Source organism: Burkholderia sp. RS01 (assembly GCF_039748055.1).
Taxonomy (GTDB): Bacteria; Actinomycetota; Actinomycetes; order Actinomycetales; family Micrococcaceae; genus Arthrobacter.
Map to the genome: position 1 here is coordinate 1 of NZ_JBDLAK010000002.1, position 389,101 is coordinate 389,101.

General features: G+C 66.5%; 366 protein-coding genes, 5 tRNA genes, 4 pseudogenes and 1 riboswitch. Of the genes and pseudogenes, 234 read left to right on the forward strand and 141 right to left on the reverse strand.

Annotated elements, in window-relative coordinates; all coding sequences use genetic code 11:
* A partial coding sequence (locus tag ABFP37_RS01970) for an integrase core domain-containing protein (protein ID WP_347032575.1) occupies nucleotides 1-424 on the forward strand: 424 nt, incomplete at its 5' end.
* Between the two features lie 13 nt (nucleotides 425-437).
* Here the strand turns inward: ABFP37_RS01970 and ABFP37_RS01975 are convergent.
* The 4 genes from ABFP37_RS01975 to glgX (ABFP37_RS01990) form a co-directional block, all read right to left on the reverse strand.
* On the reverse strand, nucleotides 438-1,115 hold the full coding sequence (locus ABFP37_RS01975; RefSeq protein ID WP_347032576.1) for a class F sortase: 678 nt from the start codon (nucleotides 1,113-1,115) through the stop codon (nucleotides 438-440).
* A 24-nt stretch (nucleotides 1,116-1,139) separates the two neighbouring features.
* The gene (locus ABFP37_RS01980; protein ID WP_347032577.1) at nucleotides 1,140-2,006 is read right to left on the reverse strand and encodes a hypothetical protein; all 867 of its coding nucleotides are present in this window, start codon (nucleotides 2,004-2,006) and stop codon (nucleotides 1,140-1,142) included.
* A 261-nt stretch (nucleotides 2,007-2,267) separates the two neighbouring features.
* Nucleotides 2,268-2,495, reverse strand: coding sequence for a hypothetical protein (locus ABFP37_RS01985; RefSeq protein ID WP_078029807.1), 228 nt, complete (start codon nucleotides 2,493-2,495; stop codon nucleotides 2,268-2,270).
* A 199-nt stretch (nucleotides 2,496-2,694) separates the two neighbouring features.
* Nucleotides 2,695-5,007 carry a glycogen debranching protein GlgX gene (gene glgX, locus ABFP37_RS01990; RefSeq protein ID WP_078029806.1) on the reverse strand — a complete coding sequence of 771 codons (2,313 nt, stop codon included), beginning with the start codon at nucleotides 5,005-5,007 and terminating at the stop codon, nucleotides 2,695-2,697.
* Between the two features lie 201 nt (nucleotides 5,008-5,208).
* On the opposite strand from glgX (ABFP37_RS01990), the gene ABFP37_RS01995 reads away from it, so the two are divergent.
* Nucleotides 5,209-6,420 carry an MFS transporter gene (locus ABFP37_RS01995; protein ID WP_347032578.1) on the forward strand — a complete coding sequence of 404 codons (1,212 nt, stop codon included), beginning with the start codon at nucleotides 5,209-5,211 and terminating at the stop codon, nucleotides 6,418-6,420.
* Nucleotides 6,421-6,460: 40 nt separating this feature from the next.
* Here the strand turns inward: ABFP37_RS01995 and ABFP37_RS02000 are convergent, their stop codons facing one another.
* Together ABFP37_RS02000 and ABFP37_RS02005 are read right to left on the reverse strand one after the other, a co-directional pair.
* Nucleotides 6,461-7,336, reverse strand: coding sequence for a methyltransferase domain-containing protein (locus ABFP37_RS02000; protein ID WP_347032579.1), 876 nt, complete (start codon nucleotides 7,334-7,336; stop codon nucleotides 6,461-6,463).
* A 260-nt stretch (nucleotides 7,337-7,596) separates the two neighbouring features.
* Nucleotides 7,597-8,520 (reverse strand): D-glucuronyl C5-epimerase family protein, encoded by a 924-nt coding sequence (locus ABFP37_RS02005; RefSeq protein WP_185982200.1) that lies wholly within the window; start codon nucleotides 8,518-8,520, stop codon nucleotides 7,597-7,599.
* 280 nt (nucleotides 8,521-8,800) lie between these two features.
* Here ABFP37_RS02005 and ABFP37_RS02010 point away from each other — a divergent pair, with 280 nt between their 5' ends.
* A complete protein-coding gene (locus ABFP37_RS02010; RefSeq protein WP_347032580.1) occupies nucleotides 8,801-9,352 on the forward strand; it encodes a DoxX family protein in 552 nt (183 codons plus the stop codon).
* A 79-nt stretch (nucleotides 9,353-9,431) separates the two neighbouring features.
* On the opposite strand, the gene ABFP37_RS02015 is transcribed toward ABFP37_RS02010, so the two are convergent.
* Nucleotides 9,432-10,355: a phosphatase PAP2 family protein gene (locus tag ABFP37_RS02015; RefSeq protein ID WP_078029802.1), complete on the reverse strand. Its 924-nt coding sequence runs from the start codon at nucleotides 10,353-10,355 to the stop codon at nucleotides 9,432-9,434.
* A gap of 130 nt (nucleotides 10,356-10,485) precedes the next feature.
* On the opposite strand from ABFP37_RS02015, the gene ABFP37_RS02020 reads away from it, so the two are divergent.
* Complete coding sequence (locus tag ABFP37_RS02020; RefSeq protein WP_347032581.1) at nucleotides 10,486-10,881, forward strand: hypothetical protein; 396 nt, start codon at nucleotides 10,486-10,488, stop codon at nucleotides 10,879-10,881.
* A 38-nt stretch (nucleotides 10,882-10,919) separates the two neighbouring features.
* On the opposite strand, the gene ABFP37_RS02025 is transcribed toward ABFP37_RS02020, so the two are convergent.
* The 4 genes from ABFP37_RS02025 to ABFP37_RS02040 all read right to left on the reverse strand — a co-directional run bounded on the left by ABFP37_RS02025 (nucleotide 10,920) and on the right by ABFP37_RS02040 (nucleotide 14,256).
* A complete protein-coding gene (locus ABFP37_RS02025; protein ID WP_347032582.1) occupies nucleotides 10,920-11,240 on the reverse strand; it encodes a hypothetical protein in 321 nt (106 codons plus the stop codon).
* Between the two features lie 52 nt (nucleotides 11,241-11,292).
* On the reverse strand, nucleotides 11,293-11,757 hold the full coding sequence (locus tag ABFP37_RS02030; RefSeq protein WP_347032583.1) for a hypothetical protein: 465 nt from the start codon (nucleotides 11,755-11,757) through the stop codon (nucleotides 11,293-11,295).
* Nucleotides 11,758-11,827: 70 nt separating this feature from the next.
* A complete protein-coding gene (locus tag ABFP37_RS02035) occupies nucleotides 11,828-12,661 on the reverse strand; it encodes a response regulator transcription factor (RefSeq protein ID WP_347032584.1) in 834 nt (277 codons plus the stop codon).
* Complete coding sequence (locus tag ABFP37_RS02040; protein WP_078029798.1) at nucleotides 12,658-14,256, reverse strand: HAMP domain-containing sensor histidine kinase; 1,599 nt, start codon at nucleotides 14,254-14,256, stop codon at nucleotides 12,658-12,660. Before ABFP37_RS02040 ends, ABFP37_RS02035 begins: the two co-directional genes overlap by 4 nt.
* A 533-nt stretch (nucleotides 14,257-14,789) precedes the next feature.
* Between ABFP37_RS02040 and ABFP37_RS02045 the strand changes: the two genes are divergently transcribed.
* The 7 genes from ABFP37_RS02045 to ABFP37_RS02075 all read left to right on the forward strand — a co-directional run bounded on the left by ABFP37_RS02045 (nucleotide 14,790) and on the right by ABFP37_RS02075 (nucleotide 25,084).
* Nucleotides 14,790-16,361, forward strand: a complete 1,572-nt coding sequence (locus tag ABFP37_RS02045; protein WP_078029797.1) for a BTAD domain-containing putative transcriptional regulator — start codon at nucleotides 14,790-14,792, stop codon at nucleotides 16,359-16,361.
* Nucleotides 16,354-17,730 carry a sensor histidine kinase gene (locus ABFP37_RS02050; RefSeq protein ID WP_078029796.1) on the forward strand — a complete coding sequence of 459 codons (1,377 nt, stop codon included), beginning with the start codon at nucleotides 16,354-16,356 and terminating at the stop codon, nucleotides 17,728-17,730. Before ABFP37_RS02045 ends, ABFP37_RS02050 begins: the two co-directional genes overlap by 8 nt.
* Nucleotides 17,731-17,817: 87 nt before the next feature.
* Nucleotides 17,818-18,477, forward strand: a complete 660-nt coding sequence (locus tag ABFP37_RS02055; RefSeq protein WP_078029795.1) for a class I SAM-dependent methyltransferase — start codon at nucleotides 17,818-17,820, stop codon at nucleotides 18,475-18,477.
* Between the two features lie 130 nt (nucleotides 18,478-18,607).
* Nucleotides 18,608-19,660 carry an o-succinylbenzoate synthase gene (locus ABFP37_RS02060; protein WP_347032585.1) on the forward strand — a complete coding sequence of 351 codons (1,053 nt, stop codon included), beginning with the start codon at nucleotides 18,608-18,610 and terminating at the stop codon, nucleotides 19,658-19,660.
* A gap of 160 nt (nucleotides 19,661-19,820) precedes the next feature.
* A complete protein-coding gene (locus ABFP37_RS02065; protein ID WP_347032586.1) occupies nucleotides 19,821-21,911 on the forward strand; it encodes a PhoX family phosphatase in 2,091 nt (696 codons plus the stop codon).
* A gap of 173 nt (nucleotides 21,912-22,084) precedes the next feature.
* Nucleotides 22,085-23,929 (forward strand): 2-succinyl-5-enolpyruvyl-6-hydroxy-3-cyclohexene-1-carboxylic-acid synthase, encoded by a 1,845-nt coding sequence (gene menD / locus ABFP37_RS02070; protein WP_347032587.1) that lies wholly within the window; start codon nucleotides 22,085-22,087, stop codon nucleotides 23,927-23,929.
* Between the two features lie 204 nt (nucleotides 23,930-24,133).
* On the forward strand, nucleotides 24,134-25,084 hold the full coding sequence (locus ABFP37_RS02075; RefSeq protein ID WP_347032588.1) for a type IV toxin-antitoxin system AbiEi family antitoxin domain-containing protein: 951 nt from the start codon (nucleotides 24,134-24,136) through the stop codon (nucleotides 25,082-25,084).
* 107 nt (nucleotides 25,085-25,191) lie between these two features.
* Here ABFP37_RS02075 and ABFP37_RS02080 read toward each other — a convergent pair whose 3' ends face one another.
* The 4 genes from ABFP37_RS02080 to ABFP37_RS02095 all read right to left on the reverse strand — a co-directional run bounded on the left by ABFP37_RS02080 (nucleotide 25,192) and on the right by ABFP37_RS02095 (nucleotide 29,335).
* A complete protein-coding gene (locus ABFP37_RS02080) occupies nucleotides 25,192-25,995 on the reverse strand; it encodes an amino acid ABC transporter ATP-binding protein (RefSeq protein WP_347032589.1) in 804 nt (267 codons plus the stop codon).
* Nucleotides 25,996-26,006: 11 nt separating this feature from the next.
* The gene (locus tag ABFP37_RS02085) at nucleotides 26,007-26,792 is read right to left on the reverse strand and encodes an amino acid ABC transporter permease (RefSeq protein WP_347032590.1); all 786 of its coding nucleotides are present in this window, start codon (nucleotides 26,790-26,792) and stop codon (nucleotides 26,007-26,009) included.
* Nucleotides 26,793-26,899: 107 nt separating this feature from the next.
* A complete protein-coding gene (locus ABFP37_RS02090) occupies nucleotides 26,900-27,709 on the reverse strand; it encodes an ABC transporter substrate-binding protein (protein WP_347032591.1) in 810 nt (269 codons plus the stop codon).
* Between the two features lie 252 nt (nucleotides 27,710-27,961).
* Complete coding sequence (locus ABFP37_RS02095; RefSeq protein WP_347032592.1) at nucleotides 27,962-29,335, reverse strand: isochorismate synthase; 1,374 nt, start codon at nucleotides 29,333-29,335, stop codon at nucleotides 27,962-27,964.
* 175 nt (nucleotides 29,336-29,510) lie between these two features.
* Between ABFP37_RS02095 and ABFP37_RS02100 the strand changes: the two genes are divergently transcribed.
* The 4 genes from ABFP37_RS02100 (at nucleotide 29,511) to ABFP37_RS02115 (ending at nucleotide 33,989) form a co-directional block, all read left to right on the forward strand.
* Nucleotides 29,511-30,296, forward strand: a complete 786-nt coding sequence (locus tag ABFP37_RS02100) for a demethylmenaquinone methyltransferase (protein ID WP_078029789.1) — start codon at nucleotides 29,511-29,513, stop codon at nucleotides 30,294-30,296.
* Nucleotides 30,297-30,300: 4 nt separating this feature from the next.
* Nucleotides 30,301-31,635 (forward strand): geranylgeranyl reductase family protein, encoded by a 1,335-nt coding sequence (locus ABFP37_RS02105; RefSeq protein WP_347032593.1) that lies wholly within the window; start codon nucleotides 30,301-30,303, stop codon nucleotides 31,633-31,635.
* Between the two features lie 9 nt (nucleotides 31,636-31,644).
* On the forward strand, nucleotides 31,645-32,745 hold the full coding sequence (locus ABFP37_RS02110; RefSeq protein ID WP_078029788.1) for a polyprenyl synthetase family protein: 1,101 nt from the start codon (nucleotides 31,645-31,647) through the stop codon (nucleotides 32,743-32,745).
* Nucleotides 32,746-33,149: 404 nt separating this feature from the next.
* A complete protein-coding gene (locus ABFP37_RS02115; RefSeq protein WP_078029787.1) occupies nucleotides 33,150-33,989 on the forward strand; it encodes a type IV toxin-antitoxin system AbiEi family antitoxin domain-containing protein in 840 nt (279 codons plus the stop codon).
* A 154-nt stretch (nucleotides 33,990-34,143) separates the two neighbouring features.
* Here the strand turns inward: ABFP37_RS02115 and ABFP37_RS02120 are convergent, their stop codons facing one another.
* Entirely contained in the window at nucleotides 34,144-34,569 is a 426-nt protein-coding gene (locus tag ABFP37_RS02120; protein ID WP_078029786.1) for a hypothetical protein, read from the reverse strand.
* Nucleotides 34,570-34,583: 14 nt separating this feature from the next.
* Nucleotides 34,584-35,255: a trimeric intracellular cation channel family protein gene (locus ABFP37_RS02125; protein WP_078029785.1), complete on the reverse strand. Its 672-nt coding sequence runs from the start codon at nucleotides 35,253-35,255 to the stop codon at nucleotides 34,584-34,586.
* Nucleotides 35,256-35,315: 60 nt separating this feature from the next.
* Here ABFP37_RS02125 and ABFP37_RS02130 point away from each other — a divergent pair, with 60 nt between their 5' ends.
* From ABFP37_RS02130 to ABFP37_RS02185, 12 genes are all read left to right on the forward strand, one after another.
* Nucleotides 35,316-36,107 carry a CbiX/SirB N-terminal domain-containing protein gene (locus ABFP37_RS02130; protein ID WP_347032594.1) on the forward strand — a complete coding sequence of 264 codons (792 nt, stop codon included), beginning with the start codon at nucleotides 35,316-35,318 and terminating at the stop codon, nucleotides 36,105-36,107.
* A gap of 154 nt (nucleotides 36,108-36,261) precedes the next feature.
* Entirely contained in the window at nucleotides 36,262-38,001 is a 1,740-nt protein-coding gene (locus ABFP37_RS02135; RefSeq protein WP_078029783.1) for a nitrite/sulfite reductase, read from the forward strand.
* The gene (locus ABFP37_RS02140) at nucleotides 37,998-38,786 is read left to right on the forward strand and encodes a phosphoadenylyl-sulfate reductase (protein ID WP_347032595.1); all 789 of its coding nucleotides are present in this window, start codon (nucleotides 37,998-38,000) and stop codon (nucleotides 38,784-38,786) included. Before ABFP37_RS02135 ends, ABFP37_RS02140 begins: the two co-directional genes overlap by 4 nt.
* The gene (gene cysD, locus ABFP37_RS02145) at nucleotides 38,783-39,730 is read left to right on the forward strand and encodes a sulfate adenylyltransferase subunit CysD (protein ID WP_347032596.1); all 948 of its coding nucleotides are present in this window, start codon (nucleotides 38,783-38,785) and stop codon (nucleotides 39,728-39,730) included. Before ABFP37_RS02140 ends, cysD begins: the two co-directional genes overlap by 4 nt.
* Entirely contained in the window at nucleotides 39,730-41,151 is a 1,422-nt protein-coding gene (locus ABFP37_RS02150) for a GTP-binding protein (RefSeq protein ID WP_347032597.1), read from the forward strand. The genes cysD and ABFP37_RS02150 overlap by 1 nt, the downstream gene beginning before the upstream one ends.
* A 490-nt stretch (nucleotides 41,152-41,641) precedes the next feature.
* The gene (locus ABFP37_RS02155) at nucleotides 41,642-42,808 is read left to right on the forward strand and encodes an RtcB family protein (protein ID WP_347032598.1); all 1,167 of its coding nucleotides are present in this window, start codon (nucleotides 41,642-41,644) and stop codon (nucleotides 42,806-42,808) included.
* A gap of 126 nt (nucleotides 42,809-42,934) precedes the next feature.
* Complete coding sequence (locus tag ABFP37_RS02160; protein ID WP_347032599.1) at nucleotides 42,935-44,089, forward strand: ABC transporter substrate-binding protein; 1,155 nt, start codon at nucleotides 42,935-42,937, stop codon at nucleotides 44,087-44,089.
* 57 nt (nucleotides 44,090-44,146) lie between these two features.
* On the forward strand, nucleotides 44,147-44,872 hold the full coding sequence (locus tag ABFP37_RS02165) for an ABC transporter ATP-binding protein (protein ID WP_078029294.1): 726 nt from the start codon (nucleotides 44,147-44,149) through the stop codon (nucleotides 44,870-44,872).
* Complete coding sequence (locus tag ABFP37_RS02170; RefSeq protein WP_260680585.1) at nucleotides 44,862-45,917, forward strand: ABC transporter permease; 1,056 nt, start codon at nucleotides 44,862-44,864, stop codon at nucleotides 45,915-45,917. Before ABFP37_RS02165 ends, ABFP37_RS02170 begins: the two co-directional genes overlap by 11 nt.
* 168 nt (nucleotides 45,918-46,085) lie before the next feature.
* Complete coding sequence (locus tag ABFP37_RS02175) at nucleotides 46,086-46,382, forward strand: antibiotic biosynthesis monooxygenase (protein ID WP_078029293.1); 297 nt, start codon at nucleotides 46,086-46,088, stop codon at nucleotides 46,380-46,382.
* Nucleotides 46,383-46,505: 123 nt separating this feature from the next.
* Nucleotides 46,506-47,792: a uroporphyrinogen-III C-methyltransferase gene (gene cobA, locus ABFP37_RS02180; RefSeq protein ID WP_347032600.1), complete on the forward strand. Its 1,287-nt coding sequence runs from the start codon at nucleotides 46,506-46,508 to the stop codon at nucleotides 47,790-47,792.
* 101 nt (nucleotides 47,793-47,893) lie between these two features.
* The gene (locus ABFP37_RS02185; RefSeq protein ID WP_347032601.1) at nucleotides 47,894-49,360 is read left to right on the forward strand and encodes an FAD-dependent oxidoreductase; all 1,467 of its coding nucleotides are present in this window, start codon (nucleotides 47,894-47,896) and stop codon (nucleotides 49,358-49,360) included.
* A gap of 54 nt (nucleotides 49,361-49,414) precedes the next feature.
* Here ABFP37_RS02185 and ABFP37_RS02190 read toward each other — a convergent pair whose 3' ends face one another.
* The 3 genes from ABFP37_RS02190 to ABFP37_RS02200 form a co-directional block, all read right to left on the reverse strand.
* Nucleotides 49,415-50,482, reverse strand: a complete 1,068-nt coding sequence (locus tag ABFP37_RS02190; protein WP_347032602.1) for an SRPBCC family protein — start codon at nucleotides 50,480-50,482, stop codon at nucleotides 49,415-49,417.
* A 357-nt stretch (nucleotides 50,483-50,839) separates the two neighbouring features.
* Nucleotides 50,840-51,601 carry a DUF1206 domain-containing protein gene (locus tag ABFP37_RS02195; RefSeq protein WP_347032603.1) on the reverse strand — a complete coding sequence of 254 codons (762 nt, stop codon included), beginning with the start codon at nucleotides 51,599-51,601 and terminating at the stop codon, nucleotides 50,840-50,842.
* A 73-nt stretch (nucleotides 51,602-51,674) separates the two neighbouring features.
* Nucleotides 51,675-51,965 (reverse strand): hypothetical protein, encoded by a 291-nt coding sequence (locus ABFP37_RS02200; RefSeq protein WP_078029298.1) that lies wholly within the window; start codon nucleotides 51,963-51,965, stop codon nucleotides 51,675-51,677.
* Between the two features lie 171 nt (nucleotides 51,966-52,136).
* Here ABFP37_RS02200 and ABFP37_RS02205 point away from each other — a divergent pair, with 171 nt between their 5' ends.
* Nucleotides 52,137-52,670, forward strand: a complete 534-nt coding sequence (locus ABFP37_RS02205; RefSeq protein WP_078029289.1) for a hypothetical protein — start codon at nucleotides 52,137-52,139, stop codon at nucleotides 52,668-52,670.
* A 137-nt stretch (nucleotides 52,671-52,807) separates the two neighbouring features.
* Here ABFP37_RS02205 and ABFP37_RS02210 read toward each other — a convergent pair whose 3' ends face one another.
* The 3 genes from ABFP37_RS02210 to ABFP37_RS02220 form a co-directional block, all read right to left on the reverse strand.
* Complete coding sequence (locus ABFP37_RS02210; protein WP_347032604.1) at nucleotides 52,808-53,383, reverse strand: hypothetical protein; 576 nt, start codon at nucleotides 53,381-53,383, stop codon at nucleotides 52,808-52,810.
* Between the two features lie 181 nt (nucleotides 53,384-53,564).
* Nucleotides 53,565-54,245, reverse strand: coding sequence for a FadR/GntR family transcriptional regulator (locus ABFP37_RS02215; protein ID WP_347032605.1), 681 nt, complete (start codon nucleotides 54,243-54,245; stop codon nucleotides 53,565-53,567).
* Between the two features lie 6 nt (nucleotides 54,246-54,251).
* Complete coding sequence (locus ABFP37_RS02220; protein WP_078029286.1) at nucleotides 54,252-55,541, reverse strand: MFS transporter; 1,290 nt, start codon at nucleotides 55,539-55,541, stop codon at nucleotides 54,252-54,254.
* 142 nt (nucleotides 55,542-55,683) lie between these two features.
* Between ABFP37_RS02220 and ABFP37_RS02225 the strand changes: the two genes are divergently transcribed.
* Nucleotides 55,684-57,321 carry a CYTH and CHAD domain-containing protein gene (locus ABFP37_RS02225; RefSeq protein ID WP_347032606.1) on the forward strand — a complete coding sequence of 546 codons (1,638 nt, stop codon included), beginning with the start codon at nucleotides 55,684-55,686 and terminating at the stop codon, nucleotides 57,319-57,321.
* Nucleotides 57,322-57,414: 93 nt separating this feature from the next.
* Here ABFP37_RS02225 and ABFP37_RS02230 read toward each other — a convergent pair whose 3' ends face one another.
* The gene (locus ABFP37_RS02230) at nucleotides 57,415-58,848 is read right to left on the reverse strand and encodes a PucR family transcriptional regulator ligand-binding domain-containing protein (RefSeq protein ID WP_347032607.1); all 1,434 of its coding nucleotides are present in this window, start codon (nucleotides 58,846-58,848) and stop codon (nucleotides 57,415-57,417) included.
* 144 nt (nucleotides 58,849-58,992) lie between these two features.
* On the opposite strand from ABFP37_RS02230, the gene ABFP37_RS02235 reads away from it, so the two are divergent.
* The 3 genes from ABFP37_RS02235 to ABFP37_RS02245 all read left to right on the forward strand — a co-directional run bounded on the left by ABFP37_RS02235 (nucleotide 58,993) and on the right by ABFP37_RS02245 (nucleotide 63,029).
* Nucleotides 58,993-60,423 carry a gamma-aminobutyraldehyde dehydrogenase gene (locus ABFP37_RS02235; protein ID WP_078029296.1) on the forward strand — a complete coding sequence of 477 codons (1,431 nt, stop codon included), beginning with the start codon at nucleotides 58,993-58,995 and terminating at the stop codon, nucleotides 60,421-60,423.
* A gap of 117 nt (nucleotides 60,424-60,540) precedes the next feature.
* Nucleotides 60,541-61,914: a 4-aminobutyrate--2-oxoglutarate transaminase gene (gene gabT / locus ABFP37_RS02240; protein WP_078029284.1), complete on the forward strand. Its 1,374-nt coding sequence runs from the start codon at nucleotides 60,541-60,543 to the stop codon at nucleotides 61,912-61,914.
* A 275-nt stretch (nucleotides 61,915-62,189) separates the two neighbouring features.
* Complete coding sequence (locus tag ABFP37_RS02245) at nucleotides 62,190-63,029, forward strand: universal stress protein (protein ID WP_347032608.1); 840 nt, start codon at nucleotides 62,190-62,192, stop codon at nucleotides 63,027-63,029.
* A gap of 154 nt (nucleotides 63,030-63,183) precedes the next feature.
* Here ABFP37_RS02245 and rarD read toward each other — a convergent pair whose 3' ends face one another.
* Nucleotides 63,184-64,233, reverse strand: a complete 1,050-nt coding sequence (rarD, locus tag ABFP37_RS02250) for an EamA family transporter RarD (protein ID WP_347032609.1) — start codon at nucleotides 64,231-64,233, stop codon at nucleotides 63,184-63,186.
* Nucleotides 64,234-64,377: 144 nt separating this feature from the next.
* Between rarD and ABFP37_RS02255 the strand changes: the two genes are divergently transcribed.
* The 3 genes from ABFP37_RS02255 (at nucleotide 64,378) to ABFP37_RS02265 (ending at nucleotide 67,240) form a co-directional block, all read left to right on the forward strand.
* Complete coding sequence (locus ABFP37_RS02255; protein WP_347032610.1) at nucleotides 64,378-65,379, forward strand: DNA topoisomerase IB; 1,002 nt, start codon at nucleotides 64,378-64,380, stop codon at nucleotides 65,377-65,379.
* Between the two features lie 142 nt (nucleotides 65,380-65,521).
* Complete coding sequence (locus ABFP37_RS02260) at nucleotides 65,522-66,955, forward strand: FAD-dependent oxidoreductase (RefSeq protein WP_347032611.1); 1,434 nt, start codon at nucleotides 65,522-65,524, stop codon at nucleotides 66,953-66,955.
* 102 nt (nucleotides 66,956-67,057) lie between these two features.
* Nucleotides 67,058-67,240 carry a hypothetical protein gene (locus ABFP37_RS02265; RefSeq protein ID WP_347032785.1) on the forward strand — a complete coding sequence of 61 codons (183 nt, stop codon included), beginning with the start codon at nucleotides 67,058-67,060 and terminating at the stop codon, nucleotides 67,238-67,240.
* 172 nt (nucleotides 67,241-67,412) lie between these two features.
* Here ABFP37_RS02265 and ABFP37_RS02270 read toward each other — a convergent pair.
* Nucleotides 67,413-67,574: pseudogene (locus ABFP37_RS02270) on the reverse strand (sigma factor); the annotation flags it as partial.
* On the opposite strand from ABFP37_RS02270, the gene ABFP37_RS02275 reads away from it, so the two are divergent.
* The 7 genes from ABFP37_RS02275 (at nucleotide 67,573) to ABFP37_RS02305 (ending at nucleotide 80,332) form a co-directional block, all read left to right on the forward strand.
* Nucleotides 67,573-67,911: a VOC family protein gene (locus tag ABFP37_RS02275; protein ID WP_347032612.1), complete on the forward strand. Its 339-nt coding sequence runs from the start codon at nucleotides 67,573-67,575 to the stop codon at nucleotides 67,909-67,911. The pseudogene ABFP37_RS02270 and the gene ABFP37_RS02275 sit on opposite strands and share 2 nt — an antisense overlap.
* Nucleotides 67,912-68,073: 162 nt before the next feature.
* Nucleotides 68,074-69,471: a GAF domain-containing protein gene (locus ABFP37_RS02280; protein ID WP_347032613.1), complete on the forward strand. Its 1,398-nt coding sequence runs from the start codon at nucleotides 68,074-68,076 to the stop codon at nucleotides 69,469-69,471.
* Between the two features lie 140 nt (nucleotides 69,472-69,611).
* Nucleotides 69,612-71,135 carry an aldehyde dehydrogenase family protein gene (locus ABFP37_RS02285; RefSeq protein WP_078029276.1) on the forward strand — a complete coding sequence of 508 codons (1,524 nt, stop codon included), beginning with the start codon at nucleotides 69,612-69,614 and terminating at the stop codon, nucleotides 71,133-71,135.
* Between the two features lie 127 nt (nucleotides 71,136-71,262).
* Complete coding sequence (gene adhP / locus ABFP37_RS02290; RefSeq protein WP_347032614.1) at nucleotides 71,263-72,285, forward strand: alcohol dehydrogenase AdhP; 1,023 nt, start codon at nucleotides 71,263-71,265, stop codon at nucleotides 72,283-72,285.
* Nucleotides 72,285-72,692, forward strand: coding sequence for a DUF779 domain-containing protein (locus ABFP37_RS02295; protein WP_347032615.1), 408 nt, complete (start codon nucleotides 72,285-72,287; stop codon nucleotides 72,690-72,692). Before adhP ends, ABFP37_RS02295 begins: the two co-directional genes overlap by 1 nt.
* Nucleotides 72,693-73,083: 391 nt before the next feature.
* Entirely contained in the window at nucleotides 73,084-78,558 is a 5,475-nt protein-coding gene (locus ABFP37_RS02300) for a peroxidase family protein (RefSeq protein ID WP_347032616.1), read from the forward strand.
* 220 nt (nucleotides 78,559-78,778) lie between these two features.
* Nucleotides 78,779-80,332, forward strand: coding sequence for an amino acid permease (locus ABFP37_RS02305; protein WP_078029273.1), 1,554 nt, complete (start codon nucleotides 78,779-78,781; stop codon nucleotides 80,330-80,332).
* Nucleotides 80,333-80,369: 37 nt separating this feature from the next.
* Here ABFP37_RS02305 and ABFP37_RS02310 read toward each other — a convergent pair whose 3' ends face one another.
* From ABFP37_RS02310 to ABFP37_RS02330, 5 genes are all read right to left on the reverse strand, one after another.
* Nucleotides 80,370-81,008, reverse strand: coding sequence for a DUF2461 domain-containing protein (locus ABFP37_RS02310; RefSeq protein ID WP_347032617.1), 639 nt, complete (start codon nucleotides 81,006-81,008; stop codon nucleotides 80,370-80,372).
* 77 nt (nucleotides 81,009-81,085) lie between these two features.
* Nucleotides 81,086-83,122 (reverse strand): DUF6541 family protein, encoded by a 2,037-nt coding sequence (locus ABFP37_RS02315; protein ID WP_347032618.1) that lies wholly within the window; start codon nucleotides 83,120-83,122, stop codon nucleotides 81,086-81,088.
* A gap of 7 nt (nucleotides 83,123-83,129) precedes the next feature.
* The gene (locus ABFP37_RS02320) at nucleotides 83,130-84,335 is read right to left on the reverse strand and encodes a polysaccharide pyruvyl transferase family protein (RefSeq protein ID WP_347032619.1); all 1,206 of its coding nucleotides are present in this window, start codon (nucleotides 84,333-84,335) and stop codon (nucleotides 83,130-83,132) included.
* Between the two features lie 134 nt (nucleotides 84,336-84,469).
* Nucleotides 84,470-85,978, reverse strand: a complete 1,509-nt coding sequence (locus ABFP37_RS02325) for a catalase (RefSeq protein ID WP_347032620.1) — start codon at nucleotides 85,976-85,978, stop codon at nucleotides 84,470-84,472.
* A 26-nt stretch (nucleotides 85,979-86,004) separates the two neighbouring features.
* Nucleotides 86,005-86,472: a Fur family transcriptional regulator gene (locus ABFP37_RS02330; RefSeq protein ID WP_078027319.1), complete on the reverse strand. Its 468-nt coding sequence runs from the start codon at nucleotides 86,470-86,472 to the stop codon at nucleotides 86,005-86,007.
* A 76-nt stretch (nucleotides 86,473-86,548) separates the two neighbouring features.
* Between ABFP37_RS02330 and ABFP37_RS02335 the strand changes: the two genes are divergently transcribed.
* Nucleotides 86,549-87,820, forward strand: coding sequence for an MFS transporter (locus ABFP37_RS02335; protein WP_347032621.1), 1,272 nt, complete (start codon nucleotides 86,549-86,551; stop codon nucleotides 87,818-87,820).
* A 47-nt stretch (nucleotides 87,821-87,867) separates the two neighbouring features.
* Nucleotides 87,868-88,737, forward strand: coding sequence for a zinc metalloprotease HtpX (gene htpX, locus ABFP37_RS02340; RefSeq protein ID WP_347032622.1), 870 nt, complete (start codon nucleotides 87,868-87,870; stop codon nucleotides 88,735-88,737).
* Nucleotides 88,738-88,890: 153 nt separating this feature from the next.
* Here the strand turns inward: htpX and ABFP37_RS02345 are convergent, their stop codons facing one another.
* A complete protein-coding gene (locus ABFP37_RS02345; RefSeq protein ID WP_078027316.1) occupies nucleotides 88,891-89,382 on the reverse strand; it encodes a YajQ family cyclic di-GMP-binding protein in 492 nt (163 codons plus the stop codon).
* Nucleotides 89,383-89,586: 204 nt separating this feature from the next.
* Between ABFP37_RS02345 and ABFP37_RS02350 the strand changes: the two genes are divergently transcribed.
* Together ABFP37_RS02350 and ABFP37_RS02355 are read left to right on the forward strand one after the other, a co-directional pair.
* Nucleotides 89,587-89,841 carry a hypothetical protein gene (locus ABFP37_RS02350; RefSeq protein WP_347032623.1) on the forward strand — a complete coding sequence of 85 codons (255 nt, stop codon included), beginning with the start codon at nucleotides 89,587-89,589 and terminating at the stop codon, nucleotides 89,839-89,841.
* Between the two features lie 114 nt (nucleotides 89,842-89,955).
* Nucleotides 89,956-90,037 (forward strand) — tRNA-Tyr (locus ABFP37_RS02355).
* Between the two features lie 127 nt (nucleotides 90,038-90,164).
* On the opposite strand, the gene ABFP37_RS02360 is transcribed toward ABFP37_RS02355, so the two are convergent.
* Both ABFP37_RS02360 and ABFP37_RS02365 read right to left on the reverse strand, forming a co-directional pair.
* Nucleotides 90,165-90,899 (reverse strand): potassium channel family protein, encoded by a 735-nt coding sequence (locus ABFP37_RS02360; protein ID WP_347032624.1) that lies wholly within the window; start codon nucleotides 90,897-90,899, stop codon nucleotides 90,165-90,167.
* Between the two features lie 58 nt (nucleotides 90,900-90,957).
* The gene (locus ABFP37_RS02365; RefSeq protein ID WP_347032625.1) at nucleotides 90,958-91,956 is read right to left on the reverse strand and encodes a LysM domain-containing protein; all 999 of its coding nucleotides are present in this window, start codon (nucleotides 91,954-91,956) and stop codon (nucleotides 90,958-90,960) included.
* Nucleotides 91,957-92,284: 328 nt separating this feature from the next.
* Between ABFP37_RS02365 and ABFP37_RS02370 the strand changes: the two genes are divergently transcribed.
* Nucleotides 92,285-92,836, forward strand: a complete 552-nt coding sequence (locus tag ABFP37_RS02370; protein ID WP_347032626.1) for an acyl-CoA thioesterase — start codon at nucleotides 92,285-92,287, stop codon at nucleotides 92,834-92,836.
* Between the two features lie 100 nt (nucleotides 92,837-92,936).
* Nucleotides 92,937-93,374, forward strand: coding sequence for a thioredoxin family protein (locus tag ABFP37_RS02375; RefSeq protein ID WP_078027311.1), 438 nt, complete (start codon nucleotides 92,937-92,939; stop codon nucleotides 93,372-93,374).
* Nucleotides 93,375-93,476: 102 nt separating this feature from the next.
* Here ABFP37_RS02375 and ABFP37_RS02380 read toward each other — a convergent pair whose 3' ends face one another.
* On the reverse strand, nucleotides 93,477-93,755 hold the full coding sequence (locus ABFP37_RS02380; RefSeq protein ID WP_078027310.1) for a putative quinol monooxygenase: 279 nt from the start codon (nucleotides 93,753-93,755) through the stop codon (nucleotides 93,477-93,479).
* 103 nt (nucleotides 93,756-93,858) lie between these two features.
* Here ABFP37_RS02380 and ABFP37_RS02385 point away from each other — a divergent pair, with 103 nt between their 5' ends.
* Together ABFP37_RS02385 and ABFP37_RS02390 are read left to right on the forward strand one after the other, a co-directional pair.
* Complete coding sequence (locus ABFP37_RS02385) at nucleotides 93,859-95,535, forward strand: AMP-binding protein (protein WP_347032627.1); 1,677 nt, start codon at nucleotides 93,859-93,861, stop codon at nucleotides 95,533-95,535.
* A 131-nt stretch (nucleotides 95,536-95,666) separates the two neighbouring features.
* Nucleotides 95,667-96,584, forward strand: coding sequence for a hypothetical protein (locus ABFP37_RS02390; RefSeq protein ID WP_347032628.1), 918 nt, complete (start codon nucleotides 95,667-95,669; stop codon nucleotides 96,582-96,584).
* An 82-nt stretch (nucleotides 96,585-96,666) separates the two neighbouring features.
* Here the strand turns inward: ABFP37_RS02390 and ABFP37_RS02395 are convergent, their stop codons facing one another.
* On the reverse strand, nucleotides 96,667-97,659 hold the full coding sequence (locus ABFP37_RS02395) for a hypothetical protein (RefSeq protein ID WP_347032629.1): 993 nt from the start codon (nucleotides 97,657-97,659) through the stop codon (nucleotides 96,667-96,669).
* Nucleotides 97,660-97,821: 162 nt separating this feature from the next.
* On the opposite strand from ABFP37_RS02395, the gene ABFP37_RS02400 reads away from it, so the two are divergent.
* Nucleotides 97,822-98,247 (forward strand): VOC family protein, encoded by a 426-nt coding sequence (locus ABFP37_RS02400; protein ID WP_347032630.1) that lies wholly within the window; start codon nucleotides 97,822-97,824, stop codon nucleotides 98,245-98,247.
* A gap of 1 nt (nucleotide 98,248) precedes the next feature.
* Here the strand turns inward: ABFP37_RS02400 and ABFP37_RS02405 are convergent, their stop codons facing one another.
* Together ABFP37_RS02405 and ABFP37_RS02410 are read right to left on the reverse strand one after the other, a co-directional pair.
* Nucleotides 98,249-98,680, reverse strand: a complete 432-nt coding sequence (locus ABFP37_RS02405; RefSeq protein WP_078027305.1) for a VOC family protein — start codon at nucleotides 98,678-98,680, stop codon at nucleotides 98,249-98,251.
* Between the two features lie 91 nt (nucleotides 98,681-98,771).
* A complete protein-coding gene (locus ABFP37_RS02410; protein WP_347032631.1) occupies nucleotides 98,772-99,959 on the reverse strand; it encodes an SLC13 family permease in 1,188 nt (395 codons plus the stop codon).
* 65 nt (nucleotides 99,960-100,024) lie between these two features.
* On the opposite strand from ABFP37_RS02410, the gene ABFP37_RS02415 reads away from it, so the two are divergent.
* From ABFP37_RS02415 to ABFP37_RS02440, 6 genes are all read left to right on the forward strand, one after another.
* Nucleotides 100,025-101,410, forward strand: coding sequence for a cystathionine beta-synthase (locus ABFP37_RS02415; protein ID WP_078027304.1), 1,386 nt, complete (start codon nucleotides 100,025-100,027; stop codon nucleotides 101,408-101,410).
* A 13-nt stretch (nucleotides 101,411-101,423) separates the two neighbouring features.
* Nucleotides 101,424-102,587 carry a cystathionine gamma-synthase gene (locus ABFP37_RS02420; RefSeq protein WP_078027303.1) on the forward strand — a complete coding sequence of 388 codons (1,164 nt, stop codon included), beginning with the start codon at nucleotides 101,424-101,426 and terminating at the stop codon, nucleotides 102,585-102,587.
* Nucleotides 102,588-102,649: 62 nt separating this feature from the next.
* The gene (locus tag ABFP37_RS02425; protein ID WP_347032632.1) at nucleotides 102,650-103,207 is read left to right on the forward strand and encodes a helix-turn-helix domain-containing protein; all 558 of its coding nucleotides are present in this window, start codon (nucleotides 102,650-102,652) and stop codon (nucleotides 103,205-103,207) included.
* Nucleotides 103,204-104,607 carry an MFS transporter gene (locus ABFP37_RS02430; RefSeq protein ID WP_347032633.1) on the forward strand — a complete coding sequence of 468 codons (1,404 nt, stop codon included), beginning with the start codon at nucleotides 103,204-103,206 and terminating at the stop codon, nucleotides 104,605-104,607. The genes ABFP37_RS02425 and ABFP37_RS02430 overlap by 4 nt, the downstream gene beginning before the upstream one ends.
* Nucleotides 104,608-104,785: 178 nt before the next feature.
* A complete protein-coding gene (locus ABFP37_RS02435; RefSeq protein ID WP_078027301.1) occupies nucleotides 104,786-106,189 on the forward strand; it encodes a glycosyltransferase 87 family protein in 1,404 nt (467 codons plus the stop codon).
* Entirely contained in the window at nucleotides 106,186-107,007 is an 822-nt protein-coding gene (locus ABFP37_RS02440) for an SDR family oxidoreductase (protein WP_347032634.1), read from the forward strand. The genes ABFP37_RS02435 and ABFP37_RS02440 overlap by 4 nt, the downstream gene beginning before the upstream one ends.
* Nucleotides 107,008-107,041: 34 nt before the next feature.
* Here ABFP37_RS02440 and ABFP37_RS02445 read toward each other — a convergent pair whose 3' ends face one another.
* From ABFP37_RS02445 to ABFP37_RS02465, 5 genes are all read right to left on the reverse strand, one after another.
* Entirely contained in the window at nucleotides 107,042-107,578 is a 537-nt protein-coding gene (locus ABFP37_RS02445) for an isoprenylcysteine carboxylmethyltransferase family protein (protein ID WP_078027342.1), read from the reverse strand.
* Nucleotides 107,579-107,680: 102 nt separating this feature from the next.
* Nucleotides 107,681-108,901: an acyl-CoA dehydrogenase family protein gene (locus ABFP37_RS02450; RefSeq protein WP_078027299.1), complete on the reverse strand. Its 1,221-nt coding sequence runs from the start codon at nucleotides 108,899-108,901 to the stop codon at nucleotides 107,681-107,683.
* Nucleotides 108,902-108,910: 9 nt separating this feature from the next.
* Complete coding sequence (locus tag ABFP37_RS02455) at nucleotides 108,911-110,440, reverse strand: APC family permease (protein ID WP_347032635.1); 1,530 nt, start codon at nucleotides 110,438-110,440, stop codon at nucleotides 108,911-108,913.
* Nucleotides 110,437-111,648, reverse strand: a complete 1,212-nt coding sequence (locus tag ABFP37_RS02460; RefSeq protein ID WP_347032636.1) for a glutathionylspermidine synthase family protein — start codon at nucleotides 111,646-111,648, stop codon at nucleotides 110,437-110,439. The genes ABFP37_RS02455 and ABFP37_RS02460 overlap by 4 nt, the downstream gene beginning before the upstream one ends.
* Nucleotides 111,649-112,299 (reverse strand): Tat pathway signal protein, encoded by a 651-nt coding sequence (locus tag ABFP37_RS02465; protein ID WP_078027296.1) that lies wholly within the window; start codon nucleotides 112,297-112,299, stop codon nucleotides 111,649-111,651. It abuts the gene before it with no gap.
* Nucleotides 112,300-112,477: 178 nt separating this feature from the next.
* Here ABFP37_RS02465 and ABFP37_RS02470 point away from each other — a divergent pair, with 178 nt between their 5' ends.
* The 5 genes from ABFP37_RS02470 (at nucleotide 112,478) to yidC (ending at nucleotide 117,218) form a co-directional block, all read left to right on the forward strand.
* On the forward strand, nucleotides 112,478-113,131 hold the full coding sequence (locus ABFP37_RS02470; RefSeq protein ID WP_078027295.1) for an MOSC domain-containing protein: 654 nt from the start codon (nucleotides 112,478-112,480) through the stop codon (nucleotides 113,129-113,131).
* Nucleotides 113,132-113,664: 533 nt separating this feature from the next.
* The gene (locus ABFP37_RS02475) at nucleotides 113,665-115,833 is read left to right on the forward strand and encodes a DEAD/DEAH box helicase (protein WP_347032637.1); all 2,169 of its coding nucleotides are present in this window, start codon (nucleotides 113,665-113,667) and stop codon (nucleotides 115,831-115,833) included.
* A 223-nt stretch (nucleotides 115,834-116,056) separates the two neighbouring features.
* Nucleotides 116,057-116,128: transfer RNA gene (locus tag ABFP37_RS02480), tRNA-Thr, on the forward strand.
* 61 nt (nucleotides 116,129-116,189) lie between these two features.
* Nucleotides 116,190-116,263 (forward strand) — tRNA-Met (locus ABFP37_RS02485).
* Between the two features lie 115 nt (nucleotides 116,264-116,378).
* Nucleotides 116,379-117,218 (forward strand): membrane protein insertase YidC, encoded by an 840-nt coding sequence (gene yidC, locus ABFP37_RS02490; RefSeq protein ID WP_347032638.1) that lies wholly within the window; start codon nucleotides 116,379-116,381, stop codon nucleotides 117,216-117,218.
* 92 nt (nucleotides 117,219-117,310) lie between these two features.
* Here the strand turns inward: yidC and ABFP37_RS02495 are convergent, their stop codons facing one another.
* A complete protein-coding gene (locus ABFP37_RS02495) occupies nucleotides 117,311-118,033 on the reverse strand; it encodes an HNH endonuclease family protein (protein WP_260680594.1) in 723 nt (240 codons plus the stop codon).
* A gap of 247 nt (nucleotides 118,034-118,280) precedes the next feature.
* Here ABFP37_RS02495 and ABFP37_RS02500 point away from each other — a divergent pair, with 247 nt between their 5' ends.
* The 3 genes from ABFP37_RS02500 (at nucleotide 118,281) to ABFP37_RS02510 (ending at nucleotide 121,266) form a co-directional block, all read left to right on the forward strand.
* Nucleotides 118,281-118,841, forward strand: a complete 561-nt coding sequence (locus ABFP37_RS02500; RefSeq protein ID WP_347032640.1) for a dihydrofolate reductase family protein — start codon at nucleotides 118,281-118,283, stop codon at nucleotides 118,839-118,841.
* Between the two features lie 66 nt (nucleotides 118,842-118,907).
* A complete protein-coding gene (locus tag ABFP37_RS02505; RefSeq protein ID WP_347032641.1) occupies nucleotides 118,908-119,567 on the forward strand; it encodes an SDR family oxidoreductase in 660 nt (219 codons plus the stop codon).
* 127 nt (nucleotides 119,568-119,694) lie between these two features.
* A complete protein-coding gene (locus ABFP37_RS02510) occupies nucleotides 119,695-121,266 on the forward strand; it encodes a Na+/H+ antiporter (protein ID WP_078027291.1) in 1,572 nt (523 codons plus the stop codon).
* A gap of 25 nt (nucleotides 121,267-121,291) precedes the next feature.
* On the opposite strand, the gene ABFP37_RS02515 is transcribed toward ABFP37_RS02510, so the two are convergent.
* On the reverse strand, nucleotides 121,292-122,494 hold the full coding sequence (locus ABFP37_RS02515) for an ROK family transcriptional regulator (protein ID WP_078027290.1): 1,203 nt from the start codon (nucleotides 122,492-122,494) through the stop codon (nucleotides 121,292-121,294).
* A gap of 250 nt (nucleotides 122,495-122,744) precedes the next feature.
* On the opposite strand from ABFP37_RS02515, the gene ABFP37_RS02520 reads away from it, so the two are divergent.
* From ABFP37_RS02520 to ABFP37_RS02540, 5 genes are all read left to right on the forward strand, one after another.
* Nucleotides 122,745-124,088, forward strand: a complete 1,344-nt coding sequence (locus ABFP37_RS02520) for an extracellular solute-binding protein (RefSeq protein WP_347032642.1) — start codon at nucleotides 122,745-122,747, stop codon at nucleotides 124,086-124,088.
* Nucleotides 124,089-124,113: 25 nt separating this feature from the next.
* Nucleotides 124,114-125,067 carry a sugar ABC transporter permease gene (locus ABFP37_RS02525; protein WP_347032643.1) on the forward strand — a complete coding sequence of 318 codons (954 nt, stop codon included), beginning with the start codon at nucleotides 124,114-124,116 and terminating at the stop codon, nucleotides 125,065-125,067.
* Entirely contained in the window at nucleotides 125,067-126,008 is a 942-nt protein-coding gene (locus ABFP37_RS02530) for a carbohydrate ABC transporter permease (protein WP_347032644.1), read from the forward strand. The genes ABFP37_RS02525 and ABFP37_RS02530 overlap by 1 nt, the downstream gene beginning before the upstream one ends.
* A gap of 52 nt (nucleotides 126,009-126,060) precedes the next feature.
* Nucleotides 126,061-127,773: a glycoside hydrolase family 13 protein gene (locus tag ABFP37_RS02535; RefSeq protein WP_347032646.1), complete on the forward strand. Its 1,713-nt coding sequence runs from the start codon at nucleotides 126,061-126,063 to the stop codon at nucleotides 127,771-127,773.
* 87 nt (nucleotides 127,774-127,860) lie between these two features.
* Nucleotides 127,861-128,829, forward strand: coding sequence for an aldo/keto reductase (locus ABFP37_RS02540; RefSeq protein WP_078027286.1), 969 nt, complete (start codon nucleotides 127,861-127,863; stop codon nucleotides 128,827-128,829).
* 104 nt (nucleotides 128,830-128,933) lie between these two features.
* Here the strand turns inward: ABFP37_RS02540 and ABFP37_RS02545 are convergent, their stop codons facing one another.
* Complete coding sequence (locus tag ABFP37_RS02545; RefSeq protein ID WP_078027285.1) at nucleotides 128,934-129,857, reverse strand: TauD/TfdA family dioxygenase; 924 nt, start codon at nucleotides 129,855-129,857, stop codon at nucleotides 128,934-128,936.
* A 62-nt stretch (nucleotides 129,858-129,919) separates the two neighbouring features.
* A complete protein-coding gene (locus tag ABFP37_RS02550; protein WP_347032647.1) occupies nucleotides 129,920-130,939 on the reverse strand; it encodes an ABC transporter substrate-binding protein in 1,020 nt (339 codons plus the stop codon).
* A 319-nt stretch (nucleotides 130,940-131,258) separates the two neighbouring features.
* Between ABFP37_RS02550 and ABFP37_RS02555 the strand changes: the two genes are divergently transcribed.
* The 9 genes from ABFP37_RS02555 to ABFP37_RS02595 all read left to right on the forward strand — a co-directional run bounded on the left by ABFP37_RS02555 (nucleotide 131,259) and on the right by ABFP37_RS02595 (nucleotide 138,432).
* The gene (locus ABFP37_RS02555; RefSeq protein ID WP_078027283.1) at nucleotides 131,259-132,122 is read left to right on the forward strand and encodes a CoA ester lyase; all 864 of its coding nucleotides are present in this window, start codon (nucleotides 131,259-131,261) and stop codon (nucleotides 132,120-132,122) included.
* Between the two features lie 173 nt (nucleotides 132,123-132,295).
* The gene (locus tag ABFP37_RS02560; RefSeq protein WP_347032648.1) at nucleotides 132,296-132,880 is read left to right on the forward strand and encodes a hypothetical protein; all 585 of its coding nucleotides are present in this window, start codon (nucleotides 132,296-132,298) and stop codon (nucleotides 132,878-132,880) included.
* A gap of 19 nt (nucleotides 132,881-132,899) precedes the next feature.
* Complete coding sequence (locus ABFP37_RS02565) at nucleotides 132,900-133,124, forward strand: DUF3188 domain-containing protein (protein ID WP_347032649.1); 225 nt, start codon at nucleotides 132,900-132,902, stop codon at nucleotides 133,122-133,124.
* Between the two features lie 44 nt (nucleotides 133,125-133,168).
* Complete coding sequence (locus ABFP37_RS02570; protein ID WP_078027338.1) at nucleotides 133,169-133,630, forward strand: MaoC family dehydratase N-terminal domain-containing protein; 462 nt, start codon at nucleotides 133,169-133,171, stop codon at nucleotides 133,628-133,630.
* 2 nt (nucleotides 133,631-133,632) lie between these two features.
* Nucleotides 133,633-134,070 carry a MaoC family dehydratase gene (locus ABFP37_RS02575; RefSeq protein WP_078027280.1) on the forward strand — a complete coding sequence of 146 codons (438 nt, stop codon included), beginning with the start codon at nucleotides 133,633-133,635 and terminating at the stop codon, nucleotides 134,068-134,070.
* 14 nt (nucleotides 134,071-134,084) lie between these two features.
* A complete protein-coding gene (locus ABFP37_RS02580) occupies nucleotides 134,085-135,353 on the forward strand; it encodes an MFS transporter (RefSeq protein WP_347032650.1) in 1,269 nt (422 codons plus the stop codon).
* A 39-nt stretch (nucleotides 135,354-135,392) separates the two neighbouring features.
* The gene (locus tag ABFP37_RS02585; RefSeq protein ID WP_078027278.1) at nucleotides 135,393-136,460 is read left to right on the forward strand and encodes a UDP-N-acetylmuramate dehydrogenase; all 1,068 of its coding nucleotides are present in this window, start codon (nucleotides 135,393-135,395) and stop codon (nucleotides 136,458-136,460) included.
* Between the two features lie 114 nt (nucleotides 136,461-136,574).
* Nucleotides 136,575-137,681 (forward strand): winged helix DNA-binding domain-containing protein, encoded by a 1,107-nt coding sequence (locus ABFP37_RS02590; RefSeq protein ID WP_347032651.1) that lies wholly within the window; start codon nucleotides 136,575-136,577, stop codon nucleotides 137,679-137,681.
* A gap of 328 nt (nucleotides 137,682-138,009) precedes the next feature.
* The gene (locus tag ABFP37_RS02595) at nucleotides 138,010-138,432 is read left to right on the forward strand and encodes a hypothetical protein (RefSeq protein WP_347032652.1); all 423 of its coding nucleotides are present in this window, start codon (nucleotides 138,010-138,012) and stop codon (nucleotides 138,430-138,432) included.
* Nucleotides 138,433-138,499: 67 nt separating this feature from the next.
* On the opposite strand, the gene asd is transcribed toward ABFP37_RS02595, so the two are convergent.
* The 13 genes from asd to ABFP37_RS02660 all read right to left on the reverse strand — a co-directional run bounded on the left by asd (nucleotide 138,500) and on the right by ABFP37_RS02660 (nucleotide 150,070).
* On the reverse strand, nucleotides 138,500-139,630 hold the full coding sequence (asd, locus tag ABFP37_RS02600) for an aspartate-semialdehyde dehydrogenase (protein WP_347032653.1): 1,131 nt from the start codon (nucleotides 139,628-139,630) through the stop codon (nucleotides 138,500-138,502).
* A gap of 84 nt (nucleotides 139,631-139,714) precedes the next feature.
* Nucleotides 139,715-140,116 (reverse strand): hypothetical protein, encoded by a 402-nt coding sequence (locus ABFP37_RS02605; RefSeq protein WP_078027275.1) that lies wholly within the window; start codon nucleotides 140,114-140,116, stop codon nucleotides 139,715-139,717.
* Nucleotides 140,103-140,756, reverse strand: a complete 654-nt coding sequence (locus ABFP37_RS02610) for a hypothetical protein (RefSeq protein ID WP_347032654.1) — start codon at nucleotides 140,754-140,756, stop codon at nucleotides 140,103-140,105. The genes ABFP37_RS02605 and ABFP37_RS02610 overlap by 14 nt, the downstream gene beginning before the upstream one ends.
* 9 nt (nucleotides 140,757-140,765) lie before the next feature.
* Entirely contained in the window at nucleotides 140,766-141,857 is a 1,092-nt protein-coding gene (locus tag ABFP37_RS02615) for a WXG100 family type VII secretion target (protein ID WP_185982203.1), read from the reverse strand.
* Nucleotides 141,858-142,018: 161 nt separating this feature from the next.
* Nucleotides 142,019-142,237 carry an NF038396 family protein gene (locus tag ABFP37_RS02620; RefSeq protein WP_078027273.1) on the reverse strand — a complete coding sequence of 73 codons (219 nt, stop codon included), beginning with the start codon at nucleotides 142,235-142,237 and terminating at the stop codon, nucleotides 142,019-142,021.
* Nucleotides 142,238-142,242: 5 nt separating this feature from the next.
* Nucleotides 142,243-142,827: a dihydrofolate reductase gene (locus ABFP37_RS02625; protein ID WP_078027272.1), complete on the reverse strand. Its 585-nt coding sequence runs from the start codon at nucleotides 142,825-142,827 to the stop codon at nucleotides 142,243-142,245.
* Entirely contained in the window at nucleotides 142,824-143,585 is a 762-nt protein-coding gene (locus tag ABFP37_RS02630) for a thymidylate synthase (protein ID WP_347032782.1), read from the reverse strand. The genes ABFP37_RS02625 and ABFP37_RS02630 overlap by 4 nt, the downstream gene beginning before the upstream one ends.
* A 90-nt stretch (nucleotides 143,586-143,675) precedes the next feature.
* Complete coding sequence (locus ABFP37_RS02635; RefSeq protein ID WP_347032655.1) at nucleotides 143,676-144,038, reverse strand: hypothetical protein; 363 nt, start codon at nucleotides 144,036-144,038, stop codon at nucleotides 143,676-143,678.
* A gap of 145 nt (nucleotides 144,039-144,183) precedes the next feature.
* Nucleotides 144,184-144,846: a hypothetical protein gene (locus ABFP37_RS02640; protein WP_347032656.1), complete on the reverse strand. Its 663-nt coding sequence runs from the start codon at nucleotides 144,844-144,846 to the stop codon at nucleotides 144,184-144,186.
* The gene (locus ABFP37_RS02645) at nucleotides 144,782-145,753 is read right to left on the reverse strand and encodes an NUDIX hydrolase (RefSeq protein ID WP_347032657.1); all 972 of its coding nucleotides are present in this window, start codon (nucleotides 145,751-145,753) and stop codon (nucleotides 144,782-144,784) included. Before ABFP37_RS02645 ends, ABFP37_RS02640 begins: the two co-directional genes overlap by 65 nt.
* Nucleotides 145,754-145,763: 10 nt before the next feature.
* A complete protein-coding gene (locus ABFP37_RS02650; RefSeq protein WP_078027268.1) occupies nucleotides 145,764-148,013 on the reverse strand; it encodes an RNA degradosome polyphosphate kinase in 2,250 nt (749 codons plus the stop codon).
* A gap of 105 nt (nucleotides 148,014-148,118) precedes the next feature.
* On the reverse strand, nucleotides 148,119-149,090 hold the full coding sequence (gene mshD, locus ABFP37_RS02655) for a mycothiol synthase (protein ID WP_347032659.1): 972 nt from the start codon (nucleotides 149,088-149,090) through the stop codon (nucleotides 148,119-148,121).
* Between the two features lie 281 nt (nucleotides 149,091-149,371).
* Complete coding sequence (locus ABFP37_RS02660) at nucleotides 149,372-150,070, reverse strand: response regulator transcription factor (protein WP_078027266.1); 699 nt, start codon at nucleotides 150,068-150,070, stop codon at nucleotides 149,372-149,374.
* Nucleotides 150,071-150,393: 323 nt separating this feature from the next.
* Between ABFP37_RS02660 and ABFP37_RS02665 the strand changes: the two genes are divergently transcribed.
* The 6 genes from ABFP37_RS02665 to ABFP37_RS02690 all read left to right on the forward strand — a co-directional run bounded on the left by ABFP37_RS02665 (nucleotide 150,394) and on the right by ABFP37_RS02690 (nucleotide 155,955).
* Nucleotides 150,394-151,173: a hypothetical protein gene (locus ABFP37_RS02665; RefSeq protein ID WP_347032660.1), complete on the forward strand. Its 780-nt coding sequence runs from the start codon at nucleotides 150,394-150,396 to the stop codon at nucleotides 151,171-151,173.
* A gap of 170 nt (nucleotides 151,174-151,343) precedes the next feature.
* Nucleotides 151,344-151,976 (forward strand): FABP family protein, encoded by a 633-nt coding sequence (locus tag ABFP37_RS02670; RefSeq protein WP_347032661.1) that lies wholly within the window; start codon nucleotides 151,344-151,346, stop codon nucleotides 151,974-151,976.
* Nucleotides 151,977-152,098: 122 nt separating this feature from the next.
* Entirely contained in the window at nucleotides 152,099-152,821 is a 723-nt protein-coding gene (locus tag ABFP37_RS02675; RefSeq protein ID WP_078027263.1) for a flavodoxin family protein, read from the forward strand.
* Nucleotides 152,822-152,912: 91 nt separating this feature from the next.
* On the forward strand, nucleotides 152,913-153,998 hold the full coding sequence (locus ABFP37_RS02680) for a glycine cleavage T C-terminal barrel domain-containing protein (protein WP_347032662.1): 1,086 nt from the start codon (nucleotides 152,913-152,915) through the stop codon (nucleotides 153,996-153,998).
* A complete protein-coding gene (locus ABFP37_RS02685; RefSeq protein WP_078027261.1) occupies nucleotides 153,995-154,432 on the forward strand; it encodes an ankyrin repeat domain-containing protein in 438 nt (145 codons plus the stop codon). Before ABFP37_RS02680 ends, ABFP37_RS02685 begins: the two co-directional genes overlap by 4 nt.
* Nucleotides 154,433-154,434: 2 nt before the next feature.
* Entirely contained in the window at nucleotides 154,435-155,955 is a 1,521-nt protein-coding gene (locus tag ABFP37_RS02690) for a DHA2 family efflux MFS transporter permease subunit (RefSeq protein ID WP_347032663.1), read from the forward strand.
* A 32-nt stretch (nucleotides 155,956-155,987) separates the two neighbouring features.
* Here ABFP37_RS02690 and ABFP37_RS02695 read toward each other — a convergent pair whose 3' ends face one another.
* From ABFP37_RS02695 to ABFP37_RS02715, 5 genes are all read right to left on the reverse strand, one after another.
* Nucleotides 155,988-156,704, reverse strand: coding sequence for a GNAT family N-acetyltransferase (locus tag ABFP37_RS02695; RefSeq protein WP_078027259.1), 717 nt, complete (start codon nucleotides 156,702-156,704; stop codon nucleotides 155,988-155,990).
* 161 nt (nucleotides 156,705-156,865) lie between these two features.
* Nucleotides 156,866-157,891 carry an ATP-dependent 6-phosphofructokinase gene (locus ABFP37_RS02700; RefSeq protein ID WP_347032664.1) on the reverse strand — a complete coding sequence of 342 codons (1,026 nt, stop codon included), beginning with the start codon at nucleotides 157,889-157,891 and terminating at the stop codon, nucleotides 156,866-156,868.
* A gap of 198 nt (nucleotides 157,892-158,089) precedes the next feature.
* The gene (locus ABFP37_RS02705; protein ID WP_078027257.1) at nucleotides 158,090-158,344 is read right to left on the reverse strand and encodes a PspC domain-containing protein; all 255 of its coding nucleotides are present in this window, start codon (nucleotides 158,342-158,344) and stop codon (nucleotides 158,090-158,092) included.
* Between the two features lie 3 nt (nucleotides 158,345-158,347).
* Nucleotides 158,348-158,632: a hypothetical protein gene (locus ABFP37_RS02710; RefSeq protein WP_078027256.1), complete on the reverse strand. Its 285-nt coding sequence runs from the start codon at nucleotides 158,630-158,632 to the stop codon at nucleotides 158,348-158,350.
* A gap of 1 nt (nucleotide 158,633) precedes the next feature.
* Nucleotides 158,634-160,208 (reverse strand): PspC domain-containing protein, encoded by a 1,575-nt coding sequence (locus tag ABFP37_RS02715; protein WP_347032665.1) that lies wholly within the window; start codon nucleotides 160,206-160,208, stop codon nucleotides 158,634-158,636.
* A 125-nt stretch (nucleotides 160,209-160,333) separates the two neighbouring features.
* Between ABFP37_RS02715 and ABFP37_RS02720 the strand changes: the two genes are divergently transcribed.
* Nucleotides 160,334-161,791, forward strand: a complete 1,458-nt coding sequence (locus ABFP37_RS02720; protein ID WP_078027254.1) for an ATP-binding protein — start codon at nucleotides 160,334-160,336, stop codon at nucleotides 161,789-161,791.
* Nucleotides 161,788-162,474 (forward strand): response regulator transcription factor, encoded by a 687-nt coding sequence (locus ABFP37_RS02725; protein ID WP_078027253.1) that lies wholly within the window; start codon nucleotides 161,788-161,790, stop codon nucleotides 162,472-162,474. The genes ABFP37_RS02720 and ABFP37_RS02725 overlap by 4 nt, the downstream gene beginning before the upstream one ends.
* Before the next feature lie 85 nt (nucleotides 162,475-162,559).
* On the opposite strand, the gene ABFP37_RS02730 is transcribed toward ABFP37_RS02725, so the two are convergent.
* Nucleotides 162,560-163,777, reverse strand: coding sequence for a pyridoxal phosphate-dependent aminotransferase (locus tag ABFP37_RS02730; RefSeq protein ID WP_078027252.1), 1,218 nt, complete (start codon nucleotides 163,775-163,777; stop codon nucleotides 162,560-162,562).
* A 273-nt stretch (nucleotides 163,778-164,050) separates the two neighbouring features.
* On the opposite strand from ABFP37_RS02730, the gene ABFP37_RS02735 reads away from it, so the two are divergent.
* From ABFP37_RS02735 to rplL, 9 genes and pseudogenes are all read left to right on the forward strand, one after another.
* A tRNA-Trp gene (locus tag ABFP37_RS02735) sits at nucleotides 164,051-164,123 on the forward strand.
* 83 nt (nucleotides 164,124-164,206) lie between these two features.
* Nucleotides 164,207-164,491, forward strand: coding sequence for a preprotein translocase subunit SecE (gene secE, locus ABFP37_RS02740; protein ID WP_078027251.1), 285 nt, complete (start codon nucleotides 164,207-164,209; stop codon nucleotides 164,489-164,491).
* A gap of 114 nt (nucleotides 164,492-164,605) precedes the next feature.
* Complete coding sequence (gene nusG / locus ABFP37_RS02745; protein ID WP_347032666.1) at nucleotides 164,606-165,460, forward strand: transcription termination/antitermination protein NusG; 855 nt, start codon at nucleotides 164,606-164,608, stop codon at nucleotides 165,458-165,460.
* A 131-nt stretch (nucleotides 165,461-165,591) separates the two neighbouring features.
* Nucleotides 165,592-166,023 (forward strand): 50S ribosomal protein L11, encoded by a 432-nt coding sequence (gene rplK / locus ABFP37_RS02750; RefSeq protein ID WP_024365990.1) that lies wholly within the window; start codon nucleotides 165,592-165,594, stop codon nucleotides 166,021-166,023.
* A 178-nt stretch (nucleotides 166,024-166,201) separates the two neighbouring features.
* On the forward strand, nucleotides 166,202-166,909 hold the full coding sequence (gene rplA, locus ABFP37_RS02755; protein WP_078027250.1) for a 50S ribosomal protein L1: 708 nt from the start codon (nucleotides 166,202-166,204) through the stop codon (nucleotides 166,907-166,909).
* A gap of 177 nt (nucleotides 166,910-167,086) precedes the next feature.
* The gene (locus ABFP37_RS02760) at nucleotides 167,087-168,178 is read left to right on the forward strand and encodes a GNAT family N-acetyltransferase (RefSeq protein WP_078027249.1); all 1,092 of its coding nucleotides are present in this window, start codon (nucleotides 167,087-167,089) and stop codon (nucleotides 168,176-168,178) included.
* Between the two features lie 77 nt (nucleotides 168,179-168,255).
* Nucleotides 168,256-169,374, forward strand: a complete 1,119-nt coding sequence (locus ABFP37_RS02765) for a GNAT family N-acetyltransferase (protein ID WP_347032667.1) — start codon at nucleotides 168,256-168,258, stop codon at nucleotides 169,372-169,374.
* A 351-nt stretch (nucleotides 169,375-169,725) separates the two neighbouring features.
* Nucleotides 169,726-170,184, forward strand: a pseudogene (gene rplJ, locus ABFP37_RS02770) (50S ribosomal protein L10); the annotation flags it as partial.
* Between the two features lie 207 nt (nucleotides 170,185-170,391).
* The gene (rplL, locus tag ABFP37_RS02775; RefSeq protein ID WP_078027247.1) at nucleotides 170,392-170,766 is read left to right on the forward strand and encodes a 50S ribosomal protein L7/L12; all 375 of its coding nucleotides are present in this window, start codon (nucleotides 170,392-170,394) and stop codon (nucleotides 170,764-170,766) included.
* 135 nt (nucleotides 170,767-170,901) lie between these two features.
* On the opposite strand, the gene ABFP37_RS02780 is transcribed toward rplL, so the two are convergent.
* Both ABFP37_RS02780 and ABFP37_RS02785 read right to left on the reverse strand, forming a co-directional pair.
* Nucleotides 170,902-171,450: a YbaK/EbsC family protein gene (locus ABFP37_RS02780; protein WP_347032668.1), complete on the reverse strand. Its 549-nt coding sequence runs from the start codon at nucleotides 171,448-171,450 to the stop codon at nucleotides 170,902-170,904.
* Nucleotides 171,450-172,649 (reverse strand): acetyl-CoA C-acetyltransferase, encoded by a 1,200-nt coding sequence (locus ABFP37_RS02785; protein ID WP_078027245.1) that lies wholly within the window; start codon nucleotides 172,647-172,649, stop codon nucleotides 171,450-171,452. The genes ABFP37_RS02780 and ABFP37_RS02785 overlap by 1 nt, the downstream gene beginning before the upstream one ends.
* Before the next feature lie 399 nt (nucleotides 172,650-173,048).
* Between ABFP37_RS02785 and rpoB the strand changes: the two genes are divergently transcribed.
* From rpoB to ABFP37_RS02825, 8 genes are all read left to right on the forward strand, one after another.
* Entirely contained in the window at nucleotides 173,049-176,555 is a 3,507-nt protein-coding gene (gene rpoB, locus ABFP37_RS02790; RefSeq protein ID WP_078027244.1) for a DNA-directed RNA polymerase subunit beta, read from the forward strand.
* 105 nt (nucleotides 176,556-176,660) lie between these two features.
* The gene (locus ABFP37_RS02795; RefSeq protein WP_078027243.1) at nucleotides 176,661-180,560 is read left to right on the forward strand and encodes a DNA-directed RNA polymerase subunit beta'; all 3,900 of its coding nucleotides are present in this window, start codon (nucleotides 176,661-176,663) and stop codon (nucleotides 180,558-180,560) included.
* Between the two features lie 396 nt (nucleotides 180,561-180,956).
* The gene (gene rpsL / locus ABFP37_RS02800) at nucleotides 180,957-181,331 is read left to right on the forward strand and encodes a 30S ribosomal protein S12 (protein ID WP_018773658.1); all 375 of its coding nucleotides are present in this window, start codon (nucleotides 180,957-180,959) and stop codon (nucleotides 181,329-181,331) included.
* Nucleotide 181,332: 1 nt separating this feature from the next.
* Nucleotides 181,333-181,803 carry a 30S ribosomal protein S7 gene (rpsG, locus tag ABFP37_RS02805; RefSeq protein WP_011692813.1) on the forward strand — a complete coding sequence of 157 codons (471 nt, stop codon included), beginning with the start codon at nucleotides 181,333-181,335 and terminating at the stop codon, nucleotides 181,801-181,803.
* Nucleotides 181,804-181,871: 68 nt separating this feature from the next.
* Nucleotides 181,872-183,986: an elongation factor G gene (gene fusA / locus ABFP37_RS02810; protein WP_347032669.1), complete on the forward strand. Its 2,115-nt coding sequence runs from the start codon at nucleotides 181,872-181,874 to the stop codon at nucleotides 183,984-183,986.
* Nucleotides 183,987-184,233: 247 nt separating this feature from the next.
* On the forward strand, nucleotides 184,234-185,424 hold the full coding sequence (tuf, locus tag ABFP37_RS02815) for an elongation factor Tu (protein ID WP_078027241.1): 1,191 nt from the start codon (nucleotides 184,234-184,236) through the stop codon (nucleotides 185,422-185,424).
* 164 nt (nucleotides 185,425-185,588) lie between these two features.
* Nucleotides 185,589-189,803, forward strand: coding sequence for a hypothetical protein (locus ABFP37_RS02820; protein ID WP_347032670.1), 4,215 nt, complete (start codon nucleotides 185,589-185,591; stop codon nucleotides 189,801-189,803).
* Between the two features lie 47 nt (nucleotides 189,804-189,850).
* Nucleotides 189,851-189,976 (forward strand): hypothetical protein, encoded by a 126-nt coding sequence (locus tag ABFP37_RS02825; RefSeq protein WP_260680601.1) that lies wholly within the window; start codon nucleotides 189,851-189,853, stop codon nucleotides 189,974-189,976.
* A gap of 8 nt (nucleotides 189,977-189,984) precedes the next feature.
* Here ABFP37_RS02825 and ABFP37_RS02830 read toward each other — a convergent pair whose 3' ends face one another.
* Nucleotides 189,985-191,433: a GH1 family beta-glucosidase gene (locus ABFP37_RS02830; RefSeq protein ID WP_078027239.1), complete on the reverse strand. Its 1,449-nt coding sequence runs from the start codon at nucleotides 191,431-191,433 to the stop codon at nucleotides 189,985-189,987.
* Nucleotides 191,434-191,867: 434 nt separating this feature from the next.
* Here ABFP37_RS02830 and rpsJ point away from each other — a divergent pair, with 434 nt between their 5' ends.
* From rpsJ to ABFP37_RS02995, 33 genes and pseudogenes are all read left to right on the forward strand, one after another.
* Complete coding sequence (gene rpsJ / locus ABFP37_RS02835) at nucleotides 191,868-192,176, forward strand: 30S ribosomal protein S10 (RefSeq protein WP_003803825.1); 309 nt, start codon at nucleotides 191,868-191,870, stop codon at nucleotides 192,174-192,176.
* A gap of 17 nt (nucleotides 192,177-192,193) precedes the next feature.
* Nucleotides 192,194-192,844, forward strand: coding sequence for a 50S ribosomal protein L3 (gene rplC, locus ABFP37_RS02840; protein WP_056626643.1), 651 nt, complete (start codon nucleotides 192,194-192,196; stop codon nucleotides 192,842-192,844).
* A 4-nt stretch (nucleotides 192,845-192,848) separates the two neighbouring features.
* Entirely contained in the window at nucleotides 192,849-193,469 is a 621-nt protein-coding gene (rplD, locus tag ABFP37_RS02845) for a 50S ribosomal protein L4 (protein WP_056626641.1), read from the forward strand.
* On the forward strand, nucleotides 193,466-193,771 hold the full coding sequence (gene rplW, locus ABFP37_RS02850) for a 50S ribosomal protein L23 (protein ID WP_011692807.1): 306 nt from the start codon (nucleotides 193,466-193,468) through the stop codon (nucleotides 193,769-193,771). The genes rplD and rplW overlap by 4 nt, the downstream gene beginning before the upstream one ends.
* A 29-nt stretch (nucleotides 193,772-193,800) precedes the next feature.
* Nucleotides 193,801-194,640, forward strand: coding sequence for a 50S ribosomal protein L2 (gene rplB / locus ABFP37_RS02855; RefSeq protein ID WP_078027238.1), 840 nt, complete (start codon nucleotides 193,801-193,803; stop codon nucleotides 194,638-194,640).
* Nucleotides 194,641-194,652: 12 nt separating this feature from the next.
* Complete coding sequence (rpsS, locus tag ABFP37_RS02860; RefSeq protein ID WP_011692805.1) at nucleotides 194,653-194,934, forward strand: 30S ribosomal protein S19; 282 nt, start codon at nucleotides 194,653-194,655, stop codon at nucleotides 194,932-194,934.
* Nucleotides 194,935-194,972: 38 nt separating this feature from the next.
* Entirely contained in the window at nucleotides 194,973-195,338 is a 366-nt protein-coding gene (rplV, locus tag ABFP37_RS02865; protein WP_003803798.1) for a 50S ribosomal protein L22, read from the forward strand.
* Nucleotides 195,339-196,184, forward strand: a complete 846-nt coding sequence (gene rpsC / locus ABFP37_RS02870) for a 30S ribosomal protein S3 (RefSeq protein ID WP_078027237.1) — start codon at nucleotides 195,339-195,341, stop codon at nucleotides 196,182-196,184.
* A complete protein-coding gene (rplP, locus tag ABFP37_RS02875) occupies nucleotides 196,185-196,601 on the forward strand; it encodes a 50S ribosomal protein L16 (protein ID WP_078027236.1) in 417 nt (138 codons plus the stop codon).
* Nucleotides 196,602-196,603: 2 nt separating this feature from the next.
* Nucleotides 196,604-196,816, forward strand: a pseudogene (gene rpmC, locus ABFP37_RS02880) (50S ribosomal protein L29); the annotation flags it as partial.
* 140 nt (nucleotides 196,817-196,956) lie between these two features.
* Nucleotides 196,957-197,241, forward strand: a complete 285-nt coding sequence (rpsQ, locus tag ABFP37_RS02885) for a 30S ribosomal protein S17 (RefSeq protein WP_242633268.1) — start codon at nucleotides 196,957-196,959, stop codon at nucleotides 197,239-197,241.
* A gap of 443 nt (nucleotides 197,242-197,684) precedes the next feature.
* Nucleotides 197,685-198,053, forward strand: coding sequence for a 50S ribosomal protein L14 (gene rplN / locus ABFP37_RS02890; protein WP_003803789.1), 369 nt, complete (start codon nucleotides 197,685-197,687; stop codon nucleotides 198,051-198,053).
* A gap of 3 nt (nucleotides 198,054-198,056) precedes the next feature.
* Nucleotides 198,057-198,416, forward strand: a complete 360-nt coding sequence (gene rplX, locus ABFP37_RS02895; RefSeq protein ID WP_078027233.1) for a 50S ribosomal protein L24 — start codon at nucleotides 198,057-198,059, stop codon at nucleotides 198,414-198,416.
* Nucleotides 198,416-198,997 (forward strand): 50S ribosomal protein L5, encoded by a 582-nt coding sequence (gene rplE, locus ABFP37_RS02900; RefSeq protein WP_347032674.1) that lies wholly within the window; start codon nucleotides 198,416-198,418, stop codon nucleotides 198,995-198,997. The genes rplX and rplE overlap by 1 nt, the downstream gene beginning before the upstream one ends.
* A gap of 82 nt (nucleotides 198,998-199,079) precedes the next feature.
* Nucleotides 199,080-199,478 (forward strand): 30S ribosomal protein S8, encoded by a 399-nt coding sequence (rpsH, locus tag ABFP37_RS02905; RefSeq protein ID WP_056425243.1) that lies wholly within the window; start codon nucleotides 199,080-199,082, stop codon nucleotides 199,476-199,478.
* A gap of 18 nt (nucleotides 199,479-199,496) precedes the next feature.
* Nucleotides 199,497-200,033: a 50S ribosomal protein L6 gene (gene rplF, locus ABFP37_RS02910; protein WP_078027231.1), complete on the forward strand. Its 537-nt coding sequence runs from the start codon at nucleotides 199,497-199,499 to the stop codon at nucleotides 200,031-200,033.
* Between the two features lie 2 nt (nucleotides 200,034-200,035).
* Nucleotides 200,036-200,419 carry a 50S ribosomal protein L18 gene (rplR, locus tag ABFP37_RS02915; protein ID WP_078027230.1) on the forward strand — a complete coding sequence of 128 codons (384 nt, stop codon included), beginning with the start codon at nucleotides 200,036-200,038 and terminating at the stop codon, nucleotides 200,417-200,419.
* A 221-nt stretch (nucleotides 200,420-200,640) separates the two neighbouring features.
* Nucleotides 200,641-201,147, forward strand: a pseudogene (rpsE, locus tag ABFP37_RS02920) (30S ribosomal protein S5); the annotation flags it as partial.
* Between the two features lie 3 nt (nucleotides 201,148-201,150).
* Nucleotides 201,151-201,357, forward strand: coding sequence for a 50S ribosomal protein L30 (gene rpmD / locus ABFP37_RS02925; RefSeq protein WP_078027228.1), 207 nt, complete (start codon nucleotides 201,151-201,153; stop codon nucleotides 201,355-201,357).
* Entirely contained in the window at nucleotides 201,358-201,843 is a 486-nt protein-coding gene (gene rplO / locus ABFP37_RS02930) for a 50S ribosomal protein L15 (RefSeq protein ID WP_078027227.1), read from the forward strand.
* A 249-nt stretch (nucleotides 201,844-202,092) separates the two neighbouring features.
* Nucleotides 202,093-203,349 carry a preprotein translocase subunit SecY gene (gene secY / locus ABFP37_RS02935; protein ID WP_347032783.1) on the forward strand — a complete coding sequence of 419 codons (1,257 nt, stop codon included), beginning with the start codon at nucleotides 202,093-202,095 and terminating at the stop codon, nucleotides 203,347-203,349.
* The gene (locus ABFP37_RS02940; protein WP_078027225.1) at nucleotides 203,346-203,924 is read left to right on the forward strand and encodes an adenylate kinase; all 579 of its coding nucleotides are present in this window, start codon (nucleotides 203,346-203,348) and stop codon (nucleotides 203,922-203,924) included. Before secY ends, ABFP37_RS02940 begins: the two co-directional genes overlap by 4 nt.
* Before the next feature lie 127 nt (nucleotides 203,925-204,051).
* Nucleotides 204,052-204,879: a type I methionyl aminopeptidase gene (map, locus tag ABFP37_RS02945; protein WP_347032678.1), complete on the forward strand. Its 828-nt coding sequence runs from the start codon at nucleotides 204,052-204,054 to the stop codon at nucleotides 204,877-204,879.
* Nucleotides 204,880-205,011: 132 nt separating this feature from the next.
* Nucleotides 205,012-205,989, forward strand: coding sequence for a P1 family peptidase (locus tag ABFP37_RS02950; protein WP_078027223.1), 978 nt, complete (start codon nucleotides 205,012-205,014; stop codon nucleotides 205,987-205,989).
* Nucleotides 205,990-206,199: 210 nt separating this feature from the next.
* Entirely contained in the window at nucleotides 206,200-206,421 is a 222-nt protein-coding gene (gene infA, locus ABFP37_RS02955) for a translation initiation factor IF-1 (RefSeq protein ID WP_011775571.1), read from the forward strand.
* Nucleotides 206,422-206,483: 62 nt separating this feature from the next.
* Nucleotides 206,484-206,597 carry a 50S ribosomal protein L36 gene (gene rpmJ, locus ABFP37_RS02960; RefSeq protein WP_009358722.1) on the forward strand — a complete coding sequence of 38 codons (114 nt, stop codon included), beginning with the start codon at nucleotides 206,484-206,486 and terminating at the stop codon, nucleotides 206,595-206,597.
* A 173-nt stretch (nucleotides 206,598-206,770) separates the two neighbouring features.
* On the forward strand, nucleotides 206,771-207,145 hold the full coding sequence (rpsM, locus tag ABFP37_RS02965; RefSeq protein ID WP_003803743.1) for a 30S ribosomal protein S13: 375 nt from the start codon (nucleotides 206,771-206,773) through the stop codon (nucleotides 207,143-207,145).
* A 102-nt stretch (nucleotides 207,146-207,247) separates the two neighbouring features.
* Nucleotides 207,248-207,649 carry a 30S ribosomal protein S11 gene (rpsK, locus tag ABFP37_RS02970; RefSeq protein WP_011692779.1) on the forward strand — a complete coding sequence of 134 codons (402 nt, stop codon included), beginning with the start codon at nucleotides 207,248-207,250 and terminating at the stop codon, nucleotides 207,647-207,649.
* A 130-nt stretch (nucleotides 207,650-207,779) separates the two neighbouring features.
* A complete protein-coding gene (locus tag ABFP37_RS02975; RefSeq protein ID WP_056626606.1) occupies nucleotides 207,780-208,790 on the forward strand; it encodes a DNA-directed RNA polymerase subunit alpha in 1,011 nt (336 codons plus the stop codon).
* A 77-nt stretch (nucleotides 208,791-208,867) separates the two neighbouring features.
* Nucleotides 208,868-209,455 (forward strand): 50S ribosomal protein L17, encoded by a 588-nt coding sequence (rplQ, locus tag ABFP37_RS02980; protein ID WP_078027222.1) that lies wholly within the window; start codon nucleotides 208,868-208,870, stop codon nucleotides 209,453-209,455.
* A gap of 31 nt (nucleotides 209,456-209,486) precedes the next feature.
* A complete protein-coding gene (gene truA / locus ABFP37_RS02985) occupies nucleotides 209,487-210,377 on the forward strand; it encodes a tRNA pseudouridine(38-40) synthase TruA (protein WP_347032680.1) in 891 nt (296 codons plus the stop codon).
* A 122-nt stretch (nucleotides 210,378-210,499) separates the two neighbouring features.
* A complete protein-coding gene (locus ABFP37_RS02990) occupies nucleotides 210,500-211,348 on the forward strand; it encodes a response regulator transcription factor (RefSeq protein ID WP_347032681.1) in 849 nt (282 codons plus the stop codon).
* Between the two features lie 99 nt (nucleotides 211,349-211,447).
* Nucleotides 211,448-211,933 (forward strand): ATP-binding protein, encoded by a 486-nt coding sequence (locus ABFP37_RS02995; protein WP_078027220.1) that lies wholly within the window; start codon nucleotides 211,448-211,450, stop codon nucleotides 211,931-211,933.
* A gap of 45 nt (nucleotides 211,934-211,978) precedes the next feature.
* Here ABFP37_RS02995 and ABFP37_RS03000 read toward each other — a convergent pair whose 3' ends face one another.
* On the reverse strand, nucleotides 211,979-213,646 hold the full coding sequence (locus ABFP37_RS03000) for a HAMP domain-containing sensor histidine kinase (RefSeq protein WP_078027219.1): 1,668 nt from the start codon (nucleotides 213,644-213,646) through the stop codon (nucleotides 211,979-211,981).
* A 249-nt stretch (nucleotides 213,647-213,895) separates the two neighbouring features.
* Between ABFP37_RS03000 and ABFP37_RS03005 the strand changes: the two genes are divergently transcribed.
* The gene (locus tag ABFP37_RS03005; protein WP_347032682.1) at nucleotides 213,896-214,684 is read left to right on the forward strand and encodes a response regulator transcription factor; all 789 of its coding nucleotides are present in this window, start codon (nucleotides 213,896-213,898) and stop codon (nucleotides 214,682-214,684) included.
* Between the two features lie 25 nt (nucleotides 214,685-214,709).
* Here ABFP37_RS03005 and ABFP37_RS03010 read toward each other — a convergent pair whose 3' ends face one another.
* From ABFP37_RS03010 to ABFP37_RS03100, 19 genes are all read right to left on the reverse strand, one after another.
* Entirely contained in the window at nucleotides 214,710-215,174 is a 465-nt protein-coding gene (locus ABFP37_RS03010; RefSeq protein WP_347032683.1) for an Hpt domain-containing protein, read from the reverse strand.
* Nucleotides 215,175-215,279: 105 nt separating this feature from the next.
* Nucleotides 215,280-216,164 (reverse strand): type II secretion system F family protein, encoded by an 885-nt coding sequence (locus tag ABFP37_RS03015; RefSeq protein ID WP_347032684.1) that lies wholly within the window; start codon nucleotides 216,162-216,164, stop codon nucleotides 215,280-215,282.
* Nucleotides 216,165-216,171: 7 nt separating this feature from the next.
* On the reverse strand, nucleotides 216,172-217,050 hold the full coding sequence (locus ABFP37_RS03020; protein WP_347032685.1) for a type II secretion system F family protein: 879 nt from the start codon (nucleotides 217,048-217,050) through the stop codon (nucleotides 216,172-216,174).
* Nucleotides 217,051-217,109: 59 nt separating this feature from the next.
* Nucleotides 217,110-218,345 carry a CpaF family protein gene (locus ABFP37_RS03025; protein ID WP_347032686.1) on the reverse strand — a complete coding sequence of 412 codons (1,236 nt, stop codon included), beginning with the start codon at nucleotides 218,343-218,345 and terminating at the stop codon, nucleotides 217,110-217,112.
* Nucleotides 218,346-218,855: 510 nt separating this feature from the next.
* The gene (locus ABFP37_RS03030; protein WP_347032687.1) at nucleotides 218,856-220,049 is read right to left on the reverse strand and encodes an AAA family ATPase; all 1,194 of its coding nucleotides are present in this window, start codon (nucleotides 220,047-220,049) and stop codon (nucleotides 218,856-218,858) included.
* Nucleotides 220,046-220,822: a Flp pilus assembly protein CpaB gene (gene cpaB / locus ABFP37_RS03035; RefSeq protein WP_347032688.1), complete on the reverse strand. Its 777-nt coding sequence runs from the start codon at nucleotides 220,820-220,822 to the stop codon at nucleotides 220,046-220,048. Before cpaB (ABFP37_RS03035) ends, ABFP37_RS03030 begins: the two co-directional genes overlap by 4 nt.
* A 50-nt stretch (nucleotides 220,823-220,872) precedes the next feature.
* Nucleotides 220,873-221,895, reverse strand: a complete 1,023-nt coding sequence (locus ABFP37_RS03040) for a TadE/TadG family type IV pilus assembly protein (RefSeq protein WP_347032689.1) — start codon at nucleotides 221,893-221,895, stop codon at nucleotides 220,873-220,875.
* Nucleotides 221,883-222,257, reverse strand: a complete 375-nt coding sequence (locus ABFP37_RS03045; protein WP_347032690.1) for a TadE/TadG family type IV pilus assembly protein — start codon at nucleotides 222,255-222,257, stop codon at nucleotides 221,883-221,885. Before ABFP37_RS03045 ends, ABFP37_RS03040 begins: the two co-directional genes overlap by 13 nt.
* A 98-nt stretch (nucleotides 222,258-222,355) precedes the next feature.
* Nucleotides 222,356-222,610: a Flp family type IVb pilin gene (locus ABFP37_RS03050; RefSeq protein WP_347032691.1), complete on the reverse strand. Its 255-nt coding sequence runs from the start codon at nucleotides 222,608-222,610 to the stop codon at nucleotides 222,356-222,358.
* Between the two features lie 69 nt (nucleotides 222,611-222,679).
* Nucleotides 222,680-222,901 carry a Flp family type IVb pilin gene (locus ABFP37_RS03055; protein WP_347032692.1) on the reverse strand — a complete coding sequence of 74 codons (222 nt, stop codon included), beginning with the start codon at nucleotides 222,899-222,901 and terminating at the stop codon, nucleotides 222,680-222,682.
* A gap of 272 nt (nucleotides 222,902-223,173) precedes the next feature.
* A complete protein-coding gene (locus ABFP37_RS03060; protein WP_347032693.1) occupies nucleotides 223,174-224,052 on the reverse strand; it encodes a type II secretion system F family protein in 879 nt (292 codons plus the stop codon).
* 16 nt (nucleotides 224,053-224,068) lie between these two features.
* Nucleotides 224,069-225,019, reverse strand: a complete 951-nt coding sequence (locus tag ABFP37_RS03065; protein ID WP_347032694.1) for a type II secretion system F family protein — start codon at nucleotides 225,017-225,019, stop codon at nucleotides 224,069-224,071.
* Nucleotides 225,016-226,512, reverse strand: coding sequence for a CpaF family protein (locus ABFP37_RS03070; protein ID WP_347032695.1), 1,497 nt, complete (start codon nucleotides 226,510-226,512; stop codon nucleotides 225,016-225,018). Before ABFP37_RS03070 ends, ABFP37_RS03065 begins: the two co-directional genes overlap by 4 nt.
* Nucleotides 226,509-227,714 (reverse strand): AAA family ATPase, encoded by a 1,206-nt coding sequence (locus ABFP37_RS03075; protein WP_347032696.1) that lies wholly within the window; start codon nucleotides 227,712-227,714, stop codon nucleotides 226,509-226,511. Before ABFP37_RS03075 ends, ABFP37_RS03070 begins: the two co-directional genes overlap by 4 nt.
* The gene (locus tag ABFP37_RS03080) at nucleotides 227,711-228,478 is read right to left on the reverse strand and encodes an RcpC/CpaB family pilus assembly protein (RefSeq protein ID WP_347032697.1); all 768 of its coding nucleotides are present in this window, start codon (nucleotides 228,476-228,478) and stop codon (nucleotides 227,711-227,713) included. Before ABFP37_RS03080 ends, ABFP37_RS03075 begins: the two co-directional genes overlap by 4 nt.
* Before the next feature lie 49 nt (nucleotides 228,479-228,527).
* Nucleotides 228,528-229,547: a Tad domain-containing protein gene (locus ABFP37_RS03085; protein WP_347032698.1), complete on the reverse strand. Its 1,020-nt coding sequence runs from the start codon at nucleotides 229,545-229,547 to the stop codon at nucleotides 228,528-228,530.
* Nucleotides 229,535-229,924: a TadE/TadG family type IV pilus assembly protein gene (locus ABFP37_RS03090; protein WP_347032699.1), complete on the reverse strand. Its 390-nt coding sequence runs from the start codon at nucleotides 229,922-229,924 to the stop codon at nucleotides 229,535-229,537. Before ABFP37_RS03090 ends, ABFP37_RS03085 begins: the two co-directional genes overlap by 13 nt.
* Nucleotides 229,925-230,024: 100 nt before the next feature.
* Nucleotides 230,025-230,231, reverse strand: a complete 207-nt coding sequence (locus tag ABFP37_RS03095; RefSeq protein WP_347032700.1) for a Flp family type IVb pilin — start codon at nucleotides 230,229-230,231, stop codon at nucleotides 230,025-230,027.
* A 270-nt stretch (nucleotides 230,232-230,501) separates the two neighbouring features.
* Nucleotides 230,502-231,167 (reverse strand): A24 family peptidase, encoded by a 666-nt coding sequence (locus ABFP37_RS03100; RefSeq protein ID WP_347032701.1) that lies wholly within the window; start codon nucleotides 231,165-231,167, stop codon nucleotides 230,502-230,504.
* A 307-nt stretch (nucleotides 231,168-231,474) separates the two neighbouring features.
* On the opposite strand from ABFP37_RS03100, the gene rplM reads away from it, so the two are divergent.
* The 3 genes from rplM (at nucleotide 231,475) to glmM (ending at nucleotide 234,066) form a co-directional block, all read left to right on the forward strand.
* Complete coding sequence (gene rplM / locus ABFP37_RS03105) at nucleotides 231,475-231,918, forward strand: 50S ribosomal protein L13 (protein ID WP_078027203.1); 444 nt, start codon at nucleotides 231,475-231,477, stop codon at nucleotides 231,916-231,918.
* Between the two features lie 152 nt (nucleotides 231,919-232,070).
* Nucleotides 232,071-232,463 carry a 30S ribosomal protein S9 gene (rpsI, locus tag ABFP37_RS03110; RefSeq protein ID WP_347032784.1) on the forward strand — a complete coding sequence of 131 codons (393 nt, stop codon included), beginning with the start codon at nucleotides 232,071-232,073 and terminating at the stop codon, nucleotides 232,461-232,463.
* 241 nt (nucleotides 232,464-232,704) lie between these two features.
* Nucleotides 232,705-234,066: a phosphoglucosamine mutase gene (gene glmM / locus ABFP37_RS03115; protein ID WP_347032702.1), complete on the forward strand. Its 1,362-nt coding sequence runs from the start codon at nucleotides 232,705-232,707 to the stop codon at nucleotides 234,064-234,066.
* Nucleotides 234,067-234,138: 72 nt separating this feature from the next.
* Here the strand turns inward: glmM and mscL are convergent, their stop codons facing one another.
* Both mscL and ABFP37_RS03125 read right to left on the reverse strand, forming a co-directional pair.
* Nucleotides 234,139-234,546 carry a large conductance mechanosensitive channel protein MscL gene (mscL, locus tag ABFP37_RS03120; protein ID WP_347032703.1) on the reverse strand — a complete coding sequence of 136 codons (408 nt, stop codon included), beginning with the start codon at nucleotides 234,544-234,546 and terminating at the stop codon, nucleotides 234,139-234,141.
* Between the two features lie 42 nt (nucleotides 234,547-234,588).
* Entirely contained in the window at nucleotides 234,589-235,155 is a 567-nt protein-coding gene (locus ABFP37_RS03125; RefSeq protein WP_347032704.1) for a M15 family metallopeptidase, read from the reverse strand.
* On the opposite strand from ABFP37_RS03125, the gene ABFP37_RS03130 reads away from it, so the two are divergent.
* Nucleotides 235,148-235,513: a hypothetical protein gene (locus tag ABFP37_RS03130; protein ID WP_347032705.1), complete on the forward strand. Its 366-nt coding sequence runs from the start codon at nucleotides 235,148-235,150 to the stop codon at nucleotides 235,511-235,513. The two genes, ABFP37_RS03125 and ABFP37_RS03130, sit on opposite strands and share 8 nt — an antisense overlap.
* 10 nt (nucleotides 235,514-235,523) lie before the next feature.
* Here the strand turns inward: ABFP37_RS03130 and coaA are convergent, their stop codons facing one another.
* Nucleotides 235,524-236,489 (reverse strand): type I pantothenate kinase, encoded by a 966-nt coding sequence (gene coaA / locus ABFP37_RS03135; RefSeq protein ID WP_078027199.1) that lies wholly within the window; start codon nucleotides 236,487-236,489, stop codon nucleotides 235,524-235,526.
* A gap of 197 nt (nucleotides 236,490-236,686) precedes the next feature.
* Here coaA and ABFP37_RS03140 point away from each other — a divergent pair, with 197 nt between their 5' ends.
* The 11 genes from ABFP37_RS03140 to ABFP37_RS03190 all read left to right on the forward strand — a co-directional run bounded on the left by ABFP37_RS03140 (nucleotide 236,687) and on the right by ABFP37_RS03190 (nucleotide 251,547).
* Nucleotides 236,687-237,223 (forward strand): alternate-type signal peptide domain-containing protein, encoded by a 537-nt coding sequence (locus ABFP37_RS03140; RefSeq protein WP_347032706.1) that lies wholly within the window; start codon nucleotides 236,687-236,689, stop codon nucleotides 237,221-237,223.
* Between the two features lie 71 nt (nucleotides 237,224-237,294).
* On the forward strand, nucleotides 237,295-237,918 hold the full coding sequence (locus ABFP37_RS03145; RefSeq protein ID WP_347032707.1) for a hypothetical protein: 624 nt from the start codon (nucleotides 237,295-237,297) through the stop codon (nucleotides 237,916-237,918).
* A 13-nt stretch (nucleotides 237,919-237,931) separates the two neighbouring features.
* Entirely contained in the window at nucleotides 237,932-238,558 is a 627-nt protein-coding gene (locus ABFP37_RS03150) for a signal peptidase I (RefSeq protein WP_347032708.1), read from the forward strand.
* 122 nt (nucleotides 238,559-238,680) lie between these two features.
* Entirely contained in the window at nucleotides 238,681-240,573 is a 1,893-nt protein-coding gene (gene glmS, locus ABFP37_RS03155) for a glutamine--fructose-6-phosphate transaminase (isomerizing) (RefSeq protein WP_347032709.1), read from the forward strand.
* Between the two features lie 4 nt (nucleotides 240,574-240,577).
* The gene (locus tag ABFP37_RS03160; protein WP_018776647.1) at nucleotides 240,578-240,925 is read left to right on the forward strand and encodes a holo-ACP synthase; all 348 of its coding nucleotides are present in this window, start codon (nucleotides 240,578-240,580) and stop codon (nucleotides 240,923-240,925) included.
* An 83-nt stretch (nucleotides 240,926-241,008) separates the two neighbouring features.
* Entirely contained in the window at nucleotides 241,009-242,517 is a 1,509-nt protein-coding gene (locus ABFP37_RS03165; protein WP_347032710.1) for an NAD(P)H-hydrate epimerase, read from the forward strand.
* A 72-nt stretch (nucleotides 242,518-242,589) separates the two neighbouring features.
* Complete coding sequence (gene glgX / locus ABFP37_RS03170) at nucleotides 242,590-245,025, forward strand: glycogen debranching protein GlgX (protein ID WP_078027195.1); 2,436 nt, start codon at nucleotides 242,590-242,592, stop codon at nucleotides 245,023-245,025.
* Nucleotides 245,022-247,340 (forward strand): malto-oligosyltrehalose synthase, encoded by a 2,319-nt coding sequence (treY, locus tag ABFP37_RS03175; protein WP_347032711.1) that lies wholly within the window; start codon nucleotides 245,022-245,024, stop codon nucleotides 247,338-247,340. The genes glgX (ABFP37_RS03170) and treY overlap by 4 nt, the downstream gene beginning before the upstream one ends.
* Nucleotides 247,337-249,145 (forward strand): malto-oligosyltrehalose trehalohydrolase, encoded by a 1,809-nt coding sequence (gene treZ / locus ABFP37_RS03180; RefSeq protein ID WP_347032712.1) that lies wholly within the window; start codon nucleotides 247,337-247,339, stop codon nucleotides 249,143-249,145. Before treY ends, treZ begins: the two co-directional genes overlap by 4 nt.
* A gap of 98 nt (nucleotides 249,146-249,243) precedes the next feature.
* Nucleotides 249,244-250,293: an L-glyceraldehyde 3-phosphate reductase gene (gene mgrA, locus ABFP37_RS03185; protein ID WP_078027192.1), complete on the forward strand. Its 1,050-nt coding sequence runs from the start codon at nucleotides 249,244-249,246 to the stop codon at nucleotides 250,291-250,293.
* 168 nt (nucleotides 250,294-250,461) lie between these two features.
* On the forward strand, nucleotides 250,462-251,547 hold the full coding sequence (locus ABFP37_RS03190; protein ID WP_347032713.1) for an inositol-3-phosphate synthase: 1,086 nt from the start codon (nucleotides 250,462-250,464) through the stop codon (nucleotides 251,545-251,547).
* Between the two features lie 78 nt (nucleotides 251,548-251,625).
* On the opposite strand, the gene ABFP37_RS03195 is transcribed toward ABFP37_RS03190, so the two are convergent.
* The 3 genes from ABFP37_RS03195 to mshA form a co-directional block, all read right to left on the reverse strand.
* Nucleotides 251,626-252,543 (reverse strand): DUF559 domain-containing protein, encoded by a 918-nt coding sequence (locus tag ABFP37_RS03195; RefSeq protein WP_347032714.1) that lies wholly within the window; start codon nucleotides 252,541-252,543, stop codon nucleotides 251,626-251,628.
* Between the two features lie 121 nt (nucleotides 252,544-252,664).
* Nucleotides 252,665-254,347, reverse strand: a complete 1,683-nt coding sequence (locus ABFP37_RS03200; protein WP_347032715.1) for a formate--tetrahydrofolate ligase — start codon at nucleotides 254,345-254,347, stop codon at nucleotides 252,665-252,667.
* A gap of 52 nt (nucleotides 254,348-254,399) precedes the next feature.
* Nucleotides 254,400-255,677, reverse strand: a complete 1,278-nt coding sequence (gene mshA, locus ABFP37_RS03205) for a D-inositol-3-phosphate glycosyltransferase (RefSeq protein ID WP_078027189.1) — start codon at nucleotides 255,675-255,677, stop codon at nucleotides 254,400-254,402.
* A 135-nt stretch (nucleotides 255,678-255,812) separates the two neighbouring features.
* Between mshA and ABFP37_RS03210 the strand changes: the two genes are divergently transcribed.
* Entirely contained in the window at nucleotides 255,813-256,244 is a 432-nt protein-coding gene (locus ABFP37_RS03210) for a nucleotide disphospho-sugar-binding domain-containing protein (RefSeq protein ID WP_347032716.1), read from the forward strand.
* Between the two features lie 26 nt (nucleotides 256,245-256,270).
* Here the strand turns inward: ABFP37_RS03210 and ABFP37_RS03215 are convergent, their stop codons facing one another.
* Entirely contained in the window at nucleotides 256,271-257,143 is an 873-nt protein-coding gene (locus tag ABFP37_RS03215; protein ID WP_347032717.1) for an SDR family oxidoreductase, read from the reverse strand.
* A 101-nt stretch (nucleotides 257,144-257,244) separates the two neighbouring features.
* Between ABFP37_RS03215 and ABFP37_RS03220 the strand changes: the two genes are divergently transcribed.
* Nucleotides 257,245-257,643 (forward strand): helix-turn-helix domain-containing protein, encoded by a 399-nt coding sequence (locus ABFP37_RS03220; protein WP_078027186.1) that lies wholly within the window; start codon nucleotides 257,245-257,247, stop codon nucleotides 257,641-257,643.
* 45 nt (nucleotides 257,644-257,688) lie between these two features.
* Here ABFP37_RS03220 and ABFP37_RS03225 read toward each other — a convergent pair whose 3' ends face one another.
* Nucleotides 257,689-259,140 carry a hypothetical protein gene (locus ABFP37_RS03225; protein WP_347032718.1) on the reverse strand — a complete coding sequence of 484 codons (1,452 nt, stop codon included), beginning with the start codon at nucleotides 259,138-259,140 and terminating at the stop codon, nucleotides 257,689-257,691.
* 130 nt (nucleotides 259,141-259,270) lie between these two features.
* Here ABFP37_RS03225 and ABFP37_RS03230 point away from each other — a divergent pair, with 130 nt between their 5' ends.
* The 6 genes from ABFP37_RS03230 (at nucleotide 259,271) to tsaD (ending at nucleotide 264,810) form a co-directional block, all read left to right on the forward strand.
* On the forward strand, nucleotides 259,271-260,362 hold the full coding sequence (locus ABFP37_RS03230) for a PfkB family carbohydrate kinase (protein ID WP_078027327.1): 1,092 nt from the start codon (nucleotides 259,271-259,273) through the stop codon (nucleotides 260,360-260,362).
* Nucleotides 260,363-260,485: 123 nt separating this feature from the next.
* Nucleotides 260,486-261,721, forward strand: coding sequence for an alanine racemase (gene alr / locus ABFP37_RS03235; protein WP_347032719.1), 1,236 nt, complete (start codon nucleotides 260,486-260,488; stop codon nucleotides 261,719-261,721).
* The gene (gene tsaE / locus ABFP37_RS03240) at nucleotides 261,718-262,365 is read left to right on the forward strand and encodes a tRNA (adenosine(37)-N6)-threonylcarbamoyltransferase complex ATPase subunit type 1 TsaE (RefSeq protein ID WP_347032720.1); all 648 of its coding nucleotides are present in this window, start codon (nucleotides 261,718-261,720) and stop codon (nucleotides 262,363-262,365) included. Before alr ends, tsaE begins: the two co-directional genes overlap by 4 nt.
* Nucleotides 262,365-263,036, forward strand: coding sequence for a tRNA (adenosine(37)-N6)-threonylcarbamoyltransferase complex dimerization subunit type 1 TsaB (gene tsaB / locus ABFP37_RS03245; RefSeq protein ID WP_347032721.1), 672 nt, complete (start codon nucleotides 262,365-262,367; stop codon nucleotides 263,034-263,036). The genes tsaE and tsaB overlap by 1 nt, the downstream gene beginning before the upstream one ends.
* On the forward strand, nucleotides 263,033-263,680 hold the full coding sequence (gene rimI / locus ABFP37_RS03250) for a ribosomal protein S18-alanine N-acetyltransferase (protein ID WP_347032722.1): 648 nt from the start codon (nucleotides 263,033-263,035) through the stop codon (nucleotides 263,678-263,680). Before tsaB ends, rimI begins: the two co-directional genes overlap by 4 nt.
* The gene (gene tsaD, locus ABFP37_RS03255; RefSeq protein WP_347032723.1) at nucleotides 263,677-264,810 is read left to right on the forward strand and encodes a tRNA (adenosine(37)-N6)-threonylcarbamoyltransferase complex transferase subunit TsaD; all 1,134 of its coding nucleotides are present in this window, start codon (nucleotides 263,677-263,679) and stop codon (nucleotides 264,808-264,810) included. Before rimI ends, tsaD begins: the two co-directional genes overlap by 4 nt.
* A 73-nt stretch (nucleotides 264,811-264,883) precedes the next feature.
* Here tsaD and ABFP37_RS03260 read toward each other — a convergent pair whose 3' ends face one another.
* A complete protein-coding gene (locus ABFP37_RS03260) occupies nucleotides 264,884-266,035 on the reverse strand; it encodes a glutamate--cysteine ligase (RefSeq protein WP_078027180.1) in 1,152 nt (383 codons plus the stop codon).
* Between the two features lie 102 nt (nucleotides 266,036-266,137).
* Here ABFP37_RS03260 and ABFP37_RS03265 point away from each other — a divergent pair, with 102 nt between their 5' ends.
* The gene (locus ABFP37_RS03265) at nucleotides 266,138-267,913 is read left to right on the forward strand and encodes a glycoside hydrolase family 3 N-terminal domain-containing protein (RefSeq protein WP_347032724.1); all 1,776 of its coding nucleotides are present in this window, start codon (nucleotides 266,138-266,140) and stop codon (nucleotides 267,911-267,913) included.
* Nucleotides 267,914-267,995: 82 nt separating this feature from the next.
* A complete protein-coding gene (locus ABFP37_RS03270; RefSeq protein ID WP_347032725.1) occupies nucleotides 267,996-268,823 on the forward strand; it encodes a shikimate 5-dehydrogenase in 828 nt (275 codons plus the stop codon).
* A gap of 43 nt (nucleotides 268,824-268,866) precedes the next feature.
* Here the strand turns inward: ABFP37_RS03270 and ABFP37_RS03275 are convergent, their stop codons facing one another.
* On the reverse strand, nucleotides 268,867-270,093 hold the full coding sequence (locus tag ABFP37_RS03275; RefSeq protein WP_078027178.1) for a class I SAM-dependent methyltransferase: 1,227 nt from the start codon (nucleotides 270,091-270,093) through the stop codon (nucleotides 268,867-268,869).
* Nucleotides 270,094-270,148: 55 nt separating this feature from the next.
* On the opposite strand from ABFP37_RS03275, the gene ABFP37_RS03280 reads away from it, so the two are divergent.
* The 3 genes from ABFP37_RS03280 to groL all read left to right on the forward strand — a co-directional run bounded on the left by ABFP37_RS03280 (nucleotide 270,149) and on the right by groL (nucleotide 272,780).
* Nucleotides 270,149-270,550, forward strand: coding sequence for a hypothetical protein (locus tag ABFP37_RS03280; RefSeq protein WP_185982212.1), 402 nt, complete (start codon nucleotides 270,149-270,151; stop codon nucleotides 270,548-270,550).
* Nucleotides 270,551-270,787: 237 nt separating this feature from the next.
* Nucleotides 270,788-271,084, forward strand: coding sequence for a co-chaperone GroES (groES, locus tag ABFP37_RS03285; RefSeq protein WP_056635831.1), 297 nt, complete (start codon nucleotides 270,788-270,790; stop codon nucleotides 271,082-271,084).
* A gap of 85 nt (nucleotides 271,085-271,169) precedes the next feature.
* Nucleotides 271,170-272,780 (forward strand): chaperonin GroEL, encoded by a 1,611-nt coding sequence (groL, locus tag ABFP37_RS03290; protein ID WP_078027177.1) that lies wholly within the window; start codon nucleotides 271,170-271,172, stop codon nucleotides 272,778-272,780.
* Between the two features lie 75 nt (nucleotides 272,781-272,855).
* Here groL and ABFP37_RS03295 read toward each other — a convergent pair whose 3' ends face one another.
* Nucleotides 272,856-273,824, reverse strand: coding sequence for a DUF389 domain-containing protein (locus ABFP37_RS03295; RefSeq protein ID WP_347032726.1), 969 nt, complete (start codon nucleotides 273,822-273,824; stop codon nucleotides 272,856-272,858).
* A gap of 113 nt (nucleotides 273,825-273,937) precedes the next feature.
* On the opposite strand from ABFP37_RS03295, the gene ABFP37_RS03300 reads away from it, so the two are divergent.
* The 4 genes from ABFP37_RS03300 (at nucleotide 273,938) to ABFP37_RS03315 (ending at nucleotide 279,425) form a co-directional block, all read left to right on the forward strand.
* On the forward strand, nucleotides 273,938-274,777 hold the full coding sequence (locus ABFP37_RS03300) for an acyltransferase (protein WP_347032727.1): 840 nt from the start codon (nucleotides 273,938-273,940) through the stop codon (nucleotides 274,775-274,777).
* Nucleotides 274,771-275,766, forward strand: coding sequence for an SGNH hydrolase domain-containing protein (locus ABFP37_RS03305; RefSeq protein WP_347032728.1), 996 nt, complete (start codon nucleotides 274,771-274,773; stop codon nucleotides 275,764-275,766). The genes ABFP37_RS03300 and ABFP37_RS03305 overlap by 7 nt, the downstream gene beginning before the upstream one ends.
* A 190-nt stretch (nucleotides 275,767-275,956) precedes the next feature.
* A complete protein-coding gene (gene guaB, locus ABFP37_RS03310; protein ID WP_347032729.1) occupies nucleotides 275,957-277,468 on the forward strand; it encodes an IMP dehydrogenase in 1,512 nt (503 codons plus the stop codon).
* 103 nt (nucleotides 277,469-277,571) lie between these two features.
* Nucleotides 277,572-279,425, forward strand: coding sequence for an ABC transporter ATP-binding protein (locus ABFP37_RS03315; RefSeq protein ID WP_347032730.1), 1,854 nt, complete (start codon nucleotides 277,572-277,574; stop codon nucleotides 279,423-279,425).
* A 106-nt stretch (nucleotides 279,426-279,531) separates the two neighbouring features.
* Here the strand turns inward: ABFP37_RS03315 and ABFP37_RS03320 are convergent, their stop codons facing one another.
* Nucleotides 279,532-281,445 (reverse strand): S8 family peptidase, encoded by a 1,914-nt coding sequence (locus tag ABFP37_RS03320; RefSeq protein WP_078027173.1) that lies wholly within the window; start codon nucleotides 281,443-281,445, stop codon nucleotides 279,532-279,534.
* A 221-nt stretch (nucleotides 281,446-281,666) separates the two neighbouring features.
* On the opposite strand from ABFP37_RS03320, the gene ABFP37_RS03325 reads away from it, so the two are divergent.
* The 8 genes from ABFP37_RS03325 (at nucleotide 281,667) to ABFP37_RS03360 (ending at nucleotide 292,800) form a co-directional block, all read left to right on the forward strand.
* Nucleotides 281,667-282,803, forward strand: coding sequence for a GuaB3 family IMP dehydrogenase-related protein (locus ABFP37_RS03325; RefSeq protein WP_078027172.1), 1,137 nt, complete (start codon nucleotides 281,667-281,669; stop codon nucleotides 282,801-282,803).
* Nucleotides 282,804-282,889: 86 nt separating this feature from the next.
* Complete coding sequence (locus tag ABFP37_RS03330) at nucleotides 282,890-284,641, forward strand: glycerol-3-phosphate dehydrogenase/oxidase (RefSeq protein WP_078027171.1); 1,752 nt, start codon at nucleotides 282,890-282,892, stop codon at nucleotides 284,639-284,641.
* Nucleotides 284,642-284,693: 52 nt separating this feature from the next.
* Nucleotides 284,694-285,182: a PTS sugar transporter subunit IIA gene (locus ABFP37_RS03335; RefSeq protein ID WP_078027170.1), complete on the forward strand. Its 489-nt coding sequence runs from the start codon at nucleotides 284,694-284,696 to the stop codon at nucleotides 285,180-285,182.
* A gap of 49 nt (nucleotides 285,183-285,231) precedes the next feature.
* On the forward strand, nucleotides 285,232-286,128 hold the full coding sequence (locus ABFP37_RS03340) for an SURF1 family protein (RefSeq protein ID WP_347032731.1): 897 nt from the start codon (nucleotides 285,232-285,234) through the stop codon (nucleotides 286,126-286,128).
* Nucleotides 286,125-286,637 carry a DUF3817 domain-containing protein gene (locus tag ABFP37_RS03345; protein WP_347032732.1) on the forward strand — a complete coding sequence of 171 codons (513 nt, stop codon included), beginning with the start codon at nucleotides 286,125-286,127 and terminating at the stop codon, nucleotides 286,635-286,637. The genes ABFP37_RS03340 and ABFP37_RS03345 overlap by 4 nt, the downstream gene beginning before the upstream one ends.
* Nucleotides 286,638-286,724: 87 nt before the next feature.
* Nucleotides 286,725-288,314 (forward strand): glutamine-hydrolyzing GMP synthase, encoded by a 1,590-nt coding sequence (guaA, locus tag ABFP37_RS03350; RefSeq protein WP_078027167.1) that lies wholly within the window; start codon nucleotides 286,725-286,727, stop codon nucleotides 288,312-288,314.
* Between the two features lie 212 nt (nucleotides 288,315-288,526).
* Nucleotides 288,527-292,519: a hypothetical protein gene (locus ABFP37_RS03355; RefSeq protein WP_347032733.1), complete on the forward strand. Its 3,993-nt coding sequence runs from the start codon at nucleotides 288,527-288,529 to the stop codon at nucleotides 292,517-292,519.
* Nucleotides 292,516-292,800, forward strand: coding sequence for a hypothetical protein (locus tag ABFP37_RS03360; RefSeq protein WP_078027166.1), 285 nt, complete (start codon nucleotides 292,516-292,518; stop codon nucleotides 292,798-292,800). The genes ABFP37_RS03355 and ABFP37_RS03360 overlap by 4 nt, the downstream gene beginning before the upstream one ends.
* Here ABFP37_RS03360 and cpaB (ABFP37_RS03365) read toward each other — a convergent pair.
* From cpaB (ABFP37_RS03365) to ABFP37_RS03375, 3 genes are all read right to left on the reverse strand, one after another.
* Nucleotides 292,797-293,543: a Flp pilus assembly protein CpaB gene (cpaB, locus tag ABFP37_RS03365; RefSeq protein ID WP_347032734.1), complete on the reverse strand. Its 747-nt coding sequence runs from the start codon at nucleotides 293,541-293,543 to the stop codon at nucleotides 292,797-292,799. The two genes, ABFP37_RS03360 and cpaB (ABFP37_RS03365), sit on opposite strands and share 4 nt — an antisense overlap.
* A gap of 134 nt (nucleotides 293,544-293,677) precedes the next feature.
* Nucleotides 293,678-293,941 (reverse strand): FmdB family zinc ribbon protein, encoded by a 264-nt coding sequence (locus tag ABFP37_RS03370; RefSeq protein ID WP_078027164.1) that lies wholly within the window; start codon nucleotides 293,939-293,941, stop codon nucleotides 293,678-293,680.
* 166 nt (nucleotides 293,942-294,107) lie between these two features.
* Nucleotides 294,108-294,719 carry a 5-formyltetrahydrofolate cyclo-ligase gene (locus ABFP37_RS03375; protein WP_078027163.1) on the reverse strand — a complete coding sequence of 204 codons (612 nt, stop codon included), beginning with the start codon at nucleotides 294,717-294,719 and terminating at the stop codon, nucleotides 294,108-294,110.
* A gap of 91 nt (nucleotides 294,720-294,810) precedes the next feature.
* Here ABFP37_RS03375 and galU point away from each other — a divergent pair, with 91 nt between their 5' ends.
* From galU to ABFP37_RS03400, 5 genes are all read left to right on the forward strand, one after another.
* Nucleotides 294,811-295,716 carry a UTP--glucose-1-phosphate uridylyltransferase GalU gene (galU, locus tag ABFP37_RS03380; RefSeq protein ID WP_078027162.1) on the forward strand — a complete coding sequence of 302 codons (906 nt, stop codon included), beginning with the start codon at nucleotides 294,811-294,813 and terminating at the stop codon, nucleotides 295,714-295,716.
* 6 nt (nucleotides 295,717-295,722) lie between these two features.
* Complete coding sequence (locus ABFP37_RS03385) at nucleotides 295,723-296,343, forward strand: GNAT family protein (RefSeq protein WP_078027161.1); 621 nt, start codon at nucleotides 295,723-295,725, stop codon at nucleotides 296,341-296,343.
* A 113-nt stretch (nucleotides 296,344-296,456) separates the two neighbouring features.
* Nucleotides 296,457-297,434 (forward strand): hypothetical protein, encoded by a 978-nt coding sequence (locus ABFP37_RS03390; RefSeq protein ID WP_347032735.1) that lies wholly within the window; start codon nucleotides 296,457-296,459, stop codon nucleotides 297,432-297,434.
* Between the two features lie 30 nt (nucleotides 297,435-297,464).
* The gene (locus ABFP37_RS03395; RefSeq protein WP_078027160.1) at nucleotides 297,465-298,265 is read left to right on the forward strand and encodes an NAD(P)H-binding protein; all 801 of its coding nucleotides are present in this window, start codon (nucleotides 297,465-297,467) and stop codon (nucleotides 298,263-298,265) included.
* A gap of 44 nt (nucleotides 298,266-298,309) precedes the next feature.
* Nucleotides 298,310-298,382, forward strand: a tRNA-Ala gene (locus ABFP37_RS03400).
* A 58-nt stretch (nucleotides 298,383-298,440) separates the two neighbouring features.
* Here ABFP37_RS03400 and zapE read toward each other — a convergent pair.
* The 4 genes from zapE to ABFP37_RS03420 all read right to left on the reverse strand — a co-directional run bounded on the left by zapE (nucleotide 298,441) and on the right by ABFP37_RS03420 (nucleotide 301,037).
* Nucleotides 298,441-298,950 (reverse strand): AFG1/ZapE family ATPase, encoded by a 510-nt coding sequence (zapE, locus tag ABFP37_RS03405; protein ID WP_078028148.1) that lies wholly within the window; start codon nucleotides 298,948-298,950, stop codon nucleotides 298,441-298,443.
* A 4-nt stretch (nucleotides 298,951-298,954) separates the two neighbouring features.
* Nucleotides 298,955-299,950, reverse strand: coding sequence for a magnesium/cobalt transporter CorA (gene corA, locus ABFP37_RS03410; RefSeq protein WP_078028147.1), 996 nt, complete (start codon nucleotides 299,948-299,950; stop codon nucleotides 298,955-298,957).
* A gap of 43 nt (nucleotides 299,951-299,993) precedes the next feature.
* Nucleotides 299,994-300,419, reverse strand: coding sequence for a DUF1761 domain-containing protein (locus tag ABFP37_RS03415; protein ID WP_078028146.1), 426 nt, complete (start codon nucleotides 300,417-300,419; stop codon nucleotides 299,994-299,996).
* Nucleotides 300,420-300,530: 111 nt separating this feature from the next.
* Nucleotides 300,531-301,037, reverse strand: coding sequence for an Lrp/AsnC family transcriptional regulator (locus ABFP37_RS03420; RefSeq protein WP_078028145.1), 507 nt, complete (start codon nucleotides 301,035-301,037; stop codon nucleotides 300,531-300,533).
* Between the two features lie 153 nt (nucleotides 301,038-301,190).
* Between ABFP37_RS03420 and ABFP37_RS03425 the strand changes: the two genes are divergently transcribed.
* From ABFP37_RS03425 to ABFP37_RS03435, 3 genes are all read left to right on the forward strand, one after another.
* On the forward strand, nucleotides 301,191-302,429 hold the full coding sequence (locus tag ABFP37_RS03425; RefSeq protein WP_347032736.1) for an MFS transporter: 1,239 nt from the start codon (nucleotides 301,191-301,193) through the stop codon (nucleotides 302,427-302,429).
* 194 nt (nucleotides 302,430-302,623) lie between these two features.
* The gene (locus ABFP37_RS03430) at nucleotides 302,624-303,334 is read left to right on the forward strand and encodes a helix-turn-helix domain-containing protein (RefSeq protein WP_347032737.1); all 711 of its coding nucleotides are present in this window, start codon (nucleotides 302,624-302,626) and stop codon (nucleotides 303,332-303,334) included.
* Nucleotides 303,331-303,585, forward strand: a complete 255-nt coding sequence (locus ABFP37_RS03435) for a 2-nitropropane dioxygenase (RefSeq protein WP_078028142.1) — start codon at nucleotides 303,331-303,333, stop codon at nucleotides 303,583-303,585. The genes ABFP37_RS03430 and ABFP37_RS03435 overlap by 4 nt, the downstream gene beginning before the upstream one ends.
* A 73-nt stretch (nucleotides 303,586-303,658) precedes the next feature.
* On the opposite strand, the gene ABFP37_RS03440 is transcribed toward ABFP37_RS03435, so the two are convergent.
* On the reverse strand, nucleotides 303,659-304,171 hold the full coding sequence (locus tag ABFP37_RS03440) for an Lrp/AsnC family transcriptional regulator (RefSeq protein WP_078028141.1): 513 nt from the start codon (nucleotides 304,169-304,171) through the stop codon (nucleotides 303,659-303,661).
* Nucleotides 304,172-304,304: 133 nt separating this feature from the next.
* On the opposite strand from ABFP37_RS03440, the gene ABFP37_RS03445 reads away from it, so the two are divergent.
* On the forward strand, nucleotides 304,305-305,468 hold the full coding sequence (locus ABFP37_RS03445; RefSeq protein ID WP_347032738.1) for a PLP-dependent aspartate aminotransferase family protein: 1,164 nt from the start codon (nucleotides 304,305-304,307) through the stop codon (nucleotides 305,466-305,468).
* Here the strand turns inward: ABFP37_RS03445 and ABFP37_RS03450 are convergent.
* The gene (locus tag ABFP37_RS03450; protein WP_347032739.1) at nucleotides 305,465-306,748 is read right to left on the reverse strand and encodes an MFS transporter; all 1,284 of its coding nucleotides are present in this window, start codon (nucleotides 306,746-306,748) and stop codon (nucleotides 305,465-305,467) included. The two genes, ABFP37_RS03445 and ABFP37_RS03450, sit on opposite strands and share 4 nt — an antisense overlap.
* 94 nt (nucleotides 306,749-306,842) lie before the next feature.
* On the opposite strand from ABFP37_RS03450, the gene ABFP37_RS03455 reads away from it, so the two are divergent.
* Nucleotides 306,843-307,820: a LysR substrate-binding domain-containing protein gene (locus tag ABFP37_RS03455; RefSeq protein WP_347032740.1), complete on the forward strand. Its 978-nt coding sequence runs from the start codon at nucleotides 306,843-306,845 to the stop codon at nucleotides 307,818-307,820.
* A 74-nt stretch (nucleotides 307,821-307,894) separates the two neighbouring features.
* Here ABFP37_RS03455 and ABFP37_RS03460 read toward each other — a convergent pair whose 3' ends face one another.
* The gene (locus ABFP37_RS03460) at nucleotides 307,895-308,926 is read right to left on the reverse strand and encodes a nitronate monooxygenase (RefSeq protein ID WP_347032741.1); all 1,032 of its coding nucleotides are present in this window, start codon (nucleotides 308,924-308,926) and stop codon (nucleotides 307,895-307,897) included.
* Between the two features lie 36 nt (nucleotides 308,927-308,962).
* Here ABFP37_RS03460 and ABFP37_RS03465 point away from each other — a divergent pair, with 36 nt between their 5' ends.
* Complete coding sequence (locus tag ABFP37_RS03465) at nucleotides 308,963-309,925, forward strand: BadF/BadG/BcrA/BcrD ATPase family protein (RefSeq protein WP_347032742.1); 963 nt, start codon at nucleotides 308,963-308,965, stop codon at nucleotides 309,923-309,925.
* A 36-nt stretch (nucleotides 309,926-309,961) separates the two neighbouring features.
* Here ABFP37_RS03465 and ABFP37_RS03470 read toward each other — a convergent pair whose 3' ends face one another.
* Nucleotides 309,962-311,047: a pirin family protein gene (locus tag ABFP37_RS03470; protein WP_347032743.1), complete on the reverse strand. Its 1,086-nt coding sequence runs from the start codon at nucleotides 311,045-311,047 to the stop codon at nucleotides 309,962-309,964.
* A 58-nt stretch (nucleotides 311,048-311,105) separates the two neighbouring features.
* On the opposite strand from ABFP37_RS03470, the gene ABFP37_RS03475 reads away from it, so the two are divergent.
* From ABFP37_RS03475 to ABFP37_RS03510, 8 genes are all read left to right on the forward strand, one after another.
* Nucleotides 311,106-311,558 (forward strand): NUDIX domain-containing protein, encoded by a 453-nt coding sequence (locus tag ABFP37_RS03475; RefSeq protein WP_078028135.1) that lies wholly within the window; start codon nucleotides 311,106-311,108, stop codon nucleotides 311,556-311,558.
* A gap of 407 nt (nucleotides 311,559-311,965) precedes the next feature.
* On the forward strand, nucleotides 311,966-313,096 hold the full coding sequence (gene rsgA, locus ABFP37_RS03480; protein ID WP_347032744.1) for a ribosome small subunit-dependent GTPase A: 1,131 nt from the start codon (nucleotides 311,966-311,968) through the stop codon (nucleotides 313,094-313,096).
* Between the two features lie 187 nt (nucleotides 313,097-313,283).
* The gene (locus ABFP37_RS03485; protein WP_347032745.1) at nucleotides 313,284-314,369 is read left to right on the forward strand and encodes an ABC transporter ATP-binding protein; all 1,086 of its coding nucleotides are present in this window, start codon (nucleotides 313,284-313,286) and stop codon (nucleotides 314,367-314,369) included.
* On the forward strand, nucleotides 314,369-315,082 hold the full coding sequence (locus ABFP37_RS03490; protein WP_078028132.1) for an ABC transporter permease: 714 nt from the start codon (nucleotides 314,369-314,371) through the stop codon (nucleotides 315,080-315,082). The genes ABFP37_RS03485 and ABFP37_RS03490 overlap by 1 nt, the downstream gene beginning before the upstream one ends.
* On the forward strand, nucleotides 315,079-315,825 hold the full coding sequence (locus ABFP37_RS03495) for an ABC transporter permease (RefSeq protein ID WP_347032746.1): 747 nt from the start codon (nucleotides 315,079-315,081) through the stop codon (nucleotides 315,823-315,825). Before ABFP37_RS03490 ends, ABFP37_RS03495 begins: the two co-directional genes overlap by 4 nt.
* Entirely contained in the window at nucleotides 315,822-316,778 is a 957-nt protein-coding gene (locus ABFP37_RS03500; RefSeq protein WP_347032747.1) for an ABC transporter substrate-binding protein, read from the forward strand. The genes ABFP37_RS03495 and ABFP37_RS03500 overlap by 4 nt, the downstream gene beginning before the upstream one ends.
* A gap of 213 nt (nucleotides 316,779-316,991) precedes the next feature.
* Nucleotides 316,992-318,212: a pyridoxal phosphate-dependent aminotransferase gene (locus ABFP37_RS03505; protein WP_078028129.1), complete on the forward strand. Its 1,221-nt coding sequence runs from the start codon at nucleotides 316,992-316,994 to the stop codon at nucleotides 318,210-318,212.
* Between the two features lie 36 nt (nucleotides 318,213-318,248).
* Nucleotides 318,249-319,103: a polyphosphate kinase 2 family protein gene (locus tag ABFP37_RS03510; protein ID WP_078028128.1), complete on the forward strand. Its 855-nt coding sequence runs from the start codon at nucleotides 318,249-318,251 to the stop codon at nucleotides 319,101-319,103.
* Between the two features lie 27 nt (nucleotides 319,104-319,130).
* On the opposite strand, the gene ABFP37_RS03515 is transcribed toward ABFP37_RS03510, so the two are convergent.
* Together ABFP37_RS03515 and xseA are read right to left on the reverse strand one after the other, a co-directional pair.
* Nucleotides 319,131-319,463, reverse strand: coding sequence for an exodeoxyribonuclease VII small subunit (locus ABFP37_RS03515; RefSeq protein ID WP_347032748.1), 333 nt, complete (start codon nucleotides 319,461-319,463; stop codon nucleotides 319,131-319,133).
* A 21-nt stretch (nucleotides 319,464-319,484) separates the two neighbouring features.
* Nucleotides 319,485-320,783 carry an exodeoxyribonuclease VII large subunit gene (gene xseA / locus ABFP37_RS03520; RefSeq protein WP_347032749.1) on the reverse strand — a complete coding sequence of 433 codons (1,299 nt, stop codon included), beginning with the start codon at nucleotides 320,781-320,783 and terminating at the stop codon, nucleotides 319,485-319,487.
* A gap of 179 nt (nucleotides 320,784-320,962) precedes the next feature.
* On the opposite strand from xseA, the gene ABFP37_RS03525 reads away from it, so the two are divergent.
* Nucleotides 320,963-321,811 (forward strand): hypothetical protein, encoded by an 849-nt coding sequence (locus ABFP37_RS03525; protein ID WP_347032750.1) that lies wholly within the window; start codon nucleotides 320,963-320,965, stop codon nucleotides 321,809-321,811.
* A 51-nt stretch (nucleotides 321,812-321,862) separates the two neighbouring features.
* Nucleotides 321,863-322,939, forward strand: coding sequence for a 4-hydroxy-3-methylbut-2-enyl diphosphate reductase (locus ABFP37_RS03530; RefSeq protein ID WP_347032751.1), 1,077 nt, complete (start codon nucleotides 321,863-321,865; stop codon nucleotides 322,937-322,939).
* Between the two features lie 29 nt (nucleotides 322,940-322,968).
* Here ABFP37_RS03530 and ABFP37_RS03535 read toward each other — a convergent pair whose 3' ends face one another.
* Nucleotides 322,969-324,321 carry a DNA recombination protein RmuC gene (locus ABFP37_RS03535; protein WP_347032752.1) on the reverse strand — a complete coding sequence of 451 codons (1,353 nt, stop codon included), beginning with the start codon at nucleotides 324,319-324,321 and terminating at the stop codon, nucleotides 322,969-322,971.
* Between the two features lie 144 nt (nucleotides 324,322-324,465).
* On the opposite strand from ABFP37_RS03535, the gene ychF reads away from it, so the two are divergent.
* The 4 genes from ychF to ABFP37_RS03555 all read left to right on the forward strand — a co-directional run bounded on the left by ychF (nucleotide 324,466) and on the right by ABFP37_RS03555 (nucleotide 330,515).
* The gene (ychF, locus tag ABFP37_RS03540; RefSeq protein ID WP_078028212.1) at nucleotides 324,466-325,551 is read left to right on the forward strand and encodes a redox-regulated ATPase YchF; all 1,086 of its coding nucleotides are present in this window, start codon (nucleotides 324,466-324,468) and stop codon (nucleotides 325,549-325,551) included.
* A 323-nt stretch (nucleotides 325,552-325,874) separates the two neighbouring features.
* On the forward strand, nucleotides 325,875-327,638 hold the full coding sequence (locus tag ABFP37_RS03545) for an ABC transporter family substrate-binding protein (protein WP_078028123.1): 1,764 nt from the start codon (nucleotides 325,875-325,877) through the stop codon (nucleotides 327,636-327,638).
* A gap of 187 nt (nucleotides 327,639-327,825) precedes the next feature.
* Nucleotides 327,826-329,367, forward strand: coding sequence for an ABC transporter permease (locus tag ABFP37_RS03550; protein WP_347032753.1), 1,542 nt, complete (start codon nucleotides 327,826-327,828; stop codon nucleotides 329,365-329,367).
* Nucleotides 329,364-330,515: an ABC transporter permease gene (locus ABFP37_RS03555; RefSeq protein ID WP_347032754.1), complete on the forward strand. Its 1,152-nt coding sequence runs from the start codon at nucleotides 329,364-329,366 to the stop codon at nucleotides 330,513-330,515. Before ABFP37_RS03550 ends, ABFP37_RS03555 begins: the two co-directional genes overlap by 4 nt.
* A gap of 25 nt (nucleotides 330,516-330,540) precedes the next feature.
* Here the strand turns inward: ABFP37_RS03555 and ABFP37_RS03560 are convergent, their stop codons facing one another.
* On the reverse strand, nucleotides 330,541-331,170 hold the full coding sequence (locus tag ABFP37_RS03560; RefSeq protein ID WP_347032755.1) for a PH domain-containing protein: 630 nt from the start codon (nucleotides 331,168-331,170) through the stop codon (nucleotides 330,541-330,543).
* A 79-nt stretch (nucleotides 331,171-331,249) separates the two neighbouring features.
* On the opposite strand from ABFP37_RS03560, the gene ABFP37_RS03565 reads away from it, so the two are divergent.
* The 5 genes from ABFP37_RS03565 to ABFP37_RS03585 all read left to right on the forward strand — a co-directional run bounded on the left by ABFP37_RS03565 (nucleotide 331,250) and on the right by ABFP37_RS03585 (nucleotide 338,804).
* A complete protein-coding gene (locus ABFP37_RS03565; protein WP_347032756.1) occupies nucleotides 331,250-333,085 on the forward strand; it encodes an ABC transporter ATP-binding protein in 1,836 nt (611 codons plus the stop codon).
* Nucleotides 333,086-333,314: 229 nt separating this feature from the next.
* Nucleotides 333,315-334,955, forward strand: coding sequence for an ABC transporter substrate-binding protein (locus tag ABFP37_RS03570; protein WP_078028119.1), 1,641 nt, complete (start codon nucleotides 333,315-333,317; stop codon nucleotides 334,953-334,955).
* 216 nt (nucleotides 334,956-335,171) lie between these two features.
* Complete coding sequence (locus tag ABFP37_RS03575) at nucleotides 335,172-336,101, forward strand: ABC transporter permease (RefSeq protein ID WP_078028118.1); 930 nt, start codon at nucleotides 335,172-335,174, stop codon at nucleotides 336,099-336,101.
* Entirely contained in the window at nucleotides 336,091-337,077 is a 987-nt protein-coding gene (locus ABFP37_RS03580; RefSeq protein WP_078028117.1) for an ABC transporter permease, read from the forward strand. Before ABFP37_RS03575 ends, ABFP37_RS03580 begins: the two co-directional genes overlap by 11 nt.
* 11 nt (nucleotides 337,078-337,088) lie before the next feature.
* Complete coding sequence (locus ABFP37_RS03585; RefSeq protein ID WP_347032757.1) at nucleotides 337,089-338,804, forward strand: ABC transporter ATP-binding protein; 1,716 nt, start codon at nucleotides 337,089-337,091, stop codon at nucleotides 338,802-338,804.
* A gap of 104 nt (nucleotides 338,805-338,908) precedes the next feature.
* Here the strand turns inward: ABFP37_RS03585 and ABFP37_RS03590 are convergent, their stop codons facing one another.
* Nucleotides 338,909-339,769 carry an SGNH/GDSL hydrolase family protein gene (locus ABFP37_RS03590; RefSeq protein ID WP_347032758.1) on the reverse strand — a complete coding sequence of 287 codons (861 nt, stop codon included), beginning with the start codon at nucleotides 339,767-339,769 and terminating at the stop codon, nucleotides 338,909-338,911.
* A gap of 272 nt (nucleotides 339,770-340,041) precedes the next feature.
* Between ABFP37_RS03590 and typA the strand changes: the two genes are divergently transcribed.
* Nucleotides 340,042-341,970, forward strand: coding sequence for a translational GTPase TypA (typA, locus tag ABFP37_RS03595; RefSeq protein WP_347032759.1), 1,929 nt, complete (start codon nucleotides 340,042-340,044; stop codon nucleotides 341,968-341,970).
* Nucleotides 341,971-342,017: 47 nt separating this feature from the next.
* The gene (locus tag ABFP37_RS03600; RefSeq protein ID WP_347032760.1) at nucleotides 342,018-342,425 is read left to right on the forward strand and encodes a hypothetical protein; all 408 of its coding nucleotides are present in this window, start codon (nucleotides 342,018-342,020) and stop codon (nucleotides 342,423-342,425) included.
* Here the strand turns inward: ABFP37_RS03600 and ABFP37_RS03605 are convergent.
* Nucleotides 342,422-342,928 (reverse strand): helix-turn-helix domain-containing protein, encoded by a 507-nt coding sequence (locus tag ABFP37_RS03605; protein WP_078028114.1) that lies wholly within the window; start codon nucleotides 342,926-342,928, stop codon nucleotides 342,422-342,424. The genes ABFP37_RS03600 and ABFP37_RS03605 overlap by 4 nt on opposite strands.
* Before the next feature lie 63 nt (nucleotides 342,929-342,991).
* Here ABFP37_RS03605 and ABFP37_RS03610 point away from each other — a divergent pair, with 63 nt between their 5' ends.
* Nucleotides 342,992-344,272 (forward strand): MFS transporter, encoded by a 1,281-nt coding sequence (locus ABFP37_RS03610; RefSeq protein ID WP_347032761.1) that lies wholly within the window; start codon nucleotides 342,992-342,994, stop codon nucleotides 344,270-344,272.
* A gap of 6 nt (nucleotides 344,273-344,278) precedes the next feature.
* Here ABFP37_RS03610 and ABFP37_RS03615 read toward each other — a convergent pair whose 3' ends face one another.
* Nucleotides 344,279-344,524: a ferrous iron transport protein A gene (locus tag ABFP37_RS03615; protein ID WP_347032762.1), complete on the reverse strand. Its 246-nt coding sequence runs from the start codon at nucleotides 344,522-344,524 to the stop codon at nucleotides 344,279-344,281.
* A 154-nt stretch (nucleotides 344,525-344,678) separates the two neighbouring features.
* Between ABFP37_RS03615 and fdxA the strand changes: the two genes are divergently transcribed.
* The 3 genes from fdxA (at nucleotide 344,679) to ABFP37_RS03630 (ending at nucleotide 347,695) form a co-directional block, all read left to right on the forward strand.
* Entirely contained in the window at nucleotides 344,679-345,005 is a 327-nt protein-coding gene (gene fdxA, locus ABFP37_RS03620) for a ferredoxin (RefSeq protein WP_028269445.1), read from the forward strand.
* A 25-nt stretch (nucleotides 345,006-345,030) separates the two neighbouring features.
* Nucleotides 345,031-346,167, forward strand: a complete 1,137-nt coding sequence (gene dapC, locus ABFP37_RS03625; RefSeq protein ID WP_347032763.1) for a succinyldiaminopimelate transaminase — start codon at nucleotides 345,031-345,033, stop codon at nucleotides 346,165-346,167.
* A gap of 244 nt (nucleotides 346,168-346,411) precedes the next feature.
* Complete coding sequence (locus tag ABFP37_RS03630) at nucleotides 346,412-347,695, forward strand: citrate synthase (RefSeq protein WP_078028110.1); 1,284 nt, start codon at nucleotides 346,412-346,414, stop codon at nucleotides 347,693-347,695.
* Between the two features lie 228 nt (nucleotides 347,696-347,923).
* Here the strand turns inward: ABFP37_RS03630 and galE are convergent, their stop codons facing one another.
* Nucleotides 347,924-348,943, reverse strand: coding sequence for a UDP-glucose 4-epimerase GalE (galE, locus tag ABFP37_RS03635; protein WP_347032764.1), 1,020 nt, complete (start codon nucleotides 348,941-348,943; stop codon nucleotides 347,924-347,926).
* A 113-nt stretch (nucleotides 348,944-349,056) separates the two neighbouring features.
* On the opposite strand from galE, the gene ABFP37_RS03640 reads away from it, so the two are divergent.
* Nucleotides 349,057-349,683 (forward strand): TetR family transcriptional regulator C-terminal domain-containing protein, encoded by a 627-nt coding sequence (locus ABFP37_RS03640; RefSeq protein ID WP_078028108.1) that lies wholly within the window; start codon nucleotides 349,057-349,059, stop codon nucleotides 349,681-349,683.
* Nucleotides 349,684-349,773: 90 nt separating this feature from the next.
* Nucleotides 349,774-350,385: a hypothetical protein gene (locus tag ABFP37_RS03645; protein ID WP_078028208.1), complete on the forward strand. Its 612-nt coding sequence runs from the start codon at nucleotides 349,774-349,776 to the stop codon at nucleotides 350,383-350,385.
* Here the strand turns inward: ABFP37_RS03645 and ABFP37_RS03650 are convergent.
* Both ABFP37_RS03650 and dapD read right to left on the reverse strand, forming a co-directional pair.
* A complete protein-coding gene (locus ABFP37_RS03650) occupies nucleotides 350,382-351,233 on the reverse strand; it encodes a hypothetical protein (protein ID WP_347032765.1) in 852 nt (283 codons plus the stop codon). The genes ABFP37_RS03645 and ABFP37_RS03650 overlap by 4 nt on opposite strands.
* 61 nt (nucleotides 351,234-351,294) lie before the next feature.
* Nucleotides 351,295-352,323 (reverse strand): 2,3,4,5-tetrahydropyridine-2,6-dicarboxylate N-succinyltransferase, encoded by a 1,029-nt coding sequence (gene dapD / locus ABFP37_RS03655; protein ID WP_347032766.1) that lies wholly within the window; start codon nucleotides 352,321-352,323, stop codon nucleotides 351,295-351,297.
* A 67-nt stretch (nucleotides 352,324-352,390) separates the two neighbouring features.
* On the opposite strand from dapD, the gene dapE reads away from it, so the two are divergent.
* Nucleotides 352,391-353,512, forward strand: coding sequence for a succinyl-diaminopimelate desuccinylase (dapE, locus tag ABFP37_RS03660; RefSeq protein ID WP_078028207.1), 1,122 nt, complete (start codon nucleotides 352,391-352,393; stop codon nucleotides 353,510-353,512).
* 121 nt (nucleotides 353,513-353,633) lie between these two features.
* On the opposite strand, the gene ABFP37_RS03665 is transcribed toward dapE, so the two are convergent.
* From ABFP37_RS03665 to ABFP37_RS03680, 4 genes are all read right to left on the reverse strand, one after another.
* Nucleotides 353,634-354,473, reverse strand: a complete 840-nt coding sequence (locus ABFP37_RS03665; protein WP_078028105.1) for an amino acid ABC transporter permease — start codon at nucleotides 354,471-354,473, stop codon at nucleotides 353,634-353,636.
* Nucleotides 354,470-355,120: an amino acid ABC transporter permease gene (locus ABFP37_RS03670; protein ID WP_078028104.1), complete on the reverse strand. Its 651-nt coding sequence runs from the start codon at nucleotides 355,118-355,120 to the stop codon at nucleotides 354,470-354,472. Before ABFP37_RS03670 ends, ABFP37_RS03665 begins: the two co-directional genes overlap by 4 nt.
* 99 nt (nucleotides 355,121-355,219) lie before the next feature.
* Complete coding sequence (locus tag ABFP37_RS03675; protein ID WP_078028103.1) at nucleotides 355,220-356,107, reverse strand: glutamate ABC transporter substrate-binding protein; 888 nt, start codon at nucleotides 356,105-356,107, stop codon at nucleotides 355,220-355,222.
* A gap of 59 nt (nucleotides 356,108-356,166) precedes the next feature.
* Nucleotides 356,167-356,922 carry an amino acid ABC transporter ATP-binding protein gene (locus ABFP37_RS03680; RefSeq protein ID WP_078028102.1) on the reverse strand — a complete coding sequence of 252 codons (756 nt, stop codon included), beginning with the start codon at nucleotides 356,920-356,922 and terminating at the stop codon, nucleotides 356,167-356,169.
* Between the two features lie 106 nt (nucleotides 356,923-357,028).
* On the opposite strand from ABFP37_RS03680, the gene ABFP37_RS03685 reads away from it, so the two are divergent.
* The 4 genes from ABFP37_RS03685 (at nucleotide 357,029) to ABFP37_RS03700 (ending at nucleotide 360,011) form a co-directional block, all read left to right on the forward strand.
* Nucleotides 357,029-357,814: a TIGR00730 family Rossman fold protein gene (locus tag ABFP37_RS03685; RefSeq protein ID WP_078028101.1), complete on the forward strand. Its 786-nt coding sequence runs from the start codon at nucleotides 357,029-357,031 to the stop codon at nucleotides 357,812-357,814.
* Between the two features lie 44 nt (nucleotides 357,815-357,858).
* Entirely contained in the window at nucleotides 357,859-358,257 is a 399-nt protein-coding gene (locus ABFP37_RS03690) for a DivIVA domain-containing protein (RefSeq protein WP_347032767.1), read from the forward strand.
* Nucleotides 358,258-358,352: 95 nt separating this feature from the next.
* Nucleotides 358,353-359,606, forward strand: a complete 1,254-nt coding sequence (locus ABFP37_RS03695; protein ID WP_347032768.1) for a hypothetical protein — start codon at nucleotides 358,353-358,355, stop codon at nucleotides 359,604-359,606.
* 237 nt (nucleotides 359,607-359,843) lie between these two features.
* The gene (locus tag ABFP37_RS03700; protein WP_009357720.1) at nucleotides 359,844-360,011 is read left to right on the forward strand and encodes a DUF3117 domain-containing protein; all 168 of its coding nucleotides are present in this window, start codon (nucleotides 359,844-359,846) and stop codon (nucleotides 360,009-360,011) included.
* 44 nt (nucleotides 360,012-360,055) lie between these two features.
* Here ABFP37_RS03700 and ABFP37_RS03705 read toward each other — a convergent pair whose 3' ends face one another.
* Nucleotides 360,056-360,688, reverse strand: a complete 633-nt coding sequence (locus ABFP37_RS03705) for an O-methyltransferase (protein WP_078028099.1) — start codon at nucleotides 360,686-360,688, stop codon at nucleotides 360,056-360,058.
* Between the two features lie 271 nt (nucleotides 360,689-360,959).
* Between ABFP37_RS03705 and sigE the strand changes: the two genes are divergently transcribed.
* The 3 genes from sigE to ABFP37_RS03720 all read left to right on the forward strand — a co-directional run bounded on the left by sigE (nucleotide 360,960) and on the right by ABFP37_RS03720 (nucleotide 363,123).
* Nucleotides 360,960-361,562, forward strand: coding sequence for an RNA polymerase sigma factor SigE (gene sigE, locus ABFP37_RS03710; RefSeq protein WP_347032769.1), 603 nt, complete (start codon nucleotides 360,960-360,962; stop codon nucleotides 361,560-361,562).
* Between the two features lie 8 nt (nucleotides 361,563-361,570).
* A complete protein-coding gene (locus ABFP37_RS03715; protein ID WP_347032770.1) occupies nucleotides 361,571-362,611 on the forward strand; it encodes a hypothetical protein in 1,041 nt (346 codons plus the stop codon).
* A gap of 89 nt (nucleotides 362,612-362,700) precedes the next feature.
* A complete protein-coding gene (locus ABFP37_RS03720; RefSeq protein ID WP_347032771.1) occupies nucleotides 362,701-363,123 on the forward strand; it encodes a hypothetical protein in 423 nt (140 codons plus the stop codon).
* Nucleotides 363,124-363,168: 45 nt separating this feature from the next.
* Here the strand turns inward: ABFP37_RS03720 and ABFP37_RS03725 are convergent, their stop codons facing one another.
* Genes ABFP37_RS03725 through ABFP37_RS03735 form a run of 3 tightly spaced genes read right to left on the reverse strand, consistent with a single transcriptional unit; the run spans nucleotide 363,169 to nucleotide 366,306 of the window.
* Entirely contained in the window at nucleotides 363,169-364,296 is a 1,128-nt protein-coding gene (locus tag ABFP37_RS03725; RefSeq protein ID WP_078028096.1) for an Mrp/NBP35 family ATP-binding protein, read from the reverse strand.
* Between the two features lie 11 nt (nucleotides 364,297-364,307).
* Nucleotides 364,308-365,030, reverse strand: coding sequence for a DUF1003 domain-containing protein (locus tag ABFP37_RS03730; protein ID WP_347032772.1), 723 nt, complete (start codon nucleotides 365,028-365,030; stop codon nucleotides 364,308-364,310).
* Entirely contained in the window at nucleotides 365,023-366,306 is a 1,284-nt protein-coding gene (locus ABFP37_RS03735) for a CBS domain-containing protein (protein WP_078028204.1), read from the reverse strand. The genes ABFP37_RS03730 and ABFP37_RS03735 overlap by 8 nt, the downstream gene beginning before the upstream one ends.
* Nucleotides 366,307-366,383: 77 nt before the next feature.
* On the opposite strand from ABFP37_RS03735, the gene ABFP37_RS03740 reads away from it, so the two are divergent.
* The gene (locus ABFP37_RS03740) at nucleotides 366,384-367,226 is read left to right on the forward strand and encodes a general stress protein (protein WP_078028094.1); all 843 of its coding nucleotides are present in this window, start codon (nucleotides 366,384-366,386) and stop codon (nucleotides 367,224-367,226) included.
* 151 nt (nucleotides 367,227-367,377) lie between these two features.
* Here ABFP37_RS03740 and ABFP37_RS03745 read toward each other — a convergent pair whose 3' ends face one another.
* Entirely contained in the window at nucleotides 367,378-368,958 is a 1,581-nt protein-coding gene (locus tag ABFP37_RS03745) for an aminopeptidase P family protein (protein WP_078028093.1), read from the reverse strand.
* Between the two features lie 102 nt (nucleotides 368,959-369,060).
* Here ABFP37_RS03745 and ABFP37_RS03750 point away from each other — a divergent pair, with 102 nt between their 5' ends.
* Nucleotides 369,061-369,906 (forward strand): PHP domain-containing protein, encoded by an 846-nt coding sequence (locus tag ABFP37_RS03750; RefSeq protein WP_078028092.1) that lies wholly within the window; start codon nucleotides 369,061-369,063, stop codon nucleotides 369,904-369,906.
* A 90-nt stretch (nucleotides 369,907-369,996) separates the two neighbouring features.
* On the opposite strand, the gene ABFP37_RS03755 is transcribed toward ABFP37_RS03750, so the two are convergent.
* The 3 genes from ABFP37_RS03755 to ABFP37_RS03765 all read right to left on the reverse strand — a co-directional run bounded on the left by ABFP37_RS03755 (nucleotide 369,997) and on the right by ABFP37_RS03765 (nucleotide 374,422).
* Nucleotides 369,997-370,869 (reverse strand): site-specific DNA-methyltransferase, encoded by an 873-nt coding sequence (locus ABFP37_RS03755; RefSeq protein ID WP_078028091.1) that lies wholly within the window; start codon nucleotides 370,867-370,869, stop codon nucleotides 369,997-369,999.
* 8 nt (nucleotides 370,870-370,877) lie between these two features.
* Nucleotides 370,878-372,605: a DEAD/DEAH box helicase gene (locus ABFP37_RS03760; RefSeq protein WP_347032773.1), complete on the reverse strand. Its 1,728-nt coding sequence runs from the start codon at nucleotides 372,603-372,605 to the stop codon at nucleotides 370,878-370,880.
* A gap of 299 nt (nucleotides 372,606-372,904) precedes the next feature.
* On the reverse strand, nucleotides 372,905-374,422 hold the full coding sequence (locus tag ABFP37_RS03765; protein WP_347032774.1) for an RNB domain-containing ribonuclease: 1,518 nt from the start codon (nucleotides 374,420-374,422) through the stop codon (nucleotides 372,905-372,907).
* Nucleotides 374,423-374,463: 41 nt separating this feature from the next.
* Between ABFP37_RS03765 and ABFP37_RS03770 the strand changes: the two genes are divergently transcribed.
* Complete coding sequence (locus ABFP37_RS03770; RefSeq protein ID WP_078028088.1) at nucleotides 374,464-375,150, forward strand: ferritin-like fold-containing protein; 687 nt, start codon at nucleotides 374,464-374,466, stop codon at nucleotides 375,148-375,150.
* Between the two features lie 64 nt (nucleotides 375,151-375,214).
* Here the strand turns inward: ABFP37_RS03770 and thiE are convergent, their stop codons facing one another.
* The gene (thiE, locus tag ABFP37_RS03775; protein WP_347032775.1) at nucleotides 375,215-375,919 is read right to left on the reverse strand and encodes a thiamine phosphate synthase; all 705 of its coding nucleotides are present in this window, start codon (nucleotides 375,917-375,919) and stop codon (nucleotides 375,215-375,217) included.
* Nucleotides 375,920-375,946: 27 nt separating this feature from the next.
* A riboswitch (TPP riboswitch) is annotated at nucleotides 375,947-376,067 on the forward strand.
* Here thiE and thiO point away from each other — a divergent pair.
* From thiO to ABFP37_RS03795, 4 genes are all read left to right on the forward strand, one after another.
* A complete protein-coding gene (gene thiO, locus ABFP37_RS03780; protein WP_347032776.1) occupies nucleotides 376,060-377,418 on the forward strand; it encodes a glycine oxidase ThiO in 1,359 nt (452 codons plus the stop codon). Its footprint overlaps the riboswitch before it by 8 nt.
* Nucleotides 377,415-377,651, forward strand: a complete 237-nt coding sequence (gene thiS, locus ABFP37_RS03785; protein WP_347032777.1) for a sulfur carrier protein ThiS — start codon at nucleotides 377,415-377,417, stop codon at nucleotides 377,649-377,651. Before thiO ends, thiS begins: the two co-directional genes overlap by 4 nt.
* 5 nt (nucleotides 377,652-377,656) lie before the next feature.
* On the forward strand, nucleotides 377,657-378,472 hold the full coding sequence (locus ABFP37_RS03790; RefSeq protein ID WP_078028085.1) for a thiazole synthase: 816 nt from the start codon (nucleotides 377,657-377,659) through the stop codon (nucleotides 378,470-378,472).
* Nucleotides 378,473-378,539: 67 nt separating this feature from the next.
* The gene (locus tag ABFP37_RS03795; protein ID WP_347032778.1) at nucleotides 378,540-379,205 is read left to right on the forward strand and encodes a 4a-hydroxytetrahydrobiopterin dehydratase; all 666 of its coding nucleotides are present in this window, start codon (nucleotides 378,540-378,542) and stop codon (nucleotides 379,203-379,205) included.
* A 13-nt stretch (nucleotides 379,206-379,218) separates the two neighbouring features.
* Here the strand turns inward: ABFP37_RS03795 and ABFP37_RS03800 are convergent, their stop codons facing one another.
* The 3 genes from ABFP37_RS03800 to ABFP37_RS03810 are packed head-to-tail and all read right to left on the reverse strand — an operon-like array spanning nucleotide 379,219 to nucleotide 380,480.
* The gene (locus ABFP37_RS03800) at nucleotides 379,219-379,521 is read right to left on the reverse strand and encodes a hypothetical protein (protein ID WP_078028083.1); all 303 of its coding nucleotides are present in this window, start codon (nucleotides 379,519-379,521) and stop codon (nucleotides 379,219-379,221) included.
* Between the two features lie 8 nt (nucleotides 379,522-379,529).
* The gene (locus ABFP37_RS03805; protein WP_078028082.1) at nucleotides 379,530-379,754 is read right to left on the reverse strand and encodes a DUF3107 domain-containing protein; all 225 of its coding nucleotides are present in this window, start codon (nucleotides 379,752-379,754) and stop codon (nucleotides 379,530-379,532) included.
* Nucleotides 379,755-379,811: 57 nt separating this feature from the next.
* On the reverse strand, nucleotides 379,812-380,480 hold the full coding sequence (locus ABFP37_RS03810; protein ID WP_078028081.1) for a TetR/AcrR family transcriptional regulator: 669 nt from the start codon (nucleotides 380,478-380,480) through the stop codon (nucleotides 379,812-379,814).
* Nucleotides 380,481-380,564: 84 nt separating this feature from the next.
* Here ABFP37_RS03810 and moeB point away from each other — a divergent pair, with 84 nt between their 5' ends.
* Entirely contained in the window at nucleotides 380,565-381,764 is a 1,200-nt protein-coding gene (gene moeB, locus ABFP37_RS03815) for a molybdopterin-synthase adenylyltransferase MoeB (protein ID WP_347032779.1), read from the forward strand.
* A 28-nt stretch (nucleotides 381,765-381,792) separates the two neighbouring features.
* Here moeB and ABFP37_RS03820 read toward each other — a convergent pair whose 3' ends face one another.
* The 3 genes from ABFP37_RS03820 to ABFP37_RS03830 all read right to left on the reverse strand — a co-directional run bounded on the left by ABFP37_RS03820 (nucleotide 381,793) and on the right by ABFP37_RS03830 (nucleotide 386,264).
* Nucleotides 381,793-384,132: a multicopper oxidase domain-containing protein gene (locus ABFP37_RS03820; protein WP_347032780.1), complete on the reverse strand. Its 2,340-nt coding sequence runs from the start codon at nucleotides 384,130-384,132 to the stop codon at nucleotides 381,793-381,795.
* Complete coding sequence (locus tag ABFP37_RS03825; RefSeq protein WP_078028078.1) at nucleotides 384,129-384,815, reverse strand: hypothetical protein; 687 nt, start codon at nucleotides 384,813-384,815, stop codon at nucleotides 384,129-384,131. The genes ABFP37_RS03820 and ABFP37_RS03825 overlap by 4 nt, the downstream gene beginning before the upstream one ends.
* 99 nt (nucleotides 384,816-384,914) lie before the next feature.
* Nucleotides 384,915-386,264: a glutamyl-tRNA reductase gene (locus tag ABFP37_RS03830; RefSeq protein ID WP_078028077.1), complete on the reverse strand. Its 1,350-nt coding sequence runs from the start codon at nucleotides 386,262-386,264 to the stop codon at nucleotides 384,915-384,917.
* Nucleotides 386,265-386,422: 158 nt separating this feature from the next.
* Between ABFP37_RS03830 and hemE the strand changes: the two genes are divergently transcribed.
* On the forward strand, nucleotides 386,423-387,517 hold the full coding sequence (gene hemE, locus ABFP37_RS03835) for a uroporphyrinogen decarboxylase (RefSeq protein ID WP_078028076.1): 1,095 nt from the start codon (nucleotides 386,423-386,425) through the stop codon (nucleotides 387,515-387,517).
* A gap of 4 nt (nucleotides 387,518-387,521) precedes the next feature.
* Nucleotides 387,522-388,979 (forward strand): protoporphyrinogen oxidase, encoded by a 1,458-nt coding sequence (hemG, locus tag ABFP37_RS03840; protein ID WP_347032781.1) that lies wholly within the window; start codon nucleotides 387,522-387,524, stop codon nucleotides 388,977-388,979.
* The last annotated feature ends 122 nt before the right edge of the window (nucleotides 388,980-389,101 follow it).

A 389,101-nucleotide genomic window follows, 5' to 3' on the forward strand; every position in this document is an offset into this window, starting at 1 on the left:
CATCCACGCCGCCATCGATGACCACACCCGCCTGGCCTACGCCGAAATCCACCCGGACGAGAAAGGCCCGACCGCGGCGGCATTCCTCCTCCGGGCCGCCGGGTTCTTCAAAGCGCAGGGCATCAGGACAATCGAACGCATCATCACCGACAACGCCTTCGCCTACCGGAAGTCCGCCGCTTTCAAGGCCGCCGCGGCACAGCTCGGCGCCGAACAGCGATTCATAAAACCTCACTGCCCGTGGACCAACGGCAAGATCGAGCGTTTCAACCGGACCCTGGCAGCCGAATGGGCCTACGCCAAGCCATTTACCAGCAACATCGAACGAGCTGCGGCGCTTGACCCGTGGCTGAACTACTACAACACTGAACGCATCCACGCCGCCATCAACAGCACCCCGATCACGCGAGTGTCACTAACCTAATGGCCGGGTACACCTAGCGCGCGGCGGGGGAGGCCGTGACCACCACGTTCTTGCCCCACGGGTCCTCGGTGTAGCAGCTGATCAGGACGATCCTGTTGGGCACGATGTTCCAGATGTCGCTGTCCTTGAGGGTGTCCTTGCGGTGCGTGATCACCGAATCCACCACGTAGTCCAAGGACCCCTTGGCCGTGGTGACCCGGACTGCCTTGCCCACCAGGGACTCGTCGCTCAGCCGGTTGAAGGGTGCCTCTTTGCCGTCCCAGCTGTGCCCGGCGATGTACGTGGTGTTCTTGGAGCCCGAGCCCGGCACGCCGTAGTTGGTCAGCCAGTAGGCATCGAGCGTGAGCGGCGGGACCAGGGACTCCGACGAGAGTTCCTCAGCGCTGGGCGTCAGCGGCAGGACCTTCACATCGATGTTCGCCGCCTTAATGCTGATCCGGGTGGGCGCGGCGGCGGCCGGTCCGGCAGGCTTCGCTGGCCGTACAGGTGTGCGCGGACCAGGCACCGTGGCCAGTGCGCTGGCGGTGGCGGTGGGGAAGCCTGGCTGTCCGACGGCGGGGCTGCCACAGCCGGTGAGCGGAGCCAGGAACAGGACGGCCGCGAGCCCGGCGGCGGGCACCGCAAGCCAGCGCCGGCGGAGGGGCCGGAGTCGGCTTGGCGTGGTGTGCGGTCCAACGGTCTGCGGGTCCATGGCGGTGCGGCTAGCTGTGCTCAGCTATTTGGAGGTCCGCTCCAGGCGGCGCATCCTCAGCGCCACGGTGGCGGGGACAGCAATGCCGGCGGCGAGCAGCCCGGCCAGCAGCGCCAGGCCCGGGTGAACGCCGGGTTCGGCATGGGCCGCCGTCTGCACGTTCAGGCCCTTGTTCGTGGCCACAACCGGAGTGGCGTTGACCGCCCCCGCGGGTGCTGCCGTGATCGGTTTGGTGACTACCGGCGTCGTACTTCCGGGCGGGGTGACCGCGGGGTCAACGCCGTCGCAGGCGGTCAGGAAGGCCTCGAAGAGTCCCGTGATGCCTGCGGCAGAGGCCTCGTCGAGGGAGACGGCCGCCAGGGCCGTTTCGAAGTCGCGCGCTGCCGCCTCCAGCACGCCCTGGGCGTCGCGGATCTCCGGGGTGTCAATCGCGGCGTTGTACGCGTCCTGGCTATCCTGCAGGGCCTGCTCTGCGGCGTCCGCCGCGGCTTCTGCCTCGTCGGCAGCGGCCGTTGCCGCCGCGATGGCAGCAGGGTCGCCTGAATCCTCGGCGGCCTCCGCAGCTGCCTCGGCGGCGTCTTCGGCGGCGCGGGCGGCTTCGAGGCCGTCGATGGCGGCAGCGACGGCGGCGCTCTCGTCAGCAGAGGCCGCTTCGACCAGTGCGGCGTAGGCTGCCTGCGCGGTGGCCGCGGCTTGTGAGGTTGCGTCGATCTGCGTAACCGATGCCTCGGTGATGCCCGCGGCGGACAGCGCGGCCTCGAACTGCGAGGAAGCCTGCAGGCATGCGGCGTCCCCGGGCGCGGCTACGGCCGCCGGTGTACCGAGAAAGAGCCCCCCGGCAAGAACTGCCACTGACGAACCAGCGGCGACCCATTTCGATACTGCGGTCATGGTGTGTGCATCTCCTGAAACACGAAGCGGCCGCCGGGACGGCCCCCGGCGGTTTCAGCGCGCGGTCGAGGGGCTCATTGCGGTTCTTCCGTGGAGACCGGACGATCCAAACAGGAGACACTCATGCCGCTGATCGTCCGGTGTGAGACGGCGAGACCTCAGGATTACCTGAATGCCGTCCGAAAGATCGCTGTGAGAGCTAAAAGTACAGAGCAAACGGCACTGAGGCAATCGTTACGCCGGCAAACGCGCCGCCGGCAATCATTGCGCGGCGGGGGTTTCCGGCGCCCGGACCACCTCGAAGGCCAGCGGATCCAGCAGCTTCCGGGTCCCGCTCCGGGCGTCGAGGATCCAGAACATGCCGAGGATCGGCACCGTTTCCGTGACTTTCCCCTGGTAATACATGGTGCCGTTGTGGCGGGCCTCGATGACGTCGCCGGGTGAGAGGTCACCGCAGTGGGTGATCCTTCGCGTCGTTGCCTCGTTCATGGCGGGCTCCATCCTGGCGTTACTTGCGCCTTGACCCTGCGCGCCCCGGGCATTTTGGCGTCCACTGGCACGCTGCGCCGGTTGGCGCCCTTTCAGGATGGGGCCCCCACGTTGCCGCGCCGTTTCGGCCAGGTGATTTCCCCGTGTCCTACTGCCCCGTATGACACACTCCGCGCGCAGAGCTGCTGCGCTTAAAACACTACGCGCGCCCGGGGCTCCCCGCACGCCCTGCCCGCCCGGCACCGCGGGTTCCCCGCGGGCGCCGCGCCCGCCGCGCCGGCGATGCTGCAGTACCCGCCGCGGGCGTCCCTGACGGCGCCGATTCAGCGGCCAGCTCAGCACTGCGGCCCCGCGCCAGCACGGCCAGGGAAGGCGCGATGGACAGGTTGGGCTCATGCCGCGTCAGGTCGCGCGCACGGAGCACCGTCATGGACCGCGCGGCCACTTTGAGGACCGAGCCGGCGACGAGCGGCACGCGTTCCACTCCGTTCCCGGCGGTGTTGATCACCATGTCCCAGGACGCCGCGAACTCGCCGGCGGGAAGCGTGAACTTGATGTCGTCGTCGTGCGCGTTGAAGTACAGCAGGAAGTTCACGTCCGTGATCTGCCGGCCGCGGTCGTCCCGGCCCTGGATCCCGTCGCCGTTGAGGAACACGCCGATGGTCCGGCCGAACCCGCGGCCCCAGTCCTCCGGCAGCATCTCCGTGCCGTCCTCGTTCAGCCACACGATGTCCGGCAGCTTCTCGCCCTTGCCGAGGCGGCGCACCGGCCGCCCGTCGAAGAACGTGCTGCGGCGGAACGTGGGGTGCGCGGCGCGCAGCCTGTTCACCGCGGCCGTGAACTCCAGTAGCGGCTGGTCCACCTCGTCCCATTTCACCCAGCTCAGCTCCGAGTCCTGGCAGTACACGTTGTTGTTGCCCAGCTGCGTCCGGCCCAGCTCATCGCCGTGCAGGATCATGGGCACGCCCTGCGAGAGCAGCATGGTGGCGATGAAGTTCCGCTGCTGCCGGGCCCGCAGGTTCCGGATTTCCGGGTCCTCCGTGGGCCCCTCCACGCCGCAGTTCCACGACCGGTTGTGCGATTCGCCGTCCCGGTTGTCCTCCCCGTTGGCGGCGTTGTGCTTCGCGTTGTAGGAGACCAGGTCCCGCATGGTGAAACCGTCGTGGGCGGTGACGAAGTTGATGGACGCCACCGGCCGCCGTCCCGAGCGCTCATAGAGGTCCGACGAGCCGGTCAGGCGCGACGCGAACTCGCCCAGCGTGGCCGGCTCGCCCCGCCAGAAATCCCGCACGGTGTCCCGGTACTTGCCGTTCCACTCCGTCCACTGCGGCGGGAAGTTGCCCACCTGGTAGCCGCCGGGCCCCACATCCCACGGCTCGGCAATCAGCTTGACCTGCGACACGATGGGGTCCTGCTGGACCAGTTCGAAGAACGTGGAGAGCCGGTCGACGTCGTAAAACTCCCGGGCCAGCGCCGCGGCGAGGTCGAAGCGGAAGCCGTCCACGTGCATCTCCGTGACCCAGTACCGCAGCGAATCCATGAGCAGCTGCAGCGAATGCGGGTGCCGCACGTTCAGCGTGTTCCCGGTGCCGGTGTAGTCCACGTAATGCTGCCTGGCGCCGTCCACCAGCCGGTAGTACGCCGCGTTGTCGATGCCCCGGAAACTCAACGTGGGGCCCAGGTGGTTCCCTTCCGCCGTATGGTTGTAGACGACGTCGAGGATCACCTCGATCCCCGCACGGTGTAGTGAGCGGACCATCGCCTTGAAGTCCTGGACCTGCTGGCCCATCTCTCCGATGGCGCTGTACGTGTTCTGCGGCGCGAAAAACCCGATGGTGTTGTAGCCCCAGTAATTGCCCAGGCCCTTCTCCTGCAGCGCGCCGTCGTTGACGAACTGGTGCACGGGCATCAGCTCAATCGCGGTCACGCCCAGCATCTGCAGGTGCGTTATGACGGCGGGATGCGCGACGGCGGCGAAGGTGCCGCGCTGCTCTTCGGGAACCTCCGGATGCAGCTGCGTGAGCCCCTTGACGTGGGCTTCGTAGATGACGGAGCGGTGGTACGGGGTCCTGGGCGGGTGGTCCCCGGCCCAGTCGAAGAACGGGTTGATCACCACGCCCAGCATGGTGTGCGCGGCGGAGTCCTGGTCGTTGCGGGAGAGCGGATCGCCGGCGTTGAACGAGTACAGCGACGGATGCCAGTCCATCTTCCCGGCGATGGCCTTGGCGTAGGGATCCAGCAGCAGCTTGTTCGGGTTGCAGCGCTGGCCCCTGGGCGGATCGTACGGGCCGTACACGCGGTATCCGTACATCTGCCCGGGCTGGACCTGCGGGAGGTAACAGTGCCAGACGTACCCGTCCACTTCGACGAGGTCCACGCGGGACTCCGTGCCGTCGTCGGCCATCAAACACAGCTGGACGGCCCTGGCCGCCTCGCTGAACACGGCGAAGTTGGTCCCCGCCCCGTCGAAGGTTGCACCCAGCGGATACGCGCGGCCCGGCCAGACTTCCATGGTCACTCCTGTGGCTGTTCAGTTGTCCATGTCAGGGCCGGGTCCGCGCGCCATACCCTGAGACAATGCTAAGCAGACTTAGTAGAATCGCCAAGCAGTTTCGCCGTGCGGCCGCCAAGCATTTGTGATCCTCGCCTCTCCGCCGGTCCGTTTCCGGGGAGTCCGCGGGCCTCCGCACGGCGGGCTGCCTAGGATGCAGGGATGACTCCGCCAGACAGCCCGCCGCCCTTCAGCCTCCGCAGTATCGCTGTTCCGGCGTTCGGGCCGGCGCTGCTGTTCAACGTCGGGGAGGGCGCGGTCCTGCCCGTGGTGGCGCTGTCCGCCCGCGAACTGGGAGCCTCGGTGGCCGTGGCCGCCCTGATCGTCACGCTGATCGGCCTGGGCTCGTGGTTCTTCAACCTCCCGGCGTCCCTCATCACGCTGAAGTTCGGCGAGCGGTGGTCCATTGTGGGCGCCGCCGCGGCGGGCGCGCTGGCGCTGCTGGCCGCCGGGCTGTCCCTGATGATTCCGGACGGGCTGTGGCTGCTCGCCGTGGCGATGGGCGTCGTCGGGATGTCCGCGAGCGTCTTCAGCCTGGCCCGGCAGAAGTACCTGACCGAGGCCGTGCCGGTGGAGTTCCGGGCGCGGGCCCTGTCCACGCTGGGCGGCGTGAGCCGGATCGGCATCTTCATAGGACCGTTCGTGGGGGCCGCGGTGATGCATTTCGCCGGCATCAGCGGCGCCTACTGGGTGGGCGTGGCCGGGATGGCGGCGGCGGCCGTGCTGGCCGTGACCATCCCCGACCTGGTGGTGGCGCCGTCGTCCTCCGCAGCCGGCCCGGACCCCACGCTGCGCGGCGTGGCCGTGTCGCACGCCGGCGTGTTCCTGACCGCCGGCGCCGGGATCCTGCTGCTCAGCGCCCTGCGGGCATCACGCCAGGTGGTCATCCCGCTGTGGGCTGACCATGTGGGCCTCGACGCGACGCAGGCCTCGCTGCTGTACGGGCTTTCCGGGGCGATCGACATGCTGGTGTTCTACCCGGCGGGCAAGGTGATGGACCGGCGCGGGCGGCTGTGGGTGGCAATTCCGTCCACGCTCATCATGGGCACAGCGCTGATGCTGATACCGCTCACCGCGGCGTTCACCGGCCTGCTGCTCGCGGCCCTGCTGATCGGTTTTGGCAACGGAATCAGCTCCGGCCTGGTGATGACCCTGGGCGCCGATTTCTCGCCCGACCGCGGCCGCGGGCAGTTCCTGGGACTGTGGCGGTTCATCGCCGACGCCGGATCCACGGGCGGGCCCGTGCTCCTCTCCGCGGTCACCGCCGTCTCTTCGCTGGCCGCGGGCGTGACGGCCACCGGCGTCCTGGGCTTCGCGGCGGCAGGCGTGTTCGCCGTCGTCCTCCCCAAACTCAAGCACCGCCGGAACTACTGACGCCCGCCTGCTGGCTCCTGCCTGCTCCGGCTTGTGGCGTTTAGCCGGCCTGCTTGTGGCTTTGCCCGGCCTCCCGGGTCTTCCGCGCCGTGAGCAGCAGGTATTCCCAGTCCATCTGCGACGGGGCATCGCCGTGCGCGTCGCTGAAGGCATCGGCGAGCTCCGTGAGGGCTGTGTCCAGGGCTTTCACTTTGTCTGCGTCGCCGGCGAGGGACTTGTAGACGGAGATGGTGGGGCCGTAGTGGGACTTGAAGTACCGCAGGAAGTCGTCCGGTTCGTGAAAGCTGGTGACGGTGACCGTCTGCTTCCGGGCCTGGATGTCCGCGATGCTGTCACCGAACAGCTCGCGGATGTGGTCCTCGCTTCCCCACAGCGGGGGCGGCTGCGCGCCGGGCGGGGGCGGGGGAGAGAACGGCTTCATCGTTTTGAACATCTGCCCGATAAAGCCTTCGGGCGTCCAGTTCAGCAGCCCGATGGTTCCGCCCGGCTTGCACACCCGGACCAGTTCGTCGGCGCCCGCCTGGTGGTGCGGGGCGAACATGACGCCCAGGCAGGAGATCACGGCGTCGAACTCGTTGTCCGGGAACGGAAGCGCCTCGGCGTCCCCTTCGATCCATTCCAGCTCAACGCCGCGATCGGCGGCCTCGCGGCGCCCGGCGTCGAACATCTCCGGGGTGAGGTCGCTGGCCACCACCTCGGCACCCATCAGGGCCGCGGGAATTGCCGCGTTGCCGGCGCCGGCGCCGACGTCCAGCACCCGCTGGCGGGGCCTGAGCGCGCATGCCTCCACGAGGATGGCTCCGAGGTTTGGGATGAGCTCGCTGGCGAGGGCCGGGTAATCGCCCTGCGCCCACATGGCCCGGTGCTTTTCCTTCAGGGCGTGGTCCGCTGCGGCTGCATCTTTGTGGTCATTCATGTCGGCGCCCCTCTGCTGGTGCACGTTTCGGTGACAGCGCGCTGCTGACCCAGCGGAGGCTGTGGTGCGCCTTATTGTGGGCTTCGGCGCAGGGGATGTAAAGGAGACCGGGACCGAACTGCCCAACTAGGTCGCAGGTGACGCCGTTTTGAGGGCTCAGAACCGCGTCAGCTGCGACTCAGTTGGGTGAGGCGGGCAGGGAGGGCGCTTTTGCGACGGAGGCCCGCTTGCCCTGGGTGGGCCGCTTACTGAGGGGGCGCTTATCCCGGGTAATCCGCCTTCAGGAGTGCCGACTGGTTCGCGAAGACGGGGTCGCCAGTCTGCCTACCCAGAATGGCCAGCTGGCTGGTCACGCCCTTGTGGTAGGTCGCGGGAGTACGCCACACGTACTGGCCGTAGGCGCTGGCTGCGTACCACGAGATGGTTCCGGGGCGCCGGTACACATTGAAGTGGTCGCGGATGGCTGTTGCCGCGGTGTTGAACATGAATTGGGACGTGGGATTCTTGGTGAGCCGGTAATAGTCGTAGGCTCCCCAGGCAGCGTAAATGTGCCCGTTGACGACCCGCGAGGAGGGAATGTCCTTGCCGACGTACTCCTCGAACCACACGTAGATTTTGCTGCCCTCAAGGACCTGGTCCTTGAACCACGGCTGGCCGTTCCGTTTCGACACCTGGTAGGACTTGAAAACGCGGTCGGCATGGGTCTTCCAATAGGTGTTCCCGGTGGTCTCATAAAGGTTCACGAGCGTCGAGAGCATCATTCCCTGGGCCATTCCCGAATACCACGGCCGGCCCATGTCAATCCTGTTGCCCGGGGTGTGCCGGAAGTTGTAGGGAAACCACGTGGCACCGCTTGCATCGGAGAACGAGCCCGACAGGATGTACCGTGTGGTGGCCTCGGCGCGCCGCAGATACTCCCGGTTTTTGGTCACCCGGTACGAAGAGATCATCTGGTTGATGAACCAGGCGCTGTTGACCGGGTGGTACACCGCCACGTTGTTGATCTTGATCTGCACCACGCCCTGGCTGTTCACGGTGCCCCATGTTGTTGCCGTCAAAGGCACCACGGCGGTGCCGATGTACGGCGACCCGAGGGCCGTGTTTATGGTGTAGCCCGCATTGGCATACGTGAGCTTTACCGGTGCCGCCTGGGATGACACCCCGGCCGCCAGGAGAATCGCCACAACCGCACTGAGAGCCGAAACAGAACGCGAAAAGCCACGGAAGCGCAAAAGAATTCCCCCATTATTCAAGTCAAGATGCGCCCATGCTAGCAAGGTTGATCCCGCATCCGAGCTACCCGGTCGCGGGGCGCCCAAGCGGTGCTCTGCTGTCCGCACGGCGAGGGGCCTCACCCTCCGGCTGACCGCCCAAGTTTTCCCCAAGCGGGTTCCCGCACACTTCGAACACACTTCTCTGGGGACTGCCGGGCACCGTGTCCGGCTGAGCGAGGAAGGAGTTCCGATGATTTTTGAAAGCAGCACTAAGCGCCGCCCGCAAACACAGCCCGGCGGAATCACGGCCGCAGGCGATCGCGGCCTCGCGGCCAAAGCACAAAAGTGGGAGGCGTCGGCTTGCCAGGCACTCAGGCCGGTGGCGCTGCGCCTCCTGCGGGTGGTGCTCGGCGTGGTCTTCGTCTGGTTCGGCGGGCTGAAGATCACCGGCAACTCACCTGTGGCCGGACTGATCGCCAAAACCCTGCCGTTCGGCAATGACCAGTTGGTTGTGGTCACGCTCGGCACAGGGGAAGTTCTCCTCGGGGCGATGCTCATGGCAGGGGTCTTCGTTCGCCTGACGCTGCTGGTCATGGCCCTGCACCTGGCGGGAACGTTTGCGACCTTTGTGATGGCTCCGGACGCCATGTTCACCCAGGGCGACCCCCTCATGCTGACCGCCAGCGGCGAATTCGTGATGAAGAATGCGGTCCTCATCTCGGCGGCCTTGGTCCTCATCGCGCACACGGGCCGGAGGGGCTCGTCGCACGAGGCCGCACCCGCTCCCGCGGCGCTCAACTGAGTAGCAGTTCGCGCCGTTTTCAGCGCTGATAACTGCGCGAGCTGCGACCTAGTTGGGTTGGGGAGTGCGGGAGGTGCGGCTACCGCTCAGCTGATTCCCGCCGTCGGGCCGCGTAGGCGAACAGCGACGTCGTCGCCACGGTGGCCAGGTACCCCGCAATCACGATCAGCGAAATGCCGGCCCAGAAGTAGTTGGTGGTGCTGTCCTCCTGGCTCAGGCCCGGGGCGATCTTGATCAGCGAGTACACGGCCACCGCGGCCGACGCCAGCCCCAGCACCACCGGCAGCGCGACCCACAGCCGGGCCGAGGCCCAGTGCCCGCCAAAGCCGTCCCAGACACTCCACTCGTGGTTGTCGTTGCGGATGATCAGCCAGCCCGCCGGGATCATGAAACAGCCCACCAGCAGGAACGCGGCCACCACATCCGCCGGCCGGTGCCACTGGTTCACCAGCGTGGACATCCCTGACGCAATCGCGAAACTGCCGCCCACAAAACCCGCCAGCGGACGCCACCGCGGCGACGCCATCAGGAACACGGCGGCAGCCGCCGACGCCGCCAACGTGGTGTGGCCGGACGGCAGCGAGTTCAGCTCCAGCGTCTCCACGCCCCGGTACGGCCGCACCGGCAGCAGCTCCTTGAGCACCTGGGTGGCGATGTTCGCCGCAACGCATGCCGTCACCGCGATGCCCGCGGCCCGCCATCTGCGGTGGATCACCGTCACCAATAGAACCACGACGGCGGCCATCACCAGTGAGATGGTGGGGAGCCAGTCCAGGAACTGGGTGGTGACCTTACCGGCAGGCCCGTGGATGGCCACCGCCTCCACCAGTGCGGACTCGTCGATGAACTGCCCCGTGGTGGTGCGCACAAAATAGTAATAGGTGGCCGCGAGCCCGGTGGCGCAGGCCAGGGTGGCCACGGCAAAGAGGAAGCCGGTGCCCCTGGCGAGGCGAGTCCGGCCCGCTGCCTGCTTGCGTCGGGGGTCCCTGAGCTGGAAAGTCATCGTCACAAGGGTGTCACAGTTTGCTGGGAGGCGCCTGTCCGCCGGGTGGGTGCCCGGAGGACCGGTCTGTCCCCGCGGACTAACGCCCGGAACGTCCCTTTCGACGCCGGCCGGCCGATAGAGTTGGAGCATGGCCGGACTGGTGGATGCGCTGGGGCCCATCCTTGAACTGATGACGTGGGTGGGGTTTGTTCCCGGTGTACCGCTGCTCGTCTGGGGCCTGATCATTGCCCGGCGGCGCTGCGTCTGGACCAGCACCACGGGCGAGGTCTACACCGCCGGCGGATTCACCGGATTCCGCTGGACCGACCAGGACAACGTGCCGCGCCAGACCCTCGTGGACGCCGACGTTGCGCGGGGACTCGTGGCAGGCAACGAGGTGGACCTCCACTACGACCTCTGCCACCCCTCCCGCTGGAGCCTTGGTCCTCCCAAGCATGACAACACTGTCCTGATCCTGGGCTGGATCCTCACCGCGGTGGGCATTCTGTGCACGGTGGGCGGCTTTGTGCTGCTGCTGTTCTGATCGCCTCCGCTTTGTGTGCTTCCGCTAACTGCGGGCCGCTAGGCGTGCGGGTCCATGCTTGGGCCGCGCCCGGGAGTGCGCTGCGAGCGCCCGCCGCGGCGGTTCCTGTCCCGCAGGTGATCAAGGAGTGCCTGCTCCGGATGCCCCGGATTCTCCGCAAGGTGGCGCAGCAGCCGGCGCCGGACGTCGGACCGGGGGTCGGCGGTGGACAGGACACTCTGGATGATGTCCAGCACCTGTTGATGCAGTTCCGAATCGTCGACGCTGACGGTTGAGGGCTGGAAGAGTTGGCCCCCTCCGGCGTGACCCAGCCGCTCCGGCGGAATGGGTTCGTACAGATCACGAAATTCGGTGTGCATCACGGGCTCCTTCACGAGAGGGGAATCTGATTCAGGCTGCCGCCGTGGGCGCTTAGTCATTGCTGCCGCCTCCGGTGCCTTTGTTTCCGGAGAGACCGCCGTTGTGGTCGGGGACGGTGCCCGACGTCGAGTCGTTGCTGTGCGATGAGTCGTCCGTTGAGGACGTTGAGTCGCCAGTGGGAGGCACCGCGGGGGAGGTGACCTGCGCCGGTTCCACGCGCTCCACGATGACGCCGTCTTCCGGAGTGGCGTCCGGCGCCTCGGCGGCCTTTGTGGCAGGCGAGGTGGCGGGGCTGAGCGGGCCGGACTTGAGCGTGGGTGAGGTGGCATTGGGCTGGGGAATCGGGACCTGGCCGGGGCGCTTAGAGTCGCGGAGTACCGGCTCGCGCACTACCACGCCGGAGAATTGGTCAGCCGGTGCCCCGGCGACGGCCTGGGCCCAGACCGAAATGCTGGCAAGCCCGACCAGCGGAATGCTCAGCAACGACCACTTCTTCATCGGCTTGCCTTCCCTCATTGGTGTTTCCACTCTGAGGTGCGAAGGTGAGGCAAGTATTAGACGCGGATGAGAGTCTTCTCATGCGCCGCTAGACGGCCGCACGCTCCTGGCCGTTGGGGTCGCCGTTGCGGTCTTTGTTGCCGGATACGTCCCCGTACGGGTCACCGGAGCCTTCGGTTTCCCCGGTTTCGGCGCCCGTTTCAGCATCGGCTTCGCCGCCGGTTTCGGTGCCAGCGTGGGTTTCCGCCTGTGGTGCCGGCGTGCACATGAGGCGGTAGCCCACGCCCCTGATGGTCTGGATGCGTTCCGCGCCGAGCTTGTGCCGCAGATACCGGACGTAGACGTCCACGACGTTCGAGGAACCTTCAAAGTGGTAACCCCACACGCGGCTGAGGAGCTGCTCGCGGCTCAAAACCCTGCCTGCGTTCTCCATGAAGGTCCGCGCCATGACAAACTCCCGCGCGGACAGGTCGATCACGCGTCCGCTGATTTCCGCGGTGCGCAGGTTCACGTCCAGGGTCAGGTCTCCGCAGACGAGGGCCGGCGTGGCGGTGATGCCCTGGGTCCCGCGCAGCCGCAGCTTGACGCGGGAGAGGAGCTCTTCGAACCTGAACGGCTTGGTCATGTAGTCGTCCGCCCCGCCGTCGAGCGCTGCCACCGTGTTTTCCAGGCTGTCTGCCGCCGTCAGGACGATCACCGGAACCGTGGAGTGCATGGCCCGGAGGTTCCTGAGGACCGACAGGCCGTCCATCCGCGGCATCCCGATATCCAGGATGAGGAGGTCGAACTCGCCGGAGGTGGCATAGTCCAGCGCCTTCACCCCGTCGAACACCTGGGTGGTGGTGTAACCGGCGGCTGTGAGGCCCTTGGCGAGGAACGCCGCAATGCGGACCTCGTCGTCGGCGATCAGGATCCGCGTCACGGCTTGCCTCCGGCCTGGGTCAGGATCGTAGCGCCCGACGACGGCCTCCTCACGTGCAATTGGACGGCCTTTCCGGCTGTGCTGTCCGCCTCACCGCTGGCTTCTTCGCCGCCGCTGCTGTCGCCGCCTCCGGACGGAATGACCAGCACGAAGCGGCTCCCCTTGCCCACCTCGGATTCCACCCGGACCGTGCCGCCGTGGGCCTCGGCAATGGCCTTGACGATGGACAGGCCCAGGCCCGAGCCCTCGGTGCCGGCGGAATTCGTGCCCTTCCCGAACCGCTCGAAGATGCGCTGGTGGTCCTCGGCGGGAATGCCCGCCCCGGTGTCCGCGACCCAGATCTCCAGGTTTTTGGCGAGGCCGGGCCGCGGGCCGTGCTGAGCGTCGTCGTCGTCGTTCTCCGCCCAAGCAGCCCCCACCGAAATCCGGTCCGTCTCCGACGTGTGCTTCACGGCGTTCGCCGCGAGCTGCTCGACGGCCTGCGTCAGCCGGCGCCGGTCCGCATGGACCAGGCCTCCTGGCTGGGCATCCAGCTGCCAGCGGCGTTCGCCGAGGACCTTGACGCGGTTCAGCGCGGCTACCAGGAAGACGTCGGTTTCGATCCAATCCGGGGAAATGAAGTCTGGACGGCCGCTGCGGGCCAGGATCAGCAGGTCATCCACGAGCTCCTGCATCCGGTCCAGCTCGTCCAGGAGCAAATCCCGTGTCTGGTCGACGTCAGCCGGATCGCCGGCGCGGAGCAGTTCCAGGTAGCCGCGGATGATGGTCATGGGTGTCCGGAGTTCGTGGCTGACATCGTGGACGAAGCGGCGCTGGTTCTCGAAGCCGGACTCCAGCCGCTCCAGCATGTGGTTGAAGTTCATGGCCAGCTGGGCGACGTCGTCCGTGCTGGCCGGCACCTCGACGCGCTTGGTGAGGTCCTCGAACGTGGTGCCTTGGGTCGCCTCCCGCAGCCGCCGGACAGGACTCAGCAGCCGTCCGGTGACCAGGTACCCCACCACGCCCGCCAGCGCCAGCGTTGCCAACGACGCAAGGCCGTAGATCCACATGGACTGGATGATTTCTTGGCGCTGTGCACCGATCTCGTTGGAGACCACCATCAGCCCCTGGTCGGGGCGGCCCTTCACCGAGACGGACGTGATGGCGAGCCTGACCTGCCTGCCGTCAATCTGCGTGTCCCTCAGGACCGTCTGGCCGGGAACCCGCCACTCCCAGACGCGCTGGATGACCGGCTGCGAATTCAGCTTGGTGGGCTGCTTCCCGATGGGCAGGATGATGCTGCCGCCGCGGACCATGGTCATGACGGACTCGGAGCCACCGGGCGACCCGCCCCGCAGGTAGGTGGTGAACAGCTCCTCCAGAGAGGAGTATGCCGCACCGCCGGTGTTCGGCCGGCCCCGCTGCGCCAGACGGTCCAGGTTCTTGCTGGGCATCTGGAGTTCCTGGTTGACGTGCTCATTGAGGTTTTTAAGCTGCGCGGCGTGGGTGAATGCGCCCGAGACGAAAAGCCCTACGGCCATGAACACCAGCAGTGTCGCCAGCACCCGGAACCGGACGGAGTGGACCTCCGCCCGCAGCGCGCTGGCCGGGTTCATTGTTCTGCCTGTGGACGTCGACGGAGTGCCGGCGGGGCCACCTGTGCGGGTATCTGCCGCCGGATTACCTGCGGGTAGGTTAACGCCGAACATGAAATTGCCCGTTCGGCAAAAAATCTTTGGCCGCGGAAGTCGCCCGGAACGCCCCTCAACGCCGGGTACTCGGAATACTTGGTTGTACCCGCCACGGCCATGGTCCGTGTCATTGGATCACCCATTTCATGGTTATTTGGCGGTCCTCCGGGGGCGAGGATCGCCGTACCACCGCTGGAACTGCGGTAATACGAAACTAGCCCCGTGTTCTTGGGAAAAACTTGGTGTTTCTGCACCCCCAACGGGTGCCAAACCCCAAGTACTTAGGGTCGCGCCGGGGCGCCAAAGACAGGTGCTCGCACCAGGACGCAAAAGCATCCAAGTAGTCCCCTCAGCAAAAATCGAGTACTCGCTACTCGTGCCCCTACTTGGCCGAGTGACAAGTATGAGGACAAGCCATTCATGGGGAATGCAGTTCATGGGGATAGTAGGTGCACAAGATGGTTCAGACAGTTGCAGAGGACACTCGCTGGTCGGGTCGGGCACGCGAAGACGAGTACCCGCCGACTTTGGAGGGTGGGCAGTCAGCACGGCTGGCCATCAACATCCTGGGTCCGCTCCGGGTCCGCCGCGGCAACGCGGTCATCGGGTCCCATGAGCTGGGCGGTCCCAAACCCCGGCAGGTGCTCGAGATCCTGTTGCTCAAGCTGGGCACACCGGTCTCCAAGAACCACCTGATCGACGTCCTGTGGAACGGGCAGCCTCCGGCCGAGGCCCTGTCCACCCTCGAAAGCTACGTCAGCGTCCTCCGCCGCCACCTGCAGCCGGGCTCCGGCAAGGGCGGCGCGCTCCGCACGGTCACCGGCGGCTACATGATTGACCGCACCATGGTTGACCTTGACCTGGACCGGTTCGATGACCTCCTGAAGCAGGCCGGGCACGCCAACCCGGAGGAGTCCTTCCGGCTCTTGGAGAAGGCACTGGAGATCGCCTCGGTGCCGCTGCTCGGCGATGAGCTCCTGGCCGGCTGGGCGGAAGAGGAACGCGGACTGCACTCGGCCCGTGTTGCCAGCATCAAGGCCCGTGCCGCCGAAGCTGCCGTCACCGTGGGGCAGCCCGAACGCGCCGTGGCCCTGGCCAGCGAACTGCTGCTGGACGATCCCATCAACGAGCGGGCCTGGACCGCACTGGTCCTGGGTCTGGAGGAATCCGGCCAGTACATGGAAGCGCTGCGGGCCTACGGCCGCTGCCGCCGGGTCATGGACCAGGAGATCGGTTGCTTGCCGGGACGTGCCCTCCGCGATGCCCATGCCAGGCTGCTGCAGGCCACCGCCGCCAGCGAAGCCGACACTTCTGAGATGTCCGACGGCGACTCGCCGCTGCCGGCGCTGTCCGTGCAGAGCACCCGGGAAATCAGCATCCTGACCATCGACGACCACAGCACGTTCACCGAGCTGCTGACCGCCGCCCTGGACCGCGAGCCGGACCTCCGGAGCGTGGCCTCGGCCACCACCGCCAAGAGCGGCGTGGAGCAGAGCATGGCGCTCAAGCCCGACGTCGTCATCATGGACTACCACCTGCCCGACGGCGACGGCCTCACCGCCGCTGCCCGCATCCTGGCCGATGCACCGGACACCCGGATCGTGATGCTGACCGGCGACCCGACCCCGGAGGCGCTGCGGACCGCGGCATCGATGGGCATCTGCGCCTTCCTGCCCAAGGGCGGCTCGCTGTCCACGCTGCTGGATACGCTCCGGTATGCGCGGGCCGGGAACATGGTGGTCCACCCGTCCCTCGTGGCCCAGCTGGGCATGAGCACGCCAAAGCCGGCTCCGGCCGTTCGGACCATGGAACCGGGCGGACCCGTGCTGACGCCGCGCGAGCTCGATGTGCTTCGGCTGATGGCGGGCGGTCACGGCTCCAAGGAAGTGGCCAGCAAGCTGGACATCTCCCTTAACACCTGCCGCGGCTACGTGAAGGCAATCTTCGCCAAGCTGGGCACCCATTCGCAGCTGGAATCGGTAATGGAAGCGTCACGGCGCGGCATGCTTGAGCAGCCGTCCCATGGCTAGGCCGTCCCTTCGAAGGCCTGCCCTGTTCCATCCGTTTGAATCGCCGGCGTCCGAGAATTCCGAGGTCTTCAAGGCCGTCCGGCGGTTCCTGCTCATGGGCCTGGTTGCCCTCGTCATCGTCACCACTCCGGTGGCCTTCTGGATCTGGTCCGAGGCCGAAAGCCACGCCCTGCAGAACTCGAAGGACGCCACCGACCACCTGGCGAACAACGTCGTGGGGCCGCTGCTGGACGAGGAAGTCCTCTCGGGGAACCCGACGGCGGTGGAGCGCCTTGACGAACGTCTGCGTCCTTGGATGGGGGAAACCTCGGTTTTCGAGATCCGGCTGTGGGACAAGGACGGGCGCATTGTGTACTCGGACGACCCGAAGCTGATCGGCAAGAAGTTCGAACTTCCGCATGAGGCCACGGAGGTGCTGGCTGGAGGTCACGTGCCGGCCAACCTTGAGGTGCAGAAGGACGAGGTGAACACGCCCGATGCGGCCCAGCAGGAGCTGGTGGAGGTCTATGTGCCCGTCACCGCCCCGGACGGCAAGCGGCTGGTGTTCGAGGCCTACTATGACGACGACGGAGTCCGGGAAGAGCAGGCCTCGGTCCTGTTCGGCATGGCACCGCCGTTCCTCCTGGCCCTGGGCGTGCTGCAGCTGGCACAGCTTTTCCCGGCTGTACGGCTGGCCCGAAGGATTCAGGCGTACGAGGCGGCACGGAGCCGCCTGCTCCGCCGGGCCATCGAGGCCTCGGAGCTGGAGCGCCAGCGCATTGCCCGGGATCTTCACGATGAAGTGATCCAGGACCTTTCGGGCCTGTCCTACGTGCTGGAATCCGAGGAACGCCACGGCCCCGCGCCGCAGCGTGCGCTCTTCGCCGACGCCCGTAGGATCCTGCAGGACAACGTCCGCAGCCTCCGGGCGATGACCACCGAACTGTATCCGCCGGACCTCAACAGGCTGGGGCTCAGCCGGGCACTGGCGAGGCTGGGCGATCCGCTGGAGGAACGCGGCATCAGCCTCGAACTCGAGCTGCCGCCCAAGTGCGAGCTGGACAGGGACCGTGCCGCCCTGTTCTACCGCGTGGCACGGGAGGCCCTGGCCAATACGGCCAAGCATTCCAAGGCGGCCACAGCCCAGCTCCGGCTCACCCAGGACGGCAACCGCGCCGAAATCCGCATCCACGATGACGGCTGCGGTTTCGACCAGAGCCTCGGGTCGCCGGAAGGCCACTTCGGCCTGCGCATCATGCAGGACACTATCGGCGAGGCCGGCGGTACACTTCAGGTAATGTCCGCTCCCGGGCGAGGGACCACAGTGATCGCCCGATTCGGTGCAGAAATGGATGCTGTCCTGCGGGACGTGCCGCAGCCGGTGCCTTAGCGCCGGCCCATAAGCCGCCGACCTCTCCAATGGCGTGGGGGCCGGCGTAAAACCCGGCGTGGGGGCCGCACAGAAAGAGTTCCCTTGATGACCCCGAACGCATCCGAAGGGCCGGCCGGGCTGCAGCACACGCGGTTCGCGCGCGCTTACGCACGGGCCGTCGTCGGCATGAACCGCCGCGGAGGCACCGAGCACCGGCGCCGGCTGCTGTCCGGCCTGCGCGGGAGCGTCATCGAAATCGGTGCGGGGGAGGGGTCATCGTTCGGGCTGTACCCGGGAACCGTGACCGGCGTCCTGGCCATCGAGCCCAACGACTACCTGAGGACCCTGGCCCGGCGGCGGGCCGAATCGGCTCCCGTGCCTGTTGTCCTGGTGGCCGGAGTGGCGGAGCAGATCCCGGCTCCCGATGCGGGCGCGGATGCCGTGGTCACCAGCCTGGTCCTGTGCAGCGTCGCGGACCAGGCCAGGGTGCTGGCGGAAATCCGCCGGGTGCTGCGTCCGGGCGGAACGCTCGCCTACTACGAGCACGTCCGATCCGGGAACCCGGTCCTGGCCGCGGCCGAGGACCTGCTGACCCCGGCCTGGCAGCGGGTTGCGGGCGGCTGCCACCCCAACCGGGACACGCTGGAAGCTATCACCGCCGCCGGTTTCCGTGTCCTGGACAACGAGCGCTTCGGGTTTGGAGGCCATCCGCTGGCGCCGAGGGTTGCCCACATATTGGGCCACGCGACGAGCCCGGCCCGCTGAGGGCTGTGCGCCGTGAGGGCGGCTGCTCGTTGACGGCGGCCTGGGGGGCCTGCACCGGTTCCTTGGCTGGGCTGTCCAATAGCCGCATTGGCGCTGAGTGACCGTCCGGACCCACCGGTACAGTGACATCATGCCTGCCGCTTCGCCTTCCGGGGCCTCCAAGCTCCCGCAGTCCCAAGCTTCTCCGCTGCTGCCCCTAAGCGCGATGCCGCCGCTTGAGGCACTGCTCGACGGCGCCCGCGTGGTGGCGCTGCCCATGCGGGTGAAGTTCCGCGGCATCCTTGAGCGGGAAACGCTGCTGCTGCGCGGGCCCGTGGGCTGGGGCGAGTTCGGCGCCTTCCCCGAATACGGCGATGCCGAGGCCTCCCGCTGGCTCGCGTCGGCCATCGAAGCGGGCTGGCACGGCTTCCCTGAGCCGCTGCGGGCCAGCATCCCGGTGAATGCCACGGTGCCGGCCGTTCCAGCCGAGCGGGTGCCGGAAATCCTGGCCCGGTTCGGCCGCGTGGACGCGGTCAAGATCAAGGTTGCCGAACCCGGCCAGTCCCTCGACGACGACGCCGCCCGGGTTGCCGCCGTCCGGAACGAGCTGCCGGAGGCTGCCATCCGCGTGGATGCCAACGGGGGCTGGGACGTGCCGGCGGCGGTGGACGCCCTGACCCGGCTCGCCGCCGCCGGGCTGGAATACGCGGAGCAGCCCGTGCCGGACATCGAGGGCCTGGCGGAAGTCCGGCGCCGGCTCCGCGCGGACGGCGTGCCCGTGCTGATCGCCGCCGATGAAAGCGTGCGCAAGGAGGAGGATCCCCTGAAGGTGGCCCGCGCCGGCGCCGCCGACTTGATCGTGGTGAAGGTGGCACCGCTGGGGGGAGTGCGGCGCGCCCTGGAAATCGTGGCGCAGGCAGGGATGCCCGCCGTCGTGAGTTCCGCGCTGGATACCTCGGTGGGGATCCGCGCAGGGCTGGCGCTCGCAGCGGCGCTGCCGGAATTGCCTTACGCCTGCGGACTGGGGACGGTCTCGCTGCTCGCCGCGGACGTCACCACCGATTCACTCGTGGCCGACGACGGCGCCATCCGCCTTCGCGATGTGGCCGCCGACGACGGGCTGCTTGAGCAGTATGCCGCTGTTCCCGAACGGAGGAAATGGTGGCTCGCGCGGCTGGCCCGGGCCTACGCCGAGCTTGCGTGACGCCAGGTCCGGGCAGCATCGTTCGGGCCGGTGATGTTCACCAGCGCTTAACCAGAGTGTCCTCTCATCTTTGGTTAACGCTGACAGGGTGGGCGAGACCGCATCTCACCCCTAGGAGGGTAGGCGGGACCGCATCTCACACCTTGGAAGGTCTCTCTCCATGTCTGAAATCCCCGGACGCAAGTTTGCCCTGCTGCCCATGCTTGGCCACACCAAAGGCAAGCGCAGCCCTGTCACGTGCGCCCTCAAGTGCGACAACGCCTGCGCGGGCGACGTCTGCAACACCAGCTCCAACAGCTACTTCCGTGACATCGCCTCCACCACGCTGTCGCGCCGCGCCGCCCTGGGCTTCGGCGCCGCCGGCGCGCTCGCCGTCGTACTCGGCGGTGCCCTCAACTCCTCCGAAACCGCAGTGGCCGACGCCGGGTCCGGCCTTTCGCCCGCCGCGACCAAGGGCTACGGCGCAGGCGCCTCGAAGCTGCAGTTCACGGCCATCCCGTCCGTCGCATCCGACGTCGACGCCGTGACCGTGCCCGCCGGCTTCACCTGGCAGCCCGTCATCCGCTGGGGCGACCCCATCTTCAACGACGCCCCGGCGTTCGATCTCGCCCACCAGACGGCCGCGGCCCAGGAGCGCCAGTTCGGCTACAACAACGACTACTCGGACATCCTCGAGATCCCGGGCAGCAGGGGACGCCGTGCGGTCCTGTTCGCAAACCACGAGTACACCAACGAGAACATTATGTTCCCGGCCACCATGCCGGCCGCCGAGATGCGCGCCGTCGGTGCCGCAGCCCACGGCCTCACGGTTGTGGAGCTGGAGCGCAAGAACAAGAGCACGCCGTGGAGCCACGTCAAGGGCGCCCGCCTCAACCGCCGCTACCTGAACAGCACCCGCTACGAGCTGACCGGCCCCGTGGCGGGTTCCCCGCTGGTCAAGACCGCGGCCGATCCCGCAGGCCGCTGGATCATGGGCACGCTCGGCAACTGCTCCGGCGGCACCACCCCCTGGGGCACCATCCTCTCCGGCGAAGAGAACTTCAACGGCTATTTCGTGGCCCCGGGCACGTCCGCCTCGGACAAGCGCTACGGTCTCACCAACAAGCCCACGGGCCGCCAGTGGGAACTGGACGACCCGCGCTTTAACGCCAACAACCCCGGCTACGAGAACGAAACCAACCGCTTCGGCTGGATCGTGGAAGTCGACCCGTTCGATCCCACGTCCACGCCGAAGAAGCACTCCTCCCTGGGCCGATTCAAGCACGAGGGCGCCAACGTGATCCTGGCGAAGTCCGGGCACGTGGTGGCCTACATGGGCGACGACGAGCGCTTCGACTACCTCTACAAGTTCGTCTCCAAGGCCAAGTACCGCGAGGGCGACCGCAAGCACAACATGACGCTCCTCGCCGAGGGTGACCTGTACGTTGCCAAGTTCAGCGGCGACGCACCCGCCGCCGAGATCGACGGCACGGGCACGGTTCCGGCCGACGGTTCCTTCGACGGCAAGGGCGAATGGCTCCCCCTCGTCGTCGGCGGCAAGTCCATGGTTGCCGGCATGAGCGTCGAGGAAGTCCTTGTGTACACCCGCCTGGCCGCGGACAAGGTGGGCCCCACCAAGATGGACCGCTGCGAGGACGTCCAGCCGAGCCTGCGCTCCGGCAAGGTCTACGTGGCCTGCACCAACAACTCGGACCGCGGCAAGCCGGGCAAGGAAGGCGCCACGGAGGTCAACCCGCGCAACGAAAACCGCGACGGCCACATCGTGGAAATCACCGAGACCGGCGACCAGACCTCACGGAAGTTCACCTGGAACCTCCTGATGGTCTGCGGCGATCCGGCGCAGGGCGACGTCACCTACTTCTCCGGCTTCCCGGCAGGCCAGGTTTCGCCGATCTCCTGCCCGGACAACCTGGCGTTCGACTCCGTGGGCAACCTCTGGATCTCCACCGACGGCGCCCCCTCGGGCATCGGCCGTGCGGACGGCCTGTTCAAGGTGACGGTGGAGGGCGCAGAACGCGGCCGCGTCGAACAGTTCCTGGCCGTGCCGCGCGAAGCCGAAACCTGCGGCCCCATCGTCCACGACGACGAAGGCCACGTGTTCGTCTCCGTCCAGCACCCGGGCGAGGAAGGCACCTTCGCGGAGCCCCACTCGTACTTCCCGGACTACGTGCCGGCAGGTGCCGCGCCGAAGCCCGGCCAGGTCCGCGCCCCGCGCCCGGCCGTGATCCAGGTTTCCCGCATCGAGGCCTAGGGTTCCCGGTCTCTCCCACTTGCGGCGGGCTTTTTGGCTCGCCCTCCCGCACATCCTGCGGTTTCGTGCCCAACGCTCCTGCACTCAAGCTGCTTACGCCGCCGAGGTGCAGGAGCGTCGTGGGTTAAGCGGCAGGATGTGATGCAGGGTTTGGATGGTGGCAGACTGGTTCGGTGACTTCCGAGGACCAGACCGAGCCTTCCACCGCCGATCCCGCGCCAGCGCTGGGTACCGGTGACCCCGCCGCGCTGGCCGCCGCTGCCGTGAACCCCGCCGCAACGGTGAACCCAGCCGCAACCGTGAACCCCGCCGCAGGGCCGCAGCACACGCTGACCTCGCTGGGTGCGGCACGGGTCGCCGTCGCTGCAATGCTCGACGGCGGTGTCCGGTTCGTCGTGGTTGCCCCGGGCTCGCGTTCCGCGCCCATGGCGTACGCGCTGGCCGAGGCATCAGCGGCCGGGAAGGTGGAGCTGCTGGTCCGGATCGACGAGCGCTCGGCCGGCTTCACCGCCTTGGGTCTCGCGCTGGCCACCGGAGCACCGGTTGCCGTGCTGACCACGTCCGGGACCGCCGTCGGAAACCTCATGCCCGCAGTCATGGAAGCCAACCACGCGGCCGTGCCGCTCGTGGTGGTCTCCGCCGACCGGCCGGAGGAGCTCCGCGGAACCGGCGCCAACCAGACCACCGTCCAGCTGGACCTTTTCGGCGAGCACGTGCGTTTCGCCGTCGATGTGCCCGCCGGCGACAGCCCGCAGCGCGCCGTCGATACCGCCCTGGCAGCGGCCACGGGGGCCTTTGAGGACACGCCGCCAGGGCCCGTCCAGCTCAATCTCGCCTTCCGGGATCCGCTGGTTCCCGAGCCGGGGGAGCGGCTGCCGGAGCAGCACGGCCGCAGCACGTTCCGGATCGCCACCGAGCCGCTCACCATGGCGCTGACCCATGCCACGGCCGACCTCCCGGAGCTGCGCACCGTGGTGCTGGCCGGGCACGACGCCGGGCCCGTCGCCGAAGCCTTCGCCCGCGCCCACAGCCTGCCGCTGCTGGCCGAGCCGTCGTCCAACTCACGCTTCGGCCCGAACGCCGTGGGCCCCTACCGGCTGCTGCTCGAGCACTTCGGACCGGACTCGGTGCTGCCGATCGAGCGCGTCGTGGTCTTCGGACGCCCCACACTTTCGCGTCCCGTCTCGGCGCTGCTGGCCCGGACCGAGGTCCCCGCCGCCCTCTACGAACCCGTTCCGGTGGGCTGGTACGAGCCCGGGCGGCGCCGCGAAACGCCGATCGCCAGCCTGACCGAACTCGCCGAGTTCGCGGGGCGCGGCTCCTCGGCGTGGCTTGATGCGTGGCTGCTCGCCGGCGCCGCGGCCCAGCATGCCGTCGACGGGGTGCTCGCCTCCGCCGACGCCGCGACCGGACCGTCGGTGGGCGCCCTGGTGTGGCAGCATTCCCGCGGCCAGCTGGTCCTCGGTTCCTCCAACGGCATCCGTGACGTCGACCTCGCCGGCCAGCCCGTCCCGGAACCGGCCGCCACCGTCTTCGCCAACCGCGGCCTCGCCGGGATCGACGGCACCATCTCGACCGCCACGGGCATCGCGCTCGGCGGCCGCCAGGAAACCACCCTGCTCCTTGGCGACGTCACGTTCCTGCACGACGCCGGCGGCCTGCTCCTCGGCGCCGGCGAGGGAGAGCCGCAGCTCCGGATTGTGGTGCTCAACGACTCCGGCGGCGCCATCTTCAGCCTCCTGGAGCACGGCGCGGTGGCCGAGGCTGGCGGCTACGGAGACGCCGTCGAACGCCTCTTCGGCACCCCCCACTCAGTGGATATCGCGGCACTCGCCGCAGCGTACGGCGTCGGGCACTGCGCGGTCAGTACGACGGCGGGACTGGCCGAAGCGCTTGCCGCACCGTTCGCGGGCCGCACCATCATCGAGGTTCGCACGGACCGGCACGAGCTGCGGGCGCTGCACCGGCGGATCAAGGCCGCGATCAGCGCAGCCGTCGAGGGTGTGCTCGCGGAGTAGCTTTCCGCCTGGCGACGCAGAAAATACCCGGCGCTACGGGAATTCCATGGGCGCCGGGTAAGGTCCGCGTCGCGAAGCAGGAGGCGCGTCGCGGAGCAGGATGCGCGTCATCAGCGGGCGGCGGACGGATTTCCACATAGCCCTGATCTCCGCTGTTCGGCCCTGCCCAAAGCTGCGAATGTTCCATGCATGAGGGAACTGCCCATGACCGGCTTACCGCGGCTGATTCTTGCCCGTGACCACATCCAGCAGGGGCTGGCACCCAAGGACCTCGCGCGTCGCTCCAGCGCCGGTGCGCTGGTCAGGATTCGGCACGGCGTCTACGTGGATGGGGCAGCATGGCATGCCCTCAAACCCTGGGAGCAGTACCGGCTGCGGGTGAATGCGGCAGCGGAGACCTGCGGTGCGCCCACGGTGTTTGCCCGCCATTCCGCGGCCAGCGTCTGGGGCATTCCCACGGTCGGCCGGCAGGAAGTGCACGCCCTGACCCTCCAGAACGACGGCGGCCGGTCCCGTGCCGGTGTCCGACGGCACTACGCAGACCCGGCAGGCCTGACGGCGGTCCGGCGCGAGGGACTGCTGGTCACCGGACGGGTACGCACCGTCCTGGATCTGGCGGCGTTCACGACCTTTGCCGAGGCCATTGTGCCGCTGGACCACGTGCTCAGGCCGGACACGGCGAGGGGGTTACCGGCTTTGTCCAAGGAAACGCTTCTGGCCGGAGTAGAAGGAAACTACACGTCCGCGGCGGCCCGCAGGATCGCGGCGGCCGTTGACTTCGCGGACCCGCTCTCCGGCTCGGCGGGAGAGTCGTACGGCCGTGCCCTCATGCGCGTTGGCGGTTTTGAGCCGCCCGTCCTGCAGTACGAGGTCCGCGATGCCGACGGGCTCGTTGGCTACACGGACTATTACTGGGGCGGCGTGAGGGTCGCCGGCGAGTTCGACGGCGTCGACAAGTATGTGAAGCCGGAGTACCTCCAGGGCCGGAGCCCGTCTCAGGCCGTGGTCGATGAAAAGTACAGGGAGGACAGGATCCGGGCGACCGGACGTGCCGTGGTCCGGTGGATCTGGCCGGACCTGATGACCCCCGGGCGGCTGGAACGGAAGCTGGCGGCGGCCGGCGTGCCCCGCCGTCGTGCTCGGTCAGCCGGCTGATGCGCAAATTGCCCCATGACGCGCAAATGCCCCGGCGCTACCGGAATTCCAGTAGCGTCAGGGCATTTGCGCAGCGCCGGCCGAAAAGCGCAGCGCCAGGCGAAAACCTACTCCGAGATCTCGATGTGCGTCGGGTCGAGCACGCGCTTGAGGAACTCCTTGGTGCGGCCCTGGGTGGGGCTGCTGATGACACGTTCGGCCACGCCTTCCTCCACCACCACGCCGCCGTCCATGAACACCACGCGGTCCGCCACTTCGCGGGCGAAGCCCATCTCGTGCGTGACCACCAGCATGGTCATGCCTTCCTTGGCCAGGTTCCGCATGACGGAGAGGACGTCGCCCACCGTCTCCGGGTCCAGGGCCGAGGTCGGCTCGTCGAAGAGCATCAGTTCCGGGTCCATGCTCAGCGCCCGGGCGATGGCCACGCGCTGCTGCTGGCCGCCGGAGAGCTGGTCCGGGAAGCGGTCCGCGAGGTGCCCCAGGCCCACGCGGTCAAGGTTGGCCTGGGCCACTTTGTCCGCTTCGGCCTGGGAGCGCTTGAGCACCTTGGTCTGCGCGATGCTGCAGTTGCGCAGCGCGTTCAGGTGGGGGAACAGGTTGAACTGCTGGAACACCATGCCCACCTTGCGGCGCATCTTGTCGATGTCCACGTCCAGGTCCGTGGCCTCGAAGCCGCCCACGTGGATGGTGCCCTCGTTCGGCTGCTCCAGGAGGTTGACGCAGCGCAGCAGCGTGGACTTGCCCGAGCCGGACGGGCCGATCAGGCAGACAACCTCACCCGGGGCAACATCCAGGCTGATGCCCTTGAGGACCTCGTTGGAGCCGTAGGACTTGCGCAGGTCCTTGATGGAGACTCCGGCGGCATGGACGGGCCCGCTGTGGTTGCGGGAGGGAATTACGACGTCGTTCATGACTTCTCTGCCTATCGCTTGGTCCGCGCGGAGCGGCTTTCGAACTTCCGGGCCAGGAGGCTCAGCGGGATGGTGATCACCAGGTAGAACGCACCGGCCACCAGGAGTGGCGTGAGGCCCGCGCCCAGGCTGGAGATGCCGTCGCGGCCGAACTTGGTGAGCTCGTACTGCGAGGCGGTGAGGCCCAGCACGTAGATCAGCGAGGAGTCCTTGGTCAGCAGGATGACCTCGTTGGTCAGCGGCGGCAGCACGATCCGGAAGGCCTGCGGGATCACGATGGTGACCATGGCCCGCCACATCGGCATGCCAAGGGACCGCGCGGCTTCCATCTGTCCCTTGGGGACGGCCTGCAGGCCGGCGCGGAGGGTCTCTGCGATGTAGGCGGATGCAACCATGCCGAGGGACACCATCACCACAACGTTGACGTCCCAGGAGACACCAAAGGCCAGGGGGACGCCGTAGCCGAACGCAATGAACACCAGCAGCGCCGGGACGCCGCGGAAGAACTCGATGTAGCCGGTGGCGATCCAGCGGTACACGGGGAAAGTGGAAAGCTTCATCAGTGCCAGCAGGAGGCCGCCCGAAAGGCCGACGACAAACGCCAAGGCGGTGTAAATCAGGGTGTTCTTCAGGCCCACCACGATGATTCCGGGGAACATCGGGCCGATCTTGCCGAAGTTGAAGACGCTGTTGCCTACGGTCTTCCAGTCCGTGGCAAGAATCAGCGCGGCTATGGCCACGATGAAGATTCCGGCCTGGATGTACAGACTGACTTTGGCTCGTTGACGTGCGGTCATTGCCATGGTGTGCTCACATTCGTTTTGCGCAGTTGAGGCCCCGCACGGACCGCTAAGCAGATCCTGAACGGGGCCCCGGCTGCGAAGGTCTCAGGCCGAAGCGCTGGCTACTTGGCTGGTTCGCCGAACCAGGTGGTCTCGAACTTCTTCAAGGAGCCGTCGTCAGCCAGGCGCTTGAGGGTCGAGTTGACCTGATCGGCCATGGCGGTGTTGCCCTTCTTGATGGCGATGCCGAGCTTCTCACCGGTGGCGTAGTTTTCGACGCGCTTGATCTTGGCATCGTCCTTGATGGCGTAGCCGAGGACCGACTGGTTGCCGAGCGCGGCGTCGATGGTGCCTGCCTTGAGCGCCTGGACCAGGAGGCCGGTGTCCTCGAACTGCTGCGCGTCGAGGCCCTTGTCCTTGGCGTACTGCGCACCGGTGGTGGCCTGCTGGACGCCCACCTTCTTGCCCTTGGCGCTGTCGATGTTGGTGATGCCGGAAGCCTCGGTGGCAACCAGGGTCAGGTCATCGTTCAGGTACGGGCTGGAGAAGTCCATGACGGACTTGCGGGTGTCGGTGATGGAGATGGAGGAGATCGAGACGTCGCACTGGGTCAGGGCCGTTCCGGTCTCAATGGCCTCGAAGGAGCTGTCCACCACGTTGAGCTCCGCCTTCATGTCCTTGGCGAGCTCGGCCGCGATGTCCATGTCGAAGCCGACGTTCTTGCCGTCCTTCTGGAATTCGAACGGCTCGTAGGGGATGTCCGAGCAGACAGTGAGCTTGCCGGCGTTGATCAGCTGAACGCTGCCAGTGCTGCTGCTTGCCGCGGGAGTCGAGCCGCCACCGCCGCATGCGGTGAGGCTGAGGGCCCCGACAGCGAGGATCGCGGCGGCCTTCGCGCTGAGCTTGGCCGTGGCAAGGGACTTGAGCTGCATGTTTCTTACCTTTTGTTGCAGGAGTATGCGGGTCTAAAGCGGCTTATAGTGTATCTCTGAATAAGAGATATGCATCACAGGAAACTTAGTTTCACTATTGGATAACTAAATCACACCCGATATCAAGACCTTGGCGCCGTCGCGTGTCTGGAATCCCGGACTCTTGTCAATCTACGCCACCCCGCCCCTGTAGCCCAGTCCCGCGCCGCCTGCACTCCAGGCCGGCAGCCGGGCCGGCAGCTGTGGACCGCGCTAGCTGCTGATGCCCAGCGATTCCAGCATCGGGCGGAACTTGGCCCACGTCTCCGCCAGCTCGGCCTCCGGGTGCGACCCCTCGACTATTCCGCAGCCGGCATATAACCGGACGGTGTTCGGCGATTCGATAACGGCTCCGCGCAGGGCGATGCCCCATTCGCCGTTCCCCGCGGCATCGAGCCACCCCACCGGCCCGGCGTACGGCCCGCGGTCCAAATGCTCGAGCTTGCGGATCAGTGCACCGGCCACCTGCGTGGGGGTGCCGCACACGGCCGCCGTGGGGTGGAGCGCATTGATCAGGGCCAGGCACGTGGGGACGTGGCCCTCTACCTCCGTGAGCTCAGCCTTGACGTCCGATGCCAGGTGCCACACATTGGGCAGCTCCAGGATGAACGGTTCGCTGTGTGCGTTCATGGCCTCGGAGAACGGCGCAAGCTGGGTGGTCAGCGACTGGATCGCGATCTCGTGTTCGTGCCGCTGCTTCTCGGAGCCGGCCAGGACCCGCTCGGCGTAGTCCAGGGGCAGCCCGGCCTCGCCCAGGGCATCGCGCCGGTCCAGGGTTCCCGCCAGCACGCGCGCTTGGGCAGTGCGGCCCTCCACCTGGATCAGCATCTCCGGAGTGGCGCCCACGAGCCCGTCTACGCCGTATGTCCAGCACTCGCGGTACCGCACGGCCAGCTGCCGCAGCACCTCCGCCGCATTGACGCCCTCCGGCACCGTGGCCACCACGTCCCGCGCCAGCACCAGCTTTTCCAGCCGGCCCGTGCGGATCTCGGCAACCCCGGCGGCGACGGCGGCCATCCAGTCCGCTTCGCTCAGGGAACCGGTCTCCAGCGTGGCGGGTCCCGGACGTACGACCGCGGCACCCGCGTCCGCGGGCAGGTCGCCGCCGGGCATGTCGCGGCCGGGGGTAGCGGCGCCGGGAGCCCCGGAAGGGGCCGGCGACTCCAGCCACCCCGCCAGTGCGGCGAGGGCGCCCGCTTCGGTGAGTTCGCCGTCGTCGGCCTTGATCTGGGTGAGCCAGGTGCGGCCGTCCCGGACGCCCACCACGATCTCCGGCACGATCAGCCGGGACTCGTGGGCGGAAACCTTGGAGAACGCGAACGAGCCGAACGCGACCGGGCCGGTGCCGGGGCACTCCACGTGGTCGGTGATCTCGGCTTCGATGACCAGGTGCCGCCACCAGATGTCCGCCTCGAGGAACCGTTCGGGTCCCGTGGCCGTGAACCGGGCCACCTCGCCGAAGCCCACCAGGCCGGCCTCGCGGCGGGTCCAGCAGAGGACGTCGTCCCGCACCAGATACGACGGCAGCCCCCCGGGAGTCGATTCTCCATCCAAAGGGACTGTCAAGGTGCGGAGCGTTCTGGTCATGATGGGTCAACAGTACTCTGTTCTACTTAGCCCCCTCGGTACCTTTAAGTACCTCCGGCTCAGCGCACCACGCCCGGCGGCGGCAACGGTCCGCTAGGTACTTGAAAGTGGTTGACGGCAACGGTCCGCTAAGTACCTACAAGTACCTCACAGTAGATTCGGGTAGATTGTCAGGGTGAACCGAGCATCCTTGGATAAGCGTCCGGACGAAGTAGCCACGATGTTTGACGACGTCGCACCGAAGTACGACGTCGTCAACGATGTCCTGTCCATGGGGCAGACGCGCCGGTGGCGCAAGGTTGTGGTCGAGGCCATGGATGTGCGGCCCGGCCAGCGCGTGCTGGACCTTGCGGCCGGCACGGGAACCTCCAGCGAGCCATATGCCGATGCCGGCATAGACGTGGTGGCCTGCGACTTCTCGCTCGGCATGCTCAAGGTGGGTAAGCGCCGCCGCCCGGACATCGACTTCATCGCCGGCGACGCGACCAACCTGCCGTTCGCGGACAACACCTTCGACGCCAGCACCATCTCCTTCGGCCTGCGCAACGTCAACGAGCCCAAGAAGGCCCTGGCCGAGATGCTCCGGGTGACCAAGCCGGGCGGCAAGCTGGTCATCGCCGAGTTCTCCCAGCCCGTGGTCCCGCTGTGGCGCACCATGTACACCGAATACCTCATGCGGGCCCTCCCGGCCATCGCCGTGAAGGTGTCCTCGAACCCGGACGCCTACGTCTACCTCGCCGAATCCATCCGCGCCTGGCCGGACCAGGACCACCTCGCGGCGTGGCTGCAGGAATCCGGCTGGGAAGGCGTCACGTACCGCAACCTGAGCGGCGGCATCGTGGCGGTCCACCGCGCCCACAAGCCCCTCGATTCCACCCCCGACGGCGGGGCTGCCGCCATCGCCGCCCACACGGGCCCGGTGGCCAAGCTGCGCCGCAACATCCCGCGATCCGCCCGCTGACACTGTGAAGGTACTGATTGTCGGCGCGGGCCCGGCCGGGTCCACCGCCGCGTACTACCTCGCCAAGGCCGGCATCGACGTCACGGTGCTGGAAAAAACCAGCTTTCCGCGCGAAAAGGTGTGCGGTGACGGCCTCACCCCGCGGGCCGTCCGGGAGATCCAGAAGCTCGGCCTGCCGCACCCCGAAGCGGACGGCTGGCGCCGGAACAAGGGCCTGCGCCTGCTCGCCGGCGGCCGCTCCATCGAACTGCCCTGGCCTGAAGTGTCCGACTTTCCGCAGTACGGGCTGATCCGCACGCGGCTCGGCTTCGACGAGGAGCTGGCCCGCCATGCCCAGTCCGCGGGCGCCGCCGTGCTGGAATGCCACAGCGTCACCGAAGCGCTCCGCGGTGAGGACGGCCGCGTGGCCGGCGTCCGCGCAGCGCTCCTGGACGAGTCCGGACGCAAGACGGGGGAGACGCGCGACTTCACGGCCGACGTCGTCCTCGCGGCGGACGGAAACTCCACCCGCACCGCGGTGTCCCTCGGCATCCAGAAACGGGACGACCGCCCCCTCGGCGTCGCCGTGCGCACGTACTTCACCTCCCCGCGCCACGACGACGACTGGATGGAGGGCTGGCTGGAGCTCCCCGGCCGCGACGGCAAGCTGCTGCCCGGCTACGGCTGGGTGTTCGGCGCGGGCGACGGCACGTCCAACGTGGGCCTCGGCATCCTCAACTCGTCCAAGGAATTCGGCAAGCTGGACTACAAGCAGGTGCTCCGCGAATGGACCGCCGGCATGCCCGCCGAATGGGGTTTCACGCCGGAAAACCAGGTGGGCGAGATCCGCGGCGCCGCCCTGCCCATGGGCTTCAACCGCACACCGCACTACTCGCCGGGCCTGCTGCTCCTCGGCGACGCCGGCGGCATGGTGTCCCCGTTCAACGGCGAGGGCATCTCCTATGCCATGGAGTCCGCCCGCTTTGCGGCCGAGTTCATCATCGACGCCGCGGCCCGGTCCGCTTCTGCCGGCTGGACCGCGCACGACGCCGACGCCCGCCTCGCGGGGTACGCGGACTACGTGCGGGAGCAGTGGGGATCGCACTTCACGCTCGGCCGGGCCTTTGCCGCGCTGATCGGCAAGCCCGCGGTGATGAAGCTCGCGCTGCGGACCGGAATGCCCATCCCCGTGCTCATGCGCTTCGTGGTCCGGCTCCTGGCCAACCTGACCGACCCGGCCGCCAAAGGCTTCGAAGACCGCGTGATCCGGGTCCTGGAACTGCTGGTGCCCGCCACCTCCAATACGTCCGCCCATGCCCCGTCAGGCCTCAAATCAGCGGTTTCCGCAACAAAAAGTTAGGGTTAACCCGTGACCAACTCCGCGAACCACAGCTGGACGCACGCCGGGCATGGCCTGCCGGCCTCCGAACCCAGCCTCAACACCACCGCCATCGCCACCGGGCTCCAGCTGCCGGCAGGCTTCGCGGCCATCGCGGGCGACCCCGAACTCGGGCCTGCGATCACCAACAACCTGGCCCGCGTGGAGAAGAAGCTGCGCGAGGCCATCGCCAACTCCGACCCCCTGGCAGACGCAACGTCGCGTCACCTGGTGGAAGCCGGCGGCAAGCGCATCCGCCCCCTGCTGACCCTGCTCTGCGCACACCTCGGTGACGCGTCGCTGCCCGCCGTGGTGCAGGCCGCCGTCGTCGTTGAGCTGACCCACCTGGCCACGCTGTACCACGACGACGTCATGGACTCCGCGCCCTTCCGCCGCGGCGCCCCCACGGCGCACGAGGTCTGGGGCAACTCCGTGGCTGTCCTCACCGGCGACCTCATCTTTGCCCGCGCCTCCATCCTCGTCTCCGAGCTGGGCTCCCGCGCCCTGGGCATCCAGGCGCGCACCTTCGAGCGGCTGTGCCTGGGCCAGCTGCACGAAACCGTGGGCCCGCGACCGGACGAGGACCCGGTGGAGCACTACCTGTCGGTCATCGCAGACAAGACCGGCTCCCTGGTGGCGGCCTCGGGCCAGCTCGGTGCGATCTTTGCCGGCGCCGACGAAGCCTACGAGGACGTCTTGGTGCAGTACGGCGAAAAGGTTGGCGTGGCCTTCCAGCTGGCCGACGACGTCATCGACGTCACCGGCGTCAAGGTCAAGTCCGGCAAGTCCCCGGGAACCGACCTGCGCGAGGGCGTCCCCACGCTGCCGGTTCTGCTCCTGCGCAACGCCGCGACGCAGGGCGACCAGTCCGCCGTCGAACTTCTTAAGCTGATCGACGGCGACCTCTCCTCCGACGCAGCCCTCGCCGACGCCGTTGCCGGGCTGCGCGAGCACCCCGTCACCGCCGAGTCCTGGGTCGTTGCCCGCGCGTGGGCCGACGAGGCCATTGCCGCGCTGGCGCCGCTGCCCGAGGGCGTCGTGAAGGATTCGCTGACCAGCTTCGCCCGGGCCGTGGTGGACCGCGCGAGCTAAGGCCCTGGCCGCCCGGGCGGATTCGCCCGGCTTGGCTGGCCTCGGTGGCTCAAACGGAACGGCCCCGGTTCCCTGCAGCGTTACGAGTCATACGCTGCGTGGAACCGGGGCCGTTTCTCCGTTCGCATCAGATCCACCGGAGGCATTTAGTGGATCCGTGAACAGTCTATGACAGTTTTGTCACACATTTCAAATCTGTTGTTAATGGGCGTGTCACACTGCTTGGGCTGCCCTGCCGCGCCGTCCTGACCTTGTTTGGTCTCCGTCCGTGGAGGACACGCCGATGGGGTGGCGCGCCGTCAGCAGTCGTCCGGGGAAGTGGGTCACGACGGATCCGGGTTGGGTTGTGCACATAGGTAAGTCCACGGCTCCCCATCCCCGCCGAGTGCAGGGACCGTGGAGTGATGGACCTTCAGACCTTCCTGGCGCGACGCGGGGGAGCGGCCCGGAGAAGCGAGCTCATGCGAGCCGGCTTCCTCCGGCGCACCCTCGAGGCTGGCGTTGACGCCGGGCGCCTGCACCGGCCGCTGCGGGGAGTGTACGCGCTGCACAACGCGGACGACGGCGTCCTGGCCGCCTTCAGGTACAACAGCCGGCTCACCTGTGTGTCGGCAGCGCGGTTCTACAGCCTGTGGGCCCTGCATCCGCCGCAAGAAGTGCACCTGAGCTGCGGCAACGGTGTTCCAAAGCCGGGGGTGATTGACCATGCACCGTGTACGCACGACCCCGACCCGGCCTATCCGGTGGCGGGCCTGGCTGATGTGCTTCTTCATGCGATGAGGTGCCTGCCGGAGCTCGAAGCGCTGGCCTTAGTGCAGTCAGCCACCGGCCGAGGCCAGATTTCCTCCGACTTCCTGCGGAGCAAACTCGTCGGGAACAGGAACGGCCGCGCCCGGGCAGTGCTGGATCTGTTGATTCCGCGAGCGGACTCCGTGCTGGAGATACTGGCCCATACGCACTTCATCCGCGCCGGCCTCAAGGTCCGTATGCACGTCCACCTCCCGGGGGTGGGCGAGGTGGATTGCCTGGTTGAGGAATGTCTGGTGGTGGAACTGGACGGCTCCACGCACTTTGAACCCCGGCAGGTCAAGAAGGATAATCGGCGGAACAATGCCGGCATGCTCGGGGGCCGTCTCACACTGCGCTATTACTACGACGACGTGGTGTATCACCCCGAGGCCATGGTGGAACAGGTCCTGGCGGTGCTCCGTCTGCGGGCATTGGGAAGGTTCGCACCCGAGTGACCCCCCCCAGGTGAGTGCCGCCGTCGTGACCCTCTTTGCCGCCGCGGGCCCCAAGACACGCAGGCTCAGCGGCGAGCCGCGGCCCGTCGGCGGCCAAACAGGGTCAGGACGGCGCGCGGCCGCAACCAAGGCGAGGGTGCGGCCGGACAGGGCTTTAGTCGTCGTCCTCGTTGAAGGCCCAGTCGAACATGTCGAACACGAACTCCGAGAACGTGCCTTCTTCGCTCTTCCACTGGCCGCGGAGGTTGTTGCGGCGGTACACGATGGGGTCCGGGACGCTGAGGTCGGCCACGCGGAAGCCCCAGGTGAACTGCTCTTCCTCGTCCTCAAGGAACATGAGGAAGCCGTCGTCGTCCACTTCGAGTTCCTCGGGGTCCCAGAAGTAGTGGTAGGCCTCCATGAGGTCCTCGCAGCCGCCGAGGGCCAGGTAGAACTCGCGGAGCACAAGCGGGATGGTGAACTGATGCTCGGCAAGGGCGGAATCGAGCTCGTCGGCCGGTAGCCCGTCCTCTTCCTGCCATTCGTCTTCGAGATACTTCGGAACTAGCTCGCGGAACTTCTCGAGGAACATGTCAGTCATGGCTCTTATCCTAGCTAATCCCGGCCCCTCGAATTGCCGCTGTCCAGCCCCAGCCGGTGCCACCCGCGCACGGCCAGCGGAACGTGCCACGAGCGGCGCCAGGCCAGCACGCGGAAGGTGAAAACAACGGCCGCCACGGCACACGCGGAGAGCGCATTGAATGACCCCGAAACCCACAGCACTGTGGTCAGCGCCGCGCCGGTGAACGCGGGCAGGGCGTAGAGGTCCCTGGCATCGAACAGCTGTGGCACCTCATTGGCGGTGATGTCGCGCAGCAGGCCCCCGCCCACCGCCGTCGTGACCCCCAGCAGCACTGCCGCGACGGGATTCATCCCGGAGGACAGCGCCTTCAGCGTGCCCGTAATGCAGAACAGGGCCAGGCCGCCGGCGTCGAACAGGGTCAGCAGCGACGTGAAGCGCTGCACGCTGGAGAACAGGAAGTACACCAGCACCGTGGCCAGCAGCGGCGGCGCGAGGTACGCGGGGTTGGTGAAGGCCGCCGGCGGTCCGGAGTTGATGATGATGTCGCGGATCACGCCGCCGCCCAGCGACACCAGGGACGCGAGCAGCAGGGAGCCGATGATGTCGAACTGTTTCCGCGCCGCGAGCAGGGAGCCGGAGACTGCGAAGAAAAAGACGCCGGCCAGGTCCAGCCAAACCAGGGCGATGTCAAAAGGGAATGTCATGGAGCGTCCCGGCTAATTTCAAGGGGCGGACAGTGCGGCTCCAACGTTACGCTAGCCCGTATGAACAGCCCGATCATGATCGCTTGTGCCCACGGGACCTCCAACGCGCAGGGGGCCGCCGAGGTCAACGCCCTCCGCGACGCCATCGCCGCGCTCCGGCCCGGACTCGACGTCCGCGAGGCATACGTGGACGTGCAGCAGCCCGATCTGGTGGACGTGGTGGCGGGACTTCCCGAGGCGTCCGGCGAGGTGTCCGGCAACGGGGGAGAGGCCGACGGCGGATCGGCAGCCTCCGCTGTTGTGGTGCCGCTGCTGTTGAGCGTGGGATATCACGTGAAGGTGGACATCGCCCGGGCCGTCAAGAGCCGGCCGGGGACCCTGGCCGCCGCCCCGCTGGGACCCGACCCCCGCCTGGCCGCGCTGCTGGACCAGCGGCTCCGCGAGGCGGGCGTCACGGACAACGACGCGATCGTGCTGGCCGCCGCCGGCTCCTCGAACCCCAACGCCGCGGTAAGTGTTGAGAAGCTCGCCGAGCAGCTCGGAGCCCTCCGGTCCAACCGGATCGTGGCCGCCTACGGTGCGTCCGCCAAGCCCTCAGTGCCCGAGGCCGTTGCCATGCTCCGCGAGGAAGCCGCGGGCGGCGCGGGGGCAGGGGAGTCCGCCGGGGCAGTGGACCTGGGCGGCCGGGTGGTTGTCGCGTCGTACCTGCTGGCGCCGGGCTTCTTCCACGACCAGCTCGCCAAGGCCGGCGCCGACCTCGTGACGGCGCCGCTGCTGCCGTCGCCGGTGCTGGCGGAGATCGCGCTGGAGCGTTACGACGCCGCGCTGGCCGCGCACACCGCCGCCGCCTGACGCCGCGCCGGGCGCGGTCGCGGAAGCGCCGGGAATGCACAGCTGGGCGGTCCGTTCAAGGCCCTCCGGCGATTCATGACGAAATATTTCCCTAGGTGACTTAGCGTTTCCGGAGCCTTTGTGACGTGTTTCCGGGCGGCCCTACAGTCGATGCATGACTGATACAGCTCTAGCCGGAGCGGCCACGGAAAAGCCCGCGCGCCCAGCCCGCGCCTCCCGCCCCGCTGCAAAGCCTCACGGCCAGTGGAAGGTGGACGGGACCACCCCGCTGAACGCCAACGAAACCTGGAAGCAGGAAGACGACGGCCTCAACGTCCGCGAGCGTATCGAGTCCATCTATTCCAAGGACGGCTTCGACTCCATTCCGGGCCAGGACCTGCACGGCCGCTTCCGCTGGTGGGGCCTCTACACCCAGCGCAAGCCCGGGATCGACGGCGGCAAGACCGCCACGCTTGAGCCGCACGAGCTCGAAGACAAGTACTTCATGCTGCGCGTGAGGATCGACGGCGGTGCGCTCACCACCGAGCAGCTGCGCGTCATCGGCAACATCTCGGTCGACTTCGCCCGCGACTCCGCCGACCTCACCGACCGGCAGAATATCCAGCTGCACTGGATCCGGGTGGAAGACATCCCGGAGATCTGGACCCGCCTCGAGGGCGTGGGCCTGTCCACCACCGAAGCCTGCGGCGACGTGCCCCGCGTCATCCTCGGCTCGCCCGTGGCCGGCATCGCCAAGGACGAAATCATCGACCCCACCCCGCTCATCGCCGAGCTGGGCGAACGGTTCATCGGCAACCCGCTGCTGTCCAACCTGCCGCGCAAGTACAAGACCGCCATCACCGGGCACCCCAGCCAGGACGTGGTGCACGAGATCAACGACTTCGCCCTGGTGGGCGTCAAGCACCCCGAACTCGGCATCGGCTACGACCTCTGGGCAGGCGGCGCGCTGTCCACGAACCCGATGCTGGGCAAGCGCCTCGGCGCGTTCGTCACGCCCGAACAGGCAGCCGACGTGTGGCTCGGCGTCACCAGCATCTTCCGCGACTACGGTTACCGCCGCATGCGCACCAAGGCGCGCCTGAAGTTCCTGATGGCCGACTGGGGCCCGGAGAAGTTCCGCCAGATCCTCGAGGACGAATACCTCGGCTACAAGCTGGCCGACGGTCCCGCCGCGCCGAAGCCGACCACCCCGGGCGACCACGTGGGCGTGCACGAACAGAAGGACGGCAAGTTCTTCATCGGCGCCACCCCGCTGGCCGGCCGCCTGTCCGGCACCCAGCTGGTCAAGCTCGCGGACACCCTCGAAGCCCGCGGCTCCCGCCGCCTGCGCACCACGCCGCACCAGAAGCTGGTGGTGCTGGATGTCCCCAAGGACGAGGTTGAACCACTGGTGGCCGAGCTCGACGCCCTGGGTCTCTCCGCCCGGCCGTCAGTGTTCCGCCGCGGCACCATCGCCTGCACCGGCATCGAATACTGCAAGCTGGCCATCGTGGAGACCAAGGTCACTGCCGCCACCGCCGTCGCCGAACTGGAACGCCGCCTCGCGGACCTGGCCGACAGCGGCCAGTTGCCGCACGCCCTGTCCCTGCACATCAACGGCTGCCCCAACTCCTGTGCCCGCATCCAGACCGCGGACATCGGGCTTAAGGGCATGATGCTCCCCACACCCGACGGCGACCCCTCCCCGGGTTTCCAGGTCCACCTGGGCGGCGGGCTGGCTTCCTCGGACCGCGAAGAGGCCGGCCTGGGACGTACCGTCCGCGGCCTGAAAGTGTACGTTGCGGACCTGCCGGACTACGTCGAGCGCGTGGTGCGGAAGTTCGTGGCCGAACGCGCCGAAGGGCAGACCTTCGCCGAATGGGCCCACGCGGCAGATGAAGAGGCACTCCAGTGAGCAAGCACGCACTTGGGATTGACCCGGTGGTTGAGCCGGTCGAAACCCCCGTCGCCACCAGCGGTGCTGAGGTGCCGAGCGTGTCCAAGCGCTCTGTCGAGGAGCTCAAGGCCCTGGCCGAGGCCGGTGCCGCAGAGCTCGGCTGGGACGCCCCCGCCCGCGACGTCATCGCCTGGGTGGAGCGCAACTTCGAGCTGCCCGCCGTTGCCGTTGCCTGCTCCATGGCCGACGCCGTCCTGCCTGCGCTCGTCGCGGACCAGCTTCCCGGCGTCGACGTCCTGTTCCTGGAGACCGGCTACCACTTCCCGGAGACCTACGCCACGCGCGACGAAGTGGCCGCGAACCTGCGGGTCAACGTGGTGGACGTGCTTCCCGAGAACACCGTGGAACAGCAGGACCGGCTCCTGGGCAAGGACCTCTTCGCCCGCGATGCCGCCCAGTGCTGCGCGCTCCGCAAGGTGGCCCCGCTGCGCCGCACCCTCGCCGGCTACGAACTCTGGTTCACCGGAGTCCGCCGCGACGAAGCCCCTACCCGCACCAACACCCCGCTGGTCACGTTCGACGAAGCCAACGGCCTGGTCAAGGTCAACCCGGTGGCCGCCTGGACCTTCGACCAGCTGGTGCAGTACTCCGATGACAACCTCCTTCCCGTCAACCCGCTCCTCTCCCAGGGCTACCCGTCGATCGGGTGCCAGCCGTGCACCCGCAAGGTGGCCCCCGGCGACGATCCCCGCGCCGGCCGCTGGGCAGGAACCAACAAGACAGAATGCGGACTACACGTATGAGCACTTTCCTAACTGAGGAGCCCACCCTGGTGAACGACGCAGCCGTTTCAACGCGCCTCTCCAGCCTGGACACCCTCGAGTCCGAGGCCATCCACATCATCCGCGAGGTGGTTGCCGAGTTCGAGAAGCCTGCGCTGCTGTTCTCCGGCGGCAAGGATTCCGTGGTGATGCTGCACCTGGCCACCAAGGCGTTCTGGCCGGGCAAGGTTCCGTTTCCCGTGCTGCACGTGGACACCGGCCACAACTTCCCCGAGGTCATCGACTTCCGCGACCGCACGGTTGAGCGCCTGGGCCTGAAGCTGGTTGTCGGCTCAGTCCAGGAGTTCATCGATTCCGGCGAGCTGGCCGAGCGCGCCGACGGCACCCGCAACCCGCTGCAGACCGTCCCGCTGCTGGACGCGATCCAGCGCAACAAGTTCGACGCCGTCTTCGGTGGCGGCCGCCGCGACGAGGACAAGGCCCGCGCCAAGGAGCGCATCCTGAGCCTCCGCGACGAGTTCGGCCAGTGGGACCCGCGCAACCAGCGCCCCGAGCTGTGGAACCTGTACAACGGCCGCCACACCGTGGGCCAGCACGTCCGTGCGTTCCCCATCAGCAACTGGACCGAGCTGGACGTGTGGCGCTACATCGAGCGCGAAAACATCGAGCTGCCCGGCCTGTACTACGCCCACGACCGCGAGGTCTTTGCCCGCGACGGCATGTGGCGTGCAGTGGGCGAGGTTTCGCAGCCCCGCCCCGATGAGGAAGTCATCACCAAGACCGTCCGCTACCGGACCGTGGGCGACATGTCCTGCACCGGCGCCGTCGAGTCGGCTGCCGCCACGGTGCGCGACGTCGTCATCGAAGTTGCCGCCTCCACCATCACCGAACGTGGCGCCACCCGCGCGGATGACCGCATCTCCGAGGCCGCCATGGAAGACCGCAAGAAGGATGGCTATTTCTAATGAGCACCGAAATCGACACCGCCCGCGCGGCTGCCCTTCTTGACGAGGCACCGCTCGCGCACGCCTCGCTCTTCCGCTTCGCCACCGCCGGATCGGTCGACGACGGCAAATCCACCCTGGTGGGCCGCCTCCTGCATGATTCCAAGGCGATCCTCGCCGACCAGCTCGACGCCGTGGCACGCACCTCCGCGGACCGCGGCTTCGGCGGCTCGGCCGGCGGCATCGACCTGGCGCTGCTGACCGACGGCCTGCGTGCCGAGCGCGAGCAGGGCATCACCATCGACGTGGCCTACCGCTACTTCGCCACGGACCGCCGCAGCTTCATCCTGGCGGACTGCCCCGGCCACGTGCAGTACACCAAGAACACGGTGACCGGCGCGTCCACCGCGGATGCCGTCGTCGTACTCATCGACGCCCGCAAGGGTGTCCTGGAGCAGACCCGCCGGCACCTCTCCGTGCTGCAGCTGCTGCGTGTGGCCCACGTGATTGTGGCCGTGAACAAAATCGACCTGGTGGACTTCAGCGAGAGCGTGTTCCGCGAGATCGAGGCGGACGTGCAGAGGGTGGGCCGCGAGCTCGGCCTCGGCGCTGACGGCATCACCGACCTTCTGGTGGTTCCGGTTTCCGCGCTCGACGGCGACAACGTGGTGGAGCGCTCGGAGCGCACCCCCTGGTACACCGGCCCGGCCCTGCTCGAGGTGCTCGAGACCCTGCCCGCCGCGGACGAGCTGGAAAGCCATCTGGAGAGCTTCCGCTTCCCGGTGCAGCTGGTGGTCCGGCCGCAGGGCGCGCTGGCTCCCGATGCGGTGGCCGGCGGACTCGACGTCGAGAAGTACCGTGACTACCGCGCTTACGCCGGGCAGATCACCGAAGGCTCGGTCAAGGTGGGGGACAAGGTCAGCGTGCTGACCCCCGGCCAGGACCCGCGCACCACCACCGTGACCGGCATCGACTTTGCCGGCGCGGAACTGGACGAAGCCACCGCGCCGCAGTCCGTGGCCATCCGCCTGGCCGACGAGTTCGACGTCGCCCGCGGTGACACGATCGCCGCAGCTGGCACGGTCCGCGAAAGCTCGGCCGACCTCTACGCCGCGCTCTGCTGGCTGTCCCCGAAGCCGCTCCGCGAGGGCGCCAAGGTGCTGGTCAAGCACGGCACCCGCACGGTCCAGGCGCTGGTCCGCAGCGTCAGCGGCAAGCTGGACCTCGCCACGTTCAAGCTCGAAGGCGCGTCCAGCCTGGAACTCAACGACATCGGCCACGCGCAGCTCCGGCTCGCCGCCCCGCTGCCGCTGGAGAACTACCTGCACCACCGCCGCACTGGCGCGTTCCTGGTGATCGATCCCCTGGACGGCAACACCCTCGCCGCGGGCCTGGTCAAGGACCACCCGGGCGACCACGAGGACGAGCGCTACTCGATCTGATCGTTTGGCCGCTGATCGGCTTGGCGACCGGAAGGCCCCGGCCCGGAATTATCCGGACCGGGGCCTTCCGGCATTCCCGCAGGCGCGAGTGGTGGCGGTTCCGTGCCGGGCGGACTGTTGACAGCCGCCGTCCCGTGCACGATAGTTTCTCCCTGATGGCCCCGAAACGGACATCTCCATGGCAGGCCTTCGGGCCGCGAACAGTGCGGGGACAAAGTGGCGAGCAGCGTGCAGTTAACGCAGCGACAGGAAGCGCTCCTGCCGCTGCTGCGTGCTGCCGCAGAACAGCTACCCGCCACCCGCCGTCGCCAAGGGTTGATTGTGAGTTAGAGCCTGCATCCAGCAGGCCCTTAGCCCCGCAACCAGCAATGGTTCGGGGCTTTTGTCTTTGGATCCGGACAGTACCCGAACCTCTTTGTTTGACCGGAACGCCAGTTCCACCGAAGTGCCCGTGCCGCCGCACCGCGGAACGGCCCGACGAGAGGAAATCGTGGAAACCATCAACAGCCGGCTCATCAACTGGGCATCCATCCTGGACGCCAAGACCCGTGAGCAGGCCCTGGCAACCTCCCGGCTGCCCTTCATCTACCCGCATCTGGCGCTGATGCCCGATGCACACCTTGGCAAGGGCGCCACGGTCGGATCCGTCATCCCCACCCTCGGCGCCATCATCCCGGCCGCCGTCGGCGTGGACATCGGCTGCGGCATGATCGCGGTCAGGACCCAGTACGCGGTGAAGGAACTGCCCCGCGACCGGAAGGCCCTGCGCGAGGCGATTGAGCGCGCCATTCCGCTGTCCGCCGGCCACAACAACCGGAAGGTCGCGGCCACGGCGGCGCCGCGGATCGCCGAGCTGGAGAAGCTCGCCGCACAGGCGGGATTCAACCCGGCCCAGTACACCGGGAAATGGGATCTGCAGCTTGGCTCGCTCGGATCGGGCAACCACTTCATCGAGGTGTGCGCGGACGAGACGGACGCCGTCTGGCTGTTCCTGCACTCGGGCTCGCGGGGCGTGGGCAACAGGATTGCGCAGCACCACATCAAGGTGGCGCAGGGAGTTGCCCGGCAGAAGCGCGTCACGCTGCCGGACCCCGACCTCGCCTACCTGGAGGAGGGCACGCCCGAGTTCACCCGGTACATCAAGGAACTGCGGTGGGCCCAGCACTTCGCCTTGCTGAACCGCGAGGAAATGATGGACCGCGTCATCCGGCAGTTCAGCGAGTGGGTGGACGGCCGCGTGAAGGAGAGGGAGCGGATCAACTGCCACCACAACTTCACCCAGCAGGAGACCCACTACGGCAAGTCTGTCTGGGTGTCCCGCAAGGGCGCGATCCGGGCCGAGGCCGGGGACCCCGGCCTGATTCCCGGGTCCATGGGCACGGCGTCGTACGTGGTGGAGGGACTCGGCAACGCCGTCTCGCTGAATTCCTCGCCGCACGGGGCCGGGCGGGAGTACTCGCGGACCGCGGCCCGCAAGGCCTTCTCGCTGGCGGAGCTGAAGGAGGCCATGCAGGGCATTGAATTCCGCGCCACGGAGGCCTTCGTGGACGAGATCCCGGCGGCGTACAAGCCGATCGACCAGGTGATGCGTGACGCCGAAGACCTCGTCAAGGTGCGCCACCGCCTGCGGCAGCTCATCAATGTCAAGGGGGACTGAGCCCTAATTTCGGGTTCGCCGGGGGCATGGAGATTTGTGTGGCCGAATGTGACGCTGCATGAACCTGCATGACCCCCGGTTTCCGGCTCATTGAACCGGGTTTATGACACTCCCTATGGTGAATTCATGACTAGTTCCAGGCCGGGTATGACCCGCATTGTGGCCGGCGAAAGCCAAGTGCCCAAGCGCAGGCGCACCCTTGAGATCGCCCTGGCCCTTGGTTTGGTCCTGTTGATCAGCGTAGGAGCCATAGTGGCCTCGGCTGTGTCGCGGGGTTCCGACGCCACTGCCGCGTCAACGTCCCCCGCCGGCCCGGCCGCGGAGCTGAAGCTGGGCTACTTCGGGAACATCACCCACGCCGCCGCTTTGGTGGGCGTGAAGCAGGGCTTCATCAAGGAGAACCTGGGCGGCACCAAGCTTTCCACCCAGGTGTTCAACGCCGGCCCCGCGGCGATCGAGGCGCTGAACGCCGGCGCGATCGATGCGACCTACATCGGTCCGAACCCGGCCATCAACTCCTTCGTCAAGAGCAAGGGCGAGTCCATCAGCATCATCGCCGGCGCCGCCTCGGGCGGGGCGCAGCTGGTGGTCAAGCCCGGGATCAAGACCGCGGCGGATCTGAAGGGCAAGACCCTGGCCTCGCCGCAGCTGGGCGGCACCCAGGACGTGGCGCTGCGCGCCTGGCTGGGCAAGCAGGGCTACAAGACCAACACCGACGGCGGCGGAGACGTGGCGATCAACCCCACCGAGAACGCCCAGACGCTGAAATTGTTCCAGGACGGCAAGCTCGACGGCGCGTGGCTGCCCGAGCCCTGGGCCTCCCGGCTGGTGCTCCAGGCCGGCGCGAAGGTCCTGGTGGACGAGAAGGACCTGTGGGACGGTTCGCTGACCGGGAAGCCGGGCGCGTTCCCCACCACCGTCCTGATCGTGAACAAGAAGTTCGCCGCCGAGCACCCGCAGACCGTGGAAGGCCTGCTCAAGGGGCACGTCGAAGCGGTCAAGTGGCTCAACGATACCCCGGCCGCTCAGAAGGCCGCGGTAGTGAACGCAGCCCTGAAGCAGGACTCCGGGAAGGCGCTGCCGCAGGACGTCATCGACCGCTCGCTGCAGAACATCGTGTTCACCGTAGACCCGCTCGCCGGCACGTTCACCAAGCTCCTGCAGGACGGCGTGGACGCCGGCACCACCAAAAAGGCCGACATCAACGGCATCTTCGACCTCACCACGCTGAACACGGTATCCGCGGAACACGCCTCCGCGGCAGGGCTGGGCCAGGACTAGCCGGGCCGCGCTCCACTGCACTCGAAGCACCACGCACCACGAACAAAGGACGGGACCATGCCAGTCGTACTGGAAAACCTGGGCAAACGCTTCGGCGACGGCGCCCCGGTGCTGGACGACGTCAACGCCACCATCGGCAAGGGCGAGTTCGTCGCCCTCCTCGGTGCGTCCGGCTGCGGCAAGTCCACCCTGCTGAACATCATGGCGGGACTCGAGGTCCCGACGTCGGGCGCCCTTGAGGTGCCCAGCGACGGTGCCGCCTTCATGTTTCAGGACGCCGCCCTCTTCCCGTGGCTGACGGCCCGGGAAAACATCGAACTCGCCCTGAAGCTGCGCGGCGTGGGCAAGGCTGAGCGGCGGATCAAGGCCAACGAACTGCTGGACCTAGTGCACCTGGCCGAGGCCGGGGACAAGCGCCCTCACGAGCTCTCCGGCGGCATGCGCCAGCGCGTGTCCCTGGCCCGCTCCCTGGCCCAGGACCGGCAGCTGCTCCTCATGGATGAGCCGTTCGCAGCGCTGGACGCCATCACCCGCGACCTGCTGCACGACGAGCTCGAACGCATCTGGAAGGAAACCGGCCGCACCATTGTGTTCGTGACGCACAACGTCCGCGAGGCCGTCCGGCTGGGCCAGCGCGTGCTCCTGCTGTCCTCCCGGCCCGGCCGTGTGGTGCAGGAATGGAACGTCACCGAGGAACACCGTACCGACGCCGGTCTTGCCGGACAGCTGACCGGGGTCATCACCGCCCGGCTGCGAGAGGAGATCCGCCGCCATGCCAAATAATTCATCTCCCGTGGCCGAGACGCCCCGGGCAACGGAGTCCCCGCTGGCCGAGACCCCGATTTCGGCAAGCTCAATCAGCGAGCACGATTCGACAACCGCCGGCACAGGCTCAACCGGCGGCACAGGCTCAGCCGGGGCGCACGAAGAGACGCGCAAAGTCCACGCCGCCCTGACCCGGTCCTCCACCGGCTCCGCTGACCTTCGCGAACTCGAATCCGGGCTGGACTCGCTGCAGTCCGACGCCCTTCGCAAGGCCCGCGTCGACTGGAGCCGCATCCTGCTGCCGGTGGCGGCGCTCGTGGTGCTCGTCATCATCTGGCAGGCCTACGTCTCGCTCGGCCTCAAGCGCCGCGACCTGGTGCCCGGCCCGCTGGATGTGGCGGAGCAGTTCGGCACCCTCTGGGCCGAGGGTTCGCTGCAGGAAGCCGTGTGGACCTCGCTGCAGCGCGGGCTCGTGGGCTTCCTCATCAGCGTTGCCATCGCCACGCCCATCGGGCTGCTGCTGGCCCAGGTGGCACCGCTGCGCAGGGCATTCGGTCCGCTCATCTCCGGCCTCCAGGTGCTGCCGTCAGTGGCGTGGGTGCCGGCGGCCATCATCTGGTTCGGCCTCACGGACGCCACCGTGTACTTCGTGGTGTTCATGGGCGCCATCCCGTCCATCATCAACGGCCTGATCTCCGGCGTGGACCAGATCCCGCCGCAGTACCGAAGCGTGGGCACCGTGCTGGGCGCCTCACGCTTCCAGATGGCCGTGCAGATCATCCTTCCCGCTGCCCTTCCCGGGTACCTCAGCGGGCTCAAGCAGGGCTGGGCGTTCTCGTGGCGTTCGCTCATGGCCGCGGAAATCATCGCGGTGGGCGGCACCATCGGCTTCGGGCTCGGCTCCATGCTGAACCAGGGCCGCGACCTCGCCGACATGACCATCGTGATGTCCGCGATCCTGCTGATCCTGGCCGTGGGCATCCTGATCGAACTCCTCGTCTTCGCGCCGATCGAGAAACGCCTGCTCCAGCGCCGCGGCCTCCTGGCCGGCAGCAGCCGCTAAAGCACCTCAGCCACACCAAGCAGAAAGCCCGACGGCGACCATCGCCGTCGGGCTTTCTGCTGTCCTTTCGCCGCGGCTGACGGAACCTTGTTCCGCCGATGCCGCGTGCCTAGACTCACGGTTAGGACGGCACCAGGCCCATCCTGACGACGATTTGAGGCGATAGCCGTGGCACCAAAATTTGGCTTGCTGGCACTGGTTGAGGCCAAGCCCGGGAAGGAACAGGAAGTTTGGGACTTCCTCAGCGGGGGCCGCGAGATAGTGCTCACCGAGCCGGGCACCAGGACCTGGTACGCATTCCGGGTCACCGAGGACACCTTCGGCATTTTCGACACTTTTGACACCGAGGAGGACCGGCAGGCCCACCTCAACGGGGCCATTCCCGCCGCCCTGAGCCAATACGGTCCGGCCCTGCTCGCCATGGATCCGTACATCCGGCCCATTGAGCTTATCGCCGTGAAGTAGCGGCCCGCGCGGGGCGGGGGCGGCCGTACGCCGCCCCGCACCTATGTGACGCAGCGTTACCTTACGTGAACTGGTGTTTCCGCGCCGTTGGTCCGGTATGTGACGCGGCCCTACCGTTGATTCATGGCAATTCAGGACATCTACCCAACGGCACTGCGCCTGCTCGGCCGCCCCGTGCTGGTGGTGGGCGGCGGGCCCGTGGCCACGCGCCGCGCGAAGGGCCTGCTCGACGCCGGTGCCCGCGTCACCGTGGTGGCTCCTGACGCCTCCGCCGGGCTCCGCGAACTCGCCGGCGCCGGCCTGCTCACCTGGGAACCCCGCACCTACTCTTCTTCCGACGTCGACGGCGTCTGGTTCGTCCAGACCGCCACCGGCGATCCCGCCGTGGACGCGCAGGTCTCGGCCGACGCCGAGGCACAGCGCGTCTGGTGCGTCAACGCCTCCGACCACGAAGCCTCCGCAGCCTGGACCCCCGCCGTCGCCGTGGTGGATGACGTCAAAATCGCCGTGAACGCCGGGGGAGACCCGCGCCGCGCCATGGCCCTGCGCGACGCCGTCGCCACCGCGCTGGAAACCGGCGACCTGCCATTGCGCCGGCGCCGCGTTTCGACAAACGCGGCTTCTGCCGGTTCCGTGGCCCTCGTCGGCGGCGGCCCCGGCGACACCGGGCTCATCACCGTGCGCGGCCGGCGGCTCCTGGGCCAGGCCGACGTCGTGGTCGCAGACCGCCTGGGCCCGCGCGAACTGCTCAACGAACTGGCCCCCGATGTCCGCATCATCGAGGTCGGCAAGACGCCGGGCCACCACCCCGTGCCGCAGGCCGAGATCAACCGCATCATCGTGGACGAAGCCCTTGCCGGCCACCGCGTGGTGCGCCTCAAAGGCGGGGATCCCTACGTCCTGGGCCGCGGCGGCGAGGAAGCGGAGTTCTGCCGCCACCACGGCGTCGAGGTTGAAGTGGTTCCCGGCGTAACATCCGCCATCTCCGTGCCCGCCGCGGCCGGTATTCCCGTGACGCACCGCGGCCTGGCCAAGGGCTTCAGTGTGGTGACCGGCCACGAGGAACTGTCCGAGGTTCCGGCCCGCGCGGACCACACCGTGGTGCTCCTCATGGGAGTGGGCCAGCTGCGCGAATCGGCGGCCGCCCTGGTCCTCGCCGGTCTGCCCGGGGACACGCCGGTTGGTATTGTGGAGAACGGCTACCTGCCGAACCAGCGCGTGACGATCGGCACCGTCGAGGCCATCGCCGACCAGGCCGAGGCCACCGGCGTCGCGAATCCTGCCGTGATCGTCATAGGTGACGTTGTCCGCGTGAGCCCCTTCGCGCCGTCGCACTTCAAGACCGCTGACTACAGCACCACCAGCCCCAACAAGCCCCGTACAAGCACCACCCGCGTTCTCACCCCCTAGCCCCCGTTCCCCAACCAGGTAGCAGCTCACGCCGTTCTGAGCCGTCAAATCGACGTCAGCTGCTACCCAGTTGGGCGGGACCGAAGAAAAGGAACACAGCCGTGTCAACCAGCACCACCGTAGGAACCGCTGCCCGCCCGTTGCGCGTGGCCGTCGTCGGCTCCGGCCCGGCCGGCGTCTACGCTGCGGACATCCTCACCAAGAGCGAGGCCGTCAAGAGCGGCGAGCTGGCCGTGAGCATCGACCTCTTTGACCGCTACCCGGCCCCCTACGGACTGATCCGCTACGGCGTTGCCCCGGACCACCCGCGCATCAAGGGCATTGTCAACGCCCTGCACAAGGTCCTGGACCGCGGCGACATCCGCTTCTTCGGCAACGTGGACTACGGCACGGACCTCTCCATCGAGGACCTGCGCACCCACTACGACGCCGTCATCTTCGCCACCGGCGCCATCAAGGACGCCGACCTGAACATCCCGGGCATCGAGCTGGACGGCTCCTACGGCGGCGCGGACTTCGTTTCCTGGTACGACGGCCACCCGGACGTGTCCCGCGAATGGCCGCTGGACGCCAAGGAAATCGCCGTGATCGGCAACGGCAACGTGGCCCTGGACGTGGCCCGCGTCCTGTCCAAGCACGCGGACGACCTCCTGGTCTCCGAGATCCCGGACAATGTCTACGCCGGCCTGAAGGCATCGCCGGTCACGGACGTCCACGTCTTCGGCCGCCGCGGCCCCGCCCAGGTCAAGTTCACCCCGCTGGAACTGCGCGAGCTGTCCCACTCCAAGGACGTGGACATCATCCTGTACCCGGAGGACTTCGAGTTCGACGAGGAATCCGACCGCCAGATCCAGAGCAACAACCAGACCAAGACCATGGTGGGCACGCTCACCAACTGGATCGCCGAACAGCCCGAGGACCTCTCCGAACTCAAGGCCTCCCGCCGCCTGCACCTGCACTTCCTGCACAGCCCGGTGGAGATTTACGACGACGCCGAGAACCCCGGGCGCGTCAGCGGCATGAAGTTTGAACGCACCGAACTGGACGGCACGGGCAACGCCCGCGGCACCGGCGAGTACGTCGACTACCCGGTGCAGGCCGTCTACCGCGCGATCGGCTACTTCGGTTCAGCCCTTCCGGAGATCGAATTCGACCACAAAAAGGGCGTCGTCCCGAACGCCGGCGGCCGCGTGCTGGACGCGTCCGGCGAGCACGTTCCGGGCATCTACGCCACCGGCTGGATCAAGCGCGGCCCCGTGGGCCTGATCGGCCACACCAAGGGCGACGCCCTGGAAACCGTGACGTACCTGCTGGAAGACCGCGAGAACCTGCCGGTTGCCGAGGCACCCGCCGCCAGCGCCGTCGTCGACCTCCTGGAAAGCCGCGGCGTGCAGTACACCAGCTGGGAAGGCTGGCTCGCCCTGGACGCACATGAACTCGCCCTGGGCGCCGAGGCCACCGCGGCCGGCGGATCGCACGGCGTCGAGGTCAAGCGCGAGCGCATCAAGGTTGTGCCGCGCGAGGACATGGTTGCCATCTCCCGCGACGGAGTTGCCGCCAGCGTCTAGCTTTTTCCGCAACGCGGGGTCACTTCGCGCCCAATAATCCGACCGGATTGGGCGTCAAGTGACCCCGCGTTTGCTGTAACGGCGGCTAGGCTCCCGCGCCCCGGCGGCCATGAGTTCGAGCCGCTTCAGCGTCTCCGTATTGCGCAGGCTAATGAGCGGAACCCGCAGGGCCTTGGGAACCGCGAGGCCCGGTCCGCGGACGGCGTCCTCGGCGATGGTGACGCGGCACTGCGGCCCCAGGTCTTCGAGGGTGATGACCACCTTGGCCTCGCCGACGGGCCAGGCGCGCGCGATCAGCTCCAGCTTCCGGCCGGGATCGGCAGCCGCGACCCTGGTGGAATCATTGATGAGCAGGGGCCACGCCCCCACGGAATGATGGAGCCGCGCGTCCTTTTCCGGCCAGTGGGCGTCCACGGAGCGGATCCTCGACGCGCCCACAACCCAGCCGGAGTAGAGCCAGCCGTCGGCCAACACCTTCCAGACGTCTGCTGCCGGCGAATTGAAGACCTGCGTGACGGTTGACATGGGGTTCCTTTCATCCGGGTCGTGCTGGCCGGTTGCTGAGATCCGGCCGGCCTTCTGCCGGGTCTTTCGGGGTGTTGCCATTGGCGGCGCAGCCCGGCGGGCCGCGCGGTAAGAGCGTTCCCGGAGCCGGCGCGCCCACGGATAGGTCCCGGCTCCGGGCAGCGGATGCTCCAAGGGATCGAAACGGGCTGGCGTGTCCCCGGAAGCCGGGGCTGCCCGCAGCCGGAGCACTCCGGCGGGGACCCACCTGCCGGCGGGCGTGGCAAAGGAGAGCGCCAAGGACCATTCGCCGTCGGCCAGTGAATCCTTGAAGTTGCCGCCGGTATCGGCCCGGCCCGTGGCTCCGGACGGCAGGGAGAGTGTCCGCAGCCCCAGAAGCACGGGTCCGTCCGCACCCTGGTAGGGCATCAGCGTGGTGAATCGGGCGGAGCCGACGTCCAGCTTCGGAATCAGCACGAACCGGGCGGGGAAGCCCCAGCCCGTCGAGGCGAACAACATGTCCGCCGGCTGGTCGGCGGAACCGGAGCGGAGGGCCAGACCGAGAATGTCCGGCAGCGCTTCCGGCAGGCCCACGGAGCGGGAGAAACGAGCCTGCACGTGCTCCGTTCCGGCGGCGTCCAGCCAGGCGATCCCGCTTCGTGCACGGGGGATACCGCTGGCAGCGCGCCCGTCAGCACCTGTTCGGGTGAGCTCACCGACCAGGCTGATGCCCCGTGGATGGATTGGGCGGACAGGACGAACGGCTTTGATGGCGCGGAAAATGGTGGCGAAGGCCTGCCCGGCGAGATCCGCGGCCCGTTCGCCCGGATCCGCCCGACCAGGTAGCAGTTTTGTCGGCTCAGAACCGCGTGACCTGCTTCCTGGTGGGGGGACGGTCCCCGACCTGCGCATGATGTCGCTTGCCTGTCTTGCGAGCTCACGGAAGTCTCGCGTCGTACTGCGCCTGCTCATGACTCACATCCTGCCGAATTTTGACCGAACCAGGGCAAAAATGCCGTAGCAAATGAAGCCGGCGCCGATTGCCACCAGCAGGTACGGCCCGTAGGGATGGTCGCGAAGCGCCTTGAGGCTGCCGTCCAGGCCGGTGGATTCTTCGGGGGACTGCTTGGCGGCCGCGATCACGAACAGCAGCCCGGCCAGGTTCAGGGCGATGCCCTTGGCCACGTGCCCTGTCACGCCCAGTGAATCGATGATCCTTCCCCGCCGTGTGCCCTCAAAGCGGAAGAGTTCCTCCTTGAAACCGCGCCGGAGACCCTTCACCACAAAATAGACCCCGACGCCCATCACAGTCAGGCCCAGGGCACCCAGCACCGGCACGCCAAAGGGGGTCCTGATGAGGGCCGTGCTGATGTCCCGGGTCGTCTCGCCCGAGTCGCCCCGCAGCCCCACGGCAAAGCCGCCGAAGGTGAGCGCCACGCTGCCGTACGCAACCGCGAGAAACCCCGAGGAGACCAGCTTTCCCACCCGTTCTTTCCGCGCCTTGCGCCGGGCCCGGAGGGTCGCCTCGCTGAGCTGCCAAAGGGCCAGGCCCGCGCAGCCGATCGTGCACGCCCACATGACGGCTGGGCCCCATGGATTAGCCGCCAGCTGCTCGATGGCCCCGGTGGCTTCGGCCTGACCGGGCTGTCCCAGCGCCAGGGCGATTGAGATGGCACCGACCACTATGTGGAGCAGGGCCATCACGGCAAAGCCTGAACGCGCGACGACGTCCAGCACCTTGGTGTTCGACGCCGCCTCTGCGACGTCCGCCGCTTCGCCGATGGTGGACTCCTCTTCCGCCGCTGCCCGGTTATCCGTTCATCGGCCCTTCGGCGTGGAGTTTGTCCGCTCCCTCGCCCACGAGTTTCACCGTGCAGCGAACCACCAGGCTGTCCGGTGCCGTGTCCACATCCACCAGCGCATCGCCGGCGCTGAGGACGGTGAAGACCTCCGAACCGGGCTCAACGTCAAAGCCCTTGGACTTCGCGGCCTCCGTGGCGTTGTCCAGGGCCTCCCGCTTGAGCTCGCTGACGTACGCGGCATCGTCCTCGCGCGCGGAGTCCCCGAAAGCCCAGCCGAACAGTGTTCCAGTTGATCCCATGGCGTTGATTTTACGCACAGGACGGCCGATATGACGGGCTTCCGTAACGTTAGTAAGTGTGCTTACTATACATACAGCATGACTTTGGTCTGCAGGCGACCCCAGGCGCAGCCGGCTGCGGCGGCCACTGATCCACCTCGCAGGTTTGATCTCTACGTTAGGAAGCACAACATGGCAGGAAATCTTTTGGCCCGGTCCGTTCACGACCTGACGGCGGCGGCGTGGTTCGGCGGTTCGCTCATGGGCGCCATCGGCCTCAACGGGGCGGCTGCGGAAGCCCGGGACCCCGCTGAACGCACGCGGCTCTCCAGCCGCGGCTGGATGAAATGGGCTCCGATTCAGACCGCCGCCTTCGCCGCGCACCTCGCGGCGGACCTGGCCATCGCCTGGGAAAATAAGGAGCGCATCGCCAAGCAGGACAGCGTTGGCGCGGACACCATCTATAAGACGGCCGTCACCCTGGCGGGTGCAGCCGTCACGCTGTATGCCGGTGTGCTGGGCAAGAAAGTCGAAAAGCTGGCTGGCCAGGGTGCCGAAGGCGCCACCGAGCCCCGCGCCGGCGCCTCCGGCGAACTGCAGTCGGCCCAGAAGCAGCTCAAGGCACTCCAGTGGGCCATTCCGGTATTCGCCGCCTGGGTCATCGTCCTTGGCGCCAAGCACGGCGAGATGCAGCGGCCCGTGAACGTGCTCAAGGGCCTCCGTTGAGGGCAGCGTTCCTTAGGGGGTGACCTCTAAAGGGGCGACCTCTCTAAAGGTCGACGGCGGCCGGGCACCTTAGTTGCCCGGCCGCCGTCGCGCCCGGCCACGGCGGCCGCCAGAGGTGAGGGCCGCCGTCGGACGCCTCAGAACTCGGCGTTGACGAACCCGATGGTTATTGCCGTCCACCAGCATGCCTGTGAAATGGCCAGGCAGGAGAGCATGTGGAACCGCTGGCCCGGCGTCAGCGCACCGAACGTAGTGGTGGGCGGCATGACCAGCAGGCGGCGCATGAGCGGGATCAGCATGATGCCGTTGAGCATGAGGACCAGCACGGCGCCGAGCTTGATCAGCGTCAGGGGGTTGGACAGGTTGGGACTCAGGAACACGCCGGTGAACAGGAGCCCGACGATGCCCGTCCAGATGAGCGGGCTCGCGGCATCGTCCAGCCGAATGGTTTCGAAGAGTTTTCGCCTGCCGATGAGCCACAGGAAACCGTGCCAGTCCACCAGCAGGATGGCGCCGAAGGCGACCACCATCGCCAGGATGTGCGAGGAAACAGCCAGGGCCCGGAGGGGGCCCTCGGCGGTGACGTAGGTTCCCGACACCAGGGCCAGGGTCCAGGCGGCAGTGGCGCCCACGCACAGGATGGCAACCAGGCGCCGGGATGACTTGTGTGCGACGGGCTTTATTACATTGCCGGCCGACGCGCTGTACGCCACGGTCTACCTCCAAAGGCTTGAAGGACTAACTCCACGGCCGGCCCGGTGTTGCCGTTGGGTAAACCGCTGGTACGAGCATCAAACGGCGACCCCGCGAAAACCTTGGGAAAACCCTACAAAATTGCCCCAGACCCCTCTGGCGGGTCCCCCAATTGGCGGGGCAGCGGCCGGGATAACGGCGCTACTCCCGGAGCCACTCCGCGCACGAGTTGAGGTTCCGGTGCACGCTGGCGACGGCGGCGTCGCAGTCGTGCGCTTCGATGGCGTCCACCAGCTCGCCATGGCCCTCGTGCGGCAGCCCGTTGAAGCCGCTGCGCCGCTGCTGCTTCAGCAGGTCGTTGTGGAAGACGCCGCCGAAGCTGACGTAGAGCTCGTGCAGGAGCGGGTTGCCGGAGGCCTGTGCCACGCGTTCGTGGAAGCCCCAGTCCGCGCCGGCCCAGCGCGCGTAGTCGGCCGCGTGCCAGGCCTCTTCGCGCTCGGCGAGCAGGGCCCTCATGGCGGCGACGTCGCCGGCAGTTGCGTGCCTGGCGGCGAGGCGTGCCGCCTGGGTGTCCAGCCCCACGCGCACTTCGAGGATGTGCTCATCCGTGTGGTCCTGGTACAGCCGCCGCGCGGCGCCGGAGATCTCGCTGGTGGCGCGGACGTACGTGCCGTCGCCGCGGCGCACCTCGAGCATTCCGCTGTGGGCCAGGGCTTTTATGGCCTCCCGCAGGGTTCCGCGGGATACGCCCAACCCGGCCATGAGCTCGGTTTCGGACGGGATGCGCTGCTGCAGCGGCCACTCGCCCGAGTGGATCATCTCCCGGAGTTTGGCGGTGATTTCATCCGCCAGGGGCGGGCGGTGCGAGGTGCTCAGGGTCATGGCGTCCTATTCCTTCGTTCCGGCCGCCGGCGCGGCAGTTGTTCCGGCCGCCGGCGCGGCAGTTGGCCCGGCAGCAACCGGAGGCCTGGCCATGCGGCCGCCGCTCAGGAGATGGGCCACAACGATCTGGACCAGGGCGATGGCCAGCAGGAGCGCCAGCGGCAGCGTCCAGCCGCCGGTGGCGCTGTGCAGCAGGCCCATCCCGAACGGTCCGACCGTGGCCAGGAGGTAGCCGGTGGACTGTGCCAGGGTGGAGAGGGCCGTGGTCTCGGCCGTGCTCTGCCCGCTGCGGCTGATGATCACCATGACCAGCGGGAAAATGCCCAGGCCGAAGCCCAGCAGGACGGCGGGGATGACCGCCAGCGCAACGGGCAGGACGAGCAGTGCCGCCACCCCGGCGGCCATGGCGAGCGTGGCCAGGTAGAAGGCGGGCCGCAGCATGCCGGGGCGGGAACCGGTGGCGATCAGCACCATGCCGGCCGGGACGGAGACGAGCTGCATGAGCCCGTACATCAGGCCGCTGTCCGCCGCGCTCAGCCCCATGGTGGTCAGCATGTAGGGGAACCAGCTCAGCAGCGCGTAGGCGAGCAGTGCCTGCAGCGTGAAGATCGCGGTGATCAGAAGTCCCTTCCTGGTGCGCAGCAACGGCCACGGAGAGACATGGCCGGCAGTCTTCCGGACGCTGTTGCGGTGCGCGTGCAGGGCCACTGGCACGAAGCCCAGGAAGGCGGCCACCGCCATGAACCCGATGGCGCCCACACCCGCGGACGGCGAGCCGAGCGCCTGGGCCAGCGGCACCACCACAACGGCGGTGACCGTGGCGCCGCTGGTCATGGTCACGGTGTACAGCCCGGTCATGAGGGATGTGCGGCGGGCAAAATGCTCACGGATGAAGGACGGCATGGCAACGTTGCACACCGCGAGGCCGGACATCCCCAGCACCGTGCCGGCCACCAGCATGCCGGTCGACGGAACACCGCGGACCAGCAGCCCGGCCGCCAGCATCGCGAGGGACAGCAGGATGGACTTCTCGACGCCGAGCCTGCCCGTGAGCCACGACGTTGCCGCCCCTGCCACCGCGAAACACAGGGTGGGAATGGACGGAATGATCGACGCGACCAGCGGTCCGTAGCCCAGGGACAGCTGAAGGTCGTGCAGCAGTGCCGAAGCCCCGGTGATCCCGGCGCGGAGGTTGAGCCCGATCAGCACGAGTGCAATTACGCCGGTGACGACGGCGGCACGCGGCCTCGGCAGGCCGGGTGCCGTCGCGGGGGGAGCAGAAGAAGTGGTGGCCATTCCTTAAGGTTAGACGTTAGACGTTTGATGTCTAGGGTTTTGTGGCCAACCTCTCGCGGCGCTGCGGTCCGGGGAATAGACTCGGGCCACCGAGACATCCGGGCCTCAGCGGCCCGCCGCTGGGAAAGGACGCCGTGCGGCCATGACTGCCGAGGGCACTGAAACCGAGAAGAAGTACGACGTCGATGCCGCGGCTCCGCTGCCGGCCCTTGAAGACATCCCGTGGGTCGGGCGTGTGGGGGAGCCCCACGAGGCGCACCTGGAAGCGGTCTACTTCGATACGGAGGACCTGGCCCTTGCCGCCCGCCGCATCACGCTGCGGCGCCGGACCGGCGGGTCCGACGCCGGCTGGCACCTCAAACTGCCGCAAGCGCCAGGGCCCGGGGCGGCAGCAGTAGCCGAGCAGCGACGCGAGATCCACGCGCCGCTGGGCCAGGCCGACGTCGTGCCTGACACATTGCTGGCGCACCTGCACGTGCACCTCCGGGGCTCCGGCCTGGCGCCGGTGGCCCGGCTGGACACCCGGCGCACCACGCTCGCCCTCTACGGGCACGACGGCGTGCACCTCGCCGACCTTGCCGACGACCACGTGGACGCCGGAGCACTGACCTGGGCGGGGCAGGAAGGTGCCGGGCAGGCCGGCGCCGCGCGGAAGCTGCAGTGGCGCGAATGGGAACTCGAACTCGTGCACGGGAAGCCGGATCTTTTTGCGGACGCCGCGGCATGCCTGGCAGCGGCGGGCGCACGGCCCGCAGTGCATGCGTCCAAACTGGGGCGGGCACTGGGGGAGGCATGGCCCCAGCAGCCAGAGGGCGCGCACGACGAAACGGCGCAGTCCGCACAGAATCCCGCACAGAAATCCGGCAAGAAGAAGCCTGGCAAGAAGAAGCCTGCCAAGAAATGGCCCGCGTCCGCCGTCGTCACCGCGTACCTTGGCGGGCAGATCGACGAAATCCTGGCTCAGGATCCCCGCGTTCGGCTGGAGGAGCCGGACGCGGTGCATGCCATGCGCTCGGCAACCCGCCGGATGCGGTCGGCCCTGTCGGTCTACCGCAAACTCTTCGGCGGCGCGGCGGCCCACCGGCTCAGGGACGAGCTGCAGTGGATTGCCCGGATCCTGGGCACTCCGCGCGACGCGGAAGTCATGCTGGAACGGCTGCGGCAGCACGCCGCCGAGCTCCCGCCGGAGCAGGCCGCGGACGTGGTGAAGGAGCGCGTGGAACGCGAACTGGGCACCCGGTTCAACGCCGGCTACCGGAAAGCACAGGAAGTCCTCCTGACCGATCGCTACTTCCGGCTCCTGGACGACCTCGAGGACTTCCGTGACCATCCGCCGGCCGGGCCCCTCGCGTCGTCGCCGGCGCGAAAGGTAGCGGGCAATCGGGTGAACAGGACGGTGCGGCGGCTGCGCCGTGCCCACAAGGCCGCCATGCGGTCCGCGGAGGGCCCGGCCCGCGACGCCGCGCTGCACCAGGTGCGCAAGGACGCCAAGCGGGTCCGGCACGCCGCAGAATCTGTGGAACCGGTCTATGGCAAGCGTGCCGCGAAGCTCGCCAAGGCGGCGCACAAGCAGCAGAAAATCCTGGGCGATCACCACGACAGCGTCATCGCCCGGGACGTGCTCGGAAAGCTCGGCTCGGCCACGGACCTTCCGGAGCCCGTGGCCTTGGCCTACAACTCGCTGCTGGAGCGGGAGGAACGCATCGCCGCCGCAGCAGAATCCAAGTACCGCAAGGCGCGCAGGAAGGCCGGCAGGCTCCTGAAGCGCGGCGTCAAATAGCCGCAACGCGGGGTCACTTTACGCCCAATGTGGCCCCCGGATTGGGCGCAAAGTGACGCGTTGCAGTGGGCTGGCGGATCGGAACGCGGGGCGTCAGGCGTGCCTGGCCCCGAGCCGCGCGACGGCCAGCGCCAGCCACAGCTGAACGCGGTCGGCGGTAACCGAGGGGTCGTAGCCGGTGAGTTCGGTGATCTGCGCGAGCCGGTACCGGACCGTGTTCCTGTGCAGCGTGAGGGCCTCGGCCACGGCCGCCACCGAGCCGTTGTTGTTCAGGTAGCTCTCCAGCGTGGCCATCAGCTCGGCGCCGTGGGCGGCATCGAAGGTCCGGAGGGGAGTCAGCGATTCGTTGGCCATGTCCGCGAGCGGCACGTCCTCGCTCGCGAGCAGCAGGGACGTCAGGCTGAGCCGTTCGGGCTCGTTGACAGGGAGCCCGTGGCTCGCGGCGTCGCGCGCCTCGAAGTAGCTCCAGCGCAGCCCGTTGGGTTTCGTGTAGGCGCCGCCGATCCCGATCGTCGCGTGAATGCCGGCCTCGGCCAGGTGGTCGCTGAGGCTCTTGGCCAGCGCCGTGGCGCCGCGGCCGTCGTCGGGAATCACCGTAATCAGGTCCTTCCCGACGACGGCGGTCACCGCCTTTTCGAAGGCCCGCGGCAGCGATGAGGTAACCAGCTGCTTGTGGTGCGCCTCGGAGCCGGCCAGGATCACCACGTTCTTGCGGGTGCTGTTGATGCCCGTTCCGGCGAGCCGGCGGGTGGCCTCGCTCGGGTCCAGCGTTCCGTGAATCACGTCCTCCAGCACCTGGCCGCAGAGTGCCCGCTCGGCCTGGCGCTGCTTCACCATGTTGTTGAGCTCCACGCTGATCAGGTTCTGGGCGTATCCCACGATGCCCGAATCCTCGAACGGCTGCTTCACCCAGAGCGTGCACGCGTCCCGGCGGCCGGTGGGAATCGGATACGACGCCCAGGAATCCGCCGACGGCGCCTCGGCGGTGCTGTTATAGAGCTGGGCCGTGAACTGGGTCAGGACAATGTCCGTACGCAGCATTCCGCCCAGATGCCGGAGGAGATCGGCCAGGCCGCCGCCGGTGAGGAGGGCCCGGGCCAGGATCTGGTGACCGGCTATGAGCCGCTCCAGCTTCGAGTAATGGTCGGCCGACTGTGCGTCGGCCACAAGCTTGCCGATGGCGATGAAAGGCGTCTCATACGGGACTTCAACAACGGGCAGGCCCCAGCGGTTCGCTTCGGCGATCAGGGCCGGCGGAACGGCGTCGTGCGTCAGCCCCACGCCGAACCCGATCCCCACCGCGCCGGCGCGCTGGACCTGCCGGACGAAGCGCCGCTGCTCCGGGGCGCTGCGCAGCCGCATGCCGGTGGTGAGCACCAGTTCGCCGCCGTTGAGGAAACGCTGCGGATCCTCCTGCTCGGTGACCGCCACCCAGTGGATGTCCTGGTGGGACGTGGTCTCGGCCAGTCCGGCTTTCTTGAGCCCCAGGGAGTGCACGGCGAGCAGCGCCGCCAGGGAAATTGCCATGACATCAAGGGTAGCCGGATGCTGGCCGATCGCACTAAAGCTTCCGGCCAAGGGTGTGCAGGTGGCTATTCCCCGGCTTGCCGGGCTGGCATAGGCTCGGAGCAGCCGCATCACATCATTCCGTACGAAAAGAGGTTGTACACCGTGGTTCAAACCTTGCAGAACTTCATCAACGGCGAATTCGTCACGCCCGCCGGCACCGGACTGCTTGACATCGTGAATCCGACCAACGGTGAAGTGGTGGCCAAGTCGCCCATCTCTGTCGCGGAGGATGTCGACGCCGCCATGGCGGCCGCCAAGGACGCCTTCAAGACCTGGAAGCACACCACGCCCGGCCAGCGGCAGCTCATGCTCCTCAAGCTTGCGGACGCCATCGAGGCCAACAGCGACGAACTCGTCGAGGCGCAGCACCGCAACACCGGGCAGGTCCGTTCGCTGATCGCGTCCGAGGAAGTTGCCGCCGGCGCCGACCAGCTCCGCTTCTTCGCGGGCGCAGCCCGCATCCTCGAAGGAAAGTCGGCCGGCGAGTACTTCGAAGGCCACACCTCCTTCGTGCGCCGCGAGCCCATCGGCGTCGTGGCCCAGGTGGCACCGTGGAACTACCCGTTCCTCATGGCCATCTGGAAGATCGGCCCCGCGCTCGCCGCCGGCAACACCGTGGTCCTCAAGCCCTCTGACACCACGCCGGAATCCACCCTGGTGCTGGCAAAGCTGGCCAAGGACATCTTCCCGGCCGGCGTCCTGAACGTCATCCTCGGCACCGGCGAAACCGGCTCCATGATGGTGGAGCACAAGGTCCCCGGCCTCGTGTCCATCACCGGCTCCGTCCGCGCCGGCATCGCCGTGGCATCCGGTGCCGCGAAGGGCCTCAAGCGCGCCCATTTGGAGCTCGGTGGCAAGGCCCCGGCCATCGTCTTCAAGGACGCCGACATCAAGAAGAGTGCGGCGGCCATCGCCGAGTTCGCCTTCTTCAACGCCGGCCAGGACTGCACCGCCATCACCCGCGTGCTGGTCGAGGACTCGGTGCACGACGACGTGGTGGCAGCCATGGTGGAGCACACCAAGACCCTGCACACCGGTTCGCAGAACGACGAAGACAACTACTTCGGCCCGCTGAACAACGTCAACCACTTCAAGGCGGTCACGTCCGTGGTGGAGCACCTGCCGGAGAACTGCCGGATCGAGACCGGCGGCCACCGCGCCGGCGACAAGGGCTTCTTCTTCGAGCCCACCATCATCACCGGCGCCAAGCAGACCGATGACATCGTGCAGAAGGAAACCTTCGGCCCGGTCATCACCGTGCAGAAGTTCAGCACGGAGCAGGAAGCCGTGGAGCTGGCCAACGACGTCGACTACGCCCTGGCGTCCAGCGTCTGGACATCCGACCACGGCACGGCCATGCGGCTCAGCCGGGACCTCGACTTCGGCGCGGTCTGGATCAACACCCACATCCTGCTCACCGCCGAGATGCCCCATGGCGGGTTCAAGCAGTCCGGCTACGGCAAGGACCTCTCCATGTACGGCGTCGAGGACTACACACGCATCAAGCACGTCATGAGCGCGCTGGACGCATAACTGCGTCGCCCAACAACTCCGGTGGTCGAGCCTGTCGAGACCGCCCCCACGCAACAAGAGCACCCGGTGGTCGAGCTAGTCGAGACCCGGACCGGCACCCACCAGAAAGGCATTCCCATGACCACCACCGCAAGCGAAATCACCTACCGTCTCGAGCAGAAGCGGCGCGTCCAGGCCGACTTCCCGGGCCCCAAGTCTGTGGCACTGACCGAACGCCGCAAGGCAGTGGTTGCCGCCGGTGTCGCCTCCAGCGTTCCGGTGTACGTCGCGGACGCCGACGGCGGCATCATCCACGACGTCGACGGCAACTCCTTCATCGACCTCGGCTCGGGCATCGCCGTGACGAGCGTCGGCGCGTCCGATCCCGCCGTCGTCGGCGCCGTGAAGGAGGCGGTGGAGCACTTCACCCACACCTGCTTCATGGTCACGCCGTACGAAGGCTACGTCGCGGTCGCCGAGCAGCTGAACCGCCTCACCCCGGGCGACCACGAGAAGCGCACCGTCCTCTTCAACTCCGGTGCGGAGGCCGTGGAAAACGCCGTCAAGGTGGCGCGGCTCGCAACCGGACGGGACGCCGTCGTCGCGTTTGACCACGCGTACCACGGCCGCACCAACCTGACCATGGCGCTGACCGCCAAGGCCATGCCGTACAAGACCAACTTCGGCCCGTTCGCCCCCGAGGTCTACCGCATGCCCATGAGCTACCCGTACCGCGAGGAAAACCCCTCGATCACGGGTGCGGAGGCCGCCAAGCGCGCCATCACCATGATCGAGAAGCAGATCGGCGGCGATTCGGTCGCCGCGATCATCATCGAACCGATCCAGGGCGAGGGCGGCTTCATCGTCCCGGCCGACGGCTTCCTGCCGGCAATCGCCGCGTGGGCCAAGGAAAAGGGCATCGTCTTCATCGCGGACGAGGTCCAGTCCGGCTTCTGCCGCACCGGCGAGTGGTTCGCCGTGAATCACGAAGGTGTTGTCCCGGACATCATCACCATGGCCAAGGGGATCGCCGGCGGCATGCCGCTGTCCGCGATCACCGGCCGGGCCGACCTGCTCGACGCCGTCCACCCGGGCGGCCTCGGCGGAACCTACGGCGGCAACCCGGTGGCGTGCGCCGCGGCGCTGGCGTCCATCGGATCGATGAAGGAATACAACCTCAACGCCCGGGCGAAGCACATCGAGGAACTGGCGCTGGGCCGCCTCCGCGAGCTTGCCGGCGAGCTTCCCGGCGGCACCGACGGCTCCGTGATCGGCGACATCCGCGGCCGCGGCGCGATGCTGGCCATCGAGCTGGTCCAGGCCGGGTCCAAGGAGCCCAACCCGGAGCTCACCAAGGCCGTGGCGGCCGCCTGCCTCAAGGAAGGCGTCATCATCCTGACCTGCGGCACCTACGGCAACGTCATCCGCCTGCTGCCCCCGCTGGTCATCAGCGACGAGCTCCTGACGGACGGCCTCGACGTACTGGCCGCGGCCATCAAGGCCAACGCGTAGTCACTGCCAGACTGAAGCGCTGCCAGACAGAAGCGCGAACGAGCAGATAACGCCCTCAGCAGGCGCCGAACAGGGCATTATCTGCCGGTTCGCGCCGGGCTGTGCGGACTGAGCTGTGCACACCAGCGGGCCGGGCACTTTCACAGGTGCCCGGCCCGCCGTCGTTTCCGCGGGTAGAGTCAGTCCCACCACTGCACCAGAGAACGCAGGCCGGGCAGCGACGCCGGGAATCCGGGCGGCGCTGCCGCCTGCCCCGACCCAAAGAGGGGTTTCGCATGCGATACGTAGTCGGCTACACACCCACCGAGCGCGGCGCGGACGCCGTCGCCCTGGCCTCATCCATGGCGATGGCCCAGGGAGCACAGCTGGACCTTGTCTATGCCGTGAAGAAGGGCGCCCCGAGCGCCGCCGAGCAGGAGATGCAGACGGCCGAACGGCAGGGGCTCGGCCAGGTTCCCGAGGGGCTCGAGGTCAACTTCCATGTCCGGGAAGGGGAGTCCTTTGCCGGCGGGCTCATTGATGCCGCGGTGGAGTTCAAGGCCGGGCTGATCGTGGTGGGCGCGGCCAGCAACGGCCTGTTCAAGCGGTACTCGGTGGGCAGCGTGGCCAACGCCCTGTTGCACGCCTCGCCCGTTCCGGTGGCCCTGGCGCCCCGGGGGTACCAGCGGAAAGCGCCGGTGACCCGGCTGACCCTGGCTGTTGGCCGGCGCGCCGGGGCCGACGCCGCGATTGACGTTGCCATCGATTCGGCAAAGAGGCGCGGCGTTCCCCTTCGCCTGGTCTCCCTCGTGGAACTGGACGCCGCGGGCGATGCCGGCGAGGCCGTCAATGCCGCACACATCCATGCCAACACCGTGCTGGCCGACGCCGCCGGAAAGCTGCCCGGGGGCCATGGCGTCAGCGTGATCGTGGCCCACGGCCGCACCATCGAGGAAGCCATTGACGGCCTGGAATGGGACGAGGGCGAGGTCCTGATCGTGGGCTCCTCGCGCCTGGCCCAGAAGAACCGCATGTTCCTGGGCAGCACGGCCAACAAGGTGCTGCGTGCCCTGCCGGTGCCCATGGTGGTTGTCCCGCGGGATTACGAGCGGGTCGGCCCAGCCCACGAACTCTGAGCCCACCCAGAGCGCGAACCAGCAGATAACGCCCTCAAACGGCGGAAAACAGGGCATTAAGTGCTGGTTCGCGCTGGGGTGGGTCGGTGAGGGGCCGAAGCAGGGCGGGTGCGGCGGGGCTTAGGTGTTTGAGCAGGGCGGGTGCGGCGAGGGCTTAGGTGTTCGCTCGCGCTGCCCGCAGGGACTGCTTCTTCGCCACGGAGTTCTTCCGCGCGACGGCCAGCATGTCCACGGTGAGCACGAGCAGCGCCAGCCACACGACGCCGAACCCGATCCACCGGTCCAGGGTCATGGCCTCGTGGAACACCGCCAGGGCAACGATGAACTGCAGCACCGGTGCGAAGTACTGCAGCAGTCCGATGGTGGTCATGGGCAGCCGGCGTGCGGACGCACCGAAGAACAGCAGCGGCACCGCGGTGATGACGCCGGACGAGACGAGCAGCCAGAAGTGCCCGGCGCCGTGGCTCGCCAGCGAGGCGCTGCCGCTGACCGCCAGGAAGATCGTGGTGGCGGCCGCCAGCGGAGCGAGGACGATCGTCTCCACCGTGAGGCTGGTGATCGCATCGACCCGCGGCCCTACCCGCTTCTTGACGAACCCGTACAGCCCGAAGCTGACGGCCAGCGTGAGGGCGATCCACGGCAGCTTGCCGTAGGAAAACGTCAACACAATCACGGCAATAAAACCGATGACGACGGCGGCCCACTGCAGGGGGCGGAGCGTCTCCTTGAGCACGAACACGCCGAGCAGGACGGACACGAGGGGGTTGATGAAATAGCCGAGTGAGGCTTCCACGGCCTGCCCGGTGGTCACGCCGTAGGTGTACGTCAGCCAGTTGACGGCGATCAGCCCGGCCGCGATCGCCAGGGTAAGGAGCACGGACCTGTTCCGGAACGCCGCACCCAGGACCCGCCAGGTCCGCGTGACCGTGATCAGCAGCGTGCAGAAGAGCAGGGACCAGACCACCCGGTTTGCCACGATTTCGACGGCGCTTGCCGGCTGGAGCACGTAGAAGTACAGGGGAAGCAGGCCCCACAGCCCGTAAGCGCCGATGCCGAACAGGACACCCGCCGTCGTCTCTTTGTCCACGGACTTCAGGCCGCCTGGCTTACCGGCCTGGCCACTGCCGGAAGCGGCACTGCCGGGGCGGACCACGCCGGACGGTCCTGCACCGGGACGGGCGGCAGCGGGGACAGCGGAGGACACGGATCCGTTGGGGGTAGGCACAAGACCAATAACACCACCCGGGCGGCAGGTATTCCGCTTCCGCGGAACCGTGTTTGCCTACAGCGCCGAAATAGTCAGTAGGCTTGCCATTATGAGCATGATGCACCGGCGGGATTCGGCCCGATGAGGCTCCGCCACAGCAACGCGACCGGCCGCGGATACCGCAGGGTGGCGGCCGGAACCGGCTTCAGCTACCGCGACCTCGACGGCAGCACGTTGCCGCCCGGGCCCGTGCGGGACCGCCTCGAAAGCATCGGCATTCCGCCGGCCTGGACGGACGTGTGGATTGCGCCGTTTGAGAACGGCCACATCCAGGCCACGGGGCTGGATGCCGTGGGGCGGCGCCAGTACATCTACCATCCCGAGTGGCGGGAGCGTAAAGACCGGGTGAAATTCGACCGTGCGCTCCAGCTCGCGGAGTCCCTGCCGGCGGCGCGCCGGCTCGTCACCATGGATCTCAGGAGCGACGGCGTCACCCGGCAACGTGTCCTGGCGGCCGCCTTCAGGATGCTGGACAGCGGATCGCTGCGTGTCGGCTCCGAGCGCTACACCAACGAAAACGGCAGCCACGGCCTGGCCACCCTGCTTTGCGCCCACGTCCACGTCCGCAAGAACCGCCTGAAGCTCAGTTTTCCGGCCAAGAGCGGCAAGACCTGGGAGTCCGAAATCGTCGACGAGGACCTGGCCGCCCTGGTCCGGGTCCTCAAGAGGCGCGGCGGCAACGCGCGGCTGCTGGCGTACAAGGACGGGCGGACCTGGCATCCGCTGACCAGCGCCGACATCAACGGCTACGTGAAGGAACGCACGGGCTCCGACTTTACCGCGAAGGACTTCAGGACGCTGCGGGGCACTGCCGCAGCGGCGGTCGGCCTGGCGCAGGGCGGTCCGCAGAAGACCGTGGCGGCACGGAAGGGCGTCATCAGCACCGCCATACAGGACGCGGCCGCCGTGCTGGGGAACACGCCGTCGATCGCGCGGAAGAGCTACGTCGACCCCCGGTTGCTGGACCACTTCTCGTCCGGCGAAACCATCGACCCCAAGAGGCTGGAGTCGGTGGAGTCGGAACTGCGCGCCCTGCTGTACCGCGAGGGCGAGGTGGTGGCCCTGCGCGGCGGCGGTGGCTGACGCCCGCGCTGACGCCCCACCCCACTGACGCCCTGCTGACGCCCCGCGTCACGGGTTCACCGCGGAATGCGGCGGACAATTAGAATTGACAACTGTGCGCCCCGTTGATCGGGCGCAGTCTCCCGTTCCAGAAGGGCTCCCGGTGTCCAACTCAACTGAATCCGCCGCCAAACGGCCACTCCGCGTTGCGATCGTCGGCGCCGGACCCGCCGGTGTCTACGCTGCGGACATCCTGACCAAGTCCAACGAGGTGAAGGACGGGGACTTTGAGGTCAGCATCGACCTTTTCGAGGCCTACCCCGCGCCCTACGGCCTGATCCGCTACGGCGTGGCCCCGGACCATCCCCGCATCAAGGGCATCGTCAACGCGCTCCACAAGGTGCTGGACCGCGGCGACATCCGTTTCCTGGGCAACGTCACCTACGGCCGGGACCTCACGCTGCACGACTTCCGTTCCTTCTACGACGCCGTGATTTTCTCCACGGGGGCCATCAAGGACGCCGACCTGGACATCCCGGGGGTGGAGCTTGAAGGCTCGTTCGGCGGCGCGGACTTCGTGTCCTGGTACGACGGCCACCCGGACGTCCCGCGTGACTGGCCGCTGGACGCCAAGGAAATCGCCGTGATCGGAAACGGCAACGTGGCGCTGGACGTCGCGCGCATGCTGGTCAAGCACGCCGAGGAACTCCTGGTCACCGAGATCCCGGACAACGTCTACCAGGGCCTGAAGAACTCGCCCGTGACGGACGTCCACGTGTTCGGCCGCCGCGGCCCGGCCCAGGTCAAGTTCACGCCGCTGGAGCTGCGGGAACTCAGCCACGCCAAGGACGTCGACATCGTGCTCTATCCCGAGGACTTCGAGTTCGACGAGGCCTCCGATGACGCGATCCGCAGCAACAACCAGACCAAGACCATGGTGAACACCATGACCAACTGGCTCGTGGAGGAGCACGCCGAGGCTGAGGAACCGTCTTCGCGCCGCCTGCACCTGCACTTCCTGCACAGCCCCGTGGAGATCTACGACGACGGCGGGTCCGGCAAGGTTTCCGGCATCAAGTTCGAGCGCATGCAGCTCGACGGCACCGGAAACGTCAAGGGCACGGGGGATTTCGTCGACTACCCGGTGCAGGCCGTGTACCGGGCCATCGGCTACCACGGCTCCGCGCTGGATGAGCTGGAGTACGACGCCAGGCGCGGCGTCATCCCCAACGAGGGCGGCCGTGTCCTGGACGCCGAAGGCAACCCCGTTCCCGGCATCTATGCGACCGGCTGGATCAAGCGCGGCCCGGTGGGCCTCATCGGTCACACCAAGGGCGATGCCCTGGAAACCATCGGCTTCCTCCTGGAGGACCGGCTGACGCTGCCGCCGGCCAAGAACCCCGACCCGCAGGCGATCATCGACCTGCTGGAAGAACGCGGCATCGAATACACCACGTGGGAGGGCTGGAACAGGCTGAACGCGCACGAAGCAGCCCTCGGCGCGGCGTGGTCGGAATCAGCGGCGTCCGACGGCGTCGTGCGTGAACGCATCAAGGTTGTCCCGCGCGAGGAAATGATCGAGATCTCCCGCGGCTGACGCGTTCGCGCTTCCTACCGGTCCACAAACTTCAGGTCCAGCCCGCTAAGCACGCCGGGATCCGCCAGGATATCGATCCGCGCGATCCGTCCGCCCGCCAGGGTGAAGCCGAACACGACGCGCGGCTGGCCGCCGGGCGCCCACACACACGGCACCGGCGACGCCGTCGATGAGCGCCAGTTCCACGGCCTGCGCACGGCCGGAGAACGTGACCGCCACCGCGTGCGCCCCGTCCGCGCCCTCGGTGCCGAAGCCGGCGGCCGCGGCGTCGGGCGCTGCCCCTGAAACCCCGGAGCCCTGAGCCAGCCCCCGGGACCCGGCGGCGGGCGCGGCTGGCGAGCTGCCGCACCGCGGCGGGGGAGCGGCCGGCAATGGCGGCGGCGATCTCCGGGCAGGAGCGGCGCATCCGCAGCATGTCCAGGCACACCCGTCCCACCACCGTGGTCAGCCAGCCGCGCAGGTTCTCGACGCCGGTCGTGTCCGCACGGCTGAGCCGCAGCCAGGACTCCTGGACGGCGTCGTCCGCTTCGCTGAGGGAGCCCAGCATCCGGTACGCCACCGAGCGCAGATGTCCACGGTGCGCCTCGAATCCCCGGGCGAGCAGCTCATCCTGGTCCATGTCACATTCCTCCAAAGCCTTCGGGCTGCCAACGCAGATCAGCTACGGCACGAACTACGGGGAAGTGGAGACCGGCAGCGCCACCCTCGCGTTCGCGTCGTACGACGCCGGCCAGTCCCACCTCCCGCGGGGCCTCCGCCCAGGCCGCTCCACGGACATGAGCTTCGAGGTCGCGCTGCTCACCGAATCGGTGGAGGAGGACTTCCGGCGGGCGGTCGACGCCGGCGCTGTACCCCTGTTCGAACCCTCCGCCAGGCCGTGGGGCCAGACGGTGTCCTACCTCCGCTGCCCCGACGGCACCTTCGTTGAGCTGAGCACCCCGGTGGCGGCTCAATAGCGCCGTCCGGCTCCGGCGGGGCGTGACGGGCGAGTCCGGGCGAGGCTAGACTGGCTTGACATGACGTGTTCCTTTGATGGAGCGCGCCCCCTGACGGGAAGCGCCGGGCAGCCCCGCCAGAAGGCGGCGGCAGGTGCGAGCAGTGTGTCATACGGGAGTTCGATGAAGAACCTGATCCAGCCGGCAATGTCCGGCGGCGAGGCCACGGAGCTAATCCAGCGGCGTGCCCTGGCAGGCCACGAATACCTGGACGGGCAACTGGAACGCCAACCGGGCATGCCGGAGAACCACGCTTTTCCGCAGACACAGGAGATTCCCGGACTCCGCCGCCTAATCCGCGAATCCTGGCAGCGCTCGGTCAGGTTGCAGGCCAACCCGGACGTCCCCGAGGCGCCACTGGCCATGGACCGGGAAGAGCTGGAGGACTACCGCCGCCAGCACCCCCTTGCCACCATCATGCCCGTGATCCACAAGCTCCTCATCCAGCCCAGCCACGACAGCGGCCTGTTGGTTGCCGTCGGCGATGAAGTGGGCCGGCTGCTGTGGGTGGAAGGCGACCCCGTGATGCAGCGCCGCGCGGAGGGCATGATGTTCGTGCCCGGCGCGGACTGGTCCGAGGCCAAGGTGGGAACCAGCGCCCCCGGAACCGCGCTCGCACTCGGCAGAGGCATCCAGATCTCCGGTGCCGAGCACTACAAACGTTCCGTCCACCCGTGGAGCTGCACGGCCGTCCCGTTCCAGGACCCGGATTCGGGTGCACTGCTGGGCGTCGTGGACATCACCGGCACGGAATCGGCAGTGGCGCCCCACACGCTGTCCCTCGTGGAAGCCACCGTGGCCGCGGCGCAGGCGCAACTGCGCGTCGAACGGCTCCAGCTGGCCGCGGCCCAGGCGAAGGCGCCCGCACGACGGCGGAGCCCCGGCTCCGCTGCCAAGTCCGGGTCTGCGCCGGAAGGCAGCCTGTACCGCAACAGCCTGCAACTGCTGGGCCGGGACCAGGCGCTGCTCAGCATCGAGGGCCGGACCGTGGCACTGTCGGCACGGCACAGCGAAATCCTGGCCCTGCTGAGCACCCACCCCAACGGCCTCAGCGCCGAGGAGCTCAGCACGCTGCTCTATCCGGGCGACGGCTCCAGCATCACACTGCGCGCCGAGATGGTGCGGCTCCGCAAGATCCTCCAGCAGCTCAGCCCTGCGGCGGTCCCGGAGTCCCGTCCGTACAAGCTGACCATGGACCTCCTGCCGGACAGCGGCCAGGTGCTGAACTGCCTCCAGCGCGGCGCACACAGGATCGCCCTCGAGATCTACCGCGGGGCTGTGCTCCCCCGGTCCGAAGCGCCGGGCATCGTGGAGCTGCGCGACCGCGTGTCCGCGCTGCTGCGCGAGGCCGTCCTGACGGACGGCAGCGCGGAGTCGCTGCTCAAGTATGCGGAACTGCCCGAGGCGAGGGACGACGTCGGCGTCCGGCTGACCGCCCTCAAGCTGCTGCCGCCGCGCTCGCCCAAGCGCGCCGCCGTCGTCGCCGATCTTGAACGGATGGAAACGGAACTGAGCGCCTGACCGGCGCATTGCGGGCGCAACGTTCTACGTGAGCTGGCTCACACGGTTGCAACCTGCCTGCAACCTCCACGCTCCTACGCTGGGTGCAACGGCGATCACCATGCGGATCGCCACCATGTTGCAGAGCAAAGGAGCCAGCAATGACCGTTTACGCACAGCCCGGTACCGAGGGTTCGAAGGTCACGTTCAAGGACCGCTACGAGAACTGGATCGGCGGCGAGTGGGTTGCCCCCGTCAAAGGCCAGTACTTCGAAAACATCACGCCCGTCACGGGTAAGGTCTTTTGCGAGGTGGCCCGCGGCACGGCCGAGGACATCGAGCTGGCCCTTGACGCGGCCCACAAGATTGCGCCGTCGTGGGGCAAGACGTCCGTCGCCGAACGTGCCGCCATCCTGAACAAGATCGCGGATGTCATCGACGAGAACCTCGAAATGCTGGCCGTCGCCGAATCGTGGGACAACGGCAAGCCCATCCGCGAGACCCTGAACGCGGACATCCCCCTGGCGGCGGACCACTTCCGGTACTTCGCCTCCGCCGTCCGCGCCCAAGAGGGACGCCTTTCGCAGCTCGACGACGACACCACCGCCTACCACTACCACGAGCCCCTCGGCGTGGTTGGCCAGATCATCCCCTGGAACTTCCCCATCCTGATGGCCGTCTGGAAGCTCGCGCCGGCCCTCGCCGCGGGCAACGCCGTGGTGCTCAAGCCCGCCGAGCAGACACCGTCCTCCATCCTGGTCCTGATGGAACTCATCGGCGACCTGCTGCCGGCCGGCGTGCTCAACGTGGTCAACGGCTTCGGCGTCGAAGCCGGCAAGCCGCTCGCCTCCAGCCCGCGGATCCGCAAGATCGCCTTCACCGGCGAGACCTCCACCGGGCGCCTGATCAGCCAGTACGCCAGCCAGAACCTGATCCCCGTCACGCTGGAACTGGGCGGCAAGAGCCCCAACATCTTCTTCAACGATGTTGCCGAGTCCAACGACGCGTTCTACGACAAGGCACAGGAAGGCTTCACGCTCTTCGCCTTCAACCAGGGCGAGGTCTGCACCTGCCCGTCCCGCGCCCTCGTCCAGGAGGACATCTACGACTCCTTCATGGCCGACGCCGTTGCCCGCGTGGAGAAGATCATCCAGGGCAACCCGCTGGACACCGAAACCCAGGTCGGCGCCCAGGCCTCCAACGACCAGCTGGAAAAGATCCTCTCCTACATCGACATCGGAAAGCAGGAGGGCGCCAAGGTGCTCACCGGCGGCGCCCGGGCCGAACTGCCCGGCGACCTGGCCGGCGGCTACTACGTCCAGCCCACCGTCTTCGAAGGCCACAACAAGATGCGGATCTTCCAGGAGGAAATCTTCGGGCCGGTGGTGTCCGTGACGCGATTCAGCGACTACAACGACGCCATGGGCATCGCCAACGACACCCTCTACGGGCTTGGCGCCGGCGTCTGGTCGCGGAACGGCAACGTCGCCTACCGTGCGGGCCGCGAGATCCAGGCCGGCCGCGTCTGGGTCAACAACTACCACGCCTACCCGGCCGGCGCCGCGTTCGGCGGGTACAAGTCCTCCGGCATCGGACGTGAAAACCACTCCATGATGCTGGACCACTACCAGCAGACCAAGAACCTGCTGGTCAGCTACAACGAGAACAAGCTCGGCTTCTTCTAAGCCGCTGTTTAGCCCGGGCGGGGATGGATTAGCACCGATCCGTCCCCGCCCGCACCACCTGGCCACCCCTCAGGAAGGCAGCACCACCTCCACGCTCCAACGCTTCATCAACGCAAGGATTTCGCCAATGACGACGACAATGCAAGCAGCAGTAGTAACCGAGTTCGGCAAGGATCTTCAGATCCAGACCCTCCCCATTCCCACCCCGGGCCGGGGCGAGGCGCTGATCAAGGTCATCACCACCGGCGTCTGCCACACAGACCTCCACGCAGCGGAGGGCGACTGGCCGGTCAAGCCGACACCGCCGTTCATCCCCGGCCACGAAGGCGTAGGCGAAGTGGTTGCCTTGGGCGAGGGCGTAACCGACCTTGCCGTCGGAGACCTCGTCGGCAACGCCTGGCTATGGTCCGCCTGCGGCGACTGCCAGTTCTGCCGCACCGGCTGGGAGACGCTGTGCGAAGCGCAGAAGAACGCCGGCTACAGTGTGGATGGCTCCTTCGGGGAGTACATGCTCGTGGACACGCGCTTTGCCGCCCGCATACCGGCGGGCGCGGACCCCGTTGAAGTCGCCCCGGTGCTTTGCGCCGGCGTCACGGTGTACAAGGGCCTGAAGATGACCGAAGCCAGGCCCGGACAGTGGGTCACCATCTCCGGCATTGGCGGACTCGGGCACATTGCCGTCCAGTACGCAGTGGCGATGGGCCTGCGGGTAGCCGCAGTGGACATCGCGGACGACAAACTCGCCCTGGCCAAGAAGCACGGTGCGGAGCTTACCGTCAACGCGCTGCACGAAGATCCCGCCGAAGTCATCCAACGTGAAACCGGAGGTTGCCATGGAGTCCTGGTCACGGCAGTGCACCCGTCAGCGTTCGGACAGGCGATCGGGATGGCCCGCCGCGGCGGCACGATCGTGTTCAACGGCCTGCCGCCGGGCGACTTCCCGGCGCCGATCTTCGAGATTGTGCTCAAGGGCCTGACAGTCCGCGGCTCAATCGTGGGTACCCGGCAGGACCTGGAGGAAGCCCTCGAATTCTACGCGGAGGGCAAGATCCACCCCACGGTGTCCACCCGGGAGCTCTCCGAGGTCAACGCCGTTCTTGACGAGATGAAGCACGCCAAGATCGACGGCCGCGTCGTCATCAAGTACTGATGATGGAGGCGAGACTAGACGCGGCAGTGACGCTGCCCGGAGAGGACATGTCCCGCGTGGCGCTCACGGCCGAGGCCGTGGAACTGCTCAGGAAGCTGTGGGGCCAGCACGGGCCGCTCATGTTCCACCAGTCCGGCGGCTGCTGCGACGGCTCCTCGCCTATGTGTTATCCGGCGGGGGAGTTCATCACCGCGGAAGCGGACGTCCTCCTAGGGCTGTTCGACATCGCCGGCGGCGTGGAGCCGCAGCCCCTCGGGTTCTGGATGTCCCGGGAGCAGTTCAGCTACTGGAGCCACACCCATTTGACAGTGGATGTGGTGCCGGGCCGGGGGAGCGGTTTTTCGGTCGAGGCCCCGGAAGGCAAGCGGTTCCTGATCCGTTCCACTCTCATGGATTGGCCGGTCTGACCCGGCTGCCACACGTTCCAGCAAGACTCCACGCCATGTAAGCCCGGGTGGGGCCGCGAATGAGCGGCCCCACCCGGGCTTTGCATATTAATGCCGCGATTGGGAACCCCCAATTTTGGGTGGCTGAACAGGTCAATCAGCGGGAAGAAGATTGCTGCCACAAGGTTTTCACGGGCCAGCCATCGCACGATGGCACGGTTACATCCCTCCTAGCGGCAGGTGTGCCATGAAAATCTCAGCATGGAATTCAGACGGGGGGGCGGATCAAAGTCGATCCGCTTCACCCACCGATCCACCAACAAACCGACGTCAACGACGTAAAAAGCACGGCAAGCAGGCCATCTCCTTCCGGACGGTGGCAGCAGTAACCACATTGATGATGCCAATCGCCATGGGTTTGCCCGTGGTCGCGGCCAACGCCGTGCAGGCGCCGGTTGGGGAGGGTTTTACCATCACCCCCTCCGATCTCTCTTTCATCCTGAAGCAGATCAAGATCGCTGAAGCCCATGTGGCCAACACGACCTCTGCCACCGGCCCCTGCGGCGCGCTGATCGGCACCGGCCCCAACCAAATCCCCAGCCCCCTGGTCTCCCAGGGGCTGCGGACGGTCGACGGGTCATGCAACAACCTCCAGGCCGGTCAGGAGACGTTCGGTGCGGCCGACCAACTGTTCCCGCGACTGACCACCCCGGTCTTCAAGGGCGCAGAGAACTCGCCTCCCGCGTTCGGCCCCTCCCAGCCCACGAGCTACGCGCAGAAGAAGGGCAACGTCTTCGACTCCGAGCCGCGCGTGATCAGCAACCTGATCGTGGACCAGACCTCGACCAACCCGGCTGCGGTCGCCGCGGCCGGTAACCCGGTCAGGACGCAGGGCAACACCGGTGTCGTCCCCTGCACGACGGACCCGCAGCCCCTGGCCGATCCGCCTGTCGCTGGTGATCCCGTTGACTGCGTGCCGTCCCACAGCACGCTGTTCATCCCGAACGTGACCACCGACGTCGGCCTCTCACCGCCCTACAACTCGATGTTCACGCTCTTCGGCCAGTTCTTTGACCACGGCGTTGACCAGACTGTGAAGGGCGGCGGTACCGTCTTCGTTCCGCTGAAGGATGACGACCCGCTGATCGCAGGCCCGGACCACGTCTTCGGGAACGCGGACGACCTCAACCCGAACTTGCGCTTCATGGTGCTGACCCGTGGCCAGAACCAACCCGGTCCGGACGGCGTCTTGGGCGACAACCCCGCAACCCCTGCCGATGAGAGCGCTGACGACATCCAGGATGCGAACAACACGGACTCGCCTTGGGTCGACCAGAGCCAGACCTACACCTCGCACTCCTCGCACCAGGTATTCCTGCGCGAGTATGTTAACAACACCGCCGGAAGGCCGGTCGCCACGGGCAAGCTGCTCGGCGGACCGGCCGGCCCCACCGCGGGCGGCATGGCCACCTGGACCACCACCAAGCTTCAGGCGAAGACCTTGCTTGGTCTCAGGCTCGAAGATAAGGACGTCCTGAATGTCCCGATGATCGCCGCGGACGCGTACGGCAAGTTCATTCCCGGCCCGGCGCGCGGCCTGCCGCAGTATGTTACGGCGACCGGTCTTGTCGAGGGACGACTCGACGACCCGTCGACGGCAGCGGTAGACGAGACCGTACCGGTCCCTGCCAACGTCAAGTACTTTGACACCCCGTTCCTGACGGACATCGCGCACAACGCGGACCCGAGTCCCCAGGACACCGACAACAACCCGGCAACACCGCGGGTGACGCCGGCGCCGGACGCCGACACCACGGCATCCGCCGACTTCGCCAGCCAGCCGGCAGGCACCTACGACGACGAGATGCTGAATGCGCACTTCATCGCCGGTGACGGCCGGGTCAACGAGAACATCGGCCTGACCACCATCCACCAGATCTTCCACTCCGAGCACGATCGGCTCGTCGGCGACATCGAGAACGTCCTGACCACCGATACCTCGCCAAGCGGCGTTACTGCTTTGGCCGAGTGGAAGCTGGCCGCCGGTGCAGACGGCTGGAACGGTGAGCGGCTCTTCCAGGCCGCCCGGTTCATCACGGAGATGGAGTACCAGCACCTGGTCTTCGAGGAGTTCGCCCGCAAGGTTCAGCCTGCGATCAACCCCTTTGAGCCGTTTGCTTTCACCCAGACGGAGCTCAACCCGGCGATCAAGGCGGAATTCGCCCACGCCGTGTACCGCTTCGGCCACTCCATGCTGACCGAAACGATCTCTCGCAGGAACGAGGACGGCGCCGGCGCCGACTTGGTGTTCGGAACGTCGGACGACACGAGGGGCAGCCAGAACGACATTTCGCTGCTCCACGGTTTCCTCAACCCGCCGGAGTACACCAACGGCGGTCCTGCAGGGCCGCTGACCTCGGAAGAGGCTGCCGGAAGCGTCATCATGGGGATGTCGGACCAGGCCGGTAACGAACTGGATGAGTTCGTGACCGACACGCTCCGCAACAACCTGCTGGGCCTGCCCCTGGACCTTCCGACGATCAACATGACGCGGGCCCGTTCTGAAGGAATCCCGCGGCTGAACGTCCTTCGCCGGGAGCTTTTCAACTCAACGAATGACGGCCAGCTGAAGCCCTACACCAACTGGGTCGACTTCGGCGAGAACCTCAAGCACCCGGAGTCGCTCGTCAACTTCGTCGCTGCCTACGGCCTGCACCCGTCCATCACCGGCGCAACAACGCTGGCGGGCAAGCGGGAGGCCGCGCGGCTGATCGTCAGCCCCGCAGCCGCGGATGTCCCGCCGGCAGACGCCGCAGCGTTCATGAACAGCACGGACGCCTGGGCCAACACCGGCACGACCTCGATTACCGGCCTCGACAACGTCGACCTCTGGGTCGGCGGCCTCGCAGAACGGACAAACCTGTTTGGCGGCCTGCTGGGCAGTACGTTCAACTACGTCTTCGAGAACCAGCTGACCAACCTGCAGAACGGCGACCGCCTGTACTACCTGGCGCGCACCCCCGGCATGAACCTGAGGGCGCAACTGGAAGGCAACTCGTTCGCCGAACTGATGATGCGCAACACGAACGTCAAGAGCCTGAAGGCCGATGCGTTCGCGACGGCCGACTGCAAGTTCGAACTGAAGAAGCTGGCAGGCACCACCGCCGGCTTTACAACCTCCGGCAACACCGTGGTGGACGACCCGGACACAGACTGCAGCGAGGCGGATCTCCTGATCCGCATGCCGGACGGCACCATCAAGTACCGCGCGAGGAACACCGTGGACCCCTCCGGCATCAACGGACAGAGTGTCTACAACGGCACGGCCGGCGTTGACCGTATCTACGGCGGTAACGACAACGACACCTTCTGGGGCGGTGAAGGCAACGACGTCATCGAAGGCGGCGACGGAGCCGACGTCGCGCTCGGTGGCGACGGCGACGACATCATCACCGACCTCGCCGGTGACGACGTCCCGAAGGGCGGACCCGGCAACGACGCGATCGACGCAGGACCCGGCCTGGACATCATCATGGGTGGCGACGGCAAGGACTTCACGAACGGTGGAGCCAACGCCAACGAGACCTTCGCCGGAGCCGGTGACGACTTCGTGATGCTCGGTGAGAGCCTTGACGCCGCATTCGGCGACAGCGGCGATGACTGGGAAGAGGGCGGCGACCAGCCGGACCTGATGCAGGGAGACAGCGGCAACCTGTTCTTCCTGGATGACTCCCAGAAGCCAGGACACGACATCCTCGTCGGTCAGGGCGGCGACGACGACTACGACATGGAGGGCGGCGACGACATCGGCGTCGGCGGTCCCGGCATCGAGAAAGTCGCTGGAGCCTCCGGCTACGACTGGGAGATCGGTCAGGGCGACCCACAGGCACAGGATCTTGACCTGGCTCTCCCGATCCCTCCGCTGGACATTCTGACGGTGGGCGTCCGCGACAAGTTCAACGAGGTTGAAGCGCTCTCCGGCGGCAAACTCGACGACAAGCTTCGCGGTGACGATTTGGTTCCGAGCGCCGTTGGCGGTGCCGGGTTCATTGGATGCGACGTGCTGGATCAGGCCGGCGTGGACCGGATTGCCGGCCTCGGCGACCTGGTGACGACCTTCCCGACACTGACATCCGATGTTGTGGCCGCCTCGGCGTCCAAGGACTGCCCGCTCCTCACCGGCACGAACGTCTGGGGCGAAGGCAACATCCTCCTCGGCGGCAGCGGCAGTGACCTCATGGAGGGACGCGGCGCCAACGACATCATCGACGGCGACCGGTACCTCGGTGTCCGGCTCAGTGTCCGCACCAACGCGGCCGATCCGGCAAGCGAGATCGGCAGCGCCAGCATTGAAGGGCTGGGGCAGAGCGCCATGGCCAGCCGGTACCAGAAGGACGCCAACGGCAACCTGACGGGACCGACACTCCAGGAAGCTGTCTTCGCAGGCACCGTGAACCCCGGCAACATCGTGGCGGTCCGCGAGGTCCTCACGGGCTCCGGCGGCACCGACTCGGCAGTGTTCACCGGCCCGGCGGCTGACTACACGGTCACCACCACCGGCGGGACCGGCGTCCTTGGCTCACCGGGGTCGACCACCACGGTGACCGACAACGTGGGCACCGACGGTACCGACACCCTGCGGAACGTTGAACGGCTGGTGTTCGCAGACTCTGTTGCACCCGCCGCTCCCGTCATCGGCGCGGCAGCTGCTACCGGCAGCGGCCAGGCTACGGTCAACTTCACCCCGGCAGCAGGCGGCGTTGCCACCAGCTTCGAGGTGCGGGTGGTCAACGCGGCCGGAACCCAGGTAGGCGCACTTCAGACGGCAGACGCCGGTTCCACCAGCCTGGTGGTTACGGGTCTGGCCAACGGAACGCCTGTCCGGTTCCAGGTACGGGCAGTGAACGCAATCGGCGCCAGCGCCTTCTCGGCACTGTCCAACGCGGTCACCCCGGCTGCTCCCGTCCTTGCCAGCGCTCCGGCGATCGGCACGGCAACGGCCGGCAATGCCCAGGTTACGGTGACGTGGACCGCCCCGCCGGCTGTCCCCAGCGCCGCGGTCACGCAGTTCCGGATCCGCGTCTTCGTGGGAACGAGTGCCACTCCGACCCGCGAGGTCATTGTTGGCAACATCACGAGCAGCGCGGTGACGGGCCTGATCAACGGAACCGGATACACCTTCGACGTCTCGGCGATCAACGCCGCAGGAACGGGCGCACCCTCGGCCCGTTCGGCGCTGACCACACCGCGGACCGAGTTTGTGCTCCCGACGATCACCGCCAGGACACCTGCTCTGGGTGCCACGTCCGTCAGCCAGACGGCCAACATCACGGCGACCTTCAGTGAGTCAGTGGCGAATGTCGGCACGAACACGGTGGTGCTCCGCCTCAACGGCAGCGCAACTCCGATCCCGGCCACCGTGGTGTACAACAACGCGACCAGGACGGTGACGGTCAACCCGAACGCGACCCTGCTGGCTGACCGCACGTACAACATGGCATTCTCATCGATCCGGGACACGGCAGGGAACACCATGGCAGCACCGCCGTCATGGCAGTTCACCACCGGCCCCGCTCCAACGGTTATCGCAGTCACTCCGGCTATCGGGGCGACGAACGTAAGCCGGACAGCCAACATCACCGTCCGGTACAGCGAGCCCGTGGCGGGCGTCAGCACCGGAACTGTGGTGCTGCGGCGCGGAGGCACCACCGGACCGGTTGTGACGGCGGTCGTGACCTACAACGCGGCAACGCGGACGGCGACGCTGAACCCGTCGTCGACCTTGGTGGCAAACACCACCTACACCGTGGCTACGTCCTCCGTCCGGGACCTGGCGGGCAACCCGCTGGCCTTCCGCTCCTGGACGTTCAGGACTGGTGCCGTGTAATTCACCAGGCCGGCTGGCGGCTCCCGCAAGGAGCCGCCAGCCATCCTCTCAAGACACCACGCCCGACCCTCCACACACCGCGCAGCCGCAGCGCGGGGAGGGCCGGGCGTGGTTTTACGTGCCCGGCGTCTCACCATGCGGGACAAATATGGCCGTCCACTGGATGGACACTACGATTGATAGGTCTGTTTCCAACCCCAACCAGGATTGTGGACTCCTCATGAATCTTTTCCGGACCAAATCCATCGAGCAGTCGATGGCCGACGCCGATGAGCCCGGACGTAAGCTCAAGCGCTCCCTGAGCACGTGGGACCTGATGATCATGGGCGTGGCAGTTGCTGTCGGCGCCGGCATCTTCTCGGTCGGCGCAAAAGCCGCGGCGAACTTCGCCGGCCCCGCAGTGACGGTCTCCTTTGCTGTCGCCGCCGTCACGTGCGCCCTGGCGATCATGTGCTACGCGGAGTTCGCCACCGCCATCCCGGTGGCAGGATCAGCCTACGTCTTCACCTACGCAACCATGGGCGAGGTACTCGCCTGGATCATCGGATGGAACCTCATCCTGGAGCTATTCACTGCCGCCGCCGTAATTGCCAAGTACTGGGGCATCTACCTCAGCAAGGTCTTTGCCCTGATGGGCGTTGACATTCCGCCCGCCATCTCGCTTGGCGGAGTCGACCTCTACTGGGGCGCCTTCCTCATCGTCGCCATCTTCACCGTGTTGCTCGTGCTTGGAACCAAGCTTTCCGCCCGCGTCGGCAACATCTTCACGCTGATCAAGATCGGCGTCGTGATCTTCGTGATCGTGGTCGGCTTCAGCTACCTCAAGCTCTCGAACTACACCCCCTTCGTGCCCGCCTCGGAGCCCACCGCCAGCACCGGTGCGGCCGACGTGATGAAGCAGTCGTTCTTCGGATTCCTGACGGGCGCGGCCCCGGCGCAGTACGGGACGCTGGGCATCTTTGCCGGCGCGGCGCTGGTGTTCTTCGCCTTCATCGGCTTCGACGTGGTGGCCACCTCCGCGGAAGAGGTCAAGAACCCGCAGAAGACGCTGCCCCGCGGAATCTTCGGCGGCCTGGCCCTCGTCACGCTGCTCTACATCCTGGTGTCGCTGGCCCTGACGGGCATGGTTTCCTACAAGCAACTCGCGGAAGTCAAGAACCCCACGCTCACCACGGCCTTCGAAGCCGTCGGCAACACCGATGCTGCCAAGGTAATTGCCTTCGGCTCGCTGGTGGGCCTGACCACCGTGATCATGGTGCTCCTCATGGGTCTCTCCCGCGTTGTGCTCGCCATGAGCCGCGACGGCCTGCTGCCGCGGTCCCTGTCCAAGACCAGCGAAAAGCGAGCAACGCCGGTCCGCCTGCAGGTCATATGCGGTGCCGCCGTCGCCGTGGTTGCCGGGCTGACCAACGTGGACCTGCTCGAGGAAATGATCAACATCGGCACGCTGTCCGCGTTCGTGATGGTCAGCCTGGGCATCCTCGTGCTGCGCAAGAAGCGCCCGGACCTGAAGCCTGCCTTCCGGGTGCCGTTCGGGAAGGTGCTGCCCGTCGTTTCCGCCGTTCTCTGCCTTTACCTGATGACCAACCTGGCCGTTGAGACCTGGATCTTCTTCGGCATCTGGCTCGTTCTTGGGCTGGCGATCTACTTCGCCTACGGGCAGCGGCACTCCCGGCTCAACGAGAAGTTCGCCGGCGCCAAAGCCGCGGTGGACGGCCCGGCCGCGAGCCTCGCGGACGACGAGGACGACCGGGATGTCCTGACGAAGGTCTGACCTGCCGCAGGTCTCACCCTGCCGGGCGGAACGTCGTTCACGGAGCGGCGTTCCGCCCGACCCAGTCGACCAGCGGGCGCAGTTGGTCCCACAGCCTCGCAATCTCACCTTCGGCGTCCGGGGAGGACAGCCAGTCCGGCTGCCCCAGGGCGACGCTGGCGGAAAGCGACTTGTGTTTGAGCAGCTCCGCGCGCGGGTGCTCCCGCAGGAAACCCCGCGGCACGGTCTTGAGCTTTTCACCTTCAACCGTGAACCCTGCCGCGGCGACGGCGTCCACAATGTGCTGCAGCTGCTCGCCGGTGCCCGTCGCATCGACGGCATTCCGGTAGCGGGCCAGCTGGGCCGGTGAATGGGAGTGGTAGCCGCCGCCGACGAGCAGGCCGTCAGCGCTCAGCTGCAGGTAGTAGCCCAGGCCTTCTCGAAACGAAGCGAACGCGCCCTGGGCGGTTTTGTAGGGTGATTTGTCCTGCGAGAACCGGATGTCACGGTTGGGCCGAAAGATCTTGCCGGGCCCGAACTGCGGCTCCAGCCGGGCCAGCAACGCACTGAGGGGCTCCCTGACGGACTCCTGGTACACGGCTGAATGGGCCTGCCACCAGTCCCGGGTGTTGTTCTCTTCCAGTTCGGCGTAGAACGCCGCCGCAGTGGCTGCGGGGATGCCCTCGAATGTGCTCATGACTGAAGCCTAGGCACCGTCATGACTGCGGGCCACCGGCGCGGCCGCGTATGTGGAAAAACGGGCGACTCGCCGGATTACCGCGGCTCGTTGCAGGCCGTGATCCGGTACAGGGCGCGGACGCCGTCGGACGCGATCTTTTCAAAGCCCAGCCCGGTGGGCACATTGTAAAAGCCCGGCCATCGCTTCAGGCTGGCGCTGCCGTGCGCCGAGCCTGGCGAGTCCTCATAGAAGTGCGTGGCGCCGACCTTGAGCACGGCCTCGCAGATGGACTTGTCAGTCCGCAGCCGGTTGAAGCCGGTGCGGAGCAGTTCCTTGGCCGCACTCCCGGCCGTCGGGGCGCCCAGCTGCGTGTACACCACATGCCGTCCGGTGAGGGTGTAGAAGTAGGTTTCGCCGTTGAACGGGTCGCCGATCACCACGGCGTTGGCCGGAAGCATCGCACCGGCGCGCTCGATGAAGGCCTGCTCGCCCTTGGAGAGGACGCCGGATCCGGGCTTGTCGGAGACCACGTAGTTCTGTGCGGCCACCGCCACGCGCTCCACCGACCGGTAGCTCCCCGATCCCCAGTAGATTCCGCAGATCAGGACGGCAACGGGTAGGGCGACGAGCATTGCGGCAACCGGCCACCTGCCGCCGGTTCGGGCAGAGGTCAGCCGCGCTGACACCGCACGTCTGGCTGCCCTCGCGGCCACGGCGACAGCCAGGGCCGCCAGCAGGCTCCCTGTCATGGCGATGAAGGGGGCGATCCTTTGCGTGTCCTTGTACCAGAAGCCGGTCAGCCACCGTAGCCCGTTCTCGGGTCCGGCGGCCAGCACATAGAGTGCCACAAACGCGAGCCAGGAGATGGCGAGCGGCCTCGCCTCCCGGACAAAGACGGCAACAACTGCGCCGACGATCACCAGCAGCCCAACCGCGAGGTTGAAATCGTCCGGGGCTGGCGGGGAAAGCGCCGGAAACCGCGGAAGGTCGAAGAACGCAAGGTCCAATGAATCCGGGATTTCGGCCCGCACCGCCCGCCGGTAGGCCATCACGCCCGCCAGCAGCCGGGAGTTGGCCAGTGCTGAATAGGCCGCCACCGCGGCAATCACCGCCACGGCCGCCGCAGCGCCGGCACGCCGGGGACGGCGGCGTGCAGCCCGCACCAGCAGCGGCAGCAGGCGCGCCGCCACGAAGGGCAGGATGGCAACGGCGGTGGCAAAGACGGCACTCGGGTGCGCGGCGACGCAGCCGCCAAGGAGCGCGGCCGCGAGGACGGCGAGGAGGACCAGCTCCCTGGCCTGCCTTCCGGCCTGCTCGTCAGCGGTCAGGCGCCGCAGGAGCAGCACCATCACCGCCAGGGTGGCCGGGACCAGTGCTGTGGCGAGACCGTTGGGCCACTGGCCGCTGCGGAGGAGCTGAGAGAAGGGAAAGCTGACGAACGAGGCCCCGATCAGCGGCGTCAGTGCCCAGGCCGCAGGGTGCCGCGGCAGGACGACGGAGGCCAGGAACGTGAGGCCGATCGGCCAGATCATGCCGCCGATGACGATTGAGGACAGGTTGGCTGCTTCCGATACGCTGCCCGGGACGAGCGCCACCGCGCTGTGCCAGCCCGCCGGGTAGTACGTGGGCGGGCCGGCGCCGAATATCGGAGCCACGCCCCACGGGGTGGCGCTGCCGGATTCCTGGATCCACCTCAGGACGTTCAGGTGGAAGATCGGGTCCCAGCCCTGCGAGGCCGTGGCGGGGTCGCCGATTCCGCGGAGCAGCGCCAGGCAGGTCACCGCGGAACCCATCGCTACGCCCGCGACGATGGCAATTTTCGCCGGCCAACCGAGGCCGGCGGGCGACAGGGGTGTGCGGAAGCCGAACCGGCGCCCTGCCAGCCAGGCGGCCAGGATGGGCGGCACAGCAATGACGGCGGCCGTGGCGGCGTTCCAGGGTACGCCCGCGGCGTCCGCCAGGAAGGATCCGGCGAGGAAGACCAGCAGGGTGATGGCCGGACTGAGGGCGGTGGCTGCCGGCCAGCCGGGCTTCAGCGGCAGGAGCACCAGAAGCCCGGGCAGGAAAAATGCGGCGACAAGGAGGACAACGGTCAGAGCATGTGGAAGCAGTTCAACAAGCCAATCGAGCATGGGCGTGTCAGCGCGCTCCGGGCCGGATCTTGTTCCTCAGCGGAGCGGCCACGGCTTTGTTGAAAAGCTTGGCGGCGCCGGCTGTCAGGGATCCGGTCTGGCCGGTCAGCGGCGGATAGATCCTGCCGGCCTCGGCGCGTTTCTGCGCCACGAGTGCAGGCAGGGCGTCCCGCAGGGATCCGCGCTGCTGCGGGATCCCTGGATAGTCGCTGTCCAGGGCAAGCGGCCAGCCGCTTCCCAGCGCGGTCAGCGACTCGTGCTTGACGTCGTAGTACCCCTTCTTCATGCCGACGGCGACTCCGCGAGCCCCCGCGGCGGCTGCCAGCAGGTGGAAGTGGAACCGGCTGGTCACCCAGGTCTGGTTTTCGGACAGCGGGAGGCCGTGTTCCCAGATGTGCAGGAACGGCAGGAACCGTGCTTCCGGGATGAGATCGGCAAGCCGGTCGTAGGCCGCGCGGTCAGCGCCGGGGATGGCCTCGACGTAATAGGCCTTGGTTCCCTCGCCGGCCGCCTTTTCAACGGCGTCCCTTGCGATGTTCACGGCTGCCTCGAACCGTTCCGGATCGGCGGTGTCGCTTTGGATGCAGACGTAGAGGCCCGGTTCGGCTGCACCACGCGCGATTTCGTCGGCCGCGCCGAGGAACGCATCATCCAGACCTTGGGTGATGCCGTAGGCCGTGGCGCCCGCTTCGTCCCGGGCAGTGACGTGCGTGAACCCCTGGAACAGCGGCATCTCGGCCGGGGCTGAAGTCAGCAGCGGCATGAGACCCTGGCCGGTCGCGATGAGGCGGGCGCCGGTCAGGCCGTGGACGGCGCGCATGGCCACTACCAGACCGGCGTGGTGGGACCAGTTCTCGTTGATGAAGCCGCCGCCGATGAGGTGCAGGGATTCGGCTTCCCGCAGTTTGAGCAGGCCAAGGTCGTAGGACGGGGAGCCCAGTCCGGTAACCCGCGCCCTGATAGTTTCCGCGGCGGCGTCGAGCGGCATGTCGGCGGTGTCGTGCACCAGCCGCCACAGCGTGTTGGTGACGCGCAGGCGCGGATGCAGTCCTTCGAACAGGATCTGGGCGAGGCCGGGCTGGGGGCAGTCAAGCCAGACGTCGGCGTCGGGCCGTTCCGCCGCCAGGTATTTCAGCCAGGCGGCGGCGATGAACTCGTCGCCGAAATTGGGGTTGCCCGAAGGGCCGATCAGATAAATGGGGCCCGGCTGCATGTTGACGACTATATCGCCCCGCGGGCGGGGAAGGTGCTCTCGGCGGCAGCGGCCCGAGGATGATGACGCGCCCCGGACGCAGGAACCCCGCCGCGGCAGTGCCGCGGCGGGGTTCCTGTCAGGCGGAAAGGCTGTTAGCCGATCTTGTTTGCGGCCTCAGCGTCAGAGCTGGGGCCGGCGGGGGCTGCGCCCAGGTTGGCACGGAGCTTGGCGCCGAGTTCGGCGTCCACGTTGGTCCAGTACTGGATGGCGCGTTCCTTGATGCCCGGGCTCTTGACGCCGCCCACGGCGCCGGTGATGGTCTCCAGCAGGCGGGCCTTCTCGCCGTCGTTGAACACCTCGCGGTACAGCGCGCCGGCCTGGACGAAGTCGCCGTCCTCTGCGTGCAGGGAGTGCGCGGCGAGCGTCAGCGCGCCGTCGTTCTCCCAGCCGCCGGCCGGGCTCTGCGGCTCAACGGCAGCCGGGCCGCCCACCGAGTTGGGGGCGTAGACCGGAACGGACGGGGCGTTGAAGTGGTAACGCCCGGCGCCGTCCTGGCTGTAGTTGTTGACCTGGTTCTTCGGCTGGTTCACCGGGATCTGGGCGTGGTTGGTGCCCACGCGGTAACGGTGTGCGTCAGCGTAGGAGAAGATGCGGGCCTGCAGCATCTTGTCCGGCGAGGCGGCGATGCCCGGCACGAAGTTCGACGGCGCGAAGGTGGCCTGCTCGATCTGCGCGAAGTAGTTCTCCGGGTTCCGGTTCAGCTCCATGGTGCCCACCTTGATCAGCGGGTAGTCAGCGTGCGGCCACACCTTGGTGAGGTCGAACGGGTTGAAGCGGTAGGTCTTGGCGTCCTCGTACGGCATGACCTGGACGTGCAGGTCCCAGGAGGGGAAGTTGCCGGCGGCGATGTTTTCCTGCAGGTCGCGGATGTAGAAGTCCGCGTCCGAGCCCGCCAGCGCCTCTGCTTCGTCGCCGGTCATGGACTTCACGCCCTGGTTGGACTTGAAGTGGTACTTGACCCAGAAGCGCTCGCCCTCGGCGTTGATCCACTGGTAGGTGTGCGAGCCGTAGCCCTGCATTTCGCGCCAGGAAGCGGGCAGGCCGCGGTCGCCCATGAGCCAGGTGACCTGGTGCGCGGACTCGGGGGAGAGGGTCCAGAAGTCCCACTGCATGTCGGCGTCGCGGAGGTGCGTGCCCGGGAGGCGCTTCTGCGAGTGGATGAAGTCCGGGAACTTGATGCCGTCGCGGATGAAGAACACCGGGGTGTTGTTGCCGACGAGGTCGTAGTTGCCCTCGGAGGTGTAGAACTTGACGGCGAAGCCGCGGGGATCGCGCCAGGTGTCGGGGGAGCCGTTCTCGCCGGCGACCGACGAGAAGCGGATCAGCATTTCGGTCTCCACGCCCGGCTGCAGGAACGCGGCCTTGGTGTACTTGGAGACGTCCTCGGTGGCCTTGAAGGAGCCGAATGCGCCGCCACCCTTGGCGTGCACCACACGCTCCGGGACACGCTCGCGGTTGAACTGGGCCAGCTTCTCGACCAGGTAGTGGTCGGTCAGGATGATGGCGCCGTCGGCACCGGTTGCCTGGGAGTGGGCGTCGGACGTGACGGGAGCGCCGGACTGTGTCGTGGACACGGCGGGCGCAGAGATGTTCGAAGTCATCTTTCTCCTATTTTCTTGATTACTTATCAGTTGCGTTCAGAAGGAAGTTTTTGGGCCCGCTGGCAGTCCCCGCAGATGCCCTGGTACATCACATCGGCGATCTGGATGGTCATGGGATGGGAATCCTCGTTCCAGTGCGGGGTCAGGCATGGTGCGTGGCCGACAGCGCAGTCGACGTCCTCCACCCGGCCGCAGCTGATGCAGATGGCGTGGTGGTGGTTGTCACCGACTCGCGTTTCATACAGGGCGGGGGAGTGCGGGGGTTCGAACCGGCGCAGCATGTGCAGGTCGGTGAGGTCGCCCAGCACCACGTAGACGGACTGGGCGGTCAGCTCCGGGAGCTCCTCGCGCGCCGCGGACAGGATGCTTTCTGCCGGGGAGTGGGGGTGATGCTCGACGGCGGCCAGCACCGCCAGCCGCTGTTTGGTCACCCGGCGGCCGTGGGCGCGCAGGGCCGCGGCCCATGCTTCGTGGCTCTCCGGGTGCTCCGTCATGGTTCCATTCAACCACTTATTTTGACTAGATCACAATAAGGCTGGGCTAAGTTCCCTGCGAGGCTAGAGTTGCCGGGTGGGGAAACTACTGGCCGACATCACTCCGCTGCGCGAAAGCCCGACCTTCCGCAGGCTCTGGGCCGGCTCGGCGATCTCCAACATCGGAAGCCAGTTGACGCTGGTGGCCGTCAGCCTGGAGGTCTACCGGCTGACCCACGACAGCCTCTATGTGGGGCTGCTGAGCATCTTCGCACTGGTTCCGCTGGTGGTCGGCGGGCTACTGGGCGGCTCGATTGCCGACTCGCACGACCGCCGCCAGGTGGCCCTCTTTTCGTCCTCGGTAATGTGGGCGGCCGTGGGCGGACTGGCCCTCCAGGCCTGGCTGCAGGTGGGGAACGTCTGGCTGCTCTACGCGCTGGTGGCCGTGCAGAGCGGCGCCCAGGCCATTAACCAGCCGGCCCGCAGCGCCATCATTCCCGTCCTGGTCCGCAAAGAACTCCTCCCGGCGGCGAACGCGCTCAGCATGGTCACGTTCGGGCTGGCCATGACGGCAGGTCCGCTGCTGGCCGGGGTGCTCGTTGCCACGGTCGGATTCGGCTGGACCTACACCCTGGACCTGGTGAGTTTCGCGTTCGCCTTCTGGGCGCTCCTGAGGCTTCCGGCCATGCCGCCCGGCAAGGAGGCGGGCCGGGCGGGGCTGCGGTCGGTGGTCGAGGGCTTCCGGTTCCTGGGCACCCGCCCCAACCTGCGCATGACGTTCGTCATCGACCTCGTGGCCATGATTCTTGCCCAGCCGCGGGCGCTGCTGCCTGCCGTGGGCGCGCTCATGGTGGGAGGCGGCGAAACCACAGTGGGCATCCTGCTGGCCTCCACGGCCGTCGGCGCCTTCCTGGCAGGGCTGTTTTCCGGGCCGCTGGGCGGCGTCCGGCGGCAGGGGAGCGCCGTGGTCTGGTCCGTCATGGGGTGGGGAGCATCCATCGCGGCGTTCGGACTGGTGGTGGTCCTGGCCGGGAGGTCGGGCGCAGAGGGTGTCACGGCCTGGCTGATTCCCGCCGCATTGTGCTGTGGCCTGGCCGGCATCGCGGATTCCGTCAGCGCCGTTTTCCGCACCACCATCCTGCAGTCAGCCACGCCCGACCACCTGCGCGGCCGCCTGCAGGGCGTCTTCATCGTGGTGGTGGCAGGCGGTCCCCGGGTGGGCGACATGTTGGCCGGCGGCGGCACTAAAATTCTAAGTGAGGGCTGGGTCCTGCTGATCGGCGGCCTCCTGTGCATCGTGGTTGCCTGGGCGGCGGCGCGTTGGCAGTCCGGCTTCTTGAAGTACGACGCCGGGAACCCGGTTCCGTAGCGACGCCGGCGGAGTCGGGACCGACGTCACGAACTGTGGAGGCGAAAGTGCACAATCACTACAACGGCCTGAAAACCGCGGCGCTGTTCGGTGTGCTGTGGGCGGTGCTGTTGGGCCTGGGCGCCCTGATCGGCGTCAATTCCCGCAGCGCGGCACCCATCTGGATCATGGCGCTGATCGGCATCGCAACCACCGCCTACGGGTATTGGAACAGCGACAAGATCGCGCTGAGGGCCATGCAGGCCTACCCGGTGTCCCAGGCCCAGGCCCCGGAGCTGTACGAGATAGTGGGGGAACTCTCCGCCCGCGCCAATCAGCCGATGCCCCGCATCTATATCTCGCCCACCCCGGCGCCCAATGCCTTCGCCACGGGCCGGAACCCGCAGAACGCCGCCGTGTGCGTCACCGAGGGAATCCTTCAGATGCTCACCCCGCGGGAGCTCCGAGGCGTGTTGGGCCACGAGCTCATGCACGTCTACAACCGCGACATCCTGACATCATCGGTGGCAGCTGCCGTGGCCGGCGTGATCACCTCCGTGGGCCAGATGCTGCTGTTCTTCGGCGGCGGTGACCGCCGCAACTCGAACCCCCTTGCCCTCATCGCCATGGCCCTGCTGGCACCGCTCGCGGCGTCACTGATCCAGGTGGCCATCTCGCGCACCAGGGAGTACGACGCCGACGAGGACGGTTCGCAGCTGACCGGCGACCCGCTGGCGCTCGCCTCCGCCCTGCGCAAGATCCACCAGGGCGTCCAGCTGGCACCGCTGCCGCAGGACCAGAAGCTGGTCAACACCTCGCACCTGATGATCGCGAATCCGTTCCGCGGCGGCGGCATGAGCCGGCTGTTCGCCACCCACCCGCCCATGCAGGACCGGATCGCCCGGCTGGAGCGGATGGCGGGAAGGCCGCTCGGCTGAGCGCCGCCGTCGTACTTCCTGCTGGCGACGCGCGACTCACCTGGCGACGCGCAAATGACCTGGCGCGGCCGGAATAACCGTAGCGAGGGGCAACATGCGCGTGGCTAGGCCAGCTGCGCGTCGCCAGGGGGGGTGCGCGTCAGGCGGCGCGCCTTAGCTGCGGAAGTTGACGAACTGCAGGTCCGCCTCGTCAAAGTCCTTGAGCAGCGCCATGGTGGCTTGGAGGTCGTCGCGGGACTTGGAGGTCACGCGGAGCTCGTCACCCTGGATCTGCGACTTGACGGACTTCGGGGCTTCGTCGCGGATCAGCTTGTTGATCTTCTTGGCCAGATCCTGCGCGATGCCTTCCTTGATGGTGGCCTCCAGCCGGTATTCCTTGCCGGATGCGTAGGGCTCGCCCGTGTCCAGCGACTTCAGCGAAATCCCGCGGCGGATGAGCTTTGACTGCAGCACGTCCAGGACAGCCAGGACGCGTTCCTCGGAGTTCGCCTTCATCAGGATCTTCTCGCCGCTGAAATCGACCTCGGCGCCGACACCCTTGAAGTCATACCGCTGGGCCAGTTCCTTCTGCGCCTGGTGCAGCGCGTTCGCAACCTCCTGCTTGTCTACCTTGCTTACGACGTCGAATGTGGACTCGCCTGCCATGATTCTCCTTTTGCTGGTGGGTGCTTCGCCCGGGCCGTGCGGGGCCCGGGCAGGCGCCTGAATATCTGGATTCCAGCGTAGTACGGTTGGCGCTGAAGTGAAGTTGCCGCGGCATTCACAGTTCACTCACAGCGGAGGCGAGGCGGGAACGAAGCTTCTGCGCGCAAAGTTGTAGGAGTTGGAAGCCGCTCCGAAAGGAAAGCAATGACCCACAAGGCCGCCCGCTACGTCACCCGATCCACGTCCGCAGCCGCAGTAACCATCGCCGCCGCCGCATCGTCTGTGGCCGCAGCCGCAGTGGCGGCATCCATTATTCTCAGCCCCGCGGCCGACTCATCGTCCAGGCTCGAAGGCGTGCACGCCGACCTCCAGCGGGCGGTGCAGCTGAACCAGATCACCGAGGACCAGGCCGTCCGGTTCGAGGCTAAACTCGCCGGTCGCATCCTCGGAGAAGCCTGAATTCCGGGCTGTTTGTGCCCTTCGTGCCTCGATTCGATTCTTGGGCGGAAGTTCTGTAAGGTTGTCTTGCCGCGGTGCTGAAACAACAACGCGGTGATCTTCTTTTTGAAGTTCGGCAGATTACCCGAGCGGCCAAAGGGGGCTGACTGTAAATCAGCTGGCAACGCCTACGGGGGTTCGAATCCCTCATCTGCCACGTTTTGAAAAACCTCCGGAACCTACTGGTTCCGGAGGTTTTTTGTTTCTCGCTTTCGGTCGGGGAGCGGGCGCGGTCAGGCCGGTTACTGTCGCGCGGGCGGTCCGGCCGGCTACTGGTGGCAACCCTACGGAGTGGGGTCCCGCCGGAGCTCGGCAATTTCGCGCCTCAGCGCGGCCACTTCCGCCGCGAGCTCACCCACCTCCGCAAGGACGGGCCGTTCGGCCGATTCCACTGCGGCACCGGTGCTCTCTTCGACGCGCTGCACCAGCCACGAGGCGATGGACGCAGTCACCACGCCCAGGACGGCGATCCCGCTCATCATCAGGGCAGCCGCCACCACTCGGCCCAGCGCGGTGACGGGGTACATATCCCCGTAGCCCACTGTGGTGATGGTGGCCACCGCCCACCACACAGCATCGCCGAACGTGAGGATCTTGGCATCCGGAGCGGACTGCTCGACGTCGAGCACCGCCAGCGCCCCCACGAACACCAGCAGGGCGGCGGATGCGGCCACGTACGTGACCACCCTGCCCCGCAGCGTTTCACCCACTGTGCGGTGCAGCACCGACAGCAGGGTCACCAGCCGTAGAAGCCGGAGCGGGCGGAAGAAGGGCAGCGCCACGATCAGCAGTTCGTGGAGGTTGCGGACGAACCAGCGGCGGCGGTTTTCCGCCAGCCACAGATTCGCGCCGTAGTCCAGTGCGAAGATGCCCCAGGTGGCCCACATGGTGACCTCGAGCCACTCGGCGCCCCGGCCTTCCATCCGGCCGACCACCTGCCAGGCATAGGCCGCGAGGAACACGATGGCTGTCCCCATCAGCGGCCACTCGGCAAGGTCCCGGTAGCGTTGCTGCGTCATAGGGACGATATTACGGGTGGCTGCCGTGGCCGCGGCAGCCACTCGTCATGCCTTGCCGCTAGTTGAGGGCTATGACCAGCATCTGGGTGGTCCCGGGAATGCACGTCTGCAGGACAGCCCGGGGGAACCCTCCAAAGACCGCCGCGACATCGTTCGTCGTGCCCGGGTTGGGCACCTGGCCGCGGCCAGCCACTGTGTACGATCCGTAGCCGGGGATGTCCACCCTCTCGCCCACGCCGATGCCCGAGAAGCGCGCCCAGCCTCCGCAGAAATCGTGCTCGGTGATGAACAGGGAATAACCGTCAGTGGGGGTGAAGTGGATGGGGCCGATGCAGCTGTCCACCAGCGCTTGCCCGCCAGATCCGGCCACATAGATGGTCCGCACCGCCGGTGCGGGGGCCGGTGCAGGCGCTGGCACTGGCGCCGGTGCTCCCGCCGCCTTCGGCACTGCCACCGCGGGGCCCGTCAGCTTCAGGGTCTGCCCGGGAACAATGACGGAGTACGGGCCAAAGCCGTTGGCGGCCAGCATGCCGTTCACATCGACGCCGAACCGCTCTGCGATGGTGCCCACCGTGTCGCCCGCCACGACGGTGTACGTGTTGGTAGCAGCGGCCGGGGCCGCCTTTCTGGCAGTGGGCGGAGCTTTGGCCGGAGCTTTGGCCGGAACCTTGGCCGCCGTCGCTTTGGCCGGAACTCTAACAGCCTTCGCCGGAACCCTGACGGCGGCAGCCTTGACCGGAGCGGCTTTGGCGGGCGGCGCCACGGCGACCGGCGCCACGGCCGTAACGGACGGCGTCGGACTGGCGGAGGGAGCAGGCTCCGCCGGTGAAGCAGGGCTGGCGACGGCTACTGCAACGCCGTTTCCGGGGGCCGCCACGGAGTTGACCACTGCCGAGGCTGCGAGCAGACCTCCGGCGACGGCGGCGGCGGCGATGATCAGCCGGGCCCTGCGGCGTCCGGTGCCCAGGCGGGACCGGCCGGCAGGGCCAAGCTGGATCGTTGGATCGTCCAGGGAGCCGGGGTCTTCCTGGGTTCCTGCATCTTCCTGTGGGTTCATGGCGTGCCCTTGGTTCGTGCGCTGCCGGGTGACCGGACGCTCGCCGGGCGGTGATGCGCAGAACAAAGAGGGGCTCTGACCAGGAAGGAGGGAGCGTGGCATGTGGGGCGCATGACCGCTATTCATGTGTGAAGCACGCTCGCTAACGTGCCGGCCCCAGCCTGATTCGAGTGTACGAAGCGCCGACAGGGCGCCGCACGAGTAGTTGCTACCTGTTTTTCCCCTCGGGAACACTCGGATTCGGCTGTCGCGCGCAGGTCACCGCGTGGGCCGGCGCCGCAGACAGAGGGTCTTTCGGGAGTTGTTACTGGCGGGTAACATAGTCGCCATGCACTTGCTCCTGCGAACACTCCTGATGCTGTTCACCTCCGCCAAACGCCCGTCCCTCAGCGTCTGGGATTCCGCATCCGTGACACTCCGCGTGCTCCCAACGGACATAGACATCGCAATGCATGTCAACAACGGCATGTATTTCTCGCTCATGGACCTGGGCCGTTTCGACCTGATGGTGAGGAGCGGAACCTGGCAGAAAATGCGACGGCGGGGCTGGAGCCCGGTGGCTGCCGGCGAGACCATAGCGTTCCGCCGGTCCCTCCAGCTCTGGCAGCAATACACCATCGAAACCAAGATCATCGGGCTGGACGCCAAGGCCATCTACTTCGAGCAGCGCATGGTGGTGGAGGGCGAGATCTATGCCCGTGCATATGTCGCCACGCGCCTCGTGGGCAAGGGCGGTCCCGTGACCCAGGAGGAAATTCTCGCGGAGTTCGGCCAGCCGCCGGCGGGACTGGAACTGCCCGATTGGATTCACGGCTGGCGGCTGGACACTGCGTTGCCGAGCGCACGGCGGCCGGCCCCGCATGATTGGGCCGGACGTTAACCGTGACGGCGCCGCCGTCGGCAATATTCCCGGTGACGCGGGGAGCGAACAAACCGGCCTCCAGGAGGACTAACTAACGCTCCTCGCGTACCGTTGAACCATGGCTACCGTTGACATCACAGGTGAACAGTTCGCATCGACCATCGAGGGCAACGACATCGTCCTCGTTGACTTCTGGGCCGAATGGTGTGGTCCCTGCAAGCAGTTTGGGCCCACATACTCCGCCGTTTCGGAAAAGCACGGCGACGTCGTCTTCGCCAAGGTGGACACCGAAGCCCAGCAGCAGCTGGCCGCAGAGGCCGGCATCACATCCATCCCCACGCTGATGGCCTTCCGCGAGAAGGTCCTCGTCTTCTCCCAGCCGGGCGCGCTCAACGCCCCGCAGCTGGAGCAGGTGATCGACGCCGTCAAGGCGCTCGACATGGAGGAAGTCCATGCCCACGTGGCGCGCTCGCAGGCCGAAGCGGCAGCAGCCGACGGCGGCAGCAAGGCGACGGGCTCCGGCACGCAGGACGGCACGCAGATCCCGGATTTCTAAGCGCACCGGCAGCAACAGCACCAAGCAACGCGGGGTCACTCCGCGCCCATTGAACCGGATTCTTTGGGCGCGAAGTGACCCCGCGTTGCTTGGCTGAGGGGACTAGAGGCGTTCGAGGCGGACCGGTTCGGCCAGCAGCGCGCTGAGGGATTCGTTGAGGTCCTGGACGGCCGTGCCCTTGGAGTGCTTGTCCAGGTGGTCTTCGGAGGCCCACTGCTCGGTCAGGACCAGCTTCTCCTCGGTGGCTTCCGTGAGCTCGTACTGGATGCAGCCGGGCTCGTTGACTACCTCGTCAATGGCGATTTCCAAGGCGAGCTTCACGCGGAAGAATTCGCCGTCGTTGGGGATGAACGTTGCCTGCAGGTCGATGGGTGCACTCATGGATTTCACAATACCGGCCGCCGCCCGCACGCCCCGCTCTCTTTACGCCGGACACCCTACTATTGCGCTTCTCTTGCCCGGGGCCTCTTGATAGCGTGCCATCATGCGCGCATACACAGCCGGGGACACTGACGTCCCGCTGCTCGAGGAGACAATCGGCCACAACTTCGAGCGGGTGGTGGCCCAGTTCCCCTTTCACGATGCGCTGATCGAGGCGGCGGCTGTGCCTGGCGCCGACGCCCGCCGCTGGAGCTACTCCAAACTGAACGACGACGTCGACCGCGTCGGCCGTGCGCTCCTCGCCCTGGGCGTCGGGAAGGGGGAGCGGATCGGCATCTGGAGCCCCAACTGCGCGGAATGGACCATCCTGCAGTACGCCACGGCGAAGATCGGGGCGATCCTCGTGAACGTGAATCCGGCCTACCGCAGCCACGAGCTGGAGTTTGTGGTCAGGCAAAACGGCATGCGGATGCTCGTCACGGCGCCGTCGGACCGCAACAGCGACTACGTGGGGATGGCGCGGCAGGCGCTCGCCGCATGCCCGGACCTGAGCGAACTCGTGTTCCTGCCGGATGCCGGCTCCGCCGAGCTCACCGCCGGCGACCCCGAAAATGACCGGGAGCTGACGTACGCCGAGCTGCTCAAGCGGGCGGACGCCGTCGCGCATTCCGGGCTGAAGGCCCGCATGGCGGGGCTTGACCCGCACGACCCCATCAACCTGCAGTACACCTCCGGAACCACGGGATTCCCCAAGGGCGCCACCCTGACCCACCACAACATCCTCAACAACGGCTACTCAATCGGCGAACTGCTCGGGTACACCGAGCACGACCGCGTGGTGATTCCGGTGCCGTTCTACCACTGCTTCGGCATGGTGATCGGAAACCTGAACGCGCTCAGCCACGGCGCGGCGACCATCATCCCGGGGCGCGGTTTCACGCCGGCCGCGGCGCTTGAAGCGGTGCAGGACTTCGGCGGCACCTCGCTGTACGGGGTGCCCACCATGTTCATCGCCGAACTGGCGCTGCCCGATTTCGCGTCCTACGACCTCTCCACGCTCCGGACCGGGGTCATGGCTGGCTCGCTTTGTCCCATCGAGGTCATGAACCGGGTCATCTCCGAGATGAACATGAGGGACGTGGCCATCTGCTACGGCATGACCGAGACCTCGCCCGTGTCCACCATGACCCGGGACGGGGACACGATGCAGCAGCGCACCGAAACCGTGGGCCGGACCATGCCGCAGCTCGAAAGCAAGATCGTGGACCCTGCCACGGGTGACGTGGTGGAGCGCGGCGAGATCGGTGAACTGTGCACCCGGGGCTATGCGGTCATGCAGGGGTACTGGAACCAGCCGGACAAGACAGCCGAGGCAATTGACGCCGACGGCTGGATGCACACCGGGGACCTGGCGCGCATGGATGACGGCGGCTATGTGATGATCGAGGGCCGGATGAAGGACATGGTGATCCGCGGCGGCGAGAACATCTACCCGCGCGAGATCGAGGAATTCCTCTACACGCACCCGTCGATCCAGGACGTGCAGGTGATCGGAGTCCCGGACGCGAAGTATGGCGAGGAACTCATGGCCTGCATCATCCTCAACCCCGGCGCCGCGCCGCTGGACGCCGCCGCCCTGGCCGAGTTCTGCCGCGGGAAGCTGGCCCACTACAAGATCCCGCGCTACGTGGACGTCCGCGAAAGCTTCCCCATGACCGTCTCCGGCAAGATCCGCAAGGTGGAGATGCGCCAGGAGGCCGTGGCCCGGCTGGGGCTCTGACAGCAACGCGGGGTCAGATAACGCCCCATTGAACGGGACTATTGGGCGATATCTGACCCCGCGTTGCAGGGTGGTGAAGTCGGGCTGTGGATAACTCTTAAAGGCGTCGACGAGCAGCCAGAATAATTCCCATGGCCCGGTCAACACCGCTACCCGACACCCTGAACCAGTTGCCCTTTACCGTGTACGAATCGAGGGCGCTGGGCGTTCCCGCGAAACGGCTGCGCGCCAGAGACTTGGCCGACGGCGGCCGCCTCATTTATCTGCCGCAGGGCCGGGAACTCGAACTGCGGGAACGTGCCAGGGTATTGGCAGCGGCGACGCCGGGAGCCTGGGTGTCCCATCAGACCGCGGCGGAGCTCACCTCATTGGGGCTTCCGCCGTGGATGGACGGGGACATTGTTCATCTCAGCAAGCCGCATGAGCTGCCGCGGGTGCGCCGAGTCGGAGTGACCGGCCACCGGGTCCGGGTGATTCCCGGCGAGATCGGGAAGCGCGACGGTATTCCCATGTCCCTGCCGCCGCGGACCTGGCTGGACCTGGCGGCTGTCTTGCCACTCAGGTACGTCATCGCGATGGGGGATCAGCTCATCAGGTTTCCAAGGGCTAACTTCGAAGGCCGGACCACGCCGTACGCCTACAAGGACGGACTGCGCTTGCTCATCCGGCAGCACCCGAACATGAAGGGCGTGGAGAAGGCCCGGCAGGCACTCGAGGAGATGCGTGTGGGGGCGGACTCCTACCCGGAAACGTTCCTGCGGCTCGCCATGCTGGATGCCCACCTGCCCGAACCGGAACTGCAGCTGCGCGTTGACCCCTACGACGCCTGGTCGCCGACTGCCGACCTCGGGTACCGGCGCTTCCGGATCGCCCTGCAGTACGACGGCGCTCATCACCTTTCGCGGGAACAGCAGTCCCGGGACAACCGTCGCGACGAGGCGTTCATTAGTGCGGGCTGGTCCTACTTCAAGGTCAACGCCGACGATTTGGAGGACGGATTCCAGAGCGTGATCAGCCGGGTCAAAAGTGCGAAGCGCCGCTCAGCCTAAGGCAACGCGGGGTCACTTGAGGCCCAATGGAGGCGGGGGATTGGGCGCGAAGTGACCCCGCGTTGCGTTAGGGAAAACGGAGTCAGTGCCGGCGGTGGTCCTGGATGGTCATCCGCGGCCCGAAGGTTTGCTTCCGGAAACCGCTGAGCCCGATCATCCGGACCACGCGTTGCCGGTGCCCCTGCCACGGCGCCAGCAACCTAAGCATGCCGGCGTCGTCCGTCCGCCGGCCGGTCAGCGCGGCGCCGACGTCGGCCGCCAGATGATAATCGCCCACGGCGATCGAGTCCGGACAGCCGTGCGTCCGCTGCACCACCTCGGCGGCCGTCCACTCGCCGATTCCGGGAATGGTCTGCATCTTCCTGGCAGCCTCCGCCGCCGGCAGCGTGGCCAGCCGTTCAAGCGCGACGGCGGAACGCAGGGCCCGCATGACCGTCGCCGAACGCTGGGGGCCCACTCCGGCCCGGTGCCATTCCCAGGACGGGATGCGCAGCCACTGCCCGGGAGTGGGCTGGACCAGCAGCCCGGCCGGTGCAACGGTGCCGGCCCCCGGGGCCGGCGTGCCGTGGCGGTTCATGAGATAGCGGTAGCCGCGCCGGGCCTCAATGACGGTGACCTTCTGTTCGAGGATAGTGGGCACGAGCGAGTCCACCATGCGCCCGGTGGAGGGCAGGCGGACGGCGAGGTTCCGGCGTCGCGCCTCACGGACCATGCGGGGGAGCGTCGCGGAGAAGCCCGGCTCGTCAAAGCCCGACCAGTCGTCGTCGGCTCCCAGCAGGCGGGGCACGCAGGCCAGGGCGGCGGCGGAACCGGGACCCCACGCCTGCGCATCGACGTGCGCTTCCGTGCCGGTTGCGGGCCCGCCGCCGGCGTCGGTGAGGCGCAGCGCTACCGGCCCCTCCGGCGTCGTGTATGCCATCCACAGCCCGTCCGGACGTGCGGAAAACGAGGGATCGCCGTGGCCCCTCATGAGGATGCCAAGCGTCTGGTGCAGGTTGTACGGTCCGCCCGGATGCCACCGCAGGGACGCGTCCGCCGCGGCGGCAAGCCGGGCAGGGGCGTCAGCAATGGTCATGAAAACATCGTCCCACGCCGGGCTGACAAAACCGTCCGCAGCGCATGCCGGAGTGCTTCCGGTCAGCCCTTAACCAGTGCGGTGCGGAGGACTACAATCCCAGGTGTGGCGCGGGGCCGCCGCGCCGTCCCTTCGAACTGTCAGGTGAGTGCAATGGGTGGAGTGGTGCATTTCGAAATCCCCGCGGACGATCAGGACCGGGCGAGAAACTTCTACAGCCAGGCCCTCGGCTGGCGGATCGATCCCATGCCGGAAATGGACTACAACGTGGTCATCACCACCCCGATGGACGAAAAGACCGGCCGGCCCACCGTGCCCGGAGCCATCAACGGCGGCATGATGGCCAGGGAAGGCGACCTGACCACTCCGGTCATCACGGTAGACGTCGAGGACATCGACGCCACCCTGCGGGCGGTCGAGCAGCTCGGCGGTTCCACGGTGAAGCCGAAGGATGCCATCCCGGGCATGGGTTTCTACGCCTACTTCAAGGACACCGAAGGCAACGTCATGGGACTCTGGGAGAACCTTCCGGCCGGAGAAACCGGAGAAACCGGAGAAACCGGAGCCGCGGAGGGCGCAACGGGCTGAGCTACTCCTCGCCGAAGCGCCCGCGGGCCGCCACCGGGATCAGCGGCTTCTGGGCACGGACCTTCAGTTCCTGCACGGCCCAGGTGTTGCCGTCCGGGTCGCTGAACCCGAAGAACGTGCCGCCGTCGCGCTCGTCAAAGACGGTTATCTCGCTGGCCTCCACTCCCCGGCCGAGCAGTTCGTCGCGCGCGGCCCGGGCGTCCGAAACCACCAGCTGAAGTCCGCGCATGGACCCGGGCGCCATCTCGTTCTGCGACGGGAGATCGCCGATGACGATCGAGCAGCCAGAGCCGGGCGGCGTCAGCTGGACCACATGCATGTGTTCGTTTTTTGTGTCGTGGTCAAGGTTGAAGCCCACCTTGTCGCGGTAGAACTCCACGGCGCGGCCGATGTCGCTCACCGGGAGCAGCACCACTTCGAGGGTCCAGTCCATGGCAGGGTTCCTTTCGTCGAAGCTGATGGAGGATGCGTTGTCAGCTTGCCGTGTCGGCGCCGCCCTTGGCTAGAGTGCCCGGGCCAAGAATTCAGGGCATCCCGTTGCACAGCCAGAGCGCAAGCACTGCCAGCGGCAGCGCCAGCAGGACCACGACGACGCCGGCCAGGGCGAAGCCGCCCCACCGGACCCGCAGGTTGAGGGTCTGGAGCCGCTCGTGCCACAGCAGTGTGGCCAGCGAAGCCCACGGCGACACGAGCGGCCCGAGGTTGACTCCGATAAGCAGGGCTGCCAGCCGCAGCGGGGACCCGGCCACAGGCTCCAGGGCCAGGTACGCGGGAAGATTGTTGGCGACGTTGGCGGAACCGGCTCCCAGCGCGGCCAGCCGCAGCAGCTCCGGGAAGGCCTCGCCCGATCCGGCCGCCGGGGCCAGCGCCTGCGTGAGGCCGTGCGAGTGCAGGGCCTCGACCACCATGAACAGCCCTGCAGTCAGCATGAGCGGGCGCCACGGCAGCATGGACCAGCGCAGCGCGGAAGGGCGGCGCCACAGGAACAGCACCAGGAGGAACGCTGCCGCGGCCAAGGCGGGAATCGCCACCGGGACGCCGGAAACAAGCGCCGGGAGCAGCACGAGCAGTGTTCCGCCGGCGGCCCGCAGCAGTGTCCGGTCCCGCACCCAGTGCGCCGGCTGCGGGCCGTAGCGCCCGCGAAGGTCCTTGCGGAACGCCAGCCACAGCAGCAGGGCGGGCACCAGGACGCCCACCAGCGAAGGTGCCCACATCAGCCCGGCAAAACCCAGCGGAGTCAGTGAAAGCCTCCCCTGCGCGAGCAGGTTGGTGAGGTTGGAGACGGGTAGGAGCAGCGACGCCGTGTTGGCCAGCCACACCGTGCTCAAGGCGAACGGCAGCGGAGGGATCCTGGCATGGACCGCCAGGAGCACCACCACCGGGGTCACCAGCACGGCGGTGGTATCCAGCGACAGGAACGCGGTGGCGACGGCGGACAGGGCAAGCACCAGCAACCACAGCAGGAAGACGCTGCCCCGGCCCAGCGCGGCGATGCGGTCTGTCACCACCCGGAACAGCCCGGCGTCGTCCACCAGTTCGGTGACCACCGTCATCGCCAGCACAAAGGCGAGAACGGGAACGGTGCGTCCGGCCATCTGCTGGAACGAATCCCACGGCAGGAACCCGGCGGCGAGCGCTCCGGCGCCTGCAGCCAGCATGAAGCCGGGCAATAGGTAACTCCGCAGGTTCTTCGGCAGGTGCGGGGGCTTCACCGCATAATCTTCGCACCGAAAGGTGCCAGGAGGACCGCATGCGGTCAAGACGGTAAGTTGTACCCATGAAGTACGCCCAGTCCGTCCTGGACCTTATCGGCAACACCCCGCTGATCAAGCTCAACCACGTCACCGACGGCCTCAAAGCCACTGTCCTCGTGAAGCTGGAATACGTGAACCCCGGCGGTTCCATCAAGGACCGCATCGCGGCCAGGATGATCGAGGAAGCCGAGCGCGACGGCAAGCTCAAGCCCGGCGGCACCATCATCGAGCCCACCTCGGGGAACACCGGCGTCGGCCTGGCCCTCGTGGCCCAGCAAAAAGGCTACAAGTGCATCTTCGTCGTGCCGGACAAGGTGGGCGAGGACAAGCGCGCGGTGCTCCAGGCCTACGGCGCCGAAGTGGTGGTGACCCCCACCGCCGTCGCCCCTGACAGCCCGCAGAGCTACTACGGCGTCTCGGACCGCCTGGTCACCGAGATCCCCGGTGCCTACAAGCCGGACCAGTTCTCCAACCCCGCTGCGCCGCTCAGCCACTACGAAACCACCGGACCCGAGATCTGGCGGGACACCGACGGCAAGGTCACGCACTGCGTCATCGGAGCCGGCACCGGCGGGACCATCACCGGCACCGGCCGCTACCTCAAGGAAGTCTCCGCGAACCGTGCGGAGTCCGACGGCGGCCGGGTCAGGATCATCGGGGCGGACCCCGAAGGCTCTGTGTACTCGGGCGGCACCGGGCGCCCGTACTTCGTCGAAGGCGTGGGCGAGGACATGTGGCCCGCCAACTACGACAAATCCGTTCCGGACCAGGTCATCGCCGTCAGCGACGCCGATTCCTTCGCCATGACCCGGCGGCTGGCCCGCGAGGAGGGCCTGCTGGTGGGCGGATCCTCCGGCATGGCAGTCGTTGCCGCCCTGCGGACCGCGCAGGACCTTCCCGAGGACGCGGTGGTGGTGGTGATCCTGCCGGACTCCGGCCGCGGGTACCTCGCCAAGATCTTCAACGACCAGTGGATGCGCTCCTACGGCTTCCTTTCCGGCGGCGAGGAAGCGTCCGTGGGCGAGGTCATCAAGTCCAAGACCGGCGAACTGCCGGACCTGGTCCACATCCACCCCAACGAGACCGTCCGCGACGTCATCAACATCATGAACGAGTACGGCGTCAGCCACATCCCTGTGCTGTCCCAGGAGCCGCCCGTGGTGATGGGCGAGGTCCTGGGCGCCGTCGATGAGCGCACCCTGACGGCCAAACTGTTCCGCGGCGAGGCGAAGCTGACGGACAAGATCGCCGAGCACATGGGTGAGCGGCTGCCGGTGATCGGCTCGCTGGAAACTATCTCGGCGGCCCGTGAGCTGCTGTCCGACGTCGACACCGTGATGGTGACGTTTGTCGGCGCCCCCATCGGCATCCTGACCCGCCACGACCTCCTCGCGTACCTCAGCAACTAGTCCAAGGAGCCCCATGTCAGTCTCTGAAAACCAAGGTTTCAACACCCGCGCCGTCCACGCCGGACAGGCCTTCGAGCCCCGCACCGGCGCCGTGGTGCCGCCGCTCCACTTCAGCTCCACGTACGCCCAGGACGGCATCGGCGGCCTCCGCGACGGCTACGAGTACGGCCGTGGCGGCAACCCCACCCGCGACGCCCTGCAGGAGCAGCTCGCCGCACTGGAGGGCGGCACTCACGCCTATTCGTTCAGCTCCGGCCTGGCGGCCGAGGATTCGCTGATCCGTGCCCTCACCCGGCCGGGGGACCACATCGTCCTCGGCAACGACGCCTACGGCGGCACCTACCGCCTGATCAACCGTGTGCTGGGGGACTGGGGCATCGGCAACACCCCCGTGGACATGTCCGATCTCGCGTCCGTCGCCGCGGCGGTGGCCGCGAACAAGACCCGTTTCGTGTGGGTGGAGACCCCTTCCAACCCCATGATGAAGATCACCGACATTGAGGCTCTCGCCAAGGTGGCGCACGACGCCGGCGCCCTCCTGATCGTGGACAACACCTTCGCGTCGCCCTACCTGCAGACCCCGCTGGCCCTGGGTGCCGACGTCGTGGTCCACTCCACCACCAAGTACATCGGCGGCCACTCCGATGTGGTGGGCGGCGCGATTGTGGTCAAGGACGCCGAACTCGCGGAGAAGATCGGCTTCGTGCAGTTCGCCGTTGGCGCCGTGTCCGGGCCGATGGATGCCTTCCTCACCACCCGCGGCCTCAAGACGCTGGGCGTGCGCATGGACCGCCACAGCGACAACGCCCAGGCCGTGGCCGAATGGCTGCTGGAACGCCCCGAGGTGGAGGCCGTGCTGTACCCGGGACTGCCCTCGCACCCCGGCCACGACCTTGCCAAGAAGCAGATGAAGAAATTCGGCGGCATGATTTCGGTGCAGTTCAAGGGCGGCGAGGCTGCGGCGCGCACCGTCGCGGAAAATACCTCCGTCTTCACCCTGGCCGAGTCGCTTGGCGGCATCGAGTCCCTCATGAACTACCCGTCGGAGATGACGCACGCTTCCGTGAAGGGCACCGAGCTGGCCGTCCCCGTGAACCTCATCCGGCTTTCGTGCGGCATCGAAGACGTTGAGGACCTCATCGCGGACCTCGAGCACGCCTTCACGTTCATCAAGTAACGGCGGACCGCTCCAGCGCATCCCCTCTGGCTTTCTTCAAGAAAGTCAGCTAGCCTCGGTGTATGGCACTCCGTTCTGACTGGTCCCAGCGCAACTGCAGCATGGCCCGCGGCCTCGATATCTTCGGCGACCCGTGGGGCATGCTGGTGCTGCGCGAGGTGTTCTTCGGCAACGGCCGCTTCGACGCCATGAAGACGCGCCTCCAGGTGGCGGACTCGGTCCTCACCCGCCGGCTCGCCGCGCTCGTGGAGTCCGGACTGCTGGCCAAGGAACCGTATGACGACGGCGGCCGCACCCGCCAGGAGTACGTGCTCACCGCCAAGGGCGAGGACGCCCTGCCGGTGCTGAACGCCGTCGTGATCTGGTCCGAAAAGCACCTCCCGGCGCCATCCGGCCGCGCCCACATGTACGTCATCCATTCGTCCTGCGGGCAGCGGACCGGTTCCGCGGACACCTGCACGGAGTGCGGTGAGCGGCTCACGGCGGAGAACACCAGCTGGCACAGCCTGACCCGCACCGAGGACCCGGTGCCGCTGGCAACCGCCCGCGAACGCCCCGAACGCGCGCAAGCAGACACCCACCTTATGGACTCACCCGGACACAAAGGAACAGCCGCATGAGCAGCCCCGAGGCGACCGCCGCCCGCAACGACGAAGACCAAGAGGCAGCGATCCCTCCGGGCCCGTCCCGGAAGCGCCGCCTGCATCCCGCATGGATGGTGGCCGCGGTGGCGTTCCTGGCGCTCGTGGGTGCGGCGGGCTTCCGTGCCGCGCCCGGCGTGCTTATGGTGCCGCTCCAGCAGGAATTTGGCTGGTCCACCACAGTCCTGTCCGGCGCCGTCAGCATCAACCTGGTGCTGTTCGGCCTGACGGCACCGTTCGCTGCGGCTCTTATGGAACGGTTCGGCATCCGCGCCGTCACTGCCGTCGCGCTCGTGCTGATCGGGGCCGGCAGCGCCCTGACGGTGCTGGTCAACCAGTCCTGGCAGATCCTCCTCACCTGGGGCCTGCTGATCGGGCTGGGCACCGGCTCCATGGCGCTGGTCTTCGCGGCGACCATCGCCAACACCTGGTTTTCGAAGAGCCGCGGCCTGGTGATCGGCATCCTGACGGCCGGGAGTGCCGCGGGCCAGCTGGTCTTCCTGCCGTTCATCGCGATGCTGGCCCAGGATCCGGGCTGGCGGCAGGCATCCCTGCTGATCGCCGCCGGCGCCCTGGCAGTGGTTCCGCTGGTGCTGAAGTTCCTGAAGAACTCGCCGGCCGACGTCGGGGCGTTGCCTTACGGCGCGGAGGCGCCGGTTGCCGGCGGAGAACCTGAGCCAGCCGCCGCTGCTGCTTCCCACGCTGCGCCGGCCGCCGCGGGTGCCGCCGAACCGAGCCGCAACGCCGCCGTCCGTGCGCTGCAGGTCCTCAGGCGCGCCAGCAGGATTCGCACGTTCTGGGCGCTCGCGGCCGGCTTCGCGATCTGCGGCGCCACCACCAACGGACTGATCGGCACGCACTTCATCCCGTCCGCGCACGATCACGGCATGCCGGAGACCACCGCGGCGGGACTGCTGGCCGTCGTCGGGATCTTCGACATCCTGGGCACCATCGCCTCCGGCTGGCTGACGGACCGCTTCAACCCGCGGATCCTGCTGGCCGTGTACTACCAGTTCCGCGGGATCGGGCTGCTGGTGCTGCCGCTGCTGCTGAGCGCCACCGTCCAGCCCAGCATGATCGTGTTTGTGGTGATTTACGGCCTCGACTGGGTGGCCACCGTGCCGCCCACGGCCGCCATCTGCCGCCAGGTGTTCGGTGCCGACGGCAGCGTGGTGTTCGGCTGGGTATTTGCCGCCCATCAGCTTGGCGCAGCCGCGGCCGCGCTTGCTGCCGGAGCCATCCGCGACGCCACCGGCCAGTACACTTACGCCTGGTTCGGCGCGGCCGCGATGTGCACCATCGCAGCCATCATCAGCGCCACCATCCGCAAGGACGCCGGGAAGCGCCGGTCCGCGCCGGTGGCAGCCGGTGCGGCGTGACGTACGGCCGCGGCGTGAGGTTCGGCCGCGTCCGCATCCGCGTGCGTCGTTGAGCGGATGGATCGGGGCGCTTCGGTAGACTTGCCGCAGCGCCCTTGCGGGTGCTGGTCCTGCGGCATGACGCGACGTGCGTCCCGGAGGCTAAACCACACAGGTTCACGCATCTGGGGGACAGTGAATGGCTCTGCTTGACGCCCAAACAAAAAACAAGGCCCAAACAGAAGATACGGCCCTAACGCAAGATGCCACGGCCGCCGGCCCGCACGAAGGGTCCGGGGCAGGCTCCGCGGGGCTCCTTCGAAGGCCATGGGCGACGGCAGTTGCCGCCGAAATCGTCACCCTGCTGGTCGTCGCCGCGGCTGCCATTTTCATCGCCTCGCGGCTTGGCGCGTGGGGCAAGGAAGGCCTGGACTTCAGCGTTTACTGGCTCGCCGGCAAGATCCTGAACGAGGCCGGCCTGGCGCCGTCGGGGCTTTACAGTCCGACCCTGCAATGGGCAGGTGGCCCGGAGCTTGCCTTCACGTACCCGCCGTTCGCTGCCCTTGTATTCAGCCTCCTCGCCTTGCTGCCCCAGGCGTCAGCCCTGTTGCTCTTCAACGTCGGGGGAGTGGCGGTTTCGGCTTGGGTCGCCGCTTTGGGAGTCCGGTTCTGGAACGGGAATTCCGGCTGGCGCGGGACGTTTGGTCCGTCCGCCAGGCGCTCCCTGCGGAACCGGGTAGGCGCCGTGGTGCTGCTTCTGGCCATCATGAATCTCGGCCCGTGGCGGGAGACGCTGGTGTTCGGCCAGATCAACATCCTGCTCCTGGGGCTGGTGGCGGCGGACCTGCTGGCCGGCAACCCGAAGTGGCGCCGCGGGCTTCCAGGCAGCGGCTTTCTGGTGGGCGTCGCGGCCGGGATCAAGCTGACACCTTTGGCCTTCGGCCTGTACTTCCTGATGCGCAAGGACTGGCGCGGACTGCTGAACATGGCCGCCGGCTTCGCGTCCACGGTGCTGCTGGGCTGGCTCATCCGCCCTGCCGAGTCCCTGCAGTTCTGGCTCCAGATGCTGCCCGACACCTCCCGGCTAGGCGGCGCCGGCTACGTGGACAACCTGTCCATCAAGGGTGCGCTGCTCCATTTCGGCGTTCCCGAGGCAGGGGTCACCGTGCCCTGGCTGGCACTGAGTCTGCTGGTGGTGGCCCTGGGAGCAGCCGTCATCAAGGCTGCCAGCGACCAGGGCGCCAGGGTGCTGGCCATTTCCGCCACCGCGCTCACGATGCTCCTGATCTGCCCCGTCTCGTGGTCCCACCACTGGGTCTGGATGGCCGGCGTGCTTCCGGCCTTCGCATGGACCCTCCGCGAGACGCCACACAGCCACCGCATGACGCGCTGGCTCATGGGAGGGATCCTGGGCGCATCCGTCATGGTGTTCCTCTTCTCTCCCAAGGTCATCGGCACTCTGTTCGGGGCCGAAAACCTCAACGTCCAGACGCCCGGGCTGTGGATCATGGCCTCCAGCACCGGCGTGTTCTGTGCGCTGGCGATCCTGGCCTGCTGGCTCGTGGTGCTGCGGCGCGGCTCGCTGACGGAGCTGCCGGCATGAGCCTGACGCCCGAGCCGACTGAACCCGAGCCTCTGGAGGCCGAACATTTGCAGGCCCCGCCGATCGAGCCCCAGCGCAAGACCGCCCTGGTGACCGGCGTCGGCCGCCTGGCCGGTATCGGTGCCGGCATCGCGCGTCAGCTCGCGGCGGACGGCTGGGACCTGGTCCTGACGTACTGGCAGGGATTCGATGCCCGCATGCCTTGGGGAATCCAGCCGGACGACGTCGAACGGCTCACCTCGGAGCTGGAGGCCATCGGCGCCAAGGTGATTTCCCTGCCCGCGGACTTCCAGGATCCGGAGGCCGTGGACTGGCTGATGGCGAACGTCGCCGAACAGGCGGGCATCATCCAAGGCATGGTGCTCAGCCACGCGGAGTCCGTCGACTCGGGAATCCTGGACACCACGCTCGAAAGCTTTGAGCGCCACTTCGCCGTCAACACCCGGGCTAGCTGGCAGCTGATCGCCGCCTTCGCGCGGCAGGCAGCGGACGACGGCGGCGCGATGGTCGCGCTGACCAGCGACCACACGGCGTTCAACCTTCCGTACGGCGCCTCCAAGGGTGCGCTGGACCGGATCGTGATTGCCGCCGCCAGGGAGCTTGGCCCCATGGGGATTTCCGCCAACGTGCTGAACCCCGGGCCGGTGGACACCGGCTGGATGACACGGCAGGTCCGCGAGGAGCTGACCCGGCGCCAGCCCGGAGGCCGGCTGGGGACACCTGCCGACGTTGCCGGGATGGTGGCCTTCCTGCTGTCCCCGGCGGGCCGCTGGGTCTCGGGCCAGCTGATCAGGGCCGACGGCGGCTTCTCGGCCTGAGCGCCTTGCCGCCCGTCCTGCAGCGGCGCGGAGCCTACACCCGTCCGGAAACGGGCCGCCAGGGCGTGCGCCGCGGAACCCAGCGGGGGACATTTTCGCGGTACACCTGGTACTCAGCACCGAACTTCTTGGCGAGCGTGGGCTCCTCATAGAACTTCACGAAGGCCGCGACTGGGCCAGCACCCAGGGCGGCGGCCGCGAACAGCTTGGGCTGTCCGAGCAGCAGGCCCTGCCCGGTGACGGCGGCGGCGATCGCCACGTACATCGGGTTCCGCACGTACCTGTACAGGCCTCCCACCACCAGATGCTTGGGCGGCGCAAACGGCGCCGGGGTGCCGACGCCTTCCACGGCGAAATGGACGAAGGAATTGGCGATCACGGACGCGCCTGCCCCCAGCATTAGGGCCCCGACGAGCTGGGCGGGTGCCCCGCCGGGCACCGGCCGCTGCACTCGCCAGCGTGTCAGCAGCCACGGAACCAGGCCCGCGGCCGTCGCCGGTGCGAGGGCGAACACTGCCGTGCCGACCGCCGCCCGCCGCCTCTCACTTTTCGTATCCCCGGAAGCTGCCATGCTGGCCATTCTGGACCGCGGCGGTGGCGGGGACAAGGGGCGGATCCTCCGCTGGTTGAGCTTGCCGGAACCAGGCGGGGGCAAGGGCACCCGGCCGGAACGCTACCTGAAGGCGGGCAATCCCGTGATGTGCTGGCCGAGGATCAGCGTATGGACCTCGTCCGTCCCCTCGTAGGTGCGCACCGACTCCAGGTTCGCGGCGTGCCGCAGCGGCGAAAAGTCCAGGGTGATGCCGTTTCCGCCCAGGATGGTCCGGGCTTCGCGGGCCACCTTGATGGCTTCACGGACGTTGTTCAGCTTGGCCAATGAAATCTGTTCGGGCCGCAACCTGCCGGCATCCTTGAGCCGGCCCAGGTGCATCGCCAGCATAGTGCCCTTCTGGATTTCCAGCAGCATGTTCACCAGCTTCTCCTGCGTGAGCTGGTAGCCCGCCAGCGACCGGCCGAACTGCTGCCGCTCCGCCGCGTAGTTCAGGGCCGCCTCGTAGGAGTCGCGGGCCGCGCCCATGGCTCCCCAGGCGATGCCGTACCGGGCCTCGTTGAGGCAGGAGAACGGCCCGCTGAGTCCGCGCGCGCCCGGCAGCAGCGCCTCCGGTCCCAGCAGCACGCCGTCGAACGTCACGTCGCACTGAACGGAGGCGCGCATCGACAGTTTCTGACCGATGGGCGCGGCGCTGACGCCGGCGGTGCCGGCCGGCACGAGGAAGCCGCGGATGCCGTCGTCGGTCCTGGCCCAGACCACCATGACGTCGGCAATGGAGGCGAGTCCGATCCAGCGCTTGGAGCCGTCCAGGATCCAGCCGGCGTCGGCGCCGGTGCCGTCCTGACGGGCGAAGGTGGCCATCGACGACGGGTCCGAACCGGCCGTCGGCTCCGTGAGCGCGAAGCAGCCGATCACCTCACCCGCCGCCATGCGGGGGAGCCACTCCTCCTTCTGGTCCTCCGAACCCCATCTGTGGATCGCGGTCATGGCCAGCGATCCCTGAACGGAGACGAACGTGCGGATGCCGGAATCGCCGGCCTCCAGCTCCATGGCTGCCAGGCCGTACTCGACGGCGGATCGCCCCGGGCAGCCGTAGCCCTCCAGGTGCATGCCCAGCACGCCGAGCTCGCCAAGCTGCGCCGGCAGATGCCGCGGAAAAATGCCTTGGTCGTACCACTCGGCGATCTCCGGGCGGATCTGCTGGTCGGTGAAGTCGCGGATCCGCTGCCGGAGGAACAGCTCATCGGGAGTCAGCAGTGAATCGAGGTCCAGGACGTCGGAGGGGTCGGGGAGCCCGAACTCGGCCGTGGCTGCGGCGGGGTCAAGGTCGTCGTTGCTCATGGCAGCATCCTACGGCGCAGTATCTGCGGGACGGGGGTAGACCTGCTGCGTGCCCAGGAAGTAGTCCCGCGTGGACGGCAGGAACCGGCACACCACGGCCAGCACCGCGCCCAGCGCCAGGAGCACCACGCCGCTGACAAAGGCCCCGCCGACGCCGAAGATCTGCGTGTCCCCGTACGCCGGATCCCACATCTGTGCCGCGGAGACAAAGAAGGCCGCGGTCAGGATCAGGGCCCCGAGCAGCGGCAGGACGCCGCGGAACCACAGATTGCGGGCGGACCCGCGAAGGGTGCCACGGAAGTACCAGACGCACGCGTAGCCGGTAAGGGCGTAGTAGAACGCGATGAAGAGGCTGATGGAGCTGATCGAATCGGACAGCAGGTTCTCGCTCAGGAAGCTCATGGCCACGTAGTAAGCGATCGCTGCGCCGCCCATTACCTGCGTGGAAAAACCGGGCGTCTGGTTGCGCTCGTGGACTTCGGCGAACTTCGGCGGCAGGGCGCCGTGGACGCCCATGGACAGCGTGCCGCGCGCAGTGGGCAGGATGGTGGTCTGCGTGGAGGAGAGCACGGAGGCCAGGACCGCGACGACGATCAGCCACCCCCACGGTCCCAGGACCACGTCCTTCATGGCCAGGAAGACGTCGGCCTGGTTCTCGCTGTTGCCCAGCCCGATTCCCTCCGTGCCCACCGTGGCGTACATCATCACCAGGAGGGCCACGGAAACGTAGATGGCCACGAGGACGAAGGCAGAGATCACGGCGCCGCGGCCCGGGGTGGTGGACGGGTTCTCGGTTTCCTCATTCACGGCCAGGCAGGTGTCCCAGCCCCAGTAGATGAACAGTGCCAGGAGGGCGCCGTGCACCACCGCGCCGGGATCGGCAAAGGCGCCGGCGGGGTTGAACCACTCGATGTCGAAGGCCTGGCCCTCCGGGGTCCCGCCGGTGATCCTGAAAATGATGGCCACGGCGAAGATGCCCAGCGAGATGTACTGGACGTAGGTCAGGACGCGCTGGACATGTTCGCCCAGCCGGATCCCGCGGTAGTTGACCAGGGTCATGAAGAGGATGAACACCACGCCCGTGGCCGTCACCACGAGCTTGTTCTCGGCGATCGAGCCGTCGCCGATGAGCAGCCACAGGTATTGCCCGGCCACCTGGGCGAGGTTGGCCAGGACCACGATGCCGGCCAGCGCCACGCCCCAGCCGCCCAGCCAGCCCGCCCAGGGGCCGAACGTGCGCCGGGCCCAGATGAAGGTGGTGCCGCAGTCCGGCATGGCGCTGTTGAGCTCGCGGAAGGCGTATGCGATGAACAGCACCGGAACGAAGCCCAAGAGCAGGATCAGGGGTGTGTAGTTCCCGTTCACGGCCACGATCAGCCCCAGCGTCGCGGCCAGGGAATAGACCGGAGCGGTAGAGGCCAGTCCCAGCATGACGGAGTCACCCAGGTCCAGGATCCCGGCGTGCAGTCCCTTGGAGGGCACGGGGTCGCGGGACCGGCCCCCGGTGCCGCCTCCCGCCGTCGTGGTTCCGGTGCTCATAGGGCGATACCTGCCTTGCTGGAGTGGGCCTGGATACTCAGGGGTGCCGGCGCGTCAATGGTGTTGGGGACGAAGCGGCAGAAGTAATCGGTGATGGGGCCGTCGGATTCGCGGATGCCGCAGCCCACCGACTCGCCGTCCACCACCCACAGGCCGAGGACCGGATGGTTGCCGTCGAAGTCCGGGAGGGAGTGGAACTGCTGGTAGCACCAGCCCTCGCGGCCGTACCCGCCCGGCTGTTCCATGCTGATGCCCTCCGCGTGGATCCTGATGTTGTCCCCCTCGCGGCCGTGCAGCGGCTTGGCCACCCACTCCTTCAGCGGGCCGGGCTCATTGAGATAGGCAGGCAGTAGGTTCGGGTGGTCCGGATACAAGTGCCACAGGGCGGCCAGCAGGGCCTTGTTGGAGAGGAGCATCTTCCAGGCCGGTTCCACCCAGCGCGGATTGTGGGCGCGCTGGAGCAGGCGGTGGCCGAACGGCTCCTTCATCATCAGCTCCCACGGGTACAGCTTGAAGATGGTGCTGATCATGAAATTGTCCAGGTCCACGAAGCGGTTGAGGTTGGGGTCCCAGCCGATGTCGGACATGTTGATGCCGATGGTGGTCCAGCCGGCCTGGCTGGCCACGTCCCGCATGTAGGCCGCCGTCATCCAGTCTTCCCCGGATTCCTCGGCTTCGGAGTGCGCAATGTGCAGGGTGCTCATGCCGGTGCGGTACTGCAGCTTCTTCCACTGGCGGATCAGTGCCTCGTGGATGCCGTTCCACTGGTCCTTCTCCGGGAAGACGTCCTGCAGCCAGAACCACTGGGCCACCGCGGCCTCAATCAGCCCGGTGGGGGTGTCCGCGTTGTATTCGAGCATCTTGGCCGCGCCGCCCTGGCCGTTATAGACGAAATCGAAGCGGCCGTAGATGTCCATGTCGCCGGCCTGCAGGGATTCCGCCGCCAGCTCAAGGGCCTGCGGTCCGATGCCGACGGGCCCCATGGCGCCCGTAGCCAGGAACTTCGCCGCCTCGAGGCACATCGCGTGCATTTCCTCGGCGGTCTGTTCGAGGGCTTCCACCTCGTCCATGGTGAACTCGTAGTAGGCGGATTCGTTCCAGTACTCGATCTTCTTGCCGCCGGGCAGGGCGGTGGTGGAGAAGACCAGTCCCTGCTCCTCGATTTTCTGTTTCCAGTCCGGCCGGGGCTCCGACAGTAAGCGCTTCACCTAGCCACCCGTGCTTCCGCCCTTGGAGCTGCTGCCGAAGCCGCCCCTGCTGACCGTGCCGCCCTTGGTGCTGTAGCCCGTGGACGTCTTGGCGCCCTGCGGCACCGTTTTGGTGAAGCTCGGATAGGCCGAGCGGTTCTGCCCCACGGCCGGAACGCTGGCGCCGCGGGAATAGAAATACCACGCGTAGAGGCCGCCGCTGCGGCCGGCGGTGCTGTTGCACTGGGTGTCCTCCACCCGCTCGCCGGTTTCGTCGTTGAAGCAGACCTGCGCGTAGTCGGCTTCCTGTTCGTTGCTCGCCACGATCGCGGTGATGGTGCCCGCAAGCAGTGCTGTCACACCTAAGCCGACGACGACGGTGCGGCGCTGCGACCGCTTTTTCCTCGCCGCCGCGGAGGCCAGTTCGCGCTCGCGCTCCCGGGCGAAGGGGTCGATGATGGGACTCGGCTGGGGGAGGTCCTGGGTTTGATTGCCGTTGGCCTGCGGGCCCTTGCCTTGTTGACCCTCGTCCTGTTGGCCCTGGTTCAGCAGCTCAGGGTGGAGCTCCGGCTTGGGTACCTGCCAGGGCGGCGGCTTGGCAGGCCCGGCGCCGGACGCGTTCTCGCCGCGGCCCCCGCCGGGTTCCTGCTGCGGGTCCTTCTCCGGGTCCATGGTTCCCCCTGCTGTTCCATGCTGTTGAGCGCCTGCGCTCGCGGGCCAGTGAAATCCTGCAGCAAGCCTAGTAGCTGCATGCTCGGGCGGCGAACAAAATCGGACAGGACGGCCCATTGGCAGGACTCCTTCCCGGCAGGTCAGGGCACCGGGAACGCCGAGAACCTAGACTGTTGCCATGGACACCGCCACTCTGCTTGCCGTCTGCCGGGTACACCAGCTCCTTCCTGATGAAGGGAGCGTCGGCGTCACGGCCATTGACAAGCGCCCGGTGGACGGACCGGTGAAGGTGCACAAGCTGGGTCTGCACGGCGACATCCAGGCCAGCCGCATCCACCACGGTGGCGAAGACCAGGCGCTGTACGCCTATTCCCAGGCCGACGCCGATTACTGGATCGGCGAGCTGCAGCGCGAACTGCCGCCCGGAATCTTCGGCGAAAACCTGAGGGTGGCCGGCATCGAGACCACCGGCGCGGTGATCGGTGAGCGCTGGAAGATCGGCCTGGATGTCGAAGTCGAGGTCACCTCGCCGCGCGTGCCGTGTGCTGCATTCCAGCGGCGCATGGGGGAGGCCCAGTGGGTCAAGCGCTTCACCGAGGCGGGCCGCGTGGGCACGTACCTCCGGGTGATCCGGACCGGCTCGATCCAGGCCGGCGACCACATCCACCGGCTGTTCGTTCCCAGCCACGGGGTGACAATCGGCCGGTGGTTCAGCCAGCCGGACGTCGAAGCCATGGAGGCCCTCCGGGACGCCGACGCGGACGGCGAGATCCGCCTCCAGCCCGAGTACCACGACGAATTCGAGAAGCTGCTGCGCCGGGTGGGAAGCTAACCCCTCCCAGCTTTGGGCATTTCTGCACCGCTTTCGGCAGCCCCGGTGCCGGGGAACCCTGGGTTGGCGCGGAAGCCGGATCCAGCGGCGCCGGAAAACGGTGCAAATCTGCGGCGAATCCGCTGAAGCACGGCCGAAAACGCGGGTTGGCCGCCGCCCGTGTGTGCAAGCTCACCGCCGTCTGAGGCGCCCCGGTTACCCAGGCGCGGATCTATGCCCTACACTTGAAATATCCCCCACTCCGGAAATCCCTTATTCCTGCCCAATTTTTGAGGCAGGACTGGCAAGTGTTGGAGTCCGCAAATGTGAAGCGGGCATTTTCATAGGGAGAGCCGGCTAAAGAAAACGCTGTACAGACTGCTGGGATAGCAGCCAAGAGATGCAGCGGGAAGTCCTGCCACGGGATTGCGAAAGCGCCGGACTTCTACGTGACCGGCCGGTCAATGTATGCCCGGCAACCACGGCACAAGTACTGCGGCTCCGCTCACCTCGGGTTGTGCCGCCTGGCCCCCTATGGATGAGGAAACTTCCCTATGCCCGAAAATCACAACGACGCCATCGAGACCGAAACGGCGACTGCCGACACCGCGACCGTCGAATTCACTGAGGCCGTTGCCCCCGCAGCAGAGCCCACCCCTGCCAAGGCCGAAGAGCCCGCCGAAGCCCAGGCTGAAGAGGCGCCCGCCGCACCCGCAGCCAAGGCTGAGGAAGCCGAAGAAGAAGGCGTGAAGTTCGCCGATCTCGGCATCGACGGCCGCGTCCTCGCCGCCCTGCAGGACGTCGGCTACGAAAAGCCTTCCCCCATCCAGGCAGCAACCATCCCGCTGCTGCTTGAAGGCCGCGACGTCGTGGGCCTCGCCCAGACAGGCACCGGTAAGACTGCAGCATTCGCAGTACCGGCACTGTCCCGCCTGGCCGAGCTCCACGACCTCAACGGCCCGTCCCGCAAGACGCAGGCCCTGGTTCTCGCCCCGACCCGCGAGCTTGCGCTCCAGGTTGCCGAGGCCTTCACCTCCTACGCCAAGCACATCGACGACTTCACCGTCCTCCCGGTCTACGGCGGCTCCGCCTACGGCCCCCAGCTCTCCGGCCTCCGCCGCGGTGCCCAGGTTGTTGTCGGTACCCCCGGCCGTGTAATCGACCACATCGCCAAGGGTTCCCTGGACCTGTCCGAGCTGCAGTACCTCGTGCTGGACGAGGCTGACGAGATGCTCCGCATGGGCTTCGCCGAAGACGTGGAGCAGATCTTCCAGCAGACGCCTTCGGACCGCCAGGTTGCACTGTTCTCCGCAACTATGCCGAGCCAGATCCGCCGGATGTCCAAGCAGTACCTGAACAACCCGGCCGAGATCTCGGTGAAGTCCAAGACCACCACCGGCGCCAACACCCGCCAGCGTTACCTGCAGGTGATGGGCCCGCACAAGCTGGACGCGCTGACCCGCATCCTCGAGGTCGAAGAGTTCGACGGCGTCATCGCCTTCGTGCGCACCAAGATGGCCACCGAGGACCTGGCCGACAAGTTGAGGTCCCGCGGCTTCCAGGCTGCCGCCATCAACGGTGACATCCCGCAGCAGCAGCGCGAACGGACTGTCGAGGCGCTTAAGGAAGGCCGCATCGACATCCTGGTGGCCACCGACGTCGCGGCCCGTGGCCTTGACGTTGAGCGCATCAGCCACGTGATCAACTACGACATCCCGCACGACACCGAGTCCTACGTCCACCGCATCGGCCGCACCGGCCGTGCAGGCCGCAGCGGCGACGCCGTTCTCTTCATGACCCCGCGGGAAAAGTACCTGCTGCGTTCCATCGAGAAGGCCACCCGCCAGCCGGTGGAGCAGATGCACCTGCCCACCGCCGAGACCGTCAACACGCTGCGCCTGGGCAAGTTCGCCGAGCGCATCACGGAGACCCTCGAGTCCGAAGATGTAGCAGCGTTCCGCGACCTGATCGCGTCCTACGAGGAAGAGCACAACGTTCCGGCTGCGGAGATCGCCGCTGCACTGGCCGTCATGGCACAGGGCGGACAGCCTCTCCTGGTCAAGGAACTGCCTGCAGCTCCCGAGTTCCAGAAGCGCGAACGCTCCAAGGACGGCTTCGGCTCCCGCGGCCCGACCCGCACGCTGACCGAGGGCAACGCCACCTACCGGATCGCCGTCGGACGCCGCCAGCGCGTCATGCCGGGCTCCATCGTGGGCGCCATTGCCAACGAAGGCGGCATCTCCTCGGCCCAGATCGGCGGCATCGACATCCGCTCGGACCACTCCCTCGTGGAGCTTCCGGCGGACCTGAGCGCCGATCAGCTCAAGGCCCTGTCCCGCACCCGGATCGGCGGCGAGCTGATCCACCTCGAGCTGGACAACGGCCGCAAGCCGTCCGGTGGCGGCGGCGAGCGCGGCGGTTACCAGGGCAACCGCGGCGGCGACCGTGGCGGTTACTCCGGCGGCGGAGACCGTGGCGGCAACTTCAAGGGCAACGGCGGGTTCAAGAAGGAATTCCGCAAGAGCGACGGCGAGCGTTCCTCCGCTGACCGCGGCGGCCGTTCGTACAGCGACGGTTCGGAGCGCACCGTTGGCGCTGACAGCGGCGCCACCCGCGGCCAGGCCAGCGACTCCCGCTTCGGCGGTCACGGCGACGGCTCACGCAAGCCCCGCCACGGCAACGAAGGCGGACAGGGCGGCTTTAACCGCAAGGGCAAGTGGTAACCACCGGCCCGGGGGAGTAGCTCCCTGGCAGCAGTGTTGAATTGACAGGGATGGACCGGCTTTCGAGCCGGTCCATACCTGTTTAATCCGGTCTCGCGAAGGGCCGAAAAGGGCATTTTCGAGGCCACAAAAATCCTTCCTGTGCAACTGTTTCGGCGGCTCCGGAGGCGCCCTCCCGCCGATTTGTTGAGTGGGAACTCTTCCGGTAGAGTATTTACTCGTTGCCCCCCTAGCTCAGTGGTAGAGCGCGTTCTTGGTAAGAACGAGGTCACCGGATCGATTCCGGTGGGGGGCTCTGAATGAGGGCCTGTGTCAAGGCGGTCTTGACCGGCTTGACACAGGTTTTTCTCATTCGTGGCGGTGTAGCTCAGTTGGTTAGAGCGCACGACTCATAATCGTGAGGTCGGGAGATCGAGCCTCCCCACCGCTACAGAATAAGCCCCCGGAATCCGCAAGGTTCCGGGGGCTTTTCTGTCTTCAGTTCCGCCTGCAACGCGGGACCGTGACAAGAACCACGTTTCCCCGTAGCTTGGCAGCACTGGCGAATGGGGATATCAGTGGACCTCTTCGAAACAATCATGTTTCCGTTCAAGTGGCTTGTGTCCGTCATCATGGTGGGCATCCATGAGGGCCTGAGCTTCGCGGGCATGCCGGCGGCAAGCGGCTGGACCTGGACGCTGTCCATCATCGGGCTGGTGCTGGTCATCCGGGCCGCCCTGATTCCCGTGTTCCTGAAGCAGATCAAGGCGCAGCGCCGGATGCGGCTTCTGCAGCCCGACCTGCAGAAGTTGCAGGACAAGTACAAGGGCAAAACCGATCCGCTGTCCCGGCAGGCTATGGCCCAGGAACAGATGGCGCTCTACAAGGAGCACGGCACCAACCCCTTCTCCGCCTGCCTGCCCCTGCTGATCCAGACGCCGTTCTTCTTCGCCCTCTTCCAGGTGCTCTCCGGGATCACCGCAGCCAAAGGCCAGGGCAGGGGCATCGGTGCCATGAGCCGCGACCAGGTGGCGCAGTTCGACGAGGCAAGCATTTTCGGCGCACCGTTGTCGGCCTCGCTGCTGCACGGAGGTGCCGGGGGCAGCCAGGCAGCGGTCACCATCCTGACCATCGTGATGATCCTGACCATGACGGCCGCGCAGTTCGTCACGCAGAAGCACATCATGGCCATGAGCATGCCCGATGACGCCATGGCCAGCCCCTTCATGCGGCAGCAGAAGGTGCTGCTTTACATCCTGCCGATCGTGTTCGGGGTGGGCGGCGTCGTCTTTCCCATAGGCGTCCTGATCTACTGGACCGTTTCCAACCTGTGGACCATGGTGCAGCACCGCGTTGTCACCGGCCCGCCGGCGCCAGGCCACGGTGACGTCCCGCGCCCGGGGTGACCCGCGACGGAGACCAGCCGACGCCCCTAAACCGGCAAGAAAAAGCCCCGCACCGCCGTCGGACGGTGCGGGGCCTTCCTGCAGGACCGGCGTCAGACTTTGGTGACGCTCACCATCACGTTGGGGCATGAATCGGCATACCGGATCAGGGCGGCCTTCTCCACGCTGTCCACGCGCAGGCCCCACCGGATCTTCACGGCGATCCACTGGCCGATGTAGGCGCATTTGTTGGCGGGCGGCATCCACGATTCAGGTCCCCGAGCCTGCTTCGCGGAGTTCAGGGCCGCCGTCTGGGCATTCAGGGAGCGCGCGTCGCCCAGATCGTTGTAGAACGCCACCCGCCGCGCCTGCGACCAGAAGCGCGCCCCGGAGCCCCATGCCTCGTGGACCGGGACCGTGTGGTCGATTTCCACGGCCGTGGCGGAGTAGTGCGTCCGGTTATCCCAGGTGGTCACCCAGCGTGCCGTGCGGACCGTGCACTTCCGGGTGGTGGTGTACGTCGCGGCGGCCTTCGCTTCTTGGAGGAGGACCTCGGCGCGGGTGTTCTGGCAGTCGCGGTTGGCGTCCAGCCACGTGCCGAAGTAGCGGGTCCGGTCGTAGCCTGCGTTGTTTTCGGCCGCGACCGGCAGCGACCGCGCCGCGGTGCGCAGCGTCGCCGAGTAGTAGGTGGCCGCTTCCGCCGGCACGGCGAGGCCGGCGAGGAGAAGTCCCGCGGCCAGGCCCGAGGCGGCGAGGGACCTGCCCAGGGCCGCCCGGCCGAAGAGTGAAGCTAGTGATGCCCGAATCCGGACGTGTTTGAACCGGCCTGACGGCATGATTCCCCCATGTGAGTAATGAAAATCTGATGCGCACTGATTGATGCGAAGACCAGCATGACAGCGGAAAAGCTCGGGAAGCGGGCCCTTGATCAGGTCTTGATCCAAACCTGTGCCAATGCTGCGGAGGGCCATGAGCGGGTGCGCGCCAGCGCCATCCTGTTGCCATCCGGCCATACCGAACCTAGGGTCGGATTTGCGGCTGCCCGCCCGGGAAAAGTCCGCCGCCGAACACAGGAGGGCCGCCATGGCCACGCTGATCTACTCGCTCATCATGTCGCTGGACGGCTTCGTGGCGGACCGCGACGGCGACTTCGACTGGGGCGAACCCGACGCCGAGGTGCACACGTTGGTCAACGAGCTGCTGCGCCCGGTGGGGACCCACCTCTATGGCCGCCGGCTGTACGAGGTGATGGCCGCGTGGGAGGATCCGGACGCCTTCGCCGGGGAGCCGGACTACGTCCAGGATTTCGCGCAGCTGTGGAAGGCGGCCGACAAAGTGGTCTTCTCCCGGACGCTGGCCCAGCCGTCCACCGAACGGACCAAGATTGAGCGCGAGTTCGACGCCGACGCCGTCCGGCGGCTCAAGGCGGAAGCCGAACAGGACCTGATCATCGGCGGTCCGGACCTCGCCGCCTCGGCCATCCGGGCGGGCCTTGTGGACGAGTTCCAGATGTTCGTCTCGCCCTTGGCGGTTGGCGGCGGCAAGAAGTTCTTCCCGGACGACGTCCGGCTCCGGCTCGAACTGCTCGACGAAAGGCGGTTCGGGAACGGTGTGGTCTACCTCCGCTACCGGAACCGGACCTGACGCCTGGCCGCGCCGCGGCGGCGGCGGGACTGGGGCTCCCGGGCAGGCTGGGACACAATGGGTGGCATGACCCGAATCGCTATCATCGGCGGCCACGGCAAAGTGGCCCTCCACCTGTCCGCCCTCCTCACGGAAGAGGGGCGCAGCGTCACGTCCTTCATCCGCAACCCGGACCACACCGCCGACGTCGCGGCCACCGGCGCCTCGCCGTCGGTCCTGGACGTTGAAAACTCGACGACGGCGGAAATCGCCGCCGCGCTCCGGAACCACGACGCCGTGGTCTGGTCCGCCGGTGCTGGGGGAGGGGCCCCGCAGCGCACCTACGCCGTGGACCGCGACGCCGCCATCCGGTCGATGGATGCGGCGGCGGAGGCAGGTGTGGGCCGCTACGTCATGGTGTCGTACTTCGGCGCCGGACCGGACCACGGCGTCCCCGAGGACAACGGCTTCTTCGCTTATGCCGAGGCCAAGGCCGCCGCGGATGAATACCTGCGCGGCACGGGCCTGGACTGGACCATCCTCGGCCCCGGCCAGCTCACCAACGGGCCGGGGAACGGCCTGATCGACGTCAACCCCGATAACTCCTGGCAGGGCGCCGAGATTTCGCGCGCCAATGTGGCGATCGTCGTGGCGGCCGTGCTCGAATTGCCGGGAACCGCCGGCAAGACCATCGAATTCCGGGACGGCACGCTCCCGGTCGCCGCCGCGCTGGAACTCGTGAAGTAGCGGCCGGCGCGGCGGAGGCCAGCCGCCGTCGAAAAGGCCGCACGGTGTTCCCGGTATTGTGGAAAGGCACGGCCTGCGCCCCGTTCACGGGACGGTGCAGGCCCAACACTCCGGGGAAAGTGAGCACATGGACCAGCTGGCACTCATCATCGGACTCCTGCTCGCCACCGTGGTGGCGGTGGGCCTGGGAGACCGACTCCGGCTGCCCTACCCGGTCCTGATGCTCATCCTCGCCGTGGCGCTGACGTTCATCCCAGGCTTTCCGGACCTTGAGATCCCGCCCGAGCTCATCCTGCCGATCTTCCTGCCCCCGCTGCTGTTCGCCACGGCCCAGCGCAGTTCCTGGGCCGTGTTCCGGGTGCGCTGGCGAACGCTCATCATGCTCGCTGTGGCCCTCGTAGTGATCTCCACGGCGGTGGTCGCGGGCGCGGCATGGCTGATGATCCCGGGCATCGGCATCCCGGCCGCCATCGCCCTGGGCGCCATGGTGGCCCCGCCTGACCCCGTGGCCGTCGAATCCGTGGCCGGCCGCGTCCACATGCCGCGGCGCCTCATCACGGTGCTCCAGAGTGAGGGCCTCTTCAACGACGCCGCCGCCATCGTGATCTTCCAGGCCGCAGTGGCCGCCGCGGTGGCCGGCACCAAGCTGGGGTCCGACGTCGTCCTCAAGTTCGTGGTGGGAGCTGCCCTTGCCGTGGTGGTCGGGATCGCCATGGGCTGGCTGACCGCGCTGATCACCAGGCTGGTGCAGTCCATGGTGGCCCGCAGCGCAGTCACCCTCGTGGTGCCGTTCGCCGCCTACATCCTGGCTGAAGAGTTCCACGCATCCGGCGTGATCGCCGTCGTGGTGACGGCGTTGGAGATGCAGCGCCACTCCCGCCCGCAGGATGCCGCCGAACGCGTCACGCGGACGGCCTTCTGGGACGTGGTGGAACTCCTCGTCACCGGGCTGGCCTTCGGCCTCGTGGGGCTGGAAATCCAGGACGTCATCCGCACGGAAGGCTCCGGGATCCTCGGCATGGTGGGCACCGCAGTGGTGGTCTGCATCCTGGTGTTCGCGGTGCGGTTCGGCTGGCTGGGCCTGCTGGCTCTGTCCGCCCGCAAGCGCAAGAACCTGCTGCAGCCCGCGTCCGCCAAGGAGGTCCTCATCCTGACGTGGTGCGGCATGCGCGGCCTCGCCACACTGGCGCTCGCACTGGCACTCCCGCTCACCCTCGCGGACGGCACGCCGTTCCCGGCGCGGGACGAGCTGCTGGTCATAGCCTGCGCCGTGCTGCTCGCCACGCTGGTGCTGCCGGGGCTCACCCTGCCGTGGCTGATGCGGGTCCTGAAGGCCTCCCAGGACGGCACGGAGGAGCGGGACGCGGCCCGCCTCCTGGCCAGGCGAGCCCAGGCGGCCGCGGTGGCTGCGCTCAAGGACCACGAGCTCGTCAAGGAGCTGCCGCCGGAGAAGGTGGCGCTGGTGAAGGAGAAAATGACCCGCCTGCACGCCGAACTCCTGGACGGCAGCCTGCAGAACGAAAGCCTGGCCGAGAAGCGCGAGCGCGGCCGGGAGCTGGCCATCACGGTCCAGACCATCGCCCTGGACGCCGCCCGCCAGGAGGTCGTGGCGGCCCGCAGCGAGTCGGACATGGATCCGGAAGTGGCGGACCGGGTGCTGCGCCAGCTGGACCTGCGCACCATGATCATGCCGGAATGAGTCGGCGGCGGAGGACGGACAGCGCCTAGGCCGGCAGGGACAGCTCCAGGTCCAGGGTGTTCTTCTCCACGTAATCCAGGGCGCACCTGACGGCCCCCACCGTCACGATGGAGTCGCCCAGCGGCGAAACCGCCAGCTTCGGGGCCGTCGCGGTGAACTCCTTGAGGTGACGGGCGATGGGCGCCAGCAAGACGCCCGCCGAGTTGGCCACGGCCCCGCCGATGACCACCAGTTCCGGGTTGATGATCGTGGCGACGGCGCCAATGATCCTTGCCATCCGCTCGGCCAGCCGGTCCAGGATTCCCAGGGCCACGGTGTCTCCCGCGGCGGCGGCCGCGAAGACGTGTTCGGGTTCGACGCCCTCCTTGGCGTGCTCGCGGAGTGACGTCCTCGCTGGTCCGGCCAGCGCCTCCTCCGCCCACTCCCTGGCCAGGGCGGCGATGCCGAACGTGTTTCCCACGCCCTCCACCATGTCGAGGAACGCCAGTTCGCCGGCGCCGCCGCCGATGCCATGCAGCAGGCGCCCGTCGTCGAGCACTCCGGCACCGACACGCTCACTGGCCAGGATGACGACGACGTCGTCCACGCCTTCGGCCGCCCCGCGCCAGCGCTCGCCCAGGGCGGCGAGGTTCGCGTCGTTTTCGAGCAGCACCGTCCACCCGCGGAGCTCCTGAAGCGCGGCCTTAAGCCCGACGTCGAAGAGCCCCCAGAACTGCTGGGCCGCCAGCACGTTTCCCTTGCGGTCCACCGGAGCGGCGATGCCGGCACAGACGGCCAGCACGGAGTCGGGGGAGGCGCCCACGCTGTGCAGGGCCACCATGGCGGTCTTGTCGATCATGGCCACGCGTTCCTCGGCGGTGATCTCGGCCAGCGCGAACGGCTGGCTGGACCGTCCCAGGACCTTGCCGCGGAGATCGGACACCACCACCGTGGCCTTGGAGTAGCCCACGTCCATCCCCAGGACGTAGCCGCCGCGTTCGTTCAGCTCGAACCTGCGGGCGGGCCTGCCCTTTTGGTATCCGCCGAAGGCACGCTGGTTTTCCAGCTCCCGGATCCAGCCCCGATGCATGAGGTCTTCGCACACCGAGATCGCGGTCGCCCGGGTAAGGCCGGTGGCCTGCATGACGTCGGTGACGGTCACGGCCTGGGAGGCGCGCATGAAATCCAGGACAGCCCCGGCGCTCACCCGCCGCAACAGCTGGGGCGTGGCCGCCGTCATCTCGGGCATGGTGTTGACCTCCTTGTGCTTTTCACCACATAATACTTGAGGAACTAAATTTAGATTCTATATAAACTTTGAGCATGGTGGGCCGGACGGCCGCCGACCACCGGCTTTGCCTTCCAGAACCAGACCTTCACCCCTTTTGCAAAGGAGCAACCGTGAACAGCATCCTGAAGCACTGCCCGCCCGGACCACCCCGGCCCCTCCAGCCCAAGCCTTCCCAGTCCCCGCCCCCGCTCACGTCGGTATCCGCCCCGTGAGCGCCGCCGCGCTCAGCGGGAACGCCCTGGTTAGCGGAAATGCCGCGCTCAGCGGGAACGCGCCGGTTGGCAGGCGCGCGCTGCTGAAGTTCGCAGGCCTCGCTGGCGCCGCCGCCCTGCTGCCCCTCGCCGGCTGCGGCGCCGCGCCCAGCACCCAAAACGGCGTGACCATGCTCCGGTTCATGCAGAACAAGCCCGAGGTGGTGGCCTACTTCAACCAGGTCATCAAGGATTTCGAGGCACTGAACCCGGACATCCGGGTCATCCAGGACTTCAACGAAGGCAACTTTGTTCCCGGGCTGGTCCGCAACGATCCGCCGGACGTCGTCACCCGCGGATTCGCACAGGCCACCGCCGACTTCGTCAAGAAAGGCATCTTCGCCGACCTTTCAGGCATGCCGGTGACCGCCACCATCGATCCCAAGATGCAGGAGCTCATCAGCTCCTGGGGCCAGTACAACGGGAACGAGGTCAGCGCCCTGCCCTTCTCGCTGGCGGCAGCCGGGGTCATCTACAACAGGGACATCTTCGAGGCCAAGGGCGTGGCGGTCCCCACCACCTGGGACGAGTTTGTTGCCGCCTGCGAAACGTTCAAGGCAGCAGGCATCGCGCCGATCTACGGCACGTACAAGGATCCCTGGACCCTCGCGCAGGGCATGTTCGACTACGTCGCCGGCGGCTCGCTGGATGTTGCGGACTTCTTCTCGAAGCTCAATGCCAGGGGCGCCGCCATCACAGCTGACGCGCCCGAGTCCTTCGCCAACAACTTCGGCCCGGCGCTGCCAAAGATGCTGCAGCTGGCGTCCTTCGCCCAGAGCGGCGCAGCCAGCAAGAACTACGCAGACGGCAACGCCGCGTTTTCCAAGGGCCAGGCGGCGATGTACCTGCAGGGCCCGTGGGCTCTGTCCCAGCTGGTTGCAGCGAACAAGGGGATCCGGCTCGGAAGCTTCCCCCTGCCGGTGACGAACAACCCGGAGGAGACCAAAGCCCGCGTGAATGTGGACATGGCGCTCTCCATTACCCGCAACACGCCCAACATGGCCGCTGCGCAGCGGTTCGTCAACTATCTCCTGGAGCCGTCGGTGGTCAACACCTACAACGAAAAGAACGCCGCGTTCTCCCCGCTCAAGGACGCTCCCGCCGTCGAAAATCCGCAGATCAGCGGGCTGGGCGCCTCCGTCAAGGAAGCACGCTACTACCAGGGCGCCGGCACCTACTTCCCGCCGTCCGTGCCGCTGAACAACTACGTCCAGTCCTTTGTGTACGGCAAGAACGGCGAACAGTTCCTCACAGCCCTCGACGACGAATGGCGGCGCGTTGCCGAGCGCACCGCCGTCTGACACCCGCCCGACTCCAGGAGCCCCAATGACCGCAACATCCCGGGTGGCCCAGACAGCCCCTCCCGCAGGACGCAACGCACCGACTTCCGCCTCCGCCAAAACCACAACCGTCCGGTCCGGGAACAGAATCGATCCCACGTACTACTGGATGATCGTTCCCGTCCTGGCACTCTTCGCCTTTTTCATCACCCTTCCGGCCCTCGTGGGCGTCTTTTTCAGCCTCACGAACTACGCCGGCTACGGCGACTGGAAGTTCATCGGACTGTCCAACTACGTCAACATTTTCAAGGACCCGGCGGTCCTTCAGTCCTACATCTTCACGTTCGTCTTCGCCCTGGCCACCACCGTGGTGGTCAACGTCGTGGCCCTGGCGATCGCCTTGGGCCTGAACGCCAAGATCAAGTGGCGCACGGGCATCCGCACCGTGTTCTTCATGCCCATGGTGCTGTCGGCCCTGATCGTGTCCTTCGTGTTCAACTACCTGTTCTCCAACACCCTTCCAGTGCTGGCTGAGCGGCTCGGTGTGACGCCGCTCGCCACGAGCATCCTCGCCAACGAGAACCTCGCCTGGCTCGCCATCGTGCTGGTCACGGTGTGGCAGGCGGCCCCCGGCGCCACCATCATCTACCTGGCAGGGCTGCAGAGCGTGCCGTCCGAAGTGTACGAAGCCGCTGACCTCGACGGCGCGGGTAGTTTCCGGCAGTTCATGAGCCTGACCCTGCCGCTGATCCTCGGCTACCTCGTGATCAATGTGATCCTGGGGTTCAAGGGCTTCCTGGGGACCTACGAGATCATCGTGGGACTCACGGGTGGCGGCCCCGGCATGGCAACCCAGTCGGTGGCGATGCGCATCTTCTCCGGCTTTACCGGCGGCGACTACTCCTACCAGATGGCCAACGCCGTCATCTATTTCCTGATCACCCTGCTGATCTCCGTCATCCAGCTGCGCCTCATCCAGCGCCGGGGGGTTTCACTCTAATGACCGCTTCCACACTTTCCGACACCCTGGCCGTAGCCGCGGCTCCCGCACGCAAGGCCGGCCGCTCCGGCCGCTCCGGCCTCTCCGGCGGCCCCCGACGCCCCCGCCGCTCCGGCCGCGAGGGCTACAAGGTCAACTGGTGGCTCACCGCGCTGATGATCGTGGCCTCGCTGACGGTCCTGCTGCCGCTGTACTTCACCGTGGCCATGGCGCTGAAGTCACCGGACCAGATCGGTACGGGAACGGGACTGGCCTGGCCCACGCCGATGAACTGGGAAAACTTCTCGGCGGCCTACGTTTCCACGGACTTCCCGCGGGCGTTCATGTCCACCGCCTTTGTCACCGTGCTGAGCGTCCTCGGTTCGCTGGCCAGCAGTTCGCTTGTGGCCTACGCCATCGCGCGGAACTGGAACCGGAGGTTCTTCCGCGGCTCCTTCATCTACCTGCTCTCGGCCATGTTCATCCCGTTCCCGGTGATCATCCTGCCGCTGATCAAGCAGACCGCACTCCTTGGCCTGGACAACCCGGCCGGCGTCGTGTTCCTGCACGTGCTCGGCGGGATTTCGTTCAACACCCTGCTCTACATCGCCTTCGTCCGCTCCATCCCGGTGGAGCTGGAGGAATCGGCCCGCATGGACGGCGCCACCACGTGGCAGGTGTTCCGCAAGATCATCTTCCCGCTGCTGGCCCCCATGAACGCGACCGTGGGCATCTTCGCCTTCCTCGGCTCCTGGAACGACTTCCTGCTGCCCCAGATGATGATCGCCGACCCCTCCCTCCAGACCCTCCCCGTGGTGCAGATGCTGTTCCAGGGCGAGTTCAACACCAACTACAGCCTCGCGTTCGCGTCCTACCTGATGGCCATGGCCCCCACATTGGTGGTTTACATCCTGGCCCAGCGTTGGGTACTCTCCGGAGTCATGCGCGGGGCCGTTAAGTAGACCCATCAATCCAGTCCAGCAATAACCCCAACCACAAGAAAAGGATCATCCCTTGTCCACCACTGCCACACTGGCAACCCTGTCCGATTCCGACCGCTTGGCCGATCCGAACTGGTGGCGTCAGGCATCCGTCTACCAGATCTACCCGCGCAGCTTCGCCGATTCCAACGGGGACGGCCTGGGCGACATCAAGGGCATCACGGCCAGGGTCCCGTACCTGAAATCGCTGGGGATCGACGCCGTCTGGCTCAGCCCGTTCTACCCGTCGGCGCTCGCCGACGGCGGCTACGACGTGGACGACTACCGCGACGTCGACCCCAAGCTGGGCACGCTGGAGGACTTTGACGAGATGGCAGCGGCCCTGCACGCAGCCGGCATCAAGCTCATCGCTGACATCGTCCCCAACCACTCCTCGGACCGGCATGAATGGTTCAGGGAAGCCCTCGCGTCCCCCAAGGGTTCCGCGGCGCGTGACCGCTACATCTTCCGTGACGGCAAGGGCCCGAACGGCGAGTTTCCGCCGTCGGACTGGGACTCGGTCTTCGGCGGACCCGCCTGGGAGCGCATCACCGAACCGGACGGCACCCCCGGCCAGTGGTACATGCACATCTTCGCCAAGGAGCAGCCAGACCTGAACTGGGCCAACCGGGAAATCCGGGACGACTTCCTCAAGACCCTGCGCTTCTGGTCCGACCGCGGCGTGGACGGCTTCCGCGTGGACGTGGCGCACGCCCTGACCAAGGACCTCACCGAACCGCTGCTGTCCAAGCTGGAATTGAGCGCGGCCAACACCGGGACCGACGGTTTCGATGACGGCTCGCACCCGTTCTGGGACCGCGACGAAGTCCACGAGGTCTACACCGAATGGCGCGAGGTCTTCAACGAGTACAACCCGCCGCGCACCGCCGTGGCCGAAGCCTGGGTGCACGCCACCCGGCGGCCGCGCTACGCGAGCCCCGAGGGCCTGGGCCAGGCGTTCAACTTCGACCTCCTGCAGGCCGATTTCGACGCCGAGGAGTTCCGGGAAATCATCGCCCGCAACCTCGCCGAGGCGGCCGCCACCGGTGCGTCCTCCACCTGGGTCTTCTCCAACCACGACGTCGTCCGGCACGCCACGCGCTACGGCCTGCCGAAGACCTCCAAGGCCAAGAAGCACGCCAAGGGCCAGGACGGCAAGGACTGGCTGCTGGCCGGCGGCCCCGAAGAGGACCTGGACGTGGCGCTCGGCGAGCGCCGCGCCCGCGCCGCCACGCTGCTGATGCTCGCGGTACCCGGCTCCGCCTACTTGTACCAGGGCGAGGAGCTGGGCCTCCAGGAAGTCGCGGACATCCCCGACGCCGAGCGCCAGGACCCGTCGTTCTTCCGCAACAAGGGCGTCGAAGTAGGCCGTGACGGCTGCCGCGTGCCCCTGCCGTGGAAGGTTGAGGGGACCTCCTTCGGCTTCGGCGACGGCGGGGCCCACCTGCCGCAGCCGGACTGGTTCAGCAAGTACGCCGTCGAGGCCCAGGACGGCACCGAAGGCTCCACCCTGGAGCTCTACCGCACGGCCCTGAAGCTGCGCCGGGAACTGCAGTCCGACGAAGAGCTGGAATGGATCGAAACCGGCAACCCGGAGGTCCTGCACTTCAGCCGCCCCGGCGGCTGGCAGTCCGTGACCAACTTCGGCGACACCGCCGTCGAGCTTCCCGCCGGGACCGTGCTGGTCAGCAGCGCCCCGCTGGAAGAGGGCAGGCTGCCCGCCAACACCACGGCCTGGCTGCGCTGACATAACTCAACAACAAGTAAAGGTGGCGGTGCCCGGCCGGGGCGCCGCCACCTGTGCGTCTGCCGCGACTCATGAAAGAGTGAAGCAATGACTGATCACAACGTTCCATCGTCCGCGCAGGAGCTCATCTACGGCTGCATGGGCCTTGGCGGCGGATGGTCCGACGAACCGCATGACGTCCACCACGTGGAGGAGGCCGCTGCCGCCGTCGACGCGGCGCTGGATGCAGGCATCACACTGTTCGACCACGCGGACATCTACCGCCGGGGCAAGTCCGAGGCTGTCTTCGGTGAGGTGCTGGCGTCAACGCCGGGCCTGCGCGAGCGCATCCGGCTGCAGACCAAGTGCGGCATCCGCCTCAACGAGCGCGGACTGGAAACCCACTACGATCTCAGCGGCGATTCGATCATTGAGCGCGTGAACGGCAGCCTCGAGCGCCTGCGCACGGACTACGTGGACGTCCTGATGCTGCACCGCCCGGATCCCCTGATGGACCCGGCCGAGGTGGCGGCCGCCGTCGGGAAGCTCATGGCGGAAGGCAAGGTGCGGGCGCTGGGCGTGTCCAACATGTCCGGCGAGCAGATTGCGTACCTCCAGGACGCCCTGGAGACGCCGGTGGTGGCCAACCAGCTGGAGATGAGCCTGCTGAAGCGGTCCTGGCTCGAGAGCACGGTGCTCGTCAACCACCCGGAATCGGCGGATCACAGCTTCCCCCACGGCACGATCGAATACTGCGCACGGCAGGGGATCACCCTGCAGGCCTACGGCGCAATGGCACGCGGGCACTACACGGGGAATCCGCCCGAACGGCCCACACCTGCCGAGGCCGCCACGGCTGCGCTGCTGGCGGACATGGCGCGGGACAAGGGAACCACGGCCGAAGCCGTGCTGCTGGGGTGGCTCATGCGGCACCCGGCAGGGATCGCGCCGGTCATCGGAACCGCCAATCCGGACCGGATCCGCGCCTGTGCCGGGGCCGCCCGCGCGGCCGAAGCCATGACCCGGGCCGAGTGGTACCAGCTGTGGGTCACGGCCCGGGGAACCAACATCCCTTAACCCCGGCCCGCTCATTCGCCCCGCTTAACCCAACTAGGTCGCAGTAGATGTCGTTATGAGCGTTCAAAACGACATTAACTGCGACCTAGTTGGGCTGGGGGCCGCTAGTTCAGCGGGGCGACTTCCGAATACGTGGAGGAGTCGCCCTTCAGAGCCTGGCTCTGCGTGCCGTCCACGCCCACCGGGATGTCGCCGGCAATCGTGACGCGGTTGAGCTTGCGCGGCTGGCCGTCGTAGTTGTCCGGAGCGTAGTGCTGGGTGATCCGGTTGTCGAAGAGCACCAGCTGGTTGGGCTCCCAGTTGACCCGCACCACGTTCTCGGGCCGGGTGACGTAGGCCTGCAGCAGCCGGATGATGTCCCTGGACTCGGTGTTGGACAGGCCCACGATCCGCAGGCGCTGCGCGAAGCCCCCGATGAACAATCCGCGCTCGCCGGTCAGCGGGTGGACACGCACCACGGGGTGGGCGGTCTCGAACTTGAGCCGGGTGAACTCCTTGCGGCGCTCTTCGGCGTTGGCATGCTCCAGGTTCTTGGGCACCGAGTAGTCATAGTCGTTGGTGTGGATTGCCCAGAGCGTGTCAGCGAAGTTGCGCAGTTCATCCGGCAGGTCGCGGTATGCGGCACCGGAGGACGCGATCAGCGTTTCGCCGCCGTACGCCGGCAGGTCGATGCTGCGCAGGGTGGAGGCCTGCGGCGGGTTGACCACAAACGTGACGTCCGTGTGCCAGTTGTTGGCGGAGCCGTTCTCGCTGTCCACCGGCAGGACGTTTTCCTCGCCCTCTACGGATGCGACCGTGGGGTGGGCCTTCGTGAGTGGTCCGAAGTGGCTGGCGAACTTCACCTGTGCCTCGTCGGTGAGGATGTTGGCTTCCCGGAACACCAGGGCCTTGTGCTCGTTGAGTGCCGCGCGGATCTGGGCGACAGTCTCGGCGGAGAGGTCCCCGCTGAGGTCCAGGCCGCGGATCTCGGCCCCGATGCGGGAGCCCAGCTTGGCGAATTCGAGCTTGGTTTCGGTAATGACGGTCATTGTTCTTCCTTACTGTGGTGGCGCTGGCGGTGGGTTACTGGCGGTGCGTATCTGGCGGTGTGTTAGTTGGAAATGAGTCCGTTGAACTCGTTGGTGTAGAGCTTCTTGGGATCCAGGTCGGACTTGATGATGCCCACCGACTTCAGGTATTCGTTCCAGCGGGTGAAGTCCTCGTCCTTGATTTCGCCCTTGTTGGGGACGCCCACGCTCTTCCAGTACTGCAGGGCGGCGGGGTTCTCATTGCGGCCGCGCTCCTTCAGGATCTTGGTGAAGCGCGCAATCACTTCCTGGCGCGGCGTGGTGCGTTCCCACTCGATGGCTTTCGCGACGCCCGTGGTGAACGTCCGGGTGGTGTTGGGGTTCTGGGCGATGAAGTCTTCCCGGAGCACGTAGGGGCCGCCGGCAAAGCTGCCGAACAGGTCGAAGTCGCTGAAGACGGACCGCAGCCCTCCGTTGGCGATGGCCTTGTCCTGGAGGATGCTGCCCAGTGAGCCTGCATCCACCTGTCCTCGGCGGATAGCTTCCTCGGTGTCGTTGGGCGGCACCACCACGAGCTGGACCTGCTTGATCTCGTCCGCGCTGAGCCCGTTCTTCCTGAGGTAGGTGTTGATCACGGCCTCCGAGTGCGCTCCGAGGGTGTTGACCGCGATCTTCTTGCCGATGAAGTCCCGGGCCGTCCGGATCGGGCTGTCCGCCTTCACGTAGTAGCCGTTGAAGGTCTTGCTGTCTTCGCCGTAGTAGTTGATGACGGCCTTGACCGGTGCCCCGGCCTCGACGAGCTTCACCACGGCACCCGCGAAGGCGCCGCCGAAGTCCGTCTGGCCGGTGGCCGCGGATTGGATGTCCTGCGGGCCGCTGATGGTGTTGCCCACCCAGTTCAGCTTCACATCGCCCAGGTAGCCGAGATCCTGGGCCAGTTCGGGGAGGGTCACGGTGTTGGCCCAGCCCTGGTACCGGAGCTCCTTGACCTCGGTGGCGCCCGGGGCGCCGGTGCCGGCCACCGAGGGGCCACCGCAGCCGGACACCGTCAGGGCGATGACGACGGCGGCCGCAGCACTCAGGATGGTCAGGTGTCGTTTCATGGGGGTTCCTTCGATGGTTGCTTGGCTGGCTCTGTGGCCAGGGTTACTGCCGGCCGCCGCAGCGGCCCGATGGATCGATGTAAGCGCACTTGGCCGGCGCAGGAAAGCGGCCCGGTCACGGCAGGAAACCCTTGGAAATCCGCTGAAATACCGCGCAACGCAGGGTCATGAGGCGCCGTGTTTCGGCCGATGAATCCCCGTGACGGACGGCACGCGGAACGGCCTCCCGCGCCGTAGACTCCCGCTTTTGTTCGTATTGGTCTCCGCCGGGGACCGGTCATCTTCGCCTTAGCAGGTGCAGGCCGGATACGGTAGGTATATGACGTCTTCCTCCACTGCCGAGATCACCCGGCACGAACGCAACATCCCCGCCGAAATCGCCCGTTCGTGGCTACTGGTCAACGCAATGAAAACCGAGCTCTTCGACCAGTCGGCGGTATCCCGCGCGGATTCCATCATTCTGGACATCGAGGACGCGGTGGATCCCTCACAGAAGGACACAGCCCGCGAGAACGTGGTGAACTGGCTGACCGCAGGCGGCCAGGCCTGGGTCCGGATCAACGACGCCATCAGCCCCTTCTGGGCCGATGACCTCGCCGGCCTCCGCGGCACGCCCGGACTGCTCGGCATCATGCTGGCCAAGACCGAATCCGCGGACCAGGTCACCGAGTCCTTCCACCGCATGGACGGCAAGACGCCCGTCATCGCGCTCGTCGAGAGCGCCCTCGGCATCGAGGAAGCCAACAACATTGCCAAGGCGCAGGGCGCGTTCCGGCTCGCCTTCGGGTCCGGCGACTTCCGCCGCGACACGGGCATGGCGGCCACGCCCGAGGCGATGGCCTACCCGCGCGCCAAGCTCGTGGTGGCCAGCCGGGTCGGCAACCTGCCCGGCCCCATCGACGGCCCCACTGTCGGCACCAACCACCCCATCCTGCGCGAGCAGACCGGCATCACGGTGATGATGGGCATGACCGGAAAGCTCTGCCTGGCCATCGACCAGACCAGCGTCATCAACGAGGTCATCAGCCCCACGCCGTCGGATGTCGCCTGGGCCACCGACTTCATGGCCGACTTCGAGGCCAACGGCCGCGTCATCCGCGACGGCTCCGACCTGCCCCGCCTGGGCCGCGCCGAGAAGATCATGAAGCTCGCGGTAGCCTTTGGGGTGCAGCCCGCGCTCTAGCCCGCAGCAGCACCTTCAGGAGGCCCCGTGACCGATACCCGCTATCTGGTGCACGGGGTCTTTTGGGATGGTCCGGCTGCCGCTTCCGGGACGTCCGATGGCGGCCGGCCCGTTTTGCGCCTCCAGCAGCTTTCGCCGGAGGGCGGGTTCAGCCTGGGCTCCGAAGCTACCTTATGCAGCCGCACTGGCTGTACGTGGCCACCTTCGCCCACGGCGCCAGCAAAATCGGGACGGCATCCCAGCCCCGGAAATGGAACCGGCTGGCCGAGCAGGGCGCCGTGGTGGCCCGGTACGTTGCCCTCGCCGAGGACGGCCGCGTGGTGCGGGTCCTTGAGGACATGGTCACCCGCGAAGCCGGACTCGCCCAGCAGGTCCGTTCCGCCGCGAAGGCAGCCGCCCTGACGGACCCGCTGCCCGGCGGCCGGCTCGACGAACTGAACCGCCGCCTGGCGGAAGAAGTCAGGACGCTGCTGGCGGGCACCGCCGTCGGAGGCTTCGGCGTCGTGGACGAGCAGTGGGTCCGGCCCGCGCAGGCCGCCGGGCTGGTCGCGGCGTCGGCCCGGCACGCCTATCCGCACAGCATGGACGGCGGCCGCCACGGCTTCACGCTCGGGGCGCTGTGCGGGAGCCACGGACTGGCCGGCATCGAGGGCTCGGAGCTGGACTTCGTGGTGAACCTGGGGCTGCTGAAGGTGCGTCTGATCGAGCCGGGGGAATTCAGCTCCGAGGTGCCCGCGGTGCAGGAAGCCCTGTTCTGAAGCCGGGTAAACTGGCACGGTGCTGAACGAATTCTGGGCCTCGGCGCCCGCCTCATACAAAGTCCTGGTTTTCGGCGCGATGGGCCTGATCGCCGCAGGCATCATCCTCAACATTGCGGGGAATGCCGCGCACAACCAGGGGCTCATGGTGGCGTCGCTGCCCGTGATCGGCCTCGGGCTCGTGCTGCACATGGCCGGAATGGTGATCCGGGGCCAGCAGGTCCGCAAGAACCTCCGGAAGTAGCCGCGTACTGGGTGGTCCGCGGCGACCCCGATAGGCTTGAGGCCATGACTATCAATCCGGATCTGCAGGGCCGAAGCTACCCTGCCGCAGAGGTGTACGACGTCGGCCGCGAGAAAATCCGCGAGTTTGCCCGCGCGGTCAAGGCCACCCACCCCGCCCACTTTGACGTCGACGCCGCGAAGGGCCTGGGCCACCGCGACCTCGTTGCACCGCCCACGTTCGCGATCATCATCGCCCAGCGAGCCGACGCGCAGCTGATCGAGGACCCGGAGGCCGGCATCGACTTCTCCCGTGTGGTCCACGCAGACCAGCGCTTCACCCACCACCGCCCCATCTTCGCCGGCGACCGCCTCGTGGCCGAGCTGCACGTCGACGGCGTCCGTGCCATGGGCGGCGGCGCCATGATCACCACCCGCGCCGAGATCTTTGCGCTCACGGACGGCGACGGGCGCGAGCCCGTGTCCACCACCAAGTCATCCATCCTGGTCCGCGGAGAGGGACAGTAGCCATGAGCCCAACATTCGAAGAACTCAGCGTCGGCCAGGACATCGGCGCCCGCAGCATCGACGTCACCCGGCAGGACCTGGTCAAGTACGCCGGCGCGTCCGGCGACTTCAACCCCATCCACTGGAACGAAGCCTTCGCCACCGGCGTGGAGCTCCCGGGCGTCATCGCGCACGGCATGTTCACCATGGGAGCGGCCGTGCAGCTCGTCTCCGACTGGGCAGGCGACCCCGCCGCCGTCGTCGATTACCAGACCCGCTTCACCAAGCCGGTACTGGTGGCCGACACGACCGGAACCGGCGCCGCCGGCGCCCTCATCGAAGTGACCGGCGCCATCGGGGCGCTCGACGCCGAGGCACGCACCGCGCGCGTGGACCTCGCCGTGGTCTTTGACGGGCAGAAAGTCCTCGTGAAGGCCCAGGCCCTCGTCAAGGTGTCCTGAAACGTGATCCGCTCTTGAGCTCAACCGCAGTCCGGGCGCGGGAGGTCACCCTCTGGCGCAACGCGGTGGTGGTGGCGTACGGCGCCAGCGGCATCGCCTTCGCCTCCTGGGTGTCCCGCCTGCCCGCGATCCGCGACGGACTGAACCTCACGCCCGGGACCATCGGGCTGCTCCTGCTGTGCATGACGGCCGGCTCGTTTCTCTCGGTGTCCGCCTCCGGGCTGATCGTGCTGCGGCTCGGCTCCAAGCGGACCATCCGCACCGGCAGCGTCATGGTGGGCATCGGACTGGTCCTGGCGGGATTTGGCACGTCTGTGCTGGCCAGCCCGTTCACGGTTGCCGCCGGGCTGGCGGTGATCGGTCTGGGCACGGCGAGCTGGAACACTGCTTCCAATGTGGAGGGGGCCGCCGTGGAGCGGGCCGTGGGCCGGCACATCATGCCGCGCCTCCACGGCGCGTTCAGCCTGGGCACCGTGGCAGGTGCCGGGCTGGGGGCCTGGGCGGCCGGTTCCGGCGTGCCGGTGTTCTGGCACCTCGCGGCCGCCGGCGTCGTCGTGGCCGTTTCGGTGACGACGGCGGCCGGCTGGTTCCGCGCCGACGCCACGCCCGTGGTGTCCGGCTCCACGTACCGGCCCGACAACTTCGAGGACCCCTCCACCGGCCCGCTGCCCATCATCCGGGCCGGGTCGGAGGCCGAGGAGCCTCCGCTGGACAACAAGCGCAAGATCGCACAGGCCTGGCGGGACAAGCGGACGCTGCTGCTCGGCGTCATGGTCCTGGGACTTGCCCTCGCGGAGGGGGCGGCGGGGGACTGGGTGGCGCTGGCACTCGCCGACGGCCACCACCAGTCGGACGCCGCCGGTGCCGCCGGTTACGGGATCTTCGTCACGTTCATGACCATCGGCCGGTTTGCCGGCACCGTGGCGTTGGACCGGTTCGGCCGGGTTCCCGTGATGCGCTGGTGCTCCTCGCTGGCCGTGGCGGGGCTGGCGTTGTTCGTTTTCGCGCCCGTTCCCTGGCTCGCGTACGCCGCACTCGCCGTCTGGGGGCTCGGGGCATCGCTGGGATTCCCGGTCGGCATGTCCGCAGCCGCCGACGACCCCACGAAAGCGGCGGCGCGCGTCTCCGTGGTGTCCACCATCGGGTACGGCGCGTTCCTTTGCGGCCCGCCGCTGCTGGGGCTGCTGGCCGAGCATGTCGGGATCCTGCATTCCCTGCTGGCCGTCATGGCCGTGCTGGTCGTGAGCTTCCTGCTGTCTCCGGTGGCGCGGAAGATTTCCTAGTGTTCCCTTGGGTTCCGTAACTTCCCATAAGCTGGACTGGTGACTCCCACCATGCTTTCCGACCTGACCACGGCTGCCGTCGGCGGCCCCGCCGGCAACTACATCGAGGCCCGCACGGAAGCGGAGATCATCGAGGCCGTGCGGACGGCAGACGCGGCGGGGGAACCGGTGCTGATTATTGGCGGCGGTTCCAACCTGCTGATTTCCGACGACGGGTTCCCCGGGACGGTGGTCAGGATCGCCTCCGAGGGGTTCAAGGTTAACGCCGAGGACTCCTGCGGCGGTGTGGCGGTGGTGGTCCAGGCAGGCCACAACTGGGATGCCCTGGTGCAGCACGCGGTGCTGCACGCGTGGTCCGGGATCGAAGCGCTGTCCGGCATTCCCGGCGCCACCGGCGCAACGCCGGTGCAGAACGTGGGCGCGTACGGCGCGGACGTTGCGCAGACCATCGCGGCGGTCCGCACCTGGGACCGGGAACGCAACGCAGTGAAGACCTTCACCAGCTCGGAGCTCAAGTTCGGCTACCGGGACTCCATCCTTAAGCAGACCACCGTCAACGGTTCCCCGCGCTATGTGGTGCTCACTGTCGAGTTCCAGCTGCCGCTGGGCCGGATGAGCGCGCCCATCCGGTACGCCGAACTGGCCAGGGTCCTCGGCGTCGAGCAGGGCCAGCGGGCCTACGCCAACGACGTCCGGCGCGAGGTCCTCCGGCTGCGCGCATCGAAGGGCATGGTGCTGGATCCCGCCGACCGCGATACCTACTCCACCGGCTCGTTCTTCACCAACCCCATCGTCCCCGCCGGTGTAGCAGCCGGCCTCCCGGAGAGCGCGCCGCAGTATCCGGCCGGTTCCGACGGCCTCGTGAAGCTCTCTGCCGCCTGGCTGATCGACCAGGCCGGGTTCGGCAAGGGCTTCGGCCTGGAGGCCGGCAGCGTCTCCGGCGGCAGGGCCTCGCTTTCCACCAAGCACACCCTGGCCATCACTAACCGGGGTTCCGCCAGCGCCGCGGACATGCTGGCGATCGCGCGCGAGGTGCGCGCCGGCGTCGTCGGGCGTTTTGGCATTGAACTCCACCCGGAGCCGCTGCTGATCGGCGTGGCGCTCTAGCCAGGGTAGACCTCCACGCGGAACCCGCGTCACGGCCGACGGCCGTCCTGCATGCCGCCGTGGCGCGCGGGCGCGCGGCGGACGCCGGCCCGCAGCCGGTCCTAGGATGGGGCCATGGGAGCAGCTACGAAGACCCGCGTCACGTCGAAAGTCATGGGCCGTCTGAGGATGGCCTCGCAGGGACTGCTGGGTGGCGGGTTTTCCAGCGTGCCGGAGGCAGTCCGATCGATGACGGCCATGCAGGCGCAGGACCTGCAGTCGGCGCTGTGGGCCGTGGGCTTGCGTGTTCCCGGCACCGGTGTGGGCGAGGTGCGCGCCGCCCTGGACTCGGGGGCCGTGGTGCGATCGTGGCCCATGCGCGGCACCCTGCACCTGCTGGCTCCGGAGGACCTGCGGTGGATCCTGAACATCACCACCGGACGGATGGTCCAGGGCACCTCGGGGCGGCACCGGCAACTGGAGATCTCCGGCACGGACGTTAAAGTCTGCCGGGACGTCGCGCTCGGCCTTGTCGCGGGCGGCCGGGCTGTCAGCCGCGAGCAGCTGTTCGCCGCGTTTGAGACGGCCGGCCAGGCCACCAGGGCGCAGCGGGGCATTCATCTGCTCTGGATGCTGTGCCAGAGTGCGTCGCTGGTGCCCGGTCCGCTGGACGGGAACCAGCAGAAGTTCGTGGCATTCGACGGGTGGATCGCCACTTCCCGTGACCTCGGCCGTGAGGAGGGCCTCGCCGAGCTCCTGCTGAGGTATCTGCGCAGCCACGGGCCCGCGACGGTGCGGGACTTCGCGTGGTGGTCCAACACCACGCTCACGGAGGCCCGGGCCGCCTTGGCCCCGGTCAGCGGGGAACTGGTGGAACTGGAATTCGACGGAATAAGCTACTGGCTCTCGCCGGAGACGGCCGCGCTGCTCGACGAAGGCGTGCCGGGGCAACGCGCCGTCGTGGCCCTTCCGGGGTTCGACGAATTCGTCCTCGGCTACACCGACCGGAGCCTCGTGCTGCCGCCGGAACACGCCCAGAAGATCGTCCCCGGCGGCAACGGGGTGTTCAAGAAGGCCATCGTGGCCGGCGGCGAGGTGATCGGGACGTGGGGGAGGCAGGGGAACGGCCGGGCGGCTGCCGTCGTGCCTGTTCCCTTCGACGCGGCCAAGCCCCCGGGCCCGGCCACCCTGGCCGCATTCAACAAGGCCGCCGGGCGGTACGAGCGGTTCCTCGCGGCCTGACGGCAGCGGTGCGGGCGGAGCTCTCATCCGGCTCCGGCGCGGTGCCTACGTCAGAAGTGCCCACTGGAACCGGATCGCGCCTTGGGAACGGGACAGCCTCCGGATCCAGGCGCACTATGAATCCACAGGAGGGACGGCTTGCTACAGCCATACAAGCGCCGCGCGGCTGCACCTGTGCCAGGTCTGGAAAGCCGGGCCGCTGGTACACGTCGCCACGGACTATTCAAACTCTGCCACCAGTACGGGCACCGACGTTCGGACTCACCGCCGTCCGCTGGACTGCTCGGACCTCACAGTTCTGCAGACTGCGGACGGCCGGGACATGCACGTGACCACCCTGGAACGCACCAAACGGGGAAGCCGGCGGGCCGCGGCGGTCTTGGAGGTATTGGATGGCCGCTCGGAATCAGCTGGCGAAACCCGGACCAGGCTGCTCCTGCACGCGTTCGGGGTGCACGGCTTCGAGCCACAGTATGAGCTGCCCACGAGGTCGGGGCTGTTCAGGGCGGACTTCGCAGATCCCGCACGCCGCGTAATCATCGAGTTCGACGGCAAATCCAGGTACAGCGGCTTCGGGCCAACAGACCAGGCCCTGCTGGCGGAACGTTCCCGCGAGAACGCACTGGCTGAGGAAGGATGGACCTTCCTGCGCCTCGAGTGGCAGCACCTGGATGCCCCGGCGGAGCTTAGGCGCCGGCTACTGGCCACCCTGGCCCGGGCTGAAACGCAAAAGCGGCCCCGCACCGCATGAGCGGCCCCGGGCAGGGCCGATCAGCGGGGCAGGGCCGCCTGAGCCTGTGGCTAAAGAGAGCCGGTGGCTAGAGAGTGCCGGTGGCGATGTTCAGCATGCGCCGGAGCGGCTCGGCTGCGCCCCACAGGAGCTGATCGCCCACGGTGAAGGCGCTGATGTACTGCGGGCCCATCTCCAGCTTGCGGATACGGCCCACCGGGATGTCCAGGGTGCCGGATGCCGCCACCGGGGTGAGATCGGCCATCGACGCTTCCTTGGTGTTGGGCACAACCTTGGCCCACTCGTTGTCTTCATCGAGCAGCTTCTCGATTTCGGCAACGGACAGGTCTTCGCGCAGCTTGAGCGTGAGCGCCTGGGAGTGCGAACGCATGGCGCCGATCCGGATGCACAGGCCGTCCATCATGATGTGGTTTTCATCGGAGGTGCCGAGGATCTTATTTGTCTCAACGCCCGCCTTCCACTCTTCCTTGGACTGGCCGTTGCCCAGGTCCGCGTCGATCCAGGGGATCAGGGAGCCGGCGAGCGGAACGCCGAACTGTGTGGCGTCGATGTCGGAGCGCTGGTGGGCCAGGACCTTGCGGTCGATGTCGAGAATGGCCGACGCCGGGTCGTCCAGTTCGGTGCTGACCGCGGCGTTGAGCGTGCCGAACTGGCTGAGCAGTTCGCGCATGTGCCGCGCTCCGCCGCCGGAAGCAGCCTGGTAGGTCATGGAGGTGCCCCACTCGACCAGGCCGTTCTTGAACAGTCCGCCAAGGCCCATCAGCATGCAGGACACAGTGCAGTTGCCGCCGATGAAGTCTTTGGTGCCGTTGGCGAGGCCTTTGTCGATGACATCGCGGTTGATCGGGTCCAGCACGATGATCGAGTCGTCGTTCATGCGCAGCGTCGATGCGGCGTCGATCCAGAGGCCGTCCCAGCCGCGGCCGCGGAGTTCGCCGTGGACCTGCTTGGTGTAGTCCCCGCCCTGGGCGGTGACGATAATCGGCAGCTTGGCGAGAGTCTCGACGTCGAACGCGTCCTCGAGCTTACCGGCCCCGTCAGCAAACGACGGGGCGGCACCTCCCGCGTTTGAGGTGGAGAAAAATACCGGGTTGATGTTGGCGAAGTCGCCCTCATCCTGCATGCGCTGCATCAGGACGGAACCGACCATGCCACGCCAACCCACCAGTCCAACGGACGGAGTAGCTGCTGTAGTCATTAGGCCAGTTTAGACTTTGGACCCGGAAGGACGCAGTCGGTTACGTCACTCCCTGGCTAGGCCCGACCCGTCAGAAGGGTGGAGCTACTCGACCGGGCGGGCAAGATTGGCGGCTTTGCGCAGCTTCTGTGCCCGGCGCTCCTTGAAATAGCTGATCCAAGCGAAAGTGAAGGGGTAGAGGCATGCGGGAAAGACCCACCATACTTCGCCAAGAATGTGCCACGTACCCTGGATGGCGATCTGGACCACGCCGTAGAAGAGGCCCCCCAGGCAGGCAGTGAGGAGGATGGCGAGGAAGAGCAGTCCGCCGGAGCTGTTGACCGGTTTGACGAGGCCGCCGCCGTCGTCCTTGCGGACTCCGTATTCGGCTGGCGTGTAGCCGACCATCTCGCCGTTCTCCGCCCTGCGGTAGATCAGCTGGTCGTCTGAAGGGCGGGACGGCACATAGCCGGGGTCCTGCGGAACTCCCTGGCTACGCCGCGCCACGGGCATCCTCGATCGCAGCGAGCAGCCCCGCGTCGTCGAGGCCAGCGGTTTCGGCGACCTCATCCTTGTCGAAATCCGGGACGCCGGTAGTCCAGGCGTCGTCTTCACGCCGGATCAGCAGGTGCTGTTCGGACCCCAGGGTCTTAAAGACCAGATATGCGGTACCGCCGTGGTTCTGTTTGACATGCTGCCGCACGACTCGAAGCGTCGCTTCCGCCGACGTGATGGCGGGGTCCTGGGCAAAAACGAACCAGGTGCCGAGCAGGCGGGGTTGAAGCATCAGGGATACCCCCGGTGCTTCCAGGAGAGCCACGTTGTCCACGGCTTCGCCGGTCAGAAGGGTGATTTCGGTCCAACGGTTCGCTTTTCCGAGGGCTGTGGCGACTGCGGCCGCGACTCCGGTCACGCCCAGGTCGCCGTCCTCATCAACCGTAGCCATGTCCCGGGCCATGAGCGACGACGCGCCGGCCGTGGCCAACGTAACATCGTCCACCATTTCCTCGGCACGGAAAACGCTGACGGACCGGTCCCGTGCCGGCCCTTCGAATACATTGAGCAAATAGGCAAACTCGCCCACGCCGAAGCCGATGACGTCAACGCCGAGCCGCGGCTCCTGCTGTGTGTGGTCCTGAACAGTCATGCTGGTCTCCTATCCACCGATTCCGAGGAAATTGCCCACGGACTTGACGCCATCACTCAGCGTATCCGCCGTATCGCTGACGAACTTACCGGGATCCTTCACGGCGTTGACGACACCCTCGCCGATGTTCTTGCCTACGCTGCTGATGGTGTCCCAGTTCTCGTAAATGGCGATACCGACACTGGCGACCTGGCAGACGGTCCCGGCCGGAGGAGGCAGGAAGCAGCCGACGCCGAGGGCTGTCTTGCCCACGCCAACAAGTCCGCCCTTGACGTCCCCCTCGGAAAAACTCTTCACCGAGTCGGAGGCGCTGAACAAAACGCCTGTCCATCCGAGTCCCCGGGCGAGGCCCGACTTGCCTAGCCACTCAGCTTTCGATCCCGCAGCGATCCAGGGCTTTTCTTCCAATATCGGCGCAAGATTTTTCAGCGGCCCAATGTACTTGTTCAGGTTCTTCAGCGAGGCAATGTCCGAAGCTTTATCGATGACGCCGATACCGCGGTTTGCCTTCGACGAGTCCTTCAGAAGTCCTTCAAGAGCCTTGTTCCCTTTGGTGGTCTGGAACAGGTTTCGGCTATCAAAAACGGGGCCGCCGAGCCGGTGCTGGCCCTTGGTCAGCGACTTGATGAAGTCCGCCCGCTGGTTCTTCAGCACCCAGCCGTACTGGCCGAAGTGCTTGGCCAGTGTGAGCGGTGCCTTGATGAACTTCTGGATAGTCATGCCGCTCTTGAGCGCGCCTATGCCGCCAAGCAACAGGCCGCCCGCCACCCCTGCCAGCGTTCCGCCGGGGTCGCTGATGGTGCCCGGTCCGCCGCCGGAGCCAGGAGCGCCGTCACTGGCCTTCTCTTGCTCGTTGGCGTTCTCCAGGAGCTTCCGGGATTCCTGTTTCAGCCGCGCCGCTGTTTGCTGGAGAAGAGCCCGGTGGCTGCCGTTCCAATCGGAGCGGAACTGGCTGGCGTCGTTGCCCTTCCATGACGGGTTGTTGTTGATCTGGTTGGTCAGCTGCGTCGACGTCTGCAGCAGGTTGTCGGAGACCTTCCCGAACTGCTGAGCGAGCGTGCGCAGCTGGGCAACATCCGCGCCCCACAAGTCACCTGCCACGTGGCATCTACCCCCAATATCTGTGCGCCCGGTTGTGCGCGCTGGCTGCTGAATCCTTGGACCACTCTAGTTCCGGCCGGCCAGGGCCGCGATGGGCAGCGCTCCCCATCGCCGGCCGGCTGCTGCCGGAGTGGGCCCGCTCATCGGAGCAGGGCAGGGGACTACTGGTGGTCGGTCTCCTCCAACAGGGCGCTCTTGCGGGCACGCAGCGCGAAGAAGGCTCCGAAGGCAAACACCTGGGTCACCACGACGAGCACGATGATGCCGGCTACTTTGTTGCCGCCCAGGATCATGGTCAGGCCAACGATCGCGGACAGCAGGGCCAGCAGCGGCAACAGCATGTAGCCGAGCACAAAGAGGGTTTCCGGTTTTCTGAGCATGATTCCTAGCCTTCCCTGCGGTTCCACTTGGTGAACCGGTAGCGGGTGCCGTTTGCTGCCGTCAGCCAGCCTTTGTCAGGTACCGGTGCGCCCGGCTCCCAGGCGCCGTCGAGCTCCGGGGCGTGCGTATCGCCGTCGGCCTCGACGTCGATGGTGGTGACAACGGCAACGTTCGCGAGGTCAGTGGACTGCTTGAAGATTTCGCCGCCGCCCAGGATCCAGACCATCTCAAAACCGGGCGCGAACTGGGACTCCAGCAGCGCGTCGTCCAGGGATTTTACGACGACGGCGCCCTCCGCCTGGGGCGTCTCGCCCCAGCCGTCCTGGCGGGTAATGACGATGTTGGTCCGGTTGGGCAGCGGGCGGTACTTCTCCGGGAAGGACAGCCACGTCTTGCGGCCCATGATGACGGGGTGCCCGCTGGTCACCTTGGTGAAGTGTTTCAGGTCCTCCGGCAGGTTCCAGGGCATGCCGCCGTCTTTGCCGATGACTCCGGACGTGGTCTGTGCCCAGATCAGTCCGATTCCGGCTGTGTTTGCAGCGATCTCTTCGCTGAAGGCCTGCGGGTCCATGATCTCCTCGGTGCTCATACCGCGATCGGCGCCTTGATCGTGGGGTGGTGCCGGTATCCGACCACTTCGAAGTCGTCCAGCGTGTAGTCGAAGATCGAATCCGGCTTCCGGGTGATCTTCAGCTGCGGGTAGTCGTAGGGTTGCCTGTCCAGCTGCTTCAGGACCTGGTCCATATGGTTGTCATAGATGTGGACGTCGCCGCCGGTCCAGACGAATTCGCCGGGCTCAAGTCCGGTCTGCTGCGCCAGCATGCAGGTCAGCAGGGCGTAGGAGGCAATGTTGAACGGCACACCCAGGAACATGTCCGCGGACCGCTGGTACAGCTGGCAGGAAAGCTTGCCGCCGGCCACATAGAACTGGAAGAACGCGTGGCAGGGAGGCAGGGCCATATCCTTGAGCTCTGCCACGTTCCAGGCGGACACGATGTGCCGGCGTGAATCCGGGTTGGCCTTCAGGTTCTGGACGAGCTCCGCGATCTGGTCGATGTGGCCGCCGTCCGGGGTGGGCCAGCTGCGCCACTGGACGCCGTACACCGGTCCGAGTTCACCGTCGGCGTCAGCCCATTCGTTCCAGATGGTGACGCCCTGGTCCTGCATCCACTTCACGTTCGTGTCGCCCCGCAGGAACCACAGCAGCTCCACGGCAACGGACTTGAAGTGCACGCGCTTGGTGGTGATCAGCGGGAAACTCTTACTCAGGTCAAAGCGCATCTGGCGCCCGAACACGCTGCTGGTGCCCGTTCCGGTGCGGTCCGATTTGTGCGTGCCGTTGGCCATGACATCGCGCAGAAGGTCTTCATAGGGCGTAGGGGTGTTCACGCGTCCAGTCTAATCGGCCATTCCGGCCGGGACTGTTCTTGCCCCGTGTCATGGTCCCGGCTCTGTGTCTCGGGCAACAACGCACGGCTTCCGGGATCCGTCATCGGAGGCGGGGCTCGCCGTTATCAGCAGGCCGCCGGCCTCTGCGGCCAGGACCGCGGCCAGGGTGCGGACGATCCGGTATGCCGTGATGGCGCGCAGCACGGCGTCCAGGCCGCGCTCCGGCGTGCCGATCCCGTGGCGGCGGCGAACGGCGAAGGCCGCCGGCAGGGCGGCGAGGACGACGGCGGCCGTTGCTGCCGCCGTCGGAATCCAGCTGGGTGGCCGGCCCAGGGCGGCCTCGCCGGATGCGGTCACCGCCAGCACGACCGCCAACAGCAGGGACGCAACGACGGCGGCGGTGATCAGCACCGGGCTCACCAGCTGGCGCGGCCAGCCGCGGAAGGCACCCCGACGGCCGGGTCCGGAGGACAGGGTGCAGGCTGGGGAGCCGGGGAGGCCGCCACCACCACATGGCCAGCAGCACCGCCACCGCGCCGAGGCCGGCGGCGTTGGTCTACGCCGTGGTGCTGGACGGATCCGGGCGGCAGGCAAAGTTCCCGGCAATGGCCGCCAGCCCCGCAGCCATGGTGGCGGACGTCCGGAGCAGACGGTTCATCGCGATTGTTCGAATCACCTTGTTGTCGTCGGCGTCGAGTCGTTCCAGCTCTCGGCGCCGGGAAACCAGCCACAGCAGAAGGCTCGTCCCGGCGGCCAGCACCAGCAGGGCGCCGGCCAGGCAGGCCGCCAGTTCCGTGCCGGCAATGCGCCCGTCGCCGCCGACGGTGGTGAAGCCGCCTCCGGCGTCGGGCTGTGATGAGTAAGGCAGCGGGTTGTACGGCTGCTGGGTCGCCGCCCACGCGATGGTGCCGGCGGACGCCGCGAAAATACCCAGCGCGGTCCGTGCGAGGGCCGCCGGCAGGAAGCCCTTCACGGGCCGCTCCGGCAGGGTTGTTGTAGGATGCCGCGCACTGCGGGGTCCGTAGTAGCTCAACTGGCCGATCGCGTGGATGCCGAGGCAGCCCAGGATGGGCCAGGCCAGGGCCGGCAGGATGTCCGCCGGATCCTGCAGCGCTGTGACAAAAACGTGCGCGATGGAAGGGGACCCGGACGCCTCAGTCGTCGAAGGGTTTGAACTGCTCCACAGCCACGATCTTGCTCTTGCTGCCGTGGGCCACATGGCAGATCACCATTTCCCCCGGCGCCAGGTATGGGTCGGACCCCGGAAGCAGGCCCCTCAGCCTCGTGTTCATGTACACGCCGAGCTGGTTCAGCACCGTAGGCAGTGCGGGCCGATGGGTGCACAGCACCACCGCGCGCTGCTTGTCGAAGAGTGATTCAACGGTGGCCGCCGTTTTCCGGGGGTTCCGGGCATGACGGTGCTCGGTCAGCGCGTCCACGAGCTTTACCTTCGCGTCGGCAGCTTTGGCGTACGGCGCGATCGTGGCCACGCACCGCTCCCAAGGGCTGCTGACCACACGCAACGGCTGCCATACCCGCAGCAGCCGGCGCACGGCCTGGGCCTGCCGCAGCCCGGTGGCGGCGAGCGGCCGCTCGCCTTCGGCCTTGGTCCATGAGGACCTCGGCTTGGCCTTGGCGTGGCGCACGATAACCAGCGGCCAGGTGTGCAGTTCTTTCCGGGAGTGCGCCGCCACGAGGAACTCAAGGGGCCCGATGTCGGAGGGGTTTGACAGCATAGACGCTGCCCGCTCAGGACTGCACCACATGACGCTGTCCACTTCCTTGCCGTCCGGGCGCAGGGGAGTCCCGCTCACTTCCACCGCCCAGTAGTGCACCACTTTCAGGCCTGCCGAAACGTGATAGTGGATGGGCGGAAGCGGAATCCCCAAGGGTGCGTGCAGCCCGATCTCCTCCTCCACCTCGCGGACAGCGCATTCGGGCACGGTTTCGCCGGCGTCGAGCTTGCCCTTTGGCCAGGACCAATCGTCGTAACGGGGCCGGTGGATCAGGAGGACTTCCAGCTGGTCCTTTTTCACGCGCCACGGCAGGGCGCCGGCCGCCGTGATGGCGATCGGCTCTCCCGGGTGATCGGTCTGATCCTGTATGGGTGAGTCGCTGCTCTTCAAAGGCCGGGTCCTACCGCCGGGCGAGGGCGCGCTGGCGGGAGCGTGAAGCCAGGAGCCAAGACTGGACGTCGTCAAGTTTCCTGCCGTCCTCGCCATCGTGGTGGCGCGTCCATTCTCCAAGGCTGTCGAGGTGCCAACTGGATGTCTCTGGGTCCATGTACCGGGCCAGGAGATCGGTGACGTAGGTGGTGTCCTCGCCGCCGGCAAGCTGGACGAGTGCCTCGACGCGGCGGTCCAAATTCCGGTGCATCATGTCCGCGGAGCCGATGTAGACCACGGGGTCGCCGGCGTTGGCGAAGGCGAACACGCGTGAATGCTCCAGGAAGCGGCCCAGGACGGAACGCACGGTGATGTTTTCGCTCAGCCCGGGAACACCCGGACGCAGGGAGCAGATGCCGCGGACAATGACGTCCACCTTCACGCCCGCCTGGGACGCGCGGTAGAGGGAATCGATGATGGCCTCGTCCACGATGGAGTTGACCTTGATCTGGACGCGCGCCGGGATGCCCGCCCGGGCATTCCGGATTTCGGTTTCGATCCTGTCGATCAGGCCTGACCGGACGGAGCGCGGAGCCACCAGGAGCCGCTTGAACGTTGACTTCGGGGCGTAGCCGGAGAGCTGGTTGAACAGCTTGGACAGGTCCTCGCCCACCTGCTCGTTGGCGGTCAGGAGCCCCAGGTCCTCGTAGTAGCGGGCGGTGCGGGGGTGGTAGTTGCCCGTTCCGATGTGGCAGTACCGCCGCAGTCCGTCGACTTCCTGGCGGACCACGAGGGACAGCTTGCAGTGCGTCTTCAGGCCCACGATGCCGTAAACCACGTGGACTCCGGCCTGTTCGAGTTTGCGGGCCCACGAAATGTTGGCCTGCTCGTCGAAGCGGGCCTTGATCTCCACGAGCGCCAGCACCTGCTTGCCTGCCTCGGCGGCGTCGATGAGCGCATCAACGATCGGTGAGTCCCCGGACGTGCGGTATAGGGTCTGCTTGATGGCCTGGACCTTCGGATCCGCCGCTGCCTGTTCCAGGAAGGCCTGGACGGAGGTGGAGAACGAATCGTAGGGGTGGTGCAGCAGGATGTCCCGGCGGCGCATGGCAGCGAAGACATTCGCGGCCTTGGACGTTTCGGATTCGTTCAGGTACCGGGAGGTGTGCGGCACGTGCTTGGGGTAGTGCAGGTCCGCGCGGTCAATGCCGGCAATCACGGACAGCCCTCGGAGGTCAAGCGGCGCCGGAACGGAGTAGACCTCCGATTCTTCCACGCCCAGCTCACGGATCAGGAGAGCGCGGATGTTCGGGTTGATGTCATTGGTGACCTCGAGCCGGACGGGCGGACCGAACCGGCGGCGCAGCAGTTCCTTCTCGAGGGCCTGCAGGAGGTTTTCGGCGTCGTCTTCCTCGACCTCCACGTCCTCATTGCGGGTGACACGGAAGGTGTGGTGTTCCAGGACTTCCATGCCGGCGAACAGCTGGTCCAGGTGGACGGCGATAACTTCTTCAAGGGCGATGAAGCGGGCAACACGGCCCGGCACCGATCCGGCCCGCGGCCCGTCGACGGAGATCAGGCGCGGCAGCTGGTCAGGCACCTTGACGCGGGCGAAGAGTTCCTTGTCGCTGACCGGGTTCCGGACCACCACGGCGAGGTTCAGCGAGAGCCCGGAGATGTACGGGAACGGGTGGGCCGGGTCCACGGCCAGGGGCGTGAGGATGGGGAAGACCTTTTCAGCGAACATGGCGCTGAGGCGGTGCTGGGCCTGGTCGTCGAGTTCGTCCCAGTGCATGAGGTGGATGTGCTCATAGGCCAGCGCGGGCCGGATCTGTTCGGCGTAGACCCGGGCGTGCCGTTGCTGCAGCCGGTGGGCGGCGTCGCCGATCTGCTCGAGGACCTGGACCGGGCTCAGGCCGGCGGGGGAGGGGACGGCCAGGCCGGTGGCGATCCGTCGCTTCAGGCCGGCCACGCGCACCATAAAGAATTCATCGAGGTTGGACGCGAAGATGGACAGGAAGCTGACCCGCTCCAGAAGGTACAGGTCGGGGTCTTCCGCAAGCTCGAGGACGCGGGAGTTGAAGGCCAGCCAGCTCAGTTCACGGTCGAGGAACCGGTCCGGGCTGATCTCGCCCTCGGGCTCCAGGATGGCCGCGAATTCCGGGATGTCGATCCGGTCCTGGGTGGCGCGGGACGCCGGCACCTCGGAGGAACCGAAACGGGCGCGCGCGGGGGCCGCCGTGATTTCGGTGGTGGCTGTGCCGGCGGATTCCGGTTGCATGCGCTCTCCTTGATGCTGACGGGATTTAGCTTCAACCTTACAAGCTTTCGCTCCGGCGGGACCCGCAGATTTCAGCGGGTCCGGCCTGTGCGTCGAATGACTTGATTAACGTCCGGCGAGCGGCCCGTACATCACATCAACGTCCCATCGTGTGAAGCCGAGACGCCGGTATAGCGAAACGGCCGGGGCGTTGTCCGCATCCGTGTACAGCATTACTGCGTGGAGCCCCTGCTGCTCGAGGTGCCTGATTCCGGCCACCGTCAGCGCCTTGCCCAGGCCCATGCCCTGCGCGGCCGGCGTAACGCCCACTACGTACACTTCGCCGATCGCCGGGTGGCTGCCGTGCCGGGGGTGCACTTTGGTCCAGTGGTAGCCAAGGAGCCGCCCCTCGCGGTCCTCGGCCAGCAGGAACCCGGCGGGGTCGAACCACGGCTCCTCCATGCGGGCCTCGAGGTCGGCCCGGGTCATGGAGCCCTGCTCGGGGTGGTGCGCAAAGGCGGCGCGGTTGGCCGCAAGCCAGGCGTCCTCGTCCTTGCCCGGCACAAAGGCGCGGAGCGCCACACCGTCCGGAAGAACGACGTCGGGCAGGTCAGCCGCCGCGGTGGTGAGCCGCATCTTCCACAGCTCCCGGACCGGGCCGTAACCGTAGCGGGCTGCGAGCTCCGCTGCTGCCTCGTGGTTGCCGTGGGACCAGGCCCGCAGGCCGTGGAATCCGCGCGAAGACCTCAGAGTCCCCACGAGCCGGTCTGCGACGCCCTGGTTCCGGTAACTGGGATGGACGGCGATTTCGAGCACGCCCGTGCCGTCTGCCTCGTCCACCACCACGGCGAAACCTGCGAGGTCCTGTCCCGTGACGGGATCGGAGTCCTCATCGGGGGCATAGAGGGCCAGGGTCAGCACCGAGTGGGGGCCCGTATCCGCGGCACGGAGCGTCACGAGGGTCTGTTCCGAGATGGAAGGATTGCCGTCGGATTCTTCGGCGGCCGCCAGCAGGGTTTTGATGTCCCGCAGCAGCTCTTCATCGCCACCGCCTTTGACGACGAGTACGGGCCAGTTCTCCGGATGCGCAGGACTCATGCTGTAAGGCTATACGCCCGGCAGGGGGAGTCGCCCGATTTGTGGCCTGCTCCGCCGGCCCGTATAGTCGTTATCTCATCCGGCTTCCTGAACTGGTTTTCAGGAGGAAGTTTGCAGGGGGGATCCACCACTGGGGTGGCCTCGATACGTTCGACCCGTATGTCCTCCACTGAACAAGTGCAGCAACGCAGAACGGCCCGGACTCGAAAGAGTCCGGGCCGTTCTGCGTTAATCCAAGCCGTTCTGCGTTAATCCAAGAGTCCGAGCCGGGCTTGAGGCACTCAGGCCTCGGTGAGTTCGTCCTCCTGCTGCCGCACCAAGGTGAGCCGGTAGCCGACGTTCCTCACCGTGCTGATCAGGTTCTCGTGGTCGGCGCCGAGCTTGGCCCGGAGGCGACGGACGTGGACGTCCACGGTCCTGGTGCCGCCGTAGTAGTCGTAACCCCACACCTCGGTCAGCAGCTGCTGGCGCGTGAACACCCGGCCGGGGTGCTGCGCCAGGTACTTGAGGAGTTCGAATTCCTTGAAGGTCAGGTTTAGGGCGGCGCCGTTGACCCGCGCCGTATAGCTGGCCTCGTCAATGACGACGCCGGCAGCCCGGATTTCGGTGGGAAGGTCTTCCTTCTCCGGGACGGCCCTGGCCACGGAGAGCCGGATTCTCGCCTCCACCTCGGCGGGCCCCGCGGAGTCCAGCACGATGTCGTCGACGGCCCATGCGGAAGACACGGCGGCCATGCCGCCTTCGGTGAGGATGAGGACCAGCGGTGCGCTGAGGCCGGTCGCCTTGAGGAGCTGCGTCAGGGAGCGGGCTCCCACGAGGTCTTTCCGCGCATCCAGCAGCACGATGTCGCAGGGATCCGTTTCAAGCAGTGCGGTGGGCTCGGCGGGGAGGATGTGCACCCGGTGGTTCAAGAGCTCCAAGGCAGGCAAAATGTCCACCGATGATCCGGTGCTGTTCGTCAGTAACAGGATGTGCGACATTGTTCCTCCAAGGGGCCGTCCGCGCATCATTGGGCGACTGAACCGGGCTTTCACCGGCCGGTACTGTGCTGGCTGCGGCGGGGCGGCAGCGCTGGCAGACCAGCGCGTCCGGTTCCTGTCGCAGGAAGCGTAGCTGAGCTTTGAGTATACCTAACGGCCCCCTGACAGACACTGACCCGCGCCCGCAGCGCGCCTCATTTGCGACATATGGCAGTCACATAAGGCAGGATTGAAACCGTCAGGGCGTGATGCCCTGCCCGTCAACGGCATAGCCAGGATGAGGACGCAGCGAAGTTGAGTGCAGAGTCAGAGATGAGTACGCCATGGCCGCGCCTGAGGTGAGCGCGCCGGCAGCCGCCGGCCGTACACTGCAGTCCTGGAGCATCGGCGTCATTGGCCTGGCCGGCCTGGCCACCATCATCGCCAGCGTGTTCCGGACTCCGGACGTCCTCCTGGCTGTCGCCGTCGTTGTTGCCCTGGCCGTCGGCGTCGGCTGGCCGCACTATCTCGGGATACCCGCCAAGAAAACCCTGGCGGCCGTGATCGGCCTGCCGGGTGCCGGCTCCGCGGTGGCTGCCGCTGTCGTACCCGCCCCCGGCTACCTCGACTGGACCCCCGGCTTCATCGCCCTGGGTGTCTCGGCTGTGTTCGTGGTCCAGCTGATTCGAGGGACCGGCCAGGCGCAGCGGCTGGAATCGATTCTGGGCTGCTGCGTGGGCGTCCTCCTCTCCTGCCTGGGAGCGGGCTGGATCGCGGGGGCACGGTTCAATGGCGTCAAGGAGATGCTGCTGGTTGCCGGCGTAAGCGCCGCCGTCGCGCTGCTCGCCGGCCTCATCCGCTGGCCTGACCGGATCATTGCCCCGCTGGGCATCGTCCTGGCAGGGCTGGCCGGGCCCCTGGCCGGTCTGGTGTTTTCCGACATCGCCGTGCTGCCTGCCGCGGTGTTCGGCGTTGTAGTGGGGGCGGTCCTGGTCAGCTTCCGCCGGCTTGTGACCCTCCGCGGGATCCCGTTGAACTTTCCGGCCGCCCTGGGCATGGGTCTTGCGCCCGTCCTGGCCGTCGGTTCGTTGGCTTACTTCATAGACAAACTACTCATCTCCTGACGCGTTAGGATGGCATCATGTCCGTACTTGCATATGAAATTTTCTTCCTTGTCCTGCTGGGCGTCGCCAGCCTGTCCATGGCTTGGTTTGCCGGTTTTGTGGTCTACCGCCTGTTCAAAGGCCAGAAGTAGAACCGCTTTTCCTGCTAGCACTTTCCAGAGGTAACAGCTGTGCCGATTGAGATTCCCACAGACCTGACCCCCGAACTGGTTCCGCTTTCCTGGCTCATTGGTGAGTGGGAGGGCAGCGGCCGCCTCGGGTCCGGCGATGAAGATTCAGAACACTTTTTCCAGCACGTGTCGTTCACCCAGAACGGTCTGCCGTACCTTCAGTACCGCGCGGAAAGCTGGCTGACCGACGACGACGGCACCAAACTCCGGCCTCTCACCGTCGAGACCGGCTTTTGGGCGCTTGAGCGCAAGCAGATTGACGCCGACAGCGGCCCCGGGCTGGTCCCCGGGGACATTGTTCCGGCGCTCAAGAGCGCTGACGAGGTGGAGGCCCTCCGGAACACGGACGGCGGATTCGATATTTCCGTTTCCATAGCCCATCCGGGCGGGATCTCGGAGCTCTACTACGGGCAGATCAAGGGGCCGCAGATCCAGCTGAGCACCGACATGGTGATGCGGGGCAGCCACTCCAAGGAGTACAGCGCCGCCACCCGGATCTTCGGCCTGGTGGACGGGAACCTCCTCTGGCGCTGGGACGTCGCCACCGGCTCGTCCACGGCGCGGGAGGCCTCGTCGGAACCGGGCGACGGCCTCGAGGCCCACGCCTCGGCGTTCCTGCGGAAGGTTTCCTGACAGGTATCCCACCGGTTTCCTGACAGTCGGAGCCGCTGGCTCTGTTCCGCCGGACGTCCCCCTCCGCTACGTTGGACTGAGGTCTCATATTCCTCTGCCCGCAGCGACCCAGGGAGCACCACATGGATGAAGCGACAAGCCCGGCGGACTACAGCGACCTCAAGGCGGTGTACTTCAACGGCACCCTCAAGCGTTCGCCCGAAAAGAGCAACACCGAGGGCCTGATCGCCGTGAGCCGGCTGATCATGGAGAAGCAGGGCGTGGCCACGCGGGTCATCCGCACCGTCGATCATGACGTCGCCAGCGGCGTGTATCCGGACATGCGCGAGCACGGCTGGGAGACCGACGAATGGCCCGAGCTTTATCCCGCCGTTAAAGAGGCGGACATCGTGGTGGTGGCCGGGCCCATCTGGCTGGGGGACAACTCGTCGCAGACCAAGAAACTCATCGAGCGGCTCTATGCCCATTCGGGGGAGCTCAATGAGAAGGGGCAGTGGGCGTACTACCCGAAGGTGGGCGGCTGCCTGATCACCGGCAACGAGGACGGGATCAAGCACTGTGCCATGAACGTCTTGTACAGCCTCCAGCACATCGGGTTCACCATCCCGCCGCAGGCCGACGCCGGCTGGATCGGTCCGGTGGGGCCCGGCCCCAGCTATCTGGATGAAGGGTCCGGCGGGCCGGAGAGCGACTTCACCAACCGGAACACCACGTTTATGACGTGGAACCTCCTGCATCATGCTCGGATGCTCAAGGATGCCGGCGGGATTCCCGCTTACGGCAACCTTCCGGAAGAATGGAAAGCCGGATCAAAGTTCGGTTTCGAAAACCCGGAGTACCGCTGAGCGAACCAGCCTGGTCGCCGTGGCTGCTCGAAAACCGGTCCCCGATTCCGACAGACCGGAATACCCGCCTAGCCAAGGACGTTCCCTTCATATGACTATCAAGAGCCCTCTTTTGTCGCGCCCGGGAGCCGTCGAGGCGGCCGGTCCCGACGCCGGCGTCGCGTCCCACTACGGTGAGCCCCTGCGCGAGCAGCGCGCCCTCGCGGCCGGTACCGCCGTCGTCGACCTGTCCCACCGCGGAGTGGTGACCGTCTCCGGACCCGACCGCCTGAGCTGGCTCAACACGCTCTCCTCCCAGCAGGTCACCAACCTCCAGCCCGGTGAGTCCAGCGAGCTGCTGCTCCTGACCATCCAGGGACGCATCGAATTCGATGCCCGGGTAGTGGACGACGGCGGGACCACCTGGCTGATCGTCGAGGCCGCCGAGGCTGCCCCGCTGGCGGAGTGGCTGAACAAGATGAAGTTCATGCTGCGCGTCGAAATCGCCGACGTCTCGGACGCCTGGGCCGTGCTCGGATCCACCAGGGCGGTGCCCGAGTGGTCCGGCCTGAAGGTCTGGCAGGACCCGTGGCCGCACGTCGGCGCCGGCGGGTACGCGTACTCGGTAGTCGCGGAGGAACAGCATCCGGGCGCCGAACGCCCGTGGTTCGAATACTTGGTGCCGGCAGCGGAGCTTGAAGCGACGCTGGGAGACCGGCCGCTGGCCGGAGTCTCGGCAGCCGAGGCCCTGCGCGTGGCGGCGTGGCGGCCGCGGCTCGGCGCCGAAACCGACGATAAGACCATTCCGCACGAACTGGACCTGCTCAGGACCGCGGTGCATCTCTCCAAGGGCTGCTACAAGGGCCAGGAGACCATCGCGCGCGTCCACAACCTCGGCCACCCGCCGCGCCGGCTGGTGTTCCTCCAGCTCGACGGCTCGCAGCACACCATGCCTGCTCCCGGAAGCGAAGTGCTGCTGGGGGAGCGCAAGGTGGGGACCGTGACGTCCGTGGCCCAGCACCACGAGATGGGCCCCATCGCGCTGGCCGTCATAAAGCGTTCCGTCGCGCCGGATGAAATACTGACCGTCATGGACGGAACCGAACCGTACATAGCCGCGCAGGAAGTGATCGTGGCTCCCGACGCCGGCCAGGTGGTCGGCAGGCAGACCGGATTCCTGAGGGGGACCCACAAGTGACAGATTCCACCGCACCCGGAGCGGAACCAGCGCCGTCCCAGCAGCCAAGCCAGTCGCAGCCCGACGAGGAAACCCTCGCCCTGGCGCACACCCTCTTCGACGCGGCCCGCAACGGCGAGACGGAGGTGCTCCGCAGCTACCTGAACGCGGGCGCGCCAGCCACCCTGACGAACGCCGCCGGTGACTCGCTGCTCATGCTCGCGGCCTACCACGGCCACGCCGAGACCGTTCAGCTGATCCTGTACCACGGCGGCGACGCGAACAGCGCCAACGACCGCGGGCAGACCCCGCTGGCCGGAGCTGTCTTCAAGGGATACACCGACGTTGCCCGCGTGCTGCTCGACGCCGGTGCGGACCCCGACGCCGGCACCCCCTCCGCCCGCGCGGCCGCGGAGATGTTCGCCCGGGCCGACATCAAAGCCCTGCTGGGCTGACGTTGGAGAATGTAACCAGGCCGTGGCCTGCCCTCTGGTCCCTCGTCATCGGGTTCTTCATGATCCTGATCGACACCACCATCGTCTCCGTCGCTAACCCGAGCATCATGGCAGGGCTGGACACGGACATCAACGCCGTCATCTGGGTCACGAGTGCCTATCTGCTGGCCTATGCGGTTCCCCTCCTCATCACCGGGAGGCTGGGTGACAGGTTCGGCCCCAAGCGGCTGTACCTCTCCGGTCTCGTCGTGTTCACGCTCGCCTCGCTCTGGTGCGGCCTGTCCGGCACCGTCCACATGCTCATTGCGGCCCGCGTCCTGCAGGGCCTGGGCGCCGCCCTGATGACGCCGCAGACCATGGCGGTGATCACACGCATCTTCCCGCCGGACCGGCGCGGCGCAGCCATGGGCCTGTGGGGCGCCACCGCGGGCGTGGCAACGCTGGTGGGTCCCATCCTCGGCGGCGTGCTGGTGGACGGGCTCGGCTGGGAATGGATCTTCTTCATCAACGTCCCCATCGGAATTGTGGGCTTTATCCTCGCTTGGCGCCTGGTCCCGTCCCTCACCACCCACCCGCACAGGTTCGATATCCCCGGCGTGGCGCTCAGCGCCGTCGGGCTTTTCCTGCTCGTGTTCGGGCTCCAGGAAGGCGAGACGTACGACTGGGGCACCATCACGGGCCCCGTGACGGTCTGGGGCCTGATCATCAGCGGAATCGTGGTGCTGGCGCTGTTCGTCGGCTGGCAGGCTGTTAACAAGGGCGAGCCGCTGCTCCCGCTCTCCCTGTTCAAGGACCGCAACTTCTCGCTGGCCAACATCGGGATCACCACGGTGGGGTTCACGGTCACGGCTTTCGGCCTGCCCCTGATCTTCTACTACCAGATGGTGCGGGGCATGACCCCCACGCAGTCGGCCCTCATGATGGTCCCCATGGCGCTGATTTCCGGCGGCCTGGCACCGGTGGTGGGCCGCATCATCGACCGTGTCAACCCGAAGTACATCACCTCCGGCGGCCTGCTCCTCATGGCGGTGGCGTTGTTCTGGAACTCCGCCCTCATGCATCCGGACACTCCGGTGTGGCTGTTCCTGCTGCCGAGCGCGGTCCTCGGTTTCGCAAATGCCGGGGTCTGGGCGCCCCTCAGTTCAACGGCCACCCGCAACTTGCCGCCGCGGCAGGCGGGAGCCGGGGCCGGCGTCTACAACACCACACGCCAGATCGGGGCGGTCCTGGGCAGCGCCGCGATTGCGGTCCTCATGCAGGCCCGGCTCGCGGCCGAACTTCCGCCGGCTCCCGGTGCTGCGGGAGGGCCGGGCGGGGCCGGTGAGGTCAGCTTCGGCGGCCAGCTGCCGGCGGCCCTGCACGAGGGGTTCTCGACGGCGATGAGCCAGTCCATCATGCTGCCCGCGGCCGTGATCGTGCTCGGCGCGGCAGTTGCGCTGTTCTTTGCCCGCCCGAAGCCCGTGCAGGGCTGGGGCGGCCAGCAACCGGCAAAAGCAGAGAGCTCCGACGCCAGGACACCGTAGCCCGGCGGGCGTCCTCGGCCGGGCAGGCGTCCTTAGCCGAGAAGGACGCTGGTCTGGATGCCGCCGGTGGAGAAGCCCAGGCTGCGTGCCGTGGCCAGCGAGCCTTTGTTGCTGACGTCGGCGCGCCACTGGAGCGTCAGCCCGGAGGCCAGGGCTTCGTGCGCGGCGATCGAGGCCGCCAGGGAACCCACGCCGCGGCGCCGCCACTGCGGCGCCACGAGGACGCCCATGTGGGCCAGGATCCCTTCCCATTCCGAGTAGGCGCCGCAGGCCACGGGCACCTTGCGGCCGTCCTCGTCATGCAGGATCGTGTAGCGGTTCTCGAGGTCGGAGAGCCCCACCTCGTTGATGTCGTCCGGCGGGCAGAGGCTCTCGAGTTCGACGGCCTCGGGGTTGCCGTGCGACACCGTGAGTTCCTCGGCGGGCTGCAGCAGCGGGAGGTCGTCCGCGAAGAAGAGAGCAGCCGAGCCCAGGCCGTGGCCGCCGTGCCGGCGGGTGATGGTCAGCAGGGTGACGTGCTGGGCCATCTCTTCATCGGCGATTCCGACGGCGGCGTCCAGCGCCCATTGCGGACCCACCAGGGCGGAGCTGCCGAAGAGGCGGACGAACTGGACGGCGCGCGCTGTGTCGTCGACCCTCGTGAGCCGTTCCCCGGTTTCCAAGGCGAGGGCGAAAGCGCCGTCGTCGAGCCCCAAACGGCGCGCCCAGGCTAGCTGGATGATGGCGGCGGAACCGGGCTCAAGACTCATGCCCCAAGCCTACCGACCCCCGCCGCCCCCGCATCAACCAGCGCGCAAGGGCACTTAGGCCCCCGCCGTCACCGCATTAACTAGCGCGAACGGACAGTCAATGCCCTCCACAATCGGAAAAGAGGGCCTTAACTGCCCGTTCGGGCGAAGCGGAGCGGGGCCTAGCCGAAGAGGACCGCGGCCTCGTCGTAGCGGTGCTGCGGGACGGTCTTGAGCTTGCCGAGCGCTGCTTCGAAGCCGACGTGGTCGATGTCGGTTCCGTTCAGCGAGACCATGGTGCCCCAGCGGCCCTCGACCACGGAGTCGATGGCGGCCATGCCCAGCCGGGTGGCCAGCACGCGGTCGAAGGCGGACGGGACGCCGCCGCGCTGGATGTGGCCGAGGATGGTGGCGCGGGTCTCGATCCCGGTCCTTGCCTCGAGTTCGGGGGCCAGCTGGTCGGCGATGCCGCCGAGCCGGGGCCGGCCGAAGGTGTCCAGGCCGCGCTCGGAGTGCGGTGATTCCATGTGCTCCGGCACGAAGCCTTCGGCGACGACGACGAGGGGCGCGCGGCCGCGGTCGTGGGCCTCGTTGACCCACTCGACGATCTGCTCGATGCTGACCTTCTGCTCCGGAATCAGGATGGCGTGGGCGCCGGCGGCCATTCCCGCGTGCAGGGCGATCCAGCCGACATGGCGGCCCATGACTTCGGCGATCATGCAGCGGTGGTGGGACTCGCCCGTGGTCCGCAGGCGGTCGATGGCCTCGGTGGCGATCTGGACGGCGGTATCGAAGCCGAAGGTGTAGTCCGTGGCGTCGAGGTCGTTGTCCACCGTCTTGGGCACGCCGACGATTTTCAGTCCGGCGTCCGTGAGGCGCTTGGCCGCGGCGAGGGTTCCTTCGCCTCCAATGGCGATGATGGCGTCGATGCCGAGCCGTTCCATGTGGGCTTTGATGACCTCGGGTCCGCCGCCGTTATCGAACGGGTTGGTCCTGGATGTACCCAGGATGGTGCCGCCCTGCTTGGCAATGCCTCGGACCACGGTGCGGGGAATGGGAATGATGTCTCCCTCAACCACTCCGCGCCAGCCGTCGAGGAACCCCACGAATTCGTGGCCGTGGATGGCAATGCCCTTGAGGACGGCGCCGCGGATCACGGCGTTCAGTCCGGGGCAGTCGCCGCCGCTGGTGAGGATTCCTATTTTCATATTTCTCGGCTCAAATCCTGGTTCGAAGGTATACAGGCAGAGCGCCACGCTGAGCTCACCCTAGAGTCTAATGGGCGGTGTGGGGAAGGACACAAACGGTTACACCGCGCCCTGGTGTGACGTATAAGTGCCCCCGCTCCGGTGGGAACGGGGGCACTGGGTAGCGGTCGACGGCGGTCACCGGCCTTTCGGCGGTCCCTACCGGTTCATGGCGCGCTTTTCTAGGAAGGACTCGAGCGCGATGCCGTTGTTCTGGTTCGGCAGGATGAGCCACGCCAGAAGGTACAACAGGACGGCCGGTCCCGGCAGGAGGCAGAAGAGGAGGAAGCCGATCCGGACGAAGGCAACGTCCACGTTCAGTTTCTCGGCGATTCCGCCGCACACCCCGCCCAGCCAGCGCTGCGGTCCGCGCCTCAGGCCAAGGCCCCTGACAATGCTGAAGAATTTTTCCATGGTTCAAGACTTCCCGTTTGTGGGGCTGTTGTCACGTCCGCGGGCCGAGAGCAGGCCGCCGATCACCAGCGCGGCGCCGGCCCCGATCATCAGCCCGATCAGCACATAGGTTCCGTTCAGTGCCACGAGCCCCAGCTGGGAGATGATGATGAGCGCGGCCAGGGCCAGCACCACGAGCCCCCAGACGATGGTGCCGACGCGGGCCGGTGAGGAAGAGGGATCGCGGCGGTCCGCTGCGACGGATTCCGGCACGGGCGAGGTCTTCGGGGCGGGGTCATGGCTGCTCATGTCAGTTGCCTTCCTGGATGGTGACGTTGCTGACGGTTCCGTCGATCTGAAGGATCAGGCGGGCGCCGGGCTTATCAGCGTTGTAGCTGCTCTGGCGGGAGGTGATGCCGCTGCGGCTGTCCGCGCCTTCGTTGAGGTTGCCCAGCGTCATGTCTGCCCTGACGTCCACTGGAACCGTGCGCGGGATGACGACCGTCACGTTGCTGGCGGTCACGTCGAGGGGGATCACGACGTCGGTGCCCAGGGGCGGGTTCAGGTTCAGGCCGGTGAGGTCAACAGTCCCGCGGCCTCCGGTGATCTGGAAGCCCTCGCGTGCCTGTTCGATGCTGGCGGGGTTCCAGTCCGCGTTCTGGAAGCGGAAACGGTCGCCGTTCGGCACGGTGTTGAAGATGCCGCCGACGATCAGTGCCACCACGGCGAAGAATCCGAGGATCCCCGACGTCCTGCCCCTGAGGCCGGAGAGGAGGATGCCCAGGCCAAGGACAGCGGCGCCGCTGGCCCACACCACGGCGTTGGCGGAGTCGCCGAGATCGATGACGTTGCCGGCGTCGAGGGCCTTGAGCGTCCCGCCGACCAGCAAGGCGAGGCCTGCGGTAATGGCGACGACGGGTGCGCCGGGGCCGTTCGGCCTTGACTTCGGAGCGGGCACAGGAGCCGGCACCGGGGCTGGTCCGCGGGGCGGAACGCTGCCGAACCCGCCGCCGTATGGGCCGGGCGGGACATGTCCCTGGCCGGCGGCGCCGTAGGGGGGCAAAGGAGCCGACGCGGGCCGTGCCCCGTGCTGGGCGGTGGCGGCCTGTGTGCCGGCAGCGAATGCTTCTGCCGCCGGGGCACTGCCGGGGGCAGCGTATCCGGGGGCAGGCTGGGCGCCGGCCTGGGTGGTGTTCATAGCTGCTCCAATGGGGTTCCTATTGCGTTGCGAGAGGAAGTAGATGAGGTAGATGACGCCGCCCACCCAGAAGAGGGTCCAGAAGAAGCCGAAGCCGTCGTGTCCCCAGCCCCAGAATCCGCCCCCCATGCCGGTGAGGCCGAGGACGGTGGTGATGAGTGCGCCCGTCATGCCGCTGGTCCAGCGCCCGGCGCCCGCTTCCTGGGTATGGATCCGGCCCTCCGGCTCCGGCAGGAGTGCCCAGGCGAGGCCGTACAGGAGGACGCCGATGCCGGCGAACAGCGTCAGCACGATGAACACGCCCCGTACGATCAGCGGGTCGATGCCCATGCGCTCCGCGATGCCGCTCGAGACGCCGCCGATCCAGCGGTCGCGTCCGCGGTGGATGCCTTGGCTGCGGATCCAGTCGAAGAAGTTCAGCTGCTGGGGTGGCCGGCCGTAGCCGGGAGCACCCGGACCGCCGAAACCGGGACCGCCCGGCGGCGGGGTGCCGGGTATTTCCTGCGTGGCACCGAGGGACGGCCGCAGCTGCTCAGTCGGCTGCCCCGGCAGGGCCTCGGTGGGACGTTCTGCCTGCGAATCGGTGGTTCCGGGTTCGCGCAGAGGTTCGGAACCGGGTCCGGACTGGTCGTCGGACGGGTTGGCGGGCTGCTGCCCTTCAGCTGGGGTGGGGTTGTGCGAGTTCATACTTCGATCCTGCCGTGCGGGGCCATGGTCCCTCTATTGGGGAAGACCCTGAGCCGTCCCTGACTTACCCCCGGTCCACCCTCAAAACGGGCCTCCGAAACCCTGATCCGTGTTTGGATTGATGCATGACCACAGTCCCCGTCCGCCCGCCGCTGGTCCGCAGCAGCGACCGCGTTATCGCCGGCGTGTGCGCGGGCCTCGCGGACCACCTGGGCTGGCCGGTGCGCATGGTCCGGATCGGCATGGCCGTGGCCGCGCTCGCTGGCGGGGCAGGCCTGGTCTTCTATGGCTGGCTGTGGATCATGGTGCCCACCGCAGACGAGAGCGCCAAGCGCAACGCCCGGCGGCCGGCGTCGCCCATTGCCCCCGCGGTGAGCATGCCGCAGCATCCCGCCGCCGTCGTCGACCCTTCGGTGTGGAGCAGTGCGTATTCGCCCGGTCCGGCTTGGCCGCCCCCGGGCCGACCAGCGCCCGCCGCAGAGCCGGGTGTATATACCCCTGCTGTGGCTCCCGCGCCGTCCGCACAGTACGACGCCGGGCCCTCCTCCCAGCCGCCGGCACCTGCTGCTGTTCCGGGCACCGGTGCCTGGTTCCGCGTCCGCAACATGCGTTACGGCAAGGAGATCCTGCTTGGCGCCGGGCTGCTGCTCGTTGCCGCGATCCTGATCGCCAGGCTGCTCGGCGTCGAAGTGCCGCTGGGGACCCTGATCCCGGCGGCTGCCATCCTCGGCGGTGCCGCCATCGCCTGGATGCAACTCGACGAAACGCGCCGCGCCGGGCTGGTGGACAAGACCAAGGCGGACCAGGCGGGCGGATGGGCGCGGCTGGCCGCCGGCCTCGCGCTGGTGGTGGCCGGAGTGCTGGTCATGGTGTCCGGGTCCGGTTCCTGGGAGCAGACCTGGCTGGCTCTGCTGGCGTCCGTGGCCGTCCTGGGCGGGGTGGCGCTGGTGCTGCTTCCCTGGGGCCTGAAATTCTGGCGCGACCTTGAGACCGAACGCGCCGGCCGGGTCCGCGAGACCGAACGGGCGGAGATCGCCGCACACCTGCATGATTCAGTGCTGCAGACCCTCGCGCTGATCCAGCGCCGGGCCGCCAACGAACACGATGTGGTGAGGCTGGCCCGAGCGCAGGAGCGCGAACTGCGAGGCTGGCTGTTCAGGGACCCGGCCAGGGACGCCGGCCAGCTTTCGGACAGGATCAAGGCGGCCGCGGCGGAGGTTGAGGACGGCCTCGGCAATGCGGTGGACGTCGTGAGCGTGGGCGACACGGCCATGACCGACAGGCATGAGGCGCTGGTCCAGGCGAGCCGGGAAGCCATGCTGAACGCCTCCCGCCATGGCGGCGGACCGGTCTCCGTCTATCTGGAGGTGTCCGACGGCGGCGCGGAAGTATTCGTCAAGGACCGCGGCTCCGGATTCGAACTCCACGCGGTTCCGGCGGACAGGCTCGGCGTCCGGGAGTCAATTATTGGCCGAATGAAGCGGCACGGCGGAACCGCCCAGATCAACAGCAGTCCTGACGGCACGGAGGTCCGGCTCAAGCTGCCTGCGGCCGCGGAGGACAACGGGGAAGGGAAGTCATGAGCACTCCAGCACTGGGCGGCACGGCCGGGGATCCGGGACGGAGCGTCCGGGTCGTGATCGTGGACGACCACGCCATCTTCCGCTCCGGCCTGAAGGCGGACCTGGACCCGCGCATTGAGGTGGTCGGCGAGGCCGGAACGGTGGAGCAGGCCATCGAGGTGATCGGCCGGACCCGCCCGGAAGTGGTGCTGCTCGATGTCCACCTGCCCGGCGGCCTGGGCGGAGGTGGGCGTGAAGTCATCGCCGGCTCAGCGGCGCTTCGGGGCACCACCACGTTCCTGGCCCTCAGTGTGTCGGACGCGGCGGAGGACGTCGTGGCCGTGATCCGTGCCGGCGCGCGCGGCTACGTGACCAAGACGATTTCGGGGACGGAGATCACGGACGCCATCTACAGGGTTGCCGGCGGCGACGCCGTCTTCTCGCCGCGGCTGGCCGGCTTCGTACTGGACGCCTTCGGCACCGCTCCCGCGGACATTGCCGACGACGAACTGGACAAGCTCTCAGCCCGCGAGCTCGAGGTGATGAGGCTCATCGCCCGGGGATACAGCTACAAGGAAGTGGCCAAGGAGCTGTTCATTTCCATCAAGACCGTGGAAACCCATGTGTCGGCGGTGCTCAGGAAGCTGCAGCTCTCCAGCCGCCATGAACTGACCAAGTGGGCGGCCGAGCGCCGGCTCCTCTAAAACCAAATGATGCGCTATCACTTAGGGCCCTTTTGCCGCGGCAATAAGGCCCACAAGTGACAGCGCATCGGGGCTTTGGGACGGCCTACTTCGCCTTGCCCAGGAAGTCCTGGAGGCGCTCCACCCCGGTGGCGAGGTCGTCGTCGCCCAGCGCGTAGGACAGCCTCAGGTAGCCGGACGGACCGAACGCTTCGCCGGGCACCACGGCAACCTCCACCTCGTCCAGGATCAGCGCCGCGAGTTCGGCGGAGGTCGAGGGGCTGACCGGACCGTTCGCCGTCGGGAATTCCTTGCCCAGCAGGGCGCGGACGTCCGCGTAGACATAGAAGGCGCCCTTCGGCGTCGGGCATTCAACGCCGTCAATGGCGTTAAGTCCGGCAACGATCGCCTTGCGTCGGCGGTCAAAGGCGACCTTCATTTCGTCGACGGCGGTGAGCGGTCCCGACACGGCTGCCAGGGCAGCGATCTGCGGGATGTTGGACACGTTCGAAGTGGCGTGCGACTGCAGGTTGGTGGCGGCCTTGATGACGTCGGCCGGGCCGATCATCCAGCCCACGCGCCAGCCGGTCATCGCATACGTCTTGGCCACGCCGTTGAGGATCACCACTTTGTCGCCCAGTTCGGGGACGGCCGTGGCGATGGAGGTGAACGGAACGCCGTCGTACGTCAGGTGCTCGTAGATTTCGTCGGTGACAACCCACAGGCCCTTGGCTGCGGCCCACTGGCCGATTTCCGCCACCTGCTCGGGGGAGTACACGGAGCCCGTCGGGTTGGACGGCGAGACGAACAAGAGGACCTTGGTGCGGTCCGTGACGGCCGCTTCGAGCTGCTCCACGGTCACCAGGTAGTCCTGTTCCGGCCCGGCGAAGACCTCCACCGGCACGCCGCCCGCGAGGCGGATGGCTTCGGGGTACGTGGTCCAGAACGGCGTGGGAACGATCACTTCGTCGCCCGGGTCCACGAGCGTTGCGAAGGTGTTGTAGACGGCCTGCTTGCCGCCGTTGGTGACCAGCACCTGGGAGGCGTCGGCCTTGTATCCGGAGTCTCGGAGGGTCTTCTCGGCAATGGCCTTCTTCAGCTCGGGCAGGCCGCCGGCGGGGGAGTAGCGGTGGTACTTCGGCTGGCTGGCGGCCTCGATGGCGGCCTGGACGATGTAGCCCGGGGTGGGGAAATCCGGTTCGCCGGCGCCGAAACCGATCACGGGCCGGCCGGCCGCCTTAAGTGCTTTGGCCTTGGCGTCGACAGCCAGGGTGGCGGATTCGGCAATGGCGGAAATGCGTTTGGAAACGCGGGCGGCAGACATGGCAGGTCCGTTCTTCGCTTGCAGCTGGTTAGCTGAATGGTGGAATTCGACGGAATCTACTCTATGCTGTTCACCGGATCGTTCGAGGTGGGGCATGGCTTTGTGACTGCGGCGCAGTCAGGAATCCACCGCCGCAGAACGGTCCGAAACGAGGCTGGTTCGACGTACGCGAAGTTGTTGCGTAGACTAGTTCTCCGGTGTTGAAAACACGATGATGACGTGCGCCTCAGGAATCCTTGGGTGAAGCGCGGCCTCGATCGGTTTTTGATCCATAGGGTAGTGGCGCAATTGGTAGCGCAGCGGTCTCCAAAACCGCAGGTTGCAGGTTCGAGTCCTGTCTGCCCTGCGCAAGCTGTTCCGGCGGAAAGCCGGAGCAAGCGCAGCAACCATGGTTCAGTTCAGGACCGGGTAATCCGACATTTTGCGAGGATGAGTGAGGAACAGGTGACCGAAACAGCTGCAAGCAGCTCCAAGGGCCGCCCCGCAAAGAAAGCCGCCAAGGCTGGCTTCTTCGCTCGAATCGCACTCTTCATCCGCCAGGTCATCGGCGAGCTGAAGAAGGTTGTCGCACCCACCCGCAAGGAACTGATTAATTACACGCTCGTGGTGCTGGTATTCGTGGTCATCATGATGGTCATCGTCACCTTGCTGGACCTGGGCTTCGGGACCGCGGTGAGCTGGGTCTTCGGCGGTACAGGCGCCAAGGACCGCTAAGGCGATCGGTCCGCAGACTGCGCGGGATCCTTCCGGAAACGGAACGGACTGCGGAGTGTGCGGAATTGAGCCATTTAAATAGGCATGTTAGGCAATGAGGAAGCAGGAGACCAAGTGTCTGAGCAGGAGCTCGAGGTAACTGAGACTGAGCTGGATGAAACCAAGGACGCATCGGCCGAGGCCGTTGAAGGGTCTGAGGTTGAGTCTGCTGCACCCGATTCCGACGGCGCCGCTAACGCCGAAACTGACGCTGACGCCGACGACGATGCAGATGTAGCGGATGACGAAACTGACTCCGAGGAAGCTGACTCCGAGGAAGCTGACGCCGATGAGGCAGACGCCCTGGCAGCCGCCGCCGCGAAGGCCGATGTCGATCCCGCCGAGGAGTTCAAGGCCAAGCTGCGCCGCCAGGAGGGTGACTGGTACGTCATCCACTCCTACGCGGGTTACGAGAACCGCGTGAAGGCCAACCTTGAAACGCGCATCCAGACCCTGGACATGGAAGATTACATCTTCGAAATCCAGGTGCCGATGGAAGAAGTCGTTGAGATCAAGAACGCCCAGCGCAAGGTCATCAACCGCGTCCGGATCCCCGGCTACGTGCTGGTCCGCATGGACCTGACCGACGCCTCCTGGGGCGCGGTCCGCCACACCCCGGGCGTTACCGGCTTCGTGGGCAACGCCCACAACCCGGTCCCGCTGCGCCTCGACGAGGTCTTCTCCATGCTCGCGCCGGTCTTCGAAGAAGAGCAGGCCGAGAAGGGCAAGCCGGTCAGGCACGCCGCCGCTCCCGTGGACGTCGACTTCGAGGTCGGCGAATCGGTCATCGTCAAGGAAGGTCCCTTCGAGACCCTCCCCGCCACGATCTCCGAGATCAAGATTGATTCCCAGACCCTCGTGGTGCTGGTGTCCATCTTCGAACGCGAAACGCCGGTCACCCTGGCGTTCAACCAGGTCACCAAGATCTAGCAATACCCCTAGAATTCGTCCCGGAACTGCCCGCTTAGCAGTTCCTCGACGGCAGACCGCCTCGCCATGGCGGTCAACCACCTGAGGCACGCTCCTGTGTCCCAGGACGCAATTGAGAGAAGGACCCTACATTGGCTCCCAAGAAGAAGGTCACCGGCCTCATCAAGCTGCAGATCCAGGCAGGTGCCGCCAACCCGGCCCCGCCGATCGGTCCTGCGCTTGGCCAGCACGGTGTCAACATCATGGAATTCTGCAAGGCGTACAACGCTGCGACGGAAGCCCAGCGCGGAAACGTTATCCCCGTGGAAATCACGGTTTACGAAGACCGTTCATTCACGTTCATCACCAAGACCCCGCCGGCTGCAGAACTCATCAAGAAGGCTGCAGGCGTTGCCAAGGGTTCACCCACGCCGCACACCGTCAAGGTTGCCAAGCTGACCCAGGCCCAGGTCAACGAGATCGCCACCACCAAGATGGAAGACCTCAACGCCACGAGCCTCGAAGGCGCAGCGAAGATCATCGCCGGCACCGCCCGCTCCATGGGTATCACCGTCGAGGGTTAATTTCCCCCACCGCTGATGCGGCGCCGGGTTCGGGAAACCGACGACGACGCCGGGCAGCACCGCCGGGAAACCGGCACCACTGAAACATTGAAATGTTGGAGATCCACGCCGGATCATCCAACTGTGGCAGGGCCCAGCGCGGTCCGCAGACCACAACTGCACAAGGAGAATAAGCAGCATGGCAAAGCGCAGCAAAGCATATGAGGCAGCCGCCGCCAAGATCGACGCGGAGAAGTTCTACGCGCCGTTCGAGGCAGTGACGCTGGCCAAGGACACCAACCCGTCCAAGTTCGACGCCACCGTTGAGGTCGCTTTCCGCCTGGGTGTAGACCCGCGTAAGGCTGACCAGATGGTCCGCGGCACCGTTAACCTGCCGCACGGCACCGGTAAGGTTGCCCGCGTCCTCGTCTTCGCAACGGGCGACAAGGCTGAGGCAGCAATCGCTGCCGGCGCCGACTTCGTTGGTTCCGACGACCTGATCGAAAAGATCGCAGCCGGCTGGACCGACTTCGACTCCGCCGTTGCCACCCCTGACCTCATGGGCAAGGTTGGCCGCCTTGGTAAGGTCCTGGGTCCGCGTAACCTGATGCCGAACCCGAAGACCGGCACCGTGACCGCTGACGTCGCCAAGGCTGTCAACGACATCAAGGGTGGCAAGATCGACTTCCGCGTCGACAAGCACTCCAACCTGCACTTCATCATCGGCAAGGTCTCGTTCGACGCCGTCAAGCTGGCCGAGAACTACGCAGCCGCTCTCGAAGAGGTGCTTCGCCTGAAGCCGTCCGCTTCCAAGGGCCGCTACATCCAGAAGGCGACTGTTGCCACCACGTTTGGTCCCGGCATCTCCGTCGACCCCAACGTCACCAAGGTGCTGACCGAGGTCTAATCCTCGCGAAACACCCGCCGGTAATCCGGCAGGCATCAAAGGACCGCCCGGCACTGCGCCGGGCGGTCCTTTGCTTTGCGTCCGGACGCCGCGGGGGCGGCGCTGTCGGGCGCTGCCGGGCTTTGCCGGACGCCGCAGGCTCTGGAGGCTGGAAGACCGTGCGGCTAGGCTGATCCCGTGACGACGCCCCCATACCGCATAGAGCCGCTTGTTTTGCCTTCCTCGCTCGCTTCTCCGGACGCCGCGGACTTCGTCGAATTCAGTGACCTGACTGATGCCGTCGTGCTGCAGACCTGGGGAAACCTTGACCGCGCCATGCCGCGGGAGGCCCGGCTTGAAGCGTGGCGCGACGACGAATACGAGCACGTCCGGCCCTACTTCGTGCGGCTGGACGGGCGCATGGTGGCGAAGTCGTGGGTCAGTCTGCCGCAGCAGGAAAATCTCCAGGACGCCATGGTGCACGTGGACGTGCTGGACGATTTCACTGGCCGGGGCATCGGCCGGGCGCTCCTGCGGCACGCCGAGTCCTTCGCTGCCAGCCACGGCCGCAGTACCCTTCAAAGCTTCACCGAACACGTTGCAGGGTTTGATCCGGACGGCGCCGGCATCCTGAAACCCGGAACCGGGACGGGCGGCATTCCAGCCGATTCGCGTGCGGTGAGATTTGCCACGGCGGCTGGCTACGCACTGGAACAGGTGACGCGCTTCAGCGCACTGGACATGCCGCCGTCGGAAGCGGCCCTGGACGCGCTTGAGCGCGACGCGCGCTCGATAGCCGGTGACCGGTACGAGCTCCTCGCCTGGACGGACAGCTGCCCGGACGAATACGTGGACCAGCTCGCCGTGCTCATGTCGCGCATGAGTACGGACAGCCCCTCCGGGGCGCTCCATTACGACCCCGAGGTGTGGGACGCCAAACGCGTCCGGCACGTCGAGGACGAATGGAAGCAGACCGGCCAGGAGTCGCTCGTGGCGGTGGCGAGGCACAGGGCCAGCGGCGAGCTCGCCGCGTATTCGGTGCTGCAGTACTCCGAGTCGAAGCCCTGGCTGGGGCAGCAGGACGACACCCTGGTTGCCAAGCCGCACCGGGGCCACCGCCTGGGAATGCTGGTCAAGGTGCTGAACCTTCGCCGCATGATGGAGGCGCATCCCTCCGTGGAACGGATCCTCACGTTCAACGCCGCGGAGAATGAGCGCATGCTCGCCATCAATGTTGCCCTGGGGTTCCGCCCGGCGGGGTACGACGGCGAGTGGCAGCGCCGGCACTAACCGGCATATGCTGGCGACGACACACCGCGTGGACTTGAGCCCGCGGCCTGGAAGGGCGAGCGGCGGAAACGGCTGGGATGATGGCAAGTGAAGTGCGGATCGAGCAGCTGTGGATCCCGGATTCCATTGACGCGCCCGATGCTGCGGACTTCCTGGCCGCCGTCGAGGTAGGCCGCAAGGTCCGGATGCAGACGTGGGGCAGCGACGACCTTGCCTACGCACCACTGGAAAAGCTCCTCGAACTCGACGATCCCTACGAGCGTCAGATCATCCTCGTGGCCAAAATCGAGGGCACCATAGTGGGCACGGTGGACATCGCACTGCCCCTGGCCGACAATCAGGACCTCGCGGAGTTCACCCTGGACATCCTGCCGGAGTATCAGCGCCAGGGCGTGGGCAGGCAGCTGCTGGAGGCGGCCGAACAGTTTGCCCGCGACGAGGGCCGCTCGATGATCCTGGTGGACACCAACCACCCCGGGGCTTCCCTTCACGAATTCGAACCCGAGCAGCTGGTGCCGGGTTCGGGGCAGGGTTTCGTGCCGCTGGGCAGCCGCGAGGTGGAATTCGCCCGGCGCACCGGCTACACGCTCCAGCACATCGAGCAGTTCAGCTCATGTGCCCTCCCACTGGACAGCAAGCTCGTGGCGGAGCTTGAGGCCGAGGCCGAGGAAGCGAACAACGGCCGCTACCGCCTGCACCACTGGACGGACCGTTGCCCCGAGCAGTGGCTGGAGGCCGTTGCGGTCCTCGAAAACCAGGCCGGCGGGGACGTCGAACCCGGCGCCGTGGGCGAACAGGACAATATGGTGTTCGACGCGCGGATACTGCGCGAAGCAGAGGAAGTCACCATCGCGCAGGGACGGCGAACGGTTGTCACCGCCGTCGAACACATTGCCACCGGTACCCTGGTGGGGCTGACCACCATCAGCGTCCTGGCGCAACGCCAGGACGTGGTGTTCCAAGACGACACTGTGGTGCTGCAGGCGCACCGGGGCAACAAGCTCGGCCTGCTCATCAAGGTGGCCAACATGGAGCGGCTGACGGAGCAGTTCCCGGACGCGCGCGTGATCTACACCTGGAACGCCCCGGAAAACCGGTACCTGCTGACGGTCAACCGCCAGTTGGGGTTCACGACGGCGGGCGTCACCGGAATCTGGCAGAAGGAGCTTCCGGACCTGGGGCCCAGCACCAGCTGAGCCGTGCGAGCCGAGCCGCGCCGGTTGCGGCTGGTCACCGGTTGCTTCTTGTCACCGGGCCGATTTGGCGGACCGGCGCCGGTTCACGTAAGCTGGACCTACCAAAGACCGTCGGTTGTTGGAAATCCACTCTCCTGAGCATTGCTCAATTCTGCAGTTGTGTGCGGGAGAACCAGTGGGTTTCCGGACGAAGGACCCTGAACATAGGGCGGCCGGCGCAGGTGAACGAAGCAAAGCTCCACGGTAAAAACTGTGTTGAGCCAAGCCCCGTGCATCTGCGCGGGGCGTTTTTAGTTTTAGCTCACCTGAGCGGGGACCCGGTATACCGGCACTATCCCCGGAAGGAGGGTTATGGCAACGCCTGCAAAGGTTTCAGCAGTAGCTGAGATCACTAACGATTTCAAGGAATCGAACGCCGCTGTCCTGACCGAATACCGTGGGCTCACTGTTGCACAGCTCAAGCAGCTGCGTGTTTCTCTCGGCCAGGACACCAAGTACTCGGTCGTCAAGAACACCCTGACCGCCATTGCAGCCAAGGAAGCTGGGGTCGAAGCATTCGACGGCCAGCTCGCCGGCCCCACTGCAATCGCATTCATCAAGGGTGACGCAGTTGCAGCGGCCAAGAGCCTGACGGATTTTGCCAAGGCCAACAAGCAGCTGGTTATCAAGACCGGTTACTTCGAGGGCAAGGCACTTAACGCCAGCGAAGTTGCTGCCCTGGCAGCACTCGAGTCCCGCGAGCTGCAGCTCGCCAAGGTTGCAGGGATCCTCAAGGCTCCTGCTGCCGCTGCTGTACGCATCATTGACGCCCTGCGCCTCAAGCTTGAAGAAGAGAACGGTGCACCGGCAGCAGCCGAAGCGCCCGCCGCTGAAGAAGCCCCGGCCGCAGCAGCAGAGACCGAAGCTCCGGCCGAAGCCGCAGCCACCGAAGAGAACTAATTCTCTTTCAAATCAGACTCCGGTGTGAAGGCAACGGCCCAGGCCGCCAAGCACCACCTATAGGAAGGACGCCACACCATGGCGAAGCTCACCAACGAAGAGCTCATTGAAGCTTTCAAGGAACTGACCATCATCGAGCTCTCCGAGTTCGTCAAGCTCTTCGAAGAGACCTTCGAAGTTACCGCTGCTGCTGTTGCCGTTGCTGGCCCGGCTGCCGGTGCTGCTGAAGAAGCCGAAGAGAAGACCGAATTCGACGTCGTTCTCGAAGCTGCTGGCGACAAGAAGATCGCAGTGATCAAGGAAGTTCGCGCCATCACTTCCCTGGGCCTGAAGGAAGCCAAGGACGTTGTCGACAGCGCTCCGAAGGCCGTCCTCGAAGGCGTCACCAAGGAAGCTGCCGAGAAGGCAAAGGAGCAGCTCGAGGCTGCCGGCGCCACCGTTACCCTCAAGTAACACAGGCTCCTCCTGGAATCCCCGTCCACTCCGGTGGGCGGGGATTCCTGCATTTAAGAGCAACGCGGGGTCACTTACGGCCCAATCCGGTGGGTTCATTGGGCCGCAAGTGACCCCGCGTTGCTGTTCGGGGACTTAGTTGGGGTCGCTGATGTCCGCGATGGCTGCGCCGAGCGCCGCGGTCAGGGCGTCCGCGTCCACGAACGCGCTGTAGCCGTGCTGGCCCGCGCCCATGGAAATGCGCTTGCCCGAGATGTTCCTGTCCGCATAGACAGGCCAGGCCGTGGTGCTGCCCAGCGGCGTGATGGTCCCGCGCTCATAGCCCGTGGCTTCGAAGGCGACGTCGGCCGCCGGCATGGACAGCTTGTTGACCCCCACCAGGCTGCGCAGCTTGGGCCAGGAAATCTGGCGGTCACCGGGAATGAGGGCGAACAGGAAAGTCCCGTCCTTATGCTTCACCACGAGGGACTTCACGATGTCCGCCGGGGCGATCCCGAGGATCCGCGCCGCTTCCTCCAGGCTGTGGGCGGCAAGCCGCTCCACGATCTCGACCTCCAGGCCGCGGGCGGCGGCGTCGGCAAGGAATCGCTCCCTGCCGGCGCCGTCCGCCCCGGTGCCGGCAGTGCCGGACGTGCCGGAGCTGCCGGAGCTGCCCGCTGAGCCGGCAGCTGCCGAGCCGGTCATCAGTCCCGGAACAGCAGGAGGGCTTCGCCTTGCCCGCCGCCCCCGCAGAGCGAAACCGCGGCCTTGCCCTGGCCGCGCCGTTTCAGCTCATGTGCAGCGTGCAGCGCCAGCCTCGCGCCGGAGGCGCCGATGGGGTGGCCCAGGGCGATCGCGCCGCCGTGGATGTTGCATTGCTCCAGCGGGTAGTCCAGGTCCTTGAGGGACTGCACGGCCACGGACCCGAACGCCTCGTTGATTTCGATGAAGTCCAGATCGGTTGTTGTCCAGCCGGCGCGGTCCAAGGCGTTTCGGATGGCGTTGGAGGGCTGGGAGTGCAGGGAATTGTCCGGACCGGCCACCTGTCCCGGCTTGCCGACGACCGCGAGGTACTCCAGTCCGTTCTCCTCGGCGAATTTGCGGGAGGTCAGCACCAGGGCGGAGGCGCCGTCGGACAGGGGAGAGGAGTTGCCGGCCGTGATGGTGCCGTCGGTGACGAACGCGGCGCGGAGGCCCGCCAGGGTTTCAACGGACGTGTTGGGCCGGACGCCTTCATCGGCGGCCACAACCACCGGATCGCCCTTGCGCTGCTTGACGCTGATGGGTGCGATCTCGTCGTCGAAAATCCCGTTCTTGGCCGCGATGGCCGCGCGCTGGTGCGACTGCGCGGCGACGTTGTCCTGCGATGCCCGGTCGATGCCCAGGGTGAGGTTCTTGGTTTCGGTGGACAGGCCCATGGACTGGCCGTCGAACGCATCAGTCAGGCCGTCGTGGGCGGCAACGTCGAGGGCCTGGATGGCGCCGTAGGTCCAGCCCTGGCGCGAGCCCGGCAGGACGTGCGGGGCCCGGGTCATGGATTCCTGGCCGCCGGCGACGACGACGGTTGCGTCACCGCTGCGGATCATCCTCGCGGCGTCGATCACGGCGGTGAGGCCCGAAAGGCAGACCTTGTTGATGGTCACCGTGGGCACGTTCCAGCCGATCCCGGCGCCGATCGCGCTCTGCCGTGCAGGGTTCTGGCCAGCACCGGCCTGGAGCACCTGGCCCATGATCACGGCGTCAACCTTCTCCGCCTCAACCCCGCTCGCGGCAAGGGCCGCCTTGATGGCGTGGGCCCCGAGTTCGACGGCGGTGAAGCTCGCCAATTGCCCGTTCAGCCGGCCCTGCGGTGTGCGCGCGCCGGACAGGATGACAACATCGTTGTTGTCCGCGGAATTGCTCATGTTTGTCTCTTCCGATCTGTGTGGATGTACGCCTAGGTTATCGTGAGCCCGGTCACCTATCCATTCAAACGCTGCAGCGGCAGGCTGAATTCCGGCACGGTGGGGGATAGATGCCCTCGGCAACGGTGCTTGCAATCTGCTGGGAAGTGGGGTAGACACACGCGATGTTTTGCCGTATCGTAGATATTTGCGTCTTCCCTGTTTACCTTCAGCCTTCATATAGCGGTGGGCTTCGCCTGGCAGCTGCTCCATCAATGTGCCGTATACAACGTCACCAGCATGGGCAGACCAGGTCCCGGGTCATATAGCGGAACCGGATGGTAGCACTGCGGAGTCACTCCGCAGGGTGCATAGCGGGGGAGATCTGAAAACGCCTGAAGGTCTGTGGAAGGATCCCTCTTGGTCGCCTCGAGCACCTCTAATAACGAAACCGCTAACACGGCAAGCACCGATGGTGCCACTCGCCGACTCTCATTCGCAAAGATTCACGAACCTCTTGACGTTCCGAATCTGCTTGCCCTGCAGACGGACAGCTTCGACTGGCTGGTCGGAAATGAACGCTGGCAGGCACGCGTAGCGAAGGCCGTCGAAGAAGGCGACCTCAGCGTCGCCACCACCTCCGGTCTTTCCGACATCTTCGAAGAGATCTCCCCGATTGAGGATTTCCAGGGCACCATGTCCCTGAGCTTCTCCGATCCGGAGTTCGCTGACCCGAAGTACACCATGGCTGAATGCAAGGACCGGGACGCAACGTACTCGGCACCGCTGTACGTCAAGGCTGAATTCATGAACAACAACACGGGCGAAATCAAGCAGCAGACCGTGTTCATGGGTGACTTCCCGCTGATGACCGAGAAGGGCACCTTCGTCGTCAACGGCACCGAGCGTGTCGTCGTCTCCCAGCTGGTCCGTTCACCGGGCGCCTACTTCGAGCGCACCGCTGACAAGACCAGCGACAAGGACATCTTCACGGCAAAGATCATCCCGTCCCGCGGTGCATGGTTCGAGCTCGAGATCGACAAGCGCGATCAGGTCGGCGTCCGCCTCGACCGTAAGCGCAAGCAGTCGGTCACCGTGCTGCTGAAGGCCCTCGGCTGGACCGAAGGCCAGATCCTCGAGGAGTTCGGCCAGTACGACTCCATGCGCGCAACGCTGGAGAAGGACGCTACCGAAACCCGCGAAGACGCCTTGCTGGACATCTACCGGAAGCTGCGACCGGGCGAGCCGCCCACCGTCGAGGCTGCCCAGTCGTTGCTGGACAACCTGTACTTCAACTCCAAGCGCTACGATCTGGCCAAGGTCGGCCGTTACAAGATCAACCGCAAGCTTGGCATCGACCGCTCCCTTGGTGACAAGGAAGCTTCGGTCCTGCACGTTGAAGACATCGTCGCCATGATCAAGTTCCTGGTTGCGCTGCACGCCGGCGAGAAGACCCTCACGGGCAAGCGCGACGGCCAGGACCACGAACTGCGCGTCGAGATCGATGACATCGACCACTTCGGCAACCGCCGCATCCGCGCCGTCGGCGAGCTCATCGAGAATCAGGTCCGCACCGGCCTGTCCCGCATGGAGCGCGTCGTCCGCGAGCGTATGACCACGCAGGACGTCGAGGCCATTACGCCGCAGACGCTGATCAACATCCGCCCTGTGGTGGCAGCCATCAAGGAGTTCTTCGGAACCTCCCAGCTGTCCCAGTTCATGGACCAGAACAACCCGCTCTCGGGTCTGACCCACAAGCGCCGCCTCTCCGCGCTTGGCCCGGGTGGTCTGTCCCGTGACCGCGCAGGCATGGAAGTCCGAGACGTTCACCCGTCCCACTACGGACGTATGTGCCCCATCGAAACCCCTGAAGGCCCGAACATCGGTCTGATCGGTTCGCTGGCTTCCTACGGACGCATCAACCCGTTCGGCTTCATCGAGACCCCGTACCGTCTCGTTGCCGAGGGCGTCGTGTCCGATGAGGTCCAGTACCTGACGGCCGACGACGAAGCAGAGGTCCTGATCGCACAGGCCAACGCTCCGCTCGACGCCAACAAGAAGTTCGCTGAAGAGACCGTCCTGGTTCGTGCCCGCGGTGGTGGAGGCGAGCCCGTTCTCGTTCCCGCAGCCGACGTGCAGTTCATGGACGTTTCCCCGCGCCAGATGGTGTCCGTGGCAACTGCCCTGATCCCGTTCCTCGAGCATGACGATGCAAACCGCGCACTCATGGGTGCCAACATGCAGCGCCAGGCCGTGCCGCTGGTCCGTTCCGAGGCGCCGTTCGTCGGTACCGGCATGGAGCGCGCCGCTGCTGTCGACGCCGGTGACGTTGTCATCGCGAAGAAGGCAGGTGTGGTTACCGAGGTCTCCGCTGAGCTCGTCATCATGCTTAACGACGACGGCACGGAAACCAACTACCGCATCAACAAGTTCGCCCGTTCCAACCAGGGCAACTGCTACAACCACCGTGTTCTGGTGAGCGAAGGCCAGCGCCTGGAAGTCGGCGGCATCATTGCTGACGGCCCGGCAACGGACCAGGGCGAGCTCGCCCTCGGTAAGAACCTGCTCGTGGCATTCATGTCATGGGAAGGCCACAACTTCGAGGATGCCATCATCCTGTCCCAGCGCATCGTGGCTGAGGACGTTCTTTCCTCCATCCACATCGAGGAGCACGAGATCGATGCCCGCGACACCAAGCTTGGTGCCGAGGAAATCACCCGTGACATTCCCAACGTGTCCGAGGAAGTCCTGGCTGGCCTGGACGAGCGCGGCATCATCCACATCGGTGCTGAAGTTGAAGCCGGCGACATCCTGGTCGGAAAGGTCACCCCGAAGGGTGAAACCGAGCTGACCCCGGAAGAGCGCCTGCTCCGCGCCATCTTCGGCGAGAAGTCCCGCGAAGTGCGCGACACCTCCCTGAAGGTTCCGCACGGCGAGTCCGGCACGGTCATCGGCGTGCGCGTCTTCGATCGCGACAACGACGACGAACTGCCCCCGGGCGTCAACCAGCTGGTCCGCGTCTACGTGGCTGCCAAGCGCAAGATCACCGACGGCGACAAGCTCGCCGGCCGTCACGGCAACAAGGGTGTTATCTCCAAGATTCTGCCGATCGAGGACATGCCCTTCCTTGCCGACGGTACCCCCGTTGATATCGTCCTGAACCCGCTGGGTGTTCCGGGCCGTATGAACGTCGGCCAGGTGCTGGAAACGCACCTCGGCTGGGTTGCCAAGACCGGCTGGAAGATCGAAGGCGAGCCTGAGTGGGCCAAGCAGCTGCCGAACCTGCCGCGCGAAAGTGGCCAGACCACTGTTGCAACGCCGGTCTTCGACGGTGCCCGTGAAGAGGAAATCACCGGTCTGCTGGACTCCACCAACGTGACCCGCGACGGTGACCGCCTGATCAACTCCTCGGGCAAGACCCGCCTGTTCGACGGCCGCTCCGGCGAGCCGTTCCCGGATCCGATCTCGGTCGGCTACATGTACATCCTGAAGCTCCACCACCTGGTGGACGACAAGATCCACGCGCGCTCCACCGGTCCGTACTCCATGATCACGCAGCAGCCGCTGGGTGGTAAGGCACAGTTCGGTGGCCAGCGCTTCGGTGAAATGGAAGTGTGGGCGCTCGAAGCTTACGGCGCCGCCTACACGCTCCAGGAGCTCCTCACGATCAAGTCGGATGATATCCACGGTCGTGTGAAGGTCTACGAAGCCATCGTCAAGGGCGAGAACATCCCGGAGCCGGGCGTTCCTGAGTCCTTCAAGGTCTTGATCAAGGAAATGCAGTCGCTGTGCCTGAACGTGGAAGTGCTTTCCACGGACGGAACCACAATTGAAATGCGTGACTCTGATGACGCAGTCTTCACGGCTGCGGAAGAACTGGGCATCGATCTGTCTCGTGCAGAGCCCAGTTCCGTAGAAGAGGTTTAGCAGGTGACGTCCGACGGCGGGTCACCACCCGCCGTCGGACCTCACCTCCCTCTTCCCGTAACCCAAGACTTCAGAATTTAGAGAACAAGAGAGAACAGGGACCATATGTCCAGCGAATCCTCCTTCGGCCTCATGCAGATCGGCCTCGCCACCGCGGAAGACATCCGCGGTTGGTCGTACGGCGAGGTTAAGAAGCCGGAAACCATCAACTACCGCACGCTCAAGCCCGAGAAGGACGGCCTCTTCTGCGAGAAGATCTTCGGCCCGTCCCGGGACTGGGAATGCTACTGCGGCAAGTACAAGCGCGTGCGCTTCAAGGGCATCATCTGCGAGCGGTGTGGCGTTGAGGTCACCCGTGCCAAGGTGCGCCGTGAGCGGATGGGCCACATTGAACTGGCTGCGCCTGTAACCCACATCTGGTACTTCAAGGGTGTTCCCTCCCGTCTGGGCTACCTCCTTGACCTGGCACCGAAGGACCTCGAAAAGGTCATCTACTTCGCTGCCTACATGATCACGAGCGTCGACACCGACAGCCGCCACGAGGAACTGCCCAACCTGCAGGTTGAGCACGACATCGAGAAGAAGCAGCTGATCGACAACCGCGACTCCGACATCGCCACGATCGCCCGCGACCTCGAGAACGAGCTTGCCCGTCTCGAAGGCGAAGGCGCCAAGGCTGCCGACAAGAAGAAGGCCCGCGACTCCGCCGACCGCCAGATGGCCAACGTGCGCAAGCGTGCCGACGCCGAGATCGAGCGCCTCGAGCAGGTCTGGGACCGCTTCAAGAACCTCAAGGTCGCAGACCTCGAAGGCGACGAAGGCCTCTACCGCGAACTGCGCGACCGCTACGGCATGTACTTCGAAGGCTCCATGGGTGCCGAAGCGATCAAGAAGCGCCTTGAAAACTTCGACATGCAGGCCGAGTCGGACTCACTGCGCGACATCATCGCCAACGGCAAGGGCCAGCGCAAGACCCGCGCCCTGAAGCGCCTGAAGGTGGTCAACGCGTTCCTGACCACCAACAACAGCCCGCTCGGCATGGTGCTGGACGCCGTCCCGGTGATCCCGCCGGAACTGCGCCCGATGGTCCAGCTGGACGGTGGCCGCTTCGCGACCTCCGACCTCAACGACCTCTACCGCCGTGTGATCAACCGCAACAACCGACTCAAGCGACTGCTTGACCTGGGTGCTCCGGAGATCATCGTCAACAACGAGAAGCGCATGCTTCAGGAAGCTGTTGACAGCCTCTTCGACAACGGCCGCCGCGGCCGTCCGGTCACCGGACCGGGCAACCGTCCGCTGAAGTCCCTGAGCGACATGCTCAAGGGCAAGCAGGGCCGTTTCCGCCAGAACCTCCTCGGCAAGCGCGTCGACTACTCCGGCCGTTCGGTCATCGTCGTCGGCCCGCAGCTGAAGCTGCACCAGTGCGGCCTGCCCAAGCAGATGGCTCTGGAGCTCTTCAAGCCGTTCGTGATGAAGCGCCTGGTTGACCTCAACCACGCGCAGAACATCAAGTCGGCCAAGCGCATGGTCGAGCGTTACCGTCCGCAGGTCTGGGACGTTCTCGAAGAGATCATCACCGAGCACCCTGTGCTGCTGAACCGTGCACCTACGCTGCACCGCCTCGGCATCCAGGCGTTCGAACCCCAGCTTGTTGAAGGCAAGGCAATCCAGCTTCACCCGCTGGTCTGTGGCGCCTTCAACGCTGACTTCGACGGCGACCAGATGGCAGTCCACCTGCCGCTGAGCCCCGAAGCCCAGGCTGAGGCACGCATCCTGATGCTCTCCTCGAACAACATCCTGAAGCCGTCTGACGGCCGTCCGGTGACCCTGCCGTCGCAGGATATGATCATCGGCCTCTACCACCTGACCACCAAGCGTGTCGGTTCAGCTGGCGAAGGCCGGATCTTCGGCTCGGTTTCGGAAGCCATCATGGCCTACGACCTGCACGAGCTGCACCTGAACTCCAAGGTCAAGATCCGTCTTGACGGCTTTGTCCCTTACCCGGGCTGGGAAGCTCCTGAAGGCTGGGAGCCGGGTCAGACCGCGCTGGTCGAGACCTCCCTTGGCCAGGTCCTCTTCAACGAGACCCTGCCCGAGGACTACCCGTGGGTTGAGGACGTTGCCGACAAGGGCGAACTGTCCCGGATCGTCAATGACCTGGCAGAGCGCTACCCGAAGGTCGTCACGGCGGCAACGCTGGACAACCTGAAGGATGCCGGCTTCTACTGGGCCACGCGTTCAGGCGTCACGGTTGCCATCTCCGACATCGAGGTGCCCAAGGACAAGCCGGTAATTCTCGCCGGTTACGAAACCATGGCCGCCAAGATCCAGGGCCAGTACGACAAGGGCCTGATCGACGACGACGAGCGTCGCCAGGAACTCATCGAGATCTGGAACAAGGCAACCAACGAGATTGCCCAGGCAATGCGTGACAGCCTCTCGCCGATGAACACCATCAACCGCATGGTGTCCTCCGGTGCACGTGGTAACTGGATGCAGGTCCGTCAGATCGCGGGTATCCGTGGCCTGGTGGCCAACCCTAAGGGTGAGATCATCCCGCGTCCGATCAAGTCCTCGTACCGCGAGGGCCTGTCGGTGCTGGAATACTTCATCGCCACGCACGGTGCCCGTAAGGGTCTGGCCGACACCGCCCTGCGTACCGCCAACTCGGGTTACCTGACCCGTCGTCTGGTGGACGTGTCGCAGGACGTCATCGTCCGCGAAGAGGACTGCGGCACCGAGCGCGGCCTGGTGACGCCCATCGCCGTCGCCGACGCCAACGGCGAACTGGTTCTGGACGAGAACGTCGAGAACAGCGCCTACGCCCGGACGCTGGCCGTGGATGTCGTTGACTCCAAGGGCAACGTCCTGGCAGCCGGCGGCACCGACTGCGGCGACGTCGTGATCGCCGAGCTGTTCGCAGCCGGCATCACCGAGGTCAAGGTCCGCTCTGTGCTCACCTGTGAGTCCAGCGTCGGCACCTGCGCCCTGTGCTACGGCCGTTCACTGGCCACGGGCAAGACTGTCGACATTGGTGAGGCAGTGGGCATTATCGCCGCACAGTCCATCGGTGAGCCGGGCACCCAGCTGACCATGCGTACGTTCCACACCGGTGGTGCTGTTTCCGCCAGCGGTGGCGACGACATCACCCAGGGTCTGCCCCGTATCCAGGAGCTCTTCGAAGCACGTACTCCGAAGGGTGTGGCGCCGATTGCGGAAGCAGCCGGACGCATCACCATCGAAGAGTCCGAGCGCCAGATGCGCCTGGTCATCACTCCGGACGACGGTTCCGAAGAGATTGCGTACCCGGTCCTGCGCCGTTCACGCCTCCTGATCGAAGACGGCCAGCACGTCACGGTGGGCCAGAAGCTCATCAACGGCCCGGTCGATCCGAAGCAGGTCCTGCGCATCATGGGTCCGCGTGCGGCACAGAAGTTCCTTGTGGACGAAGTGCAGGGCGTGTACCGCAGCCAGGGCATTGGCATCCACGACAAGCACGTGGAAGTCATCGTCCGCCAGATGCTGCGCCGCGTCACGGTCATCGAGTCCGGCGATTCGGATCTGCTGCCCGGCGAGCTCGCCGAACGCAGCCGCTTCGAAGATGCCAACCGCCGCGTTGTCTCCGAGGGCAAGACGCCGGCTTCCGGCCGTCCTGAGCTCATGGGCATCACCAAGGCGTCGCTGGCCACCGAGTCCTGGCTGTCCGCAGCTTCCTTCCAGGAAACCACCCGCGTCCTGACGCAGGCGGCCATGGAAGGCAAGAGCGATCCGCTGCTCGGCCTCAAGGAAAACGTCATCATCGGTAAGCTCATCCCGGCCGGCACGGGTCTCCCGCGCTACACCGAGATCGCGGTGGAACCGACTGAAGAAGCAAAGGCCAACCTGTTCACCGGTCCGAGCGCATTCAGCGACTTCTCCTACGACACCCTGGGCGGCGACGGTGCTCCTGAGTTCCACGCCATCCCGCTGGACGACTACGACCTCGGCAACGACTTCCGCTAACGAGTCAGTCATCCTGAACTGAAGGGCCCCGTTTCCACAGCTGTGGGAGCGGGGCTCTTTAGTCCCCGGATTCCGCGCCGATTAAGGTCTGGCGGCTGTCCATGTTAGACTTGTGACCAATTGTTATTGTGGCAGTGGATGAGAGCGCCGGGACAGCCGAAAGGCCGGACCAGAGCGACGTTTCCGGTTTGCAGGGTTCTTGTGCAACGTATGCCACATTTTTGCATGCCTAGGGACCTTTGAAGACGAGAGTCAGGTCATTCCCCATGTGTGCGATCCGACTATTAAGGCTTCGCCTCAGCTGCTCTGGAGACTTCTTCAAAGCTCGGGCGGCGGGGCAAAGCAAAAGGAGAGCGGCTGTAAGAGGCCGCTCCGGATAAAACGGAGAACACGAAAGTGCCTACGATTAACCAGCTGGTCCGAAAGGGCCGCACGCCGAAGGTCAAAAAGACCAAGGCTCCCGCGCTTAACGGCAGCCCGATGCGCCGCGGTGTTTGCACCCGCGTGTACACCACCACCCCGAAGAAGCCGAACTCGGCTCTGCGTAAGGTCGCACGTGTGCGCCTTAACGGTGGCATTGAAGTCACCGCCTACATCCCCGGTGTAGGCCACAACCTCCAGGAGCACTCCATTGTGCTCGTTCGTGGTGGTCGTGTGAAGGACCTCCCCGGTGTCCGCTACAAGATCGTCCGTGGCGCCCTCGATACCCAGGGTGTCAAGAACCGTAAGCAGGCCCGCAGCCGCTACGGCGCAAAGATGGAGAAGAAGTAATATGCCTCGCAAGGGTCCGGCCCCCAAGCGGCCGCTCGTACTAGATCCCGTTTACGGCTCCCCGCTGGTCACCCAGCTGATCAACAAGGTGCTGGTTGACGGCAAGAAGTCCACCGCAGAGCGCATCGTTTACGGTGCCCTCGAAGGTGCACGCGCCAAGTCCGGCGGCGACCCCGTTGCTGCCCTCAAGAAGGCCATGGAGAACGTCAAGCCTTCCCTCGAGGTTCGCTCCCGCCGTGTCGGTGGCGCCACCTACCAGGTTCCCGTTGAGGTCAAGCCGGGCCGCTCCACTGCCCTCGCCCTGCGTTGGCTGGTCGGCTACTCCAAGGCCCGCCGCGAAAAGACGATGACTGAGCGCCTCCAGAACGAAATCCTGGATGCCTCGAATGGTCTCGGTGCCGCTGTGAAGCGTCGCGAAGACACCCACAAGATGGCCGAGTCGAACAAGGCCTTCGCACACTACCGCTGGTAAAACTTCCCGTACGCCGCCGGCTCGTTGAGCCGGCGGCGAACGCGTAGTCCATCCGAAAGGGAGACACCGTGGCACAGGACGTGCTTACAGACCTTAGTAAGGTCCGCAACATCGGCATCATGGCCCACATCGATGCCGGCAAGACCACCACCACCGAGCGCATTCTGTTCTACACAGGTGTGAACCACAAGATCGGCGAAACGCACGACGGCGCTTCGACCACCGACTGGATGGAACAGGAAAAGGAACGCGGCATTACCATCACGTCTGCCGCCGTGACCTGCTTCTGGGAAAACAACCAGATCAACATCATCGACACCCCCGGCCACGTGGACTTCACGGTTGAGGTTGAGCGCTCCCTGCGCGTCCTCGACGGTGCAGTTGCCGTATTCGATGGCAAGGAAGGCGTTGAGCCGCAGTCCGAGACTGTTTGGCGTCAGGCTGACAAGTACAACGTTCCGCGTATCTGCTTCGTCAACAAGATGGACAAGCTCGGTGCTGACTTCTACTTCACCGTAGACACCATCATCGGCCGCCTCGGTGCCAAGCCGCTCGTCATGCAGCTGCCCATCGGTGCCGAGAACGACTTCATCGGCGTCGTGGACCTGCTTTACATGCGCGCACTGGTGTGGCCGGGCGACGCCAAGGGTGATGTCACCATGGGCGCCAAGTACGAGATCCGCGAGATCCCGGAAGACCTCAAGGCCCAGGCCGAGGAATACCGCGCGACTCTCATTGAGACCGTTGCAGAGGCCTCCGAAGAACTCATGGAGAAATACCTTGAGGGCGAAGAGATCTCCATCGACGAGCTCAAGGCTGGCATCCGCAAGATGACCATCAACTCGGAGATCTACCCGGTCTTCTGTGGTTCCGCGTTCAAGAACCGTGGCGTTCAGCCGATGCTCGATGCAGTTGTCGACTACCTGCCGAACCCGCTCGACGTCCCGCCGATGATCGGTCACGATCCTCGCGACGAAGAGAAGGAACTGACCCGCGCGCCCTCATCCGAGGATCCGTTCTCGGCTCTGGCCTTCAAGATTGCTGCGCACCCGTTCTTCGGTCAGCTCACCTTCATCCGCGTGTACTCCGGTCACGTGGAAGCAGGCGCACAGGTGGTCAACTCCACCAAGGGCAAGAAGGAGCGCATCGGCAAGCTGTTCCAGATGCACGCCAACAAGGAAATGCCTGTTGAGGGCGCTACCGCCGGCCACATCTACGCAGCCATCGGTCTGAAGGACACCACCACGGGCGACACCCTGTGCGACTCCAGCAACCAGATCGTCCTCGAGTCCATGAGCTTCCCGGAGCCCGTGATCTCGGTTGCCATCGAACCGAACACCAAGGGTGACCAGGAGAAGCTCTCCACGGCCATCCAGAAGCTCTCCGCTGAGGACCCGACCTTCCAGGTCTCCCTCAACGAAGACACCGGCCAGACCATCATCGCCGGCATGGGCGAGCTCCACCTGGACATCCTGGTGGACCGCATGCGCCGCGAGTTCAAGGTCGAGGCAAACGTTGGCAAGCCGCAGGTCGCTTACCGCGAAACCATCAAGCGCGCTGTAGAGCGTCACGACTACACGCACAAGAAGCAGACCGGTGGTTCGGGCCAGTTCGCAAAGATCCAGATTGCGATCGAGCCGCTGGACACTTCCGACGGCGAGCTGTACGAGTTCGAGAACAAGGTCACTGGTGGCCGCGTCCCGCGCGAGTACATCCCGTCGGTTGACGCCGGTATCCAGGATGCACTGAACGACGGCGTCCTGGCCGGTTACCCGGTCGTTGGCATCAAGGCGACGCTGATTGACGGCGCGTACCACGATGTTGACTCCTCGGAAATGGCGTTCAAGATTGCCGGACGTATGGCTTTCAAGGAAGCCGCACGTAAGGCGAACCCCATCCTGCTCGAACCGCTGATGGATGTAGAGGTCCGCACCCCTGAGGAATACATGGGTGAAGTTATTGGTGACCTCAACTCTCGCCGTGGCCAGATGCAGTCGATGGAAGATGCCCAGGGCGTCAAGGTCATCCGTGCTCACGTCCCGCTGTCCGGCATGTTCGGTTACATCGGTGACCTGCGTTCGAAGACCCAGGGCCGCGCTGTGTACTCCATGACGTTCCACAGCTACGCCGAGGTCCCGAAGGCTTTTGCCGACGAGATCATCCAGAAGACCCGCGGCGAATAGTCCACCGGACTTTCGAAGCGACAAACTCGGGTGCGTTTCCGGTAGCGGAAGTTCACCTGGTACAGGCGGCCGGTTCCCGGTCCTGACCGGATCCGGCCGTCTGTGCGAACAGGCTCGAGGGACTAGTATTAGTTCCTGAATCTGCAATTTCACCAATCCAAAGCCCCCCAAGTAGACTTACTGGAGTTTCTGCCGCGACAAGCGCGGTCGAAGGGTAAGTCATTTGAAAACGTTCTAGGAGGAACCTGTGGCAAAGGCAAAGTTCGAGCGGACTAAGCCGCACGTTAACATCGGTACCATTGGTCACGTTGACCACGGTAAGACGACGTTGACGGCCGCCATTTCCAAGGTGCTGTACGACAAGTACCCGACTCTCAACGAGCAGCGCGACTTCGCGTCGATTGACTCTGCTCCCGAAGAGCGTCAGCGCGGCATTACCATCAACATCTCTCACGTTGAGTACCAGACCGAGAAGCGCCACTACGCACACGTAGACGCTCCCGGTCACGCTGACTACATCAAGAACATGATCACCGGTGCTGCACAGATGGACGGTGCAATCCTCGTGGTTGCCGCCACTGACGGCCCGATGGCTCAGACCCGCGAGCACGTTCTGCTTGCCCGCCAGGTTGGCGTTCCCTACCTGCTGGTCGCACTGAACAAGTCCGACATGGTCGACGACGAAGAGCTGCTGGACCTCGTTGAAATGGAAGTTCGTGAGCTGCTTTCGGCTCAGGGCTTCGATGGCGACGACGCTCCGGTTGTGCGCGTTTCCGGTCTGAAGGCTCTCGAAGGCGACCCCGTCTGGGTCAAGTCCGTCGAGGACCTCATGGAAGCAGTCGACGAGTCCGTTCCGGACCCCGTACGTGACCGGGACAAGCCCTTCCTGATGCCGATCGAAGACGTCTTCACCATCACCGGTCGTGGCACCGTTGTGACGGGTCGCGCCGAGCGCGGTACCCTCGCGATCAACTCTGAGGTTGAGATCGTCGGTATCCGTCCGGTTCAGAAGACCACCGTCACCGGTATCGAGATGTTCCACAAGCAGCTCGACGAAGCATGGGCCGGCGAGAACTGTGGCCTCCTGCTCCGCGGTCTGAAGCGCGATGACGTAGAGCGTGGCCAGGTTGTCGTCAAGCCGGGTTCCATCACCCCGCACACCGACTTCGAGGCTAACGTCTACATCCTCTCCAAGGACGAAGGCGGACGTCACAACCCGTTCTACTCCAACTACCGCCCGCAGTTCTACTTCCGCACCACGGACGTAACCGGCGTTATCACCCTGCCGGAAGGCACGGAAATGGTTATGCCTGGCGACAACACTGAGATGACCGTTGCGCTCATCCAGCCCATCGCCATGGAAGAGGGCCTCGGCTTCGCTATCCGCGAAGGCGGCCGCACCGTTGGTTCGGGACGCGTTACCAAGATCATCAAGTAGTACTTGCTGATCATGGGTCGATGTCCGGCTCCGGCCTGACATGATCTTCTAAACAGCCCCGCTGCACTAGCAGCGGGGCTGTTTTTTGCTATGCTTAATCCATTCATTGGATTAATTCGTGCGGAGCAGGCTGCGCCGTTAGCGACCCTCCTGGAGGCACCGGCATGTGGAATTCCGCGGACGAGGCATACCGTGCCGGCTTCAGGGCAGGCCATGTGCAAGGGTGGCGAGACGCCCTGGCGAGTTCCGCGGCGAAGCCCGCGGCCGCCCGGCCGACCCGGTCAAGCCAGCAGCAGCCTACCGTCGAGGGTCCGCTGCATCCATACCCGCCGGCTGCCCGCGCCGAGGCTCCGGCGCCTGCCCGCGCCGAACCTAAGGCTGTCCACCCCGGACCCCCGGCGCCTGCCGGCCAGCCGAGGCTGCCGGCGGGCGGCCCGCTCCGGCTTCCGCCCGCCGCTTTGCCCGCGTATCCGTCTGTTCCCGCTCGCGATGAGGCCCAAGTACTGGCCGATCGGCAGGCACTCCGGGCGCGGCGCGAACAGCAGAACATCAACGTCACGCTCTACATCGCCAGCTTGCTGCTCGTGGCGGCGGGTGCTCTGTTCATCGGTGCCGGGCTGCCCGTGCCGCTTCGCTTTGCGGGTGCCTGCACCATCATGGCGCTGTTCTACGCGGCCGGCCTGGTGTTGCATGCCAAAGCCCCGCGGCTGAAGCCTGCCGCCGTCGCCTTCTCCGGAACCGGCCTGGCACTTATCCCGGTGACGGGCCTGGCCATGTTCAGCCTTGCTGTTCACAATGGCCCCCTTTCGTGGCTGGTCACGTCGGTTGTGGGCACGGCCGCTTATGTCCTGGCGGCCGTCAGGCTTGAGAGCCGTGTCCTCGTCTATCTGTCAATGACTATCGTGGTCTCCACGGCCTGGTCCGGAGTGTCGGTTCTTGGCGGAGCGCTCCTCTGGTACTTCACGGCACTGATAGGGGTGGCTGTCTGCTTCACGGTGCTGGCCATCCATAGGCCGAAGTGGGTGCCGCCGGTCTACGTCAGGCCGCTTGCTGAGCTGCATCCGTTTATCGTCCCGGCCGTCGCCGTGGCTGCCACCCTGGTGCCGCTGGTGCTGGGACGCGGTGACTACGCCCGGATCATGGCCATGTGCGGATGCTATTTCGTCGTGATCTCCATGATGCCGGGAGCTATGTTCCGCCGGCCGCAGTTCATCGCCGCCCGGGCCAGCCTGACCCTAGCGGCAGCCGCCGCCGTCTGGGAGCTGACTGACCGGGGGAGCGCCGCCATCGCCGCCGCCGTCGTGGCGTTGTCCGTCCAGGTGCTGTTGGCGGCCCTGGCTGCCGGGCGGCTACCGGCGCGGCTCGCCGGCCTCGTGCACCACCGCGGTTGGCGGCTCGACACGCTCATCACCTTTGGGCTGCAGCTTCTGTTGACAGTGGTCCTTGCGCTGGCGCAACGCCAGGACGACTTCTTCGGACATGCGCCCGCAGCGGGAAGCCTTCCGCTGTGGGCTCCTGCGCTGCTGGCATTGGCCACCGGCGGAGTCCTGGCCTGGAAATTGCGCGGAGAAGCGGAGTGGGCCCCGGCCGCAGCGCTGGTCATGGGTGGGCTGCTGGCGGACTGGCTCGGAGCGTGGCAGCTCACCGGCCTGCTGCTTGCCGGAGCGGCTTTCTGGGCCGTCCGTGCACTCCCTGCCGCGGAAGTGCTGCGCCACCACTTCGTCCTTGCCGCCCGCGTCACCGTGACACTGGCAGCCCCCGTTCTGACCGCCGCCGTCGTCGGCGAGGACAACGACGCCCGGTCTTCGTATGCCGTCCTGGCGCTGTGCCTGGTCCTTGCGCTGCAGCAGCTCGCCACAGCTGTGCTGATCCGGACGCGCATGCGGACCCTCACGCCTGAGACCAGCCTGGCCTGCTTCACCGGCGCAGGCGTTGCAGCCATGACAGTTCTGACGCTGGGCCATCAGGAATCCTTCCCCACGCCGATAGCGGACGGCCACCTCGCCGGCACCGCCATCGCTGCGCAGCTCGTCACGTCGTTGGCGGTTGGCCTGTTGCTGTTCCCCCGATTGGAAGCCGGGCAGCCCTGGCGACTGTCGGTCGCCGAGGCCGTGCCGCTGGCCGTTGCAGCGGTGGCCGTGCCGCTGGCGTTCGACGCCGTTTCCTTCGGCCTTGGGAATGCCATGCTCCTGCTGGTCACCGCCTACGTTGCGGCGACGGCCGCCAGGACTTCCCGGCCGGTGCCCCGGCGCTGCTATTGGTGGATGAGCCGGGCGTCAGCAACGGTGCTGACGCTCACCGTGTTCCATCAGGTTCAGCAGGTGGGCGGCCCCGTCCTGGTGGGCGGGGAAGCGCTGGCGCCCGTTACGGTCCTGGCCGTGGCACTCGTCCTCCAGCTGATCGTTCCCCTCCGGGAAGGGTGGCGCGGCCCGGTTCCGAGGCATGTGTTTGCCGACGCCGCGGCTGTCCTTGCCCTGCAGGCGGCGGCTGTCATGATCGCCGAGCTGAGCAGCAGGGCGGCCGGGTCGGAAGCCGCGCGGTCGTGGCAGGTGACTTTCACAACCTTGCTCCTGGCCGGCGGCGCGGCGGCGGCGGCGGGCTACATTCTGCGGGCCCACCCATGGGCAGTGGCCTTCGCCCCCTCCGCGTTTGCGGTGCTGCTGTTGCTGCGCCGGGAGAGCCTCCCCGGGATCGAGATGCTGCTGGGTATCTTCGCGGCGTTCAGTGCGGTGATGGTGGCCGCGGTGCAGGACCGGCTTCTGCGGGGCGGCTATTTCGCTGCCGCCCGGGTGCTGACCGCTGCCCTGGCGGTGGTGCTGAGCTACGACGTCTCGGCCTCGCCCACGGTTGTCGCGGTGACATTCGCGCTCGTCTTCGCGGCCCAGCACGTCATCCGCTGGCTCATGCGGCACCGGCTGGCCGAGGTGCCTTTCCAGCAGGCAGCAGTATGGGTCACCCTCGCCGGGCAGACAGCACTGCCGCTGGCCTACGTTGCGCGGCCCTTCGGGGCGGGATCAGGGGCGGACGACGGCGGACGCTGGGTGCTGCTGTTGACCCTCCTTCTGCTGCTGCTTTCCGTCGCCGCGGCCGGGCGCCTGTTCGCCGCGCGGGGCGCTGTTTACCTGGGGCTGTACGCTGCGTTGTTCGCCGTGGTGGCGCTGGGGCCCCTGCTGAGGTTTCCGGCGTCGGGAGATCCCACCGTGCTGCTGTCCGCGCCGGTGCTGAGCCATGAAGGCGTCGCCGTGCTGCTGCTGGGCCTGTCCGTGGCCGCCACTGCCAGCGGCATACTGCGCCGGGACCGGAATACGGGTGGTGTTGACCGCTGGCTGTGGCTGGCGGCGGCGGGCTCTTTTGGGACGTCATCGGCCATGCTGGCCCCGCCAGCCGCGGACTGGATTGCCGGGGCGGCCGTGGTGGGCCTGGCCGCGGCGTGCTTCGCGGCATCCCATGTGGAAGGCCTGCCCGGCTTCTACGTGCCGGCCGTCCTGGCCGCGCTGGCAGGGGCCACCATGACGGTTGACGAGATTTTCGCGGACGTCTCCGGCCCCTGGGGGTTCTACCTGCCCTGGCTTGCAGGCTGCGGAACCGCGGCGGCCGCACTCTACTCGGCTGAATTGGCCCGCCGCGCACTGCAGGCACCGGCTGGCCGCCCTGCCCCGGCCCGCTCAGCGCAGGATCCGTCAACGGAGAGCGGCCGGGACGTGCGCTCCCTGTCGCTCGTCGCCGCGGCAGTCCCGGGCCTTGCCGTCGCGGGTCTGGCGGGACTGGCCTACAGCGCAACATCCTGGGCCGGCGCGGCGCTGGTGGCCATGGCCGCCGTCGTGATTTGGCTCGAGGTGCCAGTGCGGGCGCGCAGGCTCGCGGCGGAGCTGGGTTCCTTGGCGGTGACCGCTGCTGTCCAGCGCGCGGCCCTCTTTGGCGGGGCTCTCCCTGCAGGGCCAGCCGAGCTGAACGGGAACCGGTTCGATGCGTCGTTCTGGCCGCATTCCTCGTGGCCCGATCCCTTCTGGACGGCGCAGTGGTACGTCGTCCTGGCCGCGGTGCTTGGCGTGCTGCGGTACCGGGCCGGCCTCCGCGACGGCGGGCGGCTGTATCAGGGCCTGGCCGCCGGTCTGCTCTCGGTGAGCGGCGTCCTGGTGATTTTCGGCGGAGATGCGGCCCAGCAGCTGTGGGTGCTGGCCTTCTTTGCCGCGCTTCTGGTGGTTGGGCTCGGCTACGGCGAGCGGATGCTTGTGTGGTGGGGTGCCGCCGGAGTGACGCTCTGCATCATGTGGGCGATGCGCCAGTACACGTACGTTCTGCTGGCCCTGATCGCCGTGGGGCTCATCGCGCTGGCGATTTGGCGGCTCAGCCGCAGCAGGCCCGCCGGCACGGAATAGCGAAGCCGCTGCCCTGATATCGTTGCAAGCAAAGAGAGGGGCACATCATGGAATGGCTGATTTTCCTGATCGTGGTCGTAGCGGTTGTGGCTGGCGCCTTCTGGGCGAAGAAGAATTTCCGCAACGAGATTGAACGCGCAAAGCGCATCAACAGGGCCAACAAGAACAAATAACGCTGTGTTCAGGCCAGGGCTTTCCTGGCCCGGCTAAGGGACTGCAGCCAGTAGAAGGACTTCTTGGGCGTTCGCTTCAGCGTTTCGAAGTCCACGTGCACCAGGCCGAAGCGCTGCGAGTACCCGGCCGCCCATTCGAAGTTGTCCATCAGCGTCCACACGTAGTAACCGAGCAGTTCCACGTCATGGGCAATGCCGCCGGGTGCGGTGGAAGCCACGGCCTGGTCGAGGTGATGAGCCAGGTAGTCGATGCGCCTGGAGTCGGCGATGGGGCCGGTCACGTGCTCGGGCTCGGGAAAGCTCGCGCCGCTTTCCGTGATGTAGAGCGGCGGCAGGGCTGCGCCGTACCGGTCCTTGAGTTCGCGCAGCAGGATGCCCAGGTGCTCGGGTGCCACCGGCCAGCCGAACCCCGTGGTGGCGTACTCGGGGAAGGCCGCCAGGTGGAACGGCACCCGCATCATGGCATGGGACGTGCCCGCCGGGGTGTCAGGCGGGCCCTGCCCGGCGGCGACCTTCACCGGGTAGTAGTAGTTCACGCCGTAGAAGTCCAGCGGTTGGCTGATCAGGCGGAGGTCGTCGTCGGACGCCTTGGACAAGGACTTGAACCAGTGCCGGGCGGCCAGGGGCGGCTTCGGATAGCGGCCCAGAAGAATGGGATCCGCGTAGACGCGGTTCAAGACAAGGTCAAACACCTTGGCCAGCAGCCGGTCGGTCAGCTTCCGGGATGCCGGGCGCACCGGGGAATGCAGGTTGGTGACGCCGATTCCTCCGGTCACGCCGCCTGCCCGCAGCGCCTGGACGGCGAGCCCGTGGCCCAGCAGCTGGTGGTGGACCGACGGCAGTGCGTTGAACAGCAGATCCCGCCCGGGCGCATGCACGCCCAGCGCGTAGCCGTTGAGCGTCACGGACACGGGCTCGTTGAGCGTGACCCACTGCGCCACGCGGTCGCCGAGCCGCTTTCCCGCCGCGGCGGCGTACTCCGCAAAGCGTTCGGCCGTGGCCCGGTTCATCCAGCCGCCGCTGTGCTCGAGGGGGAGCGGCGTATCCCAGTGGTACAGGGTGGCCATGGGGGAGATGCCGGCCGCCAGCAGCTGGTCCACCAGCCGGTCATAGAAATCCAGGCCTTGTGTGTTGAACGCGCCCCGCCCGTCGGGCTGGACCCTCGGCCACGAGATCGAGAAACGGTAGGAGTCGATGCCCAGGTCCTTCATGAGGGCGACGTCCTCGGTGGCGCGGTTGTAGTGATCGCAGGCGACGGCGGGCGAATGGCCGTTCATGATGCTTCCGGGTTTCTCCGCGAAGGCGTCCCAGCCTGAAGGCCCTCGGCCGCCAGCGGCCAGGGCGCCTTCGATCTGGAACGCGGCAGCCGCCACTCCGAGCGTAAAATCGGGCCTGAGGCGTCCGGCGAGGTCCTGCACGGAGGCAGTGTTAACGGCGTCAGCATTTTGCACGGCCATTCACCTATCATCCATTCGAAGATTGCCGAAGGCAATGACTGCCCCGTCAGGCGGCCGGCCGGGGGACCGGGGGAGCGGGACAGGGGCCGGGGCGGCGGGCCGGTCAGCGGCCTGATTCGCATCCGACCATAAAATCCGGCATACTAGATGAGTTGTTCAAGCGCTTCTTCGCGTCCCGATCCGGATAATGCCGGGTGCCAGGGTCCAAGTGGAAGTCCAAACATAACCCACTCCCCAAGGAACTGCGGGCTCGCACGCTTCGAAGGTGCGACACGCCCGACCGCGGGGGTCGGTTACGCCGGCAGGTTGAGGAACCCGGATTCTTCCGGATTCAGCTTGTGCGGCGGGTGGTAGTTACGACTTCAAATGCTTCGGCAGCCACATACAACAGGTAAGTAAACAGAGCAGCATTTACTGAAAGAGAGTCAGGCGACATGGCGGGACAAAAAATCCGCATCCGGCTGAAGTCATACGACCACGAGGTCATTGACGTTTCAGCACGGAAGATCGTTGAGACGGTCACGCGCGCAGGCGCAACGGTAGTGGGCCCCGTGCCGCTGCCTACGGAGAAGAACGTGTACTGCGTTATCCGCTCTCCGCACAAGTACAAGGACAGCCGCGAGCACTTCGAAATGCGCACGCACAAGCGTCTGATCGACATCATCGACCCCACGCCGAAGGCTGTTGACTCGCTTATGCGTCTCGACCTGCCGGCCGACGTGAACATCGAAATCAAGCTGTAGGGAGGTGCTGAGAGACTATGACCGCAACCCGTAACGTAAAGGGCCTGCTGGGCACGAAGCTCGGCATGACCCAGGTCTGGGACGAGAACAACAAGCTCATCCCAGTCACTGTTGTCCAGGCTGACTCGAACGTCATCACCCAGCTGCGCAATGCAGAGACTGATGGCTACGTCGCCGTTCAGATCGGCTACGGCCAGATCGATCCCCGCAAGGTCACCAAGCCGCTGGCTGGTCACTTTGAAAAGGCAGGCGTCACGCCTCGCCGCCACGTCGTCGAACTGCGCACTGCAGATGCTGACTCTTACGAGCTGGGCCAGGAGCTCTCCGTAGAGCTCTTCGAAGCCGGCCAGAAGATCGACGTTATTGGCACCACCAAGGGTAAGGGCTTCGCCGGTGTTATGAAGCGTCACGGCTTCCACGGCGTTGGAGCTTCCCACGGTGCCCACAAGAACCACCGTAAGCCCGGTTCAATCGGTGGCGCATCCACCCCGAGCCGCGTCTTCAAGGGCATGAAAATGGCCGGCCGCATGGGCGCCGTTCGTCACACCACGCTGAACCTCACTGTTCACGCGGTTGACGTCGAGAAGTCGCTGCTCCTGATCAAGGGCGCCGTCCCCGGCGCCCGCGGCCAGGTCGTACTCGTACGCACCGCCGTGAAGGGAGCCTAGTTCAATGACTAGCACTGTCAAGGTTGACCTGCCTGCAGAGATCTTCGACGTACAGACCAACGTGCCGCTGCTGCACCAGGTCGTCGTTGCACAGCTCGCTGCTGCTCGCCAGGGTACCCACAAGACCAAGACCCGCGCCGAAGTTTCCGGTGCAGGCCGCAAGCCGTTCAAGCAGAAGGGTACCGGCCGCGCCCGTCAGGGCTCGATCCGTGCTCCGCACATGACCGGCGGTGGCGTTGTCCACGGTCCCACCCCGCGTGACTACAGCCAGCGGACCCCCAAGAAGATGATTGCTGCTGCACTGCGCGGCGCACTGTCTGACCGCGCCCGTAACGGACGCATCCACGTCATTGCTGACCTGGTTGCCGGCGACAAGCCGTCCTCCAAGGAAGCACTGGCAACGCTGCGCGGCGTCTCCGAGCGCAAGAACCTGCTCGTTGTCATTGAGCGCGCCAACGATGTTGCTGCACTGTCTGTGCGCAACCTCGAGGAAGTTCACGTTCTGTACGCAGACCAGCTGAACACCTACGACGTTCTCGTTTCTGACGACGTAGTCTTCACCAAGGCTGCCTACGAAGCATTCGTTGCTGACAAGGCTGCAAAGAACGAGGAGGATGCCAAGTGAGCGCAGCCACCATCAAAGACCCGCGCGACGTCGTGCTTGCACCCGTTGTTTCGGAAAAAAGCTACGGCCTGATCGATGAGGGCAAGTACACCTTCCTGGTGGACCCCCGCTCGAACAAGACCGAGATCAAGCTGGCCGTGGAGAAAATCTTCTCCGTCAAGGTCGAATCGATCAACACCATCAACCGTGCCGGTAAGCGCAAGCGCACCAAATTCGGATGGGGTACCCGCAAGAACACCAAGCGTGCCATTGTGACCCTCAAAGAAGGCACTATCGACATCTTCGGCGGTCCGCTCGCGTAGCGGAGACCACTTTAACGAGGAAATAAATTATGGGAATCCGTAAGTACAAGCCGACTACACCGGGCCGTCGCGGCTCGAGCGTAGCGGACTTCACCGAAATCACGCGGTCGACGCCGGAAAAGTCGTTGGTACGTCCGCTGCCCAAAAAGGGTGGCCGTAACAACTCCGGTAAGATCACGACCCGCCACAAGGGTGGTGGGCACAAGCGCCAGTACCGTCTGATCGACTTCCGTCGCCACGACAAAGACGGCGTCAACGCCCGCGTTGCCGAAATTGAGTACGATCCGAACCGTACGGCTCGCATCGCCCTCCTGCACTACGTTGATGGCACCAAGCGTTACATCATCGCCCCGAACAAGCTGTCCCAGGGTGACTTCGTAGAGGCAGGTGCCGACGCTGACATCAAGCCCGGCAACAACCTGCCCCTGCGCAACATCCCGGTGGGTACCGTTATCCACGCAGTTGAACTGCGTCCGGGTGGCGGCGCCAAGATGGCCCGTTCCGCTGGAGCGTCTGTTCAGCTCGTCGCCAAGGAAGGCCGCTTCGCCCAGCTGCGTCTGCCTTCCGGCGAAATCCGCAACGTTGACGTGCGCTGCCGCGCCACGATCGGCGAGGTCGGCAACGCCGAGCAGTCGAACATCAACTGGGGCAAGGCCGGCCGTATGCGGTGGAAGGGCGTTCGCCCGACCGTCCGTGGTGTCGCCATGAACCCGGTTGACCACCCGCACGGTGGTGGCGAGGGTAAGACGTCCGGTGGACGTCACCCCGTCAACCCGAACGGTAAGCGTGAGGGCCGCACCCGCCGCCCGAACAAAGAGAGCGACAAGCTTATTGTGCGTCGTCGTCGTACTGGCAAGAACAAGCGATAGGAGCCTGGACACATGCCACGCAGCCTGAAAAAAGGTCCTTTCGTTGACCAGCACCTCTTTGTGAAGGTGGACAGGGAAAACGAAAAGGGCACCAAGAACGTCATCAAGACCTGGTCCCGCCGCTCGATGATCATCCCCGACATGCTCGGGCACACGATCGCCGTGCATGACGGACGCAAGCACATTCCGGTGTTTGTCACTGAGTCGATGGTCGGGCACAAGCTCGGCGAATTCGCTCCCACGCGGACATTCCGCGGCCATGTCAAGGACGACCGTAAGGGCAAGCGCCGCTAGGCGCCTGCACTTACGTCAAAGACGAGAGAAGGAAAGCAATGGAAGCCAAGGCAATTGCGCGTCACATCCGCGTAACGCCTATGAAGGCCCGGCGCGTCGTCAACCTTGTTCGTGGTAAGCAAGCGAACGAGGCTCTGGCAATTCTGAAGTTTGCCCCCCAGGCAGCTTCTGAGCCGGTATTCAAGGTAGTTCAGTCGGCAATCTCCAACGCCCGGGTCCTCGCGGACCGCGACGGCGTGGCGTTTGACGAAGGTGACCTCATCATCAGCGAAGCGTTTGTTGATGAAGGCCCGACCATGAAGCGGTTCCAGCCGCGTGCTCAGGGTCGTGCATTTCAGATCAAGAAGCGCACCAGCCACATCACCGTGGTAGTCGCTACCCCGGAGAAAGAGGAGGCTCGCTAAGTGGGACAGAAAGTAAACCCGCACGGGTTCCGACTCGGCATCACCACCGATCACGTATCGCACTGGTTCGCTGACAGCACCAAGGCCGGCCAGCGGTACAAGGACTTCGTTCGCGAAGACATCCGCATCCGCCAGCTCATGTCGGTTGGCATGGAGCGCGCCGGTATCGCCAAGGTCGAGATCGAGCGCACCCGTGACCGCGTCCGCGTGGACATCCACACGGCACGTCCGGGCATCGTTATCGGCCGCCGCGGCGCAGAAGCAGACCGCATCCGCGGCGAGCTCGAAAAGCTCACCGGCAAGCAGGTTCAGCTGAACATCCTCGAGGTCAAGAACCCCGAGATGGAAGCACAGCTTGTTGCCCAGGGCGTTGCTGAGCAGCTGACTTCCCGCGTGGCTTTCCGCCGTGCGATGAAGAAGGCCATGCAGTCCGCACAGCGTGCCGGTGCAAAGGGTATCCGTATCGCTTGCTCCGGTCGTCTGGGTGGCGCTGAAATGTCCCGCTCGGAGTTCTACCGCGAAGGCCGTGTGCCCCTGCACACCCTCCGCGCGAACATCGACTACGGCTTCTACGAAGCCAAGACCACCTTCGGCCGCATCGGCGTGAAGGTCTGGATCTACAAGGGTGACGTCACCTCCAAGGAACTGGCTCAGCAGGCAGCTGCTGCTCCGTCCCGTGGCCGTGGCGGCGACCGTCCGGGCCGCCCGGGCGGCGCTGACCGTGGTGACCGCCGCCGTCGTACCGACCGTCCGGCAGCCGAAGCAGCACCTGCTGCTGCAGAGGCTCCGGCAGCCGAGGCCGCTTCTGCCGCACCGGCACAGGCAGCAGAAGGAGGACAGGCTTAAATGCTTATCCCACGTCGAGTCAAGCACCGTAAGCAGCACCACCCGGGTCGTTCCGGCGCTGCTACGGGCGGCACCAAGGTCTCCTTCGGTGAGTGGGGTATCCAGGCCCTGAGCCCGGCTTACGTCACGAACCGTCAGATCGAGTCTGCTCGTATTGCCATGACCCGCCACATCAAGCGTGGCGGCAAGGTCTGGATCAACATTTATCCGGACCGCCCTCTGACGAAGAAGCCTGCCGAAACCCGTATGGGTTCCGGTAAGGGTTCTCCGGAATGGTGGGTCTCGAATGTCAAGCCGGGTCGGGTTCTCTTTGAACTGTCCGGTGTCAGTGATGAGGTAGCTCGCGAGGCCCTGCGCCTGGCGATCCACAAGCTCCCGTTGAAGGCACGCATTGTGCGTCGCGAAGGTGGTGAATAGAAATGGCAGTTGGGTCAAAGGAACTTGCACCTGCACAGCTGGACGGATTCGATAACGAGCGTCTCGTTGAAGAACTCCGTAAGGCTAAGGAGGAGCTGTTCAACCTCCGTTTCCAGTCAGCCACCGGTCAGCTGGAGAACCACGGTCGTCTGCGCGCGGTAAAGAAGGACATCGCCCGCATCTACACCGTTCTCCGTGAGCGTGAACTGGGCATTCGTGCCGAGGTTGCCGCACCGGTTGTGGAAGCCAAGGAAGAAAAGAAGTCCAAGAAGTCCGCAGCCAAGGCTGAGAAGGCTGAAAAGCCGGCCGAGGCTGAGACCGAGGAGGACGCCAAGTGAGTGAAAAGGACGAGAACGTGACGGAAACTGCTACGGCAGCTACGGCTGAGCAGCGCGGTTACCGTAAGACGCGTCGCGGCTACGTGGTTTCGGACAAGATGGAAAAGACCATCGTTGTCCAGGTTGAAGACCGCGTGAAGCACGCCCTGTACGGCAAGGTCATCCGCCGTACCTCGAAGGTCAAGGCTCACGACGAAGAGAACAGCGCCGGCATCGGCGACCTGGTTGTCATCGCCGAGACCCGCCCGCTGTCCGCCACGAAGAACTGGCGGCTCGTGGAGATCCTCGAGAAGGCTAAGTAACACCTGCAGCCTCGCTGGCAACAGCCGCTGTACCGGAAACCCCCGTTCCCTTTGGGAGCGGGGGTTTCCGCGTTGTCCGGCAGGTTCTTCCGGCAAGCCAAAAGCCTGCGGTGCATGACGTCGTCGTGCGGTCAGCGGAGCCTTCACGGCTGTGACAACGGGCTGGGGCTGTGATATGGAGCTGGGTCCGCGATGTGCTAGGATATTGAGTTTGTATGGCGCCTTCTGTGCGCCGTCAGCAAACCTCGTAAACAATCGTGCCACGGCATAGTGCCCCCTTGCGCCTGGATGGGCTTGGGAAGCAAATGTTTTTGGCACGGGCGTTTAGGCCTGGTCTGGCAAAATCCAGGCAGGTCAAGAGACACCCCGATCAACCGTTCCGCAAGGCTCATTCCGTAGGAAGATTTTCGGTCTGAGAACCGGCGCGACGCAAGGAGTAAATAGTGATTCAGCAGGAGTCGCGACTCAAGGTCGCCGACAACACGGGTGCTAAGGAAATCCTTACCATTCGCGTTCTCGGTGGATCTGGCCGTCGCTACGCAGGCATTGGCGACGTCATCGTCGCTACCGTCAAGGACGCAATCCCGGGCGGCAACGTAAAGAAGGGCGATGTCGTCAAGGCTGTCATCGTCCGTACCAAGAAGGAACGCCGCCGTGCGGATGGTTCCTACATCAAGTTTGACGAGAACGCAGCTGTGATCCTGAAGAACGACGGTGACCCCCGCGGCACCCGTATCTTCGGACCGGTTGGTCGTGAACTTCGTGACAAGAAGTTCATGAAGATCGTTTCTCTGGCTCCGGAGGTGCTCTAGTCCATGGCTAAGATCAAAAAGGGTGACCTGGTTCAGGTCATCACTGGCGCCAAGGCTGAGCGCGGCGGCGACCGTGGCAAGCAGGGCAAGGTTCTGCGCGTGTTCACCGACACCAACCGCGTGCTGGTTGAAGGCGTCAACCGCGTAACCAAGCACACCAAGGTCGGTCAGTCGCAGCGCGGCACCAAGACTGGTGGCATCGAGGTTGTTGAAGCCCCGATCCACATTTCCAACGTGGCTCTGGTTGACCCGTCCACCAAGAAGCCCACCCGCGTCGGCTTCCGCACTGAAACCGTTGAGCGCAACGGCAAGCAGCGCGAAGTACGCATCCGCGTGGCCAAGAGCTCAGGGAAGGACATCTAATGACTGAGACTCTCGAGACTCCGGCAACGAAGATCGTTCCTCGTCTGAAGACCAAGTACGCGGATTCCATCAAGAACACGCTTCTTGAGGAATTCAAGTACCAGAACGTTAACCAGGTTCCCCGTCTGGTCAAGGTTGTTGTGAACATGGGTGTTGGAGATGCCGCCAAGGACTCCAAGCTGATCGACGGCGCTGTCCGCGACCTCACCCTGATCACCGGCCAGAAGCCGCAGGTAACCAAGGCCCGTAAGTCGATCGCACAGTTCAAGCTGCGCGAAGGCATGCCCATCGGCGCACACGCAACCCTGCGTGGCGACCGCATGTGGGAATTCGTGGACCGTCTGGTCACGCTGGCTCTGCCGCGTATCCGTGACTTCCGCGGCCTCAGCGGCAAGCAGTTCGATGGCAACGGCAACTACACCTTCGGTCTGACCGAGCAGGTTATGTTCCACGAGATCGACCAGGATTCCATCGACCGCGTTCGCGGTATGGACATCACGGTTGTGACCACCGCCAAGACCGACGACGAAGGCCGCGCGCTGCTCAAGGCGCTTGGTTTCCCGTTCAAAACCGAAGCTTAATTAGCTACGTAAAAGGTCCGGCCTCCCTGGTTCCTCAGGAACAGGGTGGCGGAAACCGTTACGAGGAAGGGCAAGAGCCCAAATGACAATGACAGATCCTGTCGCAGACATGCTTACGCGTCTGCGCAACGCAAACTCGGCATACCACGATTCCGTGTCTATGCCTTACAGCAAGCTCAAGGCACGCGTTGCCGACATCCTGAAGGCTGAAGGTTACATCGCCTCCTGGAAAGAAGAAGACGCTGAAGTCGGCAAGAAGCTGACTCTCGAGCTCAAGTTCGGTCCGAACCGCGAGCGTTCAATCGCCGGTGTTCGTCGTATTTCCAAGCCGGGACTGCGCGTATACGCAAAGTCCACCAACCTGCCGCACGTGCTCGGTGGCCTGGGTGTCGCAATCCTGTCCACCTCTTCCGGCCTCTTGACTGACAAGCAGGCCGGCAAGAAGGGCGTGGGCGGCGAAGTCCTCGCTTACGTCTGGTAACGGGAAAGGAAGAGAATAATGTCACGTATTGGACGTCTCCCCATCACCGTTCCTGCCGGCGTTGAGGTCAAGGTTGACGGCTCTGTCGTCAGCGTCAAGGGTTCCAAAGGCGAGCTGAGCCACACTGTGGCCAGCCCGATCGAGGTCGCCCTGGAAGATGGCACCCTGACTGTCGCCCGCCCGAACGACGAGCGCGCCTCCCGTTCACTCCACGGCCTGACCCGCACCCTGATCGCCAACATGATCCAGGGCGTCACCGCAGGCTACGAGAAGAAGCTTGAAATCGTCGGTACCGGTTACCGCGTTCAGGCCAAGGGATCTGACCTTGAGTTCGCTCTCGGTTACAGCCACCCGGTTAACGTTTCGGCTCCGGCCGGCATCACCTTTGCAGTAGAGGGGCCGACCAAGCTCTCTGTCTCAGGTATCAACAAGCAGCAGGTCGGCGAGGTTGCTGCCAACATTCGCAAGCTGCGTAAGCCGGACCCCTATAAGGGCAAGGGCATTCGCTACGCCGGCGAAGTCATCCGCCGCAAGGTCGGAAAGGCTGGTAAGTAACCATGGCCATCGCAATTAACAAGAAGCGTACGAACAAGAGCAAGTCTGCTTCGCGCAGCCGCCGCCAGCTTCGTATCCGCAAGCGCATCTCCGGAACGGCTGTACGTCCTCGCCTGGTCGTCAACCGCTCCGCACGCCACGTATTCGTCCAGGTTGTCGATGACACCAAGGGCCTGACCGTAGCGAGCGCGTCCACACTGGAAGCCGACCTTCGTGCATTCGACGGTGACAAGACCGCCAAGGCCAAGCGCGTTGGTGAGCTCGTAGCCGAGCGCGCCAAGGCTGCCGGGGTCGAAGCTGTTGTCTTCGACCGTGGTGGTAACAAGTACCACGGCCGGATCGCCGCCGTCGCTGACGGTGCACGTGAAGGTGGGCTGTCACTGTGACGGAAGCAAACAAGGAAAAGGACACTGTGTCTGCAGATCAGAAGGCGCCTGAAGCCGTAGCTGCTGAGGCCACTGAGACCACTGCCCCCGCAGCTGCTGCCGATGACCGCCGTGGTGGCGCTCGTCGTGGCGAGCGTGGCGACCGTGGCCAGGGCCGCGGCGACCGTGGTGGCCGTGGTGGCCGCGATGGCGGCCGTGAAGCCGAGAAGAGCCAGTTCGTAGAGCGCGTTGTCACCATCAACCGCGTTTCCAAGGTCGTCAAGGGTGGTCGTCGCTTTAGCTTCACCGCACTCGTCGTCGTTGGTGACGGCAACGGTATGGTCGGCGTCGGCTACGGTAAGGCAAAGGAAGTTCCTGCCGCAATCGCGAAGGGCGTTGAAGAGGCCAAGAAGTCCTTCTTCCGCGTTCCCCGTATCGGCAGCACCATCCCGCACCGCGTTCAGGGTGAGGCCGCCGCAGGCGTCGTCATGCTGCGTCCGGCTTCCGCCGGTACCGGTGTTATCGCCGGTGGCCCGGTCCGTGCAGTACTGGAGTGCGTGGGCATCCACGACATCCTCTCCAAGTCGCTCGGTTCCTCCAACGCCATCAACATCGTTCACGCGACCGTTGATGCCCTGAAGCGCCTCGAAGAGCCGGCAGCAGTGGCAGCACGCCGCGGCCTCCCGCTCGATGAGATCGCTCCGCCGGCAATGGTGAAGGCTCTCATGAACCAGAAGGCAGGTGTCTGAGTCATGGCTAAAAACCTGATTCCGTCCGACGCTCAGTTGGAGATCACTCAGATCAAGTCCGCCATTGGCGGCAAGCAGAACCAGCGCGACACCCTTCGGTCCCTCGGCCTGAAGCGGATCGGACAGACTGTTGTCCGCACCGCCGACGCCGTGACCGTTGGAATGCTCAACACGGTTCCGCACCTGGTAAAGGTAGAGGAGGCGAAGTAAATGGCAGAGAAGAAAACCACTGAGGCCGCAGCTGCTGACAAGCAGAGCGCGCTGAAGGTTCACCACCTGCGTCCCGCCCCGGGTGCCAAGACCGCCAAGACCCGTGTTGGTCGTGGTGAAGGTTCCAAGGGTAAGACCGCTGGTCGCGGTACCAAGGGTACGAAGGCCCGCTACCAGATCAAGGCTGGCTTTGCCGGCGGCCAGCTGCCGCTGCACATGCGCCTGCCGAAGCTGCGCGGCTTCAAGAACCCGTTCCGGGTTGAGTTCCAGGTTGTAAACCTGGACAAGCTCAACGAGCTGTTCCCGGAAGGTGGCGCTGTCACCGTGGAGAACCTGGTTGCAAAGGGTGCCGTTCGCAAGAACCAGCCCGTGAAGGTGCTTGGCACCGGCGACATCACCGTCAAGGTTGACGTCACCGTCCACGCCTTCTCAGCCAGTGCCGCTGAAAAGATCGCTGCAGCAGGCGGAACCACCACCGCTCTCTAAGGGATTTATCCCTCAGGGCGATGTGGCAGATGCCCGTTGCGCAAACTCCCGGCACGGGGGCCGAGGCCCCCGTGCCGGGAGTTTTTCATATCTGCAGGTCGTTCGGATTGTTCGCATGGCGCAATCAACCGTTAGACTCGGTTGTTGGGTTTATTGACCTGCATCACAAGACTTATTAACTACTGAGGAGGACGCTTGCTTAGCGCATTCGGCCGGGCTTTTCGAACGCCTGATCTGCGACGCAAGTTGTTGTTCACGCTGGGAATCATCACAATCTTCCGCTTGGGAGCCTTCATCCCCTCGCCTGGTGTGAACTACCAGAATGTCCAGCAATGCTTGTCGAACGGGCAGACCCAGGGCGGGATCTACCAGCTCGTCAATCTTTTCAGCGGCGGTGCATTGCTGCAGGTCTCCATCTTCGCTTTGGGAATCATGCCGTACATTACGGCCAGCATCATTGTGCAGCTGCTCCGGGTGGTCATTCCCCGTTTCCAACAGCTGTATGAAGAAGGCGCCTCGGGCCAGTCAAAGCTGACGCAGTACACGCGTTACCTGACCATCGCCCTGGGCCTGCTGAACGCCACCACGCTGGTTTCCCTGGCACGCTCCGGGCAGCTGCTGCCTGGCTGCAACCTGCCCATCATCCCGGACAGCAGCATCATCACCACGATCCTGATCATCATCACGCTGACGGCCGGCACCGGCCTCATCATGTGGATGGGCGAGCTCGTGACCGAGAAGGGCGTGGGCAACGGCATGTCGCTGCTCATCTTCACGGCCATCGCCGCCGGCTTCCCCACGTCGCTGGGCGCTATCTGGACCGCGCAGGGCCCGGGAACGTTCTTCCTCGTCCTCGCCATCGGCCTGCTGACCGTCGCGCTGGTTGTCTTCGTTGAACAGTCCCAGCGTCGCATTCCGGTGCAGTACGCGAAGCGGATGATCGGACGCCGCACAGTGGGCGGCACCAGCACGTACATCCCCATCAAGGTGAACATGGCTGGCGTTATCCCGGTCATCTTCGCCTCGTCCATGCTTTACCTGCCGGCGTTGATCTCCCAGTTCAACCAGCCGAAGGCGGGTGAGCAGATGCAGCCGTGGGTTGAGTGGATCAACAACAACCTGACCCGCGGTGACCACCCCATCTACATGGCGCTCTACTTCGCCATGATCGTTTTCTTTACCTACTTCTACGTCGCGATCACCTTCAACCCTGAAGAGGTCTCGGACAACATGAAGAAATACGGCGGCTTCATTCCGGGTATCCGTGCCGGCAAGCCGACCGCGGATTACCTGCAGTACGTCCTGTCGCGGATCACGCTGCCCGGCGCCTTCTACCTTGGCTTTGTGGCACTGATCCCGCTGGTGGCGCTCGTGCTGATCAACGCGAACCAGAACTTCCCGTTCGGTGGCACCTCGATCCTGATCATGGTGGGCGTTGGCCTGGAGACCGTCAAGCAAATTGACGCGCAACTACAGCAGCGTCACTACGAAGGGCTATTGCGATGACCAGAATGTTGATTATCGGACCTCCGGGCTCCGGCAAGGGTACCCAGGCGGAACGCATCTCGGACCGCCTCGGCGTCGTTGCGATTTCCACCGGCGACATCTTCCGGGCAAACGTCAGGGGCGAGACCCCGCTGGGCGTCGAGGCCAAGAAGTACATGGATGCCGGTGACTTTGTTCCGGACAGCGTGACCAACAAGATGGTCCGCGACCGCCTCAGCGAGGCCGACGTCGAGGACGGCTTCCTGCTGGACGGCTACCCGCGCACCACGGCGCAGGTTGACTACCTCGACGAGATCCTGGCCAACGGTGACCAGAAGCTCGACGTCGTACTCCAGCTCACCGCCGACGACGAGGAACTCGTCCACCGCCTCCTGGGCCGCGCCAAGGAAACCGGGCGCAGCGACGACAACGAGGGCGTTATCCGCCACCGGCTGGATCTGTACCACGAGCAGACCGAACCCGTCGTGGCCAAGTACGCCGAGCGCGGCATCCTGACCCAGGTTGACGGCATCGGCGGCATTGACGAAGTCACCGACCGCGTCATGCAGGCCATCAAAGAGGCTCAGGCAGCCTGATTTGTCCTAACGCTACGAGGCTCCTCCCGGTTCATTGGGAGGGGCCTCCGGCTTTTTTAGCCCCGCAGGGGGCCAGCGCCGCCCGGCAGTCAAGCCGGCGGCCGCACATCGAGAGGAAAGACCGCTGATGGCATTCGGCCAGCCCCGGATTGAATACAAGACGAACGCGCAGATGCGGACCATGCACGAGGCCGGGCTGGTGCTGAGCCGCGCCCTGGACGCGGCTGTTGCCGCCGCCGCGCCGGGAGTCACCACGAAGCAGCTCGACGAGGCGTTCGCGGCCGTGCTCCTCGAAGCCGGCGCCAAGTCCAACTTCCTGGGCTACCACGGCTTCCCGGCCACCATCTGCACCTCCGTCAACGAGGAAGTGGTCCACGGCATCCCGGGGTCCAAGGTGCTGCAGGACGGGGACATCATCTCGATCGACGGCGGCGCGATCGTGGACGGCTGGCACTCCGATTCTGCCCGCACGGTGATCGTGGGAACTGTGGATCCCGAGGACCAGCGGCTCTCCGACGTCACCGAGGCCGCCATGTGGCGGGGGATCGCGGCCCTCGCCACGGGCAAGTTCGTCGGCGACGTCGGCTGCGCTGTGGACGACTACGTGTCCTCGGTGCCCGGCAAGCCGCTCGGCATCCTGGAGGACTACGTGGGGCACGGCATCGGCTCCGAGATGCACATGGCCCCGGACGTGCTGAACTACCGCACCAGCCACCGCGGGCCGAAGATCCGCCCGGGCCTGTGCCTCGCGATCGAGCCCATGCTGGTGCGCGGCAGCATCGAGACGGCAGTGCTGGACGATGACTGGACTGTGGTCACCACGGACGGCAAGCGTTCCTGCCAGTGGGAGCACTCCGTGGCGGTCCACGAGAAGGGCATCTGGGTGCTTTCGGCGCCCGACGGCGGTGCGGCCCGGCTCGCGCCGCTGCGCGTGGTCCCGGTTCCGATCCCCTGACGACCCGCCTTTGGCTTCATGACGCGCAAAATCCCTGCCGACACCGGAATTCCGGTGTCGACAGGGATTTTGCGCATCGCGGGGCATTACCGGCGTCGGCAGGGGGAGCGTCAGGGGGGCAGAATGGTGCCCATGGGAGCGACGGGATCCATCACCGATGTGCCGGGCCTGCGGGTGGGGCACCGGCAGAAGAACGACGGCGGCTGGCTGAGCGGCGTGACCGTGGTCCTGCCGCCGCCGGGGACCGTCGGCTCGGTGGACGTCCGCGGGGGAGGTCCCGGCACCCACGAGACCGACGCGCTGGACCCGACGACGCTCGTTCCCACCGTTGACGCCGTGGTGCTCACCGGCGGCAGCGCCTACGGCCTGGTGACCGCCCACGGCGCCCAGCGCTGGTGCGAGGAGCAGCGCCGAGGCTTCGAAGTCCAGGGCGGCGTGGTGCCTATTGTCCCGGCCGCAGCCATCTTCGACCTCGGCAGAGGAGGCGACTTCAGCGCCCGCCCGGACGCCGAGATGGGTTACGCGGCAGCAGCCGCCGCCGGTGCTGAGAAGGACGGGCACGACGTCGAACGCGGCAACGTGGGAGCCGGCACCGGAGCGGTCATCGGGCGGGGCAAATTCAAAGGCGGAGTGGGCACGGCTTCGGTCACGCTGGAGAACGGCGTGGTGGTCGGGGCACTGGCTGTAGTGAACGCGCTGGGCCTGCCGTTCGCCCCGCCGGCTGAGCCTGCCGAGACCCGGGGCGAAGCTGCCGGGCCCGGTGATTTCGACAAGCCCAATCGGCGGCCGCCGCTCAACACCACGCTCGTGGTTGTCGCGACCAACGCGGCGCTGGACCCGGCCGAGTGTAAGCGCACCGCTTCCGCCGCCCACGCCGGACTGGCCCGGGCGCTGAACCCGAGCCACACGCTGGCGGACGGGGACACGGTGTTCTGCCTCGCCACCGGCGCGGCCGCCCTGGACCGGACGACGCAGGCTGTCCGGCAGGTGAGTCTCATCACCCTGCAGAGTGCGGCAGCCGACGTCGTACGCCTGGCGATCCTGGACGGGATCCGCAGCGCAGCGGCCGTGACCACGGCCGCGGGCACTTTTGATGCCTACGGTTCCTGATGCGTCCGGATTTGATGCGCACGGCGGCGATCTGCGCTAACATGGCTGGATTTAACATTCCGGACCAAATGCCGTAATGTTGCTTGTTGGTTGTCTGCCCTGCCACGCCCATTTGCGGCCGGAGGGCGACGGTCAATCAAATCAAAAAACGTCCGTAGTCATGCCCGGTGCAATCCGGAGGGCTGCGGCAAACAACAGTTAGCGGAGGATATGGCCAAGAAGGACGGGGTCATAGAGATCGAGGGCGTAGTGACTGAGGCGCTGCCCAACGCGATGTTTCGTGTTGAGCTCACCAACAAGCACGTCGTTCTGGCACACATCTCTGGAAAAATGCGTCAGCACTACATCAGGATTCTCCCTGAGGACCGGGTAGTGGTGGAGCTGAGCCCTTACGACCTGACACGTGGTCGTATCGTCTACCGCTACAAGTAACCGTTGGGCGGCCAGAGCAATTGCCGAGGGCCGGACCAACTGCTATCACGCAAAGGAACGCCATGAAGGTCAAGCCGAGCGTCAAGCAGATCTGCGAAAAGTGCAAAGTGATCCGCCGTAATGGCCGGGTCATGGTGATCTGCGAGAACCCGCGCCACAAGCAGCGCCAGGGCTAATTCCCTTTCCGGGAATCCCTGGGTTGCTAACCCACGCAAGTAAATAAAGGCAGCACAAGCTGAACTGGGACGTATGAGCCCGGACAGCTAACCCCCGGTCGGAGGCTGGGGCCGCACTGACAGTGCGGGTGTACTGCCTACGACCTCCGGTTTATTCAAGGAGCACTGCCACTATGGCTCGTCTCGCTGGCGTAGACATTCCCCGCGAAAAGCGGCTGGAAATTGCGCTTACTTACATCTACGGCGTGGGCAAGACCCGTGCACACGAAACCCTGGCTGCCACCGGCATCAGCGCTGACGTCCGGGTCAAGGACCTGACGGATGCGCAGCTGGTAGAGCTGCGTGACTACATTGAAGGCAACTACAAGGTTGAGGGTGACCTTCGCCGCGAAGTGGCAGCAGATATCCGCCGCAAGGTTGAGATCGGCAGCTACGAAGGCCTGCGTCACCGCAAGGGCCTGCCCGTACGCGGACAGCGTACGAAGACCAACGCCCGTACCCGCAAGGGCCCGAAGCGTACCGTCGCCGGCAAGAAGAAGGCCCGTTAAGTCCCCATTTGCCCCCTAAAATCGCTGACGCGATTTCAGGGAACCCGGCAATGGTGGGAACAAGCGATCGCTTTCCCCCGATAACTTTCTGTAGGAGAAAAAATGCCCCCGAAGACTCGTGGCGCGGTTCGCAAGCCGCGTAAGAAGGACAAGAAGAATATCGCGCTTGGCCAGGCGCACATCAAGAGCACCTTTAACAACACCATCGTGTCCATCACGGACCCGAACGGTGCTGTCATCTCCTGGGCTTCCGCCGGTGAGGTTGGATTCAAGGGCTCACGTAAGTCCACCCCGTTCGCTGCACAGATGGCTGCCGAAGCTGCTGCCAAGCGTGCGCAGGAGCACGGCCTGAAGAAGGTTGACGTGTTCGTCAAGGGACCGGGATCCGGACGCGAGACCGCCATCCGTTCGCTGCAGGCCGCTGGCCTCGAGGTTGGCTCCATCCAGGACGTCACCCCCGCCGCGCACAACGGCTGCCGTCCGCCGAAGCGCCGCCGCGTCTAAGCCTTTCCGCAGTCGGAGCTTGCCCGGACCCTTACCGGGTCCGGGCAAGCCCGCCGCGTTAAGTCTTCAGACCGATTTTCCACCACCTGTGTTGCGTCATATAGCGGATGCTCGCCGAAAGGAAACCTAAGTGCTCATTGCACAGCGCCCCACCCTCTCCGAAGAGGTCGTCTCCGATAACCGCTCCCGTTTCATCATTGAACCGCTGGAGCCGGGCTTCGGTTACACCCTCGGAAACTCCCTCCGCCGTACCCTGCTCTCCTCCATCCCCGGTGCCGCTGTAACCAGCATCCGGATCGATGGCGTGCTGCACGAGTTCACCACGGTTCCGGGTGTCAAGGAAGATGTCACCGAGATCATCCTGAACATCAAGAACCTGTCTGTGTCCTCCGAGCACGACGAGCCGGTTGTTGCTTACCTGCGCAAGCAGGGCCCCGGAGTCGTCACCGCCGCGGACATCGCTCCGCCGGCCGGCGTCGAGTTCCACAACCCGGATCTGCACATTGCCACGCTGAACTCGAAGGGCAAGTTCGAGCTCGAACTGACCATCGAGCGCGGCCGCGGCTACGTTTCGGCAGCTCAGAACAAGTCCGGCGACGCCGAGATCGGCCGTATTCCGGTTGACTCGATCTACTCGCCGGTGCTGAAGGTTACTTTCCGCGTGGAAGCCACCCGTGTTGAGCAGCGCACCGACTTCGACAAGCTCATTGTCGACGTCGAGACCAAGCAGGCCATCGCCCCGCGCGATGCTGTTGCTTCGGCAGGTACCACCCTGGTGGAACTGTTCGGTCTGGCCCGCGAGCTGAACACCGCAGCTGAAGGTATCGAGATTGGCCCGTCGCCGACGGATGCTGCCCTGGCAGCAGACATGGCCCTGCCGATCGAGGATCTGGACCTCACCGTCCGTTCCTACAACTGCCTCAAGCGTGAGGGCATCCACACCGTGGGTGAACTCGTTGCCCGCTCCGAGGCTGACCTGATGGACATCCGCAACTTCGGTGCGAAGTCCATCGATGAGGTCAAGGCAAAGCTGGTTGAACTGGGCCTGTCCCTCAAGGACTCGCCTCCCGGTTTCGACCTGGCCGCCCGCGCCGCAGCCATCGAAGAGGACGACGCCGCGTTCAGCGACGACGAGCTCTAACAAGCAGATCTTGGCCGGCGGGCTGGATGCACCATGTTGTGCGCAGCCCACCGGCTTCCATATGAGGAGAAACAATTATGCCTACCCCCACTAAGGGTCCGCGCCTCGGAGGCGGCCCGGCTCACGAGCGTCTCATGCTCGCGAACCTGGCAGCAGCACTGTTCGAGCACAAGCGGATCACCACCACGGTCACCAAGGCCAAGCGCCTGAAGCCGTACGCAGAACGCCTGGTCACCTTCGCCAAGCGCGGCGACCTCGCTTCCCGCCGCCGCGTGCTCGGCCTGATCAGCAACAAGGGCGTCGTCCACGAGCTGTTCACCGACATTGCACAGGCAGTGGAGAACCGCGATGGCGGCTACACCCGCATCACCAAGATCGGCAACCGTAAGGGCGACAACGCTCCCATGGCTGTCATCGAACTGGTCCTCGAGCCGGTTTCCGCCAAGCAGGCCGTTGTAGCCGAGGCTACTTCCGCTGCCAAGCGCGACGCCGACAAGAAGGAAGCCGCTGCTGCTCCGGCCGCAGAAGAAGCTCCCGCCGAGGCTGAGGTCGCTGAGACCGAAGCTGCTCCGGAAGCCGAAGCTGCCGAGACCGAAGCTGCTGCAACCGAAGAGGCTCCGGCCGCTGAGGAAGCTGCTGACGAGTCCGCAAAGGACGCGAAGTAATTCGCTGATTCCTTCACATAGACTTAGGTCTATGAACGACCAAAAACCCGCGGCCCCCGTTTTGGGGGGCGGCGGGTTTTTGCGTATCCGGCTTGATTTGGCGTACGACGGCGGCCCCTTCAGCGGGTGGGCCCTGCAGCCGGGCCTCCGCACAGTCCAGGGAACCCTGGAGGAGGCGCTGGAGCTGCTTATCCGGCGTCCCGTCCGGGTCACCGTCGCGGGACGGACGGACGCCGGCGTGCATGCCCGCGGCCAGGTGGTCCACCTCGACCTCACGGAGGCCGAGTGGGTGGGACTGAACCGCGGTGCGGAACTCGATCCCGCCGTCGCGCTCTTGCGCAGGCTCCGCGGCGCGCTCAGCCGGGGGCTGGGGGACCTGACCGGTGCGATCGTGGTGCACCAGGTGTCCATAGCCCCGGAGGGCTTCGACGCCCGGTTCTCGGCCCTGTGGCGGCGCTACAGCTACCGCATCGCAGACGGTCAGGCGTTGTGGGACCCGCTGGGCCGCTACGACACGCTGTGGCACAAGAGCCCGCTGGACGTTGACCTCCTTAATGCCGGTTCGGTGCAGCTGCTGGGCCTGCAGAACTTCCTGTCCTACTGCAAGCCGCGCGAGGGGTCCACCACCATCCGCGAACTGCAGCGCTTCGAATTTGCCCGCGGCGAGGACGGCGTCATCGTGGCCACGGTCCAGGCGGACGCGTTCTGCCACAACATGGTGCGCGCGCTGGTGGGGGCCGCGCTGTATGTGGGGGAGGGCGTGGAACCGCCGGGCTGGCTGCACGAGCGGCTGCTCGCCAGGAAGCGTGACGCCCGTTCGGTGCTGGCGGCGCCGCACCCGCTGGTGCTGGAAGAGGTGGCCTATCCGTCCGACGACGAGATGCTGGCCCGGGCCGAGCTGACGCGGGCCCTGCGGGAGTAAGTCCTTAAGTTAGCTCGTTCTGAGGGTCATGACTCAATTTCCCGAACGCAGCTAGTAGGCTGAGGCGCAGTCTTTAGTCATGCGGTCCTTACAGGGGGTAAGGGATGAATGATCGTCGCGTTGTGGTCGCTATTGAACAGGATGAGGAAGTCCGGGCCCTTTTGCGGGCCACGCTGGGGGATGCCGGTTTCGAGGTGCACTTTGCCGCCACCGGGGCGGCCGGCATTGAGCTGGTGCGTGCCAAGCAGCCGGATACTGTCACGCTGGACGTGGTGCTTCCTGACATCAACGGGTACGAGGTGGCGCGGCGCATCCGGGAATTCAGCCACACCTACATCATCATGCTCACGGCCCGCAGCAGCCTCCGCGCCACCATCAGGGGCTTCGACGCCGGGGCTGACGACTACATCGTCAAGCCGATCCGCCCGCGCGAGCTCCGGGCCCGCATTGACGGGATGCTGCGCCGGCCACGGCGGTTGCGAACCGTGGCGCCGGTTCCGGCCTCGGCCCTGTTGGCCCCGGTGTCGGTTCTGCCCGTGGTGGCAACGGCAGGCTCGACGGCGACAGCCGCAACTGCGGCGGCGGGCTTGACGGCGACAGCCGCAACTGCGGCGGCGGGCTTGACGGCGACAGCCGGCTCCAGTTACGAGCACAAGGGCCTGCGGATCGACAGTGCAACACGCGCGGCCAGCATTGGCGGCAGGTCGCTGGCGCTCACGCGGACCGAATTCGATCTGCTGCGCATCCTTCTGGAAAGAGGCAGCGGCGTGGTGACCAAAACGGAACTGGCCGGGCTGCTGGGGCTGGTGCAGCAGGAAGCCGCACAGCCCGGCGCTGCCGCCGCCGGCACGCGTGACCCCGGACGATTGATCGAGGCCCACGTAGGGAACCTGCGGCGCAAGCTCGGGGATGACGCCAGGCGGCCCCGGTGGCTCAAGACGGTCCGCGGGTCCGGGTACACGCTGGCCTGACGGGGCGTGTCCGGGACGCTCCAGATGTGCCCCTGCAAACAGGGGAGTGACTGGGAAAAGCCTAAGAAAATGCCAAGGGCGCAGGCGCACGGTAGAGGCATGAAATCACTATCAAGCGACGAGGTTGTCGCAGTCCGAGGCGTTCTTACTGATACGCATCCGGTCGATTTCTATGCGCTTGGCGTCGCGGGGGCGATTGACCGATTGACCCTTCCGTTGCGCGAACGCGGAGTCGTGGTGCACCTGGAAACGCCGCACCACGGCATGGAAGTCGACCGGAAGTCCGCGACGCTGCTGTACCGGGCGGCGCAGGAGCTCTTGAGCAATGTCCACAAATTCGCGGAGGCATCCGCCGTGACGGTCCGGTTGGGCTGCGTTAGCCTTCCCGCCGAGAGCCACGCCGTCCAGCTCAAAGTGTGCGACGACGGCACCGGGTTTGATGTGCACGCGGCCACGCACGGCAGGCATTCCGGGATGGGGCTCCGGCTCATGCGGCTGGCCGTGGGCTCGGTGGGGGGCCAGATGGTCATCGACTCGTCCGGAGACCGGGGAACGTGCGTGACCATAACGCTGCCGCTGGACTGAACGTTCTGCTGCGTTAGAGTGCGGCGGCGCTGGCCTACAGCGCCCTTACAGTGCCGCGGCGCCTTCCACCGGAAGAGTAACGGTGAACGTCGTGCCGGCACCGGGTGTGCTGGCGCAGGAGATTTTCCCGCCGTGCCGCTCCACGATGGTCTTGGTAATGGACAGTCCGAGGCCCACGCCGGGGATCTCAGCCTTCCGGGCGGCCTGGGTGCGGAAAAACCTCGTGAAGATCCGGGCCGATTCCTCTTCGCTGATGCCCATCCCGGTGTCTTGGACCTGCAGCTCGACCCAGCGATCGGTGCTGCTGGCACGGACGGTTACTGCACCGCCGTCCGGCGAATACTTGATGGCGTTCGAAACGAGATTGTCGAGGGCCTGGGCCATGCGGAGCGGATCCGCGTGCGCCCACAGGGGAACCGGAACGTCGGCTCTGAGCGAGACGTTGGTGGCATCGGCCTGTGCTTGGGCGGACCCGATGGTGGTCTCGATCAACCCGGCCAGGTCAGTCCGCCGGGGATGGACGGCCAGCACGGTTGAGGCCGACACCAGCAGATCCGACACGAGGGAGAGGAGCCGCTCGGCGTTGCGCTGCACCACCTCGAGCCGCTGCACGCCGGCGGAGGACAGGCCATCCGCCTCATCGAGCACCAGATCGACGTTGCCGAGGACGGACATCAGCGGGCTCCGGAACTCGTGGGAAACGTTGGAGATCAGCTCTTCCTTGGCGGTCAGCGCTTCCACAAGGCCCGTGACATCGCTGTAGACGACGACGGCGCCGCTGGACCCGCCGTCGTCGTTCTTGATAATCCGCGCAGCGGTTGAAACGGCGCGCTGCGCCGACCCCTCGCCGATCCACACCAGGTAGTCCGCGAACGTTTCGCCCGCCACCGCCCGGCGTATGGGCCGCTTGTCCGCAGGAAGCGGCGTCACCTTGTCCTGGCCGAACAGGAGCTGCTCGGATTCCGGGACCGGGACTGATGCGCCAGTGGATGCAGCCTGCTGGAAATCCTTCTGCTGGCCGTTGACCAGCACTTTGTGGCCGTCGGCGTCCACGGCGACAATACCGACGTCGATCGTGTCCAGCACCGTCTTGAGCAGCCGCTCGCGGTTCCTGCTTTCGACGAGCAGTTCGCGGAGTTCGGCGTCCTTTTTCTCCAGCCGCAGGCGCTGCACCCTGACATTGGCGCTGGCGAAGCGGATTGCGAGGGATACGGCCAACATCATGAGCGGAAGCAGAATTACCGTGGCGATGTCCGAAGGTGAAATTCTGGGAAACTTTTGTACCACCGTGGGTATGGCGATGAGTAACGGCCCAAAGAAACTCAGGACAATCGTCGTCCGCGCGTAGGCGCCCGATGCCGACAACCAGATCACGGGGAATATGGCCAGCACAGCTAGTCCGGCAACAGCCGGAACCGCTCCATTGCGGGCGAGCCCGATCACCACAAGGTCAAGAATTGGTATTACGAGGTACGCATTGGCTGGCAGCCGTTCCCACGGAACCAGGAAACAGGAAAGGAACAATGCAACCATCAGGATGATGGACGCGATAAACACGCCGTTGTCTATCAAGGTCGGCCAGACCGCGGGGGCGGCAATCGCCAGCGCGCCAAGGATTAGCGTCACCGGAAGCTGGCAAAGCGCAACCTGCAAACGAGGCCCAAGGCGCCTGAAAAAACGGTCGGTGTCCCGGACCAGCAGCTGCTCACCCATTGCGGCGGCACCTTCTATTCTGTTTTTTCGCACCGCAGGGCGGCGCCTGCATAAACCAGGGCATGAAGCCCATTATGCACGGCAATTCTTCAGCAAACGCAGAGACCGTTGTGTCGGCAAGGTAACGGGCCAAAAGATATCGAGAATAAAGGGTGTCCAGTCCACTTCACGTTGTAGCGTAGGTATTCTGGGAACGCTTCCCGCATTGCGCTGGGCTGTGCGGTGGTATTGCCGGATTTGAGGACAGCAGTGATCGATCTTGGTGTGGCCGTGGTGATTGAGGATGACGCCGACGTCCGTAATCTCCTTGATGCGGTACTTCAGCAGGCCGGCTTCGAGGTGCACTCAGCAGCTACGGGCCGCGACGGTGTGGACATAGCCAGGCAGAGCCGGGCCAGCGTCATCACTCTTGATGTCGGCCTCCCGGACATTGACGGCTTCGAGGTGCTTCGCCGGATCCGGCAGTTCAGTGACGCCTACGTGGTGATGCTCACGGGCCGGAACGAGGAACTGGACACCATCACGGCGCTGCAGGGCGGCGCTGACGATTACATCGTCAAGCCGTTCCGGCCGCGCGAACTGCGGGCCCGCATATCGGCCATGATGCGCCGGCCGCGGCAGGGCGCAGTCGGTGAGCCCGAGGCACCGCTTGGGTCGCCGTCGGAACCGGGTCCCGCTGCCACCGGCGCTGCTCGCCGCGGCGGAACGGTACTGCATCACAACGGTCTTGACCTGGACACCGAAACCCGGACAGTGGCCCTCCGCGGGACGCCGCTGGGGCTGACCCGGAGCGAATTCGACCTCCTCCACGAACTTCTGCGCGGAACGGGGGCCGTCCGCACGCGGGCGGACTTGGTGCGAGTGGTTCGCGGCGAGTACTACCGCGAGGACACCTACATCAGTGAGGCCGACGAGCGGGCCGTGGAGGTGCACATCGGTAATTTGCGCCGCAAGCTCCGTGAGGATCCGCAGGACCCCCGGTGGCTGGTCACCGTACGCGGGGTGGGGTACAGGCTGGCGCCGAAGCGGGCGGAGTAGGTTCTACGAGCTGTCCGGCGGAAGCCTAGCTGTCCGGCGGAAGATAACCCAGTTTCAGTTCCCTGACGGTGAGCGCGCCAGTTTGTGCGACCGCCGGCAGCAGTCGCCGCACGCAGGCGAGGTCTCCGGATTTGACGAGGCGCTGCACCTCGATGGCGAGCGTGGCCAGCCGGGTGGCACCCACCATCAGGGCGGAATTCTTCAGGCTCAGTGCAGCGTCCATGGCAGCGTCGGGATCATTGTCTTCGACGGACCGTTCCAGGTACCGGAGCCGCTTGTCCCAGATGCTGATGTAGTCCCGGGCGAAGTTGTAGGCAACACGGGTGCCGCCCATTTCCTCTTCCAGTTCGTGCAGGACGCTCAGGTCCACGACGGGTTCCTGGGAGTCGTCCTGAGCGCCGTCCTGTTGCCCGTCCTCGGAGTGTCCGGATGCGGGCAGGCAGACGCCGTTGGCGCCGCCGTCTCCTGCACTGGAACCTGAATTGGACATACGTTAAGGCTACTTTCTGACCTTGTGAAAAACCTGATCAACCTTGGATCCTGTGGAAACCCTGCGGGTTCCTTGTGGTGGGGGAAAACCTGCGGAAACTCGACCCTACTGGCCACTGAAGGTTTCGATGGTGTTGATAACGGCGGGGCCCAGGATGGCGATAAAAAGTACCGGGAAGATGAAGAAGAGCAGCGGGAAGAGGATTATCACGGGAAGCTTCATGGCCTTCTCTTCGGCCCGCTGGCGGCGCTTGACGCGCATCACCTTGGCCTGCACCCGCAGGACCCGGCTGATGGCAATGCCGTAGGTGTCAGCCTGCACTACTGCCTGTACGAAGCTCCGCAACTCGGGGATGTTGGTGCGCTCGGCCAGGGCAAGGTAGGACTCGCGGCGGCTCCGGCCCACCTGCATGTCCTGCAGGGTACGGACCAGTTCCTCCGCCAGCGGGCCTTTGCCGTTCTCACCGGCTCGGGCCATGGCTCCTTCGAAGCCTAGGCCTGCTTCCACGGAAATCAGCATCTGGTCGAGTGTGTTGGCAAGCTCCAGTTGCATGACTTTCTGCCGTTCCATGCCCTTGCTGTAGAGCATCAGGTCAGGAATGAAGTAGCCAAGGAACAGGACGAACAGCCCCACAAGCTTAATGATCGGTGTGGTGGCGATTGAACTTATGTACAGACCTAGCAATCCGCCCGCAAGTCCCAGAGCGGGTTTGGCGGCGAGCACTCGGCCTAGAGGAAGGTTCGCCGGGCGGCCTGCTAGGGACAGCATGTGATCGAGCTTGAGGACGTAGGCCGCCGGTGTGAGCCTGCGGCCGATCTTCTCGACAACGCCAGAGCTTGTCTTTTTCTCCACTTCGGCGCGGTGGCTGCCCCTGGACAGAATGTCACGGGCCACCGTCTGGCCCCTGCGGTCAACGGACAGCAGAGACCAGGCGAGGTAGCCGATTGGCAGGCAGATCAGGAGGAGCGCGAGAACAATTAGCGGATCCATGGCCGGCTCAGAACTTCAGGTCAATGATCTTGCGCATCCAGAGACCACCAAGGGTCATCAGGATGACGGAGGCAAAAATCATGATCCAGCCAAGGGGATTTGTGAACATCTTGTCCATGTAGCCCGGGCTGACAACCGTCAGCATGCCCACGATGCCGATCGGCAGGGCCATGAGGATGTATGCGGAGAACTTGCCTTCGGCGGCCAAAGCCTTGATGTGGCCCTTGATTTCGTTGCGCTCGCGGATCGTCTCGTTCACCTGATCCAGCACCTCGGCCAGGTTGCCTCCCACCTCTCGGTTTATCTGTATGGCCTGGGCTATCCAGACGAAGTCCTCGTTCTGCATGCGTTCCGCCGCGTCGTTGAGCGACACAAGCAGGTCTCGGCCGAGACTTGTCTCAGAAACGATCCGGCGCATTTCTTCGGACGTCGGTGCCTGCGACTCGTTGGCGGCTGCGTCAACTGCCCGCAGAATACTATGGCCGGCGCGGAGGCTGCCGGACAGCAGTTGCAGCGTATCGCCGAGTTGGTCTCCAAACTTGGTACGCCTCTTGCCTGCCAGGAAGCCCAACACAAGGTGACCAACGAACGGCGCTGTCATCACCAGGAGGATAGCCAGAAGGGGGCCGGCTACGACGAGCCCCACGAGCGCACCCACGAATGCGCCGATGACAACTAGCAGCAGGAAATCAGCCTGGCTCAGGCGCAGGCCGGCATTCTCGAGGGTCTCCCGCTTGAAGTACCGGAAGTTCCTCTTGGAAAGGAATCGCTCGATTGTTTGAACTGCCGAACCCGCAAAGCGGGTCAGCTGCGAATCCGACTCCGTCCGGTACGGCCTGCGGCGGTCCAACGACACCGTGGGGGTGCGGGGGATGAGCGCGGCCACTCCCCCCAAGGCTACTGAGGCAACGACCAAAATAATACCAATTGTCACGACCATGAACGTCAGTGCTTTCCGGTCGGAGCCAAGGGAGCGCCGAAGACCCCGGGCGAAACGTGAATGCCCATGTCTTCGAAACGGTCGATGAACCGGGGGCGGATGCCTGTAGGAATCGGGCTTCCCAAAAAGCGTCCGTGTTGATCCACGCCGGCTGAGTAGTCGAAGACGAAGGCGTCCTGGAGCGTGACAATATCGCCCTCCATGCCCTGGACCTCGGTCACATGCGTGATGCGCCGCGTGCCGTCCCTGAGCCGCGAAATCTGGATGATCAGGTTGACGGCGGAGGCGATCTGCTCGCGGATTGCCCGCAGCGGCAGGTCCATGCCCGCCATGAGGACCAGTGTTTCAAGACGGGCGACGGCGTCACGGGGCGAGTTTGAGTGGACGGTGGACAGCGAACCGTCGTGGCCTGTGTTCATGGCCTGGAGCATGTCCAGGGATTCCCCGCCACGGACCTCGCCCACCACGATGCGGTCCGGACGCATACGGAGGGAATTGCGAAGCAGTTCGCGGATGGTAACCTCGCCCTTGCCCTCGGTGTTGGGCGGTCGGCTCTCCAGCCGGACCACGTGCTCTTGCTGGATCTGCAACTCCACGGCATCCTCAATGGTCACGATGCGTTCGTTGGCTGGCAGGAACGACGAGAGGACGTTAAGGAGGGTGGTCTTCCCTGTGCCGGTGCCGCCGGACACGATGATGTTTAGCTTGGCCTTGACGCATGCGTTCAGCAATTCGGCCATCTCCGGAGTAAGGGTGCCAAAGTCGATGAGGTTGCGGACAGTTAGGGGCACCTTGCTGAACTTACGGATGGTGAGTGAGGAGCCGCCGACGGCCAGTGGGGGGATCACGGCGTTCACGCGGGAGCCGTCCTCAAGGCGCGCGTCCACTAGCGGTGAGGATTCATCGATGCGTCGCCCAACCTTTGACACAATTCGCTCAATGACCTTGCGCAAGTGGTCCTCGGAGCTGAACCGGGATTCGGTCAGGGTCAGTTGACCCTTTCGTTCCACATAGATCTGGTCCATCCGGTTCACCATTATTTCGGTAACAGCGGGATCGTCCAACAGCCGTTGCAGGGGCCCGTAGCCGAGCACGTCGTCAGCCACGTCCGCCACCAGCCGGGAGCGCTCGTCGGCGGTCAGTGGCACCTGTTCGGCATCGATGATGCGTATGAGCTCTTCGCGCGCGGTCCTGCGGAGTTCCTGTTCCGTGAGCGTTGAGTCATTAAAGCGTGCCCCCATGCGGTCAAACAGCGCCGTTGCGGCACGCTGCTTAAGGGCAGCAAAAACGTCTACCGGCTGCTGGGACTTTGCTTTGAAGGGTTCCGCCTGCGGTGCGCTGGCGGGCTTAGTCGGCGAGCTTTCCGCCGCTGGGCGTCGGCTCTGAGCGGGCAAAGCGGGAGGCGTTTTAGCGGACGGAACAGGCTCTGCTTCCTTGCCCGGAGCTGGCGCTACCACAGCAGCGCTTGCAGGCTGTGCCTGCGCAACCACAGCCTGGGCAGCCGCCTCAGCTGCGCGCCGTGCCGCACGCGTCTGATAGGCAGACACACCAGACAGCGGCCGGGGGGCAGTGCTGAACGACGCCGTGGTTGCAGTCTGTACCCTGCTCGGGTCACTCAGCATCGGCGCAGGGCCGGAGGCGATGTCCGCGGGCGCAGCCGGGGCGTGCGCGGAGACAGCGGGAACATGCGATAGGGCACCCGGAACCTCGGACCTGAGCTGCGCGGCCTGGATTCGTTCGGACAGCCTCATCTAGACCACCACCCTCCGGTGGGCGCTCCGCTGCGCCTTGGTGCCAGCGGCAGGACCCAGACGGTCCACCAACTGGCCGAGGCCCTTTGCAGCGGGATCTTTCCTGGCATCCAGCAGGAGGGGCGTGCCGCGGTTGGTGGACAGGGCCACCGCTCGGGAACGGGGCACGCTGACGTCCACGGGGGCTCCGATGGTGGACTCTATATCCTGCACGGTGAGTCCGCACTTGGAGTCAGCCATATTCAGAACCACGTGCTGCCCTTCCGGCAGAATCTCCAGCTGGCGCAGGATGTCCATGCCTGAACGAAGGCCGCGGACGCTGGGAATGTCCATCGCGCTGACCCAGACGACGTCCGTGCAGGCTTCCATGGCGGCAAGCCCGATTTCGGGCAGGCCGGGCGCAGTGTCGACCACGACGTACTGGAACTCCTCGGCCAGCTGTTCGATGAGACGCGTGACCTGTTCCGGGGTGATGAAGTCGGCCTCGACAGGGCTGGCCGGTGCACAGAGTGCGTAGATGCTGGCGGGGTGTACGGTGAGGAAGGCCTTCAGCACCAGGGTGTCCTGGCTGGCAGCGGGAGAGACTGCGTCGGTGACAGTGTGCTCCGGATTGAGGTAGAGACCGGATGCGACGTCGCCGAACTGCAGGTCCAGATCCACAATTACTACGCTCATCGGGGCTATCTTGCCCAGGCCGACGGCGATATTGGTCGCGATGGTGGTCTTGCCGACGCCGCCTTTGGGGGAGAAAACACCGATCACAGTTCCTTTGGGGTTGTCCGCCGGTTTGGGCTGTTCGACGCGATGCCTGCTGGCGAAGGACTGGCACGCACGTTCAAGTAGCACGCGGAGCTGCGCCGGATCGGCTGACGGACTAAGGATGTCCCGAACGCCAGCCCGCATGGCCTGCAAGATGAAAGTGGGATCAGGCTCACTGACTAGAAGAACAGTAAGATCCGGAATCTGGACGTCGAGGACTGTTGCCAGGCGTAGGGCCTCATCGACGGGAACGTCTGGACCCAAAATGAGTACCTCGGGCTGCTCCTGATTCAGTTGGGCGAACAGATCGTAGGGTCCGGCGGGCAAGACATTGGTGAAGAACGTCTGTACGCCGCCCTGAAGCCCGCCTGCCACGGCCTGCCGCAGGCGGCCGTCAAAGTCCGCGTTGGGCGTAATCAGGACGAAGCGGCTCACTTGTAGACCTCACTCCGCTGAACGATCCTGGGGCCGCTGTCCTTAGCGTTCGTGGGTTCTTTACTCAGCCAAATCTTGGCGTATTCCGCAGCGAAGACGATCTTGGCTGCGTCGACGTCGCTTACTGCGACTGTCAGCATCAGGGAACCGGTTGGCAAGGTGGTGTCTTGAGGATTGCCAGCGTTCGGATCGGCGGTCGCCGATGGCGAAGGTCCGGCCGTGGGCGCAGCTTCGGGCGCTCGCTGGACGGCCGTAACAAGCGCCTTGTGAACGGTCAGCTTGGTCGTTTCCTTGTCGGGCCGGTCTTCGAGCCCGCCCTTTTCCATATTGACGAAGACACCGACGTGGTCCCCGGGAACTAACCGTCCACCGACCACCCGATCCGGCTCAAGCTGGAAGGAAACCTCCTGCAGGCCCGCGGGGATGTTCACGGACCCTGCAACCTTGACGTCCTCGGGCGCAACCAGCCGCTCGGAAACGAGCTGCTCGCCCGGAACCAAGTCCACCGCGGCAACCTTGCCCTTGGCGGACTCCAGAGTTTTCAATGACGACTCGGTGACCGCCGATGCAGGAAGCTGCTCGGTGGCGAGTGAAGCAGCCATTGACTCAACGGGGGTGCCAGCAGGAATCGCTGTCTTGACCACCAAAACGTCCACAGGTTCAAGGTTCTTGATGGCGCGCTGGTCTGCGCCCTGGGCGTATGAAACTACAAGCATGGCGCCCACGAGGGCGAGGACTACTGCCGCCGCGCCTACTAACAACCGAGACTTCACGAACTTGCTCCTGAGGATTTTGAATCACTGAACTGCGGCACTGCAGGGAACTAACTGGTCAGTTCAACAACGGTGTCGCCGTAAGGGCTGACCGGCCCAAGTTTGTAGCCGTCGGCCAGGGAAACGTACTTGACGAACTGCCCAATGATTCCGCGGCAGTTGCCTTTGCACTCCAGGCTCTTGGTCGAGGAAAGGTTGTTGTAGACCATGGGCAACTTGTCAGAACCGCTGAACGCCCAACCCTGGACACTGAAGGCGACAAAGCTTTTCAAATGGTAGCTGGCTCCCGATCCCGTTCCGGTCACGTCGTCGTAGACCGGTAGCAGGACTATGACCGGGCGCGCAGCCGCAAGCTCGCTTGCCCACTTGTTCAGGACGGCATCACAGTTTGACGGACCGTCGTTGCCGGTGGCGCTGCCACTCTGGTTGATGGCCAGATTTACGAGCCCTCCGCACTGGCCAGGGTTCTGGCTCGTCCAGCCGAAGCCGCCGGGCACCGTCTTGCCCGCCGGTCCCAGCGCACAGTCGGCGTTGGCATCCGCGGAGTGGTTCTGCAGGAGCTGGGCACCCCCGTCAACCATGCCCGAGACCTGGCAGATGGAGAATGCAAGTGGGAAGACAATGGTTCCTTCCACCGGGCTGCCCCACCGAACGCTGGAGGCGGCACTCACCTCCGTGCTGGGAATCCCAAGGACATTGGCGAAGAAAAGCGACACCGTGTTTGGTGCTTTTCCGATTTCCTGGGCGCCAGCCGTTACTGTCACCGTACGGTACACCTTGTCGAGTGTGATGGATTTGATGTTACTGAGGTTGTCGAGGGCGTTCTTGTTCGCCAGTTCAGCAGCCAGCGGGGACGTAGTGGAACAATTGACGTCGGCGTCGTTCTTGGCGCATTTCTGAGCCATCATGAGGGCAGCTGCGTCGGAGCCGTTCTGGAGTTGTGCTCGTTCCGAATAGAGCTTCGCAACGTCGATGGCCAGGGCGGCAAAGCCCAACATAACTACCATGAGAATGGCGACAATGACAGCGATTCCGCCGCGCTCTGAGTCAGCTGGGGATGTTAGCCGCCGCACAGCATGGTTCCTTTCCCTGTCATGGCAAACGGGCCAGCGATCCCAGTCATGGTGCTCAATGTGTAACTGACCGTCACCGTCATTTGCGAACCGGTCATGCAATCAGTTGCACTGAATGTGATGTTGCCGTCGACCAGGCTAGGAGTAAGTTGCGTTGCGGCGTTCTTGGCTGCTGTCCTGGCGTCAGTCTGGCTATTATTGATTGCCATCGATCGCGCGCTTTCGCGGGCCGCATTCGTGAGCGTGGCTTGGGTGTTGTAAGCCCGCCCAAACTCCATTATTCCGAGCAGAAGCATCACCAAAATCGGGACCAGGAGTGCGAACTCAACGGCAACGGCCCCGCGTTCGGAATTCCCAGACAATGTGGTTACCCTTCCGTGTGAATGGAGTCCTGATCGCTCTCCTATGAGACCACCGGGCGGCAACGCGAGTGCGCTACCGCCCGACGACCTACTGCAAACTACCTGCAGCCGGCGGCTGCTGACTCATCAACACCGACCGTTGCCGGATCGTCCACCACGGCGGCGGCGTACGCCTTGCCCTGGACCTTGCAAGCAACATCGTTGAACATCGAACTCAGGTTGCCACCAAGGAGAGTCACGGCAACGATGATAGCGACGGCGATGAGGGCGACCATGATGCCGTATTCGACGGCCGTCGCACCCTTTTCGCCACGGCGGACACTGGCGGCGGCATTCGAGAAGAAGGCAAGCATTTCATGCTCCTGTCCGGGTGAATGGATGCTGTTCAGTCCTACTTGGCGATGCAGGCAAAAGCGACGGCACTAGGAGCAAGTGTGCGCCGTGTCGCTCCACGTTCCAGCGGGAGACTTAAGGTTGACGCAAGCAATTTTCCCGAAGAGGTTGGTCAAGTTGCCGCCGAGGAGAGTGACGGCGACGATGATTGCTACGGCGATGAGGGCAACCATGATGCCATATTCAACAGCGGTTGCACCTTTCTCATCGCGGCGGAGGCGGACTGAGAGGTTGGTGTAAAGAGCAAGCATTTTGAACTCCTGAGCGAGTGAAGGAAAGCTGGTCCGACACCAGCTCTATAAAAAAGCTAGCAACGGAATTCGCCCAGCGTTACGGTTCTTGCAGCATCCTGTGCCAACCTTTACCAAGCTGCGCGTTTCCTGCGTCTTCACTGTGTCAACCTTGCATTTTGCGGGCGTTTCGCAGAGCACCCAGGCGCACAAAGGACCCCCTCGGCTCTGGGATCCGAGGGGGTCCGGTCTTGGCTGCCGCATCGTGATGAGGGCGGTCGTCTACCGGTGACTTAGCCCGCGAACATCGCCGCGATATTCAGCACGACGGGTCCCAGGACCACGATGAACAAAGTCGGCAGGATGAAGAGGATCAGCGGGAAGAGCATCTTCACCGGCATCTTCATGGCGTGTTCTTCGGCCCGTTGCTTCCGCTTGATGCGCATGTCCCCGGCTTGCGCCTTCAGGACGCCGGCAATGGCGATGCCGTACGCGTCTGCCTGGATAACTGCGCGGATAAAACTGCGAACGTCCGGCACATCCACTCTCTCGGACATCGCGAGGTAGGCATCCTTGCGGGACCTGCCCACCTGGATGTCCTGCAGCGTCCGGACGAGTTCATCGGCCATGGGGCCATGCCCGTTGGTGCCGGCCCGCCCCATTGCCGCTTCAAACCCCAGGCCGGCCTGCACCGAGATGAGCATCTGGTCCAGCGCTGTGGGCAGCTCCAGCCGGATTGCCTCCCTGCGCTTTTGAGCACGGTTGCGCACGAGCAGATCGGGGGTGAAGTAACAGAGCGCCGTAACGCCCAGCAGAATGAGGAACCGCTGAGCTGACGGGCCCCCGGCAAAGAACAAATATCCTGCCACCGCGCCGGCGAAGGCCAGAATCGGCTTGACCATGATGAGCCGGGCTAGCGGCCACTCCTTGGGACGCCCGGCGCCTGCCAGCTGCTTGTCCAGCCAGCCTGCGTATCCCTTGGGCATGATCCGCTGGCTCATGAGCGCCAGTTTTTCGTTGACGCTGAGCGCGGAACCCCTTGCTTTGGAGGCTCGGCCGAGGTTGGCCTGGATGTTTCGCAGGCCAGCCCTGTCGCCGGTGAAGGCGAACCAGGTCATGACCGTCAGAGGCGCGATCACCGCAAGGATCGCGGCGTAAGCGAGAGGTTGCATGCTGATCACCTACTTTCTAGAACTTCGGTTTGATGATGCGGCTCAGCCAGAAACCGCCTGCGGTCAGAAGAACAACAGCCGCTGCGATCATGAGGAAGCCGGGCAGAGTGCTGCTGAAGACCCGGGAGTACAGCTCGTTGAACAGCATGAGGCCAATGAACATGACAACCGGCAGCGCCATGAGAACGATGGCGGACATCCGGCCTTCCGCACTCAGGGCCCGGATCTGGCCGCGCACCTGATTGCGGTCACGGACTGTGTCGCCAAGGTGGTCCAGGACCTCGGCAAGGTCGCCACCCACCTCGCGGTGGATCTCGATGGCCTGCGAGATAGACAGGAAATCCTCACTCTTGGTTCGTCTAGCCACATCCGCCAGGGATTCTCCGAGGTCCCTGCCGATGCGCGTTTCGTTGACGATCCTGCTGAGCTCCTCGGACATTGGCGGGTGGCTCTCCTGGGCAGCCGCGTCAACGGCCCGTAGAAGGCTGTGCCCCGCCCGGAGGCCGCCGGCGAACATCTGGAGGGTGTCGGGCACCTGCTGGTCGAACTGCATCCGGCGGCGCCCAGCGAGGAAGTTCAGCAGGAGATGGAGAGTCAATGGTGTCAGCAGGGTCAGGAAGAAAGCCGCGAAAAGGCCGCCAAGGAAGAAACCGAACACCCCCGCCATGAGGGTGATGACACCGGCCATGAGCAGATAGTCGCCCGGCCCTTTCTTCAGACCGCATTCGTCCAGCCGGTCCCGGGACAAAAGCCCGGGCCCGCGCTTCTTGATTCCTTTGTTCAGCGCTCCTATCGCCTGATCCGTCAGCCGTGTCAGGGCTGTCGGCTTCGCGGGCGAATCCGGACGGCGGCGGGACATAGGGAGTGCCGATCGAGGCCTGAGTGCCACGCCAAAAGTAAGGAAAATGGCAAGGTAAAGCAGGAACAGCGCCACCACGAAGACGCCGGTGTCCCCGGGCATTCTCATCGCCCCCTTGCCGGCGGACCGCCGGCAAGCGATGCGCCGAACACTGCCGGCGAAATTTCGATGCCGAGCTCGGCGAAACGGTCCGTGAACCTCGGCCGTACGCCGGTGGGCACCGGCTTGCCCAGGAATCGTCCATTGGCGTCAATACCTGCCGAATAGTCGAACACGAAGGCATCCTGGAGGGTCACAACCTCCCCTTCCATGCCTTGGACCTCGGTGACGTGGGTGACCCTGCGTGAGCCGTCGCGCATCCTGGTGATGTGCACGATCAGGTTCACTGCGGAAGCGACCTGTTCGCGGACCGCGCGGAGCGGGATATCCATTCCGGCCATGAGGACCAGCGTTTCAAGGCGGGAAATGGCGTCCCTGGGGGAGTTAGCGTGGACCGTGGAGATGGAGCCGTCATGGCCAGTGTTCATGGCCTGCAGCATGTCGAGGCACTCGCCGCCGCGGACTTCGCCCACTACGATCCGGTCCGGCCGCATGCGGAGCGAATTCCTCACGAGGTCCCGGATGGAAACTTCGCCCTTGCCCTCAATGTTTTGCGGGCGGCTTTCGAGGCGGATCACGTGCTCCTGCTGCAGCTGGAGTTCCACGGCATCCTCGATCGTCACGATCCTGTCATCTGACGGGATGAACGAGGAGAGCACGTTGAGGAGTGTGGTTTTACCCGTACCGGTACCGCCCGAGACGATGATGTTCATCCGGGCCAGCACGCATGCCTGAAGGAGTTCCGCCATTTCCGGGGAGAGGCTCCCCAGCGAAATCAGGTTGTGGACGGTCAGCGGATCACGGCCGAACTTGCGGATAGTGAGAGCAGGCCCGTTGACGGCGAGCGGCGGAATGACGGCATTGACGCGGGAGCCGTCGGCGAGCCGCGCATCCACGAGCGGGGACGATTCGTCGATGCGCCGTCCCACCTTGGACACGATGCGTTCGATCACCCTGCGCAAGGCTTCATCCGAACCGAATTTCGTGTCGGTCTGGAAGAGGCGGCCCTGGCGTTCCACATACACCTGGTCGTAGCGGTTCACCATGATCTCAGTGATGGAGGGGTCATCAAGGAAGCGCTGGATGGGCCCGTGGCCCAGCACGTCATCCATGATTTCCCGGATGAGCCGCTGCCTCTCCGAAGTGGATAGCGGTACCTGCTCCTCGTCGACCACGACCTTCAGCTCATCGCGGACGAACTGGTGCAGTTCCTCGTCCTCGAGGGATGAATCCGTGATGCGCGACCCCAACCGCTCAAAGAGCGTATGGGTAGCCCTCTCCTTGAGGGCGTTCAGGGCCTCGCTTGCGACAGATGCGACCTGTGGGAGCTCCACTGCGGCCGTCGCGTTTGCCGCGGCCTCGGCCGTTTGCGCCTGGTGCTTTTGCCCCAGGGTGGCGGGCGCCACCTTGGGCTGGAAGACGCCCTCGAAGGGCTTGGGCGCCTCGGGCTGGGCCTTGGCCTCGCCACGGAGGTGCTGGAACCGGTCTGTCAGGTTCTTCACTGGACTACCGCCCTTCTGTGCAGCTTCTTGTGAGGTCTTTCTTCCCAATTGGGTTTGAATCGCTCCACCAGTTGGCGGAGCCCTTTGCTAGCCGCGTCCCGGCTGCCGTCCTGCAGGATGGGAACACCCTTGTTCGTGGAGAAGGGCAGCGTTTTGGAGCGGGGGAGCGCGACGTCCACAGGAGCGCCGATGGTCGCCTCGATGTCCTGCAGCGTCAGGCCGGCGCGGCGGTCCGTCATGTTCAGGACCACGTGCCGCCGTTCGGGGAGCAGATTCAGTTCGGCCAGGATGTGGAAACCCGTCTTGAGGCCGCGGATGCTCGGAATGTCCATGCCGCAGATCCAGACAGCATCGGTGGCCTGCTCGAGTGTCGCCAGGACGTGCTCTCCCAGGCCGGGTGCCGTGTCTACGACGATGTAGTGAAACTCCTCGCGGAGCTGGTTGAGAAGTCTGGTGACGTGTTCACCGGAAATCCTGTCCATCTCCACCGGGTTCCGGGGCGCGCACAGGGCGTAGATGCCGGCCGGATGGACGGTGAGGTACGTCTTGAGGACCATGGAGTCCTGGCTGGCGGCCCCCACCACGGCATCGGTGATGGTGTGCTCCGGATCCAGCATCAGCCCGCTGGCAACATCTCCGAACTGGAGGTCGAGGTCCACGATCACCACGCCCATGGGAGCGGACTTCCCCAGGCCGACGGCCAGATTGGTTGCCACGGTGGTCTTGCCCACACCGCCCTTGGGGGACATGACTGCAATGACCCTTCCGCCGGCGCCGTGATCTGCGTGTTCGGACGTTCCGGGGGCCAAACCCCGACGGCGGCCGGCGGCTGCGAGGCTGGCGCGCTCCAGCATGACGCGGATGGAGTCGGGGTCGGCCGCCGGATCGAGGAGGTCCCGCACGCCCGAACGCATGGCCTGTAAGACCACTTCCTTGGTCTCGGGAACAACCAGCACCACGCTGATCTCGGGATATTGGAGATCCATCACCGATGCCAGCTTCAGCGATCCGTCAGCGGGGAGCCCGGGGCCGAGAATCAGCACCTCCGGAGGCTCTCCAACCAACTGCCGCAGGAAATCGTGCGGCCCTTCGGGCAGGTAGTCCGCCTGGAACACTTGGAGCGAACCGTGCATGCCGGCCACGGCCAGCTGCATCCGGCGTTCGAAATCGGAATTCGGCGTGATGAGCACGAAGCGGCTCATCGGAACAGCCTTGCGCTGTTCACGACGCCGGACGTGGCTTCGACGGCGTTCGCCGGTTCCTTGGAAAGATATACGTGGCCGAATTCGGCGGCGTAGATGATCCGCTCGGCATCGGCTGAGTTGCGGGCGAGGGTGATCATGTACGTCTCGTCAGAGGAGCTGCTCTTCTTCGAAGTGAGTGCACCCTTGGTGGCTTCCTCTTCGGCCGCCGAATCCTGCGGTTTGGCGGCGCTGCCGTTGCTGTATTGGGCCCCCGTCACCAGGACCTTGTGAAAAGTCAGCTGTGTGCCGCTGGTTTTCGCGCCGGAGTCCTCTACCGAAAGGAAGACACCCACGGTGTCGCCTGCGGCAATCTTGCCGCCAACCACACGTTCAATGGGCAGCTTCAGGGTGATCTCCTGCATGCCCGCAGGTACCTGCACCCTGGAAGGCCCAAGGAAGGCGTCGGCATCCACCAACCGAGTTGAAAGAAGCTGCTCTCCAGGCATCAGGGCCACGGCTGTGACTTTCTGGTTCACATCGCCCAGGTCCGTGACGGCGCCGGCGGCGATGGCGAGCTTGGGGACTTCCTTTTTGACGACGGCGTCTGCCATCTTGTCCACACCGGTGCCGGCCGCAACGGCCTTCTCAACGACGTAGACACTTTCCGTTTCGGTATCGGCCATGGCGCGCTTGTCAGCGTTTTGCACGTACGAGACCAGCAACACGGTTCCGATGATTGCCACAATCAGAGCGGCAATGCCTCCCAGTAGGCGAGTTTTCACTGTATTCCCCTTAAGAATTATTCAATATCGTTTATCTATGCGGTAGCCCTTAGTCGATGAGCTTGATAATTACGGTTCCCAAATTCGTTCCTCCACTCGACCCTTCGCTAAAGGAGTCGATTGACTCGAATTTAATGAATTGACCGATTACACAGCGGTTGTTTCCTCCGGAGCAGGCGAGAGCGCTGGTCATTCCCGGAGAGGTAGCTGTGTTGCGAAATTCGTAGACGCCGTTGTTACCAAACTTCCAGCCCCAGATCCTGAATGTGGCGTAGCCAATAATGTGGAATTGGCCGTTTTGTCCCTGGTTGGTGGCGTCGTCGAAGATGGGGAAGGCAACATCCACTTCCCCGCCGGCGAGGATGGCTGACTTCCATCGGGAAAGGATGTCTTGGCAATCAGTGGGAGGGTTGTTGCCCGGATCCGAACCGACGTGATTGGTGCCGTTTTGTGTCACTGCCACGCACGGTGAGCTGCGGTCCAGCCAGCCCCAACCCCCTGGGATCTGTGTTCCTGACGGCCCGGTGCACGTTCCGCCCGGCTTGTAGGAGATTTTCTGGACCACCCCGGTGGCAACGGCGTCCGAAAGGTTGTAGCAGTGGTTGGATATGGCCAAGGGAAATCCCGAACCGCGTGTGGGAAATTCCAGGGCCGCGGTTGCGTGAGCTCCTACCGTTGCGGGCGGGGCATCAAGTGCCGAACTGAACAACGACCGCAGGAATCCCGCCCCGCTGGTGCCGTCACGGGTGGTTGTTCTGACGGTGACCTGGTTGGCCACGGACATGTCGACTTGGAGCACGTTAGACGACGTGTCGTTTGAATTGCTGTTGGCCAAGGCCTGGGCGATGGCTTCCGCTTCGGACTGCGTACATCCCGTTGCGTGGCAGGCCTGGGCGATGGCAATTGCGCCGGCGTCGGCGGCGTTTTGCAGTTGCGCCCGTTCTGCGTAGATCTGGCCGACGTCCACTGCCAGTGCGCCGGCGCCCATGAGCACCAGCATCATGACGGCCACGAGGACGGCCGCCGCACCCTTTTCTGGGTCGGTCCGGGGATTCCTTAGCCGCCGCATCGCATGGCTCCTACTCCGTCCACCGTAACGGTCTTGCCGAACAGGCCCGTTAGCGTGGCTGCCGAATAGGTGACAGTGACCGTAATGCTCTCATCGTCGGCGCAGGCACTTGGAGTGAAGGAGTAGCCAAAGTCCCCGGTGTTCAGTCCGGGCGCGCCGGCCGCTGCGGCCAGCTCAGCCTCGCTTTGGTCGTCCTTGATGGCCATGGTGCGGGCTGCCTCACGTGCGGCCTGGGTTACTGAGATCTGCAGGTTGAAGGCGTGAGAGAACTCCACGATTCCTGCGATCAGCGTCAGAAGAATGGGTGCCACGAGGGCGAACTCGACGGCGACGGCGCCGCGGTCGCGCCACTGCGTTTTTGAACTGCTGCGTGTCACTGGGTACCCCCGCGAATAGATGCAGCCGAAAAGGGATGGTGCGCCGCGCCTACGTAGGGTGAAACGCGGCGCACCAGTTGGGTTGGACGAGACGGATCGCCTAGTTGGCCCAGCCTTTGACCGTGGCCCCGAGTACCGTGAACCAGTCGTTGAGACCGGCGCCGAAAGCCGTCACGCCGAGGATGATGCCGAAGGCGATGAATGCCACGAGCAGCGAATACTCGGTAGCGGTGGCGCCTTTTTCGGATTCCAGCCGATCCTTGACTCCGGAGACGAATGCAAGGACCGAGACCATGAGAGTAGTCATTGTATTTTCCTTAAAGTAGATGGAATTAATTACCGACGACCGGATCCCCCCAATTCCGCGAAGGGTCGGTGCTTCGATAGCTAAAGAATTCCACCGGGGGTGCGCCGGCAACAATGCGTAGCCATACCCGAATTTCCGGGGGACCCATAGGTAGCCCCCAAAAAAGGTACTCAGATTGGAAATCTACAAGCAGGAAAATACTTGGATTACTAAGCTGGACTTAGTTTCATTGCGCGGCTATCGCGGCCGGAAGCCAGATGCCGCCGTCGGCTAGGACGTGAACAGCACCAGCCCCAGGGCGGCAGCCAGCATGGAAGGCCCAAAGGCCACTTCGGCGGGTTTTTCGGCGCGCCTAAAGGAAATCAAGACGACGGAGAAAATACCGCCCACCACAAACCCGAGGGCGCCGCCGTAGAACAGCTGGCTCCAGCCCAAGTAGCCCAAGTACAGGCCTACTGGGGCGGCAAGCTTCACGTCGCCCATTCCGATGCCGCTGGGCGAAATAATAGCCAGAATCAGGTAGATGACGAACAGGATGGCGGCGCCGGCGGCTGCGCGAAGCAGCTCGGCCCAGCCTGCAGTGGCCGCGCTGCTGATGACGAAGAGACCCAGGCCGGCCGACAACAGGGCCAGGACGAGCGGATTCGGCAATAAATGGTGGGCAAAATCAATGCGGGCCAGTTGCACGGCGAGCACGCCAAGGGCCAAAAATGCCGGCAGCGACCAGTCCATTCCAAACCGGACAGCCAAGGCGGCGCAGAGAACGCCGGTGAGGGCCGCCGTCGTAATTCTTGTCCTCATTCCAGGGAGCCCGCCGAGGCGGGGGAGGGTCTTGGCGATGAGCCGTTCGGTGAGCATTCCAAGGAGCACGCCCAGCAGTCCGATGGCGAGGACAAAGAGAGGAGCTGCGCTGCTGGTGATACCTACTAGGGACACAAAGACTCCTGGCATGGAACGGGCCCGGCGCTGGCGCGGGCATCCAAGCCCCGCCACCGGATACCCCATTTTGACCCTGGTGCCCGGTTCGCGCTATTCTTGGTAGTCGTTGTGCGTGTCCTTTCTCGATGATGCGTGCCCGCTGAGAATCCGGTTGCAGGATAACTACTCCTCGGGCACATTCGAGACTCCGGGACCACTGGATTCATAGAGCCCTCACCTCTGTTCCGGTAGCGCATAGATAGTAGGTGCACACCCTTACGTGACACCTAAACAAGAACGCCAGAACAAGAACGAGGCAAACACCGTGCGTACGTACACCCCGAAGCCCGGCGATATCAACCGCCAGTGGCACGTCATTGACGCCACAGACGTTGTCCTTGGTCGTCTTGCCAGCCAGACCGCAATCCTGCTGCGCGGCAAGCACAAGGCCACCTTTGCGCCCCACATGGACATGGGCGACTTCGTCATCATCATCAACGCTGAGAAGGTTGCCCTCACCGGCGCCAAGCTCGAGCAGAAGCGCGCTTACCGCCACTCCGGCTACCCGGGCGGCCTGACCTCCGTCACCTACGCGGAGCTGCTGGAATCCAACCCGGTCCGCGCCGTGGAGAAGGCCATCAAGGGCATGCTCCCCAAGAACTCCCTCGCTGCACAGCAGCTGGGCAAGCTGAAGGTTTACCGCGGTGCAGAGCACCCGCACGCCGCCCAGCAGCCCAAGACGTTCGAAATTTCCCAGGTCGCCCAGTAGTCCTGGCCACCAAACAACTTATCTATACAAGGAGAACCGTGGCTCAGAACGAAGAGACCACCGAGGCCGTTGTGGCCGAGGAAACCCTGACCAGCTACACCTCGGAAAGCGGTCCTGCGGAAGCAGAAGCGCCGAAGAAGGAACGCCCGGCACTGACCGTTGCCGGCGCAGCAGTTGGCCGCCGCAAGGAAGCCGTTGCACGCGTCCGCATCGTGCCCGGCACCGGCAAGTGGACCATCAACGGCCGCGAGCTGGCCAACTACTTCCCGAACAAGCTGCACCAGCAGGACGTCAACGAGCCCTTCAAGATCCTCGATCTTGACGGCGCCTACGACGTCATTGCCCGCATCCACGGCGGTGGCATTTCCGGCCAGGCCGGTGCCCTGCGCCTCGGCATCGCCCGTTCACTGAACGAGATCGACACCGAGAACAACCGCGCCACCCTGAAGAAGGCCGGTTACCTGCGCCGTGACGCCCGCGTCATCGAGCGTAAGAAGGCCGGTCTCAAGAAGGCCCGTAAGGCTCAGCAGTACTCGAAGCGCTAAATCCGCTTTCAAGCGTTCAACCGCTTCCAGAAGCCCGTTCCGCCATTCGGCGGGACGGGCTTCTGCCGTTAAGCGGGGTTCTTCGCTTTGAGGGACGCGTCCTCGGTTACGCAACGAGCTCCCTGCGGCTGGCGGATGTGAAAAGCCGGATGTCGCGGTGAGCTGGGCAAACATCAGCGGACCCCTGTGTTGGCGCCGTCCGAGGCAGGGGCGGGCACGCACATCGTCTAAACTTGACCCGATGTCTACATTATTTGGAACAGACGGTGTCCGGGGCCTGGCGAACGGCCTACTGACTGCCGAGCTCGCATTGCAGCTGGCCCAGGCCGCCGCCGTCGTGCTTGGCCATGAACGCACCGCTGACGGTGCGCGGCCGCGGGCCGTGGTGGCGAGGGACCCCCGCGCCAGCGGCGAGTTCATCGCCGCCGCTGTGGAAGCGGGGCTTTCCAGCTCCGGAATCGACGTCTACGACGCCGGTGTTCTGCCCACGCCGGCAGCTGCCTACCTTGTGGCTGACCTGAATGCCGACTTCGGCGTGATGATCTCCGCCTCCCACAACCCGGCACCGGACAACGGGATCAAGTTCTTTGCCCGCGGCGGCCAGAAGCTCCCCGACGAGGTTGAGAACGCCATTGAGGAACAGATGGGCAAGGAGCCCTTCCGGCCCGTGGGCGGCGAAGTGGGCCGCATCCAGCGGTTCTCCGACGCCGAGGACCGCTACATCGTCCACCTCCTCGGAACGCTGCCGCACAACCTGCACGGCCTGAAGGTTGTCCTCGACTGTGCGCACGGTGCCGCCAGTGGCTGTTCGCCGCAGGTCTTCAAGGACGCCGGCGCGGACGTTGTGGTGATCGGCGCTGAGCCGGACGGCCTGAACATCAACGAAGGCGTGGGTTCCACGCACCTCGGCCCCCTGAAGGCCGCCGTGGTTGCCCACGGCGCGGATCTCGGCATTGCGCACGACGGCGACGCCGACCGCTGCCTCGCCGTGGACCACGAAGGCAATGAAGTGGACGGCGACCAGATCATGGCGATCATCGCCGTCGCGCTCAAGGACGCCGGCAAGCTCACCGACAACGTCCTGGTGGCCACCGTCATGAGTAACCTCGGCCTGAAGATCGCCCTGCGCAGAGCCGGCATCGCCGTCCGCGAAACCGGCGTCGGCGACCGGTACGTCCTCGAGGAAATGCGCGCTGGCGGCTTCAACCTCGGCGGAGAACAGTCCGGCCACGTGATCCTGGCCGATTACGCCACCACCGGCGACGGCGTCCTCACCGGCCTGCAGCTGGCGGCGCAGGTTGCCCTCACCGGCCGTCCGCTCAAGGAACTGGCCACGATCATGACCAAGCTCCCGCAGGTCCTCATCAACGTGAAGGACGTGGACCGGTCCCGCGTCAACGGCGACGTCGCCCTTGCCGCAGCCGTGAAGCTTGCCGAGGAGGAACTGGGCGACACCGGACGCGTTCTCCTGCGCCCCTCGGGCACCGAACCGGTTGTACGCGTCATGGTGGAGGCCGGCGACCAGCACACCGCCCAGGTCATCGCCGAGCGCCTGGCACAGGTTGTTAAGTCGGAGCTGGCCCTGGAGCTCGTCGGCGACTGACAAAGCCGCACATGCAAAAGCGGTCTGCCTCCCTAGTTCACTACGGGAGGCGGACCGCTTTTTCGTTCGTAGCTATAGTTCCTTGTTGACGCCGGACTGGCTGCGCAGCGCATCCCGGATTTCGGTGAGAAGCGCGATCTGCGGATCTTCGGCGGCTTCCTCCTTGACGTCCTGGTTAATCCCAAGCCGGCGGTTACGGCGCTCGATCATGAGATTCATGGGCATGACGATGACAAAGTAAATGGCGGCGGCAACAAGCAGGAAGTTAACAACCGCGGTCAGCAGGACGCCGATCCGCACGTCGCCGAACGCCAGGAAATTATCAAACTTAGGCTGCCCCACCAGCAACGAGATCAGTGGCATCATGACGCTCTTGACCAGGGCGTCGACCACCGCGCTGAACGCCGTACCGATGACGACCGCCACCGCCAGATCGATGACATTGCCTTTGAGAATGAACTTCTTGAATCCAGTAAGCATGGCACCCAAACTACCGCACCGCCGCGCCATGGCGGCGGGCCGTTAGGGGTAGCCCGGCGCGGCTTTCAGCCCGAAGTACTCTTCAAGGGTTCTGATTCCGCGCTTTTTCATGTCCGCGGCGGCCTCGACCCCGATGTAGCGGAGGTGCCAGGACTCGTAGTAATACCCCGTGATGGGATGCAGCATGAACGGATAGCGCACCACGAAGCCGAACCGGTAGGCGTTGGCTTTGGCCCACACCGCGGCCGGCTGTTCGGCAAAGCACGGCTGGAAGCTGCATGCGCCTCCGCCGTCGCCGATGTCGAAGGCCCAGCCCGTCTGGTGTTCGGAATAGCCCGGCCGCGCGGAGGCGGTGTCCGCAGCGGCCTGTCCCCGGGCACTGACATAGCCGTTGTACGTGGCGGTCTGTGTGGCATAGGAACGGTATCCGCTCGCCAGCGTCATGGTCACGCCCGCAGCCGCTGCTGCCGCAAACATCCGTTCGGCGGCAGCCGCCGTCGTGCGGTTCAGCAGTGCCGCCTCACCGGAAACGGCGAGGGCGACGCGCGGCTGGACCAGATCCGCGGGGACGTAGTTGGCTGGCTTCAGCGGCCGGTGCTTGTTGACCACCAGCCAGGGACTGGCGGGGTCGGTCAGCGAGTACTGCCTCGGCAGGCTGGAGGCGGCCGACGGCGGCGCCGACGCAGACGTTGAGGGGGAGGCCGCCGGGGACGCGGACGACGGCGGTGCTGACGCGGACGCAGAGGAGGACGCCGGCGCCGAGGCCGCGCCTGACGCGGCGCGCGCGGAGCCGGAAGCGGAAGCGGAGGCCGGGGCGGTTCCCGTTGCGGCGGAGGATGCCGGGCCCGGGCTCTCCGGAGTGCACGCGGCCAGGGCGGACAGCCCGGCACCGGCGACCAGCAGCTTGGCGATTGACCGGCGGCTGGGCGCTTGCGGAACCCGGTCCATGCTGGGGGAGCAGTCGTAGCACACCTGTGCTAAACCTTCCTCAGCAGCATCCGGCGGATGGAATGATCGGCTTCCTTGGTGAGGACCAGCTGGGCCCGTCCCCTCGTGGGCAGCACATTCTCTTCCAGGTTCGGTTCGTTGATGCGCTTCCAGATGTCGCGGGCCGTGACTTCGGCCTCGTCGTCGGAGAGCGTCGCGTAACGGTGGAAATACGACTCCGGCTGCGCGAAGGCGGTGGAGCGGAGCTTCCGGAAGCGGTCCACATACCACTCCTCGATGTACGACGTCTTGGCATCCACGTAGATGGAGAAGTCGAAGAAGTCGCTCAGCGCCAGCCCCTGGCGGCCGTCATGCCGGGGGCGCGCGGGGGCCAGGACGTTCAGCCCCTCGACGATGAGGACGTCCGGGCGGCGGACCACCACTTCCTTGCCGGGCACGATGTCATATGTGACGTGCGAGTACCAGGGGGCGCGGACTTCCTCGGCGCCGCCCTTGATTTCGCTCACAAAGCGCAGCAGCGCCCGCCGGTCATAGGACTCCGGGAACCCTTTGCGTTCAAGCAGCTGGCGGCGCTTGAGTTCAGCGAGCGGGTACAGGAAGCCGTCTGTGGTGATCAGTTCAACGTTGGGGGTTCCGGGCCAGCGCCGAAGCATCTCGCGGAGGACGCGGGCAATGGTGGACTTGCCCACGGCAACGGAGCCCGCCACACCGATCACGAAGGGGGTGCGCTGGGTCTGTTCGCCCAGGAAGGTTGTGGTGGCGGCGTGCAGCTGGCCGGCGGCTTCCACATAGAGGTGCAGCAGCCGGGACAGGGGCAGGTAGACCTCGCGGACCTCCTTCATGTCCAGGGGGTCACCGAGCCCACGAAGGCGCAGCACATCCTCTTCATTAAGGGGCTGTTCCATCTGGGCTGCGAGCCGGGACCAGGTCTGCCGGTCCAGCTCCACGAACGGCGAGACACCCTCCCCGTTCGCTTCATTGCGTTGCGAAGTCACCCTAGAGATTCTGCCCCTCGCGACGCGCATAGCGAAATGAAGGCACCAGCCGGCGTCCCTGTGGCGGCCAGATGAAGTACGCTCTGAAAATTTCTTGAGTGAATCTTGACTCTTTGTGGCATCGAGTCCTGAGCCTGCCCCGGCATTGTGATGTGCAGAAGGAAATCCAGTCATCACAGAATTTGAAGGGTCTCATCATGAAGAACAGCGCACTGATCAAGGGAACCGCCGCCATCGCCGTAGGCGCTGCCCTGCTTCTCGGCGGCGGCGGCACGCTGGCCTCCTGGAACGCATCGGACAACGCGGCGCCAGGCACCGTCGTCGCCGGCGACCTGAACGTCGCCAAGACTGCGGCCGGTGTGTGGACCGACCGCGCCGGCGCGACCATCAACATCGCAACCTACAAGGTGGTTCCCGGTGACAAGCTGACCTACACCCAGGTCCTGGACGTGACACTCACGGGGAACAAGATGGCTGCCGACATCACTGCCACCGGCACCGGCGCAGCCAACGGGTTCACCCCGGCCAACGTCATCGTCACCGATCCGGTGCTCACCCTCGGCAGCACCAGCACCGTGGTTACCAACCCGCTGACGACCTCCCAGCAGGTCACGGCCACCATGACGTTCGAGTTCAAGTCCGCCACCACGGGGCGTGCAGATGTGACCAAGACATACAACTTCGGCAACGTCGCCTTTACCCTGCAGCAGGTCACCCAGTCCGGCCTGGCCTAGTCTGATACCGGCGCACGGCGGCCCTGAGGCCGCACGTCGCCGTTACCGGATCAGGGTCAGGAGGAGGAATCATGGGCATCCCGCGTAGTTTGCGGGCCGCCGCGTTGATCGCCGCGGCGGTGCTCCTGGGACTCCTGACCGTGCAGGGCAGCTATGCGCTGTGGAACGTCGGCACCTCGGCTGCACCCGGATCCGTATCCGCCGCATCATTCAACGTCAGCCTCACGGGGCTGCCCTCCGGCCAGATGACCAACATGACGCTGGCCGGCGGAGGGGCGGCCACCCTCGCCCTAACCACCTCGGGCACGCCTCTAGCGGCCCTGACGCCGGGCACCGCGGTCCATTCCAGCGCTTCGATCACCAACAATTCGGACGCCGGTGGACAGTTCAGCATCAGCGTCACCGCAGGCGCCCCAACAGTCACGAACGCGGGCGGGGGAACGCTGGCAACGTATCTGACCCTTAGCGCCAAGAACGTGGCGACGACCGCCGAATGCAGCACCACCACGGGCTATACCCAGCTCACGCCGGCTGGCCTGACCACGGCGGCAGTCCCCAAGGGCGCAACCACCATCATCTGTTTCGAAGTCAAACTCTCCTCCACCGCTCCAGCCACTGTGAAAGGACAAGCCGTGAGCATCTCGATCCCCCTCACCGCTCACCAGCTCTGCGGGGTGCCCAGTGGCTGCGCTTGATAGCCTTCCCGTTGTGGGGAATCCTGATCGCAAGCGCGCATCCAAGAGCCAGGGGAAGCCGGCCAGTAGCATGCCCGGCCCTGCCGGCAGCAGTTCGCGGGCGCGCCGTGGATTTGCCGCCGCCGGCCGGCTCGTCACCCTCGGGTTGCTCATGGTCCTGGTTTTCGCGGCCCTCGTGCTGATCCTCGTGCCCCGGGCCACCGGGTCCCAGACCTACACGGTACTTACGAACTCGATGGCACCGAAGTACTCCCCGGGCACATTCCTGGTGGTAAAGCCCGCCGCGTTTAGCGAGCTGAAGTACGGCGACATCGTCACGTTCCAGCTCGAGTCGGGGAAACCGGGCGTCGAGACGCACCGGATTGTCGGGTTCAGCGCAACCCAGGCCGGCGAAAAGACCCTGATCACCAAGGGCGACAACAACGACGTCAACGACCCCAACCCGGTCAGGGAGCTGCAGGTCAAGGGCAAGCTGTTCTACGCCGTTCCCTTCGTCGGGTACGTTGCCAACACCTTGGGCAACGCCGACCGCAGCCTCTGGGCGACCATTGGCGCTGCGGGCCTGATCGGCTACGGCGCCCTCCTCATCCTCCGGGCCATCCGCAGCCGGCGCCGGCACGCGGGAGGGGAAACTGCATGACGCCTCCCGCTAGAATCCCCGGCGTCGAGGCCGCCTGAGGCCCGTCTCAGGGCCGGGACAGGTGGCGTAACCCTCGGGATTGGCGTCGCCTCCGCGCTCCAAAGCCGGTTAGGCTTATACCCATGTGTGGAATCGTGGGTTATGTAGGGCGTACGTCGGGCCGGGCTGATGCCGGGCACACTGCGCTGGATGTTGTTCTTGAAGGTCTGCGCCGCTTGGAGTACCGGGGCTATGACTCGGCGGGCATCGCGGTCGTCGCGGACGGGGAGATTTCCTCGCGGAAGAAGTCCGGGAAGCTGAGCAATCTGCTCGCTGAGCTGGACGCGCGGCCGCTGCCGGAGTCGCTGACCGGGATCGGTCACACCCGCTGGGCCACGCATGGCGGCCCGACGGATCAGAACGCGCACCCGCACCTGTCTGACGGCGGGAAGCTGGCGCTGATCCACAACGGCATCATCGAAAACTTCGCCGAGCTCAAGCTCGAGCTCGTGGCCAAGGGCGTGGAGTTCGCCTCCGAGACCGATACCGAGGTCGCCGCGGCGCTGCTGGGCGACATCTTCCGCAACAAGCTCGGCGGCGACGTTTCCGACGGCGGCCTGACCCGGGCGATGGAGCTGGCATGCCAGCGGCTCGAGGGCGCGTTCACGCTGCTCGCGGTGCACGCCGACCAGCCCGACGTCGTGGTGGCCGCGCGCCGGAACTCGCCCCTGGTGGTGGGCCTGGGTGAGGGCGAGAACTTCCTCGGCTCGGATGTGTCCGGGTTCATCGATTACACCCGCCGCGCGGTGGAGCTGGGCCAGGACCAGATCGTGACCATCACCGCTGATTCGGTGACGATCACCGATTTCTTCGGCGCCCCCGCGGAGGGCAAGGAATACCACGTGAACTGGGATCCGGAGTCCGCTGAGAAGGGCGGGTTCCCGTCCTTCATGGAGAAGGAAATCCATGACCAGCCCGACGCCGTGGGCCAGACCCTGCTGGGACGGTCGGACATCCACGGGAAGCTGACCCTGGATGAGCTGCGGATCGACCCGGCGCTGCTCAAGAGCGTGGACAAGATCATCGTCCTGGCGTGCGGCACGTCCGCGTACGCCGGGCAGGTCGCGAAGTACGCGATCGAGCACTGGTGCCGGATCCCCACCGAAGTGGAGCTCTCCCACGAGTTCCGCTACCGCGACCCGATCGTGGACGAGAACACCCTGATCGTGTCGATCTCCCAGTCCGGGGAGACCATGGACACGCTGATGGCTGTCCGGTACGCGAAGGAACAGGGCGCCAAGACGGTGTCCATCTGCAACACCAACGGCTCCACGATCCCGCGCGAATCCGACGCCGTGCTGTACACGCACGCCGGCCCGGAGATCGCGGTGGCGTCCACGAAGGCGTTCCTGGCCCAGATCACGGCCGCGTACCTGCTGGGCCTGTACCTCGCGCAGCTGCGCGGGAACAAGTTCCAGGGCGAGATCAAGGACATCCTCGCGGACCTGGCCAAGATCCCTGCCAAGATCCAGCGGATCCTGGACAACGAGGGCCAGATCAAGGAACTCGGCCGGGCGATGGCGGACGCGAAGTCCGTGCTGTTCCTGGGCCGGCACGTCGGGTTCCCGGTGGCCATGGAAGGCGCGCTGAAGCTCAAGGAGCTTGCCTACATCCACGCCGAGGGCTTCGCCGCCGGCGAGCTCAAGCACGGCCCGATCGCCCTGATCGAGGAAGGCCAGCCGGTTTTCGTGGTGGTTCCGTCCCCGCGCGGCCGCGACTCGCTGCACGCCAAGGTGGTCTCCAACATCCAGGAAGTGCGGGCCCGCGGCGCGAAGACCATCGTGATCGCCGAGGAAGGCGACGAGGCCGTGAAGGCCTACGCCGAGCACGTCTTCTATATCCCGGAGACCCCCACCCTCCTGGCGCCCCTGCTGGCCACCGTGCCGCTGCAGATCTTCGCCCTCTCACTCGCCACGGCCAAGGGATACGACGTGGACCAGCCACGCAACCTGGCCAAGAGCGTCACCGTAGAGTAAGCACATGATTGTTGGCATAGGCGTAGACGTTGTGGACATTGAACGCTTCGGCAGGCAGCTGGAGCGCACCCCCGGGCTCCGCGACCGGCTGTTCGTTCCGGCCGAGCGCGAACTCAATACCCGCTCCCTGGCTGCGCGGTTCGCCGCCAAGGAAGCCGTGGCGAAGGTCCTGGGCGCTCCCGCCGGCATGAACTGGCAGGACTGCTGGATCGGACTGGACCAGAACGGCCCCACCATCCAGGTCAAGGGCACCGTGCTGGCAGTGGCTGAGGCCAAGGGCGTCAAACGCTGGCACCTGTCCATGAGCCACGACGGCGGCATTGCCACCGCCACCGTCCTGGCCGAGGGCTGATACCGAACGGACTGCACTGAATGATCAGCGCCTATACCGGAACCCAGATACGCGAGGCTGAAAAGCCTTTACTGGATTCAGGTATGGGCGCTGTTCTCATGCAGCGGGCGGCCCACGGCCTCGCCAACGCCGTCATCGGGGAGCTGCGCTCCCGCGGCCAGCGGCTCTACGGCGCCAGCGTGGCGGTCCTTGCCGGCAAAGGCAACAACGGCGGGGACGGCCTTTTCGCGGCCGCTCAGCTCGCCGGACGGGGCATGCGTACGACGGCGGTCCTCGCCTCGGGCAGCGCCCATCCCGACGCACTGGCGGCCTTTGAGCGCGCCGGGGGCCGCGTGTGCAACCTGACCGACGCGAATGCCGGTGAGCTGGCAGCGGCGGCCGGGAGGGCCGACGTCGTTATTGATGCGTTGCTCGGAACCGGCGCGCAGGGCGGGCTCCGCGGTGCCGCCGCAGAGCTCGTTGCCCTGCTGGCCCGCGGTAACCGCGGCCTTGTGGTGGCCTGCGATGTTCCGAGCGGCGTGAACTCCGATACCGGCGAGGCCGCGGACCCGGTGCTCCCAGCCGATCTCACCGTCACCTTCGGCGCCGCCAAAGCAGGCCTGCTGACCGACCCGGGCGCCGACTTCGCCGGACGGGTCCACACTGTCCCGATCGGGATCGAGGACGGGCTTCCGTGGCCGGCACTGCGGCGGCTGGAAGCTTCGGATCTCGCCGCCCTCCTCCCCAAACCCGGGCGCCGCTCGCACAAGTACTCCCGCGGTGTCCTCGGCATCGTGGCGGGGTCCCCGGCGTATCCCGGCGCCGCCGTGCTCGCCTGCCGCGGCGCACTGGCCGCCGGTGTGGGAATGGTTCGCTACCTTGGCCCGCCTGACGTTGCCGACCTCATCCGGCAGAGCTGTCCCGAGGTGGTGTGCAGCTCCGGAACGGTGGCCGGGACGCACGTGCAGGCGTGGCTCGTGGGCTCCGGCATGGACGGCTCGGACGACGACCAGATGCAGCGTGTCCGCGATGCGGTGGATTCAGGCCTGCCCACCGTGGCGGACGCCGGCGCGCTGCCCGTGCTCCCGGATGTGCTGGCCCCGCAGGTGGTCCTGACCCCGCACGCCGGTGAGCTCGCAACACTGCTGACGCGCCTCGGAGCCGGCCTGGACCGCGCCGCGGTGGAGGCGTCCACCCTCGCGGCGGCCCGGCAGGCAGCGGGCCTCACCGAGGCCACCGTGCTGCTCAAGGGCGCCACCACACTGGTGGCGTCCCCCTACCAGGACTTCTACAGCCAGGCCGACGGCACCCCCTGGCTGGCCACGGCCGGCAGCGGCGACGTGCTGGCCGGCGTCATCGGCGCGCTGCTCGCCCAGGTGGGGTCCGACGTCGGGCGTTTCGGTGCGGCGGGCATCGATCCGGACGAGCGGTGGGCGGCCATTGCCGCCATGGCGGCAAGCCTTCATGCCCGCGCCGGAGCTGCCGCGTCCGGCGGCGCGCCGCTGACCGCGGGGCGGATTGCCGACGCCATACCCGGAATCTGGGATAAAGTCAGCACGCTTAGTAATCAGCGGCGCGGAAATCGTAATAGTCACACCCACCCGCTACGGTAAGACCAAGTTCCCGGCGTGACGCGCGACATACCTGCCGGACAAAAAGTGTTGGACAACGTAATAGGAGCACGAATGGAAATCTGGCCCGGACAGGCGTACCCCCTTGGCGCCACCTTCGACGGAACCGGAACCAACTTCGCTTTGTTCAGCGAACGAGCAGAAAAAATTGAGCTGTGCCTCTTCGAGGAGGACGGCACCGAGACGCGGGTCCCCGTAGGGGAAGTGGACGGGTACGTGTGGCACTGTTACCTACCGCAGGTCCAGCCCGGCCAGAAATATGGATACCGCGTGCACGGCCCGTACGACCCCGACTCCGGAAACCGCTTCAACCCGAACAAGCTCCTCCTGGACCCGTACGCCAAGGCAGTGCACGGCCAGATCGACTGGGATCCCGCCCTGTTCTCCTACAACATGGGCGACCCCGACTCCCGCAATGACAAGGACTCCGCGCCCCACATGATGATGGGCGTGGTCATCAACCCGTTCTTCGACTGGGACGGCGACCACCTCCCGCGGATCCCGTACCACCAGTCCGTGATCTATGAGGCCCACGTCAAGGGCCTGACGCAGCTCCACCCCGAGATCCCCGAGGAACAGCGCGGCACCTACGCCGGTGTGGCGCACCCGTCGGTCATCTCCCACCTGCAGAAGCTCGGCATCACCGCCATCGAGCTCATGCCCGTGCACCAGTTCGTCAACGACGGCATCCTGGAGGACAAGGGCCTGAACAACTACTGGGGCTACAACACCATCGGGTTCTTCGCTCCGCACAACAGCTACAGCTCCACCGGGGACACCGGCCAGCAGGTCCAGGACTTCAAGGCCATGGTCCGCTCGCTCCACCGCGCCGGCATCGAGGTCATCCTCGACGTGGTCTACAACCACACCGCAGAGGGCAACCACCTGGGGCCCACACTGTCCTTCAAGGGCATCGACAACGCCGCCTATTACCGCCTGATGGACGGCGATGAGAAGCACTACATGGACTACACCGGCACCGGCAACTCGCTGAACGTGCGCCAGCCGCACTCCCTGCAGCTGCTCATGGACTCGCTGCGCTACTGGGTCACCGAGATGCACGTGGACGGGTTCCGCTTCGACCTCGCCTCCACGCTGGCCCGCGAGTTCTACGACGTCGACAAGCTGTCCACCTTCTTCGAACTCATCCAGCAGGACCCCGTAGTGTCCCAGGTCAAGCTGATCGCCGAGCCGTGGGACGTCGGCCCCGGCGGCTACCAGGTGGGCAACTTCCCGCCGCAGTGGACGGAGTGGAACGGAAAATACCGCGACACCGTCCGGGACTTCTGGCGCGGCGAGCCCGCCACGCTGGGCGAGTTCGCCTCGCGTATCACCGGTTCGGCAGACCTGTACGAGCACTCCGGCCGCCGCCCGGTGGCCTCCATCAACTTCGTCACCGCCCACGACGGCTTCACGCTCGCGGACCTGGTCTCCTATAACGAGAAGCACAACGACGCCAACGGCGAAGGCAACAACGACGGCGAGTCACACAACCGCTCCTGGAACTGCGGCGCCGAAGGGCCCACGGACGACCCCAAGGTGCTGGGACTGCGCGCCCGGCAGCAGCGGAACTTCATAGCCTCGCTCCTGCTGTCGCAGGGCGTGCCCATGCTGCTGCACGGCGACGAGATGGGGCGCACCCAGCGCGGAAACAACAACGGCTATTGCCAGGATTCCGAGCTGACCTGGATCAACTGGGACAACGTGGACCAGCCCCTGATCGAGTTCACCGCCGCCGTCAACTCGCTGCGGGCCAAGCACCCCACGTTCCGGCGCAGCCGCTTCTTCGACGGCCGGCCCGTCCGGCGTGGTGAGGGCGAGCGTCTGCCGGACATCGAGTGGCTGGACCCGGACGGCAACACCATGCAGCCCGAGGACTGGGACAGCGGCTTCGGCCGGTCCGTGGGGGTCTTCCTCAACGGTGACGGCATCCAGGGCAAGGACAACCGCGGGCGCCGCATCACGGATGTGAACTTCGTGCTGTACTTCAACGCGCACGACGGCGACGTCGTGTTCAAGCTCCCGTCGGATGAATACGCCCCTGCCTGGGACGTCATCATCGACACCGCCGGCGCGGGTGCCGATTCCGAACCCGTGCAGGCGGGCGGAAAACTCACCGTCGCGGCGAAATCGCTCGTGGTGCTCCGTGCCCACAGCGCCCCAGAGGAGGAGCCGGATCACTCGGTGGCGGCCTCCCTCGCAGCTTTGACGCAGACGGCGACAACCGAAACCGCGGCGCTCACGGCCCCCACCTTTCCCGAGCCGAAAAACACCAAGAAGTCCGCGCTGAAGCCGGAAGAGAAGGGTGCGGAGAAGGCCGAAGAGGCGCCGGCGAATGTCGAGGAGGCGCCGGCCAGTGCCGAGGAGGCACCGGCGAATGTCGAGGAGGCGCCGGCGAATCCCGCGGCGAAGCCCGCGCCCGAAAAGAAGCCAGCGTCCAAGCCTGCGGGCAGGCGGCGGTCAGGCAAGCAGGGCGGGACGGGCTCATGAGGACGCCCGCCTCGACGTACCGGCTGCAGATCCGGCAGGGTTTCACGCTGTTTGACGCCGCCGAAACCGTGCCGTACCTGAAGTCGCTCGGCGTGGACTGGATCTACCTGTCGCCCATCCTGAAGGCAGAGAGCGGCTCCGACCACGGCTATGACGTCACGGATCCCTCCGTGGTGGACCCGGAGCGCGGCGGCCCGGAGGGGCTCGCGGCGGTGTCCAAGGCCGCCCGCGGTGCGGGCATGGGCGTGCTGATCGACATCGTGCCGAACCACGTTGGTGTGGCGTCGCCGGCGCAGAACCCGTGGTGGTGGTCGCTGCTCAAGGAAGGGCGCGGCTCCCGCTACGCCGAGGCGTTCGATGTCGACTGGGACCTCGCCGGGGGCCGCATCCGGATCCCTGTCCTGGGCAGCGACGACGACCTGGACCAGCTCGAGATCAAGGACGGCGAGCTGCGGTACTACGACCACCGCTTCCCGCTGGCCGAGGGCAGCTACCGGGACGGCGACTCCCCGCGGGACGTCCACGGCCGGCAGCACTACGAACTCATCGGCTGGCGGCGCGCGGACAACGACCTGAACTACCGCCGGTTCTTCGCCGTGAACACGCTCGCCGGCATCCGGGTGGAGGTGCCCTCGGTCTTCGACGAAGCACACCAGGAAATTGTGCGCTGGTTCCGCGAGGGGCTGGCCGACGGCCTGCGGATTGACCATCCGGACGGCCTCGCCGATCCGGGCGGATACCTTGAACGGCTCCGGGAGGTCACCGGAGGCGCCTACCTGCTCATCGAAAAGATCCTGGAGCCGGGCGAACAGCTGCCGGCCAGCTTCCAATGCGAGGGCACCAGCGGCTATGACGCCCTCGCGGACGTCGACAGGGTCTTCGTGGATCCGCAGGGGCAGGAGCCGCTGGACCGCCTGGACGCAAGGCTGCGCGGCGGCGAGCCGGCCGACTACGAGGACATGATCCGGGGGACCAAACGGCGGATCACCGACGGCATCCTGCACTCCGAAATCCTGCGCCTTGCCCGGCTCGTGCCTGAGCGGACCGGGATTTCCCGGGAAGCCGCGGCGGACGCCATCGCGGAGATCATCGCGGCCTTCCCGGTCTACCGGTCCTATCTTCCGGAGGGCGCGGAGGTCCTGAAGGAGGCGTGCGAGCTCGCTGCCCGCAGGCGTCCGGAGCTGGATCAAACCGTCCAGCTACTGCAGCCCCTGCTTCTGGACACTGACCTCGAACTTGCCCGCAGGTTCCAGCAGACCTCGGGGATGGTCATGGCCAAGGGTGTGGAGGACACCGCGTTCTTCCGCTACAACCGGCTGGGGACCCTCACCGAGGTCGGCGCCGATCCCACCGAGTTTTCGCTGGAGCCGGCGGAGTTCCATGCCCGGATGGCACGCCGGCAGGCCGAGCTCCCGCTCTCCATGACCACGCTGAGCACGCACGACACCAAGCGCAGCGAGGACACCCGAGCCCGGATCTCGGTGATCGCCGAGGTGGCGCCGGAATGGGAAAAGGCCCTGGACAGGCTGAATGCCCTGGCTCCGCTGCCGGACGGTCCGCTCTCCACCCTGCTGTGGCAGGCCATCGCCGGGGCGTGGCCGGCCACCCGGGAACGACTTCAGTCCTACGCCCTGAAAGCGGCGCGTGAGGCCGGTGACTCGACCAACTGGACCGACCCGGATCCGGCGTTCGAGGAGGCCCTTGCCGCCGTCGTCGACTCCGCCTTCGACAATCCGGAGGTGCGTGCGGAACTCGAGGCCCTCGTGGGGCTCCTGGCGCCGTTCGGCGCGTCGAACTCGCTCGCGGCCAAGCTCATCCAACTGACCATGCCGGGAGTTCCGGACGTGTATCAGGGCACGGAGTTCTGGGACAGGTCACTGACGGATCCGGACAACCGGCGCCCGTTCAGCTTCGACGAACGGGTGCGGGCGCTGGAGCGGCTGGACGCTGGCCACCTCCCGGACTCCTTCGAGGACGAGGCGGCGAAACTGCTGGTCACCTCGAGGGCGCTGCGGCTCCGCCGGGACCGGCCGGAGCTCTTCACCGGCTACCGGCCCGTGCAGGCCGGCGGCCCCGCCGCCGGGCATTTGCTGGCGTTCGACCGCGGCCCCGGGGGAGTGCTGGCGCTTGCAACGCGGCTTCCCTACGGGCTGCAGCAGTCGGGCGGGTGGCGGGACACCGCCGTCGAGCTTGAAACCGCCATGACGGACCAACTGACCGGCGCCACCTTCGGACCGGGCTCGGCGGCCCTGTCAGAGGTCTTCCGGGCCTACCCGGTGGCGCTGCTGGTTCCCGCAACAGGAGGCAAATCATGACGCAGACAAACGTTTCAGCGCAGCCCAACGCTGCGGCCAAGCCGGTTCAGGGAGCGGGGCGCTTCGATGTCTGGGCGCCTGAGGCGGGCGCCGTAACGCTGCTGGCCGGCGGGGAGCGCTACGAAATGAGCCGGCGTCCCGGCAACGAACCGGCGGACGAAGGCTGGTGGACGGCCACGGATGCACCGACGGGCGCGGACGTGGACTACGGATACCTGCTCGACGGCGACGAAATCCCGCTGCCGGACCCCCGGACCCGCCGGCAGCCCGAAGGGGTTCACGCCCTGTCCCGGACCTTCGACCCCGGCGCGCACCGGTGGCAGGACGCGGAGTGGCAGGGCAAGGAGCTCCAGGGCGCCGTCATTTACGAACTCCACATCGGAACGTTTACGCCCGAAGGGACGCTGGACGCCGCCGCGGGCAAGCTGGACTACCTCGCCGGCCTGGGCATCGACTTCATTGAGCTCCTACCGGTGAATGCCTTCAACGGCACGCACAACTGGGGCTATGACGGCGTCCAGTGGTTCGCCGTGCACGAGGGCTACGGCGGCCCGGCGGCGTACCAGCGGTTCGTGGACGCGGCCCACGCGGCCGGCCTCGGCGTCATCCAGGACGTGGTCTACAACCACCTCGGCCCGAGCGGGAACTACCTGCCCAGGTACGGGCCGTACCTCAAGCACGGCGAAGGCAACACATGGGGGGACTCCGTCAACCTGGACGGGCCGGGATCCGACCACGTCCGGCAGTACATCCTGGACAACGTGGCCATGTGGCTGCGCGACTACCGGGTGGACGGCCTCCGCCTGGACGCTGTGCACGCCCTGAAGGATGAGCGGGCCGTCCACATCCTCGAGGACTTCGGCGCTTTGGCGGACGCCCTGTCCTCCGAGGCGGGCCGCCCGCTGACCCTCATCGCGGAGTCCGACCTCAACAATCCGCGGCTGCTGTATCCCCGGGATGTCAACGGCTACGGACTGGCCGGCCAGTGGAGCGACGACTTCCACCATGCCGTCCACGTCAACGTCAGCGGCGAAACCACGGGCTACTACAGCGACTTCGACTCGCTCGGAGCCCTGGCCAAGGTGCTGCGTGACGGGTTCTTCCACGACGGCAGCTACTCCAGCTTCCGGGGCCGCTGCCACGGCCGGCCGATCAATTTCGGCGAGGTCCACCCGGCCGCGCTGGTGGTCTGCTCACAGAACCATGACCAGATCGGCAACAGGGCCACGGGGGACCGGCTGTCCCAGTCGCTTCCGTACGGCAGCCTGGCCCTGGCCGCGGTGCTGACCCTGACCGGTCCGTTCACGCCCATGCTGTTCATGGGGGAGGAGTACGGGGCCACCACGCCGTGGCAGTTCTTCACCTCGCACCCGGAGCCCGAGCTGGGGAAGGCCACGGCCGAGGGCAGGATCAGGGAGTTCGAGCGCATGGGGTGGGATCCCGCCGTCGTTCCCGATCCGCAGGATCCGGAGACCTTCACCCGTTCCAAACTGGACTGGGCGGAAGCGTCCTCCGGCCATCACGCCCGCCTCCTGGAGCTGTACCGCTCGCTCATCGCGCTGCGGCGGACGTCTCCGGAGATCGCGGGCCTGGGCTTTGCGGACACTGCCGTCGAGTTCGACGACGACGCCGGCTGGCTGCGGTTCTGGCGCGGCGGCGTGCAGGTGGTGCTGAACTTCGCAGACCGCCCCGCCAGCCTGGACCGGCCGGGCACCACGGTGCTGCTCGCCACCGACGACGCCGTCCGGATGGACGGCGACAAGGTTGAGCTGCCGCCGCTGAGCGCCGCCGTCCTCCGCGACTGAGCGAATGCGCGACTTAGCGTGCGGGGCGGGCGTCCTTCCGGTGACCGGATGCTGGACGCCCGCCCCGCCGCTGCACCCGCGCTGGCAGGATGGAACGTATGACTTTTCTGGCAGCGGACAACCGCTACGAAACCATGCCATACCGCCGAGTCGGACGCAGCGGGCTGAAGCTTCCGGCCATCTCGCTGGGCCTGTGGCACAACTTCGGCGACGACAAGCGGTTTGACGAGCAGCGCGCCATCCTGCGCCGCGCGTTCGACCTCGGCGTCAACCACTTCGACCTGGCCAACAACTACGGACCGCCGGACGGCTCGGCCGAGACCAACTTCGGCCGGCACCTGCAGGACGATTTCAAGCCGTACCGCGACGAGCTGGTCATCTCCACCAAGGCCGGCTACTACATGTGGCCCGGACCGTACGGCGAGTGGGGCTCGCGCAAGTACCTGCTCTCCAGCCTGGACCAGTCCCTCCAGCGCATGGGACTGGACTACGTGGACATCTTCTACAGCCACCGCCCGGACCCGGAAACGCCCATGGAGGAAACCATGGGCGCCCTGGACCATGCGGTGCGTTCCGGCAAGGCCCTGTACGCGGGCATCTCCTCCTACACGCCGGAACAGACCATCGAGGCCGCCCGGATCCTGAAGGAGCTCGGCACCCCGCTGCTCATCCACCAGCCCAGCTACTCCATGCTGAACCGCTGGACCGAGGACGGCTCGCCGAACCTCTACGAGGCGCTGGACCAGGTGGGCGCAGGCTCCATCGCGTTCTCGCCGCTGGCACAGGGCATGCTGACGAACCGCTACCTCAACGGCGTCCCGGCCGATTCGCGGGCGGCCAAGGAGCGGTTCCTGTCCGAAGACGCACTCACCGAGGACAAGCTGGACCGGGTCCGCGGCCTGAACAGCATCGCCGGCGGCCGCGGACAGTCGCTGGCCCAGATGGCCATCGCGTGGATCCTGCGGGACCAGCCCAAGGGTTCACCTGTCACCTCGGCCCTGGTCGGCGCGTCGAGCGTGCAGCAGCTCGAAGACACGCTCCAGGCCATCAACAACCTTGAGTTCAGCTCCGACGAGCTGACCGCGATTGATGAGTTCGCCGTCGAATCGGACATCAATCTCTGGGCGCAGAGCCGGCACGGCGTCTGAGCCGGGCCGCATCGTAACCAACTGCGCCGGAGCCCGCGGGAACAAAGCCGGCTCCGGCGCAGTTGGTTACACTGTTAGGGCGCCGCGTGGCGCTGTGTCCGTCAGCCGCCGTCGTACAAAAGGGTACTGACGCGCAGGGCACCTGAAGTTTGTTCTCAAAGGAGTTCCGTGTCTTCAAATCCGATTCGTGTCGCAATCGTCGGTGTGGGTAACTGCGCCGCATCGCTGGTCCAGGGTGTCCAGTACTACCGGGATGCCGACCCCCAGGCAACGATCCCGGGTCTGATGCACGTGGAGTTCGGCAAGTACCACGTCAACGACGTCCAGTTCGTGGCGGCGTTCGACGTCGACGGCAAGAAGGTCGGCGTTGACCTGGCAGACGCCATCCTCGCGAGCGAGAACAACACCATCAAGATCGCGGACGTTCCGCCCACCGGCGTGACCGTGCAGCGCGGCCACACTCTTGACGGCCTCGGCAAGTACTACCTCGAAACCATTGAGCAGTCCACCGAAGAGCCTGTCGACGTCGTCCAGGCCCTCAAGGACGCCCAGGTTGACGTCATGGTCTGCTACCTGCCCGTCGGGTCGCAGGAAGCCGCCGAGTTCTACGCGCAGTGCGCCATCGACGCCGGCGTCGCCTTCGTCAACGCCCTGCCCGTGTTCCTCGCCGGCACCAAGGAATGGGCCGACAAGTTCACCGCTGCCGGCGTTCCGATCGTGGGCGATGACATCAAGAGCCAGATCGGCGCGACCATCACGCACCGCGTCATGGCCAAGCTCTTCGAAGACCGCGGCGTCACGCTGGACCGCACGTACCAGCTGAACGTCGGCGGCAACATGGACTTCAAGAACATGCTCGAGCGCGACCGCCTCGAATCCAAGAAGATCTCCAAGACCCAGGCCGTCACCTCCAACGTGGAGGCCGAGCTGGCCGCCAAGGACGTCCACATCGGCCCGTCCGACTACGTCCAGTGGCTCGACGACCGCAAGTGGGCCTTCGTCCGGCTCGAGGGCCGCAACTTCGGCGACGCCCCGGTCTCGCTCGAGTACAAGCTGGAAGTCTGGGACTCGCCCAACTCCGCTGGCGTGATCATCGACGCCGTCCGTGCTGCCAAGATCGGCCTGGACCGCGGCATCGGCGGCCCGCTGCTGTCCGCTTCGAGCTACTTCATGAAGTCCCCGCCGAAGCAGTTCAATGACGACCTTGCCCGCGAGAAGGTTGAAGCCTTCATCCGCGGCGACGTGGAGCGCTAAGCCCCACCCCGGATGCTCTATCACTTGCAGTCCTCCAAGCCCCGGCTTGGCCGCTCCAAGTGATAGGGCATCCCGCGTTTAAGGGCGTTTAAGGGCCAGCCGGACCCTGCGCACTGCGCCGGTGAACCCTCCCGCCAGGTCGTCGGCATTGAACTTGAAGTACCGCCACCCTGCGGAGTTGAACATTTCGTCCCGGCGATTATCGCGGGACTGCTGTTCGCGCGTGAGGTGATGGCCGCCGTCGTACTGGATGGCAACGCGCTGCGCACGGTAGCCGAGGTCAGCGGCAGGGGAATACGGGTCACCGGGCACAAGCCGGAGTTGGAGTTCAGGCTCGGGCAGCCCGGCAGCCGTCAGCGCCAGGCGCAGGAACGTCTCCGGCGCCGAATCAGCGCCCGCCCGGATGAGCCCGGCCGCCTCCCGGGCTTTCACGATGCCTTTGAGCTTCGGGTGCTGCGCGAGCATCACCGCGGGCTGGGGAAGCGTTGCCCACGGATCGGTGCGGCCCTCCAGTTCTGCACGGGGACTGCGCACTAGCTGGTCGCCCACAGCCACCAGGTCTTCCAGCGGCAGGACGCGGGCAAGGTCCAGCCAGGTCCGGGCTGGCGTTGAAATCCGGATGCCGTCCCACAGCATGATCTCGTCGTCGAACGCGAGGACTGTGTGCCCCACCACGCCGTCACGCCGGACCGGCGGCAGTGCCTTGGGCTTGCTGAGGTGCAATTCCCGGCAGCCGCGGTACCAGGAGGGGAGCCACAGGCCCAGCAACAGCGCAGCCGTGACGTGCGAGATCCACGCACCCGGCGTCGCGGACGAAAGAGCTCGTTCCAGGCTGCGGACTTCAAACTTCCAGCCGGTGGGCAGATAAATCAGCCGGCCGGACGACGTCAGGTCGGACGAACGGAGCCGGGCACTGCTCAGGCGTGCCGCACGCGCTTCATAGACGGTGAACGGGGCCGCGGACAGGTGGACCGGCAGGGGCGCTGGTTGACGCATGCGGACCATTCTGGTCCGAACGCACGTTCCCCGCCGAAGTTATCCACAGCCCCCGGTTGAGCTATCACTTGCGGCGGCTCTGGAGGCGGAATGACGACCCAGAGTGATAGCGCAACGGGGGTTAGAAGAGGCCGACGGGGTTGCCGTCGTCGTCCACGTCCATCCGCATCGCCGCGGGAACTGCCGGCAGGCCGGGCATGGTCATCACGGCACCCGTCAGGGCCACGATGAAGCCGGCACCGGTCTTGGGGATGAGGTCGCGGACGTGGATGGTGAAGCCCTTGGGCGCGCCGAGCCGGGAGGCGTCATCGGTGAACGAGTACTGGGTCTTGGCCATGCAGACCGGCAGGCCGGACCAGCCGTTTTTCTCGATGTCCGCGAGCCGCTTGAGGGCCGGGACCGAGAAGTCCACGCCATCCGCGCCATAGATCTCCTGGACGATGCTCCGGATCTTGTCCTCCACGGACAGCTCCAGCGGGTAGAGGTGCCGGAAGGAGCTGGGCCCGGCCACGGCCGCAGCGACCTTGGCAGCGAGTTCGTCGCCACCGTCCCCGCCACCGCCGCGGCCCCAGACATCCGCCACCGCCGCCTGGATGCCTTCGCCGGCGCACCAGTCGAGCAGCCAGTCGAGTTCCTCCTGGGTGTCCGTGGCGAACTTGTTGATGGCAACGACGGGCGTGACGCCGAACTTCTCGACGTTCCGGACATGCCGGCGGAGGTTGGCAACTCCGGCGGCGAGCGCCTCCACGTTCGGTTCCTTGAGCCGGTCTTTGGCGATCCCGCCGTGCATCTTGAGCGCGCGCACCGTGGCCACCACCACCACGGCTGCGGGCGCAACATCGGCCACACGGGCTTTGATGTCCATGAATTTCTCCGCGCCCAGGTCCGCCCCGAACCCGGCCTCTGTGACCACGATGTCGGCCAGCCGGCGGGCGGTCTGGGTGGCGATGAGGGAGTTGCAGCCGTGCGCGATGTTGGCAAACGGGCCACCGTGCACCAGGGCCGGCGTCCCGGCGATGGTCTGCACCAGGTTGGGTTTGATCGCTTCCTTGAGCAGCAGCGTGAGCGCGCCCTGGACGCCCAGGTCCGCAACGGTGACGGGGGTGCGGTCATAGGTGTAGCCGAACGTGATCCGCCCCAGCCGTTCGCGGAGGTCGGCAATGCCGGTGGCGAGGCAGAACACGGCCATGATCTCCGAGGCCACGGTGATGTCGAAGCCGTCCTGGCGCGGGATGCCCTGCGTGGGGCCGCCGAGCCCGATCACCACTTCCCGGAGGGACCGGTCGTTCATGTCCAGGACACGTTTGAACGTCATCCGCCGCGGATCGATGTTCAGCTCGTTGCCCTGGTAGATGTGGTTGTCCACAAGGGCCATCAGCGCATTGTTGGCGGACGTCACGGCGTGGAAGTCGCCGGTGAAGTGCAGGTTGATCTCGTCCATGGGCACCACCTGGGAGAACCCTCCGCCCGTGGCCCCGCCCTTCATGCCCAGGATCGGACCCAGCGACGGCTCGCGCAGCGCGATCATCACCCGGTGGCCCGCGCGGGCCAGGGAGTCAGCAAGGCCCACCGTGGTGGTGGACTTCCCCTCACCGGCAGGCGTGGGCGACATCGCCGAGACCAGCACCACCTTCCCGGCTGCGGCCGGGGCCGTCAGCTTCGCGGGATCGATCTTCGCCTTGTAGCGGCCGTAGAGCTCCAGGGCCACGGCATCGATGCCGGCCGCGGCCGCGACGTCCTCGATGGGCCGCAGAACAGCTCGGCGGGCAATTTCCAGGTCGCTGAGGGTGGTGCTGTCAGACATCATCGTCCTTCACTGTCGGGGCGGGAATCCTGTGGGGTTCTCCGGTCAGCGCCTAGCCGGTGAGCCGCGGCGCGTAGTCGGCCGGCAGCTTCTGGCTGCCGGAAAATTCGTCGACGGCGGCCTGGTAGCTCTCCATCGTGATGGCCGCCGTGCGCTGCCATCCGGAATTCTCGGCGTGGACCGATGCCGCCCGGCCCATGTCCTCCCGCGTGACGGGGTCGTCGTAGAGGGCCTCCAGTGCGTCGGCCCAGTCCGCCGCACGGTGTCCGTCGACGAGCAGTCCAGTGCGGCCCTCGCTGATGGCGCGGGAAAGGCCGCCCACGCGTGTCGCCACCACGGGGGTGCCGCACGCCTGGGCTTCCAGCGCCACGAGTCCGAAGGACTCGCTGTAGGACGGCATCACGACGACGTCGGCCGACCGGTACCAGCCCGCCAGCGCCGGTGCGCCGACCGGCGGATGGTGCGTGACGACGTCGTCCATTCCGGCGGCGCTGACCAGCGACTTGAGATTGAAGTCCTTGGCACCGCTGAGGGCACCCAGGATAGTCAGCTTCAGGTCGATCTCCGGGCGGCGCTCGCGCAGCAGCGCGGCGGCCTTCACCAGTACCTGCGGGCCCTTGAGCCGCTGGATGCGGCCGGCGAACAGAAGATGGAACGTGCCCGGTGCGATGCCTCGCTCGGCACGTGACCTGTTGCGGAACGCGGGCGTGAAGACGGCCAGGTCAACGCCCGGGGGAGCGACGTCGATGTGGTCGAAGTCCGCGTCGTAGTGCGACACGAGCTCGGCGGCCTCGGCGCTCGTGTTGGCGATGAGGCGCGCGGCGCCGTCGACGATCCGGTGCTCACCGTCCTCGCGGCGGCGCGGCTCCGGACTTTCGCCCGACTGGAGCAGGAGGTTCTTGACCTTGGCCATGGTGTGCATGGTGTGCACCAGCGGAACGCCCCAGATTTCGGACAGCTCCAGCCCGGCCAGGCCGGACACCCAGTAGTGCGAATGGATGAGGTCGTAGCGGCCGTGCGGCTGGCGCTCGCGGATCCGTTCGATCTCGGCCACCATGCTGTGCAGCAGTTCCGGCAGTTCCTCTTTGGGCAGTTTCCGGGGCGGCCCCGCCATCACGTTGTGGACGCAGACACCGGGATCCGGATGCTCGACGGCGGGCTGGCCGGCGGCGGTGGACCGGGTGAAGATCTCCACCTCCACGCCGTGCTCCGCAAGGGCCGAGGCCAGGCCCCGGATGTAGACGTTCATGCCGCCGGCATCACCGGAACCGGGCTGTTCCATCGGGGACGTGTGCAGCGACAGGAAGGCCACGCGCTTGATCAGGGTCATGGCTCTCCTCTCTGCTCGCGGGACGCTCCGGAACGCGCGCCTGAAAATGCCCGGCCGGGAACTGCATCCGGTAAAACACTACTCCTGACGGCCCCGGGCGTCGGCGGCCCGTGCGGTGCGGCCATCCCGCCGGCCGTGGACGGCCACGATAGGCCCGCCACAAGAGGCCGGCGCCCCCTGACCGCCCTGCCGCCGCTCCCGGCCAACGCGCGCGCCGCCGAGTTCCTGCCGGACGCCGAACTCCTTCCGAAGGTGGCCGTTTACATCACGAACGGCGGGTACGGCGGACTTCACTACGCGATGGAGAACGGCGTACCCATCGTTGTCGCGGGCGATACCGAGGACAAGCCCGAAGGAGCGGCCAGGGTGGCCTGGTCCGGCGCAGGAATAAACCTCAAGACAGGACGGCCGGCGCAGTCGGCCATCCGCGACGCAGTTCGACAGGTCCTCGGCGACCCCGGATACCAGGCCGGCAGCCGCCGGATCGGCGCAGCAATCGCCGCTTCACCGGGCGCGGACGGGCTCATTGACGAGCTGGAGACGATCCTGGCCGCGAAGCCGTCCTGACCAAAGGCCCGGTAGGCAAGGCAGGCTCAGGCGCCGAGGTGGCTCCGCACGGCTGCCTGTACGGCCTCGCGCATCGGCACAGCGGGCCGCCCGATGAGCGAGCTGAGATCTCCGCTGGTCACCAGCAGCTCGCCGCGCGCGATGCCGAGGTCACTGTCCGCCAGGATGGCTGCGTAAAATTCCGGCAGCCCGGCTTCCACCAGTGCCTGCGTGTACTGCTCCGCCGGCAGATCCTGGTAGGCCACCGGCTGGCCCGAGGCCGCACTGACTTCCCCCGCGAGCTCGCTGAGGGTGAACGGCACGTCGCCGCCGAGCTCGTACACCTTTCCGGCCTGACCCTCCTTGAGAAGCACCGCTGCGGCGGCCTGGGCGTAGTCGGCCCGGGTGGCGGCACTGACCCGTCCCTCACCGGCGCTGCCGAGCACGGCGCCGAACTGGAGCTGCACGGCAAGCTGGTCCGTGTAGTTCTCCAGGTACCAGCTGTTGCGCAGCAAAGTGAACGGCACGCCGGACTCCCGGAGAGCCTCCTCCGTGGCCTGATGCTCCGCTGCCAGCTGCATGGTGGTGCTGCCGGCGTTGGCGATGCTGGTGTACGCGATCAGCCCGACGCCGGCCTCCTTGGCTGCGTTGATGGCGTTCCGGTGCTGTTCGATGCGCTGGCCGGCTTCGCTTCCGGAGACCAGAAGGACCTTCTCGGCGCCTTCGAAGGCCTGACGCAGGGAGCCGGGGTCGTTGTAGTCGACGGGGCGGACCTGGACGCCGCGTTCGGCGAGATCGGCGATCTTGGTGAGATCCCGGCCGGCGGCCACAATCTGTCCGGCGGGTACGTTGTAGTCCAGGAGCGCTTCGACAACGAGGCGGCCGAGGCGGCCCGTGGCGCCGGTGATAACGATAGTCATGGTTTTCCCTTTCACCAGTGAGTGACTGTCACAGGTGCCAACCACATGCCTGCACCGTTACTTCCCAAAAGAGAGTACGCACTTTCAGGTAAGGTACTGGTATGAAGGTAAGTACCCAGCCCATTGCGCCTGTTTTCCCCTTCGCGGACGGCATTTTCCCGGCGGGATGCCCCAGCAGGACAGTGCTCGACCACGTCACCAGCAAGTGGGGCGTCCTGATCCTCGTCGCGCTGTCCCAAGGCCCGCAGCGCTGGAGCGAGCTGCGCCGGCGCGCCGAGGGCATCAGCGAGAAGATGCTCGCCCAAACCCTCAAGACGCTCGAAGCCGACGGATTTGTCCGCCGCGACGCGCAGCCGATCATCCCTCCGCGGGTCGATTACAGCCTCACCGACAGCGGCCGGGACCTTGCGGCAGTCATGCTGCCGCTGGTCGCCTGGATAGCCGAGCACGCAGAGGACATCATGGCGCAGTCCTCGCGTACAGCAGCACAAGCCGGTTAACTGCCGCGGGCGGCGCCTATTCGGCGTTTCCTGGCCGGCCGGCTCCTATTGGGCCGGCCGCTTCCACAGCCCGGCCAATCCCGGGAACGCTGCCTCGTACCCGGCGAGGAGTGCAGCGGCCAGGCTTTCCGAACCGATCAGCGGGTGTTCGGCGAAGGCCTGCAGCGCTGCTTCGCGCTCGCCGTGTGCCGCGGCCCGGACCGTGAGCAGCTCCACGCGTTTCACGCGCTGCATGAGGTTCAGCTGCGGCCCGGCAGGCTGGTCCTGCGCCAGCGGCACCGCGCCGTCGGCGGTCACCGTGCATGGAACCTCGACGACGGCGCCCGCCGGCAGCCCGGGGATCGCCGGTTCCGCGGGGCCTGGCCCGGTCACCGCAGAGTTCGGCGTGTTGAGGATCAGTTCGGTGCCGCCCGCCGAAGCCCCGTCACCAGCGCCCCCGGCCCCGCCCGCGCCTCCACCGGCCAGCGCCCGCATCACGGCCAGGGCCACCTGTTCGTAGCCGCCGCCCGCGAGGTCCTCCGCATCGCGTGACTCCCCGGCGGCCCGGGCTTCGGCCAGATAACCCTCTTCGCGTGACCTGCGGGCGGCATCCCAGAGGCTGAATGCCGCGTCCCCGGCCGCAGCCAGCCGCGGATACAGCTCCGCCTGCTGCCCGTGGATGGACTCGCCGCGCGTCATGCCCTGGGCGCGCATGGCGGCGGCCGCCCGGGACGTCTCGTAGTAGTAGAAGAGGTACTCGTTCGGCAGGACTCCCAGCTCCTGGAGGAAGGGCTGCGGAAACAGGCGGCCCTCCTCGAAGCCGGCGAGCGCGCCGGCGTCCGCCAGCAGGTCCGGGAGGACATCGCGGCCGCCGGACTCGAGCCGGTACAGCCAGCCGAGGTGGTTCAGGCCGTAGTAGCCCACGCCGTCGAGCTTTCCGGCCGGCAGCGGAACGCCGGCGGCGCGCGCGGCACGGTGGACGAGCGCGCTCGCGGAATCGCAGATTCCGATGACCTTGCGGCCCAGCACGGGCACCAGGGCTTCGGTGACCATGCCGGCCGGATTGGTGAAGTTGACCAGCCAGGCGCCGGGGCAGTGCCTGCGCATCTCCCGGGCGAGCTCCAGCATGGCGGGAATGGACCGCAGCGCGTAGGAAATGCCGCCTGCCCCGGTGGTTTCCTGGCCCAGGAGCCCCAGGTCCTGGGCGACGCGTTCGTCGGCAATCCGGCCCGCCGTTCCGCCCGGCCTGATGGCCGCGAACACCGTGTCCGTTCCCAGCAGGGCCTCGCGGAGCGACGTGGTGGCAACGATTCTGGGGGGAAGCCCGACGGCGGAACTTCCGTTCGGTGCCGCCGCCGAGGCCAGGGCCTGCAGCACGGCGGTGATGGCAGCCAGGCGGCCGGGATCGACGTCGTAGAGCACCAGTTCGCGGACCAGGCCGGCGTAAGGCCCCGAGCACAGCGCCCGGTACACGAGGGGAACCCGGAAGCCGCCGCCGCCGGCGATCATGAGCCGCATGGCAAGGAGTCTATGCCCACGCATCCCACGCGCACGCACCCATGCACAAGCGCGCCGGTCGCCGCCGGACGGGCCGCACCCCCAGAACTCGGGGTTTCAACCACAAGGCCCACAGCGTAGTGTGCCGAACATGGATGCGATTTCCGCACGCCGCTTCGATCCGCTCTCTGCCGTCCGCACGCCGTCGGCCGGATCCTTTGACCTGCTGCTGGCCGGGACAGTGTTTCAGGACATCATCTTCACGGGGCTCCCGCAGGCGCCCGAACCCGGAACTGAAATCTGGAGCGAAGGGATGGGAAGCTGCCCCGGCGGCGTGGCCAACCAGGCCATAGCCGCTGCCCGGCTCGGTCTCCGGACCTGCCTGGCGGCCGCCTTCGGCGATGACGGTTACGGGGACTACAACTGGAAGATCCTCGCCGGCCAGGAGCACGTGGACCTGTCCCTGTCCCAGCGCGTTCCGGGGTGGCATTCGCCGGTGACGGTGTCGCTCAGCGTGAACCACGACCGCTCCATGGTGACCCACGGGCATCCCGCGCCGGTGTCGTCGTCCGATCTGATCGGCCGTCCGCCGCCCGCGCTGGCCGCAGTGGCGGAGCTGGACCATGAGCTTGAACCGTGGGCACTTTCGGCCCACGGCGAGGGCGTGAAGCTGTTCGGCGACGTCGGCTGGGACCCCAGCGGCGAATGGTCGCAGGCGCGGCTGGAGAACCTGCAGTACTTCCATGCCTTCATGCCCAACCAGCGCGAGGCCATGGCCTTCACCGGCAAGAACGATCCGTGGGCGGCGCTGTATTCGCTGGCGGACCGCGTGCCCGTAGCGGTGGTGACGCTGGGGCCGCAGGGGTCCATGGCCGTGGACTCCGAAACGGGCGAGGAGGAATGGGTGCCGTCGTTGCCGGTGGCGGCCTACGATCCCACCGGAGCCGGGGACTGCTTCGGGGCGGCGTTCGTGGTCGGCTGCCTGGCGGGGTGGCCGCTCGGAGACCGGCTGCGGTTCGCCAACCTCTGCGCCGCGCTGGCCGTGCAGGAAGTGGGCGGATCCCTCGCGGCGCCGGGCTGGGGCGACATCGCCGACTGGTGGAAACGCGCCAACGCCCGTCCTGAACGCCGCGGAAGCCAATGGCTGCGCCGCTACGCGTTCCTCGCCGACATCGTCCGGGACGTGCCGCCGGAAGCCCAGCGCCGGGCGGCGGCCACCATCGCGCACCTTTCGGACGCCTGACCCCCTGCCTGGCCCGGGACGCGCCCCCGGACGGCCCCTTGGGCCGGGCGCCGGAACGGCCCGGGAACACCGCCGTTTCCCGTCAATTATCCGGCCCGCAACGCCAGCATTAGAATCAGTAGAGTGACTTATCCAGCAGCAACAGGAGACCTCCCGCCTGCATCAGGCGCCGTCCGGCCGCCGTCGTATGAACGGTCCGCCGTCATCGACCTCGAGGCCATCCGCCACAACGTCCGCCGCCTTGCCGCCGCCGCTTCGCCGGCACAGGTCATGGCGGTAGTGAAGGCGGACGCCTACGGTCACGGCGCGGTGCCGGTGGCGCGCGCCGCCCTCGAGGCGGGAGCCGGCTGGCTGGGCGTGGCGCACATTTCCGAAGCGCTGGCGCTCCGAGCCGCCGGCATTGAGGCCCCTCTGCTCGCGTGGCTGCACACGGCGGAAAGCAACTTCGGCGCGGCGGTGGCTGCCGGCGTCGACATCGGGTGTTCCGGCTGGGAGCTGGAACGGATCGTGGCTGCCGCCCGCGAACAGGAGCGGCCGGCCCGCGTCCACCTGAAGGTGGACACCGGCCTTGGGCGGAACGGCGCCACGGTGGAAACCTGGGACCGCCTGGTTGGCGAGGCCATGGAGTACCAGGATGAGGGACTGCTGCGCGTGGTGGGCATCTTCTCGCACCTCGCCGTCGCCGACGAGCCCGAGCGCCCGGAAACTGACGATCAGCTCGCGGCGTTCCGCGAAGTCCTCGCCATCGCCGAGGACGCCGGCGTGGACCCGGAAGTCCGGCACCTGGCCAACACTCCGGCCACGCTGTCCCGGCCGGACACGCACTTCGACCTGGTCAGGGTGGGGCTCGGCATCTACGGGCTCTCGCCGTTCGAGGGCCAGACCTCCGCTGAACTGTGCCTTCGCCCCGCCATGACCCTCCGCACGGTGGTGTCCCACTGCAAGGACGTGCCTGCCGGCCAGGGCGTCTCGTACGGCTTCAACTACCGCACCTCCGGCGCCAGCACGCTCGGACTCATCCCGCTGGGCTACGCCGACGGCGTCCCCCGGGTGGCCACCGGCGGCCCCGTCCGCGTGGAAGGCGTGACCTACCCGGTGGTGGGCAGGATCGCCATGGACCAGATGGTGATCGACCTCGGCCCCCGGCACGTCTCCACGGGCGGCCACAGCCTCCTGGGAGCCGAGGCACAGCTCTTCGGCGACGGCACCGACGGCGGCCCCACCGCTGACGACTGGGCCCGCGCCGCAGGCACCAACAACTACGAAATCGTGACCCGCATCAGCCCGCGCGTGCCGCGGACGTACATGAACGAAACGCCGGTCAGCGAATCGCCGGTCAACGAATCGCCCGCGCCGTGAACCTTCCGGCGGCCGGCACGGCACCCCTGTGGGTCCAGACCCTGAAGGTCACGGCGGCGGAGCAGACCCACGCGTTCGGCGCGGCGCTCGCGGAGGTGCTTCGCGCGGGGGACCTGCTGGTCCTCACCGGTGAACTGGGCGCGGGCAAGACGACGTTCACGCAGGGGCTCGGCGAGGGCCTGGGCGTGCGCGAGGGGATCATCTCGCCCACGTTCGTGCTGGTGCGCATCCATCCGAACCTCCCCGACGGGCCCCGCCCGGGCGGCCCCGACTTGGTGCACGTTGACGCCTACCGGCTGGGATCGGCGTCGGAAATTGACGACATCGACCTGGAAAACACGCTGGACTCCGCGGTCACCGTGGTGGAGTGGGGACGCGACCGGGTGGAACACCTGAGCGAGAGCCGGCTCGAGGTGGAGCTGCACCGCTCCATCGGCGGCGCACCGGCCCCCTCCGCCGGCGTCGCGGCATCAGCCCACCCGGCCGACGGCGGCGCCGGACCGGGCGCGGCACCGGATGCGGAGACGGTCCTGGACTTCGACGCGGAGGACGACGACGAGCCCCGCACCATCATCATCCGCGGCTTCGGGCCCCGCTGGGCGGACCAGCCCGTGCTCACGCAGGCCTTCGAAGGGACACCCTGATGCTCATTCTTGCCATCGACACCTCCGCCGTGGCCAGCGCCGCGCTGATGTCCGACGACGCCATGGAAGGCGTTGTGGGCAGCTTTTCCACCGAGGACACGCGGACGCATGCCGAGGTGCTCGCCCCGGGAATCGAGAAACTGCTCGCCGAAGCCGGCGTGACCGGCGCCGACATCGACGCGATCGTCGTCGGCGTGGGCCCGGGCCCCTTCACCGGCCTCCGGTCCGGGATTGCGACCGCACGCACGCTGGCCCATGTCTGGAACAAGCCGCTGCACGGGCTCATGAGCCTGGATGCCGTCGCCCTCGAAGTGGCCGAATCCACCGAGGCGCCGGCCGAATTCCTCGTCGCCACGGATGCCAGGCGCAAGGAGGTGTACTGGGCCCGGTACACGCTCACCGCCGGCCAGCTTCCCGAGCTGGTGGACGGGCCGCATGTGGGCTTCGCCGCGGATCTTCCCGACCTCCCGGCCTACGGAGCCGGCGCCGGGCTGTATTCGGACGTGCTGCGTGCGGATCCGGACTTCAGCGAGGAGCATCCGGACGCGCTGTACCTGGGGCAGTTCGCGCTGGCCCGGCTGGCGGCGGGGGAGACGCTCCTGGACTCCACGCCGCTGTACCTCCGCGAGTCCGACGCCCAGGTCCCCGGCCCCCGGAAGCGGGCCCTGTGAGCGGCCTGCCCGGAAATCCCGGCCTGCCCGGAAAATCTGACCGCACCGAGAAGGCCCCCGCCGGCGCCGGGGTGACGGTCCGCGACATGCTGCCGGCTGACATTCCCGCCGTCCACGAGCTGGAAGTCCGCCTCTTTCCCGTCGACGCCTGGCCGCTGCACATGTTCGTTGATGAGCTGGCCCAGCCCGAAACCCGCCGGTACCTGATCGCCGAGGCTCCGGACGGGATTGTCGGCTACGCCGGCCTGATGTGCGTCGAGCCGATCGCGGACGTCCAGACGATCGCCGTCGTGCCGGAGTACGAGGGCAGGGGCATCGGCTCGGCCCTGCTGACGGAACTGATCAACGAGGGGCGGCGGCGCGGTGCCGCGGACGTGCTGCTCGAGGTCCGGGCCGACAACCCCCGCGCCCAGCAGCTGTACCGGCGGTTCGGCTTCGAGCAGATCCACGTGCGGCGCAAGTACTACCGTGACGGCGTAGACGCCCTGATCATGAGGCTGCAGCTGGAAGACGTCCTCGCCGTGCACGGGGACGTCATCCACGCAGCGGAAGAACACCAGGACGCTGTCCAGCAGGAGGCTGCCCAGCAGGACGACCCGCGCCGTTCCGGCGAGACCACCCCGACGAAGGCAGACCAGCAATGAACCGTTCGCAGCCGCTCGTGCTCGGCATCGAGTCCTCGTGCGACGAAACCGGCGTGGGCATTGTCCGCGGAACCGAGCTGCTCACCAACACCGTGTCCTCCTCGATGGACGAGCACGTCAGGTTCGGCGGCGTCATTCCGGAGATCGCCTCACGGGCGCACCTGGATGCCTTCGTGCCCACCCTCCGGGCAGCGCTCGCCGAAGCGGACGTGACACTGGATGACATCGACGCCATCGCCGTCACCGCGGGCCCCGGGCTCGCCGGTGCCCTGATGGTGGGAGTGTGCGCGGCGAAGGCCCTGGCCGTCGCGACCGGCAAGCCCCTGTATGCGATCAACCACCTCGTGGCCCATGTGGGCGTCGGCCTCCTGGACTCACGTCCGGGCGGTGCCGGGGACGCCGGAAACGGCCCGGCGCTCCCGGAGAACCTGGGCGCCCTGCTGGTTTCCGGCGGCCACACGGAGATCCTGCGGATCCGCAGCATCACCGACGACGTCGAGCTGCTGGGCTCCACGATCGACGACGCCGCCGGGGAGGCCTACGACAAAGTGGCGAGGATCCTGGGCCTGGGCTATCCCGGTGGCCCCGCCATCGACCGGCTGGCCCGTGAGGGAAACGCCAAGGCCATCCGCTTTCCCCGGGGCCTGACGCAGCCCAAGTACATGGGCACCGCCGAGGAACCCGGGCGGCACCGCTACGACTGGTCCTTCAGCGGGCTGAAAACCGCCGTGGCCCGCTGCGTGGAGCAGTTCGAGGCCAAGGGGGAGGCCGTTCCGGTGGCGGACATCGCGGCAGCGTTCCAGGAAGCCGTGGTGGACGTCATCACGTCGAAGGCGGTGCTCGCCTGCCGGGAGCACGGCATCACCAATGTGCTGCTGGGCGGCGGAGTGGCGGCAAACTCGCGCCTCCGCCAGCTCACCGAACAGCGCTGCTCCGCCGCCGGGATCAGGCTGCATGTGCCTCCGCTGGACCTCTGCACGGACAACGGGGCCATGGTGGCCGCCCTGGGCGCCCAGCTGGTCATGGCGGGCATAGCGCCCAGCGGCATCGGCTTCGCCCCGGACTCGTCCATGCCCGTCACCACGGTGTCGGCGCCGGCACCGAAGGCTGCCCAGACGGCAGCCGTCTGAGCGGCCGAAGGCCCCGCAGCAGCCAGCAGGGACTACCGCAGCCCGGCGAGGCCCACTACCCGGCGGGACGCGCTTAGGCCGTGGGCCCGTTCCGCATCTGCTTGACCAGGTCCAGCACCACGGCCTGGAGGTTTCCGCCGTTTTCCGCGGCCACGCGCCGCTGGCGCTGGTAGCCGGCTCCGCGGCTGATGATCTTTTCGACGTCGGCCAGCTCATCGGGGCAGCCCAGCTTGGCAGCGATGGGCTCGAGCCGGTCCAGGGTCTCCAGCAGGTGATCGGTGACCAGCCGCTCTTTGCCCTGGGCGTCCAAGATGATGATCGCGTCCATGCCGTACCGGGCAGCGCGCCACTTGTTTTCCTGGACGTGCCACGGCGGCATGGTGGGAATGGTTCCGCCGTTGTCCAGGGTGGTCGAGAACTCGTGCACCAGGCACTGCGTCAGGGCGGCAACGGCGCCCACCTCTTCAAGCGTGGCCAGGCCGTCGCAGATGCGCATTTCGATGGTTCCGAGGTTCGGCACCGGCCGGATGTCCCAGCGGATTTCGGAGAGAGTATCGATCACGCCCGTGGTGAACATGTCCTGGACGTAGGACTCATATTCTTCCCACGAACGGAATTGGAACGGTAGTCCGGCGGTCGGAAGCTGCTGGAACATCAGCGCGCGGTGGGATGCATAGCCAGTGTCTTCACCGCCCCAGAACGGGCTGGAGGCGGACAGTGACTGGAAGTGCGGGAAGTAGTTGACCAGGCCATCCAGCACGGGCAGGACCTTCTCGCGCCGGTCGAGCCCCACGTGCACGTGCACGCCGTAGATGACCATTTGCCGGCCCCACCACTGCGTGCGGTCGATCAGCTTGGCGTAGCGTTCCTTGTCCGTCACGGGCTGCAGCTGCGGAGGGCTGAACGGGTGGCTGCCGGCCGAGAATACTTCCACTCCCATGGGATCGGTGACTTCGCGGACGGCGGCAAGGGACCGGTTGAGGTCCTCCTTGGCTTCCGCGGCGGTCTCGCAGATTCCGGTGACCAGCTCCACGGTGTTCAGGAGCAGCTCCTGCTTGATGTGCGGGTGTTCGTCGTCCTCGTTCAGCTCGGGGTGGTTGGCGGCAACCCCGCGCAGGACCTCGTTCGCCACGGAGGCCAGCTCGCCGCTCTGCGCATCAACCAGTGCGAGTTCCCATTCCACACCAAGAGTTGATTGCCTGGATGAAGCGAAATCAATCTTCATGTGTTCCTCTCGCTGTTTTGCTGTCCCGTGATGGCCGTTTCTGGCAGAACGGCTGGCAGGGGAACGGTCTTTCAAGTCTAGTGCAGGGGTAGCATCGAGATGATGGCTTGGTTACAGAGCGCGCGTGACAGTTTTCACAAGACCAGCTTCCCCCACCACACCAAAGACCGGCCCGCCCGCTGCAGGCCTGCCGGGACGGCGGCGGCCCTCGCGGCGCTGCTCGCCCTGGCGTCCTGCACGGCCCCGCCGCCGTCACCGCCGTCGGGGGCGGCTGCTCCGGAGACCCCTGCTTCTCGCGGCCAGGGCGGATCCCCGACGACGGCCGCGCCGGCCCCCGCTTCCACCGCACCGAAGACCGCGGACCGGGAACGCGGAACGGCGCCGCTGGGCTGGGGGCCGCAGCAGCGGGACCTCGATGCGGCAAGCGCCGCCGTCGCCGGCATGACGCTGGCCCAGAAGGCCGGGCAGGTGCTCCTGCCGTCCTATGCCGGCCTCGACCCCCGGACCCAGGCCGCCACGGTGGAGCGGCTTCACCTCGCCGGATCGATGATCATGGGCGAGAACGTGGCGGGGGCTCCCGACGGGCGGGTCGACGTGCCGGCGCTGGCCGCCGTGACCCGGCGGCTGGACGCGGCGTCGCGGTCCGGCGGACGCACCTGGCCCGGCCTGATAGGCGTGGACCAGGAAGGGGGAGTGGTGTCCCGGGTGGGTGCTCCGCTCACCGGCTGGCCGTCCCCCATGAGCTACGGCGCGGCCGGAAGCGTTCCGCTGGCAACCCAGGCCGGCACCGGGCTGGCGGCGGAACTCGCGGCCCTGGGCTTCACGGCGGACTTCGCTCCCGACGCCGATGCCACGATCGGTCCCGCTGACCCCACCATCGGGGCCCGGTCCATGTCCGCGGACCCCCGCGCGGCGGGAACCCTGAGCGTCGGCTTCTCCAAGGGCATGCTGGCGGCCGGTGTGCTGCCCGTCGCCAAACACTTTCCGGGGCACGGCTCCGTGACGGCCGATTCCCACAAGGACATGCCGGTCCAGAAGGCCACGGTGGCCCAGCTGAAGGCCAGGGACTGGAAGCCCTTCCAGGCGGCCGTGGCCGCGGGGTCCCCGATGATCATGACCGGACACATCGCCGTTCCGGCCCTGGAACCGGGCGTGCCGGCGTCGATCTCGAAGGCCACCTACGCAGCCCTGCGGGGCATGGGGTTCAAGGGAGTGGCCGTCACGGACGCCCTGAACATGGGCGCCGTGAACCGCAGGTACCCGCACGACTCCGCCGCGCCGGCCGCGCTGGCAGCCGGTGCTGACCTGCTGCTGATGCCCGTGGACGTCAACGCGGCCCACTCGGCCATCGTCAACGCCGTTGGAGCGGGAACGCTTCCGCTGCCACGCCTGGATGACGCCGCCCGGCGTGTGGTCACGATGATGATCTGGCAGGGGCGCACGAAGCCGCAACACGCTCCCGCGGCGCCCGGCAGCGGCGAGGCCGTGTCCGCCAACGTCTCCGCCCGCGCCGTCACGGTTCTGGCCGGGCGGTGCAGGGGTCCGCACCTGGCGGGCCGCGTCCGGGTGGCCGGCGGCACGGCGGGGGACCGGGCCCGCTTTGCCGCCGCCGCCACGGCCCAGGGGGTCACGCTGGGGGCGGGGCCGCTGGTCAGCCTCATCGGATACGGCGGTTCTCCCGCGGGCGGCGACATTGCCGTGGCGCTGGATGCGCCCTGGCCGCTGGCCGGTTCCGCCGCGCCCACCAAGATCGCACTGTACGGACGGACGCCCGGTGCGTTCAAGGCGCTCCTGGCGGTCCTGGCAGGCAAGGCCGCAGCCACCGGGAAGCTGCCGGCCGCCGTCGGACCCTACCGCCCGGGTTCCGGCTGCCGCTGACGCCCGTGTCACAAAAGTACGAATCCGCCACCGCACGGCCCGCCGGGATGGCCGCACCGCGGCACAGCCGTTTAATGGAGGAGTGCCGATTCTGAATAAAGACATGACCCTGTGCATCTCCCTCTCGGCCCGGCCGAGCAACAACGGGACGCGCTTCCACAACTACCTTTACGACCAGCTTGGCCTGAACTGGATCTACAAGGCCTTTGCGCCCACAGACCTGGCCCAGGCGATCGCCGGGGTCCGCGGCCTGGGGATCCGGGGCTGCGCCGTGTCCATGCCGTACAAGGAAGACGTGATTGCCCTCGTGGACGTCATGGACCCGTCGGCCAAGGCGATCGATTCGGTCAACACCATCGTCAACGACGCCGGCCGGCTGACTGCGTACAACACCGACTACACGGCGATTGAGCAGCTGCTCGAACGCAACACCGTTCCGACGGACTACTCCGTGCTGCTCAAGGGTGCCGGCGGAATGGCCAAGGCCACGGCGGCGGCGCTGCGCGATGCGGGCTTCAAGGACGTCACCATCATCGCCCGGAACGAGGCCGCCGGACGCGCGCTCGCCGACCTCTACGGTTTCGCCTGGCGCGCCGATCTTGGCTCCGGGCCGGACGCAACGGCGGACCTGATCATCAACGTCACGCCGGTCGGCATGGCCGGCGGGCCGGACGCTGAATCACTGTCGTTCCCGGCAGAGGCCGTCGACGCGGCCAACGTGGTGTTCGACGTCGTGGCCCTGCCTCCCGAGACGCCGCTCATCAAGGCGGCACGGGCAGCCGGAAAGAAGGTTATTACGGGCGCGGAGGTCGCCACCATCCAGGCGCTGGAGCAGTTTGTGCTGTACACCGGCATCCGCCCCACCGACCAGCAGGTGCGCGACGCCGAAGCCTTCGTCCGCGCGCAGTAGCCGCTTAGCAGCCGTGCAGTAGTCAACTCAGCGGTGCGGCCGGCTACAGCGGCTCAACCGAGACGGCCACCCTCTCCTCCCCGATCCGGGTGAGGACCAGGGTGGCTGTCTGCTTTCCGGCGCTTTTCCCGGACTTTCCGCCGGGCAGCAGCTGCTTCCGCAGCTCCTCGGGGGTGACGGACGTGCCCCGCTTCTTGATGTCCAGCACCCCGATGCCGTGCTGCTTGACCCAGGCCTTGAGCGCCTTCACGTTGTACGGCATGACCTCGCTGACCCTGTACGCCCGGGCGAAGGGGGTGTCCACGAGGTTCGGGCCGCAGATGTAGGCGATGTGCTCGTCAACCAGGTGGCCGCCCAGCTCGAGGGCGAGGTCGGCCACGAGGCCGGCCCGGATCACGGCGCCGTCCGGTTCGTACAGGTAGCCCTCCACCGGGCCCACGGGGGCTACCGGTCCGCCGTCGAACCCTTCCCTGCTGGTGAGCTCCGCTGCTCCCTGCGGCCCGATGACGAGCGCTGCCCGCCGGATGCCCGGGCGCGCCACGGCGTTGAACCAGAGGGCCACTTCGGTGACGTCGCCGCCCACCGAAACCCACTGCGCTTCGCAGCCCTGGGGGACGGAGTCGTGCGGCATGCCGGGCCCCATCTTGACGCCGACGGCGCGCCCGGAGGCGGCGAGCGACTCCGCGAAGGAGAACGGAGGCGAAAAGGCCTCCGGGTCCCAGATCCTGGTGGTTCCGGAGGTGGACGTGGTCCGCCGGGCGGGATCCAGCCAGACGCCGTCCTCGTCGCCGAGCGGCACCGCGGTCGCGTCCGAGTGCACCACGGTGGCGTGCGGGAAGGGGATGAGGTTGATGGTGGCGCAGGCGGCGGTGGTCTCGTCGACCTCCACGGCCGTCACCGCAATGTCGAGGGATGCCAGTGCCATGGAATCCGCGCCGAGGCCGCAGCCAAGGTCGGCCACGTGCCGGACGCCCGCCTCCGCGAAGCGCTGGGCGTGCCTGGCTGCGACGGTGAGCCGCGTGGCCTGCTCAAGGCCCGCCTGGGTGAACAGCATCTGCCGGGCGAACTCGCCGAACTTGGCCTCAGCTTTGGTGCGCAGCCGGGACTGGGTCAGCACTGCGGACACGAGCTCGGGGGAGTGCCCCGCCTTGCGGAGGCTGGAGTTGAGCGCGAAGGACTGGTCCTCCCGGTACGGTCCCAGCGACGCCAGGAGCTCCCATCCTTCCTCGGTGAGGAGGTGGGCGATCTGGTCCTGCGGTGCTTCAGACATGCAGTCAAGCCTAGTGGAGGGGCCCGCCGGTGCTGTTGCCGATAGGGTGGTCTGAATGGAATCCAGCGCAACGCCCAGTCCTGACCAGCCCAACCGCAGCCGCACGGATCTGGTCCGGCACGCGCGAGTGGTCCGGTACGCGCGTCCGGCCCTGATCGCCGGCGCTGTTGCCGCCGTCGTCTGCATCGTCCTGCTGGTGATCATCTTCCTCCTGGACTCCTTCAACGCCACCGTCTATTCGGTGGGCGGCAAGGACATCAGTGACGCCACCGATGAAGCCCGCCAGATCCGGGAACTGTACTCCGGCGCCCGCATCGGCGGCGTGGTGTTCCTGGTTGTCTCCGCGCTGACGGCTGCTGCCGCCGCCATCGTGCTGTTCCTCCAGCGGAAAAACGCGCCTGATGCCGATGACGACGACGGCGAGGACCTAGGGTTCGACGACCTCGCCGGCCGCTGACGGCTGCCGGGCGGACGCTGAGAGCACCCCGCCGGCTGTTCACCGGAGACGAAATTCTGGCACTCACCTTGACCGAGTGCTAACCACTTACATAGAGTCATCATTAGCACTCTCCCTAGGCGGGTGCTAACACACGAAAAACTGCCAGCCTGGCTGCTGCCGGCACCGCGACGACGGTCTGCCGCCTTGGCACAGTTTTACTGTCCATGAATTTGCTGACGAAAAGGAGAGGTCCGAGTGTCGGTCTCTATTAAGCCTCTTGAGGATCGTATTGTTGTCCGCCCGCTCGAAGCCGAGCAGACCACGGCTTCCGGCCTGGTCATCCCGGACTCCGCGCAGGAGAAGCCGCAGGAAGGCGAAGTTGTTGCAGTAGGCCCCGGCCGCTTCGATGACAACGGCAACCGCGTTCCGATCGACGTAGCCATCGGCGACGTCGTTATCTACTCCAAGTACGGCGGAACCGAAGTCAAGACCGGTGGCACCGAGTACCTCGTGCTGTCTGCCCGCGACGTTCTGGCGATCGTCGTAAAGTAACTCTTGGACCCCCGCGCAGCCGATCCGTCTGATTCACGTCTGACAGATTAGCTGCGCGGGGTTTCTGTCTTGAAAGGACATAACCATGGCAAAGCAGCTTGCGTTTAACGACGCTGCCCGCCGGTCTCTTGAAGCCGGCATCGACAAGCTCGCCAACACCGTCAAGGTGACGCTCGGCCCGCGCGGCCGCAACGTCGTGCTGGACAAGAAGTGGGGCGCCCCCACGATCACCAACGATGGCGTGACCATCGCCCGGGAAGTCGAGCTGGATGACCCGTACGAGAACCTTGGTGCCCAGCTGGCCAAGGAAGTAGCCACCAAGACGAACGACGTCGCCGGCGACGGCACCACCACCGCCACCGTGCTCGCACAGGCCCTGGTCAAGGAAGGACTGCGCAACGTTGCTGCCGGCGCCGCCCCGGGCCAGATCAAGCGCGGCATCGAGGTTTCCGTGGAAGCCGTTGCTGCCCGCCTGCTCGAGAACGCCCGCCCGGTCGAAGGCACCCAGGTTGCCAACGTCGCTGCCATTTCGGCACAGAGCGACGAAATCGGCGAGCTCCTGGCCGAGGCATTCGGCAAGGTCGGCAAGGATGGTGTGATCACCATCGAGGAATCCTCCACCACGCAGACCGAACTGGTCCTCACCGAGGGCATGCAGTTCGACAAGGGCTACCTGTCCCCGTACTTCGTCACCGACGCGGAACGCCAGGAAGCAGTCCTCGAGGACGCCCTCATCCTGATCAACCAGGGCAAGATCTCCTCCGTGCAGGAATTCCTGCCGCTGCTGGAGAAGGCCCTGCAGAGCTCCAAGCCGCTGTTCATCATTGCCGAGGACGTCGACGGCGAGGCGCTCTCCACGCTGATCGTCAACCGCATCCGCGGCACGCTGAACGTCGTTGCCGTCAAGGCTCCGGGCTTCGGTGACCGCCGCAAGGCCATGCTGCAGGACATCGCCACCCTGACGGGTGCGCAGGTTGTTTCCCCGGAGCTGGGCCTGAGCCTGGATTCCGTTGGCCTTGAGGTGCTGGGCACTGCCCGCCGCATCACGGTCACCAAGGACAGCACCACCATCGTTGACGGTGCCGGCTCGGCAGAGGACGTCGCGGCACGCGTCGCCCAACTGCGCGCCGAGCTGACGCGCACCGACTCCGACTGGGACAAGGAAAAGCTTCAGGAACGCCTGGCCAAGCTTGCCGGCGGCATCGGCGTGATCAAGGTCGGCGCAGCCACCGAGGTTGAGCTGAAGGAAAAGAAGCACCGCATCGAAGATGCAGTGTCCTCCACCCGCGCTGCCCTCGAAGAAGGCATCGTTGCCGGTGGCGGTTCCGCCCTCATCCACGCCCTGAAGGCACTGGACGAGGATCCCGCCGTCACCGCGCTCGAAGGTGACGCAGCGGCTGCTGTGGGCATCGTCCGCCGCGCACTGGTCCAGCCGCTGCGCTGGATTGCCCAGAACGCCGGCTTCGACGGCTACGTGGTTGCTGCCAAGGTAGCCGAGCAGGACACCAACGGCGGCTTCAACGCCAAGACCGGCGAGTACGTTGACCTGATCGCTGCGGGCGTCATTGACCCCGTCAAGGTCACCCGGGCGGCCCTTCGCAACGCGGCCTCCATCGCCGCGCTGGTCCTCACCACCGAGACCCTCGTGGTGGAGAAGCCTGCCGACGAACAAGAGCACGCAGGCCACAGCCACTAGGTTGTAGCTTCACTCAAGGCGTCGGAAAGGGGGCCGGTCCAGCTGTTGCTGGGCCGGCCTCCTTTTTGTTGCCCTTCAGCGCTGGGCGCGGAGTGCCTGCCGCCGCAGCCGTGACGCGGTGCCGTCGGGCAGCCGCTTGGCCACCAGGCGGTAGAAGTACAGGACGGCGACGGCGGCCGCCACAATGCCGCCGAGGTTCACCAGCAGCTGCAGGGCCGATCCGGCGGCCTTGTTGAACTCACCCAGGACGAGGGCCACGGCGACGAAGCCGGCCGCCGGCACGGTGGTGACGGAAATGAAGACGCCAATCAGCGCAGCCGAACGCCTGCTGATCACCGAAAGCATTCCGGCAGCGCCGGCGAGCACCGCCACGATCAGGGAGAACGGACTGGGGTGATAGATGAACTCGGCCGACGAAGCCCGGTCCAGGACGTCCCGGGCGAAGAGGCCCGCGGGGAGCGAGAGCCAGGTGACCAGCGCGGTGGTGAGCATCGCGGCGGGGAAACCGACGCCGAGGGCAAGCGCCGCCCGGCGCCCGAGCCGCCAGTTTCCCCGCACGACGGCGACTGCCAACGCGGCGAGCGGTCCGAATTCCGGCCCAACCGCCATGGCGCCGACTATCGCGATGGTGGAGTCCGTGACGATGCCGATCGCCGCGAGCAGCGTGGCCAGCACGAGGAACGCCAGGAAGCTCCAGCTGAGCCTGGATTCCTCACCCGTCTGGCGGGAAACCTCGTCCCAAATGACCGAGTCTGCACCCTCCCCCGGTGCGGATTCCTCGGCTTTGTCCGCCCGCTCGGACAGGACAAACTCCGGGATCGACACTGCAACGGAACCCCGAGCGTCGATGTCCAGGGCGCGGAGCTTCTCCATCAGCTCCTCCACCGACTCCCGGGCGATCTGCACCACGATGACATCCCCCTTGGGCAGCACGGAGGCGCCCGAGTGCAGCGCCACCTCGGCCACGCCGGCCTGCTGCTGACAGGAATCGGCCACCAGTTTGGACAGCTCGGCCGGCACGCAGACGCGCATCTGTACGATCACCGGGCACTCCTTTCGCCTCCTGCAAGACTAGTGACAGCGGAGCCGCCGATTGGTCTGGAAGATCACGAATCGGTAACATGGATGCTTTGTGCCGCCGTTTTGGAGAGGTTGTTGTGTCAGCAGCGAGAACGATGGACCCGCCGCACCAGGAACCGGATCATGCCTCACACCGGGAGCCGCGGGCTGCCCGGGTAAAGGCCAAAGCGGGGTACCGCCCCGAGGTCCAGGGCCTCCGCGCACTCGCCGTGCTCATGGTGGTCACCTACCATGTGTGGCTCGGCCGCGTCTCCGGCGGCGTGGACATCTTCCTGCTGATTTCGGCGTTCCTGCTGACCCTGTCGTTCGTCCGGAAAGTGGAGAGCGGCAAGCCGCTCCGCCTGCTGAGCCACTGGCTGCACCTCTTCAAACGGCTGATTCCCGCCGCGGTTGTGGTGATCCTTGGTGTCCTTGCGGGCACGTGGCTGGTGATCCCGCAGAGCCGCTGGCCCGACGTCCTCAATGAGGCCTGGGCTTCGCTGCTCTACCGGCAGAACTGGCTGCTGGCCGAAACCGCCGTGGACTACTACGCCCAGGACCACGCCGGAGCCAGCCCGCTGCAGCATTTCTGGTCCTTGTCCATCCAGGGCCAGGTCTTCATCCTGTGGCCCCTCATCTTCGCCGGCGCCGCCCTGGTGTGGCGGATCCTGCAACGCCGCCGGAACGTCAGCTACCGGCTGGTCCTGATAGTCGCCTTCGGCGGCATCTTCATCGCCTCACTCATCTTCTCGGTCGACCAGACCGCCACGAACCAGGCCTACGCCTACTTTGATACCCGGACGCGCCTCTGGGAGTTCGCGCTGGGATCCCTCCTGGCCCTGTCACTGCCCTACCTGAAGCCCGGCAAGGCCTTCCGGGTGGTGCTCGGCTGGGCGGGGCTCGTTGGCATGCCCCCGCGGTGGTGCTTGCCGTGCTGACCACCCGCTTCGTGGAAAAGCCGCTGCGTGAATGGCACTGGCCGCAGCTGCGGGCCTGGCGTACCGCCGTCGTGATTGTTGCCTGCGGTGCCCTGCTGGCCGGTCCCGTGGCCGTCTGGCAGACACGCCTGACCGCGGACGAAGCGGCGGCAGCCGCGCAGCCGCGCGAGCTGACGCCGGGTGCGGCGGCGCTGGCTCCCGAAAATGCGGGCAAGCCGACTCCCGAAGCCACCGTGATTCCGGCACCTGCCGCCATGAAGAACGAGTGGGCGAACATCGACGGACTGTGCACGGACGGCAACGTTCCCAGCGACCCGCTGCTCAGCGGATGCCTGCAGAACAGCAGGCCGGACAAAGTGAAGAAGCGCATTGTGGTGCTCGGCGACTCCCACGCCCAGCAGTACATGGCGGCGCTCGGCCCCGTCGCCAAGGAGCACGGCTGGGAAGTGGTGACGCTCCTGAAAGGCAACTGCCGGTTCGGCGCCGAATCGCCCGAGCGCGACGCCGACTGCAACGCCTTCAACAAAGCCAGCGCCGCCTACGTGATGGAGCACAAGCCCGATGCCGTGTTCACGGTGGCGTCCCTGACGCACAAAGAAGCCCCCTTCGAGACCGAAGTCCCCGGCTACCTGGACGGCATCAGGCCGTTCACAGAAGCAGGGATGGACGTCGTGGGCATCCGGGACAATCCGCGCTTCAGCATCAACATGCCCGAGTGCGTCCAGAAGCACGGCGCCGATGCACCCGAATGCAACGCGCCGCGGGGCGAGTCCCTCGCGGACTCATCGCCGCTGGACGCCTACCGGGGCAGGGTGGACGGCCTGCACCTGATGGACATGAGCGACTTCATCTGCGCGGACGGCATCTGCCCCGCGGTGGTGGGCAACGTGTACGTCTACAAGGACGACAACCACCTCACCAAGACGTATGTGCAGTCGATGATCCCGATGTTCGAAAAGCGGCTCCTCGCCACCACAGGCTGGAAATAGCGGCCACGCGACCACGGCGCCCTTCGGCCCCGCGTGCCATTGCTCACATTGCGGTTCCGGAATATGGGGATCGCCGCCGAGGTTCTAGAATTTATTCAACACTTCTGCACAGGCCAGTCCCGTAATGACGGGCTGGTCATCGGTTGCAACCCCTACCCGTGAACCCATAACCAAGGTAAGAGGCGCACTCATGACCCAGCCCGAACACGACCCCTTCGGCTTCGTTGGCCTGACGTACGACGACGTCCTGCTGCTTCCCGGCCACACGGACGTCATCCCGTCCGATGCCGACACCTCCTCCCGGATCTCCAAGCGGATCACCGTGCAGACGCCGCTGCTCTCTGCCGCCATGGACACCGTCACCGAGTCCCGCATGGCCATCGCCATGGCGCGGCAGGGCGGCCTGGGCGTCGTGCACCGCAACCTCTCCATCGATGACCAGGCCGATCAGGTGGACCGCGTCAAGCGCAGCGAATCCGGCATGATCACCAACCCGCTGACCATCCGCCCCGAGGCCACGCTGCAGGAACTCGACGACCTCTGTGCGCAGTACCGGGTGTCCGGACTTCCCGTCGTCGACGAAGGCAACCGGCTCCTGGGCATCGTGACCAACCGCGACACCCGCTTCGTGCCGGAGGCGGACTTCCCGCTGCGCCTCGTCAGCGACGTCATGACCAAGATGCCGCTGGTCACCGGGCACGTCGGCATCAGCCGCGAAGAGGCCTCGCACAAGCTGGCCACAAACAAGATCGAGAAGCTGCCCCTCGTGGACGAGCAGGGCCGGCTCAAGGGCCTCATCACCACGAAGGACTTCACCAAGGCCGAGCAGTACCCGCTCGCCACGAAGGACGACGAAGGCAGGCTGCGCGTCGGCGCCGCCATCGGTTTCTTCGGTGACGGCTGGGAACGCGCCATGAAGCTCGTGGACGCCGGCGTTGACGCGCTCTTCGTGGACACCGCCAACGGGCACTCGCAGGGCGTGCTGGACATGATCCGCCGCCTGAAGTCCGATCCGGTCGCGGCGCACGTGGACATCATCGGCGGCCAGGCCGCCACCCGCGATGGCGCGCAGGCCCTGATCGACGCCGGCGCCGACGGCATCAAGGTGGGCGTGGGCCCGGGATCGATCTGCACCACCCGTGTGGTGGCCGGTGTGGGCGTTCCCCAGATCACCGCCATCTACGAATCCGCCAAGGCGGCCATCCCGGCCGGCGTTCCGCTGATCGCCGACGGCGGCCTCCAGTACTCGGGCGACATCGGCAAGGCGCTGGTGGCCGGCGCTGACACCGTCATGCTCGGCTCGCTGCTGGCAGGCTGTGACGAGTCCCCGGGCGAGCTGATCTTCGTCAACGGCAAGCAGTTCAAGAGCTACCGCGGCATGGGTTCGCTGGGCGCCATGCAGTCCCGCGGCAAGAACACCTCGTACTCCAAGGACCGCTACTTCCAGGCCGACGTCTCCGGCGATGACAAGCTCATCCCCGAAGGCATCGAAGGCCGCGTGGCCTACCGCGGGCCGCTGGCCTCCGTCGCGTACCAGTTGGTGGGCGGCCTGCGCCAGACCATGTTCTACGTGGGCTCGCCGACCATCGCCGAACTGAAGTCCCGAGGCAAGTTCGTCCGCATCACCCCGGCCGGGCTCAAGGAATCGCACCCGCACGACATCCAGATGACGGTCGAGGCGCCGAACTACGGTTCACGCTAGGCAGTACCGCTGGTTGAGCTTGCCGAAACCTGGATTTCGACAAGCTCAACCAGCGGAGGCCCCCGGCCCAACCGGCGGCGCCATGCAGGACTAGGCTGAATCCATGTCCCAACCACGGCACCCCGTCGAGCTGAATCCGAAAAGGGAACCCCGGCGGCGGCTCGCCCTGAGGCCCTACGCCCGAGCCGTGGCGCAGGTGCTCAGGGTCAGTTTCCGGGCCTCGCCCGCGGCCGTGGTCATGAAGGTGGCCGGCTCACTGATCTCGGCGCTGCTGCCGCTCGTCACCACGTACTTCGCCGCGCTCACCACCACGGCGCTGGCGGCGGCCTACGCCGGAGACGCTGCCGCGGGCCAGCAGGCGGTTGTCTATGTCATCATCACGGCCGCCCTCGGCCTCTTCTGGGGCGGGTTCAGCAGCGTGGACCGCTACATCCAGCAGCTGATGAGCTTCAGGGTGGGCGCCATCGTCGGCGACCTCATGTATGAGCGCTTCCTCGCCCTCGATTTCTGGCGCTACGACGACAAGGAAACGGTCGACCTTTACGACCGCGCCAAGCGATTCTCCGACTCCTACGCCCGGGTTCTGGACCGGATTGCCGCCATCTTCACGCAGCTGGTCTCGGTCATCCTGGCTATCGGCGCCCTCCTGCTCGTGAGCTGGTGGATCGCCGTGATTGTGCTGGTGGCGATCGTGCCCAGCGTCTACCTGCAGTTCAAACTCTCGCGCGAACAGATTGCGCACTGGAACACCCAGGTGGACTCACGCCGCCAGCGCCGCATGATCGAGACCAACCTGCTCCGCCCGCAGCACATCGCCGAGATGCGGCTGTACGGGATCGTCGGCTACCTTATGGGGCTCCGCTCGAGGCTCCGCGACGCCGACGAACGGCGCCGGCTCGAGTTCCAGAAGCGCTATATTCCCAAGCAGCTCGCCGCGGACGCCCTGCAATATGGCGCGGAGGTGGTGTCCCTGATCTGGGTGGTGGGCCAGATCATCGCGCGCGCCCAGCCGGTGGGCCAGTTCCTCTATGTGCAGCAGATCGTCAGCCGTGCCCTGTCCACCGCCAACAACCTGGTCTCCTCCCTGAGTTCCATCGACGAGGACCTCGCCAACCTCAAGGACTACGAACTGTTCATGGCGCTGCCGGTGCACTCCGACCATTCGCCGCCCGTCCTGGGGCCGCCGAAGACGGTTGAACTGCGCGATATCCGCTTCACCTACACGGGCAGCGAGCTGGAGGTCATCAAGGGCATATCTCTGACCATCCAGGAAGGCCAGCACATCGCGATCGTGGGGGAGAACGGGGCCGGCAAGTCCACCCTGATCCGGATCCTCGCCGGGCTGTACCGGCCGGACTCGGGGCAGGTGATGCTCGACGGCGTGGACCTCGCCGCCGTCGACGTCACCTCGTGGCACCGCCACCTGGCGGTGCTGAGCCAGGAATTCCTGAAATACGAGTTCGCCACCGCCGCGGAAAACATCTTCTTCGGCGACGTCGACGCCCCGCGCGACGACGGCCGCATCCGCACGGCCGCCGCGGACGCCGAGGCGCTGGACTTCATCAACAAGCTGCCCAACGGCCTGGACAACCACGTGAGCAACTGGATGGAGGACCCCCGCGGCCGCAAGGGCAGCGGACTGTCGGGCGGTCAGTGGCAGCGCCTGGCCATGGCCCGGAACTTCTACCGGAACGCGTCCTTCATGGTGATGGACGAGCCCACCTCCGCCATTGATGCCCTTGCAGAGCACCGGATCTTCAGCCGGCTTTTCGCCGACCGGAGCAGCACCATCATCGCCATCAGCCACCGCCTCGCGACGATCGAGAAGGCAGACGTCGTGTACATGCTGGAGGACGGACGGGTCGTCGAACAGGGCACCCACAAGGAGCTCGTGGCCCTGCGTGGCCGCTACTTCAGGATGTTCGAATCCCAGCTCAGCGTGGACGAAGGCGTCTGACCGCGGCTCCTGCATTTGAGGCCTTCGCAGCCAGCCAGTAGCAGGAAACCGCCGGCCGCGCAGTGCGCAGCCGGCGGCATCATTGGACCTGATGCACGGCGCGCCCCTACGAGGTGGTCACCGCGGTGTCATCGATGGCGAACAGGGTTTGCAGCGATGAGTCTTCCGTCCCCAGGAACCTCAGCGTGACGCTCTGCCCCTTGTAGGCGGTCAGGTTTAGCTGCTTCTGCACGTAGCCGGAGGACTTGTTGAGGTTGGAGTAGGTGGCCAGCGTTGTTGTCACGCCGCCGCTGATCACCTGGACCTTGAGCGTGTCGTAAACCTTGTTGGGAGTGGTTTCGTCGGAAAGCACCTTCAGATAGAAGGACAGCGATGCACCGGATACCGCAGACGGCACGGCGAAGGCCTGGTCCAGCGTGTAGGACGTCGGCTGGCCCCAGCCGTTGAGGCCGGCGAAGCGGGACCCGGTCCGGGCGCCGGACCCGGTTTCAAACGTATCGGCGTAATCGGAGGTCCAGGAAACGGCTCCCTCCTCGAAGCCGGGGTTCAGCAGCAGGTTTCCCGAAGGCGGCGGCGGGGTCACGCCCAGGAGCCCCATGGTTTTCGTGGCGTCGGACAGCCCTGCGCCGCAGCCGGTGGTGCAGCCGCCGGGCATGGCCCGCGTGCCTTGCTTCAGTGTTGATTCCACCTGTGCGGGAGTGAGGGAGGCCGTCTTGGACTTCATCAATGCCGCCAGGCCGGCCACGTGCGGGGAGGCCATCGAGGTGCCCTGGTAATTGGCATAACCTGCCGCGCCGGGCGTGGTGGTGCCCGTGTTGATGGTCGAGAGGATGCCCCCGCCAGCCACCCGGGTGTCGCCGCCCGGGGCCGTCAGGTCCACGGTGGCCCCGTAGTTCGAGTAGTAGGACAGCGTGCCGCTGGGGTTGCTCGCGGCGACGCTCACCACATTGCCGCAGTTGGCGGGCCGGAAACCGGACGCATCCTGGTTGCTGTTGCCTGCCGCGACCACCACAGTGGTTCCGCGGGAGACGGCGGAGTCGATGGCCGCCTGGTACGTGCTGCCGCACGCGCCCGAGCCGCCGAGGCTCATGTTGATGACCTGGGCGGGGTTGGCATTGGCGGGGATGCCTGCAACGGCTCCGCCCGATGCCCAGACGATGGCGTCGGCGATGTCTGACAGGGAGCCGCCGCACTTGGCCAGGACCCGCACCGGAACCACCTTGGCGCCGGGGGCCACTCCGGCCACTCCGGTGGCATTCACGGTCACGGCCGCGACGGTGCCGGCCACGTGCGTGCCGTGCCAGGAGGAATTCCCTGCGGCCGGCTGGCCGCATTCGCCTGCCGCGTACCAGTCGCCCTGGTCCTGGGCGTTGGCATCCCGGCCGTTGCCGTCGCGCGCTGCCGTGGCGTCCGAGACGAAGTCATAGCCGGGAAGCACGTTGGCGTCGAGGTCCGGGTGCGCGGTGATTCCGGTGTCGATCACGGCCACGGTCGCGCCGGTTCCGGTGGCAACGTCCCACGCGCCCGGGATCCGCATGCCGTTGGCGGCAGTGAAGTCCCATTGCTCGCTGTACCGCGTGTCGTCCGGTGTCAGGGCCGCCCTCATGCGGGCGTCGGGCTCCACTGAGTTCACGGCCCCGGACGCGGCGATCCCTGCCATGAAATCCTGGGTGGCCTGGCCGGAGAGCGGCTTGTCGGATCCGATCAGGGTCCCGCCGGTGGCAAGGGTCCGCAACTCTTTCACGGACACGCCCTGATCCCGGGCAGCCTTGCCCCAGGCGTTGGCGCGGCCCTTGGGTGTTGAGTTGGCCGCGTCCTTGGTGAAGCCCACGATGAACCTTGTGTAGGCCTCTTCGGAGGCTGGTTCCTGGACAGCCACGGTGCTGCGTGCGGATGTGGTGCTGCTGCCTGCTCCAGGGTTGGCGGAGACAGGCGAAGCGGCGAGGGCCAAGGTGCCGACGACCGCCGACAGCGATAGGGCCAGGACGCGGGTTGTCCTGGCTGTTGATGCACTTCCCATTGGATCTGCTTTCTCGCATCGGGCACAGGGGTAGCCCGAAGTTGGGTGGAGTGAAATGCGGCCACCTGGCGTATCAGCCGGTAACCGAGAGCTAACTTAGGTCTATTTTCAGGTTCTGTAAACCATTGACAAAAGCAGTCAATAGAGTGTGGACTGTCAGTTCCTCCTGCCTCTCGCGGCAGCCATCAGTTGCAGTCCGCAAGGTCAAGTAAAGTGGTCACGTGACTTACGAGATTGAGATTGGCCGTGGCAAGCGTGGGCGTCGTGCCTACTCCCTGGATGACATCGCGATCATCCCCAACCGTCGTACGCGTGACCCCAAGGACGTCTCCGTCTCGTGGCAGATCGATGCCTACAAGTTCGACATGCCCGTCATTGCGGCACCGATGGACTCCGCCATGTCGCCCGCGACCGCCATCGCGCTGGGGCGCCTCGGCGGCCTCGGCGTCCTCGACCTCGAGGGCCTCTGGACCCGGTATGAGGATCCACAGGCGGTACTGGACCAGATCGCCGCGCTTGAGGACGAGACCAACAGCCCCGCCGTCACCCGCCGGATGCAGGAGCTCTACCAGGCGCCCATCCAGCCGGAGCTGATCACCTCCCGCCTCGCGGAAATCCGTGCCGCGGGCGTCACCGTGGCCGGTTCCCTCACTCCGCAGCGCACCCAGGAGCACTACAAGACCGTTCTGGCCGCCGGGGTCGACATCTTCGTGATCCGCGGAACCACGGTCTCCGCGGAGCACGTTTCGAAAAACCACGAACCGCTGAACCTTAAGCAATTCATCTATGAACTCGACGTCCCCGTCATCGTGGGCGGTGCCGCTGGCTACACCCCGGCCCTGCACCTGATGCGCACGGGAGCGGCCGGCGTGCTGGTCGGCTTCGGTGGCGGCGCCACCACCACCACCCGCCGGGCACTGGGCATCCATTCGCCCATGGCGTCGGCCATTTCCGACGTCGCCGCCGCGCGCCGCGACTACATGGACGAGTCCGGCGGACGCTACGTGCATGTGATTGCCGACGGCGGCATGGGCGCCTCGGGTGACATCGTCAAGGCCATCGCCATGGGAGCCGACGCCGTCATGCTGGGCAGCGCCCTGGCCCGGGCGGAAGAGGCGCCGGGCAAGGGCTGGCACTGGGGCCAGGAGGCGCACCACCTGGAGCTTCCGCGCGGCGACAGGGTCAATGTCGGCACGGTCGGTCCGCTGGAGGAAGTGCTCTTCGGTCCGGGCCACCACACCAACGGCACGTCGAACCTCGTCGGTGCGCTGCGGCGCTCGATGGCCACCACCGGCTACTCGGACCTGAAGGCATTCCAGCGCGTCGACGTCGTGGTGTCGCCCTACGCCGGCAACTGACCCAATCGGCCCGCCGCACCCTGCCCATCCACGGACGTTGGAAGTAGTCTAAGGAACTACAACGTCAGCGAGGATGGAGGCCTGTCATGAGCGGTTTTGCTGAAGGTGCAGAGGCGAGCAAGGGAGCGCTGGGCCCCGAGGCGCGGGACGCATCGCTCGCCGCGCTCAAGGCCACCACCGAACCAGGCAAGGAACTCGACATCCTCGTCGTCGGCGGCGGGATCGTAGGGACCGGCACGGCCCTCGACGCCGTGACCCGCGGCCTGAACGTGGGCATCGTGGAGGCCAGCGACTGGGCGGCCGGAACGTCGTCGCGCTCCTCCAAACTGATTCACGGCGGCCTCCGCTACCTCGAAATGCTGGACTTCGGTCTGGTCAAGGAGGCGCTGCAGGAACGCGGCCTGCTCCTCTCCGAGCTGGCACCCCACCTCGCACGTCCCGTTCCGTTCCTGTATCCGCTGACCAAGCCGTTCCTGGAACGCCCCTACATCGGGGCGGGCATCGCGCTGTACGACGCCATGTCCATTTCCGGAGGCCACAAGCGCGGCGTCCCCTTCCACAAGCACCTGAGCCGCCGCGGCACACTGCGGGCGGCGCCAAGCCTGAAGGATGACGCCTTCGTGGGCTCCATCCGCTACTACGACGGCCAGGTTGACGACGCCAAGTACGTGGCCAACCTCATCCGCACAGCCGCCTATTACGGGGCCCACGCCGTCAACCAGGTGGCCGTGGTGGACTTCCTCCGCGAGGGGGAGCGGGTTGTGGGCGCCAAGGTGGTCAACCGTGAGGACGGTTCCACCTTCAAGATCCGGGCCAAGCAGGTGATCAATGCCACGGGCGTCTGGACGGACGAGACCCAGGCCATGGTGACCGAACGCGGCCAGCTCAAGGTCCGTGCCTCCAAGGGCATCCACCTGGTGGTGCCGCGGGACCGCTTCCAGTCGACCGTGGGCCTCATCCTGCGCACCGAAAAGTCCGTCCTGTTCGTCATCCCCTGGGGACGGCACTGGATCATCGGGACCACGGACACCGACTGGCACCTGGACAAGGCCCACCCGGCGGCATCGAGCAAGGACATCGACTACCTTCTGGAACACGTGAACAAGGTCCTCAAGCGTCCGCTCACCCGGGAGGACGTGGAGGGCGTATATGCCGGCCTGCGGCCCCTTCTGGCCGGCGAGAACGACTCCACGGCCAAACTGTCCCGCGAACACATCGTCGCCCATCCCGTGCCGGGCCTGGTGGTGGTGGCCGGAGGCAAGTGGACAACGTACCGGGTCATGGCCAAGGACGCCGTGGATGAAGCGAGCCGCAGCATGGACGAACGTGTCCCGCCGAGCTGCACCGAATCCGTGCCGCTGCTGGGCGCCACCGGGTTCAAGGCCGCCTGGAACCGCCGCAACCGCACCGCAGAGGAAACCGGCGTGCACGTGGCGAGGGTTGAGCACCTGCTGAACCGCTACGGATCCATGGCGTCCCAGGTGCTGGGCCTCATCCACGACAACCCCGAGCTCGCGGAGCCGCTGCCGGGAGCTGACGACTATCTCCAGGCCGAGGCCGTGTACGCGGCGACCCATGAAGGTGCCCGGCACGTCAACGACGTCCTGACCCGCCGGACCCGCATTTCCATCGAGTCGTGGGACCGGGGTGTGTCTGCCGCGCCGGTAGTCGCTAAGCTTATGGGAGAAATTCTTGGCTGGAGCGATGCGCAGCGGGAAAGCGAAATCAAGCATTACCTTGCGCGGGTGGAAGCCGAACGGCTCAGTCAGCAGCAGCCGGACGACGAATCCGCAGACGCTGCCAGGCTGGGCGTGGAAGACATCGTCCCGTTGCGCTGAGATCACACACCGCCGCGGAATGGGGCTCCGGGCCTCACTGAAGGGACACCACTTGGCGGAACCACTTGACCGTTACGATGCAGAACTCACCACACCGGAGATGGTGATTCTGGAGCTGGACGCGGCTGACAAGACTGACGCCGCAGCCCAGTTGGCGCGGACGCTGTACGCCGCCGGACGCGTCTCGGACCTCGAGGGCTTCCTGGGGCACGTCAACGCACGTGAACACCAGCTCGCCACCGGGCTTCCCGGGGGAGTGGGCCTGCCGCACGCCCGCAGTGAATTTGTTTCCCGGACCTCCATCGCCGTCGGCATCACCAAGTACGGCAGGGCCCTCGACTTCGGGGCCTCGGACGGCCCGGCCACGGTGGTCCTGCTCATCGCCACCCCGGCGAGCTCGTTCTCGGACCACCTCGAGGTGCTGGCCACCCTGGCCAGGTCGCTGTCCAAAGAGTCCTTCCGGGAATCGCTGCGCCGCGCCTACGATGCCGAAGTGATCGCGGAACTGATCAACTCAAGCCTGGTGTTCTTCGACCACTGAGGGACCAGCCGTTTCGTTGTTCTACACGGGGACGAAGTACGGTTAAGGGGTGTGGAAAACAGCCCTCCAGCCCCGGTGGATCGCAGGCCTCGTCTTTGCGATCGTCATTTCCGGTGTCTTCGTGCTGTTGAGCCAGTGGCAGTTCGGCCGGTCCAGCCAGCCCGAGGTGCCTGTCAACCCCACTACCGAGGACGTCAAAAGCCTCACCGAGACCTTGAAGCCCGGCGAATTCTTCCGGGGGTCGGTGGCCGACCAGATGGTGACCGCCACGGGCACCTATGACCGCTCCAAGCAGGTCCTCGTTCCGGGCCGGCTCAAGGACGGCAAGACGGGATACTGGGTGGTGACGGCGTTCGCCGTCACGGATGCCCCCGTACTCAAGGGTGCCGCCGCCTCGCCGCAAACCTGGATTCCGGTGGCGCGCGGATGGATCGCCGATCCCGCCGAAGCCGCCGAGCCGCCGTCGGGCACTATCCGGCTGACCGGACGGCTCCTGCCGTCCGAGGCGCCGGTTCCCAACAAGGCCCCCGCGCCGGGACAGGCTTCCGCCGTCTCGGTCGCCGAACTCATCAACATCTGGAACGTCAGCAGCTACCCGGCGTTCGTGTCGGCCACCACGGAGCTCTCCGGAACGTCCGACGTCGGTGCTGCCGCCGCCGGCAGCGGCCTCCAGCCGCTGAGCATCGGCGCGCAGCCGCCGCCCGCCAAGGTCAACTGGCTGAATCTCTTCTACTCGGTGGAATGGATCGTCTTCGCCGGGTTCGCCCTCTTCATCTGGTGGCGGCTGGTCAAGGATGATTACCACCGCAGCCTGGAGGACGACGAGGACGACGAGGACGACGAGGACGACGGCGGCGGCCACGCGCCGGACGACTCTCCCCAGCCAGACACGACCCAGCCAGAAGCAAACCAGCCGGACCCGACCCAACAAAAGGTACAGCCATGATCGAACCCAAGCCTGCCATCCAGCCGCAGCCGTCGAACCAGACGGGCTCAGGAGCGGCGAAGAAGCGACGTTTCGGCGGAACGGAAGCGCAGATTCGCTCGGCCCTGAAGTTCTACAAGGTCATGGCCTACCTCACCGGCGCCATGCTGCTGCTGCTCTGCGCGGAGCTGGTGGCGCGCTACGTCTTCGGCCAGTACCTGTTCGCGGGCGGGACCAACGCCCTGACGGGTCAGCCGTTCGGGTTCGGATTTACCGAGGCCGAGCCCAAGGGTGTGCTCAAGGGATTCAACGTGTCCGTCGCGGTGCTCATTGTCCACGGCTGGATGTACGTGGTGTACCTGATGTCGAATTTCCGCCTCTGGACGCTGATGCGCTGGCCGTTCGCCAAGATGATCCTGCTGGCACTGGGCGGCGTGGTGCCGTTCCTCTCCTTCATCGTGGAGAAGAAGTTCCACGCCGAAGTTGCAGCCGAACTGGCAGCCAACCCCCAGGCCGCCAGCCGGTACTAGCCCCTGAGCACCCTCACCGGAGTTTCGTGCGTCACAGCAGGCCCCCTCAAGATGCGTCGGGGCAACGGTGCAAAGTAGTCTAGGACGGTGACTACTCCCACTGCATCCCAAACTTCCCAGAAGCCGGTGCTGGTTGTTGACTACGGTGCCCAGTACGCGCAGCTGATTGCCCGCCGCGTCCGGGAAGCGAACGTGTATTCGGAAGTGGTTCCGCATACCTACAGCACCGAGCAGCTCCTGGCCAAGAACCCCGCCGCCATCATCCTGTCCGGCGGCCCCTCCAGCGTGTACGCGGACGGCGCCCCGAAGGTGGGGGCGGACCTCTTCGAAGCCGGCATCCCGGTTTTCGGCATCTGCTACGGCTTCCAGGCAATGGCCAACGCGCTGGGCGGCAAGGTGGCCCAGACCGGACTTCGTGAGTACGGTTCCACCGAAGCTACCGCAGTGGGCGCGGCCCGCTCCATCCTGGCCGGCGTGCCTGAACTGCAGAACACCTGGATGAGCCACGGCGACTCCGTCCAGGAAGCACCCGAGGGCTTCGAGGTCCTGGCAACCACCGCCGGCGCGCCGGTGGCCGCGTTCGCCAACGAGGAAAAGTGCCTCTATGGCGTGCAGTGGCACCCGGAGGTCAAGCACTCGGCATACGGCCAGCAGGTCCTGGAAAACTTCCTGTTCAAGGGCGCCAAGCTGGAACCCAACTGGACCACGGGCAACATCCTCGAAGAACAGGTTGACCGGATCCGCAAGCAGATCGGCGACGCCAGGGTAATCTGCGGCCTCTCCGGCGGCGTGGACTCGGCCGTGGCCGCCGCCCTCGTCCAGCGCGCAGTCGGCGACCAGCTGACCTGTGTGTTCGTGGACCACGGGCTGCTCCGCGAAGGCGAAGCGGAACAGGTTGAACGGGACTTCGTCGCCGCAACCGGCGTGAAGCTCTACGTTGCCAATGAGCAGGAACGCTTCCAGGCCGCACTGGCGGGCGTCAGCGATCCGGAAACCAAGCGCAAGATCATCGGCCGCGAATTCATCCGTGCCTTCGAGGAAGCGGAGCTGGCCATTATCGCCGAAGCCGCGGCGCACGGCGAGAAAATCAAGTTCCTGGTCCAGGGCACGCTGTACCCGGACGTCGTCGAATCCGGCGGCGGCGAAGGCGCTGCGAACATCAAGAGCCACCACAACGTGGGCGGCCTGCCTGAGGACCTGCAGTTCGAGCTCGTCGAGCCGCTGCGGGCCCTGTTCAAGGACGAGGTCCGCGCCGTCGGAGCCCAGCTGGGCCTGCCCCAGGAAATCGTCGGCCGCCAGCCGTTCCCCGGCCCCGGCCTGGGAATCCGGATCGTCGGAGAAGTCACCAAGGAACGCCTGGACCTCCTGCGCAAGGCTGACGCCATCGCCCGGGCCGAGCTGACCGCCGCCGGACTCGACAACGACGTCTGGCAGATGCCCGTGGTGCTGCTGGCGGACGTCCGCAGCGTCGGCGTCCAGGGCGACGGCCGGACCTACGGCCACCCGATCGTGCTGCGCCCGGTCTCCTCCGAGGATGCCATGACGGCCGACTGGTCACGGCTTCCGTACGACCTTCTGGCCCGGATCTCGAACCGGATCACCAACGAGGTTGAGGGCGTCAACCGCGTGGTGCTGGACGTGACCAGCAAGCCGCCGGGAACCATCGAGTGGGAATAGCGTTTTGAGTGGCCGGTCTCCGCAAGGAGGCCGGCCGCTCCGCTTTCCGGGCAGTTGTTTTTGCCGTGCAATGCGGGCGGCGCTGCGAAATCCGCCGCAACTTAGCCCGTACCAGTGTTGCGGTCTCTCACCCGTGGCCGTTTGCGGCTACGCTCGAAAGTATGCCCGTATGGTCCAAGGCGTCACGTGCAAGCGCAGAAAAGAAGGCAGTAGTGTCAGTTGGTCAGGTCGACTCCGAGGGTTCGGAGGAGCTCAGGAAGTGGCTGTCCGGGCTTAAGCCCGTTACCGGGGCGGACACCATGCTGCGCTTCACCAAAACCCCCGAGGGCTCGATCGACCTCACGAACGCGCACCCGTCCGGCCTTGCCCAGCTCATGGCAGGGCGCCGCACCCGGCTTTCCACGCTGATCCGTGACCAGCAGCAGTACGTTGTAGCTGCCCGGGCTTCCCGGAACCTGCGGTCCAAGATCTTCGAACTCGCCAATGACCGCGGCATCGAGGCCGGCTACTTTTCGGCCGGAACAGTCGTGTGGACGTCCGCCGTCGGCGGTAAGCCGCAGCGGGTCTCCGCGCCGGTCATGCTGACTGCCATCTCTCTCACCATCCGCCCCGGCGAAGGTGACTACGAGCTGCAGCTTACGGAGCAGGCCCGCATCAATCCGGCCCTGATCCGGCACCTGAAATCCATCCACGGCATCGTGTTCGACGTCAACGCCGTCACCCGGATGGCTTACAGCACCGCGCGCTTTGACCCCCAGCCCGTCCTGGACCGGCTCAGCACGCTGGTCAAGCCGATCCACGGTGCGGAGGTGGAGCACAACCTGCTCGTCTCCACCTTTGCGGACCTCTCCGGCAACCTGGACGACCCCTGGATCAACCAGCAGAACCCGCTCGTGGCGTCGCTGGCCCGGGCCGCATCGGGCGAAGTCCTGGAGGTGCCCGCGCTGAAACTCGGACGGTTCCCGAGCGTGGACGAGCGCGACCCCGCCGATGAGCTGCTCCTTCTGGATGCGGACGAGGACCAGCAGTACGTGATTGACGCCGTCCGGGCAGGGGACTCGCTGGTGGTCAGCAGCCCGCCCGGAACCGGCCAGACCCAGACGGCGATCAACGCCGTCGGCGCCTTGGTGGACGAAGGCAAGACAGTCCTGGTGGTGGGGGACCGGCGCGCCAGCCTCAACGAAGTGGCCGGCCGGCTCGAGGACCTCGGCCTGGAGTCCGTCCTTTTCCAGCTGTCCGGCAGCGCAACGCCCCAGCAGCTCAAAGGCCAGCTGGTCCGGGCCATCGTCCGCAACGAGAAATCCAGCGAGCCGCGGCTGGGCAGCCTGCACAAGACCCTGACCGAGCACCGGCACGCGCTGATGGACCACGTGGCGTCGCTGCACAACGTCCGCAAGCGCTGGGGCTGCTCGCCGTACCAGGCCATGCAGTCGCTGGCGGAGCTGACGGCGATCCAGCCGGCCCCGGCCACCACGGTCCGGCTGAAGCGCAGTGTGCTGGACAGCATCCGGGACCGCGAGGAACTCGCCGGCCGGCTGAAGCGCGCCGCGGAACTCGGCAGTTTCAGCAGTGCCTCCACGTCGAGCCCCTGGCACGGCGCCCGGCTGGTGACGCGGAAGGAGACGGAGGAGGCGCAGGAGCTGGCACGCTCCGTAGAGAAGAAGCTGCCGCTGCTGAACGAGCGCATGAAGGAAGTGGCCGGCCACGCGGAAATCCGCCTTGGCACGACCTTTGCCGAGTGGGGTTCCCAGCTCAAGCTGCTGGTCGCCGTCCGGGAGAGCCTGGACAAGTTCACACCCGATATCTTTGACCGGCCCGTGCACGACCTCATCTCCGCGACCGCATCGTCCGCCTGGCGCCGCGAGCACAACGTGGACATGGCATCCATGCAGCGTTCGCGCCTGCGCCGGGTGGCCAAGGAGTATGTCCGGCCCGGCGTGCACATCGCCGACCTCCACAGCTCACTGGTGCTGGTGCAGGAGCAGCGCGCACAGTGGGCCGGGTACGCCACCACACAGCGGCATCCCGCGGTGCCGTCGGGACTGGCCGAAATCACCCTCATGTACCGGGGCCTGACCCGTGAACTGAAGATGTTGGGCGATGCACTGCGGCACACCCCGGCCGGCGGATCACTGGAAACGACGCCCTACCCGGAACTCATGGAACGGCTGGAACGGCTCGTCGCCGACACCCAGACGCTCAAGACGCTGCCCGAGCGCACGCTGCTGATCGAGAACATGCGCGAGCACGGCCTGGGCGAGCTGCTGGCGGATCTCTCGGAGCGTGAGGTCCCGGCCGAGTCCGTTGCCGCGGAGCTCGAGCTCGCCTGGTGGCAGTCCGCCCTGGAAGCGATGATCAGCGGCGATGACTACCTCGCCATGTCCGACGGCGACGCCCTGCGCCAGCTTGAAGCCGAGTACAGGCTTGCCGACAACGCCCACATTGCCAGCGGTGCCGGACGGCTCCGGTGGCAGCTCGCCGAGCGCTGGCGCGCCGGCATCGCCAAGAACCCGCGCCAGGCGGACCTCCTCAGGAGCCTGCTCAAGGACGGGCGGGTCACGCTGGCGGCGCTGACGGCCCAGGCTCCTGAACTTGTTCCCATGCTGGTTCCTGTCTGGTCGGTGAGTCCATATCTGATGACGGGCCTCCTCCCTGCCGAGCAGAAGTTCGACGCCGTGGTCATCCTGGATGCAGAAGCGACGTCGCTGCAGGCTGTCCTGCCGGCCGTGGCCCGCGCAAAGCAGGTCATTGCGTTCGGGGACGACAAGATCGCGAGCCCGCGCACGTTCACCGTCGCGGTGGAGCGGCTCGCTGCCGGCGAACAGTCGCACCAAAGCGTTGAAAGCGCCTTCACTGCGCTGGCTGCGGTCCTGCCGACATGGCGCCTGCACTCCGTGTACCGCGCGGTTGACGAAGACCTGGTGCTGCAGCTCAGCAAGGGCTTTTACGACGGCGGCCTTCGCCGCCTTCCCGAAGGCCAGTCCGCCACGGGGCTGGACCGTGCCCTGCTGGTGGAGTACCTGCCCGACGGCACGGGGCTGCCGAGCGCCGATCACGAGGGCGTGGAGTCGGTCGTGGCGGAGGTCAACCGCGTGGTGGAGCTGGTGTTCGAACACGCCCGCCTCCGTCCGCGCACCACCCTGGCCGTCGTCACAGCCAGCCTTCGGCATGCCGCGAGGATCGGCGAGGCCATCCGGCTGCAGCTGCCCAACCATCCTGCGCTGGCCGAATTCTTCACCGCCGGGGATGAGTCCTTCCGCGTGGTAGATCTTGAGCGCGCCCAGGGGCTGGTCCGCGACCACGTGATTTTCTCCCCGGGCTACGGCCGGACTCCGCACGGGCGCGCCCTGCACAACTTTGGTCCGCTGTCCGCCGAGGGCGGCCGGGCCAAGTTCGCCCTGGCCATGACCCGCGCCCGCCAGTCCTTGCACGTCCTGACGTGCTTCAAGCCGGAAGACCTTGACCGGACCCGGCTGGCGCACGGGGCGGTGGACCTGTACGAACTGCTGGACCGCGAGATCTCCGGCAACACGGACCTCGGCACTCCGGCGTCCCGGGCGGCCGCGAGCGAGCAGGCGCTCGGGGCCGATCCGCTCGTGGCGGACCTCGGCGACCGGCTGCGGGCTCGCGGGGCCCGCGTCTGGCACCAGTATGACGGCGTCATCGACGTCGTGGCCGCGGCCGACCCCCTCAGCACCATGGGCCAGGACGCCGCTGAGATACCGCGGCCGGTGGCCATCGAGTCTGACGGGACCGAGCAGTACCGGCAGATGACGGTCCGCGAACGCAGCAGGCTGCGCCCGCAGCTGCTGGAGCGCCTCGGTTGGCGTTACATGCCTTTGTGGACGATCGAAGTCTTTACGGATCCCTCAGCCTGCGCCGACCGGATCGGCGGCTACCTCGGACTCGAGAAGCCCGCCCTCCCGCTCCGGTCCGTGGGCTCGCCGGGGTTCTTCGACGACGACGTCAGCTCTCTCGCCGAGGAGCCCTACGAGGGCGGCGGCGAGGGTTCCTACGACGGATCCTACGATGGCGACGACCAGGATTCGGACCCCGGTGCGGGCCGCGGCAGCGAGGAATTCGTGGTGGGTCCGGAAGGGTTTTCAGACGGCAGCGCCGACGAAGAATTCAGCGACGCCCATGAAGACGATGTTGAGAACGACTACGACGGTGATACCGCGGACAGGAAGGACGGCACGCAGTGAACGCCGCTGCAGTGAACGATGGCTCCCGGAAGGACGCTGGCACCCCGAGCGACGGCGGCTCCCCGAAGGGCGGCGCCACCCGGAATGGCGCCACCCGGAATGGCGCCACCGCCTCTTCGAAGGCGTCCGGGCCGGCTCGGAAGACCCCCGGCCCGGTGAAATCGGCGGGCGTGGTGCCCAACAAGGCGTCCGAGGACGATCCGCGGGTGTGGGGCGATTCCGGTGCCGACAATGACCACGATGCGTGGCTGAAGGAGCAGCGGCCCCCTCACTGGGGTTAGCCGCCTGCTGACCCCACGAGTACAAAGAACAGCTTGCCCTGGGTTGAGGCACCCGCAAGGGCACTGGCCTGGGCTGGCGTTGCCGCCACGACTATGAGGCCTTCCGAGTCGCCGGTGCCGAGCCACTGGCCGCTCTGGCCCTCTTGGCCTGACGTCCACAACACGGGCACGGAGCTGGCCAGCACCTTTGATGAAGACGCTTGCTCGTAGCCGTTGCCGTTCGTCAGCACGACGTTGACGAGCTGGCCGGGGGAGACCAGCTGGATGGAGGCAGGGTCCGCCATGCGCAACGGCACTGCGGCAGAACCAGGTGCGGCTCCCGTGAGCAGTCCAGGCCCCACGAGCTGGGCGTCCGAGAGCAGCTGCCCCTTGCGGAGTGGGGCGGCCAGCTGTTTTCCCTCCAGCCCTGGGGCATCAGTGAACGAGCCGGCGGGCAGCAGGGACGGCGGAATGTTGACCGCCGCGATGTCGTCGCCGCCCAGGGCCGCTCCGGCCGGAAGGTCCCGCGCCGCGGCGATGGCCCGGACGGTGTGGGCGGGGGCGGGCGTGAGCTGGTGGACGGCTAAGCCGGCGGCCAAACAAAGCAGCAGCGCCACGGCAAGGCGGCGGTTGCGGGTCAGCCAGCCGGCGAGGTCAGGAGCCCGGCGGGGCGGGCGGCCCGGGCTTCCGGGAAGCGCAGTGCGTCGGCTGGCGCGCCCGGCCGACGGGGAGGTCCTGACGGGGAGGATTCCGGTAGCTGGCATGCTGCCACGCTACGTAGCCTGTAGTGCTGAGTGACAGGCGGGAGTTGCCCTATGTGGAAAGCGGGCCGCGCAGGGGCCCGTATGTGGACATCCGCGGGGCGGACATCATTCCGGACAAGCAGGGCGGGGCGGGGTCAGCTGGCAGCGGGAGCCGCCGGAGCGGCGGCAGGCACAGCAGGGGCTGAAGCGGCCGGTGACGACGAGACCGTGCTGCCCTTGGCATCGCGCGAATCAGTGCGGTAGAACCCGGATCCCTTGAAGACAACGCCTACGGTGTTGAACTTCTTGCGAAGGGTCCCCTGGCACTCGGGGCAGGACGTCAGAGTGCTGTCGGTGAATGACTGCACGATGTCGAAGGCATGGCTGCAATCCTTGCAGGCATAGGCATACGTGGGCACTGTGGATCCTCCTCATGGACAAGCGGCAGGTCCTGTGCCGCAAGCTTCATCTCCGGGACATTCCTTGACGGAACACCGCGGCGGAAATGACCGCTTAGCAGTCGCAGGGCCTGAGTGCCAATTCTATCACCCTGCCGGCGTTGCCTCCACGTCAGCGGTACCGCTTTCACGCCAGCCGGATCACGCCCGAGGGGGTCAGGACCGCGTCGACGGGCCGGTCAAAGCTTTCGGCCGGGATCGTCGAAGCAGGCAGGAGCTCGGCGTCGTAGATGATGGCGGCCCTGGGGGCGCGCAGGCCGGTGGCATCCACCGCCGCCAAGAACTTGTCGTAGTACCCGCCGCCCTGCCCGATCCTGTTGCCGTTCATGTCCACGGCCGTGGCGGGGAGGAACATTGCAGCCACCTCCTTGATGGCCTCGAGGCCGTGGCGTTCCCCGGCCGGCTCCTGGATGGGCGCGTACCTGCTGCGGACAAATTCGGAGGACGGGTTCCAAAACACCCAGCTCAGGGCGCGGTCCGGTTCGCAGACGGGAAGCAGCACGCTGTGGCCTGCCTCGTGGAGGGCGGTGATCAGCCGGAGCGTGGGCGGTTCGAAGGCTACGCCAAGATAGGCGGTGAATGTCGCCGGCCGTCCGTCCGCGATCGTGTCCGCCCAGGCCAGGCCGTGGGCGGCAATTCCGTCCGCGGCGTCCGATAAGGCGCTGGCCGGCAGTCCCGCGCGCAGCGTCCGGTGCCTGGCACGGATCTCATCCTTAGCCGGCTGGTTCTCTGGTGGCATGGCGGGCCGTCCTTTTGTCGTGTCGGGAGTCCGGCCGGGCCACTGCCGGAAGCATTTACCGTATGAATGTTCCCTCCGATAGATTAGTCGAGTGACTTCCACTAATCGTTCAGTCCGCAAGGCCGTCATCCCCGCAGCGGGCCTCGGCACCAGGTTCCTGCCCGCCACGAAGGCGATGCCCAAGGAGATGCTGCCGGTGGTCGACAAACCGGCAATCCAGTACGTCGTCGAAGAGGCCGTCAAAGTTGGCCTGAGCGATGTCCTGATGATCACCGGACGCAACAAGCGCGCCCTCGAGGACCACTTCGACCGGGTTCCCGCCCTGGAAGCCACCCTGGAGGCCAAGGGAGACACCGCCAAGCTGGAGTCGATCCAGGCAGCGAGCAACCTGGGGGACATCCACTACGTCCGTCAGGGCGACCCCAAAGGGCTGGGCCACGCTGTCCTGCGCGCCCGCCAGCACGTGGGACACGAGCCTTTCGCCGTGCTGCTCGGTGACGACCTGATCGATGCCCGCGACGAACTGCTGAGCACCATGATCGAAGTCCAGGCCAAGACCGGCGGCTCCGTCGTGGCCCTCATCGAAGTGGATCCGTCCCAGATCAGCGCCTATGGCTGCGCCGATGTTGCCGCGATCGACGGCGAGGGCTTCGTCCGGATCAACAAGCTCGTGGAAAAGCCGGACGTCGACGAGGCACCCTCCAACCTGGCGATCATCGGCCGGTATGTACTTCACCCCGCAGTATTCGACGTGCTCGAACGGACGGCCCCCGGACGCGGCGGCGAAATCCAGCTCACAGATGCGCTGCAGGAACTCGCAGCCAGCGACGGAGACGGCTATGGCGTCTACGGCGTGATCTTCCGGGGCCGGCGCTACGACACCGGCGACAAACTCAGCTACCTCAAGGCCTGTGTCCAGCTCGCCATCGACAGCGACGACCTTGGCCCCGGCCTGCGTGAGTGGCTGCCGGAGTTCACCGCCGGACTGAACAAGTAACCCTCCATGAGGGTCAGCCACATCTGGCCGGTCACGCTGGAATGCGGGGACATCGTCCTGCGTCCTATCCGGTACCGTGACCGCAAGGAATGGACGGAGGTCCGTACGCGGAATAGCGAGTGGCTTGCACCCTGGGAGGCATCCAACCCCGCGCCGGGCGGCGCGCTGCCCGACTACCGGCAGATGGTGAAGTCCCTGAACTCCCAGGCGGCCCAGGCAACGGCCCTGCCGTTCCTGATCACGGCCTGGACCCCCGGGTTCCGCGACCCGGTCATCGTGGGCCAGTTGACGGTGTCCTCGATTGTGTGGGGCTCGGCCATGATGGCAACGCTTGGCTATTGGGTGGACGAGGCCAGGGCGGGGCAAGGGATCGCGCCCACCGCTGTTGCCATGGTCACGGACCACTGCTTCCGGACGCTGGGCCTGCACCGCATGGAGATCAACATCCGGCCGGAGAACGGTCCCAGCCTCCGTGTCGTGGAGAAACTCGGTTTCCGCGACGAGGGCTACAGGCCCCGGTTCCTGCACATCAACGGGGAATGGGCTGACCACCGAACCTTCGCGCTGACCTCAGAGGAGGTTCCGGAGGGGCTGCTCGGTCCGTGGCTCCGCAGGAGACCGGCCTGAGGGTCCGGGGCCAGGCAACTTCCTCGGCATAAGTCCATTGATTTGAGAGCCCGCCCGCGACACACCGAGACGAATGCCACACCCGGTCGCCTATTCCTCATACGGTTTTGTATGTGGACATCCCCCTCAGCAGCTCAGTCATCCTTGTGGTCGCTGTCGCGCTCTGGATTTTATGGGTTGCCCCTTACGTGCTCCGCAACCGCCGGCATGAGTTCCAGGCTGCCGGTGACCTGACGGTGGAGACCGTTGACGCCGAAACTGCAAACCCGCAAGCCGGGAGGGTCGCACACATGACCGCCCAGCAGGAGAAACGCATGGACACCAGGAAGAGCAGCGAATCCGCAGCCGGCTTCACGCCGGCCAGGTCCGGTGGCCAGCCGGCCGCAAAGGACGGCGGTGCCTTCCGCATCCGCTACGGACGGACAGCCATCGCCCTCGCCGGGCTGCTGTCCCTCATTACAGCGGTGGTCAGCGGCGTCCTGCGGATCTTCGGCATCGGCAACCCCTGGCTTCCGGCCCTGGCGTTCCTGACCGGCGCTGCCGCCGTCGTTCTTCTGCGTCGGCTGGCCGTCCGGGACCGCCGGAAGAAGATGAACGCCGCATTCAGCGCTGCCATGGGTTCGCGGGCTGAAAGCAGTACCCGCACGGAGCGGTATTCGGATCCGGTGCCGTCCGGGGAAGGCGCCGTCCAGCGGGAAAACATGCTCTTCGACGCCGAAGCCGTTGCGCCCCGACCCAAGCCCCTGACGGCGAGGGAACTCCGCGAGGCCGCCTTGGCAGTGGCCGTCGCAGCGGGAGACAACAGTGCCGCCCAGGCTGCCAGCGAACCGGCCGCGGCTGAAGACACCAGCTGGGAGCCGGTAGAAGTTCCCAAGCCCACCTATGTTGAGGCTGCTAAGGCGGACCGCCCCGCACCCGAACCGCTCGATCTTCCGGAGTCTCCCAAGGCCGTCGGCAAGCCTTCGCTCAAGCAGGGCCCCGCCGCTGCGCCGGCCGTGGCAGCGCCGAATGCCGGCCCCGCGCGGCCCCTGACCAAGGCCCAGAGCGCGCTGAGCAACCTTGACGACGTCCTGCAGCGCCGCCGGGCGTAGCGACCGTCCGCGCGGGTGTAGCCTCAGGCCATGACCCGTATCTGTGTGGCCGGCGGCACCGGCCAGGTGGGCCGCGAAGTGGTGAGCCAGGCGCTTTCCGGCGGTCACACCGTCGCCGTCCTCAGCCGCAACCCGCCTCCGGCAGGTTCCCCGGAACACCACGACGGCGCCACTTACTTCCGTGCCGACGTCACCACCGGCGAAGGGCTGGCGGAAGCGCTGGCGGGTGCCGACGTCGTGATCGACTGCCTTGAGGGGCAATCAGGCAAGGCGCTCAGGCTGTTTGCCGCCGGCGGTGCGTTGTTGCTTGCCGCGGCACTCGAGGCCGGCGTTGGGCGGGCGGTCCTGCTCTCCATCATTAACTGCGGTCAGAGCAGTTACGGGTTCTACCGGTCGAAAGCGGACAAGGAACGGGTGTACGCCCGTTCCCAGCTCGAAACCGCGACAGTGCGGGCCACACAGTTCCACAGCCTCGTGGCCGGGCTGTTCGCTGCCGGGTCTCGCGTTGGCCTCATTCCCGTGGTCAGGGGCGCCCGGTTCCAGACGATTTCCCCGGCCGATGTGGCCGCCGCACTGCTGGAAGCAGCGGTGGGGCCAGCGGCCGCCGACCGGCACCGCCTGCGGACGATTGGCGGCCCTGAGATCCAAGATATGAACGACCTGGCGCGCACGTGGAAGCAGGTCACGGGCGCCCGGGGCGTCGTGGCAGCGTTCTCGTTGCCCGGGTCTATGGGCAAATTCCTGCGCGAAGGCAAGAACCTGGCGCCCGGGGAGCGCTACGGACGCGAGACATTCAGGGGCTGGCTGGAAAAGCGGGCGGAAAATTTGTAGCCTAGGGAAACCGGCGTTGCGGTTGTCTCTGGCAGTGGCGCCCCGGGGTTATAGCTCAGTTGGTAGAGCGCTTCGTTCGCATCGAAGAGGTCAGGGGTTCGAATCCCCTTAGCTCCACAGACTTCAGGCTTCACAGGTACTTGCGGCGGGCGCCTTGCCCGCTCCACCCAGCCGCTCAGCAGCCGCTGGTTTGTTCGTCTTCCAGCTCTTCGTCGGACTGGATACGGCGCAGCACGGACAGCCGCTCCGCGATGCGGGCAAGGACCGATGCCTCCTCAACCGGCGCGGCCGCACTCCGTCCGGATGCTTCCCAGTCGAGGGGACCGGCGCCGACCAGGATCAGCACCCTGTCCCGCTCATGGAGCACTCCCACCAAGCCCAGGAACCGTTGCCAGGCAGCCGGCGTGCCGGCGGCGGCCTGCGCAGCCGGTGAGGGGATGCCATCGATCACACACGACGGAAATTGGCCAGCAAGTGCAAGGTAGTCAGCGTCTGTGCGGGGCCCGGAGCACAACTCGCTGAAGCTGACCCAGAGGACGTCCGGGTCAGCGCTCTTGGCGGTCAGGGGCCCCGAGGCGAGGGCCAGCACCTGCTGCTGCGGGGGCGAGGGCCGGAACAGTCCGTAGGCGCCCAGTTGCCGTTCGGTTCCAGGGGTGATGATCAGCCCCCGCTGGAATTCGGACATGACTCTAGAGCCAGCCTTTCCGCTTGAAAATCACGTACATCAGGGCGGCTGTTCCGGCCATGAGGCCGATCGCCATGGGATATCCGAAGACCCAGTGCAGTTCCGGCATGTGATCAAAGTTCATGCCATAGACGCCCGCGACAAAGGACGGCGCGAAGAAAATAGCCGCCCACGACGAAATCTTCTTCACTTGCTCGTTCTGTTCGGCGCTGGCTTCGTTCTGCCGGTTGGCAGTCAGCGTGCCGTCCAGCGTGAGAGCGTTCTGCAGGAGGTCCCGGAAGGAATTCGCGCGGGAAAGGACCCGCTCCACGTGGTCCTCCACGTCCCGGAGGCTGTGCTGGAGGTCCGTGTTCACCTCGTACTTCTGGAATCCCGACTTGAGCTGGTCCATCATGGGCGGAAGCGGTTGGATGGCCCGCTGGAATTGAATGACTTCGCGGGCGAGTTCGTAGATACGGCGCGACACCGTGGAATCGCCGGAGAACAGCTGGTCCTCGATCTCGTCGATGTCGTTTTCCAACCCCGCAATCACCGGGGCGTAATCATCCACCACCTGGTCCAGGAGGGCGTAGAGCACCGCTTCGGGCCCGTGGCGGAGGAGGTCGGGGCGGGACTCCAGCCGGCGCCGGACATGCCCCACGCCGGACATTTCCGCGTGGCGAACGGTCACGACGAAGTTCCTGCCGGTGAAGATGTGGAGTTCGCCGAACTCCACCGTCTCCGTGTCGTCTCGGTACCTGGCGGGCCTGAGGACAGTGAAGAGGTTGTTGCCGTAGCGCTCCAGTTTGGGCCGCTGGTGCGCGGAGATGGCGTCCTCGACGGCGAGCTCGTGCAGGTCGAATTCCTCCGCGACGGAGGCCATCTCCGCTTGGGACGGCCGGTACAGGCCAATCCACGCCATGCCCCCGTGCCTGGCAAGCGTCTCAAACGTCTGCTCAAGGCTCTCCGGTTCGGCGCTCCGGACGCCGTCAACGTAAACGGCGTTATCGATGATGGTCACAGTCGGCAGGTCTCCGTCACGAGGCTCAGGACACTGAAGGGCGTCAGGACATTGCGCCGATGATGGCGCCGGCAGCTGTCATCGCAACCAGGTCGTGGCCGGAATCGATGAGCGTTACGGCTACGGGGCGTCCGGCGAAGCCGTTGTGGATGACGTGCCCGCCGGCACGGAAGATAACCGCCAGGACCAGGGCGAACAACCCGCCGGCCGCCGCGTTGTCCAGTCCCAGTTTGCCGATCAGCACGGCGAGCAGCACGGCCGTCAGCGCCGCGGCAACCATCATGGGCAGCCAGATCCCGGCTCCGCCCTCGGTGTTCTTGAGGTCCTCTTCAGTTTTGCCGATTCCTGCCATCCATCTGTTTCCCAGAACTGCGGGCAGGTACCAAACAAAGCCGATTGCCATGCTGGCGATGAAGGCAAGAAGCACGGCGAGCCAGTTGATGTGGGTTATGTAAGAGAGCCAATCCATCTTCGAATCCTATTCCCCAAGCGAGGCGCCGCCCGCCGGTCAGCCGCCCGGCCGTGTCGGGAGGGTCTGAGCTCCTTGGGCTTAGGCTCCCTGGACTGAAGCTCCCCATGCTTACCCACCCTGGACTGAGGCTCCCTGGACCAGACGGCTGATCAGCGGCTCGGTCCGGTATTGGATGTGCGTGTGGAGCGCCAGCACGGTTTCGGTCCGGATCACCCCCTTGATCCGCAGGATCGAGCGCAGGGCGGCCTGCAGGTTGTGGGTGTCCGTTGCCACCACGCGGCACCAGACGTCGCCGCGGCCGGAAATTTCATGCACCTCGAGGACCTGGGGAATCAGCCGCAGGGCACCCACCACGCCGTCGAGCTCGCGGTGCGTCACCTCGATCGTCACGAAGGCGACGACGTCGTAGCCCACCGATTCGAGGTCGATCTCGCGGCCGCCGTCGTGCAGTATGCCCGAGCGCAGCATCCGCCGGACGCGCGACTGTGCGGTGTTCCGGGCGATGCTGAGCTTGTCGCTCAGTTCGCCGATCTGGATCCGCGGATCGCGGACCAGTTCGAGCAGGATCTTGAGGTCTGTGGGGTCCAGGGTGTTCAAATCATCACTCCGGTTCATGTTTTAGGTCCAAGATTGACGGTTTTGATCAATATTCCCACGGAACAAGGTGATGGTACGCACTCCTGCCTCATTCTGTAGGTATCAATTTCCGTTCGCGGGGCAGCTCCCACAAGGGGCCGGTGCCGCGGAAACACAGGCAAGGGTACGGGCATGACCGTCTTTAGCGAACTTCGGATGCGTCCGGCTGCCGCTGGCCGCTGGAGTTGGAATGCGTCCAACACCTCGCGGCTGGTGATGGCCGGCGTCGTCATCTTTACCCTCCTGGTGGGGGCAAACCTGGCGACGCCCCTCTACCCGCTGCTGCAGGCCAAGCTCGGCATCAGCACCCTCGGCGTCACCGTGGCGTTTTCCGCCTATGTCCTGGCCCTCGTCTCCACCCTCCTGCTGGCCGGTCACTGGTCCGACCACATCGGACGCCGGGCGGCCCTGCTGCTCGCCGTGCTGACGGGGCTCGCGGGAGGCTTCGTTTTTGCGCATGCCGATAGCCTGCCCTCGCTGTGTGCAGGGCGCGCGCTCCAGGGCATCGCCGTGGCCCTCGCCACGGGTGCCAGTTCGGCCGCGCTGCGTGAGCTCCTGCCGCAGCGGCCGGAGTGGGCCTCACGGTTCACCCTCCTGGCCTCCGCGGGCGGGGTGGCGGCCGGCCCGGCGATCGGCGGCGTGCTGTCCCTCCTGCCGGGACCGACCTCCACGCCGTACTTTCTGCACTCCCTGGTCCTCCTTGCACTGCTGGTCCCGCTCTACCTGCTCCGCGCACGCCCGGCCATCAAGCCGGCCGTCGGGCCGCGCCCGCTGAAGGCCCTGGCGCCGCGCCGCCCGTCGGTCTCGCGCGAGGCGCGCGGCGCATTCTGGCTGGCGGCCGCCGTCGGATTCCTCAGCTTCGCCGTCTTCGGTTTCTGCCTCTCCCTTGCGCCGGGATACTTCGCCCGCATCGTCAGCGTTGATTCCCGTCCCCTGATCGGCGTGCTTTCCGGACTCACGCTCGGTGCCTCCGCCCTGAGCCAGCTGATCGGCGTCCGCGGCAGGTTTGCCGTGCCGGCCGGCCTGGCGGTGCTGGGAGGATCCGTGATGCTCATCGCCGCCGCGGCTGCCTGGACCAATCCCTGGCTGCTGATCGGTGCGAGCCTCGCGGCCGGCGTCGGCCAGGGCATCGCCTTCCGGACCGTGTTCAATGACGTGGCCGGCAAGGTGGAGGCTTCCCGCCACGCCCAGATCATCAGTACGGTCTATGTGATCACGTACCTGGGCAGTGCCGTTCCGGTCATCGGGCTGGGACTTGCGACGGCGGCCGTCGGCCTGGACGGGGCCGTGGCGGGTTTCGTTGTGCTCTGCGGCATCGCCGCTGCGGTACTGGCCGCACTATCGCTGCGCCAGAGCCTCTGCGCGGCCTGAGGTCTCGCCGCGGACTGAGCCTTGCGGCCTGAACGGGTCCGGCCTGAACGGGTCCTGCCTGAGTCGGGCACGGGCAAGCCGAAGGTCAGCACGCGGAACCGCCTTGCAAAGGTTTGATTGCAAAGGTCCTGTTGCAAAGAAGGCGTTGCAAATAAAACATTGCAAAGATTTCTTTGCAAGCGTAGCCTTGGCGCATGGAAACTACTCCGCAGGCCGGCAGGAACGACTCGAACGACGTCGAGGAGCTCCCGTTTCCGGTCCGCAAGATGGACACCGCGTCCCTGAAGGCCCTCGCCCACCCGCTTCGGGTGCAGATCCTGGAGATGCTGTCGCGCTACGGGGCGCAGACCGCCTGCGGCCTTGGCGAGTTGCTGGGGGAGTCCAGCGGTTCCACCAGCTATCACCTGCGCCAGCTGGCCAAGCACGACTTCGTCCGTGAGGTTGAGGGTAAGGGAACCGCCAGGGAGCGGTGGTGGGAGCGGCCGCGCGGCGCCCTGCAGGTCTCATCCCCGGAACTCGCCAACTCGCCCGCGACCGAGGAGGCCTCACGGCTGGTCAGCCGCGAGTTCGAGCACAGCCGCCAGGCGGTCCTGGCCGACTTCATGACCCACGGTGTTGAAGCCCTGGACAGCCACTGGCTTCACGCCGCCACCATCAACACCTCCAATGCGCGGATGAACGCCGAGCAGTTGGGGCGGTACGCCCGCGCCGTGGAGGCCTACGGGCACCGGCTGCTGGAGGAGATCCGGGACGAGGGCGAGCAGGAAGGCGCCCGTCCGGTGCAGATCCATTTCAATGCGTTCCCGATCCTTGGCGTTCCCGCCACGGCAGCGAGCCGCGGCACCCGCAAAGCAGCGAAAACAAAGTCCACTCCGAAAACAGGTGCCGAAAGGAAAGAGCCATGAGCGCTCTATCGATCAGCCGGTCAGTCCCGGGCTCCGCCTACCGGCGTGCGTCCTTCATCGAAACCGCGGCCGTGCGCGTGGGTTCCGGACTGGTTGCCTGGGCAGAAAGCCGCCGCACCCGGCCCGAGGAAGTGGTGCGGCAGCTGGAGGCCGCGGCCCTGCGCCGCGACGAACTGAATCTGCTCCGGGCGGACATGCTGGGCGCCGCCCACTCTGGCCTGCCGGCCCCAGCGCTGAGTCACCTGCAGTAGGCCGGCCCGGCCCGGCTGACGGCCCGGCGCGGTCATGCCTGCCGTCCGGCCAGCCCGGCCGCGCCGGCGCCCGTTAGTCCTGTTCCGGCAGCGGCCCGTGGTTGCCCTGGATATGTTCGAACACGAGCGTGGTTTCGGTGTGGCCCACTACGGGGTCGGTCGCCAGATTGTCCAGGACCCAGTCCCGCAGGTCCTCCGTGGTGGCGACGGCGATGTGCAGCAGGTAGTCCACGGAGCCGGAGGTGTGAAACGTTGACAGCACCGCAGGCAATTTAGGCACGCGGGCCGTGAAGCGGTCGATCTGCTCACGGTCGTGGGCGCGGAGCCGGACGGCGATCAGGGCTTGGACCGACCGGCCGATTGCTGACAGGCTCAGCTTGGCCTCAAACCCCTGGATGATGCCGCGTTCGGAGAGCGCACGCGTGCGCATCAGTGCGGTGGAGGGCGCGATGCCCACCATTTCGGCCAGCTGCTTGTTGGAGATCCGGGCGTCGTCCACCAGCGCAGCCAGCAGGCGCTCGTCGATGGCGTCCAGCGGCTCGTTATTTCCTGCTCCGGACCGAATATTCTTCGCGATGCTGCTCACGGACCCTCCTCAAATCGTTCTGAGTTCATCATAGACTCGAGATTCCGGCCGATCCATTCACATGCACTGTCCCTCTCCGAATATTTGCCAGATACTTGCGGCATTCAATGGCGAATAATTCACAAGGAGTATTGTGCTTTCTCTCGACTCGCTGGCAGTCCACGCAGGACGTGACGGCCTGACGGACCAGGGCGTCCATGCCGTTCCCATCGACCTTTCCACGACTGCCCCGCTACCTTCCGTGGGGGAGGGGGGCCTTGCCTACGAGCACCTCGCAACCGGCGGCCCGCATGAGCAGGGTCAAAGCACTGTGTACCAGCGGCTGTGGAACCCCACGGTTGCGCGCTTCGAGGCCAGTGTGGCTCTGTTGGAGGGAGCCCCGGAGGCAGTGGCCTTCGCCACCGGAATGGCTGCCCTGAGCGGCGTGTTGCTGGCAGCCGTCGCGGGCGGCAAGAAGCACGTGGTGGCGGTGCGGCCCCTCTACGGCGGCAGCGACCACATCCTTGCGTCCGGCGTGCTGGGAACCGAGGTGACCTTCACGGACGCGGCCGGGGTCCGCGCTGCCCTCCGGCCCGAGACCGGAATGGTTGTGGTGGAGACTCCGGCCAACCCGAGCCTGGACCTTGTGGACATCTCCGTGCTCGTCGCCGCTGCGGACGGCGTGCCCGTGCTGGTGGACAACACCTTTGCCACCCCCGTACTGCAACGTCCGCTGGAGCACGGTGCCGCCCTGGTGCTGCACAGCGCTACGAAGTTCATGGGCGGCCACGGCGATGCCATGGGCGGGGTGGTGGCGGCGCCGGCGGAGTGGGCCAGCCGCCTTCGCCAGGTGCGGGCCATCACCGGCGGCATCCTGACGCCCTTGCCGGCGTACATGCTGCACCGCGGGCTGGCCACGCTTCCCGTCCGCGTGCGGGCGCAGCAGTCCGCTGCACACAAGGTGGCCTCCGGGCTCAGCGGGCACGAGCTGGTGCGCGCGGTTTACTACCCGGGCCTGCCCGAGTGCGATCCGCAGGGCCTGGTCGGCACCCAGATGTCGGGCCCGGGTTCGCTGGTCGCCTTCGAGCTGCACAGCGCCGAGCACGCCGTGCGTGTCCCGTCGGCCGTCAGGATGATCACCCACGCCGTCTCCCTGGGCGGCATAGACACCCTCATCCAGCATCCCGCGGGCCTCACCCACCGCCCGGTGGCAGACGGCGCCAAACCGCGTGCGAGCCTCCTCCGCATCTCCGTGGGACTCGAAGACGCCACGGACATCCTCGACGACCTCGTCCAGGCAATCGAAGGAACGCGCTAGCCGCGCACCGGGCCGCGGTGTACGACGGCGGTGATCACCGCCGTCGTACACCCCAGGGCAATCACGGTGACGGCCAGCGCCGTCCAGCCGAGCGACTGGAACACCAGTCCGCCGGCCCAGCCGATGATGCTGGACCCCAGGTAGTAGGCAAGGTTGTACAGCGACGCGGCCTGCGCGCGGCCCGTAACGGCGATGGCACCTGTCCACCCAGCCCCGATGCTGTGGGCCGCAAAGAAGCCGCCGGTAAAGACCACGAGCCCGGCCAGGATCAGCACCAGGACCTCGGTGAGAGTCAGGGCGAGGCCTGCGGACATCAGCAGAATTCCGCCGAGCAGCACGTTCCGCCGACCGAACCGCTGTGTCAGGCCGCCGGCCCAGCGGGAGGTCGCCGTCCCGGAGAGGTAGGCCAGGAAGATCAGGCTGATAACCGTGGCGGGCAGGCTGAAGGGCTCGCCGGAGAGCCGGAACCCCAAGTAGTTGTACACGGCCACGAAGCCGCCCATCAGCAGGAACGCCTGCACATAGAGGGCGAGTAGTCCAGGGTTGCGGAGATGCCCGGCCAGCGTGCGGCCTGCGCCGCGCAAGCCGCCGGCCTTGGCCGGGCTGAAGCCCCGGGCCTTGGGCACAAGCACCAGGAACAGGACCGCGGCGATGGTGGCCAGAACGGATACCGCTAACGCAGCGGCACGCCATCCCCATAATTCGCCCACCGGACCGGCCACGAGCCTGCCGGCCAGGCCGCCCAGGGTGGTACCGGCAACGTAGCTTCCGGCAGCCATCGCCGCGTGCGCGCGGTTGATCTCCTCGTTGAGGTAGGCGATGGCAATCGCGGGGATGCCGCCCAGCGCCATGCCTTCGAGCATTCTGAGCCCCAGCAGCATGGGAAACGACGCGGCCAGCGGAACCATCAGGCCCAGCACGGTCGCAGCCGAGATGCCCCAGGTCATGGCGCGGACACGCCCGATCCGGTCTGCCAGGAAGGACCACGGGATAACGGTCACTGCCAGCCCCACGGTGGCAAGGGAAATGGTCAGCGCCGCTTCCGCCGCCGTGACCCGGAGCTCCGCCGCCATGACTGGAAGCACGGCCTGCGTCGAATAGAGCTGCGCGAAGGTCGCCACTCCTGCGAACGCCAGCCCGCCAAGAATCTTGCCGTACGCCGGCGAACCTTTCGCGTGCCCTTCCCACCGCTCCTGATCCCGGGTGACGGGAACGGCCTTGCCGGGCGTTGGCTTGGGGGGTGTTGGCGTGGCGGCCACGGTTTTGCTGGGTGTTGGCATTTTTCCAGCGTAGATCTATGCTGACTAAGCATCCAATGCATGATTTAGCCAGAAATCATGGCAGAAACGGATGAATTTCCTGAGTCGGGGAGCCATGGACCTACAGCACAGGCAGCTCGTGCAGCTGTTGCCGATTCTTCCGCTGCTCGCCGAGCTCGGCCGCACGCAGCACATCACGGAAACCGCCGAGCTCCTCGGTGTTCCGCAGTCCACCGTGAGCCGGGCGCTGGCCCGCGCCAGCGCCGTGGTGGGCACGGAACTGCTCATCCGGGAAGGCCGGGGGGTCCGCCTGACGCCGGCGGCCAAGGCCCTGCTGCCGTACGTTGAATCGGCGCTCGCCGACTTCCGCACGGGCCTGGACCTGGTGCGGCATGAATCAGAAGTGATCCGCGGCCGGATAGGAGTGACCTTCCAGCACACGTTCGGCGAAGCGACTTTGCCGCTGCTGATCAGCGCGTTCCGGAGCCGCCACCCGCAGACGGAATTCGACCTCAGCCAGGGCTCCCGGGACAGCTGCCTTGCCGAGCTGGCCTCCGGCCAGGCCGACTTTGCCCTGACGGCCCCGGTGGCGGCGGCCAGCCGGACCATCGGCTCGGCTGCCCTGTACCGGGAACCGCTGCGGCTTGTCGTCCCTCACCGGCACCGGCTGGCCGGCCGGCAGCGCGCTGGCCTGGCCGACATCCGGAAGGAGCCCTTCGTTGCCCTCGGGCCGGGATACGGGCTGCGGTCCCTCACGGATGCAATGTTCCGGAAAGCAGGATTCCGGCCGCGGATTGCGTTCGAAAGCCAGGACACCCACACGGTCCGCGGCCTGGTGTCCGCCGGGCTGGGGGTCAGTATCCTGCCGCCGGGCGGCGGCGCCGGACCGGGGAGCGACGCGACCGCCCGGGCCGGCGGCCTGGGCTGGGTAGAGATCCCGCTCGACTCCGAGCTCGCTTTCCGGGAGATCGGCATGGCCTGGCGCGAACGCCGAAGCGCGCGGGACGCCGAGCCGGACCCGGTGCGGCTCTTCCGGGAGCTGGTGCTGGCGGACGGCCCCTCGCTCCTCGCCGGCCTGGTCCAGGCACGTTAGGGAGCCGACCTCCGGTTACCCGGCATTGGGAGACCTGACGTTCCGGAACCGGGGTGCGGCTCCCGCGGAGTGCCCTAGCCTTCCAGGAGGCTGCTGATGGCATCCGCCACGGGGCCGGTCTTCGCCGTGCGCCATCCGGTACCAGCCCAGAGATTCAGGCGTTCAGCATCCCCGGCGGCCGCCGCAGCCGCACGGACGGGGGCCGTCAGGTGGTGGATGGCCGGGTAACCCACCGGGGCGTCCCCGTGGTCGCGGACGAACTCGTTGACCAGGGCCCGCGCGTAACGTCCCGTGAAAGCCCGGGTCAGCCTCGTTTCCGTAAACCGTGCGGCTCCCAGGGCGTCCTTGTGGAGCTGCCGGGCGCCGCTCTCGTCGCTCCGCAGCAAGGCAGTCCCCACCTGGGCCGCTTCCGCGCCGGCGGCGAGCACCGACGTCACGGCCGCCGCGTCAGACATGGCACCGGCAGCTATCAGCGGGAGGCCGACGGCGGCACGCACCTCCCGGACCAGTTCCGCCGTCGAGGATGGTGTCCCGGCCGGCCGGCGGTCCCCCAGGAACGCGCCGCTGTGCGCCCCGGCACTGCTGTGCTGCACCACGAGTGCATCGACGCCGCGGTCCGCGGCCAGCTCCGCCTCCGCCCTGCTGGTTACGGTGGCCAAAACCGCCGAGCCCGCCCGCCGAAGGGCGGCCACAACCGATGATTCCGGCAGCCCGAACGCGAAGCTGACCAGCTCAACAGGGTCCAGCAGCAGTTCGTCGATCTTGCCCTGCCAGTGATCGTCGTCGTCGAGCCTCAGCGGAGGGAGGCTGACGCCGTAGCGGTCGGCATCACCGCGGAGGCTGAGCCGGTAGTGCTCCAGCCGGCCCACATCCTCAGGGGAAGGGTGCAGCTGGGCGGGATCAGGCACGAAGACGTTCACGCCGAACCTGATTCCCGCCTCGCGCGCGGCCCGTATCTCCTCGCTCATGGCAGGGACGGTTTTGTATCCGGCCGCAAGGAAGCCGAGGCCTCCGGCACGGCCAACTGCTGCGACGAAGCCGGGGGTGGACGTCCCGCCGGCCATGGGCGCCGCGATGATCCGGGTGCCAAACAGGGCGTGGGACATTGTCTGCTCCTTGAGACGAATCAGTAGGCTGTTCAGGTGACTAACTCTGACAACCTACCCGATGCTCAGTCTGTTCCTTCCGGAAGCACGGTTCCTTCCGGCAGGACACTTCAATCCCACGACGTCGTGATCGGCCTGGACATCGGAGGCACCAAAACGAGGGGAGTCCGCTTCGAAAACGGCCAACCCGTCGCCGACGAAAGCGTCGGAAGCTCGAACGTGCAGAACGTCAGCCGCGAAGAAGCGGCGGCACACCTGGCGGAGCTCTTCGCCAAAATAGGCCAGGGCCCCGTGTCCCACGTCTACGCCGGAGCCGGAGGGATCGACACCGACGACGACGCCGCCGCCCTCGCCGCGCTCATCGAACCGCACGTTCCCGGGGCCAGGATCACCGTGGTCCATGACTCCCGCCTGCTGCTGGCCGCCGGCGGAGCCAGCAGCGGCGTGGCCGTCATCGCAGGCACAGGCTCGGCGGCATGGGGTCGCAACGGGCATGGCGAAGAAGCACGGGCCGGCGGCTGGGGCTACCTCCTGGGTGACGAAGGCAGCGGCTACTGGCTGGGCCGGGAGGCCGTCCGGCACAGCCTGCGCCGCATGAATCAAGGGCTGGAGCCGGACGACCTCACCCGGGCACTCCTCGTGTCCTGCGGGGTGGACGATCCCAACAAGCTGATCGCCCTGTTCCACTCGTCCGCCACCGGCCGCCGCTACTGGGCGCAGCAGGCCAAGCTGGTGGTGGAGGCCGCAGACTCCGGCCACCGAATCAGCCAGCAGCTCGTTGACCAGGCAGGCCACGACCTCGCTGACATGGCTGCCCAGGTGTTGCGGCAACTCAGGCTCGACGGTCCGGTCATCCTCGGCAGCGGGCTGGGCATGAACGTTGTCCGGCTCCAGGACGCCTTCCGGACCCGGCTCGCAGCGGCCGGTGTCACGGACGTTCGCGTGCTTGACCAGGATCCCGTCTTCGGTGTCCTGCAGCTGGTGGGGGAACAGGACTGACCGGCCTGCCTCCAGGCCCACAGCGCCGCGACGGAGTCAGGACCGGGTACGGGGCCTGAGCTGCACGCCGGGCAGCGGCGGTGCCGGGATCCTGCCGGCCTCGCGCCCGGCGTCCGGACCGTGGCCGCGGACCAGCCCGAACCTTGCAGCAGCGGCGGCCGCGTCGGGCAGCGCTGCCTGGGCTTCCCAGTCGGCCCGTGCCAGCGCAACCTCCTCGTGGGTCCTGCCCACGAAGTTCCACCACATGAGCAGTTCCTCCTCGAGGGGCTCACCGCCGATCAGGAGGAAACGGGTCTCCGGCTGCCCGTGCACGTGGAGCACCTCGCGCCCCTCGCCCAGGTAGCCCAGCGGGCCGGGACCGATCTCCTGGCCGTCCACCGTCAGGCCGCCGTCGATCACCAGGACGGCGTGCTCGAACTCCGGATTGAGCGGCAACGCCGCCGCACCGCCGCACCGGACCTCCGCGCCCACGATCGGCGTGTACATCGTGGCCGGCGAGGCGCCGCCCGCGAAACTTCCCACCATCACCGTTGCGACGAAACCCGGCCCGTGGACGGTGGGCAGATCGCGGTGCTGCTCGAAGGCCGGAGGCCGGTTCCTTTCGGCATCAGGCAAGGCCACCCAGAGCTGAAGTCCCCGCTGCACCGGAAGCTGCGCCCCGCCGTCGGCAGCGTCGCCGGCGGAAGCCCCGCCGCCACCGGAAGCCCCACGGCCGCCGTCTGCCCCAGGCTCCGGCAGGACGGCGAACTCGGAGTGCGAAACTCCGTAGCCGGCCGTCATGATGTTGAGTTCGCCAGGCCGGACGATGACGTCACTGCCCACGCTGTCGCGGTGCCGGACGTGCCCTGCCAGCGGCCAGGTGACTGTCTGCAGCCCGGTGTGCGGATGCGGCAGGACGGACATCGGCGTACGGTCCGGACCAAAGCTGTCCAGGAAGCACCAGGCGCCCACGGTGGGCAGGCCGCGCTGCGGCAGGGTGCGCAGCACAATCATGCCGCGGATGCCGCCCAGCGGCACCTCGCGCGCCGGCCACAGCTGCACGCAGGGGCCGCTTCCGGTGCCGGCGCCAAGGCCCGCCGGCGGGCACACTTCCTCCTGCGGGAGGACCTCCAGATTCGTCACAGTCCCACTCTAGGACCGCCGCCCTCGGCCGGCATAGGACCGGCGCTACGCTGGATCCATGAGCGTTCACTTCGACACCCGGCCTGCCGCCTACGCGGTCATCATCCGCGACGGTGCCATCCTCCTCGCGTACTGGAAGCAGGACGGCAAGGAAGGCTGGACGCTGCCCGGCGGCGGCCTGGACCTGGCAGAACATCCCGTGGACGGCTGCGTACGGGAGATCTTTGAGGAAACGGGCTACCACGCCGAGATCGGCCCCATGCTCGGGATCGACGTCGGCCACTGGCCGGCGGGCACCAGGCTGGACGGAATCGACCGGGACTTCCAGTCCCTCCGGCTGGTGTACGAGGCAACCGTGACCGGCGGGGAGCTTAGCCATGAAGTGGACGGCACCACCACCCACGCCGGGTGGATACCGTTGGGTGAGGTCGACTCGCTCAACCGGGTTTCCCTGGTTGATGCGGCCCTGCGGCTGTTCCGGGAGCGTCCGGTTAACGGCAAACTTGAGTGATTTCCCTGACCGGATTCCCTAGCCAGCCCGGCGGGGGCTGGCTATCCTAGGTGAGTCGCCCGGCGTTTCAGTCCGGCGGCTTCGAAGACGGCATGAACTTCTACGGCACGAACTTCGCAGCGGGGAGGTGGACCTGATGATTGCAGAATTCCTGCGCGCAATGCGCTCCGGCAAAAATTCCTTCATTACTCCTGCCCCGGTACTGCGCACCGCCTAAGCGGCACACAACCGCAGCTTCCGCACCGCCATTCACCAGGCACCACGCCCTGTGCGGAAGCAGGCCCGGCGCCCCGGGGCCCCACCCGAGGTTCACAGTGAAAAATCCTTCAGGCAATTCAGCAAGCCCACTTCAACAGTCAACCGGCCTTCCGCGCCCGTCCAGGGACCGCCAGGCTGCCCCGGAGGTGATGAGGGGACCGGTCCGATACGGCTTCACGGATGCCGCCGCGCTGCATTTCGCGGCCCATCCCGTTGACGGCGGTGATGTTCCGGCGCGCGTTGTCCGGGTAGACCGCAACCGCGTAGCGGCGGCCACCTCGGACGGCATCATGCACCTGCCCTACCCGTCGGCCGGCAGGCATCCGTCAGCCGGCGCGGGTCCGGCGGCAGGCGCGGGTCCGGCGGGCGCGGATGCTCCTCCGGCGGTGCCAGCGGCCGGCGACTGGGTCTGGCTCGGGCGCAACCGCGCCGGCGAGGCCGCCATCGTCGGGATCCTGCCCCGGACTTCCGAGCTGAGCCGCAAACGCGCCTACGAGGCCTCCTCCGAAGCCCAGGTCCTCGCCGCCAACATCGATGTGGTGGGCGTTGTGGTGCCGGTGGACCGTCCGCTGACCCACAACAGGCTGGAACGGACGCTCGTGGCCGCCTGGGACTCCGGCGCCACGCCCCTGGTGATCATCACGAAGGCCGACCTGGCGGACATGGCGGACGACGTCGTCGGGAAAGTGATCCTGGAGGCTGCCGGCGTCGACGTGGTGACCACGTCGGCAGAGCAGGGCGACGGGCTGGACGAGCTGCTCGCGCACGTGCAGCCGGGGCGGACGCTCGTGCTGCTGGGCCCCTCCGGCGCCGGCAAGTCAACCCTCATCAACGCGCTCGCCGGCCATGAGATCCAGTCGACGGGGGACGTGCGGGCTGCCGACGGCCGTGGACGGCACACCACCACGTCACGGGAGCTCGTGCCGCTGCCGAACGGGGCCGTGCTCATGGACACCCCGGGAGTGCGCGGGTTCGGGCTCTTCGACGCGGACGAGGGCATGGGCGAGATGTTCGGCGACCTGGAGGAGCTCTTCGGGAAGTGCCGGTTCTCCGACTGCGCCCACGACAAAGAGCCGGGTTGCGCTGTCCGCGCCGCCCTGGAGGACGAATCGCTCGATACGCGGCGGTGGGCCAGCTACCTGAAGCTGCAGCGCGAACTCGCGGCGCTGAACCGGCGCCATGACGCGGCGGCGCGGCGGGCCTATCAGCGGGAATGGCACCAGAAGGTGGCCGTTGCGGGAAGGAGCCAGCGCGCAGCTGAGAGGTACGGCAAACGCTGACCCATCCGGACCGGTGTTGTCTCCGAATGATTACGGTATCCGCGCCGGCGGTTACTTTGCGTCCGGCACTGGTTACGCTTTGTCAAGACGTGCTTTACACCCAAAAATCAGCGTGCCTATGATCAGTTCGCTTGACCGTCCGATGTTACCGCCCAACAGTTAGGTAAGCCCGGGAATGGCCGAAGCCATGATTGAGTTCCAGAGCGTCACCAAGCAGTACCAGAGCGGGCAGCCGGCGGTGGATGAGTTGAGCATGTCCATCGACCAGGGCTCCATCACGGTGTTCGTCGGACCGTCAGGCTGCGGCAAGACTACGTCGCTGCGCATGATTAACCGGATGGTCGAGCCCACGTCGGGAACCATCACGGTCGGCGGCAAGGACGTCACCACGGTGCCGGCCGCCGAACTTCGGCGGTCCATGGGATATGTCATGCAGTCATCCGGGCTCATGCCGCACCGCTCTGTCCTGGACAACATTGCCACGGTGCCGCGCCTGAACGGCGTGTCCAAGGCGGATGCGCGCAAGCGTGCGGGGGAACTGCTCGACGTCGTGGGGCTGGCCTCGGGGCTGGGGAAGCGGTACCCGTCGCAGCTCTCCGGCGGGCAGCAGCAGCGTGTCGGCGTGGCCCGCGCGCTCGCCGCCGACCCGCCGGTCCTCCTCATGGACGAGCCCTTCAGCGCCGTGGATCCGGTGGTGCGGGACGAGCTCCAGCAGGAGCTCCTGCGGCTCCAGCGCGATCTTGCCAAGACGATTGTCTTTGTCACGCACGACATCGATGAGGCCACCGTCCTGGGGGACAAAGTCGCGGTTTTCGCCGTGGGCGGCAAACTTGCGCAGTACGCCACGCCGGAGGAGATCCTGCGCGCCCCGGCCAACGAGTTCGTGGCCTCCTTCGTGGGCCGGGACCGCGGGTTCCGGCACCTCGCGTTCACCACCGCCGACGGCGTCGCCGTCCATCCGGTGCCGACGATCACCGCCGATGGCGGCGAGGCCGGCCGTTCGGAGGCCGCTGACGGCTGGCGGCTCGTGGTGGACGCGGACGCCCGCCCGCTGGGCTGGGAAGGCCCGGGCTCCGACGCCGAACTCATTCCGGGCGGTTCCCTGTTCCGGCCGGGCGACACCCTCCGCCGCGCCTTGGACTCGGCCCTGTCGTCGCCGTCAGGGCTGGGCGTCGCCGTGGACGAGGTCGGCCGGGTCACGGGCGCCGTCAAGGCGGCTGAAGTGCTGGCCGTCATCGAGTCGGCCCGCCGGGTCCGGCAGGGCGCACTCTGATGGACTGGTTCCTGGCGAACAGCGGAATGGTCCTTGAACGGGCCGGGCAGCATCTGGTCCTGGCCCTGGTTCCCATGGTCCTCGGCTTGCTCATCTCCATTCCGCTGGCCCAGGTGTCCCGCCGGCATTCTGCGCTGACGTCCCTGGTGACCACCGTCAGTTCACTGCTGTACACCATTCCCTCACTGGCGCTTTTCATCATCCTTCCGCCCCTCCTGGGGACCCGGATCCTGGACCCCGTCAACGTCGTCGTCGCCCTGACCATCTACGCGGTGGCACTTCTGGTGCGGGCGGCGATGGACGCCTTCGATTCCGTGGATGACGACCTCCGGCAGGCGGCGGTGGCCATGGGCTACAAGCCGGCCGCCCGCTTCCTGCAGATTGACCTGCCGCTGTCCCTGCCGGTGCTTTTCGCGGGCCTCCGCGTGGTGTCCGTCAGCAATATTTCCCTGGTGAGCGTCGCCGCCCTGCTCGGGGTGGGAAACCTGGGAATGCTGTTCACCGACGGGCTGCAGCGCAATTTTGTCACCGAAGTGGTGGTGGGGATCGTTGCCATCCTGCTGCTGGCGCTGCTGATGGACGCGATCCTCGTTGTGCTTGAACGGTTGCTGACGCCTTGGACCCGGGCGTCGGCCGCCTCTGCGCGGTCCGATGCGAAAACGGGTGCGGAGTTCATCGCCGAGACCCACGTCCATGCGGGGGCCGGATCGTGAGCGACATCTTTACCGAGACCTTCGCCTGGCTCGCGGATCCAAAGCACTGGTCCGGGAGCTCCGGAATCACCGTGCGGCTGCTGGAGCACCTGCAGTACAGCGCCCTCGTGCTGGTCATCGCCGCAGCCATCGCCGTCCCCGTCGGGTTGTACATCGGGCACACCGGGAGGGGCCGGGTGGCAGCCGTGGCCGTGGCAGGCGCCCTGCGCGCATTGCCAACGCTGGGACTCCTGGTGCTGTTCGCCCTGATTGCCGGCAGCGGGCTCATGCCGCCGGTATGGGCGCTGGTGATCCTCACCGTCCCGCCGCTGCTGGCAGGCACATATGCCGGTATCTCGAGCGTGGATGCCACCGTAGTGGACGCCGCCCGCGCCATGGGCATGAAGGAACTGCAGATCCTGTTCAACGTCGAGCTTCCCAACGGACTGCAAGTGATGTTCGGCGGCATCCGCACCGCCGTGCTCCAGATCATCGCCACCGTCTCCGTGGTGGCCTACCTTCCGCTTGGCGGCCTCGGACGCTACCTCTTCGACGGGCTGGTCCTTCAGGACTTTCCCCGGATGCTGGCGGGCTCGCTGCTGATCGCGGGCCTGGCAATCGCCGTCGATCTTATCCTGGCCGTAGCCCAGCGGCTGCTGGTTTCACCCGGACTTTCCACGCGTTCCAAGGGCGGCCGCAAGGCCGCCACCGATCTCACGGCTGCCGCACCCGCGGCGGCCGCTGTTCAAGGAGGCACCCAATGAATCACCCCGTCCACACGACCATCACCCGCCGTGGCCTGGGCGGCCTGGCCGCTGGTGTCGGCATTGCCCTTGCCCTCTCCGCCTGCAGCAGCGGCAATCCGCTGTCCTCACCGACCACCAGTGCGGGCAGTGCCGCCGCCGGCGGTTCCCTGGTGGTCGGTTCCGCCGACTTCCCCGAAAGCCAGATCATCGCCGAGATCTACGCCGGCGCCCTCAACGCCGCCGGCGTCACGGCAACAACCAAGCCGAACATCGGCTCGCGGGAGATCTACTTCAAAGCCGTCCAGGACGGGTCCGTGGACGTCGTCCCGGACTACTCCGGCAACCTGCTGTCCCACGTAAACGCCGAGGCGCCCGAAGTTTCGGCGGAGGACATCTACAAGGCGTTGCCCGGCAAGCTTCCCAAGGGCCTCGCAGTCCTGGAGCCCTCCAAGGCTGAGGACAAGGATGCCATGGTGGTCACCAAGGCCACGGCGGAAAAGTACCAGCTGAAGTCCATTGAAGACCTCGCCAAGGTCTGCAAGGACCTCACGATGGCAGCCCCGGCCACGTTCGAAACGCGGTCATATGGCTTCCCGGGCCTGAAGACGAACTATGGCTGTGAGCTCAAGGCTCTGAAGCCGTTCAGCGACGGCGGCGGAAACCTGACCCTGAAGGCCCTTCTGAGCGATGAGGTCCAGGTGGCCGACATCTTCACCACCACGCCGTCCATCGCCGACAACGACCTCGTGGTCCTCGAAGACCCCAAGAGCAACTTCAAGGCCCAGCAGGTGCTGCCGCTCTACAACGAGGCCAAGATGACGGACAAGGCAAAGGAAGCCCTGAACGGTGTCTCGAAGGTACTGACCACGGAGGACCTCATCAACCTCAACCGGGCAGTCAGCGGCACCCAGAAGGAAAACGCCAAGGACGCCGCAGCCGCGTGGCTCAAGGACAAGGGCATCGTCAAATAGCCCCAGGGTAAGGGAGCACAGCGCCGCCGGCACCGGAGCTCACCTGATGATGCAGAACAAAAGGACGACGGCGGCTGCCGGACTCCTCCGGAAACGGGGGTGCCGGCAGCCGCTGTCGGCGTCTGAGCGGGCCCGCACTTCTGCGCCGGGCCATGGGCGGAGTGTGAGCCAAGTCTCCCCGGAAGTACATCCCGCATATGGCATATTTGATGGATGGCAGAATTCAAGCAGTCCACCAAGCTTCATAATGTCCTTTACGACATCCGTGGACCGATTCTTCAGGCCGCCCAGCAGATGGAGGCGGAGGGTCACCGGATCCTCAAACTGAACATCGGAAACCCGGCACCTTTCGGTTTTGAAGCGCCGGACGCCATCCTCGTGGACATGATCCGCCACCTGCCCCATGCCCAGGGCTACAGCGACTCGCGCGGCATCTTCTCGGCGCGCACGGCAGTCTCGCAGTACTACCAGACCCGCGGTATCCAGAATATCCACGTGGACGACATCTACCTGGGCAACGGCGTCAGCGAACTGATCACCATGTCCCTCATGGCGCTGCTCGACGACGGCGATGAGGTCCTCATTCCCACCCCGGACTACCCGCTGTGGACCGCCTCGGTGGCCCTCGCGAGCGGGCGGCCCGTGCACTACCTGTGTGACGAGGAATCGGGCTGGCAGCCGGACCTGGAGGACCTCGAAGCCAAGATCACGCCGCGCACCAAGGGCATCGTGGTCATCAACCCGAACAACCCCACCGGCGCCGTTTATCCGGAGAGCACGCTGCGCAAGATCGTGGCCCTCGCGGAAAAGCACGGCCTGGTCATCTTCGCCGACGAGATCTACGAGAAAATCCTGTACGAGGACGCCGTCCACGTGAACATGGCCGGCCTCACCGGCGATGACGTCCTGTGCCTGACGTTCAGCGGGCTGTCGAAGGCCTACCGCGTCTGCGGATACCGCGCGGGCTGGATGGGTATCTCCGGGCCGAAGAAGGATGCCTCCGACTACCTCGAAGGCATCAACCTGCTGGCCAACATGAGGCTGTGCGCCAACGTGCCGGCGCAGCACGCCATCCAGACGGCGCTGGGCGGCTACCAGAGCATCAACGACCTGATCCTCCCCGGCGGCCGGCTGCTCGAGCAGCGGAACAAGGCCTACGACATGCTGAATGCCATTCCCGGGGTCAGCACCCAGCAGGCCAGGGGCGCCCTGTACCTGTTCCCCAAGCTGGATCCCGAGGTCTTCCACATCCGGGACGACGAAAAGTTCGTCCTGGACCTGCTGAAGGAGCAGAAGATCCTGGTGTCCCACGGCAGGGCCTTCAACTGGGTCCGGCCGGACCACTTCCGGATGGTGACCCTGCCCAACGTCAAGGACATCGAGGAAGCAATCGGACGCATGGGAGACTTCCTCAGCAGGTATCAGGGGAACTAGCCTGTTCCCACATACAACCTGTGGAAAGAGGTCCCCATGGCCGGCGTCGTGGAATTCGCGAAGTTCCCTTCCGGAACGTTGAAGGTGGAGGAGGGCTTCAGCCTCGCGGACGTCGATCCTGACTCGACGCCCGGCTACAAGGGGGAGAAAGCCGACGGCGAGGCTCTGCTCACCGACCTCGACAGCAAGCTGGCCGAACTGCAGGAGCAGCTCTTCGCGGAGTCCAAGTTCGGGGGCGGCAAGAGGGTGCTGCTCGTCCTGCAGGGAATGGACACCGCGGGCAAGGGCGGCATCGTGAAGCACGTCCTGGGCACCATGGATCCGCAGGGCGTCCAGTTCAAGTCCTTCAAGGCGCCCACGCCGGAGGAAAAGGCCTACGACTTTCTCTGGCGGATCGAAAGGGAGGTGCCTGCGGCCGGCATGATGGGTGTCTTCGACCGCTCCCACTACGAGGACGTCCTGATCCATCGTGTCCACCGCTGGGCCGACCCGAAGGAAATCGAGCGCCGCTACGCCGCCATCAACGAGTTCGAAGCCCGGCAGACGGCGGTGGGAACCACCGTCATCAAAGTCATGCTGAACATCAGCAATGAAGAGCAGAAGGAGCGGCTGCTGGCCCGGCTGGACAATCCGGCCAAGCACTGGAAATACAACACGGGCGATCTGAAGGAGCGAGCGTTCTGGGACGACTACATGGCGGCGTACCAGGCCGCGTTCGATGCGACCAACACCAAGAACGCCCCTTGGTACGTAGTGCCCGCGAACAAGAAGTGGTACGCCCGGATTGCGGTGCAGCAGTTGCTGCTCGAGGCGCTCATGGCGCTCAAGCTGGAATGGCCAAAGGCTGAGTTCGACGTCGAGGCGGAGCGCCGTCTGGCCGAGAGGTCCTGATCCCGGCGGGCCCCGTGTGTTTGCGGTTTAGCTGTCTGCTTGGCTGTCCCTGCGGGCAGCCGCGAGCCTCTTGCGGGCACCCTCGAGCCATTCCTCGCAGCGCTTGGCCAGCGCCTCGCCCCGTTCCCAGAGCGCCAGTGAGTCCTCGAGGCTGGTCCCGCCTGCTTCGAGCTTAGAGACGACGCCCACCAGCTGTTCCCTGGCTTCTTCATAGCTGAGGGACTCGATGTCTGGCTGGCCGGCGGAAGGCGCGCTGTTTTGGTCGGCGCCGGTGGAGTGCTCTGTCATGGTGTTCTGGCCTGTCATGTCGGTGGGGTGGGTTCCATTGGTCCGGCTGGTGCCGCCGGCGGGGTCGCTCACGGTGCTTCCGGGATTTTGGCGTCAGGCATGTGCGGCATCGGATCCGCCGGTCGACTCGGCGCCGAACCGTCCGCCGGCGACGCGGACGGAGAGTGCCGTTCCGCTTGGGGCCTGCGAAGGATGGCGAACCACGGTGCCGCCCCCGCCGGGGGATGCGTTGTTCCCGGAGAGCTGGACCACGGCGTAACCACGGTCCAGGGTCTGCTGGGGCGACAGGGACCGGACCTGCGCCTGATGATGGAGTAGCTGATCGGCCGCTCGGGTGACGGCTGCGCTGATGGCCGCGGTGGAACGGCGGGTGAGCCGGTCCACGTCTTCGGCGCGCGCGGTGACCATGCCTTCCGGAGCTGCGAGTACGGGGCGTGAGCGAATCGCTGCAAGGCGATCGGTTTCCCGGGCCACCAGCTGGGTAACAGAGCGGCGCAGCTGGGCCTCCGCCTGACGGACCCGGGCGAGCTCCTCCGAGACTTCCGGCACAATCCGCTTGGCGGCGTCCGTGGGGGTGGACGCCCGGAGATCCGCCACATCGTCCAGGATGGGGCGGTCGGCTTCGTGGCCGATGGCGCTGACAACTGGTGTCCGCGCGGCCGCAACAGCGCGGATGAGTTCCTCGCTGCTGAACGGCAGGAGGTCCTCAAGCGCCCCGCCGCCACGGGCAATGACGATGACGTCGACGTCAGCGCGGGCGTCGAGTTCCCGGAGCGCTCCGATCACCTGCGACACTGCCGTGTTTCCCTGGACCGCGACTTCGCGGATCTCGAATTCGACCGCGGGCCAGCGCAGGGCGGCGTTGCGGAGGACATCTTTCTTGGCATCCGAGTCGCGCCCGGTGATGAGGCCGATCCGGTGGGGGAGCAGCGGCAGCCGCTTTTTCCGCGACTCGGCAAAGAGTCCTTCGGCGGCGAGGGCATGGCGCAGCCGTTCGATCCGTGCAAGGAGATCGCCCAGCCCCACGGGGCGGATGTCCTTGACGGACATGTTCACGCGCCCGGTCTTCAGCCAGAACTCGGCCTTGAGCAGCGCCACAACCCTGCTTCCGCGTTCAAGCGGGGTTTCCTGGCGGTCCAGGACGTTGGACCAGATGGACGCCGGCAGCGAAATTTCGGCGTCCACGTCCCTGAGGGTGAGGAATGCGCTGCTGCCGCGCCGGTTCAGCTCGATGACCTGTCCCTCGACCCAGGCGGCCGGTGCCCGTTCGATGTGCGTCTTAAGTTTCTGGGACAGCAACTGCAGCGGCCAGGGGTTGTCCGGGCTCGTGTCGGCGGCGGTGGCAGGCACTGTGGTGGGCCCGGAAGCCGGCACCGTGGCATTTTCAGCCATGTGCAGCCCCGATGGCGGCGATTGCCTGTTGCATGTGGCGGTCCTTTGCCTTCGCGGTGGGTTAACCAACTCTATCCATAGCTCTACCACCGGGCGGCGACATTTTTGATCGGGAGGCGGCGCCCCTAGGATGGCAGTGTCCCGACGACAAGCCAGGAACCCGACCAGCTAGGAATCCCTTGCGCTCTTTTGTTGCGGCCTTGGCCGTCATCCTTGGTCTGCTGCTGTCCGCCGCTGCCGTCCCGGCAATTTGGGTGGACCGTAGCATCGTGCAGGAGGATGGCTTCGTGGCACTGGCGGCGCCGCTGGGCAAGGATCCGGCGTTCCAGAAACGGCTGGCGACCGCCGCGGTGGGCAGCATCGACGCAGGGGCAAGCCTTCCCGGTCCAGTGGCCCAGCTTGTCCGCCCGGTGCTGGAAGCGGCAGCGGCATCCCTCACCGGCCTGCCGGAGTACCCGGCCGCCTGGGAAGAAACGCTGCGAAAGAGCCACCGCCTCAACTTCGCTGACCCGGCAACGCTGCCGCCCGAAGCAGACTCTGCCACGTCCCTCACCCTTGACGTGGCCCCGCTCGTTGCGCTGGCGACGAAGCAGATCTCCGATAAAGTCGGCGTCCCCCTGGAGGCTCCGAAGCAGACGCTGGTGAACCTCGGGCAGTCCAGCCAGCGCCAGCTGATCGAGCGCGTTTCCGCGTACTCCCCGGTCGGCTACAGCCTTGCCCTCGGTGCCGGGGTGGCGTTTCTGCTGGCGCTCGTGACCGCGCAGCGCCGCTGGAAAGTGCTGGCGGTGATCGGCCTCGGCGGGCTGGGGCTGGCCGGATTGTGGACGGTGGCATCCGGCTGGGTTTCGGGCGCCGTGGCCAGTACGGCCAGCGGAAACGAAATGGCCGACCTCTTCAAGCGGGAGTTCGTCGCGGCGGCAGCGGCCGGATTCGCATCCTGGATCCTTGCCGCCGCGGTGGCCGGCGCAATTTTCCTGGCGGCGGGGCTGCTTATCCGGGTCATCGGGGGCTCCGCGCGCCGGGTGTGAGCCAGCCCTACCCCGCCCGGGGCGGAGCCCGTCAACCGGTAGCATGGAGAAATGACCTCCTCAGCAGTTTCCCTTTCGATGCCAACAATCCCGCGCAGGCGGCGTTCGCCGGAGGAAGTGCTCGCTGCCGCTCCGGTTGCCGGCCCCAAGAAAGTTCTGCTGGCGGCTCCCCGGGGCTACTGCGCAGGTGTTGACCGCGCCGTCATCGCCGTCGAGAAGGCGCTGGAACACTACGGCCCGCCCGTCTACGTCCGCAAGCAGATTGTCCACAACGTACACGTGGTCAGTTCGCTTGAGGAGCAGGGGGCCATCTTCGTCGATGAAACCGATGAGGTCCCGGAAGGCGCCCTGGTCATCTTCTCCGCTCATGGCGTCTCTCCGGCCGTCGTCCAGTCAGCGGAGGACCGCGGGCTGCGCACGATCGACGCCACCTGCCCCCTGGTGACCAAAGTCCACAAGGAAGCCGTCAGGTTCGCGAAGGACGACTTCGACATCCTGCTGATCGGCCACGACGGCCACGAGGAAGTGGAGGGCACCGCCGGAGAAGCCCCTGAGCACATCCAGATCATCAACGGCCCGCACGAAGTGGACAAAGTGACCGTACGTGACCCCGAGAAGGTCATCTGGCTGTCCCAGACCACCCTCAGCGTGGACGAAACCATGGAAACCGTGCGGCTGCTCAAGGAGCGGTTCCCCACACTCCAGGACCCGCCCAGCGACGACATCTGCTACGCCACCACCAACCGGCAGGTGGCCATCAAGAAGATCTCCCCCCAGGCGGACCTGGTGATCGTGGTCGGTTCGGCGAACTCATCCAATTCCGTGCGCCTGGTGGAAGTGGCGCTCGAATACGGCGCCAAGGCCTCCTACCGCGTGGATTTCGCCAACGAGGTGGACGAAGCCTGGTTTGAAGGTGTCGCCACGGTGGGAGTCACCTCGGGAGCGTCCGTGCCGGAGGTCCTGGTCAAGGATGTCCTCCGCCTCCTGTCCGACTACGGCTATGACTCCGTGGAGGAAGTTGTCACCGCGGAAGAGGATCTGCTGTTTTCCTTGCCGAAGGAACTTCGCGCCACCCTCAAGAAAGCCGGGGACGTCTCACGGGCGCTCGGTGGCAGGCGTTCAAACTAGGACCCCCTTTCCTCTGCGGCATCCTCTCCCTAGGCGGCGTCCTCTTCCGCCTCCGGCTCGGCCGCTTCTCCGCCGGCCCTGCCGTGGACGGTGCTCGCCGTGACTGTGCTTCCCGTGACCATGCTTTCCGCGACCGTGCTTTCCTGGACCGCGCCCAGCTGGCCAGTTGACTGGGCCGCTGCCTGGTCGCCGGACTGAAGCTCCGGAGCTGAGACGGACCTCGGCGTGACCTGCACGGCCGGCGGCGTAACCAGCCCGGCGGCGTCCATAGCGTTCAGCTTCCGGGCGGTAGGGAGGACGCGGGCTTCCAGGGTGCCGACCATCGAGTTGTAGCGGTCCACGGAGGACTTCAGGGACGAACCTAGCTTGCTGACGTTGTCGCCGAGGGTCCCCATGCGTTCGTACAGCTGCCGGGCGAGCTCGAACAGCTCGCGGGCGCTGTCGGTGAGGACATCCTGGCGCCACGTGAACGCAACGGACTTGAGCACCGCCAGCAAGGTGCCGGGGGAGGCCAGCACCACGTTCTTGGAGAGCGCATGGTCCAGCAGGGCGGGATCGGCGGTGAGCGCGGCGGCCAGGATGGACTCGGCAGGCAGGAAGCAGATGACCAGTTCGGGCGAGTTTCCCGAAATATCCCAGTACTTCTTGCTGCTGAGCGAATCCACATGGGCCTTGAGGGCCTTGGCATGGGCGGCCAGGAGATCCTGCTGGGAGGACTGGCTCAGCCCCTGCCGGTCGCCGTCGGGCTGGCCGAGCTCCTGCGCCCGGAGGTAGGCGGACAGCGGCACCTTGGCGTCCACGACGAGCTGCTTGTCACCAGGAAGCTGCACCACAAGGTCCGGACGGACCGAGGCCTCCGCCCCTGAACTGTGCAGCTGTTCGTGGAAATCGACGTGACGAAGCATTCCCGCGGCCTCCACCACCCGGCGCAGCTGGACTTCTCCCCACTGGCCGCGCGCGCTGTTGGAGCGGAGCGCCGATTCGAGGGCATGCGTGGAACGCATCAGCTGTTCGTCCGAGAGACGGGCTTCCTGCAACTGCTGGGCCAACTGCCCGTACTGTTCCAGGCGGTCCCGCTCCAGCAGGGAGACCTGCTGCTGCACGGCAGTGAGCTTTTCGGCCACGGGCGCCAGCGCCCTCAGCACGCTGCCGTCCTGCTGGCGGGACTCGCCCAGCTCCCGGTTTTGGGCCGCCAGCAGCCTCCGCTCCGCGTCGGCGGCGGCGAACTGGGCGCTCACCTCGGAAAGCCGGGCCGAAACGCCGTCGAAGTCCGCTTCCAGGGCGGCGCTCCGGCGGCGCAAGACCGTGTACGCGAAAGCAGCGCCGGCCAAGGCACCCAGCAACAGCATCAGTAGGGCGAGAATGACTGCAAAAGGTTCCATGCCTTCACTGTGGCATGCAGCTATGACATTTTTGCCGAAGGCAACGGCGCCGCAACCGGACGAGCCACACAATGAGGTCCCGAGCCCCTCCCCGGACGGGATGCGAGCCGCGTGCGGCCGCCGCAGCGGGTAGAATCAATGTCCGTGGCTCTTACTATCGGCATCGTCGGACTGCCCAACGTCGGCAAATCAACTCTTTTCAACGCACTGACCCGCAATCAGGTGCTGGCCGCGAACTATCCGTTCGCCACCATCGAACCGAATGTCGGCGTCGTGAACCTGCCGGATCCCCGGCTGGCGAAGCTTGCGGCCATTTTCGGATCCCAGCGGCTGCTGCCTGCCCCGGTCTCCTTCGTGGACATCGCCGGGATCGTGAAGGGCGCGTCGGTCGGCGAAGGCCTGGGCAACAAGTTCCTCGCCAACATCCGCGAGGCCGAGGCCATCGCCCAGGTTGTACGCGTGTTTGATGACCCCGACGTCATCCACGTCGACGGCAAGGTGGACCCCCGCTCCGACATGGAGACCATCAACACCGAACTGATCCTGGCCGACCTTCAGACCATTGAAAATGCCATCCCCCGGATCGAAAAAGAAGTCAAGATCAAGAAGCGGGATGCTGCTGAGCTGGCAGCCATCAAGGCGGCCCAGGCCGTGCTGGAACGCGGCGACACCATCTTCTCCTCGATCAAGAGCGACAAGCTCGAGATGGAGCACCTCAAGGAACTCGGCCTCCTGACGGCCAAGCCGTTCATCTATGTCTTCAACGCAGACGAAGGCATACTGGGCAATCCGGAGAAGCAGGAGGAGCTGCGGGCCATGGTTGCCCCGGCCGACGCCGTCTTCCTCGACGCCAAGCTGGAATCCGACCTCGTGGAGCTGGATGAGGAAGAAGCCCGCGAGATGCTGGAGATGAACGGGCAGGACGAATCCGGCCTGGACCAGTTGGCCCGCGTCGGCTTCCACACCCTCGGGCTGCAGACCTACCTGACGGCCGGTCCCAAGGAAACCCGCGCCTGGACCATCCACCAGGGCGACACCGCGCCGCAGGCCGCGGGCGTCATCCACTCCGACTTCCAGCGCGGATTCATCAAGGCCGAAGTCGTCTCCTTCGAAGACCTCATCGCTGCCGGTTCGATGGCCGAGGCGAAGTCGCGCGGCAAGGTCCGCATCGAAGGCAAGGAATATGTGATGGCCGACGGCGACGTCGTCGAGTTCCGCTTCAACGTGTGAGGTTCCCGTCACGACTCAGTGATTGAGAATTAACGCTCGAAGGCCCCGATCCCTTGGATCGGGGCCTTCGTCGTGATTGGCTTGCATAGTTGTCGACGTTGCGCAGGTGAAGGAATCTTTACGGAGAATTCGCGGGATTCCGGCTAGGTTGCATCTCGATAACAACCTTTACTGAGGGACAACTTTCGGACCGCGGAGGCCGTCTTCGGGTCTAGGCTACATCTCATGTGAGACAGGCCACATGCCCGCTGGGGGGATTTGGCGGTCTGGCCGGCGCCCACAGCGGCGGTCTTTTCCACACTCAAAAGAAACAAGGAGGCGGAATGCGCTTCGGCCGTATTTCCAAAGCAGTGGGCGTCGCAGCGGTTGCTGCTCTAGCTCTCAGCGCCTGCGCGGGCAACACCGGGACAACCCCGACGAGCGCCACAGCAGGTAAGCAGGGTGGCAACGCCACCGTCGTTGAAGTCAACGCTTTCTCGTCGTTCAACCAAGGATCTGCCGACGGAAACAGCGACATCAACGGCAACATCAGCTACATCACGCATTCGGGCTTCTACTACGTGGACGACAAGCTCAACGTTGTCCACAACGACAAGTTCGGCAAATACGAAAAGGTCTCCGATAATCCGCTGACGGTCAAGTACACCGTCAATGAAGGCGTGAAGTGGTCTGACGGCGAAGCTATCGACGCCGGCGACCTCCTCCTCTCCTGGGCGGCCAACTCTGGCTACTACGACGACGCCAACGCCGACGCGAAGACGGGCACCACGTACTTCACCACCGCCGCCGACACCAGCGGGCTGAACCTGACCGAGTTCCCCGAAGTCGGCGACGACGGCCGGTCCATCACGCTCAAGTACTCCAAGCCCTTCGCTGACTGGGAAATCGCCTTTGACATGGACCTGCCGGCGCATGTCGTGGCCAAGAAGGGCGGCCTGGCCGACGAGAAGGCACTGATCGACCTCCTTAAGAAGACCCCGCGCGGCGACGCCAAGGCGCCGAAGGTCAACGCCGAACTCAAGAAGGTCGCCGACTTCTGGAACCACGGCTTCGACACCAAGACGCTGCCGAGTGATCCCTCCCTGTACCTCTCAAGCGGTCCCTACATCGTCAAGAGCATCGAGCAGGATGCGTCCATGACGCTCGTCAAGAACAAGGACTACACCTGGGGTCCCGAGACCCACCTGGATGAAATCACCATCCGCTACATCGGCTCCGCACCCGCAGCTGTCCAGGCACTCAAGAACGGCGAGGCGGACGTCATCGCCCCGCAGCCCTCGGCTGACACGCTGGAGCAGCTCAAGGCACTGGAAAGCCAGGGCGTGACCACCGAGAGCTACGGCGAACTCGCCTATGACCACCTGGACCTGAACTTCTCCGGCCCGTTCAAGGACAAGAAGGTCCGTGAAGCGTTCATGAAGACGGTTCCGCGCCAGGACATCGTGGACAAGATCGTCAAGAAGCTGGACCCGAATTCCAAACCGCTGGACTCGGAGCTCTTCCTGCCGTCCCAGGCCAAGTACGCCGACTCCGTCAAGAACAACGGTTCCGCGAACTACGGCTCCGTTGACATCGCCGGCGCCAAGGAACTCCTCGCCGGAGCCACGCCGGAAATCAAGATCATGTACAACAAGGACAACCCCAACCGGGTTGATGCCTTCTCGCTGATCCGCGAATCGGCCACCAAGGCCGGCTTCAAGATCGTCGACGGCGGCCTGGGGGCTTCCGACTGGAGCGGCCACCTAGGCGACGGCAGCTACGACGCCACCATCTTCGGCTGGATCAACTCGGGCGTCGGCGTGTCGGGCGTTCCGCAGATCTTCAAGAGCACCGGCGGCAGCAACTTCAACGGATTCAAGAGCGCCGAAGCGGACAAGCTCATGGACGAGTTGATCGTCACCACCGACAAGGGCAAGCAGGATGACCTGACCGCCCAGATCGACAAGCACATCTGGGACGAAGCCTACGGCGTTCCCTTGTTCCAGACAGTCGGCGTTGCCGCCTTCAGTGACCGCGTTACCGGCGTCAAGTCCAGCCCGGGCCAGCGCGGCGTCTGGTGGAATGTGTGGGACTGGCAGGTCAAGTAAGCCTCCGGGCCCAGGCCTGACAGGCTAGTACAGGCGCCGGGACCATGAGCACTACGGTCCCGGCGCTTTCTAGCGCCAGAGGCTAATGCCCGGCACGGGCCGATCATCAACGGGCCCGTGCACGACGCGAACCAAGACTGCGAGCTGACCGGGCGGATCCCCGGGCACCAAACCAGAGGCAAAAACCATGTTGACTTACATCGTCCGGCGGCTCGTGACCGCCGCCCTCATCCTGCTGGGCGCGTCCTTCCTCGTGTATCTCCTGACGGCGGCGTCCGGTGATCCGCTCGCGGAATTCCGTGCCAGCAATGCGCCCAACCGTGACCAGCTCATGGCCGCGAGGTCCAACCTGCTTGATCTGGACACCCCGGCGCCCATCCGGTACTTCAAATGGCTCGCCGGAGCCTCACGATGCCTCGTCCCGTTCGCCGGAACCTGTGACCTCGGGCAGAACACGGCCAGCCAGCCCATCACCGACGCCCTCGGCCACGCGCTGATCCAGACCCTGACGCTCGTCACGGCCGCGACCGTGCTCGCCATCCTTGTCGGCATCACCCTCGGCATCATCACGGCGCTCCGCCAGTACAGCACCCTGGACTACGGCGTGACGTTCATGGCGTTCCTGTTCTTCTCGCTGCCCATCTTCTGGGTGGCCGTGCTGCTGAAGGAATTCGGCGCCATCGGGTTTAACAATTTCCTGCGAAATCCCGAAATCCCCTGGCCGGCAGCCGTCGGCATCGGTGCTGCCCTGGGAATCGTCGCGGCCATCATCGCCGGCGGCGACCCCAAACGCCGCGCACTGACCGGCGGCGTGGTTTTTGCGGTTTCCACCGCCGTCCTCATCTATTTCTCGGTGACACTTTGGTTCAAGACTCCAGGCCTCGGGCCCGTGGTCATCGGCATCGCAGGCGTCGGCCTCGCCTACGCCGTCACCCTGCTCACGGCGGGCCTAAAGAACCGCAAGGCGCTGCAGGCGGCGCTCATTGCAGTGGGTGTGGGCCTGGTGGCATATTTCGCCATCCAGCCGCTGCTCAACCAGGCAACGTTCCTCATGGTCGTCCTCCTCGCGATCGCAACAGTTCTTGTCGGCATGGCAATCGGCTACCTCGTGGGCGGCTACGACCGCGGGCAATCCATGCGGTCGGCGGCCCTCACGTCTTTCCTTGTCGGATTCCTCATCGTCCTGGACCGTTTCATGCAGGCCTGGCCCACCTATTTCGACAACAGCAGGGTCCGCGGGCGGCCCATCGCGACCATCGGCGCCAGCACCCCCAACATCGAAGGCGACTTCTGGGTCCTGAGCCTTGACTCGTTCACGCACCTCATCCTGCCGACCTCGGCGCTGATCCTTATTTCACTGGCCGGGTACACCCGGTTCACCCGGGCGTCGATGCTGGAAATCATGAACATGGACTACATCCGGACGGCGCGGGCCAAGGGCCTCTCGGAACGGACAGTGGTGATGCGGCACGCGTTCCGGAACGCCTTGATCCCGATTGCCACCATTGTTGCCTTCGACATCGGCGGCCTCATCGGCGGAGCAGTCATCACGGAGACTGTATTTTCCGTCCGCGGCATGGGGTTCCTGTTCCTCGACGGCATCCAGCACGTGGACCCCAACCCTGTCATGGGCGTGTTCGTGTGCGTCGCCATCACAGCCATGGTGTTCAACCTCATCGCGGACCTTGCCTATTCCGCGCTTGATCCACGAGTAAGGGTGAAAGCATGAGCCAGCCAAGCCAGCAGGATGAAATCATGGCCGAGCAGGCCGGCCTGCAGCACCAGCCGGCTGCCGGAATTGAACCCGTCATCGAGGCCAAGGGCCTCAGCCAGGGCCAGATCGTGCGCAAACGCTTCTTCGGCCACGCCGGCGCCCTCGTCGGCCTGGCCGTCTTTGCCGTGATCTTCGTTGTAGCGTTCACGTCCGTGGGCTATGCGGGCATTCCAGGATGGTGGAAGTTCGGCCACGAGACCGTGACTCCGCTGGTCAACGACGGAACCCCGACGTCCTCGCTGTGGCCCCTGGCATGGGGGGAGCACCCCTTCGGGCAGGACAGGATCGGCCGTGACCTGTTTGCCATGACCATGCGCGGCGCCCAGCAGTCCATCACCATCATGGTGGTCATCGGGCTCATCGCAGGGCTTATCGGCGTGGTCGTGGGTGCCCTGTCCGGCTACTTCCGGGGCTGGGTGGAAGCTATCCTCATGCGCCTCACGGACGTCATCATCATTGTGCCGGCCTTGCTCCTGGCAGCGGTGATGGCCCAGATGGCCAGCCGACGCGACGAAGCAGGATGGTTCGCCTCATTCGCCAGCACCAACGGCGTGCTGGCCATCGGCATCTTCCTGGGCCTGATCAGCTGGGTGGGCCTGGCGCGGCTCATGCGCGGCGAGTTCCTCTCCCTGCGGGAAAGGGAATTCGTTGACGCGGCACGCATTTCCGGGGCGAGCAATGCCAGGATCATCTTCAAGCACATCCTGCCCAACGCCGTCGGCGTACTGATCGTCAACGTCACCCTGACAATGTCGGCGGCGATCCTCACCGAGACGGCACTCAGCTTCCTGGGAGTCGGCGTCAAGTCGCCCGACACGTCACTCGGGTTGCTCATTTCACAGAACCAGGACGCCTTCTCCACCCGGCCGTGGCTCTTCTGGTATCCCGGCCTGTTCATCGTCCTCATCTGCCTGAGCATCAACTTCATCGGCGACGGGCTGCGGGATGCCTTTGACCCGCGCCAGAAGAAGTTCAACGCCAAGAAGGCCAAGGGCACCGGCGGCCCGGTTGCGCCCGAGAAGTCACCCGTGGCGGCCTTGGACGGCGCGGCAGGCGGCACCGCAGCGGACGGACCGGCAGCCGGCGGAACCAGGGGAGCCTGAAATGCTGACCGAGCCGCGCCGGACGCTATGCCAGGGCGACGCCCCAGAAGCTGAATGCGAGGAGCAGCAGCGTGGCCGCCAGTTCCGCCCAGCGGTACCTCACAGTCACCGGCGTGGTCTCGGCATTTCCGGCATCGAGGGCCCCGGATTCAACCAGCTCCTGCCAGCGGACCCGCACCAGTTGCGCGGCCTGCCCGGAGTCGGTGCTCTTCAGGTCGCCCGGGCGGACGGACGCACCGGGACCGTACGTGCTGCGGGCCAGTCCCTGGAGATCTTCGGGGCGGGCGTTTCGGCCGCCCCAGATGCCGGGCGCCGGCGCGGCCCAGGCGCCGTAGCTTTTGTCCGGAGTGACCAGGGTCAGCGCATAGCGCGTATCCACGTGCACCAGGGCTTCCCACGGCACAACTATGGACCGGAACGGATTTTCGAGGCTGACCCCGGCTTCGTGGACCACCACCGCCGGGCGCCAGAACAACAGCCAGCCCAGGTACGCGATGAGCAGCAGCGGCCCCGCACCGATCAGGGCCCCCGGCCCTCCCGTCAGGGCGATGCCCGCCAGCCCGACGACGGCCACAAGCCAGGACAGCCCTGCGAACCACTTATTGGTGCGGGCTTTGAAAATTTCAGTGTTTTCGGCATGCGGCGCAGTGCTCATGCCCCCAATAATTCAGGATTCCCGGCCACAGCACTAATCTCCGCTGTCCCGCCGGTACGGGTGGAAGGAAAACCCCAACATGTCTGACTACATCAGCCCAGACCCCGCCGGTGCCGACTCCGGGCCTGGTGCAAAGGGTGCCGTGGTGCTTGAAGTGCGCGACCTGAGCGTCGACTTCGGCGTGGACAAGAAGTGGGTTCCGGCCGCCGTCGGACTTAACTACGAGGTCCGCGCGGGCGAGGTGCTGGCCATCGTGGGCGAGTCCGGGTCGGGCAAGAGCGCCAGTTCCATGGCCCTGCTGGGCCTGCTGCCCAGCAACAGCCGGGTCTCCGGCAGTGTGAAGCTCTCCGGCAAGGAACTGCTTGGAGCGGACGCCGCCAACATCCGCAGCGTCCGCGGCAAGGACGTGGCGGTCATCTTCCAAGAGCCCATGACGGCCCTGAACCCCGTCTACACGGTGGGCGCGCAGATCGTCGAAACAGTGCGCCTGCACAACGAAGTATCGCCCGATGAAGCGCGCGAACGCGCCCTGCGCATGCTGGATCTTGTCGAATTGCCCGATCCGGAGAAGGCGTTCAGGTCCTACCCGCATCAGCTGTCCGGCGGTCAGCGCCAACGCGCGATGATTGCCCAGTCGCTGTCCTGCGACCCCAAACTGCTGATCGCCGACGAGCCCACCACCGCCCTGGACGTCACCGTGCAGGCGGAAATCCTTGACCTCATGAGGAACCTGCGCAACAAACTGGACAGCGCCATCGTCCTGATTACCCATGACATGGGCGTCGTGGCCGACCTCGCCGACCGGATCGCCGTCATGCGCAGGGGCCTGATGGTGGAAACCGGCACGGCAGACCAGATCTTCCACAGTCCCCAGCACCCCTACACGCAGGCGCTCCTTGCCGCCGTGCCGCACCTTGGCCAGGGCGGGACGGACTCAGAGGCGGAGGTGGACGTGACGGCCGCCCTTGCCGCCGCCACCCACGCGGAACTCCAGTCCGTGGACCACGCCGAGTTGATCCGCCGTGAGCGCGAGAACGCGGCAGCGCTGGCCGCAGCCGAGGCTGCACGGCCCGTAGGCGAGCCGGTCCTCGAGCTGAGGGACGTTGCCATCGAGTACCCGAAACAGGGCCGCGTGCCGGCATTCAGGGCCGTTGAAGGCGCGAACCTGACGATCTACCCCGGTCAGGTGGTGGGGCTGGTGGGGGAGTCCGGTTCCGGCAAAACCACCATCGGCCGTGCCGCCGTGGGACTGTTGCCGGTCGCGGCCGGGTCGATGCGCGTCGTGGGGCAGGACATTTCCGCGGCCAAGAAAAACGGAAAGCAGCTTCACCAGGTCCGTCGGCACATCGGCATGGTCTTCCAGGACCCGTCCTCGTCTCTGAATCCGCGCCTTCCCATCGGTGAGAGCATCGGCGAGCCCATGTACCTTGCCGGCGCAGCGAAGGGCGCTGACCTGCAGAAACGCATTGAAGCCCTGCTGGACCAGGTCGAGCTGCCGCGTGATTACCGGAACAGGTACCCGCATGAGTTGTCCGGCGGGCAGAAGCAGCGCGTGGGCATTGCCCGGGCCCTCTCACTCAAGCCCAAGCTGATGGTGGCCGATGAGCCCACGTCTGCTCTTGACGTATCCGTTCAGGCCAAGGTCCTTGAGCTGTTCCAGAACCTCCAGCAGGAGCTCGGCTTCGCATGCCTGTTCGTGACCCACGACCTTGCGGTGGTCGACGTCCTGGCGGACCGCATCTGCGTCATGCAGCGCGGCCGCATCGTCGAGCAGGGAACGCGGGACCAGATCCTCCGGAACCCGCAGGAGCCCTACACGCAGCGACTCCTGGCCGCGGTGCCGTTGCCGGATCCGGAGAAGCAGCGGGAACGCCGCGAACTCCGCGCGCAGCTGCTCACGGCCGGCTCGGAGTAACCTGCGCCACATTTTTGGCGTATAGTACCAGTCGGTAACTTGTGACTTGAAATCTGCCCCGGCAGACGATAGAGCCCGGTCACGGTTTGGCAACGGCGTACCACCATTTGGACACTTTGCGGTTAGGCTACATGCATATGTAGCCCACGTCACAGGATACGTCTGTGCCTGGACTGCGGGGATGCAAAAGATATCCCCTGAATCTCTCCCACAACTCATAGGAGGCGGAATGCGTTTTTCGCGCACTTCCAAAGCATTGGGCATGATGGCAATCGCCGCTCTTGCCCTTACCGGTTGCGGCGGCGGCGGAGCAAACTCCGGCAGCACGAACGCGGCCGGAAACTCAAGCAAAGTCATCCTTGCCGACGGTTCCGAACCCCAGCGCCCGCTGATGCCGGCCGACACCAATGAAGTTGGCGGCGGCAAAGTCATCGAGCTGATGTTCGCGGGACTGGTCAGCTACGACGCCAGCGGCAAGGCGGTCAACGAGCTCGCCGAATCGATTGAGGGCAAAGACGCCCAGCACTACACCATCAAAATCAAGAAGGACCAGAAGTTCACCAACGGAGAGGCCATCACGGCCAAGACGTTTGTGGATTCCTGGAACTTTGGAGCAGCAGCGAAGAACGCGCAGCTCAGCGGTGCTTTCTTTGAAAGCATCAAGGGTTACGACGAAGCCAGCGCAGAGGGCTCCAAGGTCGAGACCATGTCCGGGCTGAAAGTCGTTGACGACCAGACGTTCACCGTTGAGCTCAAGCAGCCGGAATCCGACTGGCCGCTTCGCCTGGGCTACTCTGCGTTTGTCCCGGTCCCGTCCGGCGCAATCAAGGACCCGAAGGGCTTCGGCGAGAAGCCGGTCGGCAACGGCCCTTACAAGATGGCCGACGGCGGCTGGCAGCACAACGTGCAGATCCAACTCGTGCCGAACCCGGAGTACAACGGCCCCCGCAAGGCCAAGAACGCCGGTGTGACGTTCAAGATCTTCCAGAACGACGACGCCGCTTACCAGGACCTGCTGTCCAACAACCTGGACGTGCTGCAGACCATCCCCACCAGCGCCCTGAAGAACTTCAAGTCGGACCTGGGCGACCGCACGATTGACAAGCCGTACGCGGGCAACCAGACCATCGCCATCCCGGAATACCTGCCGGAGTGGAGCGGTGAAGCCGGCAAGCTGCGCCGCCAGGCCATCTCCATGGCCATGAACCGCGAAGAGATCACCAAGGTGATCTTCAACGGCGCCCGCCAGCCCGCCAAGGAGTTCACTGCTCCTGTTCTGGACGGCTACAGCGACAGCATCAAGGGCTCGGAAAACCTGAAGTTCGATGCAGCCAAGGCCAAGGACCTCTGGGCCAAGGCTGACGCAATCCAGAAGTGGGACGCCAACAAGACGTTCACCATCGCCTACAACGCCGACAAGGGCGGCCACAAGGCCTGGGTTGAAGCCGTGGTCAACCAGCTGAAGAACAACCTCGGCATCAAGGTTGAGGGCAAGCCGTACGCAACCTTCAAGGAAGCCCGCAACGACGCAACCGCCAAGACGCTGACCGGTGCCATCCGCGCCGGGTGGCAGGCAGACTACCCGTCGCTGTACAACTTCCTGGGCCCGATCTACAAGACCGGCGCAGGCTCGAACGACGCACAGTACGCGAACCCTGAGTTCGACAAGGCCATCTCCGACGGCCTGAAGGCCTCCTCGGTGAGCGAAGGTAACGCCGCGATGAACAAGGCCCAGGAGATCCTGCTGCAGGACCTTCCGGCCATCCCGCTGTGGTACCAGGTCTCCCAGGGTGGCTGGAGCGACCAGGTCACCAATGTTGACTACGCGTGGAACGGTGTTCCGCTCTACTACAACATCACTGGCAAGTAAGTACTGAACGACGGCGGGGGCTGCTCGGAAGAGCACTCCCGCCGTCGCTCTGTTGCTGCACAATTTCAGACGCCCGGCATTGCCGGATCGTCGTGTGCAGACCGTCCGCGGTGAACGCGCCGGCGCCGGCTTGCACTCCGAGTGAAAAGATTCCCACATGAACAACCCCCAAGCACCCCGCTTCCGGGTGCCCGCTGCCCAGGGTGTGATGCGCTGATGGCGTGGTACATCCTTCGGCGATTCCTTCAACTTGTCCCCGTATTCCTCGGCGCCACGCTCCTGGTCTACTTCCTGGTCTTCAGCCTGCCGGGTGACCCCATCGTGGCCCTCTTCGGTGACAAGCCCGTCAATGAAGCTGTGGCCGCCCAGCTGCGCGCCCAGTACAACCTGGACCAGCCGTTCTGGATCCAGTACCTGCTCTACCTGAAGAGCATCTTTACCTTCGACCTCGGACTGGACTTCACGGGCCGCCAGATCGCCACGGTTCTAGGCGAGGTATTCCCGGTCACCGCACGCCTCGCCGTCATGGCCCTGATCTTCGAAGCCGTCTTCGGGATCCTCTTCGGCCTGATTGCCGGACTCCGCAAGGGCAAGCTCTTTGATGCCACGGTCCTGGTTGCCTCGCTGATCGTCATCGGCATCCCGATCTTTGTCCTCGGCTTCCTGATGCAGTTCTTCGTCGGAGTCCAGCTTGGCTGGGCGAAGCCCACCGTGAGCTCGGCCGCCACCGTGCAGGACCTCATCCTGCCGGCGATCGTCCTCGGCCTGGGCTCGTTCGCTTACGTCCTGCGCCTGACGCGGACCAGCGTTATCGAAAACATGAATGCCGACTATGTGCGCACCGCCACGGCCAAGGGCCTGTCCCGGGCCCGCGTGGTCCGCGTGCACATCCTGCGCAACTCGCTGATCCCGGTTATCACCTTCCTCGGCGCCGACCTGGGCGCCCTGATGGGCGGAGCCATCGTCACCGAGGGCATCTTCAACGTGCCGGGCGTCGGCAACCGGCTCTACCGGGCCGTCACGCAGGGTGAGGGCCCCACGGTCGTCTCGATCGTCACAGTCCTCGTGCTGATCTACTGCGTGTCCAACCTGCTCGTTGACCTTCTGTACGCCTGGCTTGACCCGAGGATCCGTTATGACTCCTGAGAACAATGCAACTGTTCGCGGCACCGCCGTCCGTCGCCCGATCGAGCACTTCGTGGCCGACATTGATGAGACGCCCCTGCAGGCAACGGACAAGGTCAAGGAAGACCAGGTTCCGCTAAGCCTCTGGGGTGAGGCCTGGAAGAACCTGCGCAAGCAGCCGCTCTTCCTACTCTCGGCTTTCCTGATCTTCGCGGTCATTGTCGTGTGCCTGTTTCCGGGCCTCTTTGCCCAGATTGATCCGGCGTCGGAGGCCTGCCAGCTGGCGAACTCCGACGGCGGCCCGGCGGGCGGACACCCGCTCGGCTACACCCAACAGGGCTGCGATGTCTTCGCGCGCGTCATTTACGGCACACGCTCGTCCGTGACGGTCGGCCTGTTCACCACCATCGGTGTGGTGATTTTCGGCGGCATCATGGGCGCCCTGGCCGGATACTACGGCGGCTGGGTCGACGCCGTGCTGGCCCGCATCAACGATATTTTCTTCGCCCTGCCGCTGATCCTCGGAGCCATCGTCATGATGCAGCTTCCCGTGTTCCGCGCCAACCGCAACGTGTGGTCGCTGGTGCTGATCCTGATTATTTTCGGCTGGCCCCAGATCGCGCGCATCACCCGAGGCGCCGTGATCGAGGTCCGCAACGCGGATTTCGTGACGGCTGCGCGCTCCCTTGGCGTGTCCAGGTTCCGTTCGCTGATGCGCCATGTGCTGCCCAACTCGCTGGCGCCGATCATCGTCGTGGCGACAATTTCACTGGGCACGTTCATCGTCGCTGAATCGACGTTGTCGTTCCTGGGCATTGGGTTGCCGCCCAGTGTGATGTCGTGGGGTAACGATATCCAGTCGGCACAGGCCTCCCTGAGGTCCAATCCCATGCCGTTGATCTACCCGGCCATCGCGCTGTCCATCACCGTCCTGAGCTTCATCATGCTGGGCGACGCCCTGCGTGACGCCCTCGATCCCAAAGCGCGCAAGCGATGAAAGGAGACGCTATGAGCTCCGCTGTCCAGGTCCGGGAACAAGGGGCCGACGTCGAGCGTCCGCTTCTCGAGATCAAAGATCTCGCGATCAACTTCCGCACGAGCAACGGCGATGTCAATGCCGTCCGCAACGCACACCTGACCATCATGCCCGGCGAAACAGTCGCCATTGTGGGCGAATCAGGCTCCGGAAAGTCGACGACGGCGCTGGCCGCCATCGGCCTCCTGCCCACCAACGGCCGGGTGGCCGGCGGCCAGATCCTGTTCGACGGCGAGGACATCTCCAACGCCAGCGAAAAGCGGATGATCGAACTGCGCGGCAGCCACATCGGCATGGTCCCGCAGGACCCGATGTCCAACCTGAACCCGGTGTGGAAGATCGGCTTCCAGGTGCGGGAGACGCTGAAGGCAAACGGGCTGCCCAGCGGCCCCGCCGACGTCGCCAAGGTGCTGTCCCAGGCGGGGCTGCCGGACGCGGAACGCCGCGCCAAGCAGTATCCGCATGAATTCTCCGGCGGCATGCGCCAGCGTGCGCTGATCGCCATCGGCCTGTCGTGCCAGCCGCGCCTGCTGATTGCGGACGAGCCGACGTCGGCCCTGGATGTCACCGTCCAGCGGCAGATCCTGGATCACCTGGAAACGATGACCGCGGAACTCGGCACCGCAGTGCTCCTGATCACCCACGACCTGGGCCTCGCGGCCGAGCGGGCCGACAAGGTGGTGGTCATGTACCGCGGCCAGGTGGTCGAGGCCGGGCCGTCCCTGGAACTCCTCCGGAACCCGCGGCATCCGTACACGCAGCGGCTGGTCGCATCGGCACCGTCGCTGGCCTCCCGCCGCATCCAGGTGGCGAAGGAGCAGGGCGTGGAATCTTCGGATCTGCTTGCCCCCACGGAACCTGTCGCCGTCGAGGAATCGTTGCCCGAGGATGTCCTGAAGGTCCAGGACCTGACGAAGGTCTTCAAGCTCCGCGGTGCACTCGGAAAATCGACCGACTTCACTGCGGTGGACAACGTCTCCTTCAGCGTCAAGCGCGGAACCACGACGGCGATCGTGGGGGAGTCGGGCTCCGGCAAGTCGACGGTGGCCCAGATGGTGCTGAACCTGCTGACCCCGACGTCCGGGACCATCATCTTCGACGGCGTGGACACGTCCACGCTCGGCAGCAAGCAGCTGTTTGGCTTCCGGCGTCGGGTGCAGCCGATCTTCCAGGACCCGTACGGATCGCTGGACCCGATGTACAACATCTTCCGGACCATCGAAGAGCCGTTGCGGACCCACAAGGTAGGCAACAAGGCCAGCCGTGAAAAGAAGGTCAGGGAACTGCTGGACCAGGTGGCGCTGCCGCAGTCCGCCATGCAGCGGTACCCCAACGAGCTCTCCGGCGGCCAGCGCCAGCGTGTGGCGATTGCCCGCGCGCTTGCGCTGGATCCGGAAGTGATCATCTGCGACGAGGCAGTGTCGGCGCTGGACGTGCTGGTCCAGGCGCAGGTGCTGAACCTGCTCGCGGACCTGCAGTCCAACCTCGGGCTCACCTACCTGTTCATCACCCATGACCTCGCGGTGGTCCGGCAGATCGCCGATCACGTGTGCGTCATGGAGAAGGGAAAACTGGTAGAAACCGGCTCAACGGACGACGTCTTTGATTCGCCGCAGCAGGACTACACCAGGGCCCTGCTCAATGCGATTCCCGGTGCACAGCTGATGCTTCCGCCGGAAGTTGCCTGACCTGCCCTGACCGCAACAGCAAAGGAGCCGGTGACCGCCCAATGGGTGGCCACCGGCTCCTTTAGCGTCCGCGGCTTGTTCTGTGCGGGCGTCCGGCAACCGTCCTATTCGAGGCCGAGCCCGAGGCCCAGCGCCGCGAGCCTGCTGCCCAGCAGCGCGCCGAGCGCGCGGTGACCGGCGTCGTTCATGTGGACCCTGTCAGCGAGCTCGCCCTCGAGGCCGTACCGGGTCAGCCAGCCGCCGACGCCGACAAACGGAATGCCGTGGTCTGCGGCCACCGTCCCCAGCAGGGCATCCACCTCGGTGCGCCGGCCGCCGCCATGCTCGGCACTCTTCGACAGCGTGCCCACCATGGCGAGCTTTGCGCCCGGATAGCGCTGCTTGATGGTTTTGATGAGGCGCTCGGCGTTCGCAACGATCTGGTCGTCACTCGCGCCCTGCTTGGCGTCATTTCCGCCGCCCTCGATGACCACCAGCGGGGGGAAACCGTAGGGCAGGTGCCAGTCACCGCGCTGGAGGGCGTCGATGTAGTTGCCCGTCGTGCCGTTGGAGGCAACATATCCGGTGCCTCCCTTGCCGCAGAAGAACACGTCGTAGCCGATGCCGGCGAGGGCCCGGCGCGGCCAGCTGCGGGCCGGTTCGGACTGCGAATCGCCGATCAGCAGGGCTGTGCGGGCGATGTTGTCCACGATCACCTCGTCCCGCCCGTTGGCAGGATTCCGGTACAGGGCGCCGTCGGGAAGGGCAGCGGGATTGGCCGGGGCGGCGAGGTCACCCTGCACCGCAGAGCCGGCAGCCACCGCCTCGCCCGGAGCGGCCACCGGCGCCGGGGCGGCAGCGCGGGGTAAAGAGCCGCCCGCCGTTGCGCCGGGCGCAGGTTCGGCGGGCATTCCACAGCCGGCGAGCAGAACGCTGGCGGCAATCATGGGGCCAATCAGGACGGCCCGCTTCGAGGCGTGTAGCATCCTGGAACTCCTGGCCTGTTCGAAAGTGTTCCAGTAATAGTGGTGCATCACTTCGGGAAAAGCCAGTGATTTTGCTCACATGACGTGCCTGTGGATTCACGATTTGGTAACGGGGCGGGGAATGGCCCGCATTAGGTTTTTAGGCCAATAAATGGGAGAGCGTCTAGACTTGCAGTAGGTGCCCTGTGTTAAAGGGTCTGATCCGTCGTGCGTTCCGGTTGGAAATGTCGCGATACAACAGCTGACTTCACCACTGAATCGAGCAATAACGCATGTCTGAAACCACCACCAACACCGCGGTAGCCACTGCATCGCGCAGTGACCTGCGCAACGTCGCGATTGTGGCCCACGTTGACCACGGCAAGACCACGCTGGTCGACGCCATGCTCAAGCAGACCAACTCTTTTGCCGAGCACAACCACCTCGAAGACCGCGTCATGGACTCCGGTGACCTTGAGCGCGAAAAGGGCATCACCATCCTGGCCAAGAACACCACCGTGGCCTACAACGGACCGTCCTCCAACGGTGAGACCATCACCATCAACGTGATCGACACCCCCGGCCACGCGGACTTCGGCGGCGAGGTTGAGCGCGGCCTGTCCATGGTTGACGGCGTGGTGCTCCTGGTCGACGCTTCCGAGGGCCCGTTGCCCCAGACCCGCTTCGTGCTGCGCAAGGCCCTGGCCGCGCACCTGCCGGTCATCCTGCTCGTGAACAAGACGGACCGTCCCGACGCCCGCATCGAGGAAGTCGTCCACGAGTCCATGGACCTGCTCCTGGGCCTTGCCTCCGACCTCGCGGACGAAGTTCCGGACCTGGACCTGGACAAGATCCTCGAAGTCCCCGTCGTCTACGCAGCCGCCAAGGTGGGCCGCGCATCCCTCGAGCAGCCGGCCGACGGCTCCGCTCCGGAAAACGAGGACCTTGAGCCGCTGTTCAAGACGATCATCGAGCACATCCCGGCACCGACGTACGACCCGAACGGCGTCCTGCAGGCGCACGTCACCAACCTGGACGCCTCGCCGTTCCTGGGCCGCCTGGCTCTGCTCCGCATCTACAACGGCACCCTGCGCAAGGGCCAGACCGTCGCATGGGCACGTGCCAACGGCGAACTGAAGAACGTCAAGATCACCGAACTGCTGGCAACCAAGGCGCTGGACCGCGTTCCCGCCGAGTCCGCCGGCCCGGGCGAGATCGTCGCCGTCGCCGGCATCGAGGAGATCACCATCGGTGAGACCCTGACCGACGCCGACAACCCCCAGCCGCTGCCGCTGATCACCGTGGACGATCCCGCGATCTCCATGACCATCGGTATCAACACGTCCCCGCTGGCCGGCAAGGTCAAGGGCGCCAAGGTCACCGCCCGCCAGGTGAAGGACCGCCTGGACAAGGAACTGATCGGTAACGTCTCCATCAGGGTTCTGCCGACCGAGCGTCCCGACGCTTGGGAAGTCCAGGGCCGTGGCGAGCTCGCGCTGGCCATCCTGGTCGAGCAGATGCGCCGTGAAGGCTTCGAACTGACGGTCGGCAAGCCGCAGGTAGTCACCAGGACCGTTGACGGCAAGATCCACGAGCCGATGGAACACATGACCATCGACGTGCCGGAGGAGTACCTCGGTGCCGTCACGCAGCTCATGGCCGCCCGCAAGGGCCGCATGACCAACATGGCGAACCACGGCACCGGCTGGTGCCGCATGGAGTTCATCGTTCCGGCCCGTGGCCTCATCGGCTTCCGCACCAAGTTCCTCACGGACACCCGCGGCGCCGGCATCGCGTCCTCTATCTCCGAGGGCTACGAGCCCTGGGCCGGCCCGATCGAGTACCGCACCAACGGTTCGATGATCGCCGACCGCGCCGGCGTTGTGACGCCGTTCGCCATGATCAACCTGCAGGAACGCGGCTCCTTCTTCGTGAAGCCCACCTCGGAGGTCTACGAGGGCATGATCGTGGGCGAGAACTCCCGCGCCGACGACATGGACGTGAACATCACCAAGGAAAAGAAGCTCACCAACATGCGTGCCGCTTCCTCCGACACCTTCGAGAACCTGACGCCGCCGCGCGACCTGACCCTCGAAGAGTCCCTCGAATTCGCCCGCGAGGACGAGTGCGTTGAGGTTACCCCGGAGTCCATCCGTATCCGCAAGGTCATCCTGGACACCAACGAGCGCTCCAAGGCAAACCGCGCCCGCGCCAAGGTCTGATCCGGCACCCTCCGGTCATCAACCTCGTGAACAATAGAGCTGCCGGCATGGCAGGCGGCATAGCCGCCGCCGTGCCGGCAGCTCTTTTTGCTGCACTGGCCGGCACGGCGCTGCACCACCAACAGGTGGTGATGGCCGGCGTCGAGCTCCCGCTGGGAGCGTTCGCCGCACTGATGCTGCTGGCCTCGGTTCAGCTGCTTCTGGCGGCCGCGTTCCGTTCACCCATTCCGACGGCGGTCTGCGGCGTCCTCTGTTACGTCCTGGTCGGCTGGTGGTCGGCGATGGAGCCAGGAAAGCGGCTGATCGCGGGCGACCTCGCCGGCAACGCCTGGGTCTACGGGATCGTCGGCGTCACCGTGCTCATGCTCGTGTGGGCTAGGCGGTACCGCCGCCGGGCCCCAGGCAAGGCGGCAACTGCCGACACAGTGCCGGTCGCGGCCGACCGGCCGTCCTAGTCCGCCGTCGGGTCCCGGTGGTGGGCAATCATGAGTGAGGTGGCCTCGCCGTCGTCGTCTGCGGGGAGGGCCACGTACTCGTCCACTACCGCCCGGAGCTTGCCGAGCATTTCCTCGCGCCGTGCGGCGTTGAACTTCACGCCGAGCCGCCAGACCTCGATGTCCTCCGGGGGGAGATCCCGGATTTCCTGCAGGAACGTCTCGATGAGGATGGGCGAGACGTTGTCCACCGGAGTGCTCCAGGACTTGCGGCTGGCGATGTAGGGCACCTCGGTGGCCCCGCGCCGGCCCTTCCGGCGTTCCTCAGCGAGCAGGAACCCGGTCCGCACCAGCGTACGGACGTGGTGCAGGCTGGAGGCGGGATTGAGGTCCAGGAGTTCGGCGATTTCCTTATTGGTCCGCGACTGGTGCAGGCACAGCCGGAGAATCCTGAGCCGCAGCGGAGAACTCAGCGCGCGGCCCTTAGCCACCAGGTCTGCGTCGTCGCTCTCCAGCGCTGTCATAGACGCAAGTGTAGCCAGCAATAAGTGATTGACATACATCAATCGCTGCCGGAAACTGTTGCCGTGACAGCTGACTCCACCGCAGCAGATACCGCCGCCACGTCGCTGTGGCGGGACCGCAACTTCGCCACATTCTGGACCGGGCAGGCGATGAGCCAGTTCGGCGCCCAGCTGGGGCAGCTGGCCTTTCCGGTGCTGGCAGTTTCGGTGCTTCAGGCTTCCGAATTCGAGGTGGGCGTCCTGAACGCCGCCGGCCTGGCGGCCTTCCTGATCATCGGACTTCCGGCCGGCGCTTGGGTGGACCGGTGGCTTAAGCGGCGAACCATGATCATCGCCGACGCCGCCCGGATGGCGGCCATGGCCGCCGTGCCCGTGCTGTGGTGGGGCGGCATCCTGGAAATCTGGCATCTCTACGTCATTTCAGCGCTGGTGGGCACGGCCACAGTGTTCTTTGACGTCTCGTACCAAAGCTATGTGCCTGTCCTGGTGGGCTCCCGGCATGTCACCGAAGCCAATTCCAAGCTCGAATCCACCGCGCAGATAGCCAGGATTGGCGGACCCGCGGCCGGCGGGGCGCTCCTGACCTTTGTGTCGGCGCCGGTGCTGTTCCTGGGGGAGGCCGCCGGGTATCTCCTCTCCGCGGTCTTCCTCGCCCGGACCCGCGACAGCGAGGAGCGCGCCACCCCGGCGGACAGGCGCCCGCTCGGCACCGAGATCAAGGAAGGCCTTGCGTTCGTGGTGGGGCACCCACTGATCAGCCGCATCGCCGCCTGCACCGCAGGCATGAATTTCTGCGGCACGCTCATCTACACACTCATGCCCTTGCTGGTCCTAAGGGACCTCGGACTCGGGCCCCAGGGCGTGGGGCTGATCATGACTGCCGGCGCAGCCGGAGGCCTGCTGGGCGCCGTCACCGCGACCCGGCTGGCAGCACGGATCGGCGAAGGCACGGTGATACCGCTCTGCGCCCTGGCCAGTTCGGTTTTTCTGGTGCTGGTCCCAGTCGCCGCGGTCGTCCACGAGCCTGCCGTCTCGCTGGTGCTCCTGCTCGTTTCCGAGTTCGGTTTCGGCATTAACGTGCTCGTCTACAACATCATGCAGCTGACCATGCGCCAGCGGGTGTGTCCGCCACGATTGCTGGGCAGGATGAACGCATCCATCCGGTTCGCCGTCTGGGGCGTGATGCCGCTGGCCGCGCTCGCCTCCGGGTTCCTCGGCGAGCACATCGGTCTTGTTCCGGCGATCTCCATCGGCGCGGCCTGCAGCTTCCTCGCGGCCCTCCCGGTGCTGTTGTCGCCGCTGCGGAGGATGCGAAAGCTTCCGGACCAGGTGCTCGAGGACTGAGGGCTGTCACGCCCCGGTACGCGGCCTTCGCCGCAACGGCGCCGGCGGCACCTCCTTGGCGGCGACCACCAGGTCCAGGGCAATGGCGACGTCGGACCTCCGGGTCCGCACGGTGCACTGGGCGTCGCCGCACTCCAGTAGGTCTCCGAGGGCGTCCGTGAATCCGCCCTCGATCCGGTAACGCACCACCACGCGGGTCCCCGGCGGGGCGGCGGCCAGGAATTCCCGGGGCGATGGCGTAGGCAGACTCACGCCTTCAATCGTATGACGCGACCCGGAGTGTGACGCGCCGCTTCGTTCGCGGTGCGGGCCTGGGAGATAATAGGCTCGGAAGTCGATAGTCCGGCATGCAGGCCGGAAGCAACAACCGGCCAGTCGCCGGAACCAACGTGGAGAGGCAAGGGACGTGACGTACGTAATCGCGCAGCCGTGTGTAGATGTTAAGGACAAGGCATGCATTGAGGAGTGCCCCGTCGATTGCATCTACGAAGGCGAGCGTTCCCTCTATATCCATCCCGATGAATGCGTCGACTGCGGTGCCTGCGAACCGGTCTGCCCGGTGGAGGCCATCTACTACGAGGACGACACCCCCGAAGAGTGGGCCGACTACTACAAGGCCAACGTGGAGTTCTTCGACGACCTCGGTTCCCCGGGCGGTGCCGCGAAAGTGGGCAACACCCACACGGACCACCCGATGATCGCTGCACTGCCGCCGCAGAACCAGGACCACTGAGGCGGGCGCGTAGGTGACGACAGCTGTGCGTAGTTTCGGCCTGAGCCTTCCCGATTACCCGTGGGAGGCGATGGCGCCGTACCTCGCCAGAGCGGCCCAGCACCCGGGCGGGGCCGTCAACTTGTCCATCGGAACGCCCGTAGATCCCACGCCCGCGGTCATCCAGGACGCCCTCCGCGCCGCGGCGGACGCCCCCGGCTACCCCACGGTGCACGGCACTCCTGCGCTGCGGGAGGCGATCGCCGGATGGTTTGCACGCCGGCGCGGCGTTCAGGGGCTAGACCCCCGGGATGTCATGCCCACGGTCGGCTCCAAGGAGCTGGTGGCCTGGCTGCCGTTCCTGCTCGGCCTGAGGCCCGGCGACGTCGTGGTCCGCCCCACGGTTGCCTACCCCACCTACGACATCGGGGCGACTTTTTCCGGAGCCACCGCCGTGGCCGCGGACGACCTCGATGAACTGGACGCCGCCACCCGTGCGAAGGTCCGGCTTGTCTGGGTCAACTCCCCGGGCAACCCGACCGGCAGTGTCCGCGATGCGGCCTCTCTGCGGAAGATCGTGGACCAGGCCCGCGAAATCGGCGCGCTCGTGGCCTCCGACGAGTGCTATGCCGAACTCGGCTGGGGGGAGTGGGACCTGCAGCGCGGGGGAGAAGCCGTTCCGAGCATCCTTGATCCCCGTGTGGCTGGCGGCTCCCACGACGGCCTCCTGGCGGTCTATTCGCTGAGCAAGCAGTCCAACCTGGCCGGCTACCGGGCGGCCTTCGTTGCGGGCGATTCAGCCATCATGGCCAACCTCGTCAACAGCCGCAAGCACGCCGGAATGATCGTCCCCTACCCGGTCCAGGAAGCCATGCGGGTGGCCCTGGGCGACGACGGGCACGTGCAGGCACAGAAGGACCTGTACCGCGGGCGCCGCGAACGGATCCTGCCCGCGCTCGAAGGTTTCGGCCTGGAGATCCAAGCGTCCTCCGCCGGCCTGTACCTGTGGTGCACCGCCGGCGAAGCAACTTGGGACACGGTGGCGCGCCTGGCGGAGCGGGGCATCGTGGTGGGGCCCGGAGTGTTCTACGGCGACGCCGGCAACGGCTACGTCCGCGTGGCGCTCACCGGATCGGATGAGCGGATCGACGCCGCGGTGGCCCGGCTGGCCAGTGCCCCCTAACGGTTACCCCGTAACAATGGTGTGACACGCGCCACAAGTGGGCCGTTTTGGGGGATATTTGGCGGTCGCGGATTAGTGGTGCGTTGCAAGTGGCGGTACTTTTTAACTGACTATCAATGGTGGCTTTCTACAAGAAGGCAGCACGGCCGTTGGATATCCCGCCTGTGCGGGATCCCCGCGCGGCTCACCTGATGTTGGATCAAGCTTTCTACAGAGAGGCCCCGACGCCTCATGAGGAGACTCCATGACTGAGACCACCAGCGCAACCCTGCGCCATGCGGGCGGCGAACTCGAACTCCCGCGCATCAAGGTTGTAGAAGGAAACGAAGGCTATGACGTTTCCAAACTGCTGAAGCAGACGGGCGCCGTTGCCTTTGACCCCGGCTTCATGAATACCGCGGCCACCACCTCGGCGATCACCTACATCGACGGCGACGCAGGCATCCTGCGGTACCGCGGCTACCCGATCGAGCAGTTGGCCCAGCACTCCAGCTTCCTGGAAGTTTCCTACCTGCTCATCTACGGCAACCTGCCCACGCCCACCGAGTTGGATGCCTTCGACCAGCGGATCCGCCACCACACCCTGCTGCACGAGGAGCTCAAGGGCTTCTTCAGCGGCTTCCCCCGTGACGCCCACCCGATGCCGGTGCTGTCGTCGGCCGTCTCCGCGTTGTCGACCTTCTACCAGGATTCGCTGGACCCCTTCAATGCCGAGCAGGTGGAGGTCTCCACCATCCGCCTGATGGCCAAGATGCCGGTCATCGCCGCCTACGCGCACAAGAAGTCCATCGGTCAGCCGATGCTCTACCCGGACAACTCCCACAACCTCGTGGAGAACTTCCTGCGCCTCAGCTTCGGCCTGCCGGCCGAGCAGTACGAGATGGACCCAGTGATCGCCAAGGCACTGGACCTGCTGCTCATCCTGCACGCCGACCACGAGCAGAACTGCTCCACCTCCACGGTCCGGCTGGTGGGTTCCTCCAACGCCAACCTCTTCGCCTCCGTCTCCGCCGGCATCAACGCCCTCTTCGGCCCGGCCCACGGCGGCGCCAACGAGGCGGTCCTCAAGATGCTGCGCCAGATCCAGGCCGACGGCATCAAGCCAGAGGACTACATGGAGAAGGTCAAGAACAAGGAAGACGGCGTCCGCCTCATGGGCTTCGGGCACCGCGTCTACAAGAACTACGATCCCCGCGCCAAAATCATCAAGGCGACCGCGCACGAGGTCCTCAGCAAGCTCGGCGGCAACGACGAACTCCTTGACATCGCGATGCGCCTCGAAGAGAAGGCCCTGGGCGACGACTACTTCATCCAGCGCAAGCTCTACCCGAACGTGGACTTCTACACCGGCCTCATCTACAAGGCCATGGGCTTCCCGGAGAAGATGTTCACCGTGCTGTTCGCCATCGGCCGCCTGCCGGGCTGGATTGCGCAGTGGCGTGAAATGATCAGCGACCCCAACACGAAGATCGGCCGCCCGCGGCAGCTCTACACGGGAGAGCCCGAGCGGCACTACCCGGCCCGCTAACAGCGACCGCCCAAAACGACGCCGGGCCCGCCCCCCCCCAAAGGTGGGCGGGCCCCCGGGGTGGGGTTTTGAGGGGGTGGCGGCCCCCCCCCCCACCCCCCACCCCCCCCCGGCCCCCCCCCCCCCCAGGGGGGGCGCGGCCGGCGTCGTTGTTATTGGCAGGGTTTCGCTCCCCGCCCCCTAACCTCGCAAGCCCGGTCAGGGAACACGGCGGGCGCGGGCCCGGGCTCAGCCAGCGTCGACGTAGCCGTGCGGGTTGTTTTTCTGCCAGCGCCAGTGGTCCTCGCACATTTCGTCGACCGTCTTGGTGGTGGACCAGGAGAGATCGGCGAGGGCCGAGGTCGCATCCGCCCAGAAAGCCGGCAGGTCCCCGGCACGGCGGCCCGTGACCTCGTACGGAAGCGCGTGGCCCACGGCTTTTTCGAAGGACCGCAGGACCTCCAGCACGGAGGAACCCCTGCCTGAACCGAGGTTCCAGCGGAACACGCCGCTGCGTCCGGTGATGTGGTCCAGGGCCGCGACATGGCCCTCGGCGAGGTCCACCACGTGGATGTAGTCGCGCAGGCAGGTGCCGTCCGGGGTGTTGTAGTCGCCGCCGAACACCATGAGCTTCTCGCGCCGGCCGACGGCCACCTGGGCGATGAACGGGACGAGGTTGTTCGGGATGCCCTGCGGGTCTTCACCGATGCGGCCTGAGGGGTGGGCGCCCACCGGGTTGAAGTAGCGCAGCAGTGCTATATGCCAGCGGTCGTCGGCGGCGCCGAGGTCCGACAGGATGTCCTCGATCTGTTCCTTGGTGCGGCCGTACGGGTTGTTCGCGCCGATTTCCATCTTCTCCACGTACGGGACGGCATTGTGCTCGCCGTAGACGGTGGCAGAGGAGCTGAAGACGATCGAGCGGACGCCGTGCCGGTCCATGGCCCTGATGAGGTTCAGCGTGCCGACCAGATTGTTGTGGTAGTACTTCAGCGGCTCACGCACGGATTCGCCCACGGCCTTGAGGCCGGCGAAATGGATGACGGCATCGATGCCGTGCCGGTCGAAGACGGCGTCGACGGCGGGCTCGTCCAGCAGGTCCACGTTGTGGAAGACGGCCTCCTTGCCCGTGAGTTCGGCGACCCGACGCAGGGACTCTTCGCTCGAGTTCACCAGGTTGTCGATGACAACCACATCGTGGCCGGCTTGCTGCAGGGACAATACCGTGTGCGAACCGATGTAGCCGGTGCCGCCGGTGACCAGAATTTTCATGCTCCAACGTTATCCCAACCGCACCGGCGGTTACCGACTGTTTCGGCCATGGCGGCGGCGGGAACCTCGGCGGGCCTCCCCCGCGTCACGGCACAAGCGTGCTAAAAACAAGGGTGCCCAAAATAGTGGATGCCGCCGCCCGGCGCCTGGAGATTGTTGACGCCGTATGCCGGATCATCGCCACCGACGGACTGGAACGTGCGTCCCTGCGCGAGGTTGCCGACGAGGCAGGCCTGGCAGTGGGCTCGGTGCGGCACTATTTCGCCACGAGCGAGGAGTTGCTGACGCTCTCCTTCGCGGCCGTGGTGGACCGCATCCTTGGCCGCCTTGACGCTGCCCTTGCCGGGGTATCCCGAGCATCCGGCGCCGATGCGCAGCACGAGGCAGTTTTAACCCTGCTGAGCGAGTTCCTCCCGCTGGATGAGGAACGTGCCTTGGATGCCTGTGCGTGGCTCGCCTTCAAGAATGCGGCACGGATCCGGCCGTTCCTTGCCGCCGAAGCCGACCGGAGCCACCGGGCCGTGGCCGCCGTCGTCGGGCAGTTGATCACCCGCCTTCTGGCCGAGGGCGACAGCGGCGGCGTGCAGCTGGTCACCGAGGCCGAGCGCCTCCTTGCCACTTTGGACGGGCTGACGATGCACGCGCTCCTGCAACCGGCGTGGCTGACCCGGGAAATGTGCCGGGATGTGCTCGAATCCCATCTGGCGGGGCTTCGCAGGACCGCCGGCGCCAGCCATTAACGTCCCCGGGCTGGGGGAATAGACTGAAAGCCGGAGAGCGGGTTGCCGGATAAACGGGGGCGGAGTTCAAGATGCCAAGGAGGCATGCGGATGCAGCACACAGGCGGTCCAGGCTGGCGAATCACCATGGACACGTCAGGGCCCATGCTCATTGCCCTTTACATACGTGATGTTTCCGGACTGGACGGTGCAGGCTTTCCCGCCCTTTCCCATGCCGCGCCCAAGGTCCGGCACGCCGATCACTCCCACCTGACCGCCGAGGTGGGTGGGATCAGCGCACTCAAGACCGAGTGGGAAGCCTGGTGGGAACAGCTCGTGAAGGCCCATCCGCAGATGTCCCCGGAGATGTCGCCGCCGGGCTTCAGGTCCTTTGCCAATTCCCCGGCGCTCCGGCGGGTACTGCAGGCGCACTTCGGGGCCGCCCTGACCTGGGCCCGGGAGCGCCGGAAGGAATACGCGGAGCTGGAAGCCGAACGCGTGGCCGGCGGTTCCGCGCACCTGCTGGAGGACATCGTGGAGGACCGGCTGCTCGAGGTCGGCCGGAATTCACGGGACTTCGACCTGACCATCATTGAACTCCCGCTCGATGAGCAGCGCGCATGGTTCCTGGAACCTGACAAGATCATCATGAGCCACGACCTGTTGTCCCAGCCCGAAGTGTTCCGGAGCTACGTGCAGCCAGTCGTGGAAATACTGGTCTAAGCCGGGTCCCCGGCAAGGGTGATAACTACCCTGCCGTCGGAGGCGCCCGCGTCCTGCCATCCGTTCCGGGCCTGCCGGTCCCAGCTTTGTCCGTCGACCTGGACGCGGGTAACGGCGAACTTTTTCGCGTTTGCCACCGCCCAGTGCGCCAGCGACCACGCCAGGTCATCCGTTGCCTCCAGTTCGAGGGTCCGGCCGGACGCCGTGGCGGGAAGGGCTCCGTACGCGGACTCGGCCTCGGCCAACAGGGCCTCGGGGTCACCGGCGGCGTCCGGGGTGCGGAGCGTGCAGTCAAGGGCACCGCGGGCCTGGCCGCTCAACGCCGAGGCGAAGACGCGGCCCATGGCCTCGTGCTGTGCATAGGCGCGGGGGTACGCCGAACGCTGGACGCGCTGCGCGGCCTCGGTGATCGCCATGGTCGCGTAACCGGGAACCTCCACGAGCGCGTCGTAAAACGCGTTCGTGGCGTGGTGCGGGTCCATCACCTGTTCCTGGGTGCCCCAGCCCTGGGAAGGCCGCTGCTGGAACAGGCCCCTGGAATCCGGTCCCGCCAGATCGCCGTGGCCGATATTCCTCAGCTTGGACTCCTGCATGGCCGTGGCGAGGGCGATGCTCGCCGCACGCGGCGGCAGCCCTCGGCGCACTGAGACGGCAGTGATCAAGGCCGCGTTGGCGGCCTGGTCCGTGGCCAGCTCGGCGCGTTGCGTCCCGACGACGGCGGTGCACCCTTCCGTGACGAGCTGCTCGGAGCGCTGCACCAGCGCTGTCACCGTGTAGATGCCGCCGGCGACGAGGACGAGGGAGAGGACGACGACGATCGCTCCGCGCAGCTTGCGTCTGCGTGTCACGTACTCTCCCTCAGGCCCTCGTCGGGCCGGTAGATGCCAGTGCCGGCCGCACCCGGACGGGTCAGTTGGCGTGCAGGGCGTCGTTCAGCTCCACGGTCTGGCCCTTGCGCGGCAGGACTTCCACCGCACCGGTGCTGGAGTTGCGGCGGAAGAGCAGGTTGGGCACGCCGGAGAGCTCCACGGCCTTGACGATTTTGGAGGTATCTTCGCCGTCGGCGTCTTTCGGACCGACCACGCGGACCCGCGTGCCGGCGGTGACGTAGAGGCCGGCCTCCACCACGGAATCGTCGCCGATGCTGATGCCCACGCCGGAGTTTGCGCCCAGCAGCACGCGCTGGCCCAAAGCTATCTTTTCCTTTCCGCCGCCGGAAAGGGTGCCCATGATCGAGGCGCCGCCGCCGACGTCGGTGCCGTCGCCCGCCACCACACCGGCGGAGATGCGGCCTTCCACCATGGAGGTGCCCAGCGTGCCGGCGTTGAAGTTGACGAAGCCCTCGTGCATGACGGTGGTGCCTTCGGCCAGGTGGGCACCGAGCCGTACGCGGTCGGCGTCGGCGATGCGGACGCCTGCGGGGACGACGTAGTCCACCATGCGGGGGAACTTGTCGACGCCGTAGACGGTCACGGCGCCGCGCCTGCGGAGCTTCGCGCGCGTCAGTTCGAAGCCGTCCACGGCGCACGGGCCGAAGTTGGTCCAGACGACGTTCGGGAGCTTTCCGAAGATGCCGTCGAGGTTGATGGTGTTGGGCTTGACGAGGCGGTGCGACAGGAGGTGGAGGCGGAGGTAGGCATCGGCGGTGTCGGCCGGTGCTTCGTCCAGGTTGACCTGCACGAACACGACCTTCTGTTCGGTGCCGCGGTCCGCATCTGTTCCCTCCGCGGCGATCGCGGCCAGGGATTCGTCGGCGTTCTCGACGCGGCGAAGGCTTTCGGCGGCCACGCCGAGGGCAGGGGCCGGGAACCAGACATCGAGCACCGTGGCGTCACCGCTGCGGGTGGCGATGGTGGCCACTCCGAATCCGTAGGCCGAGCGGGAGTCGTCGGACAGCGTTTGGGCAGCGGGCACGGCAGAAGAAGCGGTTTCAGTCATGGCCCCAGTCTATCGAGACGACGTGCACGCACAGAAACCTGCAGCCCCGCGGCGATAGAGTTGGATGGTGATTGCCGAAACAGCCCCTGTGACCCTTGACCTGCGCCAGGACGTGGCCCTGCTGACGTCTGCTCTCATCGACATGGACAGCGTGTCGGGCAACGAAGGCGCGCTTGCCGACGCGGTGGAGTCCGCGCTCCGCCGGCTCCCCGGCCTCAATCTGGTCCGGGACGGGGACTCGATCATCGCCCGCACGGACCTCGGCAGGGCCGAACGCGTGATCCTGGCAGGCCACCTGGACACGGTGCCGCTGCCTGTGACGCCCGGCTCGCTGGGGACGGTTCCGTCCAGCTGGCCCTCAGGTGTTCCGGGCGAAGGAGTCCTCTACGGCCGCGGCGCCACCGACATGAAAGGCGGCGTTGCGGTGCAGCTCGCGCTCGCCGCGTCCATGTTCGACGGCGGCGCTGAGCCGACCAAGGACGTCACGTTCGTCTTCTACGACCACGAGGAAGTGGAAGCCGTCAAGAGCGGCCTGGGCCGGCTTGTCCGGAACCACGGGGACCTGCTAAGGGGCGACTTCGCCATCCTGCTGGAACCGACCGACGGCAACGTTGAAGGTGGCTGCAACGGAACCATGCGGTTTGAGGCCACCACAACGGGGGAGGCCGCCCATTCGGCGCGTGCGTGGATGGGCCGCAACGCCATCCACGCCGCGGCGCCCATCCTGGAACGGCTCGCAGGGTACCGGCCGCAGACCATCAACGTGGACGGCCTGGAATACCGCGAAAGCTTGAATGCCGTGAAGATCCACGGCGGCACAGCCGGCAACGTCATTCCCGACCGCTGCGTGGTGGAGATCAACTACCGCTTCGCGCCGGACAAGACACCCGACCAGGCGGAGGCCCACGTGCAGGAGCTGCTCCAAGGATTCGATGTGGTCCGCACGGACAGCGCCGCCGGCGCGCGGCCCGGACTGCACCACCCCGCGGCCGCGTCCTTCGTGGCCGCCGTGGGAGCCGAACCCAAACCCAAATACGGCTGGACCGACGTCGCGCGTTTCAGCGAGCTCGGGATCCCGGCGGTGAACTTCGGCCCCGGTGATGCGCTGCTGGCGCACAAGGACAACGAGCACGTGGAGGCCGAAGCCGTCCGGGCCTGCCTCCGCGCACTGCAGACGTGGCTGTCCTGAGCAGCCGTTCCGGCTGAAGGGCCGACCAGCCCGAACGTTGGCAAAGACAGAAGGGCCGCAACCATTCGGTTGCGGACCTTCTGTCCTTGCGCCCGCGGACCTGGCGGGTTACTTCACGGGTTTACTTGACCACGGTGGAGACGCCGGCCGTGGGGGCCTTCGCCACGCCGCCGGCAGCCTTCTTGGAACCGCGGCGTTCAATCCAGATGGCGAGCCGGGAGACCGCCAGGTTGATGGCGATGTAAATTGCCGCCGCCACGAAGAACACCGGGAACAGGAACTGCGGGCCGAGGAAGTCCGCCATCACCTGCACCGCGCGCAGGAGCTCGCCGTAGGCGACGATGTACCCCAGCGAGGTGTCCTTCAGCAGCACCACGAGCTGAGCCACCAGGGACGGCAGCATGCGCCTGATGGCCTGCGGCAGTTCGACGCTTAGCCGGGACTGGAAGCTGGTCAGGCCGATCGCCAGGCCGGCTTCGCGCTGGCCCTTGGGAAGGGACTGGATGCCCGCGCGGATGATCTCGGCAAAGATCGCCGAGTTATAGAGCACCAGGCCGGCAACGACCGCAATGAACGAGCTGGTGGCGAACACGAGCAGCACGAACAGCATCATCAGGACCACGGGCATGCCGCGCAGGAATTCCAGCACGATCCGGGTGGGAATCCTGATCCAGGCGATATCAGAGATGCGCATGAGGCACAGCAGGAGCCCCAGCGGGAAGGCGATGACAGCTGAGATGGCGGCGGCACTCAACGTGGCGCCGATGCCGTTAAGGATCAGCGTCCAGACATCCGCCTGCCCGAAGATCGCCCACCGCTGCGCCTGGAAGATTCCCTGCTGGGCGAGCGTGACAATGGCAAGCGCCAGCAGGCCGCCGATGAGCACGACACCGATGACGGAGCCGATCAGGGAGACCCGGCGGGCCTTGGGGCCCGGGACGTCGTAGAGAACGGAAGTCATCGGGCGATCGCCACCTTTCGTTCGACCTGGTGGGCCAGGTAGCCAAGCGGCACTGTGATCAGGAGGTAGAAGAAGGCAACGCCCACGAGCACCCACATGACCGCGTCACCGTGTTCGTTGGCGAGCTGTTTGCCGTAGCCGAACAGCTCCAGCACGTAGAACGCACCGGCCACCGAGGAGTTCTTGACGAGTGCGATCAGGATGTTGATGAGGGGCGGAACCACCGTGCGCAGTGCCTGGGGGAGGATGATGAGGGACAGCACCTGGCCGAACTTCATGCCGATGCTGCGTGCAGCCTCCGCCTGGCCGACCGGGACGCTGTTGACGCCTGACCGCACGGCTTCGGCGATGAAGGCCGACGTGTACGCGCTGAGCGCGATGATGGCGGCGACCTCGAACTGCTGGAAGGTCACGCCAAGCCGGGGCAGAACCACGGCAGCAAAAAAGAAGGCGATGGTCAGGGGGGTGTTACGCACCACCTCCACGTACGCCATGCTGAAACCGCGGAGGGCTGCTACGGGGGACACCCGGGCGGCGGCGAGGAGCGTGCCAACGACCAGGGCAATAATGCCGGACACGACGGCCAGGAACAGGGTTCTGAGAAAGCCGTCCCAGTACTGCGGGAGGCTCTCAATGATGACGTCCATAGGGTCCTTCAGCTGCGTTCGTGGGGAATGAGCGGAAAACGGAGGCGGCGGTTACCGGCGCCGTGGAGTGCACGGCCGCAGGTAACCGCCACACCGGTTTTAGTAGCGGTCGATCGCGGGAAGGTCAGGTGCAGTCTTGATGACAGCGCCAGCAGTGGCTTCCCAGGCCTTCTTGTAGGAGCCGTCCTTCGCGAAGCCTTCCAGCTGGTCGTTGATCCAGTTGCGGAATTCGGTATCGCCCTTCTTCAGGCCGATGCCGTAGGGCTCCTTCGTGAAGGTCTCTTCGGAGGCCAGCTTGAAGGCGTCCGGTTCCTTGTTGACAAAGCCGGCCAGGATCACGTTGTCTGTGGTGACCGCCTCAACCTGCTTGTTGCGCAGCGGCTCAAGGCAGGCCGAGTAGGTGGCCGCCGGAACCAGGACTGCGCCGTACTTTTCCACGATGGTGGCAGCAGGGGTGGATCCGGTCACGGAGCAGACGTTCTTGCCCTTGACGTCCTCTGGCTTGGTGATGGAGGTGTTGTCCTTGTTCACCATGAGCGCCTGGCCTGCTTCGTAGTAGGGGCCGGCAAAGTCGACTTCGGTCTTGCGCTTGTCGTTGATCGTGTAGGTGGCGACGATCAGGTCCACCTTGCCCTGCTTGATGAACTGTTCGCGGTTGGCGGAGACGGTTTCAACCCATTCGATCTTGTCAGCGGGGATCCCCAGCTTGGCAGCGATCAGCTTCCCGATTTCGACGTCAAAGCCCACCGGCTTGCCGTCCAGGCCCTTCTGGCCGAACAGCGGCTGGTCAAACTTGGTGCCGATGGTCACCTTGCCGGCAGAAGAGAGCTTTTCCATGGTGGAACCAGCGGCGAAGCTCGGCTTTTCGACGGGGGAGGGATTGGTGCCGCCGCCGGTGCTGCCGCCGCCGCAAGCGCTCAGGGTCAGTGCAAGAGCTGCGGATGCTGCTACCAGAAGGGATTTCCTTCGGGTCAAAAATGCCTTCATGACATTCCTTTCATTGGGCGGCCGCCATAGACGGCCTTGGGGTGCGAACTGGGGAGTTGTCAGTGCGTGAGGAGCTTGGAGAGGAAGTCCTTGGCGCGGCTGCTTTGGGGATTGGTGAAGAACTGCTCCGGCGTGGCGTCTTCGACGATCTGGCCGTCCGCCATGAACACGACGCGGTCGGCTGCCTTGCGGGCGAAGCCCATCTCGTGGGTCACCACGATCATGGTCATGCCCTCCTTGGCCAGCTGGATCATGACGTCCAGGACTTCGTTGATCATCTCCGGGTCCAGCGCCGAGGTGGGCTCGTCGAAAAGCATGACCTTGGGCTTCATGGCCAGTGCGCGGGCGATGGCCACACGCTGCTGCTGGCCGCCGGAGAGCTGGGCCGGCAGCTTGGGTGCCTGGTGGCCGACTCCCACACGCTCGAGCAGGGCCATGGCCTCCTTGTCCGCCTCCGCCTTGGACACTCCCTTCACCTTGATGGGGCCGAGGGTCACGTTTTCCAGGATGGTCTTGTGCGCGAAGAGGTTGAACGACTGGAAAACCATGCCGACGTCCGCGCGGAGGCGCGCAAGCTCCTTGCCTTCTGCGGGCAGTTCCTTGCCGTCGATGGCGATATCGCCGTCATCAATGGTTTCGAGGCGGTTGATGGCCCGGCACAGCGTGGACTTGCCCGAGCCTGACGGACCGATGACCACAACGACCTCGCCCTTGCGGACCTGGAGGTTGATGTCCTTCAAAACGTGCAGCTGGCCGTAGTGCTTATTGACGGCATTCAGGGAGACGAGGGCATCGCCGGGCACTTGAGTAGTCATAAGTACGAATCTAGCGAACATTGGTCACATATGACCGCAATCACTCCAACTTCCTGCGGATCGTAATTCAAGAGATACCTGCAGGTCAGCAGGTTAGCCTTGGGTGATGAGCATCAACGCAGATCCGTCAAAATCCGTTCAGCCCCGCCGCAAAGGGCCCCTTGAGCTCCGCCGCAAGCAGGCGGCGGTTGAGATGTCGGACCAGCGGCTGCTCGACACCAAGGGCCCCGGACATTTCATCCACACCGACCCCTGGAGGGTGATGCGGATCCAGAGCGAATTCGTGGAAGGCTTCGGTGCGCTGTCGGACCTGGGCCAGGCTGTCAGCGTTTTCGGCTCGGCACGCACCAAGCCGGGGAGCTTGTTCTATGAGATGGGTGTTGAGGTGGGGCGCAAACTGGCGGAAGCCGGCGTGGCGGTCATCACCGGAGGCGGCCCGGGATCGATGGAGGCGGCCAACCGCGGAGCCGTGGAAGGCAACGGCGTGTCGGTCGGCCTTGGCATCGAACTGCCGTTCGAGCAGGGGCTGAACCAGTGGGTGGACCTGGGGATCAACTTCCGGTACTTCTTCGCCCGGAAGACCATGTTCGTGAAGTATGCGCAGGGCTTCATTGTCCTGCCCGGTGGACTCGGCACCCTTGACGAACTCTTCGAAGCCATGGTCCTGGTCCAGACGCAGAAGGTGACCTCCTTCCCGATCGTGCTCCTGGGCAAGGATTTCTGGGGCCCGATGATGGAATGGATCCGGGGGACGCTGGTGGCCGAGGGCATGGTGTCCGAGAAGGACATGGACCTGGTCCAGGTGGTGGACGACCCGGAAGAGGCCGTCAACCTTGTCCTGCACGGCCACGTCCGTCCGCCGTCCACCAACGGCGACCAGCGGCCCGAGTAGCGGGCTGGGCCGCAGAGGCGCCGGCGTCTGGCACGATGGTTGATGTGAGTTTCTTCCTCGTTTTCCTTGCCATCGTCCTGATAGGCGCAACAGCCCTGATCGGGACCGACATCGGGGCAGGCCTCATGCGGAAGAGGCGCTCCGGGAACCCGCTGATCGACGACGGTTTCGATGAGCCTGTGGCGTCGCTGCCCCCGGTCCTGCTGCCCGCCGATGCCAAGCCCGCCGACGTCGACCACGTCCGCTTTTCGCTGGGTCTTCGCGGGTACCGGATGGACCAGGTGGACGAGGTGCTCGATGACCTCCGCGACCAGATCGCGTCCAAGGATGGCCAGCTCGCTTCCAAGGAGGCCGAGATCGCGGCCCGGGACGCCGAGATCGAGCGGCTCCGGGAGCAGCTCCGGAACAATGTCCTGAGCGCCACCGCCGAGGACCGGCCTTGACCGGTCATGCCCCCGGTCCCGGCTCCGCTTCCGGATCTGCTTCCAGCAGGCCCGAGGCAGCGTCCGGGGCACTTCGGCCCGCTCGGGCCGGCGGAATGACGGGTGCGCTGGGTGCGGTCTCGTCGTCGTTTGCTGCGCGGGCAGGCCGCTCGCCGTGGTGGGTCCAGGCGGCGGCCCTCTATGTGGGTGCCCGGCTGCTCAGCGCCTGCATCTTCATGTCCGCGGCGCTGCACCAGGGGGTGAACCCCTGGTTCCCCGCCAAGCCCGATTACTGGAACTTCATCAACATCTGGGATGCCCGCTGGTACGGCGATGTCATCACCGGCGGGTACCCCTCCGAGCTGCCGGTGGATGGTGCCGGGAACGTCAAGGAAAACACCTGGGCCTTCTACCCTTTGTTCCCCGCGCTGGCGCGGATGCTGTCCGGCGTCGCGGGAATCAGCCCTGCGGCCGCCCTCACGGTCATCGCGGTGCTCGCGGGCCTCGCCGCCTCACTGGTGATTTATGTGCTGTTCCGCCACAGGGCCGGGCACGCGACAGCCCTTTGGGGAGTGGCGTTCTTTGCCACGTTCCCCGTCTCCCCGGTGCTGCAGGTGCCGTACGCGGAGTCCCTCAACGTACTTCTGCTCGCCGCCTCCCTGCTGCTGGTGATTCGGCGGCAATATCTGTGGGCCATTCCCGTGGTTGTGGCGATGTGCCTTTCCCGCCCCACCGGCGTGCCGTTCGCCGCGATGGCCGGCTTCCTGTTCCTCTACCGTGCGGCGGAGGCATGGCGGCACGGCCGGAACAGGGGTGCGGCGAACCCTGCCGCGCCGGACCTCCCAGGCGTCCATGGCCGGGCGGAGCTGTGGTCGCTGGCGGCGCTGACCGCGGTGAGCGCGGCGGCCGCGCTCCTGTGGCCCGCCATCGCGTGGGCAACAACAGGAGACATCGAGGCCTACACCAAGACCGAAACGGTGTGGCGCGGGCAGGACCTGGTGCCGTTCAGGCCGTGGTTCGACACCGGCGTGCAACTGTTCGGCCCCGTCCTGGGCATTGTGGCGCCCTTTGCCTTCGTGGCGGCGTTCGGCCTGCTCATGATGTCCCGGCCGGTGCTGCGGCTGGGAAGGGAGCTCAGGCTGTGGTGCGTGTGCTACATGGGGTATCTCGTGGTTTTCCTGCACCCGCAGACCAGCACGTTCCGCATGTTGCTCCCGCTGTTTCCGCTGGCCCTGTCCGCAGCGCTGGTGTCGAGGTCGCGGGCCTACCGTGGCGCGGTGCTCGTCATGTTCGTCCTGCTGCAGATCGTGTGGGTGGTGTGGCTTTGGGCCTGGGCCCAGCTCCCCGGAGGCGGGGATTATCCGCCCTGACCGCCGCGCCGACACGCCGTGCGGCAGCACACGTAATCTTCAGCCGCACGGAATGTCCATCGATTAGCTACAGACGGGTAATTACAGGATAATAGAGGATAAGCAGGGACAAGAAGCATACGAAGTGTTCAGCCATGGCGGCTGCCGGAACCGGTCGCCATAGCGGCTTGTTTGACCATGCGGACTCAGCCCGGCCGGGCTGCTCAGTCCTGGGACTACTTGGAGGGGATATTCCTCATGGCGGCTATGAAACCACGCACCGGCGACGGCCCTATGGAAGTAACCAAGGAGGGCCGCAGCCTCATCATGCGTGTGCCGCTCGAAGGCGGAGGGCGGCTCGTGGTTGAACTCAACGCCGCAGAAGCGGCCAACCTCAAGGAATGCCTCGTCGGCGTCACCGAATAATGTGTTGGGCAGGGCCCGCAGCCAGCAGGCTGCGGGCCCTGCCTTTACTTCTTAACCGCTACCAGCAGCCCGTCTCCGGTGGGCAGCATCGCGGAGGACAGCCGGTCGTCGTCGCGCACGGACTTGCCAACCTGGCGCAGTACAACGGTGGTGGCGTCACGCGCCGCGGGGTTGGAGACGCGGTCCTTGTCCAAGGCATCGTTGACGATCAGGAGGCCGCCGGATTTGAGCAGGCGGACGGCCTGCTCCACGTAGCGGGGAAAATTAGGCTTGTCGCCGTCGATGAACACGAGGTCGTAGGCGGCATCGGTCAGCCTGGGCAGGACGTCGCCCGCGCGGCCCGAAATGGTGCGCGTCCGGTTCGCCGGGCTTCCGGCTTCGTGGAATGCCTCGCGCGCGGCCTTGAGGTGCTCGACGTCGACATCGATGGTGGTCAGCACGGCCTGCGGCCCGAGCCCGCGGAGGATGCACACGCCGGACACCCCGGCGCCCGTGCCGATCTCGACGGCGGTCTGCGCCTTTGATGCTGCCGCCAGCACCGTCAGCACGGCTCCCACTCCGCGTCCGATGGGGGTCACACCCAGCTCAAATGATCGTTCCCGGGCGCGCAGCAGGACCTCGTCCTCGGCAGGCAGATCTTCTGCGTAGGACCAGCTCGTGGACTTATCGGCGCTCATGGGTATTCGCTTTCTGGGCGGCAGGGGGCGTGTTGCTTACAGCGTACTTGGTCCGGCGGCGCACGGCCGGAAGGTGACGGCGGGGTGGCCTGTGATGGCGGATACTGTTGCGCTTACGGCAAAAGGGGGACCCGCAGTCAGGAAATTCCCAGCCATCTTTGAAATGATGGTTGTCCGCTCATCCAAGTGGTGATCGGCGCCGAACCAATGATGTCAACCACATCAGGCGTTAGTACATCCACGAGGGGAGTGGACGATGTCAGGATCAGTTGTGGCACCTGTCCCTACAATTGAAGAGCCCGCAGCCGACTGGGTCATGCCCACGTGGGAAGAAGTGGTGACCAACCACTCCGCCAAGGTCTACCGGCTTGCGTACCGGCTGACCGGCAACAAGTACGACGCCGAGGACCTGACCCAAGAAGTGTTCGTCAGGGTCTTCCGTTCCCTGGCCAACTTCAAGCCCGGGACGCTGGACGGCTGGCTGCACAGGATCACCACGAACCTCTTCCTGGACCAGGCGCGGCGCAAGAGCCGGATCCGCTTCGATGCCTTGGCGGAGGACGCCGAATCACGGCTGCCGGGCCGGGAGCCGGGGCCGGAGCAGAGCTTCGAACTCAACAACCTGGACCTCGACGTGCAGGCCGCCCTGGAGGAACTGCCGCCGGACTTCCGCGCCGCAGTGGTGCTGTGCGACCTGGAGGGCCTGTCCTACGACGAGGTCGCCGAGGCCCTGGGCGTGAAGCTCGGTACGGTGAGGTCGCGCATCCACCGTGGCCGGACCATGCTCCGCGAGAAGCTCGCCCACCGGGATCCGAGGCCCCAGCAGTCCCGCAAGCCGAGGTTGAAGTTGTCCCGCATCGCCGGCGTTCTCTGATCGGCGCCATGGTTCAGTTGCATCGCTTGCTGGGGGGGCTTAAAGACAAAACGGCATCTCTGCACGTCGCTGCGGCGCGCCATCCGAGGACGCCGGATCATCTCCGCCAGTGCAGCGAATGCGCCGCCGCGCTCCGGCGGCAGCGCCAGTACCTGGAAAGGCTCCGCGAGGCTGCCATCCCCGCGGCCAGCGACGATCTGACGGCGCGGCTGCTTGCGCAGACGCAGCAGCTGGCCATGGCGCCCGCCGCGGCCGCTCCACGCACCAGCCCCCTCAGGCTGGCAGGTCTTGCCGGCGGCGTCGCCGTCGTGGCCGCCGGGGCAGTCGCCGCGGGAGCCTACCTGTCCGCCGGAGAACCCCCGCAATATGCGGCCACCGCTGCTTCGGTGTCCGGCGACACCGGGCACACCGGCCCCGCTGACTCTCCTGGCCAGGACGGTACCCCCGTCACCGGCGCGGCCGGGAACGGCCCGGCCGCCAGCGAGGCGGAAAACCGGCTGGCCAACCTGCGATCCCAGGGCTGGGCGTGTCCTGACCTTAAGGCCATGGGCTTCCGCCTGGTGTCAGCCACGACGACAGTGCGGGGCGGCCATCGCGCCGTGGTGCTGCGGCTCTCCGACGGCCGGCATCTGGCCACCATCCTGGAACAGCACTCCGCAACGCTCCCGGCCGAGGGGCAGGATGCGGCCGTTCCCACCCAGCCGGACTCACCTGTCAATCCGCTGACGGGTCACCCGGCCGGCCTCGACGGGTTCGTTGCAGTCGCTGCTGCCGGCAGTGAGGCGGGCGGAAGGCTCTGGATCAAGGCGGCGGCGCCCTGGAGCGCCATCTACGAGGCTTCCGGGACCACCTTCACCTACACGTCCGACCTTCCGGCCGAGGCAGCCGACGACGCCGTGGCAGCGCTGGCGGCGGCAGGCCTGGCAACGGATCCGGGACTCGTGGCGAACGCACGGCCGGACGCGGGCGCGGACCATGCCGGTACGGAATCCATCCTTGACCGCGTGGAACGCGGCCTCCGCAAGTTGGCGCGGCAGTTCCCGAAATGACATGCATCCCGGCTGTGCCGGCGGGCGGAATACGGCCGTGACCGGCATCAAATCGTCCCCACGTCCCAGGAGAGGGTAATCTTCCTAAAGTGTTTGGAATCAACGGCCCGGAGTTTATTCTGCTGCTGCTCATCGGCATTCTGGTGATCGGCCCCCAGCGGCTGCCCGAATACACCCAGAAGCTGACAAACCTGGTCCGCGAGGTGCGCCGGATGGCGTCCGGGGCGCGGGAGCAGATCAAGGAAGAAGTCGGCATCGACATCGATGAAGTCGACTGGAAGAAGTACGATCCGCGCCAGTACGATCCGCGCCGCATCATCAAGGAAGCGCTCCTCGACGACGACACGAAGCCGGTGAGCCCGGGCGGACCTTCCAGCGGGACCGCTGCCACCGCGGCCGCCGTTTCCGTCGCGGTAGCGGCTGGAGAATCGTCGCCGGAATCCCACATCAGGCCGCTGCTGGAGCGCCTGCCCGACGGCGTGCCCGCACCGTTCGACACGGAAGCCACCTAGGCGCTGCCCTTATTTAGGCGCTGCGGTCAGCCCTCTGCTCCGGGCTCAGCGGGGCTGCAGCCCCAGCGACAGCCCGGTGAGGCCGCGCGGCTTGGCCGAAAGCTTCCCGGCGATCCCTGACAGTGCCGCCGCTGCGGGCGTTTCGGGCCGGCCGAGCACGATGGGCTGGCCGGAGTCCCCGCCTTCCCGCAAGAGGATATCCAGCGGGATCTGACCCAGCAACGGCACGTCCGTGCCGGTCGTGGCGCTCAGCCGTTCGGTGAGCGACTGCCCGCCGCCGCTTCCGAACAGTTCCATCCGGCCGCCGTCGGGCATTTCCAGGTACGACATGTTCTCGATGACCCCGGCCACCGTCTGACCCGTCTGGGTGGCGATGGCCCCGGCCCGCTCGGCGACATCGGCCGCGGCGGCCTGGGGAGTGGTGACCACCAGGATTTCGGCTTTGGGCAGCAGCTGCGCCACAGAAATGGCGATATCGCCGGTGCCCGGAGGCAGATCAAGGAAGAGGACGTCCAGGTCTCCGAAGTAGACGTCCGTGAGGAACTGCTCGAGTGCCCGGTGCAGCATCGGTCCGCGCCAGGCGACCGGCTGGTTTCCCGTGACGAACATGCCGATGGAGATGACTTTCACACCGTAGGCCACCGGGGGAAGGATCATGTCATCCACCCGGGTAGGCGGCTGCGTGATGCCCATCAGGGCCGGAACCGAGAAGCCGTAGACATCCGCATCCACAATGCCGACGCGGAGGCCCTGGGCTGCCAGGGAGCAGGCCAGGTTGACGGTGACGGAGGACTTTCCCACGCCGCCCTTGCCACTGGCCACGGCAAACACCTTGGTCAGCGATCCCGGCTGGTTGAACGGGATGCCGCGCTGGCCCCCGGGACCGCGGAGCTGCTCCTTCAGGGCGTCGCGCTGGGCCTGGGTCATCACCTTCAGGTCGACGTCGACGGCGGTGACGCCTGGAACACGCAGCAACGCTGCCTCGGAATCCCTCGTGATGGTGTCCCTGAGGGGGCAGCCCGCGATGGTGAGCAACACCGCGAGGCGCACCGTGCCGTCCTCGGAAATCTCCACGGAATCAACCATGCCAAGTTCCGTGATGGGGCGGCGGAGTTCCGGATCGATGACGGTTGCCAGGGCAGCGTTGACTGCCTCAACGAGGGCGGTGCTCATGCTGTGGGTACTCAGCTTTCGGGAGAGGTGGGACGCGGCTGCGCCGAGCGGTTCTGGCGCGCCGCCTTGTCCGGCTTGACCTTGGGGATCTGCTGCGTGCGGGGGTTGCGTTGCCGGTCCCGCTTTTCCTTCAGCTTCTCCCTGACCAGTTCGCGGGGCGACTCGTGGCTGCCAGGGCCGGTGGCTTCGTGCGTGCGCAACTCCTCCTGGGCCTCCAGCAGGTCTTCGAGCATGCTGCGGAGCTCGGCCCTGACGTAGTCGCGGGTGGCCACTTCACGCAACGCGATGCGCAGCGAGGCCAGTTCGCGGGTCAGGTATTCGGTGTCGGAGAGGTTGCGCTCGGCGCGCTGGCGGTCCTGCTGGAGGGAGACGCGGTCGCGGTCGTCCTGGCGGTTCTGGGCCAGCAGCAGCAGCGGAGCGGCGTAGGAGGCCTGCAGGGAGAGCATCAGCGTCAGGAGCGTGAAGCCAAGCTCAACCTTGTCGAACTGCCAGGCTGAGGGGGCGAACGTGTTCCAGGCCAGCCAGAACAAACAGAACACGGTCATGTACAGCAGGAACTGCGGCGTGCCCATGAAGCGGGCAAAACCTTCGGTGGCGTGGCCGAACGCATCGGGATCGGGGGAGAACTTGGGCAGGATGCGCTGCCGGCCGCTCAGCGGGGTGTCCAGGCTGCCCTTGCCCGCGGCCTTACCTTGAGTCCGCGGACCGGCGCCCTTTGCGGTGTTTTCAGCCAATGCGGCCTCCAAGCCTTCTGATGGGAGCTTCGCCGTCGTTTGCCCGCCAGTCATCCGGCAGCAGATGATCGAGGACGTCATCAACGGTCACGGCCCCTACCAGCCGGCCGGCCTGGTTGACCACGGGTAGCGAGTTCAGGTTGTAGGTGGCCAGCGTGCGGGCCACCTCGCTGATGTGGGCCTGGTCCGACAGCGGCTCCAGGTTCTTGTCCACGAGGTTTCCGAGCGGCTCGAACGGCGGAAAGCGGAGCAGCTGCTGGATGTGCACCACGCCAAGGAAGCGGCCGGTGGGAGTTTCCAGCGGCGGCCGGGCAATGAAGATGGACGAGGCCAGAGCGGGGGACAGCTCTTCACGGCGGACGTGGGCGAGTGCCTCAGCCACCGTGGCCTCGGGCGGAAGGATGACAGGAACGGGCGTCATTAGGCCGCCGGCGGTGTCTTCGTCGTATTCGAGCAGGCGGCGAACGTCCTCCGCGCCTTCGGGCTCCATCAGCTGCAGCAGCTCTTCGGCCTGCGCGGAGGGGAGTTCACCGAGGAGGTCGGCGGCGTCGTCGGGGTCCATCTCCTCCAGGACGTCGGCCGCGCGCTGGACGTCCAGGGCGGAGAGGATCTCCACCTGGTCGTCTTCGGGCAGCTCCTGCAGGACGTCGGCGAGGCGTTCGTCCTGGAGTTCGCTGGCGACTTCGAACCGCCGTTTGTCGCTCATCTCCTGCAGTGCCTCGGCGAAGTCCGCGGGCTTGAGGTCCTCGTGGTTGGCGACGAACTGCGTGGCGGCCTGGGGCTCGGTCTTGGCCCCCTGGTGCGCGTCCGCCCAGTCGATGATCATGGTTTCGTTGCGCCGGAGCCTGCTCAACGGGGCCAGCGAATGGCCGCGCCGGACGAACAGCTTGCTGACGAACCAGTCGCCGGAGCGGTGCTGGTCCATCGCGATGTCCTCGATGGTGGCGTCACCGCTGCCGTCCCGGAGCGTGACGCGGCGGTCGAACATCTCGGCCACCACCAGGGTCTCGGCACCGCGTTGTTCGAAGCGGCGGAGGTTGACCAGGCCGGTGCAGATGATCTGGGTCTGGTCGATGGAGGTAATCCGCGTCATGGGTACGAACACGCGCTTCTTGCCGGGCACCTCGACGACGATGCCCACCACGTGCGGGGCGCCGCGGGTACCGCGGGAGAGCACCACGACGTCGCGCAGCCGGCCCAGACGGTCGCCCAGGGGGTCGAAGACGTCCAGTCCCAGAAGGCGTGCCACGAAGACGCGGGTAGGATTTGTGCTCACCACTACAGGCTACCGAGTCTGCTCTCTTTTAGCTGAATTTTCAGCTCGCACACATCCTTATGGGCAAGAATGGGTGTATGTCAAACATTTTTGGTGGTCCCAAGGCTGGTGTCCCGAACGGCTCCGACGAATCCCGGACAGTCCCCACGGGGGATACCGTCGGCACGTATACCTCCTACCTGGACGCCCAGAAGGCAGTCGACTACCTCGCCGACCAGCAGTTCCCCGTGCACATGGTGTCGATCGTGGGCAACGACCTGAAGATGGTGGAACGGGTGACCGGGCGGCTCAGCTACCCCCGCGTGGCACTTTCGGGTGCGCTGAGCGGCATGTGGTTCGGTCTCTTCGTCGGCGTGATGCTGTCCTTCTTCACGCCTGCCGGCGGGACGTTTTCGATCATCAGTTCCGTCCTGATGGGCGCGGCGTTCTTCATGCTCTTCGGGATCGTCACCTATGCCGCGCAGCGCGGCAAGCGTGACTTCACGTCCACCAGCCAGGTGGTGGCGACCAACTACGACGTCGTGGTGGCGTTGGAAGCCGCACATGAGGCCCGTCGGCTGCTCCAGCAGCTGCCCATGTCGCCGTCGGACGCCTCGGGTGCCCGGCCCGTGAGCTACCCGCAGCGCGACTACCAGGGCCAGCCCTACCAGCAGCCCGGTCAGCAGGGCCCGGCACCGCAGCGGCCCGCCGGGTGGAACGACCCCTATGGCCAGCGCCAGGAGCCGCAGGGCGCACCGGCCGAGGGTAACCTGGCCCAGGGCGGTGCCCCGGCGCAGGGCGACCACGCCGCGGAGCCTCAGGTGCAGCGGCCTTCACCGGCTGTCCGCTACCCGGACCTGCCGGACGGACGCCCGCAGTACGGCGTGCGCGTGAGCGATTCCGGCCAGGCGCCGCAGCACAAGGACGAAGAGCACCGGTAGCAGCCCGGCGGCTGCGCTGCACGGCCTGTACGAATAAGGCAGGGCCACCTGACGGTGGCCCTGCCTTATTCGTACACTGCGACCCCTTGCTCGTGCACTGCGCCAGTGCGCGCCCGGCGCTGCCCAGCCTCCCGTGCAGGCGCCGCCCGTGCTAACTGCGGGCGTCGAGCTCCTGGTAGATTCCCGCCATCCATGCCTCGACGTCGTCGGCGGTGCGGGGCAGGGCGGCGCTGAGGTTGACCGGGCCGTCAGCTGTCATCAGGATGTCGTCCTCAAGGCGCACGCCAATTCCGCGGTACTCCGCGGGGATGGCCAGGTCCTCGTTCTTGAAGTAGAGGCCGGGTTCGATGGTGAAGACCATTCCCTCGGCGAGCACGCCGTCAAGGTAGAGTTCCCGCTTGGCCTGCGCGCAGTCGTGGACGTCCAGGCCGAGGTGGTGGCTGGTGCCGTGCGGCATCCAGCGGCGGTGCTGCTGCCCGTCCTCGCTGATGGCTTCCTCGACCGGCACCGGAAGCAGGCCCCACTCGGCAAGGCGTTCCGCCAGCACGGTGGTGGCCGCGGTGTGGATGTCACGGAACCTGGTGCCGATCTGGGCTGCGGCAAATCCGGCGTCGGCCGCGTCAAGCACAGCTTCGTAGACCTTGCGCTGGACCTCGGAGAAGGTGCCGTTGGCCGGGAGCGTGCGGGTGATGTCTGCGGTGTAGAGGGAGTCCGCTTCGACGCCCGCGTCCAGCAGGAGGAGTTCGCCGGCGTTGATCTTGCCGGTGTTCCTGGTCCAGTGGAGCACGGTGGCGTTGTTGCCGGCCGCGGCAATGGTGTCGTAGCCGAGTTCGTTGCCTTCCTCGCGGGCCCGGGCGAAGAAGGCGCCCTCCACCACACGCTCGCCGCGGAAGTGCGTCAGCGCCCGGGGCAGCGCCTTGACCACTTCGGTGAAGCCCTCAGCCGTGGCTGCCACCGCGATCTGCATTTGCTCGACTTCCCACTCATCCTTGATCAGGCGGAGTTCGGAGAGGGCCTCGGTGAGCTTCTCGTCCAGGGCGTCCAGCACGCCGAGGTCCAGGTTGTCCGGGTCCTTGGCCGTGTTGTAGCGGGCGGTGTCCACGAGGGCGTCGATGTTCTCGTCCACCTTGCGCACCAGCCGGATCGAGATGCCGCCGATTTCCGGGGCGCCCACGTTCTTGGTGATGGCCATTTCAAGTTCGTCGATGTGCGCTGTCGCGAGGCCCAGGCGTGCCTCGAACTCGGCCAGGGTGGGCCGCGCGCCGATCCAGAATTCGCCGGACCGCGCGTCAGCATAGAACTGCTCGGTGTCCCGGCCCGCCAGCGGGCGGAAGTAAAGGGTGGCCCGGTGGTTCCCGCCGTCGTCGCCGGTGCCTTCCTTGACAGGTTCGAAAATGAGCACGGCATCGGGCTCATGGTCGAGGCCGAGGCCGGTGAGGTGCGCGAAACCGGAGTGCGGCCGGAAGCGGTAGTCGCAGTCGTTGGAGCGGACCTTCAGCGGACCGGCCGGCAGCACCAGGCGTTCACCTTTGAACTGTCCGGAGATGGCGCGGCGCCTTCGGGCGGCGTGGTCAGCCACGGCGTCGCGCGCAGGGGTCACCTGCGGGGACGGCGCCCAGTTGCTGGCCATGAAGGCCTTGAAGGCATCGGAACTGGGCCGCTGCGAGCGGTTGTTGACGCGCTCTTCGAGGGGCTGGGAAGCGGAGTCTTGGGTGTTGTCTGCATCGTTCACCGTCCCATAGTCTCACCAGCCATGCGGCTTAGGCCAACACAGCCCCGCGGCGGAAAGCTGCCCGTCCGGCCGCATCTGCCGCGCATCTACTAGGCTGGGCAGGTGAGGATAGATTTGCACGCCCACTCGAACGTCTCGGACGGCACGGAAGCGCCGGCCGCGGTGATGGCAGCTGCTGCGGCGGCCCGGCTGGACGTCATTGCCCTGACGGACCACGACTCCACCGACGGGTGGGCCGAGGCGTCCCGCGCGGCAGTGGACAACGGGGTGGCGCTGGTGCCGGGCATGGAGATTTCCTGCCGGACGGACCAGGGGATCAGCGTCCATCTGCTGAGCTACCTGCATGACCCCGCCCACGAGGGGCTCCTCGAAGAGATCACCAAGGCCAAGGACGCGCGCCTCACTCGCGCCGAACGCATGGTCACGCTGTTGGCCGAGGACTACCCCCTGAGCTGGGACGATGTGATCCACCACGTGGCGCCCGGGGCCACCTTGGGACGGCCGCACATCGCGGATGCGCTGGTGGCGGCCGGTGTGGTGGCGGACAGGTCCGAGGCCTTCACGTCGATCCTCACCTCCCATTCGCGGTACTTCGTGCAGCATTACGCGCCAGAGCCGGCTTTCGCTGTCGAGCTGGTCCGTGCGGCCGGGGGCGTCCCGGTCTTCGCGCATCCGGTGGCGTCCGCGCGGGGGCGGGTTGTGGGGGAACGTACGTACCGGGAAATGATCGACGCCGGACTCGCCGGCCTGGAGGTCGATCACCGTGACAATCCCGAAGAGGGCCGGGAGTTCCTGCGGCGCCTCGCGGCGAAGCATGGCCTCCTCATGACGGGATCCTCCGACTACCACGGCACGGGCAAACCGAACCGGCTGGGTGAGTACCTGACCGCGCCGGAGGTCTTCGCGCGGATCGAGGAGCTCGGCACGGGCACGCCGGTCGTCCGCTGACCCGCGTCCCGGCCCGTTGAGCTATCAGTAGTAGCTGCTCCGGGGCCGGAATGACCGCCCCAACTGATAGCGCAACGGGGCGATGGCGGTTTAGTTGGGCGGGTACGAGGCGAACTCGGCGTGCGCGCCCAGGCGCTTGGCCATGACGTCGATGGCGGGCTGGTTCTGGTCCACGCAGACAAACCTGCGGCCCAGCTTGGCGGCGACCGCACCGAGCGTTCCGGACCCGGCAAAGAAATCCAGGCACCAGTCGCCCGGCCGGCTGGAGGCGGCAACCACGCGGCGCACGAGGCCCTCCGGTTTCTGCGTGGGATAGCCCGTTTTCTCCTTGCCCGTGGGGGAGACGATGGTGTGCCACCAGACGTCGGTGGGGAGTTTGCCCAGCTCACGCTTGGCGGGCGTCACGAGTCCCGGCGCCATGTACGGCTCCCGGTCCACTTCGGCGCTGTCGAAGTGGTATTTCGCCGGATTCTTCACGTACACAAGGATGTTGTCGTGCTTGGTGGGCCAGCGGTACTTGGCACGTGCGCCGTAGTCGTAGGCCCAGATGATCTCGTTCAGGAAGCATTCCCGGCCGAAGATGGCGTCCAGCATGACTTTGGCGTAGTGCACCTCGCGGTAGTCCAGGTGCAGGTAGAGCGTGCCGTCGTCGGCCAGCAGGCGCCAGGCCTCAACCAGCCGGGGCTCCAGGAAGGACCAGTAGTCGCTAAAGGCGTCGTCGTAGCGGTGCAGGGCGCCCTTGATCGTGTCATAGGAGCGGCCCTTGAAGCCGACCCGGTCACCGTCGCCGCCGGCGTTGAGTACCATCCTGGTTTCCTGGCGCTGCTGGGCCCGGCCGGTGTTGAACGGCGGGTCCACGTAAATGAGAGTGAAGGCGCCGTCCGGCAGCGTGGGGAGGAACTCCGCGTTGTCCGCGTGTACCACCAGGTTGCTGCCGTCCGGCGCCCAGACAGTTTCAGTCATTGAGGCTTTTAGGCCTCGGTGCCGCTTGGCTGCGGGCCGGTCGCCGCCGGCTCGCTGCCGGCCACCACTTCACCGTTGCGGCGGCGGGTGCGCGTGCGGTTGCGGCGCGCGCGCGACGGCTGCTCGCCGTCGGCCGTTGCGGTTGCGGCGGGACCTGCTGCGGGGGCGGTTGCTGCGTCAGCGGCCGGCTCGGAGGAACGACGACGGCGGTCTCCCGAACGTCCGCCGGATTCGGCGCCGCTGCGGCGGGCACCTTCCCGGCTGCCTTCCCTGCTCCCGGTGCGGCCGGCGTCGCGTGCGCCGGAACGGCCGCTCTCACGTGCGCCGTCGCGGCTGCCGCTGCGGGCATTCTTCTTGCCGGTTTCGCCCAGGTCCTCCAGGACCTCGGCGTCGACGCCGGCCAGCGTGCGCTTGCTGCGCGGGAGCCGGCCCTTGGTGCCTTCCGGAATGTCCAGGTCCTCGAAGAGGTGTGCCGAGGAGGAGTACGTTTCGATGGGCTCGGGAACGCTCAGCCCCAGCGCCTTGTTGATGAGGCCCCAGCGCGGCATGTCGTCCCAGTCCACGAACGTGACGGCGGTGCCCTTGTTGCCGGCGCGGCCGGTGCGGCCGACGCGGTGCAGGTAGATCTTCTCGTCCTCGACGCACTGGTAGTTGATGACGTGCGTGACGTCGTCAACGTCGATGCCGCGGGCGGCGACGTCGGTGGCGACCAGGACGTCCACCTTGTTGTTGCGGAAGGCGCGGAGGGCCTGCTCGCGGGCGCCCTGGCCGAGGTCGCCGTGGATGGCGGCGGCAGCGAACCCGCGGTCCACGAGTTCCTCGGCAACCTTGGCGGCGGTGCGCTTGGTCTTGGTGAAGATGATGGTGCGGCCGCGGCCGCGCGCCTGCAGGATGCGGGCCACAACCTCGGCCTTGTCCATGCTGTGCGCACGGTAGATGAGCTGGCGGATGTCGCGCTTGGTCAGGCCCTCGTCATCCGGATCCGCGGCGCGGATGTGGGTGGGCTGCGTCATGTACCGGCGGGCCATGGCGATGACCGGGCCGGGCATGGTGGCCGAGAACAGGAGCGTCTGGCGGACGGCCGGCGTGCCGGCGATCAGGGTCTCGACGTCCGGGAGGAAGCCGAGGTCCAGCATTTCGTCAGCCTCGTCCAGGACCACGATCTTGACGTTCTTCAGCACCAGGTGCTTCTGCTTGTAGAGGTCAATCAGGCGGCCGGGGGTGCCGACCACAACCTCGACGCCCTTCTGGAGCGCGTCGACCTGGGGTTCGTAGGCACGGCCGCCGTAAATGGTGGCGATCCGGGCATTGCGCTTGCGGGAGGCGTTCTGGAGGTCGTTGGCAACCTGCACGGCGAGCTCACGCGTGGGAACGATCACCATCGCCTGCGGGGCACCCGGGGCGGGCAGCTTGTCGAAGCCGGCGTCGTCCGGGCCCACCACGCGCTGCAGCGCGGGAATGCCAAAGCCGAGGGTCTTGCCCGTGCCGGTCTTGGCCTGGCCGATGATGTCGTGGCCGGAGAGCGCCACGGGCAGGGTCATCGCCTGGATGGGGAACGGGTGGGTGATGCCGGCATCGGCGAGGGACTCGACAATGTCTGCCCGCACGTTGTAGTCCGCAAAGGACTTTTCCGCTATTTCGTGGGGTTTTTCATCCGAGATGATGGTTTCTTCCGGCTCGATGGTCTCGGTTCCGGAGTCATCAGAGAGAAGCTGGTGGGTATGCAATTCACTCACAGGGGAGTTTCCTTATTCATTTGGGCATTGGCACCGCCTGCTCAACGGGGCCGGCCCGAGGGCCGTTCCGGAGCACGCTCAGGCGCGCAAGCAAATCCAGTGGAAGCCGATCGCGGGCTATCTAAATGCTGGCACTGGGGACCAGCGGGTGTGTCTCAAGATCGCGTAGGGGCGGGCTTGTTGAATTCAAAATCAAGGAAATCAACGACCGGGCATCCATTACTACCTCTTCAGTCTAGCTGGCAAAACCGGATTCCCTGACGGGCGCGGCCGCGCACCGGCAGGAATCGGCGGCAGGATCAGCCCACGAGCTCGAGGTGGATCTCGCGCGTGGCGATGTCCGATGAGATCAGGCGGACGCGCACCTTGGTGCCTGGCTCCATTTCGCCGGCGCATCTGGCCGTGACGGCCGGCTCCGCGATCTGGACGACGCCGGACGGGCCGGAGCCGTTGGACGCCTTGCCGTTGGATCCCTTGCCATTTGGGCCGTTCCCGTTGCCGTTCCCGTTGCCGTTTCCGTTTTTGGCGGGCTTCGAACCGGAGATCACCACGGCGTCGAATTCCTGCCCGACGTGGTTGATCAGCAGGGCGGCTTCCACGGTGTCCAGGGCCAGCCGCTCCATCCTCGAAGCCAACTGGTCCGACGTAGCCATGATGTCCGGCAAAGTGGGCAGGGCCTCACGGGCCCAAGCCGGCACGGTCTTGTTGTTGCTCAATGCCTCGCAGATGACCAGGACGAAGCGGTCCACGAGCCGGCGCAGCGGAGCCGTGGTGTGGGCGTACGCCGTCCCGATGGCAGACTGGGTGGCCTCGTCCGGGACGGTTCCGTCAAAGTGGGTGTACCCGGCACCCCGGAAGAGCATGCCTGCCGAATGCAGGATGGCCAGCTGGCGGTGGTCGGTGGGATCGAGCGTCCGGAGGTAATCCCCGTAGCTGGCTTTTCCGTCCCACGGCTTGCCCAGGGCAGCGGTCTGGCGCCTGAAGTGGCTGAGGGAGCGCTCGTCCGGTGCCGGCATGGTGCGTAGGATACCGACTTTGCCCTCAAGCATCAGGCCAGCCGCTGCCATCCCCGTCATGAGGGAAATCTGGGCGTTCCAGTCCTCCACCGGAAGCTGCGGCGCCGCCACGATCCGGTAGCCGCCGTCGGGAAGCTGCACGATTTCCTGCTCCGGCGTGTTCAGGCTTGCCCCGCCGCGGGCGCGTTCCAGCTCAACCCGCTTCAGCCCGACCTCGCGCAGGAGCACCAGCACCGGCGCGGCCGTTCCGGCGTCAAGTTCGGCCTGGACGTTCTTGTAGTTGAGCTTGGCCCGGCTGCGGACCATTGCCCGGCGCACCAGCACGGACGTCACTTCGGCTGCGGCATCGAGCTCGAACTCCCACACGAACGCCGAACACAGCTGCCCGGCGAGCAGGCTGCCGGCATTCTCGCTGATGACCTCCGGGTGCAGTGGAATGCGGCCGTCGGGGGCGTAGAAGGTCTGTCCGCGGCGGCGGGTTTCGGCGTCGAGGGCGCCGCCCGGGGCCACGAAGGACGGCACGTCCGCGATCGCATAGAGAATCCGGTAACCAGCCCCGGACCGTTCGATGAAGAGCGCCTGGTCCAGGTCGGTGGACGACGGCGGATCTATCGTCAGGAATTCGACGGCGGTCAGATCAAGCTCCGGCAGCTCCCGTTCCGCCACGGCCGCTTCCGCTTCTTTGAGCACGTCCTCCGGGAATTCGCCGGGCAGTTCCAGCTCCGTTCGGAGCGCGCTCAGGGCGTCCGCAAGCGCGTTGGTCTGCTCATGGACGCTGGGGGACAGGCGATGATGTGACACGAAAATCAGGTTAGCCCGAATTGCGCCGTTAGTCTTGGATTATGGGCACATCCTCGGCTGACACCGCTCGGTACGACCGCTTCGTGGCAGATCTGTTCGGCGTCATGGCCTACGGCGAGCTTTCCGCGTTCGAACGGCTCTCCTCGGATGCCCGCTATTCGCCCACGCTGCACGACCGCGCCGTGCTCGGCAGGATCGCCGTCATAGAGTTCCGGCATTACGAGATCGTGAATGCGAAGCTCGCCGCCATGGGCGTGGACGTCGAGGATGCCATGCTCCCGTTCCAGGCCGCCGTTGATCACTTCCATGAACGGACCCGGCCTGCGGACTGGTACGAATCCCTGATGAAGGCTTACGTGGTGGACACGGTCTCCGCCGATTTCTACCGCATGGTGGCCCGGTACGTGGATGCCGAAACCCGGGAGGTCATCGAGCAGATCCAGTCATCGGAGGAAGCCACGGACGTACTCCGGGAACGCCTGAAAGGGGCGCTCGCCGACGATCCCCGGCTCGCCTCGCGGCTGGCGCTGTGGGGCCGCCGGCTCCTGGGCGAGGCCGTCACCCAGGCCCAGCGCGTGGGCTACGAACACGCATTCCTGAGCGGGTTGCTCACCGAAGCGGAGGACGGTGCGAACGATGCCGCGGCGCGGGAGCTGATACGCAGCCTCACGGCGGAACTCGCGGACAACCACTCGCGGCGGATGGTGCAGCTTGGCCTGAGCGGATAGCGGCCCGCTCGGCCCGTAAAGGTTGCGGGTCGGCTGGGCGTACCCGGCTGCGACCCGACCTCTGCTACGACGCAGCGGCCGACTGGTCGGCGGCATCCAGGGCGGACAGCAGCTCGGCAGCCGCGGCTGCCGGATCGGCCGCCTCGGTGATGGCGCGGACGACGACGATCCGGCTGGCGCCCGCCGCCACGACCTGCTCCACGTTGGTGAGATCGATCCCGCCGATGGCGAACCAGGGCAGGAGCAGGCCGCCGACTCTTTCCTCATCCGCCTTGCGGACGGCCTCGTCGGCGTACCGGACAAGGTCAAGGCCGACGGCGGCACGTCCGGGCTTGGTGGGGGTGGCCCACACGGGTCCCACACAGAAATAGTCCAGCCCGGTGCGGCCGTGGGTGGCGGCGATGGCGGCATCCACCTGGCCGGTGGTGTGCGTGGACAGCCCGATCACCGTGGCGGCGTGCAGGAGCTTGCGCGCCGAACGGAGCGGCAGGTCTTTTTGGCCGATGTGGAACACCGGTGCCCCGGACAGTGATGCGATGTCCGCACGGTCGTTGACGGCCCAGAGCCGGCCGTGCCGGTGGGCTGCCTGGCGCAGGACGTCCAGAAGTTCGAGTTCCTCGGCGGCCTCAATGGTCTTGTCGCGCAGCTGGATGATGTCCACCCCGCCGGCGAATGCCGCATCAACGAAATCGGCGAAGTCGCCGCGCTCCTGGCGGGCATCGGTGCAGAGGTAGAGGCGGGCGGTGGTGTGGACGTCATGCGCGGTCATGGCACCCAGCCTAGTTCCTCTAAACTGGGCAGGTACCGCGGGAGCCCGCTGCAGCTGTCACAAACGGCGCAGGGCTGAGAGGGCGTGAGAGCCGACCGCTTGACCTGATCCGGTTAGTACCGGCGTAGGGAAGGATTTCCATGAACCCTGGATCCGGCGGGACCACCGCTGCCACAGCAACTCTGCATGCCGACGTCGCCGTCATCGGCGGCGGCGTGGTGGGCCACGGGATTGCCTGGGAGGCAAGGCGCTCGGGACGCTCTGTGGTCCTCATCGATGAAGCGCCCGGAACGGGCGCCAGCTGGGCGGCCGCAGGGATGCTGGCACCGGTCAGCGAGCTGCATTACCAGGAAGAGGAACTCCTGGAGCTGATGCTCGATTCCTCGGCCCGGTGGCCGGCCTTCGCTGCCGCGCTCGCAGACGGCGGGCGGGACACCGGTTACCTCCCGACGCCGACCCTCGCCGTCGGCGCGGACCCCGCCGACCGCCGCGCGCTGATGGACCTACGCGAAGTCCAGCGGGCCAGCGGGCTCGTCGTCGAACCGCTGACCATCCGGGAGGCACGGTCCCGGGAGCCGCTGCTGAGTCCGGGCATCTCGTGCGCCCTGGACATCCCGGCCGACCACCAGGTGGATCCGCGGCGGCTCGTGGAGAGCCTCGCCGCTGCGCTCGCCGAGCACACGCCCGGTTCCGGGACCGCGGTGGCCGGTGCGTGGGAGGGATACGCGGTCAGGGAGCACGCCGCTGGCCTGCTGTGGGACAACGAGGGGGTCTGCGGAGTCCGGCTCACCGGCGGCGGGACTGTCCTGGCCGGCGAGACGGTAGTGGCCAACGGCCTGGCCGCGGGATCGCTGGACGCGCTGCCGGAGGGCCTCAGGCTTCCGCTGCGGCCCGTGTACGGGGACATTCTCCGGCTCAGGGTCCCGGAGCGACTCCGCCCGCTGCTGACCGCCACGGTCCGGGGCATGGTCCGGGGCGTGCCCGTGTATGTGGTTCCGCGCCGGGACGGCACCGTGGTGATAGGTGCCACCCAGCGGGAGGACGACCTGTCCGGACCCAGCGCGGGCGGGGTCTATCAGCTGCTCAGGGATGCGCAGTCCCTGGTGCCCGCAGTGGCGGAACTTGAGCTCCTTGAAACCACAGCCAGGGCGAGGCCGGGAACACCGGACAACGCGCCGTTGCTGGGCCGTGTCCCGGCAGGCCGTGCCCCGTCAGGCGCCGGAAGGTCGGTGGCCGGGCTCATCGTCGCCACCGGGTTCTTCCGCCACGGCGTGCTCCTGACCCCGGCGGCCGCGGCAATCTGCCGCGAGCTGATGGACGGCGTGGAGGACGGCCGCTGGGCTGCCTTCCGGCCTGGGAGGTTCTCCCCGGAGCTGTCCGCATCCGGCGCCGCCGCAGTGAGCGCCGGCGAGCCACACAGCGCCGGCAACCCATCTTCAGCCGGCGACCTGTATTCATCCGGCACAGTCACATTTGACCAGGACAAGGAACCAGCATGAACATCACACTGAACGGTATTGAACACGCAGTGGGCGCCGGCGCCTCCGTCACGACGCTCGTCAGCCAGGTCACGGGGCGCATACTTGCCGCGGACGGACAGGCCGCCGACGGCCAGCGGCTCGGGGTGGCCGTCGCACGCAATTCCGAGGTGGTGCCCCGGAGCCAGTGGCACAGCACGGCCCTTGCAGAGGGCGACGACATCGAGCTCGTCACAGCAGTCCAGGGAGGATGAGGACGATGACCGAAACAACAGCGGCCGCAGCGCAGCAGGGGACCGGTTCAGCCGACCGCCTCGTCATTGACGGCGTGGAACTGACCTCGCGGCTCATCATGGGCACCGGCGGGGCTCCCAGCCTGGACGGGCTCGGCGCCGCGCTGCTGGCCTCCGGCACCGAGCTGACAACGGTAGCCATGCGGCGCTACTCGCCCGCCGAAACGGGATCCCTGTTCCAGCTGCTCCTGGACAACAACATCCGCGTGCTGCCAAATACCGCCGGCTGCTTCACGGCGCGGGACGCCGTCATGACGGCCGAGCTGGCGCGCGAGGCCCTGGAAACCGACTGGGTGAAGCTGGAAGTCATCGCCGACGAGCACACGCTCCTCCCGGACGCCGTGGAGCTTGTGGACGCCACCGAGCAGCTGGTCAACCGCGGTTTCAAGGTCTTTGCCTACACCAACGATGATCCCGTCCTGGCGCTGCGGCTCGAAAACCTGGGGGCAACCGCCGTCATGCCGCTGGGCTCACCCATCGGGACCGGGCTCGGAATCCTCAACCCGCACAACATCGAGCTGATCGTGTCGCGGGCTTCCGTTCCGGTGGTGCTGGATGCCGGGATCGGCACGGCCTCGGACGCGGCACTGGCCATGGAGCTGGGCTGCGACGCCGTACTGCTGGCCACTGCGGTGACCCGGGCCCAGAACCCGTCGCTCATGGGGGAGGCCTTCAAACACGCGGTTATCGCCGGTAGGCTGGCGAAGGCGGCCGGGCGGATCCCGCGCCGCGAGCATGCCTTGGCGTCATCGGCCATGGAGGGCAGGGCAGAGTTCCTGTAGGTCCGGACCGCCCACGGAGACCATGCCGGCGCGGCACGCTCACTGGATCCTCGCTTAGGAGTCAGCCGTGGCCGCCAGAGACGACATCCTCACCCGCCCGCAGATCGACGCTGCGCTCGCCGGCCTGCCCGACTGGCGCTACCGGCTCGGCGGCCTGGTCACCGTCTACAAGACGCCGACGGCGGCTTCCGCGCTTGAGCTGATCGCCGCCGTCGGGCGCATTGCCGAGGACAGCAACCACCATCCCGACCTGGACTGGCGCTATAACCGCTTGTTCATCCGGTTCAGTTCCCACGACGCCGGCGGCGAGGTCACGCCGCGCGACGTCAACGCCGCGGCCGCGGTCTGCGACGCCGCAGCGGCTGCGGGAGCCCAGTCGGAGCCCGGCCTGTACCGGACCGTGGAGATCGGGATCGACACCACGGACGCGGCGGAGATCTCCGAGGTCTGGCGAGTGGCCCTGGGCTACCGGAAGGGGCGGGACGGCGACCTGGCGGACCCCCACGGCCGCGGGCCGGGGCTATCGTTCCAGGAAACCGGCACTCCCAACGACAACCGCCTGCACGTGGACATCCACCGGTCCAAGGCCGAATCTGCGCCGGCCCTCGAGAAGACGGCGGCCACCGGCGCGTTAATGGACAGTGACCACGCACCCGGCCGGGTGGTGGTCACTGACGCCCAAGGGAACCGGCTATGCCTCTGCACTGAGGAAGGCACTGGGCCGGCAACCTAGGAGCACCCGACTGCTAGATCTTCAGGGCAGCCGTCAGCCGCTGGGTGTCCTGCCGTGCACGGACCCTGCCCAGGTAGATGGCGACTGCCACGGCAGCCGCGGTGCCGGCGATCATGGGAACAATCCACGGAATCCACGTGAGTCCCGGCTGGTAGCCGAGACCCGCCGTCATGCAGATGATCCAGGCAAGCATTCCCACCCCGGCAGCCACGCCCGCCGGGAGGAGAATGCCGTACTTGGCGTGACGTTTGTCATTGGCCCAGACGATGAAGCCAGCAGCGACGGTCACCAGGAGCACAATAGCGAGGGACAGCACGGTGCTTCCTACAGTGCGCCGAAGCCGACCCGGCGGACTTCCTCGGCGCCGATTTCGACGTAGCCCAGGACGTTCGCGGGGATGATGATCTGCCGGCCCTTTTCGTCGGTCAGCCGCAGCTCAGTGCCTTTGGCGAGGGATTCCGCGACAACCTTGGCCACGGAGTCTGCATCCTGAGACGATTCCAGCACAATTTCGCGGCCGATGTTCTGAATGCCGATCTTTACTTCCACAGCAAGGCCTCCCAGCCAATCAAAGTTGAAATTTCAAAGGTGTTCTTCCTATGTAGTCTAGGACTCTTTGGGGAAGCGAGAGATTCCGCGCCAAGCTAAACGGTAGATGAGGTCACTGGCGACATCGAGGTCGAGATTGCCGTCCGTTTCGAGCCAGTAGCGTGCGCTGACCTGCGCCATCCCGGCGAGGCCGCGGCCGAGCAGCTGGGCCTCCAGGAGCGGCAGTTTGGTGTCTTCGGCGATGACCTGCGCGATGGCGTCCGCGAAGGCCTTGTTGAAGGTCTCAAGGCGCGCGCTGACGTCCGGATCGTTGACGAGGTCGGACTCGAACACGAGGCGGTGCGCCTGGTCGTCACTGTCAATGAACCGGTAGTAGGCGCGCATGACGGCCTGGACGCGCTCCTTGTTGTCGGTGGTGGAGTTGAGCGCGCCCATCATGAGGTCGGTCAGGGTCCCGAGGTGGCTGTCCAGGAGCGCCAGGTAGAGCTCGCGTTTGGAGGGGAAGTGCTGGTACAGCACCGGTTTGCTCACGTGGGCCGTTTCGGCGATCTCGTCCATCGCGGCTCCGTGGTAGCCGTTGGCGACGAACACCTCCTGGGCGGCGGCCAGCAGCTGGGCCCTGCGCTCGTCCCGCGGCAGCCTGGCGGATCGCTGCCCTGCGGCCCGGGGGGTGCCGGCCGGGGAGTGCGCGGCCCGAGTTCGATCAACGGGTGCATGATGAACCACGGTTGGCCTTCTTTCAATTGCTGTTAACTTCACTTTACCCGGGGGTAATATGACCGCGCGGTATCTTCAGGCATACATTGAAGTATGGCTTCTCCGTCCACCGCAAATGCAGCACTCACCTCACTGGATCCCTTGGTTGATCCGGCACCCGGACTCTCGCCCGAGGAGGTGGAACGGTATTCCCGGCACCTCATCATTCCGGAGATCGGCGCGCTCGGCCAAAGGCGGCTGAAGAACGCGCGCGTCCTGGTGATCGGCGCCGGCGGACTCGGGTCTCCCGCCCTGCTCTACCTGGCCGCGGCCGGCGTCGGGACCATCGGAATCATTGACGACGACTCCGTTGACCTGAGCAACCTGCAACGCCAGATCATCCACGGCGTCCAGGACGTCGGGCGTCCCAAGATCGAATCGGCGCGCGACGCGATTGCGGCGCTGAACCCGCTGGTCGACGTCAGGCTGCATGATGTCAGGCTCGACGCCACGAACGCCCTGGAGCTTTTTTCCGGCTACGACCTCATCCTGGACGGGGCGGACAACTTCGCCACCCGCTACCTCGTCAACGACGCCGCGGCGATCCTCGGTAAGCCCTACGTGTGGGGATCGATCTTCCGCTTCGACGGCCAGGTCAGCGTGTTCTGGGAACAGCACGGCCCCACCTACCGCGATCTGTACCCGGAGGCGCCGCCGGCGGGTTCCGTGCCGTCGTGCGGCGAGGGCGGCGTTTTCGGGATGCTCTGCGCTGCCGTCGGGTCCCTCATGGTGACGGAGGCCGTAAAGCTGATCACCGGCGTCGGGCGTTCCCTGCTCGGCCGTGTGGCGTTGTATGACGCCCTGGGCGGCAGTTGGCGCGAGATCAGGGTGGCCAAGGACCCCGCGGCGCCCCGGATCACGGAGCTGACGGATTATGAGGCGTTCTGCGGCATCACGCCCGTGGCAGCCACCGACACGGAACACACCATCACCGCAACGCAATTGGCCACCATGCTCGCTTCGCGCGATGCCGGGCTCAAGGACTTCGAGCTCGTCGACGTCCGGGAGACCGGGGAGTACGACATCGTCCGGATTGACGGCTCCGTCCTGATTCCCCAGGGCAGGATCCTCGCGGGCGAGGCCTGGGGCGAGCTGCCGCAGGACAGGGACATCGTGTTCCACTGCAAGGCGGGGACACGATCCGCAGCGGTGCTGGCAGCCGCGCAAAAGGCCGGCTACCAGCGCGTGAGCCATCTCGACGGCGGCATCCTCGCCTGGGTCAGGGACGTGGAGCCGCAGAAGCCCGTCTACTGACAGCGGCGCTGTCTTTCGGCGGGGCATGTCACGCCGCGACGACCGGGATGCGCCGGGACATGAGGACCTTCCCGGTGATCCAGTCCAGCAGGTCCACCGTCAGCGTGTAGGTCCCGGGTGCCGGCGGACGCAGCAGCATGTCGTAGCGCTCCGCCGCGCCGAAATTGACGATGCTGGTCCGCAGGGGGCCGGTGGCGGAAATCGGCCGTGCCGCCCCCGTCGGGCTTGACGTGTCGCGGAATGGCCGGCCGTCGTGCGCTATCAGTTCGGCCATGGCAACGCGCTTGCCGGCGGCGTCCGTGAAGTACGCGTTGACGGGGAAGTAGTTGGCGTTCAGCAGACGGAGCAGGGTGGGTTTGACGGTGCCTCCTGCCATCCGGGCGCGGATGCGGCTGAGGAAGATGGGGCCCTCCTTGTTCGGTGCCGGGGCAAGTTCCCCTCCCAGCAGGTAGAAGTGCTTGGGCTCGAACTTGTCCAGGCCCGCGTCGTCGCCGGAGAGCCCTGCAGCGTGGTTCAGTTCGTGCCAGCGGGGATCCACCGAATAGGGGACCAGTATTGTTTCGGTACCGATGTCGTATTCCGGCCCGTCAACGAACGCCCGCCGGGCACCGCTGGTCACCGGGTAGTCCGGATGGACCGCCGGGTCAATGATCAGTGGACCGAACATTCCCATTTGCACATGCAACGTGGTGTTGACGTGGCAGTGATAGAAATACGTGCCGGCCGCCCCCACATTCGGGTTGCCGGGTTGCCCGCGGTCCGGCCGCCATTGATAGGTGTAGCTCCCCGACACCTCGAAGGAGGTGTGGCCCACGCCGTCGTTCCGCGGATCGGGTTCGATGCCGTGCCAGTGAACCGTATGGACCTTTTTGCTGGGGTGAATGGTCCCGTGGAATAGCTGGCCCTCGGTGATCCGGACCAAGGGCGCGGGGAAAATCCGGCCCGAGTTCTCGGTCTCGAACGTCCACATCTCGAATTCGCCGCCGTCGTCGAATTTCATCTTGCGGTTGAAGAACTTGAATTCGTGGGCCACGTCCGGCGTCTGGCGGAACTCCGTTGCGGGGCTTCCCTCATGCATTTGCTGTGAGCTGAAGTCGACCTGGCTGCGGAACAGCTCGTGCGACGCGGCGCCGGCAGCGGCCGGGCCCGGAGCTGCCAATGCCCAGTGGCCCACCAGCCCGCCGGGGTACATCCCGCCCTTTGCCACCTGCGACGGTTCGGCGTGGCAGTGCATCGGGTAGTCCCAGTCCTCTTTCCGGGCGTTCCACACCTCATCGATGGCCTCCGGCGGACGCCTCAACGGGAGCAACGAGTCTTTTCGGTCCAGGGGGTGCATCTCAATGACGTCCTCCCACTGCTGGAGCACGATGTGGCCGGCGGCGTCGACCTTCCCGCCGGTTCGGGGGAACGGCGTTCCGTTCCGGTTCACGGTCCAGAGATGGTTTCCGTGGAAATGCAGTTGGTGGTGGACCACCCCGGCGTTGAGGAAACGCATGAGCTGACCCGTCGCGACAGTGCCGGCGGTGGCGCCCTTGCTGAAATTGCGGACGTCGATCTGGCGTGCGGACCCGGACATCAGGGTGTCCTCATCGCGGACGCGGTTCAGGGCCTCATCCGTGGACGCGGCCAGGGACTGGAAGCCGCTGCGGCCGTTGAGGGTGAAATACCGCGGATACACCGGTGTCTTGTCGGGGTCCACGGTTCCGTTGCGGGACGCGATGCCCGCCCACACGGGGTCGACGTTGTGGAGCATCCACACCCACTGCCGCTCGAATTCCGGCCCGTTCGTCGTGGGCAGCCACGGCGAGGCCGGGTCGGTGACCAGCAGGGCGCCAAAGAGGCCAAGAACCCGCTGGACGGGGTCGGCGGTCGGATCGGCACCGGGATCGCAATAGAGGTAGGTACCTGCCTTGGGGGCCTTGAATTGCAGTGTCTTGGTCTGGCCCGGTTTGATCACGCCGGTGCCGACATGGCCGTTCCCGGATCCGGCGTTCAGGAACTGCAGCGCATGCTCCTGGGCCAGATGGTTGGTCACGCGAATGCTGATGGTGCTGCCGGTTTCCGCGATCAGCGTACGGTCCGGGAAGAAGCTGGCCCAGTGTGCCCGGCGGACCAGGAATTCGCCGGGGTTGGCAGGGTCCTTGGCGGCGGGCGCAGGACGCCCCAAGGGCGGAACTGCGGCCTTGAGCGGGTAGGTGCGGCTCGCCACGACGATACCGTTCCGCAGGAATACGCGGGGGCTCACCGCGAGGCTCGGCCTAGGATCCGTGACGAGGGTCCGCCGGTCCCCGAATCCCCGGTGGTAGACGAGCGAGCCATCCACCATGGGCAGGAAGCCGTCGTTGATGTGCAGGTCCAGGGGGCTCATGACTTCACCTGGGTTGCGGTCAGGAGCGGCAAGGCCAGGCTCATGCTCCCGTCCTGCTCCGGCTCGGAGTATTCGAGTTCCATGTCCAGGGCGTCGTGGGGCGCCAGGTAGCTGATCCAAAGACGCTCCGTGGCGCCGGCTGCTATGGCGCCGGGGCCCTTGTTGAAGTCCTGGGGCGTGACGGTGATGCCGGACGGCAACAGCTTCAGGCGAAGCTGGCCCGGGGCAAACAGAACGGGCTCGGGCCGGCTGTTGGTCAGGGCCACTTCGAGGAGGACGACATCGCCCCACGTGAAATTGGCCGGCTGCGGCCAGCCGGAATCCGGGAGGACTCCGCCGTCATGCGTATGGGCGGCAAGGCTGACCATGGGATCGCCGGGGGACCGCCGGGGCGCTCCGGACAATGAGGCCGCGGCACCAGACCCGGTAATGTGCGATGCGGCGGCAGCCAGCGACTTCGTTGCCGGCCGGCCCTGCGCGTCCAGTCGCGCCAAACGGCCCGCCTTAACTACCGACAGGGAGCCGAAGGCCGTAGCGACCGGTTCGGCGCTGTTCGACGTGCTTCGCGAGACCACACCGTAGGTACCTCCGGCCGCGAGCAGCAAAGCCCCGCCGCCTACGATGAGGCCGAACTGCCTGCGGCTGAGGGCAGGGACTGTTTCTGCGGGCGGATTCGGCTTCATTGTCGCACCCCTTATTCGCATTCACGGACAGGTTCAATGCTGTCCGGGAAGCCTATGGAAAGGTTGGGCGTGCGGCCCCTCTGATGGGGGCGGAGGAACCTAGGCGGAGTTCCGTTGGTCCCCTGCCTGGGGACGCCTGGCCGGAGCCACCTGGCTGTGATCGACGGGGCACTCGGCCTTTGCCGCGGCTGCCGGCTGTTCCACGGTGATGCCGTAGAGGGTTTCGAGGGCGGCGACGTAGTCGTCCTGCTGACCGTTGGACGCCAGCTCCCGGGCCCGGACGGTGGGGACGTGGAGGAGCTGCTTGACCATGCGGCGGAGCGCGAATTCAACTTCTTCAGCCGCTGCGGTGCAGCCGTGGCGGGCGCGGACCTTTTCCATTTCCGCGTCCAGGACGTTCATGGTGTGGCGGCGCAGGGCCACGATGGCCGAGTCCACGGACCGGGCCTCCCGCTCCTGTTCGAAGGCTGCGGCTGCGCCGGACACCAGGCTGCTGGCCTGGGCGAGGGACTCCGCCTGCTCCTGGGGGGCCGCGAGGCGCACGGACTCCAGCGTGAGGAGCTCCACGCCGTCGAGCTCTCCCACGGCGGGGTCGAAATCGTGCGTCAGCGCCAAGTCGATCGCGATCAGCGGCTGGGCCGAGTTGGCGCGGACTTGTGCGAGCTCGGATGCTTCCACCCTGGCGTCGGAGCCGCTGCACCCGATCATGACGTCGGCGGCTGCCACGGCGGCGTCCAGCGTGTCGCCGTCGAGCGCCGTGCCGCCGCGGGTGGCCACAAACGTTGCGGCCCGCCCTGAGGAGGAAAAGACCGCGATGTCGCGGCAGCCGCGTTCGCGCAGCAGCGCCATGGTGGCTCCGGCGTAGGCGCCGGTGCCGAACACCACAACCTTCTTCTGCGACCAGTCGGTTTCCTCGGAAAGGTCCGTCGCGAGATCGAGGGCCACTGAGACGATGGACAGGCCCCGGGATCCGAGCGCTGTCTGGGCGCCGACGTCCTTTGCGGTCTTGGAGGCGGCCTGGAACAGGCGGACGAGGCCGGAGCTGGCCGTGCCTTCGTGCTGGGCGGTGATCAGCGCGCGGCGCACCTGTCCCGCGATTTCGCGTTCGCCGACCACAGCGGAGTCCAGGCCGGAGCTGACGGCAAAAAGGTGCTCGCTGACTTCGGGGCCCGTGTGCGTGCTGAATGACCGGGACACGAGCTGTTCACTGAGCCCGCTCATGTCGCTGATCTGGCCGACCAGGGCGGCGCGGGCGGCTTCGACGTCGTCCGCGTGCGCCGCTTCGCCGTAGATTTCGTAGCGGTTGCAGGTGGCAAGGACAACCGCACCCGTCACAGCCGGCGATCCGGCGAGGGCGGATGTGGCGATGCCTGATGAACCGTTGCTTAGCTGAGCAACGGTTTCGAGGTCGATGTCGGCGTGAGTCGCCACCAATGAAAAAAGAACCACAGCACGACAATCATAGCTTTTTCGCAACCTCGTAGAACAACCCCCGGCCCGGATCGCCGTCCTCCCGCCCTGTGATTCTTGCCACGGACGGTCAATTCGATCCCGGGATGACAGGCTGTCGTTATCTTTTGGGGGCGATTTTCGGCACAATCAGAGGCATGACTTCTAGCGCTGCAACTTCAGCCGGCACCGTTCTTGACGCAGGCCATCCGCTCATGGACGGCCGCACCGCCGACTCGCCGCTCATCACGGCTTACCGCGGCGGCAAGCCGAGCCGCCGCCCGGTCTGGTTCATGCGGCAGGCCGGCCGGTCCTTGCCCGAATACCTGAAGGTGCGTGAAGGCGTCGCCATGCTGGACTCCTGCCTCCGGCCCGAACTGGCCTCCGAGATCACGCTGCAGCCTGTCCGCCGCCACGACGTGGATGCGGCGATTTTCTTCTCGGACATCGTCATCCCGCTCAAGCTGGCCGGCGTCGGCGTTGACATCGTGCCGGGCATCGGTCCGGTCCTGGACAAGCCCGTCCGCACCGCCGCCGACGTTGCGGCCCTGCCCAAGCTCACGTGGGAGGCGCTGGAGCCGATCCGCGAGGCCGTCCGCCTGACCGTGGCGCAGCTGGGCAAGACGCCGCTCATCGGTTTTGCCGGCGCACCCTTCACCCTGGCCGCCTACATGGTGGAGGGCAAGCCGTCCCGCGACCACCTGGGCCCCCGCACCATGATGCACGCCGATCCGGAAACTTGGACCGCGCTGGCCAACTGGGCCGCTGACGCGTCCGGGATGTTCCTCCGGGCGCAGCTGGAGGCGGGCGCCTCTGCCGGGCAGCTGTTCGATTCGTGGGCGGGTTCCCTCGGCCTGGCGGACTACAGGCGTTTTGTCGCGCCGGCATCTGCCCGTGCGCTGGACCATGTCCGCCACCTCGGCGCGCCGCTGATCCACTTCGGCACCGGAACCTCCGAACTCCTCGGGGCCATGCGCGACGTCGGCGTGGACGTCGTCGGTGTGGACTACCGCCTCCCGCTGGACGAAGCGAACCGCCGGCTCGGCGGCACCGTGCCGCTGCAGGGCAACATCGATCCGGCGCTCCTGTCGGCCCCGTGGGACGTGCTCGAGGCGCACGTCCGGGAGGTCATCGCGTCCGGCGCGGCGGCACCCGGCCATGTCCTGAACCTCGGCCACGGCGTGCCACCGGAAACCGACCCGGACGTGTTGACGCGCGTCGTCGAACTCATCCACTCCATTTCCCCGGAGTAAGGCAGTGGCCGCGGGCAATCCTCCGGCTGCCGGACGCACGGCCCTGGTGGTGGGGGGCGGCATCTCCGGCCTCATGGCCGCGAGGGAACTGGCCCGGGCCGGCCTCCGCACCACGCTGCTTGAAGCCACTGACGCCTGGGGCGGCTGCGTCGGCCGCCATGAGGTCGCCGGGCTGACGCTGGACAGCGGTGCCGAATCCTTCGCCACGCGCTCCAGCGCCGTGGCTGAGCTCGCCGCGGAACTGGGTCTGGCCGAAAATATTGTGGGCCCCCATCCCGGCGGGGCGTGGGTGCAGCTGCCGGACGGTCCGCGCGAGCTTCCCAAGACGGGCGTGCTCGGCATCCCGGCGAATCCGTGGGATCCGGAAGTGCGCCGGTCGCTGGGGCTGAGGGGCTCCCTCCGCGCCTCGCTGGACAAGTTCCTGCCGTCCTCCGTGGGCACCACGGCGGACGTCTCGAGCGTCTCCGCCCTGGTGAGGGCCAGGATGGGCCGCCGGGTCCTCGAACGGCTCGTCGAGCCGGTGGTGGGCGGCGTCCACTCGGCCGATCCCGGGTTGCTGGACGTCGACATGGTGGCTCCGGGGCTCCGCGCGGGGATCGCCCGGCATGGGTCGCTGGCCGCCGCCGTCGCCGCCCAGCGCAAGGGTTCGGGCGTGCAGGGTTCCGGTGGCGAGGGGACTGCGGCCAAGGCCGGCTCCGCCGTCGCCGGCTTGACGGGCGGCATGCACACGCTGGTTGCCGCCCTCGTGGCGGATCTTCGCCGGCGCGGCGTGGAGCTGGTGCCCGGCACCCGTGCCGACGCCGCGGCCCGGACGCCGGGCGGATGGCTGATTGCGGCTCACGGGAAAACGTACGACGCCGATGTGCTGGTGGTCGCGCTCGACGGGCCTTCCGCCGTCGGGCTCCTCGAGGATGCGGTGCCGGCCCTGGCCGGCCACCGGCCCGGCCCGGGGCCGGAGGTCAAGCTTGTGACACTAGTTGTGGACCTCCCTGAACTGGACGCGCGACCGCGCGGAACGGGAATCCTGGTGGCCCCGCAAACCGCCGGAATCCGGGCCAAGGCGCTTACGCACGCCACGGCCAAGTGGGACTGGCTTGCTGCGGAGGCGGGGCAGGGCAGGCACGTCCTGAGGCTGTCGTACGGGCGCCGGGACAGTGGCGGCCCGGCCGGGCCGGCGCCGGCTGCGGGACCGGATGCTGCCCTGCGTGACATCGCCTTGCAGGACGCGTCAGCCCTGCTGACTGTTCCTGTCAAGGCTGAGAACCTGGCGGGCTGGGACGTGGTCTCCTGGGCCGGCGCCCTTCCGTTTGCGGCCGTCGGTCACCGGCAGCGGGTGGAGGACGTCCGCAGAATATGCTCCGGCAGCCAGGATCTTCTGATGGTGGGCGGGTGGCTCGCGGGCAACGGCCTCGCGGCCGTGGTGGCTGACACCCGGACGCAGCTGCGGGCGTTCCTGCAGTAGCGCCCCCCGGGGGGGGTGCCTCTATGGTTTTCGTCAAGCGGCTGAGGGTAGCCGGGGTTCGTAGAAGGTGCCGTCCCTGAGCATGGCGTAGAGGGTGTCGCAGCGGCGGCGGGCGAGAGCGA

Coding starts and splice junctions, on each gene's coding strand:
- ABFP37_RS02135 (WP_078029783.1), top strand. CDS start 36,262: ATGACTGATACAGCTCTAGCCGGAGCGGCCACGGAAAAGCCCGCGCGC.
- ABFP37_RS02320 (WP_347032619.1), bottom strand. CDS start 84,335: ATGCAGCCGGGCCCCATTTATCTGATCGGCCCTTCGGGCAACCCCAAT.
- ABFP37_RS02715 (WP_347032665.1), bottom strand. CDS start 160,208: ATGAACTCGCACAACCCCACCCCAGCTGAAGGGCAGCAGCCCGCCAAC.
- ABFP37_RS03825 (WP_078028078.1), bottom strand. CDS start 384,815: ATGAAGCCGAATCCGCCCGCAGAAACAGTCCCTGCCCTCAGCCGCAGG.
- ABFP37_RS02325 (WP_347032620.1), bottom strand. CDS start 85,978: ATGACTTCGAACATCTCTGCGCCCGCCGTGTCCACGACACAGTCCGGC.
- ABFP37_RS02390 (WP_347032628.1), top strand. CDS start 95,667: ATGGCCCGGTCAACACCGCTACCCGACACCCTGAACCAGTTGCCCTTT.
- ABFP37_RS02345 (WP_078027316.1), bottom strand. CDS start 89,382: ATGGCAGGCGAGTCCACATTCGACGTCGTAAGCAAGGTAGACAAGCAG.
- rpsG (WP_011692813.1), top strand. CDS start 181,333: ATGCCTCGCAAGGGTCCGGCCCCCAAGCGGCCGCTCGTACTAGATCCC.
- yidC (WP_347032638.1), top strand. CDS start 116,379: ATGGGGATATCAGTGGACCTCTTCGAAACAATCATGTTTCCGTTCAAG.
- rplX (WP_078027233.1), top strand. CDS start 198,057: ATGGCTAAGATCAAAAAGGGTGACCTGGTTCAGGTCATCACTGGCGCC.
- ABFP37_RS02705 (WP_078027257.1), bottom strand. CDS start 158,344: ATGGAAAAATTCTTCAGCATTGTCAGGGGCCTTGGCCTGAGGCGCGGA.
- ABFP37_RS02720 (WP_078027254.1), top strand. CDS start 160,334: ATGACCACAGTCCCCGTCCGCCCGCCGCTGGTCCGCAGCAGCGACCGC.
- rplP (WP_078027236.1), top strand. CDS start 196,185: ATGCTTATCCCACGTCGAGTCAAGCACCGTAAGCAGCACCACCCGGGT.
- ABFP37_RS02475 (WP_347032637.1), top strand. CDS start 113,665: ATGCCCGAAAATCACAACGACGCCATCGAGACCGAAACGGCGACTGCC.
- ABFP37_RS03315 (WP_347032730.1), top strand. CDS start 277,572: ATGTCCCAACCACGGCACCCCGTCGAGCTGAATCCGAAAAGGGAACCC.
- rplB (WP_078027238.1), top strand. CDS start 193,801: ATGGGAATCCGTAAGTACAAGCCGACTACACCGGGCCGTCGCGGCTCG.
- ABFP37_RS02530 (WP_347032644.1), top strand. CDS start 125,067: ATGACCGCTTCCACACTTTCCGACACCCTGGCCGTAGCCGCGGCTCCC.
- ABFP37_RS02365 (WP_347032625.1), bottom strand. CDS start 91,956: ATGAACCCACAGGAAGATGCAGGAACCCAGGAAGACCCCGGCTCCCTG.
- ABFP37_RS02120 (WP_078029786.1), bottom strand. CDS start 34,569: ATGACTGACATGTTCCTCGAGAAGTTCCGCGAGCTAGTTCCGAAGTAT.
- hemE (WP_078028076.1), top strand. CDS start 386,423: ATGACTTCTAGCGCTGCAACTTCAGCCGGCACCGTTCTTGACGCAGGC.
- ABFP37_RS03085 (WP_347032698.1), bottom strand. CDS start 229,547: ATGCGGCGGCTAAGGAATCCCCGGACCGACCCAGAAAAGGGTGCGGCG.
- ABFP37_RS03220 (WP_078027186.1), top strand. CDS start 257,245: ATGAAGGTAAGTACCCAGCCCATTGCGCCTGTTTTCCCCTTCGCGGAC.
- ABFP37_RS02440 (WP_347032634.1), top strand. CDS start 106,186: ATGAGCCTGACGCCCGAGCCGACTGAACCCGAGCCTCTGGAGGCCGAA.
- ABFP37_RS02000 (WP_347032579.1), bottom strand. CDS start 7,336: ATGAATGACCACAAAGATGCAGCCGCAGCGGACCACGCCCTGAAGGAA.
- thiS (WP_347032777.1), top strand. CDS start 377,415: ATGAACATCACACTGAACGGTATTGAACACGCAGTGGGCGCCGGCGCC.
- ABFP37_RS03700 (WP_009357720.1), top strand. CDS start 359,844: ATGGCGGCTATGAAACCACGCACCGGCGACGGCCCTATGGAAGTAACC.
- ABFP37_RS02230 (WP_347032607.1), bottom strand. CDS start 58,848: ATGGCAATTTCCCTGGCGGCGCTGCTCGCCGTGCACTCCCTGGGGCTC.
- ABFP37_RS03725 (WP_078028096.1), bottom strand. CDS start 364,296: ATGAGCACCGCCCTCGTTGAGGCAGTCAACGCTGCCCTGGCAACCGTC.
- ABFP37_RS02785 (WP_078027245.1), bottom strand. CDS start 172,649: ATGAGCAATTCCGCGGACAACAACGATGTTGTCATCCTGTCCGGCGCG.
- ABFP37_RS02525 (WP_347032643.1), top strand. CDS start 124,114: ATGACCGCAACATCCCGGGTGGCCCAGACAGCCCCTCCCGCAGGACGC.
- ABFP37_RS03545 (WP_078028123.1), top strand. CDS start 325,875: ATGCGCTTCGGCCGTATTTCCAAAGCAGTGGGCGTCGCAGCGGTTGCT.
- mscL (WP_347032703.1), bottom strand. CDS start 234,546: ATGCTTACTGGATTCAAGAAGTTCATTCTCAAAGGCAATGTCATCGAT.
- treY (WP_347032711.1), top strand. CDS start 245,022: ATGAGGACGCCCGCCTCGACGTACCGGCTGCAGATCCGGCAGGGTTTC.
- ABFP37_RS02255 (WP_347032610.1), top strand. CDS start 64,378: ATGAGGCTCCGCCACAGCAACGCGACCGGCCGCGGATACCGCAGGGTG.
- ABFP37_RS02015 (WP_078029802.1), bottom strand. CDS start 10,355: ATGACTTTCCAGCTCAGGGACCCCCGACGCAAGCAGGCAGCGGGCCGG.
- ABFP37_RS02295 (WP_347032615.1), top strand. CDS start 72,285: ATGATGGAGGCGAGACTAGACGCGGCAGTGACGCTGCCCGGAGAGGAC.
- ABFP37_RS02470 (WP_078027295.1), top strand. CDS start 112,478: ATGGACACCGCCACTCTGCTTGCCGTCTGCCGGGTACACCAGCTCCTT.
- thiO (WP_347032776.1), top strand. CDS start 376,060: ATGAACCCTGGATCCGGCGGGACCACCGCTGCCACAGCAACTCTGCAT.
- rplA (WP_078027250.1), top strand. CDS start 166,202: ATGGCAAAGCGCAGCAAAGCATATGAGGCAGCCGCCGCCAAGATCGAC.
- ABFP37_RS02950 (WP_078027223.1), top strand. CDS start 205,012: ATGGGAGCGACGGGATCCATCACCGATGTGCCGGGCCTGCGGGTGGGG.
- rpsJ (WP_003803825.1), top strand. CDS start 191,868: ATGGCGGGACAAAAAATCCGCATCCGGCTGAAGTCATACGACCACGAG.
- ABFP37_RS03435 (WP_078028142.1), top strand. CDS start 303,331: ATGAGCGCTCTATCGATCAGCCGGTCAGTCCCGGGCTCCGCCTACCGG.
- ABFP37_RS02545 (WP_078027285.1), bottom strand. CDS start 129,857: ATGACCGTCATTACCGAAACCAAGCTCGAATTCGCCAAGCTGGGCTCC.
- ABFP37_RS02710 (WP_078027256.1), bottom strand. CDS start 158,632: ATGAGCAGCCATGACCCCGCCCCGAAGACCTCGCCCGTGCCGGAATCC.
- ABFP37_RS02375 (WP_078027311.1), top strand. CDS start 92,937: ATGGCTACCGTTGACATCACAGGTGAACAGTTCGCATCGACCATCGAG.
- ABFP37_RS01985 (WP_078029807.1), bottom strand. CDS start 2,495: ATGAACGAGGCAACGACGCGAAGGATCACCCACTGCGGTGACCTCTCA.
- rpsS (WP_011692805.1), top strand. CDS start 194,653: ATGCCACGCAGCCTGAAAAAAGGTCCTTTCGTTGACCAGCACCTCTTT.
- ABFP37_RS02300 (WP_347032616.1), top strand. CDS start 73,084: ATGGGTTTGCCCGTGGTCGCGGCCAACGCCGTGCAGGCGCCGGTTGGG.
- ABFP37_RS03060 (WP_347032693.1), bottom strand. CDS start 224,052: ATGCAACCTCTCGCTTACGCCGCGATCCTTGCGGTGATCGCGCCTCTG.
- ABFP37_RS02370 (WP_347032626.1), top strand. CDS start 92,285: ATGCACTTGCTCCTGCGAACACTCCTGATGCTGTTCACCTCCGCCAAA.
- ABFP37_RS02315 (WP_347032618.1), bottom strand. CDS start 83,122: ATGCTCGATTGGCTTGTTGAACTGCTTCCACATGCTCTGACCGTTGTC.
- ABFP37_RS02830 (WP_078027239.1), bottom strand. CDS start 191,433: ATGGCCGTGCAAAATGCTGACGCCGTTAACACTGCCTCCGTGCAGGAC.
- ABFP37_RS03200 (WP_347032715.1), bottom strand. CDS start 254,347: ATGTCTGACAGCACCACCCTCAGCGACCTGGAAATTGCCCGCCGAGCT.
- ABFP37_RS02080 (WP_347032589.1), bottom strand. CDS start 25,995: ATGAACGACGTCGTAATTCCCTCCCGCAACCACAGCGGGCCCGTCCAT.
- ABFP37_RS02435 (WP_078027301.1), top strand. CDS start 104,786: ATGGCTCTGCTTGACGCCCAAACAAAAAACAAGGCCCAAACAGAAGAT.
- ABFP37_RS03015 (WP_347032684.1), bottom strand. CDS start 216,164: ATGGATCCGCTAATTGTTCTCGCGCTCCTCCTGATCTGCCTGCCAATC.
- rplV (WP_003803798.1), top strand. CDS start 194,973: ATGGAAGCCAAGGCAATTGCGCGTCACATCCGCGTAACGCCTATGAAG.
- ABFP37_RS03420 (WP_078028145.1), bottom strand. CDS start 301,037: ATGAACCGGAGTGATGATTTGAACACCCTGGACCCCACAGACCTCAAG.
- ABFP37_RS03280 (WP_185982212.1), top strand. CDS start 270,149: ATGGAATCCAGCGCAACGCCCAGTCCTGACCAGCCCAACCGCAGCCGC.
- ABFP37_RS02020 (WP_347032581.1), top strand. CDS start 10,486: ATGGCCGGACTGGTGGATGCGCTGGGGCCCATCCTTGAACTGATGACG.
- ABFP37_RS02620 (WP_078027273.1), bottom strand. CDS start 142,237: ATGCTCAGAAAACCGGAAACCCTCTTTGTGCTCGGCTACATGCTGTTG.
- ABFP37_RS03645 (WP_078028208.1), top strand. CDS start 349,774: ATGCAGCACACAGGCGGTCCAGGCTGGCGAATCACCATGGACACGTCA.
- ABFP37_RS02795 (WP_078027243.1), top strand. CDS start 176,661: ATGTCCAGCGAATCCTCCTTCGGCCTCATGCAGATCGGCCTCGCCACC.
- treZ (WP_347032712.1), top strand. CDS start 247,337: ATGACGCAGACAAACGTTTCAGCGCAGCCCAACGCTGCGGCCAAGCCG.
- infA (WP_011775571.1), top strand. CDS start 206,200: ATGGCCAAGAAGGACGGGGTCATAGAGATCGAGGGCGTAGTGACTGAG.
- ABFP37_RS03275 (WP_078027178.1), bottom strand. CDS start 270,093: ATGTCTGAAGCACCGCAGGACCAGATCGCCCACCTCCTCACCGAGGAA.
- ABFP37_RS02160 (WP_347032599.1), top strand. CDS start 42,935: ATGACTAGTTCCAGGCCGGGTATGACCCGCATTGTGGCCGGCGAAAGC.
- ABFP37_RS02625 (WP_078027272.1), bottom strand. CDS start 142,827: ATGAGCACCGAGGAGATCATGGACCCGCAGGCCTTCAGCGAAGAGATC.
- ABFP37_RS03165 (WP_347032710.1), top strand. CDS start 241,009: ATGGGCGCTGTTCTCATGCAGCGGGCGGCCCACGGCCTCGCCAACGCC.
- rplF (WP_078027231.1), top strand. CDS start 199,497: ATGTCACGTATTGGACGTCTCCCCATCACCGTTCCTGCCGGCGTTGAG.
- dapD (WP_347032766.1), bottom strand. CDS start 352,323: ATGACTGAAACCGCTTCTTCTGCCGTGCCCGCTGCCCAAACGCTGTCC.
- ABFP37_RS03010 (WP_347032683.1), bottom strand. CDS start 215,174: ATGTCCAATTCAGGTTCCAGTGCAGGAGACGGCGGCGCCAACGGCGTC.
- ABFP37_RS03260 (WP_078027180.1), bottom strand. CDS start 266,035: ATGAAGATTGATTTCGCTTCATCCAGGCAATCAACTCTTGGTGTGGAA.
- rplR (WP_078027230.1), top strand. CDS start 200,036: ATGGCCATCGCAATTAACAAGAAGCGTACGAACAAGAGCAAGTCTGCT.
- ABFP37_RS03455 (WP_347032740.1), top strand. CDS start 306,843: ATGGACCTACAGCACAGGCAGCTCGTGCAGCTGTTGCCGATTCTTCCG.
- ABFP37_RS02820 (WP_347032670.1), top strand. CDS start 185,589: ATGTGGAATTCCGCGGACGAGGCATACCGTGCCGGCTTCAGGGCAGGC.
- ABFP37_RS03755 (WP_078028091.1), bottom strand. CDS start 370,869: ATGACTGAAACTGTCTGGGCGCCGGACGGCAGCAACCTGGTGGTACAC.
- ABFP37_RS03140 (WP_347032706.1), top strand. CDS start 236,687: ATGAAGAACAGCGCACTGATCAAGGGAACCGCCGCCATCGCCGTAGGC.
- ABFP37_RS02660 (WP_078027266.1), bottom strand. CDS start 150,070: ATGTCGCACATCCTGTTACTGACGAACAGCACCGGATCATCGGTGGAC.
- rplQ (WP_078027222.1), top strand. CDS start 208,868: ATGCCTACCCCCACTAAGGGTCCGCGCCTCGGAGGCGGCCCGGCTCAC.
- ABFP37_RS02045 (WP_078029797.1), top strand. CDS start 14,790: ATGGTTCAGACAGTTGCAGAGGACACTCGCTGGTCGGGTCGGGCACGC.
- mgrA (WP_078027192.1), top strand. CDS start 249,244: ATGACTTTTCTGGCAGCGGACAACCGCTACGAAACCATGCCATACCGC.
- ABFP37_RS03075 (WP_347032696.1), bottom strand. CDS start 227,714: ATGAGCCGCTTCGTGCTCATCACGCCGAATTCCGATTTCGAACGCCGG.
- ABFP37_RS02115 (WP_078029787.1), top strand. CDS start 33,150: ATGGACCTTCAGACCTTCCTGGCGCGACGCGGGGGAGCGGCCCGGAGA.
- ABFP37_RS03505 (WP_078028129.1), top strand. CDS start 316,992: ATGGCAGAATTCAAGCAGTCCACCAAGCTTCATAATGTCCTTTACGAC.
- ABFP37_RS02405 (WP_078027305.1), bottom strand. CDS start 98,680: ATGGACTGGACCCTCGAAGTGGTGCTGCTCCCGGTGAGCGACATCGGC.
- ABFP37_RS02130 (WP_347032594.1), top strand. CDS start 35,316: ATGAACAGCCCGATCATGATCGCTTGTGCCCACGGGACCTCCAACGCG.
- ABFP37_RS03575 (WP_078028118.1), top strand. CDS start 335,172: ATGGCGTGGTACATCCTTCGGCGATTCCTTCAACTTGTCCCCGTATTC.
- ABFP37_RS03475 (WP_078028135.1), top strand. CDS start 311,106: ATGAGCGTTCACTTCGACACCCGGCCTGCCGCCTACGCGGTCATCATC.
- ABFP37_RS02055 (WP_078029795.1), top strand. CDS start 17,818: ATGACCCCGAACGCATCCGAAGGGCCGGCCGGGCTGCAGCACACGCGG.
- rplD (WP_056626641.1), top strand. CDS start 192,849: ATGACTAGCACTGTCAAGGTTGACCTGCCTGCAGAGATCTTCGACGTA.
- ABFP37_RS03320 (WP_078027173.1), bottom strand. CDS start 281,445: ATGGGAAGTGCATCAACAGCCAGGACAACCCGCGTCCTGGCCCTATCG.
- rpsK (WP_011692779.1), top strand. CDS start 207,248: ATGCCCCCGAAGACTCGTGGCGCGGTTCGCAAGCCGCGTAAGAAGGAC.
- ABFP37_RS02245 (WP_347032608.1), top strand. CDS start 62,190: ATGCGATACGTAGTCGGCTACACACCCACCGAGCGCGGCGCGGACGCC.
- ABFP37_RS03055 (WP_347032692.1), bottom strand. CDS start 222,901: ATGCTTGCTCTTTACACCAACCTCTCAGTCCGCCTCCGCCGCGATGAG.
- ABFP37_RS03605 (WP_078028114.1), bottom strand. CDS start 342,928: ATGACAGCGCTGGAGAGCGACGACGCAGACCTGGTGGCTAAGGGCCGC.
- typA (WP_347032759.1), top strand. CDS start 340,042: ATGTCTGAAACCACCACCAACACCGCGGTAGCCACTGCATCGCGCAGT.
- ABFP37_RS02450 (WP_078027299.1), bottom strand. CDS start 108,901: ATGAGCAACGACGACCTTGACCCCGCCGCAGCCACGGCCGAGTTCGGG.
- ABFP37_RS03490 (WP_078028132.1), top strand. CDS start 314,369: ATGGACTGGTTCCTGGCGAACAGCGGAATGGTCCTTGAACGGGCCGGG.
- ABFP37_RS03665 (WP_078028105.1), bottom strand. CDS start 354,473: ATGACTTCCGTTCTCTACGACGTCCCGGGCCCCAAGGCCCGCCGGGTC.
- ABFP37_RS03485 (WP_347032745.1), top strand. CDS start 313,284: ATGATTGAGTTCCAGAGCGTCACCAAGCAGTACCAGAGCGGGCAGCCG.
- cysD (WP_347032596.1), top strand. CDS start 38,783: ATGAGCACTTTCCTAACTGAGGAGCCCACCCTGGTGAACGACGCAGCC.
- ABFP37_RS02040 (WP_078029798.1), bottom strand. CDS start 14,256: ATGAACCCGGCCAGCGCGCTGCGGGCGGAGGTCCACTCCGTCCGGTTC.
- ABFP37_RS03630 (WP_078028110.1), top strand. CDS start 346,412: ATGACTGAGACCACCAGCGCAACCCTGCGCCATGCGGGCGGCGAACTC.
- ABFP37_RS01975 (WP_347032576.1), bottom strand. CDS start 1,115: ATGGACCCGCAGACCGTTGGACCGCACACCACGCCAAGCCGACTCCGG.
- adhP (WP_347032614.1), top strand. CDS start 71,263: ATGACGACGACAATGCAAGCAGCAGTAGTAACCGAGTTCGGCAAGGAT.
- rpsM (WP_003803743.1), top strand. CDS start 206,771: ATGGCTCGTCTCGCTGGCGTAGACATTCCCCGCGAAAAGCGGCTGGAA.
- ABFP37_RS02630 (WP_347032782.1), bottom strand. CDS start 143,585: ATGGCCAACGGCACGCACAAATCGGACCGCACCGGAACGGGCACCAGC.
- ABFP37_RS02465 (WP_078027296.1), bottom strand. CDS start 112,299: ATGGACCCGGAGAAGGACCCGCAGCAGGAACCCGGCGGGGGCCGCGGC.
- ABFP37_RS02215 (WP_347032605.1), bottom strand. CDS start 54,245: ATGACCCTGAGCACCTCGCACCGCCCGCCCCTGGCGGATGAAATCACC.
- ABFP37_RS03510 (WP_078028128.1), top strand. CDS start 318,249: ATGGCCGGCGTCGTGGAATTCGCGAAGTTCCCTTCCGGAACGTTGAAG.
- ABFP37_RS02395 (WP_347032629.1), bottom strand. CDS start 97,659: ATGACCATTGCTGACGCCCCTGCCCGGCTTGCCGCCGCGGCGGACGCG.
- ABFP37_RS03385 (WP_078027161.1), top strand. CDS start 295,723: ATGAGGGTCAGCCACATCTGGCCGGTCACGCTGGAATGCGGGGACATC.
- ABFP37_RS02825 (WP_260680601.1), top strand. CDS start 189,851: ATGGAATGGCTGATTTTCCTGATCGTGGTCGTAGCGGTTGTGGCTGGC.
- ABFP37_RS02075 (WP_347032588.1), top strand. CDS start 24,134: ATGACCGGCTTACCGCGGCTGATTCTTGCCCGTGACCACATCCAGCAG.
- ABFP37_RS03695 (WP_347032768.1), top strand. CDS start 358,353: ATGACGGGTGCGCTGGGTGCGGTCTCGTCGTCGTTTGCTGCGCGGGCA.
- ABFP37_RS02665 (WP_347032660.1), top strand. CDS start 150,394: ATGGCCGCGCCTGAGGTGAGCGCGCCGGCAGCCGCCGGCCGTACACTG.
- ABFP37_RS02725 (WP_078027253.1), top strand. CDS start 161,788: ATGAGCACTCCAGCACTGGGCGGCACGGCCGGGGATCCGGGACGGAGC.
- ABFP37_RS02170 (WP_260680585.1), top strand. CDS start 44,862: ATGCCAAATAATTCATCTCCCGTGGCCGAGACGCCCCGGGCAACGGAG.
- ABFP37_RS03555 (WP_347032754.1), top strand. CDS start 329,364: ATGAGCCAGCCAAGCCAGCAGGATGAAATCATGGCCGAGCAGGCCGGC.
- ABFP37_RS02610 (WP_347032654.1), bottom strand. CDS start 140,756: ATGACTGTTCAGGACCACACACAGCAGGAGCCGCGGCTCGGCGTTGAC.
- ABFP37_RS02505 (WP_347032641.1), top strand. CDS start 118,908: ATGACCCGAATCGCTATCATCGGCGGCCACGGCAAAGTGGCCCTCCAC.
- ABFP37_RS03560 (WP_347032755.1), bottom strand. CDS start 331,170: ATGAGCACTGCGCCGCATGCCGAAAACACTGAAATTTTCAAAGCCCGC.
- ABFP37_RS02730 (WP_078027252.1), bottom strand. CDS start 163,777: ATGTCTGCCGCCCGCGTTTCCAAACGCATTTCCGCCATTGCCGAATCC.
- ABFP37_RS02575 (WP_078027280.1), top strand. CDS start 133,633: ATGAGCCCAACATTCGAAGAACTCAGCGTCGGCCAGGACATCGGCGCC.
- ABFP37_RS02430 (WP_347032633.1), top strand. CDS start 103,204: ATGAGCAGCCCCGAGGCGACCGCCGCCCGCAACGACGAAGACCAAGAG.
- ABFP37_RS02570 (WP_078027338.1), top strand. CDS start 133,169: ATGACTATCAATCCGGATCTGCAGGGCCGAAGCTACCCTGCCGCAGAG.
- mshD (WP_347032659.1), bottom strand. CDS start 149,090: ATGAGTCCTGCGCATCCGGAGAACTGGCCCGTACTCGTCGTCAAAGGC.
- ABFP37_RS02780 (WP_347032668.1), bottom strand. CDS start 171,450: ATGACCGGCTCGGCAGCTGCCGGCTCAGCGGGCAGCTCCGGCAGCTCC.
- ABFP37_RS02500 (WP_347032640.1), top strand. CDS start 118,281: ATGGCCACGCTGATCTACTCGCTCATCATGTCGCTGGACGGCTTCGTG.
- ABFP37_RS03450 (WP_347032739.1), bottom strand. CDS start 306,748: ATGCCAACACCCAGCAAAACCGTGGCCGCCACGCCAACACCCCCCAAG.
- gabT (WP_078029284.1), top strand. CDS start 60,541: ATGACCACCACCGCAAGCGAAATCACCTACCGTCTCGAGCAGAAGCGG.
- ABFP37_RS02360 (WP_347032624.1), bottom strand. CDS start 90,899: ATGACGCAGCAACGCTACCGGGACCTTGCCGAGTGGCCGCTGATGGGG.
- ABFP37_RS02415 (WP_078027304.1), top strand. CDS start 100,025: ATGAAGTACGCCCAGTCCGTCCTGGACCTTATCGGCAACACCCCGCTG.
- ABFP37_RS02995 (WP_078027220.1), top strand. CDS start 211,448: ATGAAATCACTATCAAGCGACGAGGTTGTCGCAGTCCGAGGCGTTCTT.
- ABFP37_RS03395 (WP_078027160.1), top strand. CDS start 297,465: ATGACCCGTATCTGTGTGGCCGGCGGCACCGGCCAGGTGGGCCGCGAA.
- ABFP37_RS01980 (WP_347032577.1), bottom strand. CDS start 2,006: ATGACCGCAGTATCGAAATGGGTCGCCGCTGGTTCGTCAGTGGCAGTT.
- ABFP37_RS03790 (WP_078028085.1), top strand. CDS start 377,657: ATGACCGAAACAACAGCGGCCGCAGCGCAGCAGGGGACCGGTTCAGCC.
- ABFP37_RS02165 (WP_078029294.1), top strand. CDS start 44,147: ATGCCAGTCGTACTGGAAAACCTGGGCAAACGCTTCGGCGACGGCGCC.
- zapE (WP_078028148.1), bottom strand. CDS start 298,950: ATGTCCGAATTCCAGCGGGGGCTGATCATCACCCCTGGAACCGAACGG.
- ABFP37_RS03770 (WP_078028088.1), top strand. CDS start 374,464: ATGGGCACATCCTCGGCTGACACCGCTCGGTACGACCGCTTCGTGGCA.
- ABFP37_RS03025 (WP_347032686.1), bottom strand. CDS start 218,345: ATGGGGGCACGCTTTAATGACTCAACGCTCACGGAACAGGAACTCCGC.
- ABFP37_RS03705 (WP_078028099.1), bottom strand. CDS start 360,688: ATGAGCGCCGATAAGTCCACGAGCTGGTCCTACGCAGAAGATCTGCCT.
- ABFP37_RS03050 (WP_347032691.1), bottom strand. CDS start 222,610: ATGCTTGCCTTCTTCTCGAATGCCGCCGCCAGTGTCCGCCGTGGCGAA.
- ABFP37_RS01995 (WP_347032578.1), top strand. CDS start 5,209: ATGACTCCGCCAGACAGCCCGCCGCCCTTCAGCCTCCGCAGTATCGCT.
- cobA (WP_347032600.1), top strand. CDS start 46,506: ATGGCAATTCAGGACATCTACCCAACGGCACTGCGCCTGCTCGGCCGC.
- ABFP37_RS02050 (WP_078029796.1), top strand. CDS start 16,354: ATGGCTAGGCCGTCCCTTCGAAGGCCTGCCCTGTTCCATCCGTTTGAA.
- ABFP37_RS02010 (WP_347032580.1), top strand. CDS start 8,801: ATGATTTTTGAAAGCAGCACTAAGCGCCGCCCGCAAACACAGCCCGGC.
- ABFP37_RS03415 (WP_078028146.1), bottom strand. CDS start 300,419: ATGGATTGGCTCTCTTACATAACCCACATCAACTGGCTCGCCGTGCTT.
- ABFP37_RS03460 (WP_347032741.1), bottom strand. CDS start 308,926: ATGTCCCACGCCCTGTTTGGCACCCGGATCATCGCGGCGCCCATGGCC.
- ABFP37_RS02305 (WP_078029273.1), top strand. CDS start 78,779: ATGAATCTTTTCCGGACCAAATCCATCGAGCAGTCGATGGCCGACGCC.
- cpaB (WP_347032734.1), bottom strand. CDS start 293,543: ATGCCAGCTACCGGAATCCTCCCCGTCAGGACCTCCCCGTCGGCCGGG.
- ABFP37_RS02420 (WP_078027303.1), top strand. CDS start 101,424: ATGTCAGTCTCTGAAAACCAAGGTTTCAACACCCGCGCCGTCCACGCC.
- rplL (WP_078027247.1), top strand. CDS start 170,392: ATGGCGAAGCTCACCAACGAAGAGCTCATTGAAGCTTTCAAGGAACTG.
- rpmJ (WP_009358722.1), top strand. CDS start 206,484: ATGAAGGTCAAGCCGAGCGTCAAGCAGATCTGCGAAAAGTGCAAAGTG.
- ABFP37_RS02700 (WP_347032664.1), bottom strand. CDS start 157,891: ATGAAAATAGGAATCCTCACCAGCGGCGGCGACTGCCCCGGACTGAAC.
- ABFP37_RS03430 (WP_347032737.1), top strand. CDS start 302,624: ATGGAAACTACTCCGCAGGCCGGCAGGAACGACTCGAACGACGTCGAG.
- ABFP37_RS02095 (WP_347032592.1), bottom strand. CDS start 29,335: ATGACCAGAACGCTCCGCACCTTGACAGTCCCTTTGGATGGAGAATCG.
- rplE (WP_347032674.1), top strand. CDS start 198,416: ATGACTGAGACTCTCGAGACTCCGGCAACGAAGATCGTTCCTCGTCTG.
- ABFP37_RS02150 (WP_347032597.1), top strand. CDS start 39,730: ATGAGCACCGAAATCGACACCGCCCGCGCGGCTGCCCTTCTTGACGAG.
- ABFP37_RS03425 (WP_347032736.1), top strand. CDS start 301,191: ATGACCGTCTTTAGCGAACTTCGGATGCGTCCGGCTGCCGCTGGCCGC.
- ABFP37_RS02220 (WP_078029286.1), bottom strand. CDS start 55,541: ATGGCCACCACTTCTTCTGCTCCCCCCGCGACGGCACCCGGCCTGCCG.
- ABFP37_RS02680 (WP_347032662.1), top strand. CDS start 152,913: ATGACTATCAAGAGCCCTCTTTTGTCGCGCCCGGGAGCCGTCGAGGCG.
- ABFP37_RS03675 (WP_078028103.1), bottom strand. CDS start 356,107: ATGAAGGCATTTTTGACCCGAAGGAAATCCCTTCTGGTAGCAGCATCC.
- ABFP37_RS02025 (WP_347032582.1), bottom strand. CDS start 11,240: ATGCACACCGAATTTCGTGATCTGTACGAACCCATTCCGCCGGAGCGG.
- ABFP37_RS03500 (WP_347032747.1), top strand. CDS start 315,822: ATGAATCACCCCGTCCACACGACCATCACCCGCCGTGGCCTGGGCGGC.
- rpmD (WP_078027228.1), top strand. CDS start 201,151: ATGGCTAAAAACCTGATTCCGTCCGACGCTCAGTTGGAGATCACTCAG.
- ABFP37_RS03715 (WP_347032770.1), top strand. CDS start 361,571: ATGGTTCAGTTGCATCGCTTGCTGGGGGGGCTTAAAGACAAAACGGCA.
- ABFP37_RS02495 (WP_260680594.1), bottom strand. CDS start 118,033: ATGCCGTCAGGCCGGTTCAAACACGTCCGGATTCGGGCATCACTAGCT.
- groL (WP_078027177.1), top strand. CDS start 271,170: ATGGCAAAGCAGCTTGCGTTTAACGACGCTGCCCGCCGGTCTCTTGAA.
- ABFP37_RS02515 (WP_078027290.1), bottom strand. CDS start 122,494: ATGCCCGAGATGACGGCGGCCACGCCCCAGCTGTTGCGGCGGGTGAGC.
- ABFP37_RS02350 (WP_347032623.1), top strand. CDS start 89,587: ATGACCCACAAGGCCGCCCGCTACGTCACCCGATCCACGTCCGCAGCC.
- ABFP37_RS03530 (WP_347032751.1), top strand. CDS start 321,863: ATGACCTCCTCAGCAGTTTCCCTTTCGATGCCAACAATCCCGCGCAGG.
- asd (WP_347032653.1), bottom strand. CDS start 139,630: ATGACTACAGCAGCTACTCCGTCCGTTGGACTGGTGGGTTGGCGTGGC.
- ABFP37_RS02205 (WP_078029289.1), top strand. CDS start 52,137: ATGGCAGGAAATCTTTTGGCCCGGTCCGTTCACGACCTGACGGCGGCG.
- ABFP37_RS03375 (WP_078027163.1), bottom strand. CDS start 294,719: ATGCCACCAGAGAACCAGCCGGCTAAGGATGAGATCCGTGCCAGGCAC.
- ABFP37_RS03160 (WP_018776647.1), top strand. CDS start 240,578: ATGATTGTTGGCATAGGCGTAGACGTTGTGGACATTGAACGCTTCGGC.
- ABFP37_RS03535 (WP_347032752.1), bottom strand. CDS start 324,321: ATGGAACCTTTTGCAGTCATTCTCGCCCTACTGATGCTGTTGCTGGGT.
- mshA (WP_078027189.1), bottom strand. CDS start 255,677: ATGACCCTGATCAAGCGCGTGGCCTTCCTGTCGCTGCACACGTCCCCG.
- ABFP37_RS03225 (WP_347032718.1), bottom strand. CDS start 259,140: ATGCGGCTCATGATCGCCGGCGGCGGCGGCTTCCGGGTTCCCCTCGTG.
- ABFP37_RS02085 (WP_347032590.1), bottom strand. CDS start 26,792: ATGACCGCACGTCAACGAGCCAAAGTCAGTCTGTACATCCAGGCCGGA.
- tsaD (WP_347032723.1), top strand. CDS start 263,677: ATGAACCGTTCGCAGCCGCTCGTGCTCGGCATCGAGTCCTCGTGCGAC.
- ABFP37_RS03570 (WP_078028119.1), top strand. CDS start 333,315: ATGCGTTTTTCGCGCACTTCCAAAGCATTGGGCATGATGGCAATCGCC.
- ABFP37_RS03585 (WP_347032757.1), top strand. CDS start 337,089: ATGAGCTCCGCTGTCCAGGTCCGGGAACAAGGGGCCGACGTCGAGCGT.
- rplC (WP_056626643.1), top strand. CDS start 192,194: ATGACCGCAACCCGTAACGTAAAGGGCCTGCTGGGCACGAAGCTCGGC.
- ABFP37_RS03680 (WP_078028102.1), bottom strand. CDS start 356,922: ATGACTACTCAAGTGCCCGGCGATGCCCTCGTCTCCCTGAATGCCGTC.
- ABFP37_RS02560 (WP_347032648.1), top strand. CDS start 132,296: ATGCAGCCGCACTGGCTGTACGTGGCCACCTTCGCCCACGGCGCCAGC.
- truA (WP_347032680.1), top strand. CDS start 209,487: ATGAACGACCAAAAACCCGCGGCCCCCGTTTTGGGGGGCGGCGGGTTT.
- ABFP37_RS02125 (WP_078029785.1), bottom strand. CDS start 35,255: ATGACATTCCCTTTTGACATCGCCCTGGTTTGGCTGGACCTGGCCGGC.
- galE (WP_347032764.1), bottom strand. CDS start 348,943: ATGAAAATTCTGGTCACCGGCGGCACCGGCTACATCGGTTCGCACACG.
- ABFP37_RS02695 (WP_078027259.1), bottom strand. CDS start 156,704: ATGAGTCTTGAGCCCGGTTCCGCCGCCATCATCCAGCTAGCCTGGGCG.
- ABFP37_RS03565 (WP_347032756.1), top strand. CDS start 331,250: ATGTCTGACTACATCAGCCCAGACCCCGCCGGTGCCGACTCCGGGCCT.
- ABFP37_RS03000 (WP_078027219.1), bottom strand. CDS start 213,646: ATGGGTGAGCAGCTGCTGGTCCGGGACACCGACCGTTTTTTCAGGCGC.
- glmM (WP_347032702.1), top strand. CDS start 232,705: ATGTCTACATTATTTGGAACAGACGGTGTCCGGGGCCTGGCGAACGGC.
- ABFP37_RS02425 (WP_347032632.1), top strand. CDS start 102,650: ATGGCACTCCGTTCTGACTGGTCCCAGCGCAACTGCAGCATGGCCCGC.
- ABFP37_RS03215 (WP_347032717.1), bottom strand. CDS start 257,143: ATGACTATCGTTATCACCGGCGCCACGGGCCGCCTCGGCCGCCTCGTT.
- rpsH (WP_056425243.1), top strand. CDS start 199,080: ATGACAATGACAGATCCTGTCGCAGACATGCTTACGCGTCTGCGCAAC.
- ABFP37_RS03330 (WP_078027171.1), top strand. CDS start 282,890: ATGAGCGGTTTTGCTGAAGGTGCAGAGGCGAGCAAGGGAGCGCTGGGC.
- ABFP37_RS03740 (WP_078028094.1), top strand. CDS start 366,384: ATGTCAAACATTTTTGGTGGTCCCAAGGCTGGTGTCCCGAACGGCTCC.
- ABFP37_RS03095 (WP_347032700.1), bottom strand. CDS start 230,231: ATGACTACTCTCATGGTCTCGGTCCTTGCATTCGTCTCCGGAGTCAAG.
- ABFP37_RS02280 (WP_347032613.1), top strand. CDS start 68,074: ATGAAGAACCTGATCCAGCCGGCAATGTCCGGCGGCGAGGCCACGGAG.
- rplO (WP_078027227.1), top strand. CDS start 201,358: ATGGCAGAGAAGAAAACCACTGAGGCCGCAGCTGCTGACAAGCAGAGC.
- ABFP37_RS02310 (WP_347032617.1), bottom strand. CDS start 81,008: ATGAGCACATTCGAGGGCATCCCCGCAGCCACTGCGGCGGCGTTCTAC.
- ABFP37_RS03820 (WP_347032780.1), bottom strand. CDS start 384,132: ATGAGCCCCCTGGACCTGCACATCAACGACGGCTTCCTGCCCATGGTG.
- ABFP37_RS02550 (WP_347032647.1), bottom strand. CDS start 130,939: ATGAAACGACACCTGACCATCCTGAGTGCTGCGGCCGCCGTCGTCATC.
- ABFP37_RS02510 (WP_078027291.1), top strand. CDS start 119,695: ATGGACCAGCTGGCACTCATCATCGGACTCCTGCTCGCCACCGTGGTG.
- ABFP37_RS03195 (WP_347032714.1), bottom strand. CDS start 252,543: ATGCGTCAACCAGCGCCCCTGCCGGTCCACCTGTCCGCGGCCCCGTTC.
- ABFP37_RS02225 (WP_347032606.1), top strand. CDS start 55,684: ATGACTGCCGAGGGCACTGAAACCGAGAAGAAGTACGACGTCGATGCC.
- ABFP37_RS03580 (WP_078028117.1), top strand. CDS start 336,091: ATGACTCCTGAGAACAATGCAACTGTTCGCGGCACCGCCGTCCGTCGC.
- ABFP37_RS02090 (WP_347032591.1), bottom strand. CDS start 27,709: ATGCAGCTCAAGTCCCTTGCCACGGCCAAGCTCAGCGCGAAGGCCGCC.
- xseA (WP_347032749.1), bottom strand. CDS start 320,783: ATGGCTGAAAATGCCACGGTGCCGGCTTCCGGGCCCACCACAGTGCCT.
- ABFP37_RS02555 (WP_078027283.1), top strand. CDS start 131,259: ATGACGTCTTCCTCCACTGCCGAGATCACCCGGCACGAACGCAACATC.
- ABFP37_RS02285 (WP_078029276.1), top strand. CDS start 69,612: ATGACCGTTTACGCACAGCCCGGTACCGAGGGTTCGAAGGTCACGTTC.
- ABFP37_RS03145 (WP_347032707.1), top strand. CDS start 237,295: ATGGGCATCCCGCGTAGTTTGCGGGCCGCCGCGTTGATCGCCGCGGCG.
- ABFP37_RS02675 (WP_078027263.1), top strand. CDS start 152,099: ATGGATGAAGCGACAAGCCCGGCGGACTACAGCGACCTCAAGGCGGTG.
- ABFP37_RS03600 (WP_347032760.1), top strand. CDS start 342,018: ATGGCAGGCGGCATAGCCGCCGCCGTGCCGGCAGCTCTTTTTGCTGCA.
- moeB (WP_347032779.1), top strand. CDS start 380,565: ATGGCTTCTCCGTCCACCGCAAATGCAGCACTCACCTCACTGGATCCC.
- ABFP37_RS02060 (WP_347032585.1), top strand. CDS start 18,608: ATGCCTGCCGCTTCGCCTTCCGGGGCCTCCAAGCTCCCGCAGTCCCAA.
- ABFP37_RS02590 (WP_347032651.1), top strand. CDS start 136,575: ATGGGAGCAGCTACGAAGACCCGCGTCACGTCGAAAGTCATGGGCCGT.
- secE (WP_078027251.1), top strand. CDS start 164,207: ATGAGTGAGGAACAGGTGACCGAAACAGCTGCAAGCAGCTCCAAGGGC.
- glgX (WP_078029806.1), bottom strand. CDS start 5,007: ATGGAAGTCTGGCCGGGCCGCGCGTATCCGCTGGGTGCAACCTTCGAC.
- ABFP37_RS03670 (WP_078028104.1), bottom strand. CDS start 355,120: ATGGACGTCATCATTGAGAGCCTCCCGCAGTACTGGGACGGCTTTCTC.
- ABFP37_RS03230 (WP_078027327.1), top strand. CDS start 259,271: ATGGATGCGATTTCCGCACGCCGCTTCGATCCGCTCTCTGCCGTCCGC.
- ABFP37_RS02640 (WP_347032656.1), bottom strand. CDS start 144,846: ATGTGGCCCACGGCAGCAAGAGCAAGATCGTGGCTGTGGAGCAGTTCA.
- tsaB (WP_347032721.1), top strand. CDS start 262,365: ATGCTCATTCTTGCCATCGACACCTCCGCCGTGGCCAGCGCCGCGCTG.
- ABFP37_RS02650 (WP_078027268.1), bottom strand. CDS start 148,013: ATGCAACCGGAATCCGCCGGCACAGCCACCACCGAAATCACGGCGGCC.
- ABFP37_RS02065 (WP_347032586.1), top strand. CDS start 19,821: ATGTCTGAAATCCCCGGACGCAAGTTTGCCCTGCTGCCCATGCTTGGC.
- guaB (WP_347032729.1), top strand. CDS start 275,957: ATGACCCAGCCCGAACACGACCCCTTCGGCTTCGTTGGCCTGACGTAC.
- ABFP37_RS02330 (WP_078027319.1), bottom strand. CDS start 86,472: ATGACGGAGCACCCGGAGAGCCACGAAGCATGGGCCGCGGCCCTGCGC.
- ABFP37_RS02445 (WP_078027342.1), bottom strand. CDS start 107,578: ATGGCAGCTTCCGGGGATACGAAAAGTGAGAGGCGGCGGGCGGCGGTC.
- ABFP37_RS02455 (WP_347032635.1), bottom strand. CDS start 110,440: ATGAGCACCGGAACCACGACGGCGGGAGGCGGCACCGGGGGCCGGTCC.
- ABFP37_RS02540 (WP_078027286.1), top strand. CDS start 127,861: ATGACTGATCACAACGTTCCATCGTCCGCGCAGGAGCTCATCTACGGC.
- ABFP37_RS03590 (WP_347032758.1), bottom strand. CDS start 339,769: ATGCTACACGCCTCGAAGCGGGCCGTCCTGATTGGCCCCATGATTGCC.
- ABFP37_RS03550 (WP_347032753.1), top strand. CDS start 327,826: ATGTTGACTTACATCGTCCGGCGGCTCGTGACCGCCGCCCTCATCCTG.
- ABFP37_RS02030 (WP_347032583.1), bottom strand. CDS start 11,757: ATGAGGGAAGGCAAGCCGATGAAGAAGTGGTCGTTGCTGAGCATTCCG.
- ABFP37_RS03065 (WP_347032694.1), bottom strand. CDS start 225,019: ATGAGAATGCCCGGGGACACCGGCGTCTTCGTGGTGGCGCTGTTCCTG.
- map (WP_347032678.1), top strand. CDS start 204,052: ATGGCATTCGGCCAGCCCCGGATTGAATACAAGACGAACGCGCAGATG.
- ABFP37_RS02380 (WP_078027310.1), bottom strand. CDS start 93,755: ATGAGTGCACCCATCGACCTGCAGGCAACGTTCATCCCCAACGACGGC.
- glgX (WP_078027195.1), top strand. CDS start 242,590: ATGGAAATCTGGCCCGGACAGGCGTACCCCCTTGGCGCCACCTTCGAC.
- ABFP37_RS02200 (WP_078029298.1), bottom strand. CDS start 51,965: ATGGGATCAACTGGAACACTGTTCGGCTGGGCTTTCGGGGACTCCGCG.
- ABFP37_RS02385 (WP_347032627.1), top strand. CDS start 93,859: ATGCGCGCATACACAGCCGGGGACACTGACGTCCCGCTGCTCGAGGAG.
- ABFP37_RS02940 (WP_078027225.1), top strand. CDS start 203,346: ATGACCAGAATGTTGATTATCGGACCTCCGGGCTCCGGCAAGGGTACC.
- ABFP37_RS02765 (WP_347032667.1), top strand. CDS start 168,256: ATGATGGCAAGTGAAGTGCGGATCGAGCAGCTGTGGATCCCGGATTCC.
- ABFP37_RS03685 (WP_078028101.1), top strand. CDS start 357,029: ATGAGCATCAACGCAGATCCGTCAAAATCCGTTCAGCCCCGCCGCAAA.
- ABFP37_RS03265 (WP_347032724.1), top strand. CDS start 266,138: ATGGCTTGGTTACAGAGCGCGCGTGACAGTTTTCACAAGACCAGCTTC.
- rsgA (WP_347032744.1), top strand. CDS start 311,966: ATGAGGGGACCGGTCCGATACGGCTTCACGGATGCCGCCGCGCTGCAT.
- ABFP37_RS03345 (WP_347032732.1), top strand. CDS start 286,125: ATGATCGAACCCAAGCCTGCCATCCAGCCGCAGCCGTCGAACCAGACG.
- glmS (WP_347032709.1), top strand. CDS start 238,681: ATGTGTGGAATCGTGGGTTATGTAGGGCGTACGTCGGGCCGGGCTGAT.
- ABFP37_RS02275 (WP_347032612.1), top strand. CDS start 67,573: ATGTCACATTCCTCCAAAGCCTTCGGGCTGCCAACGCAGATCAGCTAC.
- thiE (WP_347032775.1), bottom strand. CDS start 375,919: ATGACCGCGCATGACGTCCACACCACCGCCCGCCTCTACCTCTGCACC.